The organism is Pseudoalteromonas sp. PAB 2.2 (assembly GCF_001938575.1).
Taxonomy (GTDB): Bacteria; Pseudomonadota; Gammaproteobacteria; order Enterobacterales; family Alteromonadaceae; genus Pseudoalteromonas; species Pseudoalteromonas lipolytica.
In genome coordinates, this window is record NZ_LYPI01000007.1 from 288,358 (window position 1) to 749,730 (window position 461,373).

Here is a 461,373-nt window from a genome sequence, read left to right on the forward strand (position 1 = left end):
GTATTGCAGAGCATCAAGCTGTTAAAGAGGGGGTCGTAACGGCGCTAGAATCAGGGTTTGCCAAACATAACGTGAAAACTCGTGTTATCCCAGCAAATTATGTTTTAAAACATCAAGCGTACCAAACGGATATTACATCGGCTAACACGGATGGCTGTGATGCAGTTGCTTTTTATGTCGCTAATTGGCATTGGGATCTCGCCCTGTACATGGCGTATGCTAATATTTGGGTGATGGATCCTGAGCAAAAAGAAACGATTGCTCAAGCAAGCTACCGCACTGGTGGTGGGCTAGATAAGTTTATTGATGCTAATGATAAAATTATCGAACTGGTTGATGCGATGTTTCAGCAAGTTGAAAGCAAAAACAAAAATAAATCTGAAAAAACAGCGATCTAATTAAGTTGGTCAGCCTATGGCTGACCAATCTCTTCTTTAACTTTATTTCTTACCACACTTTCAAGGCTTTTCAGGCCCCATTGTTTACCGGTTTCAATTGCTTCATCTATCGGTTTTTTAAGTGTCACAGCATGATAAAGCGCAACCAAAGCACCGACACGATTACTACTAGCACAGTGCAATAAGGTGGTTTCTTGTTGATGTGTTTGCAGTAAGGCTTGAAGTTTTGTGGCATTCTCAAGCGTAATATCTGCTTTCGAACGAACTGGAATATGGTAGTAATTCATACCGAGTCCACTTACTAACTCTTTCTCCGACCAGCTAGTTTCATTATCGCCGCGTAAGTTAATAACTGTTTGCAGCCCCACGTCTTTTAACTTAGCAAAGTCTGTTTGGCTGGGTTGACCCGAGGTATAAACAGACTCTGATTGTGCTTTTAAGTTTAAAATATCAAGTTGTGTTACGTCTGTTTGAGCGGCTATCGTTGAAAACGACAGTAAAGCGAATAACGCTAAGTGTATGAGCTTATTCATAATGTCTCTTTTAATTAGGTTAATGTTTGGTATAAACAGTTCGCACGCACGTATGCTCAGTCTATGATGACTTATTCAGTAAAGGCGTGGTTACTTAGGATGATAAAATGTGTTTTCATCCCTTTTTACACTGCTTTTATGTATTTACTCTAATCTGTCGGATTAAAAATGTACATCTTAGTTTTAAATTTGATTGTTGTGCTTTAAAAGAGAAATAACTATCAAAATTGAGTAACTAAATTTCATTGAAGTAAAGCACAATGGCGGCTCCCTCTAGACTACTCCCACTATGAATATTGATACCAATACCAAAATTATCGAACCATGAGGTCCAGTGACGGCTGTCCCACAAAAAGCCAAGGCCATATTCATAAAAGTGATCAGTGCCAAACGCAGCTTGGCTGTCTCCACCTAAGTCAATGCGTTGCCCTTTAATGTAGAAAGCTTGTTCAAAGGGGCCCACTTTGAACATATTAAATTTAGCTTTTATGCCATTAAGTATCCGTGTTGTTTCAGGCTTTGCACTTTCAATTTCGTTAGGTTGTGATAAAGCCCAGCCGTAATAATAATTAATATTTAACTTATATTCATAATAGCCCCAATGTCGAGGCAATCTATAAACCATAGACAGGCTGGGATTTAACACCAGCGCATTACTGTTTAAATTAGTATAGAGATTGTTGGTTAGCGGTTTTAATACGTCACGGCTTTGCTGAGAGTTATAATCGTAGTCATTGTCGTAATGTAGGTAGTGGCTATTTAAGCCAATAATATAGGACCATTTTGAGCCGAGTGCTTTTTCAGCATTAATGCCAAACGTGGCGCTATAGACAGTTTCAGAAATAGAGTCGGATTGGGCTTCGTCAAAGAGTGAAATGAAATCAGCTTGATTCAAATAACTGACCCGGCCGTTTATATGCCACTTATGTTCATAGTAGGGCTGTTTTGCCTCCCATGAGAAAGGAACACTGTATAAGCGCAACTTTTTGTGAAGGGCAATGCTCTCGCCATCTTTATTGGTAAAGTGAGGGTTAAATATTTTTTGAGGATCAAAATCACCAAACCCCAAGGTAATACTGTCGCCATCGGTAAGTACTAAAGACGTTGATAAGGCAGTTTCAAGCTGTTTGGTTGGGTTTGCTTGCAAACTGAAAGTCATTACACAGCATAGTAAAGCACAGACTTTTATCGGTAACGTCATAAAAAATAAAGGATAGGAACAGGAGTAATAATCATAGAAGTATATACACAGCCTCACAACAATCGAAACAAAAAAGCCAAGTATTCTACTTGGCTTTTAAACGTTAATCGTGATTAAGGTTGGTAATAAATAGGTGATTCAGGTCCAACCGGAAGGCCTAATACAAATACCCAAAGATAAAATAGGGCAACCCAACCGACAAAGAAAATCATGCTATAAGGCAACATAGTGGCGACAAGTGTGCCAATACCCATGTCTTTTTTGTATTTAGTGGCAACCGCCAAAATTAAACCAAAGTAGCTCATCATTGGTGTAATTAAGTTTGTCACAGAGTCACCTATACGGTATGCCGCTTGAATGGTTTCGGGTGCGTAGCCAATTAGCATTAACATAGGTACGAAAATAGGTGCTGTTACTGCCCACTGTGCAGAGGATGAGCCTAAACTCAAGTTAACTAGCGCACACATTAAAATAAAGAGTACGAAAACCTCTGGGCCTGTTAGGTTTAAAGCTTGCAGAAGTGCAGCACCATTGATAGCTAAAATAGTACCTAGATTAGTCCATTTGAAAAAGGCAACAAATTGAGCTGCAAAGAACACCAGGACGATATACATGCCCATAGAGCTCATACTTTTACTCATCGCATCGATGACGTCTTTATCGTTTTTCATCGTGCCGACAACTCGGCCATAGACAAATCCAGGAATACCAAACGTGACAAAAATAAAAACCACGATACCTTTTAAGAAAGGTGAGTGTGCAACTAAGCCTGTTTCAGGGTTACGCAAAATGCCATCGTCAGGAACAATGGTCCATGCAAGTAACAGCGATACAACCAATAATGAGACACCCGCCCACTTTAATCCTGATTTTTCTTTTGCCGTTAAGCCTGCGATATCGTTTTTAGGTAAGTCATTACTTGCTTCTTCTGGGTTGTATTTACCTAAGCGTGGTTCAACAATCTTTTCGGTAACGAAAGTGCCTAAAATAGCGATTAGGAATACCGAAATCATCATGAAATACCAGTTAGCTTCGGCGCCTACTTGATAATTGGGATCAATCATTTGTGCCGCGGGTGTCGTAATACCCGCTAACAGTGGATCAATCGTACCTAGCAATAGATTCGCACTGTAACCACCGGATACCCCTGCAAATGCTGCAGCAAGACCTGCTAATGGATGACGCCCCAAGCTGTGGAAAATCATTGCGGCTAAAGGAATTAATACAACATAACCAAGCTCAGATGCAGTATTTGATAATATTGCCGCAAAGACCACCATAAACGTGACTAAACGTTTTGATGCACCCATGACCATACCGCGCATTGCTGCAGAGAGTAGTCCCGAATGTTCAGCAACACTGACACCTAACAGAGCAACTAATACAGTGCCCAGCGGGGCGAAACTGGTGAAGTTGGTTACAAGACCTGTCACAATACGTTGCAAGCCTTCAGCGCTAAGTAAGCTGACTACTTCAATCACACCATCAGGATCGCGGCCAGCGGCACCTTCGGGGCGCGGGTCTATGGCACTTAATCCAAACCAATCTGCAACACCGCTAAAAACAATAATTGCTACACAAAACATTGCAAAGAGTGTGATTGGGTGGGGGAGCATATTCCCTAAAAATTCGACAGTCGCTAGGAACCTGTTAAACAATCCATTGTTATCACCATCGTTTGTGGTTGGTGAATCTACTGCTTTTGACATATCCAGTTCTCATAATTACAAAATGGCGTTAACCTAGCATTTTTTGACCTCTGGGTCATGTTTTTAGCGATAAGATATGTTTTAAGTGCGGTTGATTACCCCTTTGTACAGCAAAGGATAACGGCGTAAACGTTTACCGATATAATCATCGGCAAGAATTTGCGCACACACTTCGTCTACACCGTTACTGGCTTCAAAGACCCAATCGAAACGTTCTATTGCTAGCAAGAAACCTCGTTTGAGAAAGCTTTGTTCGCGATAAAAGTCCAAGTTTTTACGAATGATGTCTAACTTACGAGGATCATCCTTCAGTGCGCTAATTACCTCATTTATGTAAGCAACTTGCTGCTTTGATTCAGCTTTTACACGTCGCGACATTGTTAAGTTAGTGCTCCTCGTTAGCAATAAATTGAATTTTCTTTATAAAGTCGTCTTTATTCTTCTCATGTTGGTAATCAAGGTGATAAGTATTATGAAAACCAAAGCGAAGCAAAACACCACTGCCCTTTAAGTAAACGGTGTAGCCATCAATATCAGAGAAAGCGCAAATGCCTTCATAGAGCTTGCCGTCTTCATGGTCTTCACCGTGTTGGATAATTTTTTCGTAAACAGAAAGAATTAATTTACCGTCTAATTCATTTTTCATGATGACTCCTTTTATTCTCAGTACGTTAAATACCTATAAAAAGTTTAGTGCTATTTTGTGTAATGTGAATTTTCATACGCCAGTGTTTTGCGTTAGGTCATTAAAAAACAAAAAAAGTGCCGTGGGTGTCGAAAATTTACAATACCTTAGCGACACCCCACCACTAAACTGTTTTCTATTTGCAGGTGACCGTATGAGCCGTTTAGCTATTACAATTTTATTCACGTTACTTATGAGTATAGGAAGTCCGTTGTCAGCGCAACCTCCACTCACTTTACAAACCCACACAGGCGAAGAGGTTAGTCTTAATAGCCTATTTGGACAAAAACCTGTTTACTTAAAATTCTGGGCCACGTGGTGTAAACCTTGTATGCAGCAAATGCCACATTTTCAACGAAGTTATGAACAGTACGGTGATAAAATTCAGTTTATCGCTATCAATATAGACCTTAATGATAACGCGGATGCCGTTGCGAAAGTTGAAAACCAGTTTTCACTCACAATGCCTATGTACACAGACCATACAGCGAAGGTTGCAAAGCATTATGAGTTTTTAGGTACGCCTTTTCATGTCTTAATTGATAATAACCAAAATGTGATTTTTCAAGGGCATGATGCCGATCAGCCGCTCGATAATACGTTACGGTTACTCTCGCACAATGGCCGAGTTGATAAAGTAAGGCTGCTTAATGAAAAGCAAAAGAGTGGCACGCAATTAGTGATCCCCAAAGACGCTAAAAAAGCGGTGTTGTTTACAACAACGTGGTGCGATTGGTATTTAGCTGATACCCGTCCACAAATGGCCAAGCAATGTGTACTTGCTCAAAAGTACATTAATGAACTTGCAGTACAGGGAATTGATGTGGAAGTAAAAGTGAGTCAGCTTTGGACAGACCATAATGCGGTCGCTGAGTATGTTAAAAAATTTACCGCCAATATGCCGGTTTCAATTGACTATGGTAATGATTTATTTATTGAATACGGGATAAATTCGGTGCCAAGTTTATTAATCTTTGAGAATGGAAAGCGTGTCGCAAAACGCGAAAAATTTTAGTCAAAACGCTGCGAATTTGCTTTGTAATTCACTGAATTTAGCCTATGCTCAAAGCTCATTTACTTGTGAGCTTAAAGCATGATTGATAAGGCATTATTAACAAAAACTCGCGAATTATCTGACCGATTAATCGCCCTACAAACTCCGATCAGAATTCTTGATGCGATTAATTGGGATAAACAGATCAAAGAAGAGTTTTTTAAACATAAATGTCAAAAAAACCCGACTGTTGACCAAGCCTATTACCAACAGCGTGACCTTGGTTTTGTGCCAAGTGATTTACGCCGAGCATTTTCAGATCTTAACCGCGATATCATCAGTCAACTCGGTCAGTTAAATCCTATTGCACAGTACATGAGTAAAATGTGCACAGAGTATAAAACCGTACTTAGTATGATTGAATATCGTGGAACCCCCGAGTTTCATGACCTGTCGGTGGAGTTATTTGGTCACCCAAAAGATTTATTCCATGCGGGTGAGCCTTCGCTTGCTGAATTGGCTACGATGTTAGAACAACCCCTCAAAAGCATGCTTGATGCAGACATTTTACCCGATGACCCAAAAAATATTGAGGCAGTGGATGCGGTAAAGATTCTGGCTGAGCAAGTGAAGCAGAGTATGCCGGGTATAAATGTAGAAGTTATTTTAAGTGATGGTATTGTCAGTGATGCAGCAGCAGGGGCTGACAATATTAAGCTGAATCAAGATGTGAAATTCTCACAACGAGAGCTTGATATTCTTGAAGTGCATGAAGGCTGGATCCACGTCGGCACCACGCAAAATGGTTTAGCTCAACCTTATTTAACCTGTTTAAGTAAGGGCACCCCAAGCTCAACAGTTACCCAAGAAGGCTTAGCTGTTTTGACAGAAATAATTACGCTTAAGTCAACACCAAGGCGGTTAGCTAAATTAGTTAATCGTATTCAAGGTATTACCAAAGTAATTGATGGTGCAGAGTTTGTTGATATTTATCGAGATTATATTGCGCAAGGGCTAAGTAAAGACGACAGCTATACGTTAACGCAACGTGTCTTTAGAGGAAGCACAGCAACGGGTCTGCCATTTACGAAAGACATTGCTTACATTAAAGGTTTTGTGTTGGTGTATAACTTGATCCGTGTTGCAATTCAGTTAGGTCGCATTGATCAATTACATTTATTGTTAGTCGGTAAAATCTCAATTGATGATTTTAGGCTTATCTCACAATTACATGACTTAGGAGTGATTGAAGATCCTAAATTTATTCCTCCACATTTCAAAGATTTAAGAGGTTTAGCCACGTGGCTCAGTTTCGGGCGTTTTATTGGCAACTTGTCATTTGAACAACTTGAGAATGACTATAAACCTTTGTTTATTTAAGAATAAAAAACTCAAAAGTAATGCAATAATTATATAAAGCAAATTCCATCTAAATTTAGTATATATCGTAAATTTTTGTTTACGATATATACTTTTGTTTCTTTTATGTAAACAGCCTGGTTTTTCTTACAGCCCCCGTATAACCTCCTTTTCGCTAATTTACATGATGCTAACGTTATGTTTTTATTTTTGTTACTCATCTTACTGTTGTTGTAAACGATATAGTGATAGAAAAGATATGTTACATTTTGGTAACAATAACGAGAGGTGTCCAAATGGGATTTAATAATTATAAAAAAAGCATAATAGCGTTGACTATTATGGGTGCATTGAGCGCACACAATGTAATGGCTGCAGATAGTGCATCATCGGGCTTTTTAACAGGTGTTGTGGAATCTAGCCAGGGTCAGCAATTGTCAGGGGCTGTAATAGAAATAAAAAATGAAGAAACAGGCCTAACACGTACACTTGTTACATCAGAAAATGGCTCATACCGTTTTCCTCTATTACCAACGGGTTCTTATACCGTGTCTGTAAAAAAAGACGGTTATGTACTGGCTCAAGAGTCTGGTTTAAGAATCAATATGGGTGTTAAAACAAGTTTACCTGTGACGCTATACGCATCAGGAGAAAAACCTGAAGTGATTGAAGTGATGGGTAATCGAATTAGTTCAATTGATGTTTCATCAAGTGAGTCTGTTACTTTTGTTGACCAAGAATTATTGGCACGCGTACCAGTCGCACGTGATGTAACTTCAGTTGCATTATTAGCGCCAGGAACGACACAAGGTGATGCAGGTTTCGGTAATTTAGCATCATTTGGTGGCGCGTCAGTGGGTGAAAATAGTTACTATGTGAATGGCATGAACGTAACTAACTTCAGAAACGGTTTAGGTGGTGCAGATGTACCATTTGAATTTTACGATACATTTGAAGTTAAAACCGGTGGCTACTCTGCAGAATTTGGTCGCTCTACTGGTGGGGTAGTCAACGCGACAACCAAACGTGGTACAAATGAATTTGTATGGGGTGCGAGCACCTATTTCGAGCCAAGCTCAATGGCAGAAGACATTCCACAAACATATCGTACAGAGGAAGGGGTCGATCTTTACGGCACTGAATATTTTAATGGCGACCAAAGTCAGCGTAAAGTTGGTGAAAATGACTATAACTTATGGGCTGGCGGTTCAATTGTTGAAGATAAGTTATTCTTTTTTGGTTTAGTTAATTACAACGAACGTGTCTCTGACTATGCATCAACTTCTAATAAGTATGAACGTGAGTCAGGCGACTTATTTGTAGCACTTAAACTTGATTACTATATTACAGATGATCACATCTTAGAGTTCACGGGTTGGGATAGTTCAAGTGATCTTGATAGTATTAAATACAATTGGGATCCAGAGGCAAGTCAAATTACTAGCCGTCGAGGTGACTATACTTTAAAACGCGGTGGTAAGACTTATTCATTAAAATACACAGGTATTTTATCTGACACTTTAACGGTCAGTGCGATGGGTGGAATTAACGAAGCGAACTACAGTAATGTAAACGCTGGTTCGAGTCCGTTTGGTGAATACCCTATGGTTTACGAGCGCTTTAGCGGTACTGATTTAGGCGAGTGGGCCTTAAGCTCGCCTAGTTTACAAGAAGATAAACGTACTGCATATCGTCTTGATTTTGACTGGTATGCGACAGATTCTCATACACTACGTTTTGGTCTAGATTATGAAGAGCTTGATTCTACTGAGAATACTCAACGTTCAGGTGGTGTTGCTTATCGTTATCAAGGCTGTGATGATTTAGATGCTGTGAAAGCCGGTGATCCGTCTAGCTGTGGTGTGGTTCGCCAAGAGTTTTATATAAACAACGGTGATTTCACAACGAAAAGCTCTGCATACTATATTACTGATACGTGGACAGTGACCGATAACTTAACCCTATCACTTGGTTTACGTAATGAAACCTTCGAAAACTATAATAAAGAAAATCAAAAATTTGTTGATGTGTCAGATCAATGGGCGCCGCGCTTAGGTGCAAGTTGGGACCCATTCGGTGAAGGCGAGTTTAAAGTATTTGCAAACTACGGTCGTTACTTCTTACCAGTTGCAACAAATACCAACATTCGTCTAGCTGGTGATGAACTGTACACTCGTCAGTTTTTCGAAGTGTTAGGAATTGCAGATGATATTTCGAAGGCGCCTATTCTTGGAGAAGCATTGTCGGCAAAAGATATCCTTGCTGATGGTACGTTAAAAGGCACGGATGAAACAGTTAACGCTGACATTGAGCCAATGTATCAAGATGAGTTTATCTTAGGTTTCCAAACGGTATTAACTGAAGATTGGAGTATGGGTGTAAAAGCAACATACCGTGACTTGAAAAGCTCATTAGAAGATATCGCTATCGATAAAGGCTTTAACGATTATGTTGAGCGAGAGTTTGGTAGTTCATGTACCATGTGTGATGGTTTCCATTATTATGTACTAACAAATCCAGGTGAAGACGTAACAATTACCACTGACCCTGATGGCGATGGTCCACTTGCATACGGAGCCTACACGATTCCAAATTCAGATTTAGGCTATCCTAAAGCTGAGCGTCAGTATGGTGCTGTTGATGTGAACTTCAATAAAGCATGGGCTGATGGCTGGATGTTAGACTTTACCTACACATGGTCACATAGCTGGGGTAATAATGAAGGTTATGTTCGTTCAGATAATGAACAGACCGATGCTGGTTTAACAACTAACTTTGACCAACCAGGCTTAACGGATGGTGCGTCTGGTAACTTACCAAATGACAGACGCCATCAGGTTAAGATGCAGTTTGCTTATGAAATTACAGAAAACCTAACAATGGGTTCTAATTTCTTCTGGCGTACTGGTCGTCCTTATGGAGCATTTGGTCTACACCCAACTGATGCCTTTGCATCTTTATATGGTGCAGAAGCATTCTATAAAGACGGTGAGCTAGTGCCTCGTGGCAGTGCAGGACGCACACCAAACACTTGGAACCTAGATTTAAGTCTGCAATATAACATGAAAATTTCTGAGCATGACTTAACATTTAGAGCGGATGTATTCAATGTATTCAACAATGATGAAATAACGGAATACAATGAAACTGCAGAGTTTATTTCAGCATATGATCCGGATTTTGGTGGTTATCGAGGTGCAGCTAACCCAGATTACTTGTTAGCAACTAACTATCAAAAGCCGCGTTATGTTCGTTTAAGCGCAAGCTTTAAGTTTTAAGACAGCACTCTAAGTCGTTTAATAATTAAAGCCTTTTCATTTGAAAAGGCTTTTTTAATAAAAAAACGCAGCTGGAATGAGCAGCTGCGTTTTGTAGAGTTAAAGCATGTTTGCCTTGCATGCTTTGTCGAGGAACTTGTTAACCTGTTAGTGCATCAACGTGTACAACATCGTTTAACACAATGACTTCTGCACGTTTAAAAAAGTTAAAGTCGGTTGCGGTTGCTAATGTATATGCACCCATCATGCGACTGATGATTAAATCACCGTTGTTTAGTTTTGGTAGCATAATTGACTCACTTACTACGTCAATACTGTCACATGTTGGGCCTGCCAGTACCGATTCTACGCGCTCGCCTGATTGTTTTAATGAATCAATCGGGTAACTCGCTTCGTCAAAAAGTAAACCACTGAATGAGCCATAGATACCATCATCTAAGTAATACCATGGTTTGCCTTCGCGTACAGCTTGACCCATGACTGATGCAACACTGGTGACGGCACCGGCAACAATAAAGCGGCCGGGTTCAGCAATTACACGAACGGTGTCTGGTAATTGCGCTAACGCGTCGTTTATTGGCGCACAAAACTCATCAATAGGCAGTACATCTTTGTTATAAGGCACAGGGAAACCGCCACCAATATCAAGCGTGCTTAATGCAGGTAATCCCAGCGCTGTCACTTCATTAATTACGTGGTTACATGCTGAAATTGCTGTAACGTACTTGCTTGGGCTTGCTGTCTGCGAACCAACATGGAACGATAAACCTTTAATACGAATACCCAGTTGCTGTGCGTAGGTAATAATGTCAATCGCCATTGCAGGGCTGCAACCAAACTTTTTCGATAGATCAGCAAATGAGTCTGCATTACGAAAGCTTAAGCGAACAAGAAGTTCAACGTCGTCTTTGTATGCAATGAACTTTTCGAGTTCGTTGATGTTATCAACCACAAACACATTGCAACCGTATTCAAGTGCATCACGAATGTCTGCATCGCGTTTTATTGGGTGAGTGTGAATAGTACGCTCACTGGGCACGCCTTGGTTTGCAACTAAATCAATTTCCCCACTGGTTGCTAAGTCAAAGCTTGCACCTTCTTCAAGTAAAGTTCGTACAACAGCAGCATGCGGGAGTGGTTTCAGTGCAAAGTATAAAGTCACACCCGGCAAAGCACGGCTTAAAGCTCGGTACTGTTGGCGAACAGACTCGCAGTCTAAAACCATTAGCGGGGCACCGTGTTGTGCAACTAATTGCTCAATAAGTTGATTTGACGGTTGTGCAAAATGTAATGTTTGGTTTGCAGCAACCGTAGCTGCAGGTACTTTGATTGTTAAGTCTTGTGTAAGTGTTGAAATAGCCATTTTACTCTCCGGCAATTAAGCAACCGCTCGGTAAAAATGGAAGTCCGAGTCAGTTGAGTGTCATTAAAAGCGCACATATTTATAAAGGGTGTGCAATCAAATTCACTCTTGGATAGTTGCTCTATCGCCTTGCTACAAACAGGGTTTGTAATGTACTCGGATTGGCTATCATCAAGAAGCAGCGAGATAATAGATCTGGTTTTTTATTTGTGCAATAAAATTTTTTAGGAAAATAAAAATAATTTTTTATTGTTATTTTTCAAGGGTATAAATCGATTAATAATATTTATTCTATGGATTAATATTGTTTGTTAAACGAAAAAAATCCCCTTTAAAAAGGGGATTTATCAATTCTATAATTGCAGAACCTTGCCGCTAATTAGCGTGCATTGGTACTTTCAAATATTTTATCAGCAGAGGCCGCCACAAAGCCCGTGTAAAGTTCGCCATCGGGTTTTGGATAACGTAGCGCGAACTCGTAAAAACAGCTTGGTACTGCCATTTTACCATCACTAAATTCTACTTCACTGTCATCAGCTAAAGTTGATGATTGCTCAAGAAGTACCTCTGGTGAGCCTTTAATTTCACCGCCAGAGGTATTGAGTGCAAAGCCTGCGTCTTTCAATGCTTGGTTTACGCTCTCAATGTTATCAAACTTGGCAAGTTCGTTAATGCTAACTGTGAAGTGATTGGCACGGTAGCCCCATGCTGACATCCACGCTGCATATTCACTCTCAGCTAATAGTTTTTTGTAAGTGTCTGAGCTTACTTGCCAATGAGTCCCTGAGTATAAAAAGTTATCAGCATTGACGGCATCGGCATCAATTTTTTCTACCATGTCGTTAACAATGGCTTGTAACTCTGCTGAACATTGCTCTACAAGTAATTCAGAAATAAACACTTTAGGTTGTTTCGGATCTGAATGTTCATAGTGCTTTGCATACAGTTTTTTTGCTTCGAAGTGGTATTCACCACACTCTTTATAGCCCACGGCTAAGAAGTGGGCTGCGAGCTTTTCTAGGCCAATCTTTTCATGGTTAAAAGTTCGTAATGCAATGTGGTCGTTTATTACATCATCTTTTTGTGTCGAACCCAGTAACTCATGAACTTTCACTGCCGAAGGCGTAACTGATAAATAGTTATCCCATAGTTTTTCAAATAGGGCATTTACATCTGTGTGCATTTTAAATTCCTTCATTTAAGGCGGTAAGACCGCCAATCAATTATTCAATAATTAAGCCCGGCGCAAGGGTTTGAGGTAAGTTAACTTTGTCGGCCTCTACAGAAGCAACAGGGTATGCACAGTAGTCTGCTGCATAGTATGCGCTTGCTCTGTGGTTTCCGCTTGCCCCAATACCACCAAACGGTGCGGCGCTAGAAGCCCCTGTTATTGGACGATTCCAGTTAACAATACCAGCACGAATACGTTTTAAGAAGTGATCATAGTCTGCACTTGCATCACTTAATAAACCGGCAGATAAACCAAATGCGGTGTTATTTGCTTCTTCAATCGCGCTATCAAAGTCTGTATAGCGATATACCTTGATGAGTGGTCCAAAGTGCTCTTCATCAGGCATCTCTTTTACATTCGTCACATCAATAATTCCTGGGCTTACAAAGCCTGTGCCCGGTTGTAGATGTGTTAGTTCAACAAGGGGAGTTGCCCCCATTTCAATAAGTTGTTGCTGCGCAGCAACCATGCCAAGCGCTGCTTTTTCGCTGATCATTGCGCCCATAAATGGCTGCTCTTCACTAAAGCTATCTGCGACGACAATGTGCTTAGTTGCTGCCACTAATTTGTCTAAGATAGCATCACCATTTTGTGTATTCTCAATGAATAATCGGCGTGCACAGGTACAGCGTTGACCTGAGGTAATAAAACCTGATTGAATGATATCGTGAACCGCAGCGTTGATATCAGCGACATCTTTTACAATAAGCGGGTTATTACCGCCCATCTCCAACGCTAAAATTTTACTTGGGTTGCCTGCAAATTGTTTATGTATTAGGTGACCTGTGTTTGAGCTGCCGGTAAAGAATAAACCATCAATATCTTTATGGCTGGCAAGGGCAATCCCAGTATCCACTTCACCTTGTACAAGGTTGATGACACCTGCTGGTAAACCGGCTTTTAGCCACAGTTTTAATGTAAACTCTGCAACATGGGGGGTCAGTTCAGAAGGTTTAAACACCACGGTATTCCCCGCTAAAATAGCAGGAACAATGTGGCCATTTGGTAAGTGACCAGGGAAATTGTAAGGGCCAAACACTGCGACAACACCGTGTGGTTTGTGTCGAATAAACGCTTTGGCGCCTGGCATTGGGTTTTCGGTTGTGCCAGTACGTTCGTGGTATGCTTTAATTGAAATAGCAATTTTACCTGTCATCGCGCCTACTTCAGTGCGCGTTTCCCATAATGGCTTACCTGTTTCACGGGCAATAATTGTTGCAAACTCTTCGCTATGTTCTTTTAATTGGTCTGCGAAGCGCTCTAATACTGCAATGCGTTCATCAACGGTTTTGTCTGCCCAGTCTAGTTGTGCTTCTCGTGCTGCTTTTATGGCAGCATCCACTTGCTCTGCTGTGGCTGTTTTACCTTGCCAAACAATATCACCATTGCTTGGGTTAACAGAGTTGAACTCGTGGCCTAGACCATGCTGCCACTGGTTATTTATTAATTGCGTATCTTGAGTTATTTGACTCACCGTAATCTCCTTAAGCGGCTACAGGCGGAAAAATCGCGCTGCATCCCCTTGTTTTAATTTAAGTGCATTGGCCACTTCTTGGCTGACAATAAGCGTGTGTTTCGCGTGGTTATAATGAGCATGCTTTGTGAATGTGGCTCTAAAGTCATTCACACCTTGATTGCAGATTGCCAATGTGTCTGAGCTTTTTTCGTTTATATGCGCCAGTTCAGCAATGGTAATAGGGCATACCTGTGATTCACGAACGCTGCGAATATTGCCAAGTTTTGCTTCTACCGTGGGGCCTGCATCGAATAGATCAACATAGCCGCGATGCTCAAACCCTTCTTTTTCGAGTAGTTTGAGTGCTGGTTTGGTTTTTTCGTGCACTTTACCAATCACAGCTTGCGCTTTTTTGCTTAAAAGGTTGGCATAAATTGGGTATTTTGGCATGAGTTCGCTAATGAATACTTTATCGCCCAAGCCCACTAAGTGATCTGCTTGTGGGAACTCAATACTAAAAAAGTGTTCTTGTAACCATTGCCAAAATGGTGAATGTCCTTTTTCATCACTGACACCACGCATTTCTGCGATAACGGTGTCTGCAAAACGCTCACTGTGCTGCGCCATAAATAAAAAGCGCGAGCGTGATAAAAATCGCCCGGTTAACCCTTTACGGTTTTGCTCACGTAAAAATAAGGTACAAATTTCGGAACAGCCTGTGTAATCATTACACATGCTCAAAATATCAACCGTGTTATACACGTTAAGCGTGCGAGAATGATGGACTGTTTTACCTAAGTGATAATGATAAAGTGGGACCGACATACCTACCGCAGCCTCAATGGCTGTGGTACCAATGACTTGACCGGTTTTACTGTCTTCTAAAACAAATAAATAGGTTTCATCATGTGGTTTATTGATGTCTTTGGCAAAACTGCGTTCAGCGCGGTCAATTTTTTCTAGCAATAAATTGTCATCAACCGGGAGTGAGGTAAAACCATGGCCCGATTCAATGGCAATTTGCTTTAAAGCTGCAAAATCATTTGCAGTAATTGGACGTAATACTTGCATTCATTGCTCTCCGATGGCGTGCTGAATTAACAGCACGCCAACTTGGATTAACCGTTTACAACGTCTGCAACCGCTTTTTCAAAGCGTGCTAAACCTTCTTTGATATCTTCAAGTGGGATCACTAAAGAAGGCGTAAAGCGCACAACATTTGTGCCAGCAACTAGGCTCATTAAACCGTGCTGAGTGCTTGCAACGAGGAAGTCACGAGAACGGCCTTCATATTTACTGTTAAGCACTGCACCTAATAATAGACCCTTACCACGTACTTCACTAAATACGTCGTATTTTTCGTTAATGGCTTTTAAGCCATCACGTAAAAGTTGTTCGCGCTCTTTAACTCCAGCAAGCACGTCTGGTGTGTTAACTGTATCGAATGCCGCTTCAGCTACAGCGCACGCTAATGGATTACCGCCATAAGTAGAGCCATGTGTCCCTACTTTTAGGTGCTCGGCAATATCAGCTTTGGTGATCATGGCACCGATAGGGAAGCCACCACCCAGTGCTTTTGCTGTTGTTAGGATATCAGGTGTTACGTCTAAATCTTGGTAAGCGTATAGAGCGCCTGTGCGGCCAACACCCGTTTGTACTTCATCAAAAATGAGAAGTGCGTTGTGTTTGTCACATAATGCGCGGACCCCTTTAACAAAGTCGCTAGTTGGTGAAATAATACCGCCTTCACCTTGCAAAGGTTCCATCATAACCGCACATGTGTTGTCGCTGATAAGCGCTTCAAATGCAGCAAGGTCATTGTAATCACAATGATCGATGGCAGCTGGTTTTGGACCAAAGCCATCCGAGTACGCCGCTTGACCACCTACCGTTACAGTAAAAAATGTACGGCCATGAAAGCCTTTATTAAAGGCAATAATTTGATTCTTTTGTTCACCATGTACATCTAATGCCCAACGACGCGCGAGTTTTAAAGCTGCTTCGTTTGCTTCTGCCCCTGAGTTTGCAAAATAAACCTTATCAGCAAAGGTCGCATCAGTGAGCTTCTTAGCCAAACGCAATGCCGGTTCGTTCGTCATTACATTTGATAAATGCCAAATTTTCTCGCCTTGCTCTTTTAATGCATTAACAAGGGCAGGGTGACAATGACCTAAGCAGTTCACTGCAATACCACCTGCAAAGTCGATAAACTCTTTACCGTTTTGATCCCACACGCGTGAACCCTCGCCACGAACTGGGATAACCTCTGAAGGGTTATAGTTTGGCACCATTACGTCGTTGAATAATTCTCTTGTTACTTGCATGTGTTGCACCTAAATCTGGCTTAATATGAAAAAATTAAAACTGCAAAAACTAGGTTAGTTAAGCCGTTCCTGCCTAGTTACGCACGATGAGATTATTTTTCTTATCAATTATTTATATTATCTGGTTTGCGAACTTAAATTTGCAGTGCTATTTTGTGTAAATTGACTAAAATAAAAAGCAAATTGACGAAAGAATTAAACAAAATGATAACTCCTCAAGATGAAAAGTTGCTTGCGATATTAAAAACTAACGCTCGCGCAAGTGTGTCGGATTTAGCAAGGGCCTTAAATTTATCACGCTCTACGGTACAAAGTAGGATGTTAAGGCTGGAAGAGTCGGGTGTGATCAAAGGGTACAGTGTTGATTACGGTGATGCCTATTTAAGCCAAATGGTCTCAGCGCATGTATCAATTAAGGTGAAACAAAAGTTAACCACAAAAACGAATATAGAACTGAAGCAAATTGACGCAATTTCTCAGCTTTATGCGATTAGTGGTGAATTTGATTTGATTGCAGTCGTACAAGCTCAAAACCTCGAAAAATTGAGTCATTTGCTTGATGATATAGGTAATCTAGATGGAGTAGAAAGAACAACTTCGTCGGTAATATTAGAAACAAAGTTTAAGCGCTAATAGGGCCATTTAGCGCTCAATGCTGGCTTAGTTGCTTGCTTTACGAATAACTTTCTTTTCAACTTCATCCAGTTTTATGACGTAGGCATTGCCGCCAATGCCTTTAAATTCTTCATCGGTAAACACGATGGTGTTGTCATCATAAAAGGTGACAGCCTCTTTTTGAGTAACGATACCTAGGTCGATACGTGATACATCACCCGAAAAGAATTTGTCTTCTTTAAAGTTTTCAAATAGCCAGATACTTGTTGAATCGAGAAGAACCAACTTAGTTCTATCGGGGCTTAAAGCCGCGGAGGTGATCCAACATAACTTTTCTAATGTGGTACAGGTCTGAAATGAATCAATCAGCTCAGCGTCAAAATTAGCAGCGTGATCGCCTACTTTATAGACATTCGTTATACCATCAAATGGTTCTGTTCTATTTTTAGTAAATAAGTATAAATGACGACCGAAGGCGACAAAGGCCTCTAGGTCAAAGTTTCGTTTGTCAGGCTCAATAGGGGTGCCATCCATTTCTGGATAGGTGAATTTGATGATTTCGGCTTCAGTTGTGTCCCCTTTGATATCAATGGGGTTTTCGATTTTATAAATTGTTAGCCATTTTCTGTCGTTTTTATTATTGCCGAAATCGCCTAAGAAGAAATGCCCGAAGGTGTTTTGGGTCATGTCCTCCCAGTCAATGTTTTTGGCATTAGTGACAAGGATTTCTTTGGCAATTGAACCATCTTGGTTAAGGCGGTATAACTTAGGCTTATCGCCACTGTCGTTTATTGCCCAAAGCCGTTTGTATTTATCAAATTCAATACCAGAGATTTCTTTGACTTTAGGATCAACAGTTAATCGCTTTTTACTGTAAAGGGTGTAAATAGAAGACCCGACCAGCGCTGCAACAACAGTCACGGCAAGGATAAAAAAGGTGAATACGCTTTTCTTTAACATTAACAAGGAAATGGCTTTGGAAGATGTAAAGTAGTATACCCTACAATCTTTATCTTTGTATATTCCATACCCCAGTTCCTGTCGCGGCCATAAAGTTAATATTGTCTTGCAAGACTTTGTGTCCAACATTCACTGATGATTCTGGGTGGCTGACTAAATAACCTTGTACACTGCGTATCCCCATTGATTTTACGAGTTCAAACTGGGCAAATTCTTCGACACCCTCAGCCACAATTTTTAGTCCTAATTTATGGCCAAGCTCACTGATTGAATGCAGTATTTCATTGTATTTAGGATTGCTATTCGCTTGGGCAATAAACAGACGATCGAGTTTAATGACGTCGATTGGTAAATCAGCCAGCGTGCTTAACGAGCTAAAACCTGTGCCAAAGTCATCAATTGCAATAGTGACGCCACTGGCTCGTAATTTCTCAAGTTGCTGAATAATGTGTTTACTGGCTGTAATAAGTGTTGATTCGGTTATTTCTAACATTAAGGCACTTGCAGGCAAGCCTGTTTTAGCCAATATGTTCATTACCCAATCATACACAGCGCGGTGTTTAAGTTGAATGCCTGATATATTCACCGATATTTTAACTTTTTTCATCCCTGCGTTATACCACGCTGACATTTGTCTGCATGATTCGAGTAAAATCCAATCGCCTAGTTCGAGGATCAGGTTAGATTCTTCGGCAATAGGAATAAACTCAGCAGGTGCGATTGCGCCTTCTACCGGATGATCCCAGCGGGTGAGAGCTTCAAAGTAATCGATAGTGCAGTTTTCTACGTGCACAATTGGCTGGAACGATAAATGAAAGTTCTCGCAGGCAATCGCCAAACGCATTTCTTCAAGTAAATAGTGATAACGGCGCATTTTATTGCCCATTTCGGGGGAGTACACCTTAAAGATACCGCGACCATCTGTTTTAGCGCGATACATTGCAACATCGGCCATTTGTAATAATGCATGGGGCGTTGCTGCACTATCGGGATAAACGGCAATACCAATACTGGCACTAATTTTAATCAGTTTATTGCCGAGCACAAAATCGCGTTCGATTTCTTGCAATACATTTTGCGCAATTTCTAGGGCTTTATCTTTGTGGTCGAGCTGACTTATAAAGATTGAAAACTCATCACCGCCTAGACGCGCTAAGTTTTGTTCAAGCCCATTTGTAGCAGACACATTATTAAGTTTATGGTGGCGTACCACACTGGTTAAACGGGCTGCAACTTGAATAAGCACTTCGTCACCAAAGCTGTGGCCGAATGAATCGTTAACTTGTTTAAACCCATCTAAATCGATGAATAATAACGCGCAATTTAACTTATCGATTTCAGCCAGACTTAATTGCCTTGTTAAATGTTCAATATAGGCATGGCGGTCAATTAACAGCGTTAATTTGTCTTGGCAGATACTGACCTGCGATTCGTGGGTGTAGGTCGTAATATGTGAGCTTAATGTATGAATGTGTGTTTTTAGCTGGCTTACAATTGGTTGGCTTGTATCGTTATTACGCGCTAAATGTAAGGATTTGAGAAGGTTTGATAGTTGATTATTGAGCTCAGTTAAGGTGTGTGTATCGTTTTCTGTTTGTCTTTTTATATTGATAAGCCAACTAATCGCTAAACCGAGCAATAAAAATATACTGATATTGATGGGCGAGAGGAGCGTTGACCAAAACAGGGATGATGCACTGATAGTAATAAATGAAGTGGGTGTTGATTTGACTACAACATACTGCAGCTCATCTTTGTTAATGAGTTGCTGACCTCTAAACACCATATTATACCACGGTGCAGATTCTAGCTGAGTGTTTACTTTTGGCTGAGATTGTAACTGCGTATTATTATTGAAATGTGCTAAATCATTAACTTGTTTCGTTAATAAAATATTTAAACCATACACAAATGCAATTAAGGTAATAATACAAATAGATAATGTACGAAACGCGTTGGTCATTAGTCGCTACCATCCCGGGTAAAATAGTTTTTAACCCACTTCTGAGTTTTTCCAGTATATTGTTTGTCACTAAAATAGACAAAGTCTTTTTAATGTAATTAATTTGTTAATAGTTTTGCAAATGAAAAATTTTGCATCTACGTTAGTGTTTTTACTCTATTTTTGACTTAAATTTTATTCACTTTACCCCTGTCTACTTGTTAACTACTTTTATGAGTATGCGCTGATCAAAACAATAAAAGAGCCTGAAAATTAAGTGTATTTTATTTTCAACTTGGTTCGGTTATTGCTCTTATTGAATAAGCAATATGATTTTGAGTACTTTTATTTATTTTGCGCACTGAAATGGTGCGAAAAATAAAAAATTGCACTGTCATAATGCGTAAATATAGATTTGATTAACTAAAGCAAAATGCATGCTTTAGATTGGACGTTGTTTTAAATCATGTAACGCACAGCCTCCGTCTGTTGAGTAGTTGAACACGGCACTGTGGCAAGGATTAATTTACCGATTGGTTGAATTGGAGCCCACTATGTTAAGTAAACGTTTTTTTAAGACTAAAGACGAAACAGAAGTCACCTTTGAATTTCAGCACCCTGATGCTGAAGATGTGCAATTAGTTGCTGAATTTACAGATTGGCAACCTGTGCCAATGAAGTTCAGTAAAAAAGAACAAGTATTCAAGTGTAAGCAACGTCTGCCATTGGATAAAGAATTTCATTTCCGCTATCTGATCAATGGCCAAGTTTGGGATAACGATCATCAAGCTGATGGGTATATTCCAAACGGTTTTGGTACCGAAAACAGTATTGTTAACACTCAACGCGCTTAGGTGTATTAATGCAGTCACTTGCGCAGTTATTTTATCTGCATGGTATCGGTTACGAATATACAAAGTACACTGGCGAGCACGTCGTTTTTGATGAAAGTACGCGCCGCAGTGCACTCAGTTGTTGTGGTATCGATTGCACTGATACAGACACCATTAACCAGCTCAACTTTGCCCTGGATGCAGGAACGTGGTTAACGTTATTACCTAACGTTAGCCTTATTGAGTCAGATGAGCCCTTTTTACGAGTGCGAGTTGATGAGCGTCTTTTATCACGCGGCTGTGAGTTACGCCTGCCATCGCTCGATATTGTTGTTAGTCGAGAGAACTTGCACGAATTGAGCGTGACAGGTGATTACCGTTTTAATGATATTCGTTACCTTGAAGTAGCGCTTCCCTTACCCGACATGCCCATAGGCTATCATGATGCTGTGATTACAGTGGCTGATCAAGAAGCACATTCTGAGCTGTGGATCATGCCAAAACAGTGCTTTACAGTGGATGATAAAAAGCGCTTAGGTGTGTCGATACAGCTATATAGCCTATTTAACGCGCACGGTTTAGGTATCGGCGATTTTGCAGATTTAGCGTCGCTAATGCGCGAAGCTGCGGCCAATGGTATGGATTATATTTTATTAAATCCATTGCATTTATTGTTTGAGCACAGTCCTGAGCGTGCCAGTCCATATAGCCCTAATAGTCGTGCGTTATTAAATCCGCTTTATATTGCATTGTCATTATGCGAAGACGCTAAAGATAATTTGGCACTCGAAAAGCTGCTTAATGAAAAACCGCAAGGCACCGATACATACATTGATTACACAAGTGTCAGTGATTTTAAATACCAATTATTTAGCTGTTTGTATCATCACTTTCGTGAGACAGCATCGGTTGAGCGTAAAGCGCAATTCGAAGCATTTTGCCTAACTCACAAACACAGTTTAGCAACGCTGGTGGTGGGTGATAATGAATACGCAAGCTACTTGCAATGGCAAGCGCATTTACAGCTTAACCTATGCCAGCAAATAGCGAATGAATGTGGTATGGATATTGGTCTCATCAACGATTTAGCGGTGGGATGTGCGGGTGATGGCAGTGAATACCGTAGCCAAGATGAGCTATTTTCTCATGGTGCAAATGTTGGCGCACCGCCAGACCCATGGGCTGAACAAGGACAAAACTGGGGCTTACCTGCACTCAACCCGCAAAAATTAAGTAAAGATAATTTTGCGTTTTATCGATCGCTTATTCGCGCCAATATGGAAGATGTGGGTGGGTTGCGAATAGACCATGTTATGGCTATTCGCAGGCTCTGGTGGTGTTTTGATAATCAAGGCCAACAGGATGGTTGCTATGTTTATTACCCTTTTGAGCATTTGTTAGCTATTTTAAAAATAGAGTCACACCTTAACCAATGCGTGGTTATAGGCGAAGATTTAGGGGTTGTGCCCACTGAAGTGCGTGATGCATTGAAAAGCAGTGCTATTTATTCCAATGGCTTATTTTACTTTGAAAAAGATCACAATGGTGAGTTTTTAGCCAGTGAACATTTTGCTCCACATAGCTTACTGATGATTGCTAATCATGATGTCCCCCCCTTTAATGGCTGGTGGACAGGGCACGATATAACTGTTAAACAACAGTATAGCTTAATTGATGAAGCGCAAAGCAACGCCTTGCTCGAAGCCAGAGAGATTGAAAAGCAACGTATGCTTAATTTCATCATGCGCGAAACTTCTCAGCAGCTGACCTTAGATACAGAGGCCTCTGTAGTATACCAAGCATTAGCATGTTGCCTTGCGGCAGCACCCGCTCGATTGTTTACCATTCAGATAGATGATTTAGATCAGCAAATTTTACCGGTGAACATTCCCGGAACGGATAAAGAATACCCCAACTGGCGGCGCTTATTGTCGCGCCCGACGCAGCAAATTATGCATTCGCAGCAGTCATTTTTAGCCAGTTTAATTTCTATAAGGAATCAATAAATGCGAAGTCGTGTTCGTCAAGAGCAAAGTGCACAACCACTGATTTATCAGTCGCAAATCGAGGCGTTGTCAGCAGGTTGTTTTAAAGATCCTTTTAGTTTCTTAGGACCGCATAAAATTAATGATAGCCGTTATGAAGTGCGCTGTTTTTTACCGGGTGCCACTATGGTATCTGTTGTTATGGGGTCGCAGCAGATTTCAGCTCAAAGGCAAGGGGAAAGTGATTTATTTGTAGCAACGATTGATTGCACATCAGTCCCTGAGTACCAGTTAGATGTGAGTTACGCCGACAAAGCGAGCCACAGACACTACGATGAATATAGTTTTGCGAGCACGCTCGATGAACAAGCAATGTATTTGTTTAATGAGGGCAGTTTAGAGCATGCTTATCGCCATTTGGGCGCGCATTTTACTACTCAGCAAGGTGTAGAGGGCGTGCGCTTTACCGTATGGGCGCCAAATGCTAGCAGCGTATCGGTTATTGGTGAATTTAACTTTTGGCAACGCCAGCGTCACTTTATGCGTTTTCACCCAGCAAGTGGCGTATGGGAGTTATTTATTGCAGGGCTCAAAGAAGATCAGTGTTATAAATTTGCAATAACTACTCTAATGGGTGAAGTGCTCGATAAAGCCGACCCGTTTGCATTTAAAATGCAGCAAGCACCGGGTACAGCATCGGTTTTACACGCTAGCAAAGCAACCGTAAAACTTGATGAGCACGCCCTTAAAAATCGTGCAAAGCGTAACAGTATTGAATCGCCTATTAGTATTTACGAAGTACATGCGGGCTCTTGGCAGCGCAGAGATGATAGTAGCCGGTATCTAACGTGGCGTGAATTAGCTGATAATTTGATTCCCTATACCAAAGCACTCGGGTTTACTCACTTACAGTTAATGCCAATTAGTGAATACCCGTTTGATGGTTCGTGGGGCTATCAGCCTGTTGGTTTATTTGCTGTGACAAGTCGTTACGGTAGTTTTGACGACTTTGTTTACTTTGTACAACAATGCCATGAGGCTAACTTAGGGATTATTCTTGATTGGGTCCCTGGGCACTTTCCAAGTGATCCCCATGGCTTACATCGCTTTGACGGCTCGCACTTATATGAACACGCCGATATACGGCAAGGATTCCACCCAGACTGGAATACATACATTTATAACTACGACCGTGCTGAAGTGCGCAGCTTTTTAATAGCCAATGCCATGTATTGGTTACACGAGTTTGGCATTGATGGCTTACGGGTTGATGCCGTGGCATCCATGCTTTACCTCGATTATAGCCGTGAAGAAGGGCAGTGGGTTGCGAACCAATATGGTGGGCGCGAAAACCTCGGAGCAATAGAATGTCTAAAGCAAGTTAATTTGCGCTGCTATGCTAATAACCCCGGCATAATGATGGTTGCTGAGGAATCGACAGCATGGCCAGGCGTAACCAGACACGTTGAGCATGATGGTTTAGGATTTGGCTATAAGTGGAACATGGGGTGGATGAACGACAGTTTGCACTACATGCAACGCGATCCTTTGTATCGTGCTCATCATCATCATGAAATGACATTTTCGATGGTGTATGCCTACAGCGAAAATTATGTCTTGCCATTAAGCCATGATGAAGTAGTGCACGGCAAAGGTTCCTTAATTGAAAAAATGCCGGGTGATGACTGGCAGAAATTTGCAAATTTACGCGCTTACTACGCCTTTATGTGGGCTCACCCAGGTAAAAAGTTGTTATTCATGGGGGCTGAGTTTGCCCAGCGTCGAGAATGGAATCATGATCAATCTCTTGACTGGCATTTACTGGAGCACACGAGTCATCGTGGTGTTCAAGAAACAATAAAAGCGCTCAATAAAGTGTATTGCAATACACCCGCACTTTACGAGCAAGATACTAGCCCCGCGGGGTTTGCGTGGCTCGATAGCAACAACTCAGCACAAAGCATTTTTAGCTTTATTCGTTATGCAAAACAAGCTGATGATTTTGTTGTGGTTGTGAGCAACTTAACCCCACAGGTTTACCATGATTACGTTATCGGGGTGCCAAAAGCAGGGCGTTATCAAGTGATCTTGAATACAGACATACCCGAATTTTTTGGCTCAGGGGTTGAGGTAACAAGCGATCCTGAACAGATTATTTTAACTCAAAATATGCTCAATCATGGGTTTACACAGAGCGTGGTCGTGTCATTACCAGGCCTTGCAACTGTGTACCTTAAGAAGGTGAGCGATGAGTCATAGTGTTGCACTTGAAACAGGGGTAACGATGCCGTTAGGCGCCTCGGTGCAGGGGGATGGGGTTAACTTTGCCGTCTATGCACCCCAGGCACACAGCCTATCTTTATGCTTATTTGACAGCAGCGGTCATTCAGAAATTCTCACACTGCCCATGCGAATGAATGAAGGGGGAGTGTGGACATTACGTGTTAGTCCTTTAAAAGCCGGTGCGTTGTATGGCTTTCGAGCTGATGGTGACTATTCACCTCAAAAAGGGTTATTTTTTAATCCTCATAAGTTATTGCTCGACCCTTATGCACGCGACATTTATGGCGAGTTTACGTGGAGCGAGCGCCACTACGGGCAGATGCCGGTTGGCACATTAAGCACTGTGAACAACGCGATAGATATGCCTAAATCACGCGTTAGAGAGCTTGCGCTTTACAAGGGCACTAAGCCACAGCACAGTTGGGGAAAAACCGTCATTTATGAGTGTCATGTAAAAGGCGCGACCTGTCGCCACCCTGATATACCGAAAGCGTTGCAAGGCAAATTTTTAGGCTTAAGCCACCCTCGTTTTATTGAACACTTGCGGACTTTAGGTATCACGTGTTTAGAACTTTTACCTATTCATGCGTTTATTAGTGAGCAATTTTTAACGGCTAAAGGGCTGCAAAATTATTGGGGCTACAACACGCTTAATTTTTTTATCCCACATAAAGACTACTTGGTCGACGATGATATTAGCGAGTTTCAAGAGATGGTCGCTGAGCTGCACAAAGCTGATATCGAAGTCATTCTAGATGTCGTCTATAACCACACCGCAGAGGCTGGCACTGATGGGCCGCTATTATCTCTACGTGGGTTAGATAATCTGGGTTACTACCGAACGGTTGCCGATAAGCCACAGCATTATATAAATGATACGGGCTGCGGAAATACGCTTAATATCGATTCACCACGTGCTTTGCAATTGGTGCTTGATAGCCTGCGTTATTGGGTAGAAGTAATGGGGGTTGATGGTTTTCGTTTTGATCTGGCCACCATACTTGGGCGCAATCCAAATGGCTTTAATCATGCGCATGCTTTTATGCAAGCTGTTAATCAAGACCCTGTTTTAAATAAAGTTAAATTAATAGCAGAGCCTTGGGATATAGGCCCAGGTGGTTATCAGCTCGGGGCATTTCCAGCGCCTTGGCGCGAATGGAACGACAAATACCGCGACACCGTAAGACGTTTTTGGAAGCAAGAACAAGGTGTAATAGGGGAACTTGCTAAGCGTTTACATGGCTCGTTTGATTTGTTTGAACATAACCTGCGTGGACCCCTTAATAGTATTAACTTTATCACCAGCCATGATGGATTTACCTTGGCAGATTTAGTGAGTTATGAACAAAAACACAATGAAGCGAATGGCGAGCAAAATCGCGATGGACACAGTGCGAATCATTCCTTTAATTGTGGTGTAGAGGGGTATACCAGCGACCAAGCTATAAGCAAATTACGCTTGCAACAGCAAAAAAATATGCTGCTGACTTTGTTACTTTCCAAAGGGGTGCCTATGCTTTCTTTAGGAAGCGAAATGGCGCACTCGCAAGGCGGTAATAATAACGCTTATTGTCAGAATAATCGTACTAGTTGGCTTGCATGGAAAGAATCGCAATTTAACCATCCACTGACCCGATTTATTGATGATGTGCTTAGATTACGCAAGCAATTTAGCATTTTTCAGCACCCCTTCTTTGTGCATGACGGTGACCCTCGTTATGCCGTTGCGTGGTTTACAGAATCAGGCACCGATATGCAACAAGATGACTGGCATCAGAGCGACCGTCAATTTTTAATGTATAGCCTGACTGATAAGCACACGAAACAAGCTTTACTGATTATTTTAAATGCTGGCTCCTTGCCTATCACTTGCCAATTACCGCGCTTATCAAGCGGTCAATGGTCTTTGGCACTTACCAGTATTCATTCGGTTTCGACAGCGAATGTTGACACCGAACAACAGATTGCTGCGATGAGCAGCTGGGTTTTTACCGCCGATTCAGAGGACTTAAGTCATGACTAAAAAAGGTGAACAAGCATGTGTTGTAAAAGGATGGCAAGATGCGCCTATTATTGATAAAAGCACCTTAGAGGATGACCTATCACGCCACTTTTATTACACCTTAGGGCGTGACAAAGTGGGTAAGTCACAACTGTATTTATACCATGCACTGGCGTTAACTATTCGCGACAGGCTTGTGGCGCGATGCCGTGACACAAAACAGCAAATACATGAACAAAAACGCCGCAAAACTGCTTACTTATCGCTGGAGTTTTTGATGGGGCGTGCATTGGGTAATGCGATTTTAAATCTTGACCTTGATGAGCAGGTAGCAAAGGCATTGCAACAGTATTGTACTGAGCTTGAAAGTGTTGCCGAAGCTGAACATGATGCAGGGCTTGGGAATGGTGGTTTAGGTCGCTTAGCTGCGTGTTTTTTAGATAGTTGTGCCAGCCTTGCGCTACCTGTTATTGGTTATGGCATTCGTTATGAATATGGCATGTTTAATCAAGCGATAGAAAATGGTCACCAAATTGAACAGCCCGATAATTGGTTACGCGAAGGCCACCCATGGGAGTTAAGCGCACCAGAGCAGTCTAAGCGAATCAAATTTTTTGGTCATGTAGAAAGTTACACCGACAAGCAAGGGCGTGTGCATCGTCAATGGCTCGATACCCAAGATGTCTTGGCGGTGCCATATGATGTGCCGATCCCGGGCTACAAAAACGATATTGTAAACACGTTACGGTTATGGAAGTCAGAGGCAACCGATGAGTTTGACTTGAGTGAGTTTAATGCGGGCAGCTACTCAGAAGCGGTGGCGCGTAAAAATCTCGCTGAACAAATCACCATGGTGCTTTACCCCAACGACAGTAGCGAAAATGGCAAAGAGTTGCGTTTACGTCAGCAGTATTTTTTATCGTCTGCCAGTATTCAAGATGTGGTTGATATTTGGGTAAACAAGTCAGGTGAAAACTTTGATGAGTTTGCTGACTACCATGTTTTTCAGCTCAATGACACTCACCCCAGTATTGCGGTTGCAGAGTTAATGCGCGTGTTAATCGATGACTATGAACTTGATTGGGATAAAGCGTGGCACATTACGACAAAAACCATGGCGTATACCAACCATACCTTGTTACCAGAAGCCTTAGAAAAATGGTCTGTGTCATTATTTTCGCGCTTATTACCGCGCATTTTAGAAATAATTTACGAAATTAATGCCCGTTTCCTCGCCGACGTCGCACAAGCATGGCCGGGAGATGTGGCTAAACAGCGCGCCCTTTCTCTGATTGAAGAGGGCCCAGAGCCACAAATTCGCATGGCGTACCTTGCGATTGTCGGCAGTTATTCTGTCAATGGTGTTGCGGCGCTTCATACTGAACTATTAAAAGCCGGTTTATTTAATGACTTTTATCAATTATGGCCAGAAAAATTCAACAACAAAACCAATGGTGTTACGCCACGTCGGTGGCTTGCCCACTGTAATCCAGAACTGACTAAGTTACTGAACAGCAAAATTGGCGATGAATGGGTAGCTGACTTTAGCAAAATTGGCCAATTGCGCCGATATTACGACGATACCGAATTTCATACACAGTGGCAGGATGTTAAATATGCCAACAAACAACGTCTTGTTGAGCTTGTAAAAAGCCGATGTGGTGTTGAGTTTGACGCCACGATGATGTTCGACGTGCAAGTTAAACGCATTCATGAGTACAAGCGCCAATTACTTAATGTTTTGCATATTATTCATTTATACGACCGGATTCGTCAGGGCGATACAGAAAACTGTGTGCCACGTTGTGTACTCCTCGGGGGGAAAGCTGCGCCAGGTTATTACATGGCGAAGAAAATTATTAAGTTAATTAATAATGTGGCTGAAGTCATTAATAAAGACCCCCTTGCAAAGCCATATTTACGGGTTGCATTTTTACCTAATTACAACGTCACCGCGATGGAAACGATTTGTCCTGCAACCGATTTATCTGAGCAAATATCAACAGCCGGTAAAGAAGCATCGGGCACTGGTAACATGAAGTTTATGATGAATGGCGCGTTGACGATAGGGACATTAGATGGTGCAAATATTGAAATCCGTGATGCTGTAGGTGCTGATAATTTCTTCTTGTTTGGCGCACGAGCAGAGCAAGTTGACGATATAAAAGCGCACTATAATCCGGAGCAAGTTATTTATCAGACCGAAAGCTTATACAAAGTAATGCAACTCTTAGAAAGCGGTCATTTTAATTTATTTGAACCAAACTTATTCGACGACATTATTGCTGCGATAAAGAGTCCGCACGATCCATGGCTTGTAGCCCATGATTTTGCCAGCTTTGTTCAAGCGCAAGAGCAAGTTGAACAAGCCTATTTAGACAGCGCACACTGGACCAGAATGAGTATCTTGAATACTGCTGCCAGTGGCATGTTTTCAAGCGACAGAACCATTGGTCAATACAGCGATGATATTTGGCATTTGGAACCACTTTTAGACACCAGCGCACAGCAACACACACAGAAAAAAAGCAGCTAACTTAAGACGGAGAGAGTTATGCCAAGTTATGCAAATCGATATATAAGTAGTTTAACAAGAGAAACGTATGCCCTCATTTTAGCAGGGGGGCGAGGTTCACGTTTACACGAATTAACAGATTGGCGAGCTAAACCGGCGGTGTATTTTGGTGGTAAACACCGGATCATCGACTTTCCGCTGTCGAACTGCATTAACTCGGGCATTCGTCGTGTTGGCATTGCTACACAATATAAATCGCATTCACTGATCCGCCACGTTAATCGTGCATGGGGTCACTTTAAGAAAGAGCTGGGTGAGTCGGTTGAAATCCTGCCAGCGTCACAGCGTTATGGTGATGAATGGTATTGTGGTACAGCTGATGCTGTGTTTCAAAATATGGATATTATTCGTCATGAGCTGCCAAAATACGTCATGATATTATCGGGCGACCATGTATATCGGATGGATTACGGTGGTTTACTCGCAAAGCATGTTGAAAATGGTGCAGACATGACCGTATGTTGTATCGAGGTACCGTGTGAGGAGGCCGCGAATACCTTTGGTGTCATGACTGTGGATGAAAGTAAGCGCGTTCGCCGGTTTGATGAAAAACCTGCGTCGCCAACCTCAGTCCCCGGCAAACCTGGCACATGCCTCGCTTCAATGGGTAACTATATTTTTAATACTGAGTTTTTATTTGAGCAACTGAAAAAAGACGCCGAAACAGAGGGATCTGGCCGTGACTTTGGTCATGATATCATTCCAGCCATTATTGAAGAGCATAACGTTTTTGCGTATCCGTTTAGAGACCCAGGCTATGATGGACAACCTTATTGGCGTGATGTAGGAACACTTGATTCGTTCTGGGAAGCGAACATGGAGCTGGTTATGCCAGAACCGCAGCTAGATTTATACGACCCTAGCTGGCCTATTTGGACTTACCAAGAGCAACTTCCACCGGCTAAATTTATTTTTGATAATGATGACAGACGAGGTATGGCGGTCGATTCAACAGTGTCTGGCGGGTGTATTATCTCGGGGTCTTTGGTGAGAAAATCGCTATTGTTCTCTAATGTACATGTCCATTCTTATTGTCAAATAGAAGAGTCAGTTATATTACCAGGGGCTAAAATTCAACGTAATTGTCGCATAAAACGCGCGATTATTGATCGTAGTTGCGAGATACCCGCAGGCCTTGAAATAGGCTATGATCATAAAGTTGATAAAGAAAATGGTTTTAGAGTCTCGAAAAAAGGGATTGTCTTAGTGACGCGTGATATGTTGAATGAACTGGCAAAAAAGTTAAAACAACAAGAGCAAGATAACAAACGCCTTGCTTAAATATGGGTGGGGTGGAAAGTACTAATATCACCCCCCAGCATAAAAAATAGAAGTAAAAAGGAGTACGGCAAAGCATGCATGTATTGATGGTTGCTGCAGAGAATGATGCATTACCGAATGCAAAAGTAGGTGGTGTTGCCGATGTCGTAAGAGATTGTCCTAAAGCCCTTGTTGAAAAGGGGCTGACAGTTGATGTGGTGATCCCCGATTATGGTTTTCACGATTTAGACCGTCATAGCCTAGGTGTGGTCAATGTGGCGTTTGCCGGACACATGCAACAACTCGAAGTGTGGCAACTTGCTCACTCTCAGAAAGGGGTTAGACAGCTGGTTATTTCTCATTGGGAATTTAGCCGTCACCATGGCGCTGTTTATTGTAATGACGAGGCAGGTCGCCCATTTGCAACCGATGCCAGTAAATTTGCCTTATTTAATGCCGCTGTGTGCGAAGCCTTATTACAAGGACTCATTTGTAAGCCTGATGTTATTCATTTACATGATTGGCATAGTGCGTGTGTTGCGTTGTTACTTAAAACAGATAGTCGCTATAACGATTTCTCCACCTTATTTTTAGCTTACACCGTACATAACCTTGCTCTGCAAGGGATCCGTCCTTTTAAAGGGGATACTTCGAGTTTAGAAGCGTGGTTTCCAAGCCTGGGTTATGACGGCCAAAAGTTATGCGATCCACGTTACCCTGACTGTTTCAACCCAATGCGCACCGCGATTAACTTGGTTGATAAAATACATTTAGTATCACCCACATATTGCCAAGAGGTGCTAAAACCAAGCGATCCTGTTAATGGCTTTTTTGGCGGAGAAGGGCTCGAGCTTGATTTACAAGCTGCATATCAGCAAGGCCGTGTAGTAGGCATTCTAAACGGGTGTGAGTATCCAGGTGATGAACTATCCGATGTCAGTTTTGCTCATTTATATCAGCACGCTGAGTCGGCACTTTTTCAGTGGATGGCAAAAACGTCTGAGCTTGACTCAGCGCATTATATTGCACATCAGCGTGTGCTTAAGTTTAAAACACAGCCTTTCTCTGGCCCTTTAGTGACGAGTGTTGGGCGATTAACAGATCAAAAAGTGCTCCTGCTTTGTCAGCCGTATGATAAAGCATTAGTGCTAGATGAATTATGCCAGCGTTTAAAGCAACATGATGGGTATATGATTATTCTTGGCTCAGGTGATACTGAACTTGAAAAAGTGATGACCACAGTCATGGCCCGACAAGATAACTTATTATTTTTGAAAGGATATGCTCATTTTGTTGGCGAGTACTTGTATCATTTAGGCGATCTGTTTTTAATGCCCAGTTCATTTGAACCCTGTGGTATTAGTCAAATGCTCGCCATGCGCGCAGGTCAACCGTGTCTAGTGCATGGTGTCGGTGGACTTCGTGATACTGTGCAGCACCTTGAAACGGGATTTAGTTTTAAAGGTGAGAGTTTAACCGCTCAAAGTTACGAACTTATTACTGGTTTTACTGAAGCGCTTGCGCTAAAAAATGCAGATCCTAAAAAGTGGCAAGGAATTTGTGAACAGGCTAAAAATGCGCGTTTCTCGTGGCAATCAGTCGCAGATGGTTATTTATCGTACTTATATCAATAAAAACACCCTGATTCATGGCAATTAAGTGACTTTTATGTCAATTTCCGCTATTAATTACTTAGTGTTATATAAATGATAAAAAGTAGGTAAAGTGGCTGTATTTGTTGCTAGGCAAGCGGTCTTTAATCGTCGTCAACAAGTTGTCGCCTATGAGCTACTATTTCGCGATAGTGAAAAAAACAGTTTTCCAAACGTGTCAGAAAGCACCGCAACGGCACGTCTCATTATGGAAAATCAGCTCAATTTAGGTACCCGCCATATCACGTCGGGCAAAAAAGCATTAATTAATATAGGTCCAGAGTCTTTAAAACTGGATCTATGTGCTTTTTTGCCAACGAAAGATGTCGTTATCGAGCTGCTAGAAACGATGGAGCCTACCGATGAAAACTATGCGTTTTGTCGTGAGTTATTTCATAACAATTATAAACTTGCCTTAGATGACTTCGTGTACCAGCCCGAGTGGGACCGCTTTTTAAAGCTTGTTCGACTTATCAAGTTTGATGTAAAACAAACCCCATTTGAAGAAATTCTACCCGTAGTTAAAAAATTAAAAAAACACAAAAAAATAAAGTTATTAGCAGAAAAGCTCGAAACGGCAGATGATTTTGAAAAAGCCTACGAAATGGGGTTTGACTTTTTTCAAGGCTATTTCTTTGCCAAACCAACCATGATCCAACAGCGTGATATTGATTATAACTACGCATTGGTTTTATCAATTTATGCTGAAGTCATGCGTCCAGACCCCGATATTAGCGAAATAGCGGGGTTATTCTCGCTAGACACTGCTTTAGCTTATAAGCTTTTACGCTTAATAAACAGTGGTGTATTTCCTATAAAAAGTAAAATAGGTTCGTTAAAACAAGCGCTTGTTTATCTTGGTCATGAACGACTGAAAAAGTTTGTTAGCTTAATTATTACTGCACATAGCGCACAAACTAAACCTGCCGAGCTCACGCGGCTTTGTGTTGTAAGAGCTCGATTTTGTGAGCTAATAGCACAGCGTGTGGCTAAGCAGCAAACCGGAGAAGCGTTTTTAACAGGGTTGTTTTCATTACTCGATGCTATTCTTGACCAACCAATGGAAAAGTTGCTTGAACGTTTACCATTTCCAGATGAAATACACAGTGCATTAATGCAAGAAAAGAACATTCTTTATTATATTCTCGAAACAGTTAAAGCCTACGAAACTGGAAGCTGGTGGGCATTAGAACAAGCAGTGGCTTTTTTAACAATAGAAAGCGCAGACCTTCCCAAAATATATGAAAATGCTGTAAATTGGAGCGATAGCTGCAGACAAAATTTATAAGTGATATATGCGCAATATTAATATGGATGTGTTAAGAGGGATTGCGGTACTGGGTTTAATGTTCATGAATGCCTATTACTTTGGTGTTTTTGAGTATGGCTATGTAACAAGTGCAACACCTTCTGTGGCGGATAAGTTTATAAATATTATTAACTTAGTCTTTATTGATGGCCGGTTTCGAACCCTCTTTTGTTTATTGTTTGGCGCAGCACTTACAATTCAATTACAGCGCTGGCAAAGCATAGATGCATTGCATAAGCGTTTAAAAGTATTAGCGTTTATAGGGTTGGCCCATGGGTTTTTACTTTGGGCTGGTGATATTTTATTCATTTATGCATGTGCAGGGTGGTTGGCACTCAAGTTCAGCCATGAACCGAATGATAAAATAGTAAGAATGGGCATGCTATTTCTGCTACTCGGTGCACTCTCCTCTTTTTTATTGGCATTTATTGAACCTGAACTGCTTCCTGTTACGCGTGACTCTGCGGCTTTTTTAGAGGCATACAATGCGGCATTTTCATCCTATTTAGCGGGCTTTATGAGTAATATGTTGATGTTTATCATCATGATTATAGCTGTTCCGCTTATTACGCTGTGGATGGCTGGCGGGCTCATGCTGATTGGGATGTATTTGTATAAACAAAAGATCTTCGCAAATGGCCTTACTAGAGAACAGTTAAACTTTATTGTGCCTGCAGCGCTGGGCTTTACCGTTTTACGATTAGCGGTTGAACCAAATACACATGTACTTATGGTCGCATTGGCTGAGCCTTTCTCTTGGTTTGCAGCACTTGCGATGGCAACGTTGTATATTCATATACTCGTAAAATACGTTAAGAATAACCCCGAAAAGTGTTTAGTATTACAACAAGCAGGGCGTATGTCTTTAACCCTTTACTTAATGCAAACCGTGATATTTTTAGTGTGTTTTAAAGTCATGTTCCCTGAGTGGGTGTTGAGCTTTGATCGCATTAATTATTGGCTTCTTATTGCGGGTGTGGTTGTCTTTCAGCTGGTATTTTGCAAAGTATATACTCAACTGTTTCGATACGGTCCGTGTGAGACCGTGTGGCGAAAACTGTCACGATAATTACCCGTATACTATACTTTTAAAAAATAACGTGCTGGAATGAACATGCGGGTTATATTGATTGTTTTAATACTGCTTTGCTCTTTACCACTCTTTGCTGTAGAGCAATTTTCGGTGCTATTTGTAAATCCCTCGGTAAAAGCGGAGCCTTTTTGGCAAAAAGTCACAGCAGTAATGCAAGCTGCGGCAACACACAGTAACGTCAAGCTTGATATTATTTACGGTGGTGGCAATCGGCATATTCAGTTAGAAGAGCTCAGACACTATCTTAAATACAACGCCACTCCCGACTATGTTGTACTGATTAATTACCCTGGGGGAGCAGAGCAATCAATGAGCTTACTTGAAAGTCACAAGATAAAGTTCATCACATTAGAAGAAACCATCCTCGGCGCAGAGCGCCAGCAAATTGGTAAACCCTCAGAGCATTTTAAATATTGGCTCGCAGAGGTTTATCACGATAATTTTGAAGCGGGTATACAATTAGGAAAAGCATTGTTTGATAATGCTAAACAAGCAAAACAAGAACCCAAATTTGTGGCCATTAACGGTCACTATGGGACTGAATCAGATACTCGCAGTAATGGTTTAAGTCACTATTTACGAACCCAACATGTCGAGCTTGAGCAAGTTGTTTATGCAAATTGGAATAAAACCGAAGCCACTGAAAAAGTGCGCCGTCTATTGCACCGTTACCCACAAACGAATGTTATTTGGTGTGCATCGGATTTAATGGCACTGGGCGCACTTGATGCAGTTAAAGAAAAGTCAGGCAAACGCTATTTTATCGGCGGCATAGACTGGCTTGATGACAACTTAAGGTTAATTGAACAAGGGCGCTTAACAGCCAGTGTAGGCGGGCACTTTATGATGGGGGCGTGGGCGTTAATTAGTTTGGTCGATCATCATAATGGTCATCCATATTGGCAAACTCATCATGAAATTAAATTTAAATTAGGCGTGATCACGAACCAAAATGTGACAAGTTACCATTGGCTCAGTGATATCACGGACTGGTCAGTTATTCCATTCGATGCTTTTTTGCTGCGCAATACTCGCAATGCAGAGTATCGGTTTGATTTTGACACATTGCAGACGTTGCTCACCGAAAAACCTGCACTGCATTAAAGCGAGCCGTTAAACGAAGATTAATCTGCCTAGCGTGCTATAGGGTTCTGGTATAAACTAGCGGCTTTAAAATTAAGACAGAAGTGTGCCATGACAGAGTTAAAGCGATTAAATAAATTTATCAGTGAAACAGGGTTTTGTTCGCGCAGAGAGGCTGATAAATATATTGAGGAAGGTCGTGTTACTGTTAATGGTAATTTGCCAGAAATGGGTGTTAAAGTCAGTGATGCTGATGAAGTACTTATTGATGGTAAACCACTCAAAGCCAAACCGAAACGTGTTTATATTGCATATAATAAACCCGTTGGTATTACCTGTACCACTGAGCGAAAAATTCAAAGTAACATCGTAAAAGCGGTTAATTATCCTGAGCGTATTTTCCCAATTGGTCGATTAGACCGCCCATCTGAAGGCTTAATCTTTTTAACCAACGAAGGCGATATCGTTAATAAGATTTTACGAGCGGGCAATAACCACGAAAAAGAATATGTAGTCACTGTCGATAAGCCACTTAATCGTCAGTTTGTAAACAAAATGGCAAATGGTATTCCAATTTTAGATACCGTGACGAAAAAGTGCAAAGTGAAACAAACTGGCCCACAGCAGTTTACTATTGTGTTAACGCAAGGGCTAAATCGTCAAATTCGCCGTATGTGTGAATACCTCGGCTACGAAGTGGTCACGCTTAAACGTACACGTATTATGAATGTGACGTTAAAAGGCTTAAAAGTGGGGCAATGGCGCCATTTAACTGAGCAAGAGATGGCTGAAATTAATAACTCAATTGCAGACTCGGGTAAAACAGAGGAACGTTCAATTGACGATAATAAACAGCCAACTAAGCCAAGAACGCCTCAACCACGTTCAGAAGGCGAGAAAAAACGCGACTTTTCTAGCTATGTTAAAAAAGGCCGCACAGACTCAAAACCAGGCTCGAATAAAGCGAATCAAGGTAAACCTAGGTCAAACCAAATAAAGCGAAGTAGCACAAAACGTACTGGCACATTGAGTTTGAAAAAGTAAACGCTATAACGGCGTTTTGCTCAATTTTATCTTCAACTATTATGTGTTGTTGGTGCTCGCTTCACCAACAACACTGTACTTATCGCTTAACCCCCAATTTTGTACCAGGTATTGCTTCTTATATAGTTTTAAGTCGATTTAGATTACGTTCTCGATAACATAGCTGGTGGCAATACCTTAAAACCAGTAGTTGATAATTTTGCTTACCAAGCTATTTTAGATAACAGGGATAGTACTGACGTAACAAAAATCACCGCTTATCTTAATCAGTTATGTGATGATCAAGTCGCTCAGGTTGCATCGCCACCAAGTAAGATGTTTTTTGAGTTCGACAATATGAATTGGCAATTTACACCTTATGCTGCACTTATGCTGTTAACGCTAAGAGCACATCATGGCCTTGAGAATCCAGATTTTGAGCATCCTGGGTTTGGTAATCTTACTTCTTTGCTATTAACGCAGCCTGTAGCGCCTCAAAAAGATGACGTGCTTGAATAGCTCGTTGCTATATTGCATGAGCAAGGCGTTGATGAATTACTTCAACACCGTGAATCTTTGGGAACTGTTGTCAGAAGCTAGTAAACTAGAAAAAGTATCGTGTACATAAAAGCAATCTACCTGATTTACATGGGTAGATTGCGTATCGCTTTTATCATTTTTAATGATGAGCAGGCATTAGAATAGCGTGTGTGATATCTTCGAAACGAATGACATGCCCGCCAAATTCATTTTGAAAGTTTATCGCATCTTGTTCAGTTGCAAAACTGGCCAATGTATTCCCCATAGCGCCTTGTTGAGATGAGCCCGCAACATACCAAGCTTTTCGCGCATTTATAAAGTAATTATCGGCGGGTTTATGCCAGGGTGTTTTACTCATGTCATGTACAAAAATATCGCTTACATTACGTGTGTTTTCAGGTTCTAGGTAGTAACTGAACATATCTCGTGTTGAACAAAACTTATGTATTTTTTTGCCCGAGCCCGAGTTTGTATCAGTTTGCAGTAGTTCAGCCTTCGGGCCTGGAAATTCTGAAATCAACATGCCGCATAAATGACATTCATCGGTTGCTTCAATTGCAACTGCTTGGCTGGGTGTCTGTTTAATTTCATTCTCCCCACAGGCACAAAGCATGAATAGAAGTGGCAGTATCGGCAGTAAGGTTTTAACGTTCATTACATTCTCTTTTTAGTAAATAGTGTGATGGCTAAAATTAATGGCAAGATAACCCAGACGACGAGCATGCAAAGCAACTGAGTAAGCGACAGGCTTGAGCGTATTGCAATAGCAAGAGCCCCGTTTACATCGGCGCTGTCTAAGCCTGCTAGATTCACTAATCTAAAAATATCAGCGGGATTCAACATCATCAGAAACGTGAGTGATTGTTGGCTTATACCATCTTCTGTGCCTACGAGAAGAGCGAGTAAACCGAGATCAAATATGAGTGCGAAAATAAACCAGACTATTAGAGCGGCACCGGCAGCTTTTGACTTTTCACTCACCGAGATACTAATTATGAAGGCAATAGCAATGAAGCTAAGGCCTAACATAACGGCACTGGCTATGAATAATGAAAATACGGTAATAATTTCTGTTTGTTGAGTATGGGCATATAAAATGACGCCTGAAGCACCAAAACCAATTAAAATTGCCAGTGCAATGATACTTCCTTGCCCTATAAACTTACCCATTAGTAATTGGGTTTTGTTGATAGGGTAGGTGAGTAATAAGAGTAAGGTGCCACTTTCTAGCTCACCTACAAAGCTGTCGTAACTGAGTAACAAGGCGATTAAGGGAATAAGAAAAACAGCTAAACTTGCTAAGCTTGCTACAGTGGTCGAGGTTGAGGTTAACCCTGTTTCTCCTGCGACCGCTGAGCCAAAATAGGTCAGCCCTACTGATAATAAGGCAAAAATAATTGTAATTGAGAGCAACCAACGGTTGCGAAGACCATCGCTAAACTCTTTTGCAGCAACAGTGAAGACTGATTTCATATGCTTCCCTTTTGTGGCGCTTGAGATAAAATTTGTTGATAAACCTGATTTAAATCGGGTTGTTCAATGTGTATATCATCTAAATGACGGTATTTAACGAGCTCGCGGAGAACATTCATTTTATTCTCGTCTTTTACCAATAAATCGGTATCGTGACAGAGTTCAACATGAGTCATTAATTGTGAGTCATTAACGAGCTCAGAAGGGGAAACACCGCGAGTTTTAATGCGTATATCTAAGTTTGCATGTGCGCGTAGACTGGCTAAATTACCGCAAGCAAGTTGTTGTCCTTTACTCAGAATAATCGCACGGTCAATATGGCGCTCAACCCCTGGTAATACATGAGAGCACAGGATAATACTGGTGCCGTGTGCTTTAAGGTTGTCAACTTGTTGGTAAAATTCAGTTGTTGCAACCGGGTCAAGCCCAACCGTTGGTTCATCTAGTAATAGTAATTTAGGTTTACCTAAAAATGCCTGGGCAAGTCCTAAACGTTGACGCATTCCTTTGGAATATGTTTTAACCGCGCGGTTCATTGCCTCTGTTAATCCTACTTGCGCTATTAAATCTTTTGCGTGTTGTTTGTTAAAACCTTTCAGTTTTGCAAAGTAATTGAGTACTTCTATTCCTGTTAAATGCTCATAAAAACTGACATTTTCAGGCAAGTAACCGACTTGGGAGCGAATATGCCATGCGGCTTTGGAGTCTGGTTTAGCACCGAGTACATCGACACGGCCATTTGTTGGCGATGTGATACCCAGAATGAGTTTCATCATGGTTGTTTTGCCAGCACCATTATGACCAAAAAGGCCGAGCACTTCACCGGGCGCGAGCTCGCAGCTAAGGTTATTGACTGCTGTGAGACTGCCATAGCTTTTTGTTACTTGGTTCATTGAAACCACGGGCGTGTTAGTCATGTTGTTTGTCCTTGATATCACTCTGCGATTTAATAACATGAGGTGAGTGTGGGGAGCGCATTAATGGGTAGCTGTCTTTAACCCCTGCAGGCTTTAATACAGGAAATTGGCGTTGTACCCAGCGCAGTGTTAATACCGATGGGCTATCCATTAGCATTTTCATTTCTGGGTATTGCCAAACCAATTTATCAATTCCATCGTTGGGTTCAAAGGCAACATCACCCACGCCATCATTATTCATATCCCAGCCTAAATAATTGCTCCAATAGTTACCGCGGCTATCGTGACTCCATTCTTGTTTTTTATTGGAAACGTATTTGACTTGCGTGGGGTTATTTATAAAGCTGTTGCCATACACTTGCGTATGCTCAGAGCCTGCAGTGAGGTGAATACCAATTTCTGTGGTATCAACCACGTTATCGACAATGTTGTTATACGCTGAGTTGTATACAAAAAAGCCTTTTCCGTCTCGCCCTAATACTTTGTTTTCGGGCTTGGTCCAAACATTAGAAATGTGATTGTTTAGGATGTCTGACGAGGTAATAAAATTCATTAGTAACCCATAATCTTCACTGTTAGTCGTTCGATTACCTTGGATCACTAAATTGCGCGAGCTCATTAAGGCATAACCAGCCCGCGTATTGTATGCGTTATTATTGAGTACTTTATTGTCGTGGGAATACATGTAATGAACGCCATAGCGTAGATCATGAAGCGTGTTATTTTCTAATACGTTATCTTGGCTTGATATTATGTACAGGCCATCGCGCGTGTAAGAGACATCATTTCCTTTAACCAGTACATGTTGCACATTGGAGAGCTGAATACCATTGCCGCGATCTGCTGAACGCAGGGCTTTATTGCCAACAATCACGTTATTTAAAACCTGTACATGCTGGCCTTTTTGTAACCAAATACCAAAACCATCGCCTTTAAGGTGGTTATTGGCAATCATTAGTTGCTCTGCTTTTTGATCTGAATAAATACCGGAATGTTGTTCGGTTAAGTTATTTCCCCAATTCACTATCTCGAGATTTTTAATCGAAATATGTGAACTTTTTAACAGTAATGCGTGGCCTTCGCCTAAAGCATCAATGACAGCACCTGTTTCACCAATAAGGTGGATGGCTTTATTGACAACAAAATTTCCTTGGTAAATACCTTTCGTTAAAACAATTGTGTCGCCTGCTTTTGCGCTATCTAACTGCGCTTGTAAATCATCAGCTGCAGAGAGTCGCGTACTCACTGCCAACGAATAACATGAAAAACAGAGCAGTATTGCTCCACATAAACGGTGTAACCAAATTAATTGCACTCAATAAACCTTCTATTTGTAACGATAAAGGGTATGGGAAAGTCCCATACCCAAATACGAAGCTTACGCTTCAACTAACATGCGGCCTCGCATTTCCATATGCAGTGCATGACAGAACCAGTTACAGTAGTACCACTGCACACCCGGTTTATCAGCGATAAACGTTATGGATGCCGCTGCTTGCGGTGCAACTTCCATCTGCACACCATGATTGGTCATACAGAAACCGTGTGTCACGTCTTCAACTTGGTCTAAGTTAGTAATAACCACAGTGACTTCGTCACCTAGTTTCACTCTAAACTCAGTCATGCCAAAGCTAGGGGCAATTGAGGTCATGTAGACACGTACTTTTTTGCCGTCTCTCACCACTTTGTTATCAGCGTAAACATTAACGCCGTCTGCTTTTGCCATTGCGATAGTATCGGCAAAGAAAGGATCGTTTCGCTCCCACAGTTTATTTGGCTTCACCTTAGAGCGGTGAACAATGATACAGTCGTGAGGTTCAGCGAAAGTTGGGCCATCGTGAACCAACTTCATTTCATCACCTGAAATATCTATGAGCTGATCATTTTCTGCACGTAATGGCCCGACAGGTAAGAACCTATCTTTTGAGAACTTACACAGTGCAATAAGCCATTTACCATCTGCATCACGGGTTTCACCTTGTGAAGTATGGTTGTGCCCCGGCTGATAGTGAACATCTAACTTCTGACGTATGTAGTTCACTTTCTCACCATTGTATGCCTTGATAGCATCTTCAACGCTCCACTTCGCAATTTGGCTGTCGATAAACAGCGTGGTGTAAGCGTTACCACGGTTATCAAATGCGGTATGAAGTGGCCCTAAGCCTAGTTCAGGTTCTGCAACGATGGTGTCGCGAGGCTTAATTTTGTTATCAAATAGGTCATCTAGTTTCTTAATTGAAATCACAGAAACAGTCGGTGATAACTTACCATTAGCAATAAAATAGTCGCCATTGGGTGAGGTATTTAAACCATGTGGTGATTTAGGAACCGGAATGTACGCTGTGAGTGTTGACCCTTTACGGCCATCTAACACTGGTACATTATTGCCATTGTAGGTTTTAAATTTGCCTGCTTTAATGGCGGCTTCGCATCGCGGTAAGTTAAATACAACAACATGGTCACGTTCAGATGAGATCATATCACCGAGTGTGACCCCCATTTCTGAGTTATAACAGGTTGATGCAAAATACTTTCCGTCAAAGTCGGCGTCGGTGTTATCTAAATTACCATCCACCATTACTTGGAATGCGACTTCCATGGTTTCGGCATTAATCACATTAAACAATGAACGATAGGTGCTAATGTCATCCATTGATGCTTTGCCATCGTTGTTCATGGGAATTTCGAATTCGCCATTACAGATCACATATTTAGTGTGTGGAACCTTTTGCACACGCAAGCCATGGATTGCTTGAACATTAGGAACGGTTAGCATTTTATCGGTTTTCATAACATCGCAGCGAATACGTGCTACACGACTGTTGGCCTTGTCGTTAATGAACACATATTTACCGTCGTAACGGCCATCAGTCATACTCATATGCGGATGGTGTGAGTCACCACATTGCAGATGTGCGCTGTCGCCTTTGATGCGTTTAGATTCATTCGTCAGACCCCAGCCTGTTGCGCTGTCGGTATTAAAAACAGGAATACGCATGAGTTCCCGCATTGACGGAATACCTAAAATACGCACTTCCCCCGAGTGGCCTCCACTCCAAAAACCATAATATTCATCTAGTTCACCTGGGTGAACAGTGGCACTGTTACTGCCTGCTTCTGCGGCTTGTGCCTTAGCCATTGATGCGAACATAGTAGCTGACATAGGCGCTGCAACTACACCTGCACCTAATAAAGCACTTTTAGCAAAAAACTTACGTCTGCTTTCGTCTTTCAGCTGTTTTTGTTCTGGGAGCTTTTTCCTATCACTCATGGACTTCCTCCGGTTATTTCATTGTGCTTGGTGATGGGCGTAGTTAGCTAACGTCCACCGTGGGTATTTCTTTTTCCTGAAATTTATTCTTCTTCCTGGCAAGTTTCTTTAGAGGTGGACATTTCTGTTCATTAAAATAGGTGACTTGACAGTCAAGACAGTAGTGACACTCGCGCATATTGATTGAACCATCAGGGTGAATAGCTTGTATTTCGCATTCTTTAGCGCAGGTTTTACATGGCTGACCACACTCAGGTCGACGTTTTAACCAACTAAACAAGCGTAAATTAGAGCCCACAGAGAGCGCTGCGCCTAATGGGCATAAGTAGCGACAAAAGAATTTTCGGTTAAATAAATTAATTACCAGCAAAGACACGGCATACAACACAAATGGCCATTGTCTATCAAACTTGAGTAAGAAGGTGGTTTTAAATGGTTCAACTTCAGCCATTTGCTCTGCAACAGCCATAGAGTCAAGAGACATGCCGAATAAAGCCAGTAAAATAAGGTACTTAATGGCCCATAAACGTTCATGCACTGCAAAAGGGGGCTCTATTTGCGGCAGCTTCACATAGCGTGCAAATACATTTAGTAGCTCTTGCAAAGCGCCAAATGGACATAACCATCCACAGTATACGGCGCGCCCGAACATCATAATGGTCACCGCAGCAGCACACCAAAGAATGAAAATAACGGGGTCGAGTAAAAATAAATCCCACGAAAAATCAGACATCAGTGCTTGTAAAAAAGTGAATACGTTCACTACAGAGAGTTGTCCGCCCCAGCTCCAGCCGATAAACACCACCACCACGATAAGGAATATGTGTCGGAAATTGTGTAAAAAGGTTGGGTGACGCACCAGAATATCCTGAAATATTAAGGTAGCGCCTAATAGAAGCATGAGGAACAGCAGAATAATCACTTCCACTTGCTTGTCTTGCCATACTTGTTGCGTCAGTGATAATTCAGCTACGGGTTCAGGCATAGCGGGGCGACTGACATATTTATCTAAAGTATGATAATCGCCTTTAAAGCTCGTGAATGTGCTGTCGATAGCGCCCATTTGACGGCGTACTAATAGCTCTAATTGCCAATCGGCTCCGGGGTTAAACTCATCGTGAGCGCGTGCGATAAAAATAGACATTTCTTTGAATTTGGGTGCGCCTGTGGCGTAAATATCAGTGACGCGAAAGTGGTCTAAATCGTGGAATGAAATGGTGTCGCCATTTTGCAAAAGTTGAATACGGTCAAAAATACCGCCACGAACGTAGCCTGAGCCTTTAAAAGAATAGCCATTTCCTAGCACAATAAAGGCATGCTCACCGGGGGCTAATTGCGCCATAAGCCATTGGTACTCACTCTCACCAAGTAAGTTTATGCCTATGTGAGGAATATTAGCTTGCGCGTAATAAAGCTCAGCGAACATAGCGCTTTTTTGTTCAGGAGCAGCTGCATCAATGTGTTCTGCTTCTGTGCCTACAAACGCCTCATCAACGGCCTCTCGACTTAGGTACAAGCGGCGAATAGACCCGTCACCCGTTAACGCTTGCCAACTTGCTGGTTGATAAACATCGTGCTTTATAGTGGCCATTGGTAAGCGATTTAAAGCTTCAAGATCAATTATGTTTAAACGTGCGGCGATTTTTTTTGCTGACTTAGTTACCGCATCATTCATGACCATGACCGTGACTGTGGCACCAGAAAGTCCATCAATGTTGACGATATTATCTGAGCTGCTGCCACCTACTTTAAGGCGATCGCTAACATGTAAGCCTGTGTATTGATCAGTAAACTCCCATAGTTTTGATTCTGGGATACCCGTTAAAATAATCGGCTCGTGATGCTCTAATACCTTCACCCCTAAATAATTACCTTGGGGGTCAATGGCAACGAGCATATTCACTGGCTCGCCCGAATAAGCTGGAATTTTGGCAATATCATTGGTTTCAAAAGCGTAGCCCAGTACGTTTTTGTCTTGATAAACGACCCATGCGAAAGGCGCACTTTCGTCATTAGATATCCGCTGTTTTTCACCAATATGTGTCGCTTGGGGAAAAATTTCCTCAATGAATGGCATGGGATCTTTTGGTGGGCTTACAAACACCGCCTCGCAAGGTAATGTAAGTATAAATAACATCATCGCGCAGAGGTACAAAAGCCAGGTTGATTTTATATTCATAACAGCACCAACAATTCCTTATAAATGGCTTTATTTAGGAAAGTTATATTGTTTTATTTTTCTCATTAATAACCTTACTCTTCTTTACAATGATTTTAGTGACCTTGATCAATTTTTGACTAGATAACATTTAACTACATGTGTTTTTTCGAGTGGGGTTAATGTGTTACAGAAAATTTAATAATTAATTTAAGTATAAATTTTAGAGAGATGATATACCTAGTAAGGAGTACCTAACTAAGGGTAGTGTAAGGAATATTTTTTAGTACGTTAGGGTTAGTCTTGATTTTATAAATAAACTGGTAAAGAAGGATTAATCGGTTTTTAATTTGGTTTTTTTATTCATGCCTTTGTATTTTTAATCGCATGTAAATAGCGGTTGCATGGTTTTTATTATTTATTTAAATGCAATGTTTTGGTGTGTTTAACCCTATTTATGGTGTTTTTTTATTGGTGGGAAAATCATTGTTTAAGAGTGTTTAAAATACATTCGTACATACCATGTATATACACTTTTAGGTAATTAAATACAGTCGTACCGCATGACTAAAAAGGGGGTGGTGATGAACACCAAAAAGCGGTTTATTTCACCGTCAGCCATGCTCTTTAACAGCCTGCGGCCAGATAACCTGCTTGAACAATAAGAAACGGCATGCCTTGGCGGCAGTGATTACAACATAGTGCCTGTTTCATCAATACCACAGGCTAAAGACTCAATTTTCTTCGTGAGAATATTTAACGTGATGGCTATGAGCAAGCGCTGATTGAAAATGCTGCTTTGTAACTGACGCAATTGACGTTAAATTAAAAGAGAAGCAGTGCATGCCCAATATCGCTGATTTGACTAAAACACTCATTTAGCACCGTGTACCTTTGTCGGGCTAGACTATTGAACAGTATGGGTATTTGGTGCAGGTAATGGGCAAGAGAACGCTCAGTGTTTAATCCATTGTGTAGTAAAGAAATAGCAATTTTTGATAAAAGTATGGGTAAATACCGATTTTAAAATAACAATCAACAACACTCTATAAAACAGGAACGACAAATGTATACAGGAATTAGTCAGGTTATTCGTGCTTTACCTGCATTCGCATTAAGTGTTTTTTTAGCCGCTTTATGCTTTACAGTTAACGTGTCTGCAAAAGAAAATACCCCACTCTCTGAACAAAGAAATCAACAACTAAAAAACCTTGTTCAACAAAGTACAATCCCGCAATTAATTCAGGCAATGAAAGAAAAACAGCTCACAGCAACTGAATTAACACAGTTTTTTATTCAGCAAATCGATGAGCTCAATCCTCAATTAAATGCTGTGGTTGCAATGAACCCCGATGCTATAAGCATAGCTATGCAACTTGATGAAGCGCTTAGTCATGGTAAGTTACGCGGCCCTTTGCATGGCATACCAATTTTAGTAAAAGATAATATCGAAACTGAGACTATGCCTACAACGGCAGGCTCGTTAGCATTAAAAGATAATTTTACGCACAGAGATGCGCCAATTATTGCCAAACTTAAACGTGCAGGGGCCATTATTTTAGGCAAAACAAATTTAAGTGAATGGGCCAATATGCGCTCTGAACGTTCATCGTCTGGGTGGAGTGCGATTGGGGGGCAAACGCGTAATCCCCATGATTTAAATCGTTCTACGTGCGGGTCTAGTTCAGGCTCTGGTGCTGCTGTTGCCGCCTTTTTAAGTGTTGCTGCGATTGGAACTGAAACAAATGGCTCTATTACGTGTCCGTCTTCTGCAAATGGTATTGTGGGTATAAAGCCCACGGTAGGTTTATTGAGCCGCCATGGCATTGTGCCTATTTCTCATACGCAAGATACAGCGGGGCCTATGACACGCTCGGTAATTGACGCGGCCATTTTACTGTCAGTTATGCAAGGTTTTGATGAAAAAGATCCCGCAACAAACATCGCAAAAGGGCACCTTAATTATGACTATACGCCAGAGCAAAGTTCCATCTCATTAAAAGGCAAGCGTTTAGGTGTACTGTATGCTGCGCCACTTGCTCATGAGCAAGTTGAGTCACTTTTTAACCAGACTAAACAGATGCTCGAACAAGAAGGTGCTTTATTAGTTGAGGGGTTATCGACAGAGCCATATGATCATTTTTATCAAGATAGTTATGATGTTTTACTCTATGAGTTTAAAGCGACTTTAAATGACTACCTTGCTCAACTGCCAAACGAATCTAAATCGCTGACACTAGAAAAGTTGATCCAGTTTAATCAAACTCACGCTACTAAGGAGATGCCTTACTTTCAACAAGAAATATTTGAAAAGTCGCAGCAAAAAGCAACGTTAACCGACCAGAAGTATCTAACAGCATTACAAAAAGTGCATCAAGCAACCAGAGCAGATGGCTTAGATAAAATGCTTAAAGAACACAATCTTGATGCAATTATTACTGTGACTTTAACACCCGCGTGGTCAATAGACCGTATCAATGGGGATCACTTCACGGGCAGCTTTTCTACTTATCCGGCTGTATCTGGCTACCCTCATTTAACGCTGCCTATGGGTAAAGTGCATCATATGCCCGTTGGACTTTCTATTACGGGGGGTGCATTGAGTGAAAAAGAGTTGATTGCAATTGCGCATCGGTTAGAGCAATTGATTGGATACAAATACAATTAATTTGTAGTGCCTCCCCTGAAAATATCCTTTCAGGGGAGGCACAAATACAAGAGTACTTAATTGCTGTGGCGTTGTTTAGGTACTTTAATTTTAAACAACAGTGTATAAAGCACTGGCACGACAATAAGCGTCAGTACTGTCGCAAAACCAAGCCCAAACATGATTGTGACCGCCATTGATTGGAAGAATACGTCAAATAAAAGTGGGATCATTCCTAAAATAGTCGTGATCGCTGCCATAGCGACTGGGCGCACACGACTAACGCCTGAATCGAACACGGCTTGATAAGGCTCTTTTCCGCTATCGAGTTCGAGGTTAATTTGATCCACTAATACGATGCCGTTTTTAATCAACATGCCGCTTAAGCTCAGTAAACCAAGCAGTGCCATAAAGCTAAACGCTGCATTCATTAATAACAAACCTGCCGATACACCAATGATTGCCAGAGGCACTGTGGCCCAAATAACCAGTGGTTTTTTAACTGAGTTAAACAGCAATACAGTAATTGCAAACATTGCCAAGTAACCAAGCGGTAATGAGCCAAAAATTGCTTTTTGTGCTTTGCTTGCTGATTCAAACTCGCCGCCCCATTGCAACTCATAGCCGTGTGGCAGGTCAATCGCTTCAATATCTTTGCGGACACGGGCAAACAGCTTCGCAGGTGTTTCATCACCAATCACATCATGGTCTGCCATGACAGTGATAGTGCGTTTTCGGTCACGGCGCATAATTAAACTGTCTTCCCATTCAACAACAAAGTCATCAACTACTTGCGTAACTGGCACAAAGACTCCCAATACAGGGCTGTATATTTGTAAGTCGCGCAGGCTTTCGACATTTAACCGCTCTTCTGCAGGCGAGCGTGCAATAATGGGCAGCATTTGCGTGCCGTCTTTATACACGCCGACCTGTTTACCCGATAAGCTTGTTAATAAAAGCTGATCAAGATCAGACTTAGCAATCCCTAAACGGCGTGCTTTTTGTTCGTTGAACTGCGGACGAATAAGTTTAGAGCGAGCACGCCAATCATCACGAATATTAAAGGCACCAGCGTCTTGATGAAGAATGTCTTTTGCTTGCTTAGCGAGCTGACGAAGTACGACAGGATCAGCGCCTGAAAAGCGCGCTTCAATTTTTGCATCGGTCGATGGCCCAATTTCCATGCGTTTAACTTTAAGCTGCGCATCGAGAACATGTTCATGTTGGTAGTCGCGCACTTTTTTGATCATGGCTGTCACGGCCTCACGATCTTGTACACGAATAATCAACTGTCCATAAGCTGGGTATGACTTTTCTGGCGCGTATGTCAGCATAAAGCGAGGAGCACCTTGGCCAACCGTGGTGGTCACTTCTTCAACGAGAGGATCGGCTTGTAGAAACGCTTCAAGTTTTGCTACCCCGTCCATCGTGGTATGAATATCGGCACCTTGAGTATGCCAGTAATCGACATAAAACATGGGGGTGTTCGAGGCCGGAAAGAATGATTGCTTAATAAACTTAAAGCCAAATACCGCACTAACGAGCATGATCACCATGAGCAATAAGGTGGTTTTACGGTAACGCATTGCGCAATGCAAAACACCTTTATACACATTGAAGATGATACCTTGATAAGGGTCTTCATCGTGGTGAGGCTGTTTTTCCGTAGCTTGTTTAAACATTAAGTCAGCAAAGAAAGGCGTGAGTGTAATTGCCGTAATCCAACTGAGTAATAACGAAATAAACAACACCCAAAATAAGCTACCTGCAAACTCACCACTGGCATCCGAGCTTAAACCAATTGGGGCAAATGCGGTAACCGCAATCACAGTTGCACCCAATAACGGCCATTTAGTTTGATCAACAATATTGGTTGCAGCTTGTAGTTTAGTTTGCCCACGCTTTAAGTTAATAAGAATACCTTCGGTAACAACAATCGCGTTATCAACCAGCATACCGAGCGCAATGATCAGAGCGCCGAGCGAAATCCGCTGCAAATCAATGGCAAATAGCTTCATAAAGATAAAGGTGCCGAGTACGGTTAGGAGTAAAATGACACCTATTAGTACACCGCTTTTAAAGCCCATAAATACCAGCAACACCACAATGACGATAGCAACGGCTTCAAGTAAGCTAATAATAAAACCACTGACTGACTTTTCGACTTCTGCTGGCTGATTATAAACACTATTAATCTCTATACCGTGTGGGCGTTGGTATTCTAACGAAGCTAAATGCGCGTCTATTTTAGCGCCCACATCAACCACGTTTACACCTGTGCTGAACGACACGCCTACAAGGAGTGCTTGCTGCTGATTAAAGCGAATAATGTTATTTGGTACTTCTGCGTACTCTCTAAATACCGTTGCAACATCACCTAAATATATAAGCTCGTTTTCACCCGGCTTTGAAATTAATAGGTTTTCAAGCTCTTTAACGTCTTTAAATTCACCGGTGGGGTGTAAACGAATTGATTCATCGCCAACCCGTACTTTCCCCGCGTTAGAAACACTATTTTGGGTTTGCAAAAGCTGGTAAATACGGTCTGGCGAAATACCTAATTGTGCTAATTTTCGGGTTGAAATTTCAACCATTACCTGTGCTTGTTGCTCACCGCCAACGGTTACTTTGCTTACGCCATCAACCAGCACTAACTCACGCTTTAAATAATCAACGTAGTCTTTTAACTCATCATACGAATAGCCATCACCTGTCACGGCATACATCACACCGTAAACATCACCAAAATCATCCATAATTTTACTTGGGTAAACACCCGAAGGCATTGCTGCGGCTTGGTCGTTAATTTTACGGCGCAATTCATCCCAAATTTGGCGAAGGTCTTGTTTGCGGTAATTACTTTTCATCTCAACGGTAATTTGTGATTTACCGGGCGACGAAATACTGGTGACATAATCAACATAGGGTAATTGTTGAATTGCATTTTCAATTGGAAAAGTAACTTCTTCTTCAACTTGTTGTGGTGAGGCACCTGGGTACAGAGTGATCACCATTGCTTTTTTCAAGGTGAACTCAGGGTCTTCAAGTTGCCCTAAACCAAAATAAGCCACGGTGCCACCTATTAGCAAAAACAGTGCGAACATCCAGCTTATAACTTTTCGCTCAATAGCAAGTGCAGCAAAGCTCATTATAAGCCTCGCTCTTTTTGCCATGGACGTACTTTCATGCCTTCCTCTAAGGAATGCACTCCTGCAGCAACCACCATTTGACCTTGCTCAATACCTGAAAGCACTTCAATACCGTTGCGGTGTAATTGGCCCACTTTAACCGCTTTTTTATGAACTAAACCGGTGTTTTCGTCATACAGCCATACATAGCTATTATTTTTTTCAGACTCTGTAGGCTCTGAAAACACTGCCTCAACAGGCAGCAGAATATACGCTGATTGTGAGTGGGTGATTTTGCTTAAATCAATATCAACACGGCCTGTCATTCCCGCAAGAAGATTAAAGTCTTCAGGCACTGGCAGCGAAAACACCACTTTGTATGTAAGGGTGGTTGGGTCAGCTTGGGTGTCAAATTCTTTTACGGTGAGTTGGTACGACTTGTCTGGGTAGCCATCAAAAATAACATCAGGTTGGTAGTCAACGTCTTTATCAATGCGTGCAATGAGTTTTTCAGGCACTTGGATAACCACATCCATTAAGTCGCGGGTTTCAAGACGTAATATGTTTTGCTTTGCTTGGATATTTTCAAAGTTCTTCACAAAAACTTTTGCCACAGTCCCCGCAAAAGGAGCGCGAAGTTCACTGTTATCTAAATTGGTTTTTGCAATTTTTAAAGCAGACTCTGCCACTTGCTTATTTGCCAGTGCTTGGTCTAGCTCTGCTTGGCTTGCGATGGAGCGATCAAATAGCTTTTGAACGCGTTCAAGTTGCGAGTCAGCAAGCTCAAAACGTGCTTTTCGCTCTTCGTACTGAAGCTGAAAATCTTCTGGATCAAGTTTGGCAAGAAGTTGGCCTTTTTCAACATGTTGGCCAGCAAGTGCAGGAAACTCAAGTAATTCACCATTGACCCTAAAGGCCAAGTAAGACCCTTGGTTGGCAACGACTTCTGCAGGAAAACTACGAATAGCCTGATCTGACTGACTGTTGGTATTGAAAAGTTTAACAGGGCGTATGACCGGCTCAGCGTTGCTTTGCGCAGTTTGCTCTGTACATGCCGCAAGTGACCATAATACAGTGGTGAATAACACGGCGGATGCCAATCTCATTGTCTTCTCCATAGATATGAAAGCATAAATTTGCTGCAGGATACGCTGCAAAGATATAAAATAAAAATTATTAAATTTTAGAAACATCATTAATTTTATTAATAGGGTTTGCGGTTAATGAATTTAAATCAATTAATTATTTTAGATGCTATCGTGCAAAGCTCTAGTTTGAGCCAAGCGGCGGTAAAGCTTCATAAAACACAACCCGCCCTTACAATTTCCATCAAGAAGCTAGAGTCTGAACTAGGCTTTGAGTTATTAGACCGTGCACACTACCGATTACATTTGACTGAAAAAGGGCGTATTTTTTATCGAGAGGCGCGTCAGTTGCTTAATGCTAACAGTGAGTTAAGTTCGTTAGCTAAAGAGCTTGCACTCGGTAATGAAGCTAATTACCGAATTTGTTACGAGCAGCTGTGCCATCAACATAGTTATAACCAAGTCATTAGCCACACTTTCAAGCGCTTTTCGAGCACCGAGTTTAGTATTTCGTCTGGTAAACGCTTTGTTTCGCTAGAGCAAGTAAATAGCCATCAAGCAGATTTAGGAATTGGCCCATGGTTTGATTTGTTTCATGCGACGGGTGATCTAGAAAGTTTACCCATTGGTAAATTTGACATTGGCATTGTAAGTGCGCCAAGTGTCGTGCCAGCGGAAATTAGCTTTGCCGACATTCAAAATTACCCGTGTCTGGCAATGTTTGAGAGTGACTTAAGTTTTGATAGCGACAGACTCTCTTATACGCTAGGGTCTGCCTTGATGAAAATTGATGATATAACCAGTGTTAAATCGTTTTTGCTTTCTGGGGCAGGGTGGGCAATGATTAGTTTACAGCACTGTCAAAGTGAAATAGAAGCAGGTCTTTTACAGCAAATAAAAATTACAGATCGAGAGCATCAATTTGGCGCAGAAATTCGCGTATTTAGACAGCACTCCGTGCACCATGGCCCGGTTGCGAGGGCTATTTGGCAGGCATTTAGTGAAGTAAGTAAACAGTATTTGGATTCAATTCGTGCAACAAGCAACTAAAGAAGAACTTATTTATACGGTTATAGCCTCTATTCCAGAGGGAAAAGTAGCCAGCTACGGGCAGGTAGCTGGTCTTGCTGGTTATCCTAATAATGCAAGACTGGTGGGACGATTATTAAAAATGATGCCAAGCGATTCTAAAATTCCATGGCATCGGGTGGTCAATAGTCAGGGCAAAATATCCTTTCCTGAAGGCACACCTAAACATTGTGAGCAACGTCAAAAACTGATAATAGAGGGTGTCACCTTTAACAAGTCAAAAATTAATATGCGTATACATCAATGGGACTAAGCCACTACGCCCGCTATAAATTTATAAACCCGCCTCAATACACGTATAAACTAATAGATAGGTAGTGACATACGCAGCCGATAAGTACAAATACATGCCATATAGCGTGACTGTAATGTCGCGTTTTAGCGCTGTAAAAGAAAGTTCCCAAGCTATAAGCAATGCCGCCTGCGAGTAACCACCACAACGCACTTGGGTCAAGATTCAAATATAAAGGGTAAACAAGAGCAAGTGCAAACCAACCCATCAATAAGTATGTTGTGAGCGATATTTTTTTATTGGTATGCTTTACAAGCAACTTATAAATTACCCCGCCAATGGCTAAAGACCAAATAAACACTAATGCGGCCACTGCCCACGCGCCCGACAACGAAATAACTAAATAAGGCGTGTAGGTACCCGCAATCAGTAAGTAAATTGCACAGTGGTCACACTTTTTATAAATAGCACGCAGGCGCTCTTTTGTACTTGCGTGGTAGAGCGTTGAGGCTAAAAAAAGTACCAATAAGCTTGAGCCATACACAACAGCACTCACGGTGGCTGACATTGCGTTTGATTGTGACACTAAGTCCCACAGTACATACACAGAAAATAGGACACCTAAGCCATGTGTGAGCACATTAAGTTGTTCTTCTTGGCGTGAATAAGGAAGCGCAGTTGTCATAGACCATCTAATAAAAATGAATTAAAAAACAATTTCAGTGTACAAGTGTACGCTGAATTTATCAACGCTTATTTTTTCACTAAAAGTTGGTTAAAAAAATAAATTTTATTGGTTTTATTAACCAATGCTGAATAAGTGTAAAAATAAATTATCTATAAAATTTATTTAAAAACAAGTTCTTATAAATTATTTTCATGGTGGCACAACCTTTGATTATGTAATTACGACTAATTACTTAAAGAGACAAGGAATATCATTATGAATAACTCACTAAAACTTACGACTGCTGCGTTACTTGTATTAGGGTCTGCTCAAGCAAGTGCTACTGACTTTGAATTAGACATAAGTAACACCATCACACAAACCATTAAGAGCTATGTTCAACAAGCAAGTATAGAGCTTAAGCAAAGTGTGAATAAAAGCATTGAGTTTGATGCTCAAAAATTACTTGAAAGTTACATGGGTGATGCGGACACCGCTTCAAAAGAAGCCGTAACGTTGGCTGCAAAAACATCTGAAGTAACTAACAAGCAGTAAGGAGGCAGGACAATGAGTAGTGAAATCAGCTTATTTTTACTAATGGTTGCACCTGTGTTGAGTTTACTCAGTGCGTATGCATCAATCGAGTTATTTCGTAATGTTGCACAATGGTTCAACTTTTAGGATAGGAAATAGAATTAAGATTTCATGAAATATTGATCGGCGGACTAAAAGCGCACGTAACTAAAGGCATGTGGTTTTTTGATAGTAGACTTTATGAAGCGTGCGATTTTTCCTTTACCGGTTTTTATTTTACCTGAAGGGTACACAAAGCTAAGAATCTTTGAACAGCGTTACTTAACCATGGTAAAAGAAGCTGTTAAAGACAACACCGGATTTGTGCTTTGCACATACCAACACGACACAGAGCTTAACCTGCCTGAGTTCGGTTGTATGATGCAAATAACCGATTTTAATCAAGATGATAGCGGGCAGTTACTCATTGATGTGTATGCAGAGCATGCCGTGTCTATCAATCAACCATTTTATGATAAACAAGAACTTCGTCATGCTGATGTTGATCGCGTGCCGAAACCGAGCTGGTATGTAAAATCAGTCGTCACCGATGAAAACTTATTGCTAAGCCATACGCTGCAAGCTGTATTTGCGAATCAACCTGATTTAGCTGCACTTTATAAAGCCCCTCAATTTGATAACCTTGCGTGGGTTGCTGCGCGTTGGCTCGAAATATTACCCATTTCACTAGTTAAAAAACAACAACTTGCCTTTAAATCTAACTTTGAAAATTTGCTAAGTTTCCTCCATACTTTGATTAATACCGAATTTACTGATTAATGTGATCTGTTTGTTGTCGCTCTGCGTAATGTACGTAACGACAATAATTGGATGACATTAAAATGGTAAGTCAACAACTTCAAACAGGTTGTAAACCTAACACAGGTCAATTCACTGCCATGCCAGATACACCAAGCAAAGAGCTTGCAGATGCATTATTTGCAGTTGCAACGCACCGCGATAAACGGGCGTTTGCGCTGTTGTTCCAATATTTTTCGCCAAAAATAAAGCGCTTTGGAATTAAACAATTTGGCTCTGAAGCGCAAGCGATGGAGCTTGTGCAAGAAACGCTTACTTCAGTTTGGCGCAAGGCACATCTCTATCACAAGGACAAAGGGGCCGCGACGACATGGGTTTATACCGTGATGCGTAATGCTTCTTTCGACATGCTAAGAAAAATGAAAAGCAGTAGAGAAGAGTGTATCAGCGAAGATATTTGGCCACTTATTGATGAAGCGACTCCGGGTCAACACGAATTTAGCGACCATTTAGAAGACAAACAAATTAAGCAGTACCTTAACAAGCTCCCTCAGGCGCAACGTGAAGTTGTACGTGGGGTGTATTTTCAAGATATGTCGCAAGAACAACTTGCAGAGCATTTAAATATTCCCGTAGGTACAGTGAAGTCTCGTCTTCGCTTGGCCTTGCAGAAGTTACGCAACGAAATGGGAGACCAACATGATTAAGCACCATCCTTCTAACGACATTCTCATGCAGTTCAGCGAAGGCAGTTTGCCAGCATCGTTGAGTATCGCTGTCGCTATTCATGTTGAAATGTGCCCCGTGTGTAAAAAAGAGATTGCAGCACTCGAAGCCAAACAGGCTGATGATGTATTTGCAGGATTTGATGCTGATAGTGAAGATTCATTTGATGCAGGCTTATTCGATGCAATTACGGCAGACGATGCAATCGACGAAATTTACGAGCAAGCCCCCATTACGGTTGATGTTAAAGACAAAACTTACACATTGCCTCGCGCCTTAACACGTATTGGTCACAGTAACTTTATGCAACTTGGTAAGTTGGCGCGCTCACGCATTGACATAGACGACGGTGCTTTAAGAGCCAGTCTTTTACATATTGATGCAGGGGGTGAAATTCCAGAGCACACACATACTGGATTTGAGCTAACCTTACTACTAGAGGGTGAGTTTAGTGATGAAGAAGGCAGTTACGTACCTGGAGATTTTATGATGCTTGATGGGCGTCATAATCATACGCCTAAAACGGCGCAAGGGTGCTTATGTTTTACGGTGGTGAGCAGTGCTCTACACTTTAACAAGGGTATCAGCAAATTACTTAATCCAATTGGTAATTTGATTTATTAGTAGGAACTTTATGCTGCAATCGACAATAAAAATAGGTATTAGTGCTTGCTTAGCAGGCGATAAAGTGCGTTTTGATAGTGGCCACAAAAAATCAAACTTTTGCATGGATGAGTTAGCTAATCATGTCGAGTATAAAAAGTTTTGCCCTGAAGTCGCGGTTGGTTTGCCAATACCGCGACCGACCATTCGCCAAGTGCGTGTCGGTGACACGATAAAAGTATGTCGACCAGATGGCACGGGCGATGTTGGCCCTAAACTGACCGAGTATGGTAAGCGCGTGGCAACAGAACAAACTGCTGAGTTAAGCGGTTTTGTGTTTTGTGCAAAAAGCCCAAGCTGTGGCATGGAACGGATTAAAATTTACAATGAAGCGGGTACCGGAAATACTTCTGAGGGCGTTGGTTTTTTTGCTGAGCAAATTATGGCTCACAACCCGCTACTACCCTGTGAAGAAAACGGTCGCTTAAACGATATGCACCTGCGTGAAAACTTTGTCATGCGGGTCTACACCTACAAACATTGGCAAACGCTTAATGAGCAACCCATTACCGTGCACCGTTTAACGCAGTTTCATGCGCAATATAAATATTTGCTGATGGCTCATAATTACGAGGCGTATCGAAACTTGGGTAACTTACTGGGCACATTTGATGGCGAAGATATTAATGCGCTCGCGAATGAGTACATTTTGGGACTAATGACCGCATTAAAGAAACCTGCTTCGCGAAAAAATAATGCCAATACCTTAATGCACTTGCAGGGGTATTTTAAAAAGTCGCTCACTAAAATTGAAAAGCAAGAGCTTCGCGATGCGATTGACGAGTATCGAAAAGGACTTGTTCCTTTGTACGTACCGCTTACCTTAATTAAGCACCATCTAAAAATACATCCCAATGAATACCTTGCAAAGCAAGTCTATTTTGACCCTTACCCGAACGAACTGAAATTACGCTACGGAATTTAATGAAGACATTATTTTGGTTTAGGCGCGATTTGCGCCTTTTTAATAACGACGCTTTATATCGCGCTATCGACAATGGATGCCAAGATGCGGTGTTTTTTATAACCGAAAAACAATGGCAACAACATGATGTAGCACCTATTCAGATTGATTTATTAAAGCGCCGTTTAGCATTCTTAGGGCAACTTTTAGCTGATAAAGGCATTACATTACACCTTATTGATGCACACGATTATTCGGGGTGTGTTGATAAGCTCTCAGCGTTTTGCCAACAGCATTCTATTGAAAGTGTTTATGCAAATAATGAATACGAACTCAATGAAGTTGAACGAGATAATGCATTTTTAGTTAAAGCTGATGCGCTAGATGTACATTTTTACAGCTATGATGGTGATGTTATTGCCCCCCCAGGCAGTATTAAAAACCAAAGTGGCGAGATGTTTAAAGTGTTCACGCCTTTCAAAAATGCGTGGTTAAAGCAGTTTCAAGATACGCATTTTTATTTTGCCGAGCCGCCTAATATGCCACCTGCAGTTCAGTGGCAAGAAAATGAATTATTAACCTCTGACGGCAGCTCCGAAAAATGGCCGGTTGATGATGAAACGCTAAGCCATGTATGTGCACGCTTTATCGACGAAAAGCTTGGTACGTATCAGGAACAACGTGATATCCCAAGTATTAAAGGCACCTCAGGTTTAAGCCCTTATTTAGCGCTGGGTATTATTAGTGTTCATCAGTTGCTGGCGCTCATTCAGCAGCGTCATCCCGATGTATTGAAAAATGCTAAAAGTAGTCTGTTTTGCTGGGTAAACGAGTTGATTTGGCGCGAGTTCTATCGTCACCTGATTGCGATTTATCCAAATTTGAGTAAATACGCCAACTTTAACGATAAATACGATGCCCTAGCATGGCGCGACGACGAACATGACTTTAATGCGTGGTGTGAAGGTAAAACCGGCTATCCGCTTGTGGATGCAGCAATGCGACAATTATTGCAAACCGGCTGGATGCATAACCGGTTGCGAATGGTGGTTGCTAGTTTCTTAACTAAGCACCTCCTTATTGATTGGCGCAAAGGCGAACGCTTTTTTATGAAACACTTGATTGATGGCGATCTGGCGTCAAACAATGGTGGATGGCAATGGGCTGCTAGCACAGGGTGTGATGCACAACCTTATTTTCGTATTTTTAATCCAATTACCCAAAGCGAGCGCTTTGATCCAGATGGTGAGTTTATCCGTAAATATCTACCAGAGTTGGAAAAAATACCTGCGAAACACATTCACTTCCCACATGACTACTTAGCTAAACAGGGAAGTAAAAGCAGTTATTGGTCTCCAATAGTTGATCATAAAGCGGCGCGAGAGCGTGCGTTAAACGCGTTTAAGGTGTGATATGGACAAGGCGACCCTTGACAGATTTATTAATGTTTATCAAACACTCAATAAAGACAATTTGCATCTGCTTGATGAAATCTACCATCAAGATATCCAGTTTTCAGACCCCCTTCATGCAGTGGATGGTTTAGCCGCTTTACACAGCTATTTTAAAAATTTGTACGCTAATGTTATTTCTTGTGAATTTAACATCACTGATGTCGAGCACACGACCAACAAAGCCTTTATTTATTGGACAATGTTTTACCGTCATCCAAAATTAAACAAAGGTAAAAAAATAGCGGTGGAAGGGCACAGTCGGCTCGTTTTTTCGAACGAAAAAATTATCCAACATCGCGATTATTTCGATGCGGGTGCCTTACTGTACAGACACATTCCGTTACTTGGTTCAGCAGTTCGTTTCATTGATAAAAGAGCGAGTGCATAATGACAACACTAATTACAGGCGCGACATCTGGCATAGGTGAAGCGCTTGCGTATAAATACGCAGATGCTGGCGAGCAGGTTATAGCCTGTGGTCGTAACACCGACAAGCTTGCTAAATTAAGTGCCCACAGCAACATTGAACGTTGTGAGTTTGATGCCACAAATTTGCAAGACATCCGTTCAAGCACCGTGGCCTACACACAATTTGATCGCGTTATATTAAACGCAGGAAATTGTGAATATATTGATGATGCGCGTAATTTCGACAGTGCATTATTTACCCGCGTTGTAACAACAAACTTATTAAGCATGGGCTACTGCTTAGAGGCCTTGCTGCCAAAAATTAAGCCGGGTGGCCAGTTGGTCATTGTCAGTTCAAGCGTTACATATTTACCCTTGCCACGAAGCCAAGCCTATGGCGCCTCTAAGGCGGGAGTCAGTTATTTGGCAAACAGCCTTGCTGTTGATTTAAATGATGTAGACGTGACCTTGGTTCATCCCGGATTTGTGAAAACGCCTTTAACAGATAAAAACGACTTTCCTATGCCCATGGCGGTTAGCGCAGAAAAAGCAGCTAGTTACATATACAAAGGGGTTGAAAAACGACGTAAGGAAGTGCATTTCCCTTATCGATTTACCCTCATTTTAAAATTATTACGAATGCTTCCTACGCCATTATGGCTGAAGCTTGCAAAAGGATTATCACGTTGAAAAAAGTGGCCGTAATTGGGTCGGGTATAGCAGGTTTAAGCTGTGCGCACCTACTTCATAAACATTATGATGTAACAGTGTTTGAAAAAAATGACTATATAGGCGGTCACACTGCCACAATTGATGTCAACGTTGACGGTGTTGATTATGCCGTTGATACAGGCTTTATTGTGTTTAATGATAGAACCTATCCATACTTTGAAAAATTGCTCGACCGATTGGGTGTGCAACGACAAAAAACGCAAATGAGTTTTAGTGTGCATAACGAACAAACGGGCTTTGAATACAATGGCCACACTTTTTTTAGTTTATTTGCACAAAAGCGAAATATCTTTCGTCCTAAGTTTTGGAAACTACTCAAAGACATCGTGCGTTTTAATGATGTGTGTAAGGCGTTACATGCAGAGCAAAATTATCAACCTAACCAAACGCTAGGCGAGTTTTTAGATGAGCATGATTTTAACGAATTTTTTCGTTACCACTACATCCTGCCTATGGGAGCTGCAATTTGGTCGACCAGTATTAAAGAAATGACCAAAGTGGGAACAGAGTTCTTCGTTAAGTTCTTTTATAACCATGGCCTTTTAGATATTACCAACCGCCCTCAGTGGTATGTTATTCCGGGAGGGTCTCGTGAATACATCAAGCCAATGATTAAAGGTTTTGCAGACAAAATTCGTCTTAACAGTAATATTAGTTCTGTATCGCGTGGTGAAGAGTGTGCCCATGTTCATTTTGATGACGGTTACAGCGAAACGTTTGATAAAGTTGTTTTTGCGTGTCACTCAGACCAAGCTTTAAAGCTCTTGTTAGACCCAACTGAGGATGAAAAAGCGGTACTTTCTGCGATTCCATACACAGCGAATTCGGTGGTATTGCATACCGATACCTCTTTGCTTCCTAAACGTAAGGCTGCCTGGGCAAGTTGGAATTATTTGCTTAATAACAACACAGACAAAGCTGCTGTGGTTACTTACCAAATGAATATTTTGCAAGGAATTGAAAGTAAACCACAATTCTGTGTGACCTTGAACCACTTAGAGGGAATTAACAAAGACAAAATCTTACGCGAATTTATCTATCACCATCCTGTCTTTAACAAAGAATCTATTGCTGCCCAGCAGAAAAAAGCGCTGATAGATGGCCATAAAAACAGCTATTTCTGCGGTGCCTATTGGTACAATGGTTTTCATGAAGATGGTGTAAGAAGTGCCGTGAATGTTGCTAAACAACTCGGAGTTGAGTTTGAATAGTGCTATTTACATTGGTGATGTTCGACATCGGCGTTTTGCAGTAAAAGAGCATCACTTTAAATACCCGCTCTACATGATGTGGGTCGATTTAGCCAAGCCAGAGGAGCTGAATAATATTCATCCTTGGCTTGGTTGTAATGGCTTTAAACTATTAAAGTTTAAACAAAGCGATTATTTTAACTATCAAACCAACATGCAGTTATCATTGCAGCAACGCGCACTGGATAAGCTTGCGGAACTGGGGGTTAACACAACGTTTAGCCATGTTTATATGCTGGGGCAAATGCGCTGTTTTGGCATTTACTTCAGCCCCGTAAATTTTTTCTTTTATCAAACCTCCGATGGCAATTTCACACACATGCTTGCAGAAGTGAGTAACACGCCGTGGAATGAACGTCATTATTATGTCGTACCTTTAGAAAAAAAAGTGAACTTTAAAAAGGTTTTCTCCGTATCACCTTTCATGAACTTAGATATGAACTATCATTGGAATGTCAGACTTAATTCTGATAACGCTATGATTCATATTGAAAATAAAAAAGACGACACTCTTTTGTTTGATGCAACACTTCGTTTGCAAAGGCAAGCCCTGACTAAAGAGCAGGTTAGTGCCGTGCTGAAACAGTTTCCAGCGATGACGTTGAGTATTTTTAAAGGTATTTACATTCATGCGCTGAAACTATTTTGCAAACGTGTGCCCTTTATTGGTCACTCAGGCAAGCAAGAGAATTAAAATTAGGTGATGTGATGGAAAAAGTATCAAATTTAACGCAATCCTCTACAACAGGTTGGTTGTCAAAAATTTATAAGAAACTGGTGACAGGTGCGTTCAGCAGTATCGACATAGGCTGCATCACATTAATTGATGGCAACGAGCGCGAACAGTTTGGTAATCCACACAGTTCGCTCAGTGTTACGGTGACAGTAAATGACGCCGCAATGTACAAAATGTTTGCCATGTCGGGCAGTGTGGGGGCTGGTGAAGCGTATATTTTAGGGTATTGGGATTGTGATAACTTAACGCAACTCATCGAAATATTTGCCCTCAACCAAGACAAACTAGACGCTTTTGAAAAAAAATTCGCTTTTTTAAGTGGTATTGCTCACCGAGTCAACCACTTAAAAAATAAAAACTCTGCATCGGGTTCTAAAAAGAACATCGCAGCGCATTATGATTTAGGCAATGATTTATACAGCGCATTTTTAAGTGACGAAATGCTTTATTCATGCGCTGTGTATCCATCGAAAGCAGCGACGCTAGAACAAGCACAAACACACAAACTCGCTCTTATATGTGAGCAAGTCGACTTGCAACCTGGCGATAAGGTCATTGAGATTGGAACCGGGTGGGGGGCATTTGCTATCTATGCTGCAACGCATTTTGATTGCCATGTCACAACCACCACTATTTCTGATGAGCAGCATGATTATGTTGCAGAAAAAATAAAAGAATTAAATTTAGAGCACAAAATAACGTTGCTTAAACACGATTATCGACTCCTTGAGGGCCGCTACGATAAGCTTGTCTCTATTGAGATGATTGAAGCTGTGGGTCACGAGTATTTGCCTGGCTTTTTTGCTAAGTGTCAGTCACTGTTAAAAGCTAATGGGGCAATGCTTATACAAGCGATCACAATTGCGGATCAACGCTATAGCCATTACTTAAAGAACTCAGATTTTATACAGCAGTATATTTTCCCCGGCGGTTGTTTGCCATGCTTAGATGAAATGAACAAGCAAATTAAACAGCAAACTGACATGGTTGTTCACAGTGTTAAAGACATTGGGGTGCATTACGCCAGAACGTTGGCTGACTGGCGTGAACGCTTTGTGGCAAGCTGGCCTGAAATCGATAAAGTAAAATTCGATCAACGCTTCTATCGCTTGTGGCTATTTTATTTGGCTTATTGCGAAGGCGCGTTCAGAACGCGTTCGATTAGCACAGTTCATTTGGTTGCTCGTCGACCTCGTTTTGTTCACTCAGGCGATGACATTGCGCTCAATTATTAATTTCGTGTTGTTTCAGGGAGTGTGGTTTATGGCCTTACTCCTTGAGCAACAAGCCGTTATTCCAGCTTTAGGCGTTGTTGGATTGATGATCTATCTTTCCGAGCAACGCAAGCAAGACCTTTTGCTTCTAGTGTGTGGCCTGCCCCTTGCGTTAGGCTTTGAATGGCTTGCGACATCCTTAAATTTACTGAGTTTTAAAGTCTACCCCTTTCCATTTTGGCTGGTACTCCTTTGGGGAGCATTGCTTTTAACCATCAATACTTCAATGCAGTTTCTGCAAAAGCTTCCATGGTATTTAGGGTGGCTTGTATGCGCTCTTTTTGCACCGGGTAGCTATTATGCAGGGGCGCGTTTTGGTGTTTTAAACATTGATATATCGCTTTGGATGTTCTGGTTGTGTTATGGCATTAGTTGGGCCTCGATGTTCATGGCACTTATTGTCATAAACAAACGCTATTTAGCCTCAAAATGATCACTTAGCCCCTGTGATGCGTAGTGTCTAAAAGATATGTTTTAAGGTATAGAACAATGAAATACAGACTCGCATTACTCCTATTTTCCTCACTGGTATTAATGACAAACGCTAACGCTACAGGTTTCAAAACTGTAGGCCAAGCAAAAATGGAATACTTGTTTTGGGATGTGTATAACGCAAAACTAGAAACGCCCACAGGAGACTATGTTTTTGGCCAGCACCCAACCAAACTCACATTAACGTACCTGCGCGATTTTTCGGCAAAAGATATTGTTAAAGCCACTAATGAGCAATGGCAGCATTTGGGTTTTGATGAAATGGTTGGTGCCTTTGATACTCAATTACTTGATTTATGGCCAGATATAAAAGAAAACGATTCCTTGTCATTTGAAACAAACCAACAGGCAATTGGAACTTTTTACTTCAACAACGAAAAACTTGGTGCTATTGAAGATGAAAGGTTTGCCGATAATTTTTTAGCAATTTGGCTTAGTGCCGACACAACAGAGCCTTCACTTAGAAAACAGCTTATAGGAGGGAAACATGATTAAGCTCAAAGCAATGTTCATTTCAGCTATGGTATTTTTAGTCGCGAGTTGTTCAGCCCCTGATGTTGATTATTATAAAGGGACAGAGCCAGAATTTAACTTTAAACGTTTCTTCAGTGGTGAACTTAAAGCGTACGGCGTTGTTCAAGACCACAAGGGCGAGTTAACGCGTAAGTTAGTTGTTGATATGCAAGCAAGCTGGCAAGGCAACCAAGGGGTGATTGATGAGCAGTTTGTTTATGACGATGGGGAAACGCAAACTCGCACTTGGTATATCACTCTAAATGATGACGGGAGTATTTCAGGTACCGCTTCAGATGTAGTGGGTGAAGCGAAAGGGGATAGTAACGGCAGTGTGTTTCATTGGACTTACTCGGTAGAACTTCCTTATAACGATAGTACTTTAGTTGTAAACTTCGATGATTGGATGTACTTGGTAACACAATCGCGCTTGATTAACCGTACCGCTATTGATAAGTTTGGTGTCGAGGTTGGGGAAGTAACCTTGGTTATCGAGAAAATCGAATGATCGTTTAGCTGTCATAAAACCTTTTGGAAGATGGTTAAATTCAGTCTTTATTAATCCTGATGTCACTAAGTTAGTGATAGACAGTTAAAATGTAGCCATTTTTGAATAATTTACGTAAAAATAGCAATTTGCTGTTGCTAACTTTTCAAAAATGCATAAAGATAGGTTTTGCGAAGGCAAAATAATAACGAATAGGAATCTAACAATGAATAAAGCTCAATTAGTTGAAAAAATCGCTACTGATGCAGAAATCTCAAAAGCGGCAGCAACGCGTGCACTAGATGCATTCACTGGCGCAGTTACTAACTCTCTTAAAGAAGGTAACTCAGTAGCATTAGTTGGTTTCGGCACATTCTCGGTAAAAGAGCGTGCAGCGCGTACTGGCCGTAACCCACAAACTGGTGCAGAAATCCAAATCGCAGCAGCAACTATCCCAAGCTTTAAAGCGGGTAAAGGTCTTAAAGACCAAGTTAATCCTTAATAAGAATAAGTACTTATTAATTAAAAAAAGGGCTAATAGCCCTTTTTTTGTGTCTGTAATAAAGCGGTAAAGGCTTATGCCTTTAACGCCTTATCACCTCGACCAATGCCGACCGCACCCGAACGCACGACTTCAATTAAGTCTGTTTCATGGCGAAGCGTGTCTAAGAACGATTCTATTTTCTCGGTACTTGCGACAAGTTGTAATGTATAGCTGTGGCGGCCCATATCGAGTATGGCACCTTGAAACACATCGACAACGCGCGTGACTGCGGCACGGGTGTTTTCATCTTGAGCAAAGACTTTAACTAACAATAACTCACGCTCGATGTGTGCCATTTCTGTTAAATCAATGATTTTAAGTACATCCACAAGTTTATTTACTTGCTTTGTGATTTGCTCAACAATGCGGTCATCACCCATTGTGGTGATAGTGATACGTGAAAGTGAGTGGTCATCAGTGGTGCCCACTGTCAGGCTATCAATGTTGTAAGCGCGCTGTGAAAATAAGCCAACAATGCGAGACAGTGAACCTGGTTCGTTTTCTAATAAAATCGATAAAATACGGCGCATTATGCTTTTACTCCTTTACGTAACCACATGTCATCCACAGCCCCTAGCTTTATTTGCATTGGGTAAACATGCTCTTTTTCATCAACACAAATATCTAAGAATACTAATCGGTCGTTAATCGACATCGCTTTGTCAATGGCTGGTTGTAGTTCATCAATATGATCTACGCGAATACCGACATGGCCATAGCTTTCAACCAGTTTTACAAAATCAGGTAATGATTCCATGTACGATGATGAGTGACGCCCTGAATACATCATGTCTTGCCATTGGCGAACCATGCCTAGTGAACGGTTATTAAGTGACACGACTTTCACAGCAAGGTTATATTGCAAGCAAGTCGAAAGCTCTTGAATATTCATTTGAATCGAGCCATCACCGGTAACACAAATTGATTCTTTGTCTGGGAAAGCCAGTTTGACACCCATAGCCGCAGGCAAGCCAAAGCCCATCGTGCCAAGGCCTCCAGAGTTAATCCATTGGCGCGGGTGTTTAAACGGGTAGTACTGAGCTGCAAACATTTGATGTTGGCCTACGTCAGAGCTGACATACGCATCACCATTGGTTGCTTTGTAAATTGCTTCTATAACCGCTTGCGGTTTAATTTTATCGCCATCGGTGCTGTAGCTCAGACACTTTTGCTCTCGCCAGCTAATAATTTGTCGCCACCAATCCTCTTGTGCAGAACGGTCAATCGCAATGGAGCTTTTATCAATTGCGCTTTGTAATTGTTCAAGTACCGTTTGTAAGCAACCAACGACAGGAATATGTGCTTTTATGGTTTTTGAAATCGATGTGGGGTCAACATCAACATGAACGATAGTGGCGTTTGGGCAGAATTTCTTTACATTATTGGTTACCCGATCATCGAATCGTGCCCCTAACGCTAAAATAACGTCGGCATGGGCCATCGCTTTATTTGCCTCTAGACTGCCATGCATACCCAACATACCGATAAAGTTAGGGTGTGTGCCGCTAATACCACCTAGTCCCATTAATGTATTTGTAATAGGAGCATTAAGTGACTCTACAAGATGGGTTAATTGCTCTGATGTATTGGAGAGAATAATGCCGCCACCAGAATAAATAACAAGCTTTTTCGCTTCTAGAATGGCAGTGACAGCTTTACGAATTTGCTTTGAATGACCCTTGGTATTTGGGTTGTATGTGCGAAGCTCTGTTGTTTTTGGAAAATCAAATGGAAATTTAATGGCTGGATTTAGCATGTCTTTAGGCAATTCGACCACAACAGGACCAGGACGCCCTGTGCTGGCTATGTAGAATGCTTTGGCAAGAATGGCCGGGATTTCCTTTGCGCTTCGACAGTTAAAGCTATGCTTTACAATCGGACGAGAGCAGCCAACGATATCGGTCTCTTGAAAGGCGTCATCGCCAATCAGTCCTGTGGGTACTTGACCAGACAACACAACCATAGGAATGGAATCCATATAAGCGGTAGCAATACCGGTAATGCAGTTTGTTGCTCCAGGACCCGAAGTTGCAAGCACCACACCGACATCGCCCGTTGCTCGGGCATAACCATCGGCCATATGCGTGGCTGCTTGTTCATGACGTACTAAGATATGTTCGATATCATCTTGTTGAAAAAGTGCGTCGTATAAATCCAGCACTGACCCGCCTGGGTAGCCAAAGATATATTTAACCTTTAATTCTTTAAGTGCCCGAACAACAAGTTCGGATCCATTATATTCTGCTGTACTCATCCTCATTCCTCTGTGTGCTAGCTACAAGAGCATAAAAAAACCCCCGCAAATGGCGGGGGTTTTTAAAAGCGTGCTTTCATCTTTTAATACGTCCCCGCTGGGCTTTTTACTAAGACCAGTACGAGTACATTGACGACTAAAAGATGGCTGCGAAAATTCATTGTTTTTTTCTTTATAAAAAATAACAGCCGACTAGACGGCTACTGTTTAAAATTTGTTAGGGTTATTTTTAAGCCTTTTGGAAACTGATGTCAACCGCAAAAGCATCTTTTTGCATTAATTTTTCTTTTTTGACGCGGTAATTTGTATTTATTGCATCTAAATTCATTTTTAGCACGTATATTAAGGTGTAACTATGCATTAAATTGTTCGTGTGGCAAGCGTTAAGTGTCTGTAATAAATAACCTAAGGTCATGTTATTTATGCATAACTTAGCTATGATTAGCCATATACGAAACTGGGGTAGGGTATTAATTGTGAGATTTATTAATTATTTAGCAGGCGTGTGTTTGTTGTCGAGCTTTTCGGTGTTTGCAAAGCCTGTAGCGACTCATGATATTGGCTTGATCAATAAAGAACAAATAGTGTATTGGCTGAAAAAACGCGGTGAACTTAATCAGCGCGACGAGCAAGCTGCTTTAGAAGACTACATTGGACAAGTGAATACAGCTCAACGCGTTGCGATTAAACCCAGAGTGTTAGACCCCGCAAAGGTGCACAATAAAGCAGTGCTTGATAATAAGTTCACAAATTTTGTATCGTTAATCCCAACCGATGACAAAACAAACGTTAAAGTATTGGCAATCTTAATCGACTTTCCTGACTTGCCTTACGACAATAATCAACTCACTGCTGAAGATACACCCATGTACTACAGCGATTACAGCCAAGCTCACTATCAAAAAATGCTCTTTAATGACACATCGTACCCGGGACCATCGGGTCAATCGTTAAACACGGTTCATCATTATTATCAACAAGCATCAGGTGAAAGCTTTGCATTTACCGGAGATGTTTATGGGTGGGTGAGTGCAGATAAGCCCGCTAAGTTTTACGGTGAGCGAGAAGGTGACATTCGTGATCTAAACGCCCCAGATCTTATATTAGAAGCGGTAGAAAAAGCCGTTGCAACCTTTAATATTAATTTACAAGACTACGATTTAACCGATCTCGATGATATTGATGGTGACGGTATTACCAACGAACCTAATGGGATTATCGATCATGTAATGGTGTTTCACTCTAGTATTGGAGAAGAAGCGGGTGGTGGAGTACTGGGCACCGATGCTATTTGGTCACACCGTTTTTTCGTTACAAACAACGCAAACCAACCCGCTACTGTTGCTGGCAGTAATGTGAAATTATTTGGCTACACGATTAATCCCATCGATGCGGGAATTGGGGTTGTTGCTCATGAGTTTGGTCACGATCTTGGATTGCCTGATGAATATGACTTAATGGGCAGCGCAATTGGTGAACCTGTTGCGTCTTGGTCTATTATGGCCGGCGGGAGTTGGGCTGGGTCGCCAAGAGGTTCAGCGCCAGTGATGTTTAGTGCGTACGCGCTTGACTACTTGCAAACACGTTACAAAGGAAATTGGCTACATCAAACCGAAATTGACTTAGCCGACGTAAATACAGACTCTGAACATAATTTAAAAGCGTCGAGTAGCTTTAGTTCTGGCGTAAATCAGTTAAAGGTCACCTTACCCGCTAAATTAGAAAGCTTTAAAGCACCGTTACAAGGGCGCTATCAGTATTACTCAGGTAAAGGGAATGAGCTTGTACACAGTTACAAGCAACGCATTACATTACCCTCTACTGCTGGCAGTACCGAGCTTGCGTTGTTATCACACTTTAGCATTGAACAAGACTACGACTATGCACAAATTAAAGTAAATGGTGTTGCACTTGCTAATAGCTATACCAAGGCGATAAACCCACACTATGGTGACATTGGTCCTTATTTAAGTGGCGACTCGCAATTTAAAGATGGCGCAAAGTTGCCGCACGGTCACCTTGATATGCGATTTGATTTGTCTGCTTATGAAGGGCAAACAATCGAGCTTGAAATTACGTATGTCACCGATGTGAACATACACTTTTATGGCATTGTGGTTGACGACTTAACTATCACTCAGGGGAATACCGTTGTATTTAAAGATGATGCAGAGCAATCATCAATCGCTCAACTAGCAGGTTTCTCACGTATTGGTGAGTACGTTTATCAGCAACCAACACATTACTTTTTACAGCTAAGAGATTATGCCGGCATTGACAGTGGCCTCCAGTTTGAGTCTTACCCTCCAGGGGTATTGTTGTGGTATGTTGACCCTGCTGAGCAAAATAACAACACAGCTTCTCACCCAGGTGAAGGCTTTGCACTTGTGGTTGATGCTGACCAAAATACGATTCGTAAGGGCACAACATCAGGCCCTGCCAATACTGATATTCAAGTGCGCGATGCGGCATTTAGTTTGTATGATCAACGCCAAGGCTTGGGAGACGAGCACCTATTAGCAATTAGCTCATTTTCAGATTCTCAAGATTACAGCTTCCCTATTCAGCCTGCGTCGGGGGTTAATGTACCTTCATTGGGCTTCGGTTGGCGCATTGTGTCGCAAGCAACGGATAGCAGTGAAGTGAATGTAGAGCTTAACTATGATGCAACCTCTGGTATTAGTGCCCAACGTAGCGACCGAGATGTGTCGTTTAGTATCAACGGTCTTATTTTAAATGAAACCGATACTTTTCTGTGGTCGTTTGGTGATGGCGAGCAGTCAACGGTGCTCGCGCCAACCCATCAGTATGCAGAATATGGCCGCTATACTGTCGTGTTTGAGCGTACGACTGAGTCAGGAGAGGTTACGCGGTTAAACAAAGAAATTATTGTTAGTGAGGCGCTAACACTTAGCCTTTCGGTTACAGCGAATGAAAATGGTTTACTGGTTGCGACAGCGACTGCACAAGGGGGCATTGCACCGTATCAGTATAGCTGGGATTTTGCCGACGGAGGTGCTGCATCAACGGCAACGGTCAGTTATCAATATGCGTTGTCGGGTAGCTTTGATGTGAATGTCACGGTGGTTGATGCCAACATGGAGTCAACATCTTCGCAATTTGCAGTCACTGTGGATGTGCCTTTAAATGCCAGTGCTCGGTTTAATGCACAAGGTTTGAATGTGCAGTTTTCAAGTCAAATAAGTGGTGGTACAGGGCAATATCGCTATCAGTGGGACTTTGCTGATGGCAGTACAAGTACCTCAGCATCGCCGACACACCAATACACAAATGAGGGGACGTACGCAGTCACGTTAACAGTAACAGACACCCAAACGCAGGCTGTAGAACAAACAAGCTTATCAGTCAGGGTTGTTAAAACACAGAGTAATTCGGGATCAAGTGGTGGGGCTATCTGGTGGTTATTACTGATTTTTACCCCGCTGATTATACGCAGGTACGGCAAATTTTAAGCATTAAAAAGCCAGTTAAAAAACTGGCTTTTTTATTAGTTAGCATACAGCTAATTATAGACGTTCAATCACTGCTTGTGTGAAGTCTGTTGTACCGTGGCTGCCGCCAAGGTCACGCGTTGTTCGGTCACCTGTTTTGATAACGTCAGCGACTGCACTGCGAATACGTTCTGCTGTGTCAGCCATACCTAAGTGCTCAAGCATTTGGATTGATGCTAAGATAACTGACGTCGGGTTAGCAAGGTTTTTGCCTGCGATGTCTGGCGCACTACCGTGTACTGCTTCAAAGATAGCGGCATCTTCGCCGATGTTTGCACCTGGAGCCATACCAAGACCACCAACAAGACCAGCACATAAGTCAGATAAAATGTCGCCGAATAAGTTAGTTGTAACGATAACGTCAAACTCATCTGGGGTCATGACTAGTTTCATACATGTTGCGTCAACAATCATCTCTGTTGATTCGATTTGTGGGTAACGTTCTGCTACTTCACGTGCAACTTTCAAGAATAAACCCGATGTTGATTTAAGGATATTTGCTTTATGAACAGCGGTTACTTTTTTACGGCCTTCACGGACTGCAAGTTCGTATGCGAATGTAACAATTTTTTCAGCGCCTTCACGGGTGATTTTTGATAATGCTTCAGCTTCGTTACCGTCTTCAGATACTACTTGACCAAGACCTGAGTACATACCTTGCGTGTTTTCACGAACAGTGATGATATCGATATTATCGTAACGCGCTTTAGTACCCTCAAATGATTTAACTGGGCGTACGTTAGCATAAAGGCCAAATTGTTTACGAAGTGTCACGTTGATAGACGTAAAACCTTCACCTACTGGCGTCGTTAATGGGCCTTTTAAAGTGATCTTGTTACGTGCGATAGTGTCGATTGTTTCTTGCGGAAGCAACTCACCTGTTTTCTCTAGGGCAGCAAGGCCAGCATCAACGAATTCATAATCAAAATCGCAACCTGCGGCATTTAGGATCTCAAGTGCTGAATCAATAATGCTAGGACCAATGCCGTCGCCTTTGATCACTGTGATGGTTTGTTTAGCCATTTACTTTTCCTATTTATGAGTAGATATACACGTAAATACATCGCGAAAATGAGCGCGATTTACTTGTTAGAGGATTTACGTGGATGTGTTTGAAAATTTAAGCGGCTTTTATAGCAATTTATTCAGCTTTTTGCCAGTTTATACTGTGAATACTGACTATAAATAGACGAAAGTTCATATTTTCTTAACGACTTCGAACGTTTTAGCACCATTTTTTAAAAATTATCAGCAAACTCGCATGTGCGAAGGTATGAATAAAAATCCGCTTTTGACTGCCAACCGACCGTCGTTAATGTTTCAGCGATAATGTTTTCTTGCCAACTACTAAACATAGCCTTAGGTTGAAATACATAATAACTGAACAATTTTACTGCAATCCAAAGCTTTTCATTCTGTTGTAATTGTTGTTTTTTTAATTGCTCACTGTTAAGTAAATGCTGTGTCCAAGGATTATCGCCGATTAATTGGGTAAGGTATTCGCTAAGGGGAGCCAAATCAAGCGTGTTAATCCCAAACAAGCACGCAAGTGGAGGGCTTACCGTATGCTCTTCTGCGTGTTCAAACACGGTTTTGCGTGACAAACTTGTTGCCTGATTCTCACACAGATACAAGACATAGGCATATAAGGGCAAGGTGACTTGCTCAAATTGCTGAATAGGTGAGTGTTTAAACAGTGCTTGAATAATCCGTACTATGTTTTCAAGGCGTTTGGCTATGTGCGGATATAAAGGGTGCGATGTGGTGGCAACTAAGCGCTGAAACAATACTTTCTGGATGATCGCTGGCGCATTGTCATAGCCCACCATAGATAAGCAATGGCGTAAATCTTTTGCGCGTTGGTGCTCTTTATTATAAGGCTTAACAGCGTACGTAAGCTGGTGAATAAGTTCAGGGTATGGACTCAGTAATTTGTCTAACGCCCGATAACTGTACTCTTTTGCTATTTTAAGTTCGCTGATCAGTGTTAGATACTGTTGCTGGCGACGCTGATTTGCTGGGGGAGGCAGCACAAAATTGATGTTTTCACTAAACCAAACGGTATAAAGCAAGCGTGAATCATTGCAAACACGTTGTTTATCAATAATTGACAGGGGGGCTTTAAATCGATGCCAACGAATTTTTTCAGGTTGAGACACATCAATTAAAATATGCCGATGTTGCTCGTCAGTCGTTAGGTATATTAAGGTTTGCTCGGCATACTTCACTTCGCTTGCGGGAATGTACGGACCGATATGTGCAATAAAGGCTTTAATTGCATTTTGCGCAAACTCATTAGGTGTACGAAGGTAAATATCGGCCAATGCTTTATGCACACTAATATGGCCACCGGACTCTCGGTAGGTAGTATTCATCGCGATGATATTAGCGAGTGCAACAAGGGTTGTCGCACCATCGTAAATCATCACTTTTGGTGCGCTGAGTAAGGCTTGCTTATATTTATTTAAACGCGCTAATAAGTGCTGAATTGAAACCGTATTTGGGCCCGCTGCATGGAGCAATTTTACAGCAAGTTGATGACGACAATGCCACAGTTTTTTGTCTTGCTCGGTCAGTGTTTGCCCTGATGCGAGCTTATTACTTTGTGATTGCACACATAAATAATTAGCAAGACAGCAACTTATAATTTGCTCACTTACTGCTTTATTATAATTGAGGCTATGGCACATTATGCACGCAATGACACACTGGTTAACAACCAGGTTCGTTGTGTAACCATGGGCTGCGACGTATAAGTTAAGTTGTGCCTGCAGACTTTTAGGGTATGTTTGATATATCAGGTAATAACGCTCAGCAAGATTACTGAGTAATGGGTAAATTTGTGACCATTTACGTTTTTGATAATACAGGTTAAGTAGCTGATGTGTGCTATCGAATAAGCGTGCCAATTCCCGCGGCGTCACAGTGTCCATCATTGTGTGCTAACTTTCTTGCTGATAACTTTCATAGGCACTGGGCCCCCATAATACAAGTTGGCCATTTTTAAACAGTAAACCTGTACACTCATCAATCGTGGTTATGCCATCTGATTTAACATGTTGAGTGCGATAAAAAATAATTTGCCATACATTGTCTTCAACGCGTTTTGCATAGGTTAAATCGGGGCTACCTAAATAATCAAGCACGGCATTGAGGTTTTCGGGTTTTTCTATTGAAAGCTTGGCGATGTAGCGTTTGTTGAAGGCTTCACGGTCTTGCCAGATCATGGCTTGCGGATCATCTTTATAAAAAGTGATCACTAGGGCTGCTATAAGTGCGTAAACACCTAACCCTAATACCAGATATTGGAAAACCTTTTTAATCATGTGTAACTCTTTAAAACAAACACGAATTTTCAGTATACGCGCAGTTGATAAACTGTGCTACGAGATTGCGACTAATTGAGCCTTAACTGCTTTAAACTAAAGCCTAAGTTTATATCTGTTCGTAACATTACTAAATTTCTAGAGATAATCAGCTTATCCATATCAGCGGTTAACTTACGTTTTAAAGTGGCATTGAGTGCGTCGTCCATCATGGCCGCTTCAATCGACTCATAGTCATTAATTAATTGCTCAGCCGATTTATTACCAATTCCTTTAACGCCCGGTATGTCATTGGTTTTATCACCTGCAAGTGCCCAAAAGTCAACAAGGCGGTGCTGGGGGACATTAAACCGCTGTTTAATGTCTTGATGCTCAATATAGTGTTTTTTAAAGTAATCGAATATGGCGATATGCGCTGATAAAAACGGTAAAAAGCCTTTATCGGTAGACACAATAGTGGACGAGACATTATTAGATGCTGCTTTGTAGGCAAGCGTGGCAATGATATCGTCTGCTTCGTCGTTCTCAGGTGAGAACACCACGATACCGGTCTCTTCGATAGCGTGTTTAAAACGCGCTAAATTGTTTTTTAGAGTATCAGGCATGGGGGAACGCGTGCTTTTGTAAGCAGCGTAGTAATGATATCGCCAGCTTTTATCGCCATCAAACACCGCAATTGCATGGGTGGCGTTGCATTGACTTAGTAATTTTTTACAAGCATGTGCCACGCGGGCACAGCTTGCTTTAATCATATGCTCTTCACTGTGATGACTCTGATTACTATCAACGGCATAGATGCGCCGAATAAGGTTTAACGCATCTATTAAAAGTAATTGGGTTGTCACATGTTCTCCAGTTATGCTTTGATTTCATAGCAAGGGATATACTTGCTGCCAGGTAACTTCATACGACCTTGCTCAACAAAAGCGGCAAGCAGTTTATCCATATCGGCCATTAATGCAGGCTCGCCACTGAGTACAAAGCGGCCGTACTGTTTAATCGCCTGTAAGCCTTCATCTTTTACATTGCCAGCAACAATACCCGAAAATGCGCGTCGTAGATTAGCTGCAAGTTGTTGAGTAGGTTGATCTAAATGTAAATCTAAGCTTGCCATATTAGCATGTGTCGGCGCGAACGGCTGCTGAAAATCGTTATCAATTTTTAATGTCCAGTTAAAGTAGTAGGCATCACCTTGGCTTTTACGGTATTCGCGTACGTCTGCCATTTTAGCTTTAAGGGTTCTGCCAACACGTTCAGGGTCATCAATTATGACGTCAAATTTATCAAGGGCTTTTTTGCCGAGTGTGTTTTCAACAAATTTACAAAGCTCAATAAAGTAGTTTTCACTTTGTTTAGGCCCTGTAAGAATAACGGGTAAACATTGCTTCTCGTTTTCAGGGTGCAATAAGATGCCTAATAAATAGAGCAACTCTTCAGCAGTGCCCGCGCCGCCAGGGAAAATAATAATACCATGCGCAGAACGTACAAAAGCCTCTAAACGTTTTTCGATGTCAGGCAGTATAACCAGCTCATTCACGATAGGGTTAGGTGGCTCAGCGGCAATGATACTAGGCTCCGTTAAGCCTAAATATCGGTTGTCGGTAATACGCTGTTTTGCATGGCCAATGGTCGCCCCTTTCATGGGGCCTTTCATTGCACCTGGGCCGCAACCGGTGCAAATATTTAAACCACGCAATCCTAACTCGTAACCCACCTGTTTGGTGTATTTATATTCGACTTCGTTAATAGAGTGGCCTCCCCAGCATACAATCATACTAGGATCGCTATTAACTCTGAGTGCTCCTGCGTTTCGGAGCATGTCGAATACCATATGGGTAATGGCCTTTTGCTCTGTTAGATCTTTTTCGTATTTTTGGCAAATAAACAGGATGTCACGGATCACTGAAAAAATATGTTCGTGAATACCCGTGATTATTTCGCCATCGACAAACGCGGATTCTGGTGGATTCTCTAATTCAATTTTAATACCGCGCTCACGGCTTAATAAGCGAATGTCGAAATTTTCATATTTGTCGTAAATTTCAGAACTTGAGTCTGTGTGGCTACCCACATTGAGAACAGCGAGCACGCAGTTCCTAAATAATTTATAACGCTCGCTGGTGGATGATTGTTCGAGTAGATCAACTTCTAATTGTGATAGTAAATCCAGTACACCGGTAGGATTCAGTTGTTTTAACATAAGCACTCTCCTAGCTCGTCAATGAGCCTGTCTAATATGTATTAAAGACCCTAAGTAAGGTATACATGTGGTCTTTATTTGCTAATGCAAACTCTATTTCGTCCCTCATTTTTAGCTGTATAAAGCGCTTCATCAGCTCGGTCAAAGGCAATCAATTGCGTATCGCCTTTTTTAAGTTGAGTCGCGCCAATTGAAATCGTAATTTCAACTTGCGTATCTTTAAATTTGAATGGGATACTTTGAATTGTTTTTCGTAGTTTTTCTAAGGGTGCTACGGCTTTTTCAAGTGGCATACCAGTCATTAAAAGTACAAACTCTTCACCGCCGTAACGGGCTATAAAGTCAGACTTTCTAATTGATTTTTGCAGCGCTTTGGCGATCACCTGAAGTGTTTTATCGCCTGCACTGTGGCCATATCTGTCGTTGATTGATTTAAAATGATCGACATCAATAACGACTAAAGTAAGCTCAGAACCTTGCGATAAAAACAACTGGAATTCATGTTCAAAGCGCTCATCAAATGCGGCACGGTTCGGAAGTTTCGTTAAGCCATCAAGCAAACTTTTAAAACGTTGTTCGTTTAAACGTTGCTTATAAGTTGTCAGTTTACTCTCTAGACTACTTACCCGATTATTAATGTCTTTAAAGCTTGCAAGTAAGTTTTCACGCTCAGCGTGTTCAAGTTTTTCTTTGGTGATTAAATCATCGCTCAATGATTTGAGCTCTTCTTCCACTAATTCTTTAAGCGCCGAAATTGATGTTGCTTGTTGAGTTTGCTGATTAAGATTTTTAATTTTTCTTTCGATACTTTTATTAAGTGAATCGTATTCTGCACTCAGTGACTCAGAGTGTTTAGTGGTTGAGACAATAGAATGATGCAGGTCTTCAATTGTCTGATTTAACGAAATTAAAAAGCTCTGCGCCGACTGGCGTTCTTTACTTATATTTTGTGAAATAATGGTAATAATGCCAATCGCAGCATCAAGTAGCTCATCAACGCTGTCGTTGCGCGTAATTTGGTTTCTGATATTTTTTATTTGTTCAGCACTTTCGTCTTCAAATAACAGTCCATTAGCCAATGTCATTAGCTCAGAGGCAAGCTCGGGTTTAATTAAAGCTTCGCCGGTATCACTTTCAGCTATCTTTGCTTGCAGGGCTTGGTGATAAATAACAACCAGCTTGGATAAAATGGGCACAAAATCATGGTTCGATTGAATATTGTCAAGCTCACGGTCAAGCAAGTTGCGCAGCGAGCGGCGCGCATCATCAGGTAACCCTTTTACTTTTTGTAACTGCTTGCCTGCATCTAATACGCTTTTATTAAGATCGCGCTGCAAGGCAATTTGTTTTGCTTCTTGGTGTTTGAGTAAACCGAGTACATCGTCAATAAAGGGGGCTAGTAGGTTAAAATCAACGCCTTTTTTTAGAGCACTTCGGTATTTAGCAAGGCGGTTATCAAGCTCCATGTCTAGTCCTTTACAGCTCAGCGATAACTTCGCCGCAAACTGTGAAAGTACTTCAACTTGATGTTTGCGCGCATCCTCGACAACCATCCTTGCGTCGATCGCTTGCTTTAACTTTTTATTAAGAACATCATGCTGTTGCTGCACTTACTTACACCGCCATCAAGTTTTATATTTATGTACCTTAAGTCTACAACAATTTATTGTGAAATGTAGGTGATAAGTCAAAAACTTAACTATTTTGTCTATCAGGCTTATTGCTACGGCAGTTTATCGGTTTTTAATTCACATTTTATATCTCAGTTGATAGGCTAATTCGCAATTATCGATAGTAATAAAAAAGAGTTGTTATGAAAAAGTTTTTGGCTATGTCAATTTTGGCCGCATGCTCTAGCAGTGTGTTTGCAGATGTAAACTATTCACTGGCGATCACTGAACCTGAACATCATCTAGGTAATGTTAGTGTGGAGTTTCCTGAGACAGCCCAAGCGCATTTAGACGTAAAACTTCCGGCATGGCGTACTGGACGCTACGAAATTTTAAACCTTGCGAATGGGGTACGTTTTTTCGATGCGAAAGATGATGATGGTAAGCCGTTAAAATGGGAAAAAATTGACCACAGCACATGGCGTGTTCATTTAAATGAGCCAACACACGTAAATATTGATTATCAAGTCTATGCCAATGAACTAGGTAAACGCGCGCGTCACATCGATGACAGCCATGCGTTTATTGATGCATCGGGCTTTTTCATGTTCAGTGAATCATTTCGCCAAGACCCTGTGACGGTAAAGCTTGATGTGCCTAAAGCATGGCGCTCTGTTTCGGGTATGGAAAATGCAGGTTCAAAACACAGTTTTAAAGCGGCTGATTACGATATTTTGGTCGACTCGCCAATTGAAACAGGCATTAACGAGTTACATAAATTCACGGTGGATGGCCGAGACTACGAGCTGGTTATTTGGGGCGACGGTAACTACGACGTTGAGCAAATGCTAACGGACCTTAAAAAACTAGTGGCTACAGGTAATGTAATTTGGGATAGCTATCCGTATGAGCGTTATGTATTTATGGTACATGCAACGTCTGGTGCAGGGGGAGCTACAGAGCATTTAAATTCAACAATTATTCAGCGCCCACGTGACCGTTTTGGCTCTCGTAAAGACTACTTAGCGTTCATTAGTACTGCTGCCCATGAGTTTATTCATACATGGAATGTAAAGGCGTATCGTCCGAAAGGAATCGCTCCTTACGATTACACAAATATTAACTACGCGAAAACACTGTGGATTGCAGAGGGTTCTACAAGTTACTTTGAAGATCATTTGTTAGTGCGTTCTGGTATTGCAAAAACGGATGAGTTTTTTGATACCCTAACTAAAACTATTAACCGCCACTTGCAAACCCCAGGTCGTGAAGTACAAAGCGCCGCTGAAACCAGCTTTGATAAGTGGATCAATCAAGGTGGTGACCATGCTCGCAACTACAGCACTAATATCTACCTTGAAGGCTCGTTAATTTCAATGGCACTTGATATCGACTTGCTAGAAAAAAGTGATGGCAAAATCAGTTATCGTGATGTGCACCGTGCGCTTTACAATAAGCATCGTTTGCCAGATGGTTTTACACCTGATGATGTCAAAGCCATTTTAAAAGAGCTAACGGGTCGTGATTACAGCGCATGGTGGCAAGCTAATGTGGATGAGCCAGCAGCCATTGATTTTGATGCCTTACTAGCAAAAGTTGGCTTAGGTTTGACTCGCCCTGAAGGCGCAAAATCAGTACCGAGTATTGATTCATTCGCTAAAAATAGCGGTGAGTTACTAACACTTACACATGTTCGTCGTGGTGGTACAGCATGGCAAGCAGGTTTAACAACAGACGATAAAATCGTTGCCTTCAACAAAAAGCATGTTGGCAAAGACTTAAAAGCAAGCTTAGAAACGTTTAAAGCGGGCGACACAGTGACTGTTGACTTTATCCGCCGTGATGCGCTGCAAACCACAACGCTCAAACTTGGCGAAGACTTTGATAAAGAGAAAAAAGTAACAGCATTAAAAGATGCTACACCTGCTCAAATGGCGTTGTTTAAAGCATGGATGGGTGTTGACCACCCAAACCAAGCTAAGTAAACATTTAATGATTTTTGATTGGTAAGAGAGGAGCTGCGGCTCCTTTCTTTTTGTCGGGTGTTTGTTGGGCTTTTACAAACTGTTTGGTGTATTTTGCGTTTAAAATTGTACTGTGGATCTGCTGCTTTTTACGTCGCCAAAATGACTTTTTAACCTGACAAGACCTATCACGAATATCGCTTTGCGCACTGTCAGGTTGTATAACAGGGTAAGGCAGGAGTGAAAAGCCATAAACGCCGGTTTCCCACACGTGTTGCAAATCGCAGTCTACAGGGCGCGCAAATGTGTCTGTGGCCTTAATCAGTGCTTTAGCCCCCGCTAAGCTAATAGCCGTTGCGCAGCAGCCAGACATGAGTTTTTTATGAATTGCTAAGTGCTGATCATCTGCAAGCGGTTTTGCGTATGCAATGTCACGATTGCGATTTTTATATGCGGCCAATTTAATGAGTTGCCATGGCTGTTTTAAGTGATTGATGTTCTCAATAGCACTGTGAATTGAGCGGTCGAGCACAAAATCATCTTCTAAAATAATGGCGTAGTCGAGTTGCCTATCGACGATTGTTTGCCATGCTTTTCGATGACTCAGGTAACAGCCTATTTCACCTCGACTTAAAGGTTTGTGGTACTTTTTAAGGTTTAAACGGGCATTGTAATGCTTGGCGATATCTGCGTCTGTTAATGTTTTACCATCGACAGCATCAATGCGCTCAAATGCTAAGTTCTGTGCATTAAGCTCATCGCTTACGCGGTTTAGACGCTCTATTGAGCTTGCTAAGTTAATTACAAAAATAGGGGGCATTATGCTTACCTGATGGTCGTTTTAATCAGGCTAACAAGCTTTAATGACGCTTGGGTGTCAGCATTATTTCGTTTTTATGTCAGAGCGAGGGGTATTTAAAATCGCACACTTTTCTTTTTCAGATAAAATGATCCAATCAAAAATTTCATCATTCGTTCGGCCACACCCAGTGCAGTAGCCATTAAGTCGATGGCATTGCCCAATGCAGTCAGTTTTATATGTGGATTTTGGCTTTTTAGAGTCTGTCATGCGAGTTAAATGTTAAGGCCACAACAATGTGGCCTTAATGCATTCGATAGGTTATTTACCTGCAACAGGCTTACCAATTTCAAGAGTGGTTGACCAAGGCTGTTTTCGCGATAATGTTTTACCCGAATGAATAGAAATAACGGGGGTATTTTCATCAAGCACAAACGTTGTACGCAGTGATTCTGCAGACTCTTTTTGGGTTTGATGCCAGTTATTATCTGCTAAACAAGCTTGGGTGAAATTGACTGCTCGAGTATGATCTGCAACCGCTTGCTGTTGTTGCGCATAGTTACCTACACAACGATACGTGACATTGTCATTATCAAGCGCTGTAATTTGGCAGTTGTCGGAAATTAGGTTGTATTTTGCTGTCCATGTTTCCATGTATTTTGTGTTCACACGGCTGCGTTTTAAGCCTTCAAAGCGATTGTCGTATGCGCCTAAAAGTGCATTAATCTTCTCGCAAGGTGTCAAATTATCTATGGCGGCTTGTTGCTCGGTCGTAAGGCCAGTACAACCTGTTAAAACAAGGCCAAAAAGTAAGGCGGCGAGTGGCTTTTTCATATCAGGCTATCCTTTTAAATAGCAGTTCCTTTAACGTTTCCTAAAGGATACCTAAGCCCTTGTAAAAATGCTAATAAAGATTTATTGGCGGGGGTTTTTGTGATGACAAATTGCCCCATAAATAAGGGGCAATTGAATAACATTATTATACATACGCGTATTTATAACGTTGTTTTACCTAAAATATTCGTTACGTTAACTGAACCTGAGCCATCGCTAAGTAGTTCAAAGTTAGCTGCTTTATCAACACGAATGCTGCCAGAACCGTCTGAAATAACCACATCACCTGCGATATCGTTTAAGTCGATGCCACCAGAGCCGTCGTGAACATTTATATTACCTTGGGTGTGTGCGACATCAATGTTGCCAGAACCATCGTGAATTTTAATATCACGACTGACGTTTCTTACGTTAATGCTGCCAGAGCCATCATTGATTTCAAGTGTGCCTTGAATGTCGATTGCCTCAATGGAACCTGAACCATCGTTGATCACGGTGTTAGCAGCTTTGCGAATAATAATTTCGCCAGAGCCGTCGTGCACGTTGACATTAAATGAACGTGGAATACTGACGGTTAAATCAATGCGTGTTTGTTTATTCGTGTGGTAGTCACATTGGCCAGCAGAAAGCTCTGCATTACTGCCTTTAGCCTCAAGTCCTAAGCAGTATTCATCGTGAGGCTGATCTTGGTAAATTTCGGCTTTTACGGTTACTTCATCAGTGTCACTGCCTGTTATGTGTAAAAAACCTGAACCGGCTTCTACTTTTAGAGCGCTTAGTGATTTTGCGCTTAGTGTCAGGTTTTTAGTGTTTTGTAGTGGCATATCGCCCCACGCGAATGTTTGCGCTGATAACAAACCTACGGCAATGAGTGATAACGTTTTAACTGTGCTCAACATGACTTTCCCTTTTATATGTATGGTGTTGTTAGCTTAGTCGTAAACGTGGAGGAGAAAGGTTTAAATGGGTTTAAAATTTTTTATGTAATAGCTTAAGATGCGCCTTTTTTAGCGGCATCTTAAGCTTTTAATGTTACTTATGGCGGCCTTGTAAACAGCTCACGACATCAGCCAGTGAAAGGCCTTGACGCTGTAATAACACGGTTAAGTGATACAGTAAGTCAGCCGATTCATTGGTTAATTCATCGTTGTCATGCTTCATGGCTGCCAGTGCTACTTCAACACCTTCTTCACCGACTTTTTGGCAACTACGGCTTAAGTCTTTTGAAAATAAAGACGCTGTGTAGCTTTTACTTGGGTCATCGTCTTTGCGTGAAACAATCACTTGTTCAAGTTCAGCTAAAAAAGCTAGGCTGGGTTTAGCGTCATCACCAAAGCAGCTTTGCGTGCCTAAATGACAGGTTGGGCCTAATGGGTTTGCGAGTACTAAAATGGAATCGTAATCACAATCGGTGTGAACAGAGACGACTTCAAGGTAGTTTTCTGATGTTTCGCCTTTGGTCCACAAGCGCTGTTTTGAACGTGAGTAAAAGGTCACTTTTTGCTTGTCGAAGGTGGCGGCTAAGGCGTCCGCATTCATAAAACCTTGCATCAAAATAATCCCAGAGCGTGCGTCTTGCACAATGGCTGGGATCAATTCGCTTTTGGCAAAATCGACTTGAGTAAGGTTATCTTTGGTTAATTGCATAGTCGTGCCGCTATATTATTATCGATTAAAAATTGTTTTAGTTCGCCAATGTTAATGACGTTCTTATGAAATACGCTGGCAGCAAGTGCGCCGTCAACGTGGCTTTGCTGAAATACATCAACAAAGTCTTGCATTGTGCCGGCACCACCTGATGCAATTAGCGGAATGTCGCATAATGCGCGCATTTTAGAAAGCTGAACATTGTCGTAACCTTTACGCACACCATCTTGGTTCATGCAGTTTAACACGATTTCACCTGCGCCTAGGTCTTGCACACGCTTGACCCATTCTTCGGTTATGTATCGTGTACGGCTTGATGCATTAGGGTCACCCGTTAATTGGTACACTAAATATTCGCCAGTGGTTTCATCGTAAAAGCTATCAATGCCGACAACCACACATTGTTTACCAAACTCATCGTGTAATTCTTTGATAAGTTCAGGGCGTGCAATGGCAGGGCTGTTGATACTGATTTTATCTGCGCCGCGCTCTAGCACACGCGCTGCGTCGGCAACTGATTTAATGCCACCAGCCACACAAAATGGAATATCAATATGGCGGGCAATACTCTCAACCCAATTTACATCAAGTAGGCGTTTTTCGACACTGGCGCTAATCTCATAAAACACCAGTTCATCAGCACCTGCATCGCTGTATGCTTTTGCAAGTGTTAAAATATCACCAACCACTTCGTGGCTTTTAAACTTAACGCCTTTTACGACTTGGCCGTCTTTGACATCTAAGCAAGGAATTATGCGTTTTGATAACATGCTAACGCCTCCTCAACATTAAAGGCACCATCAAGCAATGACTTACCTAAGATAACCCCACCCACACCGAGTTTTTTAAGCTTGGCGATATCGTCAAGCGAGCTTACGCCGCCAGATGCTTGTACTTTTATTTGGCTATTGTGGTTTATTAAATCTTCATACAGTGCAAATGAAGGGCCTGTCATGGTGCCGTCTTTACTGATATCAGTACACAGAAAGTCAATGACGCCCAATGCTACGTAAAAATCAACAAGTTCAAATAATCCAAACTCAGATTCACTTAACCAACCGTGAGTGGCAGGAGCCCAGCCGTTTTCGGTTTTGTTTACATCAAGGGCAATCACGAAATGTTCGGCCCCAAACTTTTCAATCCATGCTTGGACTTGCTCGCGCTTTTCAACGGCCATTGAACCAATCACAACTTGGTTAGCTCCGGCTTTTAGCCAGTCGGCCACATCGTGTTCAGAGCGAATACCGCCGCCAACCTGATAAGGGACGTTTAATGCTTTGGTCGCGGTTTGAATATGTTGCCATTGCTTTTTGCTCGGGTCGCGTGCGCCCTCTAAATCAACAAGGTGCAGCTTACCTGCACCGCTGTTTGCGTACGCTTGTAAGCGTGCGCCTAGTTCGTATGGGTAAAATTGTGCTGTATCATACTTACCTTGGTATAAGCGCACAATTTGGTTTTGTAATACATCAAGTGCTGGAATAATCACGTTTTGGTCTCTTATTTTTGTGCTGCGCTTACAGCTGCCAATCTAAAAAGTTTTGTAATAATCGGGTGCCGACTTTGGCACTGCGCTCTGGGTGAAATTGCATGCCTGCATAGTTATCTTTTGCAACAATCGCAGAGAAAGTGTTTCCGTATTCACCACTGACAAGCGTGGCATCGTTGACGGTGTGAGCAAAGCTATGCACAAAGTAAACATGATCTTGCGCTGTTAAACCTTTAGTGAGCGCATGCTCTTTTAATACTGTTAGGTCGTTCCAGCCCATATGCGGTGATGTCAATGTACCTACATCAAGTTGCTTAACAATACCTGGGATTTTACCTAGGCAATCAACATTGCCTTCTTCGGTACTTTCGCAAAGTAATTGCATGCCTAAACAAATGCCCATAAGCGGACGCTGATATTCATCAATGGCCTGTTGCCAGCCACCGTCTTTTAGGCGCTTCATTGCCACAGAAGCATGGCCTACACCGGGTAAAATAGCACGTTCAAAGCCTTTTAGTTGCTCAGGTGAAGTGATCACTTCTGGATTTTGACCGAGTCGCTCAAACGCAAAACGCACCGAGTTGATATTGGCACAACCCGTATTAATTATGGCAATCATAAACACCCCTTCGAACTGGCAGTTTGTTGCGTGGCATCTTTTGCGATAGCAGCGCGCAGCGCTCTGGCAAAGGCTTTAAATAAGCCTTCTACTTGGTGATGACAGTTACCCTCGCTGACTGACAAAATCAGGCTCATTGCGGCGTTGTCACTTAAACTTTTAAAGAAATGCTCAACCATTTGCACATCTAAGTCGCCGACTTTTTCACGGCTAAAATCGGCATTTAACACAAACGATGCACGGCCCGATAAATCTATTTGCGCCTCGGCTTTACATTCATCCATCGGTAGTGCAAATCCATAACGGCCAATTTGCGTTTTTGTACCCAGCGCTTGTTTAAGTGCTAGCCCTAAGGCAATACCAATGTCTTCAACGAGGTGGTGTTCATCAATGTGTAAGTCGCCCGTGGCTTGAACATTAAGTCCGATATTGGCGTGGGTGCGAATTTGGTCAAGCATGTGATCAAAAAAGCCAAGGCCAGTACTAATGTCGCCATTTTTGGTTTGGTCTAAATTAACCTGCACATCGATTTGCGTTTCTTTGGTGTTGCGGGTTATGCGACCTTCACGGTTTTGTGTTGTTAGCTGAGTGACAATGGCATCCCAACTGCCGGTGTATAAAATGCCTTCGCAGCATAAGTTAGCAGCAAGACCTATATCTGTTTGGCGGTCACCGATGACAAATGAACGGGCTAAATCTACTTTGCCTGAGCGCATAAGTTCAGTCAGCAACCCTGTTTTAGGTTTACGGCAGTTGCAATTGTCTGCATCAAAGTGGGGGCAAATCAGTACTTCGTCAAATTTAATACCTTGGCTGTTGAGGATATTCATCATTTTGTCTTGCGCAATGTCAAAATCAGCCGTTGGGAAGCTATCTGTACCTAGTCCATCTTGGTTCGATACCATAACTAAGCGGTATCCCGCTGCTTGAAGTTGCAGTAGAGCAGGGATCACATTGGGTAAAAATACTAATTTCTCGAGGCTATCTACCTGTTTATCGGTGATTGGCTCTTCGATAATGGTGCCATCGCGGTCAATAAATAAATACGGGTTACTCATTATACTTCCTGTTCTACTGTGTTACTGGCAAGTGATAAACCATCTAGCCAAATTTTTACTTGTTCTAATTCTTGTTCATTACCGATTGAAATGCGCAGCCAATCATTTTCACCATAAAGAGTGAATGCGCGCATTACAAGACCTTGTGCCAATGCAATATTAAATGACTGTTTATCTTTTAGCTTTAAGGTTACAAAGTTACCTTCACCGCTAAGCACCTTAACCACGGCCGATGATTGTTCAAGCCAGCCTTTTAGTTTGGCTTTTAAACTATTTAATATAGTAACTTGGCGACGCATTGAGGCGATGTTATCGCTACTAAGTGCATCAGCCGCAATGCGTGCGACTACAGTTGATACTGGATAAGGCGCAATTACTTTACGGATCGGTGCCAGTAAATCACTGTTTGCAAGTGTGAAGCCTGTACGCAAACCTGCTAATGCAAACGCTTTAGATAAGGTTCTTAGCACCACAAGATTATTAAATTCATTAATTAAGCTTGCTGCAGTGTGTTCTGGACAAAACTCTATATAAGCTTCATCTACCACGACGATGGCTTTACCCGCAAGTTGTTGGGTAACCTTTCTGATCTTGTCTAGGCTCGTCATGCTGCCTGTTGGATTATTAGGATTACAAATGAAAACTAATTTCGAGTCAGCTATCGCAGCAACAATTTCATCCACCGTGCCTTTTAACAGTAACTCTTGGGTGAGACCGTTAATGCTCACGTTGTGAGTGTCGGCAGTGACTTTGTACATACCATAGGTTGGTAAAAATAGCGCGATACTGTCTTTTGCTGGGCGGCAAAATGTACGCACCAATAGCTCAATGCCTTCATCGGCACCGCGTGTCATCAGCACTTGCTCTGGCTCTAAGTTGGCATAACATGCGTAACGGTTAATAACCTGTGTTGGCTGTGGATCGGGGTAGCGATTTAAATCGGCCAAACTCACAGTAGGCGTGCGAGAGTAGGGACTTTCGTTGGCATTTAGCCACGTTGTTCCAGTCAGTTTCTCGCTCTTTGCTGAGCTATAAGCTGTTAGTGCTGCAATGTTGTCTGGCAACAGTGTGGTAAGTGTTGAGTTATCGCTCATTATTTAGTGCCTCAAGACGAATTGAAACAGCATTAGCGTGAGCATCAAGCCCTTCTGCTGCGGCCAAAGGTAAAATTGCTTTAGATAATTCACGTAACCCATTTTTGCTAATGGTTTGTACTGTGTAAGTTCTAAAAAAGTCCAGTAAGTTTAAGCTCGAATAGGTGGCACTGTAACCATACGTTGGTAGTACGTGGTTAGTACCTGACGCATAATCGCCTGCAGATTCCGGCGTATAGTCGCCCACAAAGACAGAGCCAGCATTTTTAACTAAGCCTAAATAAGGCTGAGCATCAGCAAGTTGTAAAATTAGGTGTTCAGGACCATATTGTGCTGATACTTCAAATGCCTGCTCAATAGAGTCGACTAAAATCAAGCTTGAATTTGCAAGGGCTTGTTCAGCGGTTTCTTTGCGGCTTAATTTTGCAAGCTGCGTTGTTAATGCTTGCTGCGTAAGTTCAATAATGCGCTCACTATTACACAGTAAGATTACTTGTGAATCAGCACCGTGTTCTGCCTGCGATAATAAATCGGCAGCAATAAATTCAGGATTTGCACGTTCATCAGCAATCACCAGTACCTCAGAAGGACCTGCAGGCATATCAATTGCCATGCCCGGAATCGTCTGGGCGACAAGCTGTTTTGCCATTGTCACAAAACTGTTGCCTGGGCCAAATACTTTATTGACCTTCGGTACAGACTCAGTGCCGTAAGCCATCGCTGCAATTGCCCCTGCGCCGCCACTTTCAACAATTGTTTTAATACCGCATAGCTTAGCTGCATAGAGAATTGCAGGGTTAATGCTTTCATCGCCCTTAACAGGTGTTGCAAGCACAACAGTTTTTGCACCGCTTAATTGTGCAAGGACACCTTGCATAATAACCGACGAAGGTAATGGCGCACTGCCACCGGGTACGTATATACCCACTGCTTCAATCGCTTGGTATTTAAGCTCACATAACACCCCAGGTTGAGTTGTTAGTTTAATGTCTTTTGGTAATTGTGCTTGGTGAAAGCGTTTTACATTAGCGTAAGCTGTTTCAATCGCGGCTTTTAATTCGCTCGATAAAAACTGTTCTGCTTGATCAATTTCTTCAACGGGCACTAATAAACGCGGTGTTTCGCGCTTATCAAATTGTTTTGCCATGTTTAAAAGCGCAGCGTCACCTTGCTCTTTGACTGCCGCTAAGATATCGATGCATATTGATTCGATCTCTTTGCTTGCCGTGACAGCAGGGCGGGTAAGTACCGCTTGCTGTGCGAGTTGGTTTTCCTCATTCCAGCGAAACATGGATACTTACTCCATCATTTTTTCAATTGGCATAACGAGGATCGAGTTTGCACCGAGTGCCTTCAACTCTTCCATCGTTTCCCAGAATAAGGTTTCGCTGCTCACCATGTGCAGTGCCACATAATCATCACTACCGGCTAAAGCAAGTAATGTTGGTTGACCTGTGCCAGGCAGTAAATCACACACTTCATCGAGTTTTGCTTTTGGCGCGTGTAGCATGATGTACTTACTTTCTTTAGCTTGGCGTACACCCCGTAAACGCGGCATTAGGGTGTTGATTAAATCAAGTTTGCTTTGATCTGTCAGGTCTTTGTTTTGGATTAAACAGGCATTTGATTCGAGGATAGTATCGCCTTGCATTAAGCCGTTGGCTTCAAGTGTTGCACCGGTAGACACTAAATCACAGATTGCATCGGCAAGGCCTGCACGCGGGGCCACTTCTACAGAGCCTGTTAGCATAACTGTGCTTGCGTTGATGCCTTCACGTTTTAGATATTGACCTAGAATTTCAGGGTAGGTAGTGGCAATGCGCTTGCCTTCAAACCAGCTCTTCTTTTGCACACCTAGCTCTTGTGGCCAAGCCAGTGCTAAGCGGCAATAGCCGAAATCAAGTTTTGACAGTTTATTTACTTCAAATGCAGCGCCTTGGCGCTCGCGCTCGGCTTGTACTTCAACAAGTACGTTTTCGCCAACGATACCTAAGTCACACACACCGTCCATAACTAGGCCTGGAATATCGTCATCACGTACACGAAGTACATCAATGGGCATGTTAGTAGAGTGTGCTATTAGGCGTTGTTCACGAAGATTCAATTTAACGCCTAGCTGTTTTAAAAGCTCTTGGCAGTCTTTTGATAGTCGGCCGCCTTTCTGGATGGCGATACGTAAACGGTTATTATTACTCATTATTCATTTTCCTTTAATTCAAAAACTAAAAACCCCGAGGAAACCTCAGGGCGAAAATAAATAATGTGGTTGATTACTCGCCAGAGGTTCCTTTTAGGAATAACCTCTCAGCGAAAAACCTGACAGGCTATTCCGGTGAATGATGGTGATGATGGATAGTTGTCAAGTTGAAGCGCATAATCTTTCCTGTGTTGCACTCGTTTGTGTAAACCAGTGCGTTAATCTGTTTAAATAATTTACGTATATAGATAAACATGTTTTTAATATTTTTGGCAAGCACTTTTTTTTGCAATTAAAGAATATGCTATAACGGTCGATAATAAGTGGATGGGTAGGAGGTACAAATGGATATCATGATCCCCTTTTTAGGACGCATCACGCGTTTACAACTTGAGAGTAAAGGTGCATTCCACATTGCGGGTGTAAAAGATGCGAACGTGCAGAGAATTGAACTCGAAAAGCGGCAAAAACGCGAAATTGAACGGCGTAAAAAAGCAGCCGAAAGTGCTAATAAAAGTGCTGATAAAAATGATAAAGATATTATCGAAGAAGGTGAAGACGGCAATAAGCACCTCGATACATGGGCTTAATGCTTAAGAAAATAAAATTATTTTTATCTCGTTTTCTAGCACTTTGTGCTAGGTTTGTAGAGTAAAATTAATTTTCAGATTCAAGGCGATATTATGGATAAGCCAGCAGTACCATTTAGTGAAAAAGCGCGCCTTGAAGAGCTTCGTGCACTCGAAATTTTAGATACCCCAAATGATCCAGCGCTGGATAGAATAACGCGCCTTGTTCAGCAGTTCTTTTCGGTCCCTATTTGTTTAATCAGTCTTGTTGATGAACACCGGCAGTGGTTCAAGTCATGCATTGGGGTCAGCGTAAAACAAACACCGCGTGATATCTCTTTTTGTGCCCATGCGATTTTAGATAATGGTCCATTGGTCGTCTGTGATGCATTGCTAGACCCTAGGTTTGCTGATAATCCCTTGGTGACAGGTGAGCCCAATATCCGTTTTTATGCCGGCAGCCCTATTACATTGCAGTCAGGCAATCGTATTGGCACTTTATGCATAATTGACCATCAGCCTCGATCGTTCACCCAAGAACAAGCGAATGTGTTAAAAGACTTTACCGCCATTATTGAACGAGAGCTTGCAGTGATGCAATTGGCAACAACTGATGAGTTAACATTATTGCCTAATCGACGAAGTTTCAGCAGTACGGCTGAGCGTTATTTAGATTTATGTATCAGACAAAATTTAAAAGCGAAGTTGGTCTTTATTGATCTCGATAATTTTAAACCGATTAACGATACGTTTGGTCATGCTACTGGCGATGAGGTATTGAAAGGCTTCGCCAATGTTCTAGCATCGTGTTGCAGAAAAGCAGATTTGTTTGCCCGATTGAGTGGCGATGAATTTGTTATTTTGTTTACTGATTTGAGTACCCAAGAATGCGAAGTCATTATGCAGCGATTAGCTGAATCATTTAGTGAATTGTCAGGCCAATTTAATCATAAAATTAACCTTAGTTTTTCGCATGGGATTGCCAATTTTTCAGGGCAAAAACCATGCTTACTGTCACACCTATTGGCGCTAGCAGATAGCCGAATGTACAAAACAAAAGTGATAAAAAAGAACCTATTAATACCAACCGAGTCAAATGTTTAACTTTTATTAGGTTCAACAATTAACTCAATTGGTATAACGCACATGCAGCGATACTATTTCTCAGTTACGTGTTTGGCAGATTGAATACTGCTTTGAATAAGTGGTGAAATAGTTAAGCCTTGCACAATAATAGAAAAAATGACGACGACGTAAGTCACAATGACAATTAAATCATGAAGGTCTGAGCCCGCAATCATTACTTGGTCGCGAGGTATTGCCGCAGCCATTGCCAGTGCTAACCCGCCTCTTAAGCCACCCCATGTTAGAATCTTCACAGAATGTTTGTCGTATTGCCTATACTTCTTGAAGAACATAAATGGCGTCCCCACGCTGATAAAACGCGCAAGTAGTACAACAGGTACCATGAGTAAGCCAAGACCAATTTCTTGAATGGTGATAGGCATAGTGACAATTAGCATACCGATAATCAAAAATAGTAAGGCATTTAAGAAACTGTCGGTTGCATGCCAAAAGTCTTTTACATAGCGAGTATCTTCAGGACCGGTTCGTTCAGTCGCTTTTGAGCGGGTAATATTACCCAACAAAATACCACTTGTGACCATTGCCAGAGCACCTGATATTTCCCAAATGTTAGCAGCTGCAAAGCCCGCAGTAGGAATGGTGAGTGTTAGTAATAAGCGAATATTAACATCGCGGCTATTAATGATTAAAAAGTGCCCGACTAATGCGATTACTAAACCAAACACAATGCCGCCGATTGCATCGACTAAAAATAACTCTGCTACGTCAGTAAACGTTGCCTCTGTACCATAAAAAGCCACCGAGAAAATAGTGGTAAAGATCACCAAACCAATACCATCATTAAACAAAGACTCACCTTCCACTTGCACAGAAATACCTTCTGGGGCTCGCATTTGTTTAATAATGGCTAACACGGCAATAGGGTCAGTAGGGCTAATTAATGCTCCAAATAACAAACAGTAAATGAAAGGGACAGGCCAGCCCACAAAAGCAAATAAATAATAGCTCAAGTACCCTACAATCACGGTTGAAGTAATGGTTGAAAATAGCACTAATGCGGTTATTTCCCACCGCTGTTTACGCAGCGCTGCTAAATTAATTTCAAGCGCACCTGCAAACAGCAAAAACCCTAGCATGCCCTTTAACAATAACTGATTAAAGTTAATACTTGAAACCACCTGAGTCATTTCGAGGGCTGTGGAATCACCGAGCATTTTAACGGCGAGAATAAGGAGTAAAGAAATAACAACAGAGCCTGTTGTTATAGCAATTGTTGTTTGCATTTTGAGGATGAACTGGTTAGCAAAAGCAATAAAAATAGCTAATGCTGAAAGAAAACAAATGAGGTACCAAGCATTCATTGTTTGACCTTAAATATTTTATAAACAAGACACAGAAAGCAGTCACTTTCTGGGCGCATATGGTACGCCTGTATCATACGTATGTCACAGTGTTTATGCGATTTTTATTAAATTTTAGAGTAAAAATTCAAGGTGCTGATTGCATTTGTATAATTGCTGTTAAAATTGTCTCAAAAGAGACAAATCCAACCTGTTGGAAAGTGCAATTATCATAAATTTAGCTAGGTCAATGTGAGTCTTTAAACGACGCAGACTCTTGTGTCGTGTTTATAGCACGAATAGGGTAAGGAATCACAATACCTTCTTGGGCGTAGCGTTTATGTAATGCTTTGATAAAAGCCGATTTCACCCAAAAACGATTAAAGTACTCTTTCACTCTTAGCATCACAGTAAAATTAATACTTGATTGATCAAAGGTGTGAAACACGACAAACGTGTCGTAGTCATCAATTCCCCATTCATGACTTTTTAGAACTTGCCTTGCTACATCAAGTGTTATTTGCTCGACCTTTTCAAGATCGGAACCATAATGTACCCCCACTTCCACTGGCACACTGAGCTCTTTTTCAGGGTAAAAATAATTGATGATTCGCGATTTAGACAACTGACTATTGGGGATCACTATCATGTTATTGGGCAACATTTTCACCCACGTTGATCGCCAGCCTATTTTTTCAACAAACCCTTGGTCACCACTCTCAAGCTCGATAAAGTCGCCGACTCTAATAGGTTTATCGATAACCAGTTGAACCCCAGAGAAAAAATTTTCTAATGTCGGCTGTAAGGCAAGAGCAACGGCGAGGGAAGTGATCCCTAGCGACGCGATAATAGGCGTGATTGAAATACCTAATGTGCCTAATAAAACCAGTAGTCCAACACTGACAATGGCACAGCGGATCACTCCTTTAATAATGCTGCGGCTGTTAGACACCACTAACGAGCGCGAACTGTAATAGTCAACGGTACCGAATAAGAAGTGATCTAAAAATAGCACTAAAGCAAAAATTAATATTGATTTCGCAGTCGCTGCGATAGGAAGCGGGTAGTCAGTTAGAAAATCAGTCATGTTTAATAAATGACCAAAAATGATCACAAGCACCATCATTGTGCATAAAGTAAGTGGCGTGGAAATTGAGTCGACGAGCAAAGAGTCAAACACAAAGTCTGTGCGCTGGGTCCACGTTTTTAAACAGTAAATAATTATAAACTTTATTAAAAACAAGATAATAGTAGCTATAAATGTGCCACCAATTACGAGTAGCCATGGCTCGTTTACCCACACATTTTGTGCCAATTCAGAAAACATCTTCAATCCTTACGCCTGAAGTTCTTGCTGTCACCTGCAATATATGTACCTAGCTATTGAGGAGGAAAAACCTGCTGATATGGTTTTTATCAACAGAGCATACGAGTAATCAGTTGGTGAAAAAATAAAAGGTACAAATGTATAATTAATGTTATAAAAATGTATAAAATAATTTACAGCATACCGTTAATTGTTAACATTTCAGTTACCTTTAAATTTCCAATACATTGTAATATATGAACTTTATTTTTAGAGCTAATACTTTATTTGTAAATTTTTTGTTTCATTTTCATTTTTGCGTTTACCCATCTAGGCTGGTCACTAATCGGGAACATGTGCAGTCCGGTTACTAAAAAAACATTAAATACATAACAATCTAACGGAGCGTAAACGTGAATTTATCTAAAATCACACTAGCAACTCTTGCTGCTTTTGCTTTGACTCAAGCAACAAGTGCAGTAGCTGCGAATAAGCAATACTTAAATCAACAAATGGGGATTAACCAAGCTTTGCAAACTAATGCTGCATCGGTATTGATGGCAAGCCCTAATCAGTTAGTTGGTCTAGGTGCAGGGAATGATTTAGTTGTATTAAAAGAAATCAAAACAAATAACGGCCATACAACCCGTCGTTATCAGCAAATGTATCAAGGTCTACCTGTCATCGGCGACACGGTTAGCCTTACATTTGATAGTAATGGCCAGTTAAAACGCGCACATGGTGCGGCGGTGTATGATATTGCAGCAGATATTAGTTCAGTATCTCCTGTACTTAGCAAGAAAAAAGCCGTTGCTAAAGGGCTTGCAAATTCACCGGCAGCAATTAAATCGGTTGGCTTAAAAAAGCATAATGAACAGTCTCGTTTAGCTATTTGGTTAGATGAAAATAGTGTGGCACATCTGGTGTATGAAGTGTCTTATGTCACGTATGGCGATAACCCATCTCGTCCGTACCAAATTATTGATGCAAACAGCGGTGAAGTTTTATTTAGCTTTGATAACCTTCAACATGCCAGTGCAACAGGCCCTGGCGGAAATTTAAAAACGGGTAAGTATATTTATGGCACTGACTTTGACAGTCTAGATGTGGCTCAGTCGGGCAGCACTTGTACGATGGATAATGCCAATGTAAAAACCATTAATCTTAATGGTAGTACCAGTGGCTCAACGGCGTATTCGTTTACTTGTCCAGAAAATACATTTAAAGAAATCAATGGTGCGTATTCGCCATTAAACGACGCTCATTACTTTGGCAATGTTATTTTTAATATGTATAACGATTGGGTCGGCACAGCCCCCTTAACCTTCCAATTAAAAATGCGTGTTCACTACGGAAATAACTACGAAAACGCGTTTTGGGATGGAAGTGCGATGACCTTTGGCGATGGTCAAAACACGTTTTATCCTTTAGTCAGTCTTGATGTTTCAGCGCATGAAGTAAGTCATGGCTTTACCGAGCAAAACTCTGGTCTGGTGTATTCTGGTAAATCAGGTGGTTTGAATGAAGCTTTCTCTGATATGGCAGGTGAAGCCGCCGAATTTTATATGAAAGGCTCAAACGACTGGTTAGTTGGTCAAGAGATCTTTAAAGGCAATGGTGCGTTGCGCTATATGAATAATCCAACGCAAGATGGCAGCTCGATTGATCATCAGAATGACTATTACTCGGGTATGGATGTTCACTACAGCTCAGGTGTATTCAATAAGGCATTCTACAACCTTGCAACAACACCAGGTTGGGATACGCAAAAAGCCTTTGTGGTTATGGCTCGTGCGAACCAACTTTATTGGACTGCTAGCACAAACTGGGATCTTGCGGGTAACGGTGTTATGGATGCTGCCTGTGACTTAAGCTATGACCCCGCTGATGTTCAAGCTGCACTTGCGGCTGTGGGTGTAACGTCAAACCTCAGTGCAGGTAGCAGCTGTGGTGGCACAACAGAACCACCTACAGGCGATGAAGAACTAACAAATGGGATTGCTCGCACAGGCATAAGTGGTGCAGCAAAAGAGCAGCTGTTCTTTACCCTTGAAGTGCCTGACGATGCAACTAACTTGCAGTTTAATACTACAGGTGGCAGCGGCGATGCCGATCTGTATGTGATGTATGGTTCAAAACCAACACTTAGCAACTTCGATTGCAAAAGTACGTCATCTACGAGTACGGAAAGCTGTGCAATCAGTAATGTGCAAGCGGGTACTTACTTTGTGATGGTGGAAGCATGGAATCAAATTTCAGGTGTATCACTAACAGGAAGTTTTGATACGAGCACCGGGGGAGGTGCCACACCAATTAACCGTACTGAATCTAACGTGAGTGTTGCCTCAGGTGGGTGGACTCGTTTCACGCAAGACCTCGATGCGGGATACTCATCGCTTGATGTGACTATTTCGGGTGGATCAGGTGATGCGGATTTGTATGTTAACTTTGGTTCTCAATCTACTACGTCAAGCTATGATTGCCGCCCTTATAAAAACGGTAATAGCGAAACGTGTACATTCACAAATCCACAAGCGGGTACATGGTATATCGACCTTCGCGGCTACCGTGCTGCAAGCGGTGTAACACTGACCATTTCGGCTAACTAGCCTATTCTTCGGGAGCTTCGGCTCCCTTTTTTCTCACAGATAAAAAGGATTGATTATGACAACCCTCCTTACGCGGTGCTTAATTGGCATTGCCACACTCTCCGTTAGCCAACTAAGTCATGCCGGGTCAAACGAAACTATTTGGGTGACTATTGATGCGCTTGCAGCAGAGCACTTTAAAAAAGAGACAATGAGTCAACGTAAGCAAGATAACAATTTTGCCATGCAATCATCAACGCTAAACCAAGTAAATTTTATGCGCTTGAATAAGCAAGAGATCGCTGGGTTAAGTGAGTTCATGCATGATAATTACCATCGATGTGGTGGTTTTGTTGCTCATGATTCATTAGCAGACGCCGAGCTTTACACTCAACAGTTAAAGGGGGTTTCGCAGTTAGCTGCGAGCTCAAGTTTAGTTAATTATAGTCTTGATAATGCCGCTACAGTCAACGCGCTACTTTCATCTATTAACAGCAGTGAGCTCACTGATACCGTTAACAGCATGATGAACTTTCATAATCGATATTACTCGGCACAAAGTGGTGTTGATGCTGCCCAGTGGTTAAAAGGGCATTGGCAACAAATAGCCAGTAGTCGTAGCGATATCAGTGTTGATTATTTTAGCCATAGTTTTTCACAATCGTCGGTGATTGTAACGATACCCGGTGCAGAAAAAGCGAACGAAATAGTGATCATCGGTGGCCATTTAGATTCAATTAATCAGTCAAATCCAAGTAATGGTAGGGCTCCTGGCGCAGATGATAATGCATCGGGTATTGCCGTGCTCACCCAAGCGCTTAAAGCGATAGTCGAGAATAACTATCAGCCACAACGAACCATTCAAATTATGGGCTTTGCTGCTGAAGAAGTTGGGCTTAGAGGCTCAAAAGAAATAGCTGCCAATTACAAAGCACAAGGGAAAAATGTGGTAGGCATGGTGCAATTTGACATGACCGGTAATCATGGCAGTAGCACCGACATTGTTATGATGACAGACTATACAAACGCAGCACAAAACCAGTACTTATCACAGCTTTTAGATGCGTATCAACCAAACGTTAGTTACGGGTTTGATCAATGTGGTTATGGTTGTTCAGATCATGCGTCGTGGTATCAACAAGGTTTTGCTGCTTCAATGCCTTTTGAATCGCGTATGAGTGATATTAACCCGTTGATTCATACCTCCAACGATTTACAGTTTGACCCACAACATGCCAGTAAATTTGCAAAACTTGCCGTGAGTTATTTGGCTGAGATAGCTAAAAATGCCGGAGATGTTGTTCAAGAGCCAAGTAATGAACTTGAAAATGGCATTGCCACAACGAACATTGCAGGGGCAGCCAAAGAACAGTTATTTTTTACCCTTGAAGTACCCGCAATGAGCAGTAATCTTGAGTTTGTTACTCAAGGTGGCACGGGTGATGCCGACTTATATATAAAATTTGGCAGCAAACCAACATTGCAAGATTTTGACTGTAAGAGTACAACATCATCAAGTAACGAGCGTTGTGTAATAGCGACCATTAAAGCAGGCACTTATCATGTGATGGTTGAAGCTTGGAATGAAATTTCAGGTGTCTCCCTAACGGGTCGTTTCAACGAGACGGGGAGTGTCGGTAGTATCGACCGTACAGAAAGTAATATTAGTGTCGGTGCTGGAAGTTGGCAACGTTTTACACAGCAAATACCGGCGGGTTTGAGTCGTTTAACCGTGGCAACTTCAGGTGGCAGCGGTGATGCCGACTTGTATGTAAATTATGGCTCAGCTTCCACAGCTTCAAATTATCAGTGTCGCCCCTATAAAAATGGCAACGAAGAAACATGCCAAATTGATAACCCGCAAAGTGGTACTTGGTACATAGATATACAGGGATACCGTGCTGCGTCGGGAATAACGTTAACGATTCAAGCACAGTAATCGTCCTTTTTGCTAATGAGGAAGCCCGCCTTCCTCATTTAGTCTTGCCCTTGGCAAGTCAGTTACGTAAAATCTGGCCATCACTTTTAATCTATTGGCGAAGTTTATCAAACAACTTTTCAGTGCCACTGGCCCTCTTGCGCTTTCTCTTGATGGATACACACCTCGACAGCCACAAATTGATATGGCTGTTGCGGTTGATGACGCCTTGCAAAAACGTCATCAATTAGTGGTTGAGGCAGGAACGGGGACGGGTAAAACTTATGCTTACTTGGCTCCTGCATTAAAATCAAAAGGTAAGACAATTATTTCTACTGGGTCAAAAGCCCTGCAAGAGCAGTTGTTTCATCGTGATTTGCCAAACTTAGTAAAAGCATTAAGCGCGACAAAAAAAGTGGCCTTGTTAAAAGGCCGTGCAAACTATTTATGTACATATCGGTTAAGTCAGCATGTAGCGCACGTGCCAACAGATGACCCGGATGTCATGCATCAATTAGCAATGGTCGCAAAATTTGCCAGCGAAACACGTTCAGGTGATTTAGCCGATTGTATTGGTATTGAAGAAGATGCAAAAGTGCTGCCCTATGTCAGTTCAACGGCCGATAATTGCTTAGGGAAAGAGTGCCCTGACTTTCAAGATTGTTATATACGTAAAGCACGATTAAATGCGATGGAAGCCGATGTTGTGGTGATTAATCACCACTTATTCTTCGCTGATATGGCGGTAAAAGACACCGGTTTTGCTGAATTAATGCCAACAGCCGATGCCTATATTTTTGATGAAGCACACCAATTAAGTGAGATTGCCAGTGATTACTTTGGTGAAAGTGTCAGTACAAAAAAGCTGGTGGATTTAATTAATGATCTGCGGGCAATTTACCGTGCCGATATCCCCGATATGTTGCAGCTGGGTAAAACGCTCAATAAACTAGAAACCAGTGTGGCTGACTTACGCTTGCAGTTTGGTATTGATGGCAGTCGCGGAGATTGGCGAGAAAAGCTGGCCGACAAAGATATCTGCGCGGCACTGCATCGGGTGATAAGCGATCTCGACTTTTTATATCAAGTACTAAAACTATGCTTAGACCGCAGTGAAAAAATAGAGCACCCCTTTGAACGCACGTTGGCCTTTAAAGGGCAGCTTGAACGCGTATTCGATACAGCACAAACAGGTTATAGCTATTGGTACGAAACCACGCGTCGCTATTTAACGGTGAACATTACGCCGCTGAACGTGTCGGCAAAATTTGCACAGATGATGAAAGACACTGGGGCTGGATTTGTTTTTACCTCAGCCACGTTGTCGGTAGATAATGATCTTGGCCACTTTAACGCCAGCCTTGGTTTAAAACCCGCGCAAAGCATGATTGTTGAAAGCCCATTTGACTATGAACAACAGGCCTTGCTGTGTTTACCTCGCTATTTACCTGAGTCGCACGCTAACAACATGCCACATGCCATTATTAAGTTAACGCTTGAGCTTATTAAATCAGCCAAAGGGCGTTGCTTTGTACTGTTTACAAGTTACCGTATGATGCATTTGGTGGCGGAAGGGTTAACCACACAATTAGATTACCCGGTGTACATGCAAGGGCAAATGTCAAAACGCATTATTCTTGAAAAATTCACTCGCCACGGTAATGCTGTTTTACTTGGCACTGCCTCTTTTTGGGAAGGGGTGGATGTTAGAGGCAGTACATTAAGTTGTGTTATTATTGATAAATTGCCGTTTGCTGCACCAGACGACCCCCTGCTTCAAGCGCGCATGCAAGATTGCCAACTGCAAGGTAAAGACCCTTTTGCGCATATTCAATTACCTCAAGCGGTAATTGCCCTGAAGCAAGGAGTAGGGCGCCTTATTCGTGATAACAAAGATAAAGGTGTATTGGTTATTTGTGATAATCGATTAGTGACACGCCAATACGGCCAAGTATTTTTAAAAAGTTTGCCACCCATGCGACGTACGCGTGATTTAGCAATGGCAAACGCCTTTTTAGAACAGATCAATTAGAGTAATGTAGATGATTAAACAAAATATTCTTGCCCTCGATGCATCAACAGAAGCCTTATCAATTGTGCTTCATTATCAAGGGCAAACATTTCATCATTTTGAAGAGTGCCCGCAACAGCACAGTCAAAAAATCTTGCCTTTAATTGATGAATTATTAACCAAAGCGCAATGTAAATTAACGCAGTTAGACGTGATTGGTTTTGGTCAAGGCCCCGGCAGTTTTACGGGGGTACGTATTAGCGTAGCCATCGCACAAGGTTTGGCCTATGCGGCCAAATTACCGCTTGTGGGTGTATCAACGCTGCAAATGATGGCTCAGCAAGCACATGAACAACATCATGTTTCAGATGTGTTCTCAGCAATTGATGCACGTATGGGGGAAATATACTTTGCTCAATATCAAGCAAATGAGCACGGTTTAATGACACTTGTGAATGAAGAACAAGTGATTAAACCAGAACTACTTACCCTGCCAGATAACTCCGCAACGGCTGTAGGTACAGGCTGGAAAACGTACCCAGAACTTGTCAGTGAAATGGCAAATATAAGCGTAAGTCCAGATATTTTATTGCCTGATGCTCAGTACATGTTGGCATCGGTTGCCAGTGCCTTTGAAAAAGGTGATACGGTAAGTGCTGCAAATGCTCAACCTAAATATGTGCGAGATACCGTAACGTGGAAAAAGCTTCCCGGGCGTGAATAACGAGAACATGTTGACCTTTCATAATTAAAATGTGTTCACGCTAGAAGGGATTTAATCGCGGTGCGAGGTTTGTTACCTAGTGCGCTGAGTAATAACCGAGCTAAGTAATAATTGATCTGAGTTATAATCGAGCAAAGCTGCCGCGTGCTGCACATACTCTCACCTATATTATGTAGGCAACCAAGAGTTAATCGCCCCTAGGAAGAACCCGAAGGGCAGCGCATGTTTGGTATGTGTGCTGCGTTATAGCCTATTTATGGGTAATAACCACACCCTAAACTTGCAGCGTTGGCATTTATGACACATAATTTAAGCATCTTTAAATTGGGATTAAGACCTTGACGTTACCGATTGGCTCAGGCTTTTTCACTGGCGATATACCGGGTCAGTATAGCCGTAAAAATACCGTAACTGATGCGCCTAAGGCGATATCAGACCAATCGGCTGAGCAAAAATCGTCAACGGAATACGTTAAAACGAGCCCTCAAGGTGTTGCGCTCGCAGCCGAATTTAAAACAGAGTCACAAAACTATCAGCAAACCATTTACGATAAGCCAAATAACCCGAAAATTAGCCGTGCTATTTCGACGTATACCGAGTTTGCTAATTTAGAGCGACGTGCTGAGGTGCAAAGCCTGATAGGTGTAGATGTGTACGCTTAATGTGAAAACGATAAACATAAAAAAGCCTAAACACTTGTTTAGGCTTTTTTCGTTTAAAACGATTACTGTTTAATAAAATCAATCAACTTATCAGCAATGTCTGTGTTGTTTTGCGAACCGTAAAAGTCTTTTGCGCGCTGACCGTAAGCAAAAACTTGTACGTCAATAGCTGTATGACCACCCGTTGTCCAGCCAGTAAAACTAGCGTGGTTAATGATATCTTTTACAGCAAGGAGTAACGCTTTATCACCCATTTTTTTAGCTTGCTCAAGTTTGATACTATTTTCTTCGGTAAATTCAATATTAGTATAACGTTGCCATACTGACTTTAAGTCGTCAGTTTTTTGTAACTCATCAGTAATGGTACCCGCCGTCGCTTTAACACCTTTAACGACTTCTGTTTCCCACTTATATTGACCGTGAGCACCCAGAGTTAAACCACCTGTTGAGTGATCAGCTGTGATGACAAGTAACGTGTCTGGGTTTTTATCAACATACGCTTTTGCCTGTTCGATAGACTTTGCAAAGTCGTCCATTTCACCCATTGCACACGCGATATCGTTCGCATGACCACACCAATCAATTTGACTGCCTTCGATCATGACAAAGAACCCTTTATCATTTTGACCATCAAGTAAATCAAGCGCTTTAGACGTCATTTGTGTTAAACGTGTTGGGTTTTCGTCCAGCGCAAACGGTAAACCGACTTCGGCAAATAAACCCAGCGCAGGTATTTGCTTTATCTCATTAAGGGCTGCAAAGTCATCACTGTACTGATAACCAGCCGATTTAAACTCTTCTACAAGATTGCGATCATCACGTACATAGTATTTCGTACCGCCACCTAACATAAGATCGACGGGTAATTTACCGGCGATTTTATTATCAATATAGTCGTTAGCAATTTCGTCATAGTTACGACGAGATTCATTGTGCGCTGCAAAACTCGCAGGTGTTGCATGATTAATTTGTGACGTTGCCACAAGAGCCGTTGTCATGCCACGCTCTTTAGCTATTTCGAGCATTGTTTTGACTGGCTTTTTGTCAGTATCAACGGCGATAGCGCCATTATAACTTTTTCGTCCACTGCTTAACGCTGTTGCGCCCGCTGCACTGTCTGTTACATAAGTATGGTCATCAGGGTAAGTGTGCGCCATACCACGTAAAATAGTATCGAATACAGTGGGGTCGACAACTTTGGTGTTTGGATCATCTTTAAAGTAACGATAAGCGGTGGTATATGCAGGGCCCATTCCATCACCAATCATATAAATGATATTTTTTGGTGCAGATTCAGCCATAACTGAACTTGCTGAGCATAATAATGCTAAAAGACTTAATTTAAATTTCATTGATGTAACCTTATTATTGTGCCCTTATTTATACTGCCGAGATTATTGTATACTAGCCAGACGATAAATAAACGCCTTTAAGTTGAAACGTTTAAAAAATAGGAGCAAGTGTGCAGCCTTTTTCTTATCAAACTGGCGATAAAACCTTGCATGGCCTAACCTTTGGTCATGGTGAAGAGGTTGTGATTGCTTTACACGGATGGCTAGATAACGCAAATAGTTACCTACCTATGCTACATAATGCGACCTTAAACCACACATGGTATTGCGTTGATTTTCCGGGGCACGGCTTATCAGATTGGCGTAATAAAGATGCACATTACTACTTTATAGATTACATTGATGATATCTATATGTTACTTGCGACACTCAATGTGGATCGTGTTCACTTAGTTGGTCATTCGATGGGAGCGATGGTTGCAGGCGTTTTCGCAAGTTGCTTTCCAGAAAAAGTGGCCTCGGTCAATTTTATAGAAGGGATAGGCTGTGTGACTACACCCAGTTCAGATACAGCGAGTCAACTTCGAAAAGCAATTTTGAACCGGGCACGTGTAAACAGTAAACAGCCACGCGCATTTGAGTCAAAGGCGCACATTATTAGTGCAAGACTCGCCAGTGGTGATTTAGCGTACCCGCACGCTGCGCTCCTCATGGAGCGTAATTGTTATGAAAAGGGTGGTAAGTGGTACTTGAGAACCGATCCTAAGCTTAAAAATCATTCAGGGTTTCGTTTTAATGAGGCACAATGTGAAGCAACAATTAAACTCATTAAGGCCCCATGCCAGCTTATAATGGGCGATAAAGGATTTGAGTTCGTAAAACAAAACTTAGATGCTTATGGTAAATATTACAAGGAGTTAAAAATTCATCAGATACCAGGCGGTCACCATTGCCATATGCAAAGTCCTGCATTAACCTTAGAACACATTCATGCATTTATTAGGCACGATAAAGCAAGTTAATTGTATAATTGCACCAAATATGGGATTATCTGCACCATTAGAGTATTTACTCCATTGTGAAACGGCCTTAGTTAGATTAAGGTTATTAAAAAATATAATTATAAACAGGAGCTAAGAGTGGAAAAAATCTGGCTTAAGCGCTACCCAGAAGGTATGCCTGAAACAATCGACCCTGAGCATTATCACTCGTTACTCGACTTGTTTGAAAAAAGTTTTGCTGACTATAGTGACCTTCCAGCCTTTACTAACATGGGTAAAGTGTTGACCTACAGCGAAATCGACAGTGCAACAAAACGTGTTGCGTCGTACATTCAAAATGATCTTGGTCTAAAAAAAGGCGATAAAGTAGCGGTAATGATGCCTAACTTACTGCAAACGCCGGTAACAATTTTAGGTATTCTTCGCGCTGGTTGTGTAGTGGTTAATGTCAATCCACTTTACACGGTTCGTGAATTAGAGCATCAGTTAAATGACTCTGAGTCATCTGCAATATTTATTCTTGCTAATTTTGCTGACACCCTCGAAAAAGCATTACCGAAAACGAACGTCAAACACATTGTGGTCACACAAGTGGGCGACATGGTTGGCGGCCTCAAAAAGCATATCGTTAACTTTGTTGTTAAATATATCAAAAAAATGGTGCCAAGTTACTCACTCCCAAATGTAATCAAATTTTCTGATGCGCTTGCGGGTGATGAAGCAACCTATAAAAAGCCAGATGTCGATCTTAACGACTTAGCATTCTTACAATACACAGGTGGAACAACCGGTGTGTCAAAAGGGGCTATGTTATCGCACGGTAATATGGTTGGTAACCTTGAACAAGTATCAGGTTGTTTAGATAATGTTTTAGAGCGCGGTAAAGAAGTGGTTATTACAGCGCTGCCGCTTTATCACATCTTTGCACTGACAGCTAACTGTTTAACCTTCATGAAATATGGTGGCTTAAACGTGCTGATCACAAACCCACGTGATATGCCTGGTTTCGTCAAAGAGTTAGCGCAACATAAATTTACAGCAGTGACGGGTGTAAATACGTTGTTTAATGGTTTATTGAATACTCCGGGATTTGCTGAACTTGATTTCTCAAGTTTAAAAATGTCATTAGGCGGTGGTATGGCGGTGCAACGTCCTGTTGCAGAAAAATGGCAAGCTGTCACAAAAACCAAATTGATGGAAGGCTATGGCCTAACTGAGTGTGCGCCACTTGTTACAGTGAGTCCATACGATCTAGACAGCTACAATGGCTCAATTGGTTTACCTGCGCCAAGCACTGATATTAAGCTAATGCTTGAAAACGGTGAAGAAGCAGCAAAAGGTGAACCCGGTGAACTATGGGTTAAAGGCCCACAAGTTATGCTCGGTTATTATAATCGCCCAGATGCCACAGCTGAGTGCTTAAAAGACGGCTGGTTTGCAACAGGTGATATTGCGACATACGATGATGAAGGTTTCTTCTATATTGTGGATCGTAAGAAAGACATGATCATTGTGTCGGGCTTTAATGTATTCCCAAATGAGATTGAAGAAGTGGTTGCAATGCACGAAGGTGTGCTTGAAGTCGCAGCAATCGGTATCCCGCATGAAGTAAGTGGTGAACAAGTTAAAGTTTTTGTCGTGAAAAAAGATCAATCTTTAACTGAAAAAGATATAATAAAACACTGTCGTGATAATTTAACGAACTATAAGGTGCCTAAACTGGTTGAGTTTAGGGATGAATTACCAAAAACAAACGTTGGTAAGATTCTGAGAAGAGCCTTAAAGGACGAAAAATAATAAGAGCCGGCATTAGCCGGCTTTTTTTATGGTAATTGATATTTAAAGGGGTATAAGTGCAATACCAAGTGATCGAAACGCAAAACCAATTAAATGATTTTGTAGAACAAATTACAGGCAAGTCTGTGCTTGCTATTGATACCGAATTTATGCGCCGTCGCACCTTGTACCCAGAGGTCGCACTTATTCAAGTTTTTGATGGTGAGCACTTAGCGCTAATCGATCCATTGGCAGAGTTGTCGCTTTATGATTTTTGGCAAGTGCTTAAAAACCCAGATGTTTTAAAGGTATTGCACTCTCCGTCAGAAGATATTGAGGTGTTTCAAAAGTACGCGGGTTTTGTTCCAACCCCCTTGTTTGATACCCAGTTTGCACTGCAAATTTTAGGGCATGGCAACTGCATGGGGTTCGCCCACATGGTCAAAGAATTACTTGATATCGAAATAGATAAAAGCGAATCAAGAACAAACTGGCTACAACGCCCATTAACCAAAAAACAGCTAGATTACGCAGCAGCCGATACTTTTCATTTATTACCTTGTTTCGAAATAATTAAAAAGCAAATTGATGAAGCTGGCTTTTTTGATATCGTCATTAGTGAAAGTGAGTTGGTTGCGCAAAAACGGGCTTATCAAACGCCTTATGATCAGCTTTATAAAGATATTAAAAATGCATGGCAATTACGTCCTCATGACTTAGCTGTATTACGAGAGCTTGCTGCATGGCGCCGTGAAAAAGCTGAGCGAAAAAACCTCGCGCTTAACTTTGTAGTGAAAGAGCACAATATGGTTGAAATTGCCAAACGTAAACCCGCAAGCTTAAACTCTTTACGCCGTGTACCGGGTATTGAGCCGATGGAAGTAAATCGTTCGGGGGTTGAAATATTACAGTGCATCGAGCGAGGAAAAGCGATTGACGTTAGTGAGCATCCGCAGCAATTGAAGCGTCTTATTGATTTTCCAGCTTATAAAAAGGCGGCGAAAGATATTAAGCAAAAGATCACTAAAGTAGCAAAAGAGCAGGGTATTCCAGAAGATGTCTTAGCGTCTAAAAAGCAAATTAACCAATTAATAAGTTGGAACTGGAAGCTCGATAACGAAGAACGAAAAACGTCATCTAAGCCTGACTTATTCAATTCTTGGCGCTATGAATATGTTAAAGATGCTCTTAAAGAATGGGATAACTAAGAGCCCACTCTTTAAACAGAGCCTGACTGTGGTTTGACTATATTTTTCACTAAATAGTCAAACCACCTGGTGGCTGCTTCTATAAAGCGCATTAAAATTCAATGTCTTAAATAACACCCTCTAAATAGTATGATTTAATAAATATAAGCATGGTGCGTTTTCACAACATGTTTTTATTAAAGTATCTTTCTTTTGCTTAAGCGGTTAGAGCAGTTTTCTGTGTTTACTTTTTTCGTGTAACCAATCTAATAAATTGGAATTATAGCGTTTTAGTCCTTGTGTTTGCCGTGACGTTAACGTGTAGAAGGGGGCAAAAAGAAAGAACCTATCACCAAACATAATGACACAGTGAAAACCACATTTTGAATAGTGACGGAGCAATTTGACCCGACTGGCTTCAATGTGAAAGTTGCCAAACATAGAACGATAAAATACACCATGATGGCATATTGTTAATTCACTTTTGGAGCTAATAACTAAGACGATAATTATTGCAGATATGCAAACGGTTGTTAGCAACGTTAATTGATAAATGAGATACTTTTCAGGTAAATATTCTAAAAGAATCAACAGGGTAAATAGTATAAAAGCGAGTATTAATAACACGCTTTTCTCTGAATTTTTCTTCAGCGTTAGGACTTTCATGCTCTATCCTTGAGATGTTTTTCTTTATATTACGATCCTTTTAATATATGACAACCAGTCTAAAAGAGGGTATTTTGTCCCTTTTTTGATTATATTGTATTATTTAATATGAAATTCCTTTTTTGAATCAGTATGTAACATAATGCGGTTTAAATTTATTGGGTGAAGAAATTAACGAGAATTTTACCGATTATATGCTGAATAACGCTCGTTATTTTTCTATATAACGCCATTAGCAGGGATTTACATCCCCACTAAAATTTTATCTAAGTTCTTTTTCGATTTTGCCACACTTTGCAGTGGCGTTAATCCCTCAGGGTATTCCTCTTGCTCAAGCACTAACCATTGGGTATTACCATCTGTTTCTAAGGTGTCGATGATTTCTGGCCAATCTATGCTGTTTTCACCAATAATAGGGCTGAGTATGCTGCCATTTTTAGTACGAACTTTTATGTGTGTTGAGAGCGTTCGCTTGGGGTATTTTTTTATGAAATAAAGAGGGTCTTTACCCGCGTAATTAACCCAGCCAATGTCTAGTTGTAATGGCATGCTATTTGGGGTGTTGCTAGCGATGTAATCCCAAAATGTTGCGTTATTAAATGCATTAAACTCTTTATTATGATTGTGAAAACCGATCTTCATATTATAGCGGCTTGCATAATTACTGACTTTAGTCAGCTCTTTAACCAATGATTTAACGCCTTCTGGGTGCCATGCACGCTCATCCCAAGGGACATACAGTGCTGTTACTCCAAGTGTTTTGTAAAAAAGGAGTGTGCTATCAATATTGCTTTCATTGAGTGCATCAAAGCCGACGTGAGCACTACTGGCAAGTAAGCCCAATTCAGTTAGTTTTGCTTTGAGGCCGGCAGGGTTATCACTGTAAGGGCCAAAGTCTGCGGCAAACTCAACGCCATCAAAGCCCATTTCAGAGAGTGATTTTAAAGTATTATGGAAATCTTTTTTAAGGGAGTCCTTAACCGACCATAATTGCACACTGACTGGAATAGTCGCCAATAACTGACTGCTAAATACAAAGCAAATTAAAAATAATAAATAACGAGAGTTAAACATATTTAAATCCTAAAAAAGCAGGGGAGTTAACCCCCTGCATTGCAGTGTGTTATAAAACAACACAAGGGGGGAAGCTAATCGGTATAGGCGTATTCGCTCAAGCCTAGGTCTACTAAAACCTGATCTAAATGCGCTTTTGCCTCGTCAGACGGTCCCGGATAATCGCCTGCAATAGGCACATTTCCTAAGTAGCCAATGTCTTTACAGCCCTCAGGCGTGCAGAAGAAAGCGGCTAACACCAACTCTTTAAAGCGTAAAAATGCTTTACCAATACGTTGAAATTGGGCAGGTGTTTGTTCATTAAAATAAGCAATATCATCTAAAATTGCACGATGCTGTTGCTCACTTAATCCGGTAAATGGCTTCTTAAAGCGCAACTTAGATTCGTCGTTTATCCACGCAAGTGAATTTAAAATTTTAATGCGGTCACGTTGTTGTCCTTCATAAGGTGCGCTAACCCATTCATTGATAACCGCCGGTACGTGCAACTCACTTGCCGATGGAATAGTGCCTTCGCGCGGCACAATGTAATCGGATAATAACGCCACTAAGGTTATTTCGTCCGCAGTTAATGTCAATGGCCATGGTGATTGTGGTGGGATCACTAAATTGGGATCTTGGCCATAACCTTTTGCGGTAATAGGTTTAATATCTAAGTCCGGCCAATGCCCCTCAGTTGAGGATGCTGCACCGATTTCAAGTGCTTTTGTACACCCTGCGGTTAGCCCGACCGCTGAGCCTGCGGCTAATAAGCCTAGCCACTTTAAAGAGTCTCGTCGACTCATTCCTGAAACATAGTTATAGGTTTCGTGTTCGTTACGATGATGCATAATTAAAGTACCCCATTATCAATTTGTTGAGCAAGCCAAGTTGAATTACGCATTGCCAGAGTCATGATGGTGAGCGTACAGTTTTTATGTGGGTTTGAGGCAAACACCCCTGCATCCATGACGAACAAGTTATTACAATCCCACGTTTGACCCCATTGATTAGTCACAGAGTCTTTCTTTGAGCTGCCCATGCGTGTGGTACCTACCTCATGGATAATCTCGCCACCTTTTGAAATAGCTTTTTCGGCAGGCGGGAGTTCACCAACCTCTGCGCCCATGTTTTCAAGGATTTGTTTGGCCGTTTTTAAGCCATGCTCAATTTGCTTTAATTCACGATCAGACCACTTAAAGTGGAATTTCGAAACCGGAATACCCCATTTATCTTTAACGTTTTCGTCAATTTCCATGTAAGTATCTTTATTTGGTAACATTTCACCGCGTAGCGCAAATCCTACATAAGAGCCATACGCATCGCGAATTTGTTGTTTTAAGGCGGGGCCGTAGCCTTGTTTATCGCCAGACACACCTGAACCGGGTTGTCTGAAGCCGCCACCAATTTCAAAGTGATAACCACGTGGGAAATCTAACTCATTGTTAGCTTGGGCTTGATGGCCCCACCAAGGAATGAATAAGTGGTTTGCGGTATGACCATCTTCGTTATAACGCGGGCGGCCTTTTAGTGCTGGAATCTGTGCTCCTAGCCATGCACCTGTTGAATCCATTAGGTTACGACCAACCTGACCACTCGAATTAGCAAGACCTTTAGGGTGTGTTTTGTGTTTAGAGTTTAATAAAATACGCGCTGATTCGCAGGCACTGGCCGCAAGAATCACCACATCAGCTTCAAGAGCGTGCTCTGTGACTGTTTTCTTATCAACATAGGTTACACCCGTTACTTTACCTTGATCATTAACAGCCACCGATTTTACCATTGCATCAGTAATCACTTTTAAATTACCCGTTGCTTTTGCCATAGGTAACAGCGATGTTGTTGTTTGGAATGCGGCACCAATTGAGCAACCAGAGCCACATGGTGTTGCATAGAAGCATGCTAAACGGTCGTCTTTTGGACGGGTTAAAACCGCACGATGCATTGGCACAGCTTGAATGCCCAATTTCTTTGCAGAAGCAGCAATTAATAACTCTGGTACGCGGGGTTTTGGTGGTGGCTGCAAAATACCCGGCGATGAATCTGGCATATCTTCATGGCCAGTGTTAGTGCCACACACCCCAACGAGCTCTTCTGTTTTGTCGTACCAAGGTGCTAAGTCGGCATACTCGAAAGGCCAGTCCGCACCGTGACCATCACGGCTTTTACCTTTAAAGTCGTGCTCACTAAAACGCAGTGAGTAGCGACCCCAGTGATTAGTCCGGCCGCCTAACATGCGAGCGCGCCACCAATAAAAGTCGCTGCCTTTTGCACTGGTGTATGGCTCATCGGGTACTTGCCAACCGCCATCGACCGTTGCATCGTAGAAACCAAAGTTTTTATCTTTGTTGCCTGCCCCCATTAATGGAGCCTCGCTATTGCGGCGAAACATTGGGCTTTCGGTTTTTGGATCATAATGTCGACCTGCTTCTAACAGCAGTACTTTATGACCTAGTTTTGTAAGTGTGTAAGCGGCCATTGCGCCACCCGCACCAGAGCCAACAACCAATACCTTATGTTTAAATTCAGACATCTTAAAGCTCCTTAATTTTTATATTTTTAAACCACACTTTATCGCCGTGATCTTGAAGCCCGATATGGCCTTGCTTAGCCGTTGCAAAGTTTTGCCAATTGGCAAACTTACTGCCTTTTACAAGCGTGTTCCATGTTGTACTACCAATAACGATGCTTGTCGTACTAATGCCGTTTTGCCAAACTTGTAGATGGTTGTCTTGCATTTTTATACGCACATGGTTCCAGCTATTGGCGGGTTTATGTGCAGCAGCAGGGGCAGCGAATAAATCATAAATTGAGCCAGCTAAATGAGAGTCAATTTTGTTATCTGGGTGCTCTTTGTTATCAATAATTTGAATCTCTGGCGCGTGTGAATAAATCATTTGTCCTGTTTCATCGGCCAGCACAAAAATACCACTGTTGCCCTTGGTTGAAATTTTCCAATCAATGTGCAGTTCAAAGTTTTGATATTGTTTCTTGGTTAGTAGGTCGCCACCTCCTTTTGTTAAGGTCATGGCGCCATCTTCAATAACCCAAGCTGGATTTAAAGAGTCACTTTTAAAATTACGCCACTGTGACATGTCTTTGCCATCAAACAGTAACTGCCATCCGGCGTTTTTTTCTTGTTGTGTTAGCTGATTATCAGTCGCATTAGCGAGTGCACAGCTACTAACTGTGAGCACTAAAGTCAGTGCTTTGAGAGATTTAAACATGGTGTTCCTCGACGATTTACTTGCTTAAGATGCGCACTTTTCAGCGCGTTTGTTGTTATTAATAACTAAATGCAACCCTATGAATGCCACGATTAAAATAATCGGGAATATCAACAGGTTTTGTAATACAGCCTGTCCGGCTAAAATTTCGATTTGTTCCGCGCTGGCACCTGATGCTTTTGCAGACAAACGGGCACTGTCTATCCAACTTCCTATGACTGGATTCCAAATACTCATTGCGAACATGCCCGCGCCTCCCATTAACGACATACCTAGCGCGCCCGATTTCGGAATGTATTCGGCAACACAACCAAGCATGGTAGGCCAAAAGTAAGTTACACCCATGGCGAATAGAATAGCGGCTAAATAAATCATGGTGCCTTGTGCTTGGCTCATCATAAAGATACCTAAGCTTGCACAAAGCGCAGAGCCAAGTAATACACCTGTTGGGTTAAGCTTGTGGACAATAGGGCCTGCAAAAAAACGACCTACCGCCATGAGCCCTGTTATAAGTGCTAAAATGACCATGGGTGATGCCCCCGATGAACCTAAAATACGTTCAATCCATTGCTGAGTACCAAACTCCGTTGTGGCGGTCAGTGTCATGCACGCTATAAGAAATAAATACAGCGGGGTAAATAAATGACGAATGTTGCTGCTGGTCGAGTGGGTACGTGTATCAAAGGTCGGAAATTTTGCTTTAATTAGCATGGCACCATAAATAATGGTCGGGACTAATATTAAAGCGACTTGCCACTGCCAGTTAAGGCCGGCAGCCGACATGAAATTAGACGCTAATGCACCAATTACAATCCCGCCAGGGAACCAAACATGAAAGCGGTTAAGCATAGTGGTGGTGTTTTTAGGGTACATTTCAGCTATTAATGGGTTACAACCTGCTTCAACAGAGCCGTTTGCAAAGCCTATTAGAAAAGTCGATACCAGCAAGCCCCAAAAGCCATCTGCGGTGATGGTTAGGGCAAGGCCAAGTAAGTGACAAATAAATGCCAACGCGACCAGCTTTTTAGCACCAATAGCGTTGTAGATTATACCACCGAGCATGGTCGCAACGGGGAAACCTAAAAACGCCATTGCATTGACCCAACCGAGTTCGGTGTCAGTTAAACCAAAGTCACCACCAAGTTGACCCAAAATACCAGCGCGAATGGCAAAGGTCATCGAGGTCACAATCAGTGCTATACAGCAAAGCCGAAAGACAATGCGATTATAATTATTGTTGTCCATATTGTGTGTCCTGTGTGTTCAATTGTTGTCGGTTTTATAAACCTAAAATTCGATTATTACGCTCAGTGTTTGTTGCGCCACTGGCAAAATCGTCAAAGGCTTTGTCGGTGGGGTTTATTAAATGTGCTTTAATAAACTCAGCGCCTTCTCGTGCCCCATCTTCTGGGTGTTTTAAACAACACTCCCATTCAAGCACTGCCCAGCCATCGAAGCCATATTGGGTTAATTTGCTGAAAATTTGCTTAAAATCGACTTGCCCATCACCTAAAGATCGAAAACGGCCCGGTCGGTCTTGCCAGTTTTGAAAGCCGCCGTATACCCCAGAGCGGCCATTTGCAATAAACTCAGCGTCCTTGACATGAAACGCTTTTATGCGTGAATGATAAATATCGATAAATGCTAAGTAGTCTAATTGTTGCAATACGAAGTGACTCGGATCATATAGAATGTTCACACGAGGGTGATTATTTGTGGCGGCTAAAAAGCGCTCAAATGTTACCCCGTCGTGCAAGTCTTCGCCCGGATGTAATTCATAGCAAACATCAACACCGTGTTCATCAAAGCAATCTAAAATTGGTAACCAACGTTTAGCGAGTTCGTTAAAACCTTGTTCAACAAGTCCCTGTGGACGTTGTGGCCACGGGTAAAAGGTATGCCATAAAAAAGACCCCGAGAACGTCGCATGCGTTGTTAAACCAAGGCGTTTACTCGCTTTTGCGGCAAACATTAGCTGCTCCGTTGCCCATTGTGTGCGTGCCGCAGGGTTGCCTTTTACGTGGTCTGCAGCAAAATTATCAAACATTTCATCGTATGCAGGGTGTACCGCAATCAGCTGACCTTGCAAGTGGGTTGATAGCTCTGAAATTGTAAGGCCTGACTCGGCTGCAATACCAGTGACTTCATCGCAGTATTGCTGGCTTTCGGCGGCTTTTTCTAAATCGAAAATAGCGGGGTTAGAGGTAGGGACTTGAATGGCCTTGTAACCTAAACCACTGGCCCATTTACATAATCCACGAAAGCTATTAAAAGGGGCTTCATTGCCAATAAATTGCGCCAGAAAAATCGCTGGCCCTTTGATTTTTTTCATTATGTATTATCCAATCTGTAAACTGTGCCACTTAGTATCGCGCTCTGACGAGGCTACAACATGCTCAATAAATGCCATACCGCGAACTGCCTCTTTGATACCGGGTACATCAAACTCTTGATTTGTGGCGCTGTCGCCTTGTTTAAATGCGTGAATTTGCTTTGCAAAATTACTGTAAATGTTGGCGAAGGCTTCAAGGTATCCTTCAGGATGACCCGCCGGTGTACGCAGTGCATTTTGCGTATCAGTGTGAAGTACGCCTACACCCGCTCTTAGCAAGATAGCTGCTTGGTTATGCGCACGCAGCCATAAGCTATTCGGCTCTAGTTGCGACCATTCAAGGCTGGCTTTATCACCATAAATACGCAGGCGTAGATTGTTTTCGTCACCAATAGCGACTTGGCTTGCGAGTAATACGCCTTTGCTACCGTTGTTAAAACGCAGTAGCACCGTGCCATCATCATCGAGGCTGCGGCCATCAACTACATGGTTCAAATCGGCACACAGTTGGGTTATTTCGAGGCCCGATACATATTCAGCCAAATTTGCTGCATGCACACCAATGTCGCCCATGCAGCAACTTATTCCCGATTTACTCGTATCAAGACGCCAGCTTGCTTGCTTAGAGCTTTCATCTTCACTTTGTGCAAGCCAGCCTTGGGTGTATTCAACAATGACTTTACGAATACAGCCAAGCTCACCCGCTTTAATGCGCTGCTTAGCTTCTTTGACCATCGGGTAGCCGGTGTAGGTGTGTGTTAATCCATACAAAAGACCCTGTTTGGTAATGATTTCTTGTAATTGCTGTGCTTCGACAAGTGAAAGAGTTGCAGGCTTGTCTGATAAAACATGAAAACCGTGCTCTAGAGCCATTTTTGCCACCGGAAAGTGCAAGTGGTTAGGCGTTACAATTGCCACAAAATCAACGCGCTCTTCAGCAGGTAATTTTGCTTCTTCTGCAAATAGGGTGAGGTAACTGTCGTAGCAACGGCTGCTATCGAGGCCAAGTAATTCGCCAGTTGCTTTACACTTGTTGGCATCCGAGCTGAATGCACCAGCCACAAGCTCTATCATGCCATCTAATCGCGCTGCAATGCGATGAATTGCGCCTATAAAGGCACCTTCGCCACCGCCGATCATAGCCATGCGGATTTTAGCTTTGCTCATCTTAAGCGCTCCTAATCAAAGTAGCGTTTGCTACTGTTAATGTCATGTTATTGATAATAGGTAAGCTTGGGCAATAAGCGATAATAAAAATTCGGTTGACAATGCAATAAAATCGGCGTTTAAAATATAATGGCAATGACATTTTTTAGGGGTGTTTTAGTTATGAATATTCAAGAAATAATAAAAAAAGCGGGAGTCAATCAGCTCATTGCTGCATTTGATCTATTGCCCGATATCCTCTTTTGGGTGAAAGATACGGATAGTAGAATATTACATTGTAATCAGCATTTTATTGAACATCAGGGTTATAAAACTCTAGAGCAAATTTTACTAAAAACAGATTTTGACTTTTCGCCTAAACACTTAGCGTTTCAATATGTGAATGACGATAAGCGAGTGATGGAAGGCTTTATCGTGACAGACCGTCTGGAGTTAAATCAAACCCTGCAAGGTGAGCTTGGCTGGTTTTCAACATCTAAGCACGCACTCAAAGATCACGATGGTAATGTGATTGGCACCTATGGTGTGACGCGCCATTTACAAAAAACATCTAAAGCCCTTTCACACGTGCGTGCAATTGAAGAACCTGTTAAGTATATTCGCGAACATTATCATCGCCAAATTAGTATTGATGAGCTGGCAGAACTCGCACACTTATCGATTAGCGCTCTAGAAAGGCGATTTAAAAAGCACTTAGCAAAGACTCCAAATCAGTTTATAAACGAAGTGCGTCTCGAAAACGCACGTAAATTATTAATTGAAACACGCATACCAATATCACAAGTAGCGTATCAATGCGGTTTTTCTGAACCAAGCTATTTCAGCAAACAATTTCGGCGTTTGTTTGGTGAAATACCATCACAAATGCGTGCTCAATTAGGCGACTAACATGACTGTTTTGCCAATAAAATAGCGCCTTCTTCAGCACTAGCTTGCGCTAACGTTAACTGAGATTGACTTGATGGGCTTAACCAAGGAGTAATGGCTGAGGCAATACCGCCTACCAAGGTAACACGGTGTATATTTTGAGCTTTAAAGTAAGCGATATAGCGGTCTATAAAAGAACCTGCCTCGGTGAGTAATTGTTGGCAGAAACTATCGTTAGGATGCGCGAAAACGAGCGGCGCAAACTTGGCGAGTTCCCCAGGGGAGGCCGTTATTAACTGTTGGCTTAAAGCTTGACTCGACTTGCAATCGAGCTCATCTAGCAGAGTATTTATAACACTTGAGCGCTGTGTAACGCCATCGAGTACTTCAAATGCTTTTCGGCATAGCTGTAAGCCTAGCCAGCCCCCACTTGCACCATCGCTTAGCAATAAGCCATATCCGCCTAACTCGGCGATGTGCTGATGACGTTGGAAACCGGCGCAAAAACCCGTCCCAAGAATAATGACCGCACCATCATGATGCTGATGAGCGCCTTTACACGCAATCACTAAATCGGTTGACACAGTAAACTGAGCAAAAGGGTGCTGCCACTGCGCCATTGCTTTGCTTGCTGACTCGATATTAGCCCCTGCAAGACCTGCATGCGCAGAGGTTTTTTTCAGCTCAGTGAGAGGTAAGCCAGCATATTCAAATGCACGTTTAGTGGCATCCAATAGAGATGCTTGGCTTTGCACAGCGCTGGTAGCGACATTGGCTGAGCCGCTAATTGCTTCACTCAATAGATGACCGTCTTGGTTTTCTAAGCGAACTTTACATTTACTGCCACCGCCGTCGATACCTAGATAATACAGGTGCTTTGTAGTCATATTTAATCCTTTTTGAGCAATGAACAAATTGCATCTATGTCGATATCACCAATCGAATTATGCACACATGTGTGAACATGCAGAGATGCCTTCGCTGAATGATGGTTTATTAATTGCCACAATGTTGGCGCACTATCTAACGTTATGCCGCCACCAATTACAATTTCTGGCTTAGCATTAGCATGCACGAGTAAGGTGTTAAGTTGAGTTTGTCCATCGACTGCATTACGCCCACTTTGCCATGGTGTGCCTGACGTTAAAATGCGATCGACATTTAATGCAGTGAGTGAGTCAAGGGCTTTTATTGGTGATTCAAGCGTGTCGAAGGCACGGTGAAAAGTAACCGTTAAATTAAAATACTTTGCAGTATTAACCAACGAATGGGTTATGTCTTCATCGACTTGCTGATGTTTAATTGCACCAAATACTACACCATGTGCACCGGATTCTGCTGCGTACTTGATCTGTTCACGCATTATTTTATGACACTGAGAATCGACTTCGAATTGATCATTGTACGGACGTATCATCACTAATAATTCTGCATTATTCTTTAAATTTTTCACTGCACATTCAATGGCTGACACACTCGGAGTTAAACCGCCAAGATGCAAATTACAGCACAGTTCAAAGCGTTTCACGCCTAATTGGCTCGCTGATGAGATATTGTTTGCGAGCTGCTTTAAATGACTTTCGTTTAAGCAGACTTCAAGAATTTTACCATTACTCATTGCTGTTTTTTTGTCTTATATATTTTGGGTCGTTAAATTTGCTAAACATAATGTCATGTAAGTACTAGCTTGTATTTATATTTTGTTATTTAAAATCAATTAGTTGATTTTGTTTTTTTTGTTGGTTTTGTTCATGGAATTACTATAGAAACTATGGGGTTACTATAAAGCAGAATATAAAAAAAAGAATATAAAATATTCCATACGCCGATTTTGTCATATCTGTCACCGAATTTTTATTATCACTTTTTAATCACTCACCCTATTCTGAGTTTGAGTTTTACAAGCTGTTAACTCCCAATAATCAGTTTCAAAACGACAACAATAAAGTGCTTTTGTAAGCAGTTTAGTCTTACAAGCATAAGCAGAACACACAACTGGAGAAAGGCATGGGCACGCAAAGAGCAATAAAAAGAAAAGGGCAAGGACGGCATTTTAAACGCAATGCAATTTTGCTTTCATTACTCGCGGCGGTTAATACAACTTACGCAGCAGAGCAAGCTGAAGAGGATGTTGAAGTAATTGAAGTGCGAGGTATACGATCTTCAACGGCAGAAAATTTAGCAATTAAACGTTTATCAGCTGCCACGGTTGATGCAATTACAGCCGAAGATATTGGTAAGTTTCCTGACAAAAACGTCGCGGACTCATTACAGCGTGTATCGGGCGTGCTGATTGACCGTGATGGCGGGGAAGGCAGTCGAGTGAGTATTCGTGGTACTTCACCTGATTGGACACTCACGCAATTAAACGGTAATTACATTGCATCATCTGGCTCGGGTACGCCCACGCGAAGTTTTAATTACACATTACTGCCTTCGAGTATGATCAAAAGCGTTGAAGTATATAAAAGTGCAGAGGCACGAATCGATGAAGGTGGCATAGGTGGTACTGTCATTTTACACACACGTAAGCCACTCGAAATGGAAGCAAACTCGGGCGCATTAAGCGCTGAATTAACTTATGATGATGTGTCCGAAGATACTAAGCCGCAAGTAAATGTGCTGTATTCATGGAAAAATGATGACGAAAACATAGGTGTATTAGCAGGCTTTACACGTCAAGACCGCACCGTGACAACAATTACTAATAATGCCTCACACTGGCGTTTTCACTCAGATACAGTTGAGGGTGCAGAACGCCCTGCGTTGGTCGACCAGGCAACTGGTGAAGTGTACAACAATGTCTGGGCACCTCGTGCTATGAGTGTGAATAACTCAAATCAAGACCGCACTCGGGATGGTTATCAAGTCGCAGTACAATGGGCTCCAAGTGACAGACTTGATCTAAACTTTAACTATTTTGGTGCCAAGTTAGGCTATGACCAAACAGGGCAAAGCATTACATTTGCGGAGTGGAATGATAACCATAATCCGTATTACGGTATTGTTCTTGATGGCGATACAGTTATCGCGTACGGCAATGGCGACAACGGCTTACTCAATGATAATAACTGGGGTGATGCTGATGTAAACGGGGGGGTGCCTGTTCGTCGTGGTTTGTTGTCGCCACAATTAACTGGGCGTGAGCGTTTTGGCGAGTCAAAATCAAACACCTACGATTTCGAAGGCACTTATTATGGTGATACTTACAGCGTTACAGTTAAGCTTGGACACACAGAAGCTGAAGGCGGAACGTCAAAAGAAACGTACGCAAATATTGATGCGCGCCAAGGCTCTGTAAATAGCTGGTTATGGTCAATTGAGAATGGTAAGCCGCATTATGAGGTATCCACTGATTTGGCAACCGATAAAGAAGCATACCAATACTATGATTGGTTTGATTCATATTCATCAGAAAATGAAGATTCAGAAGATTACCTTCAAAGCGATGTTAAATTTGATCTTGATGGCAGCTTTTTCACTCGTTTCTATGTGGGTGCGAAATACAGAGATCACGAGATTAAAGGGATTCGTAATGACTTTCGTTGGGATGACGGCATAGCTGATAATGGTGGTTACCGTGGCTATTTACCAGGAACAGAGTGGTTTCATAACCCAGATTTTCATCCAGATCCGGCGACGCTTGTAAGTGACCATGTTGTTGATAATAGTGCTGGTGATACAGGTGCATTCAACTTTTTAGCGTTTGATTTTAATGCGCTTGATGATTATCTAAAGCAAAATTTCAGTCAAACAGTGATGCCAAGCCTATCAGGCACCTATGCGCTTGAAGAAAAAATATGGTCTGTTTACTCTCAAGCTGATTTCGAGTGGCAAAACTTCCGAGGTAATGTAGGGGTCCGCTATGTAAACACTAAGCTTAGTACCCTTACATACGACGACGTCATTGGCCAAGATGATGATGATACAGATCCAAATGAGCGCAGTAGTGATGGCAGTGAAGTATTACCTAGCTTTAACTTAGCATGGGATGTAACCGAAGACCTCGTCGTTCGTTTTGCGGCCGCACGTACTATGGCAAGGGTAAGTTATTCTGACTTAAGTCAAGCGGAGTCATACGGACCACCCGTTAACATTAACTCACCAGATTCATGGACTGGTAGAGGTACAGGAACCTCTGTAAATACCGGCCTTGAGCCAATGCTTTCTGATCAATTCGACTTAGGAATTGAGTGGTATTACGGTGATGGTTCGGCGCTTGGTGCTACTTTGTTCTCTAAAGATATCTCTAACTTACCGATTTCGACTGTTGAAATTGTAGAACGTGAACACGATTGCTGTAATGGGCCGATCGAAGTAGAAATGAACACCAAAGTGGGTGGTGGGGATGCGAAATCTGAAGGTTTAGAGCTGTTCTTCCAACACTCGTTTGATAACGGCTTTGGTATTTTAACTAACTATACCTACACAGATACTAGCACTAGCGAAGTATCGACGGATGGGCAAAAAACAGAGGCTGAAATTCCGGGTACAGCTAAGCACCAATACAATGTTTCTGTGTACTTTGAAAATGACGACTTTAGCGTTCGAGCTTCGTATAACTGGAAAGATGATCGTGCAAACGGTATTCACCAGGGCTACAACTTATACACTAAAGACTATGGTCAGTTAGATGTGAATGCATCTTACAACCTGACTGATGCGTTGTCATTTACAGCGTCGGTGGTAAACCTAACAGAAGAAATTGAAGAAGGTTATTGGAAGCAAAGTAATCGATTTACCTATAACCAATATTCAGGTCGCCGTTTTTACCTGGGTGCAAACTATAACTTCTAGCAGAAAGTTGTTTGTTAAACGCCAAAAAGGTACCTTACTTAAGGTACCTTTTTTGTTGTAAGGACATGCAGTGATAAAATTTATAAAAGCGACAGTTCTAGACAAGCCTTACTTGCTCACCTTACGCTTAAATACCATGGTTGAGCATTTAGAAAAGCAAGGTTTGTTCTTATCTCTTGAGCAACATCAAGCACGCGTAGCAGAGCATTTTGAGCACAGTCATTTAGTCTTTGCAGAGGCACAATGTGTAGGTCTTGCTAAGTTTACTAGAGAACAAGATCACATAAACTTACTGCAGTTACAAATAGAGCCAACAGAGCAAGGGAAGGGGTTAGGAACAAAGGTGTTACATGCGCTAAAAAATGAAGCGAATGTAATTAACTTAACCGTTCTTAAAGCAAATCCCGCATATGGGCTTTATCAACGGGCAGGTTTTAAAACCATAGGCGAGGACGACTACGAGTTTCATATGCAGTGGCAGAAATAAAAAAGGGCGCTGTTATCTATAACATGGCGCCCAATTTTGACTATTTCTTTTCTTCGTCAGGTAAAGTGACATTAAGCTCAAGGACCGCTAAATCATCTTCGTTTTGGTCAAATTGAACCTGAACTGCATCAGTGCTTACGTTCACGTATTTACGAATAACATCAAGGATGTCTTGTTTTAGCTGTGGTAGGTAATCAGGCGTACCACGCTGTGAACGTTCGTGTGCGACAATGATCTGCAATCGCTCTTTTGCAAGTGACGCACTGCTTTTCTTTTCTGAGCGGAAGTAGTCAAGTAAAGACACATTAACCTCCAAAAATCCGTTTGAACAAGCCTTTTTTCTCTACATCTAAAAAGCGAAAATCAACTGTTTCACCTAGCAGGCGATTAATTGCATCTGTGTACGCTTGGCCCGCATCAGATTCAGAATCTAAGATCACAGGTTGACCAGAGTTCGATGCACTTAATACCGCTTGTGATTCAGGAATAACACCTAATAGTTTAATTGCAAGAATTTCTTGTACATCTTCAACTGATAGCATCTCGCCTTTTTCAACACGCTCTGGGTTGTAACGCGTTAATAGTAAGTGTTCTTTTACGCTTTCAAGGCCTTCTTCAGCACGCTTAGACTTGCTGTGTAAGATACCTAAGATACGGTCTGAATCTCGAACCGACGATACCTCTGGGTTGGTAGTAACAATTGCTTCATCAGCAAAGTACATTGCCATCATGGCACCCGCTTCGATACCCGCAGGTGAATCACAGACAATGTAATCAAAATCTTTTTTCAGCTCGTTTAGAACGCGTTCAACACCTTCACGGGTTAGGGCGTCTTTATCACGGGTTTGTGAAGCAGGTAAGATAAAGAGTTTATCAACACGTTTATCTTTAATTAGAGCCTGATTTAGGTTTGACTCGCCATTAATAACGTTTACAAAGTCATAAACAACACGGCGCTCACAACCCATGATAAGGTCTAGATTACGCAAACCAATATCAAAGTCGATAATAACGGTTTTAAAGCCTTTAAGTGCTAAACCTGTGCCAATTGCAGCACTCGATGTGGTTTTACCAACACCACCTTTACCAGAAGTAACGACAATTACTTTTGCCATGAGATTTATCCTTTAACCAAAGCTGAAATTTCTAATGAATCATTTTTTTGTTGGATTTGTACGGCATTACCCCAGTGTTCACCTTGTAGGGAGTCGCTGATCCAATAACTGCCATTAATAGAAACAAGTTCTGCTTCTAATTTTTGGCAAAATATTTGTGCCTCGTTGTAACCTTTAGCCCCCGCAATTGCACGGCCGCGTAATGTGCCATAAATATGCACATTACCATCGCTTATGACTTCAGCGCCGTGGCTTACAGCCCCAATAACAATAAGGTCGCGATCTTTTGCATACACTTGCTGCCCTGAGCGCACCGTGCCATGAATGACTTGTGCTGGAAGGTGAACAGTTTTTTCAACGATAGACGTATTTGTTTGTTGTTTAGCGGTTGCTCCCTTAACGTCCTGTGAATAGTTCAAGACCGATAAGCCCGCTGCTTTTGCGTTTTCGTTTTGTTCTTGCGTGCCATTACACACACCGACAGGATTAAACGATAAGCTTGTTAACATAGACTTTAAAAACGAGAAATCAAGCGCTTCATCTTGTACGTCGCTTAAGTTGATTACGATAGGCGCACCGGCAAAAAACTTAGGTGCTTGGGCGATTTTCTCATCTAACTGCTTACTTAAAAGAGAGGTATCTGCTGAAAATAAATGTAAAACAGATAATGTAAAGAGGTTCCCTTTTAATTCAAAAATTTGTTCCGACATACACGCTCAATTGAATTTTCTTGGTTAGTCGTATTTACAGATAAACGCAGGCTGAACAAGGCTTATACAGTAAAAATCTAACCTAATTTTTATAACTTATTATTTGACTCATGTTATAGTGTGCGCCTTCGTTAAGCAAGATATTATAGGGTCATAATGCTAACTGCGGTGTATAAAAGTAAGAAAAAAGCGGATACCTACCTTTTTGTAGAGAAAAGAGAGGATTTTAGTCGAGTCCCAGACGCTTTATTAGCGACATTTGGCCAGCCTCATTATGTGATGATGATCAATCTTGCTAGCCGTAAAAAGTTAGGTGTTGCAGATTTAGAGGCGGTTAAGCAAGCGTTAATTGAGCACGGTTTCTACTTACAACTACCTCCGCCGGAAGAAAACCTGCTGACCGAATTTAAAAAAGACAAGGGAGCTGATAGTGATTAAAAAACTTGCCGTTATTTTATTAAGTGCCTCGTTGAGCACATCTGTACTAGCAGAACAAAAAACACAAGCCGATTTTGATTTATATGTTGCCGCATTAAAAAAAGAAGCGCTTGAAAAAGGTTACGACCAAGCACTGCTTGACCAAGCCTTTGCAACGGCTAAATTCAAAGAAAAAGTAATCTCGGCAGATAAAAATCAGCCAGAAGTAAAAGAAACACTAGAAACCTATTTACCAAAACGTGTGCCGCAATGGAAAATTGATCGCGCGCGTAAATTGTATAAAGAAAACCAAGACGTTCTCGAAAAAGTAGCGAAAGAATATGGCGTTCAAGCACGCTTTATTGTTGCACTTTGGGGACTTGAAAGTAATTTCGGTAAAATTCAAGGTGGACACAGCGTGATTGCATCACTCGTGACACTTGCATTTGATGGCCGCCGCGAAACCATGTACAAAAATCAACTTTGGGCTGCACTTGATATCTTAAAAGAGGGGCATATTACCCTTGATAAGTTCAAAGGCTCATGGGCAGGTGCAATGGGGCAAACGCAGTTTATGCCAACCTCATTTAATTCTTATGCGGTTGATTACAATGGTGATGGTCGCAAGGATATTTGGACAACCGAAGAAGATGCCTTCGCCTCTATTGCAAATTACCTTAAGCAAGCAGGGTGGAACGATGACTTAACGTGGGGTCGCCAAGTTAAATTACCAGAAGGCTTTGATAACGCAAATATTCTTAAACGTGGCACTAAAACGCGCAGTCAATGGCTTGAATATTGGAAAGAGTCAGAGCGCAGTCTAGCTGACTGGCAAGCATTAGGTGTTCGTAAAATGGATGGTAGTGACTTACCAAACGTGGACATTACTGCCGCGATGGTGATGCCGGATGACGTGAACGGCCGCATGTATCTAGCCTACGATAACTACAAAGCACTCATGCATTGGAATCGCTCGTATTACTTTGCAACCAGTGTGGGTTACTTATCAGATCGTATCGGTTACCCAGCGATTAAGTAACTTATTGTTATTAACTGTTAGGCTTAGTTTTAACTGAGCCTGACGGTTTATTGCCTCCTTACAAGATTACTCCCTGTGCAATGAAATAACATTAAGTGCAGTTTTGATTATTCGTTCAAAATCCACTAAAACATGACCTGCAAAAGAACGCCCGAAACAAGTATCACGCCTACAATATTAAACTCGTAGGAACGGCTTCAGCCGTGAATCTCAAATGTTCGGCGTTAAAACACCTCCTACAAACTCGCTAACTTACTCACTCTTTCCCGGCTTTTTCAAAATCTTATCTTTAAAATCCAGTACCTTACCAATACCAGATCCTAGCTTCATGAGACTTTGTAGTTGCTCTGGACTTAAGCGTTGTAACTCTGCTGACCATTTAGTAACGGTTTCGAGTAAATCGTGGATTTCTTGCATTTGCTGTTGCGCAAAGCGTTCATCATCGGTGTGGGCTTGTTCGAGTAGGTTATCGCGAAGCAAGCTTAGAGTTGGATCAATTTCGCGCTTTTTGCGCTCTTCAAATACACGGTTTGCCATATCCCAAATACTGCCAGCTGGGCCATAGTATTCTTTACGGTCGCCCGGAATATGGTGCACTTTAATTAAGCGCCAAGACTGAAGCTCTTTTATGCCCATGCTTACGTTTCCGCGTGAGATACTTAACGTATCGGCAATTTCGTTGGCGGTCATCGGCTCTTTTGTAATGGTTAATAAACCACACATTTGGCCAATAGTGCGATTAAAGCCCCAACGGCTTCCCATTTCACCACAGTGCATTACAAAGGCTACGTTTTTTTCAGATAGGCTCATAATTTTCATTGTTCAAAAACTTCAGAAATTAAATGCTAGCACGCCATGGGTATAACTAAAAGAAATAGCCACTATTGATTGTATTGCGACTAAAGTTTGAGTTGTCACCAATGCAGGTATATCTAGCTGAATGTATTAATTTATTTTTATAACTCCAGTAAAAATGTATGGCTTGATGTGGATCAATAACAGTGACAATTAATCTGTTTATCGTATACGCTGAAACCCAATAATACCATGGAGGAACGTTATGAAAGCCGCAGTAAATAAAGAGTACAAAGGTAAATTAAGCATTGAAGATATCCCATGTCCAGACATTGGTGTCAACGATGTACTTGTCAAAATTGCCGCGTGTGGTGTGTGCCACACTGATTTACATGCATGTCATGGGGATTGGCCTGTAAAACCTAAAATGCCATTGGTGCCTGGTCACGAAGGGGTCGGGACTATCGAAAAAGTGGGTGACAATATTAAACATTTAGTCGTGGGTGACCGTGTTGGGGTGCCTTGGCTTTACAGTGCCTGTGGCCACTGTGAGTTTTGCTTAGAAGGCAAAGAAACCTTATGCCTTGAGCAGCATAACACAGGTTATTCGGTAGATGGTGGTTACGCCGAGTACTGTGTAGCTCATGGCGATTATGTGGTTAAAATTCCTGAAGGATTAGGTTTTTCAGAAGCAGCACCTTTGTTTTGTGCAGGGGTCACAACCTATAAAGCACTCAAAGTAACAGGTGCTAAAGCCGGTGACTGGGTGGCCATTGTTGGTGTGGGCGGTTTAGGTCATTTAGCCGTGCAATATGCAAAAGCAATGGGCTTTAATGTGATTGCAGTTGATACGGGTGAAAGCAAACTGAATCTTGCCAGAGAACTCGGTGCAGACATTACCATTGATTTTATGAAGCAAGTACCAAGCGAGACTATCTTTGAGCAAGTCGGTGGTGCGCATGGAGTAGTGTGTACTGCGGTATCAAAACCAGGTTTTGAGCAAGCTTATAAAAGTGTGCGTCGTGGCGGTAAATGCGTGCTTGTAGGCTTACCCCCAGAAGACATGCCATTGCCTATTTTTGATACGGTACTGAACGGTGTATCGGTAGTTGGCTCAATAGTGGGCACGCGTAAAGATTTACAAGAGTGTCTCGACTTTGCCGCAAAAGGCAAAGTTAAAGCTATTATTGAAGAAAAACGCCTTGAAGATATCAATGAGATTTTTGACGACATGCTAAAAGGCGATATTACGGGTCGTATCGTGATGACGTTTTAATAACGAGTGAGCGGTTATTAAACAAGCGCGACTACGTTGGGTCGCGCTTGTTTAGTTTTACCGGTAACTACTTATAACGTATAGCTAAACGTTAATTTAGCATTGCGCTCTTCACCTGGCATACCGCCTAAGAACATTGCTTTTGAGTAATACGTTTTGTTAAACAAATTGTTTAAGTTTAACTGTAGTTTCCACTCATCTGTTTGGTATTGAATTGCGGCGTCGTAAACTGTGTAGCTAGGTACGTAACCATCTGGAATACCAAACGAGGTTGAATGTGTACTGCGGTCATCAACATATTGAATCCCTGCACTTATCGTTAGTGGCTGAGCTAAATTAAACCACTGAGCATCGTAGCTTAACCAACTACTTGCCGTGACATAAGGTACCCCTTTTTGACGCGAATCAAAGCTTGATGAATTTGGGTTCTGCTTATCACGGGCATCCTGATAGACACCATTGATGTTAAGTTGCCATTGCTCATTTAAATCCGCATTTAAATCAAGCTCAACACCTTTTGTTTGCTCTTCACCATCATAAAAGCTCTTTGGTATAGAAGCATCAGACACGCCGGCTTCATAATCTGGGTTTGCATACTCTAGGTTGGTACGGGCACTGTCAAAAATGACCAATGATGCCAATAGTTGATCATCAAAGGCCTTTACACGCATGCCAATATCGTTACTGATAGACTCGGCATCATCACGGTCAGCTTCGTTACCCGTTACACTACCTAACACGCTATACGCTGTGCGGCCTTTTGAGTGATTTATAAAGAACGAAATGTCGTCGTTTAGTTTATATGTCGCACCTAGGTTGTAGGTCATACCGCTGTCTGAAGTATCTGCTTCTGGTGTTGGCTCTGCGGCGCTTGCACGGTAACGAGGGTCAACGCCAAAATGCTGATAACTTTGTTTAATGCGATTAAACGCGACACCCACACGCGTGGTAAAGGTGTCATGAATATAGGCAACATGCTGAATACCAACTCCCCACGCTTGCACTTCTTTGTTGTAGTCGCTGGTCTTTAGAGGATCGTAATCAGCAAAACTTCCCGCGCCCCAATTTGGCGTTCGAATATCAAAAATATACGGGAGTTGGCCTTGGTAAATAACCTCGCCTTGTTTATTTTTAATGACCTGATCGGCATCATAAATAGAGTATTGTTTAAAACGAATATCACGGTCTTCGTAGTTGGCGTTAACGAGTAATTCGTTATCGATACCCGCAAAACTAAAGTCATAACGAAGATCTGCAAAGTATTGCCATGATTTTTCATCTGCTTGCACTTGGCGATACTCTTGGCGACGCGCAGCAAAGGGATAAAGCACGTCATCAACAACTAACGGGGCGCGAGGGTCGGCATTGATCACACCATTACGATTCCAATACACATAGTTATACGCTCCAGTTTGACGCGCAAAACTTGATTCATAATTTCGGTATTGTAATTGCTGATTTAAAAATAAATTATCAGTAATAAAGTAGTTATGCGTTAACTTAAAACGCAGTTCTTCGCCTTCGTTATCATTGGCCATCGGCGAAATAATGCCATTATGACCGAAGGTATACGGTGTTAGGCCATCATTTGCTGCGAGTGAATCTGCTAATTGCTGGCGTTGCTGATCTGTTAGTTGCAGCCCTTTTGCCGTTGCATCGTTAACTAAATCAGCAGCGGTGACTTCGCCAGCCGTTTTACCATTCACAGAGTCACTGTTAAAAATACGAATAGGGTGGCCAATCGAGTCAACAGCAATGGCGTCTTTGATATAAGCACCTGAAAGCATTATGTCTTGTTTGTCGCTAAGCACATATTTCAACGCCGCGTAAATTTCGTCACGGTCATCTTTTAAATCGCGATAGCCGTCACTGCGCGCTGTTTTTGCATTCACTCGGTACGCTAAATTATCCGTTAAAGCAGCTGTGCTATCAAAGCCCAACGCATAGCTGTCCCATTGGCCAAGTTCGGCACTAACGGTGTGTTTTTCAGTGAATTGTGGTTTCTTTTCAATAAGGTTGATAACACCACCGGCACTGCCCATTCCATACAAACCTGTGGCAGGGCCTTTAAGTACTTCAACCGATTCTACGTTAGTCATTGAGCGGGTAGGGTTAAAGGTGTTACCAAGGCCAGCACCACCGTACATGCCATCGTAGGTGTAGTTTGCGCCTAAACCACGGATCACTAAGTTATCACCAATGCCATAATTATTACCCGCCTGCGTTACACCGCTGATGTTACGTACCAAATCTTGTAAATTTGTGGCGCCTTGTGAATTTATGAGCGCTTGATCAACCACCACCACGGGGGCTGGTGTTTCCATTAAGGTCATGTTTGATTTTGTCGCAAGACCAGACTCAAGTACCACGCGATTTTGTTTGTCGTAGACGGTAATCCGTTCAACATCGTTTAAATCATTAGCGTTAACTGAAAAAGCGCTGATACAAGCAAGGGTTAAAACAGAGTATTTGTAAGTTGTCATTATAGAAAAGAAGTTAAAAATTTTCGGTAATGATAATGCGAGTGGTTTTCATTTCAAGTATTATTTATCTAAAATGGGTAAATAGTCAGTTTAGGTACAATCAAATAACATCTTATAAATGGTTGGTTAACTTTTTACTGGTAATTAGGAGATGTGCTGGTTTCAATAAAATGAAACCAGCAAATTGGTGATTACTTATAAACAATGCCGTCTTTCATAACAAATTGCACGTTTTCAAGTACGGCAATGTTTTCAAGAGGATTTCCTTTTACGGCAATAATATCGGCTAAAAAGCCGTTTTTAATTTGGCCAAGTTTATCATCAACTTTCAGTAGCTTAGCACTATTAATGGTTGCTGATTGCAGTGCTTGCAATGGTGTCATACCAAATTCAACCATACGTGAAAACTGCTTCGCGTTATCGCCATGTGGGTAAATTGCAGCGTCGGTGCCGAACACCATGTTCACACCCGCTTTAACGGCGCGACTAAAGCTCTCACGTTGTTTTTTAGATACTTGACGCTCTTTATTTAGGTTTTCTTCATCAACACCGTTTTGCTCGCCAAAGGTCAGCGTGTATTCGGTATTATAAATATCCATTGAGAACCACGTACCGTGTTTTTTTGCAAGCTTAATTGCTTCGTCATCCACAAAGCTTACGTGTTCTACACTATCAACACCCGCTACAATGGCAGCTTTAATACCACTGGTGCCGTGAGCATGGGCAGCTACGGTTAAACCACGTAAGTGAGCTTCATCAACAATTGCATTCATTTCATCTTGCGTATATTGCTGAATACCCACTTTAGTACCTTTAGAGAAAACACCACCTGTGGCACAAAATTTAATGGCATTCGCTCCGTATTTAATGTTTTCACGTACCTTAGCACGGGCAGACCAAGGACCATCTGCAACACCTTCTGCGGTGTATTTCATTTCAGGTGGTAAACGGTTGTTATCACAATGGCCGCCAGTAACCCCGAGTGATGGGCCCGCAGCCCAAATACGTGGACCGACAATATCACCTTCGTTAATACCGTCGCGCACCGCAATAACGCTATACCCTTCTGCGCCTAAGTTACGTAATGAAGTAAAACCAGCATACAGTGTTTTTTCGGCAAAATGGGCGGCTTTAATCGCTTTGCGCGGCACTGATTGACCAATTCGTGCACTACGAGGCACTGTAGGGTCGCTGGTCAAATGTACATGCATGTCCATTAAACCAGGCACAAGTGTGAGTTCTAATAATTGAATATGCTTATCGCCATCTTTTAAGCTAGGCTGTGTATTCGTCTGTACAGCCGTTATCTGACCATTTTCTATACTGATTAGTGGTGATTTAATCAATTTTCCTGAATTTACATCGACCATGGCTTTTGCCGATACGTAGGTTGTGGCGTAGGTATTTACAGAGGCTAAGCAGGCAAGACCTAAGCTAATCGCGAGAACTGTTTTTTTCATTTTTATTCAATATTGGTAAGTCGAAGTTTCACTTTACCAATCACGTTAGTGTGTGTAAATAAAGTGCGATAAGTTGCAGCGATACTTGCTAAACAGGGCGCTAAACCCGCATAATTTACGGGTACTTAATTTAAGGGCAGGGAAAGAATGAAAAACATAAAATTAGCACTACTTAGTTCAGCAGTGATGCTCGCATTAATGGGTTGTAATGAATCAACGCCAAAAAGCGAAACAACACCTACAACAGCAGCACAACCATCTGTAAAAACAGAATCAGCCAGCGCACAGCTGGATACATTACTGACCAATTATTTTGAAGACGGTTTACAATTTAACCCGATTGGTGGCACTTATATTGGCCGAAACGAGTTTAACGACGATTTTATTGCCCCGATCAATGAAGCCAATCGCAATGAGCAGCTTAACTTCATTAAAGAATATAAAAACAAACTGGCAAATATTGATAAGACACAATTAACAGGCCAGTCTTTATTAAGCTATGAAATACTCGCTCGAGACTTGGATTTGGCTATTGAAGGGTCACAATTCCCAAGTTACTTAATGCCCATAAATCAAATGGGCGGCGCGCATAACACTTTTGCCGCGTTAGGGTCTGGGCAAAGCGCACAGCCTTTTAACACCGTTGAAGACTATAAAGCATTTGAAAAGCGTGCAGATGGCTTTATCGCTTGGTTAGAGAGCGTTGAGCAATCAATGCGCCAAGGCATGAAAGACAAAGTGGTACTTCCTAAACCGCTTGCTGAAAAACTATTACCACAATTTCAAACTCATATCGAAGAAAAACCAGAAGAGTCATTATTCTGGGGGCCGATTGCTCAGTTACCTGAGTCATTCAGCGACGAACAAAAAGCAGAGCTGACAAGTGCATACACCGCGATGATCAGTGAGCGTTTAGTGCCTGCGTATCAAAAAATGGCTGACTTTTTAGCCAACGAATACATACCAAATGCCCGCGAAAGCATTGGTTACAGTGAGCTGCCAAATGGTAAAGCATGGTATGAGTATCAAATTAAACAGCATACAACACTGAGCCTAAACGCTGATGAAATTCATGACATTGGTTTAAGTGAAGTATCACGCATTTTATCTGAAATGAAAAAAGTAAAAGAAACCGTTGGTTTTGAAGGGGATTTAAAAGCGTTTTTTGAACACCTTCGAACCTCTGATGAATTTTACTACGACACCCCAGAAGCGCTGATTGCGGCTTATGAAGAAGTGAAAGAAAAAATTGACGCAAAGCTGCCGCAAATGTTTGATATTGCGCCGAAAGCGCCTTACGTTGTAAAAGCCGTTGAAGATTTCCGCGCAGAATCTGCTGCGGGGGCATCGTATCAATCACCTGCACCAGATGGCTCACGTCCGGGTATTTTTTACATCAATACGTTTAACTTAAAAGCACAGCCTAAGTTTTTACTTGAAACCTTATCAATTCATGAAGCGGCACCAGGACATCATTTCCAAATTGCGCTACAACAAGAAATTGAAGGCTTACCGCTGTTTCGTAAATTTGGTGGGTACACCGTGTTTGCTGAGGGCTGGGCACTTTATGCAGAAAGCCTAGGTAAAGAGTTAGGTTTATTTACCGACCCTTACATGTGGTATGGCCGTTTATCTGACGAACAACTGCGAGCAATGCGCTTAGTACTCGACACGGGTTTCCACGCAAAAGGCTGGACTCGTCAGCAAGGTATTGATTACATGCTTGCGAATTCGTCGATGGCTGAAAGTGATATTATCGCTGAGGTTGAGCGCTATATCGCATGGCCAGGCCAAGCACTGTCTTACAAGTTAGGTCAGTTTAAAATTCAAGAACTACGCGATTATTGTAAGAAAGAACTGGGTGATAAGTTCGATATTAAAGCGTTCCATACGCAAATTCTGATCGATGGTGCATTACCGATGCCGATTCTTGAAGAGAAAATTAAGCGTTGGGTTAGCGAGCAAAAGTAATAGCTCTAGCACTCTAAACTTTGCGCGCATGCTGGCTTTAAGCTAGAATGCGCGCTGTTAGGGGCTTTGAGTAATACCATGTTAGAAGATAAATTTTGGCTTAAGCGCTCGCTTGAGCAAATGTCACGAGAAGAATGGGAAGCCATTTGTGACGGCTGTGGTAAATGTTGTTTAAACACATTTATTGACAGCGAAGACGAAGATGAATTCGCCGCAACAGATCAACTTCGCGAAGGTGAAGAGCTTATTTTCACGAATATCGTATGCCAATACCTTGATAACGATAGCTGTGGCTGTAGTGAGTATGCTAATCGTCAAACTCTCGTGCCTTCATGTGTAAAGCTCACCAAAGAAAACCTAAAAGATATCTTCTTTATGCCACAAAGTTGCAGCTACCGTCGTTTGCATGAAGGCCGTGGTCTTGCGTCTTGGCACCCACTGCTCCATGGTGGCAGCAAAGAAATGATGCACCAATTAGGTATTTCGGTGCGTGATAAAACGATAAAAGACTGTCATGTTGACCTCGACGACTTTGATTTATATGTTGCTGAATGGCCAACCATGGACATCGATTAATGACTACGCTAAAAGCATCGATTGGCCTTATAAACCCCAAAAGCCCAACCAACGTTGGCGGTGTATTACGCGCCGCAGGATGTTACGACGCCCAGCAGGTTTTTTTTACCGGCAGCCGTTATCTGCGTGCGAATAAGTACCACACTGATACCAAAAATGTGCTTGAGCATATCCCACTGACGCAAGTTGAAAGCCTTGAGCAAGCGAAGCCAGAAGGCGCAACAACGGTAGTGATAGAGCTTGTAGAAGGCGCCACGCCATTACCCGAATTTAAGCACCCAGAAAATGCGTTTTATGTGTTTGGCCCCGAAGATGGTTCGGTCAGTAAAGACGTGCTGACATGGTGTGATGAAGTGGTTTATGTGCCTACCATTGGCTGCATGAATTTAGCTGCTACGTGTAATGTTGTGCTGTATGACAGGTTAGCCAAACTGGGTGGCATTGAAAGCTCAGACACGACTATTTTTAGCAGCCGCGATACTAATAACTCTTTAAAATGGCAGCAACAAAAAGAGCGCTAATGCGCTCTTCTCATTTATCAGTTTAAGCGATTACTTTTTAGTAATTTGTACGTTACTTTCAAGTCCTATGCCGTTGTCAGTAATGTCTGTGGCAAAATAGACACCTACGGGTTGGTCACGCAGGGCTTCAAGTTCAGCCATTTCTTCATTGGTTAACTGACCTGTTGCAGCAATCGTATCAAGTAACGGTAAAAGGATTTTTTGAATATCAAACGCCATATTCACAAACCCATTTTTTGTGACACTTTGCGCGTCTAATTCGTTTGCAATACGGGCTGATTGATCACCCGTAAAAATCACGATGTGATTACCTTTCATCGCCATTTTAATGTCAAAATTAAGCGGGACAGGCGAAGGAATATAATCATTAATGACTACAGCATCACCATTGGCCGGCAGTTTTATATTTGCAAGTGGTGGAACAAACCCCTGCGCAATTGAATATAAACCGTGTGCATCAGTGGCTGATAAAGTCACTAGAGCATCGAAGCTTTCAACTTGTGGGCCTTGAGTGTCATCAAGCGTAAATTTGGCATCTTGTACGCTTAAACTCATTCCTTGAACGCCATTTGCAAAACCCGAGACCATAGCAAGCCCTGCAGTGCTGACATCACGCATTTCATTTTGTAGAGCGACAATCGGGCCACAGTTAAATTCGGCTGACTTCAATGCGCCAGTCAATGTATTGGCGAGTGGCAGTACTTTTGCAACATCAATCCCGTAAGCAACACTGAGCATTTGACCATCAAGCTGTGTGGTGTGTTTTGGCACAAAGCCACGCACGGCCTGAAGAGTATTTAGTAAGTCTTGATCGGTACTTTGTAATACGGCTTTAACATCGAAATCGGCATAATCAGCCGTAATACGTGATTTTGTGGTACCCGATACGGTTGCGGGCCATTTTTGAGCAATGTAAGCGATATCAGCTTGACACTCGGGTGTTGAAATTGCGTCTAATGCATTGGCTTGTTGGGCTTTGTTGAGTAGTTCTGTGAGCATTTGGTGCAAACGCGAGTCTTCTTTACCCGTAATTGCATTGGCAATATGTTGGTGATCAACATAGCCAACTGAGTTGCCATCAAGTGAAAAAGTGCTAATTAACTCAGGCAGTTTTTTAGTATCAGCGAGTGACTTAGCTGGTTTTTCTATTCCAAGGGCAATGCGTAAGTCTTGATTGTTCGAAAGAGGGGTTGCTAGAGTTAATGTCGCCCAGTTGTTATGCGTTGACGCAATCAGGTCGATATTATCTAAGCCTTCAAGGCTAATGTTAAACCGTGTGTAGCCTACACCATCAAGTGTTTCGCTTGTGTAAGCAATACCTGCTTCGTCGGCAGATTGCTTAATGCTATTAATAATACTGCTTTGGTCAGCGACTTCAAAACGAACAATTGGCATTAAACCTTGCGCATACATCATTCCTTTATAGTCATCGCCAAACCCCCACATTGATTTAAACGCATCATAAGAGCTTAAAGACTGTTGATACTTTTCCATTAACGAAGCAAGAAACACAGCGTTTGGATTGCTGGTTTGTTTTAGCTCAGCAATAATAGGGGTGAAGTCATTGGTGCCTTTCATTGCATCAGGCATAAGTGCAAAGTATTTGCTATACGGGAATGGCTTTAATTGGCCGTAAAACACGGCAGTGTCTGCTGGCACATAGGCAAGCTCAGGTAAATCTACATCAACACTGGCTTTATTTTGTGAATACAACACCGCACCTGCAACAATTGCAACAGCACCTACAGCAAGAAGCTTATTATTCATAGCTTGAATTCCTTTTTCTTTAATTAGTTAAAAAACATACCATGATTACAAACCCTTCACCATATTTGCTTAATCAACAATGATAAGATTTTTGTAACAGGGTAATTCAACGCAAATCGCTGTATTACCTGTAAAGCTATGCGATAAATGAAATAATAAAAATAATGAATGGAGACGGTGTTTTGCAGGGTATTAATTTAATTAAATCAACAGCTGCTGCTGTTATAAGTGCAATTTTAGTGGGGTGCAGTACAAACCCATTACCCCTAGACCCTGTTATTGGTGACACAGGACAAGCGCTATCAGAGATTGCTATTAAGACTGATGTTACACATTACGATTTAGCACTTGAAGTCATACCAAATAAGAAACGATTAAAGGGGCTATCAAAAACCGACTTTACAATCTTAGCACCCACTCAGTTTGTCGAACTTAAACTGGATAGCCGATTTACTATTACCGCAATTACCTCACAAGATAAGCCACTTAACTTTAAACGAAATCAAGGTGTGATCACCATTGATTTAGGTGAACAAAAAGCGCCAGGGAGTGTCGCTACTGTGTCCGTTGCTTATGAAGGGCAACCACACATTGCTAAAAATGCACCATGGGATGGGGGTTTTGTTTTTTCACAAACCGAATCGGGTGAGCCATGGATTGCAACGGCAGTGCAAGGGGAAGGGTGTGACTTGTTCTGGCCTTGCAAAGATCATTTTGCAGACAAAGCCGATAGCATGCGTATTCGTTTAACTGTGCCAAATGGTTTAAGTGCAGTGAGTAATGGTGTACTGCAAAATATCACGCAACTGAGTGATAATAAGCAACAATTCGATTGGTTATTATCGGTGCCAGCAAGTGATTACAATATTGCGATTAATATTGGGCCCTATACGCGTATTCAAACAGAGTATACCAGTGTGAATGGCGCGACGGTGCCTATTGAGTTTTGGTCTCTCACACAAAATGAGCAAAAAGCACGCGAGCTTATCGACAATGATTTACGCCAGCAGGTGACGTTTTTTGAGAAAATGCTCGGACCCTATCCTTGGGGCGGTGAAAAGTTAGGCTTTGTTGAAACGCCACACTTAGGCATGGAGCATCAAACAGTCAATGCGTATGGCAAAAAGTATGCGCGTGATCCCAATGGATATGATTGGTTATTACAGCATGAGCTTGCCCATGAATGGTTTGGCAATTTAATGACCCACGAAAAGCTTAATGATGCATGGCTTCATGAGGGGTTTGGTTTTTATATGCAACCCAGTTACAGCTTATATAAATTTGGTGACGCAGCCTACAATCACAGTATGTATAAAGCCTATTTAGGTCTTAAAAACTGTGCGCCAGTTGTGCTTGAAGGTCAAATTACATCTGACCAAGCGTTTAACTCTGATATTTATGGTAAGGGTGGCTGGACACTGCATACTCTTCGCTGGCTTGTGGGTGAAGACGTATTTTGGCAAGCAACACGAGAGCTGCTTTACGGTGTGAATAACACCGCATCGTTAACCTACCCAATTGCACCTCGTTATCGCAACACCGACGAGTTTATTAGCATTGTTAATCGTTTAACAGGTAAAGACTATCAATGGTTTTTTGATGTGTATCTAAAGCAGGCTGAATTACCTGAGCTTGAAGTAACACAAACACCACATAACATTACGTTAAGTTGGAATACAGCCTCGTTAAAAGGGAATAAATTCCCGATGCCGATCCCTGTGGAAATTAATGGAGAGTCGAACACCTATTACCCTAAAAAGGGTCGTATAAATATTGCCATTCAGCAAGGAGACCATGTTGTTATTGATCCGCAAATGAAAGTGCTTAGATATTTACCGATTATAGACAAATGCTCGAATGAAGAGTCAAAGTTGTAACGAAGAAAATGAACACGGCATGTGTGATTGCCGTGTTCACTGTTAATTTAGGTTAAGTCTGCTGCGCTTGGCAATGACGCAAATGCGCCATAGCGACTCACTGCAAAAGCGCCCGCTTTGGCGGCGTAAGCAATCGTCTCTTCGATATTGCTTTGCGTTTGGCAAAACTCTTTAAAACGTTGCTTATTTTCACAGTGCTGGCCAATCTTTGACAGCATACCGCCAATAAAGGCATCGCCAGCGGCAGTGGTATCAACAACGTTGGTGGCTGGTGGGCTTACTTGGCCTTTAAAATCAGCGTGATAAACGTTAATTGCTTCACCGCCATTGGTAACGAGCAAACAGGTTACACCTGCCTTTAAAATGGTATCAATGGTATGTTCAAGTGGCATTGCCTGATGACTTTTTTGATTTAGAAACTCAAGTTCTTCAAATGAAAGTTTTACGATATCTGACAAAGAGATAACATGCCACATTCTATCTAGCGTATGGCGCATGCTTGGCCACAGGTTTTCGCGCAAATTCATGTCAAAACTACAAATTGCACCGGCTTTTTTCGCCTGAGTAAGGCCGTAAATCGTTGTTTGATAGATGTTGTGCTCAGTAAGGCTGTTACTACATACATGCATAATGGCATGTTCAGCAAACATCGAACTGTTAAAGTCATCTACCCGATAAAGTAAATCGGCCGCGGGTGGGCGATAAAAGCTAAATGAACGTTCGCCGCTTTCATCTAGTGAAACAAAGGCGAGTGCTGTTTTAGCGGCATCGGTAAATTGGCAATAATCGGTGTTAACGCCATGCTGTGCCAGCTCATCTTTTATAAAGTGTCCAAACATATCATCGCCAAGCATGCCACAAAAACTGGTTTTTAATCCTAGCTTTGCTGCTGCAACAGCCACGTTAGCAGGCGCACCACCTGCATATTTGGTAAATGATTCAGGCTGTTTGCCGTCAGACAAAAAGTCAATTAGCGCTTCGCCAAAACACACTAAGCTCATTATGTATTCCTCAATGTTATTACTTTTAATACTTCGTAGCAGGCACCCATTGTGTGGTAATCGGTTTTTCCCGCAGGTGATTTTTCGTCACTGTATGCCTGATTGTTTGCTGATAAAATTCTAAACCATGCCCCATACTGATGATCTACCATATGTTGCCAACTGTATTGCCAAATTTTCTCATACCAAAGCCAATATGTATCATCGTGTGTAGCATCAGCGAGTAGGGCGGCAGCGACCAATGATTCGGCCTGAACCCAAAAGTATTTATCGCTGTCGCAAATCTGTTTATCTGGCGCAAAACCATAAAAAATACCGCCGTGCTCGTTATCCCATGCAATAGCCAATGTGTCATCAAATAACGTTTTAGCCCGCTCAACTAGCCAAGGTAATTCAACATGGCGATTTAAAATCAGTAACAGTTTAGCCCATTCAGTTTGGTGGCCTGGTTGAAAGCCCCACGGTCTAAATAAATGGCGAGGGTCATCTTTATTGTAATCAAAGTCGAGCTGCCAATCTTGATGGTAATGCTCCCACACAAACTGCTGACTTTTTGCCGCCAACTTTAGTGTGAATGTCTGTGCTAACAGCAGCGCGCGGTCTAAATAGTGGCGCTGATTAGTGGCTTCAAAACACATCAAAAGTGCTTCGCATAGGTGCATATTGGCATTTTGACCGCGGTAAGTGTCGGCTTGACTAAAATCGGCAGTGTATTCGTCTAAATAGGCATTATTTTTGGCATCAAAATAATGGGTTTCAAGTAAATTCCATACTTGCGAAATGGTATTTTCACACTCGCTGATGCCAGCTTTTAATGCGACTGCATTTGCAAGCAGTACAAACGCAAGGCCATAGCAATGATTCGTGTCATCTAAAATGGTGACCTTGCCTTCGTTGGTTTGTTTTAACAGCCACGCATACCCCCCAGATTTTTGCTTATGCACACGCTCAAGGTGGGCTAAGCCATGGTGCGTTAGTCTGAGGTATTCAGGCTCTTTTAAATGCAAATAGGCCATTGCATAATTAAAAACAAAGCGAGTACTGGACACCAAATGACGGGTTTCTTTGTCATAAATCTGACCGTCATCTTTAAAAAATTGATAGAAGCCACCACAACCATTTGCTGAATTATCAACACAATGCGGATGATAAAAAGCGAGCGTGTCTTTTATGTGCTGCTTTAAGAAATCAGGGCTTTTAAAATCGACAGTATGCATGCTGCCTCCGGTGGTTTTCTTGATTAAAGCAACTATAGCAGGAAATAAATATTTTGGAACGTTCCTATTAAATCTTTGTGCTATTTTTACTTCAATGTGTAGAATCAAGCGTAACTTGTTAACGGAGTGAAAACCACGTGAGTGAAATTAATACAAACCAATCGTTTGTCGCTGAGGGGTCGCAGCAAAATAAAAACTACCTGCTTCCCTTAACGGCAATGACGACCCTGTTCTTTTTATGGGGTTTTATTACAGTTTTAAATGATGTGTTGATCCCGCGCTTAAAAGGCGTCTTTGATTTAACCTATACCGAAGCAATGCTGGTACAGTTTTGCTTCTTTGGCGCCTACTTTATAGTGTCGTTACCAGCCGGTATGTTGGTGAAAAAATTGGGTTATAAGAACGGGGTTCTAACCGGTTTAATCGTTGCGTCAATTGGCTGTATGTTGTTTTACCCTGCTGTTGTAGTGCATGAGTATTGGCTATTTTTAGGTGCGCTTTTTGTACTAGCTGCAGGCATTACAGTGTTACAAGTATCAGCAAATCCTTATGTTGTCGCATTGGGACCTGAGAAAACAGCATCATCTCGCTTAAACCTTGCGCAAGCGCTCAATTCATTAGGCACAACGGTTGGCCCTTATGTTGGCGGGATCTTATTTTTTGGTACCGCGGGCTCATTGGCGGCAAACGCTGCAACGGCTGAGTCTGTTAAGGTTCCATATTTAATGCTAGCAGCAGCCCTGTTAACGATTGCTGTGGTATTTGCGTTCTTTAAATTACCTGTCATTGCCGAGCACACAGAAGAGCAAGACTGCAAAGCAAAAAATCATAGCCTAAAAGAAGCCCCTCATTTAATTATGGGAGTCGTGGGAATTTTTTGTTACGTGGGTGCAGAGGTTTCAATTGGTAGTTTCTTAGTTAATTACTTTGGTGAAGCACATATTGCGGGGCTTGAAGAGCATGCAGCCGCAAGTTTGATTGCGTACTACTGGGGTGGTGCGATGGTGGGCCGCTTTATCGGTTCTGCGGCATTGCAAAAAATAGCCCCTTCTAAAGCGCTGTTCTTTAACGCCATGATGGTTATTGTATTGTTACTTGTGACAATTTTCACAGAAGGTAATGTGGCACTGTACTCTGTGTTGGCGATTGGTTTATTTAACTCAATTATGTTCCCAACCATATTTTCAGTTGCCATTGAAAGCCTAGGTTCATTAACGAGTAAAGGCTCTGGTTGGTTATGTTTAGCCATTGTTGGTGGAGCGCTTGTGCCTTTAGTGCAAGGTGTTGTTGCTGATACCGTTAGTATTCAAGAAAGCTTCTTCGTTCCAGTGATTTGCTATGCGTTTATTGCCTGGTATGGCTTGAATGTTGTGCGTCTTGCCGACACGTGGAAAAAACGAATAGGTTAAAGCGGCCTCTTTTTAATGAAAACCCTGCGTTTAAGACGCGGGGTTTTTTTATGCCTGATTACCTTAGCCGTATGATTTTATGAATACGTATTCAGTGATACGTGAACTCTCACAGTGTAGGAACGTTCCAATTGAGGTGTTGAACTGTGCTGTTGCAATTTGATGTTTGGTTTTCATTATGAGTACACAGAAAGTAATCGATTTTCGTGAAGAAGTGGTTTTAAAAAGCGACGTTTTTATGGTTTTAAGCTAAATTTATAAGACAAAGTGATTTTATTTTGTTAAAAATAAACGGCTAACAACGAAAAATAACAACAAATAGGGTTGCCATGCAAAGCACGCTTAAATTTACCACCAAAGTCACCGTAGCTGCGTCATTAGTATTAGTGATAGTGCTAGGTTTATTCACAATTAATAATTTTATCTCAATGCGAAGCCAAACGCAGGAGCAGCTATCTTTAGTTCTGCAAGAGATCTCTCAATCGGTGTCACAAAATATTGCTAACTGGCTTAATGCCAAACTAGCCATCGTGTCTTCTGTGGCTGATACCTACCAATTAGGTGACAGCAAAGCGTTGACCTTAACCCAGCTTAGTACGGCAGACAAAGCGGGCAATTTTAAAAATACGTACATTGGTATTTCAGATGGGACGTTTGTACTTAATGACCAATCTGTTGTATTACCGCCAGACTACGACGCAACAACACGCCCTTGGTATAAGCTTGTTGAAAACAAAACGAATACGGCTTTCACCGCGCCATATATTGATGTAACCACAAACGAATTAACTATTTCGGCTGTCGCGCCAATGCAATCAAATGGTGTATTTAGTGGGGTTGCTGGCGCTGATATCGATATGAAAACCATCACTAAAATCGTTAACGAAATTGACTTTTTAGGGTTTGGCTATGGCTTTTTACTGGATAGTGAAGGACGTATTTTAAGTCATCCCGACACGAAATATAATGATAAAAATATGCGTGACCTGTTTGGCAAAAATCTGTCTTTACAGTCAGAGTTTGTTGAAGTGCAAGTTGCGGGCTCAGATAAGCTAGTCTCGTTTACTAAAATAAAAGGCATTAAGAATGTTGATTGGTATTTAGGTGTGGTGATCAACGAAGAGATAGCGTATTCGTCAGTGGCGTCATTTAGAAACATGGCGGCTGTTTACATGCTTATTGGGATTGTTGCGATTGTACTGATGATGCAATTTTTATTGCGTTATTTAATGCGCCCGATGCAGCGCTTAAGCGATGCAATTAAAGACATTGCTCAAGGCGAGGGCGATTTAACACGTCGTCTTGAAATCGAGAATAACGATGAATTTGGCGAATTGAGTCATTACTTCAATGCCTTTATAGAAAAAATTCATAGCTCAATTGAACAAGTAAAAAGTACCACGGTTGAGCTGGAGCGATTAGTTGAAAGCTTAGTAAGTCAAACTCAAGGCACACTCGCTATGTACGCTGATCAAACAAAGCGTACAGATAATGTGGCTACGGCAATTAATGAGTTAACTTCAAGTGCAGTCGAAATATCAAACAGTGCTAGTAATGCCTCTAAATTAGCGACAAGTGCAAATAGCCAGTCGCTGCAAAGTCAGTCTGCACTCGCGGACAACTTAAATGCAATTAATGCACTGTCACGTAACATGGAGCAAGCACAAAAAACCATTAATAGCTTAGATGCTCACACGGTCAGTATCGGCCAAGTACTCGAAGTGATTAAAGGGGTAAGCGAGCAAACAAATCTACTTGCTTTAAATGCCGCAATAGAGGCTGCCCGAGCGGGTGAAGCGGGTCGAGGGTTTGCTGTTGTTGCAGACGAAGTACGTCAGCTTGCTCATCGTACACAACAATCAACACAAGAGATCGAAGACACCATAACGCAGTTACAACAGGGCTCGGCGTCAGCAGTTGAAGTAATGACTGCCAGTATTAAAGACAGCGAGAAAAGCGTTGAACAAGCGCATATTGCGGGTGACAAAATGGCCGAGGTTACACAGGCAATCGAGTCAATAGATGAAGTAAATCACAGTGTTGCAAATGCAACAACCGAGCAAAATCATGTTATTCAAAGCTTAGATAGTGATATTCATTCAATAAGTGAGTTGTCTAACCAAGGGCAAAGTAACTTAAACAATACCCTCAATGAGTGCACTAAACTTAAAGCGCAGTTTTATGAACTTGAAAAGCTCGTTCTGAAGTTTAAAGTATAAAGGTATTCTCACTTTTGGATCAAAACTGGCTTAGTGCCATTACCTTAAAAAGTGTCGACACGGCGGACAAACAACGCCGTGCCTTCACGTTATTTACCATGGCCTTTTTTGCCATAGCATTAATTACCACATTACTCATTTTAAACTATCAGGTGTATGCCTTACCGCTTACAGTGATGCTGCTAATAAGCGATATAGCCATCGTCGGGTGTTTACTTTATTACTTTCGAACGGGAAATCTCACTGCAATCGCCTGCATTATCTTATTAATTATTATGCTGTTGTGTATCTCACTGGTGTATACCGGAGGTAAAGAAAATACAGCATTGTATTGGCTAATGTTTTATCCGGTTGTTGCCTATGTAACGCTAGGGCTTAAAGTGGGTAGTGTATTTGTGGCCATTATGTACTTAAGCACTATACTTTTGTTGTTTGGTGCTGATGTTGGTCAGGTAAGCTATGGTCATGTTGAAATGACACGATTTTTGGCCTCGTTCACATTGGTTATTTTGTTCTCTGGGATCAGTGAATTTTTCCGTCAAAAAAGCCATCAAAAAATTGCTGATATTACCCTTATTGAAAAACGTGACGCTTTAACCGACCCACTCACTGGGCTTGCCAATCGTCGCTATATTTATGAGCATATTTGTCCACGCTTAGAATCGGATGCACAACGTCATTTACCCATGTCGATATTGTTAATTGATCTAGATAACTTTAAATTAGTTAATGATACTTACGGACATGATTTTGGCGATCAGGTTTTGATTGCCTTTACGTCTATGCTTTTCGATAAACTACGCACGACCGATATAAAAGCACGCTATGGAGGAGAAGAATTTATAGTTTTATTACCCAATACCGAGCTTAAAACAGCCCATAGCGTTGCTGAAAAATTATGTGCCCATGTTGCCGATAAGCGCATAGCTTATGATGTGGGAATGGCTGTGTCTATTACCTGTAGTATTGGCATCGCGAGCTTAAATCACGCCAGTCAGTTTAGTAAGGCTGTTAAGCAAGCCGATGATAATCTTTACAAGGCTAAAATGGCAGGGCGCAATACTGTTGTATCCAATAAACAAGAAGACGAGTAAATGGCCAGATTAATATATGTTTACGACCCAATGTGTAGTTGGTGTTGGGGGTACAGAGAAACGTGGTTAAAACTGCAGGCTGCATTAACCGATAAACTCAGCATTGACTATAAAGTAGGGGGGCTTGCACCTGATAGCGATGAGCCAATGCCTTTAGACATGCAGCAATTTTTACAGCAAACATGGCATCGAATTGAGCAGCAGCTTGGTACGAAATTTAATCATGATTTTTGGCATACCGCTCAACCACGCCGCTCTACCTATCCAGCATGTCGTGCGGTGCTTGTTGCAAGGCAACATGATAAAGAGCCCGAAATGCTCTATGCCATTCAAAAAGCCTACTACTTAAACGCACAAAACCCATCTGACATAAGCACCCTTGCTAATCTCGCAGAGCAAATAGGCTTAGATAAAACAGTCTTTATTAAAGATATTCAAAGTGATGCTATCAATGCGTTATTAATGGCTGAAATAAACGCAGCGCGTTCACTGCCAATCCAAGGCTTTCCTTCTTTAGTGCTAGAAAATAAAGGGGAGTACCATGTAATCCCAATTAATTACCTTGATTGGGAAGCCAGTTATCAGCAGATCCTTTCGCTTATATAGCCTCAAAGCCAGCTCTTTTGTTTTTTAAGAGAGGGGAATCATTTAACGAGGGGGAGTGGGAAAATTTCATATCACTTTTTTGACTAATTATTTATTAGAGCAATCAATTAGTTGAGTAATATTGAAACATTCTTCTATTGTTATGGTTTGAGCGCTGCATAGTTAAAATAACGACCCAATCACTCGTTTTGTGATCACGGTAAAAGAAGAGCAACCAACTTTTAATATATAGTAATTGGCTAATAACTTTGTTAATAATATGTCTTTAAGATAATTGAGCTTCAGCGTGGTATAAAAATGACCGACTAGCTCGATATATACCTGTTAGGTATTTAGGAGAATCACGGAATGATCGAAGCAAGTTGTCATTGTGGCAACATTAAAATAGCGGTTCCTGAAATCACAGATACGGTTACAAGTTGTAATTGTTCTGCTTGCAGTAAGTATGCATCTTTATGGGCTTACTTTTCACCCAAAGACGTTAAATTTACTACGGTAGATAATTCTATTGCTTCATATTCTTGGGGTGATAAAACCATTGAATTCCATCACTGTAATAACTGCGGTTGTTTAACTCATTACACACCAACAGAACTTGGCAATAAAGATAAAATGGCTGTCAATTTTCGTTTAGTAAATGCAAATATTCTTAGCGCTCTTCAAATTAGATATTTTGACGGCGCAGACACATGGAAAGAAATAAAGCAGTAAATGCCTAACAAGGCATTCTAAGTTGGACAAATTGTCGTGAACTTTTTGTTCGTGTCTTGCCTATTTTAGCTAACAGCAATTTGCCGCTTAAATGGCGTTAACCTTATCAATAATATGTATTAGATTATGCGAAATTTTTATAAAACCCATCTGCTAACAACACTTTTATTTGGAGTGTTATCATTCAAAACACTTGGCCAAGACCAATCAGCTACCTACGAAATAATTAATCTTTCTGATGATTTTTATTCTGTATATCAGTCAAGCAAAACGTTATCCCCTGAAAAGAGAGCAGAGCAGTTTTCACAGTATTTCACCTCTCAGTTTGAGCCTTTCTATAGTAATAAGAGCTTTGTTAAATCTATTGAAAGTTTCAGTGAGATAGAAGATGTATACTTATTAAAAAACAGAGAGTTATCTAAAAATTTAAAGGGTAGCATGGACTCGTTTATTGCTACTTTTGAAGATTTTAAATCTGAAACACCAATATATATACTCCATTCGCTCGGTGGCTTCAATGGGGCAACACGTGATTTGAATGGCAAATCTTACTTAATGTTTGGTGTAGATCTGATGGCTAAATACCATAACTGGAAGAATGACACCCCATTTTTTCATCATGAGCTATTTCATGTTTACCATGAAAACTTTTTTCAATGTAATGATGAACTCTGGTGCTCGCTATGGACTGAGGGCTTAGCAACGTACGTGTCACACCAATTGAATTCGTCTGCGAGTAATGATGAATTGATGCTAAACATACCTGAAAATATGATTAAAAATGTCCGTTCTAGACTGCGTTATTCGCTGACTGATCTTAAGGGAAAATTTTACTCGAAAAATCCTGAAACATACTCTTCATTCTTCAGTTTCAGAAAAGATGAAACAAATTTGCCATACCGCAGAGGTTATTACCTAGGCTACATTTTAGCTAAAGAAATAGGTAAAGATTACAGTTTAGAAGAGTTGGCAAAAATGGAGAAAAAGGCTGTAAAGCTATTATTACTAAAAGCACTTGATTCATTAATCGAATTGCAAGGCTAACAAATAGTTAAACTGGGTCTTAAAACAGTTTATTTTGAGTGTCTTACTATTCTAACAAACTATTTTAAGCCCGTTAATGTTGGGTTATTGATTATAGACTCAACGCGTTCCTGACCTTTGACCGAGATATATTACTCGTCTTTGCCTCATTATGAGTTAACGCAAATAATCTAAAGATCTGTTTTGAGCGAACTACGGAAGTTACCCAAAGCAGAGCAAGTGAGGTGCTAGGTAGTTGATTTAAATAAATTAGTTAACCAGCTTAATTGCTCAGGCTAGCAACTTTCGTACGCGTAAAAAAGATAATTGCTTATTAAGGCAAATTTAGGTGTAATTAATACATAATAAGCGCTGAGCAATACAGGGAAAGCTTACTTTACATTAGCTAGGACAGTGAGAGTCTCCAAAAAGCCTATTTTATATAAGTAAAGCCATAGCATAAATAGCACCAACTCCGACACACCGAGCAGGTAGTGGCTCAGTCCAATAAGCGATTATGCAACACACACTATGTGCCGCATAAATACTAAAATGTTAGTCATACATAAGGATCTGCATGAGTGTTGTAGCAAAGGTTAAAAAATCAGCCTGGAATCTTGGCGCTATTCTATTTTTTATATGGTTTGGATTTAAGGCCATTGGGTATGGAATGGATATTCTAGGAATTGAAGGTCCATCATTATGCTCATATACCGACGTAGCAGAATTTGCGTCCCCTAATGGTAAAAAAATTGCGAAGCTTGGTTATTCGGATTGTGGAGCAACAACTAACTGGCAAACTGGAGTAAGCATCGTAGATGTGAAATCAGGCATAGAGTATAATGGATTCTTTGGGTTGGACGGCAAGCCTGAAAATTTAAAAGTGCAATGGACGTCAGATAAAGAATTAACTTTTAGTGACTTTCCAGTAGATAAGTTACTTTGGTTCAATCAAGATTATATGTCGGGTGTAAAAGTAAAAGTCGAGGCCAGTATGGCTAACAATCAAATTCATCCGACGCCAAAAAGCGGCGCGGCTGATTAGAGTGTTACCGAATAACTACTCTAACTCACAACTGTCCAGTCATGAGTACCCAGATATTTTTATATTAATTGAACAGATTTTGCTAGCATTTAAGAAAAAAGGAACTTTGCTGATGAAATTATTAGTATTTTTAGTTTTCGTATCATTTAACTCACTAGCAAACCAGTTAGTTAGAGACTCAGATTTTGAGCACAGTGAGACTATTTACTGGATTAATAAAGATAATAATAACGCAATAATTTACAGCCAATTTGAAGCTTTTCATATGCTTAAAGGTTTAATTAGTAAAGCTCTTATGAGTGAACCTTTTGGAGTTAATGTTTCAGAAGATATTTGTCACTTTGATCGACTCCTTTTTGTTGATGAGCAAAAAAATCTATTGTTTGAAATTGCAATTAATGATGATGAAATCATCTATAAAGGTAATGCTTATAATGTTAAAAACAAGAGTTTAGAGAAATTTAAATCTCATAACCTTAAGCGAATCGAAAATAATGAGGGTATGCTAGGCAGGTATATAAAGTTAAATGTTAATGACTACTCTGATAAATGTACTAACATTTAAGATCTTTAAATGTTCAAAGCAAAGCAAGCATATGTGCTGCGCAACATTCTAAATGTGGTTAGTCTGAGAGTCGCTTTGAAGCAAGGAACTGACAGTCGATCTAGCTCAGTTAGACACAAATTAGTTACCAATTAAGGGCAGCTTTACCAGAAGTGGAAATTTAAGCTTAACTCGTTTTTGTCCAGAAGTGAGTTAACGTAATTACTCTATAGGTCGGCTTTGAGCGAAGCAGTCAATCAAAAGTTTTGATATCTGAAGTCAAGATTTGATCCTCGTTGGCTTTTTCAAAACGAATGGGCACGAGCTTTTGTAATATTGGCAAAACAAGCAAAGGCTCAGAGCGATTATCCACACAAACAACGGCATTTTCACTACTCAGCGCTCTCACCAATGCATCAACAGGGGTTATATCATCTACAGATTCAATAAAACAATTGTCTTTCTCAAACTCACTGATATCGTCGAAATATGCTTCAGGCGAAAACCAATATAACTCAAGCGACTTAACTACCACGTTATTGTTGCTTGATAGTTTTTTCCCTAAAACGATGAGGGGTTCGGCATTTTTTATCCAAACGGAGTTTAAGCAAAAGCGTTTTTATCAAATCCATGTGCTTACTATATACCCAATAAAATAGTGACATGTTTTATCGTGCATTATTTGGTAGATTCAAACAATAGTTACTTTTATGGACTATCAGCGTTTGTGCTTCAAACTATTGGTTAATTAATTTAATCCACTCAATTGGATTCGACACAATGAATTGATATTTATTACCATCTTTTAATACGATTTCAATTGCATCACGTGTATAAGAAAAAATACCCGCAACTTTACCAGTGCACTTACTCACTTTTACAATTTCACGCCGTGCAAACATATAAGGTCCTAACCCAAATTGTGCATTAAACGGTGCAAAATGAATATCGGTGTTGGTTAGCCAAAATTTGCCGTCGGCTTTGATTGCCCCTTGTTGAATCGTGGCGATTGTCGATTTGATTGTTATTGCATGCATAATAGTATCCCTTTATGTAGCTCTTAATGTATCAGTTTTTCTGCTTTTAAGTCATTACCAAGTGACGACATTTAGGCTGACTGTATTATCTTTCTCTTGGTTTGCCTACCGTTAAGTAGTGCGCCAAACCATGTATTTTTAACTAATAATAAATAACTTATTTGACCTATAAGTAATGTTAAAACCACGCTAACTATAAACTTTACTAAAACTGGCAAATTAGTATTAATCAATGGCATCTGAATATAAATCAGCACTGGCACATGTATTAAATAAATCCAATATGATGCATTTGATATGCTGCGACTGAGCTTACTTTTGTGATTTAAAAAACGATGCCCAAGTAAAAACGTTATGGCGGTTAACAAAATAACACTCAGTCCTTGTGATAAAACATGCAATACATATAGCTCTCCCGCTGCGGAAAAAGACCCCGTAGTTGCGGCAGCAATCACTTCATCTAAGCTTGGCGCGGCTGGTAATAGAGAAAAATAACCAGTCAATGATATTGCAACACCCAAAATAAGAGGCCATAAGTACCTATGATATGACGAAATGAGTTGTTGTTTTTTATAAAGCCCCACTCCTAAACAATAAAAACTGCCGTAAAAACCATACGACCACAACTGTGGCGTGAGTTTATCAGGAGCAGGAAATGGAATAGATTGCCCCATTAATGAAAACGTTAACACGATGGGAAGTACAACCCACATAAATAAAGGGTGGACGCTAAGCGCATCGAATTTATTGCCTAATAAGTTAGTTGTTTTCAACAACCAGTGAATTAAGCAAAACTGGAATAAGTTCCACAAAAACCATAAGTGCATAGTGCTAACAACAGGCTCTTTAATAACTTTAAACACAGCAAAAATCGGCGGTATTGGATTAGCTATACCGGCTCCAAAACTCAAGGCATGGTAGTAAACGGCAAAGCTTAACGGTAAAAATACAATAAAAGGCAGTAGAATATGTTTACTGCGATGATGTAAAAAGCGCGCGTTGCTCGATTTATCTATTAAAAGTGCACTGCAAAACCCTGCAATAATAAAAAATAACGGCATCCGAAATAAGTGCAGCGTATGCGTAATATAATCAAATAGACCATGTGTGCTTGGGTCTGCCGTAAACCAAATATTGCTAAAGAACGGACTGTAGGCTAAAGCGGCATGAAATACTATGCCAAGCAATAGCGCGAGGCTGCGTAAATTATCAATATAATGTAATCGACAGTCTTTATTCATTAATGTGCCCAACTAATTTTTATTAATAAAGCATAAATGATTGAGGCATAATGGCACTAGTCACAAAGCTCATAGCCCGAGCTATGACAGATGTCACTGTTTTTAAATCGCGAGTTCTGCAATAATTGCTAAAAAAATATGGCCATAGTAATGGAATCAACTATACGACATACAACCGATTGGCATTTCTCAACATTGGCATCGTGGCTTGGGGTGACATCGGCGTGTGCCTATTATGCCAACTCAGAATTAGCGCTATATTTGCAAATCATAGTAAGTGGTTCCATTTTAGCTATTTTGCTGTATGTGTTAAAACAGCCTAACAAATTTGTTCACGGCGTAGCACTTGGCTATTTCCTGCTTATTTTGGCAATGATACAACTGAGTTCAACATCCTTAGTTTTTATCCACCTAGTGATGTTTACCGCGGTTTTTAGTCCTCATTTTTCGCTTCCTAAAATACTGGCTTGCGTTGTGGCCGCCATGCTGGTGTATGGTTTAACGCATTATGCGCGCTGGGAAAATGGCATTCCTTGGATCACGTTTACAATTTGGTTTTTCTTTTGCTTGATGAATTGGTTTATCAGTCGCCGGATTGTCGAAAGTTTAAATACACATTACCAATCCCGCCAAAACTACAAAGAGTTAAAAGCCACCCAACACATGATGGGGGTGATGCATGCAGCGCAAGAGCGACAAAAGATATCACGCGAGCTCCATGACTCACTCGGCCATAAGCTTACCGCGCTCAGCATTAATTTAGATTTTGCTAAAAGAGCAGCAAATGAAGCCACCGTTGAAACCCTCTCTCTTTGTCACCAACTTAGCCAAGAAGTATTGGCTGAGGTGCGCGAAATCGTTTCCACTCAACGCAATGACAAAACTATACTTAAACAAGCTCTTGAGGCCATTTGCGAACTAACACCTAATTTACACTGTGATCTCCAACTAAGTAAGGAGACAGAGCAGCTCCCTCAAGACTACGCCCTTTGTGTATTGCGGTTTACCCAAGAGATGATCAGCAACACCCTTAAACATACCCAAGCAAACCATTTTACTTTGCATGTAAATGTCACCCACGTTGGCGAACAGCTGCTGTTAGTTGCAAAAGCGTATCACAATCAACCAGAGACCCATTTACCAAAACAAGGGAACGGATTAGCAGGATTAAATGAGCGAATGGCACAATTTAGCGGTGAATTTTCACAACACCTTGAGCAAGAAACACTGATAAATACCATGACACTACCACTAAATTTAGAAGAAAAAAGCCATGATAAAGTGCCTACTAGTTGAAGATCAGACATTAGTTCGTTTAGGCCTCGCTAATTTACTTAACCTTGATAGCGCCATTAATATCGAAGCCCAAGCTGAAGATGGCTTGCAAGCGCTTACACTATTAGCTGAGCATAGTTTTGACATTGCTTTACTCGATATGAGAATGCCGAATTTAGATGGGCTCAGCGTGCTGCAAAAAATGCGTGAAAAGGGTGATAAAACCCCTGTGCTGATCATCACCACATTTGAAGATTGTGATGTATTAGTCAAAGCCCTTAATCTAGGTGCTCGTGGGTATGTGCTTAAAAACATTGAACTTGAAGAACTCATTAGCGCTATCAAGCAGGTCGTTGCAGGTGAGCGAGTATTGCAAAGTGCGGTGACTGATTTTTTACTCAAAAAGCAACTAAGCCCTCAGCTCAGCTTAACGGACAAAGAACAAACCGTATTGCAGTGTTTGTCTTTAGGTATGCCAAACAAAATGATTGCCAAAAAATTAGATAACTCTGAGGGGACTATTCGTAATCATGTGTCACAAATTCTTGCCAAATTAGATGTAAAAGACCGCACTCAGGCCGTTATAAAAGCCATTAATCAAAACCTAATTTAACACGCGAACAACACCAAATTACTATTTTTGATTATGCTTAAGTGGTGCAATCAACATAAATAAGAGTAAACAAAACCAACTAATAAACAAACAGGCGACTATCCATGCGAGCTTTTCTTGGCGTTCCACTTTTTGTGACCTAGCAATGAGTATGATTGGCATCACCCAAATTTTGATTTCAGACATTAAAGATCTTCAGTGTCTGCTCATGGCACCGAACCGCCCGTCGACTCTAACTCATAACTGCCCCAAGACGTGTTTAGGCGAATTACTCAAAAAAGCGAACTTCGGCCGTTCAAAATTGCTTTTCTATTTCGTCAAAGTATATTGCTTGCATAGTCAGTAAAACGACCCAATCGCTCGTTTTTGTCCTGAGACAAAAGCTAGAACTACTGCATTTTAGTAGTAATGGCAATTAGTTAAGAAGTTTGTTACAAATGAGTCATTCAGAAAAGCGAGCGACGCTGTGGTAGAAAAACGCGCGATTCGCTCGCTATAAACATGTTATGTGCTTTCAGTAGTTGGCAAGAATCGAGTAAAGGAATACAAGTGAACTTTTTAGAATTAGATGTAAAACTTCAAGCAGCCATCGTTTCAGCTATTACTTCTCTTTTTATATTTGGACTAGGTTGGTTGTTTAAAGTCTTCCATGAAAATTATTCATTAAATTACAAACTTCAAAAAGAATATAAATTCGAACAAAAGAAATTACTAAAAGAAGAGATTGTGAAAACAAAAGTACCTTTGTTAAATGCCGCAGAGGAGTTTAACTACAGGATTTTTAATTTTAATAAAAATATTTCTAAGGGTTACCATAACATTAGTGAGAAAGAGTGGTTCCAGACAAACCAATACTACCTCAACAGCTTCATATATAGGTTTCTTGTTTTAATTCACTTCTGCATAAAAACAGAAGAAGACTTATTATCTATGGACTCAACGGTTGCAGATGAAGAAGATATTACTTTTTTACTTTATGTAAAAACATTTAAAAATATTTTTTGTGAATCCAACTTATTAACTGAATTGGGGTATAAGCAAGATGATGATTCGAACCACTTTTACCGTAATGAACTTAAAGGATTTAGCGGATGGGTAGTAAGTAACAACAAAGTTATTGAATTTGATGAGTTTGTTCCTAAGTTAAAACACAGTTACGATCCGCTTAGACGAGTCATCGAGTATTTTTCTAAAATTGACAATGATGATAAAGATAAAACCTTAAATATACTTCGGTGTACACACCTTCTATCTATATGCTTTTTAAACGAATTTGGACATTCCTATCAACAGACTGATAAAGGTAAAATAAAAAAATTAAATCAAAGCTATAAAGATAAAATCAAAATAAAGGCGAGCTTTCTTAACTTTTTAGATGATAGCAAGTTAAAGAAGAAAGTTTTATCAAACTTTAAAGCAGGCTTAGCCAATTAGCACATAACAAGCGCATTAAGCACGGGACTGCTAAAGTTTGGCTCGGTTCCGCTCCGCTTCACATTTTAGCCAAACATTAATCAGCCCCTTATGCGGGCGTTATGTTACTAGATTAATTTAGGAGTCACATGAAAGAATATAGATTTAAAGTGCTTAAGGAAGGTGATTCTCTCTATTTATTTGACGGCAAAGAGATGATCATACAAGAAGAGAGTGGTAACTTCAGAGTTTATAAAGTATTCGGCTTTGATCTGGGGGAGCCAACTTTTTCTAAGCAGTTTGAAAAACTAACAGTCCACTCAGGTAGTCAGTTTAACGACCAAGCAATTGTTATTGAAAAAGCTGGTAAGCTTGTCATTTACAAGGTGGAGGATTTCAAAAATAAACTTCCATTATTAAACGATGACTTTGTGATTTTGCTTAGTAAAGGCATAGGCAAAATTGAAGTATACGATTCAAAATCCAGAATTAGTGTTCAACTCCCAGCCAAAGAGGGTTGCTAGCTATGTCTGATGATGAAAAGTGGGCAACTAACGTAGCCTTTGTGGGAAACGAAGAAACTGTAAAGAAAATCTTAAAAAAATTAAACCAGCTGGAAGAAAGTGGTGAAATTGAAGATTTAACTGGAATTGAAGGGCCATTTGAATCTCTTCAGCCAATGCTTAAACGTAGAGTTGAAAATTTAGCGCTTGGTGTTATTGATAACTCAACGCCAGCACAAATAGAAGTAACGTCGCAAGCATCTGACGAACCTGAAGAGGAATGGTTTGACGATGACGATATTCCTTTAGATGACGACTGGTTTGAGGATGACGATGAGTAGGCCTTATGACCACCGGAAGGCCCAAAAGCAGAGAAGACTTATTGATCTTGAAATTTGTCAATTATGTGCTTCGACAAATAGTGTTCAAGCCCACCATATCTTCGAATATGCAAAAGGCGGCCCGTCAACAGTTGAAGGCATGATTAGCCTTTGTCTAGATTGCCATCAAAGAATGGTTCATAAAGATAGTCGAATTCGGATTAGAAAAACAGAAAATAGGATTACTACTTTTGGGCGCGGCGGTAAGTAACATAACAAGTTGCTGCACTCGGAAAAATTACTCGCTGCGCTCGCAATTTTCCGGTGAGCAAGGCGTTACCGAATAAATATCTAACGTGTTTCTGTCCAGTGATGAGTTAACATCAAACTAGCAGCATTTAAGCTTTAAAGAATTATAAAAATAGGCCGATACAAAATCATATCACTGAAACAGGGACGTGTTGTGAAGGTTATTTCTGAAAATTTACCGCAACCACTAAATAATTACAATGTGACATTAGAATCACCCAAAGATGGGGAGGCTCTTTTAAATACTGAGCTGAAAAAGTTGGCGGATGACATATATCACAAAAGCGAGCCACCTGAACTAGAGCAAACATATAGCAAGCCACTGACAATGACCGCGAGCAAAATAGACATGACTAAAACGGTTGATGGCTTTATGTATGAACTTGCTGTTGCGACTGGCGAATTATATATGCCTGGTGGGAGTGTACCGAAGGCTGTGGAAAAAATGCTTTCTCCTTACGATGCATTACTCTCAGATATAAATAATCAAGCGACTTCATTGACCTATAAAAATTGGGGAATATCAATAAACCAATCTGGTACTTTAGAAGCGACTGGTTCGATTACAGACCTTGAAAAAGAGTACTTAGAAGAAAAACTAAATGGTTCGGAGGAATTAGTAAGTGCTATCAAGGATTTTAAATCTAATTATTTGAAATATATCGGGCCTGAATCCCGGGGCTATGGAAGGTATGATGTTACGAATGATAATTTTGCCGATGTCTTCGATTTTAGAGAAATGCTTGAAAGCTCAAGGAGTAATGACGACTTTAAAAGGACGTGGGAGTATGAAACAAATTGGCTAAAGTTGACTGATAACATCTTGTCACAGTTAAAACGCAGCGCTGCGAGATATTAGTTACTTAAAAGGTTTATTTGGCATTGTAATTGGGCCACACAGCGATCATTTAAAATGTCATATTAGGCTCGCTTTAACTATCAAGTTTGGCACTGAGACTTATCTAACGATTAAACCTTAATTGGTGAATAACTAACATTATTTATTTGGCGTAGTTATGTGTAATGCAAACTCATTTTTTATTGGCGAGTACCGATTAACGCATCTTTGTGCAAAAACGCGCTGCCGTGAGTTTTTCTAAAAGCTTAAATTTAATGTCATTTTTTTAACTGAAATTTCAAAATAATTGTCCCAGATGTTTATAAATGCCTAACTTATAAGGCACATCCTCGAGATTTTCCCCTTATTTTTGCTCAACATAAACGAATTGTTACAGCTGTCATATTTTTGTATTTTTTACGCAACACGCTTGTCATTTTTCATCGTTAGACTTTCGCTCATTAAAACAAACCCACTAGCAAATTAAGCTAATTTAACGAGTAAAGGTGTATGCGATGAAAGGCGTTAAACCACTGATTTTAGCAGGTATTGTAGCGGCATCTGCAGCAGTACATGCAAACGATCTAGATAAAGTAATTGATAAAAGTAGTGAGATAAACAAATCTGCTGCGCAATCACAAACTAAAATCGACAAGATTGCAGATTCAATGCAAGGTCGTTTACAACAGTTCAAAGCCCTAAACAAAGAAATTGACGGTTTAACTGTTTATAACGCACAACTTACTAAGCAATTAAATAACCAAATTGCTGAAATGGACGCGTTAAACGAGTCTATGGATCAGGTATCGGTTATCGAGCGTCAAATCACGCCGTTAATGATGCGCATGATCACAGGCCTTGACCAATTTGTTGCACTGGACGTGCCTTTCTTAACTGAAGAACGTAGCAAGCGTATTGCCTCATTAAAAGCAATGATGGACCGCGCAGACATCACATCAAGTGAAAAATTCCGCCGCTTACTGGAAGCCTACCAAGTAGAAGTTGATTACGGTCGTACTATCGAAGCGTACACCGCATTACTTGATGTTGATGGTCAAGAGCGCGAAGTTGACTTTTTACGTATCGGCCGTTTAGAGCTTATTTATTTAACACGCGACGGCAAAAAAGCAGGTAGCTGGGATAAAGAAACAAAATCGTTTGTTGAATTACCCGATTCTGCAATCAGTCAAATTAGTAAAGGTTTACGTATCGCGCGTAAGCAACTTGCCCCAGATATGTTAACACTGCCAGTCCACGCTGCTGAATAAGAGGTTCGAGATGAAATTATTAACGACAATGACAAAAATGGCCGTGTTTGCAGCTGGCCTTGGTTTTGCGGGTAGTAGCTTTGCTGCTGAGCCAATGGATTTAGACTCATTACTAAAAACATTAGAGCAAGGTAAAGCACAACAAAGCGCTGAGAATAAACAACGTGAGCAAGCGTTCATGGCGCGCCAAAACGAACAAGTGCAAATGCTTAAAGATACACAAGCAAAGCGTAATGCCATGCTTAACGAGTCGGAGCGTTTAGAAACGCAGTTTGAAGAAAACGAAGTAAAACTTGCTAACTTAACCGAAACACTTTCAAACCGCATGGGTTCACTTAAAGAGCTTTTCGGTGTGTTACAACAAGTTGCGGGTGACTCAAGCAACAAATTCATGACCTCTGTTGTTTCTGCTGAGCTACCAGGTCGTAGTAACTTCATGGATGAGCTTGCTCAAAAAATGGGGTCAACGTCGAAGCTTGCTTCAATCGATGATATTGAAAAAGTATGGTTTGAATTACAACGCGAAATGACTGAGCAGGGTAAAGTATCTCGCTTTACGACGGATGTTATTGTTGAAGGTGGCAGCAAAGCACAAAAAGAAGTGGTGCGTGTTGGTGCATTTAACTTAATCGCGGATGGTAAGTACCTAGAGTACACGCCAGCGACTAACACAATCAGCCAGCTTACTCGCCAACCAAGCAGCCGATACACAGCGACGGCATCGGATCTCCAACAAGCTAACTCAGGTGTTGTGCCGTTTGCACTTGACCCAACAGGTGGTTCAATCTTAGGTCTTTTAGTTCAAGCACCAGACACCGAAGAGCAAGTTCACCAAGGTGGTACTGTCGGTTACATCATTTTAGGTGTTGGTTTAATTGCCTTATTAATCGCACTTGAGCGTTTTGTATCACTGATGATTATGGGTGGCAAAATCCGTCGTCAGCTTAAAGACACGGTTGCACGTGATGACAACCCACTTGGTCGTGTAATGAAAGTGAAAGATCAATACCCAAATGTAGCGTACGACACTCTTGAGCTTAAATTAAGCGAAGCAATCATTCGTGAAATGCCAAAAATTACCCGTAACCTAACGCTCATTAAGATTATTTCTGTGGTAGCTCCGTTATTGGGTCTACTTGGTACGGTAACCGGTATGATTAATACCTTCCAGGCTATTACTTTGTTCGGTACAGGTGACCCGAAACTTATGGCAGGTGGTATTTCACAGGCACTTGTAACAACAGTACTGGGTCTGGTTGTGGCTATTCCAACGGTATTTTTATACACACTTCTTAACACGCGCTCTAAAAACATGCTGTTAATTTTACAAGAGCAAAGTGCAGGTATCATTGCAGAGCGAAGCGAGAAAGGAGCGTAAATCATGGTGCTATTGATTGATGCAATCAATGCTCTACGTGATTTCCTCGACACGGGTGGCCAAGTTCTCTTGGTCATCGGGGTGCTCATCTTCGCGATGTGGTTATTGATACTTGAGCGTTTTATGTATTTCTTTGGTGGCTTTAAACGCTACAAGAAAGACGTAAAAAGCACTTGGAACAATCGAGCAGAGCGTAACAGTTGGAACGCAGAGCAAATTCGCCAAGCGATGATTTCACGCGCTGGCATGCAACTAAATAATAACCTTGCGCTAATCAACGTAATGGTTGCGTTATGTCCACTTTTAGGTCTGTTAGGTACTGTTACCGGCATGATTGAGGTATTTGACGTAATGGCAATCACAGGCACAGGCAGTGCGCGTTCGATGGCGTCAGGGGTGTCTAAAGCCACTATCCCAACAATGGCGGGCATGGTGGGTGCACTTTCAGGGGTGTTTGCATCAACGTATTTACAACGTCGTGCAAAACGCGAAGTGCAATTACTTGAAGACAACATGGTCTTAGACCACTAAATGAATTTTAGGGTGATGTAAAACACCACCCACTAGGAGACAAATAATGAGAGCGCCACTAGGTAACTTATTTCAAGAAGACGATGCAGAAGAAATCAACATGACACCAATGCTAGACGTTGTTTTTATCATGCTTATTTTCTTCATCGTAACAGCATCATTCGTAAAAGAAGCCGGTATTGATGTTAACCGCCCTGAAGCGGCAACCGCTGTGAAAAAAGAGCGTGCCAACATTTTAGTTGCTATTTCAGACAAGGGTGAAATTTGGATTAACAAACGCCAAGTAGATATCCGTGCGGTACAAGCAAATATCGAGCGCTTAAAAGCTGAAAACCCTCAAGGTAGCGTGGTTATTCAAGCTGATAAAAAAGCCACAACCGATGTACTGATTAAAGTTATGGATGCATCGCGAGCTGCAGGCGCATTTGATGTGTCGATTGCTGCGCAAGAAGCATCATAAGGAATGTGAGCGATGCGTTATATAGTTGCATTAATCATCGCTGGTATCGTGACTGTCATGCTGTTTTTAGGCATGCAGGCGCTGATCACCGGCGGTGAAGGGGCCATGTCTGAGCCAGTAAAAGGGAACGTGCTTGATTTTGTTCGTCTGAAAAAAGAAGAGACGCTACAAAAGAAAGAGCGCAAACCACAAAAACCACCAACGCCAAAAGAGCCACCACCGCCAATGGAATCACCGCAAATGCAAAACAGTGATCCCAATGCAAGCAATGCAAACTTTGACTTTGGTGCAAGCGTTGAAGCTGACGTTAACTTATCCGGTGGTTTAGCGCTTGAATCAAGCGACGGTGAATACTTACCCATTGTAAAGGTAGCGCCTGTATATCCGCGCCGAGCTTTATCGCGTGGTATCGAAGGTTATGTAATTGTTGAGTTTACAGTAACCAAGCAAGGCACCGTGCGTGACCCTAAAGTGATTAAAGCGGAACCTGAGTCACTGTTTGACCGCGCTGCAATGGATGCTGCACTTAAATTTAAATATAAACCGCGCGTTGTTAACGGTGAAGCCGTTGAAGTAGCGGGCGTACAGAACAAAATTTCTTTCCAGATTAACGGTTAGAGAAGAGGAATGCGATTATGAAACCTTTAAAAGTTGCCGTGATTTGCGCGGCTGCTTTCACAAGCAGCCTTGTAGTACCAAGCGTTGTTAGTATGTTACCAGGGGTAACATTGGCTACAGCTTATGCCGAAGAGCAAAAAACCAAACGCGTACCTGCACTGCGTGAAAAAGTGTATAGCCAATTGGCGCGTGCTCAAAAGCTGGCTGATGATGGTGATGCAAAAGCGGGTCTTGCTGCCTTAGATAGCATAAAAGAGCGTTCATCAAGTATGAACTCGTATGAAATTGCCATGATGCATAATTTCTACGGCTTTATTTACTACAACGAAAACGATCTTGGTAAAGCAATTGCGTCGTTCGAAAAAGTCGTGGCAGAAGAAGAAATCCCTGAAACATTGCGCGTAAGCACCACGTTTAGTTTAGCGCAATTAGCGATGGCAAATAGTGACTACGATAAAGTAATTACGTATTTGGATCAGTGGGAGAAAATCAATGATAAGCCAAAAACAGATGCGTATTACGTATTAAAATCTCAAGCTTATTATCAGCTTAAAGATTATCAAAAAGGCATTGAAAACATTAACCTTGCTATTGCAGAAGCTGAAAGTAAAGGTGAAATGCCAAAAGAAAACTGGCTAATTTTACAACGTGCAATGTACTACTCACTCAATCAATCTGACAAAGTGGTTGAAGTGCTAGAGCGATTAGTGAAGCTATACAATAAACCTGAGTACTGGGTTCAATTAGGTGGTATGTATGGTGAAACAGGCGCAGAGAAAAAGCAGTTAGCAGTGTTAGAAGCCGCGTATCAGCAAGGCTTTTTAAAGTCTAAATCTGATTTACGCCAATTATCACAAGTGTATTTATACAACGGTCTTGCTTATAAAGCGGCGAATGTGATGAGTAAAGCCATGAAAGACGGTGTTGTTGAACAATCTGCTAAAAACTATGCTTTTGTTGCAGAAGCCATGGTGCAAGCAAAAGAAGACGAAAAATCATTGCCGTATTTTGCTAAAGCTGCTGACTTAGTGCCGCACGGTCAGTACGACCAGCGTATCGCAGAGGTGAGCATTAACCTTGAAAAATACGACGAAGCAGCAGATGCAGCCCGTAAAGCACTTGATAAAGGCGGCTTAGAGTTTGAATCGAATGTGTATGTAGCCTTAGGAATGGCACAGTACAACTTACAAAACTTTGATGCCTCTATTTTAGCGTTTGAGCAAGCTGAAAAACACAAAAAGTCACAGCGTTTAGCTGAGCAATGGATCAAGTATGTGAAGCGTGAAAAAGTACACGCCGAAACGTTACGTACCGCATTGCTCTAATTTGTATTCAACAGGCAAGCGTACAAAATAACTTAATTATAATCGCAACACCAAAGCTGCCTTCGGGCGGCTTTTTTCCGTTGTTTAATTTAAGTTAACCCTCTAATTTTAAAGTCAATTACATTGTCATTTTATGTTTATTAAAATGTAACCACTTTGTCATACAGCTCCCGTAAGGTAGTCGCAGTTTAAAACTCAAGTGACCCAAAAGCATTACTTTACAGTGCTTTTTGGTGACTTGAGTTTATGCGCTAACACAATAATTAAATATCTATCTTAACGGAGTGAACAATGAAATTATCTGGCTTATTCAAGGTTAGTCTTGTAGCGACAGCAATCTCACTAGCAGGTTGTGGCGGTGGTGATATCAACATCAACGTAGAAGAAACGGTCGAACAACCAACTACACCTACTAACCCAACTACACCACCAACCACGGAAGAATTACCCGGTGTATACAGCCAAAGCCTTTCGAACGAAGTATCTGCTGCATTAGGTCGTGATGTAACAGTACAAGTTCTTTCAGGTGTAATCACAGAAGATACAACATTATCGACAGACGCATTCTGGGCCCTTGATGGTGCTGTTTTCGTTGGTAACGATAAAGCAGACAGTGCAACATTAACTATCGAACCAGGTGCCGTTGTATTTGGTAATAATGGTTCTGATTATTTAGTTGTAAGCCGTGATTCAAAAATTGAAGCGACAGGGACGAAAAATGACCCAATTATCTTTACTTCTAAGCAAGACGTAACTGGTGAAGAAACATCAGCTGGCCAATGGGGCGGTATGGTGCTTCTTGGTAATGGTATTTCTAATAAGTGTCCTGCTGAAGGCGATTGTGCACTTCAAGTTGAAGGTGTTGAATCGGGTGCTGTATTTGGTGGTACAGACAATACAGATAGTTCAGGTACTTTAAAGTACGTTGTTGTTAAAAATGCGGGTTATGAAATTGCACCAGATAATGAACTAAATGGTATTACATTTGGTGCTGTTGGTTCTGGTACAACGGTTGAGTACTTACAAGTTCACAACAACTCAGATGATGGTGTTGAATTCTTCGGTGGTGCGGTAAATCTGAAGCACGTTGTATTAACAAGCATCGACGATGATAGCATCGACTGGGATAATGGTTACCAAGGTAAAATGCAATTCGTTTATGTTGAACAAGATCCAGATTCAACAGATGCAAACCGTGGTATCGAAGCAGATAACGACGGTAGCACACCTTCTAAAGAACCAAAATCATTACCAATCATTTCTAACTTAACAATCATCGGTAACAACTTCGACGGTGAAGACGATGCAGAAGGTATCTACCTTCGTGAAGGTACAGGTTTACACCTATACAACTCTGTGATCACTGGCTCTGACGAAATGGGTGAGTGTTTAGAAATTGAAGGTGCTGAAGACGGTGCAAGCGAAACAGTTAACAACGCTAACGATGGCACTATCTTAATGCAAAACACGTTTATGTCGTGTACCAATGGCGAAAACTTCAAAAACCCAGTTGATGGTAGCGGTAATTCATTACTAGAGCTTGAAACGTGGTTTACAGCACAATCTGGTAACGTAATCAATGATAAGCCAATGCTTGGTGCAAACGGTCAACCAATTGCGGGTTCTCCATTACTAGGCGCGGGCCAAGATGTAGCAAATACTGTTGATGCGTTCTTTGATACAGTTGACTTTGTTGGTGCATTAAATGACTCAGATGACTGGCGTGAAGGTTGGGCATTTGGTTACGGCGGCGGTGAAGTAACTGCACCAGCAGCTGTAGCAGGTTGTCCGTCAGGTACAACGTCAATTTCTCCAGTTGATGGCAGCACAACAACATGTGAAGTGTCTGGTCGTATTACCGCTGATTTAACTCTTACTGCGGGTAACTACTACGCATTAAGCGGTGCAGTATTTGTAGGTGAAGATAATGCTGATTCAGCTACTTTAACAATCGAGCCAGGCGTAACAGTATATGGCCGTACAGGTGATGATTATTTAGTAATTAGCCGTGGTTCGAAAATTAATGCTAATGGTACTAAAGATGAGCCAATCTCGTTCACTTCAAGCCAAGATGTTATGGGTGGTACTACAGCCGCTGGTCAATGGGGTGGTTTAGTTCTTCTTGGTAACGCACCATCAAACAAGTGTCCAGCAGAAGGCGATTGTGCACTTCAAGTTGAAGGTGTTGAGTCAGGTGCGGTGTTCGGTGGTACTGATACAACAGATAACTCAGGTACGCTTCGCTATGTTCGTGTGATGAATGGCGGTTACGAAATCGCACCAGATAACGAATTAAACGGTATCACGTTCGGTGGTGTTGGTTCTGGTACTACTGTTGAGTATGTGCAAGTTCACCAAAATGCGGATGACGGTGTTGAGTTCTTCGGTGGTAACGTACAAGCGAAGTACTTAGTACTAACAAGCATTCAAGATGACAGCATCGACTGGGACAATGGTTTCCAAGGTAAAATGCAGCACATCCTTGTTAAGCAAGCAGCTGATAACTCAGATGCAAACCGCGGTATCGAAGCCGACAACGATGGTTCTTCACCTTCTAAAACACCTAAATCTAACCCAACAATCGCTAACTTAACAATTATCGGTAACACCTTTAAAGGTGAAGATGACGGTGAAGGTATGTACTTCCGTGAAGGAACTGGCGCGCAAATCTATAACGCAATCGTAACGGGTCCTGAGGGCATGGGCGAGTGTCTTGAGATTGAAGGCGCTGCTTCTGGTGAAAGTGAAACAGTTAAGAATGCACAAGATGGTACGTTAATGATTAAATCATCAGTGATTGCATGTTCTGAAAACTTCAAAGACCCAAGCGGTGTAGATTTCAGTGTTGAGAACTGGTGGACAAACACATTAGGTAACTTAGTTGCTACAGGTCAAACGCAAGTTGTAAATGGTATTTTTACTATCGATACAACCACAGCGACAGACGTTAAAGCAATCGACGGTTTCTTTGATACAACAACGCACATTGGTGCAGTATCTGCTGATAACAACTGGACTGAAGGTTGGACGGTAGGTCTGGAATAACACAGTAAGCGAGGTGCTAAACAGTGCGTTTAGCACCTTTAAATAACTTTCTGTAACGTATTTCAGATAGAGGTAAACATGAAACAATATTCAAAACAGTTCAGCTTAACAGCACTCAGTGCAGCCATTTTATGTGGCTTGACTGTCTCGGTACACGCAGCTGAAGCCGACGAAGAAGCTGTTCTCGAAGAAGTTGTTGTAAGTGCAAGTCGGTTGAAAGGCACTGCAACAGCTGTTCTAGAAGAGCGTAAACAGCAAGCTTTCGTTGCTGATATTATGGGTGCTGAGCAAATTTCTCGTAGTGGTGATAGTGACGCTGCAGCAGCGCTTCGCCGTGTAACAGGTTTAACACTTGTTGATGGTAAGTTCATTTATGTTCGTGGTCTTGGTGAGCGTTATTCAAGTACACAGCTCAATAACTCTGCTGTACCAAGCCCAGACCCAACACGTTCTGTATTACCACTGGATTTATTTCCATCAGGTATTATTGAAAGCTTATCAGTACAAAAATCATATTCACCATCGATGCCTGCATCTTTTGGTGGTGGTAACGTTGATATCCGCTTAAAAAGCATTCCAGACCAATTTGTTTTTGATGTATCAGGTCAGCTTGGCTATAACACCAACAATTTTGACGATGGTCTTGAGTACAACGGTGGCTCTGATGATTGGTATGGTGTTGACGATGGTACACGTGAAATCCCTCGTCCTATACTAGATGTATATCAAAGCGGTCAATCGCTTGATGATTTAACACCTGAGCAAAGCCGCGCTTTAGCGATGTCGTTAAATCGCGATTATGATCCAAAATCAGCAAAGGTTGATCCCAATACTAAGTTCACTGCAACGTTAGGTAATAGCGTTGAATCAGATAAATGGCGCTACGGTTTCTTATCGTCGTTTAGCTACGATAATAAGCATGTTGTTGCAGACGAATATCAAGGTCAAGGTTTCTTAATTGGTGACAATTCAACAACCATGATCCGTGGTTATGACCAAGTGCTTAGTACCGAGCATACAGTTAAAACATCTGGCATGATCACTGTCGGTGTAGAGTACGATAAAGCGCACAAAATTGACTATACAGCCTTAATCTTACGGGATACTGAAGATCAAATATCAGACCGTTTAGGAATAGACCAAAATAACAACACGTCGGATAACAAACGTGTTCGTTCGTATGATGTGCGTTATGAAGAGCGTGAGTTAATTGTTAATCAATTAAAGGGTATGCATACCTTTGAATGGTTAAATTACGCGGGCTTTGATTGGAAGTACTCAATGGGTCGTTCAAACCGTTATGCACCAGGTAACATGGAAACTCGCTTCATTGTTACTGATGCAAATGAAGACGGCTTTTACGATACTGTCAATGAAAGTGCATTAACCAATGCGACAACCGCGGCGCGTTATACATTCCAAGATTTGGACGATGAAGTAGAAAACTACGGTTTTAACTTTACACTGCCTATTATGTTAGAGGGCATTGATATCGAGCTTAAATCGGGTGCAGACTTTATTTCTAAGGAGCGTTCTGCGACAAACCGCCGTTTTGATATTAATACACGTGCTTTTTCAGATGTTGATTTAACGGGTAGTGAGCTAAATACAATTTTATCTGATGATGTACTTACTAATGCAACACTGACACAGCCAATCTTAAACGATACAACGGTTTCTGGGGATGACTACAAGTCTGCGCAAAAAGTAGATGCTTATTACTTTGAAGCAGATTTATTCTTCAATAACACATGGCGGATCAGTGGCGGTTTAAGGTGGGAAGATTTCCGTCAAGTATCTGTTCCTCTTGACCCATTTACTGGTGGTCTTGCATCTTCAATTGATTACGATGAGTTAGATCAACTCGCATTTCGTGAAGACGACGTTTATAGCGCACTTGCTTTAACTTATGTGCAAAACGACGAAACGCAATGGCGCTTAAGTTACGGTGAAACTGTTGTTCGCCCAGATTTACGTGAGATTTCTGACGCGACTTATATCGATCCGCTTACTGAATACCCTGTAGGTGGTACGCCAGGTCTACGTACAACCCAAATCAAAAACTATGATTTCCGCTGGGAAAACTATTTTGATACGGGCGAGAACTTCTCTATTGGTGTGTTCTATAAAGACATGGTTGATCCAATTGAGTCTGTTCAATCACCAGCTCAAGATGGTCCACCACTGGTACGTATTGCGAATGCGGAAGATGGTTATGTTGCTGGTGTTGAATTTGAATACCTGAAAGATTTTGCTTTCTTAGGTGGATTCTGGCAAGACGTGTTCATGACAGGTAACGTGACTTTAAGTGACTCAGAAATCAACATCGACCGTCAGGCGATTGTTGAACAAACAGGGGTTTCTGCAGCGGTTACAAATACAACACGTCGCATGACGGGTCATTCAAAATATGTTGTGAATATGCAGTTAGGCTATGACGCACCAAGTGGTCAGCATGCCTCTACACTAATCTATAATGTATTTGGTGAGCGAATCATTATTCCAGGTATTGAAGGTCAGGAAGATTGGATGGAGCAACCATTTCATTCTTTAGACTTTAACTACACCTATTTCCCTGATTTCAACTCAAGCTTGAAGTTCAAAGTGACGAATATCTTGGGCGCAAAATCTGAAATAGAGTCAGCCGGTACTTTAACGCGTTCGAAAGAGAAAGGCACTGAGTTCTCAATTGAGTACAAATATCAGTTCTAATACTCTGCCCAAGGAAGGATACAATAATAAATCCTAACATTGATTTAGCCCTGCAATAGCGGGGCTTTTTTGTATCCGTATTGAGTAAACAGCATTGCATGTTATGGTAGAGCTTAGTTGTCATAACAGGGATTAAGAATGAGCCTACGATTAATTTTAAATGGTAAAAAAGCAGGCAATGAGCAATTACGCGAAGCCGTCTCTAAATTCCGACAAACAACCCCGTTAGAGGTTCGAGTAACCTATGAAGGAGGCGATGTTGAGCGACTGATTTACGAGGCAAATAAAGAGGGCGTAAAACGGGTTATTGTTGCTGGTGGTGACGGCACGGTCAACGAAGCTGTGAACGCCTTAATGAAAATTGAGCATTCTCAGAGACCAGCACTTGCCATACTCCCAATGGGGACGGCAAATGACTTTGCTTGCTCTGCAAACATTCCGACTGAATACTTGTCGGCGCTCACGTTGGCTTTTGAAGGACATACTCACGAAGTGGATGTTGTTGAAGTCGATAAACGATTTTTTATTAATGTTGCCAGTGCAGGCTTTGGGGCAAAAATTACCGCCACCACACCGCCAGCACTTAAAAACTTGCTTGGCGGCGGTGCATATACACTCGCTGGGCTTGTTCAAGCGCTGAGCTTTGTTCCTTACAGTGGTCAACTTTCTTTGCCCGATGGTCAGCACAGTTCCGGTGAGATTATTGCCGCTGCCGTGTGTAATGGCCGACAAGCCGGTGGCGGACAGTTACTCGCACCCGATGCGTATATTAATGATGGCATGGTTGATCTTGTTGCTTTCACCTCATTTGCAATTTCAGATGTGCCTGCGGTTATCGAAGAGTTAAGCAACTACCCCAATTCTTCACAAAAGTGGGTGAAACGCTATCAAGTGCCTTGGCTTGAATGGCAAACGCAAACTGAAATGCCAATTAACCTCGATGGTGAGCCAATTACCTCAAAACAACAAACATTTAAAGTCTGTGCTAATGCAGTAAACCTTGTATTGCCAACAGACTGTCCATTAATTAAATAAAATAATATGAAATAATTTTAAGTTCCATTATCTGCGCTGGTTTTGTGCCATTCACAATGCTAGATTAGCTCTGTAAAAATTAAACTCTTACGCAATGGATTTTAATTTTTAACAGCTTAGGTACTTGGAATGAATCAAACAGTGGAAAAAACAATGAAAAAAGTAGGATTAGTCGGTTGGCGGGGCATGGTTGGCTCTGTGTTATTGGATCGTATGCAGCAAGAAAATGATTTTTCTCAAATCGACACGACTTTTTTCACCACCTCACAAACCGGTCAATTAGGCCCTGATATTGCGGGCCCAGCAAAACCACTTCTTGATGCAAACGACATTACTGCGCTTTCGCAAATGGATATTATTGTTACCTGCCAAGGCGGCGATTACACAAAAGCCGTTTACCCGCAGTTACGCGAGTCTGGTTGGCAAGGTTACTGGATTGATGCTGCGTCGGCACTGCGTATGAGTGACGACAGTATTATCGTGCTTGACCCTGTAAACAAAGATGTGATTGAACAAGGGTTAGAGCAGGGGGTTAAAACCTATGTTGGCGGCAACTGTACTGTATCGTTAATGTTGTTAGCGCTAGGCGGTTTATTTGAGCAAGACTTGATTGAATGGATCAGCCCAATGACATATCAAGCGGCTTCAGGCGCCGGTGCTCGCAACATGAAAGAGTTAATTGCACAAATGGGCGCAATTCACGAAACGGTTGCTGACAAACTGGCTGATCCTAATGCCGCTATTCTTGAAATTGACAAATTAGTCACCGAAAAAATTGCATCAAGCGATTTACCACAAGACCAATTTGGCGTGCCTTTAGCGGGTAGCCTTATCCCTTGGATTGATGTGCCAATGCCAAGTGGTCAAAGTAAAGAAGAGTGGAAAGCGCAAGTCGAAGCTAATAAAATTTTGGGCACCAGCAAGCAGCCTGTCCCGGTTGATGGCTTGTGTGTTCGTATTGGCGCAATGCGATGCCACTCGCAAGCAATGACCATTAAATTGCGTAAAGATATCAGCGTAGAAAAAATCGAAGAAATTCTTGCGTCTCACAATGAATGGGTCAAAGTTATTCCAAACGACCGCGACATTACAGCAACAGACCTAACACCTGTTAAAGTGACTGGCACGTTGTCTATTCCGGTAGGCCGTATTCGTAAATTAGCTATGGGCCCAGAATATATCAGTGCATTTACGGTTGGTGACCAACTGTTATGGGGTGCTGCTGAACCACTTCGTCGTATGCTACGCATAATTGTTGATGGCTAAAATTAAGTTGTAATAGTTAAATCAGGCTGGCACTTTGCTGGCCTTTTTAAGCAATAAAGGAAAGTAATGCACACACCCAGCAAGTGGAAAATGACACCGGAGCGAGTCTCACAATTTATAAAAACCTATAGCTTTGCGTTGATGGTAGACAGTGAATTTGAAGCCACACATTTGCCTTTAGTATACAAAGCTGATGAGGGGGAATTGGGGACCTTGTATGGTCATGTATCACGTGCAAATCGTCATGGTAAGGGATTAGATAATACCCGCGTATTAGTGGTTTTTAGTGGTCCGCATAGCTATATATCTCCAACCTGGTATGCAGAAAAACCCGCTGTTTCGACGTGGAACTATGCTGCGGTCCATGTTCAAGGTGAGGTTGAATATCTGGATGATGAGAATACCTTAGCCTGCTTAGGTGAGTTAATTAGCCAGTATGAGCCGAGTATTTTACACGATACCGACTTGCTACCTGCTGATTACCAAGCAAAACTACTGCGCGGTATTGTCGGAATTAAAATTAATGTTCAGTCAATACAAGCAAAAGAAAAACTTGGCCAACACAAGTCAGCAGCGGATCAACAAGGTGTTGTTGCAGGGTTACAAGCTGATACACACCCAGATGCACAGGCTTTATTGCGCTATATGCTTAAACACGAAATTGGAATAGGCAGCTAATTTGCATCCTGCAAAAGCTGCCAATTGGTTGGAAGGTCATTAGCGCTTGGTTTGTTAAATATTTGTTTCATTACTAGAGGTAAAGCTAGTCTACAATGTATATCTGTCAACCTATTGTCATATCATAAATAAATTAAAGACTTGAACGACTTGCCTACCCAACTTTGTGCCTAATAAATTTCCAACTATTTATTTGCTCAATTGCAACCACCTCACTATGTTTTCGTAAGTACTTAGTTGGAAGTCTACAATGAACATCTCAAAAAAATTAAAACTCTCCTTTGCATCAGCAATTGCACTTCCCTTAATCATTATTTCTCTATTAGTTATTACTGAAATACGCCAACAGGCGCTAGACAACTTTGCTCAATTGAGTGTGCGTGAAGCGCGGCAAGTAGATAACGGTATCAGTTTATTTTTCGCTGAAATTGAAAAAAATGTTGATTACTTGGCGTCTCATTCTGCGACTTTAAATGCAAAAACCGACGTAATGACGCATATGCAATCATCAAATCCAGTCAAGCTAGATCACCAAAATGGCAGTTTGGTAGAGCAAACAGTGTTTAACTTGTTTGATCACTTTGCTACAACGCACCCAGGCCTTGCATACATTTATATGGGGAACGAGCAAGGTGGTTATGTTCAATGGCCAGCAAGTGAAGTACCCGCTAATTACGATCCGAGAGTAAGGCCTTGGTACAAAACTGCAAAAGCCGCTAACGGTGAAACATTAAGAACGCATGCCTATTATTGGGCTGCTGATGACATGGTAATAGTGTCAACTGTTAAGGCTATCAAAGAAAATGGCAACTTAATTGGTGTACAAGGCATGGATGTTTCACTGCAAGGTCTAACAGATATTATTGCGAACATTAAATTGGGTGAGACAGGCTACTTAATGCTGATAGAAGACAGCGGCAATGTTTTGGTCGATGTCAAAAATGCGGATTATCGTTTTAAACAGCTAAACGAAATCAATGGCGGTAAATACCGGGAGCTTGCTAACAACGATCGCGGCCAGTTTGAAATTGAAATAAATGGCAAAGATTATTTAGCAAATATTTACACTTCGCAAAAGCTTGGTTGGAAGTTCGTTGCTTTAGTCGAAAAATCTGAAGTAATGAGCACAGCTAACACAATCACAATTACTATACTTGTTATTAGTACGGTGCTGATTGCTGTGTTTATTCTAGTGGCAAGTTATATTTCTAAACTTATTTCAGCCCCCATTGTTGAAGTGAGTGATGGGTTGACAGAAATATCACAAGGCGGCGGTGATTTAACGAAGCGGCTTGTTATTAAAACGCGAGATGAAACAGCTAAATTAGCGAATAGCTTTAATTTGTTTTTGAATTTAATTTCAGAGTTAGTGACGCAAATAAATGATTGTTCTCAAAATGTGAGTGAAACATCAGCGAACACTTCGTCACAAGCCTCACAACTATCTGATTCTACATCACAGCAACAACAAGCTCTTGAAATGGCAGCGACTGCAATTAATGAAATGGCTGCGACAGCCAATGAGGTCTCCGCAAGTTGTGCGAATGCAGCAGAACTTGCAACGCAAACACAGCATGCTTCTGAGCTTGGACAAAATCTCATTTCAGAAACTGTAGAGAGTGTTGTGTCGCTTTCTACTGTGATAACAAAAGCGACTCAAGATATCACTCAGCTTGATGCTGAAAGTGAAAATATCATGTCGATTCTCAGTGTCATAAGAGGCATCGCTGAGCAAACAAACTTATTAGCACTGAATGCTGCAATAGAGGCTGCTCGAGCGGGCGATCACGGTCGTGGATTTGCTGTGGTTGCTGATGAGGTTCGTGCGCTGTCGCAAAGAACGTCTGAGTCAACGGAGGAAATAGCAACCCAACTTAGTACGCTTCGCAAAAGGTCTGACCAAGTATCCAAAGAAATGGCCGCAAGTTGAAACCGCACTCATAAAACCGTTGAGCTTGCACATTCTGCGCAACAGCAGTTTAGCGAGATCACATCGTCTATTGTCAATATTAGTGACCTTAACACACAAATAGCGACTGCAGCCGAGGAGCAGCAGCATGTAGCAGAAGACATAAACCGCAATGTTGTCGAAATTAAAAATGCGGCAGACGATGTAAGTGACATTGCACAGAGTGCGCGTCAAAATGGTGAAAGACTTAATCAGCTGTCTCATTTACTGACAGACTTAGTGGGTAAATTTAAGGTATGAGGTGCAACAGCCTAATGTTGTCTTTTCTAATTCATCTCGGGGTTTAGTAGGTAGTTACACTTACTCTGTTTCCATTTTATTACTTTTTATTGATTTGGTAATACATAAAGGCTAATTTGAGGTTTAGACTGTAAAGCGTATAAGTTAAATATGACGAGAAAAATACTAAAATCAGCTCAAAATAATCAAGCACTCTATATTATTTGTTTAATGCTTTTTCTCGTTGTTGCTTTTCACCTTCTGGTTAGTTATCTGCAAGTCAGCTATCAAAAGGAATTTTCGCAATCTTTGTTATCAAAAGCAGAAGACATATCAAGCGATTTAGGCTCTTCTATCCAAGAGGCTTCAGCATTATCTCCTCTTGAGTGTGATGCTCAGACAATCAATAAGTTGCGCATTATTCTTTCTAAACATGAATTTACGCATGACTTAGGTTTGATTTTTAATAATAAAGTTAATTGCTCAGCAAATTGGGGACTTCTTGCTGATTCAACGCCACTTGACAGTGTTTTGTATCATTCTCCATCGGGCTACTATTTTGCTTCTCAAGTTGCGAATATTTTTCCTGTTGCAGCGAAATATGACATTACAAATAAAGGGAGTGTAATTGCCTTTACAATTAATGCCCCTTTTAAAAACTTTGATCAATTAAATAAAAATTTTTCATATAAAATTATTTCAAAGAATAGAAAATACATCTTTCATAACTATGCGGCACAACACCAGTTTAAAACAGATACACTGCTTAAACCGCAAGTGGTAGAAACTTGTAGCACTCAATTCCAATACTGCATTGAGACATACAATAACCGGCCTGGTTTACTGTATTTCCCTTTTTACATTTCTGCTCTATTAATCGGTTTAATTGGATTGATTAGCTTTTTAATTGCTTATTCAATTTGTTCATACTTAGATAAAAGCCACTCAATGGAATTTAGGTTTCGTAAAGCCATTGAAAACGAAGAATTATATTTGGAGTATCAGCCAATACTCGAGCTGAAAAGTAACAAAATTATTGGTGTAGAAAGTTTGATAAGGTGGAAAGATTCTGTTTACGGTAATGTTTCGCCAGAGCTTTTTTTAGGTATTGCAGAGCAGCTAAGTTTGTATCCAACTCTTGCGTATAACTCGGTCAAAAAAGCGCTTAATGAACTTTCGCCAGTTTTACGTGCTGATTCTGATTTCAGCGTGGCAGTCAACATTAACGCCTATGAAATTCAAACAAAAGAGTATTTAGATTATTTATATGATTTATGCACTGAAAATAAAATAAAACCACAGCAAATCAAAATTGAAATCACCGAGCGAATAGAGCTTCCATTGGACGAATTGTCATGTTTTGCTTCGAAAGCTAAAACATACGGCTTCTCTATTTCTCTTGATGATTTTGGAACAGGAGTTTCAAACCTAGTGTGGTTAACCGAAATCAATTTTGATGTGATCAAAATAGACAAGGTTTTCACCCAATCAATATCTGATGAGTTGAAGCAAGAAATGTTGTTAGCCATTATGTCATTAATAACAAACCTAAACCGCACTGTTATTTTTGAGGGGGTTGAGACAGTTGAAGAATATAACTTTATTAAAAATTACAATGATGACTATCAGGTTCAAGGCCAAGGTTGGTACTTTTACAAGTCGTTGCCTTTAACTGAGTTATTGCATGTATTAGGCCAGCAAGGTGGCGATTAAAATACGTATAAAAATACATATAATCATCATTGCCCTTGTTGGTTATCACTTATGGCGGCTGCACGGCCCTTTTTGTATAAACAAAAATAGAACGTTTATTCAGTTTTAAATGGCAAGGGGAAAACCCTTTTGAGCGCTGCATGATGCCTTACAGTATGACTCACAGCTGTCCTCTCGAATATGCAAGCTGTGAGCTTATCAGTTATTTAATACGTTATTCACGCTTATCTTTTGCTTATTTAGTTATTCGGGATATGCTGGCATAACGAAATCTAATTAATCAGAAGTAGCAAATGAAGCTTAATCAAGTCACGTTACCAGTAAAAAATATGAATGAGGCGGTGGCTTTTTATTTAACTCTTGGTTTTATTCAAATTGTAGATACACCTCACTATGCGCGTTTTAAATGTACCAATGGAGACGCGACATTTTCGCTGTCGTTAGAAAGCGGGGACTTTAAGAGTCATGCTGTTATCTATTTTGAAGAAGAACATCTTGATGCTCTTTACACGAGCCTTGTTAAAAAGGGGGTTACTTTTGAACAACCGCCAACAGCGCAGCGCTACTTATGGACAGAAGCTATTTTGAAAGACCCTTCAGGTAACAAAATCAAACTGTATTGGGCAGGTGAAAACCGCTTGAATCCACCATGGAAAGTGGAAAAACGTGGATAAAATAAAGGCGCTAGGTTTTGCACTCTAGCGCCTCATAACTAAAAACTGTTAAATAAAAAAGTTATTTTCTTTCTTTAAGTAATTGTTTTAGCTCTGCCATTTCAGCTTGTAATTGAACAATTTGGCCTTTTGTAGCGGGCATGTCATCGTCGCTCGTTTGTTCTTCACGTGCATTACGGTGCTCTTCAGACATGACTTCTAATATGGCACCTACCATCATGTTTAAGAACACGAATGCAGTTAAGAATATAAACGTTAAGTAGAAAATCCAGCTTAGTTTATACACCGCCATGGTTTCATACATTACGTCGGTCCAGTCTTCAAAGGTGGCAATACGAAATAGAGTTAGCATTGAAATTGACACATCGCCCCACAAAACAGGGTTAATATCGGCAAATAACATGCTACCCATTGCGGCATATATGTAGAAGATAACGAACATTAACAGGGCGATATAGCCCATTTGCGGTATGGCTTTTAATAGCGAATTAACCAACAATCGCAGCTCTGGGATCATCGACACTAATCGCAAAACGCGGAAAATACGTAACAGCCTTGCGATGAAAATAGTTGACCCCGCAGCAGGATAAAGGCTTCCGACGACGATGATAAAATCGAAAATATTCCAGCCTTTTGTAAAAAAGTCTTTTATGCCACGGCTGGCAATAAAGCGGATCACAAGCTCAATCAGAAAGAAGACAGTGATCCCCATGTCCATCCAGTGCAAGGCAATTTCTGCAGTTGGATGTAACGAGTACGTGTGCGCGCCAACAGTTAACGCCGAAATAACAATGACCGCGATAACAAATGATTGAAAAATTTTACTTTTATCGATACGCTGAAACAGCTCTTGTAACTGCGACAACATCATAGATGACCCTTTGATAATAAGATTTTAAACCCACGCAATATACAGTAAAACACAGTGCCAATGTATAACTTAAGAAAGGAAATTTAATGTTTTTTAACGCTTTAAAGTTTGTGGCTTTAGCAGCCTTATTCGTTATGCTGAGTGCATGTAGCTCTGATGCACGGTATCACGAAATTCAATCGGCCCGTTTAAATGAATGCAATTACTTAGCAGATAAAGAGTATCACGAGTGTGTAAAACGCCAAGAAGACAGTTACGAAGAATTTAAAAAACAACAAGTTGAAAATGACTAAAACCGAAAAACGCCTTGATAAAGCCATTCGTGTTGCGTTAACTCACGCGTGTGAGCAAGCTAAAGAGACAGTCAGTGAGTTTTTATGGCTAACTCATACCGCTGACTTAAAAAAATTGCCTCAATCACTTAAAATAAAGTGTTTTTTCAATACGTTGCCAATTAACGAAAATCAAAAGCAACTGATAGTAAACTTAATTATTGATGAACTTAATACGATAGATATAACTATAAACGCGAAGGCAATTTCATTTTTAAAGGAATAAATATGTTTTTGAATTTAACGGCGAAGCACATGTTATCTTTGAATTCAGCACTGTCTGTGTTGTTTTTAGGCGTGGGTGTTTATGGCATACTGTCTGACGACGCGTTGCCGTTTCCATCATTTAGCGCTTTTGTTGCTGCCGTTTTTTTTGCTCTGCAAGCCGTTCGTTCAACAGATAAATTTGCTGCAAAAACCGCACTGAGTAACACGCTAATTGCAACAAATACTCACCTTAAAGTAACGCAGTTTTATTACAGCTCGAAAGAGCAGTTGCTTGAATTAAATCGAATTACTGAGTTTAAAGTCGCCGATAATTACTTAGCGGTCATTCTGGATAGAAATGGTCAAGGCTATGATTTTCAAATTAAAGGAAAATCAGACGCTATAATCGAAAGACTTAACGATATCATTCCCCATCAAGCGCTTAAAAACACGTCAATCACACGGGTTTAGTTTGGTAACTGCGCCACAAATAGCTATAATCGGCAAAAATTAATGAAAGAGACTTTGCTATGGCAGTGCCTACGCGTTCACAAATTTCTATTGGTTGTGAAGTGAATATTGTATTAAAGCAAGATCAACGAACAGGTCAGTTAACCCAAGGCGTGGTGTCACGTATTTTGACAAAATCACCTAACCATCCACATGGCATAAAAGTGCAGTTAGACGATGGTCAAGTAGGTCGTGTAAAAGAGATTTTATCATGAGTGTGTTAACCGAAGCTGAGTTTTGGCAGTTAGTTACCGCAGAAGATAAAACCGCGGAGCCTGAGTCTGTATGTAATGCATTAAAAGCAAAGCTAACTGACTTATCTGATGAACAGCTGATGGAATTTGATAAGCAGTTTAGTCTTCGCATGCGTAAAGCCTACACATGGGACTTATTCGGTGCTGCCTTTGTAATGGCAGGTTGTAACGACGATTACGGATTTTCAGAGTTTTTATGTTGGCTGATTTCACGTGGCGAGCAGGTATTTATAAATGCCCTTGAAAACCCGGATTCAATCGCTGACTGTACACCGGTTTATCATTTAAATGAGCAACCTTACCCTTATTTAGATGAGTATGATCTTATCGCAGGTATGCTGTACGAAGAGCGAAATGATGATGAACTGCCGTTTATTCCGTCGGGGCTTGAACAGCCAAAAGGCAAGCGCTTTAAAGATAAAGCCAAGTTTTTAAAACAAACCTACCCAAATCTATACGCCAAATACTGGCAACAACCAAGTTAATATAAAGCACCGTTCAGGTGCTTTTTAATGCTTCTTATTTTAATGTTTCAAAGGTCACTTGCTTCTACTCCAACGCTTCAATAAGTTATTAAGTATTCGTAATAAAGAGATTGCTGCTGTGCGACAAGCGTTTATTGAGCTGAAAAAGTAGTTAGTTCAGAAACGAGTTAGCACCGGTGCTTACGCTATTGGTACTTTGCCAAAGTTTGAAGGATATTGTATTTACGATGCTAAAACCCACTTTGAGGTTTTTTACTTTGAAAGAGGCTTAAAGTTTCAGCAAAAAACATTTATCGATGTTGAAGATGCTGTGGCATATTTTAAGGCAGAGTTAGTTTTAGACCCACTTTCGAAACGTTAATTAAATACCGTGCCTGCGGTAAAAGCTAAGAGCGAATAGCTAGTTGTAATTTTTTAGTACCTAAATAACCTAAATTTATGTTATGTTATTCGCGCTGAGTCTCGCTTAGTTAATGATTATAAATCAGCAGGGTAACCGTCGTGTTAGTTTGCTAAAACACAATTCAAAGGAAATGACAGTGTCAGAAAATGTTTATCAAGCCCCAGAATCAAACCTTGTTTCAACCTCTACAGAATCAACAACGTTAAGCATAAAAGAAATTTTATTCTCTTTTAGTGGTCGAATTCCGCGTAAAACGTATTGGTATGCGTTCTTAGGAGTAGTGGCTGCTACGTTTGTGATTATGTTTATTGCTGCACTACTTTCTGGTGCTAGTGAATCGGCCATAATGGTTATTTCGTTCATTATGTACATTCCCCTAATGTGGGTTTCACTCGCGATTCAAGTAAAACGTTGGCATGACCGTAATAAGTCAGGTTGGTGGGTCTTAATTGGTTTTATTCCGTTGATTGGACCAATTTGGGCACTCATTGAGAATGGCTTTTTAGCCGGTGATGAAACAGAAAACCGTTTTGGTAAGCCAACTGTTTTATAAGTCTTTGCAGTGTGCTCTAATGGCTAGAGCACACATAATTCAGCCTTTACGATGAACCATTTAACGACACTTCAAATTGCCCGCTTTATTATCAGCTTTAGTTGGTTTTACCATGGGTTGTTTCCAAAACTTGTGCATATTTCGCCTCTTGAGCAGCAGATGACAGGTAGTTTTGGTTTTAATCCTGAAATTTCAAGTTTGATTACACGTGCAGCAGGTGTTGGTGAAATCATCTTTGCTGTGCTTTTTTTTATTTTCTATCGCTCTATTTTAATCAATGTATTAAACATATTGGCGCTAATTGGCTTAATGTTATTTGTTGCCATTTTACAGCCCTCGCTTTTAATTGAAGCCTTTAATCCGGTAACCACAAACCTCGCAATTATCGCGTTTAGTGTTGTATTAATAAATGAGCTTAAAGGTACTCAACGTCAGTAATATTGTTATTAAGCTGTATAACAGTGTTTTATTTCTTCAATCATGGCGTTTGCAAGTGGCGAATTAGCGTTTGTTTTTGAGGTGATCAACACCACCGGAATATCATAATGGTACTTGGCTGGTTGAATAGCCTTAAACATACCTTTATCTACCCAGAACTGCGCATAGTGATCGGGTAAATAACCAATAAACTCACCCGATAGAATCAAGTGGGCAATGCCTTCATCGTGATACGCTACCGCACTGTTTTGATAATTCAAACCGTCGTTACGGCTTTCTTTATCGCGCATATAGTTACTTGTGATTACTTCAGCTTCTTTTATTAGTTTATTAATGTGCCCGTCTTCGCAATCAAATAACGGGTGGCCTTTCGCACAATATAAAAAGTTGGTTTCGTTATGCAGGGGAGTGTAGTGTAAACCGCGAATATGATGGCGGCTCACGCCAATGCCAACGAGTGAGCGACCATTAGCCACCGACGTTTCGACTTCTCGGGCTTCACATACATTAATATCAAACTGAATATTGTTACTCTTTCTTTTTAGTGTGGCTATGACGCGGGGGATCACACAGCGTGGGTCACTCACCATGGTATCTATCATGGCGATGCTTAAACGCCCCGATAACTCATTTTTAGAACTGGCGACTGTATTGGCGAATGCTTCACATTGTTGTAAAAGCTCAATTGAAGCTTGATAAGTAATGGCGCCAGCATCGGTAATTTCAAACCCACTGCGGCCACGCTTACATAATTTAATGCCAAGCCTAACTTCTAAATCTGATAAATGAGCACTGATAGTTGAGCGGCCAATATTTAATCGCGACTCGGCCGCCGACAGCCCCCCACACTCTACAATTGCTACAAAAACGCGCAATAAGCGCAGGTCTACATCATGAACTTGCATGGCGATTCTTATAGTTCGATAAATCTGGAATGAATAACGATAATTATGCATTTGTAAAACATCTAGAGCAAGTTAGCATTGCATTAAATAAAACTAATCCTGTTCTTTAGGAGTTATAAATGACATTTAAGTACGGTATTGACCAGTTAACGTTAGACAGCGTTAATGCTATTGCAGCGGGTACGTTACAGGCAGAGCTTTGCCAAGAAGCGATTGATAAAATTAATAAAAGCCGCCAAAACGTAGATAAAATGGCTGCCTCTGATAAAGCCATTTATGGCATTAACACAGGTTTTGGCCCGTTATGTGATACGCAAATATCTCCAGAAGAAACTAATCTGTTACAAAAGAACTTATTAATCACTCATGCTGTCGGCGTGGGTGAGCCCATTGCTAAACCTATTTCAAAGCTAATGCTTATCACTAAAGTGCACGCACTAAGCCAAGGTTATTCAGGTATTCGTTTAGCGGTTGTAGAGCGCATGCTTAAGTTTATTGAGCTTGATATTATCCCGGTTGTGCCAGAACAAGGCTCAGTGGGCGCATCAGGCGATTTAGCTCCGTTATCACACTTATTTTTACCCTTATTAGGCGAAGGTGAGTTTTGGATTGATGGTGATATTAAGCCGGCTGCAGAAGTACTCAAAGAGCATGGTTTAGAGCCAATGGAGTTACATGCTAAAGAAGGCTTAGCGCTTATCAATGGCACACAATTTATTTTATCGCATGCGATCACTGCACTGACAAAAATGGGTTACTTACTAGACCTTGCCGATATTGCAGGGGCGATGAGTATCGAAGGTATGCAGGGTAGCCAATCACCGTTTCGTGAAGAGCTTCATGCAATTCGTGCCTTTAAAGGTAATGTTGAAGTGGCAGCGCGTATGCGTCGCTTTTTCGAAGGCTCTGAAAACATGGCGTCACACACTAATTGTGACCGTGTTCAAGACCCATATTCATTGCGTTGTATTCCACAAGTGCATGGTGCTTCGCGCAACGCATACAACCACTTAAAAGAACTTGCTGAAACAGAAATGAACTCAGTAACTGATAACCCAATAGTTATCAGCGAAGAAGAGGCTATTTCGGGTGGCGGTTTCCACGGTCAACCCCTTGCTATGGTATTAGATTACGCTTCAATTGCGGCGGCTGAGCTTGGTAATATTGCTGACCGTCGTTGTTATTTATTACTTGAGGGTTTACACGGTTTACCGCGCTTATTAACCTCATCTGGTGGTTTGAACTCAGGCATGATGATCCCACAATACGTGACAGCGGCATTGGTAACAGAAAACAAATCGCTGTGTTTCCCACCATCGGCAGACAGTGTGCCAACATCAATGGGCCAAGAAGACCACGTATCAATGGGTAGTATCTCGGGTCGTAAACTAAACCAGATTTTAGGAAACCTTGATAAAATTTTTGCAATTGAGCTGATGTATGCAGCGCAAGCTATCGAATTTAGACGCCCTAATAAGTGCTCAGATATCATAGAAGAAAACGTTGCAATTATTCGTAACAAAGTGGCTAAGTTAGAAGAAGATCGTTTACTTAAGCCGGATATTGATGCCATGGTTACACTGGTTAAATCGCAAGCGTTTAAAGTAAACTAAGGGAGCAGATAATGACTTTCCAAGAACAAATTAAACAAGGGATCCCACGCGTTTTACCTGAGCCTAAAGCTTATCCAAGCGATGCTAACCGCGCTCCAAAACGTAAAGACATTTTATCAGCAGACGAAAAGCAATTGGCTATTCGTAATGCATTGCGTTATTTCCCGAAAGAGTGGCACCAAGAGCTCGCCACTGAATTTGCACAAGAGCTAAAGCAATTTGGTCGCATTTACATGTATCGCTTTAAGCCTAACTATGACCTTAAAGCACGTTCAATTAGCGATTACCCAGCAAAATGTGAACAAGCTGCCGCAATTATGCTTATGATCGACAATAACCTCGATCCTGCGGTTGCACAGCATCCAGAAGAGCTGATCACTTATGGTGGTAACGGTGCGGTATTCCAAAACTGGGCTCAGTACTTATTAACCATGAAGTACTTAAGTGAGATGGAAGAAGACCAAACGCTTCACATGTACTCAGGTCATCCGATGGGGTTATTCCCGTCTTCGGTTGAAGCACCGCGTGTTGTGGTTACCAACGGTATGATGATCCCGAACTATTCAAAACCTGATGATTGGGAAAAATTCAATGCACTGGGTGTAACGCAATATGGTCAAATGACCGCAGGTTCATTCATGTACATTGGCCCGCAAGGTATCGTTCACGGTACAACTATTACGGTGATGAATGCGTTCCGTAAAGTACTTGAAAAAGGCGAATCACCAAAAGGTAAAATTTTCTTAACTGCTGGTTTAGGCGGCATGAGTGGCGCACAACCAAAAGCGGGTAATATTGCAAACTGTATTACAGTGTGTGCAGAGGTAAACCCGAAAGCGGCTACAAAACGTCACCAACAAGGTTGGGTTGATGAGCTAATTGATAACATGCCTGAACTTGTTGAACGCGTACGCAGCGCGCAACAAAACGAAGAAGTAGTTTCAATTGCGTTCATTGGTAATATCGTTGATGTATGGGAAAGCTTTTTAGCTGAAGATATTTTTGTTCACCTAGGGTCAGACCAAACATCACTGCATAACCCGTGGTCAGGCGGTTATTACCCAGTAGATATCAGCTACGAAGAATCAAACCGTTTAATTCGTGAAGAACCAGACGTATTCAAAGAAAAAGTACAAGCGACGCTTAAACGCCATGCTGATGCTATAAACAAACACACAGCAAAAGGCACATATTTCTTCGATTACGGTAATGCATTCTTGCTTGAGGCATCTCGTGCTGGTGGCGATGTGATGGCTGAAAATGGTATTGATTTTAAATACCCATCGTATGTACAAGATATCCTTGGTCCAATGTGTTTTGACTATGGTTTTGGTCCATTCCGTTGGGTATGTACCTCTGGTAAGCCAGAAGATTTAGATAAAACTGATGCCATTGCTGCACAAGTCCTTGAAAAAATCATGGCTGAGTCACCAGAAGAAATTCAGCAGCAAATGCAAGACAACATCACTTGGATTAAAGACGCGAAGCAAAACAAACTGGTTGTCGGCTCGCAAGCGCGTATCTTGTATGCGGATGCACAAGGCCGCGCAGATATTGCCAAAGCTTTTAACGATGCAATAAATCGTGGAGAAATTGGTCCTGTAGTTCTTGGCCGCGACCACCATGACGTAAGTGGTACTGATTCACCATTCCGTGAAACATCAAACATTTATGATGGTAGCCGCTTCACAGCCGACATGGCCATTCATAACGTGATTGGTGATGGTTTCCGTGGTGCAACATGGGTATCAATCCATAATGGTGGCGGTGTAGGTTGGGGCGAAGTGATCAACGGTGGCTTTGGTATGCTACTTGATGGCTCTGAAGCCGCTGAACGTCGTTTAAAATCAATGTTACTGTTTGATGTTAATAATGGTATTGCACGTCGTAGTTGGGCGCGTAACGAAGAAGCCAACTTTGCGATTAAGCGTGAAATGGCACGTACACCAAAACTGAAGGTGACGTTATCGAATAACGTTGATGACGAGATTTTATCGAACTTAGATTTTTAAGTTGTGTCAATTCAAAAAGGCCATGTTGCACACGTAACATGGCCTTTTTGATTTTTAAACTGAACGTGTTGTATCTTTCTTGTATGGAAACAGAAGCGTAATTATTGATGGAAAAATAAAGCCTTTTAAATATGAAAATACAGAAACGTCAGTGGGCGAGTTTGAAAAGTATGTAATGTATTGGGTAATAACTAAAATGAGTATACTAACCCACATACTGAACAAGGCGCATTTCTTCTTTAAAATAACTAAAAACAAAGAGATAACAATAACTACGCGCACCAAAGATTGAAAGTGAGTAAGTAATGAATAATCTATCGGAGGATTTAAAAAATATAAGCTTGAAATTTTTGTTAAGTGGTAAGCTATTAACACTATTCCAAGGGCAAAAATAATGCTCATTCTAATTTTGATAGGTATATTATTGATTGAGTTTACTCTTTTTTTATTCATGATTTATTATTTCATTAAATTTATATTAGTAATATAGGGTGAGTTATTAAAGGTTGCTAAATTAATATGCTTGTTAAACCTGATAATGCAACCAAGAAAAAAAGTGATGTTGAGGGAAACCGAAAAGGGTTAATTTTTGCTTTGAGAGCAACGAGAAAGCTCAATATAGAAAAAGAGAAATTTAAGATACAAAGAAATACGATTAGCTCAATTTTGTCTGGGAAAAGTGCTACATATGCATAAGCTCCACCCATAATAAGTGTATACAGTGTCGTAATATGCCAACAGTAATAATTTAGCCATTTTGATGCTACAGGTAGGGTTTTATCAGCTAATAATGGAGCGGCAACTCTTGGCCCACCGATAAATGTATGAACATAAAACGTGATTACGCTCAAAATAGTTGCTTGCCATAAAAAATAAGCTTGCATAGATTTCTCCATTTTTATAGTTATGCAGTTTTTAATAGTTCCACTTTATAAAATCTTTTAGGCAAACCAAGGTAAAATACCAATTATGGTAAGGACTATCCAGCCGGGATGTTTTCCTTTAGTACCAATTAGCACTAATACAGCGCCACACAGCATGGTAATAGAAACAATATTAATTAAAACCTCTGTGATAGATGAATTTGAGGTTGACAATGAAAGCCATATTAAAATACTTGCCATCCCAAACCCAAAAATAGAAACGAGATGCCATGAGGCCCATAAAATTCTAACCTGTCGCGCTTTTAGTAAGTCACCACCATGACTTGGAATTAGTTCGTTATCTCTTAGTTTTTGGAAAATAAGAATCTCACCTAAAAAAGAATGTATTAGGCCGAGAAAAATAGCCAGATAACCTGCTGCTAATATCATCGCATTTTCCTCGTGTCTTATAGTTTGATGGCGATTTTTTATAAATTGCTTTATAACGTGTGGCTTTTTTATTTTTTTGTCAATTGTTTTAATTGATAAACGGGTACATATGAATTTTTATGTTTTATCTAAAATTAATTAAGTTCCCCTTTTTTATTCAGGCTTATAAATTTTAACTTATTCATAAGTTATTAATTAAAATGAATTTTATGGCAGGGCTTAGTGAAATTAAGGTGGGTTCCTATTACTAAATATAACATGAAGAGTGTTGAATCTATCAGCCTAGTACATTCAGGCATAATTCGTTTTACTTGTTATTACCATTTAGGCGCATTGTTGAACTCTTTATCTCGGGTTATGCTGAATCAAAAAGGAGGTGACTATGAGTAAAATATTAACGGGTGGCTGTTGCTGCGGTGAAGTGAGTTTTCAGGTAACTGACAATTTTAAGCGTTTTTTCTTTTGCCATTGCGAGCAATGCCGTAAATTATCAGGTACTGCGCATGCTGCAAATTTATTTACCTCACCCGATGCCATCGAATGGCTGAAAGGTGAGCATAATATTACACGTTTTAACTACCCAAATCGTGCATTGTCACGTGCATTTTGTAAAACCTGTGGCTCTGCACTGCCATTTGAATCACAAGATAGCAGCTATCTTTTGGTGCCCGCTGGTAGCTTAAACGAAGAGCCAAGCAAAGAGCTCGACGCACAAATATTCTGCGAAGAGCAAACCGAATGGCATAAAAATGGGTTAAATGGTAAAAAGCTGATTGGCTTTGGTCGAGATTAAGCTCATTTGATAAATACATAAAAGCATGTTTACAGGTAAATAGTAAAGTTAGCGAGCTTAAAGGAAATAGCTTGTAGGCAGCGTCTTAACGCCGAATTTTTATCTTAACGGCTGACGCTGTGCCTACGGGTATAAGGAAATAAAACACTTCAAATTATGAATGAATTAATAGAGATAGGTTTAAACACTGTAAAGCAACATCACTCTTTACCATTTTCAGTTTACTGTGCTAATGATGAACAGCATATTGTTAATGTGCCTATCGCTAACCCGTTACTCGTGGTTGTGCTATCTGGCTGCAAAAAGCTGATTGATACAGATGAACTTAATTGTAATGCAGGCGACTTTGTTTTTATGGCAAATACTCCGCATGTAGCGATGCGGAATATCCCGCAAAACGCAGGTTATACCGCTTTATTGATTGAGTTTGATTATGCTGATTTTGCGTGTTTGAAGTATCAAACTGGGCCAAAGAAAAAGTTTATAACAGGGCACGTCGATTCATTACTTAAAATGTCTTTAAAACAATTTATTGAATGGGCTGCATTAACGCCGCCTGACTTATGGCCAATAAGAAGGCAAGAGCTGTTGCAAATATTATTTTCACAGGGCTTTAAAGACTTAGGTTCAATCATCGAGCCGCCAACACTCACTCATAAAGTACATACTATCATCGCCAGTGATTTAACATGTGATTGGGATGCAAATAGTATTGCTGCAACTTTAGCAATGAGTGAATCAACACTAAGACGAAAGTTAACCGCAGAAGACAGCAATTTTCAGCTAATTAAAGACAAAGCGCGTTTAAGTCACGGACTACACTTGATCCAAAGTAGCTCAGAATCAATAGGTGCTATTGCGCAGCAATGTGGTTTTTCGTCGCAATCTAGATTCACGGATAAATTTAAACTCTTGTTTAATACGACTCCAACCGCACTTCGTAAAACAATATTGAGCGAAGCAGGATAATAATTGACAGTTTTGGTACTAATTTGATCTATCTTTGCTAGCTATTATGATTATTCTTAATAACTGGAGAATATTATGAAATTATCAACATTTAAAATTGTTACCCCTTTGTTCCTGCTATGTTTATCTGGCACGACATTCGCTGAGTCACTAACCCTAACAAGTAAAGATATTGCTCATGGTGATTTTATGAGTCGTGCGCAAGAGTTTAAAGGGTTTGGTTGTGGTGGTGAGAACCTATCACCACAACTTGCTTGGCAAAATGCTCCTCAAGGCACAGAAGCATTCGCATTGACGGTTTATGACCCAGATGCCCCTACAGGCAGTGGTTGGTGGCATTGGCAAGTTGTGAATATTCCTAAATCTGTATCAAGTTTAGCGAGCGGTGCGGGCAGTGCTGACAAAAACGCGATGCCGAAAGGGAGTGTGCAAATAACAAATGATTATGGTTTCAAAGGGTTCGGTGGTGCTTGCCCACCTGAAGGACATGGAGCTCACCGATATCAATTTACACTGCATGCATTATCACAAAAGATTGAGCTGCCAGAAAACGCATCAGGTGCATTAGCAGGGTATATGATTAATGCCTATTCGCTTGGTTCTGCAACAATTGAGGCGCTTTATAAGCGTTAATTTACAATGTATTGGAGCACAAGATAAAAGTTAGCAAGCTACAAGTGAAAAGCTTGTAGGAGGCGTTTTAACGCCGAATTTTAAGGTTCACGGCTGAAGCCGTTCCTACGTAGTTGAGTGTGTAGCTCGGGCTTTAGCGCGATTTATGAGAATAGAGTGCGACACTATGTAGGCCGCTATAAGTATGTAGGCCGCTATAAGTGGCTACCTACAAAACAGAACACTTTCGATGTAGGAGGCGTTTTAACGCCGAATTTTTAAGGTTCACGGCTGAAGCCGTTCCTACGTAGTTGAGTGTGTAGGTCGTGCTTTAGCGCGGTTTATGAGAATAGAGTGCGACACTATGTAGGCCGCTATAAGTATGTAGGCTGCTATAAGTGGCGGCGACCTACAAAGCAGAACACTTTCGATGTAGGAGGCGGTTTAACGCCGAATTTTTAAAGTTCACGGCTGAAGCCGTTCCTACGGAGTTGGTGTGTAGGCCGGGCTTTAGCGCGATTTATGAGAATAGAGTGCGACACTATGTAGGCCGCTATAAGTATGTAGGCTGCTATAAGTATATAGGCCGCTGTAAGTGGCGGCGACCTACAAAGCAGAACACTTTCGATGTAGGAGGCGGTTTAACGCCGAATTTTTAAAGTTCACGGCTGAAGCCGTTCCTACATGAAAGCTTACATGTACTCGTTCGAACATGATTGTCTCGCAAGTTGCACTAATCTTCTTTATTTGCCTTTTTCGCTAGAATTTCAACTTGTGCTTTATCTGTTACACCCGCCATGCTTAGTGCGGCACTGCCAACTGATTCGTAATTAAGCTCTATTTTATCAAGCTTAGCGTCGTTTTTATCAGGCAGACTTAAGCTTCGTGACGACATGCCTTTACTGAGAACACCTAAATTGTCGAACACTTTTTCTTCGCCGTCATTCATGATCACCTTAATACTTTTAAGGTTAACGGTGCCATGCGTGCATTTGACTTTTATATGACTATATCGGCTTTTAGTTAAAGGATTAACAGTGTCGGTTTCACTTTTAAAGCTGACCTTTTTTTCAGCAATTGATTTCCAATCATCGTCGCCAGCAACGCTCTGCAAGCTAAATAAACCGAAGAATAACGCAATAGAAAGTAACTTGATTAGTTTCATTAGAATCCCTCCAAAAATTATTATCACTCAAAGATATAGCACATATTTATTTAAAGTGCCTCTGGTTCATCTATAAAGTAGAGCTATTTTTGATTTTAATTCGTATGAAGCAATACAGTTATATTTTCACCAACCTTACACAGCATGCTATGCTTGTTTAGTGTGCATAAGCTTATGGATTTTCAATGAGATATTACTATTGTTTAGTGTTGTTCCTGTTCTCAAATTCACTTTTAGCAAGTGCGTTACTCGATGTTAAACCCAGTAATAAAACACAGTTTTTGTCATTGATAAAAGCGAAGCAGGGGGACTATGCTCTTGTATCTGGCAGTGATGAAGTATGCAAAAGTGCACCGTTTACTTTGGTTAAACAGCCCACACAAGGCTTCACTTTAGGAAGCCTAATAGACTTTAGTGATTTACATAACGGTACACAAACGAAGAAAATTCCTGATTTTTGCATCGTCACATCGAAACTCAAGTATTTCGTTAATGGCATAGTAAGAACTAATCGCTACAGTCGCTGTAATGATGAAAGTGACGAAGGGACGACAGTTGAAGATTTGCGCTTTGAGGATAATGATAAAATAACCTATACACTCAGCCAGCCTGCGGTTAGTTGTGTATTTGAAAAGCAATAATATGTTTTCTGGTAGGTTATTTAAGCCTATTATAGGCTTTTTGGCTGGAGCTAATTTACTCGATGACTAATCAATTCATTCAGGCATTTTTGGTGTTGGCTGTTTGTTTTATCGCTAGTTTGATTATTGACCGTGCGATAAAGCAGTTTCAACGTCGTTTTGACTCAACAGCACTTGAAACCTTCCGACTGATTTCAAACTCGCAGCGCGCTATTTTACTTTTTGTTGGCATTGTACTGGCTCTTTCTAAGTTAGGCTTCGATGTGGCTGCATTGGTTGCTGGGCTTGGTTTAACAGGTTTTGCACTTGGTTTTGCGCTAAAAGACGCAATTTCTAATTTGGTTGCTGGTGTGATGATTGTCCTTTATAAGCCGGTAAAACTTGGCAATTATATCGAAGTGAGTAATTCAAAAGGCATCGTAGTCGATTTAAATCTTCGTTATATAACTATTAAAGGTGAAGGGGCGATTCATTTAATTCCTAACTCATTAATTTTAAGCAATAAAGTATCTATCATTGAGCAAAAAGACGCTTCATAAATAAACGCACCCATTACTTGGTGCGTAATATATCCTAAATTTCTAAGCGGCGCTGTTAAGTCGCTTTTCTTTTGAACAATCACATCCTTGTTTAACCCGCTGTTTGTATCTATCAACTCTGTATACCGAGGGAGCTAAGCCAAACTGGCGTTTAAAGGCATTACAGAATGTCGCAGAATTACTAAATCCGCAGGATAGCGCAACCGCTTTAATAGACACTTTTTCCTCACAAAGCATGTTGCAAGCCAGAGTCAGTCTTTTCTTGGCAATGTAATCGCTATAAGTGGTGTTGAGATATCGTTTGAAATCCCGTTCTAACTTTTTCCTGTTAGGGTAATTAAGCGCCTCAGACAGCCAATTCATACTCATTTTATTACCTGCTTTAATACCTGTGTCGATTGTTTGATCTATACATTCTTTAAAATATTCACAAGAAGAAATGACTGCTCGCTTAGTTAAATCATTCATTATTAAACCTAGCTAATTATTCGAAGGGTGAATGTATCCTTTAAAGTGGTGTGCAATACCAATGTGCCGACATACTTGCTCATCTTGAGGGAGTAAATCTGATGATCACCGTGTTAAATATGTCTTATCCACGATTAAATAAATACAAGAAGTAGAGCAAGTTAATCGCAATCGCTGTGAACGCTAAACAACATAATCATTGCGTTTATAAGCAATATGTTATGTTACAAACTCGCTCGCTTAATTAAGTAAATTGATATTTTACGTCTAAAGCTCAGTGTCTTTATTGGATACAAGCTAATGTTAATAAAAATCATTATCAAGTTCACTGTTAAGCAGCTTTAAATTGCGACAAACCCAGCGATATCAGAATTTTCTGATAGGATTGCTTTAAATATATGCAACGATTTAGTTAGGTTAGGGGGGACTTAAGCAGAAAAAAGCAGCCGAGGCTGCTTTTTGATAGTTGCAAATTACATTTGAGATTGCAGGTAATTCTCAAGCCCTGCGGTTTTGATTAACTGTTGCTGTGTTTCAAGCCAGTCAATTTGCTCTTCTTGCTCATTTAAGATGTGATCAAGCGCTTCACGGCTGATGTAATCTTTTTTCTCTTCAGCAAGTTTAATTGCAGCTTTAAGATCAGGTAGTGAATCAAGCTCGAAGCTCATGTTTGCTTCAATCATTTCTTCAGAGTTTTCACCAATACGCAGACGACCAAGGTCTTGTAGATTTGGTAATCCTTCTAAAAACAAAATACGCTCAATTAAACGGTCGGCGTTTTTCATTTTTTGGATAGACACTTTATAGTCAGCTTTGTCTAATTTTGAAAAGCCAAAATCTTTAAACATACGCGCATGTAAAAAATATTGATTAATACCCACTAACTCATTTGCTAGTACTTTGTTTAGTGCAGCAATAACGCTTTTATCGCCTTTCATACGTGTAAACCTCTATTCGCCCATTTGAGATTGATGGTAGTTCTGGCTACCAATTTTGTCGATTAAACCAAGCTGCTGCTCTAACCAATAAACATGATCTTCTTCAGTATCGAATAATAGTTTTTCAAGTACTTCACGCGATTGATAGTCTTTTTCTTGCTCACAAATAGCAATGGCTTCTTTAACACAATCAACCACTTCAAGTTCAAGAGTGAGATCGTTTTGCATCATGCTTTTAACGTCGGTACCAATTAATAAATCACGACGCTTGGTCATGTTTGGTACGCCTTCTAAAAATAGAATACGTTTGATTAACCAGTCAGCGTGATCTTTCTCTTCTTCCATTTCGTGGTTAAGGCGTTCGTACAGCTTGTTAAGGCCCCAATCATCGTACATACGTGAATGGATAAAGTATTGATCTATAGCGGCTAATTCGTTTGCGAGTAGTTTATTAAAACTATCAATGACTTTCTGGTTACCTTTCATCGTGCTGTCCTCAAAATTCAAGTTGCGATAATTGTAGTATATAAAAATAAGATTGCAAACTTTTTCCTTGTAAATCAGTTATTTACTATTGATTGTGATTCTCGTTTAAGTTTGCGTTAATGGTTGATAAATGAACAATTTATCGTTTTTATTTAAAAATAAAAAAAGCCCTTACGAAGAAGGACTTAGTGTTTTATTAAGCGGTCGTTAAAAGCGATATGTCGCCCCTAATGTCACTGTTGTACCTAGGCCTTTTATGTTGTAACCACCGTACGTGTATGATTGCGCACGAGCAGGGTAGTAATCGTTATTAAATAGATTTTCAACACCCATGAAGGCTTGCCAGTTATGTGTAAACTTATAGCGGCCGCTCAAGTTGACAATATTGTAGCTGCTAATTGGACCTTGATCGCCCACATAATCACCGTCTGCATTAGGTTCAAAGCGCTTACGTGAGCCAACATACAAGTAACTTGCGCTTAATGACAGTTCATCGTTAGGCGTCCAGTTTAAATTCGCAGTTCCTTTTGGTGGGCTAATTTGACGAGAACCTAAGTAAATATCGTCTTCAGTGTTTTTGCCTTCTACATAGCTGTAGGTTGCAACTAGCTTTAAGGTTGGGCTAATCGTGTAGTCAACAAGCGTTTCGTAACCCCAAATTTCTTGTGGTGCTCGTACGGGCTCATACACTCCAGTTGTCTCATTAAAACTGTTGGTCGTCCCAAACTCCGATGTACTTCGGTAGGCTGCAAATTCAAAACGAAAATCATCAAACTGTGAGGTAAAACCAATTTCATAGTTGTCGATGATAGACGCTTCGGTTTGAATTAAACCAATATCATTCACAGTTGCTGCGCGTAACAAGCGGCCAATATCTGAAATGTCAGAGCCTTGTGAGTAATTTGCAAAGGGGCTAAAGGCCGCTAGCAAATTATATTTAATACCCACGTTATAGGTTGTTGCGTCGTAGTCAATGGTGTCGCCTTTTACACTCAGTGGCACTGAACATTGTGTTGCAGAGCGACAAAGTTTTAATGTTTCGTAGTCATCGACGCTTAAGTCAATGCTTTCTTGACGCACACCGGCTTTAACAACTAAGTCGTTATTGATAACCCATTTAGTCTGTAAAAAGCCTGCAACACTGTTCATGTCCATTTCGGGGACCCAAATGCGGCCATCAACAAGGGGTTGTGATGTCACATCGTTTAAAGCATCTAAACCATAGATAAAGGTTGCTTCAATATTGTCAAAATCAACCAGGGTATTAAATGTCGCACGTGCGCCTTTTTTCTCTGAGCTGATTATTGACTGACCACCATCGTAGCCCTCATCTGGGTTTGCAAGGTTTGGCGAATAGAAGAATATGTTTTCGATATCCTGCATGTAGAGGTCTAGGGTCATTTGGGTATTATCAAACAAGGCGTAATCAGTGTATTTCAAGGTAATATTTTCGTTGCCTTCAGGGCCTTGTGGTTTACCTCGTTTTTGCAACTCTTTTGGCACATGTATCGCATAGGTTTTTTCGCCATCGTTAATATTACCAACGACATCACCGAGATCTGTTTTTTGCTGAGAACTGAAAAAGTTATAGCTAAATTGCAGTTGTTTCTGATCGTCAAAATCATACCCCAGTTTAGTGAAGTAGTTTTCGGTTACGGCATCAGACAAACCATATTGCAAGCCCAAAATGTCGCCTTCGGCGTCACGTTGTACCCCGTTTTCTTCATAACTGGCAGTAAATAAGTAGCTTAATTTATCTGCGCGGCCATTAATAGCTGCTGAGAGGCGTGCACCTGCACTTTCTTCTAGTTTTACGGCACTAAAACGTGATGATAGGCTAATTTCACCTTCGGTTTTACCCTCACTTTGCGCTTGCTTGGTAATATAGTTAATTATACCGCCAGAAGCCCCATTGCCATAAATAGAGGTGGCGCCTTTAATAACTTCTATACGGGCTATTGCACTTGGATCAAGCGTTTTTATTCCTAAAGAACCATTACGCAGAGGTGTTGATTGTGGAACGCCGTCAATCATAACAAGTGGGGCGCGACCACGTAAACTTTGGCCTGTGTTGCTTGAACTGCCTGTGTCAGGTGCAAGTCCGGGTACCATTTGTGACAGCAAACTTTGTAATTCTGGATTTACCTTTAAGTGTTCTTCAATTTCTTGTTGATTAATTATAGTCACAGAAGCAGGTACTTCATCAATGCTCTCAAAAACACGGCTACCAGAAACGACAACGTGCTCCATCTCTTCTGCTGTGAGTTTTTTATTGAGTGCATCATCAGCAAATGATTGGCTACTTATCACCAGTGCAATAAGGCTAAGCGATGTTTTTAACATGTTTGTCCTTGTTAAAAAAGATAAATGAAATGAGTTATGGGGCAGCAGTGTAAATGTAAAGAACTGTAAAGGCAAGCTTAATGATAACTATTTGCAATAGTGTTGGCGGTTTAATCTCTACGATGTATGTAACATATTAGCGATAGAGCTTGTCGAATTAACGCGTATGTTGTGAATTGCTGCAATGATTTAAAGGGTCGTTTTAAGTCATTAGAGAGTAGTATTGGCTTGAATAGAGATGTCTTGAATGAAAGCACTTTGAATTAACTTATCAGGTGCCGCTGTATTTCTAAGCGGCACCCAAATAAGTAATAAAACAATAGAGGTAGTCATAACTACAATTTGGCCCACTCTTTCTTTTGTATTGTTGGTATTAAAACCTATTTTACACATGAATCAATAACACTGGGTATGTTGAACTAACATGCTTTGCCCGAGAATATGAGCCATTCAAGGTGGCTAAATACAGTAGTATAATTAGCCAATGTAAACACTTCTTTTTGCTAAAAGCAGTGATATGCTCGGGGGTTCATGTTTTATCAGTTTAAGTTTAATTACGCGTTATTATCTAAAGTGGCGTTTGTACCAAAAGTAAAAACCCGACACAGTAAAAAATAAAGGTGACAGGGCAAACACAAGCCACAGTAACTGCACAATAGGTCCCGCAAAATCGCCAATATGGAATTTGTATTTAAAGTGCCATGTTTGTGTTGTCCACGAGCTTTTGCTGGCGTCGTAACTCGCGACGATATTGGCTGTATACGGGTTGGCCCATACCCAGCTATAGGCATGGCTTTCACCAGGGTTTTCGATGCGAAAACCAATGTTGTCAGTCGGTTTTTTAGGTAAATAAATTCTAAACAGTTTACCTTCAGGAAAAACAGTGAGTGCATTGTTATAGGCTTTTTGTACTTGATAAGGTGTTGTTTCTGAAGGGGGCAGCAAGTCAGGTGGTTTAGGTCTGTCTTCAACCGTGCCTTGCATTACAAACTCTAATACCGCTTTAGTTTCTGTCTGCCAGTTAAACGCCATGCCTGTGTATGCTATTAAAATAAGTGGCAGCAATAAATAGACGCCCAGCACGGTATGAAGTTGGTACATTAATACTCTAAATTTGGCTTTTGGTTTTATAGCTAGTCGCTTTAAACGGTTTTTAGGTTTAATCCAAATGTAAAACCCTAGTAATATTTCTAAAATAAGAATAAGCGCGCATAGTGAAACCCAGTTCCTCAAAGGGTGGTTTTTGTCGCCATCTTCGTAAAGCAACCAACGATGTAGCGCCATGGTAAATCCATACACCGTGCTGTAATAATCGTATTCGTATAAAATATCACCGGTGTAAGGGTTAACGCTCACATAACGATTATTGGCAAGTTGTAGTTGCCAAGCAAGATCATCACGCGCCTCAGGCATTAATAAAGTAACAGGTTGTTTAGTTGTGTTTGATACGCGTGCTATTAGTGGGTCAAAAGCGAGCGGTGAAGCTTGTGGAGTCACCGTCCATTTATCACTTTGTGTAAGGTACTGAATATCTTTTGCGTAAATAAGTAATGCGCCTGTTAAACTCAAGCAAATCAAAAAAAGGCCGCTTACTAAGGCAAGGAGTAAGTGCGTACGGCGTAACCACAACTTCAAGAGGTGTTCCTTTACTTTGTTTTAAATACAAAGGTAAATTGTAAATGATAACAAGTAACATTTACACTAAAACTTGCTCAATAGTACACGCCTTAATAGCAAACTTATCCTGTAAAAATTGACGAATTTCATTGTTGTCGATTGTTTGGTGGGCATAAAACTTTAGTTCGCAATGCACGGTGTGTTCATCAAGCTGCCATGCTTTTATGTATTCAATATTTGAAATAGGAAATGCGCTTATCAGTTGTTCAGATACATGTGTTGATTCGCAGTGACTTGGTGCAACTTGCATTAAAATTTTACTGCTGGCAATTAAGAGCAATACGCCGTGGTATATCACATACACAGAGATAAGAATGGTCGCAATAAGATCGACAATATACCATTGATATAAAATGATCAGAGAGCCGGCAATAATAACGACGACAGAGGCCATAGCATCTGAAAGATTATGAATAAACGCAGCACGAATATTCATACTTTGATTAGCGCCAGCACGGTAGGTAAGGAATGCCGTTACTAGGTCAATAATCAGGGCTAACCCTGCAACCCAAATAACGATCCAGCCATCGATGGGTTCTGGATTTAGGTAACTTTTTATTGCTTCAATGACTAAGTAGCCACCAATTACAATTAAACTCAGGCTATTAAAAAGCGTGGCTAAGATTTCGGCGCGTTTATAGCCATATTGATATCGATTATTTGCTGGTTTAGCCCCAATTTTGCGTGCTATTAACGCAATAAATAACGATGATGCGTCACTTAAATTGTGCAGTGCATCAGCAATGAGCGATAGGCTTCCAGAAATGAGCCCCCCCACAATTTGTGCAAATGTAAGTAACACATTAATTAATACAGCAAGTAATAATTGCTGTGTGCTTTTGCTTTCTGCATCGTGATGGTGGTGATGTCCGTGTCCCATAAGCATACCTAGTTGCTGATTTCTTTATTTTTATATCATGTGAGCATCGCTTTTAAAACACTCGTTAGCAGTATGCATGTATGGGGTGTTTCGTGTTTAGGTTTTACTGTTCAAATAAGTACTAATTTGGTAAGTTAACGCCGTTGTACCAATTATTAGGTGTTACGTGAAAGCAGCATTTGTTATTTTGATTAGTGTGTTATTGCTCCAGCCGTTGCTGGATAGCTTTGACGTGGCTGATCATAATGTTGCATTTAATCACACCTCAGCCCTGCTTTTAGAAGAGCTGGATCTTGAAGCCCACTGCGCAGCTAATGGCGATCATCAACAGCATCAATCTGAGCATGCCGAGCTTGCTAAACAGTTATCTGACTCCGCCGAAAAAGGCCATTGTCATGTGTGTCACAGTCCTGCATTTGTTGATTCATTTACCCTTTCTGAACCCGTTTCAGTTTATTTTGCAAAAATTGAATTGTTAGAGCTTAATTTTAAGTCGGCAGATCTAACACCACTTCATCGCCCCCCAATCGCCTCTCTTACTTAACACTTTATTCCCTTGTCTTTGGGATTATTTTTTAAGGCAAGCTTGGGCTTAGCCTATTTTAAGTAAGAGAAAATTATGTATTTAAGAAATTTTATGCGCTACGCATTGTCGTGCGTATGCTTTATATATGTCACAAACAGTTTTGCGTCAGAGCAACTGCATGACCATCAAGAAAATGCACAAACACCAAACATTAACGAAGTAACCTTAACGCCACAGCAACAGCAATTAGCGAATATTAAGGTCGAACGCCTTGCACTCAAAACACACAGCCAAACCGTGTATGCACCGGGTGAAGTTAAAGCCAATGGCTATGCCAGTTATGTGGTTGCCCCTCGTGTTGATTCTATTGTTGTAAAACGCCACGCTTTACTGGGACAGCATGTTAATAAAGGTGAGCCCTTGGTAACCTTGTTTAGTGGAGAAGTGGCAAGCCGACAAACCGAATTTAGGTTAGCCGAAGCTGAGTGGCAGCGGGTGAGTAAAATGACCCGTGGTACGGTGAGCGAAAAGCAGCTGCTTACTGCTAAAGCCGAGTACGAAGTGGCATACAGTCGCCTTGTCGCGTTTGGATTGTCTAAACACGCAATAGAACAAACACTGACTATCTCGCCTGAAAAACTCGGTAAATATACCTTATTTGCACTTACTTCGGGTGCTGTACTCACCGATAATTTTTCACAAGGTCAGCGTGTCGATTCAGGTATTGAATTAATGCTCATTGCAGATGAATCTGCGCTGTGGGTAGAAGCGCAACTTTCCTCAAATCAAGACCGCACGATTGCCAATGGCTCTGTTGCAACGATGCAGGTAAATGGAAACCGTTACCACGCTAAAGTTATTCAAGAGGCGCACACTATTGATGAGCAAACACGCTCACGGACAGTGCGGCTTGAAGTGAAAAATACCCAGCACAGCTTACACCCGGGCATGTTTGCAGATGTGTATTTTCACTTTACAACAGAGCAAGCTGTGCTTGCGGTTCCCGAAAACGCGTTAACACGCAGTGCCGATGGTGATTGGCAAGTTTTTGTGGTTGATGATGATGGTGGGTTTATTGCCAAAGAGGTGAGCGTAGGTCGAAATTTAGCACAATACCGTGAAATATCAGGTATCGAGCAAGGGGTTAACGTTGTTACTCAAGGCGCATTCTTTGTTGCTTCACAGCTCGCAAAAGGCGGGTTTGATCCGCATAACCATTAGAGGTGCCGCATGTTTAATTTATTAATCGAGTCGGTGATAAAAAACCGTTTCATCGTGCTATTAGCTTTACTTGCGGCCATTGCTCTGGGTGCATTAATGGTTCCAAAACTGAACTTAGATGCGTTTCCTGATGTGACAAATGTGCAGGTAGCTGTTAACACCGAAGCTCCTGGTCTTGGAGCGGAAGAAGTCGAGCAACTTATCACATACCCAATAGAAGCGGTAATGTACGCACTACCTGACGTTGAACAAGTGCGATCGATTTCAAAAACAGGTTTGTCGGGCGTGACGGTGGTGTTTAAAGAAGGCGTTGATATCTATTTTGCGCGGCAGTTAGTGTTTGAGCGCTTACAATCTGCTAAAGAGCTAATCCCTAACGGACTTGGCATGCCTACCATGGGGCCTAATACCTCTGGTCTTGGGCAGGTTTATCAATACTTACTTGAAGCAAAGCCCGATGCTGACATTGATAGCATGGCGCTGCGAAGCCTAAATGACTGGGTGGTTAAATTATTACTATTACCCATTGATGGTGTTACTGATATTTTATCGTTTGGTGGCGAAGTAAAACAGTATCACGTTAACCTCAACCCTAACAAATTACTTGCCTATAACCTAAGCCAACAAGATGTAAGCAATGCATTGCAAGCAAACAACAGGAATGTTGGCGGTTGGTATATGAACCGCGGTCAAGAGCAATTAGTTATTCGTGGTACTGGCTGGTTTTCGACCGGTGATAAAGGCCTGAGTGAAATTGCGCAAACCCCCATCAAAACGATTGATGGCACCGTAATTAAAGTCACTGATGTTGCAGACGTACAGCTTGGGAGTGAAATACGCCAAGGGGCAGTAACCTTATCGACTCGCGATGAAAATGGTGATGTTGTTAACCGAGGCGAAGTTGTAACTGGCGTGGTATTAAAAAGGATTGGTGCAAATACGAAGCAGACCATCGATGGTATTAACGAGCGTATTACAATGATCAACCGCGCGCTGCCTGAGGGCGTCAAATTCACGCCTATTTATAACCAAGCGGCACTTATTAGCCACGCGGTACAAACCGTTATAGATGCATTGTTACTTGCATTTGTATTTATAATCATAGTGTTAGCGCTATTCTTGTTAGACTTAAGAGCAACATTCTTGGTTTTGCTGTCCATTCCAATTTCAATCGGCTTAGCGCTCAGTATTATGGCTTGGTTAGGGCTGTCGGCCAATTTAATGTCATTGGGTGGCATTGCTGTGGCTATTGGCATGCTGGTGGATGGCTCTGTTGTTATGGTTGAAAACATTTTTCGTCATCTAGGGCTAAAACATAATCAGGGTAAATCAAGCCGTGAGCTGGTTGCTGTTGCAGCAAAAGAAGTTGCTCGGCCAGTTTTCTTTGCGTCATTGATTATTTTAACGGTATTTTTGCCTTTATTCAGCTTTGAAGGAGTCGAAGCAAAGCTGTTCCAGCCTATGGCCGTCAGTATCATGTTAGCGATAGTAAGTGCCATGATTGTTGCCTTAGTCGTTGTGCCTGCGCTAAGTGTGTACTTTTTTGCTAAAGGCGTGACAGTTAAACACAGTAAGCTGCTACAACCCATTGAAAAGTTGTATCAACGAGCGTTACGACAGGCGTTACAAGCAAAACGGTTGGTGCTTGCTATTGCTGCTTTGTTATTGGTTACAGCCGCTATTTTACTTCCAAGGTTGGGGACTGAGTTTGTGCCCGAACTTGAAGAAGGTACGATTAATTTGCGGGTAACGCTTGCACCATCAGCCAGTCTTGAAACGGCAATCTCAGTGGCACCTAAACTGGAAGCCATGTTACTTGAATTTGCAGAAGTCGATTATGCACTTAGTCGGATTGGTCGAGCAGAAGTCGGTGGCGATCCTGAACCTGTTAACAACATAGAGATATACATTGGTCTTAAATCTCGCGAGCAATGGATAAATGCTAAAACACGTGTTGAACTCCAGCAGTTAATGGAAGAAAAACTTGAGCAGTTTCCTGGGCTCTTATTTAACTTTTCGCAACCCATCGCCACCCGTGTTGATGAACTATTATCGGGTGTAAAAGCACAGTTAGCAATCAAGTTGTTTGGTAGTGATTTAGCGGTGTTAAGTGAAAAAGGTCAGCAAATTGAGCAGCTAGTTAAACAAATACCCGGTGCTAAAGATGTGGCCATGGAGCAAATGGGCGGTGAGGCACAGTTAATTGTGAAACCTGATCGCTTAGCGTTATCGCGTTTTGGATTATCGGTTGCTGATTTAATGGAGGTTGTACAGCACGGAATTGGTGGACAAAGTGCAGGGCAAATTATCAATGCTAACGAGCGTTACGATATCTATGTTCGCATAGCAGAAAATTACCGGCAGAACCCGCGTGTAATTGCAGACCTTCGTTTACAAACCCCCTCGGGGGCGATTGTGAGAGTAGGTGATGTGGCTAAGGTAGCGATTGAATCAGGAGCATCCCAAGTACGCCGTGATGATGTACAAAGGCGCGTAGTTGTACAAGCGAATGTGCAAGGACGTGATATGGGATCTGTTGTTGCTGACATTCGCGCGATAATAGAGGATAAATTACAGCTACCGAGTGGTTACAGTGTTGCTATAGGTGGTCAGTTTGAAAACCAACAACGGGCACAGCAACGTTTAATGATTGTTGTGCCAGCGGCATTGTTACTGATTGCGCTATTACTTTATTTTGCATTTGGCAATGTATCGCAAGTATTACTTATTTTAGTGAATGTCCCTTTAGCGGTAATAGGGGGGATTGTGGCTCTGTTTGTATCTGGGCAATATTTGTCGGTACCAAGCTCTGTTGGTTTTATTACTTTGTTTGGTGTTGCGGTATTGAATGGTGTGGTCATGGTAGAAAGTATTAATCATCGCCTTAAGGGCAAAGACGAAGTAGATGACGCGGTGTTTGATGGGGCAACCTCAAGGTTACGACCAGTGTTAATGACCGCATTAACTTCAATGTTAGGGCTTATACCCATGCTATTGAGCACGGGAATAGGGGCTGAAATACAAAAACCACTGGCAACAGTGATTGTTGGCGGTTTGATCAGCGCAACATTTTTGACCTTATTTGTCCTGCCTGTTCTTTATAAGTCGATGAGTAATAAATAACTGCCTAAGTGGCTTATTTGCAGAGGGGCGTAATCGCCCCTTTTTTAGTACTGAGTAATTCTGTAAAGGGCGTTTACACAACACGTAAGCCCTTATAAACTGGGCGCTATAATAATGAAGTAACATATGGAACAGACCGTGAGCAATCAAATTTCAATTCGTCCTGTAGTACCGAGCGACGCAGCAACTATCCTACATTTCATCAATGAACTAGCTATCTACGAAAAAGAACCAGATGCAGTAAAGACTGATGAGAATGCTATTTTAAAAACTTTATTTAGTGAAGGTGCAACCGCTCACAGTGTTATTTGTTTAGAAGGTGACACAGCCATTGGTTTTGCCGTTTATTTTTATAATTATTCTACGTGGCTTGGTAAAAACGGTTTGTATTTAGAAGACTTATACGTCAGTGCTGATAGCCGTGGTAAAGGTGCAGGTAAAAAAATTATGCAATACCTTGCGAAACAAGCGTTAGAAAAAGACTGCGGTCGATTTGAGTGGGTAGTACTTGATTGGAATAAACCAGCGATTGATTTTTATGACAGCATTGGTGCTAAACCACAAAATGAATGGATCATTTATCGACTAACAGGGCAAGAGTTGATCGATTTTGCGAATCAGTAATATCACCAAATCACACAAGTAATAAATATAAATAAAAATCATTTGCATTTATCGCTTTGTCTGTGTAGTTTTAATACACAGGTTTTAAGTGCAGGTGATTTTTATGACACACACAACACATCTCTCGACCTTAGGTGCTCCAGTTATTGATGATGCATTAGCACCTTGGCAAAACGCTATTTATAACGGGAATCTGGCTTTTGAGTCTGGCGAATTAATCATTGCTCGCGATCACTACACGCAGGCAAGTGGTTGTGCAGAAACATTACTCACGCAATTTGCGAACTTACCACTAACCCCCACGGTTATTGACACATTAGAGCATTGTATTGCGGCCTTTGTAGTGGCGACTTTAAACCTTGCAGATACCTTTAAAGTTATGCAAAAACCTGAGCAAGCCTGTAGTTGGCTTTGCTATGCTCATCAACGGCTTAGTCATCTTTTAATGCACCCAGAGCAGCAAGTTCGCACACACGTATTACATCATCATCACAAAACGTATTTTGAGCTGGTGAAGTTTGCGAAAATGTCATCGGCATTTCCAACCCTCATCAATCGTATAAATCAGCTATTAGCTGAGCATCCCCACAAAACGCAGTTATTACATTAACGATAAGGAATCAGTATGCCTTTTACATTACCCGATTTAGCTTATGACTATGATGCACTCGAGCCTAATATTGATGCAAAAACCATGGAAATCCATCATACATTGCACCACCAAACTTATATTAATAAGGCGAATGCTGCCTTAGAAGGGAGTCATTATAGCGAGCAAGATGCCGAAACACTGTTGCGAACGATTGCGACAATGCCCGAGTCATTACAAAAGGCGGTGCAAGAGCATGTTGGCGGGCACCATAATCACTCATTATTTTGGCAAGTGATGACACCGAATGGGGTTGGCAAACCAAGCGGTGAATTACATACAGCGATCGTTGAAGCATTTGGCAGTTTTGATGAGTTTAAAGAGCAGTTTACTGATGCCGCTGTCAGTCGCTTTGGAAGTGGCTGGGCATGGTTATGTGTTGACGAAAATAATCAACTCGTTGTTGAAAGTAGTTTAAATCAAGACAGCCCGCTGATGCATAACCATACGCCTATTTTGGCTCTCGATGTGTGGGAGCATGCCTATTACTTAAAATATCAAAACCGCCGACCAGAATACATCGCTGCATTTTATAAAGTGATTAATTGGCCCGAAGTTGAGCGACGTTATTTAGCAGCGATTAAATAGTTAAGGTCCGAAACTGGCTAGTCAAAAAAATATATTCGGTTAAGCTATCGGTATTAGCTGATTACGAGAATCATTATGACTAGCCAACAATGGCGTACAGCAAGGCAAAGCCGTGATGCCCGATTTGATGGGGTATTTTTTGTCGCGGTAAAAAGTACCGGTATATATTGTCGGCCAATTTGTCCAGCACCGACAGCGCAAGAGAAAAATGTTGAATACTATCAGTACGCGCATTTAGCGGCACAGGATGGGTTTCGCCCTTGTATCCGGTGTCGACCAGATAGCGCACCGAATAGTCCCGCGTGGTTAGGAACTAAAACCACGGCGCTAAGAGCAAAGCAACTTATTGACAAAGGCGAGGCATATGATTGTGAAGTGCTGGCCGATAGATTAGGTGTGTCGAGTCGTTATTTGCGCCGTTTGTTTAATCAGCACTTTGGTCTTTCAATCACACAATATCGCTTATTCAATCAGTGCAATTTTGCTAAGCAGCTGTTACAAGAAACTGATTTATCGGTTGCTGACATCGCTTTTGCATCTGGTTTTAATAGTATTCGCCGTTTTAACGACGCATTTTTAAAGCAGCTTAATATTGCACCATCAAAATTGCGAAAAACCGACAAAAAACCAAGTGCAACGTTAAATTTAACCTTGGCGTTTCGTCCACCTTATAACTGGCAGGCTTTACATGGGTTTTTACAGCGCCGCTTAATTAAAGGTCTCGAATGGCTTAGCGAAACAAGCTATGGGCGCACATTTAAAGACCCGCATTGCCAAGGGCAATTTACTGCTCAATTTGTTGAACAAAAAAATCATTTTAAAGTCACGATAGATATTGATAACACCCGCTATTTACAACAAGTGATCCATAACATTCGTCGTGTACTTGATTTAGATGCTGATACGCACACGATTGAAGCCTATTTAAATGCCGAACTTAATAATGCCATGCCATTGACACAAGGCTTACGCTTACCCGGTATTTGGTCGGATTTTGAAGCGGGTATTCGCGCAGTCTTGGGTCAACAAGTGAGTGTGACTGCTGCGCACAACTTGGTAACTAAGCTGGTCGCTGAGTTTAATCAAGCGTGTGATACCGTGTTTTTTCCATCTCCAGAATGGCTTGCCAATTCAGAATTGAGCTTCTTTAAAATGCCTCAATCACGCAAAGACGCTTTAAACCGGTTAAGTGCGTATTGTCATCAACATCCTGGCAATCAAGAGCTTGATAATTGGCTGTCACTAAAAGGGATTGGCCCATGGACAGTTAATTACGCTAAGCTGCGTGGTCAAAGTAACCCTGATATTTTACTTGCCGGTGACTTAGGCATTAAAAAGGCTTTAGCAGAGGTAGGTGAATTTGATAGTGAGCGCTGTGCACCTTTCCGTTCTTATTTAACATTTCAACTATGGCAACAATTATGAAAACGCAACAAGTTATTATGCCAAGCCCACTTGGCGATATTACCATTCAAAGCACCTCAAAGGGCGTCAGTTATGTAGGTTTTTATCCTGTTGTTGCCATGCAAACTGAAGCCGTAAACGAGCATACATTAACCCCGATTTTAATATGCATGAGCGAGCTTAACGAATACTTCAAGGGCGAACGTACACATTTTAGTGTGCCGCTTGACACGCAAGGGACGGCGTTTCAGCAATCAGTGTGGCGTGCGCTAATGGGGGTTGAATTTGGTAAAACCAAGAGTTACCTAGATATAGCACAGGCTATTAATAACCCAAAAGCGGTGCGTGCAGTGGGCGCAGCCAATGGTAAGAACCCAATTAGTATCATAGTGCCATGTCATCGGGTAATTGGTGCAAGCGGAAAGCTAACGGGGTATGCCGGTGGACTAGACCGTAAAGAATGGCTACTTAAACACGAAGGAATTTTGTAAAAATCCTGTTTTTACTTCTACACTGTTATCAGTTGACTAAATTCGTAGTTTATTATGACAGTGACGTTGTTTTTTATTAGATTTTTACTTGTTCTTTTTATCGTACTTTCTCCGCATTGTCAGGCGAAAAGTAGTGCGCCATTGCCTCTGACCTTATGTTATGCAGACCACACACAAGCACCTCTGTTTGTTGGTGCTAAACATGAAATACCCCTTGTTGAACCTACGGCGCAATTAGCGGCGCTTGCTAAACTTGATAATGCACTTGAATCCGTGACTTTTAAGTTTGTAAAAATGCCATGGTCGCAGTGTATTACAGCGATTAAGCAAGGTCGAGTCGATGCATTTATAGCGGGATTTAGCCCACAAAAATCCCGTTATGCTGTATTTCCGGTTACTGATAAAGGTGTACCGATTGCTAAATTTGCCTTTGCAAGAATGAGCCAATGCTTAATTGGAAGTCGTCGCTTTCATACCAAATGGCAATCTCGTGAAGTGTTACAATCAAAGGCATTTTCTTTGGCCGTTGCAAATGGGCTTTTTGTGGGAGAAGCGGCCAGCGAAGAGGCGTTTTTTATTGAACACACGTTTACTCAGCAGCAGGCTATAGAGCGCGTATCTGAGGGGCGAGCCGATGCGGCTTTAGTACTCTGCCAAATCGAAAATAGTAAACTTGATTTATCGGTATACCATAGACAGAAGCTGGCACCTGTCTATCCGCCTTTAAATACGGTGACAGCGTACTTGGCTTTTTCGAATGAGTTTTATGTTAAGCATCAGAATGAGGCGGTTGTTATTTGGCAGCAACTTTTAAAGCAGAATATCCCATTGACCTTTGCAAAACAGATGCAAAACTCCCCTCATTTAGAGATGAGCAGCTACGGCGCAAAAGAGTAAGGTAATAGATGATGTTATTGCACGATTAGGGTAGCATATTGCGACTTTAAATTTTGGGCAACATCATGGCACAGCTGTACTTTTATTATTCTGCAATGAATGCGGGTAAATCAACCACACTTTTACAATCGGCTTTTAACTACCGCGAACGTGGAATGGAACCAGTGATTTTAACCGCTGCGATTGATGACAGAGCGGGCGTTGGCAAAGTATCGTCACGGATAGGTTTACAAGCTGATGCACATATTTTTGATGCCGACAAAGATGTATTTGAGCTAATCAAATCGTTGAACGATCAGAAAAAGCGTCATTGTATTTTAGTTGATGAGTGTCAGTTTTTATCTAAATTGCAAGTGATGCAATTAACCGATGTGGTCGATGAACTGGGCATTCCTGTTCTTTGTTATGGTCTTCGTAATGATTTTAGAGGTGAGTTATTTAGTGGCTCGCAGTATCTTTTAGCGTGGGCGGATAAACTTATTGAGCTAAAAACCGTGTGTCATTGCGGTCGTAAAGCAAACCACGTTTTACGCACCGATGAGCAGGGCAATGCGATTGCTGATGGTAATCAAGTCGAAATTGGCGGCAACGACCGATATGTATCGGTGTGCCGCAAACATTATAAAGCTGCGTTAAATCTCTGCCGCTAAAGCATCAATAAAGCAGTTAATATCGTGCTTAGTGACCCCTAAATGCGTCACTAAGCGAAGTGGTTTGCCTGCTGAAAAAAGTATATTTTTCTCTTTTAGCTTATTAGCAACAGCTTTTAAATCAATAGCTTCATCGACATTTGCGTACACAATGTTGGTATCGATTTGAAAAGGTGTGGTATCAAAGCCTGATAATGAATTTAATTTTTCAGCGAGATAAGCCGCATTATCGTGATCGTCACTTAGTCGGGTGACGTGATTCTCAAGCGCATATTGCCCCGCTGCAGCAAGCATACCCGCTTGGCGCATACCACCACCAAGCACTTTACGCCAGCGGCGAGCTTTATCAATAAGTGCTTTGTTACCCAATAATAATGAACCCACAGGGGCGCCTAACCCTTTTGATAGGCAAATAGACACTGAATCAAAGTATTGGGTGATTTCAGTAATATCGACACCTAACTTAACTGCTGCGTTATACACACGCGCACCATCAAGGTGAAGTGCAAGGTTGTGTTTATTAACACATTCTCTTGCTTGTTCAAGGTAACTTAATGGCAGTACTTTGCCTCCAATGGTGTTTTCAAGGCTGAGTAGTTTCGTTTTTGCAAAGTGAAAGTCATCCGCTTTAATAGCTGCAACCACCTTGTTTAAATCAATGGTGCCATCGGCGTTATTTTCAATCGGTTGTGGTTGAATCGACCCAAGTACGGCGGCACCGCCACCTTCAAACTTATAGTTATGTGCTTGTTGGCCACAAATGTACTCATCACCACGTTCGCAATGCGCCATTAAAGCAAGTAAATTTGCTTGCGTACCAGAGCTGCAAAAAAGCGCACTTTCGAACCCATGTCGCTCAGCAGCAACGTGTTCTAATTGGTTAACGCTTGGGTCATCACCGTAAACATCATCACCAACGGCAGCATTATTCATAATTGCACGCATATCGGCTGTAGGTTGAGTGACTGTGTCTGAACGAAAGTCGATCATGTTATTACCCTTATACAAGTTGGTTAAGAATGGCTTCGCGGTCTGCTTGGTCAAAGTAACTCCAAGCGATAAAGCGGCTTATTTTTTGGCCTTGTGCCATTTTTATTGTTTTAACGTCTTTGACATCAAGCGATGCGAGTTGTTTTTTGAGTTGTGGGAGTGTTTCTGACTTTGATACTAAAGACGTAAACCAAATACACTGCTCACTGAACTCTTGGCTTTCGGTGATCATTTTACTGATGAACTCGCGTTCGCCACCTTCACACCAAAGTTCGTTTTCTCTGCCCCCAAAGTTGAGTTCTTTTTTAGGGGTTTTATTTAAATTTTTCCACTTACGCTGTGAACCTGTTTGTGCCTGCTGTTCATTGGCATGAAATGGCGGGTTACATAAGGTTAAGTGGAACACATCTTTATCAGTGATAACGCCTGTAAACATTTTATTGCTGTTATCTTGTTGCTTTACTGATATTTTTAAACGGTTAAATTGCGCAATTTGCTTGGCAATTTTAACGGATAAGGTATCGATATCAGACCCTGTAAAATGCCAGCCATACTCATGTTGACCAATTAACGGGTAGATCAAATTTGCACCTGTGCCAATATCCAGCACTTTAACTTGCTTACCTGTAGGGATTTTACCTTGGTTATCACTGGCTAATAAGTCTGCTAGATGATGAATGTAATCAACTCGACCGGGTACAGGAGGACACAGATAATTGTCGGGCAAATCCCAAAAATCAATTTTGTATTGGCTTTTTAATAATGCTTGATTAAGGGTTTTCACTGCCATTGCATCTGAAAAATCGAGAGTCTCACTGCCGGTTGGGCTTTGTGTTATAAACTGAGAAAGAGCCGGAGTATCTTTACATAATAAAGTAAAGTCGTAGCCATTGAGGTGGCGATTTCGCGGATGCATTAAATAAACCTATCTGTTAGCAATGTTCAGTACAGATTGTATCAAATTAATCATTACAAAGTGTTGTTTTTAGGTTTTTTTAAACAGGCAGGGTGGTCAGAAATTTTATTGGTTTCTGTTAGCATAAAATGACTAAAAACCAATTTTCATGCATTTAACTTTCTAATTTTAAGCGTTAACTGAATTAACAAAGGTAAGCTAAGTGATAAAGTCATGTGTGTTCTTAAATGCAGTTTATCTGTTTGATAATCGAGGCAAAGTAATCTTTTCATTAATACGAGTCATAAAACGGCTATGAATAACAATTAAAAGCTGGTAAATTTTAATTTCAACTAACTGAAAAGTAATAAAAATAATGATAAAAAAATACTTAAAGGAATGGGTATAACGCTCTTAGTTATAATTTGCTTGTTTGTAATCCTAGCGGTTTGGACTTCATTTAAAGCGTCAGGATATAAAGAAACAGCGATACCTTATTTAACCCCGGCATTAACTGAAATATCTAAATGGGACGCACAAACATTAAAAAGTTACATGACCCCAACCTCAATTGAGGGTGTTTCAGATGACGACTTGTCAAAAATTATTCGAGCTTTTTCGAAATTAGGCGATTTGAAAGAACTCGGTGAGTATCAATTTATTAATGTCAGCACTAAAGCTGTAACAGGCGATGGATCAGGTACTTTTGTTACTTATAAAATCCCAGCTTCTTTTGAAAATGGTGAAGCACAAATAACAGTGACTTTAAAAGAAGAGGGTGAATCGTTTTCCATTTATCATTTCAATATAAATTCAATGGCAATGATTGAATGATAATTAAAGGTAAACTTTAACCGCTGCGAGTAATTAAAACTTGCGGCTGGTTTGTGCAGAGGGAAAGTGAATTGTTTGCTTGTCCCTTTATGTGTAATATTTAGGTACTAATGTATTGAGTGATCATTTTCAAAGGAGTGTTTATGTCTAAATTTAAAAAAGTTCTTATAGCCTTGGTAATATTGGTAGGGCTTGGGGCCATCGCTAAACAATATAATGAGCAAAATCACATGGAAATGGCCATAGAGCAATGTGGCGACAAAGACAGTATCGCACGGGTGGACTCTAAGGGTTTCGAGTGTAAAAAAACATAGCAAGGAAATCACTTTTCACAGTTGGTTTTCATCCTGAGCTGCATGTTTAGCCAACTGTGAAAAAAACGATAATAAGGGAGTTGTCAATGTCCGCTTATCGTCTTTAAGCATGCAACTCAACTCAACTCAACTCAATTTCATTTGGTTCATTCCGTTATATTTTTATTAAAACTCCCGCTCTTACGTTTACAAAGTCTTGTTGTATTTAAGGGCTACTTACTTGATCACATCATGCTTGCTTTGCTAGTAATACTGACGTAACGTATTGCTGGTACGATGAGTTTATAATAATAAAAAAGGTCAACCGTGACATTAAAACAACAGTCTGTATTTATAAAATTAGCTGAAAATCAAACCCTCCATATGCGCCGTATTTGTAAAACTGATGCAACCGGGCCTGCGGTGTTTTTTATGCATGGTGCAGTCGAGAATGGCAAAATTTTTTACACTCACAGCAATAAAGGTTTGGCACCGTTTTTAGCTGAACAGGGTTATGTGTGCTACGTGGCTGATTTACGGGGCCGTGGTGAAAGTAAACCTGCAATATCAAAATATGCGAGCTACGGGCAAACCGAAGCCATATTAGAAGACATCCCCGCTTTTTTAGCAAAAATAGAACAACTTGAAGGTGCACCCGCACGTTATTGGGTTGCCCATTCATGGGGTGGGGTATTAATGAATAGCGTATTTGCGCGCTTTCCTAATCTTATTAATGATGTAAGGGCTTGTGCGTATTTTGGATCAAAGCGCACGCTTTATAATCATCACCCAAGCAAATACATCCAAGGTAATTTAATTTGGTATGGTTTAGCACCTTTAATGGCGAGAAAACACGGGTTTGTGCCTGCTAAAAAATTGAAATGGGGAAGTGACGATGAAACGCGTAAGTCCCATTATCAAAGTATGCAATGGGCTAAGCGCAAGCCCTGGGTAGACTCAGATGACGGCTTTGACTATGCAAAAGCGCTGCAAGATATAGCTCTGCCCCCTATTTTTCATGTGGCGGGTATAAAAGATAAGGCGCTTTGCCAACCGATTGACATTGAAAAGTTCATGGCTGAGTCAGGTGTAGGTGTGCAAACAATGACAATTTACGGTCGAAAATATGGTCACAAGGTGAATTATGACCATATTAATATGCTTACTCACCCTGAGGCGCGCCACGATCAGTTTGCTGATCTTCTTGAGTGGTTTTCGGCTCATTCACAAGGCGATTCATAGCCGTTTCGTAACGCTTATATTTATCTTTAGCTTTGTCAGTTAATGGTTGTCTGACTGCTGCTTTACTCAGTGTTGCGACTGGCTTATTCGACTTGTAAAACTCTAAAAAGCGATTGCTGTACTTAACGCCTAAAAATTCACACAGAGCACTCAACGTTTGTTCAGGTTCTGCGACGAGTTGCTCATATTGTAAGTCAAAAAGTGCATCGGGCATTACGCTATGCCAGTGCGACATAAGTTGCTGATATAAATCGTAATACTGCTTAAATTCAGTCAATGAGCAAAAGTAGGGCTCATTTTCTGCAAAGTAATTACTAAATACTGACCACGCAACAGCCTGATAATCACGTTGTATATTTATAAATTTTGCGTTTGGAAATAATAGATAGATTAATCCAAGTGATTGATAATTTGCTGGCAGCTTATTGATCATATACGGGCGTACATGGGGAGATTGCTTTAATCTTTCTATATAGATATTGCGCGCCGTACTGATCAGCTTTTGATCCAGTTTAGATAGGCACTCGGGGTAAGGTAATTGAGTTTGCTGCTCAATATACGCAACAACCTGATTGCTGATACTGGCATCTTCTCCTAGGCTTGCAAAACTTTCGTGACTAACGAGCATTTGTTCAAGCAAAGTAGAGCCACTTCGTGGCATGCCGATAATAAAAACAGGGGTGATCGTGCCCGTAAAACGTTTATCGCGTGAATCAATTAACGTTGCATCACTTTGGCTTATGATTTGCTGATAAAAAGGGGCGAGTTCATTGGTTTTAAACGTAGTCAGTTGTGACTGCAGTTTATTAGCGAGGGTAAAGTAATTAAATGCTTGCTCGGTATCATCTAATAAATCATAGCTTTTACCTAATGCGTAGTAGCAGACCATTTTTAAACGCAAGTTATTGGTGAGTGTTAAAAAGTGATGCAGTTCATTGAGGTAGTTTTGCTCGTGATTAAAGCGAGAAAATTGCACAAGCTCAAAAAGTATATAGGCCTTAACTGGGTAATCACCCATGGCGAGCGCTTGTTGTAAAATACCATAGGCTTTGTCGAGTTCACCATAGGTTAAATAGTGTTGAGCTAAAAAGTAGTGAGGCTCTGGGTTATGACTTGCGATTGACTTTGCATATTCAAGCACAGTGAGCGCGTCTTGAGGTGAATGCACGCCATTAAACGCATCGGCAAGTGCATGCAACGGTTCAAGCAGATAGGGCAGCCTTTCACACGCGCGCTGCAATAGATATACAGCAGCATCATAGCGCTCTAATCGAAGTGCGATTCTGCCTAAACCAAACAATGCTTCACCATTTTCAGGGTTCGCATCTAACAAGGCTTTAAAATGAAACTCAGCTTCTTTTAGTTTGTTTTCAGCAAGTAATTGATTGGCTTTTTCTAGCAGCATAGCATCGATAAGAATTTATTATTTTTATTCACTATAAATCGAAAAAGGCGAAATGTCTTTCGCCTTTTTAAATCACTATAAATACCCAAGGTATGTGGGTTGTAATGTCACAACCCACACAATAGCGCAGTTCTAGAACGTGTAAGTTGCTTTCACGTAATAGAAACCACCATTAATCCCATAAGGTGATGTCTCGTAGTATTTGCCACCCCAGTTATTGTTAGGGATCTCTGTACTGTCGAAGAAATCAAGTTTTTCAGCTTCTTGATCAAATAGGTTTTGTGCACCTACCGAGAAACTAATTGACTCAGTTAAGAAGTAGGTAACCTCTGCATCCAGAGTAATAGCTGCGTCAGCTGTTTTAGCTGTTGCATCATAATCAACGTGAACACCTTGGTATTCGCCATAGTAATTTACACGTGTGAAAGCAGAGAAATCTTCCCATTGTTGTGCCCAGCTTAATGTAGCACGGTGATTAGGCAAATCGTTTTCTAAACGGCTTACTTTAAACTCACCTGTAATAGGGGTCGACTTAGTAACTTCAGTATCATTCCAGTTGTACGCTAAACTAAATGTTGAGCTTCCGCCAAGTAGTTCAGTTGAGTAGTTAGCAACTAAATCAATACCTTGAGTTGTTGTATCAAAGTCATTTGTGAAAAAGCTAACTTGCGCTAAGTTTTGTACATTGGGTACACCCGCAGCTTCAAGAGTATCTTTGTCTGCTTGGCTTAGCTCAATTTTATCTGATTGACTGATTCGGTCATCTACTTGAATGTTGTAGTAGTCTACTGTTAAGAATAAGTCACCTAAGGTCCATACGGCACCAAATGTGTAGCTCTGTGATTCTTCAGGTTCAAGCTCGGTACCCCCTAATTGCACTGCAATCGGGTTAGTGGGTGGTAAAAGTGCTGAGTCTACTAATACACCGCTACTTAAGTTTGTTTGCACGTTACTTACGTTCGCTTGTCCGACCGTTGGCGCACGGAAACCTGTACTGATTGAACCACGAATATTTAGATCTTCTGTTAAATGGTATTGACCCGTTAACTTATAGTTAGTGGTTGAACCAAATGTGTCATAGTCTTCATAACGAAGTGCTAAGCCCACTAAGAAATCTTCTGTAAAGGGGGCTTCTACGTCTACATACGCTGCGTAGTTACGGCGAGTATACTCACCGGCATCAGACGGTTTGAAACCAGGGAAGCCGTTTGAGCCGATACCAAAGCCTTGCTCTGTTAGTGGACCCGCTGTAAAGGAAGCAACATCACCTGACACAACGGTGAACGTTTCTTCGTGCCATTCAAGACCACCTGCTACGTTTACGTCGTATGCTAAGCCAAAATCATAACCTTTAGATAAATCAGCGTTAAAGTTTTTCTCTAACTGTGAGTATTTACCAGGGCTAAAGTCGCGTGGACTATCAGGACCAAGCGACGCGTTAATTGTATCGTAGATGAAGTAACGAGATTCGTTATAACCTACCGTACCACTTAAATCATAGTAAGCACCATTAAGGAAACCACTGGTTATTTCACCTTTGGTACCAATTGTTAGTGCTGTATCTGTGATATTCCCACCAAAGTTTGGTGTGAAACCGCCAGGTAAAATTTCATTGAATGCAAAACAGTCTGGGTTATTCGCTACACGGTTAATGTAATCGGTGTTATTTAACACGTTGCCATCAATCTTTATGTCGTCTGGGCAGTTACCGCTCATATCACCCGTTAAATCACCAACAAGTAAGGTTTCGCCGCCGTCATTTGAATAAACACCTGGGCGAGTATGCGGGTTACGATAATAGAAACCACCACGTACATCTCGCTCAGAATAGTTACCAAACATGTAAAAATCTGACGTATTACTTAATTGAAGACCAATGTTACCAAAGATTGAAATGTCATCATTTACCTCTGGTGCACCCCATACTTGTGCTAGTGGTGACACGTCTGGTACACCCGCAGCAGATAGCTCAGCTGCGTCATGGCGTTGAACTGAACGACTTGTTGCGTCAGCCGTTTTGTATTGGAAACTTAAATTTGCAAAGCCACTGTCTGTAAATGGAAGGCCGACATTACCAGAGATTTGTGTTGTATCTCCATCTCCTTCGTAGTATTCGCCTTGGCGGATTTCAAACGAGCCACCCTCAGACGCATCTTTTAATACGAAGTTCATTACACCTGCGATGGCATCAGAACCATACTGTGCCGCTGCACCATCACGTAAAACTTCAACTTGTTTCAGCGCGATACTTGGGATCACAGAGATGTCTGCACCTTGTGCACCATCGTTAATGCCGCCACCAAGGAAGGCAATTACAGAAGCACGATGACGACGCTTACCATTAACAAGTACTAATGTACTGTCAGCAGGAAGGCCACGTAAATTTGCTGGGCGAACCAGTGATGCAGCATCACTGATCGGGTTTTGGTGTACGTTAAAAGAAGGAACTGAGCCTTTTAAAAGCTCAAGCATATCGGTATTACCAGCTTTAGTAAGTTCTTCGCCGCCTATGATATCAATAGGAACAGGTGAGTCACCGATAGAACGCGGCGCTGAACGAGTACCAACTACTGCGATTTTTTCAACATTTTTGTTAACTTTAGTCTCTTCGGTTGACTCATCTGCAGCAACCACAGAACCCGACACAAACAGACCCGCTGTTGTCGTGGCTAAAGCAAACTTAACAGCTTGTTGTAGCATATTATTTCTTAATTTCATTCTGACTTCCCCAGTTAGAATAGTTATGATTATGCCACCAAATAGGTATTTTAATTTGGTGTAACTAACTTATACCTACTGTTAATTTGATTTGCAAATTGTTAACAAAACATTTTATTTTGAGTGTTTTTGTCGTATTTTTTGCATTTTTAAGGGGTATGTCACTGAAAACGCAGGTGATAAATTATTCGTGGTTTTCTTAATGGAGGTCAGAATTTATTGTTGAAGCTAAAAAAAATTAAAATTAGTGATTGTTTGTTCGTATTTTGCACTAAAACTGAGTTGGAACGGTTTAATTATTTTGCTTTGATTCGTTTTTTAATTGCCACTGTCGTAATTTCTCACGGTATTCATCCCAAACACATGGGCAACAACTACCGCCTCCACAACATTCGTCAGGCGCAGGTTTTTGTGGCTTAGGTTCATTTACGTGGCGATCTTGGCACATTTAAAAAATAAAACGAGTTAAGAAAAGTGTGCGAAGGGTAAAGCAAAATCTACTATAAGTAAATTATGCTTTGTGAAGTGAGATGCTTATGTGAAAATAACCGAATGCGATTATATAAAGTTATTCATCGGGCCCCATTTCGAGTGGCTAAAATTACCAAAAAGCGTCAGCAATTACGCTTTAAGCGCGCTATGGTGGCACTTAAAATCGCACTTGCCCAAGAAAAGCAAGAAACCAAAGAAATGCTGCAAATCTATAGACGTTATACACAAGGCCACGCAACTAAAGAAGAGTTGCATACGGCTAATGAACAATTTTTAGATATTCTAAAAGGGATTGGGCTGGGTGTGTTTGCTGTATTACCTTTTGCTCCCATTACGATTCCGCTAGTTGTAAAACTAGGGCAGTGGGTTGGTGTTGATGTTCTTCCGAGTTCATTTAATATCAATAAGTCACTTAAAGAGATAGATCAGCAAGTTGCAAAAGAAGAAGCCGAAGAAAAAGATCACAAGTAAGCTGCGTTTATCAATCTGATTTCGCCTATACCCTTTAGCTCAAGTTATTGGTATGCTTAATTACCTTTTCTTTATATTGAGTCGTTTAATGAGTTCATTAATTCGTCATTCTTCTACGGGTATTCCGCTCTCTTTCATTGAAAAAACGCATTTAGCATCGTGGTTATCTGAACAGCCGCAAGCTTTGCAAAACTGGTTAAGTAATTGCGACTTTAAAAACAAGGGGCTTGCGCTCGTAGCTGACAGTGAATCAGGTGATTTGGTTCATGTGTATTGCCTTGTAAACGATATTAACGATTTTTGGCTTGCAGGTGACTTGTCGACTAAATTGCCGGCTGGTTGTTACCAAATTCAGGGTGACAGTGCCTTTGTCGAACAGGTTGCACTTGGCTTTATGTTAGGTGGTTATGAGTTTAGTGAATATAAAGAAAAACCATCGCCACGAGCACAACTTGCTATCAGTGATGAAAGCCTTGCCAAGCGCTTGACTGAATTCGCAAGCGCAATAAATTTAGTACGCGATCTCGTAAATACACCTGCAGCTGATATGATGCCACAACATTTATCACAAGTGATGGCTGACTTAGCTGATAATTTTGATGGTGAGTTTAGTGAATGGGTTGGCGATGAGTTGCTTGAGCAAAATTATCCCACAATTCACATGGTTGGCCGTGCAAGTGAAAACAAACCACGTTTGTTAGACTTACGCTGGGGCGCAAAAGATGCTCCTCAAATTACCCTTGTGGGCAAAGGGGTGTGCTTTGACTCGGGCGGTTTAGACTTAAAACCAAGCTCGGGCATGCGCAACATGAAAAAAGACATGGGGGGCGCAGCTCATGTCATTGGCTTAGCGCAGCTAATTATGGCAGCGAACTTGCCGATACGTTTACGTGTCTTGGTTCCTGCTGTAGAAAATGCTGTATCGCGTAATGCATTCAGACCGGGTGATGTTATTAAAACCCGAAAAGGTATCACTGTTGAAATTGATAACACGGATGCCGAGGGGCGTTTAGTGTTATGTGATGCGTTAGCAGAAGCACAAAACGACAATCCCGATCTTATTATTGACTTTGCAACGCTCACAGGAGCGTGTCGTATTGCGCTTGGTACTGAACTGCCAGGCTTTTTTGCGAACGATAACGAGGTAGCCAGTAAGTTGATGAGCGCCGGAGAAAAGTGCTTTGATCCTGTTTGGCAGTTGCCTTTATTCAGTCAATACAAAGCGTTATTAAAGAGTGATGTGGCTGATATTGCGAACTGTGCATCAACCCCATTTGGTGGAGCTATCACTGCTGCACTTTACTTAAAAGAGTTTATCGAACCGACTACGCCTTGGGTTCACTTTGACGTTATGGCGTGGAACTTACGCCCATTGCCTGGTCGTCCTGTGGGAGGGGAAGCACTCGGTATTCGTGCTGTATTTAACTACCTACAAGACCGTTTTCAATAAGTGTTATATTTGATACAACTCTAACGGTAAATCATCGGGATCAGCAAAAAACGTAAATTGCTTCCCGGTGATTTCATCGACACGAATATCTTCCACATCTACACCTTGTTGTTCTAAGTACTGTTTAGCTTCCGTTATATTGGCCACTTTAAAAGCTAAATGGCGCAGTCCTTGTGCTTCAGGATAACTTGGTCTTGTGGGCGCATTTACAAATGAAAACAACTCTATTTGACTGCCGTCTGGCAGTGCAAGGTCTAGCTTGTAAGAATCACGTTCTTTTCGGTACTGCTCATGGATAATTGGCAATTTTAAAATTTCAGTGTAAAAGTGTTTTGAATGCTCATAATCACTACAAATAATCGCTACATGGTGAACACCTAATAATCCGATTGTTTTCATATATCAACAGTATCCTTGAAACAAAAAAGCGCGGACAATTGCCGCGCTTAATTCACAATATATAGCTTGTTATTCAGCCGCTTTACATGCTGCAACAGCCGGCGCAACAAGTTCTAAGCCTGTTTTATCACAGGGTGGAAGGCTTGCGTCTGAAATTGAGATAGGCGTTACGCGCTCGCCCCATTTAATGTAGCTTGCAGCCCACGTTAAACCGGCACCAAATGCCGCAGACATAATATTCGAGTTTGGTTTTATAAGGCCTTGCTCAACAGCTTCGCAAATCGCAATTGCAATCGTTGCAGCTGATGTATTACCGTAATCAGCAATGTTGACCATTACTTTTTCGTCAGCCACCTTTAAGCGCTGCTGAATAGCTTGAATAATGCGTAAGTTTGCTTGGTGCGGAACAAGTACATCGATGTCATCAAGTTTTAACTGCGCTTGATTAAGCACATCATCACACGCTTCGCTCATTCCTTTAACGGCACGTTTGAAGATTTCACGGCCTTCAAATAATAAGTTAGACGGGCCAATTGGCGCGTACTTATTAAGATCGCTACCAAAATTTTCGATATGCAAAATATCACGATCTTCGCTATCACAGCCTGTTTTAGTTGCCAATAAACCAGATGGAGTATCAGACGCTTCTAATACAACAGCGCCCGCACCATCACCAAATAATACTGCACTGTCACGACGTTCCCAATTGATGTACCAGGTCATGCGCTCTGCTGCGATAACCACCGCTTTTTTGATCATACCAGCACGAATTTGTGCAGTAGCTGCTTGTAGTGCGTATAAAAAGCCTGAACATGCCGCGTTTGTATCCATTGCTGCTGCACCCACCGCACCAATATTCTTTTGTACAAGTGAGGCTGTATTAGCCACCATTGTTGAGGGGGTACATGTTGCGAGTAAAACAAGATCAATGTCTTTCCCATCAACACCTGCGCATGCAAGTGCGTGTTTTGCAGCGACAGTTGCTAAATCAGCAGTGCTAACGTGGCTTACACGACGAGATTTAATACCCGTACGCGTTGTGATCCATTCATCGTTAGTATCAACGATATTGCTGATTTCGTCGTTGCTAATGCTTGCTGGTGGTATACATTTACCCCAGCCAGTGATTTGGGCATAAGACATAATGTGTTCTCTTTATGTGGTCAGACTTGTTAAAATTTTGCCGAAGTTATATCAAAATTCACTTGTTAAGACTAGCGTAACACACTGCTATGTCGCAAATAATGGCTTTTACTCGGTATTTAAGTTAAACCTAGTATAAAAATGAGGCGAATATGAAAAAAATAAATCTAAAAATAGGCACCTTATCGGTACTGGTTTCTTTGTGCACATTTTCAGTGAGTGCTGACACGTTGCTGATCCATGCAGGGAAAATGTTGGTTGGCGTTGAGCAAGCTGTAAAACAACAACAAACCATCGTGATCGAAAACGATAAAATTACAGCAATTGAAGCTGGTTATTTAACTAAAGAGCAATTAAATCTTACAGATGCAACGATTATTGATTTAAAAAATCAGATGGTGCTACCCGGTTTAATCGATATGCATGTGCACTTAACATTTGAACGAGATACTAAGCGAAACCCCCATCAGTGGTTAACTGAGTATGAAGCGGATGATGCACTGCGTTCACTCAAGTATTTAAAGCGCACAGTCGACGCAGGTTTTACCTCAGTGCGTGACTTAGGTAGCCGTTATCAAGTTATTTTTCCATTAAAGCGTGCAATTGAGCGGGGTGATGTACCTGGGCCAAGAATTTTTGCGGCAGGCGATATGATTACCCCAACGGGAGGGCATGCCGATATGCACGGATACCGCCGTGATGTTAGCCAAGCCATTGGCGGTGGGTTAGGCGTGTGTAATGGCGCTGATGATTGTACTCGAGCCGTAAGAGATGTAATAAAAAGTGGGGCCGATGTCATTAAAATCACTGCCACGGGTGGGGTGTTGAGTAATACAGCTGCCGGTGTTAATCAGCAGTTTACCGATGATGAACTTACTGCAATCGTTAATACGGCTCATCATTTAGGTCGCCCAGTTACTGCACATGCACATGGCACAGAAGGTATCAAAGCGGCTTTACGGGCGGGTGTAGACTCAATTGAACATGGCTCTTTTTTAGATATAGACACTGTTAAGCTATTTAAGAAACAAGATGCGTATTTAATCCCAACATTACTCGCAGGTGCTACAGTCAAACAAGAAGTATTAGAAAACCCAAACATGCCAAAAGCAATTGCTGATAAAGTTGAGTTTGTGGCTCCAAAAATGGAGGCATCGTTTAAATTAGCGTTAAAAAATAAGGTTAAAATAGCATTTGGAACAGATTCAGGCGTATCAAAGCATGGTGATAATGCAAAAGAGTTTGAGCTACTTGTTAATTATGGCATGACACCAAAAGAAGCAATAAAATCAGCCACTGTCGAGGCCGCTAAATTATTAGGGCAAAGCGAGCACCTTGGTGACTTGAGTGTTGGTAAACAAGCAGATATTATCAGTGTTAATATGAATGTGCTTGATAACATTAGTGAACTTAGAAATGTACGCTTTGTTATGAAAGGCGGAAACGTGCTCAAACAGTAAGGGTAACTACGATGAGCGGTAAAATTAAAGCAACTTTATTTAATCAGCTCATTGAGGCTGAAAGGCAATTGCTAGAACCTGAGATCCGTCAGTCTGCAGATGCACTCGATGCGTTGCTCGATGATGACTTTATTGAAATTTCAGCTAATGGCACGTCGTTTAATAAGTTTCAGGTTTTAACACGTTTACCGACTGAAGTCGTTCCTCAGTTTTATAATCAACACTTTAAAGGGCGGATGCTGAGTGATGAGATTGCCCAATTGAGTTATCAAGCTGCTTTTAGGCGTTCCGCCCGTGCTGAGTTTAATTATTCAATTCGCATGTCGCTATGGCGATTTAATGGTCAACAATGGCAAATGGTGTTTCATCAAGGAACACCTTGCGCTCCCTTTACTATTTCTATGGATGACGATTAAGTCTCTTAACGCTTTTTATGCAAACTGATCCGGCGATTAGTCGCTTACTTACTTTAAGAAGTGCAGCTATTGCTGTGCAATTTTTTGCTGTTGTTTCGGTATACTTTTTATTTGATTATCAAGTTGCCATCTTCCCTTTACTGGCTGTGATTAGTGTTGAAGCACTGTTCCAATTGCTCAGTATTTTAGCGTATCGCAAAGTGAACCACGCGAAACCGATTGCCGTGTTGATGCAGTTGACTGCTGATATCTTATTTTTATCGATATTGCTGTCTTTGAGTGGGGGCGCCACGAACGCATTTGTGTCGCTGTTACTTTTACCAATTATGATTGCTGCCGTGTCGGTTAATGGTAAAGGATTAGCTTATATAGCCGTGCTTGCTATCGCGGCGTATAGCTATTTGCTGTTTAAAATGCCTGATCACAGTATGCATCAAATCGACATGACTCATCACTTTATTGGGATGTGGGTTAATTTCGTGATAAGTGTGATTGTAATTGCATTTATAATCGGTGCGCTAAATCGGACGATTAAAGCACGCGATGCCACTATAGCAAGAGGCCGAGAGCAGCAGCTCAGGCACGAGCAATTGTTAACATTAGATGGTGCAGCTGCACAAATTACCCATCAGTTAGCAAGTCCTATAGCAAACCTGCAATTTCTTTACGAAGAGCTTAAAGAGCAGCAAGCTGACGACCCCATTATACAAGAAATGGCCAAGCCATTGGAGCAGTGCAATGAGCAACTAGCGCATTTTAGAGCGCTATCATCTGCGCTTAGAACAGGTAAAACGCAAACAATAATACCGGTCGATGTGCTGCAAAAAGAAATAGCAGATGCTGCATTATTACATCATCCAGAACACACGCTTGAATGGTTAAATGAACCACCTAAATGCACTATTCTGAGTGATGCAATGTTATTACCCGCTATTTTGAATTTGCTACAAAATGCAGTATTAGCAAACAATCAGCAGCACTCTCACATAGAAGCTCGTTGGCAGTTTAACGCGGATTCGGTTTCTTTATCTTTACGTGATTTTGGTCAAGGTTTAAGTGAGCAACAAATGGCAGCATTAGGGGGTCAACTTATGCCGAGTCAACATGGTATGGGGATGGCAGTAATGCTTTCTAATGTGACTTTGGAACGCTTAGAAGGCTCACTTACAGTGAGTAATCATAAAGAGCAGGGGGCTGTAGCTACAATCACCCTGAAAGTGGTATGAATTTATTAATAATCGAAGACGACATTAATCTAGCCAACACGCTAGCCAGACGCTTTACAAAACATGGCTTTTGTTGTCAGCTTGCCCACAGTTGTCAGCAAGCAATTGACATTTGTAGTGCTTTTTCACCCAGTCATTTTTTAGTCGATTTAAAGTTAAAAGATGAAAATGGCTTAACGTTAATAAAGCCAATGCGCCAGCAATTTCCGCGTTCACGCATTATCCTTCTAACAGGCTTTGCAAGTATTGCCAGTGCAGTTGAAGCGATTCGTCTCGGTGCAGATGATTATTTACCCAAACCCGTCGATTTTGTTTCGTTACTGAGAACATTACTTGAGGGCAGTGAGGCAGAGCAACCTACCCATACTCTGCCACAAACACAAATAATGTCGCCAGAACGACTCGAATGGGAACATATTCAACACGTATTGCATCGTAATCATGGCAATATATCTGAAACAGCAAGGCAGTTGAACATGCACAGGCGAACCTTACAACGTAAACTTCAAAAGAAACCCGTTCAGCAATAAAGATGATATTTAAGTATTGTTAAATTAAGTTACACAACACAAAAAAGGTATTTAGTATTAGAGCCAAATACCACTCGTCACATTTGATTTGCTGCATTGGGATTCCTTAACTAAAGTCAAATTAACCCTATTGGTTGTATGAGTCTGGTGTATGGATTTTTCTCAACTGAATTTTTTTGCCGTATTTCTTGCTGCGCTTGCTTCTTTTCTTCTTGGGGCTGTTTGGTATTCTCCGTGGTTTTTTAAACGCATTTGGATGGAGAGCTGCGGTTTAACAGAGCTTGATCTTCAGCAAATCAATCATGTCATGGTGTTTGGTGGCAGTTTTGTGCTGTGCCTATTAATTGCTTTAAGTTTATCTTTATTTATTGGTAGCAATGTTAATGTAGGCGTTGCCGTAGGCACAGGGTTTATAATCGGTTTATGTTGGGTAAGTTGCGCACTTGGCATTGGTTATATTTTTGAGCAACGACCCCTTAAATTGTTTTTAGTGAACGCTGGCTATTCTATTTTACAGTTCTCTTTAACGGGTTTGGTTTTGGGGCTTTGGCCATAGACATGGTAGCATGCGTTTTTTAATCGCGTTTAGTGTGGAGTTTATGGCTAAACCCAATAAAAAAGGCCCGACGAAAACCGTTGATATATTTTGTAGTCAGTGCAAGTGCCAATTATTTAAATACCGCAAAGGCGGCAAAGGTGCATTAGTTAAGTGCTTTGTTGAACGTATAAGCCAAAATTTTACAGCACAGACGGGTGTTTGCCCGCAGTGCCATCGTCATTTTGCCCGCGAAACAATGATAAGAGGCACACCCGCATTAAAAATTATTGGCGGTAAAGTGACGCATAAGTAGCTTATACATAGAATGCGGACATTTATCCTCGTTTAAGTTATCTGCTTTGATACCATTGTTCGGTTTGCTGTTTCAATGAATGAAAACAACCCTCCCCATGGATTGGGCCAGTTGTTTGGGTATAAACAAATGAACAATATGGATTCACGTACGTGATAGCACTTTTATTTGATATTATTGGTATGACGGGTACTTTCTTGGTAGTAGGTGCCTTTTTCATGTTACAACTAAATAAAGCATCCCCGACAGGGCTTGTGTATAACATGATGAACTTAACTGGCGCGGTGCTGCTGTTAATTAGTTTGTGTTATAACTTTAACTTGGCCAGCTTTGTCATTGAAATATTTTGGATTGCGGCATCATTGATTGGCTTATACAAATATTTAAAAACTAAGCGCAGTGAGCGTGTTAAGCAGTTTAGCTAAATGAGACGTTAAACTAATGATACAGGAGCCCATAACTATAAAGTACATGGGCTTTTTTATTACACCAAGTACAGAGCGTCAAAGACTGTATAAAATTAAGTGAATTGGTATAAAAAGATTGCAAGCTTACCCATCTTTTGTATTAATAGTGTAAACAGAGTGTTGCAGTGCAACATTTAATCATTATTACGGGTGTCTCGCAGCATGAAGTTTTTACTATGTTCAACACTTTTTTTAATCGCAAATTCCCCAGCAGCGCTATTCGGCGCAGAAGCTTCTGAATATGAAGATTTATTTTCACTAAGTTTTGAAGATTTACTCGATGTACATGTTGATATTGCGAGTAAAACAGCGGAAACCCTGTCATCAGTTCCTTCAACAATGAGCGTGTTTAGCCGTCAGCAAATTCAAGCGCTCGGTGTTGATAATGCGTATGAAGTGATGAATTTTGTTGCGGGTATGCAATCAACCCGCGGTGATTGGGTAGGGGCTGTGCCTAAAGATCATGCCCGAGGAGTATACCTAGATAGTGGTAATGTGTTGGTGATGATCAACGGTGAGCGCGTCAATGAATCATCATTTGGTAAGGCTTCGGTCTACATGCCTTACATACCTATTGAGGTAATAGAAAAAATAGAGTTTATTCGTGGGCCGGGCTCTGCTTTATACGGTAGTAACGCCTTTTTAGGTGTGATGAATATTGTCACGACAAAAGAGCGTAATGCATTACAGGCTGTAGCAGGCAACAATGGTCGTTACGGAGCAACAGCACAGTTTTATAAGCATTTTAGTGACACGGTGTCGGCGTATGCGACGTTATCATACGAAAGTAAATCGGGTGAACGCTACCCACAAGACGTAAAAGACCCTCTAAAAGCGGTGTATATTGAGGCAGGGTTAGATTATAAAAAACTTTCACTTCATACACGTTACAATGAAACGCAACTTGATGAGTTTTTAAATCTTGCCGGTTATTCGAAACAAAACCAACACACCAGTGATAATACGTTTATAGGCATTAAATATAATTGGCTTAATACCGATAAATTCAAGCTAGATAGTCATTACTCTTACAGTAAACATGCAATATCAACGGCTGGGTTGATTGCTGAATTTGACGATATGCCAGACTTTTTATTAGGGCCCGATTGGCAAACCTATGACAGTAAATTTTCAACAGAATTAAGTTATCAGCTTGATAATCAATGGCAATTAGCTGCAGGCGTTGAATATGCTGAGGCAAAGCAGCAAAAAGCCGATGTACGTACTAACTATTATGACAGTGACTCACAACAAGTTATCCTCGCGCCTGCTTATTATCAAAATGGGATTGTACGTATTAAAGATTTTCCTTTATTTGCGTCATTAAAGTATACCTTTGAAACGGTGAGTGCTTACGGGCAATTAAAGATTCCATTTTCTGACTCGTTCACGTTCTTTATAGGGGCACGCTATGATGATGTTAAAGATATCGACAGTAAATTATCACCTCGATTAGCAAGCATTTACGAAATTAATCAGTCACATACATTAAAGCTTCAATATGGCGAATCGTTCAGAACACCGGTGACGAATGAACTTTTTTCTAATGACTCTGTGACGAAAGGTAATCCATCATTACAATCTGAATCAGTTAAAACCACTGAACTTGTTTGGCACTATCAAAACGCGACACTTCAAACAAATGCGGTACTTTTCTATAATGAACTTAATGACTTTATTGAGACTGTGCCCTTTCAAGGCAGTGACACACTGTTCACTTTTGAAAACTCACTCAACACTGATAACCGTGGTTTAGAGCTGGATGCTACATGGCAATATAATAAAAAATTTGCGCTTACGGGAACCTATACACACTATTTCCATGAGCCGATAAATGCCAGTTTTAAACGCTTTGCCAGCTTAGTTACCCGTTATAACTTAAACGATAGTTGGCAGCTAAGCCTAAACATTTTATGGCGTGACCAAGTGAATGCGGCTTCATTAAACGGTGATGAGTTTAACCAATCGGCTTATAGTTTATTAGGAGGCACGGTTAAATGGCAATTGAATACGCATAGTCATTTAATGTTTAAAGCTGAAAACGTATTGGGTAAAAACTATAACGTGTTTGATCCACGTGTTGAGAATGGCTCTGTCGCTGGTACAACAGAAGAATTATCGCTACACTACCAAATCAATTTCTAGCAGTGTCGTGTTTAAGGTCTGAATGTCATCATTAAGTAAAAAGTTAGTTGCGGCAGGTGCTATTTTAATTTTGCTGCTTGTATTGGTTTTTTACATTGGTCGACAACACGATTACACAAAAGCCAGTCAATTAAGCCGTGTGCAAGCGGTGCAATTAAGTCACTATTTTTCAAGTGAACTTGAACGGTTTCAAACGATCCCTGCCTTAGTGAGTGCTAATGATTTAGTAAAAACGTTTGTAACTAACCAAGGTGTTGGTGAACAAGCCGTCAATTATTATCTTGAAGATATCCAGCGTGCAAGTGGTGCATCAGATGTTTATTTAATGGACTTATCTGGCTCTGTTGTGGCCAGTAGTAATTGGCAAGTCGATTACACTTTTCTTGGCAGTAACTTTGCGTTTAGGCCGTATTTTTATTTAGCGAAAAAAGGTGAAAAAGTTGCTTACTTTGCACTAGGAATGCGCTCAAGTGAGCGGGGTATATACTTCTCTGAACCGGTTATTGCAGACGGTAAAGTTATTGCCGTCGTGACATTAAAAGTGAATGCAAAAAAGTTTGAGCAAGACAGGCAATTGCTAAATGCGTCAGACAGTACGCACTTTCATATTTCTCTTGAAGACAGTGTTATCGTGATGTCTGATGTGCAAAGCTGGCGTTTAAATTCGTTAAAAGCGCTTAGCGAAAAGCAAATGGAAACGCTTGTAAGTTCAAGGCGATACCTATCACATACGCCAAGTTTATTAGCTTATACTTCTAAGCCTTTAAGTGATAATACGGCTGAGCAAACCATCGAAATAAATAATAAGCGAGTGCGATTTATTAGCGCGTTCGAAACCATCGATATTATCAATGCGAAGGCCAGCGTGCTGGTAGATATAAGCGGTTTAGAAGTTGCACAAATACCACGTTTACTGTGGTTTAGTGTGTTTTATATGATAGTTGTCGTGCTGATACACATGAGTATGGTTCGTTTCGCGGGTTATAAAAAACTCTTATTTTCAAGACACAGTCTTGAGCAAGAAGTGATAGAGCGTACGCATGCACTCGAAAAAGCGCAAAAGGCACTTGTCCAAGCTGCTAAGCTGGCTACGATAGGCCAGTTAAGTGCGGGTATTAATCATGAAATAAACCAGCCATTAAGTGCCATGAACACTTATTTAGTCAGTGCAAAGCGATTGCTTATGAAAGGCAATATTGAACAAGCATCAGAAAACCTTGTATTGGTGCAATCGCTCATTGAGCGTGTGCATAAGATCGTTGCTCAACTAAAGCATTTTAGTAAGCCTGCACAAACGCAACTGCGTGAACAGAGCTTATCGCGGATGCTTAAAAATGCATTAATGATCGCCAGTGCTCAATTAAAGCAAGATGATATTGATGTTAAAACAGCCGACATCTCAGAACATATCACGGTATGGGTCGACAGTGTAAAGTTTGAACAAGTATTAGTGAATGTAATCACCAATGCCAGCCAAGCGATGGCTGAATGTGAAAAACGCGAATTGAGTTTTGAGCTTGAATTATTTGACGACAGAGTGAAGTTTTCGATATTAGACACAGGCCCAGGCATTGACCAACATGCATTAGGCAGTATTTTTGAGCCATTTTACAGTACCAAAACCAGCAATGGTTTGGGGTTAGGGCTGTCTATCTCCCGACAAATTATCGACTCATTCAATGGTCGATTAAGTGCCCATAACCGCCCTGAAGGGGGCGCACAGTTTATTATTACACTACAAAGCAATAAGGAAACCTCATGAGTTTAGTTGCCAATGCCTGCCAACAGGTGATCGTTATTGATGATGAAGCGGTGATCCGTGATTCATTAAAGCAACTGCTCGAGATTGAAGGCTATCAGGTGCAATGCTTTAGCGAACCAACGGCGGCGTTATCTAAACTAAGTCGTCGTTTTGAGGGGGTTGTATTAAGCGATATTAATATGCCTAAGATGGATGGTTTAACCTTTTTAGAACAAGTTAAGGCATTTGATAGTGAACTACCGGTTATTTTTCTAACGGGCTTTGCAGACGTGTCTGTCGCAGTAAAAGCCATGCAATTAGGGGCTTATGACTTATTTGAAAAGCCGCTAACTGAGCAGCTATTAGATTGCATTGCGCGAGCATGCGATAAACGCGCGTTGGTGATGGAAAACCGTGCATTGAAAATTGCTGTCGAAAAAACATCAGCACCAGGTGTGCGAATTTTGGGTGAAACCGAACAAATGCAGCAGATGATGCATTTACTCAATGCCGTGATTGATACGCCAGCAGATGTATTAATTGAAGGCGAAACAGGCACCGGAAAAGAGCTAGTTGCTCGCTACCTCCACGACCAAAGTAATCGTTCATCAGCAAATTTTGTTGCCATAAATTGTGGCGCAATTCCTGAGCAGTTAATTGAGAGTGAGTTATTTGGTGCAGCCAGTGGCGCGTACACGGGGGCAACACAATCACGACAAGGTAAGTTTGAATTTGCTAAAGGGGGAACGGTATTTTTAGATGAAATAGAATCGACCCCAGCAAGTTTGCAGGTTAAGTTATTACGCGTGCTTGAAGAGCGAAAAGTTACTCCCGTTGGTGACAATCATGCTGTTGATCTTGATGTGCGTATTGTTGCAGCAACCAAGGTTGATTTACTTTCTTTAGTCGAAGCGGGTGAGTTTAGAGCCGATCTTTATTATCGACTGAACCTCGTTAAAGTGAGTATCCCTGCGTTACGTGATCGTAAAGCTGATATACCGTTGCTGTTTAAACATTTTAGCTCCATTGCGGCGACTCGATTCCATAAACCACCTGCAACACTGAATAGCGAAGCTAAACAACGTTTGTTAGCCTACGATTGGCCTGGCAACGTGCGTGAACTTAGAAACCAAGCAGAACGCGCTGTTTTGTTGGGCTCTGACTTAGCATTTGCCACTAATAATGATAGTAACAACGAAATCCAACTCGCCCAAGATCTCAGTCTCGCTGAAAAAATGAGTTTTTATGAGCAGTCACTGATTGAAGAAGCACTTGAGCGAAACAATGGCAGTATTAAAAATACCATGCAAACCCTGCAAATTGCCCGTAAAACACTCTATGACAAAATGAGTAAGTACGGTATTAATCGTGAAATGTTCAAGGATTAAGCAATCACAAAGTGGGTGTGGGTGGATTAAGTGACATCGCATCTTAAAAAATGTGTGGAAATCCGCACATAAAAACAATGCCAATAAATTGGTTTAATCATAACTATATGTATTTTAAGTTTTTTTAATTTATTGTGTGAGTTGGCAATTAATTTGCCTCTAGTGTTAGGAACAACAATTTGAACCTAATATAAAGGGGCGCATAATGACAACAATAGTAACTTATACAAAAACTCGCGTTGCAGCGGGTATAATTTTAGCGTGTTTTGCAGGCTCATCTATGGCTGCTGATTACGCTGTATATGGAAAAGCCGAAGTTCAAATAGCCAACACTGATACTGGTGTGATGCGCTATGCTGATGAAGGTACGCAAATTGATGCACCTTTTTCTCGTATAGGCATCAAGGGCAGTCATAAACTCACTGAATCATTAAAAGCAGTGTTCAAATACGAAGTACAAGTAAAAGGCTTTGAACACGATGATACTAATGAGCCATTCTCAGCACGCAATACCTATTTAGGCTTAGCGGGCGATTTTGGTGAAGTCGTCGTTGGTCGTAATGACACGCGCTTTAAATATTCAGAAGGCAAACTTGACGGTTTCAACGAAACACAAGCTGATATTGCGCAGTTGATCCCAGGGCAAGACCGGATTGGCGATACCATTACCTATAGCTCTAAAACATATGCGGGTGCTTCATTAGCGTTAACATACGCGCCAAAAGACGATAGCAGTAATGATGAGTCAGGGTTTGCTGCAACCGTTATTTATGGTGACCGTGCATTAAAATCAGCTAATTATTATGTTGCAATCAGTCATGTTGATGCCCTTAATAAATTAACGGCAAGTCGCGTTGTCGCAGCGTGGAAACACGAAAATCTTCAGTTAGCCGGTTTAATCCAACGTAGTGAATCAACAGACGGGACTAAAGAAGGCAATGGTTATGCTGTAAGTGCAAGCTATGCAATTGATAAATGGGTCCCTAAATTACAATACGTAAAAGACGACTCTAAAATTCGCCATGCTGAAGAAGGTAAACAATGGACAGTAGGTGTTGACTATGTATTTGATAAACAAACAACTGCATACTTATTCTATACTGATTTAGACCTTGATATTGAATCAGATAACAGCATTGCACTTGGCCTTAAGTACAAGTTTTAAGGAGTCGGTATGTCATTAGTTAATCAAACAAAAGACGGCACAGAGCAACGTCCGTTGATGACCACTGTGATGCTTTTATTGGGTCCATTAGTGATGCTATTAACATGCTTAATAGACCCACCAGCAGGGATGAGTGAACCTGCACTTAGAACAGCAGGCCTTGCATTTTGGATGGCATCTTGGTGGGTGAGTGAGGTTGTGCCAATTCCAGCTACTTCATTATTACCACTGGTTATATCACCTCTTGCTGGTATTGCAGCAATCAAAGGGGTTGCAGCACCGTATGCTCACCCTTTGATCTTTTTATTCTTGGGCGGTTTTTTAATTTCTATCGCGATGGAGCGTTGGGGGCTACATAAACGTATAGCACTTAATACAATGCTTCGTGCGGGAACGAAACCTAGCCTACAAATTTTAGCGATGATGTTGGTGACGGCATTTTTATCAATGTGGATGTCAAATACAGCCACTGCGGTGATGATGCTACCGATTGCTATGTCGATCACGATGTTAGTAAAGCAATCTAATCCTGATAACGACCAATTTGGCAAAGCATTATTACTATCTATCGCGTATGGCGCGAGCATTGGTGGTATTGCCACGTTGATTGGTACTCCGCCAAATGCATTAATGGCAGCGTACTTATCAGATAGCTATAAAATTGATATTGGTTTTGCACAGTGGATGAAAGTAGGTGTCCCGCTTGCAACAGTTATGCTTATTTTATGCTGGGTATGGTTAACTAAGTTTGCTTATAAAGTGGATACACCGTGCGCGCAAGATGCGAGCCAAGATACTAAATCATTATTTTCAACCCAGCTTAAAGAGCTTGGCGTAATGCAGCGTGCTGAAAAAGGCGTGGCAATAGTGTTTGTACTTGCTGCAGTGTGTTGGATTTTTAGACCGTTATTGGCTGACTCAACAGGGTTAAAAATATCGGATACAGGCATTGCGATTGCTGCTGCTTTACTGCTGTTTGTGTTACCTGCTAATAAAGGGGATGGCGAGCGTATTCTCGATTGGGAAAGTGCAGCAAAAGTGCCCTGGGGTGTGTTATTACTGTTCGGGGGTGGTTTAACACTTGCTGCGCAAATTAAATCATCAGGCCTAGCAGAGTACATCGCTCACATGATTGAAGGTGCAAGTGTGATTCCGTTGGTACTGAGTGTATTGGCTGTTGCAACATTGATTACTTTCTTAACTGAGATCACAAGTAATACCGCAACTGCCGCTGGTTTCTTACCGCTATTAGGTCCGGTTGCTGAATCTGTATTTGGAACGCCTTTAGTGTGGGTTATTCCTGCAGCGATTGCATGTAGCTGCGCATTCATGATGCCTGTTGCAACCCCTCCTAATGCCATTGTGTTTGGGTCAGGGCAAATTCAAATGCGCGACATGATCCGATCAGGCTTTGCACTTAATATCATTGCGATTGCGATGATTACGCTAATTACAATGACCATCGCGGCCGCTGTGTTTGGCTTTTAAGATACATTTATAATATCCAACCTATTCCAACCAACAACAGCGCTCACCCTGAGCGCTGTTTTTTTACTTCTATGAAAGTTGCGGCGGTTATTATTGATCGCTATAGTTGAATTTGTCGCTATTCAAGAGATCACATTTTGACTGATATTCAAAGACTTCTACATTCTCAATTCCAGCAACTCAATCGTACTTTTTTGGCTGAACCTTATTTGCCAATCGAGCAGCGTATTAGTATTTTAAAACAGATAAAAAATAGCCTGATTACTAACGAGCAAGCCCTTGTTGCGGCGACGAGTAAAGATTTTGGATACCGCACTGCTTTTGACACCGTACTGGGTGATTTATTACCGACAGTAAAACTCATCAGTGACACAATAAAACGGCTGCCCAAGTGGGCTCGCAATGAGTCGCGTGGTGTGGGTATTAGTTTGTGGCCCTCTAAGGCTCATATTAATTATCAGCCAAAAGGTGTTGTCGGTGTTATCGCGCCGTGGAATTATCCTATACAGCTTGCACTGGTTCCTGTCATTACCGCATTAGCGGCAGGTAATCGAGTGATGCTAAAAGTCAGCGAATTTACACCCCATACCAATGAGATTATAAAGGATATATTTTCTGGTGAGTTAGCAGCGCATTGCCATATTGTTGAAGGGCAGAGCGAGGTTGCTGCGGCGTTTAGTGAACTGCCTTTTGCACACATATTATTTACAGGCTCCACAACAGTAGGTCGTAAGGTGATGCAGGCAGCGAGTCAGCATTTAACACCGGTTACTTTAGAACTTGGCGGTAAATCACCGGTTGTGATTCTTGACGATGTGAATATAAAATCAGTGGCGAAAACATTGCTGTTTGGCAAGCTAAATAATGCAGGGCAAATTTGTGTTGCACCTGATTATGTATTCGTGCCAAAAAAACATGAGCATCAATTACTGCAACAGCTATGTGAGCTCTATAAACAGCATTTTAAAGACGGCGTTGAGGGAAAAAACCTAACTTCAATCGTCTCTGACTCTCAATATCAGCGTTTAAAATCATATTTAGTGGATGCTGAAGATAAAGGGGCTCAGATTTTTAAGCCGCTTGAAGAGAATCAATATGACGATTTAAAACATCGTTTGGGTTTGCATATATTGACGCAAGTTAATGATGCGATGAACGTGATGCAAAATGAAATATTTGGCCCATTACTGCCGATAATGAGCTATGAATCATTGCAACAGGTTATTGACTATATAAATAGTCACCCTCATCCCTTAGCATTGTATATTTTTGGCCACGATAAAGAGAGGATTTCGTTTGTGAGTCAGTCGATTCGCAGTGGCACCTTGGCAATAAATGATGTGTTGATGCAAGTGACCGCAGATCAGCTTCCTTTTGGTGGGATTGGTGAATCAGGAATGGGTCACTACCATGGAATAGAAGGGTTTAAAACTTTTAGTCATGCCAGAAATACGTTGGTATCTGGTAAATTTAATCCAAGAACACAGCTATTGCTTAAGCAAAATAAATTGCTTATTACGCTATTAAAATGGATGTACTTGCGTCGATAGACGCAAGTACTTCGTGTCATTATAAACGACCGTCAGGGGCGTACAATCCCGCTTGTATTTTTGCGTAAATAGCGTCGGCTTTTTCTTTTGCAGCTTCAACTTCTGCTGGCATCATGTTTCGCTCGTCAAGTTTACGACTATGACTGGCATCCATATTGCCATTGTATTCAGCAATCGTGTTCCAAATATATGACTTTTCAAGGTTTTTTGGAACGCCCAAACCATCATAATACATTAACGCCATATTATACTGCGCAAGCGTAAAGTTATTTGCAGCAGCCTTTTGATACCAGCTCATTGCTGTGCGGTAGTCCTGTAAAACACCTTCACCATTGGCATACATAACACCTAAATTATATTGTGCTGCAGGGTGGTTTTTTTGCGCTGCCATTTCGTAAAGTGATATTGCTTTCTCTTTGTCTAGTTTTACCCCTTTACCTTCTTGGTAAAGTACACCAAGTGCAAACATTGAATCTGCGTGAACTTGCTTAACGGCTTTTTGGTAAAGCTCTGCTGCTTTACGGTAATCACGCTGAACACCGAACCCACCTTCGTACATTTTAGCTAATTCATAAATAGCGGGTGCATAGCCACGATCTGCAAGGTAATTAAATTCTTGAAGTGCTTCTTCAAAACGTCCTTCATTCGCTGCGAGTTGAGCATCTTCTAGGCTTGCATTGGCAAACGGTGAAAGAAGTAACACGCTGCTTAGCAATAGTGATTTTAAATTAGGCTTGATCATAGTCTGCCTCCAAATGTGTGTTTAAATATCAATAATTAGGGTATTGATAAAAGCCTTGCCGTATCAGCAAATGGGCAAAACATATTGTTAGTTTAGACCCAACTACTGCAAATGCCTAATTTATAGGCACCGACACGCTTAGTAATTAACAAGTAGGCTTAAGATACAGATTTTAATAGAAAAACTAAAGAAATAAAAAAAGCCCAGAGTGGGCTTTTTGAGGTCATATCTACCGTCACCGATATGAGCAATGTAGCAAGTAAAGTGTAACGTTTTATGTCGGTGCTCGGGTCGAGGAAGCAACCATCATTCAAGAGTTACGTCTTGAACAAACTTGGTGGAACAGCATCAAACCCTTGTAGGTATTGAAACTGCGGTATAAACAGTTTAGCGAACCAAGTTGTTGATAACGATTATTACTTAGGTTTAGCTATTCGTCAATAGTTAAATGAGAATTAATTTCATTAAAATGCAGGCATTGCATATTTACACTCTCTATCAACTTGCTAAAGTAATTAGACAGGAACAGGATTTTACAAATACAAATGAAAAAAATAGCAAAGTACCTTATTGCGCTTAGCATATTGCTTGGCATTGCAGGATGTTCACCTAGTTTTACCTATAACAACCTTGGCTGGTTGTCTGGGTTTTGGATAGACGACTATGTCGACCTGAATAGCGAACAAGCAGATAAGTTTAAACACATAGTTCAAACTAGCCGTGATTGGCACAGAGAAACGCAATTGCCTTTGTACAAGCGTGATCTCGAACATTTAAAATCATTACTTGATAAAAATGTTAGTCATGATGAATTAAAAACCCATTTCTTAGCTGCCAAACAGCATTGGCAAACATTAGTGACAAAACTTGAACCTGAGTTAATTGCATTAGCAAATACCTTGTCTTACATGCAGCGTGTTGAGTTTGTGGCTGCGTTACAAGAGAACATTAACGATGAATATGAAGAGCATGAACAAAAAACGCCAGCAGAGCATGATAAAGCGCGTTTAGATGACAACCTTGATACCTATAAAGAGTGGCTTGGTACAAAGTTATCAACTGAACAAAAAACATTGGTTGTCGATTTCACTCATCAGCGTGTCGATACTTTTTTGCTCTGGATGCAGTACAAACAAAAACGTTTAGATGCACTTAAAACGTTATTTTTACAAGAAACCAAGCCCGCCGATTTTGATCAACAACTTGCGGTTATTATTAACGACCGAATTGCGTTCATGAGCCAAGCACTTATTAACGCTGACGACAAAAATTTAGAGAATTACGTGAAACTATTGTTAGCACTTAAATCCACATTAACAGACAAACAGCAAAAAAATGTACGCAATGAATTTAATGATCTGATCGAAGAAGTGACAGGGTTGATCAATGATTAGTTTTTTATTTTGAACTGAATATTTAAGCCGGTTCTGTTATTAGCGTGTGCTACTAATCCAAAGAGATACTGTGTAGTAATAATAGGGATGTAGTGTAAAGAGCTTACCTTAACGCTGTTCACTGTTAATAAAATGTTCCTAATTAATTTGTTTCACGCTAAAATCAAGTAATCATAACAAAGCGAGAAACTTGATGGATATTGGTGCGCTGAGAGGCACTCAGGCTTTACGAAATAACGTTCTTAAATGGATGAGCTTTTGTTTGGGCGTACTTGCAACAATATTCGCTTTTTATAATTTACTCTATAACGACTTTGCTGTGCTTGGCATACTCGAAGTTTTCTTTGCCGTTTTTTGTTTCCACACCTACTTTTACACACGACAACACTATGGCCATCTGTGGCAATCGCTCACTCTGTGCGTTTTTTTGAGTCTGCTTGTTGTTATTGGTACGCATTTTGGTGATATTAAAAACCTGCTATTTATTTGGACGTGCGCTCTGCCCATTTTGTATTATTTGTTATTAGGCAAGCGATATGGGCTATTTTTCTCGTTTGGAATAGCCATCATCCAAGGCATTATTTTACTCAGTAAAGAGACCTTAGTACCGTTAAACTCTGTTAATTCGTTACTCAACCTCTCGTTTGTCTATATCAGCATTTGGGCTGTGTCGCACAGTTTTGAAAATAGCCGTGCAGAATATGGAAAGCGTCTTGAAAATTTAGCCTTGTTAGACCCTCTCACAGGGGCTGGCAATCGACTCGCAATGACTCATTATTTCGAAGTTGAGCTAACTCATAAAAATGGTTTGTTTATGTTAATGCTCGACCTTGATTACTTTAAAAAAATTAATGATCAGTACGGTCATGAAGTAGGCGATAGAGTGTTAATAGAGGTCACCAGTTTCTTTAGGCAACGGCTTAATAAAGGCTATGTGTTTCGTATTGGTGGCGAAGAATTTGCTATCTTTTTACCTGCAAGTGACCCACAGAGTGCGTTTGAATTTGCGGATATGTTGCGTGAGCAATTAGCCACAATTGACTACCAAATAGATGAGCACACAATTAATGTAACCATTAGCATTGGTGTTGCGTGTTATATGCCAAAACAAACCCTTAAAAACTTTATCAAACGGGCTGATGACGCCTTATATCAGGCAAAACAGCAAGGACGTAATCGTGTTGTTACAGCCTATGAGTTAAATATTACTCAACTGTTTTGCGATACAGATAAAGCAAGCTAAGTACTTTTTTGATACATGGCATCGTAATTAGGGATATTTGCTTCCCAAATGGGGATATCTTTACCTATGTATTCACGCATCGCATCAAAAAATAAGCGTGTTCTGACTGGCAGGTCTCTGTGCGGATACACAGCATACACCGCACTGTAATCAAGTAATTCAATGTTGGTCAAAATAGGCACTAAATCACCTCGCTTTACTTCATTTTCAAGTATAAAGGCAGGAGCGAGCACGTACGCGTTTCCTGAAATAGCCTTCATAAGAAGTACTTCTGCGTCATTAGCCCTGAATACACTTTTAATATTTTGCTCGATAATATCGCCATTAGCATTGCGATAACGAATACCACTTATACGCTTACTCGGACTGGTGTAGCTGGCTGCTGGCAGTTCTTTTAAATCTTCTACAGATGTTGGCATACCGTAGGTTTCAATAAACTCAGGCGAGGCTAAGAGCAACATCCGGTTACGCGCAATTTTACGTGCGATGAACGAGGAGTCTTTTGGTTCGCCAACACGAAACGCGAGATCGTAACCCTCAGACACTAAATCAATTAATCTGTCGTCTAGACGAAGTTCCACTTCTACTTGCGGAAAACGTTTTTGAAAGTCGTTAATAACCGGTTGAATGTAGCGTTTGCCAAGAATACTTGAGGAAGTGATTTTAAGGGTTCCTCGCGGTTCTTGGTGATAGTTTTCAGCTAGTCGCACTGTTTCATTTAAGAGATCTCTGAGTTCAGCGGCTTTTTTGATCATTTCAGCCCCTGCTGCAGTTAATGAAAACGAGCGCGTGGTTCTATTAAGCAAGCGAACGCCTAACTCGTCTTCGAGGCGGCTAATTTGTTTAGAGATAACGGAGCGGTCGATATTTCTCGATTCAGCGGCTTTTGCAAACGAGCCTCGTTCTATTACCTCAAGTAGCATTAACAGGCGGCTGGTGGTATCCATAGCAGTTCCTAAAACATTATTGATGCCATTTTGGCATTAAAGAATTTAGAAATCTATCATTTTTGTCATCTAATTAGTGCCGTAACATTGTCTCCAATCTATAAACAGGAGAGTCGTGATGAACAAATCTATTCTTGCAGTGGCAGTGGCCATTGCGAGCTTAACGCTTGCAGGGTGTGGCGCAGAAGCCAACCAAGCAGCGCAGCAACAGCATTTACAACCTATTGATGTAGCACAAGTACTCGTTAAGCCAGTACAAAATTGGCACACCTATACAACACGTTTAGAAGCACCGCAAGAAGTTGCGCTCATGCCACGTGTTTCGGGTGTGATCGATAAAATTAACTTTAAAGAAGGTGACAGCGTTAAAGAAGGCGATTTGCTTTTCACGCTTGATGCACGCCCTTTTGCTGCGGTGGTTGATAGCTTAAAAGCGCAAATTGAAAGCGCCAAGGCAGCACTTGAGCAAGCTAAAAGTGAAGCAAAACGAGCTGAGCGCTTAACAGAACGAAAAGCTATTTCAATTGAGCAAGCAGAGTCTCGTAAATCAACCCTTAGACAACGCGAAGCGCAATTGTTAGCTCTTCAGGCAGAACTGAGTGCAGCTAAGCTTGATTTAGCATTTACCCAAGTTCGTTCACCCATTAATGGCGTAGTATCGCGAGCAAATATCACCAAAGGCAACAACGTACTTGCCGGTCAAAGCGTGTTAACACGCATTGTTTCAAACCAGCAAATGTATGCTTACTTTGATATTGATGAGCGCACGTGGAATCAGTCATTTGCTGATGTTACAGCGCAAAGCGAACAAGCGGTCGTGATGCAAAAAGTGGGCGAAACGAGCTTTAACTTTAATGGCAAAATCAATTTTATTGATAATCAAATTAACGAAACTACCGGTACTCTTCGCGTTCGTGCCGTGTTTGAAAACGATGAGCAACAACTGCGTGCGGGGTCATTTGCTCGTATTAAGCTTGCAGCCAATAAAGTAAGCGAAAAAGTTATCGTGCCAGAGCGTGCAATTGGTACAGATTTAAAGAACCGTTTTGTACTCACTGTGGGTGAAGGCAATGTTCTTGAATATAAATTAGTGACGGTGGGCGAGCGTTACGGCAGCCTACGCGCGATTACATCAGGCTTAAATGAAAGTGATGTGATAGCCGTCAATGGCCCTGCTCGTGTAGGCCCGGGTATGCCTATCTCACCAAACACCGTCACCATTAACAGCGACGGAATAGCATTCACTCTTTCCAGTACAAATTCAGACTTGGTCGCAAAACAGTAGGGCAAAATGAAATTTTCACACTTTTTTATTCAGCGACCCATCTTTGCTGCGATGCTGTCACTTATCTTTCTTATCGCAGGGGCCATCTCGTTATTTCAATTGCCAGTCAGTGAGTATCCAGAAGTGGTGCCGCCAACAGTTGTTGTGACGGCAAGTTACCCAGGTGCAAACCCAACGGTGATTGCTGAAACAGTGGCGACTCCGCTTGAGCAAGAAATCAATGGTACCGAAAACATGTTGTATATGTTTTCGCAAGCAACCAGTGATGGCCGCATGACACTAACGGTAACGTTTGCGTTAGGCACTGATTTAGACCGTGCGCAAGTACAAGTGCAAAATCGTGTAAACAGTGCACTACCGCGATTACCACAAGAAGTTCAGCGTTTAGGTGTCGTAGCCGAAAAATCATCACCCGATTTAACCATGGTGGTGCATTTATACTCGCCTGAAAAAACGCACGATACGACCTACTTAGCGAACTATGCCGACTTGTATATCAAAGACCAAATTGCACGTCTTCCGGGAGTGGGTGACGTACGTATGTTCGGTGGTGGCCAATACTCGATGCGCGTTTGGCTAAATCCAGATGCGCTATCGGCACGCGATTTAACAGCCATGGACGTAGTAAATGCATTGCGTGCGCAAAACCAACAAGTTGCTGCGGGTAGCTTGGGCGCACAACCTACGTCGAAAAGTAATCAATTCCAAATTCTAATGAATGTAAAAGGGCGCTTAAGCTCACAAGAAGAATTTGAAAATGTGATCATTAAAGTCGGTGAACAAGGTCAGCTAACACGCCTAAGTGATGTTGCACGCCTTGAGCTTGGCCAAGACACGTATGCACTAAGAGCGATGCTAGATGGTCAACCAGCCCTTGCTATGCCCGTATTCCAACGCCCCGGTTCTAATGCGATTGAGCTTTCTGATCAAGTGCGTGAAACCATGAAGGTGTTATCAAAAGACTTTCCAACAGGAGTAGAATACGACATTGTTTATGACCCCACTATTTTTGTACGCGGCTCGATTGATGCTGTAATTAAAACGCTTTTAGAAGCAATCGCGTTAGTTGTTATTGTTGTGGTGGTGTTTTTACAAACATGGCGTGCATCGGTTATCCCACTGATTGCTGTGCCAGTATCTTTGATTGGTACGTTTGCGGTAATGCAATGGTTAGGCGTGTCTATTAATACCTTGTCGTTATTCGGGCTCGTGCTCGCAATTGGTATTGTTGTCGATGATGCCATTGTTGTGGTTGAAAACGTTGAACGAAATATCGAACAGGGCTTATCACCACTAGAAGCAACTCGTGTTGCGATGACAGAAGTAACCGGGCCAATTATCGCTATTGCGTTAGTATTGTGCGCGGTATTTATTCCTACGGCTTTTATTACGGGTTTATCGGGTCAGTTTTATAAGCAATTTGCACTCACTATTACTATTTCGACGGTTATCTCAGCATTTAACTCGTTAACATTATCGCCTGCGTTATCGGCGTTATTATTAAAAGGTCATGATGCAAAACCAGACCGTTTAACTAAGTTATTAAACCGCCTATTTGGCAACTGGCTATTTAAACCCTTTAACCGCGTGTTTGATAAAGGCGCCAATGGCTACGAAAAACTGGTGCAAAAGCTTATTCGTATGAGTGTGATTGTATTAGTTGCTTATGTTGCGCTTGTGGGTGGCACCGTTAAATTGTTTGATGCTGTCCCTAGTGGCTTTATTCCTCAGCAAGACAAGCAATATTTAGTGGCTGTTGCACAGTTACCTGATGCGGCAAGCTTAGACAGAACCCAAGAAGTCGTGCAAGAAATGGAAAAAATTGCACTACAAGTCCCCGGTGTTGCAAACACTGTGTCGTTTCCTGGTTTATCTGTAAATGGTTTCACCAATAGCCCAAATAGCGGCATTGTGTTTACTCCGCTTGCACCTTTTGAAGAGCGTCAAGACCCGAGTATGTCTGCAATGGCGATAGCGGCGCAGTTAAATCAAAAATTTGCCGCTATTGATGAAGCGTTTGTCGCGGTGTTCCCGCCACCGCCAATTCAAGGTTTAGGGACTACTGGTGGCTTTAAACTGCAAATTGAAGACCGTGCTAACAAAGGCTTTGAAGCACTCTTTAACAGTTTACAAGTAACCATTTCTAAAGCGCAGCAAGACCCCGCATTAATGGGACTTTACTCTAGCTTTAGAATTCAAGTGCCACAAATGGATATCGACATTGACCGAGAGCAAGCGCTTATTCAAGGCATTCCTCTTGATGAAGTATTTAATGCCTTACAAGTCTATTTAGGTTCTGTGTATGTGAATGACTTTAACTTGTTTGGTCGTACTTATCAGGTAAATGCGCAAGCTGATGCTGATTACCGTCAAGATCCAGAGCAAATTTTGAATCTAAAAGTACGTAACCGTATGGGTGAGATGGTGCCATTAGGTTCTGTATTAACGGTCACACCAACAACAGGCCCAGATCGTGTGATGCACTATAACGGTTATCCAACAGCTGAACTAAATGGTAGCCCAGCACCAGGTTATAGCTCAGGCCAAGCACAGCAAGCTATTGAAGCAATCCTTGCAGACACACTTCCCAATGGGATTGAGTTTGAATGGACAGAAGTAACCTATCAGCAAATATTAGCGGGTAACACCATGGTGTATGTTTTCCCACTTGTTGTATTGCTTGTGTTCATGGTACTTGCGGCGCAGTACGAGAGCTTGAGATTACCACTGGCTATTATTCTGATTGTGCCTATGACTATTTTCTCGGCCTTGTTAGGAGTGTGGTTTGTGGGTGATGACAACAATATCTTCACACAAATCGCACTAATCGTACTGGTTGCGCTAGCAAGTAAAAACGCCATTTTAATGGTTGAGTTTGCACGAGATCAGCATAAAACGGGAATGTCTCATCTTGAAGCCATTATTAAAGCGTGTCGCTTACGACTTCGCCCAATTCTAATGACATCAATTGCTTTTACGGCAGGTGTTGTACCACTTGTTCTTGCCACTGGTGCAGGTGCTGAGATGCGTCATGCTATGGGTAACGCGGTATTCTCAGGCATGATTGGTGTAACCGTGTTTGGCTTATTGTTTACCCCGGTGTTTTATATGTTAGTAACGAAAAAATCGCAGAAGGAGCAACACGATGCATAAGCCTCTTGATGCAATCTTTAAAAAAGGCAAACTTGTAAGTGCAATGCTGTTAGCTGGTGTATTGGCAGGCTGCGCACAAAGCGTAGACATACAAGAGCAGCAAGTTAGCCTGACACAATTTGTCAGTGATACACAAATTGGTGCACAAAACGAAGGTGCGAGCGAGAATAACTGGTGGCGTCGTTTAGATTCAGCGCAGTTAGACAATTTAGTGACTGATGCATTAGCAATGAATCACGACTTAAAAACCAGCCAACTTCAACTTGATGCAGCCATAGCTCGTTTAGGTGCAGCCCGCGCGGATTATTATCCGCAGGGCAGCCTAAGCGTAATCGCAGAACGCAGTAGCTTAGATGGCGCTATTACGCGCCAATCAAACGCGGGTGTTAATGTAAATTGGCAGCTTGATTTATTTGGTCGTATTACAGCTTTAGTGGATGCTGCGAATGCTGGCGCACTAAATCAAGCCGAGCAGTTAAGGGCATTGCAGGTTGAAGTGGTTTCAGCGGTAGTGCAAGGCTATGTAAGCTATCAAGGTAATGTGCAAAAACAAGCGATTATTGAGATGCAAATCGAGGCGTTAGAGCAAAGTATTGATGTGCTGAGAGCAAGAGTTGAAGAGGGCGTTGCCAATGAGTTGGACCTTAATCGTACCCTTGCTCAGTTAAAGCAGCAACAAGCGCTTATTCCTGAGCTTAGTTACTTGCAATATCGCGACTTAGCAACCCTTGCGGTGCTAACTGGCCGACTTGCAAGCGACATAACGCTGATTGAAGAGTCTGAATTATTGAGCCGCGATTTTAGCGTGTCGTTTTATAAAGCGAGTGAAGCAATGGCACTCAGACCGGATGTTACCAGTGCCTTGTATCAGTTCAGTCAAGCTTATTCACTCAGTGTGGCAGCCTCTAAAGCGCTTCTGCCTGATATTAGCCTAGCAGGGTTTGCAGGTGTGGTGAGTTTAACCAGTAATGGTTTAGACGATACCGTGCAACAATGGCAAGTGACGCCAAAAGTTGAATGGTCATTACTCAGCTATCCTGCATTATTGGCTCAACGAGACGCACAGCAATTTTTAAGCGAAGCGGCTTACAGCGACTATCAAAGTAAAGTACTAAAAGCGATAAGCGAAAGTGAACTTACCTTGCAACGCTTAGTCAAACAACAGCAACAACTTGATTTTGCTAATCAGCGTTTTAATTATGCGAATAAAGCATTTGAACAAGCTCACGCTATGTATGAAGAAGGACAAATTCCTTACTTAGAGTTGTTAGATGCGAGACAGGATGTTTTAATAGCGCAAGAAAATGCTGTTGATTCAACTATTGCATCTGTCCAGGCCAAGGTAAGCGCATATAACGTGTTTAACGGTCGTTGGAGCTTTGAACTTAACAATCTTTAACCCAGAGTATTAAATGTCACATATTCAACAAACTACAGATCTTCCGTCAACAATGCGCGCGCTAGCAGTGGTTGAGCCCAATGACGCTATTACGTTATCTGAGCTTTCTGTGCCAGTACCGAGTCCTGAAGGGAACGAACTTTTGATTAAAGTTGAATATGTGGGCTTAAACCATGTTGATGCTAATTTTGCAAAACAAGGTTTTTGTAAATGGCATTACCCGCATGTATTAGGCCATGATGCTGTTGGGGTGGTTGTTCAGGCAAATAAAGGTGTATTCCCTGGTGTTGGTGCACGCGTTGTATGGCACGCCAGTCTTGGCGACCAAGGTGTGTTATCTGAATACACAACGGTGCCAAACTATGCTGTATCGGTTGTGCCAGATAACGTATCACCTGCAGACGCTGCAACCTTACCTTGTTCAGGTATGACGGCATTAATTGCCCTTGATAAGTTGCAACTGAGCGAAGGGGATTCACTGTTTATTGATGCTGGTGCTGGCGGAGTTGGCCAATTTGCTATTCAATTTGCTAAGCAACGTGGTGCAACGGTGTTTACCACCGCCAGCAAACACAATCATAAGTTACTTAAGCAATTAGGTGCAGATGTCGTGTTTGATTATAAAGACCCTAAACTTGAAGATAAAATTCGTCGTGAACTAGGGCCGCAAGGCTTTGATGCTGTGCTTGATTGTATTGGTGGTGATACTACCATTCGTAACGTTGAACTAATGCGCTTTTGTGGCCATATTGCATGCTTAAACGAACTCCCGAAATTCGAACAAGAACTGATGTTCAGACGCGCACCTAATATTGGTATTGTGTCGCTTGGTGGGGCTTGGCTTGCTAATAGCTTATGTGCACAGCAAAAGTTAAGTTTTATGGGCAATTTATTACTCGATAATGCAGCGCGTGGTGAGATAAAACTGCCACAAATCCATGCCGTTGACTTTAGTGCCCAAGCGGTTTCTGATGCACTGAATAAACAACTTGCTGGTGGCTTCACTGGGAAACAAGTTGTGCAAGTAAGTGGTTAAACTTGCATACTCACTGCCCAGTCATTTTGTTTGATGGTCAGTGTAATCTGTGCCATTTTTGTGTACGTTTTATTCTTCGCTTTGATAAACAGATAACCTTTAAGTTATGCCCAATGCAAAGCGATAAAGGTGAGCGTTTATTAAAAGCGCATGAAGTTAAAGATCCTCTTTCCTCAATGTTAGTGATTGATAAAAACCAGCTATATAAACAAAGTGATGCTGTGTTATTTATCGCAAATGAATTAGGGTTTCCATTCTCAATTGCTAAAGTGTTTTATCTGCTCCCAAAGGGCTTTCGCGATCATATTTATGATTGGGTAGGTCGTAATCGCTATCGTATTTTTGGTAGACAAACTCAGTGTAAGTTACTGAGCGAAAAACAAAAGCAGCATTTTTTATAAACATTTAAAGTAAAGCTTGCTATTCTCATTATTGGGAACAAACAAAAATAATAAGAATATGAACATTCTCTTTCTAATCCTTTGCACGTTTTACATTGCTTTACTGCTATTTATGCCTGCATTATCTCAACCCTCTATGGCGGTATTTAAAGCATTGCCTATCGGTGTGTTGATTGTGATGGTGTTAAAAGCACGCAATCAGATACAAAATCGCATTTTGATCACGCTATTATTAGCACTTAGCTTTTCGGCACTCGGTGATGTGCTACTAGCCCTTGATACAGGGCAGCTTTTTATAGGCGGTTTAGCGGCATTCTTTGTAAGTCACGCTTTTTATATCATTACCATGTTACCAATTAAACACTGGCGAATAGAAGTCGTATTACTTTATCTCTTTTTTGCAATCATCGTTTTTTGCTTATTCTATCCAAACCTGAATGACATACTCATTCCCGTGCTTTTTTATATGTTGGTGCTCACCATAATGGCAAGCCTTACTTGGATGACGGATAAATCGAACGGTTTTTTAGTCTTAGGTGGGGCAGTGTTTGTTGTATCAGACTCTATTCTTGGCCTTAATCGTTTTTATTTTGAAATTGTGCATGCAGATATCGCAATCATGTGTAGTTATTATTTAGCGCAATTTTGTTTGATTAAAGGGTTCTTACCGGCAATAAGCAAACAGAAATAGCCGCAGTGGCTCAGTTTAGTTTGTCGTGATAAAATACCTGCGTTTTAATTTTCGAGATTCCCCATGGCCAATACAGCACATGCATTGCATATTTTAGTTAAACATAAAGAGCAAGCTGAAGATATCATTAAGCAACTTAAAAAAGGGGCTAAGTTCCAGACCCTCGCTAAAAAATATTCAACGTGTCCGTCAGGTAAAAAAGGCGGGGATTTAGGCGAATTTAGACGCGGGCAAATGGTACCGCAGTTTGACAAAATTGCATTTAGCGGCGAGATCCTTGAACCGCATTTAGTGAAAACCCGCTTTGGTTGGCATGTAATTAAAGTGCTATACAGAACCTAAAGTTTAAAGCCTTAGCATTTAAATCATTATTGGACATAAACGTGTTGAGACGATGAGCAGTTGTGTGCCAACTACTGTCATTCGTAAAGCCCTGTTAATGGGAAAATATAGTTGGCTCTAATAGCGACGAAGTAGAAAAAGCCACCTGTTTTTTGTCCTTATTGATTTACCTTGTTATGTAGCTAAACTGTCAGGGCTTCAATTTAGCCAGCCAAATGGTGATAAGCACAGGCTAAAGCCCAAGCAATTAAACCAATACCAATTAGAGCGAGAACACCTTTTCCTCTACTGCTTGATACATCTGCACCACAAACAGGGCATTTAAAATGTGAATAATTGCCTGACACCTTAACTTCTATAGGATTGATCTTACTATCACATTTTTTGCACTGCTGACTCAATTATTCACCTGCTACATAACGCCCCAACAAGAGTCTAAAATTGTTGTTTAAAATCAGCGAGGTACTAGCATAGCCAACTGATTTTAGTCCTGCTTAATTGACTTGTTAGGAGTACTTTTCGACTTAGCCTTTGATAATGTAATCTCTTGGTCTAGTTTGGTAAAATCCCAATCAGAAAAGTCAACGCTTAAATTAAAGCCATCAAGTTGTTCTTCCCAAAGCTTATCACTACTCTTATCTGACCAAGTAACACTGAAACTAAGAGCTTCACCGTCTGGGTTGCAGACAAGTGTTTTCGGTTTTCCCGAAACAAATTTTTGCGATGTTATTATTTCACTTTCCGGCTCACATGGGGTAAAAAATAAAACTGCAGCACTAAGAGAATAGTCATCATTTTTATACGCATAAATAACATGATCTTCAGTCTTGTAGACTTTACGGAGTATACTTCTGCCTAGAGCATCAACATACCTTATTTGAATTCGTCTGTATTCATTGTGCCATACCCATTCATGTTCTGATTTATAATTTAATTCAGCTTTTAATTTTTGCGATTTTTCGTATTCCAGATACCCCAAATACGTTCCAACAATAACAGCGGCAGCAATCAACAAAAGAAGAAATACTTTTATAATTTTAATAATTAATTTGCCCAAGACACCCAACTCTATGTATTTCCAACATGTTTATAGCGAGCGAATCGTACGTATTTCTACCACAGCGTCGCTCGTTTTTCTGAATGACTCATTTGTAGCAAACTTCTTAACTAATTGCCATTACTACTAAAATGCAGTAGTCCTAGCTTTTGCCTCAGGACAAAAACGAGCGATTGTGTTGCTTTCCTGACTATGCAAGCAATATACCTTGACGAAATAGAAAAGCAATTGTGAACGGCCGAAGTTCACTATTTTTAGAAATTCTCCTAAACACGTCTTGGGGCTGAAGCGAGTTGCGGCTTATGGTCAGGTTTTGGCACAGGCTTGTCCTTTGACTCCAACTCCATTTTATCCAAAAATGTGTTGTTACAAAGAACTCAAAACATGTAAAAAAAGCGCCTAGGGCGCTTTTTTAATATCAACTAGCTTAATTTAGTGTGGGTTGCACATCTAGCCCATAACCAAACATAACTGCGATTACCAGTACTATTGATGCGGCAGCCATTAGTTTGATAAGCAGTGGTAAACAGAATCTAAACCAATGGCCGTAGGGTACGCCAGCCATACCTAAAATACCCATAAGTACGGCATTGGTAGGAATGATCATATTTGAGAACCCATCACCAAATTGGTAAGCAAGTACTGCAACTTGACGTGGCACACCGACTAAATCTCCTAGTGGTGCCATTAGTGGCATCGTGACATAAGCTTGACCAGAACCTGATGGAATAAATGTATTTAATACAGTTTGAATCACTAACATGCCAATCGCTGATATTTCGGCAGATACATAAGACAACGGTAACGACATGCCATGCACTAAACTATGCAGAATCTGACCATCCTCTAAAATCAGCGCAATACCCCTTGCAACACCAATCAAAATTGCGGTTGTTACTAGGTCTGACACCCCCTCAATAAATTTATTGGCCGCTTCATCAGCAGATAACTTGCCTAAAATGGCTACAACGACACCCCATGCGATAAAAACACCACCTAGCTCATATAAATACCATCCTTTTGATGCGATACCCCATACTGCAATTGCAAGGGTAATAATAAAGCTACCTAAAATAAGTTTATGGCGAAGAGCAAGTGTTGGATAACTTGCAGCCGTTTGATTTTCAAGCGGGCAAGGTACACCTATCATCATCGACTTAGACGGATCATTGGCCACCATTTTGGTGTATTTCCAAACATGATGAAAACCGATAAGAACAAATGGAATGAAGATGGCTAAACGTAACCATAGGCCAGAGTAAACAGGAATACCTGCAATTTGTTGTGCTATTAATACGGTGAAGGGGTTAAATGCCGATACACCATACCCAATACCATAGCCTGCGACTATCATACCGACTGCGGTCATCGCATCGAGGCGCATTGCTTTACACAGCGCAACTAAAATAATAACAAACGGGATGTACTCACCTGCAGTACCAATACTGCTCGATGCAAGTGCAAAGCAAAATACCACCATAAATATTAAACGCTGTGGTTTTTCACCGTGGCGCTCAAGTAAGCGACCGATTAGTGCATCAACAGTACCTGTTGCGCGTGCTATGGCTAATACACCCCCGACGATTAATACAAAGAAAATTACATCTTGTGCCGCGGCAAAAGCGCGAGGAATTGCTTGTAATAAATCCCAAGGAGTTAAATAGTGACGTTCTGATACTGTTTGATAAGTACCCGCAACGACCATTTCTCGGCCTGAGTCACTGAGTGTTGTGCTGAAGAAACCCTGTGGTACGAGCCATGTTGCGATTAAAGCAATGACCATCATACTGAGTAGTAAAATTAGCGTGTGGGGAACTTTAAAATGCAAACCCATTTATTCTCCATAATATTTTTATAGGTAAAATTCTTGAAATAATACCATGGCTTAGACAAAAAAGGTGACCGAAAAGTAAGCGTATTGTGAACTAATGTAATATGTGAAGCGCATAAAGACAGGGAAAGAGGCAGGCCACAATACAGTGGCCTGAATAAAACTTATTTACCTAAGCCAAACGGGTCATCAATGCTGTGTGCCGGTTCTGTAAACCAACATGGGCCCGATTCTGTCATGTAAAAGTGATCTTCTAATCGAATACCAAATTCGTCAGGAACAACAATCATTGGCTCGTTACTAAAGCACATACCCTTAGCAAGTTTAGTTGTATTACCCCCAACTAAATAAGGCCATTCATGAATATCTAAACCAATGCCATGACCTGTTCTGTGAGGACATCCTGGTGTTTGATAGTCTGGGCCCATACCATTAGCTGCGAGATATTGCCGTGCAGCATCATCAACCGAGCCGCAACTAGCACCAATTTTAGCGGCGTTGAATGCAGCTAATTGTGCATTTTTTTCATGTTGCCAGAACTCACGTTGGCGTACAGTTGCATCTCCAAAGACATAAGTACGTGTAATATCAGATAAGTAATCATGTACTTTACAACCTGTATCAATCAACACCACATCCCCTTTTTTAAGGGTTTGTGGGTTCTTTACACCATGCGGGAAAGACGACGCTACACCAAATAATACAATGCAGAAATAGTTTCCTGGTGCGCCTACTTTTTGGTGTGCTTTTTTAATAAAGGCTTCGACTTCGGTGGTTGTTATCCCTTCGTAGAGCATACTTGCAGTGGCTTTATGAACTTCAAGAGTCATATCCATAGCACGTTGCATAAGAGCAAGCTCATTCGCTGATTTATGCATACGGCAATGCGCTGTAACACATTGGGCATTAATGATGTTGTAATGGCTGTTGGCTTTATTTATCCCATCATAAATAAAGAATTGCGCGCTTTCATCTATACCAATCGTAGCATTTTTATCGATACCCATTTCACACAGTACATCAACACACAATTGATACGGGTTTTCATGTTCTTGCCAGCCGCGTATTGGACCGTCAATCACCATAAAATCATTTAAACTACCAATTTCAAAATAAGGGGCGATGTATTCAACATTGCCTTTCGCAGGTAAAATAGCGCCAACTAAACGTTCACTTGCATACCAACGCATTCCAGTAAAATAAGCAAGGTTGGTTCCTGCATTCAGATAAATTGCGTCTATATTATTGGCTTGCATATAGGCTTGCGCTGCGCTGATACGGGCTAAAAATTCATTACTTTGTATCGGGGTTAAATCTGTTGTCATATCTGATAAAGAAGCCAGAGCTTGCTCTGGTGACTGAATACCGATGCCATATGTTGTCATTGTTTACTCCTTGGTTTTTTCACATTGTGACCTGAGTGCGTAACTGGATGCAAATTCACTGCGACTAATCGCATCTAATTCGTTTTTAAATCGAATGCTGCTAGCATGCGCAAAAAATAAGGAGTGATGATGCAAGCAAACTACCTACAAAGACAAGCTGAATTTAAAGCCCGACTCGAACAGCAAGGCTATAGCGCCATGTTAGTTCTTGGTCATGAAAATATTCGTTACTTAAGTGGTTTTAGTGGCAATGCCGCCTACGCATTGATCACAAAGAACGACTGTATACTGATAACCGATTATCGCTACCATCAGCGTGCTATTGCAGAGACTTCGGGGTTTGATGTGGTGTGCCGTGACCGTGATACTGAAAGTCTTGGTGACTGCATCAACCGTCATTTAGCTGCTAAAAGTCATGTTGCTTTTGATGCAAGTTATATCACAGTTGCAGTATGGCAAGATGTAGAAAAAGCGCTAAGTAATCACACGTTAGCCCCGGTTACTGGTCTTATAGAACAGCAAAGACGTGTTAAAGATGCTTGGGAAGTTGAGCAGATTAAAGCGGCTGCAGCAATCGCGGATCAGGCTTTGGCAGAGACTTTACCTTACTTCAAAGAAGGGGTTACTGAGCGTGATTTAGCCTTAGAACTTGAATACCGAATGCAGAAGCTAGGATCCGAAGGCATGTCTTTTGCCACTATTATGCTATTTGCTGAACGAACAGCGCTGCCGCATGGTAATCCGTCTTCACAGGTGTTAAAACACGGCGACTTTATCACCCTTGATTTTGGGGCTGTGGTGAACGGATACCGCTCCGATATGACACGAAGCTATATACTAGGTGAGGCATCAGATAAACAAATATCGATTTACAAAGCTGTCGAAGAGGCGCAACAAGCATCACTTGCGCTTGTTAAGCCCGGTATCAACTGTTTGGCGTTAAATGCGGCATCACAGCAAGTATTAGATGATGCAGGATATGGAGAGTATGCAGGTAAAGGACTCGGGCATGGGCTAGGGCTTTTCTTACATGAAGTGCCTTTTATTAATACCTTGACTGATTACACCCTTGAGGTTGGTAATGTGATAACCATAGAACCTGGCATCTATATACCAGGTTATGGTGGGGTGCGTTTAGAAGACGATATCGTCGTTACTGACACAGGATACGAAGTATTAACGCACGCACCTAAGCCATTTATTATCTAAGCCACTATTTTTTAGCGTACGCTAAGCGGGCAAGTCGTTCAGTCGTGTGATAACTATCGAGCCCGCTTACTGCGACGGTCTCTAACGATTCGATATCGACAAACCCATCGTTGTCTATACTGTGTTTATCAAGGTGAATAGCAGTAATTTCACCAATAATGAGTTCGGTGCCATTGATTTCAAGGTGGTGGTGCTCTTTTAACTCAACGCCATATTTAAGCCGGCTGTCTTTCACGTAAGGGGCTTTGAAGTCAGCGAGATATTCTGCTTCTAAACCCGTCGCAATAAACTCAGATTCCGCTTTATCATAGCGTGCAGATGTTTGGTGTGCCTGTTGATAAATTGTTTTATTAACGTGGTTAATCGTATAAAACCCCGTCTCTAAAATGTTTTCTAATGTATGTCTAGGCACAGAATGTGGACGGATTATCATGCCTACCAACGGCGGGTGTGCGCCTAAATGAAACACTGAGCTGACAATGGCTAAATTTGTATGCCCTTGATTATCTTGTGTGCCAATTAAATTAGCACTTTTGAACCCCGATAAACTATTAATGAAATGGGCTCGGTATCGACTGTCTAAATTTTCAATGGTGTTTTTTGAAAAGTACATAATTTTCCTTGTTACCAATCAATGGTTTTTCCCTGCCAATCAATGTAAGCAGGATTATCTAACTGAGATAAAAAATGAGTATCTGCAACAAACTTATAAAGCTGCTTAGCAACAAATTCTGGTGTAAAAAGCTTATCTGCTGGGACATTGGCTTGAAAAGGTTTAGATAAAGGTGTGTCTGTTGTGCCAGGATGAAACAGCACACAGTGGTTATGTTGAAAACGACGTTTGATCTCAATCGCAGCCGATTTAAATAGCATGTTAAGTGCAGCCTTTGAGGCACGATAACTGTACCAGCCACCCATTTTATTATCAGAAATGCTGCCGACACGGGCACTCAGTGCACAGATAACACTCGGTGTTTTACGGTTAAGCAAAGGTACAAAAGCATTAACGCAAGCAATCGGTAATAAAGCATTCGTTTTCATACTGTCGATGAAGTGTGCCTGCGATATGTCTGATAATTTACGCTCTGGAGCATGATCCGAATTATGCAGCATGCCATTGAATATCATTAGTTGCGACAACGGGGTGTCGTAGCGTGCAAGCTCAGTTGCCACAGCGGCTAAACTGGCATCACTGTAATCAGTGATAAAGTGCTGATGGCGCACATTATGTTGAGTTGTGCTATTAAAACTATTGTCAAAATCACTTCTGCTCAGAGTCACAATGATGGCATCGGTTAATTCATTGTGTAGCTCATTAAAGTAGGCTTTTGCGATATCACTGCTTGCGCCAGATAAAATAATTAGTTGCATTTTTAGCTCGATTCTAAATTTTTTAAAAAATATTTTTTCTCGTTCAACATAAAAAAATCGCTTAAGAATGGGCCGTTTTTTATTCTTAAACTAAAAACGAAAGACATAATTCAACATCTAAAAGCTTTACCAACTGTTTTTTGAACACGCCTTTATTTACACGGATTTTGCCTAAAATATTGGTAAGTCCATTTTACCAATTGAATGGATAAAATATGGTTTGTTAAGGCTAAGCTGCATAATTATTACGCTTTTATGTTTATATATTGGTTATTCTTTTTTACGAACATGTTAGAAAATTCGATCTATTAAATTGACGCTGACAATGATATTAATAGAAAGGATCAGTATTTTGTAGGCGTTTTGCTTAGCAAAATACTGTGCAGTAAGTACTTTCAACTTAGTAAAAGAAAGGAGTATGAGAATGAGTGAACAATACGCTGCACTTCGCGGTAATGTTAGCATGCTTGGACAAATGTTGGGTCAAACGATTAAAGATGCACAAGGACAAGCCATTTTAGATAAAGTAGAAGAAATTCGCGCTTTATCTAAATCGTCACGTAGTGGTAATGAAGCCGACAGACAGGCCCTTATTGATGTACTACACGCTCTCACAGACGAAGAACTATTACCGGTTGCACGCTCATTTAATCATTTTTTGAACCTTGCTAATGTTGCCGAACAATTTCACACTGTGTCACGCTTTAATGATGTTGGCTTTTGCCAACTTAATCCTCTCACTCAAACATTAAAAGCGTTAGCAACTGCGGCAAATCAATGCCACATTGATATTAATCATTTAGCCGAAACTCTCTCAAAACTCCACATTAATTTAGTGCTCACCGCGCACCCTACAGAGGTGACGCGTCGTACTATGATTAACAAACACGTTGAGTTAAGTGATTGCTTAGCGTCATTAGAGCGCAAAGACAATCTACCTACAGAGCGTGCAGAACTTCTTAACCGTATAGAGCAGCTAATAAGCCAAGCATGGCATACGGATGATATTCGACGTTCACGCCCGACCCCTATTGATGAAGCAAAATGGGGCTTTGCCGTGATCGAAAACAGTCTATGGCATGCTGTGCCACGTTTTCTGCGTGAATTTACTGATGAGGTTAAATCTGAACTCGATTTAAGCTTACCAATTGATTACAGCCCGATAGAGTTTACATCGTGGATGGGCGGCGACCGTGACGGAAATCCATTTGTCACCGCTGAAGTGACGCAACAAGTGCTTGACCACGGTCGTTGGATGGCTCTCGATTTATATTCTCGTGATATTGAAACCCTGAGTAACGAACTATCAATGTCAGATGCAAGTGATGAGCTCATTGCGCTGGCAGGTCAAGAATTCGAACCATACCGTGCGGTGCTGAAAAACTTAAAAAATCAGATTGCTGAAACAGTTACGCACCTTGGTGCAAAAATTAAGCGTAAACGTACAGATTCTGAGGATTTAATTACCGACATAGCACAAATAAAACATCCCATTGAAGTGTGTTATCGCTCGTTAATTAAAACCAACATGCGAGTGGTTGCTGACGGTTTATTACTTGATGTGTTACGACGCATAAATAGCTTTGGTTTACGCCTAGCTAAGCTAGATGTACGTCAAGATTCGTCGCGCCACAGTGATGTGTTTTCTGAGTTAACACGCTATTTGGGCTTGGGCGATTATCACCAATGGCAAGAGGACGATAAGCAAGCTTTCTTACTTGCTGAGTTAAATTCGCGCAGACCGCTTATTCCTAAGCATTGGAAACCGAGTCCCGATGTTCAAGAAGTGCTAGATACCTTTGATGTTATTGCTGCACAAGATGCGCACACCTTCGGTTTATATATCATTTCTATGGCACGGACTGCGTCTGATGTATTAGCTGTGCAACTGCTTCTAAAAGAAAGTGGTTGTAAGTTTAAATTACCCGTGGCTCCTTTATTTGAAACGTTGGATGACTTAAATGCGGGTAAAGATGTTATCGAATGCCTACTTGATAACACTTGGTATCGTGGTCATATACAAAACCAACAAAATGTCATGATTGGCTATTCAGATTCTGCGAAAGATGCGGGCATGATGGCTGCTGGCTGGGCGCAGTACGAAGCCATGGATAAACTTGTTCAACTTGCTGAGCAACGTGGCATTGAGTTGGTATTGTTCCATGGACGAGGTGGCACCGTGGGACGCGGAGGCGCTCCTGCGGCGCAAGCACTGCGTTCTCAACCACCGGGTTCATTAAAAGGGGGACTGCGTGTTACTGAACAAGGCGAGATGATCCGCTTTAAGTTTGGTCTGCCTGCCGTTGCGCTACAAAGTCTTAATATTTATGCTGGTGCAGTGCTTGAAAGTAATTTGTTACCGCCTCCTGAGCCTAAGAGTGAATGGCGTGATGTGATGCAGCTTATTAGCGCCGAGTCATGTGAGCATTACCGCGATGTGGTTCGTCATGATGAAAACTTTGTTCCCTATTTTAGAATGGCGACGCCAGAGCAAGAGCTTTCAAAATTGCCATTGGGTTCACGCCCTGCGAAACGAAACCCACATGGCGGGGTAGAAAGTTTGCGTGCAATCCCATGGATTTTTGCATGGAGCCAAAACCGCCTAATGTTACCGGCTTGGCTTGGCGCATTAAGAGGTTTACAAGCTGCACTAGATAAGTACGGTATTGAAACCTTGCATGAAATGAGTTTGCAATGGCCATTTTTCCGTGCGCGTTTAGAAATGCTAGAAATGGTATTTAGTAAGGCGGATAGCTGGTTAAGCGCACACTATGATGATGCGTTAGTGACAGATCAATATAAACCGCTCGGTGTGAAGTTACGCCAAGAACTTAATGAAGCAATTGAATTGGTTCAATCATTGAGTCCACAAAAAAGTTTACTTGCTGATCAACCGTGGATCAAAGAGTCTATTGCTTTGCGTAACCCGTACACCGATCCACTCAACTTGTTACAAGTTGAATTACTACGTCGCTCGCGTGAAGCAGATGCTAGTTCAGCGGGTGATATTGATAATGCACTCATGATCACCATGACAGGGATTGCTGCGGGTATGCGTAATACCGGTTAATCACTCTTCATCTACTAATCGTACGTCGATTGGTAAGGTAATTATAAACCGTGCGCCGTGATCAGATGACTCGGCGCATATTTTGCCTTTTAAGTTATACTGCACTGCGTTAAAAACAACATTTAAACCCAGCCCCAAATGCTGGCTACCCATATTGGATGTGTAAAAGGGGGTGAAAATTTCTTTAAGAATTCCGTCTTCAATTCCTACACCGTTATCTTGATAGATAATATCAACACACTGCGCATTCTGCTTAATTACAATGTCTACTTTGCCTTCATCACGGTCAATAAACCCATGTTCGCAGGAGTTAATCACCAGTGTTTTTAAAACATCACCTAAAATAGAGGGGTAAGACATAATCGTGACATCATCACCACTCACTTCGTAATAAATATGTTTTCCTAGATAGATACTCAGCGGTTCTAATCGGTCGTGCATATACTCAAGAAGCACAATATTTGACATCGGTTTATCAAGATTAATAGAGACATTGAGCGATTTAAATTCTTCAACAATGCTGGCGAGTCGATTAACACTACTGATCACCAACTCTTTTGCACTGCTGGTATCATTTATAAACTCGTGGAAATGCTTGCTGGTTAAATTCCGGTTTTCAAACTTATCAGATAAGCCCGTTAAGTATTTATCTATTAGCGAGCTGGCTGTCACAATGGTGCCTATCGGGGTATTTAATTGATGCGCCATGCCTGAGACTAATGACGTAAGCGACGCTATTTTTTCGATTTCTATAAGATGGCTTTGTGTATCGTGGAGGCGTTTGAGCGTGGCTGCGAGTTTATGTTTTTGTCTGTTAATACTTCGTATGGCTATAAATGAGCCGATAATAATCAAGAATAGACACATCGAGATGGCAATTGTTAAATCTTGGAATGCTTTTGCTTTGGTTGCTTTTATTTGCTCTGTTTTGGTTAGTTCAGAAATTCTCACTTCTTTTGCAGCTAAATCAGCTTCGGCTAAGGCTTTGGTTAAATTAACACTTGCCTGACGTTTCAAAGCGACCGTTTGTATGTCGTTGTACTGTTTATAAGCTATCAGTGCATTTTGATAATTGCCTTGTTTTTCATAGAGACTTGCCGTGAATTTTGCGACTTCTAGCTGTGTTTCAAAATGCGTATATTTATCAGAATCGAGATCGATTGATGTGATCAAACTAATTGCGTGTTCAATTTTACCTTGTGCTTCATATGTCGCTGTAAGCGCTAAAATAGCACTCATGTATTCACTGCTTACATCATGCTCTTTTATTAAATCAACGGCGTTTAATAACACGTTTTCAGAGGCTTCTAAGTCACCTAGCAGTCGAAGAATTTTGCCTTTCAGGACTAAACTTATACTCTGGTGTGTGATGTAGTCATGCTTTTCTTGCAAAATGAGTAGCCCATCTAAAACTGCCATCGCTTCATCGTATTTTTTAAGCCCAACCAGTGCGGTCGCAATATTCATTGATGCAAACGATTCGTTGAGTGTTTGATTATTTGTTTGTGCGTAGAGTTTGTAATTTTCGAATGTGGTTAATGCTTCTTTAAAGCGTTCTAATTCTAAGTAGATAAGCGCTATATTGTTTTCGACTTGATAAACAAGAAGTTGATTTCGTTGTCTCGCAAAGGGAATTGCATCGTTATAGTAGTTGAGGGCTTCTTCGTAAAGGCCAAGTCGTGAATAGATTCCACCAGAAAGGTTGTAATACCCATACATTAAACTCTTTTCACTCAGTCGAGAGACCATGCTTTTGTATTCTACCACTGACTGCATCGCATCTTCGAACTGATTGTTTTCAAATAAAAACCAGGTTTTGTAGTTGGTAATCATAACTCTTTGTTCGAGTGAAAAGTCATCTGTTTCGAGTAAAGAGTTGACTAAATTGAGCCCTTCGGTTGGGGAGTGTGCGTAGCTTTCCCTGATTGTATTGCGTATTTTTTCAAACTCATCTGCTGTTTTAACGTTAGCTTGACCCGCAACGGGGAAGCTAAACACCAGCAGACTAAACAAAAATGTAATGAGTACTCTGGCCATGCATGAACTCAATAGATAAAAAATAAAGTATTAATACCAGAATAGTTCATACGTTCGATTTCGTTCAGGTACAAACTGTATATTTTATTAGTAATGTGAATTATCAGAAAAAACGTATTGTTGGTTAGGAAAAATTACAGGTATCTAACAAGTAAACACAACGTGAAGTATCGCTACAGATATTTAATTATTATCTAGCACTAAATTATTATTTACTTGTCTGGTCTGACCTATTTTATTGCTAGGTGTTGACTCAGTTGTAGATATCAATAAAATAGCGCGGCTTTCTCATTCAGCCTAGATTAAGCCCATTTAAAAATTACCCACAGACTTTTAGAGTAACTTTATGACCAATGTGTCTACTTGCATCACATATGATGCATCGACGTCGCTTGTAATGATGACGTTAAGAGGGATGGCAAGTGCACAGGATGTGATAAATTTTTACCAAATAGCCCATCAATACTCTTTATTGTATGGATCAGATAAAATTTTGGTCGATGTATCCGAGTTAACCCATAACTTTGAGCCTGCAGACTTATTTACCATTATGCCCGTTGTTGCAAACACTTTAAAGCGAGCTGTAATCGCAATTGTGGTCAGTTTTGATGGGTTTATGCATGACCTGTTTGTGCAAAAGGCCAAGCGTTATAACGTGCATGCAGAAAATTTCGAATGTTTTCAAACAGCAAAAAATTGGCTTATAGAACAGTAATCTCAAAATGTGACATACACACCTGGTTCTACTTTAAAGCTGCAGATAATTAGCCTATTAAATCGGGACATAATTGAGCTTTGCACGCCTTAGAGTCTAGTAATTACGGGCATAACCTTTTACACTGTATAGCCAATTAATAATTATAATTTGTTATGACAGCAAGTAGTAAAGAACTGAGCCAAGAAGCGCTAAATTTAGCGTCATTTAGTTTTTCTTTAGAGCAAAAAACAGCGCTTTTTACTCAGTTAAAGCAGCAGCGCGGTATTCTATTTCAGCGCGATATTATTGCTCTGTGTAATGAGCATAAACTCACAGAAACACAGTTACTTAAAGCGTGTGTACCCGTTGCGAGTTTATTTTCTGTTGCGCCTATATCGCAATTTTATGTCGGTGCAATTGTACTGGGTATTAATCAGCAGGGCGAAACTCAGTTCTATTTTGGTGCGAATGTTGAGTTTACCCATCAAGCATTAAGTTTAGTTGTTCATGCAGAGCAGTCAGCGATAAATAATGCCTGGCTAAATGGGGCAAAATCAGTCATTAAAATTGCAATTAGTGATGCGCCGTGTGGTTATTGCCGCCAGTTCATGAATGAGCTAGACACAGCCGATTCGCTTGAGATACTCCTACCAGAAAAGCACTTTAGTTTGCATGACTTACTGCCTAATGCGTTTGGTCCTAAAGACTTGGGTAATGAAATAAGTCTTATGTCGCAGTCAGCGAGTACGCATCAATTTTCAGGTATTAGTAACGCGTGTGATGAAACACTCATTAAAACAGCATTAAATGCCTACGTGCCTTATACAGGGAATTTTAGCGCCGTTAAAATTAGTACGTATCAAGACGGTGATTTTTATGGCAGTTACGCAGAAAATGCGGCATATAGCCCCAGTTTGTCACCTTTACAAAGTGCGTTGAGCCAGTTTTATCTTAGTGGATTAAGTTTTGACGATCAGACGGTTAAGTCAATCACTTTACTTGAGACAGAGGACGCGAAAAATCAATTAGAGGTGGCGAAAGCAGTGCTGGCAAGCTTTGAAAACCCACCAGCATTTGAATACATTACAGCGGCTTTAATTAAGTAATAGTTTGGCCGCTTCAATGACGACGGCGACCGACTTTTTCTCGATCTCGCCGTGGTCTACATTAGGGATTTCTTGCTTAGTTCTATTTACTAATACCCCAGCTACACAGGCTGCTCTGAGGCCTAAAGCAGCACACATAGTAAAGAGTGTTGCCGATTCCATTTCATAATTCATGACACCAAGTTTTTGCCACTCTTCACAACTACCTTGCAAAGCACGTGGTACATAACCTGAATAGGTATCGTAGCGTTCTTGCCCAGGATAAAATGTATCACTCGATGCCGTAATACCAATATGATAATTGATGGCTAAGTTATCGCAGGCATTAACCATTGCTCGTGTGGCAAAAAAATCAGAAACCGCAGGGTAACTTAACGGGGCAAAGTGTTGGCTTGCTCCATCTAAACGCACAGACGCTTGGCTAATTAAAATGTCACCTTCGTTAATATGTGGTTGAATGGCTCCGGTTGTCCCAATGCGTAAAAAAGTATCAACCCCGAGTTGTGCTAATTCTTCTACAGCGATTGATGTCGAAGGTCCACCAATGCCAGTCGAACATACCACAACGCTGTGGCCATTTAGTTCACCACGATAAACATGAAATTCACGGGTTTTTGCTAAGCATTCAGGGTTATCAAGAAAGGTTGAAATACGCGCTGAGCGGTCAGGATCGCCAGGAACGATTGCCAGAGTGGCACCTTTTAAGTCGTCACGTGAGAGTCCTAAGTGAAATACCTTTTCCATTTTTGAACCTTATTTTTATCTAAAGCGTAATACTTAAATCATCTGCTTGTAAAGTACAGGACAGATGTCCTATTTAGGGTGAAGGTTGCAAGAATCGAACAGATAACCTAAACCTAAAGATGTAATGATAAAAGAGGATATATTATGCCTGCGTCATCTTCTATGAGTAAACATCAACAATTTGCCCGCTGCTTAGAAAGTTCACACGTATCAGCCTCGGCGCCTTTTCACTGGTTGTCTTTGGCGTTTAAAGATATCGCTAATGCACCCATATTAAGTTTAGTTTATGGTTTAGTGTTCACCCTAATACCCGCTACGATTATGTACTTTGTGTATCAATTTGATACCCATCTTGTGATTTTACCGGCTGTTGTTGCCTTTGCATTAATTGGTCCTGCATTTGCGGCAGGCCTATATGATGTTGCTTGGGAGCTTGAAAAAGGGCATAAACCAACTTTATTTCATAGCTTAAAATCAATGTTTAGAAATCCTGCTGGTGAATGGGGATTTGCTTTTTTACTCATGGTGATAATGATTGTGTGGATGCGATTAGCTGCACTTATCCATGCCTTGTATCCAAACGTTGTGAACCCAAGCTTTGAGCAATTATCGGCATTTTTAACCTTAGGCACGATTGTCGGTGGTATTTTACTTGTCACTGTGTTTGCCATTTCGGCCTTTACGCCGCAAATTATGATGGAGCGTCGTGTGGACTTAATGACAGCGGTCATCTCGTCTATTAACGCCGTTAAAACAAACGCGGCAGCAATGATTGTGTGGGCTGGGTTAATACTGTGCTTGGTATTTGTCGGGTTCATCACTGGCACGGCTGGTTTTATTGTCATTATGCCTTTACTTAGCTATGCAAGCTGGCATGCGTATATTGCGGTGATCAAGACTAAGAAACCGCGAGGCTACGAATAATGAGTATTCACTCTGCATGAATATAAATCTAGTGCAGTAATCTCACCGATTGCTGCACTATTTGACTTTAACTTAACGCATGTTATACCTGCCTCATTAGATTGTTTATTTAATTCATAAGCAAATTCAACTTTTCTGTTTGAGAAAATAAATCTATTAAATTCAATGAGTTGTTTTTTCTAATTTTCATGCGCTGTTTAATACTAGGCTTATCTAGTTTTGAACTTTGTGCTAAATGCATAAATTTTTGTTAGCGCATGATTATGCAGATAATTATCAGCGGAGTAGATATGAGTAACACACAAAAAGCATTCCACGAAAAATTAAGTCACTGCCTTTGTCCACCAGGAGACGGTGTTTTTACAGTTAATACAGCTAAAGAGCGTAAGGATGCCCTTCGTACCAAGCTTTATGGTCAAACAGAAAATGTTGATGTGCTGTGGAAAGAATCACTCGAGACATTAGCAGACTCTGAGCATAAAGCCGTTATTTTAGGGATTAGTTCAGATTGTGGCGGTGGTATTTTACGTGGGGCCAATTGGGGACCGCTATTTTTACGTTCGACATTAATTGATCAACAGCCTCAAGCACGTGCTTTTGATTTAGGTGATGTGCGTGTTATTCCACATTTATTGCATGATAAATATTTGAACGATGCAACGATTAGTAACTGTCAAAAAGCGTTGTATGCTGACGAAAATAGTGAATATCATGTTTCACCACTTTCTATTACAGAAGATGTATGTGATGGCTTTTATGCACACTACCCAGAAAAAGGGATTTTTGGAATAGGGGGCGACCATTCAATTAGTTACCCGTTAACCAAAGCGTATTTAAAAGCAAAACGCGATGCAGGTAAACGCACTGCTATTATTCATTTTGATGCGCACACCGATCTATTAGTTGAACGATTAGGGATTGATTTGTGTTTTGGCTCGTGGTGCACACATATTCTTGAGTATTTACCCGCTCCGCGTAACTTGATCCAATTTGGTATTCGTTCAAGTGGCAAACCAAAAGCGCATTGGGAATCAACATTCGGTGTGAAACAGCATTGGGCGCATGAAATAATCGAACGCGGCGCAAAAGCGGTTGCAGATGAGGTTATTGCACAACTTAAAGCAGACAATATTGATGAGCTATACGTGAGTTTCGATATAGATGCGCTTGATGAAAGTTTCGCTTCGGCTACCGGTACGCCAGAAGCGGGGGGATTAACCCCTCAGCATGCACTGGATATTTTGGTGGCGTTAGCTGATGAGTTTCCAATCACAGGGGCTGACATGATGGAAATAGCCCCCTTTACGGACAGTTCGTTGATTGGTCAAACAAGTTCAGAAACAACGTTGAGAGAGGGTGCAAAAATCTCAGCATTTTTAATCGGTGCAATGAATAAATAATACGTCAATAATGCAAGGGCCTGTGTATTAGGCCCTTGTTCTGGTCACAATTGTTAATTCTATTTCAATAATGGCTACATCACGCTATATTGATAGTTAATAATCATATTGTGGTGTTGTTGCTGTATGCGCAATTTACTAATTTTGTCTTTGTTGCTTTTAATATTTCCTTGTTTTGCAGCAATTACAGTAGTGACTGAGAACTTACCAAATTTTCACTATCAAAATGAAAAAGGCGAACTTGTTGGTACTGTCGTTGATAAAGTAAAAGCAGCATTAACGCGCAGCGGCGTTAACTACACACTATCGGTTAACCCTTGGTCTGTTTCATACAATGCAGCACTGCGTGACAGTAACACCTGTATCTTCTCTATGGCGAGGCTTCCAGTCAGAGAAACGCATTTTAAATGGATTTCCAAGCTGTCTAACTTTACTGTCTCGTTTTATAGCTTCAAGCCAGAGCATATCAATATTGCAAATCTGGGTGATGCGAAGCGATACCGTATTGCCGTTTTAAAAGACAATTACAGTCATATTTATTTAGCAGAACATGGTTTTAATGAAAATAACCAACTCATCTTATTAAATAGTTTTGACAACATATACGATATATTAAAAAGCCGTCGTAATAGTATCGATTTAGTGGTGCTCAGCGATGAACAATTTAACTTCGCGCTCCAGCAAGACCCCTCACTCTCGTCATTAAAACCTGTTTATGAAATCCCAGTGGGAAGCCAAGAATTGTATTTTGCATGCAATAAAAATATCAACAATTCAACCTTGGAAAAATTAACCAACGCCTTTGCATTTGACGATAAAAAATAGCACTTGTTGATTGCATTAAAGTCGCTATAATCAGCTGCTTTTTGACCATTCTTGCAAAAGTGTAACGTCTAAAAAGTACAGTGTATTCAAAAGATTGAATGCGATTCTATATTTAGGAGCTGCAATGAGTGATTTACTCATTATTATGTTATTAATTTTGATTAGTGCGTTATTTGCGATGAGTGAGATAGCCATCGCTGCATCACGCAAGATCAAATTGCGCGTTATGGTTGATGAAGGTAGTAAAAAAGCGCAGGCGGTTTTAACACTGCAAGAGCAACCAGGTGCTTTTTTTGCGATGATTCAAATTGCGCTGAACGCCATCGCGATTTTAGGCGGGATAGTGGGTGAGCAAGCCTTATCACCTTACATTGAACAAATTTTGGTCATGGTCTACCAAGGGCCGTTGCTTAGTCAGATAAGCTTTTTAATCTCGTTTTTTTGTATTACGTCGCTCTTTATCTTATTTGCAGACTTGCTACCCAAACGTTTGGCGATGATCATGCCGGAAGTGGTCGCAGTGAATGTTGTTTCAATCATGCGCTGGGTAACTTTTGCGCTAACACCGTTTGTGATGTTTTTTAATGGCACCACTAATTTCATTCTGCGTGCTTTTAAAGTGCCGGCAGAACGAGAAGACATAGTAACCACAGAAGACATTGTTGCCATGATGGATGCAGGTGCTGAATACGGAAGTTTACAGCAGCAAGAGTATGAGATTATTGGTAATGTCTTTGACTTAGAAGCTCGCTTTTTATCGAGTGTGATGACACCGCGAGATCAAATTGTGTTCTTCGATGTGAAAGCCGCTGCGGATGATGTCGCTACAAAAATTATTGAACACCCACACAATCACTTTTTAGTGTGCGATGGCAGTTTAGATAAATTAATTGGTTCGGTCGAATCAAAAGATATTTTGCGTAAGGTACTCAAGGGTCAAAATGCTGACATAGATGAGGAACTGATCAATAAGGATATCTTTTATTTACCTGAAACCCTCAGTTTGTCAGAAGCGTTAAATACTTTTAAAACCGCCGCTGAGCCGTTTGCTGTTGTTGTTAATGAATACGCATTAATGGTTGGCATCGTCACGGTAAAAGATCTAATGAAAGGCTTTATGGGAGACTTAATATCTCACCAAGGTGAGGAGCTTATCATCAAGCGTGATGCAAATTCGTGGCTGGTGGACGGACTTACGCCAGTGGTTGAGCTGGCAAAAGTACTTGAGCTTGAAGATTTTCCTGATCAATCTCATTTTGAAACTGTTGCGGGCTTTTTAATTTACACAATGAAACGTTTGCCTAAGCGCGCTGAGTTTATTCATTATGGCGGCTATAAATTTGAAGTTGTGGATGTTGAAGGGGTGAAAGTAGAGCAGTTACTTGTTTCTCGATTATCATCCAGTGAAGGCGCATAAGCGCCTTTTCCTTTCATTTAAAGTGGCATTAATTGTCTGTATACTGAGGGAGTTTATTATAATTTAAGACTTTCTATGTGCCTTTTTAAAATTGTTTATGGTGCCTTTCGTGCTGCACTGCTTGTTTTTTTCTTACTATTATCTTTTTTTAGTTTTGCAGTAAAACCTACTAACCAAACTCTTGTTATGGTCGGGGGCGAGCTGGCTATGTGTTCAAGTGCAAATAGTCAACACTGTACAAGTGAAGAGGCAATTTCAGGTAAGCAATCAAGGTTGTTCAAAATTACCCGTGAAGCAATCAAAACCGTTAATCAATCGTGGCCGACTAATAATAAAGCGAATAAAAAAGCGGTTAATACCTTATTAAATACACTTGTAGACACTCATTCTAAATCAATGAGTAAAACACAGTTGCTATGGGCATGGCGTGATACCAATAATGAGCTATTAAGTGTTTTACATGTCAGCGAATTCAACTATGTGTTAGATATGCTAGAGATTGCTGTCGTCGATCAGCAGCAAAATAGAGTAAAAGAACGTGTGTTTCCTGCTTATAATGTGGAGTCTTCAAGCACAGATATCCTTGACTTTGTTGCTGCGAGTATAAAAGTAAACAGCCAAACCCCGAAGGTTTTGGTGATCACCGCATCTAGCCGCGATCCTTATGCGAGTGCTGATTATTATGAGTCATTACTTAATCATAAAGGTATTCAAGCAGAGTGGTTACCTTTAACGCCCGCGTCAGCGTATGCCCTTGTTAATAATAAGTGTAATGAACTCAATACATTGCGCCAAACCGAAATGCACTTATTTAATCGAGAAAAGGTGTATAGAGATAGAACAGACACCGAACAGGCCTTTTGCCAGCAAGGTATTAACGCATTACATAAGCAGTTAAACACGGCCACCGCGGTGATATTTAACGACGGTGATCAAGCACTTGCTCAGCAGGTATTATTTACTCGTTCTGGCGAGGCTTATCCGTGGTTTACAAAACTTCAATCACGCCCTGTTATCATGGGGGTGGGCAGTGGCAGTATCTTACAAAACGGTGGAGTTTCTGCACAAGGGAAAAAATCGGTGATGGTTTTGCAAGGTGACAGTCTGTCTGCTCTTAGGCAAGGTGGCACGAACTATGACTGCATTGGTTGTGAAATGAAAGAAGCGAGTGACGTTTTAGTTTATTCAACTAAAAGTGGCCTTGCGACATTTGAATATGGCACTGTTGATAGCCATTTTAGTGAACGTAACAGAACCATGCGCCTTGCTAGGCTCCTTGCCGACACAGGACAAAAATATGGCTTTGGGATTGACGAAACAACGGCCTTAGTGTCGATTCGCTCAGCAGACACAGCCTTAATGACCGTCATAGGTAAAAATGGCGTTGTTCATATTGAGTCAGCGGGGAAGCAGAGCAGCAAACTCAGTTATTGGCCAGCAGGCGCAGTTATTGATGTCACTGACAAGGGCTTTAGTTTTGCTAAACGCAGTGTTGATAATGCCTTGCCAAGTATGACAATTCCTCCGTTACCACTGCAACGATTTGGCGGTATTTTCAGTGAAGCCAAACTCCGTTCATTACTGCAAGCCATGTGTTTAACACAAGAACAACAGGCGGTTGCTCAACAAGATGAGTTTTTACTTAACTTAGATGCTACAGAGCAAACTCATTACTATCGAATTAACAAAAGTCGCTCTGGTTGCGGCGTCGAAAACCTTTCATTTAAAGTTAAAACGTTTAATTAATCGCTAAAATGCACAGAGGCTTAGCCTATTTTCATGTTTAGAAAATGGGCTAAGGTCTTACTTTATAATTACAAAATTCAACATAGTCAGTATGTTACTTTTCTTACGTTTAACTAAGTCGCACACCTATCTAGCACATTTATTTGATTCTTCTACACATCGTTTTAAACATATTAAAAAGACATGCTCATTGATGTAAGTCATACGCGTAATGCTTAAATTTAAGCTAACCTGTAATGAAAATAGCTGAGTGGTTGATAATGCGATGAAAAAATTACTGTTATTAACGAGCGGAGGAGATTGTCCAGGACTCAATGGGGTGATCCGTGCCATTGTAAAAGCGGCTGCACATGATGGAAATTGGCAAGTCTATGGCAGTCGACGCGCTTACTGTGGTGTGTTAGAGATACCGCACGATATTATTCATCTTTCTGATGACGTTGTTGCTGGCATACATGTTCGTGGTGGTACTATTTTAGAGACGGTTAATAAAGGCAACCCTATCGCATTCCCGACAGACATAGAGGGTAAGCGTGTGTTGGTCGACCGATCAAATGAATTAATCAACGTAATTAGTGAACTAGGCTTTGATGCGGTTATTAATATTGGCGGTGATGGGTCCCACAGAGTGTCTCAGCATTTATATGAACGCGGGTTAAACATAATTGGTGTACCAAAAACCATTGACAATGATTTGTTTGGCACTGATTACACCATCGGTTTTCAGACTGCGGTAGACACCGTAACCGAAGCTATCGATCGGTTAATCCCGACAGCTCAAAGTCATAATCGCGTTATTATTACAGAAGTCATGGGGCGAGATGCAGGCTGGATTTGCTTACATTCGGCAATTGCAGCAGGCGCAGAAGTTGCGCTTCTTCCCGAAATTCCTTATTGCATAGAGACGATTATTAACAAGCTACAGACTCGTTTCGATAACGGACATGGCTTCGCTAATATCGTAATTTCTGAGGGTGCAAAACCAATTGAAGGTGAAGTTGTGAGTCACCAGTCTACTGAATTTGGCTACGAAAACCCTGTATTAGGAGGAATTGCAGAGCAATTGGCAACGCGTATTAAAGCGCAACTCCCGATAGATGTTCGTGTGACTGTTTTGGGTCATATTCAACGAGGAGGTACCCCTAATGCATTTGATAGGGTGCTTGGTGCAGAATATGGAGTATTGGCTTTTGAGCTTGTTGAACAAGGCAAATTTGGTTTAATACCGGTTCATAAAAACGGTGAAATTAAACCAATCAGTTTAAAAGAAGCAACATCACAATATCGGGCTATTCCGCTTGAGCATGTACTTATTAAAACAGCCAGAAGTATGGGCATATGCTTAGGTGATACCTAGGAAAATGGCGTGTTCATAAGCCGTGTCTTATTTCACTAAATGCTGATTCTAAAATTGTTGTTTTAGCCTTGTTCAAAATTCATCCTACACAGCAAGGGTTTTATTTAATGTAAATTAATTTAAAGAGGGTTGATCTGTGTCAATTTTAGTTTAGAATGATCGTTCATTCTAAACTAAGGGTATAAACATGCACCGCTCTCGCATTCCATTTTTTGCAGTGTCAGCACTGGCTGCCGCTGTGCTTTTATCAGGCTGTGGCCAATCAGAACCAGCTCAAGGGCAGATGCAGGCAGCTCAGGCTGTTCCTGTGGGTGTTATTGAGATGCAAAGTAAACCACTTACGCTAACAAAAGAGTTACCGGGTCGCGTGTCTGCATCACGTATCGCAGAAATCCGTCCACAGGTGAATGGTATTATTCAATCACGCTTATTTGTTGAAGGGGCGGAGGTTGAAAAAGGTCAGGCACTTTATCAAATTGACCCCTCTACATTTGAAGCCCAAGTTGCAACCAGTAAAGCGGCTATTACTAAAGCTGAGGCGAGTATTTCAAACGCAAAAGCGAAGTCTGAACGTTATAAAGAGCTACTCAGTATTAAAGCCGTTAGTCAACAAGACTTTGATGAAGCCGATGCTGCTTACAAAGGAGCAAAAGCCGACTTACTAACAGCACAAGCACAATTAAAAACGGCTCAAATTAATTTAAATTACAGCAAAGTTTTAGCGCCTATCAGTGGTCAAATTGGTAAATCAAATGTCACCGCAGGTGCGCTTGTCAGTGCAAACCAAGCAACTGCTTTAGCGACGATTACGCAACTTGATCCGATTTTTGTTGATTTAACACAATCAAGCAGTGAACTTACTCGTCTTAAAAAAGCGATTGCTGCAGGTGAGCTTGATAAAGATGCCGCACTGCACTCTAACGTTGAGCTAAAAATGGAAGACGGTAGTACCTATCAACACAAAGGGGTGCTTAAATTTTCTGAAGTAACCGTTGACCCAAGCACAGGGTCAGTGACCTTGCGTGCAGAATTTCCTAACCCAGAAAAGCTTTTACTCCCAGGTATGTATGTTCGCGCGGTTGTTGTTGAAGGCGTTAAAAGCGATGCAATCTTAGCACCGCAACGAGGTGTTAGCCGCAATACAAAAGGTGAGCCGACAGCGATGGTGGTGAGTAAAGATAACACTGTAGAAGCTCGCGTGCTTAAAACAGACCGCACGGTCGGTTCAAACTGGTTAGTGACTGAGGGACTAAATAACGGCGATAAGCTCATTGTGGAAGGCTTACAAAAAATTCGCCCAGGTGCACCAGTCAATCCAATGCCTGCTGAAACAACAGCAAACAGCCAGTAACGGAGAATCTACATGTCACGATTTTTTATTGATCGGCCTATTTTTGCATGGGTACTTGCCATCGTTGTGATGCTGGCAGGTATTCTTGCAATAAAAAGTTTGCCGGTTGCGCAGTATCCATCAATAGCGCCACCTGCCATTAGCATTCAAGCCAATTACCCAGGTGCGTCTGCCCGTACATTAGAAGATACGGTTACCCAGGTTATAGAACAAAAGATGAAAGGGCTTGATGGCTTGTTGTATATGTCATCAACATCGGAGTCTAATGGTTCAGCAACACTTACATTGACTTTTAGCGCTGATACAGACCCTGATATCGCCCAAGTACAAGTACAAAACAAACTGTCACTTGCAACGCCACTGTTACCTGAAGAAGTTCAGCGCCAAGGTGTGTCTGTTGCGAAATCAGCACGTAACTTCTTAATGGTTGTCGGTTTTGTTTCTGAAGACGGCAGTATGAATAATATCGATATTGGTGATTATGTTTCATCAAATGTGCTCGATATTATCTCGCGTGTTAATGGCGTAGGTGAGGTTCAGTTATTTGGTTCTCAATATGCAATGCGCATTTGGCTTGACCCATCAAAACTACAAAAATATGCATTAACACCGGCAGATATCAGTGCAGCCATTAGTGCTCAAAACGCACAAGTATCTGCGGGCCAGCTTGGGGCATTACCTGCAGTTGATGGCCAGCAATTAAATGCGACCGTAACGGCACAAAGCCGCCTTCAAACGCCAGAGCAATTTAGAGATATATTCGTTAAAACGAATCCTGATGGTTCAGTTGTGCGCCTAAGCGATGTAGCAAAGGTTGAATTAGGCGGTGAAAACTATGGTGTGGTTGCGCGTTTTAACGGTAAACCAGCATCGGGTTTAGGGGTAAAGCTAGCCAGTGGTGCAAACGCACTTGATACTGCTGATGGTGTTAAAGCGGCACTTGCTGAGCTTGAACCTTTCTTTCCTGAGGGGTTAACGACTGTTGTACCGTATGACACAACGCCTTTTGTCTCTTTATCAATCGAAAAAGTGGTTAGTACGCTAATTGAAGCCGTGGTTTTGGTGTTCTTAGTTATGTATTTATTCTTACAGAACTTTAGAGCGACACTTATTCCTACAATCGCTGTACCGGTTGTATTACTGGGTACCTTTGCGATTTTACAAGTATTTGGTTATTCAATTAATACCTTAACCATGTTCGCTATGGTGTTAGCGATAGGCTTACTTGTTGATGATGCTATCGTTGTCGTTGAAAACGTGGAACGTGTAATGACAGAAGAAAACCTGTCACCGCTTGAAGCAACACGTAAATCAATGGATGAAATTAAAGGGGCCTTGGTGGGGATTGCCATGGTGCTTTCTGCGGTATTCGTTCCTATGGCTTTCTTTGCAGGATCGACGGGCGTTATTTATCGTCAATTCTCAATTACGCTTGTAACAGCAATGAGCTTGTCGGTATTAGTGGCACTTATTCTTACACCAGCACTGTGTGCAACAATGCTAAAGCCAAGCCATGTACACAATGATAAATCACTATTTGGTCGTTTCTTTTTAGGCTTCAACCGAGGTTTCGATAAAACCAATGCGGGTGCGCAAGGGTTTGTTGCACGCATGATTAAGCACAGTAAACGTTACTTACTTTGCTATGGTTTGATTGTCGGCGGCATGGTGTATATTTTCTCGCAATTACCGTCTGCTTTCTTACCAGATGAAGACCAAGGTATATTGTTTAACCAAGTAAGCTTGCCAGCAGGCTCAACCACGGAACAAACGTTAAAAGTGGTTGAAAAAATGGAGCATCACTTCTTGGAAGATCAATCTGAAGCAGTGAAATCTATCTTTACAGTCACAGGTTTTAGCTTTGCGGGATCTGGTCAAAATGCAGCGATTGGCTTTGTTGGTTTAAAACACTGGGATGAACGTCAACGTCCTGATTTATCAGTGGGCGCTGTTGCGGGTAAAGCGATGGGATACTTCTCAACAATTAAAGAAGCGTTTGTGTTCGCATTTCCACCTCCTGCAGTTGTAGAACTTGGTACAGCAAACGGCTTTACCTTATTTTTACAAGACCGCGTAGGGCTTGGTCATGATAAGTTACTTGAAGCACGCAATATGTTTTTAGGCATGGCGGCTAAAAACCCGGTGCTTTCAGGTGTTCGCCCTAATGGCCAAGAAGATAAACCAGAGCTTGAACTGGATATTGATTTAGCTAAAGCAGAAGCGCTTGGCTTAACACAAACTGACATTAACAACACGTTATCAACGGCGTGGGGTAGTCGCTATGTAAATGACTTTATTGACCGTGGTCGTGTGAAAAAAGTGTATTTGCAAGGGACTCCAGAATCACGCATGGTGCCCGAAGACCTCGATAAATGGTATGTGCGCAATGCAAACGGCGATATGGTGCCATTCACTGCATTTGCCCATTCATATTGGACTTATGGCTCACCACGCTTAGAGCGCTATAACGGCTTCTCGGCGATGGAAATTCAAGGTGCCGCTGCGCCAGGTTACAGTACAGGGCAAGCAATGGTTGAGGTTGAAAAAATAGTAAAACAGCTTCCGCCAGGTGTGGCATTTGAGTGGACCGGTATATCGTATGAAGAGCGTTTAAGTGGGGGTCAGGCACCGTTACTTTATGCATTGTCATTGCTGGTTGTATTTTTATGTCTTGCGGCATTATATGAAAGTTGGTCTGTGCCGGCTGCGGTGATGCTGATTGTTCCACTGGGTGTCTTTGGTGCGGGTGTGGCGTCATTTGTGTTTAATTTATCGAACGACATTTACTTGCAAGTTGGCTTATTAACAACCATAGGTTTAGCCTCTAAGAATGCGATTTTAATTGTTGAATTTGCGATTCATAAAATGGACGAAGGTATGAAGCTTGTTGATGCTGCAATTGCTGCTATTCGCTTACGTTTACGCCCAATCTTTATGACGTCAATGGCGTTCGTATGCGGTGTTTTACCGCTTGCGATAGCATCAAGTGCAGGCTCGGGAGCTCAAAATGCACTCGGTATTGCAGTGATTGGGGGCACGCTTGCTTCATCAACAATCGTGGTGTTATTCGTTCCGTTATTCTTTGTGTTAGTTCGTCGCGTATTTCCCGGCAAACAAAAAGTGAATAGTGAGGAGCAAGCATAATGAAACTTAAACTGGTCTCTATTTCAGTCGCTACGTTAGTGCTTTCGGCCTGTAATATGGCCCCTGACCTTGAACAGCGTGAATTACCTGTTGCACCACACTATGCAGATGAAACCAATGCGGGAAATATTAATGACCTGCATTGGCAAGCGTTCTTTAGTAATGCGCAATTACAACAGTTAATTGAATTAACGCTCGAACATAACAAAGACATAAAAACGGCTGCACTTAATGTGCAGCAGGTGAGAGCGATGTATCAAATTGAGGATTCAAACCTGTATCCAAGTATCGATTTGAATGCATCGGGTACACGTCAACGTTTACCCGGGAGCCTAACGGGCACCGGTGAGGCAGCTATCAGTGAAAACTATTCTGCTACCGTGGGGTTAACCGCGTATGAGCTCGATCTTTGGGGAAAGGTTCGTAATCAATCTGAACAAGCTTTGCAAAATCTTTATTCTGCTGAGTATAGTTTATCCAGTGTTCGTATCAGCTTAATTTCTGAGCTGGTTAATGCATGGCTAAATTACGCAACGGATAAAGCACTGTTAGAGCTTGCTAATGACACATTAAAGTCGCAGCAAGAGTCACTGGCGCTTACGCGCAAAACATTTGCGCTTGGTGCAGCATCACAACTTACGTTATCGCAGCTAGAAAGTACGGTTGCGAGAGCGAAAGTAGATATAGCGAATTACCAGCGTTTACTTAAGCGTGATAAAAATGCGTTAGATTTTTTGGTCGGCCAATCAGTCAATGTCGATTTATTGCCTAATCAAAGTATTGATACCGTACTTAGTATGCCCGAGGTGCCGGTTGGTTTACCGTCGGAGTTGTTAACACAACGTCCTGACATTAAAGCTGCTGAACATGATTTACGTGCTGCAAATGCAAATATTGGTGTTGCTAAAGCGGCTTTTTACCCAAGTATTAGCTTAACAGCCAATGCGGGGACGGCATCAGCAGATTTAAACAATTTATTTGATGCAGGCTCGGGCACGTGGAGCTTTGTGCCTTCTATTAATTTGCCTATCTTTAATATGGGTCGTAACCAAGCAAATTTAGAGGTGGCTGAAACGCAGCAAAAAGTGGCCTTAACGCGTTATGAGCAAACAATTCAACAGGCATTTAAAGAAGTGTCTGATGCATTAGCAGACCGTCAAGGTTATAAGCAACAATTAGCAGCGCTAAATGACCTTTACCAAAGCAATGAGCTGTCTTTTACCTTATCAGATGCACGCTTTCAAAAAGGGGCTGATAGCTATTTGCAGGTACTCGATGCGCAGCGCAATTGGTACAGTGCGGGCCAGCAGTTAATTATGGGTAAGCAAGCGTATCTTGCAAGCCAAATTAATTTGTATAAGGCCCTTGGCGGTGGTTGGAATGCACAAGGTGCTGTTCAATAAGCCAGCAATTGCATTGTTTATTCAAGGATTTACACGATCTTAGTTGTTTTGCTTTAGCGCTATGATTAAGATCATGTAAACCTTGTTTAAATTATAGTTAACTATACGGGCGAATAGTGTGGAGAAAACATGACGCAAAAAACCAAAAGACACAGCGATCCTGCGCTCGCAGAAGCTAGACGTAATCAAGTTCTTTGTGCTGCGGCAGATTGTTTTCGTCGCAAAGGTTATCATGGCGCTGGTATGGCTGAAATATCGAAAACAGCCGGTATGAGTGCAGGCCATATTTATAACTATTTTGCCAGTAAAGAAGCCATCATTGAGTCTATTGTCGAACGTGACATGGAAGAAATGTTCTCAATCTTTAGAGAGTTTGCAGACAAGCCAGGAGACCGTGTTTCTGTGTTATTGGATGGCCTTAATAGAGGAGTAGAGCGACACACTGATTTAAATCAAGGCGCCCTTGATTTAGAAATGCTCGCTGAAGCTGCACGCAACGAGAAAATTGCCAACCTTTTAAGAGAATCTGATGCTCATGCGCGTGATTCAATGCGCGAATTATTAATTGGTGAACGAGGTCCTTTACAAGGCGCTGCACTGGATGAAATAAACGCACGCATCGAAGTCATGTTTTCAGTGATGGGCGGGTTGTTATTACGCAAAATGCTTAACCCTTCATTAGATACCGAGCAGTTAATAAAAGCATTAAGGCCTACCATGCAGACCTTATTATTGCCTTTCGAATAAAGGCATTTAGCCTTTATTCTGGTTTTTAAAAACGCTCAATTGACCACTGTAAGGCAATAACAGCAATGGTTAGTGAGCCCGCGGGCATCAGCCATTTACGATACCAATCACGATTCCTTAGACTGATTAATACCGGTAAACAGATAGCAAGTATCACAAGCTGACCTACTTCAACGCCTAAATTGAATGCCAGTATGCTCATTAATTGATAATCGCTTGATAAACCCAGTTCCCCTAAGACACTGGCAAAGCCCATTCCATGTAATAAACCAAATGCAAAAGTCACCCAGCCTAATCGAACGATTAATGGCCATATATTGTTTAACGCTGCAAAGAGAACAGAGAGCGCAATACCTAATTCAACCCAACGACTATTGGGTGACACTAATTCAAGGGCCGTGGCTGTCAAAGTAATGGAATGAGCAAGCGTAAAGGCGGTGACTATCCAAGCTGTGCCGACGGCAATTTTTTTCTTTGATTGGATCCCTCGCCACGTATTTTTGTCTCTCACGAGTACGCAGGTTAAAAGCAACGCCACTAAAAATAAAATATGATCAACACCCATCCAAATATGCAAAATACCTTGATACACATATTCAACAAATGTTTGACCATAACTTGTTTGAGAAAAATTAAGCGTTTGTTGCTGATTATTCCGACTAAACACTCGACTCGTGTTATTGATTGCTGCGATGGCTTTGTGATTAGCATCAATCTGCATTATTGCATTGTAGCTGAGCGTCAGTGTTGATTGTGCAGGACAGTTAATTTGTAGCGGTACATCGATATACGCTTGGTTAAAGTGGTTATCAAGTTTAAGTGAACCCTCAGCGCTTACCGTACAGGTAGCACCTGCTTGCTGAGCCGTAAAATGATTAAGTAAGTACGACGCTATTGCAGTCTGTTTTGCACTAATTTCCTGCCAAATAATCACGTTATCTTGGTTTAAATCAAAGGGAATAGCTTGCTCTATGTCTGCAACTGCAACTTGCCACGAGCCTGATAAAGACACGGTGTCGTTGCTGTCGCTTTGTAAATTAATGTACGCTGTGCTTAGTTGGTGAGCAGACACATTAAAACTAGTAACAACGATTAAGAATGCAATTAAAATTATGTTTTTCATCGTGGTTATGTTCCTAATCGATATCGTTTGCTAATTTGAGTAACTGCTTATCGCTGTCCATTTTCGCGTGTTTCCAGTTAATATTTGCCCAATAGCGTGCTTTAGACTGATTTTCTTCAATTGTTAAATAGTACCAAGTAAGATCGCTGGCATGAAATAGATCTTGGCGTAATTCTCTTAAAATAATGCGCTCTTTTAATTTGAGTCGCCATTTATTCGATTGATTATCGACCTTATTTTTTTCTGCCTGTGCAAGACGCAGCAAAATAGCATCTTCAAGGTTGGCGCTATCGTCTAATAATGCACTCAGAGTCGATAGTACGGTATCTAGATTATTCATTGCCAAGTGTGCATCAGCCCATAACACCACCAAACTCACTGGTGAGTTTTTTAAATTCACAGTCGAAAGATAATCAATTGTTTGCTCAGGCTTATTTAATCTAAAAGCCATCTCGGCAAGTACATGGCGGGTATTTAGACTCATCGTCTCTTTGCGAGCGATCTTTTTTAATGCCTGAAAACTTTCTTCAAGCTTACCCGTTTGACTTTGTGCATCTAAACTACATGTGGTCACAGTTTCAATACTTGCATGGCCAATTAAGTTTAAGCACTCAGACTTTGCGTCGTCGAACTTACCTTGCACCATTAATATGTTTGCTGTTAATAATGCGGCATTCACATGATGAGGACTTAGCTCTTTTACTCTGGCTAAAAAGGCTAAAGCCTCGTTAAATTGATGCTCGCGTTGTAGTACACGTGCGTAGTAATAAAGAATTTCGGGATCGTGGCTTGTATTGACTTGCTGTTCTAAGTAGCGTTTTAGGAGTCCTTGCTTACTTTCTGTTTGGCCCGCGTATTGTGTTTGTTCAAATAACGTTGCAAGCTCTTGAAGTGTCAGGGTCGCGGCAAGAGGGGTACTTGATGTGGCAATAACGTCGTTATCGTTTGGAATGTAAGGTTCTGCGTGAGCGAATGTGTTTACAAAAATAAACGACCAGATTAAATGTTTCATTGTTGCTCCTTATAAAAGCCATCCATGGCCAAATTTCTAAACCTTAGTTTCCAGTAACTAAATCATCGAAGTTTGCTTCAGCACCGGTGTTTAAGAACACACGACCATTGAGGCGTAATGGTTCGTCAGAAGCAGCTTGATTAAATGCAGCACGGCCAATAGCAGCAAAATCAACCTGTAATGCTTCAATGGTAATACTGACAGTGGCAGTTACTTGGCTGTTTACACCGTCACTGACAGCAAATTCGAAGCTATCAGCGCCGGTGGTCTCTGCATTAGGGGTATAGGTATAGCTGCCATCACTTTGCACAACCACACTGCCTAATGTGGGCTCTGATACAAGACTGTAAGTAAGAGCATCACCTTCAGGGTCGGAGCCCTCTAGCATGTCTTCGATAACAACCTCTGTTTGCGTTGTTACCATTGCATCAGTTGCACTGGGTGCCTTGTTAACAGGAACAGGCTTCATATCATCTTTGTCATCATTATCACTGTCATTACAGCCTGCAAGAACACCAGCCATAATCATCAGTGTGATTGTAGAGCGTTTTAAATTACGCATCGTAGCTCTCCTTATTTAGAACCAGCAATTGGAGTCGCAAGGTATGGGAAGCTCGCATCCATCATGGTTGCATCTAAAGGGGCACCATCTGTGAACGGTACATTACCTACACTCGCATCGTCTGATGTACATAAGCCTAAGTCGGTGTCAGTGCCATTTACTGGGATTGGGTAACACAAGCGGCCCATTACGACACGCAGTGCAATATCAACCACGTCATCACCTGGACGGCGACCATTAGGGAAACCTGCAAGGTCATCGCCCGCAACACCAAATGCTGATTGTTCAGTTTGCGGTGTTGCCGCAATCGCTGTATTTAGACGCAGCATTTCAGACGGTGTGACTGTGGCTAGTTGGTTTACACCTGGGAAGCCAGTTAAAAATGCAGTGACTAAATCATTACGAGGGAAATTAGTCGGCGCGAGTGTTTCAATATTTGTGCCTAAGGTACTGTTCACGGCATCTTTAAATAAGATGTTAAGCAGCTCAGGCAGTGATGGATGCGTTACATAATCAGCAAATTGACCATCGTCAGCAGGTGCAGAGGTAGAGAAGGTGTCTTTGTCTTTTAAGCCAATAACAAGTTCATTAACCAGTGGGCTACCCAAACGTGATACTTGAGTTAATGCACCACCGTTAACCGCTGTTTTAGCAAATGACGCATTTGGATTTAAAATACGCGCTTGCGGAAGACTTGCTGTTGTCCAGCTACCAATCGTGCCATTACCTTCACCTGTCACACAGGCTTTAGGTACTTCAACAGCAATGGCTGTCACATTTTTCATTGCTAGGTCGTCATTATCAGCTGATTGTGTGATGCCACCAGGAAAACCACCGCCATCACCAGCACCCGGAGCACTATCACCTTCGACAGGGACATAATTTACAAGGTCAAAAGTTTTACCTAGGTTAACAACAAATGGGTCTTTACGTTGACCTACAAACACTTTACCCATACCGTCGCAGCCTGGGATTGCTACGCTGTAAATGTACTGGTCAGCGTATTCTTTGTAAGCACTCATTGAAGAGAATGTTTTGTTACCAATGTAATCAAGCGGTTTGTAAAATTCATTACTGCTATTCATTGAATTGGTTAGCATTGTTTTAGAGCCAGTACGTTGTGGGCCTTTTACAATGCTAACTGTATATGATTCGCTAAAGTTAACCGCTGCATTATTACCGGCCGCTACACCGCCGACATTCTTTAATGGCACTGCAACCGTGCGTTGATTGCCTTCTGGGCCGACTGTTAAAGCAACACCCATGTTGTCATTAGGTAACATGCTTTTGAAATTAAAAGCAAAGGTCATATCTTCTAAAGCGTCGCCGTCATTATCGATATGAATGCTGTAGGTTGCATCGGGGTCCATTGCAAAGTAATTTGGACCGCCGTAAGCATCTTGAAGTGGAATATAGTTTGCGATGAACGTGACATAATCGCCACGGCCTTCTTCGTAACTATTAAACGCGTAAAAGTCTGTTGAGTCTAATGTTGGGAAGCGTGTGATGTTCGGTGCTTCTCGGTGACTAGACGCTTCTGTAGGCAAGCTGAACAGGGTACTACATACTACAATAGCAATTAGAGATGGAGTTACGTTCTTCATGACTTTTTCCTTAGTTTTTAAATTAAGTCATAGTGAAATACGGGCGAAGAATTTAATTGGATGCAATAATTTGAAAATTTTTTAACAAAAATGCAAAAAGCCGTGCAATGCACGGCTTTTAGATTTAAAGAATAACCAATTCGGTGGTGTATAAGACCTCGGTCGGGGAGCCATTTGGCGATCCTCCCAAGGGTTCTAAGCTAACAGCCAGGAGTGCAATGTCATTTGCATTAAATTGGGCATTTTTAGGTAGCTCAATTCGGCCTGACTTGGGCAGTAGACCTAAGGATATGGGCGCTTCTTGCCCTTTTAAAATCATCCATAACTCATAATCTTTGTCTGTGCGTGGTATAAGTGCTGTCGATGCTTTAATTGCAAGGCTGTCGTCTTGGACATCAATAAACCAAAGTGCAGATTCGGCTTGATTCTTAAAAAGTGCAATTTGTTGCGCTTGCGATGTAACCGACTCATGAGGCTGCCAAATAATAAGCGCAAGGACAATACTCGCAGCGGTGGCAATAAGCGACCATGCTTGTAGTATCGTTGAGCGTGGCTTTTTGGTTTTTAATTGCAAAGGCACAACGTTGGGGTCGATACGACTGGCAATTTTTTCCCATACGGCTTCATCGGGTGGCACAGACTCAATTGAACTTGCTAAGTTATTGAGATGTTGCTCCCACATCCATGTTGCTTCTCTTGCACGGGTAGAGGTTAACATTAAACGAGCAAAACGGTCGCGAGCGGGGCCTCTTAATGTCCCAAGAACATACTCGGCTGCTAACATATCAATAAGTGTTTGGTTTTCATAATTCATAACGTTAGGCACCTTTGTAGTTGTTGTAACCCACGTCTGATCCAGCTTTTAACTGTGCCAAGAGGGGATGCAATGTGATCAACAAGCTCGTGATGAGTCAACCCTTTATAATAAGCCAAGTGAATTACTTGTCTTTGCTGTGGATCAAGTTGTTCGATACAGTCGACCAACTTTGAATCATCTTCGTAAGCAACTTGAATAGACGTTAAATCTTCTTGTTCTTGCTCATCAGTTAAGCTCTGTTCTTTACGCACTTTGTGGTGGCGTAATAAATCGAGGCAACGGTATCTGACTATGCTTATCATCCATGACATAACTGCCCCTTTTGATACTTGATAGTCACTGGCATTGTGCCAAATTTTTACAAAGGCATCTTGCAATACTTCTTCAGCCTGAGCCCGATTACCCAGCATTTTTAAGCTAATGGCAAATAACTTAGCGCTAGTTGATTTGTACAAACTTGCGAAGGCATTTTTGTCACCTTTCGCTGTTGCACTCAGTAACGCTAATAGTTGATCGTTGTCCATAAAGTTCCTGTTTTTCTTGTTGTATAGAAGTAACGGTTTACTCACCGGTTTAGATGCACGAAACATTATTTTTAGAAAAAAGGATGTGAAATCAATGTTAACCCACCTCTTTTCTATTAATTAGGTTAGCAGGGATGTGCTTATTGGCAAATTTATAGATTTCAAGTTATTCATAACGTGTAAGTTATTCATATGTTATTGAAAAAATGTCCTAAACTTATTTATATATAAATAGTAAATCTGCTAAGTTATTGATTTAAGGTATATCAAAAGGCGTGGTGTACTTTAAACTCTGGAGTGAAACTTGCTATGTATAAATAATTACAATAACAAGGAGTGATTATGTGGGCAGCATCAACCTATTTAGTTTTAGCCGTAGCGTTTATTATTGCTGCGTTGCGTGTAGATACGGTGTACTTTGCGCTATTTTTTTATTGGACAGCGCTTTCATTATTATTAGTGAGCGCGGCTTATTTTTTTGATATCGCGCGAATATTCCGTAAACGTGAAAATGGCATTATTCCCATGTATATACGGTGGGCGTTTATTCCATTTTTACTTGGCGCACAACTTTATAACGCGTGGTCTAGAAAACACGATAAAGTGCCGCCACTTCAACAAATAAACGAGCATTTGTTTTTGGCTTGTCGATTATTTCCATCTGACATAGACAGTATGAAAGAAATGGGGATCACAGCCGTTTTAGATGTAACCTGTGAGTTTGATGGCTTAGAATGGTCGTCTACTCAAGAAAATATCCGTTATCTAAATATTCCAGTACTTGATCACAGCGTGCCAACCCGCGCACAATTAAATCAAGCCATTAATTGGATACATCATCAGATTAAAGAAGACAGACGCGTTGTAGTGCATTGTGCATTAGGACGTGGTCGTTCCGTATTTGTCATGGCTGCTTATTTATTGAGTCAAAACAAAGATGCAGATGTGCACACGATACTTGAGCAAATTAAAGAAACACGTGAGACTGCAAATCTTAATAAACGTCAATTACGTCATTTAATAAGACGTCATAAAGCCGGTGATTTATTAATTAAAAATAAAGCTGTACTTATTGCTAACCCTGTATCGGGCACGAAATTATGGGAATCTAAAAATAAACAAATTACCGCCCGTTTATCACAGTACTACGATTTAACAGTACACACGACAACGGCCGAAATTAGTGGCATTGATTTAGCAAAAGAGGCCATTAAATCACAGCCCGATGTAATCATTGCATGTGGGGGAGATGGCACTGTGACAGAGGTTGCAAGTGTGTTAGTTGATACCACCTGTAAATTAGGGATCATTCCATTAGGTACAGCAAATGCGTTAGCGCATGTTTTAATGGGCATTCGGTCAAAAATAATTCCTGTCGAACAAGCCTGTGAGCTCATTATTGAAGGGCAGGCGAGTCGTATTGATACCGCACTGTGTAATGGCGAACGTATGCTATTGCTTGTAGGGATAGGTTTTGAGCAAAAGATGATAGAAAAAGCGCATCGTGATGCAAAAAATGAATCGGGGCAATTGGCCTATTTACAAGGTTTTTGGCACGCGCTCGGCGAGCATGAAGCTCAAGATTACACCGTAAAACTTGATAACAATGAACCGCAGTCAATTCATACCACAAGCCTGATTATCGCCAACGCAGCACCATTCACCACCTTGTTAGCGCAATCAGCAGGGCAGCCCGACCATAAAGATGGGTTACTAGATGTTAATTGGCTTACCCCAAGTGCAGACTCGAAAGCCAGTACCTTGAGTATTGCTGAGTTGGTTTTTTCGAGCATTACTCAGACAAGTTTTGCAATTAACAGCCATCACACAAATGCTATGCGTGTCTGTGTTACGGCAGAAAATGAATTAAGCTATGTAATTGATGGCGAGGTGAAAACAGCTGATGAAATCGTTGTAGAAATATCACCGAAATCGCTTTCGGTGATAATGGCAGAAGAATAATTATTTTTTAATGCTTTTCCACTGGAAAGTTGCCATATCGTCCTCTTGGGTATTGAAAAACGTATCGACATAAAGTTGCTCTACTTTTTCACGTGCCCAGGGCGTTTTACGTAAAAATTTTAAACTTGATTTTACACTGGGATCATTTTGAAAGCAGCGAACATCGACATGCGCAGCGAGGCCTTCCCAGCCAAATTTTTCTTGTAGCTTAGTGACGATATCGGCAAGTTTTACGCCATGCAAAGGATTATTAGGTTGATTATCCATACTAAATCTTAGGTTACTTATTACCGCGCAATAGTAACCTATCTCGTCACTAGATGCTAATTGACACGAATTGTTTTCGCCTGCTTAGGGTAAATAATATCGCCGTTTTCATTCAATCGATACCACATGAGATCACTATTAGACAGATGGTCTGTTTTTGTAGCGCATATAAGCATGCTGTTCGCGACAGCAATAATCGCACCCTCGGTATAGCGTTTATTTTCATACCAGCATACCTTTGCGTTGGTTAATGCACTGTCACCATCTAGCACCACTAACGGAGTGTCTTTCGCTGTTGCTATATGAGAAAACACTAAAAAAAATAATAAAAAGATTGAGATACGTGTAAGCAAATTTCACCCCGCAGTAGCAGTTTTTAATATCTTCACTAAGCTTAAGTCTATATGCTATAAAAACACAATGATGGAAATAATAAAAAGGTGAACATATGCAATTTGATAAAAATATGATTGACGAATTAACACTCCTCGCTAAATTCCCGCGAAATTCAAAAATGCAAGGTATTAAGATTCATTCTGATGCAGATTCTTCACTGATTGATGCAGCGAAGCGCTTATACGATAAAGGAATTACTGATAGCAGCGATGGAGGCTACCTAACCGATTTAGGTCTTGATTTAATAGAACATGTTACATTGATCCACTCGGCTTTAAAATAGTCACAACTGCTTAGATAAGCCTAAATCCTGCCCACTTTAGCCAGTTTATTATTAGTTTTTTGCTAATAGTCAACTGGCAAATTCACTAAACCATACTATCATTCAGTTTTCATTCATTTAAATTCATTTTATTTAAATAAAGGGACTCGTGATGAAAACGAATAAACTCAAACTTGCACTTCTAAGCAGTACAATTACTTTATTATTAGCTGGCTGTGGTTCGGACAATGATGAAAATGAACCTGAAGTCGTCGACACTCCCCCCGTCATTCAACTTGATAGCACTGCGAGTGTAAAAGAGGGTGAAAGCACAGAATTATCAGCAACGGTTACCGATGATAACGCGAGTATTAGCTACAACTGGGTACAAGATTCAGGCCCGAATATTACGCTAACGGGAGCAGACACAAACTCTATCAGCTTTATTGCGCCAGCACTTGATAACGACACAGAAGCTATGTTTACGCTTACGGCTACGGACTCAGCAGGCCAAGCTACATCAAAATCAATTACGGTGAGTTTGTTGAATAATGTTGCCCCTAAGGTCTCTGCAGACTTTGGCTCTGCACAAGAAAAGTCGATGGCGACACTCTCAGTAAATGCGACTGATGACGATGGCAGTATTAGCAGTTATAACTGGGAGCAAACAGCAGGGCCCACAGTTACGTTGAGCAGTGCGACTGAACAACAAGTGTCATTTACTTTACCAAGTGTTGCCGAAGATACCGAGCTTAAATTCAAAGTAACAGTTACAGATGATTCAGGCGATAGTACTGAATTAGAACAAAGTTTCACTATAGCGAGTATCGATAACACGTATACCTTAGCGGGTTCAATTACGGGTGATAAGTTTAGTAATGCGACCGTTAATGCAACTTTACTCGGTACTAATTACACACAAATGAGTGATGCTAACGGTGATTTTACGTTTACGTTTACTGTTGACGATGATGAAACGAATCTGTTTAGTCGTATTAATGCTATATCTGCGACTAATTCGAGTCTTGAATACAGTGCATTTGTTTCCGATTTAACTGCCAATGCCCAAGTACAAGCAGCACCCAAAATTAAGGCTAATTTTGCCCATGGTGATGAAGGCGCTAATACGGTAAGTTTAAGCGCTGTTTCTACGGCGTTAGTTGCGCTTATTACAGCGGCAAATGAGGGGATACCACCGGCTGACCTTGAAAGCTTTTCATTGGTAGAAAAAGGGGTTGATCCAGATGTGTTGATTGAAGCTGCAGCCGTCGTGAAATATGCGACCGAAAATGAAGTGACCCTTCCAGAAGGAACGGAAAATTTAATTGATCTTATTGAAAACCCAGACGCTTATAACGAGTTTGTCGCCGCTGTTGAGCAATCAAACCCAGGCGCAATCGAAAATGAAGTTGCAAAAATAATAGCAGATCCAGAACTAACCCCACCTGTCGATGAATCATCTCTACCTGCTTACTATGTAAGAACATACCCTACAGCAAAAGGGTTCCTTTCACGTGGTGGCCAGCAATACACATTTGAAGAAAACGGTATGGGCAAATATGTTCATAGTAGTGGCGCTGTTAATTACAATTGGGCACTTACTGAAGGTGTGATCACACTTGATTTTACTAGTGGTCAGGGCATTATCGGGTTCCTTTCTGTTGATGTCGGCGTTGCAGGGCTTTCTCAGCAACAAGTTGATGATCTTTTCAATGCAGGGATTTATCAAGTTGAAGTCACCTACTCACCTCAAACAGCGACGCTTAAAAGGATTGTCGAAGGTGAGAGCATTGATAGTTATCGCTTAACAATGTCACAAACGGCTCAAATGACACCTATTTACTTGGGCGAAAATGTGATTGAAACACCTGAATTTAACGTTTCAAATGAATCAGATGTCTCAATGAGAAAGCCATATTCAGGCTCTGACCTTGCGTTTAAAGCTGAAGATATGGGAGGCACTTGGGCAATACAACATTATCAAAGTGATAGTGATGATGGGGTTGTCGGATTTGTTTTAGACCCATACGTTTTTTCTGCTGATAATACGGGTAAATTACAAGATGCAGAGACAGCACTTCAGTGGCAAATCGAAGAAGGTGTGCTTAAAGTTACTTTCCCTGATCAGCGATATCAAGAAAGCCGAATTATTGACCAGTTAAATGGTGATTTACAATTACTGAATGTTGCATACTCCGCAGAGGGCGCTGTTATCGCAACTGAAGTTATGTATGGCTTTAAGGTTGACGAAACGAGTGCAGCCGCCGTTGATGTAACAAATGAGCCCGGCAATTTCTGGCAGACTATGATAAATCAGTGGACAAAAGCAAACTGGAAAGATGGCAAGCTTGAGTTTTATTATGAAGGTAACAGCGATAATGGCTTTAATGTGTTTGGCTTTCAGTTAACAAAAACGGATAGTCGCCGTTTAAATCTAGTCAATGGCACCGAGCAAGATTATACCTTAGATGGCGTAAATGTAGGTTGGATGCAAGAATCTAGAGACGTCACGATTAACTATTTTGGTAATTTTTCATGCAGTGATGATATGTCTAAACCTTGTCGTAAACGTGAATGGGAGATATTAAAATCTCAACCCGGTGTTGCCGGTGAACGATTATACGTAAAAGAAAAAGACTATTATTTGTTAGATGAAAATGGTTGGTACAATAGCCAAGGTGCGCCTTCTTTAGTGATTGCTCCACGGATTAATATCTATGAAACAATTCCTGAAAATTATTGGATGCCAGAGACGATGAAGTCGAGTGGAGCACCTAGCTTGTTTAATACAACCAGCAGTTCAACAAACTATACGATACTTTCACCTAATAAAGATAAATCATCCGTTAACTAATCCTTGCAGCAAAAGGCCCGATTAAATCGGGCCTTTTAATTTATATTGAATCGGGTTGATTCTGCGGGGCTGCATCAATAAATGCATCAAGTGTATTACAGTGTTCATACACAGCGGCGATTTTTGGATATTTTTTCATATCAACGTTAAAACGCAGTGCATTAAATACTTGAGGCACTAAACAGACATCAGCTAAGGTTGGCTCATTCCCTACACAAAAACGATTACCCTCATCTAACATTTTTTCTATGCTGTCGAATCCGACCTCAACCCAATGCTTATACCACGTGTTCTTAGCCTCATCATCGACACCAAGATCATTGGCTAAGTATTTTAAAACGCGTAAGTTATCAATTGGATGAATATCACAGGCTACGGCGTAACAAAGGTTACGGATCTGTGCTTTTTGCCATGCATCACCCGTCAGTAAAGGGACCTCTGTATGGGTTTCTTCAAGCCATTCTAAAATAGCTAATGATTGCGCTAAAACCCCGTACTCGGTTTCTAACGCTGGCAAAAGGCCTTGTGGGTTTTTTGCCAAATAGGCATCGCTTTGCTGTTCCGATTTTAATAGATTTACGGTTACAAGTTCATGATCAATGTTTTTTAAATTAAGGGCGATACGAACGCGGTACGCCGCAGATGAACGAAAATAGCTATAAAGTTTCATTATACGTCCTGTTTACCTGTAAAGTGTTTTTTAATAGTTCGCCAACAATCTGTGTAGTTTGCTTGGCGCTCTTTACCTTCAAGGGCATATTTTGTTGGTGAAATAACGTAACGTGATTCAAACATAAATGCGAGTGTATTTTCATAGCGTTGTGGCTGTAAATCTGCATTCGACGCTTTTTCAAATACATCAGCTTCAGGCCCATGTGGTGACATACAATTATGTAGACTTGAGCCGCCCGGTACAAAACCGTGCTCTTTGGCATCGTAAACACCTTCAATTAAGCCCATAAATTCACTCATAATATTGCGATGATAATAGGGTGGGCGGAAAGTGTTTTCTGCTACCATCCATCGTGGAGGGAAAATAGCAAAATCTATATTTGCGACACCCTCAGTACCTGAAGGTGACGTAAGGACAGTAAAGATTGATGGATCTGGGTGATCATAGCTTACGGTGTTCATGACATTGAAACGCGCTAAATCATATTTATAGGGCGCACTATTACCCGTCCATGCGACCACATCGAGTGGTGAATGACCAATATCACAACGGAACATGTTACCGTTAAATTTCGCAACTAATTCAAAGTGACCTTCGATATCTTCAAATGCAGCAACAGGGTAGTGGAAGTCACGGTCATTAGCGTAACCGTTTGCACCAACTGGACCACGCTCAGGCAATATATACGCATGGCCATAGTTTTCACAAATATAACCCCGCGCAGTCTCCGTTAATAAATCAACTGCAAACTTAATGCCTCGTGGAATAACGGCAATTTCACCGGCACGCACTGTTAACTTGCCGCACTCAGTTCTAAGCAGTAGTTCGCCTTGTTGAGGAACAAACAACATCTCGCCATCTGCATTGTAAAAGTAACGGTTATCCATAGACTTGTTAGCGACATAAATATGAATACCAATACCTGTTTGTGCATTTGCGCTACCATTTGCCGCCATTGTGACGAGACCGTCGATAAAGTCAGTCGGTTCTGTTGGGAAATCAATCGGATCCCAACGTAGCATCGTCGGTGGTGTTGGTACTTCGGTGATTGGTGCAGTGCGAATTAAACCATTATCAATTGCTGTATAGTCGCCTTGAACAACCGAAGGACGAATGCGATAAAACCATGTTCTGCGATTATCTGCGCGCGGTGCTGTAAAAGCCGTTGTGCTAAATTGCTCAGCGTATAAATCGTAGTTTACTTTTTGTGGGCTGAACTGACCAATTGGTAATGCACCCGGCAGTGCTTCGGTTTCAAATTCATTACCAAAGCCTGTCATATATTGTAATTCGTTGTTATTCATCACTAGACTCCTGAAAGGTTTTAGGTAAGATACTCTCATGTGAGAGTAAATTCAAATAGGATAGAATTTAACTCTGTAAATATTTTTTGACAGTAAAAAAGCCATGACAAAAGAGATGAAAGCGACATTTGATTTAAACAGTTTTCTGCCCTACACACTCAACAATATTGCAACGCAAATGAGTGAACAATTTAGTGAGCTATATCAAAGCCAATTTGACTTAACCGTGCCACAATGGCGCATTATTGCCAATCTAGCCCAATACGGTCAGTTAAGTGCAAAATCGTTATGTGATTTGGCACACATGGATAAGTCTACGGTATCAAGAGCGGTTAAACGCTTATTAGAAAGAGACATTATAAGCGCCCAATCTGATCCACTCGATAAAAGAGCAACCTTACTGTCATTAACACGTGATGGCAGCGATATGGTCGAAAAAATTAGTCCGGTGGCATTAGATTGGCAAGCAGAGATGCTAAAAGACATAGATGAACATGAATATGAAAACTTTATCTCAACCCTGAATAAAGTTTACGATAGCCTCAATAAAAATGTTTAATTCTGTAATCTTAGTGCTGCTACATATTGATTTAGTGAATCGATACGGATATGATAATCGATATCATTTACAATTAGAAATTTGGATGCTCTCCCTATGAAATTAGCGTTAAACACAATGAAGACTTTTGGCCTTAGCCTTGTATTAGCATCAGCATTTATTACGCAACCAGTATTGGCAAATGGCCCAATTGGCGAGCACGTTAATCACCTTAAAGCAAACTTAAAAGATTATTCTGATGATGTTGAGTGGATGATAGCAAAAGTGGATGCTTTAGTGACAGAGTATGAAAAAAATGGCGCTAAGGCTGTTAAAAGCGATGATTTAATTGAGTATTGGGAATCAGTGAAGTTTCACAGTGCCATCGAAACTAATTACGTTCCAGTTTATGCATCTATTTGGCAAAGCATTTATGGTATTAAAATGGCCATCGATGATAAAAAACCTGCAAGTGAAGTACGTCAACACCAGCAGGCACTAGATGCGGCTCTATGGCAGGGGCTAGGGGCTGTTAAATTAGCCGCTGATTTTCAACAAAAAGGCTTGTTGAAAGCGGTAAAAGCAACGGCCTCTGAAAACATGACGCAAAGCGCCACTATTGATGAAATTAAACATAAATTAGACCGCGTTGTGGCAAAATATGCTGAGCGTTTAAGCGACGAAGCGACTCAAATTGTACACGATACTTACCTTCACTTATTTGAAGGCGTAGAAGGTACTCTTATTGAAAAAGACGCAAAACTTGTGGAAGTACTTGAAAAAGATTTTAACGTCACACTTCCAAAAGCCATTTCAGACAAAAAAGACGTTGACCAAGTTAGAAATGTGGTTATTGATATGCAAGAAAAACTTGATCGCGCTAAAGTGCTATTAGAAGAAGCTGAAAAGTCACGTAAGGATGTATTTTAGTGAAACGCAGAACCTTTATTCAAGGGCTGGCTGCGTTAGGGGTAGTGGGCAGCATGCCATTACCTCTTTCTCGTGCTTTTGCCGCAAGCCCAGTAAGCCCAATTTCAGTGAATGACCTACCAGCCCTAGAGGGCGATCTGACTTTATACCTAGGCCGTGGTGAAGGTGGTTTATACGAAAACGTATTGAAATCAATCGAAAAGAAAAATCCAAAACTTAACCTATCGATTCGTCGCGGGCCGACAGCAGCGCTTGGAAATATGATTGTTGCTGAAGCAAAAGCAGGCGTGAAACGGGCTGATTTATTTTGGGCTGTGGACTCAGGTGCAATTGGTTTAATTACCGATGCGGGACTCGCCAAACCGTTACCAGGCGATTTAGAATCGCAATTACACCCGCAATTTCGCTACCCAGGTTGGGCACCCGTGACAGGGCGTATCCGTACCTTACCCTATAACACGAAGCGCCTCACCAAAGAGCAAATTCCAGATAGCATTATGGCGATAGCCGATAGCGATTTATCAATTGGCTGGGCACCCGCCTATGCATCATTCCAGTCATTTGTAACTGCAATGCGCATTCTTGAAGGCGATGATAAAACCGCTAAGTGGCTTAAAAAAGTCCAGAAACGTTCTAAAACGTATGCCGGTGAATTAGGTGTAGTGATGGCTGTTGAGCGTGGTGAGGTTGATATTGGTTTTGCAAATCACTATTACACACTTAGATTAAAGTCGGGCAAACCTGATGCAAATCTCGATCTTGCCTTCACAAATCAAGACGCGGGTTGCTTAGTTAATGCCTCGGGTGTACTTTCATTAACCGATAACCCGAATGCAATGAACTTTATGCGCTATTTATTAAGTGCAGAAGTACAAAGCTACCTTGCTCGCGAGGCCTATGAAATTCCGCTTATTCAAGGGATTGAACAGCCTTCTGGCTTACCTGCTTTATCAGCAATATCACCACCGAAAGTTGATTTAACACAATTGGCAGATTTAAGGCCAACACTTGACCTTATGCGAAGTAGCGGTGTTCTATAATGCGCATACCTGCTTCATATCCTATGGCGCTGCTTGCAGCGCTTTTGGCGTTAGCGCCTGTTTATATTCTGATCACCTTAGCCAGTGATGCAACAGCTATTTTTGATAGTCATAATTTAAAAATTCTTGGTAATACCTTATCCCTCATGGTGTTAACCGTAATAGGTTCAATTTTAATTGGGGTTCCTCTGGCATTTATTAGTGCCTATGTGCAGCTTCCTTTTAAGAAGTTTTGGCTGGTGTTGTTTGCAGCGCCGCTTGCAATACCAAGCTACATCGGTGCATTTACGCTCTACGCAGCATTTGGTCCAGGTGGTGAGATAAACCAGCTATTAGGGTTTGAAACCCCACCTATGTATGGATTAGCAGGTGCAGCGATTGTGATGACGCTGTATACCTTTCCATTTGTAATGCTGACTACACGTTCATCATTGCTCAGTCTTGATGCAAGCATGGTTAACGCTGCACGCACCTTGGGTATGTCAATGACAATGAGTGTGTTTAGAGTCATATTACCGCGAGTAGTTAATGGGATTGCTGCCGGCTCTTTACTGGTGGCTCTGTATACGTTGTCGGACTTTGGCACGCCAGCTATGATGCGACTTGATACGTTTACCCGTGTGATTTATGTCGAATATAACGCGTTTGGTTTAAGTCGCGCGGCAATGTTATCACTGCAACTAATGGTAATTGTCGGCTTTTTATTGTTTATGGAGTCGCAAATAAAAACGGCCTCAGAGCGTCATGGTCGGCCATTAATGTTATTTCCAACGAATGGTCAAAAGTGCATGATGCTATTAACTTTTGCACCCATTTTGATTTTGGCGATTTGCTTACCGCTCGGTATTTTTTGCGTGTGGTTAGCGCGTGATGGCTTTGCTAATTTTGACTTCAGTATTGCATGGAACTCAGCGTACGCCTCGGGCCTAGCTGCCATTGTTGCTGTAATAGTTGCTGTGCCCGTAGCGCATGCCGCTCTGACCGGTAAAGCGGGACGTATTATGGAGCGCGTGACTTATTTTGGTTTTGGTATACCGGGTATCGTAATGGGAACTGCGCTGGTGTATGGTGGATTGCAATTACCAATGTTGTATCAAACTCTTGCTTTATTAGTCATTGCGTATGTATTACGTTTTTTACCGCTTGCAGTTGGTTCTGTCCGCACCAGTACTGAGCACTTAGATTCAAGCTTGGTTAAGTCTGCCAGGGTGTTAGGAGCAAGTCCTCGTGAAGCATTTTTACGCATTACGTTGCCTTTAACCTTACGTGGTATTATTGCCGGGGCTGCGCTTGTTTTCTTAGAATCGATGCGTGAGCTTGAGGCGACGTTGTTACTTGGCCCAACAGGGTTTGAAACCTTATCTACGTATTTATGGCGTGTTTATGAAGCGGGCTATTTTGGTCGCGCAGCGATTCCAGGTTTGCTTCTTGTCGTGATATCAGCATGTGGTTTAGCTATAATGCTGTCCGGTGAAAAACGCAGTCAATTAGAACATTAAGGATCAGTTTAATGCTATCAGTTAGTAAGCTGTCTATCGATTATGGTAGCAATCGAGTGGTAAGTGATCTTAACTTGTCACTAGGCGAAAGTGAGATCCTCATGCTAGTTGGACCAACTGGCTGTGGTAAAAGTACAATATTACAAGCACTCGCAGGGCTTATCCCTATCAGCGAGGGTGAAATTAACTTAGGTTCGTGGCGTGCAACGCCAAAACAAAAAGTTCCGCCTGAAAAGCGCAAAGTGGGTATGGTTTTTCAAGACTTTGCGTTATTTCCGCATTTAACAGTGCAAGAAAATATTTGTTTTAGACTGACAGATTCAGCTAAAGGAGATCATTGGATTGCATTATTGGGTCTTGAAAAGTTTCGCAACAAGAAACCGGCCACGTTATCAGGTGGTCAGAAGCAACGTGTTGCACTGGCACGTACACTTGCGCATGAACCTGATTTTGTTTTATTGGATGAACCCTTATCAAACCTTGACGCGGCATTAAAAGATACGTTGCGATGGGATATTCGCAATGCATTGAAAAAAGCGGGTGTTCCCGCTATTTGGGTTACGCATGATCAAGAAGAAGCATTATCTATTGGTGATAGAGTTGGTGTATTGAAAGAAGGTGTTATTCAACAACTCGACACACCAGAACGTTGTTTTAGTTTACCTAGTAATCGTTTTGTTGCTCGTTTTCTTGGTGAGGCAAGTTTTATTTCTGGAAAGTCGTTAGGTGATATCGCAACAACTGACTTAGGGAATGCGCCTATTATTAAAATAGATCATGACTCAGCCGATGTTGATGTACTTTTGCGCCCTGATGATGTTCATCTTATTCAAAATGCAAGTTCAACCAATGGCAAGGTGACATGGGTGCGCTATGAAGGTGGCAGCCGTTTGTGTGCAGTGAAACTTGCATGTGATACGGTTGTGACGAGTCGCGTAAGCCACGAAGTGATTGTCCGCCCAGATGATGAAGTTCATGTGTCAATCAACACCACTCATCCCCTTGCAGTCTATGCAGTTTAAATAAATCATTTATGCAGGTCCTTTAAGGCCTGCAACTTCTCTTTTCTATTCTATTTAATACTTGTTCGCACTCATACTTAATCATTTTGATGGGTTAAACCGTTGCTACCTACGTTAAAATTTGTGATCTACGACTGCATGTATGCAGGAGGTAGAGCAATGCAGGAGCAATTGCCGAGAACACCTAAATAACGAAACTTTTGCCTTGTTATCAACGAGGCTTGTTGCCTCAGAATTACTCATTTAATTAAGCGTAATGGTATAAGCTTTTCTTTTAGGCTCTTTAATTTATAAATTAGTAACTAACAAGAATAACGTTTAAAACGTAAAAAGCCCGCCAGTAGGGGCGGGCTTTGTTTTATAACAGACTAACTTGTTATTAGAATGTGTAACGAACGCCTAACTTGATTCTATAAGTTGAATCTTCTGCTTCGAATGAGTAACCATCTTCAACAGGTGAACCGAAAATGTATTTACCTGTAGTAGGGTCAATGTCCATTTGAATCACTTCACTCGTGTTATTTGATTGCGTGTAAACTTTACCTTTTGACGAATCAATCAGGTTTAATAAATTATCAATTACGAAATAAACTTCACCGCGGTGATCTTTAGTAAAGCCTGGTACTTCTTGAGAAACATATAAATCCATTGTTGTAACCCAAGGTGATTTAGCATTGTTTTTGTTTACAACACTTCCAGCTGAACCAGATAAGCCTAGTTGTTCAAAGTATTCAAGTACTTGAGCTTCAGTTACACCGTCTGAATACATTACATTAGGATCATTAGCTGTTGGTACGTAAACAGGGTAGTTACCACCGTAAGTTTCAAATCCAGAAGGTTGTATCAAGTCTTGATTAAAGTTTCCACCACCTGGTAATGAAACTAAGTCAACAATTTGGCTATAGGCACTACCAGAGCGTCTTTCAAAGAACAGATTAAAGTTAGTTTTGTAGTTTGCGATAAACTCAGCTGTATAACCCAGGTTTAATACAAATCTATGTTCTGTTTCATATGGTGATGTACCAATTTGAGTTTGTTGGTGATCGCCAAAATGGCCATATCGATAGTTACTTGCTGCTGTAGAAGAAGCTCCTGGATTACCATCAGTAATATCTTGATGCGTATAAGATGCATCGAAGCTGACGCCATTATCCCAAGTTTTTGAAATACCCGTGCTTAAAATTATAGAGCGACCTTCTTTATCTGCATTTGTAAGCATAATATTAAGGTCTGAGGTATCATAAAAAGGGAGCGCGCCATCACTTGTGCTACCAACAACATCACCTTCTTGTAGTAATGAAGCGTTTATCCACTCTGGAGAATTTTCTTTCTTCGTGTATATAGCTGTTGACGTCCAAGCAAAGCCATCACCTAAATATGGGATATCAAGCTCAACATCTGCATTTAGCATGTAAGTCCATTGAGATGGCATTTCAAAATCTGGATCAATTAGATTTGCAACAGAACCTTTTGTGCTAACGTTGATTGCATCAATGGCATCTTGTGTAGGATTGTTCAAGATGGTATTTGGTGCAGTAAAATCTTCGTTTTGATATGTCTGCTTACTGATACCATCATTTGAATATGAGTTAGAAATCCATACATTTGGGTTACCACCAGAATAACGACCTACACTTCCTCGTAATGTAACATCGTCATTTAGGTAATAAGTAAAACCTGCTCGAGGTAAGAAAATATCCAAGCCATCTAAGTTTGTTGTATTATCATAACCTGTCGTATCTTCAAGTTTTGCATTATAGATAGGCTTATCATCAGAGCCTAATCTCTCATAACGTAAACCTGCAGATAATTTCAGGTTATCACTATAGTCCCATGTATCATTAATGTATAAAGCGATATCTTTTCTTGAGAACTTAGCAGTTACTTTACTTGGATCATTGCCAGTGCCATTAATATACTTATAACGCGAAACAACTCTATTCTCGAAATCTTCTATGCTATCAAAAGTTATAACCCCTTTTGATGCTGGTAAGAACTGATTCTCAATATCAAGTACATCATATTTTAAACCAAAATCGATACTATGTTCTTCGTACAGATATGTACCATCAAATTTAACAGTAAATAAATCGTTACTTAAAGAGTTAGAATGGCGATATTCATCAGAGCCAAATGCAATGCTTCCTGTTTTTCCGTCACCATCTACATCTAGGTTTCTTATAGTAATATCACCTAAACCTAAATCTCCATTTAATGAAGCTTGAGATGTTTCAACCGACTTCTTAGTTAAACTAAACTGTGTTGAAAAGTCGTCAGACCAATCTGAATATAGAGTCGTACTGTAGTTATCAAGTTCTTCGGCTTTATTATACCAATGTGTACTTAGTCGTAATTCACGACTACTACTTGTCATATTGTTAGTGTTATTACCTTCATTGTGCATGTAAATAAAATTAGCACGATGATAATCATTGATATTCCAATCAACTTTTGCGATGTATTTTTCATCTTCTAGTTGAGGTTGAAGATCAGTTGTACCAATAAAATCAACTCCATATACATCATTGGCAATTTTTTGAACTGCTTCTAAATCAGCTAAGGTAGCTGTAGTTTTATTTGAACCAATAGATGAAGCACCAGGACCAAATTCTAACTGTTGAGGTGATTCAAACTTCTCATAGGCACCAAAGAAGAATAATGTATCCTTAATTAATGGAGCACCAAATGACGCACCGTAATTCTTCTCTTCAAAATCAAGTTCAATATCTTGACCATTGTCTTTTGGTGTACCTGCCCAGTCACTGCTTAGTTTCTCGTAAAAAACGCTGCCATGAACTTCATTTGTACCCGACTTAAACACAGCGTCAACATTACCACCCGTAAAACCGCTTGATTTTGCGTTTACTGGTGCGACAGAAACTGATACTTGGTCTAATGCATCTAAAGGGAATGGGTTACGTTGAGTAGGATAACCATTACCATTAAGGCCAAAGTCATCATTTAATGGGATACCATCTACCGTTATAGAGTTAGTACGTGGATTAGAACCCGCAATTGACATTGAGCTTGAACTACCAGGTTGAACAACCACTAGAGGATTGTTACGAACAATATCTTTTATATCACGACCAATACTAGGTGTGTTTTTAATCGTTTCAGAGCCATAATATGAATCATTCGCTGAAGAATTAAAAAATACAGGTGAACCAGTTACAACAATTGATTCCATATTTGTTGTTGATAAAGCTTGATCTAAACGTCGAGTTTCGCCTAGAGATAAGTATATATTATCAAGCTCTACATCTTGATAAACATCAGAGTCAATAGTTATTTTGTAAGGACCCCCAACACGTAAACCTGTCGCGTTAAATGTACCAGACTCATTAGTTGATACAACTCTTTTTGTACCCGTTGGCTCATGAATAATCACAAGTTTAGTATTAGCAGCTGGATTACCGCTAGGGCCTGATATTTGTCCTTTAATTGATGACGATGTGTCATTTGCTAACGCTGCACCACTTACACCAACACATGCTGCAATAGCAAGTGACAGGGCTGTTTTGCGGAGTTGGATTTTCATTATGTTATTTCCCGTGTTAAAGGTTATGTTTCATTTATAGTTTGCTGTCAGTTGGCATCTTTAGTGCCTTTACTAACGGTTTTGCTGATTTATCAAACAACGAATTTAATAAACCGGCTAATCTGATCCCACCTTGTTGTAGGCGAGTTTTTATAACTGGTACATTTTTATAGATATAACTATAACTTATGTTTGTTTCATTTTCTTTATAGATTGATTTTGCAATATTATGAGATTCTATTAACCAATCGCTTGGAGAGCTTGAGAGGTAATCTGCTATAAGTTCTTCATTTTTTGTGTCTATAAATTGCGCAAATTCACTATAGGACAAGTTTTCGTTTTCAATTAACTTTGTGTCCCATAAGCTATGTAAATTGGTATTCTGACCGAAGAATGTGACAGAAATATTATTTCCGCCGCGGTCTTCGCCTCTACCTGCATGAAAAGGTTGGTGACTATCGCCGACTAAATGAACTAAAAAACGCAAAGCGAACTGCTTTTCAGCAATGGATGCATTGTCATTTTTTAATACTGTAATTGAGTATTCAATGCCTTCTAAAATATCTGTTACAGAGTCTTTATTATGGTGTGCGTGTTCATCGTACTTTGGCTTTACATCGCCTTCATCAAAGTTTATGTAATGCCAACGTGATGATTTCTTTTGCCAAAATGTTTCAGGTGCTGAGCGCATTTCGTCGGCCCAGGTAGCAATTTGAGGTAATGATTCACCGTCTAATAGGGGAGTTAAAGCCTGGCGAGTGGTGTCGGTAATATGGTTTGCAGCTACTTCACCTACAATACGGTGGCCGTTTTGCCCCCATGCGTGAGAAGGTGAGCTCATTGACATAGATAAAATGCCAGTTGATATGAGCAACATTGTTTTTGTTTTTTGTAACATTGAGTCAGTGTCCGAATAAATGCGTTATTAAGCACGATTCCATAATGTCAATTCTCCTGAATTTCAGCTGAAATAGAAAGGACTCAATAAGATTCATAATTTCTTGTTCATAAATTCATAAAATCAATAGGTTACAATGTTTAAGTAAAGTTACCTATTGCAATGAGTAAGAATAATTGTTCAAATAGAGACAACAGTGCGTTGTTGGCTATTAAAATTGAATTTGAAAACAATACTAATAAAAAAATCATCGATTGTTACATTTTTGTTTCTGTCTCTTATTTTGTTTTTTTGCATCGGAACGATGCAGAGTAAAGCACCGATTTCTGATATTGACGCTTTCATAGAAACTTCGTATCAATGTGTAACAAAGTCAGATGTTAATCTTAATGAACTTGTTGTTTATTCATCAGGTAAAGTGCTTGCTGAGGACGTTGCGAAAGTACTGTGTAGTGATGACACTATTAGTAAGCAATATGGAACTGTCACTTCTTACTGGGGCTATAAAACCTCAGACACAATCGAGTTTTTAGGTAAAGGAATTGCTGATCTTATTCTCGCTAAAGAGAATCTTATAAATGCGTTTATGGCAGAATCGACCTATAACTACCAAGCTGTAGTTGGGTTTCCAAATTACACCGCTTATTTAATTTCAAGTACTGAAAAACCACGTGTAGAAAAAAGTTACTTTCTTGATAAACGTATTGGCCTGTTAGATTATCCGACAAGTCGTTCTGGTCATATACTACCGAAGCAATTATTCAAAAAGTTAGATATTAACCTTGAGAATTTAAACATTGTTTATGCCAGCTCTCATTCTGAACTGAGAGAATTACTTGCCAGTGGTCAGGTCGATTTGATTTCTTCATATTGGCAAGATTCGGATCAAGCAAAGTTTTCCGCAAATTATATTACCCCGATTAGCGATAATATTAGTGGTAGTCGCTGGTACTTAAAAATGGAAAATGAAAATACTGATCTACTTTGTGCTGTGCAATTACGCTTAACAGAATTAGCGCGCAGCCAGAATTCACACTACTTTAATCATGTAGAATCATTTTGGGAATGTGATGCTGAAAAGCAAATAAAACGCAGTACAGGGGAAAACAATGCTGCCAACTAGAGTAAAGTTTGCTTATGCAGTGGTTTTCTGTGTCGCAAGTATTATGATGTTTGCGAGTTATATTTCTGCAAAATATAGTGATAACCGTGCTAATAATGCGTTAACAATCGTTAAAATAGAAAATCGGATTGCACTTGACCTGAACTACTTAAATTTACCCGATGACTTTCTTAAACATTCGGGTAGTAAAGACATGGTGCTTAATTATATTGAGCAGTTAAATAGCCAGTTATCTGCCTCTGATGTGTTTGTTTACTCTATTGAGGGAATTTCAGAATACCCTGCGCGTGCAGATTTGATTTTGAAACAATTGCATACACCACAAAAATCTCTCAGTGTTAGTTTTGTCGTAGACTCCTCGATATTTGAAAAAAATGACATTGTTGTATTGATTTTAGTTTTTGGATTTGCAGGATTGTTTACCTATTTACTCTTTTTGAGTGAGCGCACTAAGATAAAAATTGCGAAACATACCCCTGATGTTGAAAAACATACTCAATTGCAACCAAAACTGATTGTTGACCTTAAAAGTAAAACATTGTCAGCAAATTGCGACACAGAAAAAACCGTTGCTTTAGCGAATAAGCCGCTGTGTTTTTATTTGGCCCTAGTTGAGTTTTGTGTTGAAAACCCAGACGTCATACTTAATCAAAATAAAGATGTTCCCGATGAGTTGTTAGCACTGGCTAATAAGTATTTTTACCGGTTAGTAGAACTTGGTCACACCATACGCAAACGACCAAATTTCACGAATAGTTTAGAAAAAACATTAAGTGAAATACGCGCGGCCCTTGATGAGGTTTGGCAGGAACTCCCAGAAATTAAAGACACCTATTATCCACCTAAAGCACATGGGGAAGGGTCTCGCTCTCGTCTACACCATTATGGTTTAAAGGGCATTACGCTAGATGACATTGAAGTCATTGGAAAATAACAACCACAAAGTAGCTTATAAGAAATAAAAAAGGGAAGTGCATGTTACTGACTTCCCTTGCTTTATTTACTTTGCCCCTAATTAGGCGCGTAATCAGCCGCTTTTAGAGGACTGTTTTGTTCGAAGTAACGTTTCAATGCCTGTGCATCGGTATCATCAGTACTAACGAATCCGGCTTTTTTGGTAAGCGTTGGATAACCATCACCGCCTGAGGCATTGTAGCTATTGATACTCATACGGTAGGTTTTAGTCATTTCAATTGGCGCACCATTAATTTTAACATCGGATAGCTGATTGTTTTCGCGTTTAAAACTAAGCTTATGATATTGTAAATACGCACCTGAGTCGGGTGGGAATGATGTCACAACGTCAAGGTAATCAAACAGGTCTTTACCTGTTATATCAATGTACGTAATTCTATTTTTAAACGGGTGTACTTTTAAAATATCTTTGTAGCTTACATCACCTGCGCGAATACTATCTCGGATACCACCGCCACTAATTATGCCAAAGTCAGCTCCGACAGATTGCATTTGTGCTGCAATAATCACGCGAGCTAGGTTTACTTGTTGATAACGCACTTTATTACGATCTCCTTCTAGTTTGCTATCAACTTCACCTATTTTCCCTGCAATTTGGGCTGCGCCTTTTTCTTGGTATACAGCAAGCATGTTTTTGAGTGACTTATCAGGCTCTATATAATCACCTGCTAGCTGTTTTTTACCCTCTTTATTTTCAACATATAAGTTAACAGGAATAAGTGAATAGTTAAGGAGAGTCAATTCGTCACCTTCTAGTTTAAATTCGGCTTTACCAACATATTTACCCCATTCATGGGCTTGCATAATCCATGTCCCATTTTGTTGATCTGGTTTACAAGCCTTTCCTGGTGCAAAATTAACATCTGCGACATTCTCTTCTGACATACACACAGGCTCTTGAGAGTGGCCGCCTACGATAATGTCAATCATACCCTTCGGTAAATTGCGCGCCATTGTCACGTCGCCGGGTGCATTAATACCATAGTTGGCATCGACATAATGGCCCATATGCGTAACAGCAATTGTAATATCGGGGTTATATTGCGCCTCTATTTTAGGGGCTAAGCGGGTTGTCACAGTGACTGGATCTTGAAAATCTAGGCCGCCAATGTATTGCGGATTACCAATCTTTGCCGTATCCGTGGTCGTTAAACCAATGACGGCTATTTTAAGGCCATTTTTTTCGAATACTTCATAAGCCTGATAGGCTGTTTTTCCGGTTTCTTTATCAAAAATATTGGCAGATAAGAATGGAAAGTTTGACCACTGTTGTTGTTTATCTAAAACAGCTAATGGGTTATCAAACTCATGGTTTCCAATTGCCATTGCATCATAACCAATTGCAGACATTCCTTTAAAATCTGGTTCAGCGTGCTGTAAGTCAGATTCAGGAATACCAGTATTAATATCGCCACCAGACAATAATAATACGGCGTGTCCATTGTTGACTGCTTCTGCTTTTAATCGATCAATAAGGGTCTTACGAGCAGCCATGCCGTATTCACCTTGTTCATTGTGCCAAAAACGGCCATGGTTATCGTTCGTGTGGAGAAGTGTAAGGTATTGAACACTATCAGTATGATTTGAAGAGCTACTACATGCAGTGAGTGTGACAAGTAGTGAAGATAAAATAAAAAAGCGCATAATATGTTGCCTGATAAAAGCATGAGGTTAATTATGCGCTTAGTTTAAACGACTGAGGTTTAAATTAAATGACTTTTATACGTTTTTATTGCTCATTTGTGTATTTAATTGTCCCGTCGCCGCTAATTGTCTACGTTGTAACTCTTGTTCAGCATAATGGGATTTTTGGTGGTTATTACCAACCATCCAGTTAAGGAAGCTTGCTGGGAGCTTACTGTATGGCTCACCTTGGTGTAAGCCAAAATCGCAGATTGCGGTTTCTTCATTAGCCATAGTGGTGTTCCTATGTGTTCATTGTTGTCGTGTAGATACTAACAAACTCAGTGTATTTGATAAGACGATTTTGCTTTTAAAAGCAATTTTTATATAACTAAAATGAATACGCGATGTAAATAAGTGTAACTAAGTTGTGATTGATTTGATGTGTTTTGTGTAACTGTTTGGTCTGCTATTTTACGACAGCTGTTTTTTGTTTAGTCTCTTGGCAGTTTTATAATAAAAATTATCAGGAATGATTAATAATGAAAAAGCACTTGGTATCTTCATTGTTATTTGCTGCGTGTTTCCAAGCAAATGCAACGGTTGTAGAAATGCAAACCGATCACGGCACTATTACTATCAACTTATATGATCAACAAACACCGGTAACAGTTGAAAACTTCTTAAGCTACGTTGGCGATGGCGCGTATGATGGCAGTGTTATTCATCGCTCTGTAGATAACTTTGTTTTGCAAGGCGGTGGCTTTAGTTATGATACTGATTTTAAAGAGATTGAAACGAAGCCTGCAATAAAAAACGAACCTGAGTTATCAAATGTGAAAGGCACAATAGCGATGGCCAAACAAGGCGGCAATGCGAATAGTGCAACAAGCCAATGGTTTTTTAACTTAAAAGATAACAGCGCGAATTTAGACGTACAAAATGGTGGTTTTACTGTGTTCGGTGAAATTACAGCAGATAGCCAACAGGCAATTGATGCAATTACGTCTTTGGTCCATTGTGGTGAAATTCCCGTTGTAGGCCTTAATAAAGATCAGTGTCCTGATACGACATCGGGTTTTAATGCTGAGGACTTAGTGACGATTAACAGTGTTATTATCGTAAATGACGACCCTAACTCATCTGCATCGCTGCAACCTAAAGAAAACACCTTAATTGACAATGTTGATTCTGGGGATGGGACCAGTGGCGGAAGTTCAGGGAGCATGGCATGGCTACTATCTCTTCTTGCCTTTGCTGGCGTGAGTCGCTTTAAAAAATAAACACTTATTTCGGTAAGGCGTTTAATTCGCCTTACCGAGTATGGACGCTAAAAAACGCGAGTTAAAATGACCACCCACATAGATAGCATAACTAAACTGCTAATAACAAAACTGTAATAACGCACTTTTAACGTATTTGATGTTAAATGAATATAACTGTGCAAAACACGCAGCAAAACATAAACCCACGCTAATGCCACAAACATATAACCTACCGCATTTAACTGTAAGGCTGTTAAACAGGCAATAAAGAACAACACAGGCATTTCGAATTGATTAATAAAATTTCGATCTGCGACACGCACATCTGAGCCGGCTTTTTCGAGCTCCATGGTAAGAAAATCTTTCATTTCAATTGTTTTTTGCTTTGCAGCACGAAAACGGCGTTTACCCATTATGAACATAATAATGAACGTAAGTAAGACCTGTGTGAACATTGCTACAATTAGCCACTTTTCCATAGTTCATCCTTTGTTATAGTTATAGTTGTAAAGTTTAAGTCGTTAGTCCTGCTTTTTTCACAATGTGTTACAAACTTTTAGGGTTGTTACGCTAAAAAGCATTGAATTGCGACCTATGAAAACTCATGATAAATAATAATTAATGTAATATCTAATGGATACAATAAAATGACAAAAATAATAGGGCTTAGTGCGATTGCATTTGCAGTATTAGCAGGCTGTTCTTCTACTTCTACACCACCGAGTGTTAATACCAGCCTGATCCCAGACTCGTTGGTTGTTAGCCCAAACGATAGCCGTGAATACAAAACACTTAAATTAGACAACGAAATAGATGTTATTTTAATTTCAGATCCCAGTGTTGAAAAATCAGCGGCAGCCTTAAGTGTGGGTGTTGGTCTTTTGCATGACCCTATGTCACAACAGGGGATGGCACATTATTTAGAGCACATGCTATTTTTAGGAACCGATCGTTACCCGGATACTAAAGGGTACAGTGACTTTATGACTAAAAACGGTGGGGCACATAATGCTTATACGTGGTTAGATATTACCAACTACATGTTTAAAGTGAATAATGATGCATACGATGAAGCATTAGATCGTTTTGCAGATTTCTTTAAATCACCCAAGCTATATCCTGAATACACCGATAAAGAAAAAAATGCAGTAAATGCGGAATGGTCAATGCGCCGCGAAATGGATTTTTTTGGGCAATTTAAGTTAGCGCGTAAAATGATGGGTTCACACCCAGCTAATCGTTTCTTAATCGGAAACCTTGAAACTTTAGGGGATAAAGAAGGCAGTAACTTACATCAGCAAACAGTTGAGTTTTATAATAAGTACTACTCATCTAACATCATGAAAGTTGCAATGATTTCTAATCGTCCGCTTGCTGAAATGGAAGCTAAAGCTAAGCAATATTTTGCAGACATTGAAAACAAAAATATAGAGAAACCCACTGTCACAGCTAAGTTAGACTTTGACCAAGCCGGTGGCAAACGTGTTTATTACTCGCCAAATGAAGATGTTAAGCAACTTCAGTTAGAGTTTACGATTGCTGATAACAGTAATCAGTTTGCCGTTAAGCCAAACCGTTTTGTTTCTTACCTGCTGAGTAATGAAATGCAAGGTAGCCCCGCTCAAATTCTTCGAGATAAAGGCTGGGTTTCTCAATTAACAGCGTCTGCTGCTCCGACACAATACGGTAACTATGGCAGTCTAACTGTGAGTGTTGAGCTGACAGATGCAGGCATGCAAAACCGCGAGGAAATTGTCGCTACCATCATGCAATACATTGCATTGATAAAAGAGCAGGGTGTTGATAGTAAATACTTTAATGAGATCCGCACTTCTTTAAACAATGAATTTCAGTTTTTAGAAAAAGGCGATGAGTTTGGTTATGTGAGTAATCTAACTGATAGCATGCAAAAGTTCCCTGTTAATAATGCAATTAATGCACCTTATTACTACGCTCAATTTGATGCTGAAGCCGTGCAGAATGTGCTGTCTCAACTCAATGAAGATACTTTGCGTATTTGGTATATATCTAAGCAAGAAGAAACAGACTCACAGTTACACTTCTATGATGGTAAATACCGTATTGAAGATATTAGTGAAGATGAAATTAAACGTTGGAGTCAACCAAGTGAATTTGCACTTGCCTTACCAACCGTCAATCGCTTATTACCCGAAAGTTTTGCTATTAAAACGGGTGAATTTAAGCAGCAAGATCATCCTAAACTCGTGTTTGATAAGCAAGGCGTAAAAGTATGGCGTCAAGCAAGTCAGCAATTTGCTGAGCAACCTAAAGGCTTAGTCGAAGTTTATATCAATACACCCGATGCATTAGTTGACGCAAAATCACAGGTTCTCTACTCAATTTGGGCTGATGTCTATAATTTACAACAAAGTAAACTAAGTACTGAAGCTGCTGTTGCGGGGATGAGCCTTGGCTTACAGCCAAGTAATGGATTGATTTTATCACTCAGTGGCTTTACCGATAAGCAAGACGTTTTACTTGCACAAGCGTTAGAAAATCTGCAATTAGACGTGTCTCAAGAAGGGTTTGCACAAGCGATTGACCGCTTTAAGCGCGACTTGTTAAACCAGCAAAAGCAATTTCCGTTTTATCAAGCTTTTGGTGAGTATTCTAAATTAATTCGCAGTGGTAAGTTTGATACTGAGACGTTAATTGCCGCAGCAGATCAACTCACTCTGGCTGACTTTGAAAGTATTAAACAATCAACCCTAGCAGCTAATGACTTACGTGTATTCTCATTCGGTAATTATAATCAAAAAGATGTTGAGTCAATTGCAAATAAATTGATAGCCATTTTACCAAAGGGTCATAAAACGACGGAGTTTGCGCGCAGCAAAGCGTGGTTACCACAAGAAGGTGAGCGCATAGTATTACAAAAAGATATTGATGTAGCTGATGTTGCGATCATCGATATGGTGGTTCATCCAACGCCGGGTTATAAACAAAAAGCACAAGCACAAGTGTTGCAAAACCACTTCAGAACTGTTGCTTTTGATAAACTGCGCACCGAAGAGCAATTAGCTTATGCGGTGGGTGCATTGGCTCGACCTATTGAAGATTACTCTGCGCTTGGTTTGTACATTCAAACACCTGTTAAAGGGCCAAAAGAGATGCAAACGCGTTTTGATGAGTTTAAAAAACAATACGCTGTAGAGCTTGATAGCATGACAGAAGAGACATTTGCTCAGCTTAAAAATGCCACCCTCGTGTCGCTAAAAGAGCAACCAAAGAATCTCAGTGATGAAATGTCGCCACTTATTAACGATTGGTACCGTGAAAACTTTAACTTTGATTCGAAAGAGCAGTTAATTGCTGAAGTTGAAAAAGTGACGTTGGCTGACTTGAAAGACTATTACAAGCAAACCATGTTAAATGATAAGGCGCCGCGTTTAAGCGTGCAAATGCGTGGTAGTAAGTTTGCAGACAAACCATTCGCCGACTTCGAAAATCAAACTAAAGTGACTAATCTAGAAACCTATTACAAAGGAATTAAATTTCAAAAGTAAGTTATCTGGTGTGTCATTACAAAAGCCCAAGCATTTGCTTGGGCTTTGTAATTTTAGGCAACGAGTAAGAACCCGATAAAGGCTGCCGTTGCTGCTATAAGGGTATACGGTAATTGTGTGACAGCATGGCTGACTAAATCGCAACCCGAGCCTTGTGCTGCTAGTACAGTGGAGTCAGAGTAAAAACATGCTTGGCTGCCAAATGACGAAGCCGACAGTAATGCCCCAATCACCAATGGAATATTGGCGTCAATTGCGTATGCTAATGGCATAACTATAGGGATTGTCACTGCAAATATTCCCCAGCTAGATCCCGTGGCAAAGGCAAGCACAGCCATTGCTAAAAAGACCACCGCAGGTAGATATTGTGCTGTCATATAGGGGCTTAAAGTATTTATCACATACTGTGGAAGCATAAGCTGGTCACAAACATCTTTAAATATAAATGCCGCCACGACTGTGCCTATAGCTGGGATCATGCTTTTAAAACCATCAAGCATTCGCTCAATAAGCTCCCCTAATGACATAAGCTTTTGCAACATATAAAACGGAAGTACCACAGCAAACGTTGCCAGCAACCCTTTGAATACATCGATATCAAAGTACACGGTAAAAGCAACTAGCAAGATGATAGGGACCAAGAAATTATACAATTTGCCGTTAGTAGCCGCTGTTTCGAAGTTTTCTTCAGCTGCCTTTACTGCGTATTCATCCGCAGTATGAACGTCGTTATATTGGTTGCTCGACACGGCTATTTCGTTGTGCATGGCACGATGTTGTGCTTTTTTCATTGGCCCAAATGCAGGGATCACATTTAAGCTAACGAGCAATACGACAATAACGGCAAACCAAGCGTAAAACATATACGGAATCGCTTGGATATACACGGCAATGCCTTGGCCTTCAGCGGCCACATTGTTGTCGACTAGAAGCCCACCAAAAAACACGGCCCATGTTGATAATGGCACAAGTACGCAGATAGGGGCTGCTGTCGAGTCAACGACATACGCGAGCATTTCACGGCTGATTTTAAATTTATCAGTGATGCGTTTCATTGTCTCGCCAACAGTCAGCGCATTTAGGTAATCATCAATAAATATAATTACACCCAAAGCAAACGTCATAAGTAAAGAAGAGCGTTGCCCTCTTGCAAACTTAAGTGCTAACTCGGCAAAGGCAGTTGCCCCTCCGGTCCTGACTAACAAAGCGATTAATGCACCAAAGCCACCACAGACTAAAATAAGCCAAGCGATAGTTTCATCTTGCATCACCTTAAGAGAAATATCAGCAAACTTTGCTAATATAGCGGTAGGTCCCAGCATGGCTAAACCAAAGAGGGCACCTATAAGTAAAGATAAAATAGGGCGGCGTAAAAATACGGCCAAAACCACCACCAATATTGGCGGTAGTAAACTTAACGCAGAAGGTTCTTGCATTATAATTTTCACACAGTTAAGCAAAAGTCTTTTGCTTACATAAATCAAAAGTTGTTTTTTCAACTCATGTCACTGCTTTACGCGAACACACTTTAAGGCCGCTTTACGGTAAGTGCCTGCGTTGGCTGGCGCCAGACAGTATAGAGGATATACTGCTATTGTTTTGCCCAAAACATCGCGTGAAAAATAATCCTGAATTTTAATTTAGTCAATAAGAATTTTTATCTTATCTTAATTAATTTAAGCAGTGTATTCATGTTAGGCTTAAGTAAAATTTAACGAAGGGTTTTTATGGCTTTTTCAGATACATACAGGTTAAGTAGTCATGCGGTGATCACGAATGATCAGGGCCAAGTATTATTACTTAAAGCAGACTATGGGCAAAAAAGTTGGGGATTACCGGGCGGTGCCTTAGACCAAGGTGAAACAATACATCAGGCTTTAGTGCGTGAATGTAAAGAAGAGCTCAACTGCGACATTCAAATTGGCTATCTGAGTGGGGTTTATTACCACACAGCATTTAACTCTCACGCATTTATATTTCGTGCCTATTTACCTGAAAATGCGGAGATTATGCTCAGTAGTGAACACACAGAATATGATTATTTTGATATAGACGCATTGTCGACCGTTCAGAAAAAGCGTGTTCTGGATTGTTTAAATTTTACATCAGATGTAGTCAGTAAAGTATTTTAAGGGAACTTAAATGTTTGATATCCATTTACGTGCTGGGCAACCGGGTGACGAGCAATTTATTCTCAGTCTTTTAAATCAACCCTCTTTTATCAAATACATCGGTGATAAGCAGATTAAAACGTTGGCACAAGCACAGCATTATATTCAACAGACCTTTATTAACAGCCACCAGCAGTTCGGTTTTGGCAGTTATGTTGTTTGTTTAGCGGATGGCACAGCGATAGGAATGGTGGGCTTGTTTCAGCGTGACGCACTGGCTATTCCAGATTTAGGGTTTGCTTTGTTAGCTGAGTATGAAGGGCAGGGAATTACCACCCGTGCGGCTGGTTTATTGTTAGCAAAAACGCACGTTAAGGCACTTGGAGTATTGGTGGCAATTACGTCACAAACAAATAGTGCATCGCAAAAAGTACTACAAAAACTCGGATTTGAGCAGGTGGGTGATGTCATTATTAATGACGATCACCAACCACTTACTTTACTTTTAAAGAGCAAGCTTTGAGAGTTCATCGCCTACTTGTTGATTCACTTTAAGCCACGTCGTCTCAAGTGTTGCAACGAGCCCTTCATAATCATTATCGTGTAAAGGTGTTAGCTCGTTAAAGTAGTTAACAGCCTTTATTTTTCGACCAGTCTCTGGTGTTGTGTAATATAAACGCCAAAGACCTGCGATATTTGCGTTACCTTTTTCGTCGCCATTAAAGTGATGAAGTTCGTATTCAAGCTCGTAGTAACGTTGTTGATCGACATCGGTAATAACCGGTAATCCTTTTATTACCATCCAGTTTGTCAGCTGTGTGTATAGTTGCAGATGCGCACTGGCTGTCAGCATTAAGTCAGGCGATTCACTCCACAGGTGATAATTTGCTGCGTTAACACGGTTATTATCGAGAACCATTGCAATACCGCGATTATTCAGTGCGCCTCGCAATTGAACGGTATTAACTCTTAGCTGAACGTGTGTATTGTCACTCGAACGCTGCATAGCCACGATTGGCTGCGAAAACTGATAATACTTGATGGTTGAGAATGACGTTTGGCTACAACCAACTAACAGTAATGCTGCGCCTAAACTAAATAAAGCGAGATGTTTATTGTTCATTATTGTTTCCTCGGAGTGGGATCAGCTGGGAGTTCTTTATCAAAAATCAGCATGTTAGGCTGTTGATTCAAACCTCGGGTAAGTGGCTGTAGCTCTTCACTTAAGCGCTTAAACTCTGACAAGGTTGTTTGTAATTGCTGGTGGAATGTTGAGCCTTGCTCATAACTTGCCATTGTTTTTTCGAACTGTTTCATGGTTTTATCAAATTGCTGCATGCTCTTGGTCATTTCAGCAAAGTTTCGATTAATATCACCGGGTAAATCTTGGGTATCTTGTTTATTAAGAAGATCCCGCATGTCATGAGCGAGCGCTTGGTATTCTGAAAAGGTCTCTTGCATTTGCGCTAAACTGTCTTCAATTTTTAAATTATTCACTTTATTAAGCACATCAGACACTTGGTCTGCAAGCACCGTGATACCACTCGATACACTCGGGAAAACAGTATACTCAGCAATCGTTGTGAGTTCTGCAGGCTTCGCGTTGTCGTAAATATCAAGATCAACGTACACCGCACCCGTTAGTAAGTTACCTGGTTTTAAGGAAGCGCGCAGACCATTTTTAATCCAGCCGTTGAGGCTTGAATGCCAAAACTCTCGTGCCGCTGCACTGTCATGATAAAGCCGCCCGTATTCAATTTTTATGAGCGCAGGAACGGCTGTGTTATCGGTTCGAAAGTGGGCAGGTTTACCGTTTATAATGACACTGGCGGGTGCCTCAACCACACTGCCTATTCGCATTCCTCTGTATTCAACGGGAGCGCCGGCTCTCAGGCCTCGAATTGATTGCTCAAAGTCTATTAAGTAGTAATCAAAATCATAAAAACGCTCTTCTAAAGCGGCTTTATAGCTATCACTTAACGAGAAGCTATGCCCATTGCTGGCTACTTCACCGGGGGCTTGCTGCTCTGGTCTACCGACAGAGATACCGCCTTTAAGCAGTTTACTTAAAGAGCCGGTGTTAACATTTATACCATCGGCAGAAAGGTCAATTTCAATGCCTGAGTTAACCCAAAAAATGGAGTTGAGTGTTATTAAGTTCTGGTACGGTTCGTTAATAAAAATACCGTATTTCATTGCCTGATTTTTCCAGTCAAATGTGGCTGTTTCTATTTGACCTATTTTATAATCTTTAAAATAGATGCCCGTACTCACATCAAGCACTTCAGCGTTGTAGCTCAGTAAAGTAAAACGTCCGCCTTTGACATCTTTGCCAATTAATGCCGGTTCTTCTTGTAACTCAAATTTTTCAGTGAGTTTTTTACTTTCGCCAGGAGAGAATTCTAAGTAAACGCCAGAAAGAAGCGTGCTCATGCCGCTGATACCCGTATCATCAATGCGCGGCTTTACAACCCAAATTTTGGCATCTTCGGTGAGTAAGTCTTCGTAATGTTTATCTATTTGAGCGCGAGCAATAACACTGTTCTGTTTGTCTGAGAGTCTAACATGATCGATTTGACCTATTTTTACACTGCGAACTTTAATCTCTGTTTTACCAGCTACAATCCCCTCCGCATGGGGCATTTTAATAAAGACGGTTGTCCCTTTATTTACTTGATATTGATATAACATCCATGCACCAATTAGCAAGGCAATAACGGGAATGATCCAAATTGCCGATATATTGGGCGCTGTTTTTATTTTAGCGGTTTCGCTCATACCAAGGTCTCTTGTTTCGCTGTTTTTAAGTTTTCAGGGTTATCCCACAATAGTCGTGGATCAAATGCATGGGCTGCTAACATTTGGCAGATCACCATGGTTGTAAAAAAGACGGTGCCGATACCGGGTGTCACTGACATTAAGTTTCCTAGTTGTACTAAGGCTACTAAAATAGCGACAACAAATACATCTATCATTGACCATTTACCAATAAACTCAGTTAATTGATAAATTCGAGTGTAACTTTTTGTTTGCCTATTCGCTGGCCGTGCCACCATAAAACATAAAAAACTCATTACCAATGCTTTAGCCAAAGGCACGACTACACTGGCTAAAAATATAATCATTGCAATAGGGTAGGAGCCACTGTTCCATAAAATCATCACACCGCCAATTAATGTCGACGGGGTTTCATCACCTAGGCTCGTTGTGTACATAATGGGAAAAATATTGGCAGGAATATAACACGCGATAGACGTTATCAACCAAGCTGCCGCTTTTTGAACACTATACGGGTTGCGAGTGAAGGTTTTAGACTCACAACGCACGCAAATATCTGTGTCTCCTAACTGACCACAAACATGGCATGCACGCAAGCCTTGATCGATGGCCCTGGTGTTAGGCTTTGTTTGTTCGATGTAAACTGGGGGTTTGATTTGTTGCCATAAAGCGTGCTTGTTGAGCTTTGCTATCGCACTTACGTAGCAGATAACAAAGGCGGCATACGAGTAAAAGCTGACACCAAATTCAATATCAGCCATCGACATTATTTTAACCATACTGACCATGACACCAATTAAGAAAATTTCAGACATGATCCAAGGTTCTAAAGCAAAGGTCATTTTTAACAGTCGTTTACCCCATAAATAGGGCAATGCCTTTAGTAACCCTAAGTGCAGAGGAATAATCAGTAAAAGTAAAAACATCGGTAAGCCGATGATGCTTACATCGATAAAGAGGCCTAGAAAGTCACTGTCGTAATTAAATAATATTCGCGCAGCATCAGGCAGCGTAATTGTTTGCGTTATGCCACTGCTGGTAAATGATAAGAATGGGTAAAACATACTGCTTAATAGCATCACAATGGCGCTTAAGCTCAGTGCAACAATGTGGCTATCTTGATTTGCTTGTGAAGATAACAGCTTTGTATTGCAATGCGGGCAGACTGCTAATTGTTTTGCTTTAAGGTCTGGGATCTCAATGACATGATCACAACTTGGGCATGCTGTTTGCAAACTAAGGGTCTCTTAAACAAGAACTTAGTTAATTCTGCATCAATTAAGGCTTAAATACAAATGCAGAATTGTTTTAAATAAGTTAATATATGTACAAATCTTGAGTGTATTTTATGCAATATGTTGTTTAAGGTGAGCGGTGAAGCAATTACTTTTCTTTTTAATGCTGTGTATTAATTTTAAAGCTTACTGCTTATCTTCTCAGCATACTGAGAAGGCGCTCGTGATTGCTGCAAGTGCCTATCTACCTCCTTATATGATGGAGCGTACCAACAGCGGTATTCAATTAGAAATAGTCAAAGCGGCACTTAAATCACAGGGCATCACTCAGCTTGATATCCACTACATGTCGAATAAGCGTATAGAGCAGCAGCTTATTCAAGGCAAAATAGACATCGCCCTAAATTTTCCTGCCACGGTACATGCTGACGTATATAAAAGTGAGGCATTGCTTTATTATCAAAATGTTGCGATTAGTCTAGCTGCCAGCGAGTTTACAATTAATAGCGTGTACGACCTGGCAGGTAAAAGTGTGTTGGCTTTTCAAAATGCGACAAACTTTATCGAACCGCCCTTTAAATCAATTACTCATATTTTACGCTCTTACGACGAAGTGATAAACCAAGAGGCACAGGTTGATCATTTAATGAAAGGCTGGGTCGATGTCATTATTCTAGAGCGTCGTGTGTTCTTATATTATCTAGAAAAATACAAGCAATCAGCCAAGCATCTTCCTTTTGTGGTCCACCCTATTTTCCAACGTGCGCCAAGACCCGCTTTTTTCAACAATAAGGCACTTAAAGAGACCTTTAATATTGGCCTTGGAAAAATAATTGATTCAGGCGAATATCAAGCGATTATTCGCCTTGATGGTACTGAGTACGCAAAGCTCAGCACGGATAAGTTAAGCAAATAAAGCGACAGTTTGGCGACTGAGTGCGATAAGCTTGCCATCTTCACGCCAAATGCAGCCATCTTCTAAGCCATAACCCCCTTTACTGTGATGGGTGATTGCTTCATACCCAACCCATGCATTAGGTGCAACTTCGGGCTCATCTAAAAATTCAATGTACCATGACATACTACTGGCAGGTGCAGGTTGCTTGAACATTTGTAATAATGTTGGCGGCCAGGCATCTGTTAGCGCAATAATATGTGCCTCAGCCATTTGTGAAGGCCCCTGTTTAAACTTCATCCAGCCACCAAGGTGTGAGGTATCGGCAGCAGAAAATGGCATATTACCATCTTGCAAACACAGCGATACGTGTTGGAAAAACGCAGGCATCATTCCTTCTTTATAAGGGAGGATGAATCGCTCATCTACCGGTTTGAGTTGCATTATTTTACTCACATCAACGCGTACCGCTGATTCTCGATTGGCTCCAAAGCAGGCTTGGGTAATCACGCATACGTCACCATTTTGAATGACTTTGGCAAGTACTTGTGCGCTGTTTTTACCTTCGCGCAATACCTCAACATCAATGGAAAAATCAGTATCAGCCAATAATGGCCCTACAAAGTTGGTGCTCAGTGATAATAAACGACGCGAGCTATCAATATGCTGACGCATAGCTTGATATAATAAAGCGGCCGATAACCCCCCAAACGCGGTACGACCCTGACACCAGTTTTCGGGGAATTGCATGACTTTGGTTTTATCTTTACCAAGCTCACTGGCTTTAGCGAGTAATTGTTCAAAATGCATAAATATCCTTAACATTTATTATTATGTCGTTGGTTATAGCACAGTAAAAGTCATCAGACCAGTTTGTTTGGCACGCCGTTTGGCTTAGAAACTGGCGGTTTTTGCGGAAAAAGTATGCATTTAGAAAATATTTCAAAAAAAAGTAAATTTTTTTCATTTTTATAGTTGAATTCAGTTTGCTGCACCCCTATTTACTAGTCATCGAACGTTTTAACGAATTTTGAAGTTGGAGAAGATTCATGGGTAGAATTATTGGAATCGATTTAGGTACTACTAACTCTTGTGTAGCAGTACTAGACGGTGATAAAGCACGCGTAATTGAAAACGCGGAAGGCGATCGCACAACACCATCGATCATTGCATACACGCAAGACGGTGAAACATTAGTTGGTCAACCTGCAAAACGCCAAGCAGTAACAAACCCAACTAACACATTATTTGCTATCAAGCGTCTAATTGGTCGTCGCTTTGAAGATGAAGAAGTGCAACGCGATATCGGCATCATGCCTTTTAAAATTGTAAAGGCTGATAACGGTGACGCATGGGTTGAAGCACGCGGTGAAAAACGTGCTGCACCACAAATATCTGCTGAAGTACTGAAGAAAATGAAGAAAACAGCAGAAGACTTCTTAGGCGAAGCGGTTACTGAAGCGGTAATCACTGTACCTGCTTACTTCAATGACTCACAACGTCAAGCAACGAAAGATGCGGGTCGTATCGCAGGTCTTGAAGTAAAACGTATCATCAATGAGCCAACAGCCGCTGCACTTGCATACGGTATGGACAAAAACAAAGGTGAAAACGTTGTTGCAGTTTACGACTTAGGTGGCGGTACTTTCGATATCTCAATCATCGAGATTGACGAAGTTGAAGGCGAGCACACATTTGAAGTACTTGCGACTAATGGTGACACACACCTAGGTGGTGAAGACTTTGATAACCGTGTAATCAACTACTTGGTTGAAGAGTTCAAGAAAGATCAAGGCATTGACCTTAAAAATGATCCTCTTGCGATGCAACGTGTTAAAGAAGCAGCTGAAAAAGCGAAGATTGAACTTTCTTCTGCACAGCAAACAGAAGTTAACTTACCGTATGTGACTGCTGACGCATCAGGTCCTAAGCACATGAACGTGAAAGTAACACGTGCAAAACTTGAGTCACTGGTTGAAGACTTAGTTACTAAGTCAATCGAGCCACTTAAGCGTGCACTTGCTGATGCTGATTTATCAGTTAGCGACATTAATGACATCATCCTTGTTGGTGGTCAAACACGTATGCCACTAGTGCAAAAAACGGTTGCTGAGTTCTTTGGTAAAGAACCACGTAAAGACGTTAACCCAGATGAAGCGGTTGCAGTAGGTGCAGCGATTCAAGGTGGTGTACTTGCAGGTGACGTAAAAGACGTACTACTTCTTGACGTATCTCCGTTATCACTTGGTATCGAGACGATGGGCCAAGTAATGACGGCGTTAATTGAGAAAAACACGACGATTCCTACTAAGAAATCACAAGTGTTCTCAACAGCGGAAGATAATCAATCTGCAGTAACGATTCACGTGTTACAAGGTGAGCGTAAGCGTGCTAGCGATAACAAATCACTAGGTCAATTTAACCTTGAAGGTATTCGTCCAGCGCAACGTGGTACACCACAAATTGAAGTTACTTTCGATGTTGATGCTGACGGTATCTTACACGTATCTGCGAAAGACAAAGATACAGGCAAAGAGCAGAAGATCACTATCCAAGCTTCTTCAGGTCTAAGCGATGAAGAAGTTGAAAAAATGGTACGTGATGCAGAAGCTCACGCTGAAGAAGACAAGAAATTCGAAGAGCTAGTCGCGACTCGTAACCAAGCGGATGCAATGGTTCACGGTACACGTAAGCAAATCGAAGAAGCAGGCGATGCATTACCTGCAGAAGATAAAGAAGCAATCGAAGCTGCAGTTTCAGAACTTGAAGCGGCGATTAAGAGTGACAAGAAAGAAGAGATCGAAGCGAAGACGCAAGCGCTTGCTGAAAAGTCACAAAAGCTTATGGAAATTGCACAAGCTAAAGCACAACAACAAGGTGGTGCTGACGCAGGTGCACAACAATCTTCTGCTAAGCAAGACGACGATGTTGTTGATGCAGAGTTCGAAGAAGTGAAAGACGACAAGTAATTGTTCGTACCGCTTCTGCCTAGCTTAAAAGAGGCTGCTTTATTAGGCCAATTAAGTTAGGATGAATGATTGAGGCGCGCCGGCGATTTCGCTTGACGCGCCTTTTGCATGTATATGGATGGTAAAGCGATACCCTTTATCGGTTTACTTTCATGCAGTGAAAACTGCAGTAAAAAGAGTAGTGTGATAGATATGTCAAAAAGCGATTATTATGAAGTTCTCGGCGTTAGCAAAGATGCCAGCGAACGAGACATCAAAAAAGCGTATAAGCGCTTAGCGATGAAATATCATCCAGACCGTACAGCAGGCGATAAAGAACTTGAAACGAAATTCAAGGAAGTAAAAGAAGCCTACGAAGTACTTACTGATGACCAAAAACGTCAAATGTATGACCAATATGGTCATGCTGCCTTTGAACAAGGTGGTGGCGGTCATGGCGGTGGCTTTGGTGGTGGTCACGGTGACTTTGGTGATATTTTTGGTGATGTGTTTGGTGATATTTTCGGTGGCGGTGGTCGTCGTCAATCTCGCCAACAGCGCGGTGCTGATTTACGTTACAACATGGACTTAAGCCTTGAAGAAGCTGTTCGTGGTAAAGATGTAGAAATTAAAGTACCGACATGGGTAAGTTGTAAACCGTGTGATGGTAGTGGCGCAAAAGCCGGCTCTAAACCAAAAACATGTACAACGTGTCATGGTGCAGGCCAAGTGCAAATGCGCCAAGGGTTTTTTGCTGTGCAGCAAACATGTCCTACCTGTCAGGGTACTGGTCAGATTATTTCTGATCCCTGTGATAGCTGTCATGGTCAAGGCCGCGTCGAAAAGACTAAAACATTATCAGTTAAAATCCCTGCGGGTGTAGATACGGGTGACCGTATTCGTCTTTCAGGTGAAGGTGAAGCGGGGATGCATGGTGCCCCTGCGGGTGATCTATATGTTCAAGTCTCTGTTCGTGAACACCCAATTTTCCAACGTGATGGCAATAACCTGTATTGTGAAGTACCAATTGGTTTCACAACGGCAGCATTAGGTGGTGAAATTGAAGTGCCGACGTTAGACGGTCGTGCCAAACTGAAGATCCCAGCAGAAAGCCAAACGGGTAAAATGTTCCGTATGCGTGGTAAAGGCGTTAAGTCTGTACGCAGTGGTGCTCAAGGTGACTTAATCTGTAAAGTAGTGATAGAAACGCCTGTTAATCTTAATGAACGTCAGCGTGAACTGCTTGAAGAACTTGAGCAAAGCATGGGTAAAGATGGTTCAAAAAATCGCCCAAAAGAAAAAGGTTTCTTTGACGGTGTGAAGAAATTCTTCGATGATTTAACTAAGTAATTTTAGTTAGCTGAATATAAAAATGGCGCTTACTTGTAAGCGCCTTTTTTATGCTTGTTTTAGTGATCTAAGAATAAATAGTTTTGCCAGCTTTTCATTCTGATTAACACTTTTCGCATAACAGAAACATGCTCAAAATGTTCTGAATACACGGCCACTTCGGTACTTGTGCCTTGTGGGAGATGATATTCACTCATATCGTCGGTAATTTTCAGTGTCACGATTGCCCGCCCTTCACGTGCAAAAAACTCACTGCCCATTAGCGTACCTTGTGCTTGAACTTGTCCTTCACCTATTGCTGGTAGTACATCAACGACTTCGCCAGCAAAGGTTTTGCCGGGAATGGCTTTAAAAATAAAGTCAGCTTTATAGCCAGGCTCTAATCTAAGTAATGAATTTTGTCTAAATGCGGCCACGTAACGAGTGTCTTCTTTGTGTACAAAGGTCATCACCGGGCGCAATGGCATAGGGACGGCAATCATCCCTGGGCGAAGAGTTAATTGGGTAACGTAACCGTCTGTCGGTGCATAAACACGAGTGCTATCAAGGTTAAACTGTGCTTGTTCTAAATGGGCCCTAGCTGCGGCTATTTTGGTTTGTTCACCATTAATTTCTGATTCGTACGCAAGCTTCTGACGTAACTCTTGTGCTTGTGACGCTTCGTAGTTTGCTTTCGCTGCGAGGTAGACTCCTAGTTTATTATCAACTTGGCCTTTTGAATAGGCACCGCTCTTTGCCCCTTTTTCATAGCGTTCGTATTCTTTTTTACTTCGCTCGAATTCTGCTTTACTCATAAGAGTACTTGCTTGTGCTGACTTATATGCGGCTTCTAACCCTAATACTGATTGCGTCGCATCTTGCAATCCAGCCATTGCCTCATTTAGTTTGGCTTTATATAAGGTGTTATCTAAGCGAAAGAGTAAATCACCTTTTTTAACCGGCTGATTTGCATTTACCGCAACCTCTTCAACTGTGCCTCTAACATTTGGAACAATGGGGGTGGTTACATAGACGCTGCTTGCCATGTTGGAGTGTGGATGATTGTAATTCATCAATAAAATGAGTGTGCCAATTAAAACGACACCGCCGAGTACAGCGGTTGGCACTGTCCATTTATTTAGGGGGATCTTGAATACTTTAAATATGCCAATACATAGTGCGGTATAAGATAGTATTAATAGTAAATCCATATTTTACTTCTCTTTATTATTCGATTGGGCGTTTATTTGTGCCTGTAATGCAGCGACAGTCGCTGACAAGCTAGCTACTTTTTCGGCAAGTTCTTCTTGTTCTTTTTGAATTTGGTTAAACCCCCAGCCTCTGTCGTCGCGCCATAAGGTTGCCCACACCCACAGCAAAGGCCATAACACATGCAGTGTAAACAAGCTAACCCAGCCAGCATAATGAATGGCATCTTGATGAGGGTGATTACGTTTTTTGGCAATCTCGTAGGGAATATCGTGGATGGCTATTACGCCATAAAATATTACTACAGTAACAAACACCAGCATAACTAGTGCAAAGTAGTCTAAAAACATGTACTTTCCTTCGTTCTTTCGTTAGTAGAATTTTATAATACGTTAAATTTTATTTTTTCCTAGTTTCTATTTTTATACAAAACATTAGTTTAGCACCACATAGTAGTCTGTATCGGCAAGACACCGACACAGAGTCACATCCTCTGAGAATGCGGTCTTTTGAATTTTTCCCTTATCAAGCCCTAGGGTATGGCACTTATTTTGACAGGCAATATACGCATTCCAAGCTGTGTATTCGTTACAGATAAAGTTTATGGTGCTTAGTAATGTAACGATAACTATGCACTGCTTTATAAGATAGAAGCAGGTGTGTTTCGACATGATACTGACCTTGCTTGGTGCTCATACCTTTAGTGTAGCGTATGCAGGAATTTTTATTGGTCATTAAAGAACGGTTTTTAATGTGTTTGCTTCTTTCTCTATAACAAACAGTTATGATACTTTTTAATGAAACAGCATTGGTTTTTTAAGGATTAATAGATGACACCTGCAATTAACTTACTCAAAAAAAAGGGAATTAAGTTTAATGTTCTTAGCTACGACCATGACCCCAATAACACACAATACGGTCTTGAAGCGGTTGAAAAGTTAGGCTTACCGGCAGAGCAAGTATTTAAAACGTTGGTACTTGAAGACAACGACAATCATCTGCTTGTTGCGGTGTTGCCAGTTATGCAGCAAGTAAACCTTAAAATGTTAGCCAAAGCGGCTGGTGTAAAAAGGGTGCAGATGGCTGCTCAGCAAAAAGTTGAAAATAGTACAGGTTATATTTTTGGAGGAGTAAGCCCGCTTGGTCAGAAAAAGCGACTTGCTACGTTTATCCACCATTGTGCATCAAACTGTGAGCTTATGTACGTGTCTGCAGGAAAACGTGGTTTAGAGGTTTCGATTGCTGTTCACGACCTCAGTCGCTTAACAGGGGGTAAGTTGGTTGATTTTTGAACATGCTTGTTGTTTTTTCTCTATTTTAGGTATTTTTTATTTGATATAGAGTGCATTCTGTATAAGCTTAATTTGCCTTATTAATGTTAATAACGGTTTATCTAAAAGGATTCAGGATATGAAAAAATTAATTGCTATTTCTGCACTTTCACTACTTCCTCTTTCAACTGCAATGGCCGACCAAGATATTGGTTGTGGTTTCGGTTCAATGTTATTTGCAGGTAAAGACGGTAAAGTTGTTAAAGTACTTGGTGCAACAACAAATGGTATTTCTGGTAACCAAACATTCGGTATTACATTTGGTACGCTAGGCTGTGATGGCACAGGCACAGTAACTGCATCAACGAAAGTTGCAACGTTTATTGATGGCAATATGGAACAACTTGCCCGTGATATGTCTCGCGGTGAAGGCGAAGCACTTGAAACACTTGCTGAAGTTTGGGGTGTAGAAAGCCAAGATAAAGCGGCATTCAATAAATTAGTTCAAGCACAGTTTTCGCATGTTTTCACATCAGAAAATGTGACATCTCAAATTGTACTTGAAAATCTAAATACACTTGTAGCAAATGATGCACAACTTGCATCTTACACTTTGTCTTAATTGACGTTTTTCTTTATAAAGCCCTTTACGGGCTTTTATTCTCTTATGCATAGACTTTTATTGCTCTGTTTAGTGCTCTTTAGCAGCGCTGTTTTTTCTAGTACGGTTACAAAAGATATCGCTTATAACCCTTACTGGCTTAAACTAGGACATTATAATCAGCAACGTTTTTCTTCGTATGAAAGTGAAGTAGACAGTAATGCGTTTTTCTTTTCGCCTGTAGGTAAGAGCGATCCTCATGCTGAGCTTATTGCCACGATAAAAGCATTTGAGTTGGCTGATAATAATGAGGCTCAATGTCGTTTTCCTGCTCGCTATAGGTGGCTGAAGGATCATTTTTTTCCGCAGTGGCCTGAACTCTTGTGCCCTGAGATAGATGTTTGGCAACAGCTTATAAACCCTAAAGGTATAACGTTGGTGTTTCCAACTGCGTTTATGAATGATCCCTCATCTATGTTTGGTCATACGTTACTGCGCATAGACGCAAGGGATCAAACTCGCAGTCGTGAACTAATAGCCTTTGCGGTAAATTTCGCTGCTGAACCAGATGCAACAGATAATGCGGCGCTTTACGCTTTAAAAGGCGTTATTGGTCAATACCCCGGTAAGTTCACCTTAATGCCTTACTATAGAAAGGTGCGTGAATATAATGATCTCGAATCGCGTGATATTTGGGAGTATCCGCTTAACTTATCGGAGCCAGAAATTCAGCGTATCTTGCTTCATTTATGGGAGATGCAGTGGGCTACATTTGATTATTTTTTTATTGATGAGAATTGCTCATATCAGCTATTAGCCTTGTTACAGCTAGCGCGTGATGATTTGTTTTTAACCTCGGAGTTTTCTACACACGCAATTCCCTCAGATACGGTTGCTGCATTAAAGCAATATGGGTTATTACAGCCCCCTAAATATCGCGCAGCGTCGGGCACCAAGTTACTTAATTATGAAAGCCAGTTAACCGATGAACAACTTGTCATGGCACAAGCGTTACGTGATGGAAAACCTTTGCATGATTTATCACTTTCGGCTAAAGATGCTGTGCCTGTAATCGAAATGGCCTATGAATGGCTTAATTATCAGTACTATGATCAAGGTCTTGCTCGCGACGAAATAGCCCCACGATTAACGCGACTTCTTCATCAACGAAGCCAATATCATGTTGTCTCACCCTTTGAGCCACCCCAAATACCGCGTGTTAGTCCCGAGCAGGGACATGGCTCTGCGCGTATTGGTGCTGTGGTTAGCCACTATGATAATAGCGCCAACCGTGTTGGCTTAAGTTATCGTGTTGCTTATCACGATTTATTAGATAATGCAGGGGGCTTTATACCCGGTGCCCAAATCAGCTTTTTTGATGTAGAGGCGAGTATCGATAACAACGAGCGCCTTTTTTTAGAGCGTTTATATGTGATAGATGCCATGTCTTTAGCGCCTGACAATCGACTTTTTGATTCTTGGTCTTGGAATGTCCGTGTTGGTTATGACCGCCAACCCACGTTTAAAAAACGAGCTGGTCGTAGCTTTATTCAAGGTGGGTACGGTAAATCATTTGGTGATGCCAACCATTTTCAAAGCTATATTTTAGCGTCGTCTTTGTTGCAAACAGGTTCGTTAATTGATTCGCTTTCATTTGCTTTAGGCAGCGAGGCCGGTGCTATATGGCAAGTGACAGAGTCACAAAAGTTAGCTTTATCAGGCCAAGCATTATGGCTGTTCAATGAGCCCCGCAGTGATAAGCACATTGAGTTTTCTGCGCATTGGCAAATTGCCTTAGCGCAAAATTGGGGATTCAGAAGCTCTTTTGTATACCAAGATTGGCAAGTATCAGAGCAGCAATTTAAACTACAGCTACTGCATTACTTTTAACAGTGTATTTTTGGCAAGTTATACCAGCGTGTTGTGTAATGGGGTGATAAATACTCTCGTTTCATATGCCAGTCAGCGCTAGACGTTTCACTGGCTATGGCTAATGTGCCGATGCCAAAGCGTGCATTTATTTTGTCTAAGCATTGCATTAACTTAGGGTTATCGATGGAGGCTTGAAATAAGTCGGGTTGTTGGAACATGTGGCTTGTAAGCTCTAGTGCGCCAACACCACATTTGTAAAAAAGCACATTGGGTTTGTATAACTGCTCGAATACCTCGCTAATTGCATTAGCAAATACACGGCTGTCGGCGGTGGCGATATTGAACTCATAAATATACGATTTTTTGTAGTAGCCTTGTTGGTGTGGTGAACTGGCGACAAATATCAGTAAACGTTGAGTCAGCGACCCTTGAGCGCGTAGTTTACGCGCTACAATAGCGCTGTGGTTAATCAATGCGGTTTTTAGCGTTATGGGATCTGTTACGCGCTCACCAAAGCTACGTGTTGAAAAAATTTCTTTTTTATCTTGGCGTACATCATCCCAGCTCAAACAGCGTTTGCCACATAGTTCATTAACGGTACGCTCAAGTACTACACTAAATAAGCGTTTCATTTTTCGGGGGTCTTGCTGTGCAAGATCAAGTGCGGTGTTAATGTTCATTAACTTTAGCTTTTTAGCTAACCGTTTTCCCACGCCCCATACATCTTGTATATCCATGGCGCGTAAAATATTGACCCGTGAAGACTCAGAATCTATGACGGCAACACCATCAAACCCCGGTAGTTTTTTGGCCGCGTGGTTTGCTGCCTTTGCAAGTGTTGCCGTAGGACCAAACCCTACGCCCACGGGCAGTTTTGTTTCACGCCAGACTGTACGTCGAATGGTATGCCCATAACGATACCAATCAGTTATGAGTGGATTAAAACCGTTAAAATTTAAAAAAGACTCATCAATCGAATAAATGTGTTGGTTATCACAAAAGCGACCTATCACATTCATCATACGCTCGCTTAAATCTGCGTAAAGCTCATAATTAGAAGAACGGATCACGACCTGATGATCAAAGAGGTATTGTTTAACTTGAAAATAAGGTTGAAATTTTGGGATAGCAAGCTTGCGAGCAATAGGGCACACAGCACAAATACAGCCATCGTTGTTAGTTAGAACCACAACGGGTTTACGACGAATCGACGGGTCAAAAACTTTTTCTGCACTGGCATAAAACGCCACTGCATCAACTAAGGCGTACATGATAGTAGTTCTTTGCTACTGCGGTGCATACGAATAGAGCGGGTAACAACACCTTCAAGTTGAAATTCATCAGAATCTCTTAACTGCACTGCGGGGTACTTGGCAGAGGCTGATAATAACTGTGCATTGTGTTTGTCGAGTAATTTACAAACAAATAAACCGTTTAAGTTTGCGACGATTACATCGCCATTTTTAACATCTTCAGCGCGATCTACAAGCAATAAGTCGCCATCAAAAATACCGACACCTTGCATTGATTCTCCCGACGCAATACCAATAAAAGTCGCATCGGGGTGCTTAATTAACAGCTGATCTAATGATAAGCCAAGTTCTTTGTATTGAGCCGCAGGTGATTCGAAACCACATACGCCTGCTTCAATATAAATAGGAATAACACGCATAAAAAAACCACTATACTGTACGTTTGTACAGTATAGTGGTTTATCGTAATCTTGCCAATGTGATTAACGGTCGATACGGTTAATATTTTCGATCATGATTGTGGCTGTTGAAATGAATTCGCTGATTTGTTGCTCTGTTAACCCTTGGCACAGAGTCTTGTCTACCTCTTGCTCGGCGACCTCTAGGCGTGAGAACAAAGCACTCCCTTGTTCTGTCAATGATAAAATTAAGCAGCGTTTATCATTTTCATCAGCGCATTTTGTAATTAATGCGAGTTTGAGTAGTTCTTTAATAAGCCGTGCTATTTGTGCTTTGTCACGGCCTGTTTTAGCGACTATATGATTAGCAGTACAGTGATTGGTTTCAGCAATAATGTGTAAACAGCGCACATGGAGGGCATTTAAACCTAATTCATTCGCGTTAATCGCATTACGTACTGTGACACGGTAGCTCTGCGCCAGTGTAAATAAAGCTGAAGAAAGTGATGTTTGTGACATGGTTTACCTAGTTAGTTGACAAAGTCAATTAAAAGTATATAGTTGATTATATCAACTAATGGGGCGGTGTAAAACTTTATAGGAGACAAACATGGCAAAAAAAGTTCGTCGTGCAAATGTATTAAATACCACGCGCATTTCGCCGCACTTACAACGGATCACGGTTGGTTCACCAGACTTTGTCGATTTTCCACTCGATGCGAAAGGCGCTTATGTAAAAGTGTTATTTCCGCATGCAGGTGAATACCACGTAGAACAAGATCTAAACGCTGAGCATCCTGCAATTATGCGCTCTTACACAATTCGTGATATTAACCCTGTAACACGTGCTATAACACTGGATTTTGTTATTAATCAACATCAGGGAACTGCGACAAATTGGGCAAAGAACGCATGTATTGGTGATGAAGTAGGGATTGCTGGGCCAGGTCCTAAAAAATTGACTGATTTTGAACAGGCTCAATATTTAATGCTTGCAGACCTCACATCTATCAATGCTATCAATGGTTATCTGCAAGTACTTCCAAGTAGTGCGCATGTTGATGTGCTCATTCATATTGAAGATAAAGACGATATTATTGAGCTTGAGCAAAACAAAGCGGCTATTAATCACAGTGTTCATTGGCTTGTCACCAATAAGCCAGAAACAGAACTTTTAGACCAAGTAGCACAATTATGTGGCGGGTATAACACCCAGCCTTTGGTTTTTATGGCGCTTGAAGCAAATCTTGTTAAAGAGATTAAACGCTTAGTAACCAGTCGTTTTTCTGTAGCGCGTGAGCACATTGTTGCATCTGCATACTGGAAACGTGGTATTGATGCTGATGGACTAAAAGTGGAAAAACAGCAACAAAGCCGTGCTTAATTAGCATTTGAAAAAAGCATATTCGCACTCATTATAACGTTATCAACCCCATTATGGAGAGCTTATGTCTGAATTAAGCGGTATGCCTTTTTCATTGCTTGAACTGAGCCCAATGAAAGAGAACGAAACAGTTTCACAAACCCTTGCTAATAGTGTTGCCTATGCACAAACTGCCGATGAGCTAGGCTTTAATCGCTTTTGGATGGCTGAGCATCATAATATGCGTGGCATCGTATGTGCAGCAACATCAGTACTTATCGGTCATGTTGCAGGAAAAACGCAGCGTATCCGTGTCGGTGCGGGCGGGGTCATGTTACCTAACCACCCTCCTTTAGTTGTTGCTGAGCAATTTGGCACGCTTGAAAGTCTATATCCTGGTCGTATTGATTTAGGCTTAGGACGTGCACCCGGTAGCGACCCCATTACAAGTCGCGCGTTGCGACGCGATGAGCAGCGTGCTGAGCATTTTGCAGACGAAGTCACCGAGTTACAAAGTTTATTAGGCCCCTATAAAGGTGACTCACCTGTTAGGGCTATTCCCGGTGAAAATACAAATGTTCCTATTTGGTTGTTAGGATCAAGCTTATACAGCGCTCAATTAGCAGCGAAAAAAGGGTTGCCATATGCATTTGCAGGTCACTTTGCGCCACGATTTGTTCATGATGCTATAGCGTTGTACCGACGCGAGTTTCAACCATCAGACGTATTAGATAAACCTTATGTGATGCTTGGGTTACCCGTGGTGGCTGCTGATACTGATGAGCAAGCACAGTTTCTGGCTACAACTTCAAAGCAGCGAATATTAGCGTTAATGCGCGGTCAAGCATTGTGGTTAAAAGAGCCGATTGCAAGTATGGATGGACTGTGGTCACCTCAAGAAAAAATGCAAGTTGAAAGCTTTTTAGGGCTTGCTGTTGTAGGTAGTCAAGCGAGCGTTAAGCATAAGTTGAGTATGATTAAAAAAGAGCTACAGGTTGATGAGTTTATTTTTACTAACGACCTGTACGAATTGAGCGACAGACAACACGCGCTGACGATACTTGCGAACATAATGAGTTAATCGGTTACGGTGCGTAATGACGCTAATTACGCACCACAGTGTGTCTGTTTTCTCATAATTAAACGGTTTTTTGAATTGAACTGATTTAATTATTCTATTTTAAGGATTTAAATAAACCCAATACACTGTCAATATTAACTACAACCCTAGGAAGGTGCACCGTGAAATCTCAAACAATTGCCAACGTCGAGCCACAAACAAAAACAGCATTAATTGCTGAGGGGGGCGGGCAACGAGGGATTTTTACCGCAGGTGTATTAGATGCATGGTTAGAAGAAAACTACGATCCATTCGATTTATTTATTGGCACATCAGCAGGTTCACAAAACTTAACCAGTTATCTAGCCAGACAAAAGGGTTACGCAAAACGCCTTATTAGAGGGCTGTCGCGGCATAAACGTTTTTTTCAACTGGGGCGTGGCTTAATTGGCAAAAGTATTGTTGATCTTGATTGGTATTTTGATAAAACCAAAGAAGTAAACCGCGCCCTTGATTTCAAAACAGCAACACAAAGTTTAGGCCAACGAGAGCTGTTAATAACAGCCACTCATGCAATTGATCGTAAGCCCTATTACTTAACACCGACAGGTGAAGACACGCAGTGGCTTGCATTACTAAAAGCGTCTAGTGCACTGCCATTCTTATATAGAGATGGGGTTAACTTAACGCCTTGGTTTACGACCAAAGCTGCTAATGATGCCATTATTCAAAGTGCAAATACTGACTTAGCAAATAATGTGTTTTTAGACGGCGGCTTAGCTGCACCACTGCCTGTTAAAGAAGCTTATAAGCGAGGCGCTCACGATATTGTCGTTATAAGAACGGTTGATAAAGACTTTCAAGTGCAATCTGAATGGGTCACTAAATTGAGGTCACTTGTGAGTGTGTCTGGCTATTGCCCAAAAACAATCGATTATTTATTGCAACATGAACAAGCGTATCAAGATGAACTTGATTTTATAGCCAATCCCCCAAGCGATGTGCGTATTACGCAAATATTCGCAGGCGACAAACTGCGCAGTAAATTATTAGGGAGCACAGACTCTGACTTGCGATTTGATCATAAATTAGGATTAGCAGCAGGCCGTAAGTTTTTAGAGGGTACGCACTGCAATTAAACACATTACTTACTTGAGATATTTGTAAATAAAGTTAAAGTGGTTAGCTAACTATTCACTTTTAGTGATTTGTTATTCTAAAAAATAACAATAAAAGGCTAACCATGTTCAATTCTGCTGTCGGTGCTATTAATAATCTATTGTGGGGAGAAGGCCAGCTCCTCATCTATATTCTTCTGTTTGCTGGTATTTGGTTTTCAGTACGGCTAAAAGCCATTCAGCTTCTTAAATTTCGCCATATGTTCAGTTTATTAAAAACCAGCAGCAGCACAGATAAAAATTCTATCAGTTCGTTTCAAGCATTGTGCACCGGGTTATCTGCGCGAGTAGGGACGGGTAATTTAGCCGGTGTTGCGGTAGCAATATCGTTAGGCGGTAGTGGTGCTATCTTTTGGATGTGGGTTATCGCGATACTGGGAATGGCAACAGGTTTTGCAGAAAGTGTTTTAGGTCAAGTATATAAAGTAAGAGACGCTAATGGCGACTTTAGAGGTGGGCCTGCTTATTACATTGAACAAGGCCTTGCGAGTCGGTGGCTTGCCGTGTGTTTTGCTTTTTGTTTATTCCTTGGTTACGGCTTCACATTTAGTGCGATGCAAACTAATACCATAACAGATGCTCTGAACTACGCTTTTGAAATCCCCACACTGTATTCAGGGATTGTGATCACACTTTTAGCGGGAAGCATTATTTTGGGTGGCTTTAAAGCAATCGCCCGATTTGCAGAGCGTGTAGTGCCCGTAATGGGCATTTTATTTGTACTGGCTGCGGTGACTATTACCCTATTAAATCTAGGCAAGGTACCTGAAATGATTGAGGATATCTTACTATCTGCATTTGGCTTACAAGAAGCGGGCGCTGGGGCCATGGGCGCCGCAATTAAAAATGGTATACAACGAGGACTGTATTCAAACGAAGCCGGTGCAGGCAGTGTGCCTCATGCCGCAGGTTGTGCATCGCCAATACCTAACCATCCTGTAACGCAAGGTTATATTCAAATGCTTGGTGTGTTTTTCGACACAATTGTGCTGTGTAGTTGCACAGCGGTGATCATACTACTCGCTGATATTGATATAACTGGCGAAATGGAAGGCATTCGCCTAACGCAATCTGCGATGACAGCACATATGGGTGCTGGTGGAATTTATTTTGTAGCTGCGGCCATTTGCTTGTTTGCATTTACCTCAGTTGTTGCAAATTACGCCTACGCAGAAAGCAATCTTCATTTATTTAAACTAGACAATAAATTTGGGCGAACAGTGTATACCGGCCTTTATTTATCAATGATGATTTGGGGAGCCTCAGCAACACTTAAACAAGTATGGGATTTAGCCGACATCGCTTTAGGGTTGATGACAGTGGTAAATGTTATCGCTATCATACGGTTAACACCCACTATATTGACAGTGACCAAAGATTACAACACGCAACGTGCCGAAGGAAAAGACCCCGTATTTAACGCCGAACATGTTAAAGTACAAGGACACACTGAGCTGGGTATTTGGCGTCAAAAACAAAAATGATGAGAAAAGCAGTACATGATTGATATTTACGCAGGGCCAACCGCTGCAAAAACAATACGAGAGCAGGGACTCTCTGCAGATCTTTTTAGTACATTTTTAGGTGCGAGTGGTGGGCCTAAATGGTTTACTTTGTTCGGTCTAGATAAGTACCTATTCGGCGAGTTTTTTAAACAGAGAACACAACCTTTAAATTTAGTAGGTTCAAGTGCTGGCGCTTTTCGTGCGGCCTGTTTTGCGCAAAATGATCCTGTGGCTGCAATATCACGCTTAGCTAAATCGTACTCCGAAACACGCTATTCCTCTAACAAAGCTAAGCCAACTGAAATAACAGAAAAAGCACGATTGCTTCTGAACTATGTATTTGCTGAAAACGGTATTGAAGAAATTATTAATAACCCCGTTTTTAAGGCGCATTTTATTGTTGCTAAATCAAATGGTTTTACGGCCTCAGAAAACAAAGTTATGCAGCTAATGGGGCTATCAAAAAGTTACCTATTTAACAGAGTAAATAGACGGTTGTTGAGCAAACAATATGAACGTTTTGTGTTTCAACCTGCGAATAGTAATCTATCCTTTAGTGACAATAATACCTTTAATACTCAAACAGTTGAGCTTACAGAAGCTAATCTAGCCGATGCTTTACTTGCATCAGGCTCAATTCCGTTAGTAATGCAAGGCATTAAAAATATACCAGGCACACCGCAAGGTATGTACCGAGATGGCGGTATTATTGATTACCATTTTGATTTAACAATTCACAATGAAGGGTTAATACTTTATCCGCACTTTAATAATAAGCCAAAAGCAGGGTGGTTTGATAAAAACCTAAGCAGAGGGATCACACCGCGTAATTACGATAATGTGGTGATGGTTACGCCTTCAGCAAAGTTTATAGCGTCATTACCCTACAATAAAATACCAGACAGAACCGACTTCACAGTACTTGATGCCGACACGCGTATTAAATATTGGCAACATGTTCTTAGCGAAACCGAACGATTAGCAGAGGCATTTCATCTGCTATGTAATAATAACGATTTTAAAATAAACATAATTACTTAAATTGATTAATGAGTGCGGTTTGCTCCGTTACTTTCGATAATAATCCTTCGCACAATTGCTGGGCAGAATGACCAAGCGAAGTGCATTCATGCGCAAAATCTTGTGCTGCTGATATATTGGCAGCAATTGCTTGACTGGCTGCTAATTGGTCACTAATTGCTTGTGAAATAATACTATTAAGTTCGCTTAACTTAACCGATTGTGCGTTGATATGTTGTAAACTTTCGCCGCTTTTATGGGCAAGACTTACGCTTTCTGAAGACAACTTGAGGCCATCAGACATCGCATTTTGCGCTTCTTTAGATGCCCCAGTGAGACGATTTAAAACAGTATTAATTTCTTCGGTTGATTGCTGAGTCCGCGAGGCGAGGGCGCGTACTTCACCCGCAACGACAGCAAAACCTCTGCCTTGTTCACCAGCACGTGCTGATTCAATCGCGGCGTTTAATGCTAATAGATTCGTTTGTTCTGCTATGGCATTTATTTCCGATAAAATGGAGACAATATGCTTATTACCCTCCACTAAATTCACAACTTGCTCGCTGGCTGAGTGAAGTTTTTTGTCCAGCTCGTTTATTGAATTAATCGTTTGTTGTACTGCTTGTGACCCTTGCTCTGTTGATTTCATCGCCGTTTCGGCTGCTTGGCTTGTGTCTGTTGTACTCGATGATAAGTCATTTATCGACGCTGACATTTGCTCCGTCGCAATAACAATTTGTGACACTTCGTCAGCTTGTTTACTTAATAGTTCAGTAACATGGTGTCCAGTTTCAGCGCACTGTATTGCATTATTATTCACTCCCATTGTTACGTCATTAACACGCCCGACAATCGCTTTAAGTTTTGCTTGTTGCATTTCAAATGCTAAATTCAAATAGCCAATGTCATCATTTGTTCCTGAGTATAAGTAAGCCATTAAAGGATTATTGTATATGTCTTTTGCTTTACTAATTAGCTGTGTGTAGCGCCTACGCCAAAAGAACATCAGACTATTTATAGTAGCTAAAACGATGAGTAATACCGTATTCAATATTTCAAAGCCATTGATCAAAACAGAGGCTAAAGCCGTAACAAAACACGCGGCTAAAAGGATGCTAATAAATAAAGTTACATCATACTTTTTTGATAACGCGCGAGATTTTTGTCCATCATTGATTTTTTTATATTCACTGCTGGCACGTGCTACAACATCATCATTTGGTTTTGTACGTACTGACTGATATTCAATTGTTCGATTATTTTCATCTCTGATAGGAGTCGCAAACGCATTAACCCAATAATAATCACCATTTTTACAGCGATTTTTAACCGGTCCCATCCAAGATTGACCATTTTGTAAATGTTTCCACAGGTCAGCAAAAGCAAGTTTTGGCATATCAGGGTGGCGAACAAGATTGTGTGGCTTGCCTTTCATTTCATCTAAATCATAACCGGCGATTTTGCAGAAATCTTTATTCGCATAAGTGATATGACTTTTAAGATCGGTTGTCGAAAGGAGAATATCTGATTCAGAAAATTTCACTTCGTTGTTAGTTATTTTTGCTTTTATCACGTAGAAATCATCCAAGTGTGTCGTTAGCTATCAATAAAATTCATCAATTTATCGGTTGAAGTTTAAACATTATTTATAAAAAAGATGTTAACCAGTACCCATAAAATGACTGTTGTCTTAGATCAATTTAGCGTTAAGTCAGTGAAAAATAACTAGGAAAATTCTGTTTTTGTATTTTGAAGGTAAATACTTTTTAATTATTTAAGGGACTAAAAAAGAGAACTCACTATAAGAAAAAAGAACACTCTAAATAAATTATCTTGAATTCAGAGTGTATTGGGATAGTTTATTTTTTAATACTAAGCATGTGCGCCATGTTTAGATTTTATATTTAGGGGCGGAGTCTTGTGTCGTTTTCACATGGATCACCATCATAGTCTCCATCCATGTCTGTATTAGGGCAGTTTTTAATAAAAAAAAGTGCTTCTTCAAGCGAGGTCATCTCACTACAGTATTGCCTGCCATCACAGATAAATTTGCTCTCATCTGTTAAATAGGGTCCGTTACGTTTACGAGTATACTTTGTCCGAATGGGGTCAATAACTTCACCCTGTAATGTGTCTATTGGCGAAATGCCGCCATAATTTGTTGCATAATATTCCCAACCAAACAATCCAATAATGATTAGTAGCAATAATTTTCTCACGTGACTTCCTTTTAGTATTGTCATAAAAATGAGTGTATTGATAGTCAGCGAAAGCTTTCGCACACCTAACTAAAATGGCTTACTATGATAGGGAGGTTATACAATAATTTTAAGTGATATTCGGATTTGAGAAAGAAATCTGAAATTTCGCAGAAGCTAGTGTATTAAGATACAGCAATTATTTACATCCCATAAATTACGTTATGTTAAATATAGTGCAATAAATAAAAGTGGGCGTTATGTTACTCATTAGCCCACTTATAGAAGGGTTTTTATTTACTGATTTAGCTCAGAATCTACCCAAAATTTAGTGCCTTTAAGAACCGCTTGAAGCGCCAAGCCATTTTCGGTTAAAGAATATACGGTAACTTGATCGGCTATCGCTTCGGCAACTAAAGCGCCACCTTTATCTTCATATTTAGCGGCTGCATCTGCGTTGCCACCAAACGCCCATCCATGCTCGATGAAACGGTTTACAGCAGCCTGATTATGAAAAACCATAACAACATTGAAATCTTTAACACCTAAACCGAGGCCTAAACCTGCTTCGCCCATGTTCATGTAAGTTGATTTACCTGTTAGGTTGTTTTTAACAACACCGTAGCCACCGCCAAAACTTGCCAAAACTACATTTACATTGGCATTATCGAAAACAGCATAGCCAGCTGAGTTAGCAATTTGTTGTTTCACATCAGGTTTTTCTGCATATAATGTGTTTAGAGTGTTTGTTTTCATACTCTGGACTAGCGCCCGTTTTTCACTCGGAGAGGCACTGCCGGTAGTAGCACAACCCGACAAAACGGTTGATAATATGATTAAACTGATCGCAATAAACTTTTTCATACATATTCCTTGAATAATTGTATGGCAAGATAGTAATTAAAATACTCGTTAATTTAAGGATATCTTAAGTCCAATACTAGACAGTATCGGACTTTGTGTTACTCTTATAACTAGTTATTTTACAAGATATTTATACATTATGCTCGTTGCTCTAGTCGATACTATAAAACAACTTCGTTACCAAATTGCCCACCTAGAAGATGATACTCTAGCAACAGAATATCCAGAACTTGATACATTTATACACCAGGTTGGATTGACTGTTGCTGAATCAAAAAATGACTTGGCTTTTTTGTATCAGTTTCTTTATGTTTATGGTCGAAAATCCGAAGCGACATTTAATCGATTTAGAAATGAACTTGAACGTTTTTGTTTATGGTCTTGGCTAATAGCTGAAAAATCAGTTTTTGAACTAAAACGTGAAGATATTGAAGCTTATGTTGATTTTATGGTTGAGCCAGAATCAGCGTGGTTATCAAATTCAGTTCAATGGCGATATAAAGATGAACAAGGTATTCGACGATTAAATTCTAATTGGCGCCCTTTTATCGGAAGAGAAAATATTGCTAGTCAACAAACGTTAGCTGCAATGTTTACTGCATTAAATGTATTTTATAAATTCGCCATTCTAGAAGAAAAAACATTCGCTAACTTTGTACCTGTTGTAAAAAAGAATAGCCCATATTTGGTTGTGCAATCTCAAATTAAAATTCCAGATACATTAAGTGATATTCAGTGGGAATATGTATTCGGTGTAACGCGTGATTTATGTGATGAACAACCTGATCTTGAGCGAAACTTATTTACGCTTGCATGCTTAAAAGGATTGTATCTACGGATTTCTGAATTGTCGGAGCGGCCGCAATGGTCACCGGTAATGTCACATTTTTGGCAAGATAATGATGGGTTCTGGTTTTTACGTATCATGGGTAAAGGCAATAAATTACGGGATGTAACATTAAGTGAGGATTTTATTACTTACCTAAAACGTTACCGATTATACCGTGGGTTACCCGCCCTGCCCCGAGTTGATGAAGCTGAACCTTTAGTTCACAAAATTCGTGGTAAAGGTGGTATGACGGTTAGACAAATTAGACGTTTAGTTCAACAAAGTTTTGACTTGGCGAAAAAATCATTACTTGATGATGGTTTTAAAGATGATGCAGAACAACTTGAAGCTGCCACAGCACATTGGCTTCGACATACGGGTGCAACACACGATGCACAAACTCGCCCTTTAAAACATTTATCTGAAGATCTTGGTCATGCAAAAATAGCCACAACAGATCAAATTTATATTCAAACCAATATTAAAGAAAGAGCAAAGTCAGGGATGAAAAGGAAAGTATAATGGAATACACCATATTGGCCATTGTTGGTTGTGCGTTGCTATTTTACTCAATGACAATCCGCCAACTTGAGCGCACCGAAATCACCGGACCAATGTTCTTTGTATTGGTCGGGATTGGAATGTCTTACTTATTACCCAGTGAATTTAAGCTTGGTGAAAATGGACTCAATGAAATTTTACCTTTAGTTGAGTTAACGCTAAGTATTTTTTTATTTACCGATGCAGCTAAATCAAAGTTAAGTGTATTGCAGCATAGTTTTCAGTACCCTAGCCTGCTTTTATTTGTAGCATTACCACTCACATTACTTGCAGGGGTTGCCGGTGGTTTATTTATATTTTCTGAGCTATCACTATTTCAATCTGCACTTATTGCAATTATTTTAACTCCGACGGACGCGGCGTTAAGCAAAGGTATTTTAGAATGCTCGTCGGTTCCTGAAAAAATTCGAGAAGGGATCAATACTGAAAGTGGCTTAAACGATGGATTATGTGTGCCAATATTTTTAGTTTTATTATTGCTAGTTCAGAATCCAGATAGTGCTGTGACAACAACAGATACTCTCGTTGTTTTTATTAGAGAATTGGGAGTTGCGTTTTTGGTTGCCGCAGTTGCAACAGCGATATTTATTCCATTCCTTAAGGCTGCTTTGGCGCGTCATTATTTTGCAAACAATAGTAGTCCATTTTTATTGATTGGTTTAGTAATGGCGATCTTCTCGTTAACGCAAAACTTTCATGGTAGTGGATTTATTGCCGTATTTGTCGCTGGGTTATTGTTTGACTATTTTTCACCAAGAAAAATTCGTCTTACTTTAGTTAAAGACTCGGAGCATATCGCAGAATTTATAGCATTACTCATTTGGTGTTTGTTTGGGTTTGTTTGTGGACATTTAATAATTAATGATATTACTTGGCCTATTGTTTTTTATGCATTACTTAGCGTGACCTTATTTAGAATCATACCTGTATTACTTTCTTTATTTTTCACAGACTTAAATAGAAAAGATAAATTGACGTTTGCCTGGTTTGGACCAAGAGGTCTTGCGTCAATTGTATTTACACTAATGGTTATGGATACAACAATTGCTAACAAAGAACAAATTGCGACAGTAACGTTAACAACAATTCTTTTCAGTGTTTTTATTCATGGCATGAGTACCAAGCCTATTGCGAATAGCTATAAATAAAAAGGCGCTTAAAGCGCCTTTTTTATAACAGTTCTGCTATTAATTGCAGTGGATGTCTTGGTTTATATTTTTCGTAACGCTTTACTTGGCTACGGCAAGAAAATCCAGTAGCCAAAATAGTTTCGGGTTCACTATTTTCAATAAGTGGTTTCCAACTCATTTCGTACAATGCGCGTGAGTTTTCTTGATTTTGTTTTTCATGACCATAAGTGCCAGCCATACCACAACAACCTGTACTTGTTGTACTCAAAGATAAACCTAAATCAGAGAAAATATTTTGCCAAACTTTTGAGGCATTTGGCATCGCTGTCGTTTCAGTGCAGTGGCTTAATAATTTAAATGGCACAGCACTTTTTGCCGACAGTGATACGTTTTTAAAGTTTTGTGTTTGTAACCACTCATGAGCAAGTTCAACTTTAAAATCACCACGCGTTTCTTTTAGTATTGATACATACTCATCGCGGTAACACATAACAAGTGACGCATCGAGACCAACCAATGGAGAGTTTATTTCAGAAAGTGAATTTAAAAACTCAGCCGAATTTTTTGCTGTAATTTTAAATTCATTTAAAAAACCTTTTACGTGCTGGGCTTTTCCATTTGGTTTAAAGGGTAACAGCATTGGTTTTTTACCCAGCGCTTTTATTACTTTTATAAAACTCTCAACCAATTCAGCTTCGTAAAAACTGGTAAATGGATCTTGAACAATAAGAACATACTCAGCTTGTTCATCACTGGTAAGTGATTTAAGTAATTCAAAATTGAACATGTCATTTTTGTTTACGCGTTTCGAAAGTTGAGGAACACTTAACGTTGGTGTATCTACATAGCCAATTGTATTTTTTATTAAACTAGAAACCAGTTTTGTATTTACAATTGGATTCACTACCTTCGCAAATTTAGCCATGACAGGTGCCGTCTGTTCGATACCTGCCACTAAATAATCTTTTAATGGCCGCGCGTAGTAACTGTGATAGAAATTTAAAAACTGCGATCTAAATGTTGGCACATCTACTTTTATAGGACAGGCTGTTGTACATGCTTTGCATGCTAAACATTCGTCCATTGACTCTTTCACTTCATGCGAAAAATCATAAACGCCTTTTTTCTTATTTCGGCTATGCTGAAAACGTTCCCACCACGTGATTACTTCTCCATTGATAAGTTCTTTTTCAACATGTATTAAATCAATATTTTCTGATTCTTGAAGACGCAACCATTCGCGCATTAAACCTGCACGTCCTTTAGGTGAGTAGCGTCTGTCACCCGTTACTTTATACGAAGGGCACATTGGAGAATTTTGATCATAGTTAAAACAAAGGCCATTACCATTACAAGTCATGGCGTTATTAAATTCTGTTTTAACGTCAATAGAAATTTCTTTATCAAACCAAGCTCGCTTTTGATCATCAACAGAAACGAGGGAGTCTTTACTTTCAAGCGGTGTACATATTTTACCGGGATTAATGCGATTGTCTGGATCGAAAGCTGATTTAATTTTTCGTAGTTGAGTAAATAAATGCTCACCAAAAAATTCTGGTCCATACTCACTACGATAACCTTTACCGTGCTCGCCCCACATTAAACCACCATATTTAGCGGTAAGTTTTACAACTTCATCTGAAATATGGCGAAGTAATTTTTCTTGCTCAGGATCACACATATCTAGGGCTGGACGCACATGTAAAACACCCGCATCAACGTGGCCAAACATACCATACTGAAGATGGTGACTATCAAGAAGTTGACGAAACTCAACAATAAAATCTGCCAAATTTTCTGGAGGTACGGCAGTATCTTCAGCAAATGCGAGCGGCTTTTGACTACCTTTAACATTGCCTAGTAAACCAACAGACTTTTTACGCATGGCATAAATTTTTAGAATATCGGCTTTATCATTTGTAAGTTGATAACCGATCACACCATGCGTTTCGTTTTTAACGCAGTCATCTAACAATCTACATAGCGTGTCTACTTTTTCTTTAATATCATCCGGTGATACAGCATTAAACTCAACCATGTTGAGGCCTTGCATATCTTTATTATCAACATCGGTTATTAAGTCCGATACTGAATGCCAAATGATATCTTCCCGTGCCAAGTTAAGCACTTTACTGTCGACTGTTTCAACAGACGTTGCATTTGCGGCGACCAAAAAAGGTGAATGACGCAATGCTGAATCAAAACTATCGTATTTAATATTGATTAAGGTTTTAAACTCAGCAATTGGGGTAATATTAAGTTTGGCTTCGGTAACTATACCTAAAGAACCTTCAGATCCCGTAATTAAACGACTCATATCAAAAGTTTGTAAGTCGTCAGAAAAAATATGTTCTAAGTCATAACCGGTTAAAAAACGATTTAATCGTGGGAATTTTTGCAAAATTGCCTCACGATTATTGAGTCCAATATCCATTACCGTTTTATACAACTTGCCGACTGTTGAGTTTTGCTCAGAAACTAACTGTGCTTTTTCGATAGGCATGGGTGAGGTAGACATTTCAGTTCCATCGATTAGGTATGTTGTCAGACCTAAAACATGATCACTGGTTTTACCGTAGACAAGCGAGCCCTGCCCTGATGCATCGGTATTTATCATCCCACCAATTGTTGCTCGGTTACTGGTTGATAAATCAGGTGCGAAGAAAAATCCATAAGGGCGTAAAAAGTCATTAAGCTGATCTTTAATGACACCTGTTTGCACTCTTACCCAGTTTTCCTCAACATTTATTTCTAATATTTCACGCATGTAGCGAGATAAATCAACGACGATACCAGGAGTAAGAGACTGACCATTTGTCCCTGTGCCACCGCCGCGAGGACCAAAAGTCAGTGACAGAAATGGATCTCGAGAGGCGATTTGCATTGCAAGTTGAATATCTTTCGCCGTTTTTGGAAAAATAACTCCTTGCGGTACTTGCTGATAAACACTGTTATCGGTCGATAAGCTTAATCGCGTAGAATAACTTGCGTCTGTGTCACCCGAAAAACCTTGTTTTACAATAGTTTCTAGGTAGTTAGCGACTAACTCAGAAGCGACTTGTTGTTGACTTATTGTTGCTATCATGACGGTGATAAATTAAGGCATTTCGTAAATTATATCATGCTAATAGCTAAGTTAAATTGAAGATTTTACAGTTTGTAACACTCTTTTAATCGATTTAAGTCTCAATACTTTTATACTGTTTATTAAAGCATCAAATGAGTAAGGGATATGAAAAAGATTTTATTAGTAAGCTTAGGTATTTTAAGTATGCTACTTGGGTTGATATTTGTCATTGTGCCCGGCCCATCATTACTATTTTTTATAGTGGGATTACTGTGCTTTTCGTTTTATTACCCACTGGCACGTCGCTATTTGGTTTATTGTCAAAAAGCACTCACTAAATCATGTGCTTATTTAGATAAAAAACTAGCGAGATAATTGCCAATCTACGATAACACTTAAGTGCATCGTGATACTTTCTAATTGAGTAAACAAAAATGCCAGCATAATCGCTGGCATTTTTTTAATAAACACTAGTTAGTCTGCTAGCTTTTTAGCTAAGTATAACCAAGTTTCTAATACTGTATCTGGATTAAGAGATACAGAATCAATCCCTTGCTCAACTAGCCATGCTGCAAAATCTTCATGATCTGATGGACCTTGACCACAAATACCTACGTATTTGCCTTTTGCTTTTGCAGTTTGGATTGCCATTGAAAGCAGCTTTTTAATCGCAGGATTACGCTCATCAAAAAGATGTGCAATTAAACCTGAGTCACGGTCAAGACCAAGTGTTAGCTGAGTCAAATCGTTTGAGCCAATAGAGAAACCATCGAAGTATTCTAAGAACTCTTCAGCTAATAGCGCATTTGATGGTAATTCACACATCATGATCACTTTAAGACCATTTTCGCCACGTTTTAAGCCATGTTCTTCAAGAAGTTCGATAACACGCTTACCTTCTTCAAGGGTACGTACGAATGGAATCATGATTTCGATGTTCGTCATACCCATTTCGTTGCGAACGCGTTTAATTGCTTCACACTCTAGCGCGAAACAATCACGGAAATCTTCAGAAATGTAGCGAGCAGCACCGCGGAAACCAATCATTGGGTTTTCTTCTTCCGGCTCATATTGCTGGCCCCCAACTAGGTTTGCGTATTCGTTTGATTTGAAATCAGACATACGAACAATGACACGCTCTGGTGCAAACGCACACCCTAATGTCGCAATACCTTCAACAAGCTTAGAAATGTAGAACTCAACCGGTGACTCATAGCCAGCCATCATGTCTGAAATTTCTGCTTTTAACTCATCTGATTGCGCATCAAAGTTTAATAGTGCTTTAGGGTGAACACCGATCATACGGTTGATAACGAACTCAACACGTGCAAGGCCAACACCTGCATGAGGTAAACGGGCAAAATCGAAAGCACGGTCTGGGTTACCAACGTTCATCATAATTTTCATTGGTAGTTCTGGCATTTCATCAACGCGCGAAGTAAGTACTTCGTAATCTAGAATGCCTTCGTAGATATAACCTGTATCACCTTCAGCACACGAAACGGTTACATCTTGGCCTGCTTTAATTAAATCAGTTGCGTTGCCACAACCCACAACAGCAGGTATACCTAGTTCACGAGCAATAATAGCTGCGTGACATGTACGGCCACCACGATTGGTAACAATCGCCGCTGCACGTTTCATGATTGGTTCCCAATCTGGGTCGGTCATATCGGTAACAAGGATATCGCCTTGCTGTACTTTGTCCATCTCGTCTATAGAGTTAAGAACTCGTACCGTACCAGCACCAATTTTGTGACCAATAGCACGCCCTTCGACAACAACATTGCTCGAGCCATTTAATTGGAAACGTTCCATTACGTTGGCATCTTCATTTGAGCGAACGGTTTCTGGACGTGCTTGAACAATGTAAAGCTTACCGTCGTTGCCATCTTTAGCCCATTCGATGTCCATTGGACGACCGTAATGTTTTTCGATGATCACAGCTTGCTTAGCCAGTTCTTGAACTTCGGCATCTGTGATTGAGAATTTGTTTGATAATGCAGTATCTACATCTACGATTTCAACTTGCTTACCATGTGATTCATCACTTGAGTAAATCATTTGGATTGCTTTTGAACCGATGTTACGACGAACTACTGCAGGCTTGCCGCTCGCAAGCGTTGGTTTATGTACATAAAATTCATCTGGGTTTACTGCACCCTGTACAACCATTTCACCAAGACCGTAGCTTGATGTGACAAACACAACGTCTTCGAAACCAGATTCAGTATCGATACTGAACATAACACCTGACGATGCTTTGTCTGAACGTACCATGCGTTGAATACCAGCCGATAAAGCAACACCACGGTGATCATAGCCTTGGTGAACTCGGTAAGAGATAGCGCGGTCATTGAATAATGAGGCAAACACGTGTTTGATTGCAGTCATAACTGAATCAATACCACGTACGTTTAAAAACGTTTCTTGTTGTCCTGCGAATGAAGCGTCTGGCATGTCTTCTGCTGTAGCAGATGAGCGAACTGCAAATGATACATCTTGAGATGCGTCGCCATGTAATTGGCTATATGCGTCGCGGATGGCTTGGTCTAGGTTAGGTTGGAATGGTGTGTCGATAATCCATTGGCGGATTTCGGCACCGACTTTAGCGAGTGTATTTACATCATCCACATCCAATGTGTCTAAAATATCGTGGATTTTTGAGTTTAGCCCTGATTGCTCAAGGAACTCGTTAAATGCATCGGCAGTTGTAGCGAAACCACCTGGCACTTGTACACCAGCGTTAGCTAGGTTTGAGATCATTTCACCCAGTGAGGCATTTTTACCGCCAACACGTGGAACATCTTGCATACCAAGCTCTTGATACCAGAGAACGTATTCTTGCACGGATCTTTCTCCATAAAACAAATTGTAGTACTAACTGTGAGAGTTAAGAAAGAAAACCTTCTAAAAAGGTCGCCATCATTCTACACTGGCAACAGACCTCACGTAAACCGTGAAGCCCCTATTTTGCAGATAAAGGTAATAAAAAGGTTAATTATGAGAACTGCATTCTATATTTCTGACGGAACAGCTATCACCTCTGAAGTGTTTGGCCATGCTACATTGTCGATGTTCCCTGTCGATTTTAATCACAAAACAATTCCATTCGTTGAGACAGAAAAAAAAGCCAACGAAGTTAAAAATTTAATCAACTCAACAGCCCAGCGCGACGGCGAACAGCCTTTGGTATTTTTCACTTTTGTGAATCATGAGCTAAGTGAAATTATTAAATCTTCGTGTGCGGTGTGTTACGATTTCTTATCTCAGTACAGTGACCAAATAGCAAAAGAGCTCAAAGTTGCGCCTGTGCCTAAAGTTCACCGTACACACTCTATGCATGAAAAAAGCTACGATTTTAGAATTGATGCCGTTAACTACGCGCTAACAAACGATGATGGCGCTAATATAAAAAACTATGCTGAAGCTGATATCATTTTGGTGGGCGTAAGTCGCAGTGGTAAAACCCCTACTAGCCTCTATTTAGCATTACAATATGGAATAAAAGCAGCAAACTATCCATTGACTGAAGATGACCTAGAGCGTGGCAGCCTACCTGAATGTTTGAAGTCGTATAAACATAAACTATTTGGTTTAACAATCGACCCTGTCAGACTTGCCGATATACGACAGCGACGCATGGCGAACTCAAAATATGCATCATTAAAACAATGTCGAATCGAAGTCCGCGAAGTTGAAATGCTTTATAAAAAGCAAAAAATTCAATATTTGAATTCTACACATCACTCTGTTGAAGAAATATCAGCCAAAATTATATCTGATACAGGGCTTGAGCGTCGTAAGTACTAACCAACTTTTGTTCATAATTAGTATCGGACATAAAAAAGGCTGCACTATGCAGCCTTTTAATACTTAATAAGTAAAGCGAGATTACTTGCGCGCATCCTTTAATAAGTCTGCAACAAGGAAGCCTAACTCTAATACCTGATCTGCATTTAAACGTGGGTCACACTGCGTGCGGTAACGTTGAGCTAAATCTTCATCTGACAGCCCATATGCCCCACCTGTACATTCAGTTACATGTTGGCCGGTCATCTCAAGGTGAACACCACCAGGGTATGAGCCTTCGGCTTTATGGACTGCAAAGAACTGGCTAATTTCACGAAGTATATTATTAAAGCTTCGTGTTTTATATCCTGAGCTCGCTTTTTCAGTATTACCGTGCATCGGGTCTGAGCTCCAGATAACCTTGCGTCCTTCTTGCTGTACTTTACGAACAAGCGCTGGCAGTTTTTCTGGTAGAATGTCTGCACCCATACGTGTAATTAACGTTAAGCGACCAGGGATATTATCTGGGTTAATTGCATCTATTAACTTAATCAACTCGTCAGGGTCCATGCCAGGACCTACTTTTACACCGATTGGGTTCTTAATACCTTTAAAGAACTCGATATGAGCATGATCTAATTGACGAGTTCGTTCACCAATCCACACAAAGTGCGCAGAACAGTCATACCAATCACCTGATAAATGGTCTCGACGTGTTAGTGCTTCTTCGTAGCCAAGTAATAGCGCCTCGTGCGATGTAAATAAATCTGTTTCTTTTAAACTTGGTGCAACCGTAGAGTCAATACCACACACTTCCATAAACTCAAGCGCATCTTGAATGCGATCTGCAAGTTGTTGGTACTTCTCTTTTAATGGATTTGCAGCAACAAAGCCCATATTCCAACGATTTACCTGATGCAAATCAGCAAGGCCACCTTGTGCAAATGCTCGTAATAAGTTTAACGTAGCCGCACTGTGGTGATAAGCAGTCATTAAACGTTGTGGATCGGGTATTCGTGCTTGTTCGGTGAATTCAAAATTATTTACAATATCACCACGATATGAAGGTAATGAAACCCCATCAATGGTTTCGTAATCTGACGAACGTGGCTTTGCGTATTGACCTGCCATGCGTGCAATCTTAACAACAGGGCATTTACCGCCATAGGTTAAGACAACAGCCATCTGTAATAGAGTTTTAAATGTATCGCGAATATTGGCGGCATTAAAATCACTGAATGATTCAGCACAATCACCACCTTGAAGTAAAAAGGCACGTCCTTCACATACATCTTCTAATTGTTTAAATAAGCTACGCGTTTCTTCGGCAAACACTAAAGGCGGTGCGCTTTTTAATTGCCCTTCAACTTGTTTAAGGGCTTCTTTATCTGGGTACTCTGGCTGCTGAAGTATCGGCAGGTTTCTCCAGCTATCTGGGTTCCACGATTGCATGTTCTTTCCTCATTCCTAACATAGACCGTTAATGAAAACTAACTTAATGCACAGGGTAAGTTCAAGGACTATATTCACCTATTTTCAATTATTTAGTTATTTGATAAACCAAAGCATTGATTGATTGGACATCAACTATATCATAGCCAATTAAAACAAAAGCTTAAGTTAGATTTGCATAATATGATTGAGCAATAAAATAAAGAACACATCTTACCTTTAACAAGGCACAGTGTAACCTCAGCTTTACACTGCATTTAGATAAAAATAAACAGCAGATTGAAATATTAAAAAAGCATGCTATGGATATAATAAAGAACACATCATACTTAATTTAAAATAAATGTAAGGTCAGCGATTAAGGAGTATTAGTCCTTTTAATATCAAAGATGCTAAAGTAATATTAACTCATGTTAGAGTAAGATGTGTTCTTATGACTTCTAAATTAGAAATTCGTAGTCAATTTGATTTAGTCAGCGAATTAACCCAATTATTTTGCGATGATCTAAAACAAGTTGGTTTTAAAAAAGCGTTTTATTATCAATTACCAGAAACGGATATTAACGATGAGAAAAAAATACCCTCACTGATTCCTGTCAAAAAGTTCGAAGGTGATGAAGCGCACAAATTAATTATTAACTCGTATTTAGACCTTTATAAAAAACCAGGGATTAGTAGTCGAGTTTTAAAACGTCATCCTGGGTTATTGGTACTTCATGATGTTGATAAAAATCAACTTACAGCCCGCATTCAACAATTGAATAAAGCAAAAGCTGACTTTAAAAACTGTATACTCGCTATCGATAATAATGATGCTCGATTTGAAGCAGTGCATAACGCTGTACCAAATTTAATTACGCTTGCAGCATATCGTAAAATTCATTTTGAAACTGAATCACCCTACTCGGTCAGGTTCACATGGATGCACAAACATGCAACTAAAACTTTATCCAAAAAAATGGCATTGGCCATGCTTGATAAATCGGCGAGTTACTCTAACCCTAGAATGATAGATCAACATACTTGGCAATCTCTTGTTGCACAAGAACAAAGCCGTGTTGCGAGTTTAAATGATAAAGATAAATTAAGAATTCGAAGACCTACCCGTGTTAGTCCACAAGTTAATGTGCGATACACTGCTCAAAACCGATATCATGTGAGTGCCGCATTACCATTCATTCTTATAAATCCAGAACCGGATGTAAAACTTGGAGCACTAAATGATTATCAAAAACCTGAGAGTCATCCCCGTAAAAAAGAATATGACTTTTTAGTAGATCGACTTTATTTGGAACAAGTAACAGATTGATTATGTTAAAAAGGCCACTTTAGTGGCCTTTAACATGTAACAGTATTGGAGATAAGAAATATAAATTTAATCTTCGACTATTTCTTCTATTTTATCTTCATCAATTAACACAGCATTCTCAACGATACGTTTACCGCCTTGAATTTCAATTCGTTTATTGTGTTTATTGAGCGCTAAAATTTCATCACAAAATTGATCAGACGGATGCATTTCGTAAGTGTAATCAATAATATTACCCGTTTTATCATCTTTCACATTTGTGATGTTGTATTCTGATATCGCGCCTTTTTCTATTAAATCTTTCATCGTTGTGGTCATATCACGACGTAACGCTTTTAATTTATTCTCAGTAATTTCATCTGTCGAATAAATTGAGCCGTACTTTTCCATGATTGATAACAATCTAAAATGATATGTCTTACCTGGCGCAGCATAACGCCAAAGATGATACAAACGTAACATCATCCAGCGAGATAAGCCGCGCTTCAGTTCTTGAGCACTATTAAAATAATAGCCTTTGTACTCAAGGTTATCGATCATGTTATGAACAAACGCATTTAAACATGCCACACATTTTACATTACCGCCTTGTCCTTTTTTACCGCTAAAGTGAAGCGACGATAAAAAGTTCATGTTCGACTCGTAAAATGAATCATCAATATCAGAGTTGCGCGTGTCAGTTGCAGAATATTTAAATGACAACTTAGAACCTTGAAGAGCTTCAAGCGATTCTTTAATCTGCGGATACGGCATTGATTGACCAACCGCTTTTAATTCTTGTGCCAACTCATTCATTGAAAAAACAACCGCGTATTGAATACCCGATTTAAAATTAATTTTTACAATTTTACCTTTAGAGGCCAAACGTATTAATGCACGTTCAACTTTTTCTTCACGATCGGATGGCCATACTAAATATTCAATGTCTTCACCATCTTTTCGTGTGCTGACAACTGCTGGGGTAATTTTAATTTCGCCATCATAGAGAATCCCATCAACTTTTTCTGAAATTCTTCTTGTAACAATTGTCTTTTTTGGTGCTTCTTCAACCGGAAGCTTTTTATGACCTGAACGAACAAAACGTCCCCACAAATCATAATGATTAAAGGTATTTGAGTAAGCTCTCAAACCATGTGCTGCATTTTCAATTGAAACGCGCACATCTTTGTTGTCTGTAAACAGTGCAAGACTTTCATTATCGATTGCACTTTCCACCCCATGGATTTGCCCGCGTAATGTATCGGGAAGGTTATCCACTGAGATGTTGACCTTTCGGCTCATTGTTCTTATTTCCAATTTTTCTTCGACAGTTAATAACAACACATAAAACTTAAAAAGTTAAATGTTTAAGTTAGTATAAACTTGATCCGATCTGAAATATTTTCTTGAGATCAGTTTTATACTAACTAGATTAATTCTAGAACTTTTCAGATCAGATTTTTACTAAGTTATAGTGTATGGGTCAAAATTTTACTAACTCAGTGAATATTATGTCATGTTAAAATTCATTTTCAGGTCAAAAAACACGACACATAAACCCATTTTTACAAAAGCATGTGGATAAATGCTTACTGAGTTAGCATAGATCTGATCTGTACCAACTATAGATCAGATCTATACTAACAAAATGCACTATTCTGATTTTGCTTCAGTGCATAACTCTCTAATTTAGTTAGTAAAATCGTGATCTACAGCAGTAAAAATGTGCATAAACTAGTGACTAACCTGTGCATAACTAAGCAGCTGGTTTTTTAGTTAGTATTAAGCTGATCTGCGAGTTATAAGAGATCTGATCTTAACCAAGTAAAAACATGATCTGCTTTTTTTGATAATATTCTGGTTAATCAGTAATATAGATTGCTATTTTAGCACGTTAACCTTATATACCTATATCTTTAACCAATTCTAATCTTACTTATTTATACTTAGCTTCAATTAGATTACAAATTTTTCTTAAATGTCTTATTAATAAAAGGCATGTCGTACAAAATAGTTGTTTACAGCAATTTGAATGGACATTATACTTAAAGCATAACTTTGAGGAAGAAAGTATGTCTATTAATAATAATGCGCTAGCCACTTACCGGTTATTAAAAGCAACAGCTGAAGTTGCTGAAAAATCGCTAGAAGGACGTATCCAACATTATCGTGCTCATCTTAAATCGGAAGAAAAAGAACTTCGCACCTATACTCAAAAAGCCGCAGCAGATCTTTTAGGCTGTAATAACAGAACGTTAAAGCGACGTCATGATAATGGTGACTTTGATGAATTAAACATCAAACGAGGTGCAAATGGACATTATGCCTATACGCTAGTCAATATTTTCGCTATGGCAGATATCATGGATATCAAGCCAGATCACCGCACAACAGATGACAAACTACAAGTTATTGTCATTAACTCTTTGAAAGGTGGCTGTGGTAAAACAACCAGCATGGTTAATATTGCAGCGGCCCTCGCTACAACCAATATTAAACGGTATCGAATTGGTATTATTGACTTAGATCCACAAGGCTCATCATCGAGTTTCTTCCCGCCAAGTGAACCAGATCCAATTACTGTGGGTGACTTAATGCGTGATTGCATTGAGCTTGAAGAAAATGAAACGTGGGACGAACTTGTTACTAATTCATTTTTACCGACTCACATTCCCAATATTCGTATTTTACCTTCTGGTATGGATGATTTTTATTTTGAACATGAAACAGCCACACTGTTAAAAGATAGTTCAAGTTACGATAAAACACGTCACTATCATAAATTATTAGAAAAAGTGATTGAGCCTGTAAAAGATCAATTTGATATTATTTTAATCGATACAGCTCCATCACTTAACTTTATGTTTTATAACGCTTTAATGGCTTCAACATCGATGCTTATTCCTGTTCATCCTGAAGCTGTTGATTTTGATGCAAACAATAAATACTTAAAACGTTTAGGCGAGATCTATCACACGGTTGCTGCTTTAGGGCATCAAGGATGGGATTTTATGCAGTTCCTCGTTACAAATTACGTGAAAGGCAATCATTCACAACGCGATATTGTTAAAGACGTGCGCAGTGCCTTTGGACGTCAAGTTATGAGTTACCCAATAAACCATAGCTCCGCTATCACGGCGAGTTCATCGTCTTTTAATACCATATTTGACCAAAAAACGTCTGACAGTCTCGCAAGTAGAGAATCATTACTACGTGCTCAAGAGAATATTAAAGATGTGGTTGATGAGCTTGAAATGTTGATTCGTTCTAACTGGCAATCAACCCAATCAAAATTGAATACAGCTAAGTAAGGTAAATGATTAAGATGGCTAAAAAACGTAAAAATGATACCAGCTTAGATCCTTTTTCAACGTCAATTGAAAGCAGCAGTCTAGATGCTTTACTTGAACAAGCCAATGCTGGCGATGTTATTAGCATGCCCGCGCCAAGTGATCCTACGCGCCAAATTACCCTGGTATGTAAAGTCATTCCAAGTTCTGAAATCGAATCTAAAACTAAAGTGTATGGCAAGAACCGTCGAGTTCAGTCGTTATTGAATGAAAAATCGGTGGCTGATATTTTGCCGGCTATCGCTGAAGACGGACGAAACCAACACCCTGCCCTTTGCTGGGATAAAGGCACTGAAATGCTTGTTTTAGCCGGCTCACGTCGTCGCAAAGCGTGTATTTTAAGTGGTTCGGACTATTTAGTGCTAAGTTCAGAAGATTTCACAGAACAAGATGCAAAAATACTTGCAGTCTCTTCTGATCAATACATTGCCCCCAGTCTGTGGGAGCTTGGACAAGCTTATCAGCAAACCCGTGATGAATTAATTGCAGAAGGCAAAAAGGGCTCGTACCGTGAGATTGCAGCAATTGAAGGGGTATCACATACAGCAATAGCGGATGCCATTAAAGCCTATGAAAATTTACCCGCTTCTGTACTGAGCCTCTACCCAACAGCGAATCATGTTGGCCGAGAAGTGGCTAAAAAGCTTATTGCGGCGAAAGAGCGTGACGAGCAGGCATTCACTCGCCTTGTAAGTGAAATCAGCACTGACAGCGAAATAAACGCCATAAGCAGTGATGATAAGCGTGCGCTAGCCATTACTAAGTACTTAACAGTCGAACCCGCTACGCCAAGCCGTCGTGAATCACTCATAGAAAGTGAATTTGTGACCGTACAGCGAAACATTAAAAGCGGTGATTTATCGGTAAAAATCGATAATAAAGTGATGACTGACAAGCGTTTAGAGCAGCTTACTAAGTTATTAAATAGCTTTAATTAGTTAGTAAAATAGCGATCTGTCACGCTTTTATTGTTAGTAAAAGCGTGATCTCTTACCCTATTTTGTTAGTAAAATACTGATCTAAATATCTTAAAATTTGCTCAATTCGCATCCATAGATCAGATTTTTACTAACTATCTGCCCCTTTACAGGCTATTTAAGCCTTTTCACTATTTCCTTAGTAAAAAAGTGATCTGTAAAGGCCCTGCCTTGTTATTAAGTTGTTTATATCTTGTGCGTTTGTTGTTCGTTAAATAGTCGAGCCCTCTTCTTTGGCTGTATTTTTTTAGACAAAAACATAATTTTACCAACTAATCAGCTCCAACCAGTCCGAAATAAAGGAATAGTGCTTTAGCTGGGCGCTGATAGATCATATACTGGCAGAATTATTTTTTGTTTTTACTGTTAAAAGCGTTATGTCTGCTAACTTATCCAAAAATGACTTATTAGCTATCTTTGAAGAAATCAAACAAGAGCAAGAAACACAGTTTCCGCTGTCAGAGCGATTCATCAAGCAGCTATTTAAGCCGCATGTGCTAAGTAAAGCAAAAGAGTACCATCAGAACGGCCAAATCAATTGGCTTGAGCATAGTAGTGACTTTAGTGTGATTGATGCTTCTATGTTTGGTAACGAAGGGAATACTTTTACCCAGCATATCGAGATCAGTAAATTACCAACCGGATTTTCAGTTGATTCACATTGTACGTGTGGTTCAAAAACAAAGTGCCGTCATATTGCTGCGGTTTTGCTTAAATTAAAAATTGAGCATTCAGGCGATTATGGCGAGGACTATATTATTAATGATTGGTTTAGTGAGCTAAAGACGCTAAAGCAATCAACAACTGACACAGCAAAACATGTATTATTATTTGTTTTAGATGTTGAAAAATCGGCTGTTACCCTTACCCCTAAAATTGCTAATTATGATCCTGAGCATAACTACACATTGGGCCGTAATTTAACAGAACAACAATTAAATAGCTTTGTTACACCGACTGATTTACTCGAAACTGACTTTAGATTATATAGTTGGATCCGCTCTCAAAACGCGCTCGGTAAGCTTGAGTTGAAAGGTTCATGGGGCTTTGCGGCATTACAACAACTTATAGCGACACAACGATTATTTTTAGGCCGTTCTCGCCAGGCTATTAAAGCAGATACCATGCAAGCCTTAGAATTTAGCTGGCAGCAAAATAGTGATTTAACCTCATTATCTTTGTCACTAGCAGGGCAAGATAATTGGTTGTTACTCAAAACGACACCCCCGACTTACCTAGATCCAGACACACTTAAAATTGGCCGTATCCGTACTCCTTTGACAGCAGATGAAATTGCGTTATTGGCTAACATGCCTGCGATACACAACGAAAACTTTGATCGTGTATACCAACAACTCAATGACAATTTTGGTGAGGGTGTTATTCCGCATGCATTTAAGCAAAGTAAAAAGAATCAATCACGTTCTGTCTTTCCCGTTATAAGCATACGCAACGATGAGGGAAACATTGGTCTATCGCTTCAATTTAACTATCAAAATTCACTTTACGAACTAAGCCAAGCCCCCGAGGGGATTATTAATCAATCGCTTGAGAATACCGTTGTTAATGAGCTAAGGAACTTAGGGTTTGAATTTTGTAAAGGGGCTTTACAAACCGAGTTTGTATTTAATAAACAATCAGTTATACATGCACACTGGTTGAAATTCGAAATTATCCCTACCCTGCTTAAACGCGGCTGGAAAATTAATGATGAACTTGATGTTAGTAAAGCATTAAAGCAAATATCGCTTCAAGTTGAGCGAGGAAAAGGTCATCAAATAGTTAGTAAAATCGTGATCTCTGGTGTAAAAACGCAGCAACTTTTTACAGCGGATAACAATTTTCAGTCTCTCAATCGTCAAAGTGAACGTTATTATTATTTCAGCGTAGGTAAACGTTTTGCTGTTGTTGATAAGTTAGCGATTACTCAGCTTAATGAATACCGCGAACGTTTTGAGCATATAAAAACGCGTGATGAAATACTCATGCCATTGTCATTTTTACCCCAGTTAATCGCCCAAAAAGCAATTAAAGTCAGTATTGTTGATGATGCCCTTGATGCATATTTAACTGAATTAACGAACACCCGTCCGGTGGTTAAAAAGTCCGATATTCAGGGATTGAATGACGGTGTACAACTTCGAGAGTATCAGCAACATGGTGTTGATTGGCTTAACTTTTTAAAACGTCATCAGTTGGGGGGTATTTTGGCTGATGACATGGGATTGGGTAAAACCTTACAAGTTATTGCCTTTTTAGCGAATGCCAAACAACGGCCTCAAGCTGGCCCTACTTTAATTGTTTGCCCGACCAGCTTGGTAGGAAATTGGCAAAATGAAATTAATAAGTTTGCGTGTAACCTTAAAATCACCACCGTATTTGGTTCGTTACGAAACGAGCAACTCCAGCAGTTATCGCAGGCCGATTGCATTTTAACAACGTACCCTTTGTTAAAACGTGATATTGCATATTACTCGCCACTGTATTTTGAAAATATTATTCTGGATGAAGCCCAGTACATTAAAAATGATGCTGCGCAGGTATCGCGTTTGGTTAAGCGCCTTAATGCCGATTTTAAATTGTGCTTAAGTGGCACGCCTATCGAAAATAACCTGTTTGAGCTTAAGTCGTTGCTCGACTTTGCAATGCCCTCACTCCTGGGCTCGCAAGCGCACTTTAAAACATATTTTCAAACACCTATTGAGCGCGATAACGATGTTAAACGAGCCGATGAACTTAAATCGCTGATCATGCCTTTTATTTTACGCCGAACAAAAGCGCAGGTAACGCAAGAACTTCCCGAGAAAACAGAGCTGGTTAAAGAGTTTGAGTTCGAAGCGAAACAAAAAGAAATTTACACCGGTATAACGCAATCGCTAGAGCAAAAGCTGGTTGACTTGTTTGCCCAACAAGGTGTGCAAAAGAGTAAGCTTGCGTTTTTGGACGCGTTACTAAAATTAAGACAAATTTGTTGTCATCCCAAACTTATTGATCCAACAACTCAGGCGGGTAGTGCAAAGCTTGAATGGCTCTCTAAGCATTTACCCGTTATGTTAAGTGAAGGTCGTAAAGTCATTATATTTAGCCAGTTTACGACCGCTTTAGATGTGATTGCAGAGCGTTTAGGTGAGTTAGGAATTACCTTTAGTATGTTGACCGGTCAAACTCGACATCGCAGTCGTGTTATTGAAGAGTTTACCGAAGGTGAATCGTCAGTCTTTTTAATAAGCCTAAAAGCCGGTGGCACCGGGTTAAATTTAACCCAAGCAGATACCGTGATTCACTTTGACCCATGGTGGAACCCTGCAGTTGAAAAACAGGCAACCGATCGGGCATATCGAATAGGTCAAACCAACCCTGTGTTTGTGTATAAATTGATTATGGCCAACTCTGTTGAACAAAAAGTATTTAAAATGCAGCAGCATAAACAAGCGTTAGTTGATGCATTATTTACTGATAAATCAATGAGTTTTACTCAGTTTGATGAAGAGCAGATGTTGGCGCTGATAAAAAATTAAATTTTTTTAAACTTTTTTTGAACTAATCAAATTTAGTGGCGTCTATTATTATGCTTGTTGTTAAATTGCAGTTTACATGAGCATTATGTTGATTTCCCATTTGGTTACTAAATTTAGTAATGTTAGAGCCAGCTCACCTTGAGCTGGCTTTTTTTATGCCTACTCCCCTACTCTGCTGTCATGTAATTCGTTATGATGAAGTGTCTTTAAGTTATTGAGTTTTCATTATGATTACAGAGCTATTAGGCCACATTGATTGGCTTCAGATTGCAAGCGGTTGTGTACTAGGAGTATTGGCTTCAGGTACTGTGCTCTCGTTGCAAAAGAGTCGCTTAAAAAGCCAGTTAGTCGCACTGGAAAATAGCTATCAGTTGCAGCAGAATCAATTAGAGCAGAAGCTACAACAGTTACAAGAAAGTCAGTTAACACTGTCGCAGTTACAGCAAGATTACGCAGAGCAACGTGATGAATCTCAACACTTTAAAACCCGCTTTGTCGAGCAAGAAAAGCAAGCGCAGCAATTTAATCAATTTTGGCGACGAGTTGAAGCAGAACTCGCTGACACCAAAGCAATGCTAAATCAACGCGATGTCGATTTAAGTACTTTACGCAGCACCTTAGAACAAAAAGAACTGCACTTTAAAGAACAACTTAATCATATAAAAGACAGTAAAGAACAGCTCAAAAAAGAGTTTGAAAACCTAGCAAATCAAATTCTTGAAGAAAAATCACAACGGTTTAAAACGCTCAACCAAGAAAGTATTGAACAGTTATTAAAGCCCGTTCAAGGTGAGTTAAAAGGCTTCCGCGATAAAATGGAGCTAATTCATGTTGAAGACTTAAAACAACGTGCCGCATTAAAAACCGAGCTTTTACATTTACAGGCAAAAAGCCAGGCCATAACAGAACAAGCAGACAGGCTCAGTACCGCTTTGCAGGGGCAAAAGAAAACACAAGGTAATTGGGGCGAGTTAATGCTCGAAAACGTCTTAGACAGTGCAGGGCTTCGCGCAGGAATCGATTATGAGCGAGAAGTGTCATTTAATACTGAAGACGGGCGTCTGCGCCCCGACGTTGTGGTTTATTTACCTCAAGAACGACATTTAGTGATCGACGCTAAAACCTCGCTCAATGCGTATACACGCTACGTTAATGCCGACAATGAGCTTGAAGCACAACAAGCACTTAAAGAGCATGTGACTGCGGTGCAATCGCGTATCAATGAATTGGCCAGTAAGGCATACGACAGACTCCCAGGAATTAACTCCCCTGAGGTGGTCGTTATGTTTGTCCCCATTGAGTCTGCATTTGTTGAAGCGCTTAAATATCAGAGTGATATATATCAGCAAGCGATCGAAAAGAATATTTTGGTGGCGACACCAACGACCCTGCTAACCAGTTTAAATATTGTGAAGCAACTATGGCGATTTGAAGAGCAAACAAAATACTCAAAAGAATTGGCCGCCCGTGCTGAGCGCTTTTACAATAAACTTAATGGCTTTTTAACCAGTATGGAAGGCGTTGGTAAACAGCTCGATCGAGCTAAAGAAAGCTATGATAAGGCCTTTTCACAACTTTATCGCGGAAAAGGAAACTTAATTAAGCAAGCGTCGGAGTTTAAAGAGTTGGGTGTATCTGTGCAAAAAGAGCTCCCGAGTGACAGTGTCGAGAGAGCGCAGTTAGAGCTTGATTAATCCCGTAAATATCCCGCACGTATGCGTTTGTGAAAGCCAACAGCATGTTGGCTTTTTAGTTAGTTGATTAGCTCTGCCGAGACGATTCTGTTCAGCATTAAAAAATGGCTGAGCACAGCCTCTTCAAGCTCAAAGATCTGCACTACTTTTTCACCCTTGGCAGATAGCCCTGTTTGCTCCCCCTCAAACTGTATATGCAAACCGAGGCGTTTTAATGTGTTTACATCATAACTGTATATCGGGGCATCACGTTTTTCGGTTATGCCAGGCATCATCCCAATAATGGTTATCGCCTGTTCTACATTAATCGTTTCAAAAAATTGTTTTTCTGCTTCTTGCCACTTTGCAATGTAATTTGTTATTTGCGTATTTTTCTCCATTGGCACATATAACGGTTGCAAAGCTCCTCCATGCCAGCCAATGATCCCCTGCTCTTCAACGCGAACATCTGGGCTTGCCGTTATCACATAGTTTGCACATGATGAGGCGCACAATTCGCGTACAATCACTTTTAATTGATACTCGTGAACTAAGCCGCCTAAATGGAGACCAGCCATAACATCGCCGCCCTCACTGTTGATCACTAGGGTATCGATTTTGTTTTTGCTATTCACAAGCACGCTTTCGAACATTTCAACATTTTGTCTTGATGTCTCGCCTTGATACAAAACTGTACCTGGCGATATTTCACTGATTTCAGTGACGGTTTGCTCTGTTGATTTACACCCAACAAGCAGGCCACACAGTAATAATAATAAACGCATTAACAATGCCTTAAAGATTTATTTGTATACAGTACTAATTTAATAATATGTTATTAACGCTCTGCAAAAATGGCATAGTACGATTTTTTACTTGAGAAATAAATCCACATATTAGGAACAATTGTATGAATATTGGGATCTATATTTATGATGATGCTGAAGTGCTTGATTTTTCGGGTCCGTTTGAAGTGTTCAGCACCGCAAAGCGTTTAGCCAAAAATGATTGGCAAGTAAGTTTAATAGCACAGACTAACGGCCCTGTGAATGCGCGTGGCGGATTCAGTGTAAACCCCCATTACAGCTTTGCTGATTGCCCAGAACTTGATGTGTTTATAGTGGTTGGTGGCGACCATACGCATGAGCTTGAAAAAAGCGCAGTGATTGAGTGGTTAAGCCACACCGCATCAACAACAAAACGGGTTGCGAGTGTCTGCACAGGCGCATTTTTGTTAGCTAAAACAGGGCTGTTATGCAAAAAAAATGTCACAACTCATTGGCAGGATCAAAGTGATCTCGCTGCTATGTTTAAAGACTTGACAGTGATTGCCAATAAACGTTGGGTAACCGATGGAAAATTTACCACGTCTGGTGGTATTTCTGCAGGCATTGATATGAGCTTAGCGTTAGTGGCAGAGCTGATAAATAAAGAGCACGCTTTATTAACAGCAAAACAAATGGAATACGCATGGCTATAGTGTTTCAGAAATAAACTGTGTCACGAACTGTTTTAGACAAACCGCTTTTTTACTAAGTAATCGCCCGCTTGGCCAAATTGCATATATCTCTCTGCTTTCACCACGCCATAAAGGGAGCACTTGCTTGAGTTGTCCACTTTTAAGCTCATCAATAATCTCAAAGCGTGGTAACAACGCCACACCTTGGCCATCACAGACTAAGTATTTCACAAAACCGGTGTCGTTAAATGTGCTAGCAAACCGGCACATGTAAGTCTGTGTTTCGCCTGTTTTTAGGTTGTTTAGTTGCCATTTATTTCTGAGCGTCGTGCCTATAAGCCGGTGTTGCCTTAAATCTGCTGGGGTACTGAGTGAGGGAGCGTCACTTAAATAGCGCTCTGTCGAGACAAATAATGTATCGACACTGCCTAGTTTCTTTTGTTGGTAGTGTGAATCAGTTTGCGGACCAATACGAATAGCGATATCTGCTTGGTTTTTACTGAGATCGTCACGTTGGTTGTTTAGCAGTAACTCAAGTTGAATTTCTGGGTAGTGTTTCGTGAAGGCAAGCCACATAGGTTTTAAAAATCCATGGCTAATATTCAGGGGGGCGAGTACTTTTAGCTTGCCCGTTAATTTCGCTTTTTGATCGTTTAATTGATGGTGAGTCTGCTCAAATTGCTCCACTAACTCTACGTAACTTTGAAAGTACACTTCGCCAACGTGGGTTAATGTGCATTGCCTTGCAGTACGATTTAATAGTTTTTCACCAACGCGCTGTTCAAGCCGTTGTAATCGCCTTGAAACTGTTGCTGCTGGTACAGATAGGTAATCGGCTGCTGCTGTAACTCCGCCTTGTTTAACGATATGTATGAACAGTGCAATGTCATCAATCATCATTTCATTTATGCAATCATAGTTTGTTTATATTGTTGTTTTTAGCATTTTTGTAATTGTTTATCATGTTTTTTATGATTCACTACTTGGTATAAATATGACCTTCCTTCAATTTATTCAGGCGATAGTTATTGGCCTTGTTGCCACGCTTTCAATTGATATATGGAGTTATTTTTTTAAAAAGTGCTTTAACCAGACTACATTAAACTTTTGCTTTGTTGGGCGTTGGGCCCTTACTATGGCATCGGGGCAATTTAAACATGTCGATATTGCTGCCAGTGAAGCTAAAGAACGCGAATGTGTTGTTGGTTGGATTTTGCATTACATCATCGGCGCCCTATTTTCTCTGTTTTTTGTGTTATTGATTGGTAAGGAATGGATGACTTCACCGCTATTTTTACCTGCCTGTTTATTCGGATTGTTCAGCACGGTCATGCCATTTTTTGTTATGCAACCTGCTTTAGGATTAGGAGTTATGGCTGTTAATACAGCTAAGCCAAACCAAGCACGTTTGAAAACTCTCACCACCCATTTACTATTTGGTGTAGGGTTATATTTATCAGCTCAATTTGTGTTGTTTATTTAGGAGTTATTGATGGACGCAAAACATTGGCATAATCGTTGGGAAAATAATGAAATAGGATTTCATGAAGGGGATGTTAATCGTTACCTGGATCAGTATTTTACCAACTTGAGTTTGCAACCTGGCGATACCGTATTTGTGCCTCTATGTGGCAAAACGCACGATATTCATTTTTTGTTAGCCAGCGGCATGAAAGTTGTGGGCGCTGAGTTAAGTGAAATTGCAATTAAGCAGCTTTTTCAAGAATTAAACCTCACACCAGAGATTACTAACCATGGCACACTAACGTGTTATCAGAGCGCTAATTTAACTGTGTGGGTGGGAGATATATTTACATTGACTCCTGAACAACTTGGTACGGTAAACGCTGTGTATGATAGAGCGGCATTAGTGGCATTGCCATTATCAATGCGAGTACGTTATACGCAACACATTTTACAGTTAGCCAATAAAGCGCAGCAATTGGTTGTGGTGTTTGAGTATCAACAGAGTGAGTTTTCAGGTCCTCCATTTAACGTTACTGCCAACGAGCTTCATCAGCATTACGACGCGCATTATCAATTAACCTTACTTTGTCGAGAGCCATTAGAAGGGGGGCTTAAAGGGAAAATACCCGCAATGAATGCTGCATGGTTGTTAAGTTAGTACTTACAAACTTTTGGTGTGTAAAATCACACCTAAGCTGTGCATTTATGTGGCTGGTTATTGAACCTCTGTGCGTGCACTATACATAACAACGTAAGTAAGGAGCCCGTTTATGCAAAAGCCACGCGTCTTTTTTGTTTCTCATGGTGGCGGCCCAATGCCACTATTAGGCGATGCCAGTCATGCTGATATGGTTACCTGTTTGCAATCTGTTGCAGCAAAAATTAAAAAGCCATCAGCTATTTTGATGATCAGTGCCCATTGGGAAGCCAACCCAATAAATATTACCTCTTCCGCTGCGCCTGAGCTTATATATGATTATTATGGATTTTCGGATTCTGCATATTCTATAGAATACCCATGTCCCGGTGAGCCAGCGCTTGCTGAGCAAGTTCATCAAGCACTCACAACTGCACATATTGACAGTGAGTTGAACCCCACTCGAGGCTTCGACCATGGCATGTATGTCCCTTTGAAGATAATGTACCCAGACGCAGATATACCTTGCGTGCAGTTGTCGTTGCACCCTAGCCTATTACCAAACGTGCATCTAGCAATAGGCGAAGCGCTGCAAAACCTGCATTACGACAACCTATTGATTATAGGCTCAGGGTTTACTTTCCATAATATGCGCGCTTTTTTTACACCGGAAACAGCCGAAATCAAAATGCAAAATCTCGCTTTTGAGCAGTGGCTTGTTGATGTGTGCGGTAATACATCGCTTACAGAACAACAGCGTCACGCTAAGTTATTAGAATGGCAAATGGCGCCAGCAGCACGCTTTAATCATCCTCGTGAGGAGCATTTGTTACCACTGCATGTGTGTTACGGAGCCGCTAGTCGACCATGTAGTGATATATATGAACTGCGTATTGCTAATAAACATGCCAGTATGTTTTTGTGGGATGATTAAGTTCAACCCCCCTGTTTATACGATAAAAACTCAGATTTTATTAACTTATTTTGCTACGCTAGGTTAGTTAAAACCAAGGGATAACAAAATGAACTTAATAAAAACATCAGCCCTCGCGTTTGCCGTTGTTGCAGGTTTGGGACTACAAGCATGCTCAAGTACTGAGCAAGCCAATACAACCACAACAGTGAGCGCAAACTCTAATCCTCTTTCGCTTGAGCAAATATACAAAGACAAAGACTTTAAAGCACAACGTAGCACCTATTTCACATGGCTCGACGACGGCACGGGTTACACAGTGCTTGAAGAGCGTGAAAGCGATAAAAACAAACAAGACGATAAAGCCAAAGACGATGAACATGGTGTAAAAGGCAACGACATTGTTTTTTATAATGCAGATGGTACAAATCGAAAAGTGCTTGTTAGCTACGAAAAACTGATCCCAGAAGGCGAAAAAGAGCCGTTAACCGTTGAAAGTTATCAGTGGTCAAAAGATGGCAAGTGGCTGATGGTGTTTACCAATGGTGAGCAAGTTTGGCGTTCACGTAGCCGTGGTGACTTTTGGCTTTTAAACCTAGAGACAGACTCGCTGTATCAATTAGGTGGTGAAAACGTTGAAGCTAAAAAATTAATGTTCGCAAAGTTCTCACCAGATAGCTCTAAAGTGGCCTATGTGCGCGACAACAATATCTACATGGAAAAAGTAGGCAGCAAAGCGGTTACTGCATTAACTACCGATGGCAATGACACCCTCGTTAACGGTAACTTTGACTGGGTATACGAAGAAGAGTTTACTATTCGAGATGGATTCCGTTGGAGCCCTGACAATAAATCTATCGCTTATTGGCAGCTTGATACCAGTGGTGTGAAATATTTCACTATGATCAATAACACCGACGAGCTTTATCCGACACTCAAAGAGTTTCCGTATCCAAAAGCGGGCGAAATGAACTCTGCCGTAAAAGTTGGTGTGGTAAGCTTAAGTGATAAAAAAACGCGTTGGGCAGAACTGGGTGGCGATAACCGTGACCGTTATATCCCACGTATTAGCTGGGCTGGCACGGGAGAATCATTAATGATCCAAGATCTTAATCGCCCGCAAAGCCACAACAAAGTGTGGTTATTTGATTGGAAAAAGCAACAGCTAACTAAAATTCTTGAAGACAAAGACGATGCATTCATCGAGTGGTTCTATAAAGCTAACTGGTCAAAAGATGGCACGTTCTTTATTTGGCACAGTGAGCGAGATGGATGGCGTCATCTTTATCGTGTTTCTCGTGATGGCAAAAGTATCATTGATTTAACGCCGGGCGAATACGACATTATTGATATGTTGGCGTTAAACGAAGATAAAAATGTGATGTATTTCACAGCTTCACCTGATGATCCGGGCCAGCGTTATTTATTTCGTACATCGCTTGATGGAAGCACAAAACCGATGCGTGTAACGCCAGAGTCATTTGATGGCTCTAATAGCTACTACATGTCGAAAGACACATCATGGGCAATGCATACCTACTCTAAGTTTGGCACACCCCCCATGAAAGAAATCATCAAAGTAAGTGATCACAGCAATGTGAAAACCTTAGTTGAGAATAAAGCGCTGAAAGAAAAGCTTACAACTGAACAATTACCAACACACGAGTTCTTTACAGTAAATGCCCGCGATGGTGTTGAGCTTGATGGTTACATTATGTTCCCTGCTAATATGGATAACAGCAAAAAGTACCCTATCGTATTTTATGTATACGGTGAGCCATGGGGTTCTACAGTTCAAGACCGCTGGGAAGGCAACAGTTACTTGTATAAGTCGTACTTAACACAACAAGGCTTTATTGTTGCCTCGGTTGATAATCGCGGTACACGTGCACCGAAAGGCCGAGATTGGCGTAAATCAATCTACAAAAAAATTGGCTCAATCACTGTGCGTGACCAAGTGGATGCACTTGATGCAATGGCAAAGCGCTGGGATGTAATTGATACCGACCGTGTTGGCGTATGGGGTCACTCAGGTGGCGGCAGCTCAACACTTAACTTGTTATTCCGCCATGGCGACAAGTACAAAGTGGGCATTGCTTCAGCTCCAGTCCCTGATATTCGCTTGTACGACACCATCTATCAAGAGCGTTATGCTGGTAATCCAAATACGGATCCTGAAAGTTACGACAATACCTCGCCAATTACTTTTGCCAAAGACTTGCAAGGTAAATTGTTGCTGATCCACGGCACTGGCGATGACAACGTGCATTACCAAGGTTCAGAACGTTTAATTAACGAATTAGTTAAGCACAATAAACAGTTCGAGTTCTTCTCATACCCGAACCGCTCTCACAGCCTGCGTGAAGGTGAAGGCACGACTCTGCATTATCACACGATGATGGCTAACTTCTTTGAAAAGCATTTACTCAAGCCGTAATTCAGCTTTTAGTAAAAGCCGCAGCTTAATAACTTAAACTGCGGCTTTTTTATGCAAGCTGTAAACCCCCGTTACAGATTACTAAATGTTTAATTTAATAATCGCTCTAACCACTCAATTACGGTTTTATGTGTGTTTGTCTCAAAGCGAGACTTATCGGGTATGTAATAACAAAGCTGTGATTCTACAGCACGGCTCTTAAAGTGTGTGAGTAACCCTGCATCAACATAGGGTTTGACCAACGTGTTTGAGCAAAATACAGCGCCATTATTTGCCAATGCTTGTTGAATACCAAATAACTCCTGATCAAACGACTTAATCTCGAACTGCGATGAGCTTTGGTTGTTTTTAGTCAGCCACTCAGTGAGAGGGGGCGCAGCTAATGCGTTGTTTTTCCATTGACTAGTGTACAAAGTAACGTGCCCATTTAGCCAAGGTGCGCGCTGGTGCGTGCTTGCAGCAAAGACATTAAAAGCCTCATATTTTATGATATCAGCTTCGTTGATTTCTTCTTTATTCCCAAGTCTAACGGGTAAAGTATGCAATTGTTTATCCAGCGCTTCACTGGTTGATATATCGAGCGTTAATTGTGGATACTGCGTGTTTAGCGTATGTAAAGCGGGTATTAGCCTCATTGCGGCAAGCGATGAGGTGGTTGTTATCCGAATGTGGTTATTTGCTTGGCTTAGCGTGTCTAGCGCATCAAAAATTAGTTTAAACCCTTTTGAAGTGCTCAGGCTCAAGTATTCACCCGTTTCAGTTAAGGTGATTTTTCTTACTTCACGATGAAATAAATCGGTGTTTAAACGACTTTCGAGGTTACTTATATGATGTGAAACTGCGGTAGGCGTAATCGCAAGTTCTGCAGCTGCAGCTTTAAAACTGCCCAAGCGCGCAGCCGACTCAAAGGCTTTTAAGGATTGTAATGATACTTGCATAAAAAACTCTCGCAGATTTATAGCTGAGTATAACTTACTTATAGTGAATTTTAACTCGTTTGTTAAAACGCCTCAATTTATTGATGATACCCATACATTAACTAATGAGGTTTTACTTATGACTACCCTTCTACATATTGATGCTAGCGTACGTGCGGCAAAAAATGATAATTCAAGCCATGATTCAATTTCAAAGAATATTGCTAAACATTTTATAAGCTGCTTACAAAATACTAATGCAATAGCTGAGTATATCTATCGTGATGTAGGGATTCACCCGCCTTCTTTTATTACTCAAGCGTGGATAGGTGCTGTGTTCACACCGGCTAATAAGCAAACCATAGAACAACAAGCGCTGCTTGCTGAGTCAGATGAACTTATTAGTGAAGTCGCTAAGGCCGACACTATCGTGATCTCAACTCCTATGTATAACTACGGTATGCCCGCGCAACTAAAAGCATGGTTTGATCAAATAGTTCGTATTAACAAAACTTTTGATTTTGACTTAGGACGTGGTGATTTTCCTTTAAAACCGCTGCTAAATGGTAAACGCTTAGTGATCATTACCTCTACAGGCGAGTTTGGCTTCGAGCAAGGTGGGATACGCGAGCATATGAGCCATTTAGTGCCTCATCTACGCACATTGAGTCTGTATTTAGGCGTTGAGAAAATCGACGAAATTGCAAGTGAATACCAAGAGTTTAATGATGAAAGGCATCAGCGTTCACTCACTAACGCCTATGCAAAAGCTGAACAAATAGCACTGAGTTTTTATAAATAGCCAGCGCCGCATTAAGCGGCGTATTTAGTCAATTTGTAATGGGGGTTTACACGCGTTGTTTAGTGCATTGCTATTCAACAGAAATAAACACCTCAACCTCATCGCTACTTTTATAAAACTCGTAGTCAGTTTTATAAGCGCGAATGTGTGGGCACTGCTCATTACTAAAGTATTGCCAAACTTGACCCCATACATCAATCACAGCGTGTGGCATACTTCCTTGACCACTAATACCATTTTGCAAAAATACTTAATCATTTTGAGTGATTAAACCAGTCGCTACCTGCGTTAAAAATTTCTGATTTAGAACAACTAAATAACTAAATTTTTGCCTTGTTATCAACGCGGTTTTATTGCCTCAAAATAGATCACTAAATTAAGCACAATGGTATAAAGCGAAGATAATGCCCTGCAGCTAGATCAACGGACTCTGTTTCTACCGTATTTATCGGGGTATTAGTACAGGCATATACATCAAAGTCGCCGATGACATCTGATTCGTAATGTGTATACACACCGTAAACCTGGCTTGTTGAGGTCAGTTCTGGTGCTATTTCGCTATAAAAACGTTGCCATAAATGCCCTATTTGAGCGCCCTCGCCACTCATTTCATTCGCGTTACACGTGCGCACTTTAAAACCTGAAAGTGATTTTATTTCGCTAACGTTGATTGAGTTAATGTGCTGTTCCATCGCTTGAATCCTTTTTAATTGCTCCCGATAAAATACCAGACGATGACCTAATTAGCCTCTTTTTTTATAAAGGTTATTTAAAAAGGTATTTTTATCAATGCCCCTTTTATGGACAAAAAACAGTCATAGCATCGAGTTCATCATCAGGTTAAGATGGATTAAAACTATAACGAAATCAGCAGGTGTTTAATGAATAAAATCAATGCGCTTATCTACTTTTTAGCATTCAGTAGTGGCTTTTGTATAATGGGGATTGAATTACTCGGTGGGCGAATTTTAGCCCCATTTTTTGGTAGTAGTGTGCATATTTGGGGCAGTATTATTACTGTGTTTATGTTGAGCTTATCAATTGGTTATTTGCTTGGCGGTAAACTTTCTACTCGCAACCCTACATTAACCAAATATGGCGCTATCTTTTTTATTGCCAGTATTATGGTGATACCAATTGTTATGTTTGCTGAGCCAATTATGGCTTTTATTTTCAGTCATATCGAAGACAGTCGTTATGGTTCTCTGCTTGCCTCAATGGCATTGTTTTTCATTCCAACTATTATTTTAGGCATGATCTCGCCATATTCGGTGCGGTTATTGGTTACCGATCATGAAAAAAGTGGACAAGTGGCTGGCGGGTTATATTTTGTGAGTACATTAGGCAGTGCGCTGGGCACTATTATCACTTCGTTTTATATGGTGCTGGCATTTGATGTTAATGACATTATTAAAACATTTGCTGCTGTACTCGGTGCTTTGGGGTTACTTGCTATTGTTGTGAGTCAGCTTTCGGTTAAGGAGCGTGCTGTATGCTTAGAGTCTTAATATGGTTAGTGTTAATCATGCCATTCATTGCACAAAGCAAGGTAATACACAAAGAACGCTCTTTGTATCGCAACATTTTGGTCGAGAAAAATGCTGACTTACTGTGTTTAAAATTTAATGAAAAAACCCGTAAAAGTACGCAAAGTTGTATGTACCAAAGTGACCCTAAAAAGTTAGTGTTTAATTACACTAAAATGACCTTCGCAAGTTTATTATTTATTGATAATCCAAAGAATGTGCTCATTATTGGATTGGGGGGTGGCACACTTTCTAACACCATTCATGAACTCTACCCCAATGCACATATAGAAAATGTAGAAATTGACCCTGCGGTGATTAAAGTTGCACGCGATTATTTTGATTTTGTTGAAACCGACAGCGTGACATCAAAAGTGCAAGATGGACGCATTTTTATAAAACGCGCGGCATTAAAAAAGCAAAAGTACGACTGGATTATTCTCGATGCCTTTAACGGCGACTACATTCCTGAGCACTTACTTACAAAAGAGTTTTTTGCTGAAGTAAAAAGTGTTCTGACCAAAAACGGCGTTGTTGCCGCGAACACCTTTTCATCAAGTAAGCTCTATCAGCACGAGTCTGCAACCTATTTTGATGTCTTTGGTGATTTTGTAAATGTAGTGACAGATAAAGATTCTAACCGGATAATTTTAGCGGGTTTTCATGCCATGCCCACAGAACAACAAATTGCTGAGCGGGTAAAGCGTTTAACGCCAAAATTAGCCCCTTATGATGTCGATATGCAGTTGCTTAGTGAGCACTTGTTTTATACTAAAGGCAACCAAGACTGGCCAAAAGACACCAAGGTCTTAACGGATCAATATTCACCAGCAAACTTGTTAAATTATCAATGATCAAACTCATCTTCGCTCTATTTCTTTTTGTTAGCTCTGCTGTGATAGCAGAGCAACCTGCATCGACAACTGTTTCACCTAGCCAGCAACAACTCGCAGCGTTACTCAGCCAAAATAAAGGAAAAGTGGTGCTATTAGATTTTTGGGCGTCGTGGTGCAGCCCTTGTCGCCGCTCGTTTCCGTGGCTTATTGAAATGCAAAATACGTATCGTGAACAAGGATTGACGATTATTGCGGTTAACATTGATGTAGAGCGCGCAGATGCTGAGAAGTTTTTAACTGATTTTGCGGTTAATTTTAATATCATTTATGACCCCGATGCTGTCATAGGCAGGCAATATCAACTCAAAGGGATGCCCAGCAGCTTTTTAATTGATAAAGAAGGGATAGTCCGCTACCAACATACGGGCTTTGTAATTGATAAGTTAGACCAATATGAGCAGCATATTAAAACGTTAATCGCACCTTTGTGAACTGACAGGTTATTATTTTCGTTGTTTCGGTTGTTTCGGTTTTTTCGATTAGTTCTATCTGTTTTATAAAATGCATTAATATTTACTTAGCATGCTAACTACATTAAAATAGTTAGCATGCTAAGTAAATGGAGTGCATTATGTCCTCTTCTATCCCCTTTCATGAAACCCTTGATCTAACCTTGTGCGGAAGCATGGGGCGTGTTCATCGTTTATGCCGCGATGCCGTTACATTTGCGGTTGAGCCTTTAGGTTTAACGCAATCGCGCTGGACGGTAATGATTCATTTATTTCACTTGAATCAAGGCTGCACACAGCAGCAATTGGCGAGTAGTTTAGGCATTGAAATGCCGTCACTAACACGCACTATTAAGCAGCTTGAGCAGCAAGAGATTATTGTACGCAAGTCAGATACCGAGGATAAACGCAGTAAACGCCTTTATTTCACCGAACAAGGTCTACAATTATTAGACACCTTGCGCGTTATTATTGCTGATGTGAAACAACACTTGTATGCAAATTTAACCACTGAGCAGCTCGATACCATGGCGCATGGTCTTGTGCAAATGGAAATAAACGCGCGCCAGTGCATTAAGCAATATTCAGGAGATAAGTAAGTTTATGACACCGGATCAAAAATTTGCCCGTTATGTAAAAATCTCCTTAGCGGGTTTTATTGTTTTATTTCTTTATTTTGTGGTTGCTGATTTATTCATGCCTGTAACTCCGCAGGCACGCGTGTATCACCCTGTTGTACAGGTAACGCCACAAGTCAGTGGGCGTGTAACGGATGTGTTCGTAACCAATAACCAGTCGGTTGTGAAGCAACAACCATTATTTCATATTAATGATGAGCCTTTTAAGCTTGCCGTACAGCAAGCCGAACTTGCTTACGATGATGCAAAGTTGCAAAACCAACGCTTAGATAGCAGTGTTAAAGCGATTGAAGCACAATTAGCAGCGGCAGAGGCCAAGTTACATGAGCAAACCTTGTTGTTTGAACGCGGCGAATCACTTCTTAAAAAGCGCTCTATATCAGAGCAGGAATACGAAACGATTAATGCGAATTATCAGTCGAGTAAAGCGAATGTGGCAGCGATTGAAGCGCAGCTGAGCGAAGCTAAATTAGCGCGTGGTAAAATGGGCGATGACAACCTAGCGCTTCGTCACGCCTTGAACCAACTAGAGCAAGCAAAGCTTAATTTGTCTTATACAAGTGTTACAGCAGAGACCGATGGTAAAGTGGCGAACTTGCAAGTTACGCCAGGTACTTATGCGAATAAAGGCCAGCCATTAATGGCGGTTGTGGCTAATAAAGCGGATCTTGTCGCTGATTTTCGCGAAAAATCACTCGTTCATGTGCAGGTTGGCAGCCGTGCAAAAGTCAGTTTTGATGCCCTACCCGGCAAGGTTTTCAATGCAAAAATTATCAGCTTTGAGGCCGGTGTGAGTGATGGTCAACTTAATGCTAATGGCTTATTAAGTGCCACTGAAAGTAGCAATCGCTGGGTCCGTGATGCACAGCGTCAGCGTATTCATCTGCAATTAGAGCAACACGACATGCTGGCTAAGTTTCCAAGTGGCGCACGAGCAACGGTGCAACTATTGCCTGAGTCAAGCATCGGTAGCTGGTTTGCGGGCATGCAAATCCGTTTGATCAGTGTTTTGCACTTTATATATTAAGGTTAAGTAAGTTATGTCAACACTGCAACTCGATGGGAATGGTTTGCGTCAAGCATTGCGTATTGCTACGGGCTCAGCATTAGGGTTTGCGCTTGCAAAGTTGATGAATTGGCCAAATGGGATCTTTTTTACTGTGTATCCTATGTTGTTGCTTGGCCTAGTACCTGTACTTAATATGCATATTATTCGTCAGTTTTATGCGGGTGCAGTATTCAGTGCATTGTTTGTACTTGTCGTTCAAGGTTTGCTTGCACATTTGCCTGTGGTCATGACGATGGTAAGTTTTTTGGCATTTGCTTTTTTGTTTTACCAAATGAGTCGTGGCACTAACTTTTTATTTGGTGCAACAACGGTAGTCAGCCTCTCGATTCAATTGCACTTTTCAACCTACACAGGGGCAGGAGTCAGTATTTATCCGTTGATCATCAGCAATGCAGTCGCTGTTATTGTAACCGTTGTTTTTTCGGTACTGATGCATGGAATTTTTCCTGATGTTTCACCCCGTCAAGCTCGCGTAATGCCTGAAAAAGCCAAAGAAAGTGTTCGGCATGAAGTCTTGTTATGTTCAACCGTCGCGACTCTTTCTTTTATTGTTTTTCAGGTATTTGATTTACAAGACTCTATTTCTGCACAGGCGGCGTCGGTATTGATTTTGTTTTCTTTATGCTGGAAAGCGGCGGGAATGGCTGCATGGCAGCGTGCTATTGGTACATTAATTGGCTGCAATTTAGCACTTGTGGCGCAGTTATTTTTATACAATCACACTGATATATTAATTTTTCCTGCACTGATTTTATGGATTTTGACCTTTATATTTAGTCGCTATCATATTTTATCTGGCGGCATTCCAGGGGTTGGTTTTGGTATTATTACGACCTTTGGCATCTTGTTTGGCCAGTCATTAGGGCCGGGTCAAGATCTGGTGTATAGCGCTTTATATCGCTTTTCATCGGTGTCGGTTGCAATACTTTTAAGCTTGTGTGCTGTCTATATTATGCATCACATACTCAATCGATTTGAAATGACACGCCACCATACATTTGATTAGTGCATGCGGGCCTGGTGACAAAAAAGGGAGTTAATCAGAACTCCCTTTTTTATTATTATTTGTTTCGAAGATGGTTGGCAGCGACTTTAATAACTCATCTTGCTTAGCCATACTCATACTCTCTACACAGGTTTTTGATGCAACATCGGCAACCCATGCCCCCCATTGTGAACTACCGGGTTCTTCTCCTGGGGTTGCCCACCATCTGGCTTTATAGAGTATCTCGTTATAACAGGTTTCACTTCCTTGCGGATAAGCGCTTCCGGCTTGCCAAGAATCAACGGCAAAGCTGGTCATAGGCAAAACTGACAGCGTTATCATAGCAACGCCGATTAAGCATATTTTTTGGCCCATTTGCGGCTCCTTTCAAAAGTGAGATAGTATAATTATTATAGTCTTGGTAGGATTAACCATCAATTAACTTTGTTAACAAGTTACACTTCTTTACAGTTATGCTTATTATTGATACTATTGGGTGATGATAAGGTTATAGGCTTATATTTTTTCTTAATGCTTTAGTTTGGCCTCTCTTCGTTTTGCTATCCATGCGCTTGCGTTGTGAATTTCTTGATGGCTTGGTTGCACGACGCTTTTTTTGAACCTGTGTTGCACTGATAATTAACTCTTTCAAACGATTGAGTGCTTCTTCTTTATTCAGTTCTTGTGTACGATGACTTTGCGATTTAATGACAATAACTCCCTCTTTGGTTAACCGAGAGTCATTTAAATTGAGTAATCTTTGTTTGTAAAAGTCAGGAAGCTTTGAACGCTTTATATCAAAGCGTAGATGAATTGCACTGGCCACTTTATTTACATTTTGTCCGCCTGCACCCTGAGAGCGGATTGCACTAAAGTCGAGCTCCCATTCATCAATTGTTACAGTATTAGAAATAATTAACATTAGGTTCAGTTAGTTGTGCTAAAAACTGTATTGTAACACTTGTAATTAGCTGATCATAATAACTCGCTAAGCAAGTCGGTTGTTATAAACTGGAAAAGAAAGGAAATCATGATGAAAGCACTAATTATTTCAATGAGTTTACTCGCGATGAGTTTTTCTAGCTTCGCACAAGATATTACCGAAAACCAACTACAAAGTTATATTAAAGCACTCCCCGCAGTTGTGAACTGGTCAAAAAATCAACCTGAGCTTGAAAGTGTAGACCTGGGTAACATGCTGGGTAGCACAGACGGGGTAGATACTTCTGTGGTAATGAGCGCACTGGGTCACATTAAAGAGCATGAGCTTTACACTGAATTTGCCGCCTTAACACAGCAGTATGGCTTTACGCCAGAGCAGCTTGTTACTGTGGGTTCTGAAGTTTCTATGGCCTATCTTGAAAATGTGAAGGCAACACTGTCACCAGAAAACCAAGCGCGAGTTAATCAAGCAATGAGTGGCTTACAAAGTTTAACTGCGTCTTCTGTAAGTTCTGGAACACGTTCAATGACCGGCGCCTTAGAGGGCGTGAAAGAAGCGAGTAATGCCCCCGTTGATGTTAGCGAAAACAACGTTAACTTGGTTAAAGAATATATGCCGCAGTTAAAGCAGTTATTTGCGATGCTGCAATAGTATTAAATGCAATGCGAGAAAGCGGCTAATTAAGCCGCTTTTTTATTAAATAAAAACCGCAGGATTTTCCAATTTCTTAAGCTGAGCATCTGTCGGTAAAAAGTCCGTGTTTATAAATTGCTCCACGCTCTCATGGCGTTCAAAAAACAGAATATCGAGTGAAAACCTATTGAGCCCATACAATCCTCGGTGAATCATATTGGCCGAAAAAATCAATAGATCACCTTTTTGTAGTGAGATAGTTTTACCACGGCTTAAAGAATCATAATTGTGAGCCCCTTGCAGCTCTAGCCTTACTGCTAATTCTTCTTCAGAATCCCAATTTTTATGACTCGCTGGTATTAACCCAATCCCATGTTCATCTTCAAATGCAATACGGCAATGCAGTACTTCAGGACCTGTTAGAGCCGATTGCTGTGCATTGATATCTAAATGATACTGCGAATCTCGGTGCCAATAATTATGTTGTTCTGGGTTGTAAGGATTAAAAAATAATTGGCTATTTAAAAACCGTGGTCTCGCGATGATTGAGGTAACCTGATTGAGCAATTGCGTTGAGTTTATAAAGTGGAATAAGCTCAGTTTTTCATTTTCTGTTAACCATGGAGACGCTGTGAGCCCTGAACTATTAATAGCTTTAGTTTTATAAAAAAGAGAATTTTCGCGAAGCCAATTATTATGAAATTTATCTAAAATGGGGCGAATAGCAGATAAAGCAGAATCATTGTAAAGCCCCTTTACATGCATGTAACCATGTTGCTTAAAAAAAGTATTTTCCATTGTGTTATCTATTAAGTAATGAACGTATTTGGCTACTCAGTTCAGGAAGCACTTGTTCTTCAAACCATGGATTTTTCTTTAACCAAATATTATTGCGTGGGCTTGGGTGTGGCAAAGGTAAATACTTAGGCCAATAATCACGCCACGATTTTACTAACTCTGTTAACGGCAACTGTTTGGTATGGGGTAAATGATACGCCTGTGCATACTTACCTAAAATGATAGTCAGCTCAACGTTGTTTAATTGGGCGAGGAGCTTTTCTCGCCAAGCAATAGCGCATTCCTTGCGCGGTGGTCGGTCGCCAGACTTACCTTTACCCGGATAGCAAAAGCCCATTGGTAAAATAGCGAAGTTTTGGGCATCGTAAAACTCGTCATCACTGACACCTAGCCAATTTCGTAATCGTTTTCCGCTGGCATCATTAAAGGGCACCCCTGTTTCGTGAACTTTAACCCCGGGTGCTTGCCCCGCTATTAAAATGCGCGCATTGGCATTAAATTGAATAACGGGACGGGCTCCTAACGGTAACTCAGGTTCGCAGATCACGCATTTACTAACTTGTTCTAAGAGTGTTTGATGTTTCATTACTTAGTAAAAATCTGATCTATGCTTGTTTTGACCACACGGCAAGCTCGTTGCCACTGGGTTCTGTAAAGTGGAAGCGGCAACCTCCTGGGAAATCAAATAATGGTTTTATAATAACCCCGCCGTGGTTCTCAACTTGAGCTTGGGTTTCTTTAATATTGTTAGAGTAAAGTACCAATAACGCCCCGCCATTGCTCGTTAAACTGGTTAAGGGTGCTTGATAAAAGCCGCCATCAAGCCCTGCTGATTCACAGCTGAAGGCTGTATATTCGGGGCCATAGTCAGTAAATTTCCATTTAAATACCTGCTGGAAAAAAGTTTTGGTAGCGGTTAAATCTTTAGCGGCGAATTCTACATAATTTAGACTGTGGTGATTCGACATAATAGTCTCCTAGTTTATGCTGTGCTTAAGCGCCATTGAACAATGCAATGCGGTGCTATCAAATAACGGAATGGCGGTATCAGTGTGTTGAATTAGCAAGGCTATTTCGGTACAACCTAAAATGATTGCTTCTGCACCTTGTTGGTATAGTTGATTGATAATTCTCAAATAAGCGGCTTTAGAGTCTGGGTTTATGATACCTATGCAGAGCTCTGTATAAATAATTTCATGGATCACCGCGAGTTCGTCTGGCTCAGGAATTAGCACTTCAATTCCAAATTTGTCACTGAGGCGCTGTGTATAAAAATCTTGCTCCATGGTAAATGACGTACCTAGTAATGCGACTTTTTTGTGTTTACTGGTTGTAAGCTGCTCTCCAACGGCATCGGCAATGTGTAAAAGAGGAATCGAGATAGCTGCTTGAACTTGCTCTGCAAGCTTATGCATGGTGTTAGTACAGATAAGCAAACAATCAGCACCCGCAGCCTCAACTTGCTGAGCCGCATTTATTAATATTTCTGCCATTTTAGGCCAGTTTTGCTGTTGTTGAAGCGTTGCTATTTCGGCAAAATCAAGGCTAACTAAGGTTATTTTTGCTGAATGTAAACCACCAAGCTTATCTTTAACTCCCTGATTTAAAAGTTGATAGTAGATCTGTGTCGACTCCCAACTCATACCGCCAATTAATCCGATTGTTTGCATTATAACTCCTTCTGCTGTGTGCATAACACCATAGGCTATTGTGTAAAACAAAGCTAGCAGATCATTATTTTACTAACTATGAAATCGGGTTTTAAATCGTTCCTTTATAAAATACGGTTACGCAAATGATAATCACTATCTTTTTGGTTTTGTCACTATATAATAATGCGTTTTCTTCTCGTTTAACTTTTTTTTTAAGGGATTATCATGCACTCTCAGTCCTTACAAGCTGGGCAAGCTAAAGAACCAAGAGGCGCTAAAAAACGTTCACAGAGCCTGTCATATCGTGTTGCTGTGTTTTTTCGTTTTGTTGCTGCCATCTTAGGGGGTTATGTTTTTACCAGTGTATTTATCTCATTACTGGCGGTCTTATTGCCGCTAAATAAACTCGACAGTGTGTTGTTGACCACAACCTTATCGGTCTTTTTTTATTGCTGCGTGTTCATATGGGTGTTTGCAGTTAAGTCACTGAAGGTCGTTTGGATCACCATCTTACTAACGACAAGTCTGCAATTATTCGTACTGGCTTTGATTAAGGGATGGCTATGAAAGAGAATTTCTTCCGTTCAATGACGTGGTTACACACGTGGGTAGGTTTATTAGTTTGCTGGCTTTTATTTTTAATTTTTTTCGCAGGCACGTTGAGCTTCTTTAAAGACGAAATTAGTTTTTGGGCTAAGCCTGAAATCCATCAAGTACGTCATCAAGAACACCGTGTTGATTCACAAGCAAAGCAAATTAACGATGTGTTTGCAGATTTACAGCAAAAAGCACCTAACTCTCTTTCGTGGCGTATAAACATGCCCGACTCGCGAAACCCCGTTTTAAGTTATGGCTATGCAGAACCTAAGCAACCAGGTCAACGTCGTGCTCCGTTTAATTACACTCATATAGACCCAAATACACTGGAACCAGTTCCTGAGCCACGTGATACTAAAGGCGGCGGCTTTTTTTATCGTCTGCATTTTGATTTGCATTATATAGATGTGTTTACTGCGCGTATTCTTGTTTGTTTAGCTTCAATGTTTATGTTGGTTGCACTTGTCACGGGGGTCGTAATTCATAAGCGTATTTTTAAAGATATGTTTTCTTTTCGTCGTAATAAAGGCAGTAGAAGCTGGTTAGATGCGCATAACGTGTCGTCTGTTTTGGCGCTTCCTTTTCATATTATGATTACTTACACAGGTATCATCACACTGATTTTTATGTTGTTCCCTTACCCCGCAGAAACCGTGTATGAAGAGGGATTAAGTCAGATGTTTAATGAAGCCTTACCGGTCAATAAGCGCGCGGCGCCATCCGATGAACACCGCCCCATGGTGGCAATAAATCAGGTTTTAGATCAGATTTATACTAAGTACCCTAATGCCGATATAAGCCATGTATTTGTTCGTAATGCCAATACGGCGTCATCACAAATCGTTGTCTATCTGGCGACAGCTAAAGAGGTGGTCGATAATGGCCCTCGTTATTTATTTAATGGTGTAACAGGGCAAATAGACGCGCAATCAGGTGAAGACTGGAGTGCATCGGCACAATTTTACGATTCAATGACCGCGCTTCACAGTGGGCGATTAGCTGAGCCATTACTACGATGGCTGTACTTTTTATGTGGGGTTGCTGGCTGTGCCATGATTGCGACTGGTTGCATGATGTGGGCTAAGCGTTTAAGAGAGCGCATGAAGCCTGAACAATCAGCACACCGTGGCTTGAAGCTTGTTGAAACGTTAAATTTAGCTACATTAATGGGCTTGCCTTTTGCAACGTGTGCATTTTTTATCGCGAACCGATTACTACCTATAGAGTTAGCCGCACGTGCCGATAAAGAGGTTCTAGCCTTTTTCTTAGCGTGGTTATTCATTGCTGTTTTGGCTTTGTTTGGACGTACTCAGTCACATTGGCGCTTAGCTGCGTGGTTAAATGCGGTGGCATGTTTTTCAATCCCTTTAATTAATGCATTTACAACAGAGGGAAATTGGATCAGCTATTTACTAACTCAGCAATGGGCGCTATTTGGCATTGATAGTGCATTTATCTGCGCTGGTTTGATGTTTATTGTTCAAAGCAGAAAAATACCTAGCCATGGCAACGTAAAAGAAAAAGGCAATTTATTTAAAAACAGGCAGTTAAAGGAGCAACAAGGATGATGGAATTACTGCAATTTAGTCTCTGCTTTTTAGCGTTTAATTGTTTTGCACTTGCAAAGTTTAATCATTTTCGCGATGTATTTAAAAAGAAACTTACTGAAAAACAGCGATATAGATTTTTAACGATTGGCTGGATCACTATTTTACTAAGTTTAGGACTGAGTGTGATGAGTGAAGGCGGATACGGCGCATTATTATTTTGTGGTTATATGGCGTTAAGTGTTCTTATGCTTATGATTTTATATAGTTTTACGGTCTCGTGGGTAAAACACATCAGCGCAATAAATGTGTCTGTTTTGGTTTTAAGTGGGCTTTCAGTGATGATTTTCTAGTTAAGTTAGTAAAAAACTGATCTCAAAAAAAAAGGGTAGGCAATGCCTACCCGAGCAGGGGATTAAATTGGGGATCACATGTCATGTTCAATTTAATGTCGCACAGTGTGCCTCTTTTCCATGACAATTGTGTTGCACATTCGTGATAGTTTAAAGACGCGTGTAAAGCCCCTTTACATACCTTCATGCTCAACAAAAATAAGCTCGTCTGTTTTAAAGCCATATTGTCTGGCGGTATTTTTAAAGTCGTCTAGCTGCTCTTTGGTGACTGTCGGTGTTCTTGATAAAAACCATAAATACTCTTTGTTATAGCCAGTAATATACGCGTATTGGTAGTTTTGCTTATCGAGCTCAAAAATGACATAGGAGCTGTAGAATGGGCCAAAAAATGAGACTTCTAAATGACCAATGTCATTTTTATCGGCAAACTTAGCCTTGCCCTCTGCTTGTTCCCACTTTTTATCTGAGGTGTTATAGCCTCTATTAATAACTTTAACAGTGCCATCAGAGTTGACTGAGTACTGTGCGGTTATCCCTTCTAAACCGCGTTCAAATGAATGATCAAGGCGCGCTATTTCGTACCATGTTCCGGTGTACTTATTTAGTTCAAAATCATTAACGGGTTTTATGTTGTCAGGCACTCCTGTACAAGCCGATAACAGGGTCGTAAAGAAAAGTAGAAATATAAATTTTATGCTGTTCTGCACACGCTCACTCCTTTTAAAATTAAAGAATTTAATACGTTAATAGCGGTAAATAAGTTTAATTACGTTAAACTACCTAAGCTTAGAATAGTTAAATAGAGAAAACCATGAAGATTTGGGTTGATGCAGATGCCTGCCCCGTTGTTATTAAAGAAATTTTATTTCGTGCTGCAGAACGAACGCAAACAGTCACTACATTAGTGGCTAATCATGCTATGCGTGTTCCGCCGTCTAAGTACATTTTTCGTCAGCAAGTATCGTCTGGTTTCGATATCGCCGATAACGAAATTGTTAAGCGAGTCGAAGCCGGTGATTTGGTTATCACGGGTGATATCCCGCTGGCAGCCGAAGTGATTGAAAAAAATGCACAGGCGTTAAATCCCCGCGGTGAGCTGTATACAACAGAAAATATACGTTCTCGCCTTAATGTGCGTGATTTTATGGACACAATGCGCTCAAGTGGTATCGAAATGTCGGGTGGGCCGCCACCGTTGAGCCAAGCTGACCGTCAGAATTTTGCTAATAACTTAGATCGAATTCTTGCTCAAAAATCATCATGATTCAGCAAGAACACACTTTACAGGGCTTTGGTGACAGTGCATTTAACGTTGCTGTGTACATAGAAAAACGTCCGCCGATGGTGCCTTGGCACAATATTGAACATTTACATGCTATGCAAATTGGTCAAATAGATGACATTAATCAGGCTTGTGGAAATGGCTGGCGAAAAGTCTTTAATGTGTATGCAAAAGTGCTGTTTGCGCTGCCGAGCGAATATTTTCAGTTTGCTAAATGTTCTGCCAATTGGCAAACCTATCGTGATACGCGTTTACTCCAAGCACACAGTCACACAGCGTTGCTGTTTAGCCCTCCTGTATTTGACAACACGGATAAATTACACATTATCGCAGGGCGCACGTATGCAAAAAGCCTTGTTCAATCAGGTTTATTATCTAGCCAGCTCACTTGGCTTGATGAAGAGTTTGCCTTTAATAAGCAAGATAAGGTGATTGTGTGCCCCTATTTTGATTATAGGCAATTAAGTAATATTAAAATTGCGCGGCTTAGTCAGTTGGTTGCAGATATTTTCGCGTAAAAGTCTGCCTTATCATTGCGTTATTTGGCTTGCAAACTAAGCTTTAAGGTAATGTAAAACGGACTACACTTTATATGAAAATCCTTGTCGTTGATGATATGCCCTTAATGCGTCATGTTTTGATAAACATGCTACGTAGCCTTGATTACAACGACATAACAGAAGCAACGGATGGTTCGCAAGCGTTAGAGTTGTTAAAAAAGCAGCATTTTGATTTAGTTATCACTGATTTACATATGCCTAAAATGGATGGAAAGTGTTTACTTAATCACATTCGCGAAACCCCCGAGTTTGACGATTTACCCGTTCTTATGGTGACGTGTGAGGATAGCAAGCAAACAGTCACTGACATGATTGCCGCTAAAGTCAGTGGTTTTATCATTAAGCCATTTTGTCTCAACACGCTGCAAAAACAGCTAAGTAGAATCGTTAAACCTGCGTAATAAACCGAATAAGCCTGGAGTTAATTACGATGAAGAACTGGCCAGCCACACTCTGTTTATTTTTCACATGGGCAGCACTGGCTGAATCACAGCCATTAACCTTGTATACCGAATCATTTCCTCCTTATAATTTTGAGGAACATAATCAACCGACGGGTATTAATACTGAAATAGTTGAGACGCTTTGTAAGCACGCAAAATTAAAATGTGTTATACAGGTGTTGCCTTGGAGACGAGCGATGTCAAAAACGCTTGAGCAGCCGTATTCTGGTATTTTTTCAACGTCTCGAACAACACAAAGAGAAGCTCAGTTTCAATGGGTTGGTCCACTGGTGTCGGGGCAATCTTGTTTATATAGGTTAAGTGAGCGCACAGACATTGAGCTGACAAGTTCACGCTTGTTAACTAATTACACAATTGGCGTATCACGCGGCGATGTTTATCAAGCCGTACTTACAGACTTACAGTTAGTTGAAGGGCATCATTTTTTAACCTACTCAGGTAAATTTGAAGAGTTAAATATGTTTAAACGTGGTAAGCATGATTTATTAATTGGCTCTTCCATGACGCTTGCAACACAATTACAAAAAGTGGCTTTAAGCCCTGAGCAAGTGATACCTGTGCTTGAACTTAACCACCCTGCTTTAGGGGGAAACTATTTGGCTTTAAATAAATCTGCTCCAGCTGGTGTGGTCAGCGCACTTCAGCGCGCACTCGATACCATGAAAGAAAATGGGCAAATAGCCCCCATTGTTGAAAAGTTTGTCCCTGCTAATAAGTACCCTCATGTGCAAACCTCTCCTACGGTTGATAGATGTTTTTACGGTACGGCTGTTTATTAATAATCGGGTGCTGTTTACGAATTCAATCGCGTTTTTTTTGCCCTCGGTAGCAAAACCATTGTTTACAGTGACTTTGCTTTTTATAGTGAATAAAACAATAAAATGAGAAATAACCATGAATCCAACGCCACTACTAAAAGGGCTTGTGTTAGCGGTATGCTTAGGCGCTGCTGGCACGACACAGGCTTACGACCGTATCACAGGGCATAACTTTGCCAGTCGCTCAGAAGTTATTGCGCAATCAGGTATGGTTGCAACGTCGCAGCCATTAGCCACACAGGTTGGCTTACAAGTGTTAAAAGACGGGGGCAATGCCATTGATGCAGCAATTGCAGCCAACGCCGTACTCGGGCTTGTAGAGCCGACAGGGTGTGGTATAGGTGGCGACTTGTTTGCCATTGTTTGGGACAATAAAAGCAAACAGTTATATGGCTTGAATGCATCTGGCCGCTCACCGAAAAGCCTGACATTTGACACCTTAAAGGCACAAGGCGATATGATCCCCGCCTATGGCCCGTTACCTGTTTCTGTGCCTGGCGCTGTGGATGGCTGGTTTGAATTACATAATAAGTTCGGTAAAACACCGATGAAAACCTTACTTCAGCCAGCAATTGATTATGCTGAAAAAGGCTTTCCCGTTTCTGAATTGATTGCCTATTACATGCAAAAAAGTGTTGATGCGCGTGGAAAATACCCTGGGTTTAAAGACGTATACATGCCAAATGGGGCGATGCCAGAAAAAGGCGATATTTTTAAAAATCCTGCCCTTGCAAATACCTATCGTAAAATAGCGAAGGAAGGACGTGATGCTTTTTACAAAGGGGATATAGCAAAAGAAATTAGCCGTTATATGAAAGAAAATGGCGGTTATTTATCGTACGACGACTTAGCTTCACACCACAGTGAATGGGTTAAACCTGTCAGTGCAGATTACCGCGGTTATACGTTATGGGAATTACCGCCCAACGGCCAAGGCATCGCTGCTCAGCAAATTCTAAATATATTAGAAGGATACGATATTAAAGGTATGGGTTTTGATAGCCCTGAGTATGTTCACACGTTTGTCGAGGCAAAAAAACTGGCCTTTGCAGACCGCGCTAAATATTACGCCGATCCTGCGTTTAATACTATTCCCGTGCAGACCTTGATTTCTCAGCAATACGCCGATGAAAGACGCAAGCTGATTGACCCAAATAAAGCGGCAAAACGTGATCATGCAGGCCCAGTAGAAGGCGATACTATTTACCTGACGACGGCCGATAAAGACGGCAACATGGTGTCATTAATTCAAAGTAATTATCGTGGTATGGGCTCAGGTATGACCCCCGCTAAACTGGGCTTTGTATTGCAAAACCGAGGAGAAATGTTTGCACTTAAAAAAGGCCATATGAACCAATATGAGCCGGGTAAACGTCCGTTCCATACGATAATTCCAGCCTTTGTGACCAAAGATGGCAAGCCATACATGAGTTACGGAGTAATGGGCGGTGCGACACAACCGCAAATGCATGCGCAAATCTTAATTAACATGATTGATTTTGGCATGAATTTACAAGAAGCCGGTGACGCTCCACGTATTCTGCACAGTGGCTCATCACAGCCTACAGGCGAAATTATGGAAGACGGGGGCGTTGTGAGTTTAGAATCAGGTTTTTCGATGGAAACTCGCCGTGAGCTGATGAAAAAAGGCCACACTTTGCAAGACGCTGTTGGACCATATGGCGGTTATCAAGCTATCTTTAAAGACCTTAAAACAGGGGTGTACTATGGCGCATCTGAAACCCGCAAAGACGGCCACGCCGCAGGGTATTAAGGCAATATAAGGTAATAAATCATTGCGTTGCAATTGATTGATGACGCGGCTTAAAGCCGCGTCTAGCTCTCGCTGTGAGACTCGCTTTGCGTGGCTTATAAGTTATCGACATACCTACCTATATACCTATCTATCTACCTACCCCAGTAAGACTGACTTTAGAGGTGAACCGTACTTCGTGTGCGAGCGTGCGTATGTTGCGCGATATATAATACCATTCCGCAAAAATACTTAATCATTTTGAGTGATTAAACCAGTCGCTACCTACGTTAAAAATTTCTGATTTAGAACAACTAAATAACTAAATTTTTGCCTTGTTATCAACGCGGTTTTATTGCCTCAAAATAGACCACTTAATTAAGCGGAATGGTATAATCGCGCTGACAATGGAAGTTCAAAGCTTAAAACTTAAAGAGTCTAACTCCCCACCACATACCCAGTGAAACCCAGCACTTTAAAATACTGTTTAGGGGTGCTAAAACCGCTTTCATTCATTAATTCTGAAAAACGAATACGGTCTAAAGGGTAAAACTCGTGTTCTAGATTGTGTCGGGTGCGCTCTTTGCCAGCATCGGTTAAACCTAGCTGAGTACAAAGCTGTAGTTGTGATTCGCGCTCAAATTGCGTTTCAGGGCGCATTAAATCGGCAATGAATAAGTTGCCCTGCTTTTTAAGCTTGCTTTTAATCGCTTTTAACAGCGCTTTTTTATCGCCATTGTCCTCGACAAAGTGCATGACTAATAAACATAATGCTGCATCGGCGCTTGCATCAATATCGTTAATATCGCCACAATGAACCGTTACACGGTCACTGATGTTATGTTGGCTAAAGTGCTGCTCAGCGATATCCAACATATCTTGTGAAATATCCTGCGCAATAAAACGCCAGCCTGCGTTGAGCTTAGCAAGTTCTATGATCTCTTTTCCGGTGCCTGCACCAATCACTAAAATACACGCGTCGTTGTCGAGCGTGCTGACTAGTTGCGCTGCGGTTGCTTGGTGTAATAACGCGTACCCTGGCACTAAACGCGTTATGCGCTCATCGTAATGACTGGCTTCTTCATGATTAAAAGTTGGCATGCTAATCCTTTAAATAACAGAGATGGTTGAGTAACCACCGGGCTTTTTCGCTACATGTACCTGCGTGGCCACGCGTTCGGTCATTTCAGATACATGCGAAATAACCCCTACTTTACGGCCTTGTGCTTGCAGCGAATCGAGAGCATCCATCGCGATGCTTAACGTTTCACTGTCCAACGTACCAAACCCTTCATCGATAAACAAAGAGTTTATTTGCACTTTATTCGATGACAACGAGGCAAGCCCCAAAGCCAGTGCCAGCGAGACTAAAAACGACTCCCCGCCTGACAAAGTATTAACAGAACGCTGCTCATCGGCCATGTCTTTATCAATGATGGCAATATCCAGCGTTTGCCCGATAGCCGTTAATTTGTAGCGCTTGTTTAAAGTGTGTAAGTGGCTATTGGCATAATGCAGCAGTATTTTGAGAGTTTGAGTTTGCGCTAAGTTACGCATGGTTTTACCACTGGCATCACCCAGCACTTTATTAAGTAAATGCCAGTGCTCGTAGCGCTTTTGCTGTTGAACTAATAATTGCTGTTTATCTGCTAATGCTTGGCTATTTTGTTGGTTCGTGTGCAGCTCACTGCCTACTTGCATCAGCGATTGATTCGTATGTTGCTGGGCATTAACGGCGTTAGCTAGTTCAGTTTCAGTGTCGCTTTCGCTGTGCTTTGGCTGATCTTTTAAATGCGCCGACTGCGATGAATGCAGCTGTTTTAAAGCTGCTTGAGTTTCTTTTAGCGCATTTTCTGCCGCGTGGTGCTCGTTGAGTGTTTGCTTTATTGATTCGCTACTGATGCTTAAAAGCGTTGTAATTGCGTCTTCAGAAAGTGAAGGATGCTGTGCTTTAAACTCGCTAAACCACTGCGTGAATCGTTTTTCAAGCGCAGCTTGTTCATCGCTTAACTCTTTTTCACGCATCGTTAAGTGGCTTATTTGAATAGCGTGCTCGTCACGCGCTTTAACCGCATTGCTTAGGTGTTGTTGAGCCTGTTGCACTGTTTGCTGTAACGAGTCAATGGCCTGTTCAAGTTGTGCAATATACTCATCGACCGACATGTTTGCATCGGCAAACAAGGTAATGCGTTTTTCATGCAAATCAGCCTGCTCGTTCTCGGTATGGGCAAGTTGCGCAGTGCACTTAGCTTTCGCTTCTGCTGCTTCATGTTGCTGAGGCAGTAAATGCGCGATGGTTTGCTCAGTGCTTGTTAGGGCTTTCGTTAGCTCATCCGATTGTTGAAGTTTCGTTTGATAGCGTTGCACATCCTCTGCAATAGTCTCTAATAACACCTGCTGCTCATTGAGCTGTTGCCACCAAGGGGCATTTTTAAAGGTGTCGTCGAGTGTGGTATGCAGTTGCTGATGCTCTGCATTTAGCTCGTTTAAACGCGCTTGTTCAGTGTTGAGTTGCTGCTGTGTTTCACTCAGTTTTTGCTCTGCTGCATGCAGTGCTTGCCCTTTTTGATTAAACTCTGCTTGTTTGGCTGTTAATGATGTTTGCAGCTGCTGTTGTTGCTCAAGCACTTTAAAATACTGCTGTTTCTGGCTCGTGAGCTGCTGCTGACGCTCGTTTAATTGCGCCTCGGTTAAATCATTCAGCTCTGTACGATTTGCCGCCATGGTCTGTTTGAGCGTGTTCTGCTGGTCGGTGAGTTCACTCACCTGCCCCTCTAATGACGCTATTTGCTGAGTACAGGCTGTCAGCTCATTACTTTTTGTTTGCTGTAAAACTTGCTGATTATTTAAGTGCTGTTTGGCACTATTAAGTTGCTCAGTAAAATCATTAATAAGCTGACTAAACTGCGCATTAACCACGTCATGTTGAAACGGGTGTTCAGTCGAACCACAAACAGCACATGGCTCACCCGCTTTTAAAGTGGCTCTTAATTGGCTGACCCCCTCACTGGCTCTTAACTGTATTTGCTGTAAGTTTTTCTCACATAGTGTCAGCTGTTGTTGGGCGTTTTCTACATCCTGCCCTATCGCGCTGAGGGCTGTTTGTAACTGTTGTTTATTTTGATTTAAGGTGTCTGATTGGCTTTGCCACACTTTTAATTGCTGCTGATTACTTTGCCACAGTTGACGCTTTTCAATAAGGTGTTTAATCGCCTCTAGTTGTGCATCTATGTCGGCCATAGACTGACTATTTAAGCGATCTTTGAAGCTAGCGTCTTGTTCATTCAGCGTTTTTAGTGCGTGCTCAAGCGCTTGATACTGTTTTTGTAATTGCTGACGACTGTGTTGCTGCTCAGTCACCGTAGGCTGAAGTGACTTTACCGTTTGATTTGTTTTATCAATACGAAGCTGCAGTTGATTAAAGCGGCTTAATTCACTTTTATAATATGACCAGTCTTTCGCTAATGGTTGCCATTGTGCATGTGTCGCTAACCAATTAGTGAGCGCTTGTTGTTGCTGATGTTGCTGTTGTTGCTCAGCCTTTGCCGTATTAAGTTTATTACTCAGCTCGGTGTTATGCTGGTTTGCTTTTTCGAGTTGTGCTTTTTGAGCGTGTGCTTGCTGGTTCAATACCGCCAGTTGTTTATCGTACTCACGTGCTTGGCTAATGATTGGCTGAGCATCTTTTTGCGTTTGTTTCGCTTGCTTTAACTGCTCAGTGTGTTTGTTTAGCGTTTGCTCTGCGTCACTTATCAGGGCGTTATGATCAATTTTTAAAAGTTGCTCACGGTTTTCTACAAGCTGCGCTTGCTGAGCTTTAATTGTGGCTGTGCGCTCACGGTTATCTTTTATTTCTAAGCACTGCTGCGCTTGTTTGGCTTGCTTTGCTTTATCTTCAAGTTGATGTAATTGCTGCTCAGCTTGGTGCTTTGTATGTTCTGCTTGCGTTATTTGCTCTGATAGATGCGCCGCCTGTTTATACCAAGTTTGGTATTTCTCCAGCTGCTTTATTTGATTTTGTAGTTCAGTTTGCTTCGTTAATAGCGACTTATGCTCAGCTTGCTTAGCCGCTAACTCTTCGGGGCTTAATACCTTAAAGTTCGCCAAGCTCAGTTTTAATTGCTCAAGAGCCTGTTGTTGTTCGCGGTGACGTTCAAATATCCGTTGCCCAATACGACTAAACTTATCGGTGCCAGTTAAGCATTCTAACAGTTGTGCCCGTTCATCCCCTGTGGCTTTCAAAAAGGCTGCAAACTCATGCTGGGCAAGTAACACCGCCCGCGAAAATTGATCAAAGCTTAAACCAATAATGCGCTCTATTTCTTTGCTGGCATTACTTCTATCGGCAATTAAGGTTTCGTCAGGCAATGAATGAAGTGTGTGTTGCGCTTGTTGTAATTTGCCATTCGCTTTGTTCCGTGCGCGGCTAAAGCTCAAGCGAGCACGGTAGTGATGTTTATCTTGGCCTATAAAGTCCACTTCGGCATAGCCCTGCCCTGCCCCACGGCGTAATAAATTTCGCGAGTCATTGAGCTTGATATTATCGCCATTAAAGTCAATTTTATTACCTGTGTCGCCACGAAGTCTCGCGGTTTTGGTATACAGTGCTAAACAAATGGCATCAAGTAACGTACTTTTACCTGCCCCGGTATCACCCGTAATGGCAAATAGCCCGGCTTCTTTTAATGGCGAAGCTGTAAAATCGACTTCGGCATCGACAATGGATGCCAATTGATGAACACGTATCGCTAAAATTTTCATAGCACGTCCTCCGTATTCAACTCATCAATAACGTGGCTTAATAAGTCTTCGAGCTCTTTTGGCACTGCTTGCCCTGCCATATCTTTATGATTGGCAAAGGCTTGCTCTAACAACGAATGTGGATTGAGAGCTTCGATTTGCGACACATCGTCAAACAAGGCTTGCTCATCGTCTTGATGATTGCGCTCTTGTCGCACCCGTTCAATCCCACAAAACTTAAGCTGCTTACCTGCCAGCGCTTGTTCAATTTGCTCTCTGAACGTGGTGTCGGTGTCGTGAGCGCTCAGTTTAACGCGTAAATAGGGCGCTAAGTTTTCATCGCTTAAATCAAGTTCACTCAACAGCTCACACAATTCACTCAGTGGCACACAGTCTTTTTCGGGGAGCAGTATGACTTTACAAAAGCTCGGTATGTAAAGGGGGTTTACAGTGCAACTTGAATTAGAAAGCTCAATTAACACAACTTGGTGCTGATAACGGCGCTCAGAAAAGGACATCGGCATGGGGGTGCCACTGTAACGAATAGTCTCAGACTTGGCGACGGTTTGTGCTTTATGCAAGTGGCCAAGGGCTACGTAATCAGCCTGTTCACTAAAAATATTAGCAGAGATCGCTTCTTCACCGCCAATCACTAAGTTTCGCTCTGAGTCTGTCGAAATATCGCCGCCTTTTGCATGAAGGTGTCCCATTACTATTAGCGGCGCTTTCGGTAACTCTCTGGCAGCATTTAGTGCATCTTTATAAGCCAGTGCCACTGCTTGGTTGTAACTTAAAGGTTGCTCTTCTTGGCGATTATAATGACTTAAATCGCTGCTTCGTAAAAATGGCATGGCAACAACATGTGCTTGGCCATTTTTTGTTAATATAGGCAGTACGACATCCTTTGGGCTTGCGGTATCGAACCGACCCACCACATGCGTATCAAATTGAGCCAGTAAGGGTTTTGCAGCCATGATACGGTTTGCCGAGTCATGATTACCAGCAATAATCACGATGTGTAAATCTGGGCAACGTTGTTTGGTGTTCTTGATAAATTGATAGAGTTGGTTTTCTGCACTCGCAGGCGGTGTTGCCGTGTGATAAATATCGCCAGCAACGAGTAATAAGTCGATGTGCTGTGCTGCGAGAGTCTCCGTTAACCAGTTTAAAAAAGCCTGATGTTCCTCGAAGCGGGAATGTTCGTAGAATTGTTGGCCTAAATGCCAATCAGAAGTATGAAGGACTTTCATTAAACGCTCTTATTATTTATTAAGAGCGACAATATACCTAAGCTGAGCCTCGATGCCCAGCCTCGTTTTTAACTTAAGCTATACCACGCAAACAACACCATTGGCAAAGCAAGCAATGCCATTATTAAGGGCACTTTGATAGCCTTTGTTTGTTTGGCCTGTAAAACTTTAAGGGCATTGGTTTCATTACATGCCGCTACTTTGTCGATATAGAAATACCCCGAATCTAGGTATTGTTTACAATTTTGTTCGTCCGCTGGAATTGCAATTAGTTCTTGTTGTTTTTTTAGGATGTAAAAATCCATACGCTCACCGAATTCTATGCTGATTACCGAAACATTTTTTGGGTATAAATAGACACACATAAACACCCAAATCGAAAAAAGTGGGCGATTTTAAATACAAACAGCAGTAAATTTCAATAGAAAATGTCGCAAAAACTACTTTATTGCGAAAATAATTGCAATTAGACTCAAAATAACCAGCGTTGAGCCATAAAACAGCCATTTTTTAGGGCGTTTTGCATGGGGAGTGGTACGCGATAGTGCATCGGGTTCATCGCGAGCGGCAATGACCTCTACAAACTCAAATCCGCGTGCTTTGTATTCGTTTAAAACCGATTCTTCTGCTGGAATAGCAGCTAATCGAGAGTCTTTTTTTACAATGTAAAACTTCATTTAAGTCCCCTCTTACCTTTAAACAAAAAATAAGCAACCTCGCTATATTTTAAGTGTAATACGGGGGTATGAATTAGCACTGAACCTGTTAGGTTTGTAAAGGGGCTTTACAGTTTTGTTAATAGCAGATGAAAGGATTGAAAAATACAGGCTAGGAAAGCGCGAATACTACCCTAAAAAACCCGCACTTTATCGTGATTTTATTGAAATTTTGTTAGTGGTTTGAGATGTTACGCTCACGCATATTTTACAGGATTAACAATGAAAAAAGCAGTTATTACTTTGAGTGCTTTGGTATTGCCTTTAGCAGTATCAACCGCAGTCATGGGGTCGTCTGTTGAGCAAACAAAAGGCTCATTTGTTGACAAGTTCCGTCAACTTGATGAAGCACTTGCAACGCCTAACGTATACCGTAGTGCCGCGGGTGAACCCGGCGAAAACTACTGGCAACAGCAAGTAAATTACGACATCGATGTAAACCTTGATGAGAAAAAACGTCGCTTAACAGCGCGTCAAACTATCGAATATAAGAATAATTCACCTCACACATTAAAGTACCTTTGGTTGCAATTAGACCAAAATATTTTTAAATCTGATTCAATTGCCGAGATGACCGCTACTTTCAATGGTAAAACATTGCAAGGTGACCCTCAGCCAAAAGCCACTAAATTGAGCTTAGGCCAGTTACGTCGTCAGCAATTTATGGCCGACAACGAGCTAGGTTTTCAAATCGCCAATGTTAAAGACGAAGACGGAAAAGAGCTTAAAGTAACCGTGGTTGATACCTTGATGCGTATTGACCTAAATGAGCCGCTTAAACCGGGTAAAGACGTTGAGTTCAGCATGGACTTCGCCTTTAACATTGTTGAAGAAGATGCGGTAGGCGCACGTTCAGGTTATGAACACTTTGAAGAAGATGGCAACGATATCTTTTTATTAGCACAGTGGTTCCCTCGTCTTGCTGCGTACACAGACTATGAAGCATGGACTAACAAAGCGTTCTTAGGAAGCGGTGAGTTTACACTGGAGTTTGGTAATTATGATGTCGAAATCACCGTTCCTGCGGATCACATTGTATCGGCAACAGGTAAGCTAGATAACCCAGGCAGTGTATTAACACGTGCGCAGCGTAATCGTCTTGAAGAAGCTGAAAACGCTAAGCGCCCTGTATTTATCGTGACCGAAGAAGAAGCACTTGAGAACGAGAAAGAAGGCACCGACAAAACCAAAACATGGCACTTTAAAGCCGAGAACGTGCGTGACTTTGCATGGGCATCATCACGTAAGTTTATGTGGGATGCAAAAGGCTACCATCAAGGTGGTAAAGAACAGCCGTTAGTGATGGCAATGTCTTTCTATCCGAAAGAAGGCGGTGACCTGTGGAAGAAATATTCTACCGAAGCTGTTGTGCACACGATGGAAGTGTATTCACGCTTTTCGTTTGACTACCCTTACCCTGTGGCTCAATCAGTCAATGGCCCTGTTGGGGGGATGGAATACCCCATGATTACATTTAATGGTCCGCGTACAGAGCTTCAAGACGATGGCACCCGTACTTACTCTCAAGCTGAAAAACGTTTCTTAATTGGTGTTGTTATCCACGAAGTCGGTCACATTTACTTCCCGATGATTGTTAACTCAGACGAGCGTCAGTGGACGTGGATGGACGAAGGTCTAAACAGCTTCCTAGATGGTGTTGCGGGGCGCGAATGGGACCACACAATCCCTTGGGGTGTTGAGCCGCGTGATATTGTTGAATACATGAAGTCTGAAAACCAAGTACCCGTTATGACACAGTCTGACAGCGTATTACGTTTAGGACCTAATGCGTATACTAAACCTGCTGCTGCACTTAATATTTTACGTGAAGTGATTCTGGGTCGTGAGCTGTTTGACTTTGCATTTAAAGAGTACGCGCAGCGTTGGAAGTACAAACGCCCTACTCCTGCAGATTTCTTCCGTACTATGGAAGAGGCGTCAGGGGTTGATCTAGATTGGTTCTGGCGTGGTTGGTTCTACACCACAGACCATGTTGATATCTCGTTAGACAAGGTTTATCAACTGCGTTTAGACACAAAGAATCCTGATATCGACTTTAATCGTCTTCGCGACATTGAAGCTGATAAACCAATGCCATTATTCGTTAAACGCAATAAAGAAGAAGGCAAAAAGTTATGGGTTGAAGAAAACCCAGATGTCACAGATTTCTATGACGAAAACGACCGCTTTACAGTGACCAACAAAGAACGTAACGCGTATAACAAGTTCCTTAAGGGGTTAGAGCCGTGGGAGCGTAAAACGTTTGAACGTGCAATTAAGGAAGATAAAAACTACTATGTGCTTGAGTTTTCAAACTTAGGTGGCTTAGTGATGCCTATCTTATTAGAGCTGACCTATGAAGATGGCACGAAAGAAGAACAGTACATTCCTGCTGAAATCTGGCGTCGTAACCACAAGCACGTACAAAAGCTAATTATTACTGAAAAAGGTAAAAACTTAGTGTCTGTTACGGTTGACCCTCGCTGGGAAACAGCCGATGTTGATGTGGAAAACAATAACTACCCTCGTCGTATTATTCCATCGCGTATCGAAGTGTATAAGCGTGAGAAGAGTAAAGCGAAAGTGAGCCGTGATATCATGCAAGATATTAAAACTGAGCTGAAAAAAGACGACGAAAAAGATGCTGAGGAGCAAAAATAATGCGCTTTATAGCCATTATTTTCGCTTTATTACTGAGTGCGCCAACGATGGCGCACCAGTTAAAAGCGTCTGTGACTACGGTATTATTTAACAAACGCACTAATAACATAGAGCTAATGCATCGCTTTTATTTGCACGATACGGAGCATGCTGTTGAACATTTGTTTAATGGCAATGCCGATATCTTAAGTAACAAAGAAGATCAAAAGCGTTTTGCTGATTATGTTGAGTCACACATTGCACTGCAAACCTTAGAGGGCAAGCAACTTGAGCTTAAAAAAGTGGGAGCGCAAGTTGATGGTAAGTTCTTTTGGGTTTACCAAGAAGTTACCATCCCTGAAGGCATCAAAGGGATTCGTATGAGCAATGGCGCGTTACGTGATTTATGGCCTGCGCAGGTCAATATGGTTAATATTGAAGGCAAAGGAAAGGTGAAAACACTGACCTTTAGCCAAGATGATAACTGGCTTGAAGCTAAATTTGAGTCAATTAAATAATAACCCTATCCGATAAAAAAGGATTGAAAAAGTCTATTTTTTAATCCTTTGATCCTTTAATTAACGGTTATCGTACACTATCTTATTAATGGGTCTTAAAATTTTCCCCCAATTCTCATATACAGGGATTTATATGAATATCCATGATAACAATATACGTGGTGTCATTTTCGATTTAGACGGCACCTTGGTTTCGTCAGAACTCGATTTTTCACTGATTAAAGCGCAAGTTGGCTGCCCGCTTGAAAAAGATTTGTTAGCCTTCATAGCCGCTTTACCTTCGCCTTATATGCGCGAAGAAGCGATGAACATCGTGCATCAACATGAGCTTTTAGATGCACAGCACTCGCATTTATTGCCAGGTGTTGCCAGTGCGGTTACTGCACTCAAAGAAAATAATATTCCAATGGCTATTGTTACGCGCAATTATGACCGTGCTGCAGCAATCAAACTTAAAAATAACCCTTTGCCAATCGAAACAGTGCTGACTCGCTCAGATGCGCCAGCAAAGCCAGATCCAAGTGCGCTCAATGCGATTGCAACGCTTTGGGAGCTTGATAAATCAGAGCTGTTGTATGTTGGCGATTATTTGTTTGATATTCAAGCGGCACATAATGCGAATATGCGTGCTTGTTTGTATGCGCCAGATGACATTCCTGACTATGCTGATCAGGCAGATTACATACTGCATCATTTTTCAGAGTTACCTAATTTAGTTGGCGCATTTCAACAAAATAAAGTGTTATGTTAAATAGCGCTTCCTTTAATTATTTCTGCATCGTTTTACTTAATTTTTTACTTTCAAGGTTGTCGCCACAGTCGTTGTCTATTTAAGCGAGAACGATAAACAGACCTGGTACTAGCCCAAGCGACAATGAATTGCTAAAATATCGGCAATTATCAAATGTATTCATAGAGGCATAAGATGGGCAGAGCATTTGAAGTCCGCAAAAACGCCATGGCTAAAACGGCCAATGCAAAAACAAAAGTAAATTCTAAGTACGGTAAAGAGATCTACGTTGTTGCAAAGAATGGTGAACCCGACCCAGAAGTAAACCAAGCATTAAAACGCATTATTGAACGTGCAAAACGTGATCAGGTTCCTGCACATGTAATCGAAAATGCCATCAAAAAAGCAGCCGGTGGAGCAGGGGAAGACTACTCTCCAGCACGTTACGAAGGGTATGGCCCAGGTAACTGTATGGTGATTGTTGACTGTTTAACAGACAACCCTAACCGCACAATTAAAGATGTGCGTTTACCGTTCACTAAAACTGACTCAAAAATTGGGACGCCTGGTTGTGTCGCGCACATGTTCGATCACTTCGCGGTTCTTGGTTTTGCTGGCGAAGATGACGAAGTGGTACTCGAAGCCCTAATGATGGCTGATGTTGACGTGACGGATGTCGAAGTAGAAGACGGCAAAGTGTCAGTATTTGCACCGCATACAGAATACTACAAAGCAAAAACAGCACTTGAAGAAGCGTTTGAAGGTATTACATTTGAAATAGACGAAATCACGTTTGTTCCACAAGTACATACTGAGATCACTGATCCAGATGATATTGCTAATTTTGAAAAGTTCATCACGATGTTAGATGACTGTGATGACGTTCAAAACGTTTATCACAATGCGATTGTCAAAAACTAATTTTAAAAAATTAGCACGTAAAAAGGGGCATTTGATAACAAATGCCCCTTTTTTGATCAATTTTTATTAGCCGATGAATGGCCATTATTCACTGTATTTATTCCGTTAAATAACAATATCAAGCTGAAAAAATACTGAATTATTGTAGGGATAACATGAGTCGCAAGCGTGTAAGACAGCGCTCACTAACGACTGTATAGATATAAAAGATAAAGCAATACAGGCGCAATTGCCGAGCACAACTCATTGCAAAATTTTTGCCTTGTTATCAACGATGTATTATTGCCTCAAAATAGACCACTTAATTAAGAGAAATGGTATAAATACATGCGTTTATTGATTTTTAGACGAAAAAAAGCAGCCCGAAGGCTGCAAAGAACGACACATCAAACTCGAAAGGGAGTGAGAAAAGTGATTAATGTTGAGACTTATACTTTATACGAAACGCATGCAGTAATGGTTCAGTATAACCACTTGGCTGTTTAACGCCTTCTAAAACAAGGGCTAATGCTGCTTGGTACGCAACACTTTGTGCTAGGCTTTCGGCTGAGTCAGCCATATTGGAGTAAGCTGGATCCCCTTCGTTTTGCCCATCGACGACTTTAGCCATACGTGCCATCGTTTTACGAATTTGCTCTTCATTGCATACACCATGATACAGCCAGTTCGCCATATGCTGGCTTGAAATACGCAGCGTTGCACGGTCTTCCATTAAGCCTACATGGTTGATATCTGGCACTTTTGAGCAACCAATACCTTGATCAATCCAGCGCACAACGTACCCTAAAATGCCTTGTGCATTGTTATCAAGCTCGGCTTGGATATCTTCTTTTGATAACGTACTTGGGTCTTTCATCAGTGGGGGGGTAAGTAAGCGTGTGAGGCTTGCTTCTTTACGGTCCATCAGTGTCTTTTGACAGGCAAATACATCAATATCATGATAATGCATTGCATGCAGTGTAGCCGCAGTAGGAGAGGGCACCCACGCGGTATTAGCCCCGCTTTTCGGATGGCCAATTTTTTGTTCCATCATCAACGCCATTTTATCAGGCATTGGCCACATACCTTTACCAATTTGCGCTTTACCACTGAGGCCTGTTGCAAGGCCAATATCGACATTACGGTCTTCGTAAGCGCTGATCCAAGGTTCTAGTTTTATAGCGCCTTTAGGCAGTACGACACCTGCTTGCATTGAGGTATGAATTTCATCACCTGTACGGTCTAAGAAACCCGTGTTAATAAACACAACCCGGTTTTTTGCTTCGTAAATACAGGCTTTTAAATTTGCTGAAGTGCGGCGCTCTTCGTCCATAATCCCCATTTTTATGGTGTTTGCAGGTAAACCAAGCATCTTTTCAACACGTGTAAATAGGGTATTGGTGAAGGCCACTTCTTCTGGGCCGTGCATTTTGGGTTTAACAATATTGATGCTGTGAGCTGACGAATTTTTAAGGCCGTGCGTGCCTTTTAAGTCATGCAGGGCTGCGGTACTGGTGATGATGGCATCCATTATGCCTTCAAACACATCATTCCCCTCGCTATCTTGAATTGCTGGGTTTGTCATTAAGTGGCCTACGTTACGCACAAACATCATGCTTCGCCCTTTTAGGGTCACCGTTTCGCCATTAATACCCTGATATTGGCGGTCTTCAGCTAAGCGACGTTCAATAGTCTTCCCATCTTTGTTGAATGCTTCAATAAGGTTGCCTTGCATCAAACCAAGCCAGTTTTTGTAGACATTCACTTTGTCTTCAGCATCGACCGCAGCCACAGAATCTTCGCAGTCCATAATGGTGGTTAGTGCAGCTTCAAGTACAACATCTTTGAGGCCCGCTTTGTCTGCTTGCCCAATTGGGTGATGATGATCGATTTGTAGCTCAACATGTAAGCCATTATTTTTCAACAGAATAGCACTCGGATTTTGTGCTTCACCTTGATAACCAACCAATTGTTCTGGGTGTGCCAGACGCACTTGGCTGCTATCACGCAAGGTGATAAGTAGCTCGTTATTCACAATGGCGTAGCTGGTACTTTCAATGTGTGAGCCATTGGCTAAAGGCAGCGCTTTATCAAGGAATTGGCGTGCAAAAGCCATTACTTTAAAGCCTCGCACAGGATTGTATGCAGCGCCTTTTTCTGCGCCATCGTCTTCACTGAGCACGTCGGTGCCGTACAACGCATCGTACAAGGAGCCCCAGCGTGCATTAGCTGCATTCAGTGCAAAGCGTGCATTACTAACAGGCACAACTAACTGAGGGCCTGCTGTATTGGCTATTTCGGGCTCTACGTGTTCGGTTTCAATTTTGAAACTGGCGGGCTCTGGCACCAGGTAGCCAATCTCCTCAAGGAAACGTTGGTAATTGGCTGCATCCCATACCGGCTGCTGTTTATGGTAGTTATCTATCTTGGCTTGCAGTTGTTCGCGTTTTTCTAAAAGCGCCCGATTGATAGGAGTTAACTCATTAACAATATCGGCAAAGCCTTGCCAAAACGCAGCTGGAGAAATGTCTGTACCAGGTAGCAATTGTTGTTCAACGAACTGTGCTAGCTGCTGGTCAACACTTAACCCATTTAGTGAGAGAGTGGTGGTCATAATAATGTCCTTTAAACGGTCGTAATTCGATCAGTCATGGCTCAACCATATCGTAAAAAAGGGTAAATGGCAGGCTAAATGTCATTCACCAAAAATATAGTGGCAATAACAACTATAAATTTACTAAATCCAAAAAATCGGCCTAATGTTGATTTAAGCGCTACGGAGCGAACACTTCTTAGCCACTCTCACTAACAAAAAAGATTAAATGAACCCGTTCGAAGGATTTTTATTATGACTACATATCAACGCGAAACAGATAACTTAGCGACTTTATGCCAAAGCCAGGGCAAAACGTGGCAATCAATTAACCCTGAATATGCAAGCCGCATGCGTTTACAAAACCGTTTTCGTACAGGGTTAGACATCGCACAGTACACAGCAGATATCATGCGCGCCGATATGGCAGCATACGATGCAGACCACAGCCAATACACGCAATCTTTAGGGTGTTGGCACGGTTTTACTGCACAACAAATGATGATGGCGATTAAACGTCATAATAAAACAACGAAACGCAGCTACGTGTATTTAAGTGGTTGGATGGTTGCTGCACTGCGCTCAGAGTTCGGTCCATTACCTGACCAAAGCATGCACGAAAAGACTTCTGTTCCAGCGCTAATTGAAGAAATTTACACGTTCTTAAAGCAAGCAGATGCACGTGAGCTTGATCACCTTTATAAAGACCTCGATGCGGCGAAAGCAAACGGCGGAGACGTACAAGCAGTCCTTGATAAAATTGATAACTTTGAAAGCCACGTAGTGCCAATTATTGCCGATATCGATGCTGGTTTCGGTAATGAAGAAGCAACATACCTACTTGCGAAGAAAATGATTGAAGCAGGTGCGTGTGCGATTCAAATTGAAAACCAAGTATCTGATGCAAAACAATGTGGTCATCAAGCGGGTAAAGTAACCGTTCCACATGAAGATTTCTTAGCAAAAATCAATGCGGTTCGTTATGCATTCCTAGAGCTAGGCATTGATAACGGTATTATTGTTGCACGTACTGACTCACTAGGTGCAAGCTTGACACAAAAAGTACCTGTATCTAAAGCGCCTGGCGACTTGGCAAGCCAATATACTTCATTCTTAGAAACAACGCCTGTAAACAGTGTTGATGAGTTAAACGAAGGCGACACCGCAATGAAGCTGAATGGCCAACTATGTAAACCAACACGTTTAGACAATGGTTTATACCAATTCCGTGAAGGAACAGAGAAAGACCGCGTTGTACTCGACTGTGTAACAAGCTTGCAATCAGGCGCAGACTTACTGTGGATTGAGACAGAAAAACCAAACGTTAAACAAATTGCAGAGCTTGTTAACCGCGTTAAAGAGCACGTGCCAAATGCGAAGCTTGTATACAATAACTCACCTTCGTTCAACTGGACGCTTAAGTTCCGTGAGCAAGTATACGCTGAATGGCAAGAGCAAGGTAAAGACCTATCTGCATACCCAAGCATTGATGACAACAAAGCATTAATGGCACCAGAAATGGATGATACTGAGCTTGCTGCAGCGGCTGATGTGCTTGTTCAAAACTTCCAACGAGATGGTGCGCGTGAAGCCGGTATTTTCCATCACTTAATTACACTGCCGACTTACCACACTGCGGCGCTAAGCACAGATATCCTATCAGAAGGTTATTTTGGTGACTTAGGAATGCTAGCGTATGTTCGCGATGTTCAACGTCAAGAAATCCGTCGTGAGCAAGCGTCAGTGAAACACCAAGACTTAGCAGGTTCTAATATTGGTGATACGCACAAAGAGTACTTCTCTGGTGAAAACGCACTGAAAGCGGGCGGTGAAGCAAACACCATGAACCAGTTCTAACCAAGTTGTAATATTCCTTTATAGCTATTCAATAATGTTGTTAGGGGCCTTCGGGCCCTTTTTCACTTTTAGTTATCAGTCTTCAGACTCGCATCCCGTAACTCGCATCTCGTATCTCGTATCTCTTATCTCGCACCTCGCACCTCGCATCTCGCATCTCGCACCTCGTAACTCGCATCTCGCACCTAGCATCTCGCACCTCAGATCAGAGTTTAACTAAGTCTTGGATCAGCCATTTACTAGCTTTTAGAAAAGACAGATCATGCTTTTACCAGCCTGCATTTTTTGGATCAGGATTTAACTACCTCCGCTATTTCTTGGTTGATTCAGCCTATTTATTGCTTATAAGTGTGGGTAAAAGGCCAAAATTGGCTTTTATAGCTGATTAGGGGCGGTAATTTGCGAGGAGAACTTCGTTTATAAACCGATTTTTTACCAACTTAAACGACCTACAAACCAAAATTTTACTAACTGATGCTAGCTTTTTAGCGGCACAAACCGATTTTTTACCAACTCAAGTTATTGATATTGGCCATAAACCGATTTTTTACTAACTGATGAGGAGACTATGTCCGATATTTGAGAAATGTATGTAAGGAGTTACTTACATATGTACTGTAAAGGGGGTTTACAATAATGGTTAAGAGTAAAGTCAAAAAGTAACAGCGGGTTTACCCCGCGTAATGGTTTTATTCATGACACGGCATAAAGCCACTGCTACTGGTATGTGCGAAACTATTTTACATTTTATGCTTTGCAAGTGACGCGATATAAAATCGCGTCTAATACTTTTTGCGATAAGTTAAACGAAACTGCGTCACGAAATCAGTTCACCTTGCGCAAATGAAACGTTCTTGCTTCGCTCTATGTTGTTAATCATTTCCACTGTTCTTATCAAACCACCATTGAATATACGCTACTTTGCTCATTAAGTTTGATGGACGAGCTGTAATGCCATGTGACGCATTTGGAATGCGTACCATTGCCGTATCAACACCTTGTAGCTTTAACGCTTGATAGAATTGCTCTGTTTCAGAAATCGGCGTGCGATAATCAGACTCACCCGTTAATAGCATAGTAGGAGTTTTTACATTACCTACATAACTAATGGGTGAGCGTTTCATATAATGCTCAATATTGTCCCAAGGTTTGCCCGGAAACCAATAATCAGCAAAGAAAGGATAGTAGTCGGCAGTTAGTACAAAACTGATCCAATTGATAACCGGCTTCGCAACAACGGCAGCTGCAAAGCGGTCAGTATGACCCACAATCCATGCCGTCAATACGCCACCACCTGAGCCTCCAGTAACAAACAGTTTGCTTTCATCAATAAAGCCTTTAGCGATAACCGCATCGACACCTGTCATCAAGTCATCAAAGTCATTGCTTGGGTAGTTATGATGAATTGTTTGCGCAAACTCTTTACCGTATGAGTCACTGCCACGTGGGTTCATGTATAGAACGACATTGCCCTTCGCAGCAAACAACTGAACTTCAGGGCTAAAGTGAGGTCCATAGTTTGCAACGGGCCCACCATGGATTTCGAGTACCAATGGGTACTTTTTGTTTTTATCAAAGCCAGGAGGGTAGGCAATCCACCCTTGAACAGCTAAGCCATCATGGCTTGATTTAACCCAAATTTCTTCCACTTTAGCCAGCTCTTTGTTGCCAAGTGCATCTTCGTTAAGTTGAGTTAAACGATTCACTTTACCGCGTTTAATTAATGCAATATCTGCAGGGCGCTGAGTGTCAGCCAGTGTAATTGCAACATCACCGTCTTCGCTTACATCAAAATCTCCGCCTGAATACGGGCGACCAAATGCCACACTGCCTATCTTCTCGGTAATAACCTTGTGTTTACCGTTTCGAGGTTGGTACGCTAAATGCGTTTTCCCTTCGCTGTCATAGCTAAAGTAAATGCCTCTACTGTCATCATCCCACTTAATTTCTTCAACGCTACGGTCAAGGTCTGTTGTTAAAACTGAGGTCTCACCAGACTTAAAATCAAGAAGGTAAATGTCACTGTTTTCATAGTTTGTTTTTTTATCATCGTAGCCTGTGTAGGCAAGGTATCGGCCATTGGGAGAGACTGCTGGTCGTGAGTCAGGACCTACCCGGTCGGTCACCTGTGAAATTGATAAGTCAGCTACGTTTAATTTGTAAATTTCCGAGTTAGTAGGTTTTAACTCATGATCTTCATGACGATTAGCTGAAAAATAAAAAGCATCGCCCGTTTCGTTAAAGCTAATTGAGCCGCCATGATCAAAGTTACCAAAGCTCAGCTGACGCGCGTTACCGCCAGTTGCACTGATCATGAAAAAATGGCGATAACCCGCCTTTGTATAACCGCCCCCATCGGCACGGTAATAGACGTCATCAATATATTTTGCAGGCTCCGCCCACTTAGCGCCTTCAGGCTTGCCCGGTAAAGACACAGGGCCGGCTGATTTTTCAGGAACAAATTGGCTAAACACCAAATTTTTACCATCTGGCGTCCATGTTAAACCACCCGGACTTTGCGTTAGGTTACTAATTTTTGCGACATTCCCTGTTTTTAGCCACTTAACATAAATTTGGCTACTCCCATCACGGGTAGAAATAAATGCCAAGCGAGTTTCGTCTGGCGACAACACAGGTGAGTAATCCATATGTACGCCGGATGTAAGCGGTAGCATTGTTTTACCATCAGGATTAACCGACCAAATATTACTGACTTTGCGATCGGTTTTAATGTCCATTCGATTTCGTACGAAAAAAATGGTCTCGCCATTTTTTGTCATTTCTAATTGGTTCGCGTATTCAAGATCGAAGACATTTTCAAGTTGGAATGTGTTGCTAGTTTGTGCGTGGCTATAAAAGCTGGCTACAGCAAGTAACGCCAAAGACGCTTTGAACTTCATAATGATTCCTTGTTATTGGTCGGTGTATATTCTGTTATAAAGTAGCAAACCATAAAAATATAGTTCATTGCGATGAATGGAAAAATCAATAGACAGATGCCCAATTCCCTTCTATGTTGAACACACTATTTTTTCTTAAGGAGCAGAAAATGATTGGTTACATAATGTTAGGCACGAATAACTTAGCTAAAGCGGTGAAGTTTTATGATGAACTTTTTTCTACCTTAAACGCTGAGCGCTTTTTAGAAACTGACCGCTTTGTGGCATGGAGCACAGGCCAAGATAAACCAGGCTTTGCAGTTACAAAACCTTATAATGATGAAAAAGCTACTGTTGGTAACGGTACGATGATTGCGATTGCCGTTGAAACACCAGCTCAAGTTGATGAATTTTATAAAAAAGCCATTGAACTCGGTGGAACAGATGAAGGTGCTCCGGGTCCTCGCGAAATGCCCGGTTTCTATGCCGGTTACTTTAGAGACCTAGATGGTAATAAACTTAATGTGTTTTGTTTTACACATGGGTGAGGAAAGTGAGCAGGCGCTAGGCACTAGAAAATAGGGCCTAGCAAATGTAGCAGCGGCTTTTGTTCGGCGCTAAAGCACCTCCTACCTCGCATCTGCCACATTGCACAAATGGTGACGGCCTCGCGCGAAATAAATTTCACGCCTACAAGAAAATCGTAGGGTTACCTTAAGCTGTGATGGGGCGGCTTTTGTTCGGCGCTAAAGCACCTCCTACCTCGCCCAACTGGTGACGGCCTCGCGCGAAATAAATTTCACGCCTACAAGAAAATCGTGGGGTTACCTTAAGCAGTGATGAGGCGGCTGTTGTTCGGCGCTAAAGCACCTCCTACCTCGCCCAACTGGTGACGGCCTCGCGCGAAATAAATTTCACGCCTACAAGAAAATCGTGGGGTTATCTTAAGCTGTGATGGGGCGGCTTTTGTTCGGCGCTAAAGCACCTCCTACCTCGCACCTCGACTATCTAACCACTAACCACTAACCACTAACCACTAACCACTAACCACTAACCACTAACCACTAACCACTAACCATCGAAAGCTGACAGCTAAAGTCAGAACTCCTACCCACTTCTACTTATTTTTATTACACTGCTGCTATACAAAATAATTATAAAAATAAGAGTAGTAGTATGACGTCGAAATTGCTTAAATCGCTTTCTTGTTTATTTGCTTTAAGCCTTGTGGGTTGTGGTGGGGGTGAGGTGTATACCGCGCCTGCAAAGGATGAATTTGCTCATGGTGATGAGTTATTAAGTGCCGCAGCATTGACTGAAGATGCCAGTCACTCTCTACTCGCAACTGAGTCTAAAGTGTGTGTTTGGGATAACCAGTTAAAAGCACGTCTATACGATTGCATAACAGGGCAGGGCGCTGAGCATGTAGAGCTTGCGGGGTTTAGTGCTAACAAATCGCGTTTTTATATTTCTAATCGTTTATCGGTGACCTTATTTGATACCCGCACGGGTCGAAGTATTAGCTCTTGGCTAACAGGGCAGGAGATAGCCAGAGATATCGCTATTTCAGCGTCAGGCGATACATTAGTGATTGCTTATCGTAGCGGCAAGGCTGAGGTAATAAATACCCGTACGGGCGATACTAAGCGCTTTGACATTCATCGTCTTGATATTAATAGCGTGGCGTTGTCGGCTGATGGGCTATGGGCGTTTACCGGCTCGAGCGACAAATACGTTAAGCTTTGGTCAACGAGTGATGGCAGTACACGCTTTGAACAGCGTTTAGCTACCAGAGTGAATCGCGTCACCTTAAATAAAGCAGGCACGTTAGGCTTTGCAATCGACTCGGTCGATGACCGAATTTTCTTTGATTTAGCCAATAAAAAAGAGCTTGCTGAGGTAGCCTCATACTCTAACTTTATTGAGTTCACCGCATCGCAATTTATCAATCAAGACAAATGGCTATTAACGGGATCGCCAAAAATGAAGATGCGATTATACCGTGTTGCTGATGGCGAGCTAATCGCTGAATATGAAGCAAAACAGCAGCGCCAACGTACCTCGGTGCTGAGTGTGGCTTACGATGGTACGCAGTTGTATTCAGAAACCAGTGACGGTCTATTACAGGCTTGGCCGTTTGAGCCAAAAAGCAGCAAATAGCAGATAAAACAAAAACGCCTACTTTAAGTAGGCATTTTTTAGATTTCTAATTTTAACTAGTAATCAAATTTATGCTTGGTAAACAAGCTTTGTACTTGTTGCCATACTGCACCCGGTTTACCGTCACCCACCAATTTACCGTTCACTTTTACCACTGGGCCCACTTCTTTGGTGGCGCTGGTGATCCACACTTCGTCGGCATCGAGTAGCTCATCTTTGCTTATAATGCGCTCTTGCACCTTAAAATCACTGTGGCTGTGTAAAATATTGAGGATTAACCAGCGAGTGATCCCCGGTAAAATTTGGTTATCAAGTGGTGGAGTGCTGATCACACCCTCTTTAACAATAAACACATTACTTGAGCTTGCTTCGGTAATTTCTTCTAAGCGGTTAAATAAAATCGTTTCTTTGTTGCCTGCCGCTGCGCCATGTTGGTAATGCATAACATTGCCAAGTAGCGCTGTTGATTTTATATGGCAGCGTTGCCAACGACGGTCTTGCTCAAGTGATACCGTGTACGTTGTTGCACTGTCGACATCGCTTTTGGGCTCTGCAGGAATTTCAAAGGCAAAGGCGAATACGGTTGGCGTGATATTGCTTGGGTAGCCGTGGGCGCGTTTTGTGTCGGCACCACGACTAACATGCAAGTAAATGCCTAGGTTATCACCATGGTTTTTTTCGCATAAGTCGTTACAAATTTTACGCCACGTATCAGCACTGTAATCTAGCTTTATTTCGAGCTCATTTAAGCCGTTATTCATGCGTTCGATATGCGCACCAAAGCCGAGCATTTTACCGTTGTAAGATGGGATCACTTCATAGATGCCATCACCAAATAAAAAGCCGCGATCCATTGGTGAAATCTTTGCTTCATCAGCACTTAGGTATTCACCGTTTAGGTATACCGTACCCATTGTTAAACCTCATTCTGTCTAGTAAGTTGGCGAAGCCGAGTTATTAATTGTTGGCCATGCATTGCATGAAGGCCGTCTTCAGTGAGCTCGTTTTTATGGGTAACACCATCCACACTGCCGCGCTCACTCAGGTATTGCAAAATGTTCAAAGGCTCTATATCAGCCAAAAAATCGGTGTTATGCCAGCGGCTTAAAAATGCGATAAGGCCATAGGCTGCCCAGTTAGATACATCGGCAAGTAGTAATTCATCGCAAGGCGTTACACTGGGTGTTATGTTGAGCCCATGCATATGCTTTGCAAGATTACCCATGCCAATTTCGTTGCCACCATCGCCTATTGCTATGGTTGGGCAGGTTGCTTCTGTTATAAAAAAATCAAAACAGCCACAGTGCTCCGAAATATCGATACCACGCATATTGTAATAACGTTGATGCTCATTAAGCCCCGGACGTTCGATTGACAGTAGGCAATCTGGCTTTAATTGCTCAAGCGCTTTAATGCTAAAGGTGCGGGCATTTTCTATACTGTTAATCGGCAATTCAAAACAGTTAAAATCGTTTTTTAATGCGCTGTAAAGGGGGTTGCCAGTGACTAAAATGGGCTGTTTTCCTAGCGTGTCTAACACGCTATAAAGTGCAATTGCACCAACCGGGCCATCGGTTTCAAAGGTGTTATTAACCGCAAATCCAGTGCCAATTAATACCGGTCCATTTGCTTTATGTAATGCCTGAGCTGCGCGTAAGTACGTGCCGGTGCTTTGCATTGCGTATAAATGCTGCATACCACGTGGATTTTGTTCAACCATCATGGTTTCAATTTGTCGGCTGAGGGCTTCGTCGCTTAGGCTTGCTGACATAATGTTTTAATCTCTTGAATTAGGGCAATGCCTGCTTCGTTATCACCATGCACGCAGAGGCTATCTGCATTCAGCGTTAACTGTTGACCGCTTCGAGTGGTCACAGTACCGTGTTTAATCAACTGTTTAACTTGTGCGATTAACGCGGGCTTGTCGTGTACACTGCCAGCAAGGTTACGTGACACAAGTGTACCTTCGTCGGTGTATTGGCGGTCGGCAAATGCCTCTAAAATAAGTTCTAAATTGAGTGCGCTTGCGTGTTCTTTGTGTTTATCTGCTTGATTGGTGGCTAAAATCATTAATTTTAATGACTTTGGGTAACTTGCAACGGCACGCATTACACTCTCTAAAATACGCTCATCACGCATCATGTCATTGTAAAGCGCGCCATGAGGTTTCACATAATTAAGTGTTAAACCATGCACTGCTGCCATGCCATCAATCGCCGCTATTTGGTAATGCAGGCAATTTATCAATTCTTGAGCGCTTAAAGCCATTGAGCGGCGACCAAAACCTTGTTTATCGGGGTAGCTTGGATGAGCGCCAACAGTGACATTATGCTGCTTGGCAAGGGCTAATGTGTTTGCCATTACATCGGCATCACCCGCATGAAAACCACAGGCAATATTGGCCATATCAATATGTGGCATTACTTGCTCATCAAGGCCCATTTTCCACATGCCAAAGCTTTCGCCTAAATCGCAATTAAGTTTCATGGTCATTTTATAACGCCGCCATTCTACTGTTTGGAATATCGGTGATCAGCATATGACCAGGACTATGTGTAATGCAAAAATCGGGTGCTGCATTCGCAATGGCAATTTGTGGGGTGACACCACAGGCCCAAAACACCGGAACTTCGCCATTTTTAATGATGACAGCATCACCAAATTCAGGCTTATTTATATTTTTTATACCAATCGCTGCTGGGTCACCAAAATGAACTGGTGCGCCATGAACACTTGGAAAACGGCTACACACTTGAATAGCGCGAATCGCATCAGCAGGCTTCATTGGTCGCATACTTACGACCATATTTGCATGAAACATTCCTGCACTTTGACAGGGCATATTAGTCACATACATCGGCACATTTTTATGCTCGGTGATATTACGAATTTCAAGCCCTGCGGCAATCAATGCTTCTTCAAATGAGAATGAGCAGCCAATTAGAAAGGTCACTAGATCATCACGCCATACATCGCTTATGTCAGTGACTTCTTCAACCATTTGACCATTTTTGAATATGCGATAGCGAGGCAAGTCGCTGCGTATATCAATGTCTTCACCAACGGTTGGCATATCGGTTACACCTGGCGAGTGGCTGGTTGCAATAATAGGGCATGACTTAGGGTTGGCTTGGCTAAATTGCAAAAAGTCGAACGCATATTGTTTCGGTAAAATAACTAGATTTGCCTGCACGAAACCAGGAGCAAAGCCAGAAGTATGACCGCTGTAGTCACCTGCCCGCACCAATTTCCTAATCGCTGCTGGGGTCGTTAATGATGCATCTTTTTGCACGTGCCTCTCCTTCAGTATTTAGCTTGAACCAACCATAACATTCAGTTCAATCTAAGGGTATTAGACATTAATTTATACCGTTAATTGTAACGGGAAGCTGTCCTTTCGCAGGGGCTTTACCCAGCAAAACTTTTGCCAATGCTGTGAATGCAGGGCCTGCGATTTTCTCGTCAGTGTCCACGTCAATATTGTAAGCATAGGTGGCAAGGACTGCATCACCAAATTTGCCAAATTGGGCAATATCGTACGGTGCGCGTAAGCTGACAAATACGGTCTTTTTGTTTGCTAATTTAGCTTGTTTAAGTAACGATTCTAGCGCGGCTGATTGGTCCGCAATCGCAAACTCTGGGTTATCGGCCAAGTCATCCATACCACCTACTTCGACAGCACTTTGCTTTGGTGAAGCATTCGCCGCAATAATCACATCGGCTTCGTTTAACTCTTTTAACGTTGAAAGTGGTTCAAAGCCTTGCAAGCTGGTGCAGCTAAAGCTTAACAACGTGTGTGTGTTATCCAGCAGAGCTTGTTGCAGAGCGAAACATTTTCGTGTGTCAGGCATAATTATATGCACTTTGGTGTTTTCTTTAAGTTTAAGCGGTAAAGTGTGCTTTTCGTTTTTAACTTCGGTAATGGCCGCTAATGCCAGTTCTGCCTCTACTTTTCGGTGGTGTTGATCACCAAGCAATAACTGCGCTTTTTTAATTGCGGCTTCATCGTCAAGCTGCGTTGTTAGGTTGAATTTTTCTTTAAGTTTTAAAATGCGTGTTGCTGATGCACTCACTTCATCGGCATTTAAGGTGCCACGTTTTACTTCGTTTTCTAATCGCTCTAGCAGTGTTTCGAGTACGGCTAAGTCTTTAGGACTTCTGATTTCAATTGGCATCAGCGCGATATCAACGCCTGCGGCAAATGTGTTGATTACAGCTTCGATAGGTTCGAAAAAATGGCTGATGCCTGCCATATCGAGGGCATCAGTGATAACAACCCCTTGATAACCAAGCTCATCGCGTAGCAAATCGGTGATGATTTTGCGCGACATGGTTGCTGGCTTGATCATGGTTTTACCTTCTTTGCTCACAAAGGTGCTGTTATCAAGCGCTGGGTACTGTATGTGCGCGGTCATTATCATACCCGGTTGCTGGTTTTTAATGATCTCTTTAAACGGCGGTAAATCTTGTTGCCAAATAGTCTCTTTGTCGTGCATCACTTTAGGCAGGCCTGTGTGGCTATCGACATTGGTATCGCCGTGCCCCGGAAAATGCTTTAACGATGAAATAACCCCATTATTTTCAAAGCCTGCCACTTGAGCGCCACCCAGTTTAGCTACCAATTGGGGGTCTTCACCGTAAGAGCGTACGTTGATCACAGGATTATCAGGGTTCATGTTTACATCAACCGTCGGCGCATAATTTACGTTAACGCCCAGAGCGAGCAGTTCATCGGCAATAATCCGAGCGGACTCTTTGGCAAAGTGAGTTCCATGCTCTTTATACGTTGCGCCAATCGACATATTGCCCGTGAATGACGTGCCTACATCGCGTGGTATACGAGCAACCCGGCCACCTTCTTGGTCAATCGAGATAAACAAAGGTAAGCCTAACGCTGACTTAGCCGCGGCTTTTTGTAAGTCGTTATTAAGTTTAATTACTTGCGGCACGGTATCAATATTTTCGGCAAATAAAATTACGCCACCAATATTATGTTTAGTGATGATATTGGCTAAATCAGCGGGTAAGTGTGTAACTGGCGTGCGGCATTTTTTATCGCCGATGTCTTGCTCGCCGATTTTTTGTTCGCAGTAATAGCGTAAGTCGAGCATTAGTTTTTGCCCTAACTGCTGTTTTAAAGTTAACGCAGACTCAGCAAATGATGATTGTAATGGCATGAAACACCCTAATCCGATAACCAGTGACGATAGTGCAAACTTATTTAACACAGCAAGCTCCAAAGCAAAACGCTTAATTAATTTTAAGAATAAATTATTCTCGATGTTAATGTGTTTTTAAATAGAAATACAGTATTTTTTTGCTACCCTAACGGTTTTTGGTTTGGACTGCAAAAAGCGTAGTTAAAACACTGAATATTACTTATAACCCCAAAAAATATAACGAAAACCCGACCTGCTCAGAACGAAGTTGATAATTTATCAATTTAATAAGTCGCTTTTTGATTAAAATTAAAGTAATAATATATTCCATATTTATCACACCAGATTAAGGCTAGCTTGGGGGCGAGATGGCATTAACCCGATTGCATGCGTTTAAACAATACATTACACCTTTTTTACCAGAGTCCGCATTAATAGAAGATTACTCGCGCCGCTATGCGTATGGAACAGACGCGAGCTTTTATCGTTTAATTCCTGAGTTAGTGGTTCTTGTCAGTAACCAAAAACAAGCAAAGCAGGTTATTAGCGCGGCAAATCAACATAACGTGCCTATTACCTTTCGGGCTGCGGGCACCAGCTTATCTGGCCAAGCAATTACCGACTCTGTCTTGGTTTTGCTGTGTGATAGTTGGAGCAACTTTGAAATTTTAGATAACGCCGATGCAATTCGTCTTCAGCCCGCCATTATTGGAGCTAGAGTCAATCAGGTGTTGGCCCCTTATGGTAAAAAGATTGGTCCTGATCCTGCGTCGATTAACAGCTGTAAAATTGCCGGTATGGCCGCTAATAACTCCTCTGGTATGTGCTGTGGTGTCGCACAAAATAGCTACCATACACTAAAAGATATGACGCTTATTTTTGCCGATGGCACAGAACTTAATACGGCTGACGAACACAGCTGCCAACGTTTCTTAAGCACCCATAGCGATTGGGTTAATGAGTTAATGAATTTAGTAGCCAGTGTTAAGCAAAACGCTGCACTCAGTGAGCTAATTACGCATAAGTACCGACTAAAAAACACCACCGGTTACGGTTTAAATGCGTTGTTGGATTTTTCTGATCCAATAGACATTATTAAGCATGTGATCATTGGTTCTGAGGGGACGTTAGCATTTATTGCCGATATCACTTACCACACGGTTATTGAACACAGCCATAAGCACACCGGCTTCTTTATTTTTGATGACATAAACAAAGTGTGTGAGTTAGTGCAAAGACTTAGCGAGCTTGATGTCGCCGCCGTTGAGCTACTTGATAAACGTGCCTTGATGTCAGTGGCAGAGCACGCCATTATGCCCAAGAATGTTGCTGATTACCCAGAGCACGCCGCGGCGCTTTTAATTGAGCTAAGAGCAGAAGATGCACACACGCTCAATGAGCTTACGCACGCCACGCAGCTGTTAATTAATGAGTTTAGCGAATCTGCGCTTGCTACCATCGCCTTTTCGGCTGATAGCGTACGCAATGCCGCACTGTGGAATATTCGCAAAGGAACATTTCCAGCGGTGGGAGCTGTGCGCGAAACAGGCACCACAGTAATTATAGAAGATGTTGCTTTTGCCCTTGATAAGCTGGCTTTGGGTGTTAATGCGCTTCATCAGCTCTTTATAAAATATGGCTACGATGAAGCGATCATTTTTGGTCATGCGCTGGCAGGAAATCTACATTTTGTGTTTACACAAGCATTCGATACTAAGCAGCAAGTAACGCGCTATGAGCAATTTATGGCAGATGTTGCCAACTTAGTCGCCGTTGAGCTTAAAGGATCACTAAAAGCAGAGCATGGCACGGGCCGTAACATGGCGCCTTTTGTGGCGACAGAGTGGGGCGATGATGGTTTTGCCGTGATGGTGAAGCTTAAGCAATTGTTTGATCCGAAAAATATACTCAACCCCGGGGTGATCATCAATGCTGATAAAAATGCGCATACGCAACATTTAAAAACCATGCCCAAAAGTGACGATATTATTGATACCTGCATTGAATGTGGTTTTTGTGAAGTTGTGTGCCCTTCAAAAGGACTCACTCTAACCCCAAGACAGCGTATAACTTTGTGGCGTCATCGCACTGAATTACACTCCGCGTTGCAGGCAACAGACGATTTAAAAACCAAGCAACAGTTAAATCAAAAGCTCACCGTTATTGAAAATGACTTTAAATATCTGGGGATTGATTCGTGTGCAGCAACAGGGCTGTGTGGCTTAAAATGCCCTGTGGGTATTAACACGGGCGAATTTATTAAATCATTAAGAGCCGAAAAAGCGGCTACAAACAAACTCACACGCTCGCTTGCAGCCTTTGCGAGTAAGCATTTTGCGGTCATAGCAGGTGGGGCACGATTGGGTTTAAATGTGATGCAGGTGCTTGAAAAAGCTATCGGCACAAACAACCTTGTGAGCTTAACTAAACCTGCTCATAGACTACTGGGTACGCCTTTGTATTTTTCGGCGTGGCCTCGTGCTGAGCAACCAATTAATTGTCACGTAAAGCAAAAGCCGCAACATAAAAAAATGGTGTATGTGCCAAGCTGCGCAGGACGGGTTTTTGCTGCCGATAAAGGCAGTGATGATACGCGTTCTCTTGTCGAAGTAATGCATTCGTTAGCTGCAAAGGCAGGGTTTGAAGTTATCATCCCTAAGCAGCCAGATTCATTATGCTGTGGTATGCCCTTTGCGAGTAAAGGCCTTAATAAAGAGTTTAAAAGCAAAAGTGAGCAATTACTAACAGAGCTAATTGACTGTTCAAATAATGGAGAATACCCCATCGTTTTTGACGCCAGTCCCTGCGCTTTAACCACATTGAATGCAGCAAAAAATACGCAACTGACTATTTTCGAAAGTGCAGACTTTGCAACCGAGCAGCTTTTAGCGCATTTGCAGGTAACTCAAACAAGCGAGCCTATTATGTTGCATGTAACTTGTAGCTCAAAGCGGTTAGGAAAAGAGCAAAGTTTAGTCACACTTGCCAAGGCATGCAGCTCAGACGTTATTATTCCGGCTGATATAGAATGCTGCGGCTTTGCTGGCGATAAAGGGTTTAATCTGCCGAAGCTTAACGCCAATGCGCTCAAAACACTCAAACAACAGGTACCAAAAAACTGCAATCGAGGGGTGTCTAATAGCCGCAGTTGTGAAATAGGCTTAACAGAGCACAGTGGTATTAGTTATCAATCTATTTTGTATTTACTTGATAAGCAAAGCAGCACTGTTAATTAGGAGCCTGTCTTATTAACAGTCAGTTCTATTAACGAGCCAGAACGAGCCAGTTGTGTTGCCACAACTGGCTTAATTCATTATTTACACTTTCCAAAAAATGCCTTTTTTATAGCAGCCATACATCACACCGTATGAGACAGCTAAAAACAGCAACGAAAACACAAAAGAAGCTAAGTGGTTATCTGTGATCAACGTGTTTATTGAGCGGTAAATAAGGCCCTTTAAGCTTGTATCCCCCACGGGGATCATAATTAATAACCGCGCCAGTATGGCTGCAAACATAAAGAATAAAATGGCGTTAGCACCAAACACAATGAAGGGAGCACCCCATGCACGTACTTTGTAAATGTCTAAAATTGCACTGCAAAACGCATAGGTAATTATTGCAAGTCCAGAGCTGAGTAACACATAACTTGGTGTCCAAAGTGCTTTATTGATAGGTGTAAGTGGCGAGATTAAGTAGCCTGCAATAACCGCTAACACACCTGTGAGGATAAAGACGCGCGCTTGTTTTTTTAGGTCTGTTTGTTTGGTTAAGTACACCGCCGCCAGTATGCCACTCAGCGCGCTGGCAATGGCAGGCAAAGTAGAGAAAATTCCCTCAGGGTCAAAAGGTAAGGGCTGTGCTTTAGCATAATAAACATGGTGACTGCCCAGTACTGCATTATCAATCCACGCGCTTAAATTATTACCGTGTAACCATAAACCATTAACGACATCTCCGTTGGGCAGTGGGTAGGGAAGGTAGAGCATCGCTACAGCATAGACTGCAAGTAAGCTAATACAGGTTAATGCAATTTTTTGAGGCGTTAAATAGAGGTAACAACACAGTGCTACGATATACACTAAGCCAATACGCTGCAGCACGCCAAGTACTCTCAGTTGCAAAAGTGTGTCATCAATCCAGCTAAAGGTTGGATCACGAAAATTATAAAAAAACAGTGCTAAAAACCAACCAAGAGCGAGTAGTTTAACGGCTCTAATTGCCCCCATTTTTAGTATATAAGCATGGTTAAACCCTTTAGCTCGCATGCTATCGACAGAAAGAGTAATCGACATACCAACAATAAAAATAAAAAAGGGAAAGATTAAATCGGTTGGTGTCCAGCCGTGCCACTCAGCGTGTTTTAGCGGCCAATACATTGCGCTCCAACTGCCTGGATTATTTACTAGAATCATTGCGGTGATGGTTAAGCCGCGCATAACGTCTAACGCCATTAAGCGATGCGGCGGTAATGTGTTTAGAATGGATGAACAGTGTTGTTTCATTTTGAATTTTTTATCTTTTATTAATGATTTTAATCTAGATAATTTATTCCTTTAAAGCAAGCCGTATCTAATTTTTTATAAACGAGGGCACCACACGCATGAATTTAAATGAAAGTGTATGAATCTATGAATCTATGAACCTATGAATCTATGAATCTATGGCAGTGGTTAATCAATAAAGTGATTTATTAGAGTAAATGCACTTATTGTTGCGCTAAATCAATATTTGAGAAAAGTTCTATAGAGGTACAAATTTATAATTGCTAGTATAAAGGTATTAGATGTGCTCGATACGGAGATTGGGCTTTATAAAATGAGATGTATCGTGCTTAATTGTCTTAGAGCGGGCTTGAACCTGCATCGCTTAATTTTACTGCTGGCGTTTTCTGCAACGCTCATTACCTTGCTAAATAGTTACTACTCAAGCTATCAAGTTCAAAAACAGCAGCTGATAGATAACACATTAAATAATCATGAAGCGTATGCGGCGAAGCTTGTGTCTGCTACCGATAACTTTTTATTGGCGGCGCAGCAGCAATTAGCATACGTTGCCAAAATACTTGAAGCAGATTTTACAAATCAAACGCTCATTAATGCTGAAGCAGAACGATTAAGGCTGCAAACAAACAGTTTTAATTCAACAATTATTGTCAATAAGTTTGGTGACATATTAGGGGTGTCGCCCCTTTCACTTAACTTACAAAATCGTAAAGTGGATAGTTTTGGTACCAAAGCCGCGCTGTCGTATCGCGTCCCTATGATCAGTGAGCCCTATATCTCAATGGCCGGTAACTTACTGATTTTTATGTCACAGCCGTTATTTAACTCAAACAATGAATTTATTGGCTATGTAGGCGGCACGTTATATTTAAAGCGTGCCAGTATTCTCAACGAACTATTGCAGGTACATTATCACCAAGACGGCTCGTATTTGTATGTCGTCGATGAAAACAACCGTTTGCTTTATCACCCCGATAAAGAGCGCATAGGTGAGCAAGTATTTGATAACCAAGTGATCAATGCTGTGCTTAAAGGCAAAGTTGGTAAGCAACAAGTGATTAATAGTCAAGGTGTTGCAATGTTAGCGGGGTATGCCCCCATGACAATGGCACCCTGGGGTGTGGTAACACAACGTCCGCTTGAAAGTACCCTTGCACCGCTTGATAGCTTAATGTGGCAAGTATTTATTAAAACGACGCCAATAGGAATATTAACATTCGTGTTAATTTGGGTGCTTGCAAAATTGATAGCTCAGCCTTTAAGAAAGCTGGCTGAAACAGCAAATACTTTGGATGAGCCCACAACATCAGTTGCACTTAAACACATTCGCTCTTGGTATTATGAGAGCGATGAACTGAGAAAAGCAATGCTCAAAGGGATTGGGCTGTTAGAAAGTAAAATAGGCCTTTTGCGTCACGAAGCACACACTGATCCGTTAACGGGTTTGCACAATCGAAGAAGCTTAAATATGCAGTTAAGCCAATTAATGGCACAGCAGCGCTCATTTGCGGTATTAGCGATTGATATTGATCACTTTAAACGCGTAAATGATGAGTTTGGTCACGATATTGGCGATGTTGTTTTGCAATCTTTAGCAAAAATACTCCTCGATGTGACGCGTGATAGCGATATTGTGGCACGCACTGGCGGTGAGGAATTCATTGTTATTTTACCTAATGTGCACCCTAAGCGTGCGTATCAATTGGCTGAACGTTTACGTATACGCATTTCTAAAAGCATTATTGAACCGGTGGGTAATATTAATGTATCGATTGGTATTGCGGGCTGGCCGCTTGAGCAATTAAGCCTAGACGACGTTATGAAATTAGCCGACCAAGCGCTTTATCTAGCAAAAAGAACAGGTCGCAATCGCTGTGTTGTCGATACGATTTATGATCAACAGGATACGTCGCTTTTTGAGGCGACAGAGTTGGAATAAGTTATTTATTGTGTAATAGTGAAATTAATTAAGTTATTAACGGATAAATTTAATGGCATTCACTCACTTATATAGCGTGTCTAAATCAATGGCTTTTGTCGGTGTAGCATTACTGAGCGCGGCATCGGTCAATGCAACCCCACAAGAAGATAAGCGCAGCGAGTTTGTAGATGTCGGTGCATTATTGCCAAATGCGATGCTCGATATTCGTTATTTTGGCCATCATAACTTTGTCGGCAAACCGATAGAGGGCTATAACGCCCCTAAGTGTTTATTGCACACCAGCGCTGCCAATGCGCTTAAAAAAGTGCAAAATGCGGCGCAAATTGAGGGACTTGGTCTAAAAATATTTGATTGTTACCGCCCACAACGCGCTGTTAATCATTTTGTGCGTTGGGTAAACGACCTAGAGGATACCCGCACAAAAGCTGAGTTTTATCCAAATTTAGGGAAAGACCAGCTGCTTGGCGACTATATTGCTGCTAAATCAGGCCACAGCCGAGGTTCAACTATCGACTTAACGTTGGTTGACTCTAAGGGGAAAGAGCTTGATATGGGGTCACCGTTTGATATGTTTGATACCCTTTCTAACACCGACGACTCACGAATTAGCCCCAGTCAAAAAGCAAATAGATATAAACTTAAACAGTTGATGACCGATGCAGGCTTTGCACCGTATTCAATGGAATGGTGGCACTTTACTTATCAGCCTCAGGCATACCCAGCCACCTACTTTGATTTTGTGGTGGAATAGAAAAGCTCTAAATTATTAAAAACGCGGCATAAAACGTTGTGACAGGTCGGTGTGAAACTACGGGGTTAATCCCACATAGCCATTGCCTAACGGAATGTCCCCACTTTGTGCCTTTATAAGCACAAAGTGGGGAGTCGCAACTGCTCTACTGAACAGTCGCTTTTAAACCACGGCGTTTTAATAGCGCTGAGGTATCAGGTTCTTGACCACGGAATGCTTTGAACGATTCCATAAGGTCACGTGAGTTACCAACTTCTAAAATCTCTTTACGGTATTTATCACCCATTTCGCGTGTTAAACCACCTTGCTCTTGTACATAAGCAAAGGCATCTGCCGCTAAGATTTCACTCCACATATATGCGTAGTAACCAGCTGAGTAGCCACCACCCATAGAGTGTGAGAAGAAGGCTGATTTATAACGAGGTGGAACAAATGGTACGTTCACGCCGTGTTTAGTCAGTGCTTCTTGTTCAAACTTCTCGATATCTTGCAGGGGAGCATCTGCACTCAGTGAGTGCCATTCCATATCTAACAGCGCTGCTGCAACATACTCAAGCGTATCGTAGCCTTGGTTAAAGCTGCGAGATTGAATTACTTTTTTCAGTAATTCATCAGGAATTGGCTCACCTGTTTTGTGGTGTTTTGCATAATTAGCGATAACTTCAGGGTACATTGCCCAGTCTTCTTCAAAGGTAGAAGGGAACTCTACGAAGTCACGCGATACCGACGTACCAGACAATGTTGGGTACTTCACGTTTGAGAACATGCCGTGTAGGCCATGACCTAATTCGTGGAAGATTGTCGTGGCTTCATCATAGCTGATAAGTGTTGGTTCGCCATTGGCACCTTTTTGAATGTTCATAACATTCACAACCACGGGTTTTTGCTCTTTTAAGCCAGACTGTTTCACGAACGAGCTCATCCATGCACCACCACGTTTACCTTCACGGGCAAAGTAATCAGCAAAGAAAATAGCTAAGCTCTTACCGTCTGCATCAAATAATTCGTACGCTTTCACATCTGGGTGATAAACGGGCAGATCGTTGCGTGGTTTGAAAGTAATACCGTATAAACGGTTCATTGTGTAAAACACGCCGTCTTCTAATACGCGGTTAAATTCAAAATATTCTTTAACAGCGTTTTCATCTAGGTTGTATTTATCTTTACGCACTTGCTCTGCGTAGAATAACCAGTCCCACGGTTGCAGCTTAAATTGCTCACCTGACTCATCAATTTTCGCTTGGATTGCTGCCGCTTCTGCGTTGACGTTTTGCATCAATGCCGGGATCATGCTGGCAAACATATCAAATACGGCTTCTGGTTTTTTCGCCATTTGCGACTCTAAACCAAACGCAGCCCAGCTGTCATAACCTAGTAATTTGGCTTTTTGAGCACGTAACTTAGCAAGTTCAGCAACAATTTCACGGTTGCTGTTTTCGCCTGAAAGAGCACGCTCTGCAGATGCACGCCATACTTTTTCACGCAGGTCACGATTTTTCAGTGTGGCTAAAATTGGTTGACGTGTGGTGTTAGTGATTTTGATTAGGTACTTACCCGGGTGACCCGCTTCTGTGGCAGCATTAGCAAGCTGTTCAACTTGACCCGCAGGTAAGCCTTCAAGCTGTGCTTTGTCATCAACTAACACAACGTTGGTTTTAGTCAGTGCTAGTAGGTTTTGCGAGAATTGCGTGGTTAAGCTTGAATGCTTTGTATTGATATCACGGATTTGTTGTTTTTCTTCTGCGTTTAGTTTTGCACCTGCACGTACAAAGCGCTTGTAGTAAACATCAAGTAAGCGCTTTTCTTCGGCTGTTAGCGCTAAAGAATCCATTTGTTCATGTACGCTAGCAACTTTGTCGAACAGTGCTTTATTTAAGAAAATATTGTCGTTATGTGCAGCAAGCTTTGGAGCGAGTTCTTTTTGTATTTCACGACGAGCAGGGTTTGAATCACTGCCTGCTAGGTTATAAAAAATGCTGCGTGTGCGCGTTAATAATTCACCGCTTTTTTCAAGTGCAACAACGGTGTTAGCAAAGTCAGGCTTTGCTGTGTTGTTGATGATCGCTTGAACTTCTGCCATTTGCTCTGTCATGCCCTTATTGAAAGCAGGCATGAAGTGCTCATCTTTAATGGCGTTGAAATCAGGCGTTTCGTATTGTAGTTCGCTTTTCACAAACAGTGGGTTTGTTTGTTCAACAGCGCTTGCCGGTGCTGTTTGCTCTGTAGTGGTATTGTTTGCTGTTGTTTGTGGTTCAGAACAGGCCGTTAACAATAACGCTGAACTGATCGCTGTTGCGAGTAAGTGTTTCATTGTTTATCTCTTTTTTATTTCTAAAATTAAATTGCGCCGGTAATGCGAAAGCTTCGTTAATAGTTAGTCGCGGCGCAGTTATGCTCACTAGGAGCACAATGACTGTGTAACCAATAGACTGAGGATACTGTGGATGACGACGAATGACCCCATCCGTTGCGATAAGGTGATTATTGGCTGCGATAAGTGGTGAATCTACCCTAAACCCCGACTGTCTTTATTATATAAACAGACCAAAATCATATCGCCTTTTTGTCAATTTTAAAAGCAACCGTATTTTTTAGCCCCATTCTCAGTGATTAAATGGTATGTTATATTGTATCATTAATTATTCAGATAAACTGTATTGGCATTTTATTTTTAAGTCAGTCATTAGGAAAAGGCCATCAGGCTTTTAATTTTAGTCATTTATAAGAATCCACTATGTATTTACCCGATATAACCTCACACAATAATAGCCATTTTCAATTTCCGTTAAAGTGGGTCGGTATGGAAAAAATAGCCTTACCTATCAAGCTTGAGTTGGCGGGGTTAAATGTGGCGCTTAATGCGTTTGCTGATGTGTTTGTTAGCCTAGACAGCAATGCTAAAGGCATTCATATGTCGCGTTTGTATTTAATGCTTAATCAGATGTTGGCACAGCAAACATTAACTCAGCATCGATTGGCTGAGTGTATGAACCACATGCTTGCTTCTCAACAGGGCTTAAGCCAAGGAGCAAAGCTGGTGCTACATTTTGATTTACCGTTGTTAAAACCGGCATTGCTCAGTGATAACGCGGGGTATAATGCTTACCCCGTGGTGTTAACCATTACTCAGCAAGCGCACCTAACGGTTAAATTAAACGTCACGATTGCTTACAGTAGTACATGCCCGTGCTCAGCGGCGTTGTCGCGACAGCTTTTAAGTGAAGCGGTCGACACACATTTTAAAGAGGACAGCATCGATAAGCACGCATTGTTAGGCTGGCTTGCCAGTGAAGAAAGCTCGATTGCAACGCCGCATAGCCAGCGCTCTTATGCCTACATAGACGCCACCTTTGAGAGTGAACAATTGCCTGATCTTTCGCATTTTATACAAACATGTGAACACGCAATTGGTACTCCCGTGCAAACCGCGGTTAAGCGTGAAGATGAGCAAGCATTTGCAGCCCTTAATGCAGAAAACTTATTATTTTGTGAGGATGCAGCAAGGCGATTAAAGGCATGTTTAGAGGCAATGAATGGGCTTGCTGACTATCAGTTTAAAATTGAACATCAAGAAAGTTTGCATGCGCATAATGCCGTGGTTTACGAGGCTAAGTAGGCTTAAATGTTTACAAACTTTGACAATCGTAGTCGCAAATTATTGCTATTGTACAAAACAAGGTGAATGATACGACCGCTAAAAATGATTAACAAAATAATATAAAGGTATTCTATGCGTTTTAAATTTATTGCAGCTGCAGTGGGTCTCGCTGTGGCAAATGTTGCTGTTGCAGACGAAGGTATGTGGCAACCTCACCAATTGCCAGAACTTGAATCAATTTTGAAAGCGAAAGGCTTGAACATCGACGTACAGTCAATCTCAAAATTGACAGAGTTTCCAATGAATGCAGTTATCAGCCTTGGGGGGTGTACCGCTTCGTTTGTTTCACCTAAAGGGTTAGTGGTAACAAATCATCACTGTGCGTATGGCTCAATTCAGTACAACTCAACAACCGAGAACAACATTCTTGAAAACGGCTTTCTTGCTAAAAATCATGCCGAAGAAGTGCCTGCCGCACCAGGTTCACGCGTGTACGTGACTGAAGATGTCGTTGAAGTCACAGATAAAGTAAACCAAGGCACCGATACCCTAACCGGTAAAGCGCGTTTTGATGCCATTGAAGCAAACCGAAAAGCATTGGTAAGCGAGTGTGAGCAAGATGATAGCTACCGCTGTAATGTGTATACTTTTCATGGTGGCTTAGAGTATTACTTAATTAAGTCACTTGAAATTAAAGATGTGCGTTTAGCGTATGCCCCAGCCATGGGCGTGGGTAAATATGGCGGCGACATTGATAACTGGATGTGGCCGCGTCACACGGGTGACTTTTCATTCTACCGTGCTTATGTGGGCAAGGATGGCAAACCCGCTGAGTTTTCTAAAGACAATGTTCCTTACCAAAGCGATGCGTTTTTAAAAGTCAGTGCCAAGGGCGTACAAGAGGGTGACTTTGTAATGGTAACGGGCTACCCAGGTAGCACTAACCGCTACCGTATTTCACCTGAGGTTGATTACGTGTTTAACACGGCTTATCCACTGGCACGCAAATACAATTCAAAATATGTTTCATTGATTGAAGAAAATGCCCCAGAGGGTTCCGCGGCGCGTATTGCTTACGAAAGCACAATCGCTGGCTATAACAATTACATTAAAAATTATGGCTCAATGATAGAGAGCTTTAATAAAGGTTCAATGTATACCCGCAAACAGCAATTCGAGAAAGATCTAGCAGCGTGGATTAATAAAGACAGTCAACGTAAAGCTAAATACGGCAGCGTGTTGGCAGATTTAACCGCGTTAGTCGATGAGTCGCAGCAGCATAATCAACGCGACCGCATGTTAGGGTATGTGCATCGTTCGCAAATGATGTCATCAGCGCGCATGCTGTATCGTTTAGCCTATGAAAAGCAAAAGCCAGACGCAGAACGTGAAAGCGGCTACCAAGAGCGTGATATTCCACGTATTAAATCTCGCCTAGAAAGCATGAGCCGCCGTTACGACGAAACGGTTGATAAAGCTATTTTACTGTACTTTATTGAGCAGTATGCAGCGCTACCAAGCGACGAGCGTGTTGCAGAAGTTGATAAAGCACTTGGTTTAAGCGCTGGTTTTGACAAGCAAAAGCAACAGGCTTTGCTTGATGATATGTATGCTAACTCAGTGCTAAGCGATGAAACAAAGCGTCTATGGATGACTGATTTAGACCTTGCACAATTAAAGCAAAGCAGCGATCCATTTATTCAATACGCACACGCTATTTTTAACGTGATGAAAGACATTGAAGATGCGAAAAAAGAGCTTGAAGGTAAGCAACAAGCTGCGCGCCCAGCTCTAATGGAAGCCATTATTGCTTACAACAAAGCGATGAACAAACCTGTTTATGCTGATGCTAACAGCACATTACGTGTGACGTATGGCACGGTAGGTGGCTATTCACCGCAGGATGGCTTAGTGGCAACCCCCTTTACATCTTTAGAAGGATTGCTTGCAAAGAACACCGGCGTTGAACCATTCAACTCTCCTGAAAAGCAAAATGAGTTGATTAAACAAAAGCTTTACGGCGACTACACGGGCGGCATGAATACGGTGCCCGTTAACTTTTTATCGAATGTTGATACCACAGGTGGTAACTCAGGTTCACCTACTTTAAACGGCAATGCCGAGCTGGTTGGTTTACTGTTTGATGGTGTGTACGAGAGTATTATTGGTGATTGGGATTACGATGCTAATCTAAATCGCTCTATCCATGTTGATTCACGCTACATGCTGTGGGTGATGGATAAGGTCGACAATGCCCAAAACTTATTAAAAGAAATGAGCATCGTTAAATAACACGGTTAAATAGCTTTATTATCTGAGCGATAAAATGCCAGTCCTTGCGACTGGCATTTTTGTTTTTAATGAAAATAAATGCATTTCAATTCAAGGAAATAAAAATATTTTATAAAAATAAATATTTCTTAAGTTTTATTTAAGTTTCGCTCGATAAATTTTACACATAACCTATGTGGAGCGAACGATAATGCTGTCAGTTAAACACTCACAATATACGCAAGTAAACGATCCCACTTTTGTTTGTGTACGCGAAGGGGGACACGGCCGTGACCGTCTCGAGAATACTATTAAGCAAGGTTTTGCTGCTGCCTATAATGCGAAAATTACGCAATTTATGCCGTTACTTTGCGAGCTCAATATTGATGGTGAAGTGTGTACGCTAGGGCTTCGCTCTGCATCATATCCTTTGTTTATTGAACAGTACCTGCCAGCGCCTATTGAGCATTTCGTGAATGCCAAGCGTGAGCAGATTTTTGAGCTAGGTAATTTGTGCTCAACGCATCGAAAAGCCACCTTGGCGCATTTTGTGTTAATGAACGAAGCGCTTTATCAAGCAGGGGCAAGCCATTTAGTGTTTTGTGCCACTCGTAAAGTACGTGCTTTATTAAAAATGCTGGGTGTTCATTGCAATGAAATTGGTGTTGCGAATGCCTATGCACTTCAAGACCCTGCGAGTTGGGGCAGCTATTACGATAACCAACCGACCCTTTGTGTCGTTGACTTAAATGAAGCGCATCAATGCATCATAAACACCCCCGCTTTATTCAATATTAAACAACAGTGTTTGTTGTCATCGCTTGAGCTTGCTGTGTTTTTGGAGGCGCTATGAATTGGTTTGCACAGTTACCGCACCGCGATAGCGACGTTTTATTGATGTGCCAGCACCCTGATGGTGTGCGTTCTTTAACTAAGCATGGCTTTCTTGAAGAGGTCGCGCGTTTATTACCAACATTGGCTGAATTTTCAGGCCAAGGCGTTGCTTTCCAACTGGATAACACACCTGCATGGTGTGTGCTTGAAGCCGCACTCACTGAACTTGAAAGAGTCGCGATTCCGCTTCCAACGTTTTTTACCGCACAGCAAATTGCGCTGAGTCTAGAAAATAGTGGGGCTAAGTTGTTCGTATGTGACCGTGTTTTCGAAGGCGAAAATGCAACATTAGTGGCCTTGGTTGACGTATGTAAACGCTACCCTTTATATGTATATCAGTTATCTGATACACAGCCGATTACATATTTCGAAAATACGCAAAAAATAACCTTTACGTCGGGCTCAACAGGTACGCCAAAAGGGGTGTGTTTATCGCTTGAAAGCCAAATTAAGGTGGCAACGTCACTTTATAAACGTATTGGTTTAGAAAAACCAAACCATCTGTGTCTTTTACCTTTACCTGTACTTCTTGAGAACTTAGCCGGTGTTTATGCGCCTTTGTTAGCGGGTGGGAGTGTTAATGTAGTGCCATTGGCTGAACTTGGTTTTTCGGGGGCTCAGTTACGTGAACCGCAAAAACTCATTGCTGCGATAGAGCGCACTGAGCCCAATACCCTCATTTTAGTGCCAGAACTTCTTAGCTGCTTAGTGGCCTTTGCAAAGCAGGGATGGCAAGCGCCGACTAGCTTACAATTTATTGCTGTGGGGGGAGCTGTGGTGAGTCGCAAACTGATCAAGCAAGCCCGTGAATACGGCTTACCGGTTTATCAGGGTTATGGCTTATCTGAGTCTTCATCGGTGGTGAGCTTAAATACCCCAGCTGATGATGATATTGAAACGGCGGGGCGCGCGCTCAATCACATTCAATACAAAATTGAAAACAACCAACTGTTTATTAAAGGCTCATTATTTTTAGGTTACTTAGGGCAAGCGGCACATAAGAGCGATGATTGGTATGCAACAGGTGACTTGGTCGCTGAGCATGAGGGTCGCATAGTGATCCAGGGACGCTTAAAAAACCAGCTAATCACGAGCGTTGGCCGCAATATCAGCGCTGAGTGGCCTGAGTCGTTATTACTTAGTCACAGTCATGTACAGCAAGCGGTCGTTGTTGGTGAAGGCTACGCGTTTTTATCGGCGCTAATATTTGCCAACCCAGCAATGACTGATGATGAACTTGCCGCGCATGTTGCTGCCCAAAACGCGCAGCTGCCTGAGTACGCACACATCCTAAAATGGCACCGTTTGGCAGAGCCAATGAGCCACACACAAGGTTTATTAACGAGCAATAATCGCCCTAAGCGCGAGGTGATTAACTCATTTTTTGCTAGCGAGATTTCAGCATTCTATCAAGAGGCGACGAACATGAGTCAATTTTTCAATACATTACAAGCCGAAACACAAAAAGAGCGTGATTACCTATTAGCAGCACCAATCATTGGTCGTGTGTTTAAAGGTGAGGTAAACCTTGCAGAATATGCGTCGTTTTTATCGCAAGCGTATCATCATGTTAAGCACACCGTACCGCTTTTAATGGCGCTGGGTGCAAAGCTAAGCGATAAACAAGAGTGGCTACGTGAAGCCGTTGCAGAATACATCGAAGAAGAGTTGGGCCATCAAGAGTGGGTGTTAAACGATATTGCTGCCTGCGGTTTTGATAAAGAGCGGGTACGCAATTCGCGTCCGCAGTTTTCAACAGAGCTGATGGTGTCATACGCGTACGATTTAATAAATCGTGGTAATCCAGTGGCATTTTTTGGCATGGTGCATGTGCTCGAAGGCACTTCAATTGCCTTGGCAGATAACGCAGCAGGGCAAATTCGTGACGTCATTGGTTTACCTAAAAAGGCGTTTACTTACCTTACGTCACACGGTGCACTTGATATTGAACATGTGAAGTTCTTCGAAAGTTTAATGAATCAAATCGATAACGAAGACGATCAACACGCCATTATCCACGCTGCTAAATGCTTTTATAAACTTTACGGCAATATTTTCCGTGATCTTGATACCGAGCCTTTCTTTCGTGAGTCAGATTTGGAGCAAAGCGCATGAGTAGCCCCGTTTGTGTACTAACCGGTGCAACGGGGGGCATTGGTCGTGCTATTGCGCTTCGTCTTGCAAAAGAAGGCTGGCGTGTGGTGTTGGTAGGGCGCAACATTAAGCAACTTGCTGCACTGCAATTAGAATGTGGCAACGACGCTGAATATTTTCAGGCCGACTTAAATAACAGTGAATCACGCGATGAGCTCGCTAAATTTGCGAAGCAAATAGGGGGGGCAAGTTTACTTATAAACAATGCGGGTGTGAACGTTATGCAAGGCTTTAGTGAAATGAGTGAGCAGCAAATAGATCATCTATTGAATATTAATCTCACTGTACCGATTAAATTATGCCAGCTGTTTTTGCCCCAAATTACTCGCAATAAAGGCACCATAGTCAACATAGGTTCGTCGTTTGGAAGTATCGGGTATCCGTATCAAACGGTGTACTGTGCCAGTAAATTTGGCCTGCGAGGTATGACAGAAGCACTTGCTAGAGAGCTGAGCCACAGCGAGGTTAAGGTGTTGTATTTAGCACCTCGTGCAACCGACACCGCCATTAACTCGCCACAAGTACGCGCCATGAACAAAGAACTTGGTAACACGATGGATCCGCCAGAAAAAGTAGCTGATGCATTGGTTGAGTTAATTAAATCAAAAAAACGTCGCCGCTTTATCGGCTTCCCTGAAACATTATTTGCCCGTATTAACGGTGCATTTCCATCACTAGTTGATAACGCAATTGCAAAACAACTTCCTAAAATAAAAAGTTTTTTTGCGAACTAAATTGATTAAGGTGAACGATTATGACTAAACTAAATTTAAAAGCCCTGATGATGTTAGGCGTTATTATGGCAGCCCCAGCAAAAGCCGACTTTAATAGTGATTTAAGCTCGGTGCAAAAGCAGTGGGCAGTGGTTAATTACGAATTAGTTGATGATGCACAGTTAAATGCGTTTGAAAAGTTGGCCAGTGAAACGGCTGAATTTACAAAAGCAAATGACGCACAAGCGGCAAGCCATATTTGGTATGGTATTGTGTTATCGAGCTATGCAGGTGCAAAAGGCGGGCTAGGGGCGTTAGGTCTGGCTAAAGATGCTAAGGCGCAATTTGAAAAAGCGCTCAAACTTGACCCAAATGCACTTGATGGCTCAGCATACACAAGCCTAGCAACCTTATACGGAAAAGTACCCGGTTGGCCCATCGGTTTTGGTGACGATGATGAAGCGAAAAAACTATTTAAACAGGCGCTTGAGCTAAATCCTCGTGGCATCGACAGCAACTATTTATATGCCGCGTTTTTATATGATGAGCATAAATACAAATCAGCAAAAGAATTTTTACTGGTTGCTCAGCAAGCGCCTGCGCGCCCTGATAGAGTAAAAGCAGATCTTTATCGCCAACAAGAAATCACGCAATTATTGGCGAAGGTCGAGAAAAAATTAAAGAGATAACTCATGCATTTATTGCTCGTTGAAGACGACCATTTAGTCGCAGAAGGCCTGTGTCGCTCTTTACGTCAACAAGGTTATAGTGTTGAACACAGTGCGACCGTTAAGTCTGCGATGCAATGGTTGCAAAGCGATGAAATTGAACTGGTAGTTCTTGATTTAGGGCTACCAGATGGTGATGGCATCGATATTCTAAAGCACATAAAAAAGAATCGTAAACAGCTTCCTGTGGTGATTTTAACAGCCCGTGGCAGCATTGATGATAAAGTGATGGGGCTTGATTTAGGTGCTGATGATTATTTGGCTAAACCGTTTGATCCAGCCGAGTTATTTGCTCGCCTTAGAGTGGCAAGCCGGCGTTTAACGCAAGCGCAAACGAGTATACTGCAAGTGGGCGACGTCGAAATGGATACCGCAGCTTTTACCGTGAGTTATCAAGGCGAGCCTGTCAATTTACCTCGCAAAGAGTTTATGTTGCTTAAAGCCTTGTTAGAAAACCAAGGTCGGGTGCAGTCCAAACAGCAGTTAGAAAGTAAACTCTACGAATGGGGTGAAGAAGTAGGTTCAAACACCATCGAAGTGCACATTCATCATTTGCGTAAAAAATTCCCTAAGGAATTTATTAAAACCTTGCGTGGTATCGGCTATGTGGTGGGTAAACGCTAGTGTCAATTCGTAAGCGACTCACCTTATTAATACTCTCAATGGTGATTTTGACCTGCTTTTTGGCTTTCACCAAAGGTTACCGCGAAAGTATGAATCAGGCTGAAGCATTACTCGATAATGAGTTGGTGACGCTTGCACATGTGCTGATTGAACAACCGCTAAGCAAAGAAACACCCTCATATAGCACTGATTTGCCCCAGCTGTTGTTTCAGGTTTGGGTTGATGACAAAGTGGTCTCAAGTTCAACGTCATTGCACAATAACCCTATTAATCAAAGCCAATGGCAGCCAGGTTTTAGTGTCGAAAACTTAGCGGGGCAACGGGTCAAGGTTTACCGTTTAAGCGAAGCTAATAAGCGGGTATTAATTGCAGAGCCGTTAAGTAAGCGCGTAGCGCTCACCGAAACCGTTATTCTGTCAGCAATGACCCCATTGCTGTGGAGTGTGCCCATTTTGGCTGTTCTAATCAGTGTCTTTGTAAAACAAGGGCTTGCACCGCTAACACGTCTTTCTAATCAGCTTCAGCATCGCCAAGCAAATGACTTTACCGCAATACCATGGCAAACCCCAGAGCAAGAAATTAAACCCGTTATTAACCGCTTAAACGACTTGTTTAAGCGTGTTGAGAGTGCCTATTTACGGGAGCGTTTTTTTGCTTCAGATGCTGCCCATGAACTGCGAACTCCACTCAGCAGTTTAAAAATCAATGTACATAATTTACTTGCCCAAGGGGGTGATAATATTGAACTTGATGCGATGGAAAAAGGGCTCGATAAACTCAGTAACATTGTTGAGCAAATGTTGATTTTAGGGCGAACTTACCCCGAGCAATGGCAGGCGCAATTTAGCCCCATTTCAGTGCTAGAAATTAGCCAGCAAGTGGTGTCGCAACTTTATGACCGCATTGATGAAAAAGAGCACACAATTAGCATAGAAGGAGATGATTTTATCATCGACGGAGACGAATTTACGCTCGTCACTTTATTTGGCAACTTACTCAGTAACGCCATAAAATACACCCCCGCTCAGGGAGAACTGAGCATTACCCTGAAAACCGACAATAGTCGGTATATCTGGCAAATTGATGATTCAGGCCCCGGTATTGATGAAGCCCAAAAACAGCGTATTTTTAACCGTTTTTATCGGGTGGGCGGCGATAAACACCCATCAGGAGAGCAAGGGGCAGGACTTGGTATGGCGATTGTTGAACACATTGTATCGATTTATAACGCTGATATTGCGCTTGCCGATAGCCACTTAGGTGGCTTATGTGTGAGCGTGTCCTTTATAAAAGGAGACAGGAGTGAATAAATGGATTTTTGCGTTCACAATGATGTTGTGTCTGCCTTCTTGGCTCGCTTATGGCAAAGAGTACACACTCATATTAAAAGATCATTTATTTTATCCCGCCGAAATTAAAGTGCCGGCAAACAAAAAACTACGTTTATTGATCGACAATCAAGATAACACCCCAGAAGAGTTCGATAGTTTTGATCTAAACCGCGAAAAAGTACTTTACCCAGGCCGCACAAGCGTTATTTATATTGGCCCGCTAAGCCCCGGACGCTACGACTTTTTTGGTGAATTTTCGCCTAATACTGCACGCGGCACCGTGATTGCGACGGAGGATAAAAATGCTGATAACTAGTTTATTAATGAGCATAAATCAGTTGTTGCCAGTGGTAATTTTAGCCGTTTTATTAAGTTTGATTGTGCCCCTTAGCCAACGACAAGTACTGATACACAGCATGGTAGGTATTGCGGTTAGTTTACTGTTTGTTCAAGGTGCGGCGTGGGTCAGTCAGCTGTTTCAGCACCGAGGTTTAGAGTTTATTCAAATGCTACTGTGTGTGGTGATATTTGTTGCCGCGTTACTAAGCTGTCGGCACAGTAAAGTGGCAGCAGCAGTGGCATTAGTAGCGACTATGGCGTTGTATTTAAGTCATTACATGATTTATTTGGTGAGCTTTTGGCACAGTAAAGACGCGGCCGAACCACTACTATTAGGGACCTTTTTAGGAGTCGGTATTTGCATTAGCTTTGGCGTGCTGTTGTTTTTTTTACTCGAGAGCATTGTCAGGCGTGCAGGATGCCAGTCATTAATTGTGTTGTTGGCATTAAATGCGACGGCGAAATTACTCATATTGCTTGATTTAGCGAGTCAAATCGACGTACTCGATATAACATCAAACTATTTAGACTGGCGCGGGTTTGTGGTTGAAAACTCCGAGCTGGGTCGGGTGTTAAAAGCGTTGCTAGGCTACGAAGCAACGCCCAGTAAAACGGCGCTATGGGTTTATGCAATTGCCACAATTGTATTTTTAGTCCTCGCCCGTGTTTTAAACGTTAAACACACTAAGGAGCCTGTATGCGGTTCTTAATTATTAGCTTTAGTTGCTTGTTATTGGCAAGTATGGCACATGTTGCGCACGCCGATGGCATGGTGGTTGATAAAGTATATCACCCCTATGTTATGCCGTTTGAGCGTGAGGTTGAATGGCGGCTCGTTTCAAGGCAAACCGACCAAGGCAACGTACTTGCTCAGCGTGCAGGTTTTGGCGGAGCCATTAACGATACCATGAGCCTTGAGGGGTATATGGTTGGCGAAAGAGACGATAATGGCGATTTCGGTTTAGCGTCTTATGAGGTTGAACTGCGCTGGCAGCTTGTTGAGCAAGGGCGGTTATGGGCTGACTGGGGCGCCTTATTCGAGCTTGAAAAACAACATACAATTGATGCTTACGAGGCCACGACAGGCTTTTTATGGGAAAAAGAATTTGGTCGTACAAGCTTAACCATGAATGCGTTTTTAGTGTACGAGTGGGGCGCAGACATAGAAAGTGAATGGGAAACCGAGTTCCGCTTACAATACCGTTATCGTTATCGCGCTGAGTTTCAGCCATCGATAGAGGTGTATTCGGGTGAAGACTTTTTTGGTGTAGGACCTGGTTTTATCGGCTTGCACCGCTTTAGCCCTAAACACCAGCTTAAATGGGAAGCCGGCTTTATAAGTGAATTAAGTCAATCGGGTAAAGACCATAGCTTTCGTTTAGCGCTTGAATTTGAATTTTAATTGTCGATAGTGTTTGACTTATCGCTTTAACTCTATATAGTGGGCGTCAGCTAGAAAGAAAGCGTGTAATTAATAAATCTTTATTTCGTTGTTGTATAAGTAATACTTGTAGTACCGTCCTGAAGTTTTTAAGTACCATCTCATTTTTTGCTACACCCGCCCACATGGGCATTTTTAATTTTTTAATATCAGGAATAATACTATGTCTAACATCGTATCAGGTACAGTTAAGTGGTTTAACGAGTCTAAAGGTTTTGGTTTCATCGAGCAAGAAAATGGCCCAGACGTGTTTGCACACTTCAGCGCTATCAAAAGCGACGGTTTCAAAACTTTAGCTGAAGGCCAACGTGTAGAGTTCACTCTTTCACAAGGTCAAAAAGGTCCTCAAGCGGATAACATCACTCCGTTATAATTTTTACTGAAAAGTAAAAGTTAAAAAGAAGCAAGCTACGGCTTGCTTTTTTAATGCCTAAAAATTGACTGGCATGATGAATATTTCTATATTTAATGCAGTAATTTTATCTGAGTGCATTAGCTATTTTAAAATATTTAATATTAGTATGCCTATGTTTTGCCCCTGTCGCGTTAGCAAAACAAACGCTCACGATCTACACTGAGCAGTTTCCGCCGTATAACTTTTCTAATAAAGGGCACTTACAAGGCATTAATCTCGAGTTTGTAAGTGCAATGTGCGTTGATGCAGGCATTGAGTGTCGCTTCGAACTGTTACCTTGGGCAAGATCCTACCATTTAGCACAGCAGCATCCTATGTCTGGGCTTATATCAGCTGCGCGCATTAGCGAGCGTGAAGCATTGTTTAAGTGGGTTGGGCCATTGGCATCATCGCGCAATTACTTTTATCGCTTAAAATCGAATGCCCATGTTAATCCCCGTGACTTATCAGAAGTGAAAGACTACACCTTATGTGTTGTACGAGATGGCATTTACGAAAAATTTGTCGAAAGTATTGGCTTCGAAAATAATAAAAACTTACTCAAATTCGGCCATCATTATGAGTGCATCAACCTATTTTTCAAAAATAAACTCGACTTGATAATTGGCTCTGAGTTGTCATTTCATTACCAGCTTACGCAATATGGTTATGTTGGAAAAGAAGTGGTAAAACTTATTGAGTTGCCAATAAATGAAACAGTGGGTAACTTTTTGGCGCTTAACAAAAACATGCCTCAAGAGTTTGTTGAGCGTTTGCAAGCGAGCTACAACAAGTTAAGTCGCCAAGGGCTACTTGATAAATATATTGCTAAGTACGCCCCACCCAATAATTAATGTTGCTTGTTAAGCATCATTATTTCTTTATACCGTTGCGTTTTTGATACTTCATTGAATGCGGCTTTTAAGGCCATTATGTAGCGTGGATTGGTGTGTTTATTGGCAGCTAAATAGCCATTCATGCTTAAAAAATCGATGGCATGAACAAAGGTAAAACGTGACTCATCCTGTGCCAGTTGATCGGCCATCGCAGTAAGATAGTTTTTATCATCGATAATTAAATCAACTTTACCCGAAATTAATAACTGATACGACTTTGTAATATCCGTCGTATAGACCAGAATATAGCCACGCTCGGTCAATTGCTTCGCAGCAAGATCATCACGTTGTACCGCTATTTTATAGCGTTTTGCTTGTTCGTTTGAGCTGATTTTAATGTCTTTACGGGAGGTCAGTTTAACAAACCCCATATGGTACGTCGCTACTTCACCAATCCATTCAAATTGATTTAATCGCTCAGGCGTTTTTGCAATGCTGTAAATAAAGGTATTAGGTTTTTTTTGCGCCATATTAAAGGCACGTGCCCAAGGGTAAAGTTCAATATTTGCTTGCAAGTCAGCTTTGTCAAAAATAGCTTTCACTAACTCAGTGCTTACGCCCGTAACCTGATTATTGATGAGCGATTGATTAGGAGGAGAGAGCTCAGTCACGACCGTGAGTGATGGTGCGGCGAATACAGACCAACTCATACATAAGAATAAAGATATAAGTAGAGAAGATTTCATTTATGTACTTAAAAAGACTTAGTAAATAAATATTAGCACATAAAAACGATAAAAGGGCCTTTCGGCCCTTGGTGAAGTATCGTTCAAGTCAGATAGACCTTTAACCCCTTAAAGTCCTATCCTATTGTTTTGCAACTACGGCTCATCTCATTAAGTTTCTAAGCTAGCGAGAGGAAAAAACCTGCAATTGCTGCGCTCATTAGGTTAGCCATAGATCCTGCTAACACTGCTCTGAGCCCTAAGCGTGCGATATCCTTTCGCCGACCAGGCGCCATACCGCCTAATCCACCTAGTAAAATTGCTATCGATGATAAGTTAGCAAACCCACATAACGCGAATGTGACAATCGCTTGTGTGTGCGCACTTAACGTATCGCGATAATTTATAAAGTCGAGGTAAGCAACGAATTCGTTAACTACAACCTTTTGACCTATAAAACTGCCTGCGATTACGGCTTCGCTCCACGGTACACCTAATAACCAGGCAACTGGGGCAAATACATAACCTAAAATTTCTTGTAGCGTTAATGTTGGGTGATCAAACCAACCACCAATACCGCCTAATAAACCATTTAGAAGTGCAATAAGCGCCACAAAAGCAAGTAACATTGCACCCACATTGAGCGCTAAATGCATCCCGTTTGCGGCACCTGACGCCGCAGCATCGATGACATTAACGGGCTTTTCTTCTTGCACGTCTAAATCGGCTAAATCTTCTTTAGGGGTCTCAGTCTCTGGCACAATCATTTTTGCCATTAAGAAACCACCCGGTGCAGCCATAAAGCTGGCCGCAATTAAGTATTTGAGCTCTACACCAATTGTCACATAACCCGCCATAACAGAACCTGCTACGGTTGCTAGGCCACCCACCATTACTGCAAACAGCTCTGACTTAGTCATACTGGCAATAAACGGTTTAACAATTAGTGGTGCCTCTGTTTGGCCAACGAAAATATTGGCGGTTGCAGAAAGCGATTCTGGACGCGAGGTTTTCAATAGTTTTTGTAAACCACCGCCAAGAATTTTAATTATCCAATCCATCACCCCTATGTGGTACAACACAGCGACCAGCGCTGAGAAGAACACAATAACGGGCAATACTTGAATCGCAAAAATAAACCCTAAGGTATCTTGCGATGCGAGTGAGCCAAATAAAAAGCTGATCCCGTCATTTGCATAGCCAATGACTGAAGAAACGGCTTTAGACATACTTGCCAGTACGTTTTTACCCACTTCAAAGAACAAGACAAAGCCACCAATTAATACTTGTAGCAAGAAGGCAATGCCGACTGTTCTTAAATTTATTGCTTTACGGTTTGTTGATGCCGCAAATGCAATGGCTAGTAGCACAACAATGCCTACTAAGCTCATAAATGTTGTCATACTGACTGTTTCCCGTTGTTATTGTTGCAGTAAATATTTTATTTTACTTTTAATTATATCAATCGCAACGCGATTCATACCGCCGCGTGTGACCACTAAATCAGCCTTGTGCTTTGATGGCTCAATAAACTGATAAAACATAGGTCGCACTGTCGCTTGATATTGTTCAACAACGGACTGTAATGTTCTGCCACGCTGCTCCATATCTCGTTGCATACGGCGCATAAGGCAGATATCTAACGGTGTATCAATGAACACCTTAATATCAAATTCTTTTCGAAGTGCCGGATCACTCAATAATAAAATACCTTCGACTATGAGCACTTTTGCAGGTGCAACACGACGTGTTTCATCACTGCGTGTATGCATTGCATAATCGTAAGTAGGTACTTCTACAGAGTTACCAGCGCGTAATTGAAGCAAGTGCTCATGTAAAAGTTCATGCTCGAAAGCATCAGGATGGTCGTAATTAGTTTGCGTTCGATGGTCGAACGGTAAATGCGACTGGTCCTTGTAATAAGCATCTTCTTCGATCACTGCGATCGCGCCCGGTTCAAGCTCACTGACTAATTCGTTATAAATTGTCTTGCTAAAAAGAGACTTGCCCGACGCAGATGCGCCAGCAATAGCTATAATTGTTCGTGTCACTAAAGTTCTCGCCCACACAGAAGGAAACATTGTTAGGTAGATCACAATAGCAAAAAAGACACGATTAATCTCTTTTGCTTCGCTTAAGGACGCAAATTTATAATGTTTCCGTTTAATGAAACAGGACTTATGTCCTGTACCAAAAATTCAAAGAGCATATAAAGTATTCACACATTGATAACGAGGTACCCATGGCAAGAGCAATCATCTTAATGGCAGATAGCCTAGGAATTGGCGCAGCACCTGACGCAGAGAAGTTTGGTGATGTAGGCGCGAATACCTTTGCTCATCTATTGAAAGCCTATGCAGACGAAACGGGTGAGCATTTAGCGTTGCCTAATTTAACGCGTTTAGGGTTAGCCGATGCATGTGAAGCTGCTGGTAAAGAGCCTTGTTTAGTCAGTGACCGTCAAGCGCCAACAGGTGCGTGGGGTTATGCTAAAGAGTTATCAAGCGGTAAAGATACACCGTCTGGCCATTGGGAAATGGCGGGCGTTCCTGTGTTATTTGATTGGGGTTATTTCCCTAATACACAGCCGTGTTTTCCGCAAGAATTTGTTGACGAGCTAATTGCTCGTTCTGGTATCCCTGGCATTTTAGGTAACTGTTATGCCTCAGGAACCACCATTTTAGAACAACTGGGTGAAGAGCATATGAAAACCGGCATGCCGATTTGCTACACCTCAGTTGATAGCGTGTTTCAAATAGCCGCGCACGAAGAATCATTTGGACTGGAGAAACTTTATCAGGTTTGCGAAATCGCACGGGCGCTGCTTGATGAAATGAACATAGGAAGAGTGATTGCGCGGCCATTTTTGGGTTCTAACCGCGATGATTTTGCCCGCACAGGTAATCGTCGTGATTATTCAGTGTTACCACCGTCGCCAACCTTGCTTGATAAATTATCGCAAGACGGCGGTGAAGTGATCAGTATTGGTAAAATTGCCGATATCTATGCACACCAAGGCATTACCCAAAAACACAAAGCGCCGGGCCTGATGAACCTACTTGAGAAAACCTCAGAAGTGATAGCATCGGCTCCGGACCATAGTTTGATTTTTACAAACTTAGTTGATTTTGATGAAAAGTACGGTCATCGCCGTAATGCAGTGGGTTATGCCACAGCGTTAAAAGAGTTTGATGATTACTTACCGACTATTTTAAATCAGCTACAGAGTGATGATGTACTTATCATTACCGCTGATCACGGTTGTGATCCAACCGCAGCGGGTACTGATCACACACGTGAATATGTGCCAGTACTTGCCTACCAACCGGGAATGACAAACACCCCGCTTGGTGAAAGAGCTAGCTTTGCAGACATAGGTCAAACCCTTGCCCAGTGGTTTAATCTGCCTGCACTTGAATACGGTGATGGCTTTAAAGATGAGCTATTAGCGAACAAAAAAGGAAACCAATAATGAGTACTCCTCATATCAGTGCCAATGTAGGCGAATTTGCAGAAACGGTATTAATGCCGGGTGATCCACTGCGCGCACAGTACATTGCTGAAAACTTTTTAGATGACGCAAAACAAGTAACAGGCGTTCGTAATATGTATGGCTTTACCGGTACCTACAAAGGTAAGCCAGTGAGTATTATGGGTTCTGGGATGGGTATTCCATCGATGTCAATTTATGCCCGTGAATTGATTGTTAGTTATGGCGTTAAAAATCTAATTCGAATTGGTACCTGTGGCGGTATTGGTAGCGATATTAAAATTCGCGACGTTATCTTTGCACAAGGTGCAAGCACTGACTCAAACGTAAATCGTGCACGTGTGCGTGGTTACGATTTTGCCGCTATTGCTGATTTTGGTTTACTACTTAATGGCGTAAACGCTGCGAAAGAGCTAGGTATCGAAGCAAAAGTAGGTAATGTATTCACAACAGATACATTCTACCAAGCAGATAACACATTCTATCAAGAGCTCGACAAACTAGGCGTACTCGCCGTTGATATGGAAACAGCAGGCATGTACGGCGTAGCAGCCGAGTATGGCGCAAAAGCTATGGCACTATTTACCGTAAGTGATCACGTGATCACCGGAGAAGCAACGCCGAGTGAAGAGCGTCAAAGCACCTTTAACGAAATGGTTAAAATTGCTTTAGAATCAATTTAATTACATTAAAAAAGTTCCTTGGTAACGTATTCACTGAAATTTGGAGACACGCCCAAAGTGAAGTGAGACTAACCTCAAAGCCGCATTTATGCGGCTTTTTTTATGCGTGTGTAATGTATTAATTTAAAAGGGATAGCCAGCAAATAATCAACAAAAACTAGTCAACTTCGAAACGGTCGTAGCGAGTTTGCCTAGCCTATTAACGTGTATTATCTTTTTCGTATCGCGTATTTTAAAACTTCTTACTATGCCCATTGACACCACTACCAATCCTTGCCACCTTTAATAAAGGAACATAACTCGAGGATGCGTATGTCTAATTGGATTGAAGCGAAGGTTAAAGACGTAAAATGGTGGACCGACTCGCTATTTAGCCTAATAGTGAATGCAGATGTCGAGCCATTTACAGCGGGCCAGTTTACTAAATTAGCGATGCAAGTGGGTGATAAACGGGTAGCACGCGCTTATTCGTATGTGAATGCACCAGACAACCCTGATCTTGAGTTTTATTTAATAAATGTTGAAGACGGTCAACTGTCTCAGCAGTTAGCGCAATTAAAACCGGGGGATTCGGTGACCATTGAACGCCGCGCTACGGGCTTTTTTACACTGGACGAAGTACCGAGTAGCGAGCAACTGTATATGCTTAGTACAGGCACCGCGCTTGGGCCATTTATTTCAATTTTAGAGCAAGGCGATGTGTGGCAAAAGTTTGAGCACGTGCATTTAGTGCATGGTGTGCGTTTAAACGAAGACCTAAGCTATCAACAGCGTATTGCCGCTTTGCAAAAGCAAAACCCTAATCTTCACTATTCGCCCGTAGTCAGCAGAGAGTCAGCATCAGTCGGGTTTAATGGCCGGATCACTGACGTTATAAAAGATCATCGTTTATTTGAGGTCACTGGCAAACACGTTAATCCAGACACGGCTCAATTTATGATTTGCGGTAACCCCGAAATGGTAAAAGACACCACGGCAATTTTGTTAGAGCTTGGCTTTAGTCGCAACCGTCGCCGCGAGCCTGGGCAGATAACCGTTGAGCAGTATTGGTAAAAGACTATGCCTAACAGCGAGAATTTGCTACTTTAGCGCCTCAAATCAGGAATGATGCATTTAGGAAAAGTATGAAACCGTTATTTTTTGCAATTAGTTTATTATTTACATGGCAGTCTATTGCAAGTGACGAAACTGCCCAAAAAGCCGAGCCACAAACAAAAGCTGAACAAGAAACGAAAAGCGAGCAAAAAACAGAAAAATCAGTGCCAGCCTTAGAATTTATTGAAGGCAACACAACAGCAACCCACACAGACACCCGCGCCTTAAAGACAGACCAACAAACGACAACAGAGCAAGCCGTTAATAACCCGCAAGAGCCTGTAACAACAGAAACAGCGCAACCTAAAGTCGTTGCTGAAGAACAAAAAGCAGCAGCTCAGGTTGATGACAGCAAAGTGCTTGGTACACAAACGCCAGTACCCGCAGAAAAACCAAAAACAGCACAAGCAAAGCAAGAAGCTGTCGCAGAGGCCGAAAAAGCAGTTAACCAAGCTAAAGAAGCGTTAACGGCTAAACAGCAAGAGAAAGCGCGTCAATCTCGCGAGTCTATGGCGGTTATTGAGCAAGTGATAGCGGCTTATAATGCGCGTAATATTGAAGCATTTATTAAAATGTACGATGAGAATGTTGAGTTTTATGCGTTTCCTAATGAGTTAATGTTCACAGGCAAGGAAAAACTGATTGCGCGTTACGGCATTATGTTTAAAAAATTGAAGTGTATTAAGTCATCGCCTATCAAACGTATTGTGCTTGGCAACATTGTTATTGATCACGAATTATCAGAAACCTGCACACAAGACCCCAATGTAGTGGATAAACGTTCTGAGTTTGTGACCAGTTACCAAATTGAGAATGGCAAAATAACCAAGGTGTTATTCTTCCGTTAAGTAAAAAAGAGCAGCTGAGCTGCTCTTTTTTGTTGAATGGTAGGCGTAAAATTTATTTAGTATAAAAGTGAACCTCGTTGCTCGAACCTAGCTGCTCGAACCTCGAACCTCGCTACTCGAACCTCGCTACTCGAACCTCGTTGCTCGAACCTCGCTACTCGAACCTAGCTGCTCGAACCTCGCTACTCGAACCTCGCTACTCGAACCTCGCTACTCGAACCTCGCTGCTCGAACCCCGTTACTCGAACCTCGCTACTCGAACCTCGCTGCTCGAACCTCATTGCTCGAACCTCGCTACTCGAACCTCGCTGCTCGAACCTCATTGCTCGAACCCCGCTGCTCGAACCTCGCTGCTCGAACCTCGCTGCTCGAACCTCGCTGCTCGAACCTCGCTGCTCGAACCTCGTTGCTCGAACCTCGCTGCTCGAACCTCGCTGCTCGAACCTCGCTGCTCGAACCTCGTTGCTCGAAACTCGTTGCTCGAACCTGCTTAAGCCGTTTCATTTAATAACGAATTAAAGCTTTCGTTATCGTGTAAGCTTGCAAATGCACTTTCGTGTAATAACTCATTACGCAAGTTTGGCGAGTACTCAAGGGCCATACGAATATCAGCCATCGCATCAGCATGTTTGTGTAACAGCGCGTAAGCACAGGCTCGTTGCCAATAGGCATAACCATAGTCACTGTCCATTTCGAGCGCTTGATTACACAATTCAATCGCTTCACCTGTTTGATTAATTTCTAATAGTGCATCGGCTTTATACGCGATTGCTTCTACATCTTCAGGTTTACGTTTTAAAATCTCATCAAAAATTTCAATCTTGTTAGCCACATCACTTTCTAAATTCGCACGCATCCATAAAGAGTGTACTTCGTTGGTGATCGAGATTTTTTTCTGGTTCGTTAAAATTTCTTCAGAGCGCTCTCGTAGCTTTTCTTCTAGTACTTTTAAGCGTTCTTCGTATTCTTTAGTAATTGCACTCACTCGCGTATTTACAATGTCTTCTACTTTATTTTTTACATCGCGTAATGAGTTCCAACCAACTAACACTAAAATAGATGCCGTAATAGTAATAATGAAAAACACATTGTTAATGGTGTCGGTGGTATAAGTTAATGCACGGTCGGCAGTATCTAACTGGGTATGAGTAACTTGTTTTGTTACATCTTCACGCAGCTTTTGTTGATCTTGGCGTACCGCTTTAAGCTCATCAAGAATATAGCGCTCTAACAAAGGCTTATACATAGGCTCTTGCAGTTTATCGAGTGCCTGTTGTTGCTCTGCTTCGGTTAAGGCAGGGCTGTTTTCTTGTGCTGTTTGAGCCTTGGCAAAGTGACTAAAGCTCATTAAAAAGGTGAATAAAATTAAGGTATAACGCATGACATATTCATTGTTTAGTGAATTCTAAAGTAACTTTAACATGCGAGGCCTGTGTGGACTAGGCAAAAAAAACCAGCTCAAAATAGAGCTGGTCAAACTGCTTAAACAACATAACGTTGTAGGGGGTATCAACAGGAGTTAGGTACAATATAGCCACTTTAATCTGAACAACTACTTAATACTAAAAGAGTTTCTAAAAAGTAATTTTTGATATCTCAGATTTTCTATGTTCGTCTAGACTTAAGGTGTCCTGCAACTAAAAGGTGAGTGTAATGCGCCAACAACTAGTCCAACTGCTTTACGGCGTATCAATGTCTTCGGATCTTGATAGTGGTAATGTTGAATTAGCTGAACGCTTAATTCTAAATGCTGTACTTGATGGCCTTGAAATTGGTCGGGCAGGAATATGGTTACTAAATAAAGAAAACACCGCGATTGAATGTCGTTTGCTACTCGACAGAGAAAACGACAAAGAGATCCAAATGATCGTATTGCCTCGTGATGCTTATCCTGCTTATTTTAAAGCCCTCGATAGCCAGCGCACCATTACCGCTGTTGATGCTCACACAGACCCTGCAACATCGGAATTTAGCGAAAGTTACCTTGCTCCCCTCAATATTGGTGCGATGCTTGACGCTCCCATTCGTTATAAAGGCAAAATGATAGGTATTTTTTGCTGTGAACACATTGGCGGACAACGCCAATGGACAGAAGATGAGTGTTCATTTATCGGGGCATTAGCCGATTTATATGGGCGTGCGCTATCGGCGCAAGAAAATGAACGCATCAACGCTGAATTAGAGCGCTCAAATCAACTATTAGAGCAACGGGTTGCAGAACGAACTCGTACACTCGAAAAAACCTTAACAGAGCTTACAGACACCCAAGAAAAACTCATAGAATCCGAAAAAATGGCATCGCTAGGTAATCTTGTTGCCGGCATTGCGCATGAGGTTAATACACCTATCGGCATCGCCGTCACAGCAAATAGCTCTGCAAAAGATAAACTCACCGAACTCGATAAGCTTGTCCAGTCAAACACCTTAACAAAGGCTGCGCTTATTGATGGTATGAACCATTTAAATGAATGCTTTAAAATATCTTTCACTAACCTTGAGCGCGCTGCAAAGCTGATTAGTGACTTTAAACAAACCGCCGTTGATCAGTCTTCACTTAACTTACTTGAAACAAACATTAAGCATTACCTCGAAAACATAGTGCACAGTTTAATGCCGCTGACCCGCGGTCATAACGTTACAGTGACCATAAAGTGCGAAGATGATCTTAATCTGATCACCGTGCCCGGGGCTATAAGTCAAATAATATTAAACTTGGTGAATAATAGTTGTGTGCATGGGTTTACGGGCCGTCAGCAGAATCACATTGATATAGTAGTGACCGTTAACCACGAAAACGACACATACACACTGTGCTATAAAGATAACGGTCACGGCATGAGCGCAGAGGTAATACATAAAGTGTTTGAACCCTTTTTCACCACCAAACGTGGTACAGGAGGCAGTGGGCTTGGTATGTCAATTGTTTATAACCTTGCAACCCAAGCATTGCAAGGCGAGGTGAGTATAGCGAGCGAGCTAGACCAAGGTGTTGCTGTAACCTTTAAATTACCGATGAAAATAGCCTAACTAACTAAAAAATAGACTAAATGGAGTGAAAATAATCTGGTGACAGGGTAATAAAATTAAAATTTAATCAGTGTGTTTACCAAGACACGACATATCATCGCAGCGGTTGTCTTTACAAAATTGTTTGATACGTTTTTTTGAATATAAATAATTAATACTGAATGGCGTAACAATAAGCACGAGCCAAAATAGTAATGGGCTTCTAAAAGCCAGTCCTGCGATAGAGGCAGCGATGATCCCCGTTAATACTAATATTGGCAAATTGGCGATGAAAAAGTTAATACTTAATTGTTTAGCAACATCAGGATTAATGGTTTTCATATGGGACTCACTGTTAATTAATACCCTTATAAAATGGTCGACTTTCGCTGTTAACACAAATCAGATTTTTCTATCAGAGCAATCGATTTAAAGTCGCGTTTGGGGTCTGGCATTATTTTTATACAACTCCTATAGTTCTAAATAACGGGAACTTCTAACTGATTAGTGATTCATAACTAACAGAAAATCCCTTTTATGGCGAAACTGCATTTAATTGAGATTTAAAATATTTCGTCACATTTTAGCTTATAAGGAGCAAAAAATGAGTAATGGAAAAACGGGTCAATGCCCGGTAATGCATGGTAGTAACACAGTCACCGCTCAATCAAACACAAATTGGTGGCCTAACGCGCTAAACTTCGACATTCTTCATCAACACGACAGCAAAACAAGCCCATACGGCAAAGACTTTAATTATGCCGAAGCATTTAAATCTCTCGACCTTGAAGCTGTAAAAACCGATTTAAAAAACCTCATGACCGAAAGCCAACTGTGGTGGCCAGCTGATTGGGGCCATTATGGTGGCTTAATGATCCGCATGGCATGGCACTCTGCTGGTTCGTATCGTTTAGAAGATGGTCGTGGTGGCGGTGGCACAGGTAACCAACGTTTTGCACCTTTAAACTCATGGCCCGATAACGCCAACCTAGACAAAGCACGCCGCTTACTTTGGCCTATTAAGAAAAAATACGGTAACAAATTATCTTGGGCCGATTTAATGATTCTAGCCGGTAACATGGCGTACGAATCAATGGGCTTAAAAACCTTTGGTTTTGCGGGCGGCCGCGAAGATATTTGGCATCCAGAGAAAGACATCTACTGGGGAGCCGAAAAAGAATGGCTCGCTCCGAGTGATGAACGTTACAGCAATGTAGAAAAACCAAACACCATGGAAAACCCATTGGCCGCGGTACAAATGGGCTTAATTTACGTAAACCCAGAGGGTGTAAACGGTAACCCCGATCCACTTAAAACGGCAGAGCAAGTGCGCGAAACATTCGCTCGTATGGCAATGAACGACGAAGAAACCGCAGCGCTTACCGTCGGTGGTCACACGGTGGGTAAAACGCATGGTAATGGCAGCGAAGCAAATGTAGGTCCAGAGCCAGAAGCCGCTGATGTATATGAACAAGGCTTAGGGTGGAACAACCATACCTCGCGTGGCATTGGCCGCGATACCATGACATCAGGTATCGAAGGCGCATGGACAACGCACCCAACTAAGTGGGATAACGGGTATTGTTATTTGCTACTTAACTACGACTGGGAACTTAAAAAGAGCCCAGCAGGTGCGTGGCAGTGGGAACCTATTAACATTAAAGAAGAAGACAAACCGGTTGATGTTGAAGATCCCTCTATTCGTTTAAACCCAATTATGACCGACGCCGATATGGCGATGAAAATGGACCCAACGTATCGCAAGATCATCGAGCGTTTTAACGACGACTTTGAATACTTCAGCGATGTGTTTGCGCGTGCATGGTTTAAGTTAACGCACCGTGATTTAGGGCCTAAGTCTCGTTATTTAGGGGCCGATGTACCGAATGAAGATCTGATCTGGCAAGATCCGATCCCAGCGGTCGATTACACGCTAACAGACAGCGAAATTAGCGAGCTTAAAACCAAGTTACTGAATTGTGGCGTAAGCCAAGCCGATCTGATTACTACCGCGTGGGATAGTGCCCGCACCTACCGTTGTTCAGATCACCGAGGTGGCGCAAACGGGGCACGTATTCGCCTAGCACCGCAAAAAGATTGGCAAGGCAACGAGCCAAAACGTTTAGCCAACGTACTTAGCGCGCTCGAGTCGGTTCAAGCAGATTTAAGCAAGCCAGTAAGCCTGGCCGATTTAATCGTGCTAGGTGGCAGTGCAGCAATAGAACAAGCAGCAAAAGCTGCAGGGGTCGATGTAACCGTACCTTTTGCACCAGGGCGAGGTGATGCAACTGACGACATGACCGACGCCGAGTCGTTCGACGTGCTTGAGCCAATACACGATGGTTTCCGTAACTGGCTTAAAGAAGAGTATGCAGTATCAGCAGAAGAGCTCATGTTAGAGCGCACGCAATTAATGGGCTTAACGGCACCAGAAATGACAGCACTTGTGGGTGGTATGCGTGTACTTGGCACTAATTATGAGGGGACTTTGCACGGTGTATTCACCGATAACGTAGGCACACTCAGCACCGACTTTTTCGTAAACCTAACCGACATGGCCTTTACGTGGAAACCACTAGGCAAAGGTTATTACGACATAGTTGAGCGCAGCACAGGCGTTACTAAATGGACTGCAACACGGGTTGATTTAGTCTTTGGTTCAAACTCAATCTTACGCGCATACGCCGAGTTTTATGCACAAGACGATAACAAAGCACGTTTTGTACACGACTTTGTCGACGCATGGGTGAAAGTAATGAACGCCGACCGTTTTGATCTTTAATTTAAGTTAATAAATATCAAAAGGCTACAGCATTGCTGTGGCCTTTTTTATAGCAATATTATTAAAGCGTAAGCATCGCTTGCTTATCAAAAATACGCACATTATGAGCGTTATTCTTTAAAGGCTAACGCTTTATTCATCGCCTTTTTAAACAGCTCAAAATTTTCAATATGAGGCAAGTGACCAATGTCTTTTAGTTCAATTAAGTGCGCAGTAGGAATGAGATTAGCGGCCGTTTTACCCAGCTCGTCATAGCGACCAAGTTGGTATTCTACACCCGGCTTTTTCCAGTTACGGCCAGGACCTGTTCTATCGCGAGTACCAATAATTAAAGCAACAGGCATTTTAAATTGGTCGAACTCAGTAATAACCGGCTGAGTGAAAATCATGTCATAGGTTTTAGCATTAACCCATGCCATTAACTCATGATCAGGCCCCTGAATTTGGCCACTCAAAAAGTGCGTAAGTTGCTCATAGTCTTGATTCCATTTCCCGTCATAATAGTTTTGTTTTTGATAGGCAATGATCTTCTCGGGTGTTTTACCAAGCTCAAGATCATAGAAAAAATCAGTGTCTTTGTATTGAACATAGCTAAGGTAGTTTTCAAGCCCAATCGGGTTCAATAAAATAAGTTTTCGCACTTGCTCAGGAAACATTAATGCATAGCGGCTTGCCAGCATTCCACCCATAGAGTGCCCCAAAACAATAGGGCGTTTTATACCTAACGAGGTAATTAATTGATGCGTATTATTGGCAAGGGCAGGGAACGAAAACTGATAATCTTTAGGCTTTGAAGACTTACCAAAACCAATTTGATCGGGGATTAAAACACCATAGCCCGCTTCATTTAAATACTTCGCTGTCGATGTCCAGTAATGACCATTAAAGTTTTTACCATGCATAAGCACAACGGTAGGCTTATCATCCTTAGGTTTTAAATACGAGTAAGCCATTTTTAAAGAAGATTGTTGAGAAGACAGATTAAAAAACTTAACAGGGTAGTCGTACGAGTACGTACTCAACTCAGCGTCGTAACTGAGTTTTTCATTATTTGCTAGCACCGAACTTACGTTAAACAGCGCTACTGCTGAGATTAATATTACGCGTAATAATACCATTATCCTTTCCCACCATTTTTTAAAAAAGTGTCTCCAGCGTATCATCCCTGCTTTAAATTTATAATATAAATGCCACGAAAAAATACCGCGCAATGCAGCCATGAAACTTATCTCGCGCGCTTTTTTTACGATTTTATACCGCGTATTCAGCGCTAAGCTCGACTCTCTAAGCTCGCACCTCGTAGCTCGAAACTCGCATCTCGCACCTCGTAACCCGTACTTGTAGGCGTGAAATTTATTTCGCGCGCCATCGCGCCATAGTGTGTAACCACATCATGAAACAATTGACGCGCGCAGGTTAAAAACAAAAACCTAAACCTGTTTGCTTATTGCTTACCCATCCAATAACTATGCTGATATACGTTTTCTTTATAAACTTGATCGCTGTAATCATATAAACGTTGCCATATTAAGCGGTCGAAAATGTATTTATCACCGTCTTTATAAAGCATTTTAAAGTTAGCTAATGACAAATAACTGCCTGTTTCATTGGCTAATATTTCGTTTTTACAGCTTACAAACTCATCAGCGTTTGGACACAAAGACATTAATGCAAACGTAATGCTATTGTCGCTTTCGAGTTGCCAGTATGCGTTTGGTGTGAAATAAGCAGCGTCTGTCTCCCCAAAACTAGAGTTGAAATAGTAGCTGCCCTTTCCATCGTCGTTAATAAACCAAAATACTTTATTATTTCCGATGATAAAGTCTTGGCGTAAGTAGCTGAATACCTCTTTGTAATCAGCTAATGTGATATTGGTTTCGTCTATGACTTCTAATAGCTCGTAGGCTAGGCGTGCTTGGCGCTCTTCTTTATTACGTTCAAGCGCATAAAGCATTTTACCTGTGTGCATTGTAAAAAATTGCAATGATGTATCTGAGCCATTGCCTGTTAACTTTATGGTTTCGCCATTATTATCTAAGGTGTAATGCCACTTAAATGAATCGTCGTTTTTTGGTGTGTTAAACGTGACGGTCGCTTGGTTAGCAGCTGTTATAGCAAAGTGTGTAGGCACATAGCGTAATGTTAAACCCTCGCCAGTGTCTGCAATCTTATTATCTAGACGGCCTGTATAACGTGTGCCAATTTCAAGGTTGGGTACTGCGGTTGGTGTAATACGGCGAAATGTGCCGATCGATGTTTGCGTTTGCATTGCGGCAACAAGCTCTGCAGACTCAGCAATTTGGCTTGGGGTTATTTCATCGTGATAAGTTAAATTGTGGCTTACTTTTACGACCAAAAAGTCATCAAATTGCGCAATAATTTCTGCATCTATTAAGTTTAAGTCAAATGCAACATTAAACTCGTAGCCATCTTTGTGTAATTGCGACGTGTTATACGTATTAACAAGCGTGTCGCTAGTAATTGTAAGTTGTGTGCCATTAAGCATCGCCGAAAAGTCGGCATAAGGTTGGAATAGTGTTTTTCCTGAGGGAGTCGGCACTGAGCTGGCTAACACAAACTCAAAGTAGCTTTCTTCTGCTTCTGTATTCAAATGATTTACAGTGTGAAATGTACTCACACGGGTATCAACATAATAGTGTGAGCGTAATTCAGGCTGTGTTTTATACAATGTAACTACGTCGCCTTTGTCTTCAGATACATTAAAAAACTCAACACGCAGTGCATCATCACGCTTAGCCAAAACATCAATTTCAATCAATGCTTTTTGAGAACAGTCCAAAACACAGTCAATAGCGTGTGTGTTTAACGCTACCACGTCAGGATTTGACCATTTAAAAGCACTTAGCTCACCATTGTGTGATAGAACGCCGCTATCTTTCGAGGCAAAAATGAGTTGAATGCTCGCATCCTTAGTGTGCCAATTACCGATTATATCGTCATCGCTTAACGTTATAGATTGCCATGCTTCGCGATTTTCAGCGACATTCACAATGAGCGTATACTGATTAGTCGCTTTGCCATCCGACACCTCGACCGTAAATGTATGGTTCGCAATATCGAACAAACTGGGTTCAATTTGAAAGGTGACTTGGTTATTTTTGCTAGAGAGGTTCAGCCATTCTGGCTTATCAATGATTGTTGCAGTGATTGTATCGTTTTGCTCATCTTTTACATCAACCACTAAGGTTGCAGGCTCAAGTGCTTTTGTATTTATTGTTAATGAGCCAGACAATGTAGGTGCGGTATTTTGTACTACTTTATCATCTGGTTTTTTATCTGTTGATGAGCCGCCACAGGCCGTGAGCGCAAGCGTCAGTGCCGATACGCCAAGGAACTTTTTCATTTACATCCTAAAAATTTATTATGTTTTGTAAGGGAGATGTAAATTACCTAAAGTGGGTAAGTAGGTCAAAGGTATTATGTAACTGAACGTAAACAAAAAGGTGAGCTAAATAGCTCACCTGTATAAAAAGGGGTTATGACTCTTGTTGTGCAACATGGTCCATATATTCGTCAAATGTGCCCTGAAAATCGATGATCTGTTTGTCTTTAATATCGATAATGCGGGTTGCCAATGACGAAACAAACTCACGGTCGTGGCTCACAAAAATAAGCGTGCCTTCGTAATCTTTTAACGCATTGTTAAGCGCTTCGATGGCTTCCATATCCATGTGGTTCGTGGGTTCATCCATTACGAGTACATTAATGTCTTGCATCATTAATTTACCAAATAACAAACGGTTTTTCTCACCACCAGAGCAGTTGCGCGCCTTTTTGTTGGCATCGTCTGCGGTAAATAACAAACGCCCTAGCATGCCACGCACCATTAAATCGTTATGCTTGGCTGTGCGCCACTGCGACATCCAGTCGAATAGGGTTAAGTCGTTATCAAAGTCTTTAGTGCTGTCTTGTGGGCAGTAACCAACGCTTGCATTTTCTGACCATTTAACAACCCCTTCGTTACTTTGAAGTTCGTTCACTAAGCAGCGTAAAAACGTCGTTTTACCCACGCCGTTTTCACCAATAACAGCCAGTTTTGCACCCGCTTCAAGTAATAAGTCGCCGCCGCTAAATAAGGTTTCGCCGTCAAAGCCATGGCCTAACTTAGTGAGTTCAAGTGCTTGGCGGTACATTTTTTTGCCTTCGTCAAAGTACAAAGACGGGCTCATACGGCTTGATGATTTAACTTCATCTAGCTTAATTTTATCCATACGTTTAGCACGCGAACTCGCTTGCTTTGCTTTAGAGGCGTTAGCGCCAAAGCGGTTTACAAAGTCTTGAAGCTCATCGATTTCAGCGCTTTTCTTCGCATTTTCGGCCAGTAATTGTTCGCGTTGAAGGCTAGATGCCTCAATAAACTTTTCGTAGTTACCTGGGTAAATGCGCAGTTCGCCATAATCAATGTCGGCCATGTGCGTACAAACCGAGTTTAAAAAGTGACGGTCGTGCGAAATAATAATCATCGTACACTTACGTTGGTTAAGCTCATTGGCTAACCAGTTAATGGTGTAAATGTCTAAGTTATTGGTTGGCTCATCAAGAAGCAAAATATCAGGATTAGCAAACAGCGCTTGTGCTAATAACACACGCAGTTTCCAACCCGGTGCTACATTGGCCATTAACCCGTAATGAAACGCTTGTTCAATACCAGCTTGAATTAAAATTTCTTCAGCGCGGCTTTCTGCCGTGTAACCATCCATTTCGGCAAAGATACTTTCAAGCTCTGCGACCTTCATGCCGTCTTCTTCGCTCATTTCTGGTAATGAGTAAATGCGGTCACGCTCTTGCTTTACTTTCCAAAGCTCTGTATCGCCCATTATTACCGCATCAACCACTGTGTATTGCTCAAACGCAAATTGGTCTTGGCTTAGCGTACCGACTTTTAAGCCTGGCGTAATCGACACGTTGCCTGAAGAAGGGGTAAGTGCACCACTTAAAATTTTCATAAAGGTTGACTTGCCGCAACCATTTGCGCCAATTAAACCATAGCGGTTACCGTTACCAAACTTGGCTGAAATGTTTTCGAACAACGGCTCTGCGCCAAATTGCATGGTGATATTTGCGGTTGAGATCAACGAATTATTCCTAGAAAAATACTGACAGGGTTATGGTGCAAAACTGCGAAAATAAACAAGCAATAGGGTAAATAATAGGCCGCGGATTATACAGATCCACCCACCGGAAGGCTATTAAATTTATATGAATACTAACGAGGAAAGATTAGAGCTAATAAAACAGACTTTATTGCCCTATTTGCACCCTACACAGTTTAAACAGTGTAGGCGTGAAATTTATTTCGTGTGAAAAGTTCAATCGGTAGCAATGGCTCTACATCGCGTATTTAGTCCGCACTTCGCTCATATTTCGTTGCTCGCTCCTCGCACCTCGCACCTCGCATTTCGTAGCTAGCACTTAGCATTTCGTACCTCGCATTACCCTTTTAGCTGCTCGCACTTCGCAGCTCGCATTTCGTTGCTCGCACTTAGCACTTAGCACTTCGTAACTCGCACTTCGTAACTCGCATTACGCTTTTAGCAGCTCGCACTTCGCAGCTCGCATTTCGTAGCTAGCACTTAGCACTTCGTAACTCGCTCCTCGTATCTCGCATTACGTTTTTAGCAGCTCGCACTTCGTACCTCGCACCTCGTAGCTCGAATTTCGCAGCTTATGCTAATTCAACAAACTAAAATCGACCTCGGGTAGGCATTCAAATCCTGGGCGAGCAAATAAATACCCTTGCATTAAACTGACGCCAGCACTGCGCAGCCATTGGTATTCTTCAATACATTCAATGCCCTCGGCAAGAGGTGTTATATTAAGCTCTTCGAACATTGCAATACAGTGGCTAACAATTGTTTGGCGTGCTTTATCAAGGTGAATATCGCGAACTAACTCCATATCAAGCTTAATAATATTACTTTGGAAATCGGCCAATAAATTTAACCCTGAGTAACCAGAGCCAAAATCGTCGGTCGCAGTAATAAATCCAAGTGATTGATAATACTCAATAACGCGTTTTATATGAGCGGTGTCTTCGACTTGTTCAACTTCGGTAAACTCGAACATTATTTGCTTAACAGGAAAGTTGTATTTTTGGGCGGCTGCTAGCGTCGTTTTAATACAACGCTCAGGTTGATAAATCGCATTAGGTAAAAAGTTAATACTTAAAATAGACGGTAACGCTAGCTTTGCAGCAAGAGAAATGGCTTTAACACGGCACAGTTGATCAAATGTGTAACGGTTATCGTCATTAACCTGAGAAATAACAGAATAAGCCGACTCATTATTAGGGCCTCTCACTAAGGCTTCGTAACCAAAAATATTCTTTGCGGAGCAGTCAATAATAGGTTGAAAAGCCATGGTGAAGTCAAAGCCTAGTTCTAAGTTGTCTTCACACAGTTTACAGCTTACTTGCTGGCAATTAGTTTGGTTAGTGCGCATTTTTTACCTATTTATTAAGTACTCTCTTATATAATAGTGCTAGTAAATTCGTAAATGTGCAATGTTCTCGTCTGTTTTGTTTTACATAGGTTGTTGTAATCTTTAAGTTCTGTGTGGTGTGGCTCGCTTAAGTACATTGCTACAAGCCTTTAACTAGCAGAACAAACTGACAATAAAAAACTGACAATAGAACTGCTGATAACAGAGCAATCGATTAAAAAATGTTTCTCACAGTGAACCTTTAACAGTGCACTTAAAATGTCATGCAGCTTAAAAAGTCGTTTTTAAAAACAGCTTACTCGCTGTGCTCATGCCAGAAATAACGCGGCTTTTAGCCTTAAACGCACCGTATTTTTTATGCTCAGGCATGATTTATTTTACGCATTGATTAAAAAACAACTTGCAAGCCTACCTACTGGTAGGTAATATCCCCAACATGAACACGACATATACAAACATACTGCAACACGCCGATGCGCTTATTCAAAGCAATGGTTTCCATGGTTTTAGCTATGCAGACCTTGCTAAAGAGCTCGATATTCGCAAAGCGAGTATCCACCATCATTTTGCAACCAAAGCCGATTTGGGCATTGCGTTTTGTCAGTTAAAATGCGAGCAGCTAAAGCAGCTAGAATCACACTTAAAAACGCTGCCATCAGCCAAAGCACGTTTACAAGGTTATTTTGCTGTGTTTCAAAGTTGTGCGAACGATGGGCAAATGTGTGGTATTTACGCCATGCAAACCGACTTGCGACTCATGGCCGAACCGCTGCAAAAGCAGGTATTAAAAATGGCTGATCTTGAGCTAAATATACTCAGTGATATTTTGCAAGTCGGACTTGATAACGGTGAGTTTAATTTTAAATCTACTGCTTATCAGCAAGCGGTCATTATATGTTGCGCAATAAAAGGCGCACTTATGCTAAACCGAAGTGAGCATCATGCTGGTTTGTTTAATCAAACGTGTGATGCATGGATTGAGATGCTGGCCTAGTTCAGCACTCAAAAAATTTTACCTAGCAAACCTACCTACTAGTAGGTTAAATAAAGGAGAGCTGTCATGGCTTTTACGAATACACAATTAACAACGTTTAACGCCCTTGGTGAAAAGCTAGAAAAAGCAGGTGTGCCGCTTATCTACATTACACTCGGTATCATCTATATTTGGTTTGGTGGTATTAAGTTTTCTGCGGGGCAGGCTGAGGGCATGTACGGCATGATAGCTAATAACCCACTGGTTTCGTGGATGTATGCCCTTTTCTCAAAGCAAGGCCTGGTAAACTTTTTAGGCTCACTTGAAATTATCATCGGCTTATTATTTTTCGCACGCTTTGTTAACCCCGCTTTATCGGTGCTTGGTGGGCTGTTATCCATGGCGTTATTTACAGTAACCATTAGCATGATGGTGTTTTTATCAGGTATTACGAGCGATGCCGGTTTTCCTGTATTGAGCTTTGTGGGTGAGTTTTTATTAAAAGATATAGGGTTGTTTGCAGCGTCGTTGTTTGTTGCTGGTAACAGCTTAAAAGCGTTAGTTGCAAAGCAAAACGCCCAGTAATGCCCGTGTAACATAAAGGTCCGAGAGGGCCTTTTTTCGTTTCAGCGTGATTATTATGCTAGTTAGTTGCTTAACACGTAAGGTGTGTAGCGAGAAAACAGCCAGCAAACATACTTTACAAGCCTAAAGTTAAGGCTGGGGGTATAAAGTAGGGGCATGCCTTATAAACATGGCCTAGTGTTGTTGCCCTAAATGTGACCTTCCCCCCAAAATTAACACCGGTTTTCTGTTCGAAATAATCTGCTAACTTAGCGAAAATAAATGAATTACATCTAAAAATACTGACACCAAAAAGCGTGTCTATTTAGATAACTGCTATACTAGAAAAATCACACAAGTTAAGCCTATATCATGATGATACTACACTTTATTTATACGAATAAAGTCTGAAAATTGAAATATAATTAATACTTTAGGGAAAACAGGCGATAATACTAGGTAACAAGACAGCAAAGGTGGATTCAATGTCTGCAGGTATTTCATTTAAAAATCTAAGTATTACAAAAAAAATTCATGCCATAACATGCATTGCAGTCATTGCATTTGTCATTATTGTGCTAACCAACTATATCGCGATGAGCGATAATAGAGGCTCACTTGATGAGCTAGAAAAGTCGTCTTATCAAGTCGTTAAACTCACCTCGGCAAATGTGGCCTTACTCGAAAAGCTCGATGAGCTATACACACAAGCGGTCACCTTTGGCGAGTCAGACTTAGTCGATAGCGCAGCACAAACGTACAAAGTAATTAACGAAAACCTGCAAAATATTATTGCTATCAATAACAGCTATGTGAACGCAGAAACAAAAGATAAACTACAACAATACGCAAAAACCTCTTCTGCTATTGCCAGCTCCATGATCGACGGTACAGCCGACTTTAGTAAAATTCAGCAACAGGCACAGCAAAAAACAAAGCTATATGAAGCCGTACTCACCGGTTTTAAAGGGGCTCAGGCGCGCGCTGATGACCGTTTTTTTGAATTAGTACAAGCCACTAAAGCGCGTTCTGACAACGCATTGCATTTAATGCTCGTTGTGTCGATTATATCGTTAGTTTTATTGGTGATTACCTCAATTTGGATTGCCCGTGGTATTGGCTCGTCTGCAAGTGCGGCTGCCGACAACTTACGCTTACTTGCAGATGGCAAAGGCTCTTTAAGCACGCAGCTGGCTGTGCATGCTAAAGACGAAATTGGTCATGTATCCATTAACTTTAATGCCTTTATAAAGCTATTAAAGGCCGCAGTACTTGAAGTAATTGCAGTGTGTGAGCCGCTAATGGAAAACTCAACCCGATTAGTACAAGGTATGGAACGCGCCGAAAAAGCCACAACCAAACAAACGACCGATGCAGAAATAGTGAAGCAATCAATGGAAGAAATGCGCCAAAGCGTGGCCGATATCTCTCATTCTGCTGCAAGTGCATCTGAAGCAGCGCAAACAGCAGAGCGCGAAGTAGAGCAAAGCCGCACGCAAATTCAGCGCTCAGTGATAGAGTCACGCACCTTAAGCGACGAAATAAACCAAGCCGCTTCAACAATCAACCAATTGGCAAGCGACACTAAAAACGTAACGCAAATTTTGAACGTGATAACTTCAATTGCAGAGCAAACTAACTTATTAGCGCTGAATGCTGCAATTGAAGCCGCGCGCGCCGGTGAGCAAGGTCGAGGCTTTGCCGTGGTAGCCGACGAAGTAAGAGAACTGGCTTCACGTACATCGCAATCGACAAATGAAATCAGAGAGCTGCTTTCAACACTTACCACCGCAGCCAGTGAATCGGTAAATGCAATGAACTCAGCGCGCGACATGGCAATGAACAACGCCGAAGCCGCAGAGAATACAGGCCTATCGATTGAGAAAATCTCTGAGCAAATTTTAGAAATTAACGGCATGAACTCGCAAATTGCCGCCGCAACCGAAGAGCAAACCTCTGTTGCCAGCATGGTTGTAGAAAATGTGTCTAACATGCATATGTCGTTCGAAGAGACCATGGACTCGCTTTCGGCAGTACGCGATGTTGCTAAAAACTTACATTACCTGTCTGACTCACTGTTAGACGCCACAGCAAAATTTAAAGTTGAATAAGCTAAAAACGACACGCTAAAATTAAAAAAGCCACTTCATATTGAAGTGGCTTTTTACTACGTAAACAAATACCGATTAAAACGTCGCAACAACTTTTACTTTATCGGTCACTTTCGCAGCATCAATATAGCCAATCGCGTCGTTATTAGAGGCTACAAAGTCAATAACGGCTTGATCATTCGCCAGCTTTTCAGGAGGCGTGCCCTTACCGGTAAAAACCAGCTTAGACCAATACGCATTAAGCTGGCTGCTCGATTTACCAACCACCTTGTCGTTAAACTCATCGCTCACGCTGTTACCATCTTGGTTTACAGGGTTTACTTTAGTGCCATCATCGAACGACTTTGCTTTACCAAGGTAGATCTTTTTAATGGTGCCTTCATCAATTGCATTGCCATTGGCTGGATTAACAATCACGGCAACGTCTGCAAAAGCGGTGCTCGATAAAAGCGTTACCGCTGTAGCTAATAGTAATTTTTTCATTATGAACTCCAATTAAAAAACTAAATCAACAGCAACAGCAACGACATCAGTTTCTGTATCAGTGATGTCATCTTTAAAGCGACTAAAGTCAACTTTTAAAGCGGCAGACGGGTGGAAGTCATAACGAGTACCAATGGTGTAAACGTTACTTTTTGCTTTAACGCCCTCTAATACCTGGTTAATACCCGCGTTTAATGGCGGTACAGCAGGTAACGCGTTATAGCGATTACTATCGTGTTTGTCGTCGTTGTTTTCGTAAGTTAAGTGAACGGTCCACTCATTCATTCGATAACCAACCGACGTGTAATATTGTGTTTGTTTAGCCAGCGCACTGTTTTCTACTTCAAACTCAGTGTACTCAGCGTCAAATAAAATGTTGTTGTAATCAATCGAAAAACCAATCGCAAAGAACGAGCCATCATCTTCATTTGCAGCAATATCATTGGCTTGATCAACAAAGCCTGCACCACGTAATGCTTGCTCTAAGCCATTAAGTGCAATACCTGCGTCGGTATCGTTTGCAATATCAATGGTTGTTTCGGCAACAAAGTAAGCAGCGCGAGCGCTAAACCAGTCGTAGGCTAGAGTCCAGTTAATACCCGCAATGTCGTTTAACTCAGTGTCGCCATTAACAGATACAACCGCAATATCACCATCGAAACTGCCGTAAATAACTTGCAAGGTAGAGTCCCAATCGCCTAATTGGGTATTGTGCAATAAGCTTAAACCTTCATAGGTCGAAAACGGTAAGTTATACACTGATTGCGGTGGACGAACCCAGCGGTACGTGTAACCCACATCTAAAAAGTCTGAGTAGCGGTAAAACGGCGCACGCATTTTACCTGCGCTTAGTTGCAGCTCGTCGGTAAACTCATAGGTTAAATAAGCCCACTCAAACTCAGCGTCAAAGTCGTTATCGCCACGGGCAACAATTTGTGCTGTCGCACTTAATTTCTCTTGTAAATCAGCTGAAAGCTGCAAAGCAAACATGCTCTCATTCTTAAAAGAGATATCGTTATCGTAGCCGTATAAAGTAGTGTCGTCGTCGAGAGTTTTACCCCCCACAATTGAAGCAAAGCCATTTATGCGAACTTCTGCAAGCGTGTTTGCAGACACGAAAGCAGCACATAGCGCCAATGCGATAGGAAGTTTTTTCATTGTGTATCCCTAGTATTTAGTATTAAGAATGTTGATTTCACTTAACATTATAGTCGTATGTTTAGAAATGGGCGACAAAAGCCCCATTAAATTGTGACTTTTGCAACAAACAACCTGTTATATATCAAACATAACGCGTGCAATGGCACAGCTTTTACCTGCTAAAGTGTTAAATGGTCGTGAGATAGGCAGGGGGAATACTTCGCGTGTTTAAATTTATTAACACTTTTGGGGCGATTAGCAGTAAAAATGCAACGACAGTTTCATGCCGCGCTTTGTGTAACTGGTTTGGCCTATTTAAACTTTCTTCATTCATTTTATTTACCGATATCTCGCTTTAATGCTATTTTTAACCTAAGCACTACTGCCACGATAAAGGACGTAAAATGGCAACCAAAACAATCGATTACTACAACCAAAACGCACAAGCATTTGTCGATGCCACGCTCGATGTAGATTTAACTCAGCTTTACGATGAGTTTTTACCGCTGCTGCCAAAAAATGGCACTGTGTTAGATGCTGGGTGTGGCTCTGGCCGCGACGCCTTTATTTTTAAAGAGCGCGGCTTTATCGTTGATGCGTTTGATATAAGCCCCGAAATAGCCAAGCTAGCCTCAGAATACTTAAACCAAGAGGTGGCAGTAAGCAGCTTTCAAGACCTAAAAGACGTTGAAAAATACGACGGCATTTGGTGCTGCGCAAGTTTAATTCATGTCTCAAAAAACGACTTAACCGACGCCTTTAATAACCTAGCCCGCGCACTTAAACCTCAAGGTATTGTGTATGTATCGTTTAAATACGGCGACGGCGAGCGAGAACACAACGGCCGCGAATTTACCGATCTAAACGAAGTTGGCCTCGAAAGCATTATTAAAAACACCAACCTGTTTATTTTAAAGTCGTGGCAAAGCGCCGACCAGCGCCCAGAGCGCGCCAACGAAATATGGCTAAACGCCATTTTGCATAGACGAACGCCAAAGTAAGTCTTTAGTCTTATAAATTATAAAACGACAGCGCGGCATACCTCGTTATGCCGCATTTTTAAACGAATCCCTCACATGTTAATTTAGAGCAACCACTTTATTCATCGATAAACCCTATATTTATCATGGCTATTCGTGCTAGATTGTTTTTAAACTTAATAGCAGCTTAACGGCTCGTTATTTAGTATTAATAAATAACCATGGAGCGGTTTACTCATTTTAAGCCGCAGTAACAGGATTTAGCTTATGCGCTTAAAAGAAGCCCTCAGCGTTTTATCAAAGCCTTCATTAAAGGCATAGTTTGGATATGGCTATGCAGCAACAGCTCGACTTTATCGCTTATATTCAACGCATGCTGGTGGAAGGGGACTTTAGTGCCACTTACAAGTTTGCCTTGTTGCATGCGCTTGCTGATATCAGCATTGAAAAACAGCAAATAGATCCGAATGCGCAATTACCAATAACATTTGATGAATTAGTCGAAAAGTTTATTGCGTTGTATTGGCATCAAGCATCTCCTTTTGGTGCCATTGGTAATAATAGAGACCAGCTGCTTTTACAAAATACCAATTCCAAAAAACAAGCCAAAATCATCACCACACTGCACGATGCAAAATTAAATAACATTACTTCAGTTAGCCAATTAAAAAAGTGCAGTGATTGGAAAAACATACGCAGAACAACGTTACAAACCATTAAAGATGGACCGTTATGGTTATTACAAAAGCTAAATGGCAAGGAAGAGTGTTTCTTATATCCTCATGTTAAAGGGCAGCAATACATTACCTTAAATGCAGGTATTGCCAGTTGCTTTAGACGCTTTTACGACTTAGTTGTGTACTTAGCTAAAAATGCATGGCTACAAAAAATTCAAAGTATTAAATACAACCAAGCGCTAATCGGCCCACAAAGCCAACTTCATGACTTTTTATTTGGCTTTGATCGCAATGCACTCAATAAAGCAAAGCCTGTATTAATAGAACTACAACGCGGTCACTGCTTTTATTGTCAAAAGGCATTAAACAGCAAAACCGAGGTTGATCACTTTATTCCGTTTACGCGTTACGCCAACGATTTAGGCCACAACTTTGTGGCAGCTCATAGTAAATGCAATAACAACAAACGCGACTTTTTAGCTGCGCAAGAGCACCGTGAGCGCTGGCAAGAACAAAACCTTGTCATATATAACCAGCATATATCTCGTGAGTTGAGCGATTACTTTAATTGTGATGCCGAAAAATCACGCTCAGTGAGCGACTGGGCGTATCAGGTTGCACAGGCAAACAGCGCTAAATTGTGGGTAGGCATAAATAGTTTTGAGTTTGCAGAAAGTGCTGTTTATCAACAGCAAAATAATGAGCTTGGTTTAGTGGCGGAAGATAAGCCAAGTTATAACGTGTAGATAGTGAAGTTTAACGTACAGACCTAGAGTTTGCGTGCAGGATTTTTAAGGGATTAAAAACCTCTATTTGAGGTTTTATCGCGTTGGCGATGGCAACCAAAGAGAGGCTGCCGCCGACCTCTCTCTGGACTCTCTCGGCGCACCCGAGGATCACACTTGATCTTCAACTTATGTTAATGATGTGAACGTAACCGCCATGTATTCGCCATCCATGACGAAGTTACGGCTTAGCTTAAATTGCCTAAGGGATTTAGGTGCTTGGAAGTTGTCGGGAACAAAATTCCGCCATGCAGGTGATTACTCATCAATTCATAACTTTCGGGTTAGTAACTAGGTAAAAAGTTGGTTTAGTTAATTTTAATTTAATATATTAACGCTTTCCAAACTAATAATGACTTATTAATAAAATAAATTTGGGTTTTATATGTCTCATAGTACAAGAATTTTTATAGTTTCAGATATCCACGTCAAAGAAAGTGATGATAAAGTAATTAACAAGCTAAATAAGTTTGTTGAGTATATACATACTTATTCAAAAGAAGGTGATGTAGTGTTATTTGTTGGGGATGTTGCATTTTCTGGAAAGGAAAATGAATACTTTAAAGTGAATAGTATTTTTAATGAGTTATCAAATAAAATTAAAATACTCATGTGCCCTGGAAATCATGACCATAATTTTTCAATAAACTCGGCTGTGCGTGACATCTTGTTGACTAACATAAAAAATGACTATAAAAATGTTAAAGATGACATTATTTTGGCTATGACAGCAGGGCAAGAAGACTTCTTTACGTTTAGAGATTCACATACATCTGTTTCTGCGTTAGAAAATTCTCCATTAGCAGTCAAGTATCGCTGTCACGAAAAACAAAGACTAAGTTTTCAAGCTTTAAATACAGCATGGTGTTCAGAGATAAAAGAAGTTTCGGGTAGTCTTATTTTTCCAGAAGAAAAAATATTAAGTCCAGATATAAATAGCTTAAACATCATCTTTTTTCATCATCCACTTTCTTGGTTTGAAGCAAATAACCAAAAAGCTATCAGAAATAAAATCAGGAATGACTTTGATATAGTTATAACTGGGCATGAACATATTTCCGATGGATTCCATTTCAGTAAGGATGATAATAACTGTCTCTTTATTGAATCTATATCTTTTGACGATCCCGGAATGGAAAAAAATGGATTTTTAGTATTGGATGTAAAAGAAGATTCTGTAATTGAAGAGTTTTTATGGTGTGGAGATTACTTTAAAAAGTCTAAGGAGTTAGTACGTTCAGAAATAGAAATGCCAAAATATATTTCAAAAAATATAAATGGCGTTGAGCTGAAAAGTGATTTTCTTAATAAAATTTTAGATCTAGGCACTGGATTCACTCATGCTGAAAAGGAAAGTTTAGATTTAGATGATGTTTTCGTATATCCAAATATAAAACAGCTTGGCAGTATTGATAGTGAGTTAAAAAAACTTTCTTCAAAAGATATTGCCTCCGATATAAGTTTTAGTCACTTAATACTTATGGGTGAGGAAAGTATTGGTAAGTCAACATTAATAAAAAAACTTTTTGTTGATTTTTTGTATGACAAAAAAATTCCAATATTATTGGATGGAATGTCAATAAAAAGAGTTAAGAAATTAAAGTTAGATAATTTAAATAAATACATATCTGAACAGTACATAGATGTCAATTTTGAAAGTCTTTCTTCTGAGAAGAGAGAGAAAATATTACTGATAGATAATTTTGATTTCATAAAAGGTTCATTTAATGAACGTTGTTTAATATTTTCAGAATTATTTGATGTTTTTGACAGGGTTATTTTATGTGTTTCTGAATCTTTTGATATTGCAGATTTAACAATATCAAAAGAGAAGTATTTAACAAAATTCAAAAAAGCAGAGATTTTGAGATTAGGTTATAAGCTTCGATATGAACTTATTAATAAGTGGAATGAGCTCAAGTCAGGATGTCAGATGGATAGAGGTAGGCTTATAGCGCAAAATGATATATCCAATAAAACTATAAATAGGCTAATCGGTAAAAACTTTATTCCTTCTTCTCCTTTGTTTTTATTAACCATGTTGCAATCATTAGATTCTGGAGATGCCACTGACATTAACACAAGCTCACATGGTTATTATTATCAATATCTTATAACTAGTAGTATGGGGGCGTCAGGGATAAAAAAGGAGCAACTGGAAGAAATATTTAGCTATGTAAAAGAGTTGTCTTTCTACTTTTATAATAGACAGAGTAATAGCGAAGATTATGACAGCTTATGGGACTTTAACTCAAATTTTTGTATTGAATATGGGCTTAAAATTGATGCTGAGAGAAGACTAGAACAGCTTGTGAGATCAAAAATACTATATAGATCAGCAGAGCAAAACACTTATAGCTTTAAGTATCCTTATGTATATTATTTTTTTATTGCAAAGTACTTCGCTGAAACTTTAGATGATCCAATTACTACTAAGCTGATTGATGATTTAATAGAAGGTTTACATGTAAATAAGAACATGAATATATTAATGTTCTTAACTCATCACAGTAAAGATAAAACTGTATTAGATAAAATAATAAAACATGCTCGGCAGCACTTTAATGACATTGAAAAAGTATCATTAGATTTAGATGTAATGTTTTTAGATCAGTTGGTTGAACGTTTGCCTCCTATGATTTATGAATTAGATAAATCAGACTCTCAATCCTATCGGCTGAGAAAAGCTGAGGCACAAGACAATGCGGAGGAGGCTGAGGATGCTGATGATGAAGACAACACACAAGGCAAAAGTTTAGAAGAAAGTAACTCAGAAAAAGATCCTGAAATATCTACATTAATTAAAGATATGAATGTCACTTTCAAATCTTTAGACTTACTAGGTCAATTAGCTAGAACTTATTATGGTTCATTGAAAGTAGGTAAAAAAACTGAGCTGATAGAAGAAGCAATTGCTGCTCCATTGAGGGCTATGGGCTACATATTTGAAGAGATAAATAAACAACCAGATGAAATGATCTCTATTATAGAAAAAAATATTAAAAGTAAAGTAGGGGATCAAGAAGAGATGAATCCTAAAGAAATCAATACATATGCGCGTAAAGCATTATTTGATTTACTTTGGCTAATTTCTACATCTTTTATTAGTAAAATATCAACAGCTATAGGTAATGAGAATTTATTACCAATTATAGAAAAAATCGCTGAAAAAGAGTCAACAAACGCTTATTATATGCTATTACTTGCAACAAAGCTTGATTTAGGTAATAAAACGAGCCCTGATTCAATAAAAAAAATAATTGGTAAAATGAGTTCTAACGGCCTATCTAAAACTATTATTCAAGGTTTTATACTTAACTATCTTTATATGTTTGATGTTAAAGATGAAATAGTTAGAAAGCTTTGCTCAATAGCTAACATTAAATATGCACATGTACATCAGCAAATGAACTTAGATAATTCTAAAATTAAAGAGCTGGTTAATAGCGCCACACAAAGTGAGAAAACTATAAACTAATTTTCAACGGGGTGATACGCTATCACCCAACAGCCAATTTTCCTGCCTCATGCCACATTTCGTTTGGCATGGGGCTTACTAATTCCCATGTTATATTCATTGGCTGGCTGCCGCTGTGGCTTTGATATTTAACCTCGCCATAGTTCACAAATCCCATGGTTCGGCCGTTTTCATCTTTGCTTTGTTCACGCACAAACAGCAAGATGGTTTTGCCTGTTTGTTGGTGCTGAATGTAGCTTAGGCCGCGGCCGTGTTCTGGTCGGGCGCTGTTTTGCGTTTGCCAATGAAACAAGTTTGGGCTGATTGCATAGTCGTGATATAGCGTTGTTGGTGAGTAGGTTTTTTCGCACTTATTGAGCGTGACGAATAGTAACTCTAAATTTTGTTCTTTGAACTCTAATACACCTTCGCGAGCGGTCGATTTTTTATCAAACGTATGCGCGCCGAACGCCGCTAATATTTGTTGGCGAGTGTAGCGGCTGTGCAATTTTATTGCATGGTTTGGTAAGCACGCTAAATCACTTTCTTGTTGATGAATACGATTTATTAAAAGCGCAATCACTTCTGATAACTCTTTTTGTAATAACGGGTTTTTTAGTGCTTGTAAGCTTTGCTTAAGGGATTTAAACCCTAGACTTGTGCCAGTGTTATCCCAAAAATTGTAATGAGCCATGAGTGCATACTGTTGATTTTTAGGTGTTACCTCAATGCTAAAGTCGCTGTTACATAAATCGCGTAAAAAGCACAAATAGCTCAGTGAATCACAGCTAAGTAATTGCGTATTTATAGCTCTGTAATAGGCACTATATATATCAACTTGATCTGCTGGAATATTATCGTCTTTTAACCAATGCCAACCGCCATGCCTTGTATCTTTCGGTTTATAAATATCTTCTAATGTGACTTGTGGGTTTATACGTAAAAAGTTACTTAGTGTTAGCTCGTCGCTTGTATGATGAGAATAACTGTTTATAAGTTGTTGCAAACGGCGTTTGCTGTTTGTTGCTTGTTGTATATTACGTAGAATAGTTTTTTGCGTGCGTTCTTGTAGCTCTATACGACAGCCCAGCGGCAAGTGCGGAAAATTATTTTCTATTTCGGTTTTTATTGGCTGGTTACTTTTTCCAATGAGTG

General features: G+C 41.2%; 404 protein-coding genes and 2 pseudogenes (2 of these 406 cut by a window edge). 242 read left to right on the forward strand and 164 right to left on the reverse strand.

All coding sequences use genetic code 11. The features are described 5' to 3' along the window. Window positions 1–398, forward strand: the 3' portion of a protein-coding gene (locus tag BWD47_RS01700) for an Sbal_3080 family lipoprotein (protein WP_036972093.1). 109 nt of this gene lie to the left of the window's left edge; 398 of the gene's 507 nt are visible here — the last part of the coding sequence; the start codon falls outside the window, past its left edge; its stop codon occupies window positions 396–398. A 14-nt stretch (window positions 399–412) separates the two neighbouring features. On the opposite strand, the gene BWD47_RS01705 is transcribed toward BWD47_RS01700, so the two are convergent. From BWD47_RS01705 to BWD47_RS01725, 5 genes are all read right to left on the reverse strand, one after another. Continuing rightward, entirely contained in the window at window positions 413–931 is a 519-nt protein-coding gene (locus BWD47_RS01705) for a protein tyrosine phosphatase family protein (RefSeq protein ID WP_075593237.1), read from the reverse strand. A gap of 235 nt (window positions 932–1,166) precedes the next feature. Then, on the reverse strand, window positions 1,167–2,132 hold the full coding sequence (locus BWD47_RS01710) for a Solitary outer membrane autotransporter beta-barrel domain (protein WP_083633609.1): 966 nt from the start codon (window positions 2,130–2,132) through the stop codon (window positions 1,167–1,169). A gap of 113 nt (window positions 2,133–2,245) precedes the next feature. Then, window positions 2,246–3,841, reverse strand: a complete 1,596-nt coding sequence (locus BWD47_RS01715) for an AbgT family transporter (RefSeq protein WP_036972087.1) — start codon at window positions 3,839–3,841, stop codon at window positions 2,246–2,248. Between the two features lie 81 nt (window positions 3,842–3,922). Then, on the reverse strand, window positions 3,923–4,219 hold the full coding sequence (locus BWD47_RS01720; RefSeq protein WP_051501861.1) for a hypothetical protein: 297 nt from the start codon (window positions 4,217–4,219) through the stop codon (window positions 3,923–3,925). Window positions 4,220–4,226: 7 nt separating this feature from the next. Continuing rightward, window positions 4,227–4,487, reverse strand: coding sequence for a DUF3081 domain-containing protein (locus BWD47_RS01725; protein WP_036972083.1), 261 nt, complete (start codon window positions 4,485–4,487; stop codon window positions 4,227–4,229). A gap of 193 nt (window positions 4,488–4,680) precedes the next feature. On the opposite strand from BWD47_RS01725, the gene BWD47_RS01730 reads away from it, so the two are divergent. From BWD47_RS01730 to BWD47_RS01740, 3 genes are all read left to right on the forward strand, one after another. Further along, complete coding sequence (locus BWD47_RS01730) at window positions 4,681–5,541, forward strand: redoxin domain-containing protein (protein ID WP_065979298.1); 861 nt, start codon at window positions 4,681–4,683, stop codon at window positions 5,539–5,541. Window positions 5,542–5,619: 78 nt separating this feature from the next. After that, a complete protein-coding gene (locus BWD47_RS01735) occupies window positions 5,620–6,900 on the forward strand; it encodes a flavohemoglobin expression-modulating QEGLA motif protein (RefSeq protein WP_036972081.1) in 1,281 nt (426 codons plus the stop codon). Window positions 6,901–7,175: 275 nt separating this feature from the next. Next, window positions 7,176–10,157 (forward strand): TonB-dependent receptor, encoded by a 2,982-nt coding sequence (locus BWD47_RS01740; RefSeq protein WP_036972078.1) that lies wholly within the window; start codon window positions 7,176–7,178, stop codon window positions 10,155–10,157. 139 nt (window positions 10,158–10,296) lie between these two features. Here the strand turns inward: BWD47_RS01740 and BWD47_RS01745 are convergent, their stop codons facing one another. The 5 genes from BWD47_RS01745 to BWD47_RS01765 all read right to left on the reverse strand — a co-directional run bounded on the left by BWD47_RS01745 (window position 10,297) and on the right by BWD47_RS01765 (window position 16,531). Beyond that, the gene (locus BWD47_RS01745; protein ID WP_036972076.1) at window positions 10,297–11,520 is read right to left on the reverse strand and encodes a type III PLP-dependent enzyme; all 1,224 of its coding nucleotides are present in this window, start codon (window positions 11,518–11,520) and stop codon (window positions 10,297–10,299) included. 379 nt (window positions 11,521–11,899) lie between these two features. After that, the gene (locus BWD47_RS01750; RefSeq protein ID WP_036972074.1) at window positions 11,900–12,703 is read right to left on the reverse strand and encodes a DUF1338 domain-containing protein; all 804 of its coding nucleotides are present in this window, start codon (window positions 12,701–12,703) and stop codon (window positions 11,900–11,902) included. A 40-nt stretch (window positions 12,704–12,743) separates the two neighbouring features. Then, on the reverse strand, window positions 12,744–14,216 hold the full coding sequence (gene astD, locus BWD47_RS01755; protein WP_075593447.1) for a succinylglutamate-semialdehyde dehydrogenase: 1,473 nt from the start codon (window positions 14,214–14,216) through the stop codon (window positions 12,744–12,746). A 27-nt stretch (window positions 14,217–14,243) separates the two neighbouring features. Further along, window positions 14,244–15,278: an arginine N-succinyltransferase gene (astA, locus tag BWD47_RS01760; RefSeq protein ID WP_036972072.1), complete on the reverse strand. Its 1,035-nt coding sequence runs from the start codon at window positions 15,276–15,278 to the stop codon at window positions 14,244–14,246. Between the two features lie 47 nt (window positions 15,279–15,325). After that, window positions 15,326–16,531: an aspartate aminotransferase family protein gene (locus BWD47_RS01765; RefSeq protein WP_065979022.1), complete on the reverse strand. Its 1,206-nt coding sequence runs from the start codon at window positions 16,529–16,531 to the stop codon at window positions 15,326–15,328. 204 nt (window positions 16,532–16,735) lie between these two features. Between BWD47_RS01765 and BWD47_RS01770 the strand changes: the two genes are divergently transcribed. Next, window positions 16,736–17,164, forward strand: a complete 429-nt coding sequence (locus BWD47_RS01770; protein ID WP_036972068.1) for an Lrp/AsnC family transcriptional regulator — start codon at window positions 16,736–16,738, stop codon at window positions 17,162–17,164. Window positions 17,165–17,191: 27 nt separating this feature from the next. On the opposite strand, the gene BWD47_RS01775 is transcribed toward BWD47_RS01770, so the two are convergent. Together BWD47_RS01775 and BWD47_RS01780 are read right to left on the reverse strand one after the other, a co-directional pair. Next, window positions 17,192–18,106, reverse strand: coding sequence for a hypothetical protein (locus BWD47_RS01775; protein ID WP_036972067.1), 915 nt, complete (start codon window positions 18,104–18,106; stop codon window positions 17,192–17,194). A gap of 49 nt (window positions 18,107–18,155) precedes the next feature. Beyond that, a complete protein-coding gene (locus BWD47_RS01780; protein WP_065979024.1) occupies window positions 18,156–20,069 on the reverse strand; it encodes a bifunctional diguanylate cyclase/phosphodiesterase in 1,914 nt (637 codons plus the stop codon). 533 nt (window positions 20,070–20,602) lie between these two features. On the opposite strand from BWD47_RS01780, the gene BWD47_RS01785 reads away from it, so the two are divergent. From BWD47_RS01785 to BWD47_RS20075, 12 genes are all read left to right on the forward strand, one after another. Then, on the forward strand, window positions 20,603–20,902 hold the full coding sequence (locus tag BWD47_RS01785) for an isoamylase early set domain-containing protein (protein ID WP_036972063.1): 300 nt from the start codon (window positions 20,603–20,605) through the stop codon (window positions 20,900–20,902). An 8-nt stretch (window positions 20,903–20,910) separates the two neighbouring features. Next, window positions 20,911–22,887: a 4-alpha-glucanotransferase gene (malQ, locus tag BWD47_RS01790; protein WP_075593239.1), complete on the forward strand. Its 1,977-nt coding sequence runs from the start codon at window positions 20,911–20,913 to the stop codon at window positions 22,885–22,887. Then, window positions 22,888–25,125, forward strand: coding sequence for a 1,4-alpha-glucan branching protein GlgB (gene glgB / locus BWD47_RS01795; RefSeq protein ID WP_075593240.1), 2,238 nt, complete (start codon window positions 22,888–22,890; stop codon window positions 25,123–25,125). After that, entirely contained in the window at window positions 25,115–27,172 is a 2,058-nt protein-coding gene (glgX, locus tag BWD47_RS01800) for a glycogen debranching protein GlgX (protein WP_075593241.1), read from the forward strand. Before glgB ends, glgX begins: the two co-directional genes overlap by 11 nt. Beyond that, window positions 27,165–29,687, forward strand: coding sequence for a glycogen/starch/alpha-glucan phosphorylase (locus tag BWD47_RS01805; protein ID WP_075593242.1), 2,523 nt, complete (start codon window positions 27,165–27,167; stop codon window positions 29,685–29,687). Before glgX ends, BWD47_RS01805 begins: the two co-directional genes overlap by 8 nt. Before the next feature lie 18 nt (window positions 29,688–29,705). Continuing rightward, window positions 29,706–31,007, forward strand: a complete 1,302-nt coding sequence (gene glgC / locus BWD47_RS01810) for a glucose-1-phosphate adenylyltransferase (RefSeq protein ID WP_036972054.1) — start codon at window positions 29,706–29,708, stop codon at window positions 31,005–31,007. 74 nt (window positions 31,008–31,081) lie between these two features. Beyond that, window positions 31,082–32,620 (forward strand): glycogen synthase, encoded by a 1,539-nt coding sequence (locus tag BWD47_RS01815; RefSeq protein WP_075593243.1) that lies wholly within the window; start codon window positions 31,082–31,084, stop codon window positions 32,618–32,620. A 91-nt stretch (window positions 32,621–32,711) separates the two neighbouring features. Then, window positions 32,712–33,926 carry an EAL and HDOD domain-containing protein gene (locus tag BWD47_RS01820; RefSeq protein WP_036972050.1) on the forward strand — a complete coding sequence of 405 codons (1,215 nt, stop codon included), beginning with the start codon at window positions 32,712–32,714 and terminating at the stop codon, window positions 33,924–33,926. 7 nt (window positions 33,927–33,933) lie between these two features. Continuing rightward, window positions 33,934–35,016, forward strand: a complete 1,083-nt coding sequence (locus tag BWD47_RS01825) for a DUF418 domain-containing protein (protein ID WP_083633611.1) — start codon at window positions 33,934–33,936, stop codon at window positions 35,014–35,016. Window positions 35,017–35,055: 39 nt separating this feature from the next. Continuing rightward, on the forward strand, window positions 35,056–36,144 hold the full coding sequence (locus BWD47_RS01830) for an ABC transporter substrate-binding protein (protein ID WP_075593244.1): 1,089 nt from the start codon (window positions 35,056–35,058) through the stop codon (window positions 36,142–36,144). A 90-nt stretch (window positions 36,145–36,234) separates the two neighbouring features. Then, a complete protein-coding gene (gene rluF, locus BWD47_RS01835) occupies window positions 36,235–37,167 on the forward strand; it encodes a 23S rRNA pseudouridine(2604) synthase RluF (protein WP_075593245.1) in 933 nt (310 codons plus the stop codon). A gap of 336 nt (window positions 37,168–37,503) precedes the next feature. Continuing rightward, window positions 37,504–37,665, forward strand: coding sequence for a hypothetical protein (locus tag BWD47_RS20075; RefSeq protein WP_178387074.1), 162 nt, complete (start codon window positions 37,504–37,506; stop codon window positions 37,663–37,665). A 160-nt stretch (window positions 37,666–37,825) separates the two neighbouring features. Here BWD47_RS20075 and BWD47_RS01845 read toward each other — a convergent pair whose 3' ends face one another. From BWD47_RS01845 to nosR, 6 genes are all read right to left on the reverse strand, one after another. After that, window positions 37,826–38,341, reverse strand: a complete 516-nt coding sequence (locus BWD47_RS01845) for a nitrous oxide reductase accessory protein NosL (RefSeq protein WP_075593247.1) — start codon at window positions 38,339–38,341, stop codon at window positions 37,826–37,828. After that, window positions 38,341–39,159 carry an ABC transporter permease gene (locus BWD47_RS01850; RefSeq protein ID WP_075593248.1) on the reverse strand — a complete coding sequence of 273 codons (819 nt, stop codon included), beginning with the start codon at window positions 39,157–39,159 and terminating at the stop codon, window positions 38,341–38,343. Before BWD47_RS01850 ends, BWD47_RS01845 begins: the two co-directional genes overlap by 1 nt. Then, complete coding sequence (locus BWD47_RS01855; RefSeq protein ID WP_075593249.1) at window positions 39,156–40,076, reverse strand: ABC transporter ATP-binding protein; 921 nt, start codon at window positions 40,074–40,076, stop codon at window positions 39,156–39,158. The genes BWD47_RS01850 and BWD47_RS01855 overlap by 4 nt, the downstream gene beginning before the upstream one ends. Further along, on the reverse strand, window positions 40,069–41,382 hold the full coding sequence (locus BWD47_RS01860) for a nitrous oxide reductase family maturation protein NosD (RefSeq protein ID WP_051501903.1): 1,314 nt from the start codon (window positions 41,380–41,382) through the stop codon (window positions 40,069–40,071). Before BWD47_RS01860 ends, BWD47_RS01855 begins: the two co-directional genes overlap by 8 nt. 72 nt (window positions 41,383–41,454) lie before the next feature. Further along, on the reverse strand, window positions 41,455–43,347 hold the full coding sequence (nosZ, locus tag BWD47_RS01865) for a TAT-dependent nitrous-oxide reductase (RefSeq protein ID WP_075593250.1): 1,893 nt from the start codon (window positions 43,345–43,347) through the stop codon (window positions 41,455–41,457). 43 nt (window positions 43,348–43,390) lie between these two features. Continuing rightward, window positions 43,391–45,526, reverse strand: coding sequence for a transcriptional regulator NosR (gene nosR / locus BWD47_RS01870; RefSeq protein WP_036972036.1), 2,136 nt, complete (start codon window positions 45,524–45,526; stop codon window positions 43,391–43,393). A 1,045-nt stretch (window positions 45,527–46,571) separates the two neighbouring features. On the opposite strand from nosR, the gene BWD47_RS01875 reads away from it, so the two are divergent. Then, window positions 46,572–48,173 (forward strand): amidase, encoded by a 1,602-nt coding sequence (locus BWD47_RS01875; protein WP_083633612.1) that lies wholly within the window; start codon window positions 46,572–46,574, stop codon window positions 48,171–48,173. 56 nt (window positions 48,174–48,229) lie between these two features. Here the strand turns inward: BWD47_RS01875 and BWD47_RS01880 are convergent, their stop codons facing one another. Together BWD47_RS01880 and BWD47_RS01885 are read right to left on the reverse strand one after the other, a co-directional pair. Beyond that, the gene (locus BWD47_RS01880; protein ID WP_036972035.1) at window positions 48,230–51,301 is read right to left on the reverse strand and encodes an efflux RND transporter permease subunit; all 3,072 of its coding nucleotides are present in this window, start codon (window positions 51,299–51,301) and stop codon (window positions 48,230–48,232) included. Continuing rightward, the gene (locus BWD47_RS01885) at window positions 51,301–52,386 is read right to left on the reverse strand and encodes an efflux RND transporter periplasmic adaptor subunit (RefSeq protein ID WP_036972034.1); all 1,086 of its coding nucleotides are present in this window, start codon (window positions 52,384–52,386) and stop codon (window positions 51,301–51,303) included. Before BWD47_RS01885 ends, BWD47_RS01880 begins: the two co-directional genes overlap by 1 nt. Before the next feature lie 117 nt (window positions 52,387–52,503). Between BWD47_RS01885 and BWD47_RS01890 the strand changes: the two genes are divergently transcribed. Both BWD47_RS01890 and BWD47_RS01895 read left to right on the forward strand, forming a co-directional pair. Further along, window positions 52,504–53,415, forward strand: coding sequence for a LysR family transcriptional regulator (locus tag BWD47_RS01890; RefSeq protein ID WP_075593251.1), 912 nt, complete (start codon window positions 52,504–52,506; stop codon window positions 53,413–53,415). Further along, window positions 53,399–53,707, forward strand: coding sequence for an MGMT family protein (locus tag BWD47_RS01895; protein ID WP_036972032.1), 309 nt, complete (start codon window positions 53,399–53,401; stop codon window positions 53,705–53,707). The genes BWD47_RS01890 and BWD47_RS01895 overlap by 17 nt, the downstream gene beginning before the upstream one ends. A 34-nt stretch (window positions 53,708–53,741) precedes the next feature. On the opposite strand, the gene BWD47_RS01900 is transcribed toward BWD47_RS01895, so the two are convergent. Beyond that, window positions 53,742–54,371, reverse strand: coding sequence for a hemolysin III family protein (locus BWD47_RS01900; RefSeq protein WP_036972031.1), 630 nt, complete (start codon window positions 54,369–54,371; stop codon window positions 53,742–53,744). Window positions 54,372–54,629: 258 nt separating this feature from the next. On the opposite strand from BWD47_RS01900, the gene BWD47_RS01905 reads away from it, so the two are divergent. The 15 genes from BWD47_RS01905 (at window position 54,630) to BWD47_RS01975 (ending at window position 65,826) form a co-directional block, all read left to right on the forward strand. After that, window positions 54,630–54,908, forward strand: a complete 279-nt coding sequence (locus BWD47_RS01905) for a hypothetical protein (RefSeq protein WP_051501856.1) — start codon at window positions 54,630–54,632, stop codon at window positions 54,906–54,908. Between the two features lie 219 nt (window positions 54,909–55,127). After that, complete coding sequence (locus tag BWD47_RS01910; RefSeq protein ID WP_075593252.1) at window positions 55,128–55,706, forward strand: LON peptidase substrate-binding domain-containing protein; 579 nt, start codon at window positions 55,128–55,130, stop codon at window positions 55,704–55,706. 62 nt (window positions 55,707–55,768) lie between these two features. Continuing rightward, window positions 55,769–56,392: a sigma-70 family RNA polymerase sigma factor gene (locus BWD47_RS01915; RefSeq protein WP_036972027.1), complete on the forward strand. Its 624-nt coding sequence runs from the start codon at window positions 55,769–55,771 to the stop codon at window positions 56,390–56,392. Beyond that, entirely contained in the window at window positions 56,385–57,035 is a 651-nt protein-coding gene (locus BWD47_RS01920) for a ChrR family anti-sigma-E factor (RefSeq protein ID WP_075593253.1), read from the forward strand. Before BWD47_RS01915 ends, BWD47_RS01920 begins: the two co-directional genes overlap by 8 nt. 10 nt (window positions 57,036–57,045) lie before the next feature. Next, window positions 57,046–57,999, forward strand: a complete 954-nt coding sequence (locus BWD47_RS01925; protein WP_036972023.1) for a DUF523 and DUF1722 domain-containing protein — start codon at window positions 57,046–57,048, stop codon at window positions 57,997–57,999. Continuing rightward, window positions 57,999–59,390, forward strand: a complete 1,392-nt coding sequence (gene phrB / locus BWD47_RS01930) for a deoxyribodipyrimidine photo-lyase (protein WP_075593254.1) — start codon at window positions 57,999–58,001, stop codon at window positions 59,388–59,390. Before BWD47_RS01925 ends, phrB begins: the two co-directional genes overlap by 1 nt. A 1-nt stretch (window position 59,391) precedes the next feature. Continuing rightward, entirely contained in the window at window positions 59,392–59,820 is a 429-nt protein-coding gene (locus BWD47_RS01935; protein WP_075593255.1) for a nuclear transport factor 2 family protein, read from the forward strand. After that, window positions 59,820–60,530 (forward strand): SDR family NAD(P)-dependent oxidoreductase, encoded by a 711-nt coding sequence (locus BWD47_RS01940; RefSeq protein ID WP_036972018.1) that lies wholly within the window; start codon window positions 59,820–59,822, stop codon window positions 60,528–60,530. The genes BWD47_RS01935 and BWD47_RS01940 overlap by 1 nt, the downstream gene beginning before the upstream one ends. After that, window positions 60,527–61,783 carry an NAD(P)/FAD-dependent oxidoreductase gene (locus BWD47_RS01945; protein ID WP_075593256.1) on the forward strand — a complete coding sequence of 419 codons (1,257 nt, stop codon included), beginning with the start codon at window positions 60,527–60,529 and terminating at the stop codon, window positions 61,781–61,783. Before BWD47_RS01940 ends, BWD47_RS01945 begins: the two co-directional genes overlap by 4 nt. After that, window positions 61,776–62,516, forward strand: a complete 741-nt coding sequence (locus BWD47_RS01950; protein WP_036972014.1) for a DUF1365 domain-containing protein — start codon at window positions 61,776–61,778, stop codon at window positions 62,514–62,516. Before BWD47_RS01945 ends, BWD47_RS01950 begins: the two co-directional genes overlap by 8 nt. Before the next feature lie 14 nt (window positions 62,517–62,530). Then, entirely contained in the window at window positions 62,531–63,793 is a 1,263-nt protein-coding gene (locus BWD47_RS01955) for a cyclopropane-fatty-acyl-phospholipid synthase family protein (protein ID WP_075593257.1), read from the forward strand. A gap of 28 nt (window positions 63,794–63,821) precedes the next feature. Then, complete coding sequence (locus tag BWD47_RS01960) at window positions 63,822–64,265, forward strand: DUF2878 family protein (RefSeq protein WP_305954734.1); 444 nt, start codon at window positions 63,822–63,824, stop codon at window positions 64,263–64,265. Window positions 64,266–64,321: 56 nt separating this feature from the next. Next, a complete protein-coding gene (locus BWD47_RS01965) occupies window positions 64,322–64,819 on the forward strand; it encodes a chalcone isomerase family protein (protein WP_075593259.1) in 498 nt (165 codons plus the stop codon). Beyond that, complete coding sequence (locus BWD47_RS01970) at window positions 64,812–65,345, forward strand: DUF3833 domain-containing protein (protein ID WP_036972006.1); 534 nt, start codon at window positions 64,812–64,814, stop codon at window positions 65,343–65,345. Before BWD47_RS01965 ends, BWD47_RS01970 begins: the two co-directional genes overlap by 8 nt. A 205-nt stretch (window positions 65,346–65,550) precedes the next feature. Further along, on the forward strand, window positions 65,551–65,826 hold the full coding sequence (locus tag BWD47_RS01975) for an HU family DNA-binding protein (RefSeq protein ID WP_036972004.1): 276 nt from the start codon (window positions 65,551–65,553) through the stop codon (window positions 65,824–65,826). 74 nt (window positions 65,827–65,900) lie between these two features. On the opposite strand, the gene ilvN is transcribed toward BWD47_RS01975, so the two are convergent. Further along, a complete protein-coding gene (gene ilvN / locus BWD47_RS01980; RefSeq protein ID WP_036972002.1) occupies window positions 65,901–66,398 on the reverse strand; it encodes an acetolactate synthase small subunit in 498 nt (165 codons plus the stop codon). Continuing rightward, window positions 66,398–68,122: an acetolactate synthase 3 large subunit gene (locus BWD47_RS01985; protein ID WP_075593260.1), complete on the reverse strand. Its 1,725-nt coding sequence runs from the start codon at window positions 68,120–68,122 to the stop codon at window positions 66,398–66,400. The genes ilvN and BWD47_RS01985 overlap by 1 nt, the downstream gene beginning before the upstream one ends. Window positions 68,123–68,598: 476 nt before the next feature. On the opposite strand from BWD47_RS01985, the gene BWD47_RS01995 reads away from it, so the two are divergent. Next, window positions 68,599–71,595: an immune inhibitor A domain-containing protein gene (locus tag BWD47_RS01995; protein WP_075593450.1), complete on the forward strand. Its 2,997-nt coding sequence runs from the start codon at window positions 68,599–68,601 to the stop codon at window positions 71,593–71,595. A gap of 54 nt (window positions 71,596–71,649) precedes the next feature. Here the strand turns inward: BWD47_RS01995 and BWD47_RS02000 are convergent, their stop codons facing one another. The 6 genes from BWD47_RS02000 to BWD47_RS02025 all read right to left on the reverse strand — a co-directional run bounded on the left by BWD47_RS02000 (window position 71,650) and on the right by BWD47_RS02025 (window position 78,770). Then, window positions 71,650–72,657 carry an isocitrate dehydrogenase gene (locus tag BWD47_RS02000; RefSeq protein WP_036971995.1) on the reverse strand — a complete coding sequence of 336 codons (1,008 nt, stop codon included), beginning with the start codon at window positions 72,655–72,657 and terminating at the stop codon, window positions 71,650–71,652. Between the two features lie 215 nt (window positions 72,658–72,872). Continuing rightward, a complete protein-coding gene (locus BWD47_RS02005) occupies window positions 72,873–74,570 on the reverse strand; it encodes a hypothetical protein (protein WP_083633613.1) in 1,698 nt (565 codons plus the stop codon). A 6-nt stretch (window positions 74,571–74,576) separates the two neighbouring features. Next, the gene (locus tag BWD47_RS02010) at window positions 74,577–74,960 is read right to left on the reverse strand and encodes a DUF3192 domain-containing protein (protein ID WP_036971993.1); all 384 of its coding nucleotides are present in this window, start codon (window positions 74,958–74,960) and stop codon (window positions 74,577–74,579) included. Window positions 74,961–75,031: 71 nt separating this feature from the next. Continuing rightward, complete coding sequence (gene xni, locus BWD47_RS02015) at window positions 75,032–75,805, reverse strand: flap endonuclease Xni (RefSeq protein WP_065979039.1); 774 nt, start codon at window positions 75,803–75,805, stop codon at window positions 75,032–75,034. 11 nt (window positions 75,806–75,816) lie between these two features. Then, window positions 75,817–77,160: a nucleotide 5'-monophosphate nucleosidase PpnN gene (gene ppnN / locus BWD47_RS02020; RefSeq protein ID WP_036971989.1), complete on the reverse strand. Its 1,344-nt coding sequence runs from the start codon at window positions 77,158–77,160 to the stop codon at window positions 75,817–75,819. A gap of 74 nt (window positions 77,161–77,234) precedes the next feature. Then, window positions 77,235–78,770: a diguanylate cyclase gene (locus BWD47_RS02025; RefSeq protein ID WP_371915633.1), complete on the reverse strand. Its 1,536-nt coding sequence runs from the start codon at window positions 78,768–78,770 to the stop codon at window positions 77,235–77,237. Window positions 78,771–78,973: 203 nt separating this feature from the next. Between BWD47_RS02025 and BWD47_RS02030 the strand changes: the two genes are divergently transcribed. Beyond that, window positions 78,974–80,755, forward strand: a complete 1,782-nt coding sequence (locus BWD47_RS02030; RefSeq protein ID WP_075593262.1) for a M61 family metallopeptidase — start codon at window positions 78,974–78,976, stop codon at window positions 80,753–80,755. 4 nt (window positions 80,756–80,759) lie between these two features. Here BWD47_RS02030 and BWD47_RS02035 read toward each other — a convergent pair whose 3' ends face one another. The 12 genes from BWD47_RS02035 to hisG all read right to left on the reverse strand — a co-directional run bounded on the left by BWD47_RS02035 (window position 80,760) and on the right by hisG (window position 90,468). Further along, window positions 80,760–81,554, reverse strand: coding sequence for a glycosyltransferase family 25 protein (locus BWD47_RS02035; protein ID WP_075593263.1), 795 nt, complete (start codon window positions 81,552–81,554; stop codon window positions 80,760–80,762). A gap of 63 nt (window positions 81,555–81,617) precedes the next feature. Then, window positions 81,618–81,803: a DUF1289 domain-containing protein gene (locus tag BWD47_RS02040; protein WP_083633614.1), complete on the reverse strand. Its 186-nt coding sequence runs from the start codon at window positions 81,801–81,803 to the stop codon at window positions 81,618–81,620. Between the two features lie 51 nt (window positions 81,804–81,854). Continuing rightward, window positions 81,855–82,367 carry a hypothetical protein gene (locus BWD47_RS02045; protein WP_075593264.1) on the reverse strand — a complete coding sequence of 171 codons (513 nt, stop codon included), beginning with the start codon at window positions 82,365–82,367 and terminating at the stop codon, window positions 81,855–81,857. Window positions 82,368–82,528: 161 nt separating this feature from the next. Then, entirely contained in the window at window positions 82,529–83,266 is a 738-nt protein-coding gene (locus tag BWD47_RS02050) for a hypothetical protein (protein WP_075593265.1), read from the reverse strand. Between the two features lie 133 nt (window positions 83,267–83,399). Continuing rightward, window positions 83,400–84,014: a bifunctional phosphoribosyl-AMP cyclohydrolase/phosphoribosyl-ATP diphosphatase HisIE gene (gene hisIE, locus BWD47_RS02055; protein WP_036971977.1), complete on the reverse strand. Its 615-nt coding sequence runs from the start codon at window positions 84,012–84,014 to the stop codon at window positions 83,400–83,402. Further along, complete coding sequence (gene hisF, locus BWD47_RS02060) at window positions 84,005–84,784, reverse strand: imidazole glycerol phosphate synthase subunit HisF (protein WP_075593266.1); 780 nt, start codon at window positions 84,782–84,784, stop codon at window positions 84,005–84,007. Before hisF ends, hisIE begins: the two co-directional genes overlap by 10 nt. Then, a complete protein-coding gene (locus BWD47_RS02065) occupies window positions 84,766–85,500 on the reverse strand; it encodes a 1-(5-phosphoribosyl)-5-[(5-phosphoribosylamino)methylideneamino] imidazole-4-carboxamide isomerase (RefSeq protein ID WP_075593267.1) in 735 nt (244 codons plus the stop codon). Before BWD47_RS02065 ends, hisF begins: the two co-directional genes overlap by 19 nt. 28 nt (window positions 85,501–85,528) lie before the next feature. Next, window positions 85,529–86,119 carry an imidazole glycerol phosphate synthase subunit HisH gene (gene hisH, locus BWD47_RS02070; RefSeq protein ID WP_036971972.1) on the reverse strand — a complete coding sequence of 197 codons (591 nt, stop codon included), beginning with the start codon at window positions 86,117–86,119 and terminating at the stop codon, window positions 85,529–85,531. Beyond that, the gene (hisB, locus tag BWD47_RS02075) at window positions 86,116–87,177 is read right to left on the reverse strand and encodes a bifunctional histidinol-phosphatase/imidazoleglycerol-phosphate dehydratase HisB (RefSeq protein ID WP_065979045.1); all 1,062 of its coding nucleotides are present in this window, start codon (window positions 87,175–87,177) and stop codon (window positions 86,116–86,118) included. The genes hisH and hisB overlap by 4 nt, the downstream gene beginning before the upstream one ends. Further along, window positions 87,177–88,271: a histidinol-phosphate transaminase gene (hisC, locus tag BWD47_RS02080; RefSeq protein ID WP_075593268.1), complete on the reverse strand. Its 1,095-nt coding sequence runs from the start codon at window positions 88,269–88,271 to the stop codon at window positions 87,177–87,179. The genes hisB and hisC overlap by 1 nt, the downstream gene beginning before the upstream one ends. Then, a complete protein-coding gene (gene hisD / locus BWD47_RS02085; RefSeq protein WP_065979047.1) occupies window positions 88,261–89,562 on the reverse strand; it encodes a histidinol dehydrogenase in 1,302 nt (433 codons plus the stop codon). The genes hisC and hisD overlap by 11 nt, the downstream gene beginning before the upstream one ends. A 6-nt stretch (window positions 89,563–89,568) precedes the next feature. Beyond that, on the reverse strand, window positions 89,569–90,468 hold the full coding sequence (gene hisG / locus BWD47_RS02090; RefSeq protein WP_036971963.1) for an ATP phosphoribosyltransferase: 900 nt from the start codon (window positions 90,466–90,468) through the stop codon (window positions 89,569–89,571). Window positions 90,469–90,812: 344 nt separating this feature from the next. On the opposite strand from hisG, the gene BWD47_RS02095 reads away from it, so the two are divergent. Then, a complete protein-coding gene (locus BWD47_RS02095) occupies window positions 90,813–91,058 on the forward strand; it encodes a hypothetical protein (RefSeq protein WP_036971961.1) in 246 nt (81 codons plus the stop codon). Between the two features lie 93 nt (window positions 91,059–91,151). After that, window positions 91,152–92,141 (forward strand): sensor domain-containing diguanylate cyclase, encoded by a 990-nt coding sequence (locus BWD47_RS02100; RefSeq protein WP_075593269.1) that lies wholly within the window; start codon window positions 91,152–91,154, stop codon window positions 92,139–92,141. A gap of 53 nt (window positions 92,142–92,194) precedes the next feature. Here BWD47_RS02100 and BWD47_RS02105 read toward each other — a convergent pair whose 3' ends face one another. Both BWD47_RS02105 and BWD47_RS02110 read right to left on the reverse strand, forming a co-directional pair. Continuing rightward, window positions 92,195–93,484 (reverse strand): sodium:proton antiporter, encoded by a 1,290-nt coding sequence (locus BWD47_RS02105; RefSeq protein ID WP_065979048.1) that lies wholly within the window; start codon window positions 93,482–93,484, stop codon window positions 92,195–92,197. Between the two features lie 226 nt (window positions 93,485–93,710). Next, window positions 93,711–94,790 carry a mechanosensitive ion channel family protein gene (locus BWD47_RS02110; RefSeq protein WP_083633615.1) on the reverse strand — a complete coding sequence of 360 codons (1,080 nt, stop codon included), beginning with the start codon at window positions 94,788–94,790 and terminating at the stop codon, window positions 93,711–93,713. 392 nt (window positions 94,791–95,182) lie between these two features. On the opposite strand from BWD47_RS02110, the gene BWD47_RS02115 reads away from it, so the two are divergent. The 5 genes from BWD47_RS02115 to BWD47_RS02135 all read left to right on the forward strand — a co-directional run bounded on the left by BWD47_RS02115 (window position 95,183) and on the right by BWD47_RS02135 (window position 102,672). Further along, window positions 95,183–97,378, forward strand: coding sequence for a M4 family metallopeptidase (locus tag BWD47_RS02115; RefSeq protein ID WP_075593270.1), 2,196 nt, complete (start codon window positions 95,183–95,185; stop codon window positions 97,376–97,378). A 55-nt stretch (window positions 97,379–97,433) separates the two neighbouring features. After that, window positions 97,434–99,296: a M28 family metallopeptidase gene (locus BWD47_RS02120; RefSeq protein WP_075593271.1), complete on the forward strand. Its 1,863-nt coding sequence runs from the start codon at window positions 97,434–97,436 to the stop codon at window positions 99,294–99,296. Window positions 99,297–99,390: 94 nt separating this feature from the next. After that, a complete protein-coding gene (locus BWD47_RS02125) occupies window positions 99,391–101,307 on the forward strand; it encodes an ATP-dependent DNA helicase (protein ID WP_036971947.1) in 1,917 nt (638 codons plus the stop codon). Window positions 101,308–101,317: 10 nt separating this feature from the next. After that, window positions 101,318–102,010, forward strand: a complete 693-nt coding sequence (tsaB, locus tag BWD47_RS02130; RefSeq protein ID WP_036971946.1) for a tRNA (adenosine(37)-N6)-threonylcarbamoyltransferase complex dimerization subunit type 1 TsaB — start codon at window positions 101,318–101,320, stop codon at window positions 102,008–102,010. A 338-nt stretch (window positions 102,011–102,348) separates the two neighbouring features. Next, the gene (locus tag BWD47_RS02135; RefSeq protein WP_065979051.1) at window positions 102,349–102,672 is read left to right on the forward strand and encodes a hypothetical protein; all 324 of its coding nucleotides are present in this window, start codon (window positions 102,349–102,351) and stop codon (window positions 102,670–102,672) included. 62 nt (window positions 102,673–102,734) lie between these two features. On the opposite strand, the gene BWD47_RS02140 is transcribed toward BWD47_RS02135, so the two are convergent. After that, window positions 102,735–104,024 carry an alkaline phosphatase gene (locus BWD47_RS02140; protein ID WP_036971942.1) on the reverse strand — a complete coding sequence of 430 codons (1,290 nt, stop codon included), beginning with the start codon at window positions 104,022–104,024 and terminating at the stop codon, window positions 102,735–102,737. 110 nt (window positions 104,025–104,134) lie between these two features. On the opposite strand from BWD47_RS02140, the gene BWD47_RS02145 reads away from it, so the two are divergent. From BWD47_RS02145 to rnd, 3 genes are all read left to right on the forward strand, one after another. Next, window positions 104,135–104,986 (forward strand): alpha/beta fold hydrolase, encoded by an 852-nt coding sequence (locus BWD47_RS02145; RefSeq protein WP_036971941.1) that lies wholly within the window; start codon window positions 104,135–104,137, stop codon window positions 104,984–104,986. Between the two features lie 117 nt (window positions 104,987–105,103). After that, on the forward strand, window positions 105,104–106,762 hold the full coding sequence (gene fadD, locus BWD47_RS02150; RefSeq protein ID WP_036971940.1) for a long-chain-fatty-acid--CoA ligase FadD: 1,659 nt from the start codon (window positions 105,104–105,106) through the stop codon (window positions 106,760–106,762). 56 nt (window positions 106,763–106,818) lie between these two features. Next, window positions 106,819–107,949, forward strand: coding sequence for a ribonuclease D (gene rnd / locus BWD47_RS02155; protein WP_036971939.1), 1,131 nt, complete (start codon window positions 106,819–106,821; stop codon window positions 107,947–107,949). 204 nt (window positions 107,950–108,153) lie between these two features. Here rnd and BWD47_RS02160 read toward each other — a convergent pair whose 3' ends face one another. The 8 genes from BWD47_RS02160 to BWD47_RS02195 form a co-directional block, all read right to left on the reverse strand. Further along, a complete protein-coding gene (locus BWD47_RS02160) occupies window positions 108,154–108,594 on the reverse strand; it encodes a hypothetical protein (RefSeq protein ID WP_065979055.1) in 441 nt (146 codons plus the stop codon). A gap of 243 nt (window positions 108,595–108,837) precedes the next feature. Further along, a complete protein-coding gene (locus BWD47_RS02165; RefSeq protein ID WP_075593272.1) occupies window positions 108,838–109,668 on the reverse strand; it encodes a sugar phosphate isomerase/epimerase in 831 nt (276 codons plus the stop codon). 74 nt (window positions 109,669–109,742) lie between these two features. Continuing rightward, a complete protein-coding gene (locus BWD47_RS02170) occupies window positions 109,743–110,498 on the reverse strand; it encodes a gluconate 2-dehydrogenase subunit 3 family protein (protein ID WP_065979057.1) in 756 nt (251 codons plus the stop codon). Window positions 110,499–110,500: 2 nt separating this feature from the next. Continuing rightward, window positions 110,501–112,180, reverse strand: a complete 1,680-nt coding sequence (locus tag BWD47_RS02175; protein ID WP_036971935.1) for a GMC family oxidoreductase — start codon at window positions 112,178–112,180, stop codon at window positions 110,501–110,503. A 1-nt stretch (window position 112,181) separates the two neighbouring features. Then, window positions 112,182–112,874, reverse strand: coding sequence for a DUF1080 domain-containing protein (locus tag BWD47_RS02180; RefSeq protein WP_065979059.1), 693 nt, complete (start codon window positions 112,872–112,874; stop codon window positions 112,182–112,184). 24 nt (window positions 112,875–112,898) lie between these two features. After that, window positions 112,899–114,119, reverse strand: a complete 1,221-nt coding sequence (locus BWD47_RS02185) for a sugar MFS transporter (RefSeq protein ID WP_075593273.1) — start codon at window positions 114,117–114,119, stop codon at window positions 112,899–112,901. Window positions 114,120–114,153: 34 nt separating this feature from the next. Continuing rightward, on the reverse strand, window positions 114,154–115,206 hold the full coding sequence (locus tag BWD47_RS02190; RefSeq protein ID WP_075593274.1) for a sugar phosphate isomerase/epimerase: 1,053 nt from the start codon (window positions 115,204–115,206) through the stop codon (window positions 114,154–114,156). 6 nt (window positions 115,207–115,212) lie between these two features. Further along, window positions 115,213–116,373 (reverse strand): Gfo/Idh/MocA family protein, encoded by a 1,161-nt coding sequence (locus BWD47_RS02195; protein WP_036971931.1) that lies wholly within the window; start codon window positions 116,371–116,373, stop codon window positions 115,213–115,215. A gap of 162 nt (window positions 116,374–116,535) precedes the next feature. Here BWD47_RS02195 and BWD47_RS02200 point away from each other — a divergent pair, with 162 nt between their 5' ends. Then, complete coding sequence (locus tag BWD47_RS02200; RefSeq protein WP_075593275.1) at window positions 116,536–117,261, forward strand: AraC family transcriptional regulator; 726 nt, start codon at window positions 116,536–116,538, stop codon at window positions 117,259–117,261. On the opposite strand, the gene BWD47_RS02205 is transcribed toward BWD47_RS02200, so the two are convergent. Both BWD47_RS02205 and BWD47_RS02210 read right to left on the reverse strand, forming a co-directional pair. After that, entirely contained in the window at window positions 117,258–118,127 is an 870-nt protein-coding gene (locus tag BWD47_RS02205) for a BadF/BadG/BcrA/BcrD ATPase family protein (RefSeq protein ID WP_075593276.1), read from the reverse strand. The two genes, BWD47_RS02200 and BWD47_RS02205, sit on opposite strands and share 4 nt — an antisense overlap. 2 nt (window positions 118,128–118,129) lie before the next feature. Further along, entirely contained in the window at window positions 118,130–118,858 is a 729-nt protein-coding gene (locus BWD47_RS02210) for a copper homeostasis protein CutC (RefSeq protein WP_075593277.1), read from the reverse strand. A 389-nt stretch (window positions 118,859–119,247) separates the two neighbouring features. On the opposite strand from BWD47_RS02210, the gene BWD47_RS02215 reads away from it, so the two are divergent. Both BWD47_RS02215 and BWD47_RS02220 read left to right on the forward strand, forming a co-directional pair. After that, on the forward strand, window positions 119,248–122,037 hold the full coding sequence (locus BWD47_RS02215; protein ID WP_075593278.1) for a TonB-dependent receptor: 2,790 nt from the start codon (window positions 119,248–119,250) through the stop codon (window positions 122,035–122,037). Between the two features lie 70 nt (window positions 122,038–122,107). Beyond that, window positions 122,108–122,524, forward strand: a complete 417-nt coding sequence (locus tag BWD47_RS02220) for a GNAT family N-acetyltransferase (RefSeq protein WP_065979063.1) — start codon at window positions 122,108–122,110, stop codon at window positions 122,522–122,524. A 40-nt stretch (window positions 122,525–122,564) separates the two neighbouring features. Here the strand turns inward: BWD47_RS02220 and minE are convergent, their stop codons facing one another. Genes minE through minC form a run of 3 tightly spaced genes read right to left on the reverse strand, consistent with a single transcriptional unit; the run spans window position 122,565 to window position 124,349 of the window. After that, window positions 122,565–122,828 carry a cell division topological specificity factor MinE gene (gene minE / locus BWD47_RS02225; RefSeq protein ID WP_036971927.1) on the reverse strand — a complete coding sequence of 88 codons (264 nt, stop codon included), beginning with the start codon at window positions 122,826–122,828 and terminating at the stop codon, window positions 122,565–122,567. Between the two features lies 1 nt (window position 122,829). Beyond that, window positions 122,830–123,639, reverse strand: a complete 810-nt coding sequence (gene minD, locus BWD47_RS02230; RefSeq protein WP_036971926.1) for a septum site-determining protein MinD — start codon at window positions 123,637–123,639, stop codon at window positions 122,830–122,832. A gap of 5 nt (window positions 123,640–123,644) precedes the next feature. After that, window positions 123,645–124,349 (reverse strand): septum site-determining protein MinC, encoded by a 705-nt coding sequence (minC, locus tag BWD47_RS02235; protein WP_036971924.1) that lies wholly within the window; start codon window positions 124,347–124,349, stop codon window positions 123,645–123,647. A gap of 156 nt (window positions 124,350–124,505) precedes the next feature. On the opposite strand from minC, the gene BWD47_RS02240 reads away from it, so the two are divergent. Both BWD47_RS02240 and BWD47_RS02245 read left to right on the forward strand, forming a co-directional pair. Beyond that, window positions 124,506–124,787, forward strand: a complete 282-nt coding sequence (locus tag BWD47_RS02240) for a YcgL domain-containing protein (protein WP_036971922.1) — start codon at window positions 124,506–124,508, stop codon at window positions 124,785–124,787. Further along, window positions 124,780–125,805: a lytic transglycosylase domain-containing protein gene (locus BWD47_RS02245; RefSeq protein ID WP_036971921.1), complete on the forward strand. Its 1,026-nt coding sequence runs from the start codon at window positions 124,780–124,782 to the stop codon at window positions 125,803–125,805. Before BWD47_RS02240 ends, BWD47_RS02245 begins: the two co-directional genes overlap by 8 nt. 252 nt (window positions 125,806–126,057) lie before the next feature. Here BWD47_RS02245 and BWD47_RS02250 read toward each other — a convergent pair whose 3' ends face one another. Beyond that, a complete protein-coding gene (locus BWD47_RS02250) occupies window positions 126,058–126,615 on the reverse strand; it encodes a GbsR/MarR family transcriptional regulator (RefSeq protein ID WP_036972862.1) in 558 nt (185 codons plus the stop codon). 250 nt (window positions 126,616–126,865) lie between these two features. Here BWD47_RS02250 and adhP point away from each other — a divergent pair, with 250 nt between their 5' ends. Beyond that, window positions 126,866–127,876, forward strand: coding sequence for an alcohol dehydrogenase AdhP (adhP, locus tag BWD47_RS02255; protein WP_075593279.1), 1,011 nt, complete (start codon window positions 126,866–126,868; stop codon window positions 127,874–127,876). Between the two features lie 71 nt (window positions 127,877–127,947). Here the strand turns inward: adhP and BWD47_RS02260 are convergent, their stop codons facing one another. Together BWD47_RS02260 and BWD47_RS02265 are read right to left on the reverse strand one after the other, a co-directional pair. Next, window positions 127,948–130,359 carry a TonB-dependent siderophore receptor gene (locus tag BWD47_RS02260; protein WP_074989081.1) on the reverse strand — a complete coding sequence of 804 codons (2,412 nt, stop codon included), beginning with the start codon at window positions 130,357–130,359 and terminating at the stop codon, window positions 127,948–127,950. Between the two features lie 191 nt (window positions 130,360–130,550). Next, window positions 130,551–131,819, reverse strand: coding sequence for an amidohydrolase family protein (locus tag BWD47_RS02265; RefSeq protein WP_075593280.1), 1,269 nt, complete (start codon window positions 131,817–131,819; stop codon window positions 130,551–130,553). A 147-nt stretch (window positions 131,820–131,966) separates the two neighbouring features. On the opposite strand from BWD47_RS02265, the gene BWD47_RS02270 reads away from it, so the two are divergent. From BWD47_RS02270 to BWD47_RS02280, 3 genes are all read left to right on the forward strand, one after another. Further along, entirely contained in the window at window positions 131,967–133,790 is a 1,824-nt protein-coding gene (locus BWD47_RS02270; protein ID WP_075593281.1) for a DUF885 family protein, read from the forward strand. 78 nt (window positions 133,791–133,868) lie between these two features. Beyond that, window positions 133,869–134,366 (forward strand): YcgN family cysteine cluster protein, encoded by a 498-nt coding sequence (locus BWD47_RS02275; RefSeq protein ID WP_065979069.1) that lies wholly within the window; start codon window positions 133,869–133,871, stop codon window positions 134,364–134,366. Continuing rightward, a complete protein-coding gene (locus BWD47_RS02280) occupies window positions 134,366–134,887 on the forward strand; it encodes an RNA methyltransferase (RefSeq protein WP_036971908.1) in 522 nt (173 codons plus the stop codon). Before BWD47_RS02275 ends, BWD47_RS02280 begins: the two co-directional genes overlap by 1 nt. Window positions 134,888–134,917: 30 nt before the next feature. Here the strand turns inward: BWD47_RS02280 and BWD47_RS02285 are convergent, their stop codons facing one another. After that, entirely contained in the window at window positions 134,918–136,654 is a 1,737-nt protein-coding gene (locus tag BWD47_RS02285; RefSeq protein WP_075593282.1) for a hypothetical protein, read from the reverse strand. A gap of 182 nt (window positions 136,655–136,836) precedes the next feature. Here BWD47_RS02285 and BWD47_RS02290 point away from each other — a divergent pair, with 182 nt between their 5' ends. Continuing rightward, window positions 136,837–138,531: a M1 family metallopeptidase gene (locus BWD47_RS02290; RefSeq protein ID WP_256719154.1), complete on the forward strand. Its 1,695-nt coding sequence runs from the start codon at window positions 136,837–136,839 to the stop codon at window positions 138,529–138,531. Between the two features lie 47 nt (window positions 138,532–138,578). On the opposite strand, the gene BWD47_RS02295 is transcribed toward BWD47_RS02290, so the two are convergent. Both BWD47_RS02295 and BWD47_RS02300 read right to left on the reverse strand, forming a co-directional pair. Continuing rightward, window positions 138,579–139,532: a carbohydrate kinase gene (locus tag BWD47_RS02295; protein WP_075593283.1), complete on the reverse strand. Its 954-nt coding sequence runs from the start codon at window positions 139,530–139,532 to the stop codon at window positions 138,579–138,581. Continuing rightward, on the reverse strand, window positions 139,532–140,749 hold the full coding sequence (locus tag BWD47_RS02300; protein WP_075593284.1) for an AGE family epimerase/isomerase: 1,218 nt from the start codon (window positions 140,747–140,749) through the stop codon (window positions 139,532–139,534). The genes BWD47_RS02295 and BWD47_RS02300 overlap by 1 nt, the downstream gene beginning before the upstream one ends. Window positions 140,750–140,886: 137 nt before the next feature. Here BWD47_RS02300 and BWD47_RS02305 point away from each other — a divergent pair, with 137 nt between their 5' ends. The 8 genes from BWD47_RS02305 to BWD47_RS02340 all read left to right on the forward strand — a co-directional run bounded on the left by BWD47_RS02305 (window position 140,887) and on the right by BWD47_RS02340 (window position 149,421). After that, a complete protein-coding gene (locus BWD47_RS02305; RefSeq protein WP_075593285.1) occupies window positions 140,887–142,158 on the forward strand; it encodes a sugar MFS transporter in 1,272 nt (423 codons plus the stop codon). A 329-nt stretch (window positions 142,159–142,487) separates the two neighbouring features. Continuing rightward, the gene (locus tag BWD47_RS02310) at window positions 142,488–144,377 is read left to right on the forward strand and encodes a methyl-accepting chemotaxis protein (RefSeq protein ID WP_075593286.1); all 1,890 of its coding nucleotides are present in this window, start codon (window positions 142,488–142,490) and stop codon (window positions 144,375–144,377) included. Window positions 144,378–144,391: 14 nt separating this feature from the next. Continuing rightward, window positions 144,392–145,471 (forward strand): GGDEF domain-containing protein, encoded by a 1,080-nt coding sequence (locus tag BWD47_RS02315; protein WP_256719157.1) that lies wholly within the window; start codon window positions 144,392–144,394, stop codon window positions 145,469–145,471. Further along, window positions 145,472–146,077: a DsbA family protein gene (locus BWD47_RS02320; protein WP_075593288.1), complete on the forward strand. Its 606-nt coding sequence runs from the start codon at window positions 145,472–145,474 to the stop codon at window positions 146,075–146,077. 348 nt (window positions 146,078–146,425) lie between these two features. Further along, window positions 146,426–146,788, forward strand: coding sequence for a GFA family protein (locus BWD47_RS02325; RefSeq protein ID WP_083633617.1), 363 nt, complete (start codon window positions 146,426–146,428; stop codon window positions 146,786–146,788). A gap of 126 nt (window positions 146,789–146,914) precedes the next feature. Next, on the forward strand, window positions 146,915–147,832 hold the full coding sequence (locus BWD47_RS02330) for a DUF5700 domain-containing putative Zn-dependent protease (protein WP_075593289.1): 918 nt from the start codon (window positions 146,915–146,917) through the stop codon (window positions 147,830–147,832). A 556-nt stretch (window positions 147,833–148,388) separates the two neighbouring features. After that, window positions 148,389–148,856 carry a hypothetical protein gene (locus tag BWD47_RS02335; RefSeq protein ID WP_075593290.1) on the forward strand — a complete coding sequence of 156 codons (468 nt, stop codon included), beginning with the start codon at window positions 148,389–148,391 and terminating at the stop codon, window positions 148,854–148,856. A 112-nt stretch (window positions 148,857–148,968) separates the two neighbouring features. Continuing rightward, a complete protein-coding gene (locus BWD47_RS02340) occupies window positions 148,969–149,421 on the forward strand; it encodes a hypothetical protein (RefSeq protein ID WP_075593291.1) in 453 nt (150 codons plus the stop codon). Window positions 149,422–149,653: 232 nt separating this feature from the next. Here the strand turns inward: BWD47_RS02340 and BWD47_RS02345 are convergent, their stop codons facing one another. From BWD47_RS02345 to BWD47_RS02355, 3 genes are all read right to left on the reverse strand, one after another. Further along, the gene (locus BWD47_RS02345; RefSeq protein ID WP_178387075.1) at window positions 149,654–149,935 is read right to left on the reverse strand and encodes a hypothetical protein; all 282 of its coding nucleotides are present in this window, start codon (window positions 149,933–149,935) and stop codon (window positions 149,654–149,656) included. A gap of 202 nt (window positions 149,936–150,137) precedes the next feature. Continuing rightward, entirely contained in the window at window positions 150,138–150,437 is a 300-nt protein-coding gene (locus BWD47_RS02350; RefSeq protein WP_075593292.1) for a hypothetical protein, read from the reverse strand. 71 nt (window positions 150,438–150,508) lie between these two features. Beyond that, the gene (locus BWD47_RS02355) at window positions 150,509–151,678 is read right to left on the reverse strand and encodes an acyltransferase family protein (RefSeq protein WP_075593293.1); all 1,170 of its coding nucleotides are present in this window, start codon (window positions 151,676–151,678) and stop codon (window positions 150,509–150,511) included. A gap of 150 nt (window positions 151,679–151,828) precedes the next feature. Between BWD47_RS02355 and BWD47_RS02360 the strand changes: the two genes are divergently transcribed. Both BWD47_RS02360 and BWD47_RS02365 read left to right on the forward strand, forming a co-directional pair. Next, window positions 151,829–152,974, forward strand: a complete 1,146-nt coding sequence (locus tag BWD47_RS02360; RefSeq protein WP_075593294.1) for a sensor histidine kinase — start codon at window positions 151,829–151,831, stop codon at window positions 152,972–152,974. Then, window positions 152,952–153,566 (forward strand): response regulator transcription factor, encoded by a 615-nt coding sequence (locus BWD47_RS02365; RefSeq protein WP_075593295.1) that lies wholly within the window; start codon window positions 152,952–152,954, stop codon window positions 153,564–153,566. The genes BWD47_RS02360 and BWD47_RS02365 overlap by 23 nt, the downstream gene beginning before the upstream one ends. Window positions 153,567–153,587: 21 nt before the next feature. Here the strand turns inward: BWD47_RS02365 and BWD47_RS20080 are convergent, their stop codons facing one another. Continuing rightward, the gene (locus BWD47_RS20080) at window positions 153,588–153,752 is read right to left on the reverse strand and encodes a hypothetical protein (protein WP_177222583.1); all 165 of its coding nucleotides are present in this window, start codon (window positions 153,750–153,752) and stop codon (window positions 153,588–153,590) included. Window positions 153,753–154,115: 363 nt separating this feature from the next. Here BWD47_RS20080 and BWD47_RS02370 point away from each other — a divergent pair, with 363 nt between their 5' ends. The 19 genes from BWD47_RS02370 (at window position 154,116) to BWD47_RS02460 (ending at window position 175,840) form a co-directional block, all read left to right on the forward strand. Beyond that, window positions 154,116–155,000, forward strand: coding sequence for a hypothetical protein (locus BWD47_RS02370; RefSeq protein ID WP_074989089.1), 885 nt, complete (start codon window positions 154,116–154,118; stop codon window positions 154,998–155,000). A 128-nt stretch (window positions 155,001–155,128) separates the two neighbouring features. Further along, window positions 155,129–155,503, forward strand: coding sequence for a hypothetical protein (locus BWD47_RS02375; protein ID WP_074989090.1), 375 nt, complete (start codon window positions 155,129–155,131; stop codon window positions 155,501–155,503). A 2-nt stretch (window positions 155,504–155,505) separates the two neighbouring features. Further along, a complete protein-coding gene (locus tag BWD47_RS02380; RefSeq protein WP_074989091.1) occupies window positions 155,506–155,823 on the forward strand; it encodes a hypothetical protein in 318 nt (105 codons plus the stop codon). Further along, the gene (locus BWD47_RS20350; protein ID WP_074989092.1) at window positions 155,816–156,073 is read left to right on the forward strand and encodes an HNH endonuclease; all 258 of its coding nucleotides are present in this window, start codon (window positions 155,816–155,818) and stop codon (window positions 156,071–156,073) included. The genes BWD47_RS02380 and BWD47_RS20350 overlap by 8 nt, the downstream gene beginning before the upstream one ends. A 192-nt stretch (window positions 156,074–156,265) precedes the next feature. Beyond that, window positions 156,266–156,970, forward strand: coding sequence for a hypothetical protein (locus tag BWD47_RS02390; RefSeq protein ID WP_051501846.1), 705 nt, complete (start codon window positions 156,266–156,268; stop codon window positions 156,968–156,970). 494 nt (window positions 156,971–157,464) lie between these two features. Continuing rightward, window positions 157,465–158,217, forward strand: a complete 753-nt coding sequence (locus tag BWD47_RS02395; RefSeq protein ID WP_036971874.1) for a DUF3450 domain-containing protein — start codon at window positions 157,465–157,467, stop codon at window positions 158,215–158,217. Between the two features lie 10 nt (window positions 158,218–158,227). Continuing rightward, the gene (locus BWD47_RS02400) at window positions 158,228–159,595 is read left to right on the forward strand and encodes a MotA/TolQ/ExbB proton channel family protein (RefSeq protein WP_036971873.1); all 1,368 of its coding nucleotides are present in this window, start codon (window positions 158,228–158,230) and stop codon (window positions 159,593–159,595) included. A 3-nt stretch (window positions 159,596–159,598) separates the two neighbouring features. Next, window positions 159,599–160,126: a MotA/TolQ/ExbB proton channel family protein gene (locus BWD47_RS02405; protein WP_065979084.1), complete on the forward strand. Its 528-nt coding sequence runs from the start codon at window positions 159,599–159,601 to the stop codon at window positions 160,124–160,126. Between the two features lie 46 nt (window positions 160,127–160,172). Then, a complete protein-coding gene (locus tag BWD47_RS02410; protein WP_063707380.1) occupies window positions 160,173–160,586 on the forward strand; it encodes a biopolymer transporter ExbD in 414 nt (137 codons plus the stop codon). Between the two features lie 12 nt (window positions 160,587–160,598). Further along, the gene (locus tag BWD47_RS02415) at window positions 160,599–161,204 is read left to right on the forward strand and encodes an energy transducer TonB (protein WP_075593296.1); all 606 of its coding nucleotides are present in this window, start codon (window positions 160,599–160,601) and stop codon (window positions 161,202–161,204) included. A 17-nt stretch (window positions 161,205–161,221) separates the two neighbouring features. Continuing rightward, a complete protein-coding gene (locus BWD47_RS02420; protein WP_075593297.1) occupies window positions 161,222–162,529 on the forward strand; it encodes a lipopolysaccharide assembly protein LapB in 1,308 nt (435 codons plus the stop codon). A gap of 291 nt (window positions 162,530–162,820) precedes the next feature. Continuing rightward, complete coding sequence (locus BWD47_RS02425) at window positions 162,821–165,574, forward strand: hypothetical protein (RefSeq protein ID WP_075593298.1); 2,754 nt, start codon at window positions 162,821–162,823, stop codon at window positions 165,572–165,574. A 78-nt stretch (window positions 165,575–165,652) separates the two neighbouring features. Then, window positions 165,653–168,286, forward strand: a complete 2,634-nt coding sequence (locus BWD47_RS02430; protein WP_075593299.1) for a TonB-dependent receptor domain-containing protein — start codon at window positions 165,653–165,655, stop codon at window positions 168,284–168,286. 138 nt (window positions 168,287–168,424) lie between these two features. Further along, complete coding sequence (gene yegS, locus BWD47_RS02435) at window positions 168,425–169,321, forward strand: lipid kinase YegS (protein WP_075593300.1); 897 nt, start codon at window positions 168,425–168,427, stop codon at window positions 169,319–169,321. A gap of 129 nt (window positions 169,322–169,450) precedes the next feature. Continuing rightward, window positions 169,451–170,587 (forward strand): aspartate-semialdehyde dehydrogenase, encoded by a 1,137-nt coding sequence (gene asd / locus BWD47_RS02440; RefSeq protein ID WP_075593301.1) that lies wholly within the window; start codon window positions 169,451–169,453, stop codon window positions 170,585–170,587. A 66-nt stretch (window positions 170,588–170,653) separates the two neighbouring features. Further along, window positions 170,654–171,265, forward strand: a complete 612-nt coding sequence (locus BWD47_RS02445; RefSeq protein WP_075593302.1) for an FMN-binding negative transcriptional regulator — start codon at window positions 170,654–170,656, stop codon at window positions 171,263–171,265. Between the two features lie 250 nt (window positions 171,266–171,515). Beyond that, the gene (locus BWD47_RS02450; protein ID WP_256719160.1) at window positions 171,516–173,195 is read left to right on the forward strand and encodes a methyl-accepting chemotaxis protein; all 1,680 of its coding nucleotides are present in this window, start codon (window positions 171,516–171,518) and stop codon (window positions 173,193–173,195) included. A gap of 429 nt (window positions 173,196–173,624) precedes the next feature. Further along, window positions 173,625–175,166: an EAL domain-containing protein gene (locus tag BWD47_RS02455; RefSeq protein WP_083633618.1), complete on the forward strand. Its 1,542-nt coding sequence runs from the start codon at window positions 173,625–173,627 to the stop codon at window positions 175,164–175,166. Window positions 175,167–175,459: 293 nt separating this feature from the next. Then, window positions 175,460–175,840, forward strand: coding sequence for a VOC family protein (locus BWD47_RS02460; RefSeq protein ID WP_075593303.1), 381 nt, complete (start codon window positions 175,460–175,462; stop codon window positions 175,838–175,840). Window positions 175,841–175,901: 61 nt separating this feature from the next. Here the strand turns inward: BWD47_RS02460 and BWD47_RS02465 are convergent, their stop codons facing one another. Next, on the reverse strand, window positions 175,902–176,708 hold the full coding sequence (locus tag BWD47_RS02465; RefSeq protein WP_174403887.1) for an ion transporter: 807 nt from the start codon (window positions 176,706–176,708) through the stop codon (window positions 175,902–175,904). Between the two features lie 89 nt (window positions 176,709–176,797). Here BWD47_RS02465 and BWD47_RS02470 point away from each other — a divergent pair, with 89 nt between their 5' ends. The 7 genes from BWD47_RS02470 (at window position 176,798) to BWD47_RS02500 (ending at window position 179,893) form a co-directional block, all read left to right on the forward strand. Next, a complete protein-coding gene (locus BWD47_RS02470) occupies window positions 176,798–177,004 on the forward strand; it encodes a hypothetical protein (protein ID WP_036971843.1) in 207 nt (68 codons plus the stop codon). Beyond that, window positions 176,997–177,269 carry a hypothetical protein gene (locus BWD47_RS02475; protein ID WP_036971841.1) on the forward strand — a complete coding sequence of 91 codons (273 nt, stop codon included), beginning with the start codon at window positions 176,997–176,999 and terminating at the stop codon, window positions 177,267–177,269. Before BWD47_RS02470 ends, BWD47_RS02475 begins: the two co-directional genes overlap by 8 nt. Before the next feature lie 2 nt (window positions 177,270–177,271). Beyond that, on the forward strand, window positions 177,272–177,721 hold the full coding sequence (locus tag BWD47_RS02480; protein WP_065979093.1) for a hypothetical protein: 450 nt from the start codon (window positions 177,272–177,274) through the stop codon (window positions 177,719–177,721). Window positions 177,722–177,780: 59 nt separating this feature from the next. Next, window positions 177,781–177,975 carry a YwbE family protein gene (locus BWD47_RS02485; protein WP_036971837.1) on the forward strand — a complete coding sequence of 65 codons (195 nt, stop codon included), beginning with the start codon at window positions 177,781–177,783 and terminating at the stop codon, window positions 177,973–177,975. Next, entirely contained in the window at window positions 177,972–178,499 is a 528-nt protein-coding gene (locus tag BWD47_RS02490; RefSeq protein WP_036971836.1) for a DUF4240 domain-containing protein, read from the forward strand. Before BWD47_RS02485 ends, BWD47_RS02490 begins: the two co-directional genes overlap by 4 nt. Window positions 178,500–179,038: 539 nt before the next feature. Continuing rightward, complete coding sequence (locus BWD47_RS02495; RefSeq protein ID WP_217195047.1) at window positions 179,039–179,455, forward strand: DUF805 domain-containing protein; 417 nt, start codon at window positions 179,039–179,041, stop codon at window positions 179,453–179,455. A 51-nt stretch (window positions 179,456–179,506) separates the two neighbouring features. Beyond that, window positions 179,507–179,893 (forward strand): DoxX-like family protein, encoded by a 387-nt coding sequence (locus BWD47_RS02500; RefSeq protein ID WP_075593304.1) that lies wholly within the window; start codon window positions 179,507–179,509, stop codon window positions 179,891–179,893. Between the two features lie 8 nt (window positions 179,894–179,901). On the opposite strand, the gene BWD47_RS02505 is transcribed toward BWD47_RS02500, so the two are convergent. After that, on the reverse strand, window positions 179,902–180,798 hold the full coding sequence (locus BWD47_RS02505; protein WP_065979096.1) for a LysR family transcriptional regulator: 897 nt from the start codon (window positions 180,796–180,798) through the stop codon (window positions 179,902–179,904). A gap of 119 nt (window positions 180,799–180,917) precedes the next feature. On the opposite strand from BWD47_RS02505, the gene hutH reads away from it, so the two are divergent. Together hutH and BWD47_RS02515 are read left to right on the forward strand one after the other, a co-directional pair. Next, the gene (gene hutH, locus BWD47_RS02510) at window positions 180,918–182,411 is read left to right on the forward strand and encodes a histidine ammonia-lyase (protein WP_065979097.1); all 1,494 of its coding nucleotides are present in this window, start codon (window positions 180,918–180,920) and stop codon (window positions 182,409–182,411) included. Window positions 182,412–182,422: 11 nt separating this feature from the next. Further along, window positions 182,423–184,423 carry a urocanate hydratase gene (locus BWD47_RS02515; protein WP_075593305.1) on the forward strand — a complete coding sequence of 667 codons (2,001 nt, stop codon included), beginning with the start codon at window positions 182,423–182,425 and terminating at the stop codon, window positions 184,421–184,423. A 509-nt stretch (window positions 184,424–184,932) separates the two neighbouring features. Here the strand turns inward: BWD47_RS02515 and BWD47_RS02520 are convergent. Then, a complete protein-coding gene (locus tag BWD47_RS02520; RefSeq protein ID WP_075593306.1) occupies window positions 184,933–185,307 on the reverse strand; it encodes a hypothetical protein in 375 nt (124 codons plus the stop codon). Window positions 185,308–185,364: 57 nt separating this feature from the next. Continuing rightward, window positions 185,365–185,736: a hypothetical protein gene (locus BWD47_RS02525; RefSeq protein WP_074989106.1), complete on the reverse strand. Its 372-nt coding sequence runs from the start codon at window positions 185,734–185,736 to the stop codon at window positions 185,365–185,367. A gap of 382 nt (window positions 185,737–186,118) precedes the next feature. Between BWD47_RS02525 and BWD47_RS02530 the strand changes: the two genes are divergently transcribed. The 3 genes from BWD47_RS02530 to BWD47_RS02540 all read left to right on the forward strand — a co-directional run bounded on the left by BWD47_RS02530 (window position 186,119) and on the right by BWD47_RS02540 (window position 188,131). Continuing rightward, window positions 186,119–186,529, forward strand: a complete 411-nt coding sequence (locus tag BWD47_RS02530; RefSeq protein ID WP_074989107.1) for a GFA family protein — start codon at window positions 186,119–186,121, stop codon at window positions 186,527–186,529. A gap of 156 nt (window positions 186,530–186,685) precedes the next feature. After that, window positions 186,686–187,498, forward strand: a complete 813-nt coding sequence (locus BWD47_RS02535) for a helix-turn-helix transcriptional regulator (RefSeq protein ID WP_075593307.1) — start codon at window positions 186,686–186,688, stop codon at window positions 187,496–187,498. A 75-nt stretch (window positions 187,499–187,573) separates the two neighbouring features. Then, window positions 187,574–188,131 carry a YbhB/YbcL family Raf kinase inhibitor-like protein gene (locus BWD47_RS02540; protein ID WP_075593308.1) on the forward strand — a complete coding sequence of 186 codons (558 nt, stop codon included), beginning with the start codon at window positions 187,574–187,576 and terminating at the stop codon, window positions 188,129–188,131. A gap of 712 nt (window positions 188,132–188,843) precedes the next feature. Here BWD47_RS02540 and BWD47_RS02545 read toward each other — a convergent pair. Next, window positions 188,844–189,275 carry a hypothetical protein gene (locus BWD47_RS02545; protein ID WP_036972851.1) on the reverse strand — a complete coding sequence of 144 codons (432 nt, stop codon included), beginning with the start codon at window positions 189,273–189,275 and terminating at the stop codon, window positions 188,844–188,846. Window positions 189,276–189,460: 185 nt separating this feature from the next. On the opposite strand from BWD47_RS02545, the gene BWD47_RS02550 reads away from it, so the two are divergent. Both BWD47_RS02550 and BWD47_RS02555 read left to right on the forward strand, forming a co-directional pair. Continuing rightward, window positions 189,461–189,916 carry a hypothetical protein gene (locus BWD47_RS02550; RefSeq protein WP_075593309.1) on the forward strand — a complete coding sequence of 152 codons (456 nt, stop codon included), beginning with the start codon at window positions 189,461–189,463 and terminating at the stop codon, window positions 189,914–189,916. 62 nt (window positions 189,917–189,978) lie between these two features. Continuing rightward, window positions 189,979–190,455: a mechanosensitive ion channel family protein gene (locus BWD47_RS02555; protein WP_075593310.1), complete on the forward strand. Its 477-nt coding sequence runs from the start codon at window positions 189,979–189,981 to the stop codon at window positions 190,453–190,455. A gap of 42 nt (window positions 190,456–190,497) precedes the next feature. Here BWD47_RS02555 and BWD47_RS02560 read toward each other — a convergent pair whose 3' ends face one another. The 6 genes from BWD47_RS02560 to BWD47_RS02590 form a co-directional block, all read right to left on the reverse strand. Beyond that, complete coding sequence (locus BWD47_RS02560; protein WP_036972845.1) at window positions 190,498–190,923, reverse strand: AraC family transcriptional regulator; 426 nt, start codon at window positions 190,921–190,923, stop codon at window positions 190,498–190,500. Between the two features lie 473 nt (window positions 190,924–191,396). Further along, window positions 191,397–191,861 (reverse strand): bacterioferritin, encoded by a 465-nt coding sequence (gene bfr / locus BWD47_RS02565; protein ID WP_036972843.1) that lies wholly within the window; start codon window positions 191,859–191,861, stop codon window positions 191,397–191,399. A 12-nt stretch (window positions 191,862–191,873) separates the two neighbouring features. Then, window positions 191,874–192,347, reverse strand: a complete 474-nt coding sequence (gene bfr, locus BWD47_RS02570; RefSeq protein WP_036972840.1) for a bacterioferritin — start codon at window positions 192,345–192,347, stop codon at window positions 191,874–191,876. A gap of 207 nt (window positions 192,348–192,554) precedes the next feature. After that, entirely contained in the window at window positions 192,555–194,690 is a 2,136-nt protein-coding gene (locus BWD47_RS02575; RefSeq protein WP_075593311.1) for a TonB-dependent receptor, read from the reverse strand. 564 nt (window positions 194,691–195,254) lie between these two features. After that, window positions 195,255–196,325 (reverse strand): PepSY domain-containing protein, encoded by a 1,071-nt coding sequence (locus BWD47_RS02585; RefSeq protein WP_075593313.1) that lies wholly within the window; start codon window positions 196,323–196,325, stop codon window positions 195,255–195,257. Between the two features lie 61 nt (window positions 196,326–196,386). Continuing rightward, window positions 196,387–197,247 carry a cation diffusion facilitator family transporter gene (locus BWD47_RS02590; RefSeq protein ID WP_036972835.1) on the reverse strand — a complete coding sequence of 287 codons (861 nt, stop codon included), beginning with the start codon at window positions 197,245–197,247 and terminating at the stop codon, window positions 196,387–196,389. Window positions 197,248–197,413: 166 nt separating this feature from the next. On the opposite strand from BWD47_RS02590, the gene BWD47_RS02595 reads away from it, so the two are divergent. From BWD47_RS02595 to BWD47_RS02640, 10 genes are all read left to right on the forward strand, one after another. Further along, window positions 197,414–197,791: a hypothetical protein gene (locus BWD47_RS02595; protein ID WP_036972834.1), complete on the forward strand. Its 378-nt coding sequence runs from the start codon at window positions 197,414–197,416 to the stop codon at window positions 197,789–197,791. A 75-nt stretch (window positions 197,792–197,866) separates the two neighbouring features. After that, window positions 197,867–198,994, forward strand: coding sequence for an efflux RND transporter periplasmic adaptor subunit (locus tag BWD47_RS02600; protein WP_083633619.1), 1,128 nt, complete (start codon window positions 197,867–197,869; stop codon window positions 198,992–198,994). A gap of 9 nt (window positions 198,995–199,003) precedes the next feature. Then, complete coding sequence (locus BWD47_RS02605; RefSeq protein ID WP_075593314.1) at window positions 199,004–202,117, forward strand: efflux RND transporter permease subunit; 3,114 nt, start codon at window positions 199,004–199,006, stop codon at window positions 202,115–202,117. 126 nt (window positions 202,118–202,243) lie between these two features. Next, window positions 202,244–202,741: a GNAT family N-acetyltransferase gene (locus tag BWD47_RS02610; RefSeq protein ID WP_143474467.1), complete on the forward strand. Its 498-nt coding sequence runs from the start codon at window positions 202,244–202,246 to the stop codon at window positions 202,739–202,741. A gap of 103 nt (window positions 202,742–202,844) precedes the next feature. Next, window positions 202,845–203,351 carry a hypothetical protein gene (locus tag BWD47_RS02615; RefSeq protein WP_075593315.1) on the forward strand — a complete coding sequence of 169 codons (507 nt, stop codon included), beginning with the start codon at window positions 202,845–202,847 and terminating at the stop codon, window positions 203,349–203,351. 15 nt (window positions 203,352–203,366) lie between these two features. Then, window positions 203,367–203,978 (forward strand): superoxide dismutase, encoded by a 612-nt coding sequence (locus BWD47_RS02620; protein WP_075593316.1) that lies wholly within the window; start codon window positions 203,367–203,369, stop codon window positions 203,976–203,978. A 75-nt stretch (window positions 203,979–204,053) separates the two neighbouring features. Beyond that, entirely contained in the window at window positions 204,054–205,403 is a 1,350-nt protein-coding gene (locus BWD47_RS02625; protein ID WP_075593317.1) for a DNA-3-methyladenine glycosylase 2 family protein, read from the forward strand. Next, on the forward strand, window positions 205,400–205,873 hold the full coding sequence (locus BWD47_RS02630; protein ID WP_074989113.1) for a methylated-DNA--[protein]-cysteine S-methyltransferase: 474 nt from the start codon (window positions 205,400–205,402) through the stop codon (window positions 205,871–205,873). Before BWD47_RS02625 ends, BWD47_RS02630 begins: the two co-directional genes overlap by 4 nt. Window positions 205,874–205,927: 54 nt before the next feature. Continuing rightward, window positions 205,928–206,770, forward strand: a complete 843-nt coding sequence (locus tag BWD47_RS02635; RefSeq protein WP_083633620.1) for a transporter substrate-binding domain-containing protein — start codon at window positions 205,928–205,930, stop codon at window positions 206,768–206,770. A gap of 65 nt (window positions 206,771–206,835) precedes the next feature. After that, a complete protein-coding gene (locus BWD47_RS02640) occupies window positions 206,836–207,420 on the forward strand; it encodes a thymidine kinase (protein WP_065979110.1) in 585 nt (194 codons plus the stop codon). Here the strand turns inward: BWD47_RS02640 and ltaE are convergent. Further along, window positions 207,403–208,410 carry a low-specificity L-threonine aldolase gene (ltaE, locus tag BWD47_RS02645; RefSeq protein ID WP_065979111.1) on the reverse strand — a complete coding sequence of 336 codons (1,008 nt, stop codon included), beginning with the start codon at window positions 208,408–208,410 and terminating at the stop codon, window positions 207,403–207,405. The genes BWD47_RS02640 and ltaE overlap by 18 nt on opposite strands. A gap of 10 nt (window positions 208,411–208,420) precedes the next feature. Continuing rightward, window positions 208,421–209,326 carry a 23S rRNA (adenine(1618)-N(6))-methyltransferase RlmF gene (gene rlmF / locus BWD47_RS02650; protein WP_065979112.1) on the reverse strand — a complete coding sequence of 302 codons (906 nt, stop codon included), beginning with the start codon at window positions 209,324–209,326 and terminating at the stop codon, window positions 208,421–208,423. Between the two features lie 408 nt (window positions 209,327–209,734). Here rlmF and BWD47_RS02655 point away from each other — a divergent pair, with 408 nt between their 5' ends. The 3 genes from BWD47_RS02655 (at window position 209,735) to BWD47_RS02660 (ending at window position 211,674) form a co-directional block, all read left to right on the forward strand. Then, window positions 209,735–210,139 (forward strand): hypothetical protein, encoded by a 405-nt coding sequence (locus BWD47_RS02655; RefSeq protein ID WP_065979113.1) that lies wholly within the window; start codon window positions 209,735–209,737, stop codon window positions 210,137–210,139. Between the two features lie 143 nt (window positions 210,140–210,282). Further along, window positions 210,283–210,453, forward strand: a complete 171-nt coding sequence (locus BWD47_RS20085; protein WP_155950861.1) for a hypothetical protein — start codon at window positions 210,283–210,285, stop codon at window positions 210,451–210,453. A gap of 306 nt (window positions 210,454–210,759) precedes the next feature. Further along, entirely contained in the window at window positions 210,760–211,674 is a 915-nt protein-coding gene (locus BWD47_RS02660) for an alpha/beta fold hydrolase (protein WP_036972821.1), read from the forward strand. On the opposite strand, the gene BWD47_RS02665 is transcribed toward BWD47_RS02660, so the two are convergent. The 3 genes from BWD47_RS02665 to BWD47_RS02675 all read right to left on the reverse strand — a co-directional run bounded on the left by BWD47_RS02665 (window position 211,595) and on the right by BWD47_RS02675 (window position 216,245). Then, window positions 211,595–213,079 carry a sulfotransferase gene (locus tag BWD47_RS02665; protein WP_075593319.1) on the reverse strand — a complete coding sequence of 495 codons (1,485 nt, stop codon included), beginning with the start codon at window positions 213,077–213,079 and terminating at the stop codon, window positions 211,595–211,597. The genes BWD47_RS02660 and BWD47_RS02665 overlap by 80 nt on opposite strands. 132 nt (window positions 213,080–213,211) lie before the next feature. Next, window positions 213,212–215,797, reverse strand: coding sequence for a TonB-dependent siderophore receptor (locus BWD47_RS02670; protein ID WP_075593320.1), 2,586 nt, complete (start codon window positions 215,795–215,797; stop codon window positions 213,212–213,214). Window positions 215,798–216,089: 292 nt separating this feature from the next. Next, a complete protein-coding gene (locus tag BWD47_RS02675; RefSeq protein ID WP_075593321.1) occupies window positions 216,090–216,245 on the reverse strand; it encodes an oxidoreductase-like domain-containing protein in 156 nt (51 codons plus the stop codon). 104 nt (window positions 216,246–216,349) lie between these two features. On the opposite strand from BWD47_RS02675, the gene BWD47_RS02680 reads away from it, so the two are divergent. Together BWD47_RS02680 and BWD47_RS02685 are read left to right on the forward strand one after the other, a co-directional pair. Next, complete coding sequence (locus BWD47_RS02680) at window positions 216,350–216,760, forward strand: hypothetical protein (RefSeq protein ID WP_036972817.1); 411 nt, start codon at window positions 216,350–216,352, stop codon at window positions 216,758–216,760. Between the two features lie 88 nt (window positions 216,761–216,848). Next, window positions 216,849–218,210, forward strand: a complete 1,362-nt coding sequence (locus BWD47_RS02685; protein WP_065979117.1) for a M17 family metallopeptidase — start codon at window positions 216,849–216,851, stop codon at window positions 218,208–218,210. A gap of 3 nt (window positions 218,211–218,213) precedes the next feature. On the opposite strand, the gene BWD47_RS02690 is transcribed toward BWD47_RS02685, so the two are convergent. Next, complete coding sequence (locus tag BWD47_RS02690; protein ID WP_036972994.1) at window positions 218,214–218,600, reverse strand: VOC family protein; 387 nt, start codon at window positions 218,598–218,600, stop codon at window positions 218,214–218,216. A gap of 78 nt (window positions 218,601–218,678) precedes the next feature. After that, a complete protein-coding gene (locus BWD47_RS02695; protein ID WP_065979118.1) occupies window positions 218,679–219,752 on the reverse strand; it encodes a ketoacyl-ACP synthase III in 1,074 nt (357 codons plus the stop codon). A gap of 152 nt (window positions 219,753–219,904) precedes the next feature. Here BWD47_RS02695 and BWD47_RS02700 point away from each other — a divergent pair, with 152 nt between their 5' ends. From BWD47_RS02700 to BWD47_RS02760, 13 genes are all read left to right on the forward strand, one after another. Next, window positions 219,905–221,212 carry an amidohydrolase family protein gene (locus BWD47_RS02700; RefSeq protein WP_083633621.1) on the forward strand — a complete coding sequence of 436 codons (1,308 nt, stop codon included), beginning with the start codon at window positions 219,905–219,907 and terminating at the stop codon, window positions 221,210–221,212. Between the two features lie 11 nt (window positions 221,213–221,223). Next, a complete protein-coding gene (locus BWD47_RS02705; protein WP_036972813.1) occupies window positions 221,224–221,628 on the forward strand; it encodes a DUF4440 domain-containing protein in 405 nt (134 codons plus the stop codon). 17 nt (window positions 221,629–221,645) lie between these two features. After that, window positions 221,646–222,854, forward strand: a complete 1,209-nt coding sequence (locus BWD47_RS02710) for an ATP-binding protein (protein WP_075593322.1) — start codon at window positions 221,646–221,648, stop codon at window positions 222,852–222,854. Next, window positions 222,851–223,384: a response regulator transcription factor gene (locus tag BWD47_RS02715; protein ID WP_065979120.1), complete on the forward strand. Its 534-nt coding sequence runs from the start codon at window positions 222,851–222,853 to the stop codon at window positions 223,382–223,384. Before BWD47_RS02710 ends, BWD47_RS02715 begins: the two co-directional genes overlap by 4 nt. A 151-nt stretch (window positions 223,385–223,535) precedes the next feature. After that, window positions 223,536–223,940 (forward strand): DUF1761 domain-containing protein, encoded by a 405-nt coding sequence (locus BWD47_RS02720; protein ID WP_036972810.1) that lies wholly within the window; start codon window positions 223,536–223,538, stop codon window positions 223,938–223,940. A gap of 43 nt (window positions 223,941–223,983) precedes the next feature. Then, a complete protein-coding gene (locus BWD47_RS02725; protein WP_036972993.1) occupies window positions 223,984–224,235 on the forward strand; it encodes a hypothetical protein in 252 nt (83 codons plus the stop codon). Between the two features lie 152 nt (window positions 224,236–224,387). Beyond that, the gene (locus BWD47_RS02730) at window positions 224,388–224,660 is read left to right on the forward strand and encodes a hypothetical protein (RefSeq protein WP_036972808.1); all 273 of its coding nucleotides are present in this window, start codon (window positions 224,388–224,390) and stop codon (window positions 224,658–224,660) included. A 204-nt stretch (window positions 224,661–224,864) separates the two neighbouring features. Beyond that, the gene (locus BWD47_RS02735) at window positions 224,865–226,847 is read left to right on the forward strand and encodes a TonB-dependent siderophore receptor (RefSeq protein WP_075593323.1); all 1,983 of its coding nucleotides are present in this window, start codon (window positions 224,865–224,867) and stop codon (window positions 226,845–226,847) included. Between the two features lie 22 nt (window positions 226,848–226,869). Then, complete coding sequence (locus tag BWD47_RS02740) at window positions 226,870–228,609, forward strand: ATP-binding protein (protein WP_036972806.1); 1,740 nt, start codon at window positions 226,870–226,872, stop codon at window positions 228,607–228,609. Next, the gene (locus tag BWD47_RS02745) at window positions 228,606–229,976 is read left to right on the forward strand and encodes a sigma-54 dependent transcriptional regulator (RefSeq protein ID WP_036972805.1); all 1,371 of its coding nucleotides are present in this window, start codon (window positions 228,606–228,608) and stop codon (window positions 229,974–229,976) included. Before BWD47_RS02740 ends, BWD47_RS02745 begins: the two co-directional genes overlap by 4 nt. Before the next feature lie 205 nt (window positions 229,977–230,181). Beyond that, window positions 230,182–231,141 (forward strand): porin, encoded by a 960-nt coding sequence (locus BWD47_RS02750; RefSeq protein WP_036972804.1) that lies wholly within the window; start codon window positions 230,182–230,184, stop codon window positions 231,139–231,141. Window positions 231,142–231,198: 57 nt separating this feature from the next. After that, window positions 231,199–232,629: an SLC13 family permease gene (locus BWD47_RS02755; protein ID WP_227006889.1), complete on the forward strand. Its 1,431-nt coding sequence runs from the start codon at window positions 231,199–231,201 to the stop codon at window positions 232,627–232,629. A gap of 134 nt (window positions 232,630–232,763) precedes the next feature. Next, entirely contained in the window at window positions 232,764–234,179 is a 1,416-nt protein-coding gene (locus BWD47_RS02760) for a coniferyl aldehyde dehydrogenase (protein WP_036972802.1), read from the forward strand. A gap of 19 nt (window positions 234,180–234,198) precedes the next feature. Here BWD47_RS02760 and BWD47_RS02765 read toward each other — a convergent pair whose 3' ends face one another. Further along, window positions 234,199–234,921 (reverse strand): tetratricopeptide repeat protein, encoded by a 723-nt coding sequence (locus BWD47_RS02765; protein ID WP_036972801.1) that lies wholly within the window; start codon window positions 234,919–234,921, stop codon window positions 234,199–234,201. Window positions 234,922–235,466: 545 nt separating this feature from the next. Between BWD47_RS02765 and BWD47_RS02770 the strand changes: the two genes are divergently transcribed. After that, a complete protein-coding gene (locus BWD47_RS02770) occupies window positions 235,467–236,315 on the forward strand; it encodes a DUF6279 family lipoprotein (RefSeq protein WP_036972800.1) in 849 nt (282 codons plus the stop codon). A 193-nt stretch (window positions 236,316–236,508) separates the two neighbouring features. Further along, complete coding sequence (locus BWD47_RS02775; RefSeq protein ID WP_036972799.1) at window positions 236,509–237,558, forward strand: GGDEF domain-containing protein; 1,050 nt, start codon at window positions 236,509–236,511, stop codon at window positions 237,556–237,558. On the opposite strand, the gene BWD47_RS02780 is transcribed toward BWD47_RS02775, so the two are convergent. After that, window positions 237,555–238,505 carry a LysR family transcriptional regulator gene (locus BWD47_RS02780; RefSeq protein ID WP_036972798.1) on the reverse strand — a complete coding sequence of 317 codons (951 nt, stop codon included), beginning with the start codon at window positions 238,503–238,505 and terminating at the stop codon, window positions 237,555–237,557. The genes BWD47_RS02775 and BWD47_RS02780 overlap by 4 nt on opposite strands. A 118-nt stretch (window positions 238,506–238,623) precedes the next feature. On the opposite strand from BWD47_RS02780, the gene BWD47_RS02785 reads away from it, so the two are divergent. The 7 genes from BWD47_RS02785 (at window position 238,624) to ppiC (ending at window position 246,812) form a co-directional block, all read left to right on the forward strand. Next, window positions 238,624–239,790 carry an efflux RND transporter periplasmic adaptor subunit gene (locus BWD47_RS02785; protein WP_036972797.1) on the forward strand — a complete coding sequence of 389 codons (1,167 nt, stop codon included), beginning with the start codon at window positions 238,624–238,626 and terminating at the stop codon, window positions 239,788–239,790. A 6-nt stretch (window positions 239,791–239,796) separates the two neighbouring features. Further along, window positions 239,797–242,943, forward strand: a complete 3,147-nt coding sequence (locus tag BWD47_RS02790) for an efflux RND transporter permease subunit (protein ID WP_036972796.1) — start codon at window positions 239,797–239,799, stop codon at window positions 242,941–242,943. Beyond that, on the forward strand, window positions 242,936–244,342 hold the full coding sequence (locus tag BWD47_RS02795) for a TolC family protein (RefSeq protein ID WP_075593324.1): 1,407 nt from the start codon (window positions 242,936–242,938) through the stop codon (window positions 244,340–244,342). The genes BWD47_RS02790 and BWD47_RS02795 overlap by 8 nt, the downstream gene beginning before the upstream one ends. Before the next feature lie 13 nt (window positions 244,343–244,355). Then, entirely contained in the window at window positions 244,356–245,378 is a 1,023-nt protein-coding gene (locus BWD47_RS02800) for a zinc-binding dehydrogenase (RefSeq protein ID WP_036972794.1), read from the forward strand. Window positions 245,379–245,404: 26 nt separating this feature from the next. Next, a complete protein-coding gene (locus BWD47_RS02805) occupies window positions 245,405–245,779 on the forward strand; it encodes a thiol-disulfide oxidoreductase DCC family protein (protein ID WP_256719192.1) in 375 nt (124 codons plus the stop codon). Window positions 245,780–245,891: 112 nt separating this feature from the next. Continuing rightward, window positions 245,892–246,470, forward strand: coding sequence for a lysoplasmalogenase (locus BWD47_RS02810; RefSeq protein WP_178387076.1), 579 nt, complete (start codon window positions 245,892–245,894; stop codon window positions 246,468–246,470). Between the two features lie 63 nt (window positions 246,471–246,533). Continuing rightward, window positions 246,534–246,812: a peptidylprolyl isomerase PpiC gene (ppiC, locus tag BWD47_RS02815; RefSeq protein WP_065979131.1), complete on the forward strand. Its 279-nt coding sequence runs from the start codon at window positions 246,534–246,536 to the stop codon at window positions 246,810–246,812. A 484-nt stretch (window positions 246,813–247,296) separates the two neighbouring features. Here ppiC and BWD47_RS02820 read toward each other — a convergent pair whose 3' ends face one another. The 3 genes from BWD47_RS02820 to BWD47_RS02830 form a co-directional block, all read right to left on the reverse strand. After that, window positions 247,297–247,869, reverse strand: a complete 573-nt coding sequence (locus BWD47_RS02820; RefSeq protein WP_143474468.1) for a hypothetical protein — start codon at window positions 247,867–247,869, stop codon at window positions 247,297–247,299. 427 nt (window positions 247,870–248,296) lie between these two features. Continuing rightward, the gene (locus BWD47_RS02825) at window positions 248,297–249,703 is read right to left on the reverse strand and encodes a YfcC family protein (protein WP_036972786.1); all 1,407 of its coding nucleotides are present in this window, start codon (window positions 249,701–249,703) and stop codon (window positions 248,297–248,299) included. Between the two features lie 161 nt (window positions 249,704–249,864). After that, the gene (locus tag BWD47_RS02830) at window positions 249,865–251,085 is read right to left on the reverse strand and encodes a Xaa-Pro peptidase family protein (RefSeq protein ID WP_075593328.1); all 1,221 of its coding nucleotides are present in this window, start codon (window positions 251,083–251,085) and stop codon (window positions 249,865–249,867) included. 129 nt (window positions 251,086–251,214) lie between these two features. On the opposite strand from BWD47_RS02830, the gene BWD47_RS02835 reads away from it, so the two are divergent. Then, window positions 251,215–252,294 (forward strand): Xaa-Pro peptidase family protein, encoded by a 1,080-nt coding sequence (locus BWD47_RS02835; protein WP_065979135.1) that lies wholly within the window; start codon window positions 251,215–251,217, stop codon window positions 252,292–252,294. 4 nt (window positions 252,295–252,298) lie between these two features. Here the strand turns inward: BWD47_RS02835 and BWD47_RS02840 are convergent, their stop codons facing one another. Together BWD47_RS02840 and BWD47_RS02845 are read right to left on the reverse strand one after the other, a co-directional pair. Continuing rightward, window positions 252,299–252,907 (reverse strand): flavin reductase family protein, encoded by a 609-nt coding sequence (locus BWD47_RS02840; protein ID WP_074989134.1) that lies wholly within the window; start codon window positions 252,905–252,907, stop codon window positions 252,299–252,301. A gap of 11 nt (window positions 252,908–252,918) precedes the next feature. Next, window positions 252,919–253,665 carry an SDR family NAD(P)-dependent oxidoreductase gene (locus BWD47_RS02845; RefSeq protein ID WP_075593329.1) on the reverse strand — a complete coding sequence of 249 codons (747 nt, stop codon included), beginning with the start codon at window positions 253,663–253,665 and terminating at the stop codon, window positions 252,919–252,921. Between the two features lie 424 nt (window positions 253,666–254,089). On the opposite strand from BWD47_RS02845, the gene ppc reads away from it, so the two are divergent. After that, entirely contained in the window at window positions 254,090–256,735 is a 2,646-nt protein-coding gene (ppc, locus tag BWD47_RS02850) for a phosphoenolpyruvate carboxylase (RefSeq protein WP_075593330.1), read from the forward strand. Here ppc and BWD47_RS02855 read toward each other — a convergent pair whose 3' ends face one another. After that, entirely contained in the window at window positions 256,736–258,772 is a 2,037-nt protein-coding gene (locus BWD47_RS02855; RefSeq protein ID WP_075593331.1) for an ATP-binding protein, read from the reverse strand. Between the two features lie 397 nt (window positions 258,773–259,169). Here BWD47_RS02855 and BWD47_RS02860 point away from each other — a divergent pair, with 397 nt between their 5' ends. Continuing rightward, window positions 259,170–259,487: a hypothetical protein gene (locus BWD47_RS02860; protein WP_227006865.1), complete on the forward strand. Its 318-nt coding sequence runs from the start codon at window positions 259,170–259,172 to the stop codon at window positions 259,485–259,487. 155 nt (window positions 259,488–259,642) lie between these two features. After that, window positions 259,643–260,575, forward strand: coding sequence for a cytidine deaminase (gene cdd, locus BWD47_RS02865; protein ID WP_074989138.1), 933 nt, complete (start codon window positions 259,643–259,645; stop codon window positions 260,573–260,575). Here cdd and udp read toward each other — a convergent pair. After that, complete coding sequence (gene udp / locus BWD47_RS02870) at window positions 260,564–261,319, reverse strand: uridine phosphorylase (protein ID WP_065979140.1); 756 nt, start codon at window positions 261,317–261,319, stop codon at window positions 260,564–260,566. The genes cdd and udp overlap by 12 nt on opposite strands. A 144-nt stretch (window positions 261,320–261,463) precedes the next feature. On the opposite strand from udp, the gene BWD47_RS02875 reads away from it, so the two are divergent. From BWD47_RS02875 to BWD47_RS02920, 10 genes are all read left to right on the forward strand, one after another. Then, window positions 261,464–262,243 carry a DUF2189 domain-containing protein gene (locus BWD47_RS02875; protein ID WP_036972774.1) on the forward strand — a complete coding sequence of 260 codons (780 nt, stop codon included), beginning with the start codon at window positions 261,464–261,466 and terminating at the stop codon, window positions 262,241–262,243. 290 nt (window positions 262,244–262,533) lie between these two features. Beyond that, window positions 262,534–263,643 carry an arginase family protein gene (locus tag BWD47_RS02880; RefSeq protein ID WP_036972773.1) on the forward strand — a complete coding sequence of 370 codons (1,110 nt, stop codon included), beginning with the start codon at window positions 262,534–262,536 and terminating at the stop codon, window positions 263,641–263,643. Between the two features lie 126 nt (window positions 263,644–263,769). Then, window positions 263,770–264,468 carry an ABC transporter substrate-binding protein gene (locus BWD47_RS02885; RefSeq protein ID WP_075593332.1) on the forward strand — a complete coding sequence of 233 codons (699 nt, stop codon included), beginning with the start codon at window positions 263,770–263,772 and terminating at the stop codon, window positions 264,466–264,468. A 124-nt stretch (window positions 264,469–264,592) separates the two neighbouring features. After that, window positions 264,593–265,885 carry a hemolysin family protein gene (locus BWD47_RS02890; RefSeq protein ID WP_036972771.1) on the forward strand — a complete coding sequence of 431 codons (1,293 nt, stop codon included), beginning with the start codon at window positions 264,593–264,595 and terminating at the stop codon, window positions 265,883–265,885. A gap of 75 nt (window positions 265,886–265,960) precedes the next feature. Next, window positions 265,961–267,631, forward strand: a complete 1,671-nt coding sequence (locus BWD47_RS02895; RefSeq protein WP_075593333.1) for a hypothetical protein — start codon at window positions 265,961–265,963, stop codon at window positions 267,629–267,631. Window positions 267,632–267,896: 265 nt separating this feature from the next. Further along, window positions 267,897–268,988 carry a 6-phosphofructokinase gene (locus tag BWD47_RS02900; protein WP_083633628.1) on the forward strand — a complete coding sequence of 364 codons (1,092 nt, stop codon included), beginning with the start codon at window positions 267,897–267,899 and terminating at the stop codon, window positions 268,986–268,988. A 187-nt stretch (window positions 268,989–269,175) separates the two neighbouring features. Further along, complete coding sequence (locus tag BWD47_RS02905) at window positions 269,176–270,339, forward strand: efflux RND transporter periplasmic adaptor subunit (protein ID WP_036972769.1); 1,164 nt, start codon at window positions 269,176–269,178, stop codon at window positions 270,337–270,339. A gap of 12 nt (window positions 270,340–270,351) precedes the next feature. Continuing rightward, the gene (locus BWD47_RS02910) at window positions 270,352–273,483 is read left to right on the forward strand and encodes an efflux RND transporter permease subunit (RefSeq protein ID WP_036972767.1); all 3,132 of its coding nucleotides are present in this window, start codon (window positions 270,352–270,354) and stop codon (window positions 273,481–273,483) included. Further along, window positions 273,483–274,886, forward strand: coding sequence for an efflux transporter outer membrane subunit (locus tag BWD47_RS02915; protein ID WP_036972765.1), 1,404 nt, complete (start codon window positions 273,483–273,485; stop codon window positions 274,884–274,886). The genes BWD47_RS02910 and BWD47_RS02915 overlap by 1 nt, the downstream gene beginning before the upstream one ends. Before the next feature lie 129 nt (window positions 274,887–275,015). Continuing rightward, window positions 275,016–275,633: a TetR/AcrR family transcriptional regulator gene (locus BWD47_RS02920; RefSeq protein WP_036972763.1), complete on the forward strand. Its 618-nt coding sequence runs from the start codon at window positions 275,016–275,018 to the stop codon at window positions 275,631–275,633. Window positions 275,634–275,658: 25 nt separating this feature from the next. Here the strand turns inward: BWD47_RS02920 and BWD47_RS02925 are convergent, their stop codons facing one another. The 6 genes from BWD47_RS02925 to BWD47_RS02950 form a co-directional block, all read right to left on the reverse strand. Beyond that, on the reverse strand, window positions 275,659–276,756 hold the full coding sequence (locus BWD47_RS02925) for a HupE/UreJ family protein (RefSeq protein ID WP_075593334.1): 1,098 nt from the start codon (window positions 276,754–276,756) through the stop codon (window positions 275,659–275,661). Between the two features lie 13 nt (window positions 276,757–276,769). Beyond that, window positions 276,770–277,768 (reverse strand): lipopolysaccharide assembly protein LapB, encoded by a 999-nt coding sequence (locus tag BWD47_RS02930; RefSeq protein WP_075593335.1) that lies wholly within the window; start codon window positions 277,766–277,768, stop codon window positions 276,770–276,772. 43 nt (window positions 277,769–277,811) lie between these two features. Continuing rightward, window positions 277,812–278,330, reverse strand: a complete 519-nt coding sequence (locus tag BWD47_RS02935; RefSeq protein WP_065979148.1) for an Ig-like domain-containing protein — start codon at window positions 278,328–278,330, stop codon at window positions 277,812–277,814. A gap of 11 nt (window positions 278,331–278,341) precedes the next feature. Then, window positions 278,342–279,934 (reverse strand): DUF4331 domain-containing protein, encoded by a 1,593-nt coding sequence (locus tag BWD47_RS02940; RefSeq protein WP_075593336.1) that lies wholly within the window; start codon window positions 279,932–279,934, stop codon window positions 278,342–278,344. Between the two features lie 124 nt (window positions 279,935–280,058). Next, on the reverse strand, window positions 280,059–280,748 hold the full coding sequence (locus BWD47_RS02945) for an anti-sigma factor domain-containing protein (protein ID WP_036972750.1): 690 nt from the start codon (window positions 280,746–280,748) through the stop codon (window positions 280,059–280,061). Beyond that, window positions 280,745–281,275, reverse strand: a complete 531-nt coding sequence (locus BWD47_RS02950; RefSeq protein ID WP_036972749.1) for a sigma-70 family RNA polymerase sigma factor — start codon at window positions 281,273–281,275, stop codon at window positions 280,745–280,747. The genes BWD47_RS02945 and BWD47_RS02950 overlap by 4 nt, the downstream gene beginning before the upstream one ends. Before the next feature lie 342 nt (window positions 281,276–281,617). On the opposite strand from BWD47_RS02950, the gene BWD47_RS02955 reads away from it, so the two are divergent. Then, the gene (locus BWD47_RS02955; protein WP_075593337.1) at window positions 281,618–283,237 is read left to right on the forward strand and encodes a diacylglycerol kinase family protein; all 1,620 of its coding nucleotides are present in this window, start codon (window positions 281,618–281,620) and stop codon (window positions 283,235–283,237) included. Here the strand turns inward: BWD47_RS02955 and BWD47_RS02960 are convergent, their stop codons facing one another. Together BWD47_RS02960 and BWD47_RS02965 are read right to left on the reverse strand one after the other, a co-directional pair. Next, a complete protein-coding gene (locus tag BWD47_RS02960; protein ID WP_036972744.1) occupies window positions 283,238–283,504 on the reverse strand; it encodes a VF530 family DNA-binding protein in 267 nt (88 codons plus the stop codon). Between the two features lie 56 nt (window positions 283,505–283,560). Beyond that, window positions 283,561–283,857: a DUF1496 domain-containing protein gene (locus BWD47_RS02965; RefSeq protein WP_051501899.1), complete on the reverse strand. Its 297-nt coding sequence runs from the start codon at window positions 283,855–283,857 to the stop codon at window positions 283,561–283,563. A gap of 95 nt (window positions 283,858–283,952) precedes the next feature. On the opposite strand from BWD47_RS02965, the gene BWD47_RS02970 reads away from it, so the two are divergent. Further along, window positions 283,953–284,183: a TIGR02647 family protein gene (locus BWD47_RS02970; RefSeq protein WP_036972742.1), complete on the forward strand. Its 231-nt coding sequence runs from the start codon at window positions 283,953–283,955 to the stop codon at window positions 284,181–284,183. A gap of 151 nt (window positions 284,184–284,334) precedes the next feature. Beyond that, window positions 284,335–287,016 carry a hypothetical protein gene (locus BWD47_RS02975; protein ID WP_075593338.1) on the forward strand — a complete coding sequence of 894 codons (2,682 nt, stop codon included), beginning with the start codon at window positions 284,335–284,337 and terminating at the stop codon, window positions 287,014–287,016. A gap of 40 nt (window positions 287,017–287,056) precedes the next feature. Here BWD47_RS02975 and maiA read toward each other — a convergent pair whose 3' ends face one another. Both maiA and hmgA read right to left on the reverse strand, forming a co-directional pair. After that, the gene (gene maiA / locus BWD47_RS02980; RefSeq protein ID WP_036972738.1) at window positions 287,057–287,686 is read right to left on the reverse strand and encodes a maleylacetoacetate isomerase; all 630 of its coding nucleotides are present in this window, start codon (window positions 287,684–287,686) and stop codon (window positions 287,057–287,059) included. Next, on the reverse strand, window positions 287,686–288,993 hold the full coding sequence (gene hmgA / locus BWD47_RS02985) for a homogentisate 1,2-dioxygenase (protein ID WP_036972736.1): 1,308 nt from the start codon (window positions 288,991–288,993) through the stop codon (window positions 287,686–287,688). Before hmgA ends, maiA begins: the two co-directional genes overlap by 1 nt. Window positions 288,994–289,096: 103 nt before the next feature. Here hmgA and BWD47_RS02990 point away from each other — a divergent pair, with 103 nt between their 5' ends. The 5 genes from BWD47_RS02990 (at window position 289,097) to BWD47_RS03010 (ending at window position 294,022) form a co-directional block, all read left to right on the forward strand. Next, entirely contained in the window at window positions 289,097–289,552 is a 456-nt protein-coding gene (locus tag BWD47_RS02990; RefSeq protein WP_230236330.1) for a MarR family winged helix-turn-helix transcriptional regulator, read from the forward strand. Window positions 289,553–289,648: 96 nt separating this feature from the next. Next, window positions 289,649–290,461, forward strand: a complete 813-nt coding sequence (locus BWD47_RS02995) for a hypothetical protein (protein WP_036972731.1) — start codon at window positions 289,649–289,651, stop codon at window positions 290,459–290,461. Continuing rightward, window positions 290,461–291,501, forward strand: coding sequence for an extracellular solute-binding protein (locus tag BWD47_RS03000; protein WP_075593339.1), 1,041 nt, complete (start codon window positions 290,461–290,463; stop codon window positions 291,499–291,501). The genes BWD47_RS02995 and BWD47_RS03000 overlap by 1 nt, the downstream gene beginning before the upstream one ends. Beyond that, window positions 291,501–293,000 carry an iron ABC transporter permease gene (locus BWD47_RS03005; RefSeq protein ID WP_075593340.1) on the forward strand — a complete coding sequence of 500 codons (1,500 nt, stop codon included), beginning with the start codon at window positions 291,501–291,503 and terminating at the stop codon, window positions 292,998–293,000. The genes BWD47_RS03000 and BWD47_RS03005 overlap by 1 nt, the downstream gene beginning before the upstream one ends. Before the next feature lie 11 nt (window positions 293,001–293,011). Beyond that, window positions 293,012–294,022 (forward strand): ABC transporter ATP-binding protein, encoded by a 1,011-nt coding sequence (locus BWD47_RS03010; RefSeq protein ID WP_075593341.1) that lies wholly within the window; start codon window positions 293,012–293,014, stop codon window positions 294,020–294,022. A gap of 379 nt (window positions 294,023–294,401) precedes the next feature. On the opposite strand, the gene BWD47_RS03015 is transcribed toward BWD47_RS03010, so the two are convergent. Further along, entirely contained in the window at window positions 294,402–297,563 is a 3,162-nt protein-coding gene (locus tag BWD47_RS03015; RefSeq protein ID WP_075593342.1) for a TonB-dependent receptor, read from the reverse strand. Between the two features lie 34 nt (window positions 297,564–297,597). Further along, window positions 297,598–298,461 carry a S1/P1 nuclease gene (locus tag BWD47_RS03020; RefSeq protein ID WP_075593343.1) on the reverse strand — a complete coding sequence of 288 codons (864 nt, stop codon included), beginning with the start codon at window positions 298,459–298,461 and terminating at the stop codon, window positions 297,598–297,600. Between the two features lie 217 nt (window positions 298,462–298,678). Here BWD47_RS03020 and BWD47_RS03025 point away from each other — a divergent pair, with 217 nt between their 5' ends. Then, window positions 298,679–299,584, forward strand: coding sequence for a hypothetical protein (locus tag BWD47_RS03025; RefSeq protein ID WP_075593462.1), 906 nt, complete (start codon window positions 298,679–298,681; stop codon window positions 299,582–299,584). Further along, the gene (locus tag BWD47_RS03030; RefSeq protein WP_075593344.1) at window positions 299,571–300,518 is read left to right on the forward strand and encodes a hypothetical protein; all 948 of its coding nucleotides are present in this window, start codon (window positions 299,571–299,573) and stop codon (window positions 300,516–300,518) included. Before BWD47_RS03025 ends, BWD47_RS03030 begins: the two co-directional genes overlap by 14 nt. A gap of 77 nt (window positions 300,519–300,595) precedes the next feature. On the opposite strand, the gene ushA is transcribed toward BWD47_RS03030, so the two are convergent. Then, window positions 300,596–302,203 (reverse strand): bifunctional UDP-sugar hydrolase/5'-nucleotidase UshA, encoded by a 1,608-nt coding sequence (gene ushA / locus BWD47_RS03035; protein ID WP_075593345.1) that lies wholly within the window; start codon window positions 302,201–302,203, stop codon window positions 300,596–300,598. Between the two features lie 75 nt (window positions 302,204–302,278). After that, entirely contained in the window at window positions 302,279–302,476 is a 198-nt protein-coding gene (locus tag BWD47_RS03040; protein ID WP_065979160.1) for a hypothetical protein, read from the reverse strand. A gap of 248 nt (window positions 302,477–302,724) precedes the next feature. On the opposite strand from BWD47_RS03040, the gene BWD47_RS03045 reads away from it, so the two are divergent. Next, window positions 302,725–303,465 (forward strand): peptidylprolyl isomerase, encoded by a 741-nt coding sequence (locus tag BWD47_RS03045; RefSeq protein ID WP_036972704.1) that lies wholly within the window; start codon window positions 302,725–302,727, stop codon window positions 303,463–303,465. A 47-nt stretch (window positions 303,466–303,512) separates the two neighbouring features. Here the strand turns inward: BWD47_RS03045 and BWD47_RS03050 are convergent, their stop codons facing one another. Further along, complete coding sequence (locus BWD47_RS03050; RefSeq protein WP_036972702.1) at window positions 303,513–303,926, reverse strand: MAPEG family protein; 414 nt, start codon at window positions 303,924–303,926, stop codon at window positions 303,513–303,515. A 168-nt stretch (window positions 303,927–304,094) separates the two neighbouring features. On the opposite strand from BWD47_RS03050, the gene BWD47_RS03055 reads away from it, so the two are divergent. Then, window positions 304,095–306,974, forward strand: coding sequence for an insulinase family protein (locus BWD47_RS03055; RefSeq protein ID WP_075593346.1), 2,880 nt, complete (start codon window positions 304,095–304,097; stop codon window positions 306,972–306,974). A 53-nt stretch (window positions 306,975–307,027) separates the two neighbouring features. Here the strand turns inward: BWD47_RS03055 and BWD47_RS03060 are convergent, their stop codons facing one another. After that, window positions 307,028–308,410 carry a Na+/H+ antiporter NhaC family protein gene (locus tag BWD47_RS03060; RefSeq protein WP_075593463.1) on the reverse strand — a complete coding sequence of 461 codons (1,383 nt, stop codon included), beginning with the start codon at window positions 308,408–308,410 and terminating at the stop codon, window positions 307,028–307,030. 291 nt (window positions 308,411–308,701) lie between these two features. On the opposite strand from BWD47_RS03060, the gene BWD47_RS03065 reads away from it, so the two are divergent. Further along, a complete protein-coding gene (locus BWD47_RS03065) occupies window positions 308,702–309,106 on the forward strand; it encodes an NUDIX hydrolase (protein WP_065979164.1) in 405 nt (134 codons plus the stop codon). A 10-nt stretch (window positions 309,107–309,116) separates the two neighbouring features. Then, window positions 309,117–309,608, forward strand: a complete 492-nt coding sequence (locus BWD47_RS03070; protein ID WP_036972694.1) for a GNAT family N-acetyltransferase — start codon at window positions 309,117–309,119, stop codon at window positions 309,606–309,608. Here the strand turns inward: BWD47_RS03070 and BWD47_RS03075 are convergent. Genes BWD47_RS03075 through BWD47_RS03085 form a run of 3 tightly spaced genes read right to left on the reverse strand, consistent with a single transcriptional unit; the run spans window position 309,591 to window position 313,098 of the window. Beyond that, complete coding sequence (locus BWD47_RS03075; protein WP_065979166.1) at window positions 309,591–310,208, reverse strand: membrane integrity-associated transporter subunit PqiC; 618 nt, start codon at window positions 310,206–310,208, stop codon at window positions 309,591–309,593. The genes BWD47_RS03070 and BWD47_RS03075 overlap by 18 nt on opposite strands. Next, on the reverse strand, window positions 310,208–311,863 hold the full coding sequence (gene pqiB, locus BWD47_RS03080) for an intermembrane transport protein PqiB (protein ID WP_036972689.1): 1,656 nt from the start codon (window positions 311,861–311,863) through the stop codon (window positions 310,208–310,210). The genes BWD47_RS03075 and pqiB overlap by 1 nt, the downstream gene beginning before the upstream one ends. Continuing rightward, complete coding sequence (locus tag BWD47_RS03085) at window positions 311,860–313,098, reverse strand: PqiA/YebS family transporter subunit (protein ID WP_074989155.1); 1,239 nt, start codon at window positions 313,096–313,098, stop codon at window positions 311,860–311,862. The genes pqiB and BWD47_RS03085 overlap by 4 nt, the downstream gene beginning before the upstream one ends. A gap of 139 nt (window positions 313,099–313,237) precedes the next feature. Here BWD47_RS03085 and BWD47_RS03090 point away from each other — a divergent pair, with 139 nt between their 5' ends. Beyond that, window positions 313,238–314,014: an ABC transporter substrate-binding protein gene (locus BWD47_RS03090; protein WP_230236346.1), complete on the forward strand. Its 777-nt coding sequence runs from the start codon at window positions 313,238–313,240 to the stop codon at window positions 314,012–314,014. Here the strand turns inward: BWD47_RS03090 and BWD47_RS03095 are convergent. Next, a complete protein-coding gene (locus BWD47_RS03095) occupies window positions 314,003–314,803 on the reverse strand; it encodes a thioesterase family protein (protein WP_075593347.1) in 801 nt (266 codons plus the stop codon). The two genes, BWD47_RS03090 and BWD47_RS03095, sit on opposite strands and share 12 nt — an antisense overlap. A gap of 239 nt (window positions 314,804–315,042) precedes the next feature. Here BWD47_RS03095 and dnaK point away from each other — a divergent pair, with 239 nt between their 5' ends. Both dnaK and dnaJ read left to right on the forward strand, forming a co-directional pair. After that, entirely contained in the window at window positions 315,043–316,962 is a 1,920-nt protein-coding gene (gene dnaK / locus BWD47_RS03100; RefSeq protein WP_065979170.1) for a molecular chaperone DnaK, read from the forward strand. Between the two features lie 192 nt (window positions 316,963–317,154). Next, entirely contained in the window at window positions 317,155–318,291 is a 1,137-nt protein-coding gene (gene dnaJ, locus BWD47_RS03105) for a molecular chaperone DnaJ (RefSeq protein ID WP_036972987.1), read from the forward strand. Window positions 318,292–318,350: 59 nt separating this feature from the next. On the opposite strand, the gene BWD47_RS03110 is transcribed toward dnaJ, so the two are convergent. After that, window positions 318,351–319,481, reverse strand: a complete 1,131-nt coding sequence (locus tag BWD47_RS03110) for an HlyD family secretion protein (protein WP_075593348.1) — start codon at window positions 319,479–319,481, stop codon at window positions 318,351–318,353. Between the two features lie 3 nt (window positions 319,482–319,484). Continuing rightward, window positions 319,485–319,829 (reverse strand): DUF3302 domain-containing protein, encoded by a 345-nt coding sequence (locus tag BWD47_RS03115; RefSeq protein WP_036972677.1) that lies wholly within the window; start codon window positions 319,827–319,829, stop codon window positions 319,485–319,487. 480 nt (window positions 319,830–320,309) lie between these two features. Here BWD47_RS03115 and ybaK point away from each other — a divergent pair, with 480 nt between their 5' ends. The 3 genes from ybaK (at window position 320,310) to BWD47_RS03130 (ending at window position 323,241) form a co-directional block, all read left to right on the forward strand. Then, a complete protein-coding gene (gene ybaK / locus BWD47_RS03120; protein ID WP_075593349.1) occupies window positions 320,310–320,771 on the forward strand; it encodes a Cys-tRNA(Pro) deacylase in 462 nt (153 codons plus the stop codon). A gap of 118 nt (window positions 320,772–320,889) precedes the next feature. Then, a complete protein-coding gene (locus BWD47_RS03125) occupies window positions 320,890–321,372 on the forward strand; it encodes a DUF3015 domain-containing protein (protein WP_075593350.1) in 483 nt (160 codons plus the stop codon). Between the two features lie 45 nt (window positions 321,373–321,417). Next, window positions 321,418–323,241, forward strand: a complete 1,824-nt coding sequence (locus BWD47_RS03130; protein ID WP_075593351.1) for a DUF4105 domain-containing protein — start codon at window positions 321,418–321,420, stop codon at window positions 323,239–323,241. Here BWD47_RS03130 and BWD47_RS03135 read toward each other — a convergent pair. The 3 genes from BWD47_RS03135 to BWD47_RS03145 all read right to left on the reverse strand — a co-directional run bounded on the left by BWD47_RS03135 (window position 323,238) and on the right by BWD47_RS03145 (window position 325,393). Further along, window positions 323,238–324,494: a Y-family DNA polymerase gene (locus BWD47_RS03135; protein ID WP_036972668.1), complete on the reverse strand. Its 1,257-nt coding sequence runs from the start codon at window positions 324,492–324,494 to the stop codon at window positions 323,238–323,240. The two genes, BWD47_RS03130 and BWD47_RS03135, sit on opposite strands and share 4 nt — an antisense overlap. Next, the gene (locus tag BWD47_RS03140) at window positions 324,482–324,895 is read right to left on the reverse strand and encodes a LexA family transcriptional regulator (RefSeq protein ID WP_036972666.1); all 414 of its coding nucleotides are present in this window, start codon (window positions 324,893–324,895) and stop codon (window positions 324,482–324,484) included. Before BWD47_RS03140 ends, BWD47_RS03135 begins: the two co-directional genes overlap by 13 nt. 63 nt (window positions 324,896–324,958) lie before the next feature. Next, entirely contained in the window at window positions 324,959–325,393 is a 435-nt protein-coding gene (locus BWD47_RS03145) for a MarR family winged helix-turn-helix transcriptional regulator (protein ID WP_065979176.1), read from the reverse strand. 91 nt (window positions 325,394–325,484) lie between these two features. Between BWD47_RS03145 and BWD47_RS03150 the strand changes: the two genes are divergently transcribed. From BWD47_RS03150 to BWD47_RS03170, 5 genes are all read left to right on the forward strand, one after another. Then, complete coding sequence (locus BWD47_RS03150) at window positions 325,485–326,258, forward strand: siderophore-interacting protein (protein WP_075593352.1); 774 nt, start codon at window positions 325,485–325,487, stop codon at window positions 326,256–326,258. 64 nt (window positions 326,259–326,322) lie between these two features. Continuing rightward, window positions 326,323–327,318 carry an LLM class flavin-dependent oxidoreductase gene (locus BWD47_RS03155; protein ID WP_036972660.1) on the forward strand — a complete coding sequence of 332 codons (996 nt, stop codon included), beginning with the start codon at window positions 326,323–326,325 and terminating at the stop codon, window positions 327,316–327,318. 161 nt (window positions 327,319–327,479) lie between these two features. Next, window positions 327,480–328,436, forward strand: a complete 957-nt coding sequence (locus BWD47_RS03160) for a patatin family protein (RefSeq protein ID WP_075593353.1) — start codon at window positions 327,480–327,482, stop codon at window positions 328,434–328,436. 104 nt (window positions 328,437–328,540) lie between these two features. Next, entirely contained in the window at window positions 328,541–329,959 is a 1,419-nt protein-coding gene (locus BWD47_RS03165) for a sodium:alanine symporter family protein (RefSeq protein WP_075593354.1), read from the forward strand. A gap of 15 nt (window positions 329,960–329,974) precedes the next feature. Then, window positions 329,975–331,021 carry a patatin-like phospholipase family protein gene (locus BWD47_RS03170; RefSeq protein WP_065979178.1) on the forward strand — a complete coding sequence of 349 codons (1,047 nt, stop codon included), beginning with the start codon at window positions 329,975–329,977 and terminating at the stop codon, window positions 331,019–331,021. Here BWD47_RS03170 and BWD47_RS03175 read toward each other — a convergent pair. From BWD47_RS03175 to BWD47_RS03185, 3 genes and pseudogenes are all read right to left on the reverse strand, one after another. Next, window positions 331,014–332,573, reverse strand: a complete 1,560-nt coding sequence (locus BWD47_RS03175; protein WP_176714554.1) for a PAS domain-containing methyl-accepting chemotaxis protein — start codon at window positions 332,571–332,573, stop codon at window positions 331,014–331,016. The genes BWD47_RS03170 and BWD47_RS03175 overlap by 8 nt on opposite strands. 331 nt (window positions 332,574–332,904) lie before the next feature. Then, a pseudogene (locus tag BWD47_RS20355) lies at window positions 332,905–333,048 on the reverse strand (excalibur calcium-binding domain-containing protein); the annotation flags it as partial. Between the two features lie 447 nt (window positions 333,049–333,495). Further along, on the reverse strand, window positions 333,496–334,062 hold the full coding sequence (locus BWD47_RS03185) for a YSC84-related protein (protein WP_036972643.1): 567 nt from the start codon (window positions 334,060–334,062) through the stop codon (window positions 333,496–333,498). A 139-nt stretch (window positions 334,063–334,201) separates the two neighbouring features. Here BWD47_RS03185 and BWD47_RS03190 point away from each other — a divergent pair, with 139 nt between their 5' ends. Next, window positions 334,202–335,413, forward strand: a complete 1,212-nt coding sequence (locus BWD47_RS03190) for a tyrosine-type recombinase/integrase (protein ID WP_075593355.1) — start codon at window positions 334,202–334,204, stop codon at window positions 335,411–335,413. After that, on the forward strand, window positions 335,413–336,600 hold the full coding sequence (locus BWD47_RS03195; RefSeq protein WP_075593356.1) for a sodium:proton antiporter: 1,188 nt from the start codon (window positions 335,413–335,415) through the stop codon (window positions 336,598–336,600). The genes BWD47_RS03190 and BWD47_RS03195 overlap by 1 nt, the downstream gene beginning before the upstream one ends. A gap of 22 nt (window positions 336,601–336,622) precedes the next feature. On the opposite strand, the gene BWD47_RS03200 is transcribed toward BWD47_RS03195, so the two are convergent. Further along, entirely contained in the window at window positions 336,623–339,667 is a 3,045-nt protein-coding gene (locus BWD47_RS03200) for an FAD-binding and (Fe-S)-binding domain-containing protein (protein WP_075593357.1), read from the reverse strand. A 147-nt stretch (window positions 339,668–339,814) separates the two neighbouring features. On the opposite strand from BWD47_RS03200, the gene BWD47_RS03205 reads away from it, so the two are divergent. Further along, window positions 339,815–340,024, forward strand: a complete 210-nt coding sequence (locus BWD47_RS03205) for a PGPGW domain-containing protein (RefSeq protein ID WP_036972636.1) — start codon at window positions 339,815–339,817, stop codon at window positions 340,022–340,024. A 99-nt stretch (window positions 340,025–340,123) separates the two neighbouring features. Here BWD47_RS03205 and ppsA read toward each other — a convergent pair whose 3' ends face one another. Continuing rightward, on the reverse strand, window positions 340,124–342,499 hold the full coding sequence (ppsA, locus tag BWD47_RS03210) for a phosphoenolpyruvate synthase (RefSeq protein WP_065979183.1): 2,376 nt from the start codon (window positions 342,497–342,499) through the stop codon (window positions 340,124–340,126). A gap of 153 nt (window positions 342,500–342,652) precedes the next feature. Here ppsA and BWD47_RS03215 point away from each other — a divergent pair, with 153 nt between their 5' ends. Further along, entirely contained in the window at window positions 342,653–343,462 is an 810-nt protein-coding gene (locus tag BWD47_RS03215) for a pyruvate, water dikinase regulatory protein (protein ID WP_036972633.1), read from the forward strand. 81 nt (window positions 343,463–343,543) lie between these two features. On the opposite strand, the gene BWD47_RS03220 is transcribed toward BWD47_RS03215, so the two are convergent. Next, complete coding sequence (locus BWD47_RS03220) at window positions 343,544–344,893, reverse strand: class II 3-deoxy-7-phosphoheptulonate synthase (protein WP_036972631.1); 1,350 nt, start codon at window positions 344,891–344,893, stop codon at window positions 343,544–343,546. A 433-nt stretch (window positions 344,894–345,326) separates the two neighbouring features. On the opposite strand from BWD47_RS03220, the gene BWD47_RS03225 reads away from it, so the two are divergent. Continuing rightward, window positions 345,327–346,202 (forward strand): DNA replication terminus site-binding protein, encoded by an 876-nt coding sequence (locus BWD47_RS03225; RefSeq protein ID WP_065979184.1) that lies wholly within the window; start codon window positions 345,327–345,329, stop codon window positions 346,200–346,202. A 66-nt stretch (window positions 346,203–346,268) separates the two neighbouring features. Here BWD47_RS03225 and BWD47_RS03230 read toward each other — a convergent pair whose 3' ends face one another. Continuing rightward, window positions 346,269–347,483 carry a hypothetical protein gene (locus BWD47_RS03230; protein ID WP_036972628.1) on the reverse strand — a complete coding sequence of 405 codons (1,215 nt, stop codon included), beginning with the start codon at window positions 347,481–347,483 and terminating at the stop codon, window positions 346,269–346,271. Window positions 347,484–348,253: 770 nt separating this feature from the next. On the opposite strand from BWD47_RS03230, the gene BWD47_RS03235 reads away from it, so the two are divergent. The 4 genes from BWD47_RS03235 (at window position 348,254) to rmuC (ending at window position 355,720) form a co-directional block, all read left to right on the forward strand. Continuing rightward, window positions 348,254–349,492: an AAA family ATPase gene (locus BWD47_RS03235; RefSeq protein WP_036972627.1), complete on the forward strand. Its 1,239-nt coding sequence runs from the start codon at window positions 348,254–348,256 to the stop codon at window positions 349,490–349,492. A 14-nt stretch (window positions 349,493–349,506) separates the two neighbouring features. Beyond that, window positions 349,507–350,469, forward strand: a complete 963-nt coding sequence (locus BWD47_RS03240; RefSeq protein WP_036972625.1) for a transcriptional regulator — start codon at window positions 349,507–349,509, stop codon at window positions 350,467–350,469. Window positions 350,470–350,885: 416 nt separating this feature from the next. After that, on the forward strand, window positions 350,886–354,026 hold the full coding sequence (locus tag BWD47_RS03245; RefSeq protein WP_075593358.1) for a DEAD/DEAH box helicase: 3,141 nt from the start codon (window positions 350,886–350,888) through the stop codon (window positions 354,024–354,026). A 227-nt stretch (window positions 354,027–354,253) separates the two neighbouring features. After that, window positions 354,254–355,720, forward strand: coding sequence for a DNA recombination protein RmuC (rmuC, locus tag BWD47_RS03250; RefSeq protein ID WP_074988393.1), 1,467 nt, complete (start codon window positions 354,254–354,256; stop codon window positions 355,718–355,720). Window positions 355,721–355,779: 59 nt separating this feature from the next. Here rmuC and BWD47_RS03255 read toward each other — a convergent pair whose 3' ends face one another. Then, entirely contained in the window at window positions 355,780–356,484 is a 705-nt protein-coding gene (locus BWD47_RS03255) for a hypothetical protein (protein WP_036972620.1), read from the reverse strand. 125 nt (window positions 356,485–356,609) lie between these two features. On the opposite strand from BWD47_RS03255, the gene BWD47_RS03260 reads away from it, so the two are divergent. Continuing rightward, window positions 356,610–357,179 (forward strand): DJ-1/PfpI family protein, encoded by a 570-nt coding sequence (locus BWD47_RS03260; protein ID WP_075593359.1) that lies wholly within the window; start codon window positions 356,610–356,612, stop codon window positions 357,177–357,179. On the opposite strand, the gene BWD47_RS03265 is transcribed toward BWD47_RS03260, so the two are convergent. Further along, a complete protein-coding gene (locus BWD47_RS03265) occupies window positions 357,174–358,058 on the reverse strand; it encodes a LysR family transcriptional regulator (RefSeq protein ID WP_083633622.1) in 885 nt (294 codons plus the stop codon). The genes BWD47_RS03260 and BWD47_RS03265 overlap by 6 nt on opposite strands. Before the next feature lie 94 nt (window positions 358,059–358,152). Here BWD47_RS03265 and BWD47_RS03270 point away from each other — a divergent pair, with 94 nt between their 5' ends. The 4 genes from BWD47_RS03270 (at window position 358,153) to BWD47_RS03285 (ending at window position 362,612) form a co-directional block, all read left to right on the forward strand. Next, window positions 358,153–358,641, forward strand: a complete 489-nt coding sequence (locus tag BWD47_RS03270) for a DUF2938 domain-containing protein (RefSeq protein ID WP_075593361.1) — start codon at window positions 358,153–358,155, stop codon at window positions 358,639–358,641. Between the two features lie 9 nt (window positions 358,642–358,650). Next, entirely contained in the window at window positions 358,651–359,283 is a 633-nt protein-coding gene (tmpT, locus tag BWD47_RS03275; protein WP_075593362.1) for a thiopurine S-methyltransferase, read from the forward strand. Window positions 359,284–359,395: 112 nt separating this feature from the next. Then, on the forward strand, window positions 359,396–360,196 hold the full coding sequence (locus tag BWD47_RS03280) for a class III extradiol ring-cleavage dioxygenase (protein ID WP_036972615.1): 801 nt from the start codon (window positions 359,396–359,398) through the stop codon (window positions 360,194–360,196). Between the two features lie 88 nt (window positions 360,197–360,284). Further along, on the forward strand, window positions 360,285–362,612 hold the full coding sequence (locus tag BWD47_RS03285) for a S9 family peptidase (RefSeq protein ID WP_074988406.1): 2,328 nt from the start codon (window positions 360,285–360,287) through the stop codon (window positions 362,610–362,612). Between the two features lie 89 nt (window positions 362,613–362,701). Here BWD47_RS03285 and BWD47_RS03290 read toward each other — a convergent pair whose 3' ends face one another. Further along, on the reverse strand, window positions 362,702–363,550 hold the full coding sequence (locus tag BWD47_RS03290) for a LysR family transcriptional regulator (protein WP_075593363.1): 849 nt from the start codon (window positions 363,548–363,550) through the stop codon (window positions 362,702–362,704). 118 nt (window positions 363,551–363,668) lie between these two features. On the opposite strand from BWD47_RS03290, the gene BWD47_RS03295 reads away from it, so the two are divergent. Next, window positions 363,669–364,331, forward strand: a complete 663-nt coding sequence (locus tag BWD47_RS03295) for an FMN-dependent NADH-azoreductase (protein ID WP_075593465.1) — start codon at window positions 363,669–363,671, stop codon at window positions 364,329–364,331. Window positions 364,332–364,401: 70 nt separating this feature from the next. Here BWD47_RS03295 and BWD47_RS20090 read toward each other — a convergent pair whose 3' ends face one another. Both BWD47_RS20090 and BWD47_RS03305 read right to left on the reverse strand, forming a co-directional pair. Next, window positions 364,402–364,545, reverse strand: a complete 144-nt coding sequence (locus BWD47_RS20090; protein ID WP_075593364.1) for a transcription activator effector binding protein — start codon at window positions 364,543–364,545, stop codon at window positions 364,402–364,404. 157 nt (window positions 364,546–364,702) lie between these two features. Next, window positions 364,703–365,023 carry a GyrI-like domain-containing protein gene (locus BWD47_RS03305; protein WP_075593365.1) on the reverse strand — a complete coding sequence of 107 codons (321 nt, stop codon included), beginning with the start codon at window positions 365,021–365,023 and terminating at the stop codon, window positions 364,703–364,705. A 189-nt stretch (window positions 365,024–365,212) separates the two neighbouring features. On the opposite strand from BWD47_RS03305, the gene BWD47_RS03310 reads away from it, so the two are divergent. From BWD47_RS03310 to BWD47_RS03335, 6 genes are all read left to right on the forward strand, one after another. Then, window positions 365,213–365,839: a fused MFS/spermidine synthase gene (locus tag BWD47_RS03310; RefSeq protein ID WP_036972611.1), complete on the forward strand. Its 627-nt coding sequence runs from the start codon at window positions 365,213–365,215 to the stop codon at window positions 365,837–365,839. Further along, the gene (locus BWD47_RS03315) at window positions 365,824–366,711 is read left to right on the forward strand and encodes a spermidine synthase (RefSeq protein ID WP_065979203.1); all 888 of its coding nucleotides are present in this window, start codon (window positions 365,824–365,826) and stop codon (window positions 366,709–366,711) included. Before BWD47_RS03310 ends, BWD47_RS03315 begins: the two co-directional genes overlap by 16 nt. After that, window positions 366,708–367,184 carry a TlpA disulfide reductase family protein gene (locus BWD47_RS03320; RefSeq protein WP_075593366.1) on the forward strand — a complete coding sequence of 159 codons (477 nt, stop codon included), beginning with the start codon at window positions 366,708–366,710 and terminating at the stop codon, window positions 367,182–367,184. Before BWD47_RS03315 ends, BWD47_RS03320 begins: the two co-directional genes overlap by 4 nt. A 140-nt stretch (window positions 367,185–367,324) precedes the next feature. Next, window positions 367,325–367,801 (forward strand): MarR family winged helix-turn-helix transcriptional regulator, encoded by a 477-nt coding sequence (locus tag BWD47_RS03325; protein ID WP_036972607.1) that lies wholly within the window; start codon window positions 367,325–367,327, stop codon window positions 367,799–367,801. A 4-nt stretch (window positions 367,802–367,805) separates the two neighbouring features. Continuing rightward, window positions 367,806–368,867 (forward strand): HlyD family secretion protein, encoded by a 1,062-nt coding sequence (locus BWD47_RS03330; protein WP_036972606.1) that lies wholly within the window; start codon window positions 367,806–367,808, stop codon window positions 368,865–368,867. Window positions 368,868–368,880: 13 nt separating this feature from the next. Continuing rightward, entirely contained in the window at window positions 368,881–369,915 is a 1,035-nt protein-coding gene (locus BWD47_RS03335; protein ID WP_075593367.1) for a DUF2955 domain-containing protein, read from the forward strand. A gap of 30 nt (window positions 369,916–369,945) precedes the next feature. On the opposite strand, the gene BWD47_RS03340 is transcribed toward BWD47_RS03335, so the two are convergent. Both BWD47_RS03340 and arfB read right to left on the reverse strand, forming a co-directional pair. Continuing rightward, window positions 369,946–370,269: a hypothetical protein gene (locus BWD47_RS03340; protein ID WP_036972603.1), complete on the reverse strand. Its 324-nt coding sequence runs from the start codon at window positions 370,267–370,269 to the stop codon at window positions 369,946–369,948. A 133-nt stretch (window positions 370,270–370,402) separates the two neighbouring features. Continuing rightward, entirely contained in the window at window positions 370,403–370,816 is a 414-nt protein-coding gene (arfB, locus tag BWD47_RS03345; RefSeq protein ID WP_065979207.1) for an alternative ribosome rescue aminoacyl-tRNA hydrolase ArfB, read from the reverse strand. Between the two features lie 111 nt (window positions 370,817–370,927). On the opposite strand from arfB, the gene BWD47_RS03350 reads away from it, so the two are divergent. Continuing rightward, window positions 370,928–371,488: a short-chain dehydrogenase gene (locus tag BWD47_RS03350; RefSeq protein WP_075593368.1), complete on the forward strand. Its 561-nt coding sequence runs from the start codon at window positions 370,928–370,930 to the stop codon at window positions 371,486–371,488. Window positions 371,489–371,533: 45 nt separating this feature from the next. Here BWD47_RS03350 and BWD47_RS03355 read toward each other — a convergent pair whose 3' ends face one another. From BWD47_RS03355 to BWD47_RS03370, 4 genes are read right to left on the reverse strand one after another with little or no spacing between them, the layout of a single operon-like run. Beyond that, on the reverse strand, window positions 371,534–372,268 hold the full coding sequence (locus BWD47_RS03355) for a phytanoyl-CoA dioxygenase family protein (protein ID WP_075593369.1): 735 nt from the start codon (window positions 372,266–372,268) through the stop codon (window positions 371,534–371,536). A 4-nt stretch (window positions 372,269–372,272) separates the two neighbouring features. Next, window positions 372,273–372,854: a uracil-DNA glycosylase family protein gene (locus tag BWD47_RS03360; RefSeq protein ID WP_036972599.1), complete on the reverse strand. Its 582-nt coding sequence runs from the start codon at window positions 372,852–372,854 to the stop codon at window positions 372,273–372,275. Window positions 372,855–372,873: 19 nt separating this feature from the next. Next, window positions 372,874–373,236 (reverse strand): VOC family protein, encoded by a 363-nt coding sequence (locus BWD47_RS03365; protein WP_036972597.1) that lies wholly within the window; start codon window positions 373,234–373,236, stop codon window positions 372,874–372,876. Window positions 373,237–373,245: 9 nt separating this feature from the next. Beyond that, window positions 373,246–373,938, reverse strand: coding sequence for an aspartate/glutamate racemase family protein (locus BWD47_RS03370; protein WP_036972594.1), 693 nt, complete (start codon window positions 373,936–373,938; stop codon window positions 373,246–373,248). Window positions 373,939–374,145: 207 nt separating this feature from the next. Here BWD47_RS03370 and BWD47_RS03375 point away from each other — a divergent pair, with 207 nt between their 5' ends. From BWD47_RS03375 to BWD47_RS03385, 3 genes are read left to right on the forward strand one after another with little or no spacing between them, the layout of a single operon-like run. Next, the gene (locus tag BWD47_RS03375; protein ID WP_036972593.1) at window positions 374,146–374,487 is read left to right on the forward strand and encodes a hypothetical protein; all 342 of its coding nucleotides are present in this window, start codon (window positions 374,146–374,148) and stop codon (window positions 374,485–374,487) included. Continuing rightward, window positions 374,484–376,085, forward strand: a complete 1,602-nt coding sequence (locus BWD47_RS03380) for a PepSY domain-containing protein (protein ID WP_075593370.1) — start codon at window positions 374,484–374,486, stop codon at window positions 376,083–376,085. The genes BWD47_RS03375 and BWD47_RS03380 overlap by 4 nt, the downstream gene beginning before the upstream one ends. After that, window positions 376,082–376,417, forward strand: a complete 336-nt coding sequence (locus BWD47_RS03385) for a DUF3325 domain-containing protein (protein WP_036972590.1) — start codon at window positions 376,082–376,084, stop codon at window positions 376,415–376,417. The genes BWD47_RS03380 and BWD47_RS03385 overlap by 4 nt, the downstream gene beginning before the upstream one ends. Before the next feature lie 173 nt (window positions 376,418–376,590). On the opposite strand, the gene BWD47_RS03390 is transcribed toward BWD47_RS03385, so the two are convergent. Beyond that, window positions 376,591–377,124 (reverse strand): lipocalin family protein, encoded by a 534-nt coding sequence (locus BWD47_RS03390; RefSeq protein WP_256719180.1) that lies wholly within the window; start codon window positions 377,122–377,124, stop codon window positions 376,591–376,593. A 104-nt stretch (window positions 377,125–377,228) separates the two neighbouring features. Here BWD47_RS03390 and BWD47_RS03395 point away from each other — a divergent pair, with 104 nt between their 5' ends. The 5 genes from BWD47_RS03395 to ggt all read left to right on the forward strand — a co-directional run bounded on the left by BWD47_RS03395 (window position 377,229) and on the right by ggt (window position 381,315). Further along, window positions 377,229–377,681 carry a YaiI/YqxD family protein gene (locus BWD47_RS03395; protein WP_036972589.1) on the forward strand — a complete coding sequence of 151 codons (453 nt, stop codon included), beginning with the start codon at window positions 377,229–377,231 and terminating at the stop codon, window positions 377,679–377,681. Further along, on the forward strand, window positions 377,678–378,217 hold the full coding sequence (locus tag BWD47_RS03400; RefSeq protein WP_075593371.1) for a hypothetical protein: 540 nt from the start codon (window positions 377,678–377,680) through the stop codon (window positions 378,215–378,217). The genes BWD47_RS03395 and BWD47_RS03400 overlap by 4 nt, the downstream gene beginning before the upstream one ends. A 74-nt stretch (window positions 378,218–378,291) precedes the next feature. Continuing rightward, entirely contained in the window at window positions 378,292–378,660 is a 369-nt protein-coding gene (locus BWD47_RS03405; protein WP_036972586.1) for a response regulator, read from the forward strand. Window positions 378,661–378,689: 29 nt separating this feature from the next. Then, window positions 378,690–379,502, forward strand: coding sequence for an ABC transporter substrate-binding protein (locus BWD47_RS03410; RefSeq protein ID WP_075593372.1), 813 nt, complete (start codon window positions 378,690–378,692; stop codon window positions 379,500–379,502). 115 nt (window positions 379,503–379,617) lie between these two features. Beyond that, window positions 379,618–381,315, forward strand: a complete 1,698-nt coding sequence (gene ggt / locus BWD47_RS03415; protein WP_075593373.1) for a gamma-glutamyltransferase — start codon at window positions 379,618–379,620, stop codon at window positions 381,313–381,315. 417 nt (window positions 381,316–381,732) lie between these two features. Here ggt and BWD47_RS03420 read toward each other — a convergent pair whose 3' ends face one another. The 5 genes from BWD47_RS03420 to BWD47_RS03440 all read right to left on the reverse strand — a co-directional run bounded on the left by BWD47_RS03420 (window position 381,733) and on the right by BWD47_RS03440 (window position 387,961). Continuing rightward, complete coding sequence (locus BWD47_RS03420) at window positions 381,733–382,395, reverse strand: class I SAM-dependent methyltransferase (RefSeq protein WP_036972584.1); 663 nt, start codon at window positions 382,393–382,395, stop codon at window positions 381,733–381,735. Window positions 382,396–382,404: 9 nt separating this feature from the next. After that, window positions 382,405–386,055: an AAA family ATPase gene (locus BWD47_RS03425; RefSeq protein ID WP_075593374.1), complete on the reverse strand. Its 3,651-nt coding sequence runs from the start codon at window positions 386,053–386,055 to the stop codon at window positions 382,405–382,407. Beyond that, window positions 386,052–387,284 (reverse strand): exonuclease SbcCD subunit D C-terminal domain-containing protein, encoded by a 1,233-nt coding sequence (locus BWD47_RS03430; RefSeq protein ID WP_075593375.1) that lies wholly within the window; start codon window positions 387,282–387,284, stop codon window positions 386,052–386,054. The genes BWD47_RS03425 and BWD47_RS03430 overlap by 4 nt, the downstream gene beginning before the upstream one ends. 68 nt (window positions 387,285–387,352) lie before the next feature. Further along, window positions 387,353–387,589, reverse strand: coding sequence for a hypothetical protein (locus tag BWD47_RS03435; RefSeq protein ID WP_036972579.1), 237 nt, complete (start codon window positions 387,587–387,589; stop codon window positions 387,353–387,355). 135 nt (window positions 387,590–387,724) lie between these two features. Next, on the reverse strand, window positions 387,725–387,961 hold the full coding sequence (locus BWD47_RS03440; RefSeq protein ID WP_036972578.1) for a hypothetical protein: 237 nt from the start codon (window positions 387,959–387,961) through the stop codon (window positions 387,725–387,727). Window positions 387,962–388,222: 261 nt separating this feature from the next. On the opposite strand from BWD47_RS03440, the gene BWD47_RS03445 reads away from it, so the two are divergent. The 4 genes from BWD47_RS03445 to BWD47_RS03460 all read left to right on the forward strand — a co-directional run bounded on the left by BWD47_RS03445 (window position 388,223) and on the right by BWD47_RS03460 (window position 392,809). Then, entirely contained in the window at window positions 388,223–390,661 is a 2,439-nt protein-coding gene (locus BWD47_RS03445) for a M1 family metallopeptidase (protein WP_036972576.1), read from the forward strand. After that, a complete protein-coding gene (locus tag BWD47_RS03450; RefSeq protein ID WP_036972575.1) occupies window positions 390,661–391,158 on the forward strand; it encodes a DUF6702 family protein in 498 nt (165 codons plus the stop codon). Before BWD47_RS03445 ends, BWD47_RS03450 begins: the two co-directional genes overlap by 1 nt. Before the next feature lie 133 nt (window positions 391,159–391,291). Next, entirely contained in the window at window positions 391,292–391,909 is a 618-nt protein-coding gene (locus tag BWD47_RS03455) for an HAD family hydrolase (RefSeq protein WP_036972573.1), read from the forward strand. Window positions 391,910–392,083: 174 nt separating this feature from the next. After that, window positions 392,084–392,809, forward strand: a complete 726-nt coding sequence (locus BWD47_RS03460; protein WP_036972571.1) for a YebC/PmpR family DNA-binding transcriptional regulator — start codon at window positions 392,084–392,086, stop codon at window positions 392,807–392,809. Window positions 392,810–393,224: 415 nt separating this feature from the next. Here the strand turns inward: BWD47_RS03460 and BWD47_RS03465 are convergent, their stop codons facing one another. Beyond that, the gene (locus BWD47_RS03465) at window positions 393,225–395,402 is read right to left on the reverse strand and encodes a malate synthase G (RefSeq protein WP_075593376.1); all 2,178 of its coding nucleotides are present in this window, start codon (window positions 395,400–395,402) and stop codon (window positions 393,225–393,227) included. A 234-nt stretch (window positions 395,403–395,636) separates the two neighbouring features. Between BWD47_RS03465 and BWD47_RS03470 the strand changes: the two genes are divergently transcribed. Beyond that, entirely contained in the window at window positions 395,637–397,238 is a 1,602-nt protein-coding gene (locus BWD47_RS03470) for an isocitrate lyase (protein WP_036972569.1), read from the forward strand. 872 nt (window positions 397,239–398,110) lie between these two features. Here the strand turns inward: BWD47_RS03470 and BWD47_RS03475 are convergent. Further along, complete coding sequence (locus tag BWD47_RS03475) at window positions 398,111–400,138, reverse strand: S9 family peptidase (protein WP_065979218.1); 2,028 nt, start codon at window positions 400,136–400,138, stop codon at window positions 398,111–398,113. A gap of 149 nt (window positions 400,139–400,287) precedes the next feature. Between BWD47_RS03475 and BWD47_RS03480 the strand changes: the two genes are divergently transcribed. Together BWD47_RS03480 and BWD47_RS03485 are read left to right on the forward strand one after the other, a co-directional pair. Beyond that, window positions 400,288–400,665, forward strand: coding sequence for a VOC family protein (locus BWD47_RS03480; protein WP_065979219.1), 378 nt, complete (start codon window positions 400,288–400,290; stop codon window positions 400,663–400,665). 628 nt (window positions 400,666–401,293) lie between these two features. Continuing rightward, window positions 401,294–402,277, forward strand: a complete 984-nt coding sequence (locus tag BWD47_RS03485) for a WD40 repeat domain-containing protein (RefSeq protein ID WP_075593377.1) — start codon at window positions 401,294–401,296, stop codon at window positions 402,275–402,277. Window positions 402,278–402,333: 56 nt separating this feature from the next. On the opposite strand, the gene BWD47_RS03490 is transcribed toward BWD47_RS03485, so the two are convergent. The 5 genes from BWD47_RS03490 to BWD47_RS03510 all read right to left on the reverse strand — a co-directional run bounded on the left by BWD47_RS03490 (window position 402,334) and on the right by BWD47_RS03510 (window position 407,454). Then, window positions 402,334–403,191 (reverse strand): aminotransferase class IV, encoded by an 858-nt coding sequence (locus BWD47_RS03490; protein ID WP_075593378.1) that lies wholly within the window; start codon window positions 403,189–403,191, stop codon window positions 402,334–402,336. Window positions 403,192–403,193: 2 nt separating this feature from the next. Next, window positions 403,194–404,048: a glutamate cyclase domain-containing protein gene (locus BWD47_RS03495; protein ID WP_075593379.1), complete on the reverse strand. Its 855-nt coding sequence runs from the start codon at window positions 404,046–404,048 to the stop codon at window positions 403,194–403,196. Next, entirely contained in the window at window positions 404,033–404,764 is a 732-nt protein-coding gene (locus BWD47_RS03500) for a 5-oxoprolinase subunit PxpA (protein ID WP_075593467.1), read from the reverse strand. The genes BWD47_RS03495 and BWD47_RS03500 overlap by 16 nt, the downstream gene beginning before the upstream one ends. Window positions 404,765–404,771: 7 nt before the next feature. Further along, window positions 404,772–405,569, reverse strand: coding sequence for a putative hydro-lyase (locus BWD47_RS03505; RefSeq protein WP_075593380.1), 798 nt, complete (start codon window positions 405,567–405,569; stop codon window positions 404,772–404,774). Window positions 405,570–405,636: 67 nt separating this feature from the next. Further along, window positions 405,637–407,454 carry a glycoside hydrolase family 3 protein gene (locus BWD47_RS03510; RefSeq protein WP_036972975.1) on the reverse strand — a complete coding sequence of 606 codons (1,818 nt, stop codon included), beginning with the start codon at window positions 407,452–407,454 and terminating at the stop codon, window positions 405,637–405,639. A gap of 350 nt (window positions 407,455–407,804) precedes the next feature. Here BWD47_RS03510 and BWD47_RS03515 point away from each other — a divergent pair, with 350 nt between their 5' ends. Next, window positions 407,805–410,672, forward strand: coding sequence for an FAD-binding and (Fe-S)-binding domain-containing protein (locus BWD47_RS03515; RefSeq protein ID WP_075593381.1), 2,868 nt, complete (start codon window positions 407,805–407,807; stop codon window positions 410,670–410,672). Between the two features lie 81 nt (window positions 410,673–410,753). Here the strand turns inward: BWD47_RS03515 and BWD47_RS03520 are convergent, their stop codons facing one another. Beyond that, window positions 410,754–411,941 (reverse strand): acyltransferase family protein, encoded by a 1,188-nt coding sequence (locus tag BWD47_RS03520; protein WP_075593382.1) that lies wholly within the window; start codon window positions 411,939–411,941, stop codon window positions 410,754–410,756. A gap of 325 nt (window positions 411,942–412,266) precedes the next feature. Between BWD47_RS03520 and BWD47_RS03525 the strand changes: the two genes are divergently transcribed. Continuing rightward, window positions 412,267–413,880 (forward strand): sensor domain-containing diguanylate cyclase, encoded by a 1,614-nt coding sequence (locus BWD47_RS03525; RefSeq protein WP_305954736.1) that lies wholly within the window; start codon window positions 412,267–412,269, stop codon window positions 413,878–413,880. A 52-nt stretch (window positions 413,881–413,932) separates the two neighbouring features. Continuing rightward, window positions 413,933–414,634: a M15 family metallopeptidase gene (locus tag BWD47_RS03530; RefSeq protein WP_218640585.1), complete on the forward strand. Its 702-nt coding sequence runs from the start codon at window positions 413,933–413,935 to the stop codon at window positions 414,632–414,634. A gap of 145 nt (window positions 414,635–414,779) precedes the next feature. Here BWD47_RS03530 and BWD47_RS03535 read toward each other — a convergent pair whose 3' ends face one another. Beyond that, window positions 414,780–416,945, reverse strand: a complete 2,166-nt coding sequence (locus BWD47_RS03535) for a M3 family metallopeptidase (RefSeq protein ID WP_036972554.1) — start codon at window positions 416,943–416,945, stop codon at window positions 414,780–414,782. 423 nt (window positions 416,946–417,368) lie between these two features. On the opposite strand from BWD47_RS03535, the gene folE2 reads away from it, so the two are divergent. The 14 genes and pseudogenes from folE2 (at window position 417,369) to BWD47_RS03600 (ending at window position 429,975) form a co-directional block, all read left to right on the forward strand. After that, entirely contained in the window at window positions 417,369–418,250 is an 882-nt protein-coding gene (gene folE2 / locus BWD47_RS03540) for a GTP cyclohydrolase FolE2 (RefSeq protein ID WP_075593383.1), read from the forward strand. A 114-nt stretch (window positions 418,251–418,364) separates the two neighbouring features. Beyond that, window positions 418,365–420,524, forward strand: coding sequence for a S46 family peptidase (locus BWD47_RS03545; RefSeq protein ID WP_036972550.1), 2,160 nt, complete (start codon window positions 418,365–418,367; stop codon window positions 420,522–420,524). Between the two features lie 190 nt (window positions 420,525–420,714). After that, the gene (locus BWD47_RS03550) at window positions 420,715–421,356 is read left to right on the forward strand and encodes a thermostable hemolysin (RefSeq protein ID WP_065979225.1); all 642 of its coding nucleotides are present in this window, start codon (window positions 420,715–420,717) and stop codon (window positions 421,354–421,356) included. A gap of 44 nt (window positions 421,357–421,400) precedes the next feature. Next, window positions 421,401–422,330 (forward strand): annotated as a pseudogene (locus BWD47_RS03555) (AMP-binding protein); the annotation flags it as partial. A 492-nt stretch (window positions 422,331–422,822) separates the two neighbouring features. After that, window positions 422,823–423,512 carry a TenA family transcriptional regulator gene (locus tag BWD47_RS20185; RefSeq protein ID WP_199524833.1) on the forward strand — a complete coding sequence of 230 codons (690 nt, stop codon included), beginning with the start codon at window positions 422,823–422,825 and terminating at the stop codon, window positions 423,510–423,512. Continuing rightward, window positions 423,509–424,285, forward strand: a complete 777-nt coding sequence (locus BWD47_RS03560; protein ID WP_065979227.1) for an SDR family oxidoreductase — start codon at window positions 423,509–423,511, stop codon at window positions 424,283–424,285. The genes BWD47_RS20185 and BWD47_RS03560 overlap by 4 nt, the downstream gene beginning before the upstream one ends. A 20-nt stretch (window positions 424,286–424,305) precedes the next feature. Further along, window positions 424,306–424,953, forward strand: a complete 648-nt coding sequence (locus BWD47_RS03565; RefSeq protein ID WP_036972546.1) for a hypothetical protein — start codon at window positions 424,306–424,308, stop codon at window positions 424,951–424,953. A 3-nt stretch (window positions 424,954–424,956) separates the two neighbouring features. After that, entirely contained in the window at window positions 424,957–425,616 is a 660-nt protein-coding gene (locus tag BWD47_RS03570; RefSeq protein WP_036972544.1) for a response regulator transcription factor, read from the forward strand. Continuing rightward, window positions 425,616–426,926 carry an ATP-binding protein gene (locus tag BWD47_RS03575; protein WP_075593384.1) on the forward strand — a complete coding sequence of 437 codons (1,311 nt, stop codon included), beginning with the start codon at window positions 425,616–425,618 and terminating at the stop codon, window positions 426,924–426,926. Before BWD47_RS03570 ends, BWD47_RS03575 begins: the two co-directional genes overlap by 1 nt. A gap of 19 nt (window positions 426,927–426,945) precedes the next feature. Continuing rightward, the gene (locus tag BWD47_RS03580) at window positions 426,946–427,263 is read left to right on the forward strand and encodes a cupredoxin domain-containing protein (protein ID WP_118845288.1); all 318 of its coding nucleotides are present in this window, start codon (window positions 426,946–426,948) and stop codon (window positions 427,261–427,263) included. Further along, window positions 427,250–427,996: an iron transporter gene (locus BWD47_RS03585; protein WP_075593385.1), complete on the forward strand. Its 747-nt coding sequence runs from the start codon at window positions 427,250–427,252 to the stop codon at window positions 427,994–427,996. Before BWD47_RS03580 ends, BWD47_RS03585 begins: the two co-directional genes overlap by 14 nt. After that, on the forward strand, window positions 427,984–428,688 hold the full coding sequence (locus BWD47_RS03590) for a hypothetical protein (RefSeq protein WP_036972537.1): 705 nt from the start codon (window positions 427,984–427,986) through the stop codon (window positions 428,686–428,688). The genes BWD47_RS03585 and BWD47_RS03590 overlap by 13 nt, the downstream gene beginning before the upstream one ends. Before the next feature lie 202 nt (window positions 428,689–428,890). Beyond that, the gene (locus BWD47_RS03595) at window positions 428,891–429,100 is read left to right on the forward strand and encodes a cold-shock protein (protein WP_036972536.1); all 210 of its coding nucleotides are present in this window, start codon (window positions 428,891–428,893) and stop codon (window positions 429,098–429,100) included. Between the two features lie 194 nt (window positions 429,101–429,294). Further along, entirely contained in the window at window positions 429,295–429,975 is a 681-nt protein-coding gene (locus BWD47_RS03600; protein WP_256719194.1) for an ABC transporter substrate-binding protein, read from the forward strand. On the opposite strand, the gene BWD47_RS03605 is transcribed toward BWD47_RS03600, so the two are convergent. The 3 genes from BWD47_RS03605 to udk all read right to left on the reverse strand — a co-directional run bounded on the left by BWD47_RS03605 (window position 429,972) and on the right by udk (window position 432,733). Then, complete coding sequence (locus tag BWD47_RS03605; protein WP_075593387.1) at window positions 429,972–430,703, reverse strand: ABC transporter substrate-binding protein; 732 nt, start codon at window positions 430,701–430,703, stop codon at window positions 429,972–429,974. The two genes, BWD47_RS03600 and BWD47_RS03605, sit on opposite strands and share 4 nt — an antisense overlap. Before the next feature lie 158 nt (window positions 430,704–430,861). Further along, window positions 430,862–432,085 (reverse strand): NupC/NupG family nucleoside CNT transporter, encoded by a 1,224-nt coding sequence (locus BWD47_RS03610; RefSeq protein ID WP_075593388.1) that lies wholly within the window; start codon window positions 432,083–432,085, stop codon window positions 430,862–430,864. An 18-nt stretch (window positions 432,086–432,103) separates the two neighbouring features. Beyond that, entirely contained in the window at window positions 432,104–432,733 is a 630-nt protein-coding gene (udk, locus tag BWD47_RS03615) for a uridine kinase (protein WP_036972527.1), read from the reverse strand. Window positions 432,734–432,924: 191 nt separating this feature from the next. On the opposite strand from udk, the gene BWD47_RS03620 reads away from it, so the two are divergent. The 4 genes from BWD47_RS03620 to BWD47_RS03635 all read left to right on the forward strand — a co-directional run bounded on the left by BWD47_RS03620 (window position 432,925) and on the right by BWD47_RS03635 (window position 436,798). Continuing rightward, window positions 432,925–434,154, forward strand: coding sequence for a phosphopentomutase (locus tag BWD47_RS03620; RefSeq protein WP_036972526.1), 1,230 nt, complete (start codon window positions 432,925–432,927; stop codon window positions 434,152–434,154). After that, entirely contained in the window at window positions 434,154–434,855 is a 702-nt protein-coding gene (gene deoD / locus BWD47_RS03625; RefSeq protein WP_036972525.1) for a purine-nucleoside phosphorylase, read from the forward strand. The genes BWD47_RS03620 and deoD overlap by 1 nt, the downstream gene beginning before the upstream one ends. A gap of 312 nt (window positions 434,856–435,167) precedes the next feature. Beyond that, window positions 435,168–435,908: a ferredoxin--NADP reductase gene (locus BWD47_RS03630; protein WP_036972964.1), complete on the forward strand. Its 741-nt coding sequence runs from the start codon at window positions 435,168–435,170 to the stop codon at window positions 435,906–435,908. Between the two features lie 71 nt (window positions 435,909–435,979). Continuing rightward, window positions 435,980–436,798, forward strand: coding sequence for a nuclear transport factor 2 family protein (locus tag BWD47_RS03635; RefSeq protein WP_075593389.1), 819 nt, complete (start codon window positions 435,980–435,982; stop codon window positions 436,796–436,798). 490 nt (window positions 436,799–437,288) lie between these two features. Here the strand turns inward: BWD47_RS03635 and BWD47_RS03640 are convergent, their stop codons facing one another. Continuing rightward, entirely contained in the window at window positions 437,289–438,179 is an 891-nt protein-coding gene (locus BWD47_RS03640) for a tetratricopeptide repeat protein (protein WP_036972521.1), read from the reverse strand. Window positions 438,180–438,451: 272 nt separating this feature from the next. On the opposite strand from BWD47_RS03640, the gene BWD47_RS03645 reads away from it, so the two are divergent. Then, a complete protein-coding gene (locus BWD47_RS03645; protein ID WP_075593390.1) occupies window positions 438,452–439,825 on the forward strand; it encodes a GAF domain-containing sensor histidine kinase in 1,374 nt (457 codons plus the stop codon). Between the two features lie 63 nt (window positions 439,826–439,888). On the opposite strand, the gene BWD47_RS03650 is transcribed toward BWD47_RS03645, so the two are convergent. Continuing rightward, window positions 439,889–440,146: a hypothetical protein gene (locus BWD47_RS03650; protein ID WP_075593391.1), complete on the reverse strand. Its 258-nt coding sequence runs from the start codon at window positions 440,144–440,146 to the stop codon at window positions 439,889–439,891. Between the two features lie 262 nt (window positions 440,147–440,408). Here BWD47_RS03650 and katG point away from each other — a divergent pair, with 262 nt between their 5' ends. Then, window positions 440,409–442,586: a catalase/peroxidase HPI gene (gene katG / locus BWD47_RS03655; protein ID WP_075593392.1), complete on the forward strand. Its 2,178-nt coding sequence runs from the start codon at window positions 440,409–440,411 to the stop codon at window positions 442,584–442,586. A gap of 110 nt (window positions 442,587–442,696) precedes the next feature. Here the strand turns inward: katG and BWD47_RS03660 are convergent, their stop codons facing one another. The 4 genes from BWD47_RS03660 to BWD47_RS03675 all read right to left on the reverse strand — a co-directional run bounded on the left by BWD47_RS03660 (window position 442,697) and on the right by BWD47_RS03675 (window position 449,048). Then, on the reverse strand, window positions 442,697–443,704 hold the full coding sequence (locus tag BWD47_RS03660) for an alpha/beta fold hydrolase (protein WP_075593393.1): 1,008 nt from the start codon (window positions 443,702–443,704) through the stop codon (window positions 442,697–442,699). A 326-nt stretch (window positions 443,705–444,030) separates the two neighbouring features. Next, the gene (locus tag BWD47_RS03665; RefSeq protein WP_075593394.1) at window positions 444,031–445,950 is read right to left on the reverse strand and encodes a hypothetical protein; all 1,920 of its coding nucleotides are present in this window, start codon (window positions 445,948–445,950) and stop codon (window positions 444,031–444,033) included. Between the two features lie 133 nt (window positions 445,951–446,083). Continuing rightward, window positions 446,084–447,682, reverse strand: coding sequence for an ABC-F family ATPase (locus BWD47_RS03670; protein ID WP_074988464.1), 1,599 nt, complete (start codon window positions 447,680–447,682; stop codon window positions 446,084–446,086). A 595-nt stretch (window positions 447,683–448,277) separates the two neighbouring features. Then, window positions 448,278–449,048 (reverse strand): EAL domain-containing protein, encoded by a 771-nt coding sequence (locus BWD47_RS03675; protein WP_075593395.1) that lies wholly within the window; start codon window positions 449,046–449,048, stop codon window positions 448,278–448,280. A 436-nt stretch (window positions 449,049–449,484) separates the two neighbouring features. On the opposite strand from BWD47_RS03675, the gene BWD47_RS03680 reads away from it, so the two are divergent. The 3 genes from BWD47_RS03680 to BWD47_RS03690 all read left to right on the forward strand — a co-directional run bounded on the left by BWD47_RS03680 (window position 449,485) and on the right by BWD47_RS03690 (window position 452,696). Next, a complete protein-coding gene (locus BWD47_RS03680) occupies window positions 449,485–450,042 on the forward strand; it encodes a TetR/AcrR family transcriptional regulator (protein WP_036972512.1) in 558 nt (185 codons plus the stop codon). A 66-nt stretch (window positions 450,043–450,108) separates the two neighbouring features. Further along, a complete protein-coding gene (locus BWD47_RS03685; protein WP_075593396.1) occupies window positions 450,109–450,606 on the forward strand; it encodes a DUF417 family protein in 498 nt (165 codons plus the stop codon). Between the two features lie 464 nt (window positions 450,607–451,070). After that, window positions 451,071–452,696, forward strand: coding sequence for a methyl-accepting chemotaxis protein (locus BWD47_RS03690; RefSeq protein WP_075593397.1), 1,626 nt, complete (start codon window positions 451,071–451,073; stop codon window positions 452,694–452,696). Window positions 452,697–452,771: 75 nt separating this feature from the next. Here BWD47_RS03690 and BWD47_RS03695 read toward each other — a convergent pair whose 3' ends face one another. Both BWD47_RS03695 and BWD47_RS03700 read right to left on the reverse strand, forming a co-directional pair. Continuing rightward, a complete protein-coding gene (locus tag BWD47_RS03695; protein WP_036972509.1) occupies window positions 452,772–453,179 on the reverse strand; it encodes a phosphate ABC transporter substrate-binding protein in 408 nt (135 codons plus the stop codon). Window positions 453,180–453,191: 12 nt separating this feature from the next. Beyond that, window positions 453,192–454,337 (reverse strand): porin, encoded by a 1,146-nt coding sequence (locus BWD47_RS03700; protein ID WP_075593398.1) that lies wholly within the window; start codon window positions 454,335–454,337, stop codon window positions 453,192–453,194. Window positions 454,338–454,723: 386 nt separating this feature from the next. Here BWD47_RS03700 and BWD47_RS03705 point away from each other — a divergent pair, with 386 nt between their 5' ends. The 3 genes from BWD47_RS03705 (at window position 454,724) to BWD47_RS03715 (ending at window position 460,239) form a co-directional block, all read left to right on the forward strand. Next, complete coding sequence (locus BWD47_RS03705) at window positions 454,724–455,320, forward strand: bifunctional 2-polyprenyl-6-hydroxyphenol methylase/3-demethylubiquinol 3-O-methyltransferase UbiG (protein ID WP_075593399.1); 597 nt, start codon at window positions 454,724–454,726, stop codon at window positions 455,318–455,320. A 313-nt stretch (window positions 455,321–455,633) separates the two neighbouring features. Then, a complete protein-coding gene (locus tag BWD47_RS03710) occupies window positions 455,634–456,722 on the forward strand; it encodes an HNH endonuclease (protein ID WP_083633630.1) in 1,089 nt (362 codons plus the stop codon). A gap of 424 nt (window positions 456,723–457,146) precedes the next feature. Next, window positions 457,147–460,239 (forward strand): metallophosphoesterase, encoded by a 3,093-nt coding sequence (locus tag BWD47_RS03715; protein ID WP_075593401.1) that lies wholly within the window; start codon window positions 457,147–457,149, stop codon window positions 460,237–460,239. A 22-nt stretch (window positions 460,240–460,261) separates the two neighbouring features. On the opposite strand, the gene BWD47_RS03720 is transcribed toward BWD47_RS03715, so the two are convergent. Further along, window positions 460,262–461,373 carry the 3' portion of a DUF3427 domain-containing protein gene (locus tag BWD47_RS03720; protein WP_075593402.1) on the reverse strand. Its footprint extends 2,041 nt past the window's final position, so 1,112 of the gene's 3,153 nt are visible here — the last part of the coding sequence; its start codon lies off the right edge, out of view; its stop codon occupies window positions 460,262–460,264.

Bases quoted from the DNA above. Each gene is read 5' to 3' on its own strand.
- BWD47_RS01705 (WP_075593237.1), bottom strand. From the start codon at position 931: ATGAATAAGCTCATACACTTAGCGTTATTCGCTTTACTGTCGTTTTCA.
- BWD47_RS01710 (WP_083633609.1), bottom strand. From the start codon at position 2,132: ATGACGTTACCGATAAAAGTCTGTGCTTTACTATGCTGTGTAATGACT.
- BWD47_RS01715 (WP_036972087.1), bottom strand. From the start codon at position 3,841: ATGTCAAAAGCAGTAGATTCACCAACCACAAACGATGGTGATAACAAT.
- BWD47_RS01720 (WP_051501861.1), bottom strand. From the start codon at position 4,219: ATGTCGCGACGTGTAAAAGCTGAATCAAAGCAGCAAGTTGCTTACATA.
- BWD47_RS01725 (WP_036972083.1), bottom strand. From the start codon at position 4,487: ATGAAAAATGAATTAGACGGTAAATTAATTCTTTCTGTTTACGAAAAA.
- BWD47_RS01730 (WP_065979298.1), top strand. From the start codon at position 4,681: ATGAGCCGTTTAGCTATTACAATTTTATTCACGTTACTTATGAGTATA.
- BWD47_RS01735 (WP_036972081.1), top strand. From the start codon at position 5,620: ATGATTGATAAGGCATTATTAACAAAAACTCGCGAATTATCTGACCGA.
- BWD47_RS01740 (WP_036972078.1), top strand. From the start codon at position 7,176: ATGGGATTTAATAATTATAAAAAAAGCATAATAGCGTTGACTATTATG.
- BWD47_RS01745 (WP_036972076.1), bottom strand. From the start codon at position 11,520: ATGGCTATTTCAACACTTACACAAGACTTAACAATCAAAGTACCTGCA.
- BWD47_RS01750 (WP_036972074.1), bottom strand. From the start codon at position 12,703: ATGCACACAGATGTAAATGCCCTATTTGAAAAACTATGGGATAACTAT.
- astA (WP_036972072.1), bottom strand. From the start codon at position 15,278: ATGCAAGTATTACGTCCAATTACTGCAAATGATTTTGCAGCTTTAAAG.
- BWD47_RS01765 (WP_065979022.1), bottom strand. From the start codon at position 16,531: ATGCAAGTAACAAGAGAATTATTCAACGACGTAATGGTGCCAAACTAT.
- BWD47_RS01770 (WP_036972068.1), top strand. From the start codon at position 16,736: ATGATAACTCCTCAAGATGAAAAGTTGCTTGCGATATTAAAAACTAAC.
- BWD47_RS01775 (WP_036972067.1), bottom strand. From the start codon at position 18,106: ATGTTAAAGAAAAGCGTATTCACCTTTTTTATCCTTGCCGTGACTGTT.
- BWD47_RS01780 (WP_065979024.1), bottom strand. From the start codon at position 20,069: ATGACCAACGCGTTTCGTACATTATCTATTTGTATTATTACCTTAATT.
- BWD47_RS01785 (WP_036972063.1), top strand. From the start codon at position 20,603: ATGTTAAGTAAACGTTTTTTTAAGACTAAAGACGAAACAGAAGTCACC.
- malQ (WP_075593239.1), top strand. From the start codon at position 20,911: ATGCAGTCACTTGCGCAGTTATTTTATCTGCATGGTATCGGTTACGAA.
- glgB (WP_075593240.1), top strand. From the start codon at position 22,888: ATGCGAAGTCGTGTTCGTCAAGAGCAAAGTGCACAACCACTGATTTAT.
- glgX (WP_075593241.1), top strand. From the start codon at position 25,115: ATGAGTCATAGTGTTGCACTTGAAACAGGGGTAACGATGCCGTTAGGC.
- BWD47_RS01805 (WP_075593242.1), top strand. From the start codon at position 27,165: ATGACTAAAAAAGGTGAACAAGCATGTGTTGTAAAAGGATGGCAAGAT.
- glgC (WP_036972054.1), top strand. From the start codon at position 29,706: ATGCCAAGTTATGCAAATCGATATATAAGTAGTTTAACAAGAGAAACG.
- BWD47_RS01815 (WP_075593243.1), top strand. From the start codon at position 31,082: ATGCATGTATTGATGGTTGCTGCAGAGAATGATGCATTACCGAATGCA.
- BWD47_RS01825 (WP_083633611.1), top strand. From the start codon at position 33,934: ATGCGCAATATTAATATGGATGTGTTAAGAGGGATTGCGGTACTGGGT.
- BWD47_RS01830 (WP_075593244.1), top strand. From the start codon at position 35,056: ATGAACATGCGGGTTATATTGATTGTTTTAATACTGCTTTGCTCTTTA.
- rluF (WP_075593245.1), top strand. From the start codon at position 36,235: ATGACAGAGTTAAAGCGATTAAATAAATTTATCAGTGAAACAGGGTTT.
- BWD47_RS20075 (WP_178387074.1), top strand. From the start codon at position 37,504: ATGAATTGGCAATTTACACCTTATGCTGCACTTATGCTGTTAACGCTA.
- BWD47_RS01845 (WP_075593247.1), bottom strand. From the start codon at position 38,341: ATGAACGTTAAAACCTTACTGCCGATACTGCCACTTCTATTCATGCTT.
- BWD47_RS01850 (WP_075593248.1), bottom strand. From the start codon at position 39,159: ATGAAATCAGTCTTCACTGTTGCTGCAAAAGAGTTTAGCGATGGTCTT.
- BWD47_RS01855 (WP_075593249.1), bottom strand. From the start codon at position 40,076: ATGACTAACACGCCCGTGGTTTCAATGAACCAAGTAACAAAAAGCTAT.
- nosZ (WP_075593250.1), bottom strand. From the start codon at position 43,347: ATGAGTGATAGGAAAAAGCTCCCAGAACAAAAACAGCTGAAAGACGAA.
- nosR (WP_036972036.1), bottom strand. From the start codon at position 45,526: ATGAATATAAAATCAACCTGGCTTTTGTACCTCTGCGCGATGATGTTA.
- BWD47_RS01875 (WP_083633612.1), top strand. From the start codon at position 46,572: ATGTATACAGGAATTAGTCAGGTTATTCGTGCTTTACCTGCATTCGCA.
- BWD47_RS01880 (WP_036972035.1), bottom strand. From the start codon at position 51,301: ATGAGCTTTGCTGCACTTGCTATTGAGCGAAAAGTTATAAGCTGGATG.
- BWD47_RS01885 (WP_036972034.1), bottom strand. From the start codon at position 52,386: ATGAGATTGGCATCCGCCGTGTTATTCACCACTGTATTATGGTCACTT.
- BWD47_RS01890 (WP_075593251.1), top strand. From the start codon at position 52,504: ATGAATTTAAATCAATTAATTATTTTAGATGCTATCGTGCAAAGCTCT.
- BWD47_RS01900 (WP_036972031.1), bottom strand. From the start codon at position 54,371: ATGACAACTGCGCTTCCTTATTCACGCCAAGAAGAACAACTTAATGTG.
- BWD47_RS01905 (WP_051501856.1), top strand. From the start codon at position 54,630: ATGAATAACTCACTAAAACTTACGACTGCTGCGTTACTTGTATTAGGG.
- BWD47_RS01910 (WP_075593252.1), top strand. From the start codon at position 55,128: ATGAAGCGTGCGATTTTTCCTTTACCGGTTTTTATTTTACCTGAAGGG.
- BWD47_RS01915 (WP_036972027.1), top strand. From the start codon at position 55,769: ATGGTAAGTCAACAACTTCAAACAGGTTGTAAACCTAACACAGGTCAA.
- BWD47_RS01920 (WP_075593253.1), top strand. From the start codon at position 56,385: ATGATTAAGCACCATCCTTCTAACGACATTCTCATGCAGTTCAGCGAA.
- BWD47_RS01925 (WP_036972023.1), top strand. From the start codon at position 57,046: ATGCTGCAATCGACAATAAAAATAGGTATTAGTGCTTGCTTAGCAGGC.
- phrB (WP_075593254.1), top strand. From the start codon at position 57,999: ATGAAGACATTATTTTGGTTTAGGCGCGATTTGCGCCTTTTTAATAAC.
- BWD47_RS01935 (WP_075593255.1), top strand. From the start codon at position 59,392: ATGGACAAGGCGACCCTTGACAGATTTATTAATGTTTATCAAACACTC.
- BWD47_RS01940 (WP_036972018.1), top strand. From the start codon at position 59,820: ATGACAACACTAATTACAGGCGCGACATCTGGCATAGGTGAAGCGCTT.
- BWD47_RS01955 (WP_075593257.1), top strand. From the start codon at position 62,531: ATGGAAAAAGTATCAAATTTAACGCAATCCTCTACAACAGGTTGGTTG.
- BWD47_RS01960 (WP_305954734.1), top strand. From the start codon at position 63,822: ATGGCCTTACTCCTTGAGCAACAAGCCGTTATTCCAGCTTTAGGCGTT.
- BWD47_RS01965 (WP_075593259.1), top strand. From the start codon at position 64,322: ATGAAATACAGACTCGCATTACTCCTATTTTCCTCACTGGTATTAATG.
- BWD47_RS01970 (WP_036972006.1), top strand. From the start codon at position 64,812: ATGATTAAGCTCAAAGCAATGTTCATTTCAGCTATGGTATTTTTAGTC.
- BWD47_RS01975 (WP_036972004.1), top strand. From the start codon at position 65,551: ATGAATAAAGCTCAATTAGTTGAAAAAATCGCTACTGATGCAGAAATC.
- ilvN (WP_036972002.1), bottom strand. From the start codon at position 66,398: ATGCGCCGTATTTTATCGATTTTATTAGAAAACGAACCAGGTTCACTG.
- BWD47_RS01985 (WP_075593260.1), bottom strand. From the start codon at position 68,122: ATGAGTACAGCAGAATATAATGGATCCGAACTTGTTGTTCGGGCACTT.
- BWD47_RS02000 (WP_036971995.1), bottom strand. From the start codon at position 72,657: ATGGCTAAACAAACCATCACAGTGATCAAAGGCGACGGCATTGGTCCT.
- BWD47_RS02005 (WP_083633613.1), bottom strand. From the start codon at position 74,570: ATGATGGACACTGTGACGCCGCGGGAATTGGCACGCTTATTCGATAGC.
- BWD47_RS02010 (WP_036971993.1), bottom strand. From the start codon at position 74,960: ATGATTAAAAAGGTTTTCCAATATCTGGTATTAGGGTTAGGTGTTTAC.
- ppnN (WP_036971989.1), bottom strand. From the start codon at position 77,160: ATGTTAAAACAACTGAATCCTACCGGTGTACTGGATTTACTATCACAA.
- BWD47_RS02030 (WP_075593262.1), top strand. From the start codon at position 78,974: ATGAAAAAGTTTTTGGCTATGTCAATTTTGGCCGCATGCTCTAGCAGT.
- BWD47_RS02035 (WP_075593263.1), bottom strand. From the start codon at position 81,554: ATGCCCCCTATTTTTGTAATTAACTTAGCAAGCTCAATAGAGCGTCTA.
- BWD47_RS02040 (WP_083633614.1), bottom strand. From the start codon at position 81,803: ATGACAGACTCTAAAAAGCCAAAATCCACATATAAAACTGACTGCATT.
- BWD47_RS02045 (WP_075593264.1), bottom strand. From the start codon at position 82,367: ATGAAAAAGCCACTCGCCGCCTTACTTTTTGGCCTTGTTTTAACAGGT.
- BWD47_RS02050 (WP_075593265.1), bottom strand. From the start codon at position 83,266: ATGTTGAGCACAGTTAAAACGTTATCACTCATTGCCGTAGGTTTGTTA.
- hisIE (WP_036971977.1), bottom strand. From the start codon at position 84,014: ATGCAATTAACCAAAGATAACCTTACTCAAGTCGATTTTGCCAAAAGC.
- hisF (WP_075593266.1), bottom strand. From the start codon at position 84,784: ATGTTATCAAAACGCATAATTCCTTGCTTAGATGTCAAAGACGGCCAA.
- hisH (WP_036971972.1), bottom strand. From the start codon at position 86,119: ATGATTGCCATAATTAATACGGGTTGTGCCAATATCAACTCGGTGCGT.
- hisB (WP_065979045.1), bottom strand. From the start codon at position 87,177: ATGAGTAACCCGTATTTATTTATTGACCGCGATGGCACCATTATCGAA.
- hisC (WP_075593268.1), bottom strand. From the start codon at position 88,271: ATGAGCGATAACTCAACACTTACCACACTGTTGCCAGACAACATTGCA.
- hisD (WP_065979047.1), bottom strand. From the start codon at position 89,562: ATGTTTCGCTGGAATGAGGAAAACCAACTCGCACAGCAAGCGGTACTT.
- hisG (WP_036971963.1), bottom strand. From the start codon at position 90,468: ATGAGTAATAATAACCGTTTACGTATCGCCATCCAGAAAGGCGGCCGA.
- BWD47_RS02095 (WP_036971961.1), top strand. From the start codon at position 90,813: ATGGATATCATGATCCCCTTTTTAGGACGCATCACGCGTTTACAACTT.
- BWD47_RS02100 (WP_075593269.1), top strand. From the start codon at position 91,152: ATGGATAAGCCAGCAGTACCATTTAGTGAAAAAGCGCGCCTTGAAGAG.
- BWD47_RS02105 (WP_065979048.1), bottom strand. From the start codon at position 93,484: ATGAATGCTTGGTACCTCATTTGTTTTCTTTCAGCATTAGCTATTTTT.
- BWD47_RS02110 (WP_083633615.1), bottom strand. From the start codon at position 94,790: ATGTTTTCTGAATTGGCACAAAATGTGTGGGTAAACGAGCCATGGCTA.
- BWD47_RS02120 (WP_075593271.1), top strand. From the start codon at position 97,434: ATGACAACCCTCCTTACGCGGTGCTTAATTGGCATTGCCACACTCTCC.
- tsaB (WP_036971946.1), top strand. From the start codon at position 101,318: ATGATTAAACAAAATATTCTTGCCCTCGATGCATCAACAGAAGCCTTA.
- BWD47_RS02140 (WP_036971942.1), bottom strand. From the start codon at position 104,024: ATGAAATTTAAATTAAGTCTTTTAGCATTATTATGCTCAGCAAGTTCA.
- BWD47_RS02160 (WP_065979055.1), bottom strand. From the start codon at position 108,594: ATGAAAGTCCTAACGCTGAAGAAAAATTCAGAGAAAAGCGTGTTATTA.
- BWD47_RS02165 (WP_075593272.1), bottom strand. From the start codon at position 109,668: ATGTTTAACTCTCGTTATTTATTATTTTTAATTTGCTTTGTATTTAGC.
- BWD47_RS02170 (WP_065979057.1), bottom strand. From the start codon at position 110,498: ATGCATCATCGTAACGAACACGAAACCTATAACTATGTTTCAGGAATG.
- BWD47_RS02175 (WP_036971935.1), bottom strand. From the start codon at position 112,180: ATGTCTGAATTTAAACATAAGGTATTGGTTGTTGGCTCTGGTGCGGGT.
- BWD47_RS02180 (WP_065979059.1), bottom strand. From the start codon at position 112,874: ATGTTTAAATCTCTCAAAGCACTGACTTTAGTGCTCACAGTTAGTAGC.
- BWD47_RS02185 (WP_075593273.1), bottom strand. From the start codon at position 114,119: ATGGACAACAATAATTATAATCGCATTGTCTTTCGGCTTTGCTGTATA.
- BWD47_RS02190 (WP_075593274.1), bottom strand. From the start codon at position 115,206: ATGAAAAAAATCAAAGGGCCAGCGATTTTTCTGGCGCAATTTATTGGC.
- BWD47_RS02195 (WP_036971931.1), bottom strand. From the start codon at position 116,373: ATGAGCAAAGCTAAAATCCGCATGGCTATGATCGGCGGTGGCGAAGGT.
- BWD47_RS02200 (WP_075593275.1), top strand. From the start codon at position 116,536: ATGAATATTCAAGAAATAATAAAAAAAGCGGGAGTCAATCAGCTCATT.
- BWD47_RS02205 (WP_075593276.1), bottom strand. From the start codon at position 118,127: ATGACTACAAAGCACCTGTATTATCTAGGTATCGACGGCGGTGGCAGT.
- BWD47_RS02210 (WP_075593277.1), bottom strand. From the start codon at position 118,858: ATGAGTAATGGTAAAATTCTTGAAGTCTGCTTAAACGAAAGTCATTTA.
- BWD47_RS02215 (WP_075593278.1), top strand. From the start codon at position 119,248: ATGGGCACGCAAAGAGCAATAAAAAGAAAAGGGCAAGGACGGCATTTT.
- minD (WP_036971926.1), bottom strand. From the start codon at position 123,639: ATGGCAAAAGTAATTGTCGTTACTTCTGGTAAAGGTGGTGTTGGTAAA.
- minC (WP_036971924.1), bottom strand. From the start codon at position 124,349: ATGTCGGAACAAATTTTTGAATTAAAAGGGAACCTCTTTACATTATCT.
- BWD47_RS02240 (WP_036971922.1), top strand. From the start codon at position 124,506: ATGCTAACTGCGGTGTATAAAAGTAAGAAAAAAGCGGATACCTACCTT.
- BWD47_RS02250 (WP_036972862.1), bottom strand. From the start codon at position 126,615: ATGAGCCTATCTGAAAAAAACGTAGCCTTTGTAATGCACTGTGGTGAA.
- adhP (WP_075593279.1), top strand. From the start codon at position 126,866: ATGAAAGCCGCAGTAAATAAAGAGTACAAAGGTAAATTAAGCATTGAA.
- BWD47_RS02260 (WP_074989081.1), bottom strand. From the start codon at position 130,359: ATGACAACTTACAAATACTCTGTTTTAACCCTTGCTTGTATCAGCGCT.
- BWD47_RS02265 (WP_075593280.1), bottom strand. From the start codon at position 131,819: ATGAAAAAAACAGTTCTCGCGATTAGCTTAGGTCTTGCCTGCTTAGCC.
- BWD47_RS02270 (WP_075593281.1), top strand. From the start codon at position 131,967: ATGAAAAACATAAAATTAGCACTACTTAGTTCAGCAGTGATGCTCGCA.
- BWD47_RS02275 (WP_065979069.1), top strand. From the start codon at position 133,869: ATGTTAGAAGATAAATTTTGGCTTAAGCGCTCGCTTGAGCAAATGTCA.
- BWD47_RS02280 (WP_036971908.1), top strand. From the start codon at position 134,366: ATGACTACGCTAAAAGCATCGATTGGCCTTATAAACCCCAAAAGCCCA.
- BWD47_RS02285 (WP_075593282.1), bottom strand. From the start codon at position 136,654: ATGAATAATAAGCTTCTTGCTGTAGGTGCTGTTGCAATTGTTGCAGGT.
- BWD47_RS02295 (WP_075593283.1), bottom strand. From the start codon at position 139,532: ATGAGCTTAGTGTGTTTTGGCGAAGCGCTAATTGACTTTTTGTCTGAC.
- BWD47_RS02300 (WP_075593284.1), bottom strand. From the start codon at position 140,749: ATGCATACTGTCGATTTTAAAAGCCCTGATTTCTTAAAGCAGCACATA.
- BWD47_RS02310 (WP_075593286.1), top strand. From the start codon at position 142,488: ATGCAAAGCACGCTTAAATTTACCACCAAAGTCACCGTAGCTGCGTCA.
- BWD47_RS02320 (WP_075593288.1), top strand. From the start codon at position 145,472: ATGGCCAGATTAATATATGTTTACGACCCAATGTGTAGTTGGTGTTGG.
- BWD47_RS02325 (WP_083633617.1), top strand. From the start codon at position 146,426: ATGATCGAAGCAAGTTGTCATTGTGGCAACATTAAAATAGCGGTTCCT.
- BWD47_RS02330 (WP_075593289.1), top strand. From the start codon at position 146,915: ATGCGAAATTTTTATAAAACCCATCTGCTAACAACACTTTTATTTGGA.
- BWD47_RS02335 (WP_075593290.1), top strand. From the start codon at position 148,389: ATGAGTGTTGTAGCAAAGGTTAAAAAATCAGCCTGGAATCTTGGCGCT.
- BWD47_RS02340 (WP_075593291.1), top strand. From the start codon at position 148,969: ATGAAATTATTAGTATTTTTAGTTTTCGTATCATTTAACTCACTAGCA.
- BWD47_RS02350 (WP_075593292.1), bottom strand. From the start codon at position 150,437: ATGCATGCAATAACAATCAAATCGACAATCGCCACGATTCAACAAGGG.
- BWD47_RS02355 (WP_075593293.1), bottom strand. From the start codon at position 151,678: ATGAATAAAGACTGTCGATTACATTATATTGATAATTTACGCAGCCTC.
- BWD47_RS02360 (WP_075593294.1), top strand. From the start codon at position 151,829: ATGGAATCAACTATACGACATACAACCGATTGGCATTTCTCAACATTG.
- BWD47_RS02365 (WP_075593295.1), top strand. From the start codon at position 152,952: ATGATAAAGTGCCTACTAGTTGAAGATCAGACATTAGTTCGTTTAGGC.
- BWD47_RS20080 (WP_177222583.1), bottom strand. From the start codon at position 153,752: ATGTCTGAAATCAAAATTTGGGTGATGCCAATCATACTCATTGCTAGG.
- BWD47_RS02375 (WP_074989090.1), top strand. From the start codon at position 155,129: ATGAAAGAATATAGATTTAAAGTGCTTAAGGAAGGTGATTCTCTCTAT.
- BWD47_RS02380 (WP_074989091.1), top strand. From the start codon at position 155,506: ATGTCTGATGATGAAAAGTGGGCAACTAACGTAGCCTTTGTGGGAAAC.
- BWD47_RS20350 (WP_074989092.1), top strand. From the start codon at position 155,816: ATGAGTAGGCCTTATGACCACCGGAAGGCCCAAAAGCAGAGAAGACTT.
- BWD47_RS02395 (WP_036971874.1), top strand. From the start codon at position 157,465: ATGAAAGGCGTTAAACCACTGATTTTAGCAGGTATTGTAGCGGCATCT.
- BWD47_RS02400 (WP_036971873.1), top strand. From the start codon at position 158,228: ATGAAATTATTAACGACAATGACAAAAATGGCCGTGTTTGCAGCTGGC.
- BWD47_RS02405 (WP_065979084.1), top strand. From the start codon at position 159,599: ATGGTGCTATTGATTGATGCAATCAATGCTCTACGTGATTTCCTCGAC.
- BWD47_RS02410 (WP_063707380.1), top strand. From the start codon at position 160,173: ATGAGAGCGCCACTAGGTAACTTATTTCAAGAAGACGATGCAGAAGAA.
- BWD47_RS02415 (WP_075593296.1), top strand. From the start codon at position 160,599: ATGCGTTATATAGTTGCATTAATCATCGCTGGTATCGTGACTGTCATG.
- BWD47_RS02420 (WP_075593297.1), top strand. From the start codon at position 161,222: ATGAAACCTTTAAAAGTTGCCGTGATTTGCGCGGCTGCTTTCACAAGC.
- BWD47_RS02425 (WP_075593298.1), top strand. From the start codon at position 162,821: ATGAAATTATCTGGCTTATTCAAGGTTAGTCTTGTAGCGACAGCAATC.
- BWD47_RS02430 (WP_075593299.1), top strand. From the start codon at position 165,653: ATGAAACAATATTCAAAACAGTTCAGCTTAACAGCACTCAGTGCAGCC.
- yegS (WP_075593300.1), top strand. From the start codon at position 168,425: ATGAGCCTACGATTAATTTTAAATGGTAAAAAAGCAGGCAATGAGCAA.
- asd (WP_075593301.1), top strand. From the start codon at position 169,451: ATGAATCAAACAGTGGAAAAAACAATGAAAAAAGTAGGATTAGTCGGT.
- BWD47_RS02445 (WP_075593302.1), top strand. From the start codon at position 170,654: ATGCACACACCCAGCAAGTGGAAAATGACACCGGAGCGAGTCTCACAA.
- BWD47_RS02450 (WP_256719160.1), top strand. From the start codon at position 171,516: ATGAACATCTCAAAAAAATTAAAACTCTCCTTTGCATCAGCAATTGCA.
- BWD47_RS02455 (WP_083633618.1), top strand. From the start codon at position 173,625: ATGACGAGAAAAATACTAAAATCAGCTCAAAATAATCAAGCACTCTAT.
- BWD47_RS02460 (WP_075593303.1), top strand. From the start codon at position 175,460: ATGAAGCTTAATCAAGTCACGTTACCAGTAAAAAATATGAATGAGGCG.
- BWD47_RS02465 (WP_174403887.1), bottom strand. From the start codon at position 176,708: ATGTTGTCGCAGTTACAAGAGCTGTTTCAGCGTATCGATAAAAGTAAA.
- BWD47_RS02470 (WP_036971843.1), top strand. From the start codon at position 176,798: ATGTTTTTTAACGCTTTAAAGTTTGTGGCTTTAGCAGCCTTATTCGTT.
- BWD47_RS02475 (WP_036971841.1), top strand. From the start codon at position 176,997: ATGACTAAAACCGAAAAACGCCTTGATAAAGCCATTCGTGTTGCGTTA.
- BWD47_RS02480 (WP_065979093.1), top strand. From the start codon at position 177,272: ATGTTTTTGAATTTAACGGCGAAGCACATGTTATCTTTGAATTCAGCA.
- BWD47_RS02485 (WP_036971837.1), top strand. From the start codon at position 177,781: ATGGCAGTGCCTACGCGTTCACAAATTTCTATTGGTTGTGAAGTGAAT.
- BWD47_RS02490 (WP_036971836.1), top strand. From the start codon at position 177,972: ATGAGTGTGTTAACCGAAGCTGAGTTTTGGCAGTTAGTTACCGCAGAA.
- BWD47_RS02500 (WP_075593304.1), top strand. From the start codon at position 179,507: ATGAACCATTTAACGACACTTCAAATTGCCCGCTTTATTATCAGCTTT.
- BWD47_RS02505 (WP_065979096.1), bottom strand. From the start codon at position 180,798: ATGCAAGTTCATGATGTAGACCTGCGCTTATTGCGCGTTTTTGTAGCA.
- hutH (WP_065979097.1), top strand. From the start codon at position 180,918: ATGACATTTAAGTACGGTATTGACCAGTTAACGTTAGACAGCGTTAAT.
- BWD47_RS02515 (WP_075593305.1), top strand. From the start codon at position 182,423: ATGACTTTCCAAGAACAAATTAAACAAGGGATCCCACGCGTTTTACCT.
- BWD47_RS02520 (WP_075593306.1), bottom strand. From the start codon at position 185,307: ATGCAAGCTTATTTTTTATGGCAAGCAACTATTTTGAGCGTAATCACG.
- BWD47_RS02525 (WP_074989106.1), bottom strand. From the start codon at position 185,736: ATGATATTAGCAGCAGGTTATCTGGCTATTTTTCTCGGCCTAATACAT.
- BWD47_RS02530 (WP_074989107.1), top strand. From the start codon at position 186,119: ATGAGTAAAATATTAACGGGTGGCTGTTGCTGCGGTGAAGTGAGTTTT.
- BWD47_RS02535 (WP_075593307.1), top strand. From the start codon at position 186,686: ATGAATGAATTAATAGAGATAGGTTTAAACACTGTAAAGCAACATCAC.
- BWD47_RS02540 (WP_075593308.1), top strand. From the start codon at position 187,574: ATGAAATTATCAACATTTAAAATTGTTACCCCTTTGTTCCTGCTATGT.
- BWD47_RS02545 (WP_036972851.1), bottom strand. From the start codon at position 189,275: ATGAAACTAATCAAGTTACTTTCTATTGCGTTATTCTTCGGTTTATTT.
- BWD47_RS02550 (WP_075593309.1), top strand. From the start codon at position 189,461: ATGAGATATTACTATTGTTTAGTGTTGTTCCTGTTCTCAAATTCACTT.
- BWD47_RS02555 (WP_075593310.1), top strand. From the start codon at position 189,979: ATGACTAATCAATTCATTCAGGCATTTTTGGTGTTGGCTGTTTGTTTT.
- BWD47_RS02560 (WP_036972845.1), bottom strand. From the start codon at position 190,923: ATGAATGATTTAACTAAGCGAGCAGTCATTTCTTCTTGTGAATATTTT.
- bfr (WP_036972843.1), bottom strand. From the start codon at position 191,861: ATGAAAGGCGATAAAAGCGTTATTGCTGCACTAAACAAAGTACTAGCA.
- bfr (WP_036972840.1), bottom strand. From the start codon at position 192,347: ATGAAAGGTAACCAGAAAGTCATTGATAGTTTTAATAAACTACTCGCA.
- BWD47_RS02575 (WP_075593311.1), bottom strand. From the start codon at position 194,690: ATGTTAAAAACATCGCTTAGCCTTATTGCACTGGTGATAAGTAGCCAA.
- BWD47_RS02590 (WP_036972835.1), bottom strand. From the start codon at position 197,247: ATGGGACACGGACATCACCACCATCACGATGCAGAAAGCAAAAGCACA.
- BWD47_RS02600 (WP_083633619.1), top strand. From the start codon at position 197,867: ATGTATTTAAGAAATTTTATGCGCTACGCATTGTCGTGCGTATGCTTT.
- BWD47_RS02605 (WP_075593314.1), top strand. From the start codon at position 199,004: ATGTTTAATTTATTAATCGAGTCGGTGATAAAAAACCGTTTCATCGTG.
- BWD47_RS02610 (WP_143474467.1), top strand. From the start codon at position 202,244: ATGGAACAGACCGTGAGCAATCAAATTTCAATTCGTCCTGTAGTACCG.
- BWD47_RS02615 (WP_075593315.1), top strand. From the start codon at position 202,845: ATGACACACACAACACATCTCTCGACCTTAGGTGCTCCAGTTATTGAT.
- BWD47_RS02620 (WP_075593316.1), top strand. From the start codon at position 203,367: ATGCCTTTTACATTACCCGATTTAGCTTATGACTATGATGCACTCGAG.
- BWD47_RS02625 (WP_075593317.1), top strand. From the start codon at position 204,054: ATGACTAGCCAACAATGGCGTACAGCAAGGCAAAGCCGTGATGCCCGA.
- BWD47_RS02630 (WP_074989113.1), top strand. From the start codon at position 205,400: ATGAAAACGCAACAAGTTATTATGCCAAGCCCACTTGGCGATATTACC.
- BWD47_RS02635 (WP_083633620.1), top strand. From the start codon at position 205,928: ATGACAGTGACGTTGTTTTTTATTAGATTTTTACTTGTTCTTTTTATC.
- BWD47_RS02640 (WP_065979110.1), top strand. From the start codon at position 206,836: ATGGCACAGCTGTACTTTTATTATTCTGCAATGAATGCGGGTAAATCA.
- ltaE (WP_065979111.1), bottom strand. From the start codon at position 208,410: ATGATCGACTTTCGTTCAGACACAGTCACTCAACCTACAGCCGATATG.
- rlmF (WP_065979112.1), bottom strand. From the start codon at position 209,326: ATGCATCCGCGAAATCGCCACCTCAATGGCTACGACTTTACTTTATTA.
- BWD47_RS20085 (WP_155950861.1), top strand. From the start codon at position 210,283: ATGTCTAAATTTAAAAAAGTTCTTATAGCCTTGGTAATATTGGTAGGG.
- BWD47_RS02665 (WP_075593319.1), bottom strand. From the start codon at position 213,079: ATGCTGCTAGAAAAAGCCAATCAATTACTTGCTGAAAACAAACTAAAA.
- BWD47_RS02670 (WP_075593320.1), bottom strand. From the start codon at position 215,797: ATGAAATTAAGAAATAATATGCTACAACAAGCTGTTAAGTTTGCTTTA.
- BWD47_RS02675 (WP_075593321.1), bottom strand. From the start codon at position 216,245: ATGTGCCAAGATCGCCACGTAAATGAACCTAAGCCACAAAAACCTGCG.
- BWD47_RS02680 (WP_036972817.1), top strand. From the start codon at position 216,350: ATGCGATTATATAAAGTTATTCATCGGGCCCCATTTCGAGTGGCTAAA.
- BWD47_RS02685 (WP_065979117.1), top strand. From the start codon at position 216,849: ATGAGTTCATTAATTCGTCATTCTTCTACGGGTATTCCGCTCTCTTTC.
- BWD47_RS02695 (WP_065979118.1), bottom strand. From the start codon at position 219,752: ATGTCTTATGCCCAAATCACTGGCTGGGGTAAATGTATACCACCAGCA.
- BWD47_RS02700 (WP_083633621.1), top strand. From the start codon at position 219,905: ATGAAAAAAATAAATCTAAAAATAGGCACCTTATCGGTACTGGTTTCT.
- BWD47_RS02705 (WP_036972813.1), top strand. From the start codon at position 221,224: ATGAGCGGTAAAATTAAAGCAACTTTATTTAATCAGCTCATTGAGGCT.
- BWD47_RS02710 (WP_075593322.1), top strand. From the start codon at position 221,646: ATGCAAACTGATCCGGCGATTAGTCGCTTACTTACTTTAAGAAGTGCA.
- BWD47_RS02715 (WP_065979120.1), top strand. From the start codon at position 222,851: ATGAATTTATTAATAATCGAAGACGACATTAATCTAGCCAACACGCTA.
- BWD47_RS02720 (WP_036972810.1), top strand. From the start codon at position 223,536: ATGGATTTTTCTCAACTGAATTTTTTTGCCGTATTTCTTGCTGCGCTT.
- BWD47_RS02725 (WP_036972993.1), top strand. From the start codon at position 223,984: ATGGCTAAACCCAATAAAAAAGGCCCGACGAAAACCGTTGATATATTT.
- BWD47_RS02735 (WP_075593323.1), top strand. From the start codon at position 224,865: ATGAAGTTTTTACTATGTTCAACACTTTTTTTAATCGCAAATTCCCCA.
- BWD47_RS02740 (WP_036972806.1), top strand. From the start codon at position 226,870: ATGTCATCATTAAGTAAAAAGTTAGTTGCGGCAGGTGCTATTTTAATT.
- BWD47_RS02745 (WP_036972805.1), top strand. From the start codon at position 228,606: ATGAGTTTAGTTGCCAATGCCTGCCAACAGGTGATCGTTATTGATGAT.
- BWD47_RS02750 (WP_036972804.1), top strand. From the start codon at position 230,182: ATGACAACAATAGTAACTTATACAAAAACTCGCGTTGCAGCGGGTATA.
- BWD47_RS02755 (WP_227006889.1), top strand. From the start codon at position 231,199: ATGACCACTGTGATGCTTTTATTGGGTCCATTAGTGATGCTATTAACA.
- BWD47_RS02765 (WP_036972801.1), bottom strand. From the start codon at position 234,921: ATGATCAAGCCTAATTTAAAATCACTATTGCTAAGCAGCGTGTTACTT.
- BWD47_RS02770 (WP_036972800.1), top strand. From the start codon at position 235,467: ATGAAAAAAATAGCAAAGTACCTTATTGCGCTTAGCATATTGCTTGGC.
- BWD47_RS02775 (WP_036972799.1), top strand. From the start codon at position 236,509: ATGGATATTGGTGCGCTGAGAGGCACTCAGGCTTTACGAAATAACGTT.
- BWD47_RS02780 (WP_036972798.1), bottom strand. From the start codon at position 238,505: ATGGATACCACCAGCCGCCTGTTAATGCTACTTGAGGTAATAGAACGA.
- BWD47_RS02785 (WP_036972797.1), top strand. From the start codon at position 238,624: ATGAACAAATCTATTCTTGCAGTGGCAGTGGCCATTGCGAGCTTAACG.
- BWD47_RS02790 (WP_036972796.1), top strand. From the start codon at position 239,797: ATGAAATTTTCACACTTTTTTATTCAGCGACCCATCTTTGCTGCGATG.
- BWD47_RS02795 (WP_075593324.1), top strand. From the start codon at position 242,936: ATGCATAAGCCTCTTGATGCAATCTTTAAAAAAGGCAAACTTGTAAGT.
- BWD47_RS02800 (WP_036972794.1), top strand. From the start codon at position 244,356: ATGTCACATATTCAACAAACTACAGATCTTCCGTCAACAATGCGCGCG.
- BWD47_RS02810 (WP_178387076.1), top strand. From the start codon at position 245,892: ATGCCTGCATTATCTCAACCCTCTATGGCGGTATTTAAAGCATTGCCT.
- ppiC (WP_065979131.1), top strand. From the start codon at position 246,534: ATGGCCAATACAGCACATGCATTGCATATTTTAGTTAAACATAAAGAG.
- BWD47_RS02825 (WP_036972786.1), bottom strand. From the start codon at position 249,703: ATGGGTTTGCATTTTAAAGTTCCCCACACGCTAATTTTACTACTCAGT.
- BWD47_RS02830 (WP_075593328.1), bottom strand. From the start codon at position 251,085: ATGACAACATATGGCATCGGTATTCAGTCACCAGAGCAAGCTCTGGCT.
- BWD47_RS02835 (WP_065979135.1), top strand. From the start codon at position 251,215: ATGCAAGCAAACTACCTACAAAGACAAGCTGAATTTAAAGCCCGACTC.
- BWD47_RS02840 (WP_074989134.1), bottom strand. From the start codon at position 252,907: ATGTACTTTTCAAAAAACACCATTGAAAATTTAGACAGTCGATACCGA.
- BWD47_RS02845 (WP_075593329.1), bottom strand. From the start codon at position 253,665: ATGCAACTAATTATTTTATCTGGCGCAAGCAGTGATATCGCAAAAGCC.
- ppc (WP_075593330.1), top strand. From the start codon at position 254,090: ATGAGTGAACAATACGCTGCACTTCGCGGTAATGTTAGCATGCTTGGA.
- BWD47_RS02855 (WP_075593331.1), bottom strand. From the start codon at position 258,772: ATGGCCAGAGTACTCATTACATTTTTGTTTAGTCTGCTGGTGTTTAGC.
- BWD47_RS02860 (WP_227006865.1), top strand. From the start codon at position 259,170: ATGATGACGTTAAGAGGGATGGCAAGTGCACAGGATGTGATAAATTTT.
- cdd (WP_074989138.1), top strand. From the start codon at position 259,643: ATGACAGCAAGTAGTAAAGAACTGAGCCAAGAAGCGCTAAATTTAGCG.
- udp (WP_065979140.1), bottom strand. From the start codon at position 261,319: ATGGAAAAGGTATTTCACTTAGGACTCTCACGTGACGACTTAAAAGGT.
- BWD47_RS02875 (WP_036972774.1), top strand. From the start codon at position 261,464: ATGCCTGCGTCATCTTCTATGAGTAAACATCAACAATTTGCCCGCTGC.
- BWD47_RS02880 (WP_036972773.1), top strand. From the start codon at position 262,534: ATGAGTAACACACAAAAAGCATTCCACGAAAAATTAAGTCACTGCCTT.
- BWD47_RS02885 (WP_075593332.1), top strand. From the start codon at position 263,770: ATGCGCAATTTACTAATTTTGTCTTTGTTGCTTTTAATATTTCCTTGT.
- BWD47_RS02890 (WP_036972771.1), top strand. From the start codon at position 264,593: ATGAGTGATTTACTCATTATTATGTTATTAATTTTGATTAGTGCGTTA.
- BWD47_RS02895 (WP_075593333.1), top strand. From the start codon at position 265,961: ATGTGCCTTTTTAAAATTGTTTATGGTGCCTTTCGTGCTGCACTGCTT.
- BWD47_RS02900 (WP_083633628.1), top strand. From the start codon at position 267,897: ATGAAAAAATTACTGTTATTAACGAGCGGAGGAGATTGTCCAGGACTC.
- BWD47_RS02905 (WP_036972769.1), top strand. From the start codon at position 269,176: ATGCACCGCTCTCGCATTCCATTTTTTGCAGTGTCAGCACTGGCTGCC.
- BWD47_RS02910 (WP_036972767.1), top strand. From the start codon at position 270,352: ATGTCACGATTTTTTATTGATCGGCCTATTTTTGCATGGGTACTTGCC.
- BWD47_RS02915 (WP_036972765.1), top strand. From the start codon at position 273,483: ATGAAACTTAAACTGGTCTCTATTTCAGTCGCTACGTTAGTGCTTTCG.
- BWD47_RS02920 (WP_036972763.1), top strand. From the start codon at position 275,016: ATGACGCAAAAAACCAAAAGACACAGCGATCCTGCGCTCGCAGAAGCT.
- BWD47_RS02925 (WP_075593334.1), bottom strand. From the start codon at position 276,756: ATGAAAAACATAATTTTAATTGCATTCTTAATCGTTGTTACTAGTTTT.
- BWD47_RS02930 (WP_075593335.1), bottom strand. From the start codon at position 277,768: ATGAAACATTTAATCTGGTCGTTTATTTTTGTAAACACATTCGCTCAC.
- BWD47_RS02935 (WP_065979148.1), bottom strand. From the start codon at position 278,330: ATGCGTAATTTAAAACGCTCTACAATCACACTGATGATTATGGCTGGT.
- BWD47_RS02940 (WP_075593336.1), bottom strand. From the start codon at position 279,934: ATGAAGAACGTAACTCCATCTCTAATTGCTATTGTAGTATGTAGTACC.
- BWD47_RS02945 (WP_036972750.1), bottom strand. From the start codon at position 280,748: ATGAATTATGAAAACCAAACACTTATTGATATGTTAGCAGCCGAGTAT.
- BWD47_RS02950 (WP_036972749.1), bottom strand. From the start codon at position 281,275: ATGGACAACGATCAACTATTAGCGTTACTGAGTGCAACAGCGAAAGGT.
- BWD47_RS02955 (WP_075593337.1), top strand. From the start codon at position 281,618: ATGTGGGCAGCATCAACCTATTTAGTTTTAGCCGTAGCGTTTATTATT.
- BWD47_RS02960 (WP_036972744.1), bottom strand. From the start codon at position 283,504: ATGGATAATCAACCTAATAATCCTTTGCATGGCGTAAAACTTGCCGAT.
- BWD47_RS02970 (WP_036972742.1), top strand. From the start codon at position 283,953: ATGCAATTTGATAAAAATATGATTGACGAATTAACACTCCTCGCTAAA.
- BWD47_RS02975 (WP_075593338.1), top strand. From the start codon at position 284,335: ATGAAAACGAATAAACTCAAACTTGCACTTCTAAGCAGTACAATTACT.
- maiA (WP_036972738.1), bottom strand. From the start codon at position 287,686: ATGAAACTTTATAGCTATTTTCGTTCATCTGCGGCGTACCGCGTTCGT.
- hmgA (WP_036972736.1), bottom strand. From the start codon at position 288,993: ATGAATAACAACGAATTACAATATATGACAGGCTTTGGTAATGAATTT.
- BWD47_RS02990 (WP_230236330.1), top strand. From the start codon at position 289,097: ATGACAAAAGAGATGAAAGCGACATTTGATTTAAACAGTTTTCTGCCC.
- BWD47_RS02995 (WP_036972731.1), top strand. From the start codon at position 289,649: ATGAAATTAGCGTTAAACACAATGAAGACTTTTGGCCTTAGCCTTGTA.
- BWD47_RS03005 (WP_075593340.1), top strand. From the start codon at position 291,501: ATGCGCATACCTGCTTCATATCCTATGGCGCTGCTTGCAGCGCTTTTG.
- BWD47_RS03010 (WP_075593341.1), top strand. From the start codon at position 293,012: ATGCTATCAGTTAGTAAGCTGTCTATCGATTATGGTAGCAATCGAGTG.
- BWD47_RS03015 (WP_075593342.1), bottom strand. From the start codon at position 297,563: ATGAAAATCCAACTCCGCAAAACAGCCCTGTCACTTGCTATTGCAGCA.
- BWD47_RS03020 (WP_075593343.1), bottom strand. From the start codon at position 298,461: ATGTTACAAAAAACAAAAACAATGTTGCTCATATCAACTGGCATTTTA.
- BWD47_RS03030 (WP_075593344.1), top strand. From the start codon at position 299,571: ATGCTGCCAACTAGAGTAAAGTTTGCTTATGCAGTGGTTTTCTGTGTC.
- ushA (WP_075593345.1), bottom strand. From the start codon at position 302,203: ATGCGCTTTTTTATTTTATCTTCACTACTTGTCACACTCACTGCATGT.
- BWD47_RS03040 (WP_065979160.1), bottom strand. From the start codon at position 302,476: ATGGCTAATGAAGAAACCGCAATCTGCGATTTTGGCTTACACCAAGGT.
- BWD47_RS03045 (WP_036972704.1), top strand. From the start codon at position 302,725: ATGAAAAAGCACTTGGTATCTTCATTGTTATTTGCTGCGTGTTTCCAA.
- BWD47_RS03050 (WP_036972702.1), bottom strand. From the start codon at position 303,926: ATGGAAAAGTGGCTAATTGTAGCAATGTTCACACAGGTCTTACTTACG.
- BWD47_RS03055 (WP_075593346.1), top strand. From the start codon at position 304,095: ATGACAAAAATAATAGGGCTTAGTGCGATTGCATTTGCAGTATTAGCA.
- BWD47_RS03060 (WP_075593463.1), bottom strand. From the start codon at position 308,410: ATGCAAGAACCTTCTGCGTTAAGTTTACTACCGCCAATATTGGTGGTG.
- BWD47_RS03065 (WP_065979164.1), top strand. From the start codon at position 308,702: ATGGCTTTTTCAGATACATACAGGTTAAGTAGTCATGCGGTGATCACG.
- BWD47_RS03070 (WP_036972694.1), top strand. From the start codon at position 309,117: ATGTTTGATATCCATTTACGTGCTGGGCAACCGGGTGACGAGCAATTT.
- BWD47_RS03075 (WP_065979166.1), bottom strand. From the start codon at position 310,208: ATGAACAATAAACATCTCGCTTTATTTAGTTTAGGCGCAGCATTACTG.
- pqiB (WP_036972689.1), bottom strand. From the start codon at position 311,863: ATGAGCGAAACCGCTAAAATAAAAACAGCGCCCAATATATCGGCAATT.
- BWD47_RS03095 (WP_075593347.1), bottom strand. From the start codon at position 314,803: ATGCATTTTGAACAATTACTCGCTAAAGCCAGTGAGCTTGGTAAAGAT.
- dnaK (WP_065979170.1), top strand. From the start codon at position 315,043: ATGGGTAGAATTATTGGAATCGATTTAGGTACTACTAACTCTTGTGTA.
- dnaJ (WP_036972987.1), top strand. From the start codon at position 317,155: ATGTCAAAAAGCGATTATTATGAAGTTCTCGGCGTTAGCAAAGATGCC.
- BWD47_RS03110 (WP_075593348.1), bottom strand. From the start codon at position 319,481: ATGGATTTACTATTAATACTATCTTATACCGCACTATGTATTGGCATA.
- BWD47_RS03115 (WP_036972677.1), bottom strand. From the start codon at position 319,829: ATGTTTTTAGACTACTTTGCACTAGTTATGCTGGTGTTTGTTACTGTA.
- ybaK (WP_075593349.1), top strand. From the start codon at position 320,310: ATGACACCTGCAATTAACTTACTCAAAAAAAAGGGAATTAAGTTTAAT.
- BWD47_RS03125 (WP_075593350.1), top strand. From the start codon at position 320,890: ATGAAAAAATTAATTGCTATTTCTGCACTTTCACTACTTCCTCTTTCA.
- BWD47_RS03130 (WP_075593351.1), top strand. From the start codon at position 321,418: ATGCATAGACTTTTATTGCTCTGTTTAGTGCTCTTTAGCAGCGCTGTT.
- BWD47_RS03135 (WP_036972668.1), bottom strand. From the start codon at position 324,494: ATGTACGCCTTAGTTGATGCAGTGGCGTTTTATGCCAGTGCAGAAAAA.
- BWD47_RS03140 (WP_036972666.1), bottom strand. From the start codon at position 324,895: ATGCGTGTTATTCCTATTTATATTGAAGCAGGCGTATGTGGTTTCGAA.
- BWD47_RS03145 (WP_065979176.1), bottom strand. From the start codon at position 325,393: ATGTCACAAACATCACTTTCTTCAGCTTTATTTACACTGGCGCAGAGC.
- BWD47_RS03150 (WP_075593352.1), top strand. From the start codon at position 325,485: ATGGCAAAAAAAGTTCGTCGTGCAAATGTATTAAATACCACGCGCATT.
- BWD47_RS03155 (WP_036972660.1), top strand. From the start codon at position 326,323: ATGTCTGAATTAAGCGGTATGCCTTTTTCATTGCTTGAACTGAGCCCA.
- BWD47_RS03165 (WP_075593354.1), top strand. From the start codon at position 328,541: ATGTTCAATTCTGCTGTCGGTGCTATTAATAATCTATTGTGGGGAGAA.
- BWD47_RS03170 (WP_065979178.1), top strand. From the start codon at position 329,975: ATGATTGATATTTACGCAGGGCCAACCGCTGCAAAAACAATACGAGAG.
- BWD47_RS03185 (WP_036972643.1), bottom strand. From the start codon at position 334,062: ATGAAAAAGTTTATTGCGATCAGTTTAATCATATTATCAACCGTTTTG.
- BWD47_RS03190 (WP_075593355.1), top strand. From the start codon at position 334,202: ATGCTCGTTGCTCTAGTCGATACTATAAAACAACTTCGTTACCAAATT.
- BWD47_RS03195 (WP_075593356.1), top strand. From the start codon at position 335,413: ATGGAATACACCATATTGGCCATTGTTGGTTGTGCGTTGCTATTTTAC.
- BWD47_RS03200 (WP_075593357.1), bottom strand. From the start codon at position 339,667: ATGATAGCAACAATAAGTCAACAACAAGTCGCTTCTGAGTTAGTCGCT.
- BWD47_RS03205 (WP_036972636.1), top strand. From the start codon at position 339,815: ATGAAAAAGATTTTATTAGTAAGCTTAGGTATTTTAAGTATGCTACTT.
- BWD47_RS03215 (WP_036972633.1), top strand. From the start codon at position 342,653: ATGAGAACTGCATTCTATATTTCTGACGGAACAGCTATCACCTCTGAA.
- BWD47_RS03220 (WP_036972631.1), bottom strand. From the start codon at position 344,893: ATGCAATCGTGGAACCCAGATAGCTGGAGAAACCTGCCGATACTTCAG.
- BWD47_RS03225 (WP_065979184.1), top strand. From the start codon at position 345,327: ATGACTTCTAAATTAGAAATTCGTAGTCAATTTGATTTAGTCAGCGAA.
- BWD47_RS03230 (WP_036972628.1), bottom strand. From the start codon at position 347,483: ATGAGCCGAAAGGTCAACATCTCAGTGGATAACCTTCCCGATACATTA.
- BWD47_RS03235 (WP_036972627.1), top strand. From the start codon at position 348,254: ATGTCTATTAATAATAATGCGCTAGCCACTTACCGGTTATTAAAAGCA.
- BWD47_RS03240 (WP_036972625.1), top strand. From the start codon at position 349,507: ATGGCTAAAAAACGTAAAAATGATACCAGCTTAGATCCTTTTTCAACG.
- BWD47_RS03245 (WP_075593358.1), top strand. From the start codon at position 350,886: ATGTCTGCTAACTTATCCAAAAATGACTTATTAGCTATCTTTGAAGAA.
- rmuC (WP_074988393.1), top strand. From the start codon at position 354,254: ATGATTACAGAGCTATTAGGCCACATTGATTGGCTTCAGATTGCAAGC.
- BWD47_RS03255 (WP_036972620.1), bottom strand. From the start codon at position 356,484: ATGCGTTTATTATTATTACTGTGTGGCCTGCTTGTTGGGTGTAAATCA.
- BWD47_RS03260 (WP_075593359.1), top strand. From the start codon at position 356,610: ATGAATATTGGGATCTATATTTATGATGATGCTGAAGTGCTTGATTTT.
- BWD47_RS03265 (WP_083633622.1), bottom strand. From the start codon at position 358,058: ATGATGATTGATGACATTGCACTGTTCATACATATCGTTAAACAAGGC.
- BWD47_RS03270 (WP_075593361.1), top strand. From the start codon at position 358,153: ATGACCTTCCTTCAATTTATTCAGGCGATAGTTATTGGCCTTGTTGCC.
- tmpT (WP_075593362.1), top strand. From the start codon at position 358,651: ATGGACGCAAAACATTGGCATAATCGTTGGGAAAATAATGAAATAGGA.
- BWD47_RS03280 (WP_036972615.1), top strand. From the start codon at position 359,396: ATGCAAAAGCCACGCGTCTTTTTTGTTTCTCATGGTGGCGGCCCAATG.
- BWD47_RS03285 (WP_074988406.1), top strand. From the start codon at position 360,285: ATGAACTTAATAAAAACATCAGCCCTCGCGTTTGCCGTTGTTGCAGGT.
- BWD47_RS03290 (WP_075593363.1), bottom strand. From the start codon at position 363,550: ATGCAAGTATCATTACAATCCTTAAAAGCCTTTGAGTCGGCTGCGCGC.
- BWD47_RS03295 (WP_075593465.1), top strand. From the start codon at position 363,669: ATGACTACCCTTCTACATATTGATGCTAGCGTACGTGCGGCAAAAAAT.
- BWD47_RS20090 (WP_075593364.1), bottom strand. From the start codon at position 364,545: ATGCCACACGCTGTGATTGATGTATGGGGTCAAGTTTGGCAATACTTT.
- BWD47_RS03305 (WP_075593365.1), bottom strand. From the start codon at position 365,023: ATGGAACAGCACATTAACTCAATCAACGTTAGCGAAATAAAATCACTT.
- BWD47_RS03310 (WP_036972611.1), top strand. From the start codon at position 365,213: ATGAATAAAATCAATGCGCTTATCTACTTTTTAGCATTCAGTAGTGGC.
- BWD47_RS03315 (WP_065979203.1), top strand. From the start codon at position 365,824: ATGCTTAGAGTCTTAATATGGTTAGTGTTAATCATGCCATTCATTGCA.
- BWD47_RS03320 (WP_075593366.1), top strand. From the start codon at position 366,708: ATGATCAAACTCATCTTCGCTCTATTTCTTTTTGTTAGCTCTGCTGTG.
- BWD47_RS03325 (WP_036972607.1), top strand. From the start codon at position 367,325: ATGTCCTCTTCTATCCCCTTTCATGAAACCCTTGATCTAACCTTGTGC.
- BWD47_RS03330 (WP_036972606.1), top strand. From the start codon at position 367,806: ATGACACCGGATCAAAAATTTGCCCGTTATGTAAAAATCTCCTTAGCG.
- BWD47_RS03335 (WP_075593367.1), top strand. From the start codon at position 368,881: ATGTCAACACTGCAACTCGATGGGAATGGTTTGCGTCAAGCATTGCGT.
- BWD47_RS03340 (WP_036972603.1), bottom strand. From the start codon at position 370,269: ATGGGCCAAAAAATATGCTTAATCGGCGTTGCTATGATAACGCTGTCA.
- arfB (WP_065979207.1), bottom strand. From the start codon at position 370,816: ATGTTAATTATTTCTAATACTGTAACAATTGATGAATGGGAGCTCGAC.
- BWD47_RS03350 (WP_075593368.1), top strand. From the start codon at position 370,928: ATGAAAGCACTAATTATTTCAATGAGTTTACTCGCGATGAGTTTTTCT.
- BWD47_RS03355 (WP_075593369.1), bottom strand. From the start codon at position 372,268: ATGGAAAATACTTTTTTTAAGCAACATGGTTACATGCATGTAAAGGGG.
- BWD47_RS03360 (WP_036972599.1), bottom strand. From the start codon at position 372,854: ATGAAACATCAAACACTCTTAGAACAAGTTAGTAAATGCGTGATCTGC.
- BWD47_RS03365 (WP_036972597.1), bottom strand. From the start codon at position 373,236: ATGTCGAATCACCACAGTCTAAATTATGTAGAATTCGCCGCTAAAGAT.
- BWD47_RS03370 (WP_036972594.1), bottom strand. From the start codon at position 373,938: ATGCAAACAATCGGATTAATTGGCGGTATGAGTTGGGAGTCGACACAG.
- BWD47_RS03375 (WP_036972593.1), top strand. From the start codon at position 374,146: ATGCACTCTCAGTCCTTACAAGCTGGGCAAGCTAAAGAACCAAGAGGC.
- BWD47_RS03380 (WP_075593370.1), top strand. From the start codon at position 374,484: ATGAAAGAGAATTTCTTCCGTTCAATGACGTGGTTACACACGTGGGTA.
- BWD47_RS03385 (WP_036972590.1), top strand. From the start codon at position 376,082: ATGATGGAATTACTGCAATTTAGTCTCTGCTTTTTAGCGTTTAATTGT.
- BWD47_RS03395 (WP_036972589.1), top strand. From the start codon at position 377,229: ATGAAGATTTGGGTTGATGCAGATGCCTGCCCCGTTGTTATTAAAGAA.
- BWD47_RS03400 (WP_075593371.1), top strand. From the start codon at position 377,678: ATGATTCAGCAAGAACACACTTTACAGGGCTTTGGTGACAGTGCATTT.
- BWD47_RS03405 (WP_036972586.1), top strand. From the start codon at position 378,292: ATGAAAATCCTTGTCGTTGATGATATGCCCTTAATGCGTCATGTTTTG.
- BWD47_RS03410 (WP_075593372.1), top strand. From the start codon at position 378,690: ATGAAGAACTGGCCAGCCACACTCTGTTTATTTTTCACATGGGCAGCA.
- ggt (WP_075593373.1), top strand. From the start codon at position 379,618: ATGAATCCAACGCCACTACTAAAAGGGCTTGTGTTAGCGGTATGCTTA.
- BWD47_RS03420 (WP_036972584.1), bottom strand. From the start codon at position 382,395: ATGCCAACTTTTAATCATGAAGAAGCCAGTCATTACGATGAGCGCATA.
- BWD47_RS03425 (WP_075593374.1), bottom strand. From the start codon at position 386,055: ATGAAAATTTTAGCGATACGTGTTCATCAATTGGCATCCATTGTCGAT.
- BWD47_RS03430 (WP_075593375.1), bottom strand. From the start codon at position 387,284: ATGAAAGTCCTTCATACTTCTGATTGGCATTTAGGCCAACAATTCTAC.
- BWD47_RS03435 (WP_036972579.1), bottom strand. From the start codon at position 387,589: ATGGATTTTTACATCCTAAAAAAACAACAAGAACTAATTGCAATTCCA.
- BWD47_RS03440 (WP_036972578.1), bottom strand. From the start codon at position 387,961: ATGAAGTTTTACATTGTAAAAAAAGACTCTCGATTAGCTGCTATTCCA.
- BWD47_RS03445 (WP_036972576.1), top strand. From the start codon at position 388,223: ATGAAAAAAGCAGTTATTACTTTGAGTGCTTTGGTATTGCCTTTAGCA.
- BWD47_RS03450 (WP_036972575.1), top strand. From the start codon at position 390,661: ATGCGCTTTATAGCCATTATTTTCGCTTTATTACTGAGTGCGCCAACG.
- BWD47_RS03455 (WP_036972573.1), top strand. From the start codon at position 391,292: ATGAATATCCATGATAACAATATACGTGGTGTCATTTTCGATTTAGAC.
- BWD47_RS03460 (WP_036972571.1), top strand. From the start codon at position 392,084: ATGGGCAGAGCATTTGAAGTCCGCAAAAACGCCATGGCTAAAACGGCC.
- BWD47_RS03465 (WP_075593376.1), bottom strand. From the start codon at position 395,402: ATGACCACCACTCTCTCACTAAATGGGTTAAGTGTTGACCAGCAGCTA.
- BWD47_RS03470 (WP_036972569.1), top strand. From the start codon at position 395,637: ATGACTACATATCAACGCGAAACAGATAACTTAGCGACTTTATGCCAA.
- BWD47_RS03475 (WP_065979218.1), bottom strand. From the start codon at position 400,138: ATGAAGTTCAAAGCGTCTTTGGCGTTACTTGCTGTAGCCAGCTTTTAT.
- BWD47_RS03480 (WP_065979219.1), top strand. From the start codon at position 400,288: ATGATTGGTTACATAATGTTAGGCACGAATAACTTAGCTAAAGCGGTG.
- BWD47_RS03485 (WP_075593377.1), top strand. From the start codon at position 401,294: ATGACGTCGAAATTGCTTAAATCGCTTTCTTGTTTATTTGCTTTAAGC.
- BWD47_RS03490 (WP_075593378.1), bottom strand. From the start codon at position 403,191: ATGGGTACGGTATACCTAAACGGTGAATACCTAAGTGCTGATGAAGCA.
- BWD47_RS03495 (WP_075593379.1), bottom strand. From the start codon at position 404,048: ATGTCAGCAAGCCTAAGCGACGAAGCCCTCAGCCGACAAATTGAAACC.
- BWD47_RS03500 (WP_075593467.1), bottom strand. From the start codon at position 404,764: ATGAAACTTAATTGCGATTTAGGCGAAAGCTTTGGCATGTGGAAAATG.
- BWD47_RS03510 (WP_036972975.1), bottom strand. From the start codon at position 407,454: ATGCCATTACAATCATCATTTGCTGAGTCTGCGTTAACTTTAAAACAG.
- BWD47_RS03515 (WP_075593381.1), top strand. From the start codon at position 407,805: ATGGCATTAACCCGATTGCATGCGTTTAAACAATACATTACACCTTTT.
- BWD47_RS03520 (WP_075593382.1), bottom strand. From the start codon at position 411,941: ATGAAACAACACTGTTCATCCATTCTAAACACATTACCGCCGCATCGC.
- BWD47_RS03530 (WP_218640585.1), top strand. From the start codon at position 413,933: ATGGCATTCACTCACTTATATAGCGTGTCTAAATCAATGGCTTTTGTC.
- BWD47_RS03535 (WP_036972554.1), bottom strand. From the start codon at position 416,945: ATGAAACACTTACTCGCAACAGCGATCAGTTCAGCGTTATTGTTAACG.
- folE2 (WP_075593383.1), top strand. From the start codon at position 417,369: ATGTATTTACCCGATATAACCTCACACAATAATAGCCATTTTCAATTT.
- BWD47_RS03545 (WP_036972550.1), top strand. From the start codon at position 418,365: ATGCGTTTTAAATTTATTGCAGCTGCAGTGGGTCTCGCTGTGGCAAAT.
- BWD47_RS03550 (WP_065979225.1), top strand. From the start codon at position 420,715: ATGCTGTCAGTTAAACACTCACAATATACGCAAGTAAACGATCCCACT.
- BWD47_RS20185 (WP_199524833.1), top strand. From the start codon at position 422,823: ATGAGTCAATTTTTCAATACATTACAAGCCGAAACACAAAAAGAGCGT.
- BWD47_RS03560 (WP_065979227.1), top strand. From the start codon at position 423,509: ATGAGTAGCCCCGTTTGTGTACTAACCGGTGCAACGGGGGGCATTGGT.
- BWD47_RS03565 (WP_036972546.1), top strand. From the start codon at position 424,306: ATGACTAAACTAAATTTAAAAGCCCTGATGATGTTAGGCGTTATTATG.
- BWD47_RS03570 (WP_036972544.1), top strand. From the start codon at position 424,957: ATGCATTTATTGCTCGTTGAAGACGACCATTTAGTCGCAGAAGGCCTG.
- BWD47_RS03580 (WP_118845288.1), top strand. From the start codon at position 426,946: ATGATGTTGTGTCTGCCTTCTTGGCTCGCTTATGGCAAAGAGTACACA.
- BWD47_RS03585 (WP_075593385.1), top strand. From the start codon at position 427,250: ATGCTGATAACTAGTTTATTAATGAGCATAAATCAGTTGTTGCCAGTG.
- BWD47_RS03590 (WP_036972537.1), top strand. From the start codon at position 427,984: ATGCGGTTCTTAATTATTAGCTTTAGTTGCTTGTTATTGGCAAGTATG.
- BWD47_RS03595 (WP_036972536.1), top strand. From the start codon at position 428,891: ATGTCTAACATCGTATCAGGTACAGTTAAGTGGTTTAACGAGTCTAAA.
- BWD47_RS03605 (WP_075593387.1), bottom strand. From the start codon at position 430,703: ATGAAATCTTCTCTACTTATATCTTTATTCTTATGTATGAGTTGGTCT.
- BWD47_RS03610 (WP_075593388.1), bottom strand. From the start codon at position 432,085: ATGACAACATTTATGAGCTTAGTAGGCATTGTTGTGCTACTAGCCATT.
- BWD47_RS03620 (WP_036972526.1), top strand. From the start codon at position 432,925: ATGGCAAGAGCAATCATCTTAATGGCAGATAGCCTAGGAATTGGCGCA.
- deoD (WP_036972525.1), top strand. From the start codon at position 434,154: ATGAGTACTCCTCATATCAGTGCCAATGTAGGCGAATTTGCAGAAACG.
- BWD47_RS03630 (WP_036972964.1), top strand. From the start codon at position 435,168: ATGTCTAATTGGATTGAAGCGAAGGTTAAAGACGTAAAATGGTGGACC.
- BWD47_RS03635 (WP_075593389.1), top strand. From the start codon at position 435,980: ATGAAACCGTTATTTTTTGCAATTAGTTTATTATTTACATGGCAGTCT.
- BWD47_RS03640 (WP_036972521.1), bottom strand. From the start codon at position 438,179: ATGCGTTATACCTTAATTTTATTCACCTTTTTAATGAGCTTTAGTCAC.
- BWD47_RS03645 (WP_075593390.1), top strand. From the start codon at position 438,452: ATGCGCCAACAACTAGTCCAACTGCTTTACGGCGTATCAATGTCTTCG.
- BWD47_RS03650 (WP_075593391.1), bottom strand. From the start codon at position 440,146: ATGAAAACCATTAATCCTGATGTTGCTAAACAATTAAGTATTAACTTT.
- katG (WP_075593392.1), top strand. From the start codon at position 440,409: ATGAGTAATGGAAAAACGGGTCAATGCCCGGTAATGCATGGTAGTAAC.
- BWD47_RS03660 (WP_075593393.1), bottom strand. From the start codon at position 443,704: ATGGTATTATTACGCGTAATATTAATCTCAGCAGTAGCGCTGTTTAAC.
- BWD47_RS03665 (WP_075593394.1), bottom strand. From the start codon at position 445,950: ATGAAAAAGTTCCTTGGCGTATCGGCACTGACGCTTGCGCTCACGGCC.
- BWD47_RS03675 (WP_075593395.1), bottom strand. From the start codon at position 449,048: ATGCGCACTAACCAAACTAATTGCCAGCAAGTAAGCTGTAAACTGTGT.
- BWD47_RS03680 (WP_036972512.1), top strand. From the start codon at position 449,485: ATGAACACGACATATACAAACATACTGCAACACGCCGATGCGCTTATT.
- BWD47_RS03685 (WP_075593396.1), top strand. From the start codon at position 450,109: ATGGCTTTTACGAATACACAATTAACAACGTTTAACGCCCTTGGTGAA.
- BWD47_RS03690 (WP_075593397.1), top strand. From the start codon at position 451,071: ATGTCTGCAGGTATTTCATTTAAAAATCTAAGTATTACAAAAAAAATT.
- BWD47_RS03695 (WP_036972509.1), bottom strand. From the start codon at position 453,179: ATGAAAAAATTACTATTAGCTACAGCGGTAACGCTTTTATCGAGCACC.
- BWD47_RS03700 (WP_075593398.1), bottom strand. From the start codon at position 454,337: ATGAAAAAACTTCCTATCGCATTGGCGCTATGTGCTGCTTTCGTGTCT.
- BWD47_RS03705 (WP_075593399.1), top strand. From the start codon at position 454,724: ATGGCAACCAAAACAATCGATTACTACAACCAAAACGCACAAGCATTT.
- BWD47_RS03710 (WP_083633630.1), top strand. From the start codon at position 455,634: ATGCAGCAACAGCTCGACTTTATCGCTTATATTCAACGCATGCTGGTG.
- BWD47_RS03715 (WP_075593401.1), top strand. From the start codon at position 457,147: ATGTCTCATAGTACAAGAATTTTTATAGTTTCAGATATCCACGTCAAA.